The sequence below is a fragment of the Allobosea sp. genome, assembly GCF_035944895.1.
Classification (GTDB): domain Bacteria; phylum Pseudomonadota; class Alphaproteobacteria; order Rhizobiales; family Beijerinckiaceae; genus Allobosea.
In genome coordinates this window covers 1-452,458 of the sequence record NZ_DASZAT010000005.1, presented here as the reverse complement: position 1 = coordinate 452,458, position 452,458 = coordinate 1, and the positions used below count along the sequence as shown (strand labels likewise).

Sequence of the window (452,458 nt, the reverse complement as noted above, 5' to 3'; positions counted from 1 at the left end):
GGATTGCCCCAGGCCCCGGTCATATCGTCGACGGGATAGCCGACAGCCTGGCGCAGGTCGGAATGGACCGCGTAGAAATTCGCTTCCAGCGCGTTGACCAGCGGGATGTCGAGACCGTCCTGCCAGATGCAGGGCGAACCGTCGGACGAGACGCCATGCTCGTGCCAGGTGCCATTCGGCGTCAGCACGAAGTCGTTGGCCCCGAGCGTCATCTTGTGGCCGTCGACGATCGTGTACGCGCCCGAGCCTTCCATGATGAAGCGCAGCGCCGAGGCTGAATGCGCATGGGCGGACGCGGTCTCGCCGGGGTGCATGACCTGCAGGCCGGAATAGAGCCAGCCCACGGCGGCGGAGACGTCCCGCCGGCCGGGATTGTTCAGGTAGATCACGCGGCGGCCGGCCTTTTCGGGCGTCACCAGCTCGACCGAGCGCAAGACATGCTCACGCAGGTCGCGATAGCGCCAGAGGACGGGGACGGAGGCTGACTTGGGCGCCCAGGGCTCGATCTTGTTGGCCACGGTCCAGAGCGCGCCCGCTTCGAGCGCCTCCAGCTCCTCGTAATAGGCCAGCAGCTCTGGCGTGTCCTCGACGTTCGCGCGCCCGGCGACGTCCTCTCGATGGTTCTGCTTCGGAGCTGACATGGCGGCCTCCTCTCAATCGGGTGATTTTGGTTAGCATGCAGGATTTTCGAAAGAAAGATATTTTTGCGTTAGATATGCATTCGTGTAGAGTCGACCCGGAACCGAGGAATGGGATCGAATCGTGCGCGTGAAGCGGAATGCGGCAGCCATGGCGAGCCATGACGAGACGGCGTCACCCGAGGCGTCGTTCACAGCGGCCGAAACCGCCTATCGGCGGCTGCGGAGCGATATCGTTGCGGGTGTCTTCGAGCCCGGCCAGCCGCTGCGGCTCGAATTCCTGCGTCAGCGCTACGGCTTGAGTTTCTCGCCCCTGCGCGAGGCCTTGAACCGGCTGCAGACCGAAAGGCTCGTGCTGGCGGCAGCGCTGCGCGGCTTTTCAGTCGCTCCCGTCTCGATCGAAGAGATGTGGGATGTGACGGAGACGCGGTCGCTGATCGAATGCGAGGCTCTGAAGCGCTCGATCGAGCGCGGCGACGATGACTGGGAGGCTGGGATCGTCGCGGCCTTCCATGCGCTGGACCTGCAGGTGCGCCGGCTCGCTCCGATCGGCCGCGAGCTCAGCGTCGACGAACTCTCAACGCTCGAAATCCGCCATCAGGAATTCCATAGCGCGCTGATCGCCAGATGCGGCTCTCGCCGGCTGATCAACCTGTCCGACCAGCTTCATGTCGAGACCCAGCGCTATCGCCTGCCAGCGCTCGCGGGAAAGATGCCGACGGGCACGCGCGACGTGGCGCTCGAGCATCGGCAGATCATGGACGCGACGCTCGCGAGAGATGCCGACAAGGCGCAGGCCCTTCTTGCCGCGCACTACCGGCGAACGGCGGAACTGATCGAGGCGCAGATGTCGCCTCGAGCCAACTAACGCGTTTCCAGGCAAGCCGAAGCGTCGGCCCGGCGCCGGCAAAGGGCAGAGCCGCTTGCCAGCGAAGTCCGAATGGCCGCTTGCGGCGCGCAGATGTCACAGCATCGGATGCTCCGGGGCTACTTGAGCGCACACTGGAGAAAATCCGCAATTCTCCGAACTGCAGAATTGCTCTACGCCTTTGTTTTATCGTATTTTCTTCACGCGAAGCCGGCGCTCGCTTCGCTCGAAAATGCCCTAGTTGAGCGACATCGATCTTGGCAGCCAGAGCGCGAGATCCGGCCAGACGAGCAGCATCGCGATCAGCAGGAAGGGCCCGGCCAGGAATGGCAGTACCCCGCGATACATCGCGCCGAGGCTGATCTCCGGCGCCTGCGTCCGGATGACGAAAAGGTTCATCCCGACCGGCGGGTGAATCAGGCCGATCTCGACGACGATAACGAGGAGCACGCCGAACCAGATCGGATCGTAGCCAGTGGACAGCACCAGCGGCAGCAGGACCGGCACCGTCACCAGCACCATGCCGATGCCTTCGAGGAAACAGCCGAGGAAGACATAGAAGGCGATCAGCAGCAGCATCACCGAGAGCGGCGACAGACCGAGCGCCGTGATCCCTCTGACGACCGATTGCGCCATGCCGGTCTGCACGACGAAATAGGAGAAGATCGTCGATCCCAGCACGATCAGCACGAGGTTGGCGGTGATCCGCGTCGTCTCGGTGAAGGCGGTGCTGATGTCGCCGCGGGCGAATCCCTTGCGCAGCAGCCCGAGCAGCAAGGCACCGAAGGCGCCGACGGCGGCCGCCTCGGTCGGGCTGAACCAGCCGAGATAGATGCCGCCGAAGGTGACGAGGAAAAGCGCCGCCACATCCCAGATGTTGAGGACGAGCCGGAACGCCTGTGCCTTGCCTTCGCTCGGCAGCTTCGGCGCCGCCTCCGGCCGCAGGCGCACCCAGACAGAGACGGTCAGCAGATAGAGCCCGGTCAGGACGAGACCAGGGATGAGCGCGGCGGCGAAGAGCTTGATGATCGAGAGCTGGGCGATGATGCCGTAGATCATCAGGATCAGCGAGGGCGGGATCAGGATGCCGAGAGTGCCGCCGGCCGCGACCACCCCCGCCGCCAGCGCCGGCGAATAGCCGGCCTTCAGCATTTGCGGGATCGAGATCCGGCTCATCGTCGCCGCGGTCGCCAGCGAGGAGCCGCAGACCGCGCCGAAGGCGGCCGAAGCACCGACTGCCGCCATGGCGAGCGAGCCACGCATGCCGGCGAAAATCGCATTGCTCGCCCGGAACAGGTCACCCGAGAGGCCGGCCATCGTCGCCAGCGCGCCCATCAGCGTGAACAGCGGCAGGACGGAGAGCGCATAGGCGGAGGAGAGTTCGAGCGGCACCGCGCCGAAGACGAGGCGCGCCTTGGCGAAGCCGTCGATCGCGGCGTAACCGACGAAGCCGACGAGGCCGAGCGCGACGCCGACCGGGATGCGCGCCAGGATCATGCCGACCAGGGTCGCCATGCCGATCAGGCCGATGGAGGTCGCGCTCATGAGGCGGCTCCGTTGTTGCCATGCAGGGCCGGAGGATGCGGGGCAACGGCATCGGCCGTGCGCGGGAAAGCTCGGGCTTGCCCGATCGCGCGGCCAAGCACGACGAAGATCGAGACAATCAGCGCCAGCTCGATCGCGAGCAGCAGCAGGAAGATCGGCACCGGCAGATCGGGCTTCTGGTCGCCGAAGCGATAGGCATCCATGAGCGGCTGGATCAGGGTCACGGCCAGCAGGGCCAGGAATGCGAGCGTCGCGACCTCGCCGGCGAGCCGCATCGCCGCCAGCGTGCGCGGGCGCACCATCGTGTCGAACAGATCGACCTTGATCTGCTCGTCGCGGCGGAAGCATTCCGGCAAGGCGAGGAAGGCGACGAGCACCAGCGTGACCTCGACCAGGTCGAGCGTGCCGTGCAGCGGCTTGTTGAAGGCGAGCCGGGCGCCGATATCGACCATCGTCCATAGAACCATGACCGCAAGCGCCAGCGCGCCGGCCATGGTCAGCAGCCGCGCGGGGTCGAGGCGGCGGAGCTTGCCAGGGCTCATTTGGCGGCAGCCACGGCGGCGCGCAGCTCGTCATAGAACGGCTTCGCCTTGATGCCCTTGGCCTCGACCCTGGCGATGAAGCTCGCCGTGATCGGCTTGGCGAGTTCCTCGAAGGCGGCCCGCTCGGCGCCGCTGAGCTCGGGGATTTCGGCATTGGCGGCGCGCAGATAAGCTCGTCCCTCCTCCTCCGCCTGATCATAGATGGCGCCGACCTTGCGGGCTGCCGCCGGGCCGGTCGTATCGTCGATCAGCTTGCGCAGGTCGTCGGGCAGCGACTTGTACTTCTCCGCGTTCATCACCAGCGCGAAGGTGCCCGCGGCGGCGTCGAGCTGCGTCACCGACTTGACGCTCTCTGCCATCTGGAAGGACTTCGCCGCCTCGTAGTTGAAGAACATGCCGGCGATCGTGCCCTTTGACAGCGAATCTGCCAGCTCGGCCGGCGGCACCGCAGCCGGCGTCGCGCCCCAGGCTTCGAGCATCGCCGAGGCGATCGGCCCGTTATGGCGCATGCGCAGCCCGCGCATCCCGGCCGGGCTCTTCACCGCCGGCCGGTTGAAGAACAGGCTCAGCGTCGGCGTCGCGATGAAATAGAGCGGCTTCGTGCCCTCGTGCTCGGCGGCGAGCTTGCCGGAGAGCTCGGTCAGGATGCCGGAGGCCTCAGCCGTGCTCAGCGCCTTGGCGCTCGCCCCCTCGCCGCGATTGAAGGCGTAGGGCAGGTGCGAGATCTCGGTCAGCGGGAAGCGGCCGGGCAAGGCGCCGTGCAGGAAGAAGGCGATGTCGGCGACTCCGGTGCGGGCGAGGTCGTATTGCCGCGGCATCGGGCCCATCTGCGCAGCCGGGAAGATGGCGAGCTTGAGCCGGCCGTTCGAGCGCTGCGCCAGCTCGGCGCTCCAGGCTTCCAGCTGCTTGTGCATCTGGTGGTTCGGCGGCAGGTAATGCGAGACCTTGAGCTCGACGGTCTGCGCCATGGCTCCGGTGCTCGCCAGCGACACCGCCAGCGCCGCGCCGAGCAAGGCACCGATCACTCCCCGTTTCATCGTATCCTCCCCGTTCTGTCGTCTTGTTTCTTATGCGTCTTCTCTAGGCGGCCGTGGCTGGTATCCCGATTGCGGCGTCCTGTTTCATCCGGCCAGTGACGATGGCGAGCAGCGCCTCGCAATCGGCCGGGAGCGTATCGCCACGCCAGGCGACATGCTGGTCCGGCCTGATCAGGGCAAAACGCGCGCCATAGCGGGCGGGCAGACGGCGATCACCTGGCAGCAGCAATGTCAGCGGCACACCGAGGCGGGTCGCCGCTGCGATCAGTGGCGCTGCCTCTGCGCCGTCGCCAGCCGTGGCGAGCAGGGTGAAGCCCCGGCCGAAATGGTCATAAAGCGACGACCCGTCGGCGAGCCAGAGATGGGGCGCAAGGCATCCCGGATGGGCCGAGGGCACATAGAGCATGAAGTGCTCGATCGGCGGTGCGCTGCCATCGGGCACGATGATGGCTGAATCCTCGTAGCGCGTGCCGAGCACGATGCCGAGGGTGCGGAATTCGCGCAGCTTCGTCGCCTCGATCAATTCACCGACCTCACGCCGCGTGGCATCGCCGAGCGGGCCCGGCTCTTCCAGACCCTGGCGGACGAGCTGGTTGCCGACGGCGCCGTAGTTGATCACCGCCTCGGCGATGGTGCGCTCATGCACCTTGCGCCGCTCGGCCGCATAGCTCGCGAGCAGCTCGGGCCCGCCCCAGCCCTGCAGCACCGCCGCCAGCTTCCAGCCGAGGTCGACGGCGTCGCCGATGCCCATGTTCATGCCGAAGCCGCCGAAGGGCGGATGCAGGTGGCAGGCATCGCCAGCGAGGAAGACGCGGCCCTTCTCATAGCGATCGGCGACCAGGCGGTGCGCGACCCAGGGGTCGCGGCCGACGATCTCGATGTCGAGGTCGGCGAGGCCGGTGCCGCGGCGGATCAGCTCGACCGGATCGACGCTCGCCGGGTCGACATCGTTGGCGAGCTTTGTCGCCATGAAGAACCAGAGGCCCTCGCTGTCCATCGGCCCGAGCAGCGAGGGCACCTCCTCGTTGACCATCCAGTACATGATCGCCGGGCCATGGGCGTGGCGCGATGCCAGCCCGGGTGCGCGGAAGATGATGTTGTAGTTCTTCGAGAAGGCGCCTTCGCCCTCCATTTTGGCGCCGATCGCTTCCCGCACCGAGCTGCGCGCGCCGTCGGCGCCGATCAAATAGGCGCCGGATACCTCGCGCTCCGCGCCGCTGGTCACATCCTTCAGGCGCGAGACGACGCTGCGGCCATCATCGGCGAAGGAGGTGAGCTCGGTGTTGAAGCGGATCTCGACGCCGGGTAGCGAGGCGGCGTGCTGGCGTAGCACCTCCTCCAGCACATATTGCGGCACCCATTGCGCCTCTTCCGAATAGAGGTCGTTGCGGGCGCGGCTGCCGTTCAACGCATTGCCGAAGCGGGCGAGCTCGGGGCCGTTCATCCGCGTCGCGAAGACAACATTGGAAGGATAGTCCGGCGGGATAGGCGAGGCCGCGCGCAGGGCGTCGGCGATGCCCCAGCGACGCAAATGCTCGCGGCTGCGGACATTGGTGGTCTTGGCGCGCGGCGAGTAGCCGACGCGGTCGTTGCGCTCGACGACGAGGCAGCGAATGCCGCGCTGGCCGAGCTCGATCGCGGCCGCGAGGCCGACCGGCCCGGCGCCGGCGATCAATACGTCGATGTCCTTGCCGGTCTTGATCACGGTTCTCAGCTCCCCATCTGCGATCAGGCTGCGGCCCGCTCCGCAGCTTCCTGCGCGATCGGGTTGACGAGGAGGCCGATGCCCTCGACCTCGACCTCGCAGACATCGCCGGGCTTCATGAAGAGCTGGGGCTTGCGCGCCACGCCGACACCCGCCGGCGTGCCGGTGACGATGACATCGCCGGGCTCCAGCGTGATCGCCTCGCTGATGATCGAGATCAGGCTCGCGACGTCGAAGACCATGTCGTCGGTGCTGGCGCTCTGCACGGTCTCACCGTTCAGCCTGGTCGTGAGCCTGAGGCCGCGTGCGCCGGGCGGGAGCTCATCCGATGTCACCAGCGCCGGGCCGAAGGCGCCGGTGCCGTCGAAGTTCTTGCCGACGGTCCATTGCGGCGCCTTGAACTGGTAGTCGCGGACCGAGCCTTCGTTGAAGACGGCATAGCCAGCGATATGGTCGAGCGCGCTCGCCTTCGGCACATGCTTGGCGCGCCGGCCGATCACCGCCGCGATCTCGCCCTCATAGTCGAGCTGATCGGACAGGTTCGGGCGGATCAGGGACGCCTTGTGGCCGATCAGGCTGGTAGCGAAACGGCCGAACAGCGTCGGGTAGTCCGGCTGCTTGAACCCGCTTTCGGCCGAATGGTCGGCATAGTTCAGCCCGACGCATATGATCTTGCCGGGGCGCGGCACCACCGGCAGGAAGGTCACGGCCTGCGGGTCGAGCACGGCCGCGGCCGGTGCGGTGTCGAGCGCCTTGGCGATTGCCGCGCGGGCCGCCTCGCCGCCTGTGAGGACGGCGAGCATGTCGCCCGGCAAGCTCGGGCCGGCCTTGGCGAGGTCGATCAGCTCCTGGCCGCGATAGGCGGCGAGAACAGGCTTGCCGCCGCTCAGGATGGTGGCGAGACGCATGGTGTCCTCCTTCTCGGGCGCCTCCAGCCAGCGTGGCGAGGCGATGAATCTGTCAGTTTGTCAGGCGGCGCCGAACAGGGCGGTCAGCCGCCGCTCGGCAAAGAGCCAGGAGCCATCCGGCTCCCTGACATAGCGATCGGCATATTCGGCGATGAGCAGCGGCGTCGCTGATCCCGAGCCCGGTCCATCATGGCGGTAGAGCGTCAGCGCGACCCAGCCGCGCGCCGCATCCGGGGCGACGGGCTCGATCAGGATGTTGCTCTGAAGATGGCGCGAACGGCGTTCGGTCATCGCGGCGCGCTGGCGGCCCCATTCGGCGATGGCCATGCGACCGATCTTGTCGGGACCGATGCCGTAGAGCGCCCCCTCGTCAGCGAAGAGCGCGCCGACCTTGTCCGCCTCGCCATGATCGATCAGCCAGGCATGACGCTGGATCAGCTGCTCGATCGCGAGCCGGTCCTGCGGAGCGAGCGCAGCGCCGGTCACGCCGGCAGACCGAGATCGGGCGTGCCGGCGGGCTGGTAGTCGCCGCGGCGCATCGCGACATGCAGCTCGTCGAAGCCCTGGCCGCCCTTATGGGCCTGATAGACCTTCTCCGGATCGAAGAAGGTGCCGATCGGATTGGCGGCGAAATCCGGCGAGGAACGCATCCATTCGCTCGACTGCCTCCAGTCGCCGTAGGTGTCGCATTGCAGTTCGACGAAATTGCCCTCGGGATCCTTGTAGTAGATCGAGATCGTCATGCCGTGGTCGAGGCTGAAGGCAGGCTGGATGCCCTCGTCCCGCAGGCGGGCATAGGACGACATCAGGTCGGCAAAGCTCCCATACTCGAAGGCACTGTGGTGCATGCCGTTATGGCTGCGCTTGTCGGGATCGTCGCCAAGCCCGGGCGCAGAGAGGAAGGCGACGCGGTGATTGGCCTCGTCATTGGTCGTCCAGGCATTGTTGGCGTCCTGGAAGTTCGGCCTGGCACCGACGACCGTGCCGTACCACGCCACCATCTCGTCAAGACGGCTCGTCTTGAAGGTGACGTGATGGAACGCGGGCTTGATGATCTCCATGCTGTCCTCCCGAAAGGGCAGTCTCCCGGTTTTCCGAGGCGGCCGCTGCTTGTTCGTGAGGAATGGCTAATGCCGCTATAGATACCTGAACAGATGGAAAAATTGCAGGAGCGATAGCAGATCGGTATCAATGAGCCGGGTCCGGAGACCGTGTCGATGAAGCTTGATCACTTCGAGGAGGTGGTGGCGATCGCCGAGCGCGGCAGCATGCGGGCCGCGGCGCGGCATCTGCAGATCGCCCAGCCGGCGCTGACGCGCAGCCTCGCCTTGCTCGAACGGGAACTCGGCGCGCCTCTGTTCGAGCGGCGTGCCCGTGGCGTGGTGGCGACGCCATTGGGCGAGGCCTTCGTCGCCCGCGCCAGATCGATCCTGACCGAGATCAGGCGCACCCGCGAGGAGGTCGAGCAGCTCAGAGGCGCCGGCACCGGCACGGTCACGGTCGGGCTCTCGATCGCGGCGCATCTTGCCCTGCTACCGCCGAGCCTGCGTCCGTTCCGCGCCCGCTACCCCGATATCAGGCTGCATATCATCGAGGGGTTCTATCCGACGCTCGAGGAACGCCTGCGCGACGGCTCGGTCGACTTCTACATCGGTCCCGACGGCGGGGCGCAGCCGGTTCCGCAGCTCAGCCGGGAGGTGCTGTTCCACAATCGCCGCATCGTGCTGTGCCGCGCCGGCCATCCGCTGGCGGCGGCGACATCGCTGCGCGAGCTCGTCGGCCAGGACTGGGTCACGACCTCGATCACCGCCGATGCGAGCGACGAGATCAATGCCTTCTTCGCCCGCCACGGCCTGCCGCCACCGCGCCTCGCGGTGCGCAGCCAGTCGGCTCTGACCCTGCTGACCTGCCTCGCCAACAGCGACCTGCTGGCGATGGTCCCGGCGCAGTGGGAGCGCTTCGAGATGACAGGAAAGGCGCTGATCACGATCAGGGTCGAGGAAGAACTGACAGCGCCGCCGCTGGTGCTGGTCAGGCGCTCCGACCTGCCACTGACGCCGGCCGCATTGCACCTGCTCGACCTGATGCGCCGGGCGACGTCTCGCCTGACTGCGGAGCCATAGCTGTCGGAGCAGCGCGCTATCGGCTTCGAAGGCCCGCTTCAGGGCGGGTCTCCCATGCCCGCATTCGACGCCGAGCATGGAGCAGCTCGATCTCGGCCTGCATACGCTGGCCGCGCTCCTGCACGCCCGCGAGGACGATTTCGACTCGACCGAATGAGCAAAGCACGGCCGGGGAACAGCCGGCCGGAGCGGCCTGATCGCCCGCCGGCGTTCGGCCTCCTGTTGCGATGGCACTTTCCGCGTATATCTACCATTGATGACCTTGATCGCCTTCGACAACTCCTATGCGCGCCTGCCACAGCGCTTCTACGCGGAGGTCGCTCCAACTCCTGTTGCGGCGCCCCGGCTGATCCGGCTGAACAGGCCGCTCGCAGTGGATCTCGGGCTGTCCCCGGACTGGCTGGAAGGCCCGGAGGGCGTTGCCACGCTGTCCGGCAACGACGTGCCGGCCGGCGCGGCGTCGATCGCGACGGCCTATGCCGGCCATCAGTTCGGCGGCTTCAGCCCTCAGCTCGGCGACGGGCGTGCCATCCTGCTCGGCGAGCTGGTCGACCGGCATGGCAGGCGCCGGGATCTCCAGCTCAAGGGGGCTGGCCCGACTCCGTTCTCGCGCCGCGGCGACGGCCGGGCGGCGCTGGGGCCGGTCCTGCGCGAATATGTCGTCAGCGAAGCGATGGCCACTCTCGGCATCCCGACGACGCGCGCGCTCGCTGCGGTCCTGACGGGCGAGGTCGTCCGGCGCGAGACGGCGCTGCCCGGCGCCGTCCTCACCCGCGTCGCCTCCAGCCATATCCGGATCGGCACCTTCCAGTTCTTCGCCGCGCGTGGCGATGTCGAGGCCCTGCGCCTGCTCGCCGACCATGTCATCGCGCGTCACTACCCGGACTGCACCGGTGATGGCCGCTATCTCGCCCTGTTCGAGGCCGTGGTCGCCGCGCAGGCCGCGCTCGTCGCGCAATGGATGACGATAGGCTTCATCCACGGCGTGATGAACACCGACAACATGTCGATCGCCGGCGAGACCATCGACTACGGCCCCTGCGCCTTCATGGATACCTATGATCCGTCGACGGTGTTCAGCTCCATCGACGAGCACGGGCGCTATGCCTTCGGCAACCAGCCACCGATCGCCCGCTGGAACCTCGCGCGCCTGGCCGAGGCGTTGTTGCCGCTGCTGGCCGACGACCCCGACAAGGCCGTGTCGATCGCGCAGGACGCGCTTGGCCGGTTCGATCCGCAATTCCAGCAGCACCTGATCGCAGGCTTCCGTCGCAAGCTCGGCCTCGCCACCGAGGAGGCTGATGACGTCGAGCTCATCAAGGCGCTGCTCGAGGCGATGCAGCGCGGCGAGGCCGATTTCACTTTGGTCTTCCGGCGCCTGAGCGAGGCGGCCGGGCAGGTTGACGGCGCCGGCGCCTGTCGCAGCCTCTTCGCCGATCCGGCCGCGTTCGATGCCTGGCAGGAGCGCTGGCGCCAGCGCCTGCTGCGGGAGCCTGCGACGGCGAAGGAGCGGCAGGATGCCATGCTGGGCACCAACCCGCTGTTCATCCCGCGCAACCACCTGGTCGAGGCAGCGATCCAGGCTGCCGTCGAGCACGATGATCTCGCCCCGTTCGAGACGCTGATCGAAGTTCTCGCCAGGCCTTTCGAGGCGCAGCCCGGCCGTGAGGACCATGCCCGGCCGCCGGCCGCACATGAGCGCGTGATCGCGACGTTCTGCGGAACCTAGGGCGCTCCAGCGAACGCAGGTTCGCCTCCAAGGCTCAGCATTCCGGCAGGTTGACGGCCAGGCCTCCGAGGCTGGTTTCCTTGAAGCGCTCGTTCATGGCTTCGCCGGTCTGGCGCATCGCCTCGATGCAGTTGTCGAGCGGCATGAAATGCGAGCCGTCGCCGCGCAAGGCGAGCGAGGCGGCCGCGACCGCCTTGATCGCGCCGATGCCGTTGCGCTCGATGCAGGGAACCTGGACGAGGCCCGCCGCGGGGTCGCAGGTCATGCCGAGATGGTGTTCGAGGGCGATCTCCGCGGCATTCTCGATCTGCTCGGGCGAGCCGCCCAGCACAGCACAGAAGCCGGCCGCCGCCATCGCCGCGGCCGAGCCGACCTCGCCCTGGCAGCCGGCCTCGGCGCCGGAGATCGAGGCGTTGTGCTTGATCAGCCCGCCGATCGCCGCGGCCGTCAGCAGGAAGTCGGGGATCCGGCCGGGCTCGGCCCCGACGCAGTGGTCGAGATAGTAGCGCAGCACGGCGGGCACGACGCCGGCCGCCCCATTGGTCGGCGAGGTCACCACCCGGCCACCGGCGGCATTCTCCTCGTTCACGGCCATGGCATAGACGCCGAGCCAGTCCGAGGTCGCGTGGGGCTGGGCGCGATTGCTCTGCCGCTCGGCCTCCAGCTGCCGATGGATCTTCGCGGCCCGGCGACGCACGCGCAGGCCGCCCGGCAGTTCGCCCTCCTGGCTCAGGCCCCGCTCGATGCAGCCGTTCATCACCGACCAGAGGCGGGCAAGGCCATTGTCGACCTCGTCCGCCGACCGCAGGTGGATTTCGTTGGCGCGTTTCATCTGCGCGATTGAGAGCCCGCTCTCGCGCGCCATGCGCAGCATCGTCGCCGCATTCGCGAACGGGTAGGGCCAGGAGGATGCCGTGGTGGCCGCTTTCGGCGCCTCGCGCTCCTGCGCCGTCACCACGAAACCACCGCCGATCGAATAATAGGTCTCGGACAAGAGCTCAGCGCCAGCAGCATCCCGGGCGCGGAAGACGAGGCCGTTGGCATGGCCGGGCAAGGGCGGCCCGTAATCGAAGACGATGTCGGTGGCGGGATCGAAGGCGAGCGGCGGCAAGCCGTCGAGACGCAGGCGATGGCTGTGCTGGAGATCCTCGAGCTGCCGCGCAGCCGCGTCGAAATCGAACTCAGCCGGTGTCCAGCCGAGCAGCCCGAGCGCCACGGCGCGATCCGTGGCGTGGCCTTTTCCGGTGAAGGCGAGCGAGCCGTAGAGCGTGGCGCCGACCGCCGCCGCATCATCGCGGGACGGATGCCGGCGCAGCAGGTCCAGGAAATGCGCCGCGGCCGTCATCGGCCCCATCGTATGCGACGAGGACGGGCCGATCCCGATCTTGAAGACGTCGAACACACTCAGAAACATCAAACGCCTCCAGCCCGCCGCGATCCTACACAGTCAGGACAGGAGAGCGAGCGGTGTGATCTCAGCCCGGCCGGAATGCTCAGCTCGACGCCGTGCTGGCCGGGGTCGTCTGCGAGTCCGCAGTCTCGCCTTTCCGGCGGGCAGTCAGTTTGCTCATCCAGAGATAGATGATCGGCGTCGTATAGAGCGTCAGGATCTGGCTGAGGATCAGGCCGCCGACGATGGTGATGCCGAGCGGGCGGCGCAGCTCCGCGCCGGGACCGGTCGCGATCATCAGCGGGACCGCGCCCAGCATGGCCGAGAGCGTCGTCATCAGGATCGGCCGGAAGCGCTCCAGGCAGGCCTCGAAGATCGCTTCGCGCGAGGGCATCGCGCGCTGTCGCTCGGCGCTGATGGCGAAGTCGACCAGCATGATGCCGTTCTTCTTGACGATGCCGATCAGCAGGATGATGCCGATGAAGGCGATGATGGTGAGGTCCGCTCCCGCGATCCGCAGCGCGATCAGCGCGCCCAGGCCCGCCGAGGGCAGGGTCGAGAGGATCGTCACCGGGTGGATCAGGCTCTCATAGAGCACGCCGAGGATGATGTAGACCGCCAGGATCGCGACCAGGATCATCACGCCCTGGCTGCCGGCCCCTTGCGTGAACGCCTTGGCGTCGCCGGCGAATTCCGCTCGCAGCGAGGCCGGCATATGCAGGCCCTCGACGGCGGCGACGACCGCGTCGCTCGCCTCCTGCAGACCGACGCCGGGGGCGAGATCATAGGTGATCGTCACTGCCGGGAACTGGCCCTGATGGTTGATGACGAGCGGAGCGGTGCCGCGCTCGACCTTGACCACGCTGCGCATCGGCACCTGCGTGCCATTACGGCCGGGTACGTAGAGATCGAGAATGTCATTGGGATCGCGGCTGCGCGAGGGCGCGATCTCCAGCACGACGCGATACTGGTTGCGCGCGCCGTAGATCGTCGAGATCTGGCGCTGGCTGAAGGCATTCGCCAGCACATTGTCGATGGCCTGGATCGCGACGCCAAGCTGCGAGGCCTTGTTGCGGTCGATCACGACATTGGCCTGCAAACCACCCTGCTCGCGATCGGTCGAGACATCGACGAGCTCGGGCATGGTACGCAGGCGCTCCAGCACCTTGGGCACCCATTCCTGCAATTCCGGCAGATCGGGATCCCAGAGCGTGAACTGGTATTGCGAGCGGCCCTGGCGCCCGCCGGCGCGCACATCCTGCACCGGGGTCAGGAAGATGCGCAAGCCCGGGATCGAGCCGAGGCGACCGCGCAGGCGGTTGACCACCTGGGCCGAGCTCAGGCCACGTTCCTCTAGGGGCTTCAGGCTGACGAAGAAGCGCCCGGTGTTCACCGAGCCGCCGCCCCCGATGAAGGAGGCGACGCCGAGGATGGCAGGATCGCTCGCGACGATTGCGGCGCCCTGCTGCTGGAGTTGCGCCATCGCCGGAAAGGAGATGTCGGTCGAAGCCTGGGTGAAGCCGATGATGAGCCCGGTGTCGTCCTGCGGGAAATAGCCCTTCGGCGCGCTGCGGAACATCTGCACGGTCAGCGCCACGGTCGCGACCATCACGATCAGCATGAGCCAGCTATGCCGCAGCACGACCGTGAGCGTGCGGGCATAGAAGCCGGTCATCGCCGCCAGCACACGCTCGACGGCGCGGTCGAAGCGACCAGGCACATGCGGGCCGCTCTTGAGGAAATGCGCGCAGACCATCGGCGTGACGCTGAGCGAGACCGCCGTCGAGACGAGGATGGCGAAGGTCAGCGTCAGCGTGAACTCGCGAAAGAAGCGGCCGGCCACCCCGTCCATGAAGAAGAGCGGGATGAAGGCCGCGATCAGCGAGAGGCTGATCGAGACCACGGTGAAGCCGATCTGGCCGGCGCCGAGCAAAGCGGCGCGCAGCGGCGAGATGCCCCGGGCGACGTTGCGCTCGATGTTCTCGATCATGACGATGGCGTCGTCGACGACGAAGCCGACCGAGATCGTCACCGCCATCAGCGAGAGATTGTCGAGCGTGAAGCCGGCGACCCACATCGCGGCAAAGGTGCCGGCGATGGAGAGCGGCACGGTGACGCCGGCTGCGACGGTCAGCGTCGTCCGGCGCAGGAACAGGAAGACGACCAGCATCACCAGCGCGATGGAGATCAAGAGCGTGTGCTGGATGTCGGCGATCGAGGCACGGATCGTGACCGTGCGGTCCGACATGATCGAGAACTGGATCCCGGCCGGCACCCAGCGCTGGACCTCGGGCAGCAGCGCCTTCACCCGGTCGACGGTGTCGATGACGTTGGCGTCGGCCTGCTTGGTGATGGTGATCAGGATCGCCGGCTTGCCGTTGTACCAGCCGGCGGCGCGGCTGTTGCGCACGCCGCGTTCGACGGTCGCGACATCGGCGAGCCGGACCACCGTGCCTTTCGCCGAGCGCACGACGATGTTGCCGTAATCCTCCGGCTCGCGGATCTGGTTGTTGGCGGAGAGGGTCTCACTGCGGCGCTCGCCGTCGAAGGAGCCGACCGCGGAGACGGTGTTGGCGCTGACGATAGCGGTGCGGATCGTGTCGAGGCTCAGGCCCATGGCGGCGAGCTGGGCAGGATCGACGCGCACGCGGATCGCCGGCTGCTCGGCGCCGTTGACCGTGACCTCGCCGACCCCTTCCACCTGCGAGATGCGCTGCGCGATCACGGTGTCGGCCGCATCGTACATCGCGCTCGGTGTCATCGTGTCCGAGGTCAGGGCCAGGATCAGGATCGGCGCGGCGTTGGGGTTGGCCTTGCGGAATTGCGGCAGGGTCGGCAGGTCGCCGGGCAGATCGGTTGCGGCGGCGTTCAGCGCGGCCTGGACGTCGCGGGCGGCACTGTCGGTGTTCCGCGTCAGGTCGAACTGCAGCACGATCGAGGTCGAGCCGAGCGAGCTCGTCGAGGTGATCTCGGTGACGCCGGGAATCGAACCCAGCCGCCGCTCCAGCGGCGCTGCGACACTGCCGGCCATCGTCGCCGGATCTGCCCCCGGCCGGCTGGCGAAGACACGGATCGTCGGGAAGTCGACGCTCGGCAGGCTCGCCACCGGCAGGAAGACATAGGCGACCATGCCGATGAGGAAGAGGCCGATCGCCATCAGCGTGGTGCCGACGGGGCGCAGGATGAAGGCGTCGGACAGGCCCTTGACCGATTTCCAGCCCTTGTCCTCGTCGGAAGCGTCGCTCATTCGGCCGCCTCCGGATCAGGATGAGGCACGACACCGTCGCGGCCGCCGCCGAGGCGCCGGCGCAGCTTCTCAAGCGCGAGATAGATCACCGGCGTGGTGTAGAGGGTCAGGAGCTGGCTGAGCAGCAGGCCACCGACGATGGTGATGCCGAGCGGCTGGCGCAGCTCGCTTCCGGTGCCGGTCGCCAGCGCCAGCGGCAAGGCGCCGAGCAGCGCCGCGAGCGTCGTCATCATGATCGGCCGGAAGCGCAGCAGGCAGGCCTTGACGATGGCCTCCTCCGGCGACAGCCCCTCCTGCCGTTCGGCGTCGAGCGCGAAATCGATCATCATGATCGCGTTCTTCTTGACGATGCCCATCAGCAGGATGATGCCGATCAGCGCCACGATCGAGAGCTCGCGTCCGGTCAGGACTAAAGCGAGTAGGGCGCCTACGCCAGCGGAAGGAAGCGTCGTCAGGATCGTGAACGGGTGGACATAGCTCTCGTAGAGGATGCCGAGGACGAGATAGATCGTCACGATCGCCGCAAGGATCAGCCAGGGCTGGTTGGCGAGGGAACGGTTGAATTCGGCCGCATCGGCGCTGAACGCTCCGGAGATCGCACTCGGCATGCCGATCTCGCGCTCGACCGCGGCGATCATCTTGACGGCATCGCCGAGCGCTTCGCCGGGCGCGAGGTCGAAGCTGATGGTCGCAGCCGGGAACTGCTCCTGATGGGCGATGGAGAGCGGCGCGGTCTCGCGGATCAACCGGGTGAACGACGAGAGCGGCACCTGCACGCTGTTCTGCGTCACCGTGGTTGTGCCGGCGGTGTTGGTCTGGCCCTGCGTGTTGGTGTTGCCGGTGACGTAGAGCTTCGAGAGGGCGGCGGGGTCGCGCAGATATTGCGGCGCCGCCTCCAGGATCACGCGATACTGGTTCGACTGCTCGTAGATCGTCGCGATCTGGCGCTGGCCGAAGGCGTCGTAGAGCGTGTCGTCCACGGCCTGGATCGAGATGCCGAGCCGGCCTGCCTTGGCCCGGTCGATCTCGACATGGGCGCGCAGCCCGCCATCCTGCGTCTCGTTGGCGACATTGCGCACGATCGGTTCGCGCCGCAGCGCCTCCGAGAGCTTGCGCGCCCATTCCATCACCTGGGCCTGCTCGGCTCCGGTCAGCGTGTACTGGTATTGCGAGCGGCTGGCGCGGGTCGTGATCTGGATGTCCTGCACCGGCTGGACATAGGCCACGAGACCCGGGATCGCGGCGGCGGCGAGGCGCAACCGCTCGGCGATCACGACCGCGTCGTCGCGTCGCTCATCCTTGGGCCGCAAGGTCACCGTCAGCCGGGCGGTGTTCAGGGTGGCATTGGCCTGGCCGATGCCAAGCACCGAGACCACGCCGGTGACGTCGCCGTCCTGTTCGAAGGCCTGCGTCGCCTTCTCCTGCAACCGCTTCATCTCGTTGAAGGAGACGTCGGGCGAGGATTCGAGCACGACATTGAGCAGGCCGGTATCCTGGCTCGGCAGGAAGCCCTTGGGGATGATGATGTACATCCACACCGTCAGCACCGCCGTGGCGACGGTGGCGAGCAGCACGAGCGTCCGCGCCTTCAGCGCCCAACCGAGCGTGACCTCGTAGAGCCGCGCCATCGCGGTGACCGGCCACTCGGCCAGCCGCATCAGCCAGTTCTCGCGCTCCTGACCGGCACCATGGCCGCCTTGGCGCAGCATGCGGGCGCACATCATCGGCGTCAGGGTCAGCGAGACCACCGCCGAGACCACGACCGCGATGGTCAGCGTCAGCGCGAATTCGCGGAACATGCGGCCGACCAGCCCGGTCATGAACAGCAGCGGGATGAAGACCGCGACCAGCGAGACCGTCAGCGAGATCACGGTGAAACCGATCTCCTTGGCGCCGTCATAGGCGGCGCGGAGCGGCTTCTTGCCCTGCTCCATGTTGCGCACGATGTTCTCGATCATCACGATCGCATCGTCGACGACGAAGCCCGTGCCGATGGTCAGGGCCATCAGCGAGAGATTGTCGAGGCTGAAGCCGGCGAGCCACATCACCGCAAAGGTCGCGATCAGCGAGAGCGGCAGCGCCACGCCCGCGATGATCGTGGCGCGTACCGTGCGCAGGAACAGCAGCACCACCAGCACCACCAGCGCGCAGGCCACCACCAGCGTGAACTGGACATCGGCGATCGAGGCGCGGATCGTCTCGGTGCGGTCGCTGACGATCTGCAGCTCGACGCCGGCCGGCATGCCGTTGCGCAGGCGCGGAATCTCCTGCTTCACCTGTGCAACCGTGGTGACGATGTTGGCGCCGGGCTGGCGCATCACGTCGAGTACCACCGCCGTCTTGCCGCGGAACCAGGCACCGACGCGGCTGTTCTCGAGGTCCTCCAGCACCACCGCCACGTCGCGCAGGAAGACCGGCGCGCCGCTGCGATAGGCGACGACGATGTCGCGATAGGCCGAGGCGCTGCCGATCTGGTCGTTGGCGCTGATGGTGTAGGCCTGATGGTTGCCGTCGAGCGCGCCCTTGGAGCCCGCGACATTGGAGTTGACGATGGCGGTGCGCAGATCCTCCATGCCGAGGCCGTAGGCGGCGAGCCGCGCCAGATCGGCCTGGATGCGGATCGCCGGACGCACGCCGCCTTCGAGCGAGACATGGCCGACGCCGGAGACCTCGGAGAGCCGCGGCGAGAGCAGGGTGTCGGCGAGATCGCTGAGCTGGCGCAGCGAGACCGTGTCGGAGGTCAGCGCCAGCACCATGATCGGCGCATCGGCCGGGTTGATCTTCGAATAGGTCGGCGGATAGGGCAGCGTGCGCGGCAGGGTCGAGCCCGCCGCGTTGATCGCCGATTGCACATCCTGGGCGGCGGCATCGATGTCGCGATCGAGGTCGAACTGCAGCGTGATCTGGCTAAGCCCGAAGGAGCTCTGCGAATACATCGTCGAGAGTGCGGGGATCTGGCCGAACTGCCGCTCGAGCGGCGCCGTCACCAGCGAGGCGATCGTCTCGGGATTCGCGCCGGGAAGCTGGGTGGTGATCTGGATGGTCGGGAAATCGACCTGCGGCAGGGCCGAGACCGGCAGGCGCAGATAGCCGAGGATGCCGCAGAGCAGCACCGCGACGCCGAGCAGGGAGGTCGCGATGGGCCGGCTGATGAAAGGCGCGGACACGCTCATCGCGGCTGCCCCGTCATGGCTGCGCTTGCGGTCTTTGTGCACCCGATCCGCCGGCCGGGGAACCCTGCCCGCCGGGTGCTGCGCCCTCGCGCGCCCCGCCATTGCGCCGCGGCCGGTTCTGGCCCGAGCCATCGCTCCCGGCTGGCGGCCCGCCCGTCGCGTCCGGTGCCGGAGCCGCAGAACCCGCCCCACCAGCATCGCCCGCGGCTCGGTCGCGCTGCCGGCGTTGCCCTTGTCCCTGGCCCTGACCCGGCTCGCGCGTGCTGCGACGGCCCGGCATGGCAGCCGGGGGCTGGGCGGCCTCCTCCGGCGTCGAGACGCGCACCCTCGCCTTGTCGGTCAGGCGTGCGAAGCCCGTGGTGACGAGCTTCGCCGGCGGCTCGACGCCTGCGGTGATCACGGCCGTCGTCTCGTCCTGCTGGCCGACGGTGACGGTCACCTGCCGCACCGTCTCATCCTCGTTGACCGCGAAGACATAGGCGCCGTTCGGCCCGCGCTGGATCGCGGCGGTCGGCGCCACCACGACATGCCTGAGCACGTCGACGAAGACGCGGACATTGACGAACTGGCCCGGCCAGAGCTGCAGCCGCTCGTTCGGGAAGCGCGCCTTGACCTTGATCGTGCCGGTGGTCTGGTCGACGACGTTGTCGATGACCTCGACGACGCCCTTGTCGATGATCGTGGTGCCATCGGAGTCGAGCGCGTCGACCTCGACCGGGCCGCGCGCCACCGCAGCGCTCACCGCCCGCAATTGCTGCTGCGGCAGATTGAAGATCATGGCGATCGGCTTGAGCTGGGTGATGACGACGAGACCGTTGGAGTCGGAGGCGCGGACGATGTTGCCCTGGTCGACCTGCCGGATGCCGAGCCGGCCGTCGATCGGCGCGCGGATCGTGGTGTAGTCGAGATAGGCCTTGGCATTGTCGATCGCGCCCTGATCGGAGCGGACCAGCGCCTCGAGCTGCGCCACCGTGGCGCGCTGGGTGTCGGCCTGCTGGCGCGAGCCGTAATCGGTCTGGGCGAGCTTGGCGTAGCGCTCGAGATCGGCGCGGGCATTGGCGAGCTGCGCCTCGTCCTGGGCCTTCTTGGCCATGGCCTGATCGTATTGCGCCTGGTAGGTCGTCGGGTCGATCCTGGCCAGAAGATCGCCCTTCCGGATATCCTGCCCGTCCTTGAAGGCGATCTCGATCAGCCTGCCGTCGACCTGCGTGCGCACGGTCACGGTGTTCAGCGCCTGGATCGTGCCGACGGCATCGGCGGTGACCGGCACGTCGCCGTAACGTGCCGGGGTCGCGATCACCGGGATCGGCCCTTCATTGTTGCCGAAGCGGGCGCGCCGGCCGCCGCGCCCGCCTCCCTGCTGGCCAGCCGCGACGCTGTCCTCGCCGCCGGGCATCCAGCCGCCATTATAGCTGTGCCAGCCCCAGGCGGCGGCGCCGAGCAGCACGAGAAGGATGAGAAGACGCTTCATTCCGCCGCCTCGGTCGCGATGATGGCCGTTCGGCGGTCGGCTTCGGTCCAGCCGCCGCCCAGCGCCTTGAACAGCTCGACATAGGCATTCAGCTTCTGGAGCTTGATCTGCGAGAGCTGGTCCTGCGCCTGGAACAGGGTCTGCTGGGTGTTCAGCAGCGTCACGATGTCGATCGTGCCCTCGCGCAGCCGCTGCTCGGTGATGGCATAGGCACGCCTGGCCGAGGCCACGACTTCGCCCTGCAGCCGCTCGTGCCGGGTGTTCTCCTGGATCGCGATCAGCGCGTTCTCGACATCGGCGAAGGCGCTGACGATGGTCTTGCGATAGGTCGCGATCAGTTCGTCGGCCGTGCCGCGTTCGAGCTCGACCCGGGCGCGCAGGTTGCCGCCGTCGAGAATGGGTTGGACGAGGCCCGCTGCCGCCGAGGCGAAGGCCGCATCGGGCCGCAGCAGGTTCTTCAGCAACGCGCTTTCGAGCCCGCCCTGTCCGGTCAGCTTGATGCTCGGATAAAGCGCGGCGCGGGCGGCGTGAAGCGTCGCTTCCTGCGCGGTGAGGCGGGCCTCGGCTTCGGCGATATCCGGCCGGCGTTGCAGCAATTGCGAGGGCAGGCCTGCGCGCACCGTCGGCACGGCGATCGCGTTCAGGCTGCCGCCCTTGATCGCTATGACGGCCGGCGTCTCGCCGACAAGCACCGCGAGCGTGACCTTGGCCTGGCGCTGCGAGAGCTCGAGGGCCGGCACGGAGGCCTTCTGCTGCGCCACCACGCTTTCCTGCTGCGCGATGTCGAGCTGGGTCGCGGTGCCGACGGAGAGCCGGGCCTGGATCACCTTGAGCGTCCGCTCGGCCACCGCGATGTTCTCGCGGGCGATGCGCAGACGGTCCTGCGCCGCCAGCACCTGGAAATAGCTATTCGTCACGCTGGAGATCGCGGTCAGCGCCACCACATCGCGGTCGAAGCGCGTCGCCTCGGCGGCGAAGCGCCCGGCATCGGCGGTCGCACGATTCTTGCCCCAGAAATCGAGCTCGTAGCTCGCCGAGAGGCCGAGGCTGAACTGGTTGCCGACGCTCTCGCTGAACGGCCCGCGCTTTGAGCCGAGCGTGCCGGGTCGGAGGCTGCGCGAGCCGTCGGCCGAGCCGCTCAGCGTCGGATAGAGCGTCGCCGCTCCGATGCGGGACTGCGCATCGGCCTGCCGGATGCGCGTCATGGCGATGGCGATGTCGAAATTCGCGCCGACCGTCCGTTCGACCAGGCGATTGAGTTCGGCCGAGCGGAACAGGCGCGGCCAGTCGGGCGAGACGGCGGGGGCGGCGCGTTTCTCGCCGGCGGCGAAGCTGCGCGTGAGGGCGACGCCAAGCTCGGGCCGCTGGTCGGCCGGCAGGCAGCCGGCGAGGCCAAGTGCGATGGCTGCCGCGGATGAGAGACGCAAGAGCGAATGTGCGACCGCGTGTCCCGCAAGATCACGCCTGTAGCCCGGCACCATGCCGCTCTTCTCCAGCCTCGATTCGAAAAACCGCGGAACACGACGCGACAGACCCGCTTCTAGAGCGACCGGGAGAGGAGAGAAAGTGAATTTCTGTTCATGAATCAGGACGCTTCGGAGTGCAGTCGGCTCTGCATGTCCGAACAGGTCGTCAGCTGCATGGCCACGTTCAGTGTCCGGGCCTCATCCACTCGACTGCGGCCAGCAAGTCGCGCTGGCACGATTCCTGATTGAGCGATGCCCAGTCATTTCACAGGGAACGTCTGCAAGGCATGGTGCCCAATCTGCGGATCCTTATCGTCGATGCGAACCAGGTCAGGGCTGCGATCATCGAGGAAGGCCTGCGGGAAGCGGGCTACCAGCAGCTCATTCGCCTCTCCGCGACGACCGGCCTCGTCGCCGCCATCGAGACGCACGATCCCGATGTCGTGGTGATCGACCTCGAGGACCCGAGCCGCGACGCCCTTGCCGACATGTTCCTGGTCAGCCGGCATATCCGCCGGCCGATCACCATGTTCGTCGACCAGTCGGATTCGGCCTCGATCGAGGCCGCGGTCGAGGCCGGCGTCTCCGCCTATATCGTCGACGGGCTGAAGAAGGAGCGGATGCAGCCGATCCTGCAGACCTGCATCAGCCGCTTCAATGCCTTCCGCAAATTGCGCGAGGAGCTCGACGAGGCCCGCTCCCAGCTCGAAGATCGCAAGACGATCGACCGTGCCAAGGGCATCGTCATGCGGCTGAAAGGCCTCTCGGAAGACGAAGCCTATGCCCTGATGCGCCGCACCGCGATGAACGAGAAGCGCAAGCTCGTCGACATCGCCCGCTCCCTCATCACCGCCGCGGAGATGCTGAAATGACGACGCTGCACCTGCGGGTCGGCTTCATGCCGCTGGTCGATTGCGCGCTCGTCGTCCTGGCCAAGGACGAGGGTTTCGCCGAGGCCGAGGGCCTGAACCTCGAACTGGTCCGCGAGGTCTCGTGGTCGAATCTGCGCGACAAGCTGAATGTGCGCCTGTTCGACGCGGCCCATATGCTTGGCCCGGCCGCCATCGCCGCGACGCTCGGCATCGGCGGCGTCAAGGCCCCGATGGCGGCACCGATGGCACTCAACCGGGATGGCGCCGCGATCACCCTGTCGCTCCGGCGCTTCGAGGAATTATCCCGTCTGGCCGATGGCGATCTGTCCGATACGGTCGTCTCGGCCCGGGCGCTCGCCGCCATGGTCGCGCGCCGCAAGGCAGCCGGCTTGCCGCCGCTGACCCTGGCTGCGGTCTTCGGCTTCTCGACGCATATCTACCTGCTCGGGGAATGGCTCGATAAGGGTGGTCTCAGGCTTGGCGAGGACATCCGTTTGGAGGTCGTGCCCCCTCCGCAGACCGTCGAAGCGCTCGCCAGCGGACGGATCGATGGCTTTTGCGCGGGAGCGCCATGGAATTCGGCGGCGGTGGCGGCCGGCGTCGGCGCGATGGTCCATGCCAGCGTCGATCTCCGGCGCAACTGCCATGACAAGGTCCTGGCCTGGCGTGCCGACGACGTGCAGAAGCGCCCGGCCGCCGTCTCGAAGCTCGGCTCCGCAATCCTGAAGGCCAGCGCCTGGGCCTGCCGCCCGGAGAATTTCTCGCGCATGGCGCATCACCTGTCCGCTCCGGACCGGCTCGCGCTGCCGGCGGAGCTCATCGAGCGTATTCTCCATGGCGATCTGATCCAGGGCGGCAATCGGCCGACGCGCCGGATCGAGCAGTTCGTCCGCTTCGGCCGGGAGGCCCTGCGTCCTGACCCGGACGATGCCGACTGGGTTCTTGCCGGCATGCAGCGCGCCGGGCAGGTCATCGCGACCCCGCAGATGTGCGACGCCGCACGCCATGTCTTCTTGCCTGCCTCTTTCGAGGGCATTCTGGCTTCAATGAACGATAAGCCTATTAGTTAGGCAATTGCGTCGCGATTGTGCGCTGCAACAAAGCAGCGCTGGCACACCGCATGCGCCTCGCCACCGCGAACCTATAGCAATTCAAGGCTGGGGCCGCCACGAGGCGGTTGGCACGATCCTTGTAGGGATCGATGCGACGCGGCCAACGCTGCCCGCGCCATCCCCGATCCGGAAGACACAGCAACGTCGCTGTCGAATGCGCCTGCCAAGGCGTCTTTCGCGCGGCGTTTTTCGCGTTCGGGGCTGGTTTCACGCAGGCGACAGCTCAGCAACCGAGAGGCGATCGATGACGTACAGCTCCAAGACCCGGACCAGGACGCTCGCTGCCCGGCAGGCAGGCCCAAGCCGCCGCGACTTTCTCAATCTGTCCGGCACGGCCGCCCTGCTCGCTGCGGCGAAAACTGCCTTGCCGTCCGGAGCCTTCGCGCAAGGCGCCGGTCCCGAGGTCAAGGGCACCCGCCTCGGCTACATCGCCCTGACCGATGCGGCGCCGCTGATCATCGCCAAGGAGAAGGGTCTCTTCGCCAAGCACGGCGTCCCCGACATGGACATCGCCAAGCAGGCCTCCTGGGGCGCGACGCGCGACAACATGGCGCTGGGCTTCAAGAACAACGGCATCGACGGCGGCCACATCCTGCGGCCGAAGACGCATCTCTATTCGACCGGCAAGGTCATGCAGAACGGCCAGCCGCTGCCGATGTACACGCTGCTCAACCTGAACCAGGACGGGCAGGCGATCTCGGTCTCCAACGAATACAAGGATCTCAACGTCCAGAAGGACGCTTCGCCGCTGAAGCAGGCCTTCGAGCGCAAGAAGGCGGCCGGCAAGGAACTGACCGCCGCCATGACCTTCCCGGGCGGCACCCACGATCTCTGGATCCGCTACTGGCTCGCCGCCGGCGGCATCGACCCCGACAGCGACATCAAGGTGATCGTCGTGCCGCCGCCGCAGATGGTGGCGAACATGAAGGTCGGCACCATGGATTGCTTCTGCGTCGGCGAGCCCTGGAACGAGCAGCTCGTCAACCAGAACATCGGCTACACCGCGCTGACCACCGGCGAGCTCTGGTTCAAGCACCCTGAGAAGATCCTCGGCATGCGCGCCGATTTCGTCGACGCCAACCCCAGGGCGACGCAGGCGATCCTGATGGCAGTGATGGAAGCCCAGATGTGGGCTGACAAAATGGAGAACCGTCAGGAGCTCGCCGAGATCGTCGGCAAGCGGCAATGGTTCAACGTCCCGGTCGGCGACATCAACAAGCGCCTGCAGGGCGACATCAACTACGGCAATGGCCGCGAGGTGAAGGGCACCAATCTCTACATGAAGTTCTGGGGCGAAGGCGGCACCGTCTCCTATCCCTGGAAGAGCCATGACAGCTGGTTCGTCACCGAGAACATCCGCTGGGGCAAGTTCGATACGAACACCGACATCAAGGCGCTGGTCGACAAGACCAACCGCTCGGACCTGTGGTCGGAAGCCGCCAAGACGCTCGGCGTCGCCAATGCCGCGAGCGGCGACTCCCGCGGCGTCGAGACCTTCTTCGACGGCATGAAGTTCGATCCCGCCGCGCCGCTGGACTATCTCAAGGCGCTGAAGATCAAGCGGGTGGCCTGACGCCATGGCCGAGCCCTTGATCATCGTCGGCAACGGCATGGCCGCGACGCGGCTGGCTGACGAGCTCAGCCGGCAGGCGCTCGGACGCTATGCCGTCGCGGTGATCGGGGACGAACCGCGGCTGGCCTATAATCGGGTGCTGCTCTCGCCGCTGCTGGCAGGCGAGATCGGCGAGCCCGAGATCGAGCTGAAGCCCGCCGCCTGGTGGCAGGCGCGCGGCGTCTCGATGGTCTACGGCAGGCCGGTAACCGGCATCGATCGGGCGGCGAAGTGCGTGACCCTGGCCGACGGTCTCGTCCTGCCTTACGGCAAGCTCGTGCTCGCGACCGGCTCGCGCCCGCTGATGCCGCCGGTGCCCGGGCTGGAGCTGCCCGGCGTCGCGAGCTTCCGCGATGTCGCCGATGTCGCGCTGTTCCGTACCGTTGCCGCGACCGGCGCGCGCGTCGTGGTGATCGGCGGCGGGCTGCTCGGGCTGGAGGCGGCCTATGGGCTCGCCAGGATCGGCGGCAAGGTCACGGTCCTGCATCTCGCCGACCGGTTGATGGAACGCCAGCTCGATCGCGAGGGCGCAGGCCTGCTTGCCGGGGAGATCACGGCGCGTGGCATCGACATCCGCCTGAACTGCACGGCCGAGCGCTTCGTCGGCAAGAGCCGTGTCGAGGCGGTGGAGTTGACCGATGGCAGCGTGATCCCGGCCGATCTGGTCGTCGTCGCCATCGGCGTGCGCCCGCGCGTCGATCTCGCCGTCGCGGCAGGGCTCGACGTCAATCGCGGCATCGATGTCGATGACGGCCTTGCCAGCAGCGATCCCTGCATCTTCGCCATCGGCGAATGCGCCGAGCACCGCGGCCTGGTCTATGGCCTGGTCGAGCCGGCATATGAGCAGGCCCGCGTGCTGGCCGCGCGACTTGCCGGCGTGCGGGAACGCTATACCGGTTCGCTGCTGGCGACCAATCTCAAGGTCAGCGGCGTCAGCGTCTTCTCGGCAGGCTCGGTCGAGCCGGGAGAGGACGACGAGGTCCTGTTGCTGCGCGATCCGGCCGCCGGCATCTACCGCAAATTCGTGCTGCGCCAGGGGCGGCTCGCCGGTTGCGTGCTGGTCGGAGATGCCAGCGGCGCGCTGTTCTATCTCGGGCTGATCCGCTCGGGCCAGGACATCAGCGCGATCCGCGCCGACCTGCCCTTCGGCGAGAGCTATTGCATCGGGATGGCTGCGTGATGCGCCACGACGCTCCCCTCGCTCCGGCTGCGACCTGCACGACCTGCCCCTATTGCGGGGTCGGCTGCGGCGTGAAGGCGACGCCGGACGGGCTGGGCGGCGCCACCATCGCCGGAGATGCGGACCATCCGGCCAATCGCGGGCGGCTCTGCTCAAAGGGCTCGGCACTCGGCGAGACGCTCGGGCTCGGCAGCCGGGTGCTGCATCCGCTGAAGCGTAACGCCGCCGGCAGCTATGACAGGGTCAGCTGGGACGAGGCGCTCGATGCCGTTGCGGCCGGTTTGCGGGCCATTGCCGCCAGGCACGGTCCCGAGGCGATCGCCTTCTACCTTTCCGGCCAGCTCCTGACCGAGGACTATTACGTCGCCAACAAGCTGGCGAAGGGCTTCATCGGCACGCCCCATGTCGATACCAATTCGCGGCTCTGCATGTCCTCGACGGTCGCGGCTCAGCGCCGGGTCTTCGGCTCCGACACGGTGCCCGGCGCCTATGAGGATTTCGACAGCGCCGACCTGATCGTCCTCGTCGGCTCGAATACGGCCTGGTGCCATCCGATCCTGTTCCGGCGGATGCAGGACAACCGGCGGGAACGCGGCGCACGCGTCGTCGTCCTCGATCCGCGGGTCACCGCGACTGCGGAAGACGCCGATATGGTTCTGGCGCTGAAGCCCGGCTCCGATGCCGCGCTCTTCGCAGGCCTGCTCGTCCACCTTGCCGATCGCGGCCTCGTCGATCGCACCTATGTCATGCGCCATGTCGCCGGCTTCGACGCGGCGCTCGTCAATGCGCGGGAGATCGCGCCGGACATCATCTCGGTTTCCGCCGCCACGGGCCTGAAGCCCGAGGAGATCGCGGCCTTCTACGAGATCTGGGCGAGCACGCCGCAGGTCGTCACCGCCTGGAGCCAGGGCGTCAACCAGTCGGCGCAAGGCACCGACAAAGTCGCGGCGATCCTGAGCTGCCACCTTGCAACCGGGCGGATCGGGCGGCCCGGCTGCGGCCCCTTCTCGCTTACCGGCCAGCCCAACGCCATGGGCGGGCGCGAGGTTGGCGGCCTCGCCAACATGCTTGCCGCCCATATGGGCTATGGCGCGGAAGAGATCGATCGGGTCCGCCGCTTCTGGCAAGCGCCCAATATCGTCCGCCACGAGGGCCTCAAGGCCGTCCAGATGCTCGAGGCGGTCGCCCAAGGCGGCATCCGCGCGATGTGGGTGATGGCGACCAACCCCGCGGTCTCCCTGCCGGATGCCGACAAGGTGCGCGCCGCCCTCGCCGGGCTCGATCTCTTCGTCGTCTCCGAGAACGTCCTTTCCAACGACACGCTCGCGGCCAGGCCGCATTATATCCTGCCGGCGGCTGCCTGGGGCGAGAAGGACGGCACCGTCACCAATTCCGAGCGCCGCATCTCGCGCCAGCGCGCCTTCCTACCGTTGCCGGGCGAGGTGAAGCCGGATTGGTGGATCGTCTGCGAAGTCGCCCAGCGTCTCGGCTTCGGCCAGGCCTTCGCCTATGCCGGTCCGCACGAGATCTATGCCGAGCACGCTGCGCTCTCGGCCTTCGAGAACGGTGGCACCCGCGATTTCGACATCGGCGCCCATGCCGGCCTCGGCAAGGCCGGCTACGACGGGCTCTCGCCGGTGCAATGGCCGGTCCCCGCCTATCGGCCGCAGGGCACCGCGCGGCTCTTCGGCGACGGGCACTTCTTCGGCCCCGAACGCCGCGCGCAGATGCGCCCGCTCGCTGCACCGAAACTTGCGTCAGAGGCCGACGAGACCTTCCCTCTGCTGCTCAACACCGGCCGCGTGCGCGATCATTGGCATACCATGACCAGAACCGGCCTCAGCCCCCGGCTCAGCGCGCACATCGCCGAGCCCTCGGTCTATCTCCACCCATCCGAGATCTCGCGCTTCGGGCTGGTCGAGGGCGGTTTCGCCCGCCTCGCCAGTGCCCATGGCGGAGCCGTGCTCAAGGTCGTCGCCGATGACGGCGTTTCCCGCGGGGACCTGTTCGCACCGATTCACTGGTCGGACGAGACAGCGTCCGACGCGCGGATCGGAGCCTTGACGCAGCCGCTCTGCGACCCCTTCTCCGGCCAGCCCGAGATGAAGGCGACGCCGGTCTCCATCGCACCCGTCGCCTATCGCTTCGAAGGCTTCGTCCTCTCGCGGGAGCCCTTTGCCCTGCCCGCCGGAAGCTGGTGGTCGAGGCTTGCCGTGCAGGGCGGCGACGGCCGGCTCTTCGCCACCGATGCTTCCGTCGATGCGATCGCGGACCTGATGCGCGAGCGTTTCGGCGCGGATGCATTGACCGAGCTGATCGACCGTGACGGCGGCAGCTACCGCTGTGCCGTGCTCCGGGAAGGCCGGCTGCTGGCGGCCCTCTTCCTCGCTCCTGCTGGCCGCGCGCCACTCTGGGACACGGTCAAGGCCGTCTTCGCCGATCCGGCCCTGACCGTCGAGAACAGGCTTGCCCTGCTCTCGGGACGCAATCCCGGCGGGTCCGATCCCGGACCGACCGTCTGCGCCTGCTTCGGCGTCGGCCTGAACGCCATCCGCGCCGCCTTCGCGGCCGGCGCAGCGACGACCGAGGAGATCGGCGTCCAACTCAAGGCGGGAACCAATTGCGGTTCATGCCTTCCTGAAATCCGCCGGATCGGCGCGCAGGCACGCGCGAGCGAAGCGGCATGACGAACACCACGGAAGAGCTCGGTCAGAGGAGAGACTGGAACATGGGTCAGCCTGTCTTGAAAGACGCGATAGCGGGCGCGACGGTCGTTCCCCTCTCGGGAAAGCCGTCGGAAGTCCTGCCTTTGCCGGCTGGCCCCGCGAAGCCCTTCGCGGCAAGGCTTGCGCCGCTGGCGAAAGGCGCCCTCGTCAACCTGCTGCCGCCGCTGATCACCATCGCGCTGATCCTGCTGTTCTGGCAGATCGCAGCCTCCGGTCCCCAGTCGTCGCTGCCGCCGCCGACCAAGATCTGGGAGGAGGCCAAGGACCTGATCGTCGAGCCGTTCTACTGGGCAGGCTCGCAGGATATCGGGCTGGGCTGGCGCATCCTGGTCTCCCTGCAGCGCGTCGCGATCGGCTTCAGCCTGGCGGCGATCGTCGGCGTGCTGCTCGGAACCCTGGTCGGCCAGTCGATCTGGGCGACGCGCGGTCTCGATCCCGTCTTCCAGGTACTGCGCACCGTGCCGCCGCTCGCCTGGCTGCCGCTCTCGCTCGCCGCCTTTCGCGACAGCCAGCCCTCGGCGATCTTCGTGATCTTCATCACCGCGATCTGGCCGGTGATCATCAACACCGCCGTCGGCATCCGCAACATCCCGCAGGACTATCGCAACGTCGCCAAGGTGCTGCGGCTGAACCAGATCGAGTTCTTCTACCGGATCATGGTGCCCTCGGCCGCGCCCTACATCTTCACCGGCCTGCGGATCGGTGTCGGCCTGTCCTGGCTCGCCATCGTCGCCGCCGAGATGCTGACCGGCGGCGTCGGCATCGGCTTCTTCATCTGGGATGCGTGGAACTCCTCGCGCCTCTCCGACATCATCGTGGCGCTGGTCTATATCGGCGTGGTCGGCTTCCTGCTCGACCGCCTCGTCGCTCTCATCGGCCATGTCGTCACCCGCGGCACCGCGACCAACTGAGGGGACGAAGCGATGAGCTATCTCAAGATCGACCATGTCGACAAACGCTTCCAGCGCGGCGCCGCGACCACGGAAGTGCTCAAGGACGTCAGCCTCGTCATCGACAAGGGCGAGTTCGTCTCGATCATCGGCCATTCCGGCTGCGGCAAGTCCACCCTGCTCAACATCGTCGCCGGGCTCACCCCCGCGACGACCGGTTGCATCCTGCTCGAAGGCAAGGAGGTCAACGCGCCGGGGCCGGACCGGGCCGTGGTCTTCCAGAACCACTCGCTGCTGCCCTGGCTCACCGTCTACGACAATGTCGCGCTCGCCGTGAATAAGGTCTTCGGCAGCAAGAAGAGCAAGGCCGAGCGGCATGGCTGGATCATGCACAATCTCGACCTCGTCCAGATGGGCCATGCCAAGGACAAGCGGCCGGGCGAGATCTCCGGCGGCATGAAGCAGCGCGTCGGCATCGCGCGCGGCCTTGCGATGGAACCCAAGATCCTGCTGCTCGATGAGCCCTTCGGCGCGCTCGACGCTTTGACCCGCGCCCATCTGCAGGACTCGGTGATGCAGATCCACGCGGCGCTCGGCAACACCATGATCATGATCACCCACGACGTCGACGAGGCCGTGCTGCTCTCCGACCGGATCGTGATGCTGACTAATGGCCCCTCCGCCCGCATCGGCGAGGTGCTCGACGTGCGCCTCGCCCGCCCGCGCAAGCGGCTGGAGCTGGTCACCGACCGCACCTACATCGCCGCGCGCGAGGCGGTGCTGAAGTTCCTCTACGAGCGCCATCGCTTCGTCGAGGCGGCGTGACGGCAGCGGTCATGAGCAACGACTTCTCCCCCGACCAGAAGCGCTACCTCGAAGGCTTCATGAGCGGCCTGCAGTCGGCGCGCGCCGCGCGCGGTCTAGGACCGCTGGGCGGGGCCGGCGGCTCGGGCAGTGCGGCACCATCAGGTCCCGACAAGGAACATGCCGAGGCGCAGGCCAGGACGGTCGCCGCCGGTGGCAAGCTCGTCGATCAGGAGAAGTGGAAAGCCGCCGAGCATCCTTTCGACGCCTATGCCCGCTTCAAGCAACAGGCCGAGGCCGGCAGCTATCCCAAGCCGGAGGACAATTTCCGCTGGCGCTATCACGGCCTGTTCTATGTGGCGCCGGCGCAGAACAGCTATATGTGCCGGCTGCGCATCCCCAACGGCATCCTCAAGGCCTGGCAGTTCGCCGGAGTAGCCGATCTCGCCGAGCGGCTCGGCGGCGGCTACAGCCATGTCACCACCCGCGCCAACCTGCAGGTCCGCGAGATCAGCGCCGAGAACGCGCCGCTGCTGCTCGAAGGCCTCGCCGATCTCGGCCTCACCGCGAAGGGCTCCGGCGCCGATAACATCCGCAACGTCACGGGCTCGGCGACCGCCGGCATCGACCCGCTCGAACTCCTCGACACGCGCCCCCACGCCCGCGCCTGGCACCACCACATCCTCAACGACCGCTCGCTCTACGGGCTGCCGCGCAAGTTCAACGTCGCGTTCGACGGCGCCGGCTCGATCGCGACGCTGGAGGACACCAACGATATCGGCTTCCAGGCCATCGAGGTCGGCGAAGGCGCTTCTTTCGAAGGCGCAGCAATCGAGCCCGGCATCTGGTACCGGCTCGCGCTCGGCGGCATCACCGGCCATCACGATCTTGCTCGCGACACCGGCGTGATCGTCGCCCCGTCCAACGCGATCGCGGTCGCCGATGCGATCGTGCGCGTCTTCATCGCCAACGGGAACCGCACCGACCGCAACAAGTCACGCCTCAAATACGTCCTCGACGCCTGGGGCTTCGACAAGTTCCTCGCTGCCGTCGAAGAGACGCTCGGCCGCCGGCTGGTCCGGATCGACTCCGCCTTCGTCGGGCCGCGGCCGGTCTATGATCGGCTCGCCCATATCGGCGTGCACGCCCAGGCCCAGGCTGGCCTGAACTGGGTCGGCGTTGCGCTGCCGGTCGGCAAGCTCACGGTGCAGCAGATGCGCGTCATCGCTTCCATCGCCAATCAGTGCGGCGATGGTGATATCCGCCTCACCGTCTGGCAGAATCTGCTGATCTCCGGCGTGCCGGACGGCAGGGTCGACGACGTCATCGCTAATCTGAAAGCGACCGGCCTCTCCGCCGAAACCTCGGTGCTGCGGGCCGGGCTGATCGCCTGCACCGGCGCGACCGGATGCAAATTCGCCGCCGCCCATACCAAGGAGGATGCGCTCGCCATCGCCGCCCATTGCGAGCCACGCATCACGCTCGATACGGCCGTCAACATCCACCTGACCGGCTGCCATCATTCCTGCGCCCAGCACTATATCGGCGATCTCGGGCTGATCGGCGCCAAGGTGCCGGTCAACGAGGAGGGCGACACCGTGCCGGGCTACGACCTCCTGGTCGGCGGCGGCTATGGCGTCGACGGCGGCATGGCCCGGCCCTTCCGCGAGAAGGTCAAGGCGGAGGACGCGCCGGCCCTGGTCGAGGCGATCCTGCGGACCTGGCAGGTCCATCGCGCCGCGCCCGACGAGAGCTTCGTCGCCTTCGCCCGCCGCCACGAGATCGCGGCGTTGCAGGCTCTGGTCGCTGAAACGGGAGAGGCGGCATGACCGTGCAGACCCCGAACCCGCTCGTCCAGGTCCTGCCGGAGACCGCGCCCTTCAGCGAGGAGCAGCGCTCCTGGCTCAACGGCTTCTTCGCCGGCCTGCTCTCGCTCGACAATGCCGGCGTGACGGCCTTGTCGCCGGCCGAGAATGCCGCCGTGATGGGCGAGGCCGATGACGGTGCGCCCTGGCATGACCCGGCCATGGCGATCGGCGACCGCATGCAACTTGCCGAGGGCAAGCCTTTGCCGCGCAAGCTCTTCGCCGCCATGGCCCAGCAGGATTGCGGCCAGTGCGGCTATGTCTGCGAGACCTATTCGGCTGCGATCGCCGAGGGCAAGGAGGGCCGGCTCAATCTCTGCGCGCCTGGCGGAAAGGAGACGCTGCGCCAGCTCAAGGCGCTGATGGAAGAAGGCGGTGCGCCGACCGCTGCACCGGTCGATGCTGTGCCCGTCGTGCCGGCGGGTCCGATTGGGCGTTCTCGCGAGAACCCGGCGCTCGCCACCTTCCTCTCGCGCCAAAAACTCAATGGCGAGGGTTCCGAGAAGGAGACCTGGCATGTCGAGTTCGATCTTTCCGAGAGCGGCCTCGACTACATCGTCGGCGACGCCTTCGGCATTGTCGCGCAGAACGATCCGCGCCTCGTCGACGCGGTGATCGCGCTTCTCGGCGCCCGGCCGGACGCGGAGATCGGCGGCAAGTCGCTACGCAGGACGCTGCTGGAGGACTGCGCCCTCGGCCCGGCCCCCGATGCCCTGTTCCAGCTCCTGTCCTATGTCACGGGCGGCGAGGCTCGCGCCAAGGCCAGGCGCCTTGCCGCCGGCGAGGACCCCGATGGAGACCTCGAGCGTCTCGACGTGCTGGGCACGCTGCACAAGTTCTCGCAGGCCCGGCTCTCGCCCGAGGCTTTCGTCGAGGCGCTCGCCCCACTGCAGCCGCGGCTCTATTCGATCTCATCCTCCTTCAACGCCACGCCCGGCCGGATTTCGCTGACAGTCGACACTGTGCGTTACAAGATCGGCTCGCGTCCGCGCTGGGGCGTCGCCTCGACCTTTCTGGGTGAGCGCGTCCAGCCCGGCGACAAGGTGCCGGTCTATGTCCAGCGCGCCCATGGTTTCGGCCTGCCGGAGAACCCGGAGACGCCCGTGATCATGTGCGGCCCCGGCACCGGCGTCGCGCCGTTCCGCGCCTTCCTGCACGACCGCAAGGCGACCGGCGCCAAGGGCAAGAACTGGCTGTTCTTCGGCCATCAGCGCCGGGCCTCGGACTTCTTCTACGAAGACGAGCTCAACGCGTTGAAGGAAGAGGGCGTGCTCACCGGCCTGACATTGGCCTGGTCGCGCGACGGCAAGGACAAGATCTACGTCCAGGACCGCATGCGCGAGCGCGGCTCCGAGCTCTTCGCCTGGCTGGAACAGGGCGCCCACTTCTATGTCTGCGGCGATGCCAAGCGCATGGCCAAGGATGTCGAGCGCGCTCTGGTTGATATCGTCACCGAACATGGCGGCCGATCCAGCGAGGAGGCGATCGCCTATGTCGCCGCCTTGCGAAAGGCAGGGCGCTACCAGGCGGATGTCTACTAGAGTAATTCCGTAATTCTCCGAATTGCGGAATTACTCTATACCTTTGTTTTATCACGCTTTCTTCGCACGAACCGGTTATCACTCCACTCGAAAGTGCTCTAGAGCTTCGCGTTGCGCTGACATTCGCTGCGCTCCCTCGCATTGTTCCGTCACCAGATAGCGGCGGCAGAGCGATCCTCGATATCGAACACCTCCTCCCCGAGCGCGGACATGCGCTATGAACATTCAGCGGGTGTAAGGTCATACCCGCCGTGATTGCCATTCCAGGGAGGATTGCTCGACATTGCCATCCGGCACCTGCTTCACGATCGCCAGGCTTGGGATTGAAAGTCGATGACCGAGGGACGACCGTCCGATATCCGCATTCTCGTCAGCGGCGGAAGCGGCCGGCTTGCCAGCGTGCTGTCGCTTGTCGGCGGGGATCGTGTACAGGCCCTGTCGCGCGCCGAACTCGACATCTCCGATGCCTTCGCCTTTCAGGCTGCGCTCGCGCGGCTGCAACCGGACGTCGTCATCAATGCGGCGGCGATCAGCGCCCTCGAGGCCTGCGAACGCGCACCGGAGCGGGCACACGCCGTCAACGCGCTAGCACCTGGCCATATAGCGCATGCCTGCTCCGAGGCCGGAACGCCGTTTATCCACCTGTCGACGGATTACGTCTTCGGCGCTCCGACGGATCGCCCGTGGCGCGAAACCGATCCGGTGTCGCCGGTCAACCTGTATGGCGAGCTCAAGGCCGACGCCGAACGACAGGTTCTCGCCGCCGGCGGGGATATCTGCATTGCCCGCGTCGCCTGGCTATTCGGCGATGGCAAGGACTTCATCGCTCACCTCCTGCGGACACAGGACGACGTCGTCCGGGTTGCCAGCGACCAGATCGGCTCGCCGACGCCGATCTTCCCGCTGGCCGAGCGGCTCCTGTCCCTTGCTGAGCACATGGCAGCGAAAGAGACCGTCCCACGCCTGCTCCACCTGGCCGGCTCGCCGGCCGTGTCGCGGGCCGACTGGGTCGCCACGGCCTTCGACGCGCTTCGCCGCGCCGGGCGGCGGGCTCCTGAGCTGGTTCGTGTCCCGATGAGCGACCTCGGCTCCTCGGTCATCCGCCCGCACTACAGCGCACTCGACTCCAGCCTGGCCGCCGGCCTTTTCGGCAGAGAGCTCGATTGGCGCATCTCGGCAATGCAGGCCGCAACCTTCACCGACCGTCGGCTATCGGAATAGGGGCTCGTCTTTCCGTTCAGACCATGATCGACTCGGCGCGGCCGGAGCGCACCGAGCGATAGGCCGCATCGATCATCGCGAAGGCCTGGCGGCCATCGTCGAGCGTGACCGGCATGGGCCCGCCCTCCTTGAGGGCTTTGACGAAGGCCCAGGCGACATGCTCGTGAAAGACGCCGGTCTTGAAATGCGGCACGGTCGGCGACGAGGCCCAGCTCCCACCACCCTCTTCGCGGCGGAATACCCTGAGGAACTCGCTCTCGCGCGTCGGGCGCGAGGCGATGTCGACACCGCCAAGCAGGATCGTGCCTTCCGTGCCGTAGATCTCGATCGAGGTGTCGGCGGCGGCGAAAGCCCAGCTCGTCGTGACCTCGGCGATCATCCCGTTCTCATAGCGGAAGACCGCCGCGGCAGTGTCCTCGACCGGCAAGCCGAACGTGTCGGACGAGGTCGTCGCGAAGGCGCTGACCGGCATCCCGAACAGCCAGTGCAGGAAATCGGCGGCGTGCACGCCCTCGTCGAGCAAGGTGCCACCGCCCGATTGCGCGGGATCGACGAACCAGGCCTTCTGGAAATTCGGGTCGAAGCCGTGGCTGTGTCCATGCCGGACGCGCACCAGCGTGACGCGGCCGACGGAGCCCTCGCGCAGCAGGTCGGCGATCTCGTGGTTCACCGGATCGAAGCGCTTCGGGAAGCTCTGCATGAAGCGGATGCCGGTCTCCGCGACGACGGCGGCAATGGCGTCGCATTGCGCCATGGTGGCGCCGAGCGGCTTCTCGCAAAGCACCGGCAGACCCTTCTCCGCAGCGGCGCGGACGAGTTCCGGGTGGTTCACGGTTTCCGAGCAGATCGCGACCGCATCGCTGCCCGAGAGCAGCGCGGCGAGATCGGTGATGGCCGCAATACCATGCTGGTTGGCAAAGGCTTCGAGGCGCCCGGGCTCGGCATCATAAGCGCCGGCGACAGCGACGCCCTCGCTCGCCAGGAAGGCCTTCGTCCAGAAATTGGCGTGGTAGTGAGCGACCCCCAGGATCGCGATCCGCAGGCTCATCTCGGCTCCATTGATGCTGTGGGCGCGGCCGGCATCCGTTGCCCGGTTTGTGCCGCGTGATAGATCGCCTCTGCGATCTCGACCGAGCGCAGGCCCGCCTGTGCCGTGCCATCAGCCGGCGCGAGTCCGCGCACGACGTCGAGCCAGTGGCGGTGATGGGCTTGCCCAAGCGGGGCATCGACCAGCGGCGGAGTGACCCAGGCCTTCTCACCGGTCAGATCGGGCGCGAACAGCGCCGCCGGACCCCGCTCCGTGCGCAGGAAGACCGTGCCGGCATCGGTGTAGAGTTCGAGTCGGAAACGGTCGCAGCCGGCCCGCTCGGTGTAGCTCATCTCATGGCTGGCGATCGCCCCGTCCGCCAGGCCGTAGGTCGCAGCGACGGTGTCCTCCAGCTCTGTGCGAACCGTGCGGCCATCGGCCAGTCGCCGCTCCGGCCGCGCGGTCCGTGCGCGCGCCTCGACATCACCGATCTCGCCGAAGAGATGGCGGCAGAGGTCGATGCCGTGCACGCCGAGCTGCATCACGACCCCGCCCGAGACCTCGCCGGGCCGGAAGAACCAGTCGGCCCAGTCGGCGCCGGGCGTGGCATTGCGCAGCCGCAGCGAATGAACCCTGCCGAGCCTGCCGTTCGCCAGCAGCTCGCGCAGCCAGAGCACCTCCGGGAAGTAGCGGTGCATGAAGCTGACGCTCAGCGGCGCCGAGGCCTGCGTCGCTGCTGCCAGGATGGCGCGGCATTGCGCGCTGTCGAGCGCCATCGGCTTCTGCAGCAGCACGGCCTTGCCGGCGGCGAGCGCATCGATGGCGATGCGTTCATGGGTGTTGTCGGGCGAAGCGATGATGACGGCGTCGATCGCGGGATCGTCGAGCACCGTCCGGTAATCGGTCTCGACGCGGGCGATGCCGAGTGTGGCGGCGCGCGCCTCGGTCGTTTCGCGTCGCCGTCCGACGAGGGCCGCGATCTCAGCCCCACCTGCAGCCCGGAGGCCGCCGACGTGGTAGTCGGCGATGAAGCCCGCGCCGATCAGCGCCACGGCGACCTTATCTGACGGGGAGCGGCTCATGATGCCTCGCACAATGACGCCGGTTCAGGAGAGGTGAGCGAGGCGGCCTCCGGAAGAAGGCCACCGCGTCCAGCGATCAGGGCTTCCATCGGCCCTCGATCGTGACCAGAGCCGGATCCACCGCCTTCAGCGGGGCGGTGTAGGTATAGGTCAGCGCATCAATGGGCTGGCCCGGGATGCGGTTGGTCGCCTTCAGGAAGCCGACGATCGCCGCCATGTCGTCGACATAGGCCTGATCCACTTTCGAATTGAAGCTGTAGTCGGCGAGCAGCACCTCGTTCATCTCGGTCGGCTGCTTCTGGAAATCCGAGAAGATCTTGATCACCTCCGCCTTGTTGGCGGGGTCGGCGACATAGGCCTGCGCCTTGAGCAGCACCTTGACCAAAGCGTTCGCCGCATTCGGGCTCTTGCGCACCCAGTCCTGCGAGGCGACCCAGATCGTGCGGTTGTTGGAGACCGGGGCGGCCTCGCCCTTGTTCTTGGCGAAATAGCTGGTCGTGCCGCTATGGACGATCCTGGCGCCCTGCTCCTTGACGGCGCGGTAGGGGAAGGGCTCCCAGAATACCATGCCCTGGATCTCGTTGCTGGCCATCGCCGCCATCGCTTCTGGTGGAGCGAGGTTGACGGTCTTGATCTTGCTCGCATCGAGGCCGTAGCGCTTGGCGACATTGTCGAGCAGCGCGCCGGAGGTCGAGCTCACCAGCAGGCCGAGCTTGACCTTGTAGAGGTCCTCCGGGTTCTCGACGCCGGCATCCTTGCGGACGACGATCTTCTCCAGGCCGTGGCTGACGGCGTTGGTGCCGAGGATCACCACCGGCACGCCGTTATGCGCCATCGAGACCGGCGGCAGGTTGCCGGGCGTCCAGAGCTGGACCTGGTCGGCGAGCAGGGCTTCGCCGGCGAGATTGCCGGAGGCGAAGGTCTTGAACTCGACGGTCTTGAAGCCGGCCTCGGCGAACCAGCCCTTTTCCTTCGCGACGATGTGAACGAGGAAGGGCAGGTCCGGCCCGATGCTGATCGAGAGCTTGTCGGTCTCGATCTTCTGCGCCGTCGCCGGCAGCAGGCCGGCCAAAGTCAGCAGCCCGGCGAGCGCCGCACTGCGCAACTGCGTCGAAAATGCCTTCATGTGAACCTCCCCTTCTTGGTTTTGGATAATCGCCTCTAGCTGCCGTGCCAGCGGCCGACCCAATGCCGGATCGCCATGCCGATGGCCGCGTCGGTCAGGAGATTCAGGGCGCCGATCAAAAGGATGCCGACGATGATGACGCCGACCGATCCGCCGGCGTTGCGCTCGGCGATGATCATGTAGCCGAGGCCCCTGTCGGCCGCGATCAGCTCGGCGGCGACGAGCACGCCGAAGCTCAGGCCCCAGCCGATGCGCAGGCCCGTCGCCAGGTCGGGCGCGGCCGCGGGGATCGCGACGCGCAGGAGCAGCGGCACGCCCGAAAGGCCCATGGTCTGGCCGGCGCGCAGCAGCATCGGGTCGACGCCGCGCATGCCCTGATAGGCGGCGGTGACGACCGGGAAGAAAGCGCCGAGGAAGATGATGAAGAACTTGGAGGGCTCGCCAAGGCCGAACCAGATGATGGCGAGCGGAATCCAGGCGAGCGGCGGGATCGGCCGCAGCAGCTCGACGAGCGGGCTCACGATCAGCCCGAAGCGGCGATACCAGCCGGCGAGGACGCCGACCACGACGCCGGCGAGCGCCCCGAGGGCAAAGCCGGAAAAGACCCGGGCCAGGCTCCAGGACAGGTTCTCGCCGAGTTGGCGCGCCGTCAGACGCTCGGCGGCGGCTGCAATGGCGAGCGACGGGCTCGGGAACACCGCCCTGTCGATCAGGCCCGTGCGCACCGCAGCTTCCCAGAACAGGATCACAGCCAGCGTGCCGATGACGCCGAGGGCAAGGTCGTTGCTACGAAGCGCGCTCCCGCTCATCGCCGCACCTGATCGAGATTGCCGGCCCAGGGCATGAGGACGCGCTCGAGTCCGGCGAGCCCGCTGGAGATCAGGAAACCGAGCAGGCCGATCACCAGCATGCCGACGATGGTGATCTCGCTGCGATAGAAGGTGCGGGCTTCCATGATCAGGGCGCCCAGGCCCTGGATCGTGCCGATCATCTCGGCGCCGACGATGACCATGAAGCCGACGCCGAGCGCCATGCGGGCGCCGGCGAAGATGCGCGGCAGCGCCGCCGGCAGCACGACCTCGCGATAGAGTTCCGCGCCTTGCAGCCCGAAGGAGCGCGCCGCCCTCACCAGCACGGGATCGACGTAGCGGACGCCGGCGATCACGTTGGACAGCATGGTCCAGAAGCAGCCATAGCCGATCAGCACGACCTTGGTCAGCTCGCCCGCGCCGAACCAGACGATGACGAGCGGCAAGAGGCTCAGCGTCGCGACCGAACGGCAGAACACGATGAGTGGCGCGCTCAGCTTGTCCAGCACCGGCAGCGCGCCGATCAGCAGGCCGAGCGGCACGGCGAGCAGGATGGCCGCGACATAGCCCTGCAGCACGCGCCAGATCGTCACGCCGGCATGGGTCCAGAGCGAGACGCCGGTCGGGAAGCCGGTGAGCGACAATTCGACGAGGCCGCGGGCGATCTTGCTCGGCGGCGGGAACTGATAGGCCTTGAGCAGGCCGTAGCCGACGGCGAGCTCCCAGGCCGCAAGCAGCACGGCGATGACCGCGAGCGAGCTGGCGGCGCGGGCGAGCCGGGCGCTCATGACGACAATTCGCTCCAGATCTCGTCGTAGAGCGCGTTGAAACCCGGCTCGATACGGGAGCGGGGCCGTGGCATCGGCACCTCGAAGATGCGCTGGATCCGGCCGGGATTGGGCGCGAGCAGGACGATGCGATCCGACAGCATCAGGGCTTCGTCGATCGAATGGGTGACGAAGACCACGGTCTTGCGCCTGACTTGCCAGATGCGCAGCAGCTCCTGCTGCAACTCGATGCGGGTCAATTCGTCGAGGGCGCCGAAGGGCTCGTCCATCAGCAGGATCTGCGGATCGAGCGCGAGCGCGCGGGCGATCGACACGCGCTGCTGCATGCCGCCCGACATCTCCCGCGGATACTTGTTGGCGGCCGCCTCCAGCCCGACGAGGCGCAGCAATTCGAGGCTGCGCTCGCGACGTTCCTCGCGCGGCAGGCCCGCCTTGCGGAAACCGAAGGAGACGTTGCCCAGCGCCGTGAGCCAGGGGAACAGCGCATGCTGCTGGAAGACGACGCCCTGCCCCTGGCCGGGGCCGGTCACCGGCCGCTCGCCGATCGATATCCGGCCGGAGGTCGCAGCATCGAGGCCAGCGACGATGTTGAGGAGCGTGGTCTTACCGCAGCCGCTGCGGCCGATCAGGGAGACGAACTCGTTCTCGGCAATGTCGAGGTCGATGCTGTCGAGCACCGTGAGCTCGCCGCCCTGGCGTGCGGCGAAGGCCTTGTGCACGGCCTCGATGCGGATGAAGGGCGACCGAGCCGGATGGCCTGCCCGAGGCGTCGCGTCTGGCTCGCATATCGAGACATTGCCGGCGCAGCTCATCGGCACTCCTCCCCCGGTCTTGGAGCCGGCCCTGAGGTCAGGCTAATGCAGGGAGATAAATTGTAAAGTGCAATTTGTATTTCAGTGCGTATGATGCTGCTCAGCGAGTCGAAACCGGTATCTCCGGTTGCAGCGCGCTGGTGGCGATTGTATGCGGCCAGGACGCTTCGGCGCCGTCGCATCGGGAGGCTGTCGAGGGGAACCCATGCGCAACGGATCGGCGAACATCGTCCTGAAGACGCTCTCCGAGATGATCGAGCAGCTCGATGATGGCGCCCGCCTGCCTACCGTGCGCGACCTGATGAAGAAGCATCAGGTCAGCCAGGCGACCGTGCAGGAAGCGCTCGAGCATTTGAAGGGCGAGGGCCTGCTGGTCTCGCAGGTCGGGCGCGGCACCTATGTCACCCGCGGCGGCGCGGGACGGGCCGGCGAGAATGACCGCGGGAGCGGACTCGACAGCCTTCTGATCCTGTCGAACGCCAGCATGAACGAGCGCTGCGCCCTAGTGCAGAACTACATCGTCGAGGAGATGTCGCGGCAGGACGCCAAGGTGGTGCAGATCTCCTATCACCATACCGACCATCTGCTCGAGATCCTCAATTCGATCCCGAATTTCGACGCGGTCGTGCTGCAGTCGCATTACGAGAGCATCCCGATCCGCCTGCTGCATCTGCTGCAGCAGAAGGCGAAGGCGCTGGTCGTCGACGGCCATACCGTCTCCGGCGTCGATATCGACCGCATCGGCACCGACTGGGAGGATGCGCTGGAGATGGCACTGCGCCAGCTCGTCGATCTCGGGCACCGCTCCTTCGGCCTGGTTTCAATCAACACTATGGCCCAGCCGATCCTGGCGGCGCGCCGCGCCTTCGGCCGCCATGCGGCTATCGAGCGGGGCCGCTTCAGCTTCCATCCACCGATCGTACTCGAACGGGTCCAGCACCCCAGCCACAGCGTGCTCGATGCGGTCGCAGACACGCTGACGCCACTCCTGTCCGAAGATGGCAGACTGCCGTTCACCGCGCTGCTGACGCTCGGCATCTCCGATACGCTGGGCGTCACCCAGGGCCTGCAACGACTCGGGATCGACTGGCCGAACGATCTGAGCGTGGTCGTGCTTGGCCACCGCGACGTCCCGAGCGAGCATCTCGGCGTGATGACCATCGCAGGCAGCTCGCAGCGCAAGGCGGCGGAGAAACTGGTCGAGACGATCAGGCGGCGGATCGAGCAGCCGCAGCTCTCGCCGCAGATCGTCTACCTCCATTGCGACCAGGTCGTGCGGGGCAGCACCGCGGCGCCGAAGCAACCCTGACGGCCTCGCCAGAGGTACATTGCAATATATATTGGACCGCGCTAGCGTGCCCGCCGACAAGAACACTATGCGGGTGGGAACGGCATGCTTGGCGAGCGCCTTCCGGTGAGGCTGTCACCTCTGGCCTCCAAGGCCGGGGTCAGGTCGTTTTACGGCGACCTGCACAATCACTGCGGCATTTCCTACGGCCATGGCAGCCTCGAACAGGCGCTGAAGCGGGCACGCCGGCAGCTCGATTTCGTCTCGGTGACCGGCCATGCCTATTGGCCCGACATGCCGGTTGACGATGCCAGCGTCGCCCATATCGTCGACTTCCACGTCAAGGGCTTCGCGCGGCTGGACAGGCTCTGGCCGGGGCACTTCGCGACGCTCGCCGCAGCCGACAAGCCCGGCCGCTTCACCGTCTTTCCCGGCTATGAGATCCACTCCTTCGCGCATGGCGACTACACGATCGTCTATCGCGACCTGACGCCGCGCCCGATCCTCAAGGCCGACAGCCCGGCGGAGCTGAAGCCGATGCTGAGGGCCGAGGCCGGCGCGGGTGCCTTCGCCTTCCCGCACCATATCGGCTACCGGCTCGGCGCCCGCGGCATCAACTGGGCCTCGCTCGATCCGGAGCTGTCGCCGGTGCTGGAGATCGTCTCCATGCATGGCTGCTCAGAGACGTCCGTGATGGACCGGCCCTTCCTGCATTCCATGGGCCCGAGCGACGGCCATTCGACCGTGCGGCACGGCCTCGATCTCGGCCACCGCTTCGGCTTCCTGGGCAATACCGACCATCACAGCGGCTATCCCGGATCCTACGGGCACGGCCGCTCCGTGGTCTATGCTGGCAGCAATGATCGCGACGACCTCTGGGATGCGATCATGCAGCGGCGCACGGGCGCGCTGACTGGCGACAACGCCCATCTCTTCTTCACGCTCAGCGGGGCGATGCCGGGCGGCGAGGTCGAGGCCGGCGCGGACCCGACTCTCAGCCTCGAAGCAGTCGCGCCCGGGCATATCGACTATATTGACGTCATCCGGAACGGCGCGCTGGTGCGGCGCGTCGTGCCGGACGTCGAGGCATCCCCGATCGATGGCGACAGCGCCGGGCTGGAGACGATCGTCGTGCTGGAACTGGGCTGGGGCGCCCGTGGCAAGCAGCACCGCTGGAGCGGGTCGCTGCGGGTCGAGGGCGGCGAGATCCTCTCGGTCGAACCGCGCCTGCGCGGCAACGAAGTCGTCTCGCCGCTCGAAGGCGACGCCGACGGGCAGGATGAGGACGAGGTCTCGCTCGACGGAAATCGGATCGGCTTCTCGATCACGGCATCGTCGAACCCGAACAACATGACGCCGGCGATGCAGGCGATTGCTGCGCGCGTGCGGCTCGGCAGCGATGCCCGCTTCGTGCTCGACGCCAACGGCCAGCATTTCGAGGCGACGGCGGAGCGCTTGCTCGGCGGGGCGCTGGCGGCCAATCTCGGCCCTATCGACAGCCCCGCTTTCAGGCTCTTCCCCCTGCCCCGTCCGCATCAGTGGCAATGGCAGGGCCGGATCACGCTCGAACCGCTGCGGTCCGGCGACTGGGTCTATGTCCGCATGCGCCAGGCCAACGGCCAGTGGGCCTGGGCCAGCCCGGTATTCTGCCGCTGAGGGCGCGCGAATGCGGGAAGACAGTTAAGCTGACGGCAGACTGACGTGGAACGGTTTCGCAGGGAGGATGACATGAGCTTCGACTTTCGCTTGCCGCGACGCGATCTCCTGAAGGGGATGGGCGCCACCGGCCTCGGCGCTGCGCTCGGCACCGGCGGCATCCGCCCGCTCTACGCCAAGGGCCTCGCGCCGATCACCATCGTGGTGAACCAGTCGCCCTGGTTCGCCAGCTTCCGCCGCACGGTCGAGGCCTATGAGGCGGCGACCGGCAACAAGGTCGAGCTCGACGTCAATCCCTTTGCCGGCTCGCTGGAGAAGCAGCGCAACTCGGTGCGCGCGCAGCGCGGCCAGTACGACATCCTGATCATGAACTCGGGCTGGTTCACCGAGATGTATGCCGGCGGGTTCCTCGATGCGATCACCGACATCGACCCCGGATTCAAGCTCGATCCGGAGATCTACACGCTCGGCGACACCATCTACTACAACGCGCAGAAGAAGACGGTGACGGCCGACGGCAAGCTGATGTCGCTGCCGGTCTCGCCGCTGATCCCGCTGCTCTATTATCGCGGCGACCTCTACAAGCAGGCCGGGCTGTCGGCGCCGAAGACCTTCGCCGAGCTCGAGGCGAATGCGGCCAAGTTCCACAAGCCCCCTGGCATGTACGGCATCGTCCAGCGCGGCGCCCGCGGGCCGCATACCGTCGCCTACGACTTCTACCCCTACCTCTACGGTTTCGGCGGCGGCATCTTCAAGGACCAGTCGGCCGGCGATTATTCGGTGACGCTGAACTCGCCCGAGGGACGCGCGGCGCTCGACTACTACATCCGGCTGGCGCGCACCGTTGGCCACCCCAAGACGGCCGCCTCCGACCAGGCCGAGGTGATCCAGGCGATGGTGACCGGCCATGCCGCGCATATCATGATGGTGATCGCCGCCTGGTCGCAGATGGACGATCCCAACAAATCGGCCGTCGTCGACAAGATCGAATTCGCGCCGCCGCCCTCGCAGCCGGGATTGCCGACAGCGCCGGGCCTCGGACACTGGCTCGCCGGCATCTCGCGCAACGTGCCCGATGACCGCAAGCGCGCGGCGGTCGAGTTCCTGCGCTGGTTCCAGACCAAGGACGCCCAGATGGAGACGGCGAAGGCCGGCGGCATCCCCGTCCATGCCGCCGTCTACAAGGATCCGATCGCGCAGGAGCGCAAATATCGCTGGATGAAGCCGCTGGCAGAGGCCCTGCCGCATGCGGTCAACATCTACCAGTTCCCCGAGGCCAACGACGTCATCGCCGTGCTCGAGATCGGACTCAACCGGGCCGTGGCCGGCGAGATCACCAGCGTCGACGCCCTCAACGGCATGTCCGCCGAGATCCACAAGATCATGGAGAAGTACTCCTACAAGACCGGCGGGCTCCAGCCGCTCAAGTGACATCCGGGCGGCAAGGGGATCGAGGCATGGCGGGAGTCGCGGCAAAAGGCGATGCGCAGGGCATCGCCGGACAGACGGAGAGTGCCGACCAGCGTCTCTGGCGCTGGCTGACGCTTGCCCCTGCCCTGGTGCTGCTGCTGGCGCTCAGCATCATCCCGCTCGTCGGCCTCATCCTCACCAGCTTCCAGAACGTCGCCTGGGCCGAGGGCCGGGCGGTGCGCAGCTGGGCCGGGTTCGACCATTACCGCGCTTTGTTCAGCGATGCGCTGTTCGGCGCCGGCCTCTGGAACACCGGCCTGTTCGCGCTCGGGGCGGTGACCGGACAGATGCTGCTCGGCTTTGGCCTCGCACTGCTGGTCAGCAAGGTCAGCCGTGCGCGCGTGCTCTACCGGACCATCTTCATCCTGCCGATCCTGATCCCCGGCATCGTCATCGGCGCGATCTGGAAGCTGATGCTCAATTTCGATTTCGGGCTGGCCAACCAGGTCCTCGGCCTTGTCGGGCTCGGCCCGGTCGACTGGCTCGGCGACGGCCGGATCGCGCTGCTCTCGGTCATCATGGTCGATATCTGGCACTGGACGCCGTTCTGCTTCCTGCTCTTCCTGGCCGGGCTCGAATCCCTGCCGCAGGACGTCTACGAGGCCACCAAGATCGACGGCGCCAATGCCTGGCAGGAACTGCTCCATGTCACCCTGCCATTGATGATGCCGACCATCATCGTCACCTTCGCCTTCCGCCTCGTCCTCGCCTTCAAGGTCTTCGACGAGGTCTATCTCCTGACCAAGGGCGGGCCTGGCACAGCGACGGAGGTCATCAGCTTCACGCTCTACCAGCGCTTCTTCACCGAGGACAAAGCGGGCTACGGTTCGGCGATGTCGGTGACGGTGATCTTCCTGGTCTGCCTGCTGCTGGTGGTCGCGCTGTCGGCGCGCCGCCGCTCGGAGGGCCGGGCATGAGCGGCCGATCGGTACGCGCCTCATCCGGCTGGTCGATCCACGCCGCCTTGTTGATCTGCGCCGCGATCGTGCTGGTCCCGGTGATCTGGACGGTCGCCGCGGGCTTTCGCACCCAGATCTCACTGCTGATGGGCGAGGTGACCTTCTCGCCGGTCCTCTTCAATTTCCACGAGGTGCTGTTCTCCAAGACCTCGGAATTCCTGGTCAATTACCGCAACTCGATCATCGTCGGCGTGGCCAGCACTGTGCTCTGCGTCGGCGCCGCGACGCTGGCCGCCTTCTCGCTCAACCGCACGCGCTGGCGGCGCTGGGTGGTACAGGTCTTCCTGGCCTGGACGCTGGTCTTCCACATGATCCCGCCGGTAGCGCTCGCCAGCGCCTGGTTCACCATGCTGCGCACTGTCGGTCTGGAGAACAGCTTCACCGGGCTGATCCTGGCGCATGCGACGCTCAACCTGCCGATGGCGATCTGGCTGATGAGCGTCTTCATCCGCGAGGTGCCGAAGGAGCTCGAAGAAGCCGCGCTGATGGATGGCGCGACCACGCCCATCCTGCTCTGGAACGTCGTGCTGCCGGTGATCGCGCCCGGTCTCGCCGCGACCTCGGTCCTGACCTTCGTCTTCTCCTGGAACGAGTTCGCGGTCTCGCTGGCATTGACGATGAAGCAGACCGCGACAGTCCCCGTCGCGATCGCCAAGTTCGCCCAGGAATTCGAGATCCAGTACACGCAGATGGCGGCCAGCGCTGGCCTTGCGATGCTGCCGGCTCTGATCGTGATGCTCTTCGCCCAACGCTACATCGTCAAAGGCCTGACCCAGGGCGCCGTGAAATAGCGCCCTGCCAGCGAAGCCGAGCCGGGAGACCACTGTGAAGGCCGTATTCGTTCTCTTCGATTCGCTGAACCGCCACATGCTCGGCTGCTATGGCGGCAAGCGCGTGCCGACGCCGAATTTCGACCGGCTGGCGCGCCGGTCGGTGAGCTTCGACCAGCACTATGTCGGCAGCCTACCCTGCATGCCGGCGCGGCGGGACATGCTGACCGGGCGGCTCACTTTCCTGCATCGCAGCTGGGGCCCGCTCGAACCCTTCGACAACGCCTTCCCGGAAATCCTGCACAAGGAGACCGGGACCTACAGCCACCTGATCACCGACCACTTCCATTATTGGGAGGATGGCGGGGCGACCTACCATAACCGCTACGATTCCTACGAGTTCGTGCGCGGGCAGGAGGGCGATCGCTGGAAGGCGATGGTGCAGCCGCATTGGGAACGGCTGCGCGAGAAATACCATGCGCGCCAGTTCAGCGACGCCCGCCGCAGCTATTTCGGCCAGAACATCATCAATCGCGAGTTCATCAAGGAAGAACAGGATTTCCCCTCGGTGCGCTGCTTCGCCGAGGGCTTCGACTTCCTCGAGCGCAACAAGGACGCCGACAACTGGCTGCTGCAGATCGAGACCTTCGATCCGCACGAGCCCTTCACCGCGCCGGCCCGCTTCAAGGAAGCCTTCGACACCGGCTGGAACGGCCCGATCCGCGACTGGCCACGCTATGGCCGCGTCGACGAATTGCCGGCGGAATGCGAGGAGCTCCGCGCCAACTATTACGCGGTCGTGGCGATGTGCGATGACCTGCTCGGCCAGATGCTCGACTGGTTCGACGCCAACGACATGTGGAAGGACACCGCCCTCGTCGTCACCACCGACCACGGCTTCCTGCTCGGCGAGCATGACTTCTGGGCCAAGAACCGGATGAACCTCTATGAGGAGGTCGCCCATATCCCGCTCTTCCTGCACGACCCCCGCCACCCCGAGCGCGACGGCACGCGCTCGCAGGCGCTGAGCCAGTCGATCGATCTTGCGCCGACCTTCCTCGATTTGTTCGGCGCCACGCCGCCGGCCGAGAACGAAGGCATCTCGCTCTGCCGCATGGCCGACGGCACCGCGCTGCGCGACGGCCTGCTGTTCGGCTATTTCGGCGGGGCGGTGAACGTGGCCGACGGACGCTACACCTATCACCGCTTCCCTGAGGACCTGTCGAAGCAGGAACTCTACCAGTACACTCTGATGCCGACGCACATCTTCTCGCCCTTCTCGACCGAGGAGCTGGCGGGCGCGACGATCTCGCCGCCGCTCGGTTTCACCAAGGGCGCGAACCTGCTGAAGGTACCGGTGATCGAACGCTCGCCGATGTACAATAACTACGGCCCGGGCGGGCTGCTGGAATCCGAGACGCGCCTCTACGATCTCGCGACCGATCCAGGACAGGAAGCACCCCTGAACGATGCGGCCACTGAGGCGCGGCTTGCGGCTCTGATGCGACGCCTGATGACGGCCAATGGCGCGCCGCCCGAAGCCTTCGTCCGCATCGATCTTGCCCCGGACTCTGGCGGCTGACGATGCGCAAGCCGGCGACCTTCCCACGCCATCTCGCTGCCGATCCCCGGCAGTTCGCCAGCGTGCGCCGCATCGTTCTCTCCGACGGGCCCGAGGCCGGCATCGAGACCCTCGCCTTCTCGACCGGCGGCGGGCTCGATTTCTGGGTCACTGTCGGGCGACTGATGGACATCGCGACCTTGTCCTGGCGCGGCGTCCAGCTCGGCTGGCAGAGCCCCGCGGGCTTGCGCCGCCCCGATACCGGTCCGGCCGACAGGGAGCGCCGCTTCAGCACCGCCTTCGGCGGTTTCCTCAACACCTGCGGCTTCGATCATATCCGCCAGCCGGCCGACGGGAGGCCCCTTCACGGCTCCGCCCCGTTCACTCCGGCGCGGCTCACCGCCTATGGCGAGGACTGGGACGCCGCCGTGCCGATGCTGTTCTGCGAGGGCGAGGCGATCTGCTGGGCCCATGGCGGCCTCGGCTATCGCCTGCAGCGGCGGATCGAGGCGCCGATCGGCGGCAGCTCGCTCAGCCTCCGCGATCAGGTGACGGTGATCGGCGCCGAGCCTGCCCCGGTCATGGCGCTCTACCATTTCAATCTCGGCTATCCGATGATCGAAGACTGCACGGTCGAGCTCGACGGGGACCGCCTGCTGGGGCCGCTGTCCGTGCCAGAGGACGCGATGGTGCCGGCTTCCTTGCATCCCGCGACCAGTGCCCAGGCAAGCTGCAGCGTGCACGGCCAGGCGGCAACCGTCACCTTCCGCTGGGACGCCGTCGAACTGCCCTTTCTGCAGCTCTGGCGCGATTTGCGGCCGGGCGCCGGCGTGATGTCGATCGAGCCCTGTTCGATCGGGCGCCTGGACGACGGGCGCAACGCCCCCTCGCCTCTGCTCAAGCCGGGCGGCAGCCGCCTCTTCGCCATCGACATCGACGTGGCCGATCTTCGGTGAAGCAGCGGTCCTCTCGGGTCCGCATGACGCATCGACGGCCGTCGATACGATCGCGCGCCCCGGACCGCCAGCGCTCGGCCAGCCGAAGAGCCTCCTCGTCTCAGCGACGGCCGCTTGCAGCCCGGTCCTGATGCCCATGGGACAGGAACTGCATGAAAGCCGGCGGGATCTCGATATAGCCGAGTGCTTCCTGGCGGATATCGAAGTCCGCGATAGCCTCAGTCAGCAGCTCGAACTCGCGCTCGCCGTCAGAGCCTATCGAGGACGAGAGCAACTGTGCAGCTCGCAGCACAGCAGCCTTCCGCTCTTCATAAGACGAGATCATCACGGCGTCGGCGTTCGGCATGACACCACCTCATCGCTACGCAACTCACAGCCACCACGCTAGCGACCAAATCGCTGGAATACGAGTCACTTATTGATGTTGACTATCCGGCAGCACTCAGAAGCGCATGCCGAGGCGGGCGTTGACGGCGTGGTCAGTGGCGCGCGCGGCGAGCTGACCATCATAGGAGAGCGCGAGTTCGGCGCCCGGCGCCACGGTCAACGACAGGCCGGCGCCGACAACGAGCGCGTCGCGTGCGATCGGAACGCCGGCGATCGAGAAGGGCGAGCCGCCAGCGAAGCCCTGCAGCGACAGCGGCGTGATGTCGCCGGCCGCGCGTCGCCAGCCGAGCGTGGTGTCGAGCCGCGCCGGCAGGCTGCCGAGATCGAAGCGCATCTGTGTCCGCAGGCCGAGCGTGGCGAAGGCGACGGCGCTCGGCTGGGCCCTTGCCGAGAGCGCGGCGACGCCGCCGGTCTCGGTGAAGGCGTCGCTGCGCAGGTGGACATAGGCAAGATTGGCGAAGGGCTCGAACGCGGCCGGCCCGAGATCGACGCGATAGGCGATCTCTCCGAAGGCCTGGAGGCTGCGCGCCCCATGACTGGACGAGAGCTGCTCGCCGAAGCCGGGGAAGGAGACGCTGCGCCGGGTCAAAAGCTCGTGCCAGGCATGGCTGATAGCGCCGGTCAGGCGCCAGCGATCGAAGCGGGCTCCGCCATAGAGGCCGAGATGGTAGGTGTCGGCCTCGCCGCGCGACATCCGTCGCGCCACCGCGAAGGTTGAACGCGAATAACCGGCGGTGATGCCGACCCTGGCGTCCTGCGCCGCCGCGATGTCGAAGCCTGCGGCGAGCCCATTGCTCGAGCGCGTCAGCGCGGCGGCATTGCCATCGCCACGCGTCTGGCCCCAGGAGCCGAAGCCGCGCGCCCAGAGCGCGAAACTCTCCGCTGGCGCCGCCGCGATCGCTCCCTTGCTGGAAGCATAGGCCAGCGTCGCGATGCGCGGCGCGCCGATCCCGTCGAAGGCCGCGCGGATCCGGTCGGATACGGCCCCGCGCAGCATCTGGCTGCCTTCGATCAGTACCGTCTTGGCCGAGGCATGGACCTCGCCCGACAGGCTGTCATAAGCCTGCCGGGCCGCGTCTTCGTCGCGTAATTGCGTGAAGCTCAGCCAAAGCGGATTGGCCTCGCCCAGGCTCTCCAGGCCGAGCGCCGTCTGCGCCTGGTTGCGCGTCCGGGCGATCGCGGCGAAGGCCAGGTCGTTGCGCAGCAGGGTCAGCGTGACGCTGTCGGCGCCGTAGTCCAGCGACGGATCGAGGAAGAGATAGCGCGAGCTGACCTCGTCGAAGCGGCCTTCGACGCCCTGGCTCGCCGTCAGGATGGTGTAGCGCTGATTGGCCCAATAGGTGCCGTCCTCGCCGATATGGAGCACCGAGCCACCGGACAGGCGCGCCTTGCCGCTGGCGCGGATCAGGTCGCTGGCGCGGCCGTCCGGGCTGACCTCCACCTCATAGGTCGAACCTGCGGCGAAGGTGATGTCGCCGGCGACGGTGAGGGTTCCGATCGAGTTGCCTGGCGCGATCGTCGCGCCGGACTGGATGGTTGTGGAGCCGACGGTGCCGCTGCCCTGCAGCCGGGCGCCAGCCTCAACCTCGAGCGCGCCGCCGAGCGCGCCGTTGACGACGAGCGTGCCGGCCGAGACCGTGGTCGAGCCGGAGAAGCCGGAGCTGTCGCCGGTCAGTTCGAGCGCCCCGCCGCCGGCCTTGGCGAACCGGCCCGTTCCCGCGAACACGCTGGCGATGCTGGCATCGTCGCGCTGGTCGAACACGACCATGCCGTTGGTGGTGACGTTGCCGGAGATGGAAGCCGCGTTGCCGACGAGCGTGCCGGCCGCGACGATGGTGTTGCGATAGGCGTTGGTGCCGGTCAGCGTCAGCGTGCCGGCACCGGTCTTGATCAGGTCGCCACCGCCATAGACGCCGCCGCTCAGGGTCGCGTCGTAGCCGTTGCTATCGATCGTGCCATCGCCGATCAGCAGCACGGTGCGGTCGGTGCTGAACGAGGCGCCGAAGCGCAGCGCCCCGCCCAGGAAGGTGATCGCCGTCCCGCCGGCGCCGAGATTGCCATCGTTGCCGACCTGAAGGGCGCCGGCCCGGATCAGCGTGCCGCCGGAATAGCTGTTGTTGCCGGTCAGGACCGTCGTGCCGGTCCCCGCCTGCACGACGCCGCCGGAGCCGGAGATCGCGCCGGCGAAGCTGTAGTCGTTCGCGCGGTTGAAGCTGAGGATCGCATCGTTGACGACATTCCCGGCAAGCTCGCCGGTGCTGCCGCCATTGCCGATCTGCAGCATGCCGGCCGCAATCGTCGTGCCGCCGGCATGGCTCGCACTGCCGGTCAGGACGAGCGTGCCCCAGCCATCCTTGATCAGGCTGCCGCTGCCGCTGATCGATCCGCCGAGGGTGAAGGTGGTGCCGGCATAGGTCTCGATCGTGCCGGTGCCGGAGAGCGTGATGGAGCGCCCGCTGGTGATGTCGGCATAGGTGGCGAGGCGGCCGCCGCCGTCGAAGGCGATGCTTGAGCCGGCAGCGCCGAGATTGGCGTCGGCGAGGATCGCCAGCGTGCCGTCGCGGATCACGGTGCCGCCGGCATAGCTGCTGGTCCCGGTCAGCAGCAGGGTTCCCGAACCATCCTTGAGCAGGCGCCCGGCGCCGGTGACGGTGCCGGCGTAGACGCTGTCCGAAGCTTGATCGACGGTGAGATCGGCACTCCCAAGTGCAATCTCACCGCCGCTGCCGGCGAGGAAGCGCATCGTGAGGCCATGGCCATCGAGGTCGAGCCTTCCGCCGGTCAGGACCCAGTCGGTCATCACCGGCAGGGCGCCGGCACTGCCGGCCCGGAGCGTGCCGGCCGTGATCAGGGTCCCGCCCGACCAGCTGTTGGTTCCGGTCAGCAGCAGCGTGCCGTCGCCCGCCTTGATCAGCCCGCCGGCACCGGCGAGCGTGCCGGAGAGCGTCAGCGTCGTGCCGGCATCGGTCGCGATCGCGCCGGTGTCGCGCAGCGTGACGGTGCGGGCCGAGCCGATGTCGGCGGTGGTGTGGAGCGTGCCATTGTCGAGGGTGAGCCCGCCACTGCCTGCACCGAGATTGGCGTCGGCCGAGATCTGCAGCGTGCCGCCCGAGATGATGGTGCCGCCGCTGTAGCTGTTGACGCCCGACAGGATCAGCGTGCCGTCGCCGGTCTTCTCCAGCCCGTCCGTACCGGTGATGCTGAGCGCGATCGTCGCGGTCTCGCCGTCGAGCACGCGGATCTCCGGCGTGGTGATGACGATGCCACCATTATTGTAGCCGTGCAGGTTCAGGCTGCCGCCGGCGCCGCCGACCAGCGTATAGCTGCCGCCGACGAACTGCAGCCCGACCGCGCTCTGCTGGCCGTCGACGGTGATCGTGCCGCCGGGCCCGCGGAAGACACCATAACCACCGCCCCATTGCGTCGCCGCGACGCCGCCCAGATCGAACCAGTTCGCATTGCCGGCAGTCCAGGTGCCCGAGCTGCCGCCGGCCGCCGTCGTGCCCCAGAGCTGCAGGATATTGAGGCCGTTCGGGGAGACCAGGAGATCGACCTTGCCGTTCTGCGTGGTGTCGAGGTTGTAGGAATAGGCCACCGGCGTCGTGTCCGGGCTCGTTCCCCCGGCGAGACCATTGTCCGTCAGGCTACCGGTGTAGGTGAAGATGCGGTGATAGCCGATCGCCGGCATCGCATTGCTGGCCAGGTTCAGCGTGCCGCCATTGAGGACGAGATCGCCATTGACCCGCGTCGTCGTCGAGCCCGGCGAGGAGGCCGTGTAGCCGCTGATGCGATAGTCGTAGTTGCTGCCGAAATTGAGCGTCAGCGTGCCGTTGACGACAAGCGAGGCGGCATCCGATGGCCTGATCGTGCCGCCGGCATTGGCGGTGAGGTCACCATTGACCCTCAGCGACGTCTTGCCCGACGGCGCAAGCGTGCCGCCACTACCGACCGTTGTCGCCCCGATCGAACCCTCGCCCTCGACCCGGCCGGCATTGGCAATCACGACCGTGCCGCCAAGGCGTGCCGTATCGGCCATGCGCAGCGTGGCGCCCGACACCGCCGTCGCCCCCGAGAAACCCGAGCTGTCGCCGGTCAGGATCGTCACGCCAGACAGAACGCTGATCGTCCCCGCGCCGGCACCGTCGCTGAACAAGGAGGCGTCGAACCGATAAGCGCTGTCTGTATGGTTGAAGACCAGCGCGCCCGTGCTGGCGATCCTGATGCCAGCCGTGTTCAGGCGCCCCGATGCTGCCGCTGCCGAGCCGGCGGCCGCCCCTATGTTGAGGGAGCTTGCCCCTCCATAGTTCTTGAGCGCGATGAAATACTTGCCGGTGTCGACCAGGCCGCCATCGGACACCGTCACGGACGCTGAACGGCCATCCCTTCCAGAGAGCACGACTGCTTCGTCGCCGCGATAGTGGGCATCGGAATTGACCGCCGCCAAGACCGAGCCGGCGCCGGTGACGATGACATTGCCCGCCACGCCGACCGTATCGCTCTCGACCCGCGCGCCGGCGGAGACGACCAGCCTGCTGTCGCTGCCGACGCCGATATCGGCATCGACCGCATAGCTCCAACCGCGCCGCACCGTCCAGCGCGAGCCGGCGCCGGTGACGACGACGCTGGAAGCGGGTGCGCCGGACTTTGCTCCGATGGCCGCATAGCCATAGCTGTCGAGGCTCGCGCCGTCGGCAATCGTGACATCGCCGGTCCCATCGAGCCCGATGACGAGCGCCGAGTAATTGTCCCAATGCGAGCCGGAGCCGGTAACGACGACCGTGCCCCGGGAGCCCGCCTCCTTGCCGACGAATGTGTAGATGCCCAGATCGGGACGGAACAAGGTGAAGCCGCTGGCGAAGGACGCGCCGTTCGCAACTGTCAGTGAGCCATCGCCCTTGTCGCCGATGGTGACCGGCACCGCATTGGTCCATCTGGCGCCTGAACCCGACATCCTGACCGAAGCGCGTGAACCGGCCTCGGTTGCAATGCTCCCGGCAGTGCTTGCCGCGAGCTGAGCGGTTCCAGTCAGGACGAGTTCGCCGTTCTCGACATTGATCGTCCGGAAGCTGGCCGTGCCAGTGACGGTCCAGGTGCTCGCGCCATCCTTCTCGAATGTGCCGAAGCCTTGAGTCGCGCCGCCCAGCGCGGCGAAGTCGAAACTGGCGTTCTGCCAGCCGCCGAGGACGAGCGTGTTCGGATTGCCGTCGTTACGGGCAAGGACGACATTGCCGAGGAACTGGTAGCCCGCCTGCAATTCCAGCGTATTGCCACCACCCGAGAGGTTGATGGCGTCCGAATGTGAGCCGTCTGCATTGAGGCCACCTTCGATCCGGCCGGCCGCCACGACCCTGACGCCAGCGCCGCCCGAGACGCCCCGCCCGCCGCGCCCCGCTTGCCCGGCCGATCCACTCTTCGGTGGGATATCGTTATACGAGCCATATCCTGCTGCGCCGGCCGCGCCAGCGGTACCACCCTTGCCGCCGGTCACGAGCCCGCCAGCCTGGACCTCGATGCTGCCGCCCGCACTCAGGACGACGCCGTCGCCACCATTGCCGCCATATCCGCCATTGCCCCCATCGCCGCCGTTCTTGCCGCCACCGCCCGTGCCGCCAGCCCCGCCGGCCCCGCCATCGCCGCCGCGGATCGTGCCCTGGTTCTGGACGATGATCGGGCTCGTTCCGGCTGCATAGACGCCGGCGCCGCCATCGCCGCCATAGCCGCCGCTGCCGCCGTAATAACCGTCCCCGCCATCCATGCCCCAGGTGAAGCAGGGCAGGCCCGGCGGGCAGTTCTGGCCGATCACGGAGCCGGCGCCGTCACCGCCAGTCCCCCCTGTCCCGCCGGCTCCACCCTGGCCGCCGCCGATGCCGGACCTGACGAGGAGTTCGCCGGATTGCAGCTGGACGATACCGATCCCGCCGCCGCCACCGCCGCCGCCTCCACCGCCCGCCCCGCCATAGCCGGAGCCGGGAATGAGGCCGACCATGCCATCGACGCCCGCGCCCGCCTTCCCGGCTGCGCCACCGTCCCCACCCCTGCCGCCGGTCACAGGCGCCGTGAGGAAGGTCGCGTTCGTATCGCTCAGGATCGCGCCGGTCCCGCCGCCGCCACCGCCGCCGCCGCTGCCGCTGTCATGCCCCCAGATGCCGCCGAAGGGCTGGCCGTCGTCGCCCTTTCCTCCCGGCTTGCCAGCCTCGCCGGCACCGCCGGTGAAAGATTGCCCACCCGGCAGCGGCCGGCCTTCCGGATTGCCGGTCCAGCCCATGAAGCCGACATTGCCAGACGCACCGCCATCGCCACCGCCCTTGGCGTGCGCGCCGCTGCCGCCTGCCCCGCCATGGCTTCCGCTGGCGTTGCTGACCCTCTTGTCGTGATGGGCGCCGCCGCCACCACCGCCGCCGCCACCGGAGGAGACGTTCGAGCTGCCGCCGGCTCCGCCGCCGACCGGCTTGCTGACACCGTGGCGACCACCCGTGCCACCGCCACCCAGCGATTGTGCTTCGGCTCCGAAATGCACCATCAAGGTGGCGAGCAGCACTCCACCTGCCAGCATCCCGGCAAGCGCCGTGGACGAGCGCAGCGTAACGCAACTCTCTCGTTTGGGGGCCAAGGCCGACCTCGCTGCGACTTCCGTCATGGCCAGGCCATCCGCACTGCTCCGAGCTTCGGCTTGCGGCGCGGATTCAGATCTCTGACGGCGGTGGCGGCAAAGCAGCATCGGCAGTGCGGGCATCTCGATCGGCCCCGCAATGATTTCGCGGCCCCGCCGCACCGCAAGCGGATTTCGACGAATGGACATGCCGGTTCGACGAACAGCGCCTCTGACGCGATTCATCGTGAGAAATCAGTTAAATGGCGGTGGGCGCCCCCGCTCGCGAATCAACGGCAAGCGCTCACACGCCGAGGCGTTGACGCAGCTCCTGCCGATAGGGCCGCGACACCGGCCAGGCTTCCGCGAGACCGCCGAGCCCGATCGTCCAGCGATCTCCAACGCGCCGGTCGAGGCCGCTGACATGCTGGAGATTGACGATCGCGGTGCGATGGATGCGCAGGAAGAGCACCGGCGACAGGAGCCCGGCCCAGAGCGTCAGCGGGCGCAGGTCGAGCACCGTCGAGCCGTCCCGCAGCCAGATCTTGGCATAGTCGCGCGCCGAACGGACGCCGAGGATGGCTTGCGGGTCGACCCCGACGACCTGCCCCTGCCGGCGCAGATAGATCAGTGGAACGAACGTCCTGGCGGTGTCAGCGAGCGCCTGCCCGTCGCGGGACGAGCCATAGCGCGCCAGCGAGATCAGCTCGGCACAGCGGAACAGCGCCCCGATCTCGGCGGGTGACCAACGGCGCTCAGCCGCGGTCGCATCGAAGCCGATGCAGGCACGCAGGCGCCCGTCATGGAAGACCGGCACGCTGAGCACGCTCTTGTCACCCTGCCTGAGCATCTCGACCTGGAGCGGGCGAGCCGGGCGCGGCAGCTCGGCGACCCGGTTGATCATCACCGCCCTGCCCTTCGCCAGGAACTGGTGGAGCCAGGCGATCATGGTCACCGGCGTATCCTGCAGGTCCTCGACGAAGGACCGCACACCCTGCCGGCTCCATTCATGCGTATTGCGGAAACGCAAAAGTTCGGCGTCGTATTCGAACATCCAGGCCCGATCGGCGCCGGCAAGCACGCCGATCTCGGCCAAGGCCGAGGTGATCGCGATATCGATGCGCTCCTGCAGCAACCGCCTGGCCGTGGGATAGGACCAGTCGGGCCCCGCCGCCTCGCCGCACTCGCCGAGCGAATAGGCCTCGTAGACGGGATCGGCCGCTGAGGTCGCGAGCATCAGGCTGGCGCCGCGGGTGCGCCGGCCCATTCGGTCCCCGCCGGGATCGCTTCGCCCTTCATGACGATGGTGAGCAGGCCGAGCCGGGCGTGGTCACCGACATCTGTATCGTAGAGCACCGTGGTCAGCCCGCCGAGCGCGCAGCCCTTGCCGATCTCGATGCGGCCGACCTTCATCACCCGGTCCTCGAAGAGATGGGTCTGGAGGTTGGCGGTCGCGTTGATCGTGGCATAGTCGCCGATGCTGACGCAGTCGAACTCGGTGATATCGGTCGAGTCGAGATAGACGCCCTGGCCGATCTTCACGCCGAACAGGCGCATCACCCAGGGCAGCATCGGCGTGCCGCGCAGCGCATTGAGCAGGATCGCGCCGGCCGTGCCCCAGTAGAGCGTCGTCATCGCCTCGGTGCGCAGCGCCCACCAGGACCAGAGGCCGCGATTGCCGGGCCGGTAGACGCCCATCAGCAGCCATTTCACCAGCAATACGGCCGTCGCCAGGGCTATCGAGGTGCCGATGGCGCATGCGATGAAGACCGGGGCGAACTCGCCCCAGCTCTGGGCGCGTTCGAGGGCGGGAAAGAGGAAGAGCTCGGCGGTGATGGTGCCGAAGGTGATGAACATCATCGTCGGCATCGAGGCGCTGAACAGTTCGAAAACGGCGCGCAGGACGCGGCGCCAGAGCGGCGGCCGGAAGGTCTTGGCGATATCTGCATCGTCGAAGCGCTGGCGCGAAGGCAAAAGGATCGGCGGGCTGCCGAAGCGGGTCTCGCCCGGCTGCATCGGGACATCGGTCGGCGGCTTCGACTTGATGCCGAGCAGCGAGCCCGACGGCAGGAAGGCGCCGGGCGGCACCACCGCGTCATTGCCGATGAAGACCTGGTCGCCGGTGCGCACCGGCTTGGCCGTCATCCAGCCGCGGCGGACATCCTCGTCGCCGAGCACGACCTCGTCGGCGACGAAGCAGCGATCGCCGATCTCGATCATGTCGTAGCGGCCGGCGAAATTGGTGGCGATCTCGGTATCCTTGCCGATCTTCGCGCCCATCATCCGGTACCAGAGCCGCATATAGATGGTGGAGAACAGCGAGGACAGGCTCTGCAGCATGACCTCCGAGGCGAGGCCGACGGTCCATTTGCGCAGGCCGTAGCCGGAGGCGATGGCATGCGTGCCCTCGATCGAGCGCGGCTGCACGAGCCAGCGGATCGCGGTGACGAACAGGACGGTGCCGAGCATCAGCACCATCGCGGTCGGCCAGGCGATGACCGGCAGAACCCAGCGATAGTCGATGCCGACCAATTGCTGCAGCGGCCCGTCGAAGCGATCGAGGATGATGAAGGCCGGGAAGATCGGCAGCAGGGCCAGTGCCGGCATCACCAGCAGCATGGCAGCGAAGAAAACGCTCTGCAGGGTCCTGACCGGCAGCGATAGCTTCGGGGCGGGCTGCGGCCAGGCGGCGGGATCGACCGCGCCGATGCGGCGGCCGGGCGAGCCGTCCCAATGCTCGAAGGCACCGACCCGGCTGCCCGCGGCGAGCGCGCTCAGGTCGGCGAGCTCGGCGCCTTCGCCGATCACCGTGTCGTGGCCGATGGCACAGGACGTGCCGATATAGGCGTCCTTGCCGATCGTGATCGTGCCGATCACCAGTTCGTTGCCGACCACCTCGGCATTGGCCAGGCTGAGCTTGCCGCCGAGCGTGACGTCGTCGCCGATCTCGACGAGATCGATCGCGCCGGCCTCGAAGCCACTGACGAAGACACCCTTGCCGACCTTGGCGCCGAGCAGGCGCATGGCGAAGCTCGCCAGCGGCGTGCCCTGCATCAGGCTGAGATGGATCATCGCGGTGAACTGGCGGGCGAGCCACCAGCGGAAGAAATAGACCCCCCAGAGCGGGTAACGCCCCGGTTTCGTGCGCCAAAGCACGAGACGCTTGCCGACGATGCCGGCGAGCATGACGCAGAGCACAACGAGCGCGTAGATGCCCATCATCATCAGGACTTCGCGCAGCTCGATCACCCCGTCCGAGGTGATCAGCTCGTAGATCACGTAGATCGTCAGCCAGGGGCCGGTTAGCGCCAGCAGCAGCATAGGCATGCAGGCGAGCTGGGCGAACCCGCAGAGCAGGCGGCGGCGCAGCGGCGGCGGTTCGAAGGTGAGATCGCGCGCTGGCCGGCCCGCATTCGCCTGCCCGCGCTCGTCGAGCCGGGCAGCGATCGCGCGCAGGGTGCGCAGGCTATAGACGTCCTCCAGCGTGATGCTCGGCAAAGCGGGATTGGCGCGCACGCCGGCGAGGAAGGTCGCCGCCAGCAACGAATGGCCGCCGAGATCGGCGAAGAAATCGGCCTCGAAGCCGATCACCTGGCCGGGAAAGAGCGGCTTGGCGGCTTCGAGCAAGGCCGCTTCCGTCGCGCTCTGCGGCTCCTCCTGCTCTTCCGCGGAGGCGACCAGCGTGAGTGGCGCTGCCTTCAGCGTCTTGCGGTCGGCCTTGCCCGAGGTCAGGCGGGGCAGGCTCGCCATTTCCTCGAAATGCGAGGGCACCATATAGGGCGGCAGGGTCTCCTTCAGGGCGCTACGCACGGCGGCACGGTCGAAGGCAATGCCAGCGTCCGGCACCACGAAGGCGACGAGCCGGTCGATACTGTCGTCGCGGCGCAGCACCACCGTCGCCTGCGCGATACCGGGCAGGTCGCAGAGCCTCGCCTCGATCTCGCCGAGCTCGAGGCGGAAGCCGCGCAGCTTGACCTGGTCGTCGATGCGGCCGTGGAAGAGGATCTTGCCCTTCTCGGAGATGCTGACGGCATCGCCCGAGCGATAGAGCACGGGGTCGCTGCCATCACCGCCGAAGGGATTGGCGATGAACTTCTCGGCGGTGAGCTCGGGGCGGCCGAGATAGCCGGCGGCGACGCCGGGGCCGCCGATCAGCAATTCCCCTTCGATGCCGGGGCCGACGATCCGCATCTCCTCGTCGACGACATAGCAGGTGTAGTTCGGGATCGGCACGCCGATGGTCACCGCCTCGTCCGGGGTGACCTCGTCGACGGTGGCGACGACGGTGGCCTCCGTCGGCCCGTAGGAGTTGAAGACCTTGCGGCCGGGCCGGCACCAGCGCTGGCGGACGGCGGGCGGGCAGGCCTCGCCACCAAGGATGATGATGCGCAGGCTCGGAATATCCTGCGGCATCATGGCGAGCAGCGTCGGCACGGTATCGAGCACGGTGATGCCGGCTTCCGCCATCAGCGCGGGCAGGCGTTCGACCTCGCCCAGCACCTGCGCCGAGGCGACCCAGAGCGTCGCGCCGACGAGATAGGGGACGAAGATCTCCTCCAGCGAGAGATCGAAAGCGACCGAGGCGCCCTGGAAGGAGACGTCGTCCGCCGCCATGCCGTAGATCTGGTTCGACGAGCGCAGATAGTGGCAGATGTTGCTGTGGGCGATGACGATGCCCTTGGGCTTGCCGGTCGAGCCCGAGGTGTAGATCGCATAGGCCGGGCTCGCGGGCGTCACGCCGTCAGCGCGCGGATCGACCGGCGCGGCGTCGGCGCCTGCGGCGATCAGGTCGCGGCAGCTCGCGGCGTCGGCGGGCAGGTCCCGATCGAGCTTCGCCCCGGTAACGTCGTCGATGACGATCACCTTCGCCTCGCAATCGGCGAGGCATTCGCCGATGCGCTCAGGGGGAGCGTCGGCATCGAAGGGGATATAGGCCGCGCCGGCCTTGAGGATGCCGAGCAGCGCGACATGCAGGTCGAGCGAGCGGGACATCCACAGGCCGACGAAATTGCCGGCCGAGACGCCGCGCGCCCGTAGCGCACGCGCCACCTTGTCGGCACGGGCGTCGAGCTCGGCGTAAGTGACGCGCTCAGTGCCGAAGACGATGGCGATATGGTCGGGTGTCCGTCTGGCGGAAGCCTCGAAGATCTCGCCGAGCAGCTCGTCGCGCAGGAGCGAGGGCTCCACGGCGCCCACGAGCTTTCCGGCACCGCGCCCGACTATGGCGTGCATCACCCGCTTCCCCCAGCCAGATGCCGCAAGGCCGCGCGGCCGTGCGAGATCGGGATTCATAAGCGGCGAGACATGTAGATTACGTTAGGACGTTGCGACGTGTTGTTCCCTCGCGCAATCCGAGCAAGCATTTCGCTCTCGGCCACTGGCGTCACCGTGAGGTGGCCTCGGCGAGACCTCGCCAATCCCGAACGGCCGGCTCATGATGCGGATCATGAGCGTCTGCGAAGCGAGCTATCGTCGCTTGTTAGTCACACGAGAAATGGTTACAAACGCAACTATATGATAGCTCCTGCCTGCGCCGAGACGGCCGTGGCAGGAGGGCTGGCGGGCCTTTCGGGAGGGTGTCATGAACGTCAGGAACACGGCTGCCGCGCAGGACGGCACGACCAGGAGCGCGATCGCGGCCGGCTACATGTCCGGCTTCGGCAACGGCTTCGAGACCGAGGCCTTGCCGGGGGCCCTGCCTCTGGGCCGCAACTCGCCGCAGAAATGCGCCTACGGGCTCTATGCCGAGCAGCTCTCCGGCTCGCCCTTCACCGCGCCGCGCACCACTAATGAGCGCTCCTGGCTCTACCGCATCCGGCCGACGGTCGCCCATTGGAACACGTTCAGGAAGGTCGATACCCGGCTCTGGCGTACCGCGCCGGCCCGCGAGGTCGACATGCCGATCGCGCCGCTGCGCTGGAGCCCGATTCCGATCCCGTCGGAACCGCTTTCCTTCGTCGAGGGCGTCCACAGCATCACCACGGCGGGCGATGCCGGCAGCCAGGGCGGCATGGGCGCGCATGTCTATCTGATCACGCGGTCCATGGTGGACGAGTATTTCTACAACGCCGATGGCGAGATGCTGTTCGTGCCGCAGCAAGGTTCCTTACGCCTGTGGACCGAGTTCGGCATCATCGACATCGAGCCGGGCGAGATCGCGGTCATCCCGCGTGGCGTCAAGATCCGGGTCGAGCTCACGAACGGCCCGGCCCGCGGCTATATCTGCGAGAATTATGGCGGCGCCTTCACCTTGCCGGAGCGTGGGCCGATCGGCGCCAACTGCCTCGCCAATCCCCGCGATTTCCTGACGCCGGTCGCGGCCTATGAAGACCGCGATGCGCCCTCGAAGATGTATGTGAAATGGGGCGGCAATCTCTGGGCCGCCGACATCGAAAATTCGCCGCTCGACGTCGTCGCCTGGCACGGCAACTACGCGCCCTACAAATACGATCTCAGGCGCTTCTCGCCGGTCGGCCCGATCCTCTACGACCACGCCGATCCGTCGATCTTCACCGTGCTGACCTCACCTTCGGAGACACCCGGCACCGCCAATATCGACTTCGTGATCTTCTCCGACCGCTGGCTGGTGGCCGAGAACACCTTCCGCCCGCCCTGGTACCACATGAACGTGATGAGCGAGTTCATGGGCCTGGTCTACGGCGTCTACGACGCCAAGACGGGGGGTGGTTTCGTGCCGGGCGGCATTTCCCTGCACAATACGATGCTGCCGCACGGGCCGGACATGGACGCCTTCGAGAAGGCGAGCACCGTCGAGCTGAAGCCGCACAAGCTCGAAGGCACGCTCGCCTTCATGTTCGAGACGCGCTTTGCGCAGCAGGTCACGGCCTTCGCCGCGCAGAGCGAGGCGCTGCAGCAGGACTATGGTGGCTACGGCCACAAGCTGACCAAGCATTTCGACCCGAACAAGCCCTGAGGCCGGGGCGCATTCGCGCCGCGTCTCAGATGCCGAGATAGGCCTCGCGGATGCGCGGATCGGCGATCAGCTCCTCGGCCGTGCCGCTGATGCCGATGCGGCCGGTCTCCATGACATAGCCGCGATCGGCGATCCTGAGAGCCGCATAGGCGTTCTGCTCGACCAGCAGCACGGTGACTCCGAGCGATTTCAGGTTCTTCACGACGTCGAAGATCTGCGCCACCAGGATCGGCGCCAGCCCCATGCTGGGCTCGTCGAGCAGCAGGCAGGCGGGCCGGGACATCAGGGCGCGGCCGATCGCCAGCATCTGCTGCTGGCCGCCGGAGAGGCCGCCGGCCGGCAGATTGCGCTTCTCCTTCAGGATCGGGAACATCGCGAAGGCGTCTTCCATGTCGCGCTCGACGCGCTCGTCGGCGAAGAGATAGGCGCCGAGCCGCAGGTTCTCCTCGACGGTCAGGTTGGTGAAGATCAACCGCCCTTCCGGGGATTGCGAGAGGCCGAGACCGACCCGGCGGTGGGCGGGGATCGCCTTCAGCGCCTCGCCGCGGAAGATGATCGCGCCGCCGCTCGCCGGCTGGACGCCGGAGATGCAGCGCAGCAGCGTCGTCTTGCCGGCACCGTTGGCGCCAACCACGGTGACGATCTCGCCCGAGCCGACTTCCAGGTCGACGCCATGCAGGACCTCGATGCGTCCATAGCGCGAGCGCAACCCCTCAACCGAGAGCATGGCCCGCCTCCGTCGCTTGGGTGCCGAGATAGGCCTCGATCACCTTCGGATCGCGCGAAACGGCCGCTGGTGCGCCCTCGGCGATCTTCTCGCCGCGATCGAGCACGACGATGTGCCTGGAGATGCGCATCACCATCTTCATATCGTGCTCGACCAGCAGGATCGCGACGCCGGATTTGGCGACCTCGGCGATCAGGTGGTCGATCTCCTCGGTCTCGACCGCGTTGCAGCCGGCGGCCGGCTCGTCGAGCAGGAGGATGCGCGGCTCCAGCGCTAGCGCCCGGGCGATCTCGAGCCGCTTCAGCGCGCCATAGGAGAGCGAGGACGCCTCCCGCTCGGCGGCACGGCCAAGGCCAACCCGCTCCAGAAGCTCGCTCGCGCGCGCCCTCGTCACGGCGTTGCGGCGGCGCGAGGACGGCAGGCTGAAGAGATCGCCGAGGATCGGCCCGCGCTCCCTGAGGTGGCAGCCGGTCATGGCGTTCTCCAGCACGCTCATGCGCTGGAAGATCTGCAGGTTCTGGAAGGTGCGCGACAGACCCCGCTCGGCCAGCCGGTTAGGCGCCAGGCCGGTGACGTCCTGCCCGTCGAGCGCGATCCTGCCACGCTGGGGCTGGTAGACGCCCGAGATCATGTTGAACAGCGTGGTCTTGCCGGCACCGTTGGGGCCGATCACCGAGACGATCTCGCCCGGCGACACCGAAAAGCCGACATCGTTGACCGCGCGCAGGCCGCCGAAATCGATGCCGAGACCCTCGACAGAGAGAAGCGTCATCAGCCCCTCCCCTTCAGGCGGCGCATGATCGACGGCAGCAGCCCCTCGCGCATGAAGATCATCACCAGCATCATGATCAGGCCGAGGATGAGGTTCTCGTATTGCTGCAGCACGGTCAGCGACTGCGGCAGCAACGTCAGGGTCGCTGCGCCGAGGATGGCACCCGGCACCGAGCCGACGCCGCCGAACACGGTCATCGTCACCAACTCGACCGAGTGCAGGAAACCGGCGACATCAGGTGTGATGAAGCGGTTCATCAGCGCCAGCAGCGAGCCGGAGAGCGAAGCGTAGACCGCCGAGATCACGAAGGCCGAGAGCTTCAGCCTGGCTACATCGACGCCGACCGTGCGGGCGGCGACCTCGGAATCATGCAGGGCACGCAGCGCCCTTCCCGATGGGCTGTCCTGCAGGTTGAGCGCGATCCAGGCGCCGGCGAGCATGGAAAGTCCGGTGGCGGCGTACCAGAACTGCGCATTGCTCAGGCCGATGCCGATGGAAGCGAGCGCGCTGCGCAGGCCGAGCTCGGCGACCTCGCGCCCGTCAGGGCCGCCGGTGATCTTCGCTTCGTTGGCGAGCACCATCGAGACGAGAATGCCGAAGCCGAGCGTGGCGACGGCGAGGTAATAGCCCTTGAGCCGCAGGATCGGCCGGCCGATCAGCCAGGCGACGACGCCCGAGAGCACGGCGCCGAGCAGCATGGCGAGGCCGGGATGCAGCCCGAGATAGCCCGGTGCCAGCGCGCAGGCATAGGCGCCGATCCCGACGAAGCCGGCATGGCCGAGGCTGATCTGGCCGGCGAAGCCGGTCAGCACGACGAGGCCGGTGACCGCGAGCCCGTTGACGAAGATCAGCGCGCCGATCCGGTAGTAGAAATTCGATGGGAAGAAGGCCGGCGCCAGCGCGATCAGCACCGCCAGCACGAGCAAGGTGAGATGCTTGCGGGACAGGCGCATCGTCACACCCGGTCCATCGCCTTGCGGCCGAACAGGCCCTGCGGCCGCACGAACAGGATCACCAGGATCAGGACGAAAGCGACGGCGTCCTTGTAGACCGAACTGACATAGCCGGCGGTCAGCGCCTCGATCAGCCCGAGCAGCAGGCCGCCGGCGAGCGCGCCGGCCGGGACGCCCATGCCGCCGAGCATGGCAGCGGCGAAGCCTTTCAGCGCCATCGCCACGCCGAGATCGTAGCTGGTCAAGGTGATCGGTGTGACGAGCACACCGGCGAGAGCGCCGATCGCAGCCGAAACGGCGAAGCTCAGCGTCATCATGTGGTTGGGGTTGATGCCGACCAGGCTGGCCGCGATGCGGTTGTTGGCGGTGGCGAGCACAGCCTTCCCGGTCAGCGTGCGGGCGAAGAACAGCCACAAAGCGAGGAAGACCGCGACTGCGCCGGCAATGACCCAGAGGCCCTGCGGCAGCATAGTCGCCCCGAAGAGCCTGAGCGGATCGTCCCCGGAGAAGCTCGGGAAGCGATGGAGCTGCTTATCGAAGACGAGCTGGGCACTGCCGCGCAGGAAGATCGAAGCGCCGATCGTGATGATGATCAGGCTGGCGACGGGTGCGCCACGCGCCGGCTCGATCGCCAGCTTGTTGAGGAGCACACCGATCGTCGCCGCCGCGAGGATGGCGAGCAGCGCCGCCAGCGGCAACGGGATGCCGGCCTGCCAGGCGAAGAAGGTGATCATGCCGCCGAGCATGACGAACTCGCCCTGGGCGAAGTTCACCACGTCGGAGGCGTTGTAGATCAGGGTGAAGCCGAGCGCGACCAGCGCATAGACCGCCCCGACCGTCACGCCCGACAACAGATACTGGAGAAGTTCCGCCACTCTAGGCTCCCCGTGGCCAGATCAGATGCCGAAGGCCAGTCCAGCTCGTCATGCTCGCCCTTGTGGCGAGCATCCACGTCTTGAACACCGCCCTGCCCGAAGGAAGACGTGGATGGTCGGGACAGGCCGACCATGACGGAGAGGGCGCCGCTCAGCGATCGCAGACGCCCTCGCTCCGGCGCCTCACTGCACCAGCGCCCAGTTGCCGCCCTTGATCTCGAGCATGCGGAAGGCCGAGAGGTCGAGGCCGAGGTGATCGCCCGCCGCCATGTTGAAGGTGCCGGTGACGCCGACGAAGCCCTTCGTACCTTCCAGCGCGTCGCGGATCGCCTTCGGCTCGGCCTTGCCGGCGCGCTTGATCGCATCGACCAGCAGCCGCAAGCCGTCATGGGCATAGCCGCCGAAGGTCGAGGCCGGCTGGTTGAACTTCGCCTGGTAGGCGCTCGTATAGGCGGAGACGACCGCCTTCTGCGGGTCATTCGCCGGCAGGAGATTGGCGACGAGGACGGCGGTGCCGGGCAGGCGCACCCCTTCCGAGGCCGGGCCGGCGAGATCGATGAAGCTCTTCGAGGCGACGCCATGCGACTGGTACAGCGGCGTCTTGATGCCGAGCTGGCCATAGTTGCGGGTCACGATCGCCGGGCCCTGGCCGAAGCCGGGATTGAGGATCGCCTGCACCTCTGCCTTGGAGCGGATATTGGTGAGCTGCGGGGTCATATCGGCGTCGTTCGGGCCGTAGGTCTCCTCGGCCAGCACGGTGATGCCGAACTCGCCGATGACCTGCAGGCACTGCTTGCGCATCGAGGCGCCGAAGCCGTCGGAGCCGGAGATCAGGGCGATCTTGCTGTAGCCCTTGGCCTTCATGTCCTCGAAGATCTTGCGGCAGGCCATCCTGTCGGTATGCGGCGTCTTGAAGACGAAGGGCTTCACGGGATCGACGATCTCGATCGCGCCCGCCAGCGAGATGAACGGGATCTTGGCGTTCTCGACGACCGAGATGATCGACATGGTGGTGCCGGTGGTCGAGCCGCCGACGATGGCGACGACCTCGTCGTCCTCGACCAGCCGGGTGGCGAAGGTGCGCGCCTTGTTGGGGTCGCCGCCGTCGTCATAGAGGAAGAGCTTGATCTTCTGGCCCAGCACGCCGCCGGCGGCATTGATCTCGTCGACCAGTAGCTTGAGCGTCTTGGCCTCGGGATCGCCGAGCGAGGAGGCCGGCCCGGTTTCGGAGACCGAAGCGCCGATCTTGATGTCGGCGAGAGCGGGACTCGCCAGGCCGAGCGCCAGCGCGAGCGCGCTGCCGAAGACTTTGAACTTCATCGTTTCCTCCCGGTGCCACGTATTTTTATGTCGCCCGTCGTCGCGCGGCTGAACGCTCAGAGCGCGATCGTCGTCGTCCCCGCATGGCGCTTGGTTGAGCCTCGGGGCAGGTTTGCAACCTTCGCCTTAGACCAAGTCACGCCTTCGTTGACTTAATAATTGACCGACCGTTCGGACTATGCAAGGAATTTTTTGGAGCGACGGCCCAAGGCCGCGACGTCATGGGAGGAAGGCTCGTGTCCGACACGGTCAAGATAGAGCTCGCCGAAGGCCTGCTGCGGCTGACGCTCAATCGCCCCGACAAGCTGAACTCCTTCAACGACGAGATGCATCTGGCCCTGCGCGCCGGCTTCCAGCGTGCGCATGACGAGAGCGACATCCGTGCGGTGCTGCTGACGGGCGCCGGCCGCGGCTTCTGCGCCGGCCAGGACCTGGGCGATCGCGACCCGCGCAAGGAGACCACCCCGGATCTCGGCCGCACGATCGAGACCTTCTACAACCCGCTGATCCGCCTCATCCGCAGCCTCGACAAGCCGGTGATCTGCGCGGTCAACGGCGTCGCCGCCGGCGCGGGCGCCAATATCGCGATCGCCTGCGACATCGTGCTTGCGGCCCGCTCGGCGAAGTTCATCCAGGCCTTCTCCAAGATCGGCCTCATCCCCGATTCCGGCGGCACCTGGAACCTCCCGCAACTGCTCGGCGAAGCCCGGGCCAAAGCGCTCGCTTTGACCGCGGAACCGCTGACGGCGGAGACCGCCGCCGCCTGGGGCCTGATCTGGCGCGCCGTCGACGACGCCGAATTGATGAGCGAGGCCGAGGCGCTCGGCAGGAAGCTCGCCGCCGGCCCGACCTTCGGGCTCGGCCTGATCAAGCAGGCGATCCAGGCCTCCGCCGGCAACACGCTCGACCAGCAGCTCGACCTTGAGCGCGATCTGCAGCGCCAGGCCGGCCGCAGCGCCGACTATGCCGAGGGCGTGCTCGCCTTCCTCGACAAGCGCCAGCCGAAGTTCAGCGGACGATGAGCCTCGATTTCTCCGATCCGGTCGCCGTTGCCCGCGCCTCTGCCGAGGCGATGTGGGAGAAGGACCTCGCCTCGCGCAGCCTCGGCATGAGTCTCGACGCGGTCGGCCCGGGCGAAGCGACGCTGTCGCTGACCGTCACGGCCGAGATGACCAACGGCCACAAGACCTGCCATGGCGGCTATATCTTCACTTTGGCGGATTCGGCCTTCGCCTTCGCCTGCAACAGCTACAACCAGAACACCGTCGCGCAGCATTGCTCGGTGACGTTCCTACGCCCGGCCTTCGAGGGCGACCGCCTCACCGCGAGTGCGCACGAAGTCTCGCGCATCGGCCGCGGCGGCATCTACGACATCAAGGTGACGAACCAGAACGGCGAGCATGTCGCGGAATTCCGCGGCCACTCCCGCACCGTCAAGGGCACGCCGATACCCGCGCCGGGCTGAACGTTCCGGCCGAAACAAGACAAAGCGGAGGAAACCATGGAAGACCTTTCGCCCCGCCCGGGCGATCTCGATCCCATCGAAACGGCCTCCCGCGACGAGATCTCGGCGCTCCAGCTGAAACGGCTGAAGACGACGCTCGATCATGCCTATCGCAACTCGCCGCATTACCGGGCGCAGTTCGACAAGGCCGGCGTCCATCCGGATGACCTCCGCACGCTGTCCGATCTCGCCAAATTCCCGTTCACGGTGAAGAAGGACCTGCGCGACACCTATCCGTTCGGGATGTTCGCGGTGCCGCAGGACAAGGTCGCTCGCATTCACGCCTCATCCGGCACCACCGGCAAGCCGACCGTCGTCGGCTACACCCAGAACGACATCGAGATGTGGGCGACCTGCGTCGCCCGCTCGATCCGGGCGGCAGGCGGGCGGGCCGGCGACATCTGCCATGTCGCCTATGGCTACGGCCTGTTCACCGGCGGGCTCGGCGCCCATTACGGCGCCGAGAAGCTCGGCTGCACGGTGATCCCGATCTCCGGCGGCATGACCGAGCGCCAGGTCTGCCTGATCCAGGACTTCAAGCCGCGCATCATCATGGTGACGCCGTCCTACATGCTCTCGATCCTCGACGAGTTCCGCCGCCAGGGCATCGATCCGCGTAAGTCTTCGCTCGCCGTCGGCATCTTCGGTGCCGAGCCCTGGACCAATGCGATGCGCGAGGAGATCCAGCAGGACTTCGACATGCATGCTGTCGACATCTACGGCCTGTCCGAGGTGATCGGCCCGGGCGTCGCCAGCGAATGCGTCGAGACCAAGGACGGTCTGCATGTCTGGGAGGACCATTTCTACCCCGAGATCATCGACCCCGAGACCGGCGAAGTCCTGCCCGACGGCGAGATGGGCGAGCTCGTCTTCACCTCGCTGACCAAGGAGGCGCTGCCGATCATCCGCTATCGCACGCGCGACCTGACGCGGCTTCTGCCCGGTACGGCGCGGGCGATGCGCCGGATCGAGAAGATTACCGGCCGCTCGGACGACATGATGATCCTGCGCGGCGTCAACATCTTCCCGACGCAGATCGAGGAGCAGCTGCTGAAATGCGGCGGCCTCGCCCCGCATTTCCAGATCGAGCTCGTGCGCGCCGGGCGGATGGACGACATGGTCGTGCATGTCGAGGCGATGCCGCACGCCGCCGCTGTGGATGCCCGCGCTGCATCCGCCAGGGAACTTGCGCACCACATCAAAAGCGTGGTGGGGGTGAGCACCAAGATACAGGTTGGCGACCCCGATTCGGTCGAGCGTTCGGCCGGTAAAGCCAGGCGGGTCGTCGACAACCGGCCGAAAGGATAACAGGCGATGGCCCGCACCAGGGCTGCGGATTTCGACGAGAAGCGGCGCAGCATCCTCGACAGTGCCGCCGCCGTCTTCGCCAAGCTCGGCATGGAGCGCGCCTCGATGGCGCAGATCGCCCAGGAGAACAACGTCTCCAAGGCGCTGCTCTACCATTACTATCCGAGCAAGGACCTGCTGATCTTCGACATCGGCCGCACCCATCTCGTCGAGCTGGAGGCGGCGATCATCGAGGCCGACCGGCCCGATCTCGAGCCGCGGGCGCGCTTGCGCCATCTGATCGGCGGCGTGCTGGAGAACTACCGCACGGCATCCAATTTCCACCAGGTTCTGCTCAACGGCACGGGATCGCTGACCGAATCCCAGCGGCTGGAACTGAGGGAGATGGAGCGCCGCATCGTCAAGGCGTTCTCGGATGTGCTGGTCGACATCAACCCGGCGCTGGCGGACAACCGCGCCGGGGTGACGCCCATCACCATGTCGCTCTTCGGCATCCTGAACTGGGTCTACACCTGGTTCCGGCCGAGCGGCGCGCTGAGCCGCGAGGGCTATGCCGACATGGTCACCGCGCTGTTCCTCGACGGCGCCAGCGCAATGAAATAGGCGGCCGGGAGCCTATCGTTTTTCCTCGGAACCATTCCGTCATCCCGGGCTTGCCCCGGGATCCATCGGAGGGCTCCGGAGCCTTACGATGGATCCCGGAGCTGCGCGGCTTCGCCGCTTGTCCGGGATGACGAAGGCGGTTCTGAGGAGATGCAGGCCGCCTTTTCTCAGAAGGGCGACTATGCCGGCCAGGTCTTCGCCACCATGGTCAGCACGTCGTATTGCGCGACGAGCTGGGCCTCCTGGTTGGTGACCGTGCAGTCCCAGCGCACCTCGCCGTAATTCTCGGTCTCGCGTGGATTGATCTGCTTGCAGGTCAACGTCACCTGCAGCGCGTCGCCCGGATTGACCGGCGTCAGGAAGCGCAGCGCATCGACGCCGTAATTGGCGAGCACCGGGCCCGGCGCCGGATCGACGAAGAGGCCCGCCGCGAACGACACGATCAGATAGCCATGCGCGACGCGCCCATCGAAGAACGGGTTCGCCTTGGCGGCTTCCTCGTCCATATGGGCGTAGAAGGTGTCGCCGGTGAAATGGGCGAAGTGCTCGATGTCCTCCAGCGTCACCGTGCGCGAGGCCGTGACGAGCTGGTCACCGATCTCCAGCTCGGCGAGCGACTTGCGGAAGGGGTGGATGCCGTCCTGCCGCGTCTTGGCACCCTGCATCCAGCGCCCGGTGACCTCCGACAGCAGCCAGGGCGCGCCCTGGACGGCGGTGCGCTGCATGTAGTGCTTGACCGAGCGCATGCCGCCGAGTTCCTCGCCGCCGCCGGCGCGGCCCGGGCCGCCATGGACCAGCACCGGCAAGGGCGAGCCGTGGCCGGTCGAGGACTTGGCGCTGACGCGATTGCCGAGCATGACGCGGCCATGCCAGGGCCCGAGCGCTTCGACGGCCTCGCGCGCGAAGGCAGCATCGTTGGTGAAGACCGAGGCGACGAGGCTGCCCTTGCCGCGCCGGGCCAGCTCCGCCGCCTCGTCGATCGTCTCATAGGGGATGATCGTGCTGACCGGGCCGAAAGCCTCGACATCGTGCACAGCCTTGGCCGCGCCGGGCTTGTCGCAATAGAGCAGCACCGGGCTCAGGAAGGCACCGGCCTCAGCATCGCCCGAGGTCAGCTTCGCCTGGCTGGGGTCGCCGGCGACGATCTCGGCATCCCCCTGCAATTCGGCGATACGGGCGCGGACCTCGTCGCGCTGGGCGAGGCTGGCGAGCGGGCCCATCCGGGTCGCCTCCTCGCCGGGATTGCCGAGCGCGGTCTTGGCGAGCCGGTCGCCGAGCGCTTTGATCAAGGGCTCGACCGCGGCACGCGGCGCGATCACGCGGCGGATCGCCGTGCATTTCTGCCCGGCCTTCACCGTCATCTCGCGGGCAACCTCCTTGACGAAGAGGTCGAATTCCTCAGTACCGGCGACGGCATCCGGCCCAAGAATGGCGGCGTTGAGCGAATCCGCCTCCATGGTGAAACGCACGGAGTTCTCGACGATCGCCTTATGGGTGCGGAGCTTGCGACCGGTAGCGGCCGAGCCGGTGAAGGTCACGACGTCCTGGCAATCGACATGGTCGAGCAGGTCGCCGACCGAGCCGCTGATCAGTTGCAGCGCACCCTTGGGCAGGATGCCGGTCGCGATGATCTTCCGCACCATCAATTCGGTCAGATAGGCGGTCTGGCTCGCCGGCTTGACGATCGCCGGCATGCCGGCGAGCAGCGTCGGCGCGAGTTTCTCCAGCATGCCCCAGCAGGGGAAGTTGAAGGCGTTGATATGGATCGCGACGCCTTCCAGCGGCGTCAGGATGTGCTGGCCGGAGAAGCTGTTGTCGCGCGAGAGCGCCTCGACATCGCCATCGACGAGCGTGCGCGTGTTCGGCAGCTCGCGCCGGCCCTTCGAGGCATAGGACAGCAAGGTGCCGACGCCGCCCTCGATGTCGATCCAGCTGTCGGTCCGCGTCGCGCCGGTCGCGGTGGAAAGCGCGTAGAACTCCTCCTTCGTCTCCATCAGCGCCTGGCCGAGCGCCTTCAGCATCAAGGCGCGCTCATGGAAGCTGAGCTTGCGCAGCGCCCGGCCGCCCTCTTCGCGGCCATGGCTCAGGGCGCGCTTCATGTCGAGGCCGCTCGCATCGATCAGCGCGACCTCGGCGCCGGTCGCGGCATCGAGCAGCGGCACGGCCTTGCCGGCGCCGCGGACCCAGTCTCCGGCGATATAGGATTCGAGCTGGCGGACGGTCTTCACTGGCGCGTTCATCCCTTGAGATCCCTTGTCGATCGCGATGTGCGGCTTGCCGCCGTCGTGGGCCGTATATGCTGGTCAGGCTATGCCGATGGCGCGCAGCAGCTCGTCCAGCTGCCGCTCCCAGGCGGCCGCGAGCTCGGCATTGCCGGTGTGGCGCAGGCCGAACTTCTTCTGCGTCTCGAAATGCGCCGAGCTGCCGCGGCCGAAGCTGGCAGCGACGCGCGGGCGCCAATAGGCCAGCGCAGCGGCGACGAGCGGTCGGTTGCCGGCGTCATCCAAAAGCTTCCGCAAGCCTTCCTCGCCGAGTTCCTTGTGCCGGCGCTCGCGCGGCAGGATGGCGCGGAAGATCTCGCCCAGCGGCTGGTAGGAAAGCCCGGCGAACTCCTCGATCTGGATCACCACGGCCTGGCCCATCAGCACGTTCATCACGACCGCATCGAGCCAGCCCTGCAACGGATAATGCAACACCGCGAGCCGCATGTCGGCGCCGTGACGGGCGGCACCGAGATCGCTGTCGCGCGCCACGCGTTCGGCCCAGGGATGATGGTTGGCATAGCGCGAGATGTCGGCGCCGAACTCCCCCATCACGGCCAGCACGCGCTCGGCATGGTCGAGCTTCTCCAGCACGATGCGGGAGGCGGCGATGCGCTCCTTGATGCCCGGCCCCTGGTTGATGATATCCGCGAAGCCGGCGGCACCAGCCAGCTCGCTGTCGACGAAGGTCGCCATCAGCCGCAGCAATTCGCCACGATAACGCGGCGGCGCGTTCTCGGGCGTGGTCAGCTTGCCGCCCTGCGCCAGATAGGCTTCGAGCGGCATGGTGTCGGCGTCACTGGTCATAGGTCACCACCACCCGGTCCGAGAGCGGATAGCACTGGCAGCTCAGCACATAGCCCTGGCGGACCTCGTAGTCCTCGAGGGCATGGTTGGTCGCCATCTCGACCTCGCCCTCGACGACCATGGCGCGGCAGGTCGAGCAGACGCCGGCCTTGCAGGCATACGGCGCATCGAGACTGGCCCCGAGCGCGGCTTCCAGGATGGTCTGTCCGGTCTTGGCCATCTCGATCACCCGCGTCGTGCCGTCGAGTGTGATCGTCGCGGTGCAGGTCGCGGCCTTGCCGGTGTCAGCGGCCATCCTGACGACATGCTTGCCGCGACGCGGCGCCGAGGCGAAGAGCTCGAACTTGATCTGGTCGTCGCGCAGACCGTGCTCGCGCAGCGCCGCCGCGATCGCCAGCATCATCGGCTCCGGCCCGCAGATGAAGGCCATGTCGATGGCGGCGATGTTGATCCAGCCCTTGAACAGCCGCGCGCACTTCTCGGCATCGATCCGGCCGGAGAACAGCTCGACCTCCTGCGCCTCGCTCTCCAGCACATGGACCACGTTGAAGCGGCCGAGATGGGTGTTCTTGATGTCCTCCAGCTCCTCGCGGAACATGATCGAACTGACCGAGCGATTGCCGTAGACCAGCGTGAAGCGCGATCCCGGCTCGCGCGCCAATGTTGTCTTGATCAGCGAGAGCACCGGCGTGATGCCGCTGCCGCCGGCGAAGCCGAGATAATGCCGCTTCTCCTCCGGCTTCAGCGGCACATGGAAGGCGCCCATCGGCGGCATCGCCTCGACCACGTCGCCGGGCTTCAAGTCCTCATTGGCCCAGGTCGAGAAGGCGCCACCATCGACGCGCTTGATCCCGACCTTGAGCACGCCCTCGTCCTTGCCGGCGCAGATCGAATAGGAGCGGCGCAGTTCCTCGCCCTCGAAATCGCGGCGGAAGGTCAGGTACTGGCCTTGGGTGAAGTCGAAGGCGGCGCGATCCTCCGCGCGTGGCGCGAGCGTGACGACCACCGCGTCGCGCGTCTCGCGACGGATATCGGCGACCTCCAACGGAAAGAAGCGGGCCATCGGTCCCTCAGATGCTCTTGAAGTAGTCGAACGGTTCGAGGCAATCGCTGCAGCGGAAATGGGCCTTGCACGGCGTCGAGCCGAACTGGCTGATCCGCTCGGTCCGCTGCGAGCCACAGCGCGGGCAGCTGACTTCGAGCGGACGCAGCGCGCCGGCACAGGCGGCCGTGCCCTCGACCGGCGGCGCGATGCCGTAATCGCGCAGCTTGGCGCGGCCCTCGGCGCTGATCCAGGCGGTGGTCCAGGCCGGCGACAATTGCCGCTTCAGGACGAGCTTCTCGATGCCGTGCTCGCGCAGGCCGCGCTCGATCTCGAAATTGATGACGCCGGTCGCCGGGCAGCCGGAATAGGTCGGCGTCACCGTGACCTCCAGCAGATCATCGGCCCAGGCGACGTCGCGGATGATGCCGAGATCGACCAGCGAGATCACCGGGATCTCGGGGTCGGGAATCTCTGCGAGCCAGGACCAGATCTCGGCAACGGCCGGGCGTGAGATGGTGGCGGCGTCCATCAGCGCCTCCTCACCAGCGCGCGCCGGGATAGGCGCGCTGCAGGAACTGCATCTCGGCGAGGATGTAGCCGAGATGCTCGGAATGGACGCCGCGCCGGCCGCCCTTCTGGGCGAAGCTCTTCTCCGGCGCCTTCAGCGTCGCAGCGGCGAAAGTGCTGCTGACATGCTCCTGCCAGGCAGCTTTCAGCGACCCCGGTTCCGGCGCTAGCCCGGCCGCCACCAGTTCCTCGTCGAGCGCGTCGGCGAGGAACATCTCGCCGGTATAGGGCCAGAGGAAATCCACCGCCGCCTGCATGCGGGTGTGGCTTTCCGCCGTGCCGTCGCCGAGGCGGACGACAAGGTCGGCACTGCGCTCGAGATGATAGGCGACCTCCTTGGAGGCCTTCTCGGCGATCTCGGCGATACGCTTGTCGGCCGAACCCATCAGCGCCTTCAGCAGCGGCAGATGCCAGGCGTCGAACAGATATTGCCGCATCAGCGTGCGGCCGAAATCGCCATTGGGCTGCTCGACCAGCAGGAGATTGCGATAGCCGGAGACGTCGCGCAGGAAGGCGATCTCGTCAGACGTGCGGCCCTTGCCCTCGGCCTCGCAGGCGAGCCCAAGCCAGAGCTGGGTCTGGCCGATCAGGTCGAGCGCGGTGTTGGCGAGCGCAATGTCCTCTTCCAGCGCCGGGGAATGGCCACACCATTCCGAATTGCGGTGGCCGAGGATCAGGCAATTGTCGCCCATGCGCAGCGCGAACTCGGCAACCGCCGAAGAAACCGCAGAGGAAGAGGCCGGGGAGCCCATCACATATGCCCCACTTCGTCCGGCACATCGAAGAAGGTCGGGTGCCGGTAGACCTTGGCGTTGGCCGGGTCGAACAGCGGGCCCTTGTCGGACGGGGCGCTGGCAACGATGTCGGCCGAGCGCACCACCCAGATGCTCACGCCCTCGTTGCGGCGCGTATAGACGTCGCGCGCATTGAGGATCGCCATCTCCGCATCCGGCGCGTGCAGGCTGCCGACATGGCGGTGGTTGAGGCCGTGCTGGCCGCGGATGAAGACCTCCCAGAGGGGCCATTCGCTCGACATTGCTTTGCTCCCTTCTGGCGGTGCGTTACTCGGCAGCGATGCGTGCGGCCTGGCGCCGCGCCGCCTGCTTGCTGGCATGGGCGGTGAGCCCGTCGCGGAACCAGGCGCCGTCGTTCCAGGCCTTGCGCCGCGCTTCCAGCCGCTCGCGATTGCACGGGCCCTCGCCGGCGATCACCGCGAAGAACTCGGTCCAGTCGGGCTCGCCGAAATCATGGCCGCCCTTCTCCTCGTTCCATTTGAGCGCAGGGTCGGGGACAGTAAGGCCGAGATATTTGGCCTGCGGCACGGTCTGGTCGACGAACTTCTGGCGCAGCTCGTCATTGGAATCCTGCTTGATGTTCCAGGCCATCGACTGAGCCGAATGCACCGAGGCGTCGTCCGAGGGGCCGAACATCATCAAAGACGGCCACCACCAACGGTCGAGTGCGTCCTGCGCCATCGCCTTCTGCTCCGGCATGCCCTTGCTGAGCACGGTCATGATGTCGAAGCCCTGGCGCTGGTGGAAGCTCTCCTCCTTGCAGATGCGCACCATGGCGCGGGCGTAAGGGCCGTAGGAGCAGCGCTGCAGCGGCACCTGGTTCATGATCGCCGCGCCGTCGACCAGCCAGCCGATCGCGCCGATATCGGCCCAGCTCAGCGTCGGATAGTTGAAGATCGAGGAGTACTTCGCCTTGCCGGAATGGAGCTGCTCGTACATCTGGTCGCGGCTGATGCCGAGCGTCTCCGCCGCGCAATAGAGATAGAGGCCATGGCCGGCCTCGTCCTGGACCTTGGCGAGCAGGATCGCCTTGCGCTCCAGGGTCGGGGCGCGCGTGATCCAGTTGCCCTCGGGGAGCTGGCCGACGATCTCGGAATGGGCGTGCTGGCTGATCTGGCGGATCAGCGTCTTGCGGTAATCCTCCGGCATCCACTCCTTCGGCTCGATCTTCTGGCCGGCGTCGATGCGCTGCTGGAAGGCGCGCTCCTGCGGCTCCATCTCGTCAAGGCTGCGGACCCGCTTCGTGTCCGTCTTCACCATCTGGGCATACATCGGCCTGCCTCCTGTTCCGGTTCGCGCGTCAGACGCGCTCGAGGACCACTGCAATTCCCTGCCCCACCCCGACGCACATCGTGCATAGGGCGTAACGCCCGCCGCTGCGCTGGAGCTGCCACATCGCCGTCGTCGCCAGCCGGGCGCCGCTCGCGCCAAGGGGATGGCCGAGCGCGATCGCGCCGCCATTCGGGTTCACCTGCGGGGCATCGTCCGGCAGGCCGAGCTCGCGCAGCACCGCGAGCCCCTGCGCCGCAAAGGCCTCGTTCAGCTCGATCACATCCATCTGCCCGAGCTCCAGCCCGGCGCGCTGCAGCACCTTGCGCACCGCCGGCACCGGGCCGATGCCCATGATGCGCGGCGCGACGCCGGCGGCCGCCATGGCGACGACGCGGGCGCGCGGCGTCAGGCCATTCGCCTTCGCCGCCTGCTCGCTCGCCACGATCAGCGCTGCCGAGCCGTCATTGACGCCGGAGGCGTTGCCAGCGGTCACGCTGAGATCGGGGCCGTTGACGCCCTTGAGCCTGGCCAATTGCTCCAGCGTCACATCCGGACGCGGGTGCTCGTCGCGGTCGACGATGACGGGATCGCCCTTCTTCTGCGGCACGGAGACCGGCGCCATCTCGTCGGCAAAGCGGCCAGCGGCTTGGGCCGCGGCCCAGCGCTGCTGGCTGCGCAGCGCAAAGGCGTCCTGATCGACGCGCGAGACGCCGAAATCGGCGGCGACATTGTCGGCAGTCTCCGGCATGGAATCGATGCCGAAGGCCTTCTTCAGCTTCGGGTTGACGAAGCGCCAGCCGATCGTGGTGTCGTAGACCGCATTGGCGCGCGAGAAGGCGGCATCCGCCTTCGGCATGACGAAGGGCGCGCGCGACATGCTCTCGACGCCGCCGGCGAGCATCAGGTCGCAATCGCCCGCCCGGATCGAGCGGGCGGCGAGACCGAGCGCATCGAGGCCTGAGCCGCAGAGCCGGTTGACGGTGGTGCCGGGCACGTCGACCGGCAGCCCGGAGAGCAACACGGCCATGCGCGCGACATTGCGATTGTCTTCGCCGGCCTGGTTGGCGCAGCCGAGAATGACGTCGTCGACTTGGGCCCAATCGACGGAAGGGTTGCGCTGCATCAGCGCCGCCAGAGGGATCGCCGCGAGATCATCGGCACGAACGCTCGAAAGCGCCCCGCCATAGCGGCCGACGGGCGTGCGAACCGCATCGCAGATGAAGGCGTCCGCCACGATATCTCTCCCCGAAATCCGTCGCCTTGTTTTTATCAACCGACCGGTCGGTCATTTAATTGCACGAATTCCAGTGGAGATCAACTGCTCCAGATCGCGCCATCCGAGGCGACGGCGACGTCATTGGGCGAGTTCGGCTTCTGGCCGTCAAAACTGTCGATCAGCACGGTGACGTTGCCATCATGCCCGGTGCGGGTGACGCGCCTGCCGTGCTCAGCAGCGATCAGCCGGCCCCGCCGGTCGCGCGTCAGGCCGTCGGCGTAGTTCGCCGGCAACCGGAAGATGCTGACCGCCCCGGTCTCCTCCTCCCATTTCAGGATGTGGTTGTTGGAGATGTCGGTCCGGAGCAGGTAACGCCCACCAGAGTCATCGGCAGAGGTCGCCCGGCCGTCGAGATCAAGCCTCGTCTTGCATGCGGCGAACCTAGCGCGCCGTCTCGCGCTCGCTCAAGGCGGCGCCGCGAACCTCTAGCTTCCGCTCCCGCCCGCTGGCGGCAACACCGTCGTCGCCAGCGTCCGGCGCATCATGTCGCGCAGCGCGTTGGCGCTGCGATAGCCGGCACTGCGCGCCGCTTCTCGCAGCGGCATGCCATCGGCCTGCAGTGTCAGCGTGTGGAGGATGCGCAGGCGCCGGCGCCACTCCGCAAAGCTCAGACCCGTCTCCGACCGGAAGCGACGGGTGAAGGTCGAGCGGCTGACTCCGACCTGTTCGGCCCAGCCGTCGAGGTCGAGGCCGAGCGCCGGCTTCTGCACCATGTCGCGAGCCAGCTTGCGCAGGCGGGGCGCCTGCGGCATCGGCAAGGCGACATGGATCTCCGCGGCGCCGACGATCTCCTCGACGATCAGCGCCGCGAGATGGCCGCCGCGCCCGGCAGGATCATAGAGCAGCGGCCCGCTCGCCAGCGCCCGCAGCGCGACATCGAGCAATTCCGACACGGCAATGACGCGGCAGCTGCGTGGCACGGCCTCGCTGAGCACCTCGTCGGTCAGGAAGGCGGCCCGCATCTCGCAGCAGCCATAGGCCGCAAGTTCATGCGGCAGGTCGGCCGGGATCAGCAGGGCATGGCCGGCCGGCACCGTCCAGGTCCCGGTCTCGGCATGGAGCACGAGCAGCCCGCCGGATGCGTGAACCAGTTCGGTACGGCGATGGCTGTGCCACCGGGTTTTCGCCCCGCTGCGGAAGGACTGGTGCAGTACGGTCACCGGGCGCGGCGTCTCCTCGTCGAGCGGCAACCTGTCGACGGTGACCGGCCTCGCCTGATCCGAACTCGGTGCTTTTGCCATGACCCGCATTGTACCGACCAAACTTGACCCGATCCCGGTGAATTCTGAGCCACACCCGCAAGAGGGGCGAAGCTATAATAGTAATCGACGCAGCTAGTTTAAAATCTGTCTAAATTAGCGCGACGTCAAGAATAATTAAACAACAACACAAGCAATTCAAGACCGATCGGAGCAGTATAGCATATGGCTGGCGAGGCGACATCGGAACGGAACCCGCGAGATCGTGAGCGGATTCGATCGGCAGCGTTACGAGATGTCTCGCTGGCGGCGATCTTCATCGCATTGGCGGCTCCAGCCACGGCACAGCAAGCCGCCCCGGCGATCCGGCTCGACACGATCGAGGTGCAGGGCAATGGCGAGCGCGCCAACGGCCCGGTCAACGGCTATGTCGCGACCCGCAGCGCCAGCGGAGCAAAGACCGACACGCCGATCCTGGAGGTGCCGCAGACCGTCAACGTCGTCACCGCCGACCAGATCAGGGCGCAAGGCGCCCAGAGCGTCAGCGAGGCGCTACGCTATACCGCCGGCGTGCGTGGCGAGATCTATGGTGGGGCCTCGCAATTCGACAGCTATACGCAGATCCGCGGCTTCAAGGGCGACCTCTTCCTCGATGGCACGCGCCTGCCCGACGGCGCCGCCACCGCCGACTGGACGACATCGGTGATCGAGCCCTATGGGCTCGAGCGCGTCGAGGTACTGAAGGGTCCGTCCTCGGTGCTCTACGGCCAGAGCGGCCCCGGCGGCCTCGTCAACATGGTCAGCAAGCGCCCGACCGCGACGCCGTTTCGCGAGATCCAGCTCCAGACCGGCAGCTATGGCCGCCTGCAAGGCGCCTTCGACCTCTCCGGGCCGATCGATCCGCAGGGACAATTCCTCTATCGCCTGACCGGACTCGGCCGGATGTCGGAGACGCAGACCGACTTCATCGACGACGACCGGCTCTTCATCGCGCCCGCCTTCACCTGGCGACCAAGCGCCGACACGACCCTAACGGTGATGGGCCAGTATCTGCGCGAGCGAGACGGCAAGACCAGCTTCAACTACCTGCCGAGCTCCGGCACGCTCTACCCCAACCGCGTCAATGGCCGCCTGCCCTGGAACCGCTATGCCGGCGAGCCCGGCTTCGACCGCTTCGAGCGCGATCAGGGCTCGATCGGCTATGCCTTCGAGCATCGCTTCAACGATAGCCTGAGCTTCAGCCAGAACCTGCGCTACACCCAGAACGACGTCTATCTGCGCGCGCTGAACCGCAATGGCGAACTGCTCGCCGACAACCGCACGCTGAACCGCGCCGCCTTCCGCATCGACGCCGCCGCGCGCGCCTTCACCCTCGACAACCGGCTGGAAGCCAAGTTCGGCACCGGCCCGCTGACGCATACGGCGTTGATCGGCCTCGATTACCGCAACGAGATCAGCCAGTACGATGTCGGGCGCGGCCCGGCGGCCTCGATCCAGATCTTCAACCCGGTCTATGGCGCTGTCATCGCCGATCCCGGCATCAACTTCCAGCGCAAGGATGCGGAGCTGCGCCAGCTCGGCTTCTACGCGCAGGACCAGATCAAGTTCGAGCGCTGGATCGCCACCTTCTCCGGGCGCTACGACATCGCCGACGTCAAGACGCGCACCCACACGCTCACAACCAATGCGCTGGTTCGCTCGAAGACGAGCGATCGCGCCTTCAGTGGCCGCGCCGGCCTGAGCTATGTCTTCGACAATGGCCTGGCGCCCTATGTCAGCGTCTCGACCTCGTTCCAGCCGACGGCCGAGACCGACTTCTTCGGCGGCGCCTTCAAACCGCTGACGGCGACGCAATACGAAGCCGGCATCAAATACCAGCCGAGCTGGATCAACGCTTCGCTGACCGCGGCGGTGTTCGACATCCGCCAGCAGAACACGCTGACCGCCGATCCAAACCCGGCCCATCCCTTCGCCCGTGTCCAGCTCGGCGAGGTCTCGGTCCGTGGCTTCGACATCGAGGCGCGCGCCCAGCTCAGCGAAGGGCTCGGCCTGATCGCCTCCTATGCCTTCCTCGACCACGAGATCACCAAGAGCTCGGTCGCCACCGATATCGGCAAGCGCCTGCCCTCGACGCCGATGCATCAGGGCTCGCTCTGGGCCGACTACACCATCCAGGGCGGGGCATTCGCCGGGCTCGGCTTCGGCGGCGGCATCCGCTTCGTCGGCAGCACCTACGACACCGCCAACACCGTCCGGATCCCCTCCTACACATTGGTCGATGCCAGCCTGAGCTACGACCTCGGCAAGGCATTCCCGGCGCTGGCCGGAGCCAAGCTCTCGGTCGTCGCCAAGAACCTGTTCGACCGCTACTACGTCTCGCAATGCGGTAACGTCCCGGGCTGCACGCTCGGCTCCCGCCGCAGCGTGCTGGCGACGTTGACCTATCGCTGGTGAGAGGGATGAAGCAGAGCTGCCGGGTCGGAATGGCTGCTGCCCTCGCGGCACTGAGCTTCGTGCTCGCGCTGCTGATCGCCCCGGCTGCGCGGGCGCAGGCGATCCGCGTCACCGACATCGCCGGCCGCGAGATCGTGCTGGCACAGCCGGCCAGGCGCATCGTACTCGGCGCCTGGGTCAGCCTCGATGCGCTCTCGCTGATCCATCCCGATCCGGTCGGCCTGCTCGCCGGCTGGGCTGAGGCCGGCGCCAACGCGATCCAACCGGCGATCCTGCGCAAGAAATTCCCGGCGATCGACAGCGTGCCGGTGATCGGCAAGGGGTCGTTCGAGACGATCTCGATCGAGGCGGTGATCGCCCAGAAGCCCGATCTCGTGCTGCTCAGCCGCTTCGACGCCTTCCGTTTCGGCGCGGAGGTGGCTCCCGGCCTCGACCAGCTCGCCGCGGCCGGCATCCCCGTGGCGATCGTCGACTTCTTCCTCGATCCGCTGGGGAACACCGAGCCGAGCCTGCGCCTCCTCGGCAAGCTGCTCGGCCGCGAGACGCAGGCCGAAGCCTTCCTCGCCTTCTATCGCCAGCATCTTGCGGCGATCGAGAGCAAGCTCGCCGCAGCCGGAGGCTCCACGCGCCCCGCGGTCTTCCTGCACGCCTTCGCGACGCGGCCGGAATGCTGCTTCTCGGCGGGGCCGGGCACGATCGACGGATTCATCCGCCTGGCGGGCGGCCACAATATCGGCGCCGAGAAGCTGACTGCACCCGTCGGCCAGCTCAGCCAGGAATTCGTGCTGACGCGCAATCCCGATCTTTATGTCGCGACTGCGATCTCGGACGGGCCGGATGCCGGCCTTTTCGCACTCGGCCCCGGGGTCACGCGCGAGCGCGCCGCGGAGGGCTTCGCCAAGCTGATGCAGCGCAACGATCTCGCCGCGATCAGTGCCGTGTCGCGCAGCCGCGCTTTCGGGCTCTGGCATCTGTTCGTGCACACGCCTGTCCATCTCGTCGCCATCGAGGCACTGGCGAAATGGACGCATCCCGAACTCTTCGCCGGGCTCGATCCGCAGGCGACACTGGACGAGATCAATGCCCGTTTCCTCGCCGCACCACTGGAGGGAACCTTCTGGACAGGCCCTCCGGCGCGCCGCTGAGCGGCCGGCCGGGCTCCGCCGGACCCGGTCCCGGCCGTGTCATCTTTGCCTCTTCCTTCCGAAATTAACTTTCTGGTAAGAGGTTCGGGTTTCCTTGCCGGTGACGATGGCTCGCTGATTGCGGCAGCCGAGATCCCGTAATCAGGAGGTCACCGCATGAAGCGGACCGCGATCGCTGCAGATGCCGTTCGTTCTCTGGGTAAGAGCCGCCACGGCCGCAAGGCGATCCCGCTTCTGATCTCGCTGACTGCGCCGGTCCTGGGCGCTTGCAGCACAGCGCCCGTTCAAACCGCCTCGACGACGACGGCTAGCCCCACAACGACGACGAAGCAGACCCACGAGACCCGCAAGCGGGCGATCGAGCTGGCCAAGGCCGACCCGCGCGAGCGGGAATGCCTGGTCCGCGCCATGTATTTCGAGTCGAACCGGTCGAGCGAATCAGGCCTGCTCGGCGTCGGCACGGTCGTGATGAACCGGGTGGGGTCACCGCGCTATCCCGAGACGATCTGCGGCGTCGTCGGCGCGCCGCGCCAGTTCGCGCCGGGCGTTCTGACCCGCCAGATGGTGGCGCGCGACATGCCCAAGGCCGAGGCCGCCGCCGACGCCATCCTCGCCGGCAAGCGTAACGAAGCCGTCGGCAACGCCAAGCATTTCCACATGGCCGGCCTGCGCTTCTCCTACACCAACATGCACTATGTGACGGTGGCGGGCGGCAACGCCTTCTACGTCAAGGGCGAGCGTCCGGAGCGCCGCCGCATCGAGGAGCCGAGCTACCAGCTGGCCGCGGTCACCACGCCGGCCCCGCTCGCCGCCAGCGCCTCCTCCGTGCCGACCTCCTTCGCCAATGCGCCTTTGGCCTACGCGCCGGAGGCTCCGGCCGCCGCCGCATCCGCCAGCCCGGCCACGCATCTCGTCAGCAATGCGACGCTGCCGCCGAGCCGGCCCTTCGATCTCGACATGCCCAAGAGGCTCGCGCGGACCTTCATCGCGCCGCCGAAGAGCGATGCCCGCGTCGCGGCGCTGATGCCGAGCCCCCGCGGGCTTCGCGGCAGCGTGGCGCAGGACTGAGCTGCACGGCAGGGCTGGCAGCCGACTGGCCAGCCCGATCACATCCGGCCGGCGTCGACCTTGATGCTCTCGGAGGTGATCGAGGACGATTGCCCGCTCGCCAGGAACAGGGCGGCGCGCGCCACCTCCTCCGGCTCGACCCAGCGCTTCAGCGCCGCCTTGTCGGTGTAGTTCACCCGGATGATCTCCTCCGCCGGGCGGTTCTCCTTGGCGGCGCGGGCGGCGATGACGCGCTGCATCAGCTCACCATTGACCGCGCCGGGGCAGAGCGCATTGACCCTGATGCCGTGGATGCCGACCTCCTGCGCGACGGCCTGGGTGATGCCGATCACCGCGAACTTCGTCGCGGTATAGGCGCTGCGCATCGGATAGCCGCGCAGGCCCATCAGCGACGACATGTTGATGATCGAGCCGCCGCCGCGCGCCCGCATCAGCGGCACGCAGTACTTGATACAGAGGATCGTGCCACGGATGTTGATTGCCATGGTCTCGTCCCATTGGGCGATGTCGAGGTCCTCGGCATTGGCGACCTGCCCGGTCACCCCTGCATTGTTGACGAGGATGTCGACGCCACCGAAGCGCGCCGCCGTCTCCCGGGCGAGCCTGGCGGCATCGGCCTCCTGCGAGACGTCGGCGGCGATGGCATGCGCCCCGATCCCGGCTGCGGCCTTGTCGAGCGAGGCCTGGGAGCGGCCGGCGATCACGACCTGCGCGCCCTCGTCGACGAACATTCTGGCGATCGCCAGGCCGATGCCGGTGCCGCCGCCCGTGACGATGGCGACCTTGCCGGAGAGGGCTGGAGCACGGGAGGACTGCGATGTCATGATGCGGCCTTCTCCTCACGGCGATCGACCTATGGTCGAGGCTTTCGTTTGATATGCGATAACTGGTTTTGTATATCAACAAAACGGCTTTAATTGTACCCTATCAGTCACGGATCGAGCTCAGCTGCCGAGAGCGTCCGGAATCGCGACCCCAAGGCGGCTGGCATGCGCATGCAGCAGGCGGAGGGTCTCCGCCGCCAGCGCGCAGCTGCCGTCGAAACGGTTGCGCGCCTCGACAGCGCGATCGCCCGGCAGGCGGATCGGAGCGGCGCCCGGAACCGGCTTCGACTGCCGGACGCGATCGGCGAAGCCCACTGCGGCCGCTTCATAGTCTGCGAGCGGCCGCATCCCCTCGATCTCGATCGCGATGACCAGGTTGGCGCTGCCATAGGGCCGGGAAAGATCGCCATAGAGCGGCTGCACCTCGCTGCCGATGCCGCCGGCCGACAGGCCGCCGGCGAGCAGATCGACCATCACGGCGAGACCAAAACCCTTCGCCCCCGCCGCCGGCAGGAGCACGCCCTTGATCGCCTCGGCGGCGTCGCGGGTCGGCAGTCCTTCGGCGGTCTGGGCCCAGCCTTCGGGAATGGGCTCACCCTTGCTCGCCGCCAGCCGGACCTTGCCCATCGCGCCGGCGCTCATCGCGAGGTCGAGGACGATGGGTTCGTCGCCGGTCGGCACCGCGATCGCCAGCGGGTTGTTGCCGACAACCGCCTCGGCGCCGCCCGGCGCCGGCAGCATCGGGCGGGTATTGGCCATGACGATGCCGATCTTGCCGGTGAGCGCGATCCTGCGGGCAAAGCGCCCGGCCGCGCCGAAATGGAAGGCGTTGCGGACGGCCACGATGGCGACGCCATGCTCGGCCGCACGGGCGATCGCGATCTCGCAGGCACGCTCGGCCGTGACATGGCCGAGCCCATTTTGGGCGTCGAGCGTCAGGCGCGCGCCCGCATCGACAACGATCTCGCCCTTGGCCGCGGGATCGACCGAGCCCTGCGCGATCCGCTCCAGATACATCGGCAGCTGGAGCAGGCCGTGTGACGCCAGGCCCTCTATATCGGCATCGACGAGAGCCTGCGCCACCACGGCGGCATTATCGGGCGGCGTCCCGGCCGCGGCCAGCAGGGCAGCGGCGAAGCGGCTCAGCACCTCGGCAGGATAGCGGCCCGACAACGACATCAGCGCACCGGCGGCGCGTATTGCAGGCCACCTTGGGTCCAGAGCTTGTTCAAACCACGCTCGATGCCGAGCTTGGAGCCGGAGCCAACATTGCGCTCGTAGACTTCGCCGTAATTGCCGACCTGCTTGACGATCTGCAGCGCCCAATCCGGCTTGAGGCCCATCGACTCGCCGAGATTCGCGGAAACGCCGAGCAGGCGCTGGACTTCGGGCGAGCCGGTGCGCTTCTGCTCCTCGGCATTGACTGAGGTTACGCCGAGCTCCTCGGCGACGAGCATGGCATAGAGCGACCAGCGCACGATGCTGGTCCACATCTCATCGCCCTGGCGCACGACGGGGCCGAGCGGCTCCTTCGAGATCAGCTCCGGCAGGATCACGTATTCGGTCGGGTTGACCAGCTTCAGCCGATAGGCCGAGAGCGCTGAGACGTCGTTGCTGAAGACGTCGCAGCGGCCGGATTCGAAGGCCTTGGCGACCTGATCGCCGGCCTCGAAGGCAACGCCCTCGAACTTCATGCCGTTGGCGCGGAAGTAATCGGCGATGTTGAGCTCGGTGGTGGTGCCGGTCGGCACGCAGACCGAGGCGCCGTTGAGCTCCTTAGCCGATTTGATGTTCAACGACTTGCGGACCATGAAGCCCTGGCCGTCATAATAGCCGACGCCGACATAGCGCAGGCCCATCTGGGTATCGCGCGACAGGGTCCAGGTCGCCTGGCGGGAGAGCACGTCGATCTCGCCGCTCTGCAGGCTGACGAAGCGGTCCTTCGGGCTGAGCGGGGTGTAGCGGACCTTGCCGGCATCGCCGAAGACGGCGGCGGCGACGGCCCGGCAGATGTCGACATCGAAGCCGCCCCAGCGCCCGGCCTCGTCCGGCACCGAGAAGCCGGCGACACCCGGGCTGACGCCGCAGATCATCTCGCCGCGGCCCCTTGCGGTCTCGAGCGTGCCGGCAGTAGCCGGCATGACGCAGGCTGCCATCAGGCCGGCGATCAGCAACAGGCGTGTCTTCATTCGGATACCCTTCCCCCCGAGTGTCGTATCCGACGTTTCCTCGCCGGATCCCAGCGCGATCCTGACGGCTTTCTGACGCAGGGGGCGCGCGCCTCGACTGATTTCGAGGTGTGAAACGCCGGGACTTCCGGCCATATCCGGGAGCGGGAGTGCCATCATCCGATTATCGACATCGGCACGGCAGACCATGCAGACATCCGCCCAGTCCAGCTTCCGTCAGCGCCTCGTCAGCGGCGCCTTCCTGGCGGGGAGCTTCGTCAAGACGCCGAGCCCGCATGCCACCGAGATCCTCGGCAATAGCGGCTTCGACTTCATCGTCGTCGACCAGGAGCACGCACCCTTCGACCGCGTCACCACCGACCTCGTGCTGCTGGCGGCACGGGCGGCCGGCGTCGCCGGCGTCGTGCGCGTCCCGACGCTGACGAGCGACGCGATCCAGGCCTCGCTCGACTGTGGCGCGGTCGGCATCCTCGCCCCGCATGTCGCGAGCGTCGCAGATGCTGAAGCCCTCGTCGCCGCCTGTCGCTACCGCGGCGGCAAGCGCGGCTTCTCCGGCGTCACCCGCGCCGGCCGCTATGGCGGCAGCAAGATGTGGGACCTCGTCGACTCCGCCGATGCGGCGGTGGCGACGATCGCGATGATCGAGGATCCGTCGGCGCTGGCTGAGATCGACGCCATCCTCGCGGTCGAGGGATTGGATGCCGTCTTCATCGGCCGCGGTGACCTCACCGTCGCCTTCGGCGCACCGACCCGCGATGCGCCCGAAGTCCGCAACGCCGTCGATACGATCCTTGCCGCCGCGAAGAAGGCCGGCAAGCCGGTCTGCGTGATGACCGACAATGGCGAGGAATCCGCGGGGTTCGCCGAGCGCGGCGCCAGCGCCTTCATCCTCTCCTCCGACCAGGGTTTTTTGCGCAGGGCCGCGAGTGAAACCCTGGCGCAGATGCAGACAGCCAGGAGCCGGGTCGAGAACCCCGGCGCGCGATAGGAGACATCAACCCGTGAGCTATCCCTCCAGCGATCCTCGCTCGAAGCTCGCCGCCCCCGCAGCGACGAAGGCTGCTCCGGTCAAGGCCTATGCCGGTGCGGACTACGCCCGCTTCTATGCCGAGGAGCCACAGCAGGCGAACGGGAACGAGCGCACCTGGCTGGCGCGCGGCCAGAACTTCATCACCGCCTATTCCGAGGTGAAGCCGGGCGCTGTGCTGGCACGTGCGGCGCAGCCGGACGAATACTGTCTGATCCTGCCGGAGAAGGAACTCGGCGCGACGGTCACGGCCGGGGCCGAAACGGTCGAGGTCGCCGGCAACTCGATCGTCTTCGTGCCGCCGGGCGCTTCGCGCATCACGCTCAAGGGCGCCGGACGCATCATCCGGATCTTCTCGAGCGTCGCGGCCGAGCTGGCCGCCGCCTGCTCGAACGCCGCCTCCTATGCGCAGCCCCATGCCAATGTCGCGCTGCTCGAGCCCTGGCCGGAGCCGCGAGGCGGCTTCAGGATCCGCGCCTACAGCCTCGATGCAGGCGGCGGCGAAGGCCGCTTCGGCCGCATCTTCCGCTGCACCACGCTGATGGTGAACATGCTCGACCCGCGCTTCGGCCTGCGCGACGTCACCGCGCTTTCGCCGCATCACCATGACGATTTCGAGCAGGGCTCCCTCGTGATCGACGGCGGCTATATCCACGACATCCGCTGGCCGTGGACGCCCGACATGCGGATCTGGCGCGAGGACGAGCACGAATTGATGGCGGCGCCCTCGCTGACCGTGATCCCGCCGCCCTCGATCCACACCTCGCGCTCGGTCCTGCCCGGGCTGAACCAGATGATCGACATCTTCTCGCCGCCCCGTCTCGACTTCTCGCAGAAGCCCGGCTGGGTCATCAACGCCGCGGATTATCCGATGCCCGGCGAAACCGCCTGAGGTCCTGCGACATGACCGCCACCACCCCGACCGCCGATGCCCGCAGCCGTCAGATCGCCGATCTCCTGGTCGGCGCCGTCGACCTGCACTGCCATAGCGGCCCGGCCGCGATGCCGCGCATCCTCGACCATCACGAGGCGATGCTCGATGCCGCCGCGGCGAAGTTCCGCGCCGTCGTCTACAAGGACCATTTCTATCTCGGCACCGCTCATTCGATCCTGCTCGAGAAGCTGGTGCCGGATACCGGCGTCAGGCTGTTTTCTGGCATCGCGCTCAACAACGCCTCGGGCGGCTTCAACCCGCATGCGGTCGATCACGCCATCAAGCTCGGCGGCAGGATCGTCTGGATGCCGACGCTCTCGGCTAGGAACCATATCGACGTGCTCGCCTCCGGTGCGGTGAAGACCTTCCCCAAGACCGCGCAGAAGATGCTCGATCCGATCCCGCTGACGCCCTTCGGGGCCGACGGCAAGCTGACCGACGACGTCAAGCTGATCCTCGACCTGATCGCGGCGGGCGACATCATCCTCGCCGGCGGGCATCTCTCGACGCCCGAGCTCTTCGCGGTGTTCGAGGAGGCGAAGGCCCGCGGCGTCAGGAAGCTCCTGGTCAACCACCCGACCTACATGGTCAACAACTGCAGCGATGCGGAAATCCGTGACCTCGTCTCGCTCGGCGCGGTGATGGAGCATTCGATCTGCATGTTCGTCGAGGGCAAGTCGAAGAAGTTCGAGCCGCCGGAGCTGCGCCGGGTGATCGAGGTGGCCGGCGTCGAGAACACCGTGCTCTGCTCGGATCTCGGCCTCACGGGCTCACCGCGCCCGATCGACGGCTATCGCGAGATCGTCGGCCACCTGCTCGACCTGCAGTTCACGGAAAGCGAGATCAAGCGCCTGACCGGCGGGCATGCGGCGGAGCTACTGGGGCTGGAGGCCGCCGCCTGACGTGATGGATGGCGTTTCGCGATCGGCTGGCGCTGATGCCGCGACGCACATGCTCAGCGTTGCGATGATCAGCCACTCACGTTTTGTCAGCCTCGAGCTCGCCCCCAAACAGACCGTGAAGCCGTCGAGGCGATGTGTTCAGCGAAAGTGGCTCGGGGGCAATGGCGGCTCTTCATTGAGCAGAGTGATCCTCACCCGTCGGTTTGGCGAGATGTAGGGATTGTCGGGGAAGACCGGCTCGGTATCGGCGCGTCCGATCACGGACGCGAAGCGGTCATTGGGGAACCCCGCACCCGACAGGATCTCGCGCACGGCGAGCGCACGCCCGGTGGTAAGGCTCCAGGGATCGACGCTCACCACCGAGCCCGGACGCGCGGCGGCCGTGTGGCCGGTGACAACCAAGCGGTTGGGCAGGCGGCGCAGGGTGGGCGCGAGCGTCTCCAGCACGCGACGGGTGCTCGGATAGGGCTGGACCGAGCCCTCGGGGAACATGGAGCGGCCGGACTCGTCCATGAGGGCGACATCCAACCCCTCCTTGGTCGGCTCGATCACGATGTTGCGCGACAGGTCGGCAATTTCGGGCATGCTCTGGAGCGCCTGCCGGAGGCTGGCTATCGCGCTGTGGCTGGCCTGCTGGCCGGCAGCCGAGCGATTGGCCTCGCGGTCGCCGGTACCGCCGGAGCTGCTCCGGCGCGCGCTGTCCTCCGGCCTGGAGGTCCCCGTCGCCACCTCGCGTGGGGGCGACGGCTTGCTGCCTGACTTGTCGAGGGCGGTACCCCACAGCATGCCGCCAGCGCCACTGGTGCTGGGGCTCACGGCCCCCGGCGCGAAATACTCCGCCAGGCCTTCCTTCTGCTCCTGCGTCGTCATGCTGATCAGCCACATCAGCAGAAAGAACGCCATCATGGCGGTCACGAAGTCCGCATAGGCGATCTTCCAGGCGCCGCCATGATGCGCATGAGCGGCCTTCTTGACCTTCTTGACGATAATCTGCTGGGCGGGCTTGGCCATCGAGTCCCTGCTGGAGATTGGGCCGGCTCTAGGCGGCCAGTTTGGCGGTTGCCGCTTCCACTTCGCTGAAGGTCGGGCGAACGTCGCTCATCAAAGCCTTGCGAGCAAATTCGACCGCCATCACCGGCGGCTGGCCGCTGATATGGGCGAGGAGACCCGCCTTGAGTGACAGGAAGTATTTGGCTTCCGCCTCGAAGGTGCTCTTGAGCGACGCCGCCATGGGCGCGAAGAAGCCGTAGGCGACGAAGACGCCGAAGAAGGTGCCGACGAGCGCGCCGCCGATCAGGTGTCCCAGTACCTCCGGCGGCTCCTTGATCGCCCCCATCGTCTTGATCACGCCGAGCACGGCGGCGACGATGCCGAGCGCCGGCGTTCCGTCGGCAAGCGACTGCATGGCCGAAACGAGACGCTCCTGCTCCTGGTGGTGCGTCTCCAGTTCCTCGTCCATGAGAGCGTCGATCTCGTGAGCGTTGTTGGCGCCCAGCGTCAACATGCGCATGTAGTCGCAGACGAACTCGACCGCATGGTGGTTCGCAGCAAATGTCGGGAAGGCATTGAACAGCGTCGATTTCTCTGGATTTTCAATGTGTTCCTCGACCGCAAGCATGCCCTTCTGCTTCACGAGCTTGTACAATGAATACTGCATCCCCAGCAGCTCGACATAGCACTCCTGGCTGTATTTGGATCCCTTGAAGATCGTGCCGAGCATGGATGGCACGGCCTTGAGGACCGGCGGGGGATTGCCGATGACGAAGGCACCGATCGCTGCACCGAGGATGATGACGAATTCGAACGGCTGCCACAGGACGAGGAGGTGGCCGCCCATGGCCGCGTAACTGCCGAAGACGCAGGCGAAGACGATGATTGCGCCGACGATCAGCCGCATGGTTTGCCACCCTCGCACCGCAGCGGCTACAGCCCGCGCGAAGCCCACTACTCCTTCGAGGAAATGAACGATCGAGGTTAATGGCGAGTTAGGAACATGGCGGGCTTGGGGCGGCAAATTGGCCCAGGGGCGGAAATCGGAGTGCCATGACGAGCCCGCGGCTCGCCTGGTGAGCAGCGCCTCCCGCGAATGCCCGCCGAGGGCCGATCGCGGTCGGCAGGCAACGGTCGTCTGGTTATGTCTGCTTTCCGGCGGTGGTCGAACGTCAACGCCTCCACCCAATCGCGACATTCGTCACGTCAGGCGACTCGATTAGCCATGGCCGAATGGACAACGGGAGCTTGGCCTGGGCGAACCACAGGCCAGGCTCCGTTTCGTTATCTTCAGGTCAATCCAGCGAGATCGCCGCGGCGCGGACCACATCCGCCCATTTCGCAATTTCCTGGCTCTGCGCAGCCCGCACTGCTGCCGCATCGCCGCTGAGCGAACGTACGCCGATCGTGGCGAGCTTCTCGCGCCCTTCGGCGCTCTCGACATAGGCGCGGGTGATCGCAGCAATGCGCGCGACGACCGGCTCGGGCAGCCCCTTCGGCCCGACCATTGCGAACCAGCCGGTTGCGTTGACGCCCGGCAGGCCAGCCTCGGCCAGGGTCGGGACATCCGGCAATTGCGGCGCGCGCTGGTCGCTGCTGACCGCGAGCGCGCGGACGGCACCAGCTTTGACGAGGGGGATGTAGGCCGGGATGAAGTCGATCGCGACATTGACCGTTCCCGCCAGCAGGTCGGTCGAGAGCGGGGCCGAGCCGCGATAGGGCACATGCGTCATCTGGAAATCGGCCTTGCGCTGGATCAGCTCGCCGGTGACGTGGCCCATCAGGCCGAAGCCCGGGCTGCCGAAGGTGAGCTTGCCGGGGTTGGCCTTGCCGTAGGCGACAAGCTCGGCGAGGGACTTCACCGGCAGCGATGGGTGCACAGCGACGATGCCCTGGACGTCGCCGAGCAGCGCGACCGGCGCGAAATCGACGAGCGGATCGAAAGCCAGCTTCTTGTAGAGCAGCTTGTTGGTCGCGAGCGGCCCCGAGGACGAGAACAGCAGGGTGTAGCCGTCTGCCGCCGCCCGGACGACGCCGGTGGCGGCGATATTGCCGCCGGCGCCGGTCTTGTTCTCGACGACGAAGCCCTGGCCGAGCTCGCTGCGCAATTTCTCCGCCAGCAGCCGGGCGACGACGTCGGTCGAAGCGCCCGCCGGGAACGGCACGACGATGGTGACCGGCCGGCTCGGCCAGGTTTCGGCAAAAGCCCGCCCACTGGCGGCCAGCGCACCGGCGCCTGCCATGGACGCCATGAAGCCACGGCGTGAGATCGGCCGCATCATGTGGGGTTTCCTCCGGACAATATCGCTTTGAAGCTGTTGTCCGGACACTAGGCGCGGGCCGGGCGCGCCCCGCGGGAAAGCGCCGCTATTTCTCGCCTTGAAACGCAACGCCCATGGATTGCGACAGCGCCTCCAATTGCGCCTCGATATTCGCCGCCGCCTTCTTCAGCGGGTGGATGATCCTGGCCTTGTCCTCGGGATTGGGTACCGCGGCGCGGAAGAAGGTGACGCCGAAGGTTGCGAGCACGCGCTCGCCGAGCTTGATCGGCACCGCGATCGTCGCGGAATTCGTCGGCTCGGCGACAGGGTCGCGCTCGGTGTAGCCGCGCCAGCGCGCCTGCTCGATCATGCGCGCGACATCCTCGTCGGAGAGGCTGCTGTTCTCCGGTTCGGCCGAGCTACGCATCGCGGCGCGCAGCACCTCGCGCTCCTCATCGGGACAGAAGGCGAGATAGGCGCGGCCCAGCGCCCGGCCACCGAGGTTGAGCCGGTAGCCGAGCGTCGCATGGAAGGGCGAGATCGGGCTGTCGGGGATCGTCGAAAAGCGCACGACCACCGCGTCATAGTCGAGCAGGCAGACGGCGCAGGGCCATTTGATCTGGCGCGTCAGCGCGGTCGCCCAGGGCCGCGCCGCCTCGATCACCATCGGCGCGCCATGGAAGCCCGAGCTCAGATGCGCCACCTGCGAGGTCACGAGATAGCCGCGCATGCGCTCGTCGCGCACGACATAGCCGGCTTCCATCAATGTCTCGAGCAGGCGCACGATCGTCGGCTTCGGCATGCCGGTGCGGCGATGCAGTTCGCCCACGGTCGCGACGCTGCAGCGATTGACCTCGGTCAGCAGCCGCAGCGCCTTGAGAACGGACTGGACGGGCGCGAACGAGAACACGCAGCGGGATCCGGCTAAGCGAGCACGAACCGCTGTTCTAGATGAGAATTCTCCCAAGCGGATAGTTATTCGCGCAGTCCCGCCGGACTATTCCGGCATGGTCAGGACGACCTTGCCGACCTGGTCGCCCGCATCCATCAGCGCATGCGCATCGCGGACATCGCGCCAGTCGAAGCTGGCGCAGACATGACTGCGGATCGCGCCGCTCTCCAAGAGCGGCCAGACCTTCTCGACCAGCTTGGCGGCGATCCGGCCCTTATAGGCGGCATCGCGCGGCCGCAGCGTCGAGCCGGTCAGGGTCAGCCGGCGACGGACGATGTTGCGGACATTGACCTCGGCCATCTGGCCGAGATGGCTGGCGATCAGCACGACGCGACCATCGGGCGCCAGCAATTGCAGCTGCTTTTCGGTATAGGGCCCGGCCTGCGCATCAAGGATGACGTCGACCTTCTCCTTGCCGATCGCCGCCTCGATCTCGGCGACCCAGTCGGCACGGTAGTCGACGGCGAAATCGGCGCCGATCTCCAGGCAGACCGCGCGCTTCTCGGCCGTGCCGGCGGTCGCGATCACCCGAGCGCCGCGGAGTTGCCTGGCGATCTGGATCGCAGCCATGCCGACGCCGCTGGTGCCGCCCTGGACCAGCAAGGTCTCCCCGTCAGCGAGCCTGCCGAGCCAGATCACATTGTTCCAGGCGGTGAAGAACACCTCCGGCAGCGCCGCCGCCTGCGCGAAGGAAAAGCCCTTCGGCAGCTTCATGCATTGCAGGGCCGGCACGGCGCAGAACTCGGCATAGCCGCCGCCATTGGCGAGCGCGCAGACGGCATCGCCGACCTTCGGCCAGCTGACTTCGGCACCGACGGCCTCGACCACACCGGAGACATCGAGGCCGGGCAGGTCGGTGGCGCCGGGCGGCGGCGGATAGAGGCCGCGCCGCTGCTGGATGTCGGGCCGGTTCACGCCAGCCGCGCGCACGCGGATCAGCACGTCGCCGGGGCCGAGCGCCGGCACGGGGCGGTCGCAGAAGGCGAGGACTTCGGGTCCGCCCGGCCTGGTGATCTCGATCGCTTTCATCGGTCGGTCCCGTTGTCGTGTTCCGTGGGGTGGAGCGAACGGATGATCTCGGGCATGCGTTCGCGGGCCGACAACATCAGCCGCTCATAGATCGAGTTGCCGTTGGCATCGATCGCGACGATCACCGGCCCGAAACCGTTCAGCCGCAGCCGATTCAGGCGGAACTGCATAATCAGGTCGCGCCAGGCGCAATCGGTCACCGCCTCCACGCCCTCGCTCAGCAGCGCCGAAGCGCCTCCGACGAAGGAGAAATAGATACAGCCGATTTCGCGCATCGCATCGACGCTGTCCTGCGAGAGCCCACCCTTGCCGCCGGTCGCGGTCAGGCGCAGGCCCCGGATCAGCGTCGGCATCAGATGGTTGAAGCGGCTGGAGGTCGTCGGGTTGACGTAATGGACCGCACCCGGCCGGCCGCCATCGTCCTCATAGCTAACGCCCATATGGAAGAAGGTGCCGTCGCGCAGCGAGAGCGGCAATTCGCGCCCGGCCTCGACCTCCGCGACCATGCGCTTCTGGGTAGGCATGCCGACGGTCGCGACGGCATCGCCATCGAGCAGCACGACGTCGCCGACCTTGAGCGCCCGCGCAGCCTCGGGCGTCAATGGCAGGGTCAGGCGGATGGGAGACAGGCCGGTCATTCGATCCGCTCCACCACGCCGGAATTATAGATCCGCGCCCTTGTCCGCCGGTTGATCCAGCAATTGAACGAGACCGCGACCGGGGTGAAGCCGTGGCCGGAAGCGTATTCGATGTGGACGCCGAAGGTCGTGGTCGCGCCGCCGACGCCCATCGGGCCGAACCCCATCTGGTTGACCGCGCGTGTCAGGCGCTCCTCCATCTCAGCGACCATCGCCTCAGGATTGCGTTCGCCGAAGGGGCGCAGGGTCGCGTCCTTGGAGAGCTTGGCCGCATGGTCGAAGGTGCCGCCGATGCCGACGCCGATCACCACCGGCGGGCAATGCTGGCCGCCGGCGCGCAGAACGATTTCCAGGATGCAGCGCTCGATCTCGTCGATGCTCGGGCTGACCAGTATCTCGACCGCGGCCCAGCGCCCGCCGCCGAGCGCCTTGGGCGCGCAGGTGATGTCGAGATAATCGCCTTCTCCGACGAGATCCCAGGAGACCAGTGGCATGTCCTTGCCGTGAAAGCTGCGCTCATTGGTCAGGGGATTGGTGACGAAGCGCAGGAGCGGCGGCTGGATCGTGCGGGTCAGCTCGGCGAAGCCGTCGACGATTGCCTGGCGGATATCGCCCTCCATGCGCGCGCCGGAGCCGATCTTGATCGAGTAGCTCGGCACGCCGGCATCCGAGCACAGGAACTTGCCGGTGGTCTCCGCCCGCTCGGCGCTGTCGAGCATGAAGGCGAGCGTCTGGCGGGCCTGCGGCTCCGTTTCCGTCGCCAGCGCCTTGCGGAACTCGGCCTTGGAGGATTCAGGAATGCGGCGCAGCGACCAATCATAGAGATTGGCGGTGACCTCCTTGACCAATTCATAGGTGATTGCCATGCGCACCGTCCGTTCGACGGGCTGAAACTAGTCGAATGACGGAAGTCGGCTGGGTGCCCGCGTTGCGTTTCGCGAGGTGAAATCGAGGCCGCGCCCCTGCGCGCCTCCAAGCTTCGCTTTATTGACGGGGTTAGCGAGCAGTGCGCCCGAGGACAGGACAAGCGATCATGAGCCATGTCGACATCACCGGCTTCGACCTGACGATCGACGAGATTGCCCGCGTCGCCAGGGAGAAGGCGCCCGTCGCTTTGACGCCGGAGGCCGTCGAGCGGATGAAGGCCGCCCGTGCCATCATCGACGAAGCCGTGGCACGCGGCGAGAAGGTCTATGGCGTCACCACCAGCGTCGGCGCCAAGACCGGCGTGCCGCTCGCGCCAGAGCGTATCGGCGAGTTCAACCGCCGCCTGCTGCTCACCCATAATGTCGCGCATGGCCCCCTCGCCTCACCCGAGCCGGTCCGGGCGATGATGCTCGTCCTGCTCAACTCGATGGCGAGCGGGCGCCTCGGCGTACGCCCTCTGCTGGCCGAGCGCCTTGCAGAAGCGCTCAACAGCAACCGGCAGATCGACGTGCATGTCTGGGGCTCGATGGGCCAGAGCGACATGGCCCCGATCACCGACCTCGCATTGGCGCTCTACGGCGATCTCGATCTGCAGGCTGGCGAAGCGCTGGCGATGCTCAACTCCAGCGCGCTGGCGCTTGGCATCGCGGCGCTCGCCATGGCCGATCTGCAGCGCAGCCTCGACCTCTGGAGCCTGATCGGCGCGCTCAGCATGGAGGGCTTCGCCGCTAACCCGTCGATCGTCTCGGAAGCCGCCTTGCGGTCGCGCCCCTTCGCCGGGCTGGAGCGGCATGGCCGGCGGATCAGGCGCTATCTCGACGGCAGCTACATCATGGCCAAAGGCGGGCCGCGCCATCTGCAGGATCCCTTAAGCTTCCGCTCGCTGCCCCTGCTGCACGGCACGGCGGCGGACAGCCTGGATTTCGCCTGGCGCCAGATCGAGACCGAGTTCCGGTCGAGCCAGAACAACCCGATCGTCTCGCTGGAAGAGCGCTCGCTGGTCTCAGTCGCAAATTTCGACACGGTCTCGCTCTCGATGGCGCTCGACATCACCCGCCTCGCCTTCGCGCCGGTCGTGACGGCTTCAGCCGAGCGCGTCGCCAAGCAGGTCGATTCCTTCTGGTCGGGCCTGACGGTCGGGCTGATCGAGGAGGACGGCGTCGGCCTGCCCGGTTTCAACGGCCTCGCCCAATTTCATAAAGCGATCACCTCGGAGGCGCGACTGGCGACGGCGCCGGTGGTTCAGGAGCTGGCGAGTTCAAGCCATTCCAACGGCAATCTCGACCGGGCGGGCATGGCGACCTTCGCGGCGCGCAAGACCCTGGAGGTAGCGGGCCTGTGCCGGTCGATCGCCGGGGTCGAGCTGATGGTCGCGGCGCAGGCGACCCAGAGCCGCAAGGCGACGCCGCTCGGCGCGGTGACCGGCAAGCTCTTCGCCTTGGTGCGCGAGGCCGTCCCCTTCGCAGCGGCCGGCGACCGCGTCCCGCATCTCGATCCGCTGCTGCGGCATGTCGAGGCGAGGCGCAGCGAGATCAACGCCCTCGTCGGCACCAACGACTGAGACTTACGCCCCCGCGGCGTAGCCGGCACGATCGAGCGCATTGACCGCGCGGACTTCGCCCGATGGCTCGCCGCTCGTGCCCGGGCGTCGGTGCAAGCGAACCCGCCGCGGCTCGCCCGGCGCAAGATGGAACCAGCTCCGCTCCGGCCGCCAACCGGCATCGACGATCTCGACCGATTGCGCCAGGCGCTGGGTCGACAGGACTAGGCTCCAATCGTCGCCTTCCCGTTCCAGCTTTGCGGCGAGCCCGCAGTGATGGCGCTCATGGCCGCGCCCGAGCGGGAAGTGGAAGGCTTCCGCCAGCACCGCACCGCTCGCGGCATCACGCAGCACGGCCGAGGTCACGTCATGGCCGGGCGGGCCGAAGCGATAGGCATAGGCGATATCGAAGAAGCGGCCGATCAGCTCGAAGGCCGAGAGCGTCGTCGCCGCGCGCGGGGCAAGTGCGACGTCGCGCTTCGCCTGGATCACAGCGACCTCACCGGCCCGCCAGCAGGTCAATTCGACGGTCGCGGCCAGCAGCTCCGGGCGCTCGTTCAGGACATGCAGGGCAAGGCCGTTGACGCCCTCGTCGGTCAGCGTGAGCTGGACCGGTCGGAAGGCGCGGGCGAGCCCATGCCAGGCCGATTTCGGTTCGCCGTCACTGGCAATGACGCCCCAGCCGGCTCCGGGTTGCAGGTCCTGCAGCAGCCAGACCAGCGCTCCCCGCGTCGGCGAGCCCGGCCGGCGCCATTCAGCGAAGGTTTCTTCCATCACCTCGGCGACAACCGCGCGTGACAAGGCGAAATAGCGCTCCGGGTCCTCGCGACGCAGACGCGCCGGTTCGAGGCCGTAGAGCCGTTCGAGATAGTGGTCGCGCACATCCTCGAAATCCCAGGAGGCGCCGGCATCGCGCGGCACGGCGCGCTTCCAGTCGGGATGATGGGTGATCGAAGGCGGCTTGCCTGATCGCAGCGAGACCTCTTCCGGTACATTGGCGAAGGCGAGGCTCTCGGCAGCGAAGCGGACATTGGCGCGGCGGGCATCGTCGAGCCCGCGCATATAGGCGCCGACGCCGTAATAATGCGTCACGCCCTTGTCGGCGACGAAGGGCAATGGCCCGCCCGAAGGCGAGTTCGGGACATAGGCGATGTCGGGGCGAAGGCGAGCAACCGCCTGCGGCAGCACCTCGTCGAAGACCGGACCGGACCAGGCCTCGGGCGGCGCACTAAGCATCGCCGATTGCTGGAAGACCTCGCTGCCGCCGCAGAGCACGGCAAGGCTCGGCGAGCCCTGCGTGCGGCCGAGCAGCACTTCGGCCTCCGCCGCGATCGCGGCACGGAAGCCGGCATCGCCCTGCGGATAGTCGAAATTGGCCAGCATCATCTCCTGCCAGACCATGATGCCGAGTTCGTCGCAGAGCGCGAAGAAGGCGTCGTCCTCATAGGTCATCACGCCGGGCAGGCGGATCATGTTCATCCCGGCCTCGCGCGCCAGCCGGAGCCAGGGCTCGTAAGCCGCGCGACCGCCGGCCAACGTGGTGACGTCGGCATTGCTCCAGCAGGCGCCGCGGCAGAACACCGGCACGCCGTTGACGATCAGTCCGAAGCCGTCGCCATCCCCGCCGCGGTCGACCTCGAGCGAGCGGAAGCCGATGCGGCCGAGTTCGATCGTCTCGCCGTCGAGCGTCAGGGAGAGATCGTGCAACGCCGGCTCGCCATGGGTGTGGGGAAACCAGGGTGCGATGCCCGGCAGGGACAATGTGCCGGCTAATTGACTGTCGCCATCTACGCGCAAAGCCGCCTCGCTGCCGGCGCAGCGCATGAACGCGCTACCTGCCAGCGACGCATTTGCGGCCAGCGTCAGGCTGAGCGAGACGGTGCCGGTCTGTCCATCATAGCTCGTGCGCAGGTCGACGGCTTCGACCTGTGGCGCACCCGCCTCGCTCTCGATCCGCAGAACCGGCCGATACGGCCCGGTCGGCAGGCCGGGCGGGCACCAGCCCGGCATCGAGCCGAGAGCTGTAGTGCGGAACCAGCGCAGGCCGTTGGGCTGGATCATCGCCGGCCGCCAGCGGGATCGGCGCGGCGCGGCGGAGAGCTTCGGCGCCAAGGCGCGGAAGCACAGAGCGATCTCGGTTCCGGCCGGGCAGTTCACGACGAGCTCGACCGCGGCGAACATTGAGGTGCTGTCTGCCTGTTTGATCCCGCCGACCCAGATTTCCGTGACGGTTGCCAAGCCTTCGAAGCGCAGGCGTCCATTCAAAGGCTCGGTCAGCCGCGTGCGATACCAGTGATCCTGCTGGCCGATCGCGTTGGCGCTGGCGTCATCAAGGCGTCCGAGCGCGCGCAGCGTTCCTGCGACGGTGCCCGGTACCGCAGCCTCCTGCCAGTCGCCGGCCTCGAGCAAATCGGCCGGCGTCGCGGCGGCATCGGCCGGCGTCGCGAGCCAGGTCCAGCCTGCGAGCGGCTCGACCCGTTCCCCACTACGCGCGACGATGCGGGCCATGGCTCAGCCGGGGAAGCGCTGCCCGAGCGCCTCGCTGACCTGGTCATGCTCGGTGACGAGGCCGGCGAGCGTCGCGTCGAAGCGCTCGAAGCGCTTCTGCTTCATCGCCCTGGCAAGATGGAACTGCGCCACCTTGGCGCCCTCGGCGATGCGCAGGGAGCCGTCGCGGGCAGCATCCAGCCCGTTCACGCTCTGGCCAAGCCAAGTCAGATGGCTGGCGAGCAATTCGAAATTGGCGCCGAGCTGGCGCAGCGTGTTGAAGGCGTAGTGATGGAAGGCCGCACCCGGCCGCTCGGCCAGCGCCTCAGCCTGCGCGGTCGCCACAGCCCGGAAGGCCGCGACCGGATTGTCGCTCGGCCGGCGCGCGACATGGCGGGCGAGCAGCTTCAGCGCCGTCGCGCCCAGGGTTGCCTCGTCTGGCCGGCGCTGCGGCAGGCGCACCATCTCGGCATAGGGGAAGAGCGTGTCGTCGCGCATCTGCCCCGGCAGCAACCGGAACAGTCCGTCGAAATCCTCGCCTTCGGCTCGATGCAGGCCGTCATTGTGGAAATAATCGAGCTCGCGGGCGGCGCGGTCGAGCCGGTTCACCGCGATCGTCGTCTTGCCGTGGCTGTCGCGATAGGAGACGCCGCGGGTATCGGGCATGTAGAAGGAATCCAGTTCGAGCAGGACGAGGCGTCCGAGCCCGATCTGCTGCTCGATATGGCCGATCAGCTCGTCATAGAGCGCGAGCTCCGTCACCTTGAGGCCATAGAGCGCTTCGAGATCGTCGAGCGGCGGCTTGAAGAAAGTGAACTGGTCGCCCTCGAAATCCTGCGCGATCGTGAAGCCGAAGGCGGCCGCCGGCTCCATACCCAGCGCGTGCAGGATCTCGATCCAGAGGTCGGCATAGCAATTGGTCTGCGGCCAGTGCCGCTCGCCGGCATGCATGGCATGCCTGTCATAGGCGAGCGGATCCACCGGCAGGAGCCGGCCCGCCAGACCGGCGGGCGCGGCGATCTTTTGCTGGGCCGTCATCGCACTCACGGCCAGAGCACGTTGCGGACCGAAGCCGGCCAGCGCTCGACGTCGTAGCCATGGTGCTTGAACAAGGCGAGCGCGACACGCTCCATGCCGAAGCCGACGCAGGCGGTGTGCGCGGTCTCGCCGGCAGCGGTCTGGATGCCCCAGGTCGTGCCGAAATGGTCCTGATGGTAGTTGAAGGAGAGGCAGGCGGTCGGCTTCTCCTCGCTCTCGATCGGGATCAAGAGCTCGAACTTCAGGCGCTGGTCGCGCTGGTTGTTGGCGAGCATGCGCCCGGCCCGGCCGAAGAACGGATCGTTGGCGACGTCGAGATTGAGCGGCACGCCGAGCGAGGCCATCATCTCCTGGCCGCGGTCGAGCCAGGTCGCGCGGAACTCCGTGACCTGCTCGGGCGTGCCGAAGCGGACATATTCGCGCATCCGGAAGAGCTGCATCCGGGCCGGGTCCTTCGAGGGCTCGTGCCGGAAGCAGTAGGATTGCAGGTCGAACAGCGCGCCGTCCGCCTTGAGCGGGCCGCGCTTGGCCACGACCGGATAGAGCGGGTAGCAGGCGGCCGGGGTCAGCACGACCTCGGTCGAGATCTGTCCGTCGGTCCAGTCGACGCCATCGGCCACCTTGTGCAGCAGTTCGGCGTGGGCCCGCTCGTCGCCGGCAAAGGAATGCACGGTGCCTGCAAGCTGCGGGAAGCTCTTGAGATAGCCGCTCTTCTCGAAATGCTTGCGGCTCATCGCCGGCGGAAAGCGGACGATCTCGGCGCCGTCCTGGCCGCCATGGCGGGTGATCAGGTCGTCGAAGCGGGCGATGACCTCCTCGAACAGGCCACTGCGGCCATAAAGGCCGTCAACGCCGATGTCGATCAGCAGGCCGGTATCGATCAGTTCCGCGAGGAAGCCCTGCGGCTGGGGGCAGTTCTGGCACATGCGATCACCTGGAGAGGCTGGGGTCGTGCTTGTAGACCGCCAGCAGGTTGGAGGTGTTGCCGAGGATTCGGTCGTTGTTGATCATGATCGGCGCCGAGAGCGCATCGCGCATCAGGCGCGCCAGGCTCGCCGGGCTGTCATTGCGATAGCCCTGGATGCCGCAGATCAGGAAGGCCTGCATCACGATCTCGCCGACGCTCTGCGAGGCCACGACCTTGATGCTGTTCATCGCCACGACGAAGCCCATCGAGGAGAGCTCGTCGGCATCGCCGCGGGCGCGCTCATAGCGATCGAGCCCGGCGACGACCAGCGCCTTGAACTGCTGCAGGCGGGCGAGCAGTTCGGCCAGGCGCAGCGCGCTCGGCGGGGTCGAGCCCGGGCGCTTGCGCGCCTCGCTGCGCACGAAGCCCTCGGCACGGGCGACGGCCTCGGCCGCGATGCCGTACCAGACCGAGGCCCAGAGCAGATGCGCATTGGGCAGCATCGACTGCGCCGCGATCTCGGCGAAGGAGACCGGGATGATCTGCTCGGCCGGGGCACGTCCCGAGAAGGTGAAATTGTCGGAGCAGGTGCCGCGCATGCCCATCGTGTCCCAGGCGGCGCTGCGCTCCAGCGTGTACTGGTCCTTGGTCAGGACGGACATGACCTGATCGGAGGGCGGCGCCTCGGGCGTGCGCCGCGAGGTGATCAGGATGGCGTCGGCCTGCGCGCCGTAGGAGATCAGGCAGCCTTCTTTGTCGAGGGTGAAGTCGTCGCCCTCGCGCACCACGCCGCAGATCGACGAACGCAGATCGCCGCCGACGCCGCCGCCTTCCGTCGTGGCCGAGGCGAGCAGCAACTGCTCGCGGGCGATGCGCGCCATGAAGGAGGCGTGCCAGGGATCGTCATTGCAATGCACGACCAGGCTCGACGCCTTGATCTGGTGCATCGCGTAGATCATGCCGGTCGAGGCGCAGGCCTGGGCCAGCACCGAGCAGATCTCGGCAATGGTCGCATGGCTCGCCTGCTCGCCGCCATGGGCCGCGGGGATCATGATGCCGAGCAGGCGCTCGCGCTTCAGGGCCTCGAAGGCCTCGTGCGGGAAGCGCGACCTGGTGTCGACATCGCCGGCATGCTCGGCCGCGATCTTGGCGATCTTGCGCGCCTTGGCGATCATCGCCTTCTGCGCCTCGGCGCTGGCGCCCGAGGTCTCGGAGGTGAGCTGGTAGCCGGCTTCGGCCAGGCGGGCGAGCGTCGTCATCAGACGTGCTCGCTCTGGATCGTGCGGATCGCGTTCTCGATCGCGGCGATCGAGGCAAAGTTGCGCCGGTTCATCATGTTGTCGGGGAATTCGACCTCGAAGGCCTCCTCGAGCGCCATCATCAGCTCGACCGTGCCGAAGGAGGTGAGGCCGGCATTGTAGAGATCGGCCTCATCGGCGAGGGTGGCGACATCGACCGGCAGCTTGCCGGTGGCCTTGAGGATTTCGCGGATCCTGGTCTTCATCTTTCGGTCCTGCCCTGTCTGATGCCATCGCTGCTGCCGTGCAGCCCCGTTTTGGCTCCGCCCTCGACGTGCGGCGGCATACGCTGGCGCAGAGCGCTCGCGATCGCCGTCGGGACGCTTGGGTCGGTTGGTTTGACGCCGTGTTGTTCGTTGCGTCAGGCCTAACGCATAAAATTTAAAGTTACCTTGCGCCGGCCGCAGAATGACTGTGGGAAGCGCTTCGAGGCCCGACGCTTGGAGATGTGGTAAACGGCAGATTGCCGCGAATACTCTATTTTTAGTGCATTCGGCCGGCCATTGCGGCAGAATATTCTGGCGCGATGTTGCGCGGCGCCGCCGGCACAGGCTCCGGCCCGGCGTCACCATCGCTCGATCCGGTCATGAACCAGAGCAGGGCCGCCGTCTTGATCGAGTAGACGGAATCGCTGACGATCATCAGCAGGCAGATATAGGTCGCGACGCAGACCTTGAAGCGCCAGGCCCGGGGCGACTTTTCCGGCGCGAAGATGAACAGGCTCCAGAAGCCGATGACGCCGAAGAGCCCGATCTGGTTCAACGAATAGGCATAGCCGGAATCCGACAGGAACGGCTTGTCCGGCGACAGGCCGAAGACGGCGGCCGGCGAGAGCGAGGTGATCAGGCGCGACGTCCAGAGCATCCGGCCGGCGAAGTTGTTCTGCCAGTTCACCTCGGCGCTGACGAAGCCGTAGATCGCGAACCCGATCAGCATGACGAAGGGCGCCGCCAGCCAGACGAAACGCGGTGTGATCGGCGCAGTGAAATAGGCGACCGTCGCGACGATGCAGACATTGGCGCCGAAGCGGGAGTCGCTGAGCACGATCGCCGTCATGCCCGCGGCCATGGTCAGCCAGCGCTTGGCCATCTGCGGGCGATTCAACGCCCAGATATAGAGGATCGCGCCGAAATTGCCGGTCGAGATCGGCTCCAGGAAGACCGAGGACGCCCGGTGCGGCCCGAGGAAGGGCAGCAGCGTCCGCGAATCCGGACGCAGGCCGCTGGCGAACAGCGCGCCGGTCTGGCTGCTGACGTCGCTCGGTGCGACCGTGCCGCGCGCGACATAGTATTTGATGATGTTGAAATAGGTGACGTAGAGGTCGAGGGCCAGGAATTCGAACAGGCCGAAGACGACGACGATGATCCCGCTGACCAATGCGGCCCGATCGGCCAGGCGTGGATCGTTGCAGCTCTTGCCGAGCAGATAGAAGGCGACCGGAATCAGGAAGTCGCGCACCGCCTTGGGGTCGATCAGCGGCCGCATCGCCATCAGCAGCACGGCATAGGAGAAGAACACCGCCAGCAGCAGATAGGGCGCGGCGTTGCGGCCGAGGCCGAGATAGAGCGCGGTCGCGACCAGCACGACCTCGCACCCCATTACCATGGTGTCGTTGATGCCCATGACGTTGGTGTTGATGAAGCACAACGCCATGTTGAAGGTGAGCGCGCCGATCAGCAGCGCGAGCGGCAGGGTCGGCATCGGGCGGGTCGGGTCGACGCCGCCCGCCATCGCCGCCTGCCCGGTCACGCCGCGGCCTGAGCCGGGCGGCGCAGCCAGCGCGACGCCAGGCCGCGCGCGCCGCCTCCCGCATCCTCGGGAATGACGAGCGCGACGATGTGCTCACCGACCGGATCGATCGCCGCCGCCTGGTCGACCAGGCTGCGCGGCGTCTCGCCAGTCAGGGACGAAGCGAGCACGATCGCATCCGGACGCGCGCCGGCCTTGCCGTCCGAAGGCGAGGCGCGCCGCATGATGATGAAGTTGCGCCGCCGCCCGGGCCGGGCCGTGGCCGAAGCGGCCGGCTCGATCCGGCGGATGTTCATGTCGCGGCCCGAGCCGTCCTGGCAGAGCAGCACGCTCTCGCCATGCGCCGCCAAGCTGTTGGCGAGATGCTCGGCGAGCGCCGCCTGCGTCGCGTCGTCGACCGAGCCGGCGATCATCACGGAGGCCGGCAGGTGCGGGCCGAGCGTCCGTTGCAGCAGGCGCGTCACCGGCACCAGCGCATCCTCGCGGCGGGCATCTACGGCGGGCAGCGACACCACGGTGCCGACGCCGATCGCCTGGCCGGCGGCCTCCGGAGTCAGAGGCGCCAGCGGCTTCAGCCGCTCGGGCATGATCCGCGAGGATGGCAGCCATTCCAGCAGATAGGCGAGGCCGAGGCCGGCGCAGGCGCCGAAGAGCAGGGCCGCGGCGAGCACGACCGGTGCTGGCGGCTTGGTCGGCGTCGCCGGCGCGACCGCCTCCGAGAGCATGCGCGAATTATTGGTCTCGATCCGCTTCTGCTGCTCCAGCTCCTTGGCGCGCTGCAGCGAGGCGCTGTAGACGACGCGCACCGCCTCGGCTTCGCTTTCGAGCTGGCGCAGCTTGATCTGCGCGGCGCCGCTGACCTCCTGCGACTTGGTCAGCTCCGTCGCCCGCTTCCTGAGATTGGCGAGGTTGGCCTCGGCCTGGCGATAGCCTTCCTGCACGGTGGCGCGCAGGCGGGCCAACTCTCCCGTGAGAAGCCGGCGCGTCTCCGCCAGCTCGGCGCGGATCTCGATCAGGCGCGGATGCTGTGGCGCCAGCGTCTGGGCGAGGCTCGCCGCCTCGCGCGCGCTTTGGGCGTATTGCCCCCTGAGCGAGGTCACGACCGAAGAAGTGAGCGCCTCCGGCAGCGTGTCGGACAGCGGGTCGCTGTTGCGGTAGCGGGCCAACTGGTCGCGCCGCGCCTGCTGGCGTGCCATCTCGGCTTCCGCCTGGCTGATCTGGCCGTAGAGGTCGCGCAATTGCTGCGAGATGATCAGCCCGCCCTCGCCGGTGCTGACGAGGCTGTGCTGGCTGCGGAAGCTCTGGACGGCGCGCTCGGCCGCATCGAGCTGTGTCCTCAAGCCCGCAATCTGCTCGATCAGCGTCGTATTGGCGCGCTCGACGACGGCACGACGCCCGTCATTGCCCTGGCGGAAATAGACCTGAGCCAGACCATTGGCGATGTCGGCGGCCTTCTGCGCCTGCGGATGCGAGACGGTGATGCGGAAGACCAGCGAGTTGTCGACGCGCTGGATCACGATCGCGCGCTTCAATGCATCGACCGCCTGCGCCAGGCGCTGCTCCGCCGTCGGCTGCACCAGCTTGCCGAGCAGGCGCGAGAGAAGCCCCGGCGGCCGGACGAAGGCGGGATCGTTCTCGAGGTCGAGTTCCTCGATCACCTGCCGCAATACGCCGGTCGAGGTCATCACCAGTGCCTGGCTGTCGACATTGGCGAAGTCGATCGAGGCCGAGGTGTCGGTGCGCACGATGTCCTTGCCGACGACCTGTAGCGCCTGCGGGTCGACGAGCAGTTCGGCGGTCGCGCGGTAGACCGGCACCTGCACAGCGAGATAGGCGAGCGCGAACAGCAGGCAGATTGCGGCACTGGCAATCACCAGCCAGCGGCGGCGGCGCAGCAGCTGGAGCAACTCGGACAGGCTGAAAGCGGCGGAGTCGCGGCCTTTCGCCGACGCGTCTTCCCGTCCCCCCGCCTCCAACGCAGCCGACACCACAAGCCTCCTCAATCCGGCCCGGCACGGCGCATCCGCGGCCGGACGCGCCGACGGACTCGGCTGGAATTCCACCGCGCATCCTGCCGAGGCGTAGTTAACATTTCGGCAACGGACTGAAGATGATTTGATTCAAGTATTCAATCATTCGGCTCGCTGAAAATTAACTACGCAGCCAAAGCATTTTCAAAGACATATTCCGCTCCAGGGGCGCCGGTGATAGTTCAATATTTACGAAAATCAGCGTGATCGGAACGGCTTTTCGACCAGCCCGCCTGCGGCCGGCGCGATCCCGTTCATGCCTCGTTTACAACAGGAAGAAATCCCTCGGTCACGCCAACCTTTGCTTAGCTCGCGCCGGGTATTCCTGCCCTTGGGAAAGGCCGGCCCGGCAAACGCGCCGTGACGAGGACGAGTCCAGACAACATGCGTATCCTGATGGCCTGTGCAGCGTTCCCGCCCTTCATCGACGGCGGCGGGCCGATCTCGGCGATGATCGTCGCCAAGCTGCTGCTCGCGGCCGGCCATGACCTGACCGTCGTCAACGTCTCCGGCGAGGACAGGCACGAGATCTTTGACGGCGTGCCGGTGCACCGCCTGCGTTCGCTCAACATCGACTGGAACTACCGTTTGCCCCGACCGGGCTGGAAGAAGGCGATCTGGCATGCGCTGGAGAACTTCAATCCGCGCGCCTTCGTCGTCATGCGCCGCGAGATCAGGCGCCTGCGGCCCGACATCGTGCTGACCGACTCGATCGAGAACATCAACGTCGCGACCTGGGCTGCAGCGAAGAGCTGCGGCGTGCCGGTCGCGCATATCCTGCGCAGCACCTTCCTGCTCTGCTGGAAAGGCAGCATGTGGAAGGGCAACGACAATTGCGGGCGCGCCTGCGGCTCCTGCCAGATGACCTCCTACGGCAAGAAACTCAACTCGCGCTTCGTCGATGCCGTGATCGGCGAGACCGACTTCATCATCGGCCGCCACACCGAGCACGGCTATTTCCCGAATGCCACGACGCACGCCATTCCCGGCGCGATCGCGCCCATCCCCGGCGCCCTGCCCCGCTCGGCTCCGCCGGCGGAGCGCCCGCTGCGCATCGGCTTCATCGGCGTCCATGATCCGGTCAAGGGCCTGGACACGCTGGCCGCAGCCGCACAGCGGCTGGCAGGCGAGCCCGTCGAGTTCCTGATCGCCGGCACCGGCCAGAGCGACTACGCCAAAGCTTTGCCTGAGCGCTTCCCGGCCCAGAACACCCGCTTCCTCGGCTGGACCAAGCCCGACGCGTTCCTGCCCGAGATCGACGTCCTCGCCGTTCCCTCGCTTTTCCGCGAGCCCTTCGGACGGGTGGTGATCGAGGCCTTCGCCCATGGTGTCCCCGTGATCGGCGCCAGGTCCGGCGGCATCCCCGAGACGATCCAGCCAGGCGTCAACGGCGCCCTGTTCGCGCCGGGCGACGATGCCGCGCTGGCCGAGCAGATCATGGCGTTCGCCAGGGATCGCGCACTGGTCGCCATGCAATCGGCCGGTGCGCTCGCAGCCGCCGCCCGCTACAGCCCAGACCGGATCGCTGCGTCCTATAACGCCGTCTTCGACGGCCTCACCGGCAAGCCCGCCGGGACCGCGCTTCTGCAACCGCGGGAGGCGCGGCCGTGAGGGAACTGCTCGATCTCGCCTGGAACGGAGCCGGCCGCTTCCTGCCGGCCTTCTCCTCGCGCTTCAGCAGCACGCTGCTGAGCTTCCTCGTGCTGCTGGCCGCGAGCCATTTCCTGCCGACCTCGGAATACGGGCTCTATGTCTTCCTGTTCTCGATCGGCAGCGCGCTCGGGCTGATCGCCGTGCTCGGCCAGCAGATCCTGGTGGTGAAGCATTATCGCCGGGCCGAGGCGAGCGGCCATCCGCTCAACCAGGCGCTGCTCGGCGTCAACGCGCGCTGGCTCGCGCTCGGCTGCTTCGTGCTGCTGGCGGCGGCGCTGCCGCTCTGGCTCTTCGCCGAGCGGCTGCCGCCGACCTATCACTATCTCTGGCTCGCCTTCGTCTTCGCCGCGATCTTCGCGCTCAGCGAGTACCTGCAGAACTATTTCCGCATCCATGGCCGCATCAACATGTCGCTGGTGCCGCGCGAGATCGTCTGGCGCGGAAGCTCGATCCTGCTGATCGCCGGGGCCGGGCTAGCAGGCGTCTTGAGCGGCGGTGCGGGCGCGATGGCGATCATCACCGGCCTGCTCGCGGCGACCACTCTCTATCAGAGCGTCTGCTTCATTCAGGACGAGGGCGTGAGCTGGCTCAGGGCGCGCGACCAGGTGCCACCGCAGACCCATGGCGAATGGCGCCGGGAAAGCGGTTATTTCATCGCCAACAACGTGCTGAACTCGGCCTCGGCCTATCTCGAAACGATCCTGATCGGCGCGCTGCTCGGCCTGAACGAAGCCGGCTTCTATTTCGTCGCGCTGCGCATCTCGATGCTGCTGCTGCTGCCCCTCGCCGCAATCGACACGGTCGGCATCCCGATGATCGCCGCCCGCTTCCAGAAATCCGATACGGCCGGCGCGCAGTTGCTGATCGGGCGGCTGTCCTTCGCCAGCTTCTGCATCTCGCTGCTGGGTGCACTGGCGCTCGCCGTCGTCGCGCCCTTCATCCTGCATCTGTTCAATCCCGAATTCGTCAAGCATGAGGACGTACTGACCGCGCTCTGCGTGCTCTCGGTCTCGCTCGCCTTCTTCGGCCCCGGCTCCTGGCTGCTGATGATCGGCGGCGGCGAACGCTTCTTCCTGATCGCACGGGCGATCATGTTCGTCCTCTATCTCGGTCTGCTCTACGCGCTGGCGCGGGTCGGCGGGCTGATGGGCATCGCCATCGCCGGACTGATCTTCAGCACCGCCTCCAGCCTCGCTGCCTGGTACTGGATCAAGCAGAAATGGCGGATCGACAACATGGCGACCGCCTTCTTCCGGCCCTTCCTCTTCGGCGGCGCGCCGCAGGACACGGCGCCGCTGCCGCCCGGCCGCGCCAGCGAAGGAGCCGGCCGATGACGGCAGCCACAGCCTATCGTGTCGATCCGGCCGGCGAGACGAGCACGGCCCCCTCGCCCTTCGGCACGCCGGTCACCTTCGGCCGCAGCATGGGCATGCTCCATGCCGGCAGCGCTCCGGTCGCGGTGCTGATGCTCGGCGCCATCGGCTATGAGGAGCTCTGCCTGCGTGCCACCTGGCGCAGCCTGGCGCAGGCGATCTCCGACAAGGGCATCGCCTGCCTGCGCTTCGACTATCCCGGCCAGGGCGACGCCCATGAAGCCGCCGATCCACAGGGGCTGGACGACTGGTTCGAGACCATCCGCGACGCCGCGAGCCTGCTGCGGCGCACCAGCGGCTGCGAGCGCCTCGTCCTGCTCGGCCAGGGGCTCGGCGGCACGCTGGCGCTCAGGCTCGCCGAGGAGCTTGCCCCGGTCGCAGCCAGCGTGCTGATGGCACCGGTCGGCAACGGCAAACGCTATCTGCGGGAGCTCTCGGCCTGGACGCGCATCGTCTCGGACCGGATCGGCATCGGCACCGATCCCGACGACGATACGCGCTGCGCCGTGGCCGGCCTGCGCATCGCGCCGGGCCGCCTGCCGGCAATCGCGACGCTCGGCACAAGCGCGCTCCAGAAGGCTCCGTCCGAGCAGGTCTTGCTGTTGTCGCGGCCGGGACACGGCGGCGATACGGCCCTGGCCGAGGCGCTCACCGGCCTCGGTGCCACCGTGACGCAGCGCGACTATGACGGCTACGAGACGCTGACCACCGACCCGACCGCAGCCCGGCCGCCCAAGGCGACCATCGCCGGGATCGTCGACTGGATCGCCGAGCAAGCTGCGGCTGCCGGCTCTATTCCAGCCGGCATCGGGGCGCCCCAATTCCCCGGCCCGGCGGAAGGCCTGCTCGGCGACGGCTTCGTCGAACGGCCAATCCGCTTCGGCCCGGATGGCCGGCTCTTCGGCGTGCTCTGCGAGCCGCTCGGGCAGCCGGCGCGCGAGCCGATCATCTTCGTCAATGCCGGCCGCGACTATCATATCGGCTGGGCCCGGGTCAGCGTCAGCCAGGCGCGCGCCTTCGCCCGGCGCGGCATCGCCTCCCTGCGCTTCGACGCCAGCAGTGTCGGCGACAGTGGCATCGCGGCCGACGGGCCGGAGGAGATCCTCTATTCGCAGGCGCAGATCGACGATGTCCGCCTCGCCATCGACGCCATGCAGGCGCGCGGCTTCGATGCCCCGGTCCTGATCGGGCGCTGCAGCGGCGCCTATGCCGCCTTCCACGCCGCCGTCGTCGACGAACGCATCCGGCGCCTCGTCATCGTCAACAATGAGCGCTTCGTCTGGGATCCCGACGAGAGCGTCGAGGATGCGATCCGCTATGCCCATCGCAGCGCCGGCGATCTCGGCGCGACCCTGGCCCGCAAGGACGGTTTGCGCCGCCTGCTCACCGGCAAGCTCCGCGTCGGCCCTGCCGGGCGCTATCTGATCTACCGCTATCGCAAGCGGCTCTCGGTCAAGCTCGCGCCGGTGCTCGGGCGATTGACAAAGCACGGCCGGCTCCACCACCAGTGCCATCGCCATTTCGCCACGCTCGCGGCGCGCAATGTCGAATTGTCGCTGCTCTATGCCGATGGCGATGTCGGCCTGGCCGAGCTCCAGACCTATTTCGGCGAGGCCGGCAAAGGCCTTGCCGCCTATCCGAACGCCTCGCTGACCATGCTCGCCGACGCCGACCACAACTTCACCCATCTCGCCGCCGGGCGCCGGCTGCTCGATGCGCTCATGCGGATCGTCGCGCCGTGAAAGCGGCCGCGCTCGCCCTGGCCTTGCTCGCCGCCCTGCCGGCACAGGCAGAGACCTGCCTGCGCGGCGTCAATCTGTCGGGCGCCGAGTTCGGCGACACGCCCGGCAAGGTCGACACCGACTACACCTATCCGAGCGAACAGGCGATCCAGCGGCTCGGCAAGCTCGGCGCCAGCGCCATCCGCCTGCCCTTCCGCTGGGAGCGCATCCAGCCGCAACTCAATGCCGGGCTCGACATCATGGAGCTGGCCTATCTCGACCAGACCGTCCGCCGGATCAACGAGGCCGGGCTGATCGCGATCATCGACCTGCACAATTACGGCTACTATGCCAAGAAGCAGCTCGGCTCGAAGGATCTCCCGGCCGAGGCGCTCGCCGATGTCTGGCGCCGGCTCGCCGAGCACTACCGCGACCGGCCCAGGCTCGTCTTCTCGCTGATGAACGAGCCCTATGACATCACCAGCGCCAACTGGGCCAGGATCCAGAATGGCGCCATCGCCGCGATCCGCAAGGCGGGCGCGAAACAGCTCCTGCTGGTCACCGGCACGGCTTTCGGCGGCGCCCATAGCTGGACCTCCGACCTGCCGGTCGGCAACAACGGCCGCGACCTCCTCGGCGTCGTCGATCCGCTCGACCGCTATGCCTACGACTTCCACCAATATCTCGACGCCGATTATTCCGGCCGTGCCGCGGAATGCTCGGCTGCGGCCGGCGCGCTGAAGGGGATCGACGACGTCACCGCCTGGCTCAAGGCCAATGGCCGCCGCGGCTTCCTCGGCGAGTTCGCCGCATCCGACAAGCCGGATTGCCTCACGGCACTCAGGCAGATGGTGGCGAAACTCGATGCCAGCCCGCAGCAATGGCTCGGCTGGACCGCCTGGGGCGCCGGACCCTGGTGGCCGGCGGACTATGTCTTCAATCTCGAACCGACCAAGGCCGGCGAGCGCCCACAGATGAAGGTGCTGCTCGAACGCTTGAAGACGAAGCGGCCCAGCGCCATCTGCGGCCGGGAGGCCAAACCGTGACCGCTCCGTTCTCCCATCGCGCCGCGCCCGCTCTGCCGGCCGGCACGCGCATCGTCCATGTCGTGCGCCAGTTCCTGCCCAATCGCGGCGGGCTGGAAGACGTCGTCGCCAATCTCTGCCGGGGCCAGCTGGCGCTTGGTCTCAAGCCCTCCGTAGTGACGCTTGATCGGCTGTTCTCCCGGCCGGAGCTTGCCCTGCCGGCGAGCGAGGTGATCGACGGCATCCCGATCACCCGCATCCCCTTCCGCGGCTCGACGCGCTACCCGCTCGCACCCGAAGTCTTCAAGCACCTGCGCGACGCCGATCTCGTCCATGTCCACGCGATCGACTTCTTCTTCGATGCGCTCGCTCTGGGCTGGCTGCTGCACCGCAAGCCGCTCGTCGCCACCACCCATGGCGGCTTCTTCCACACCAGCGACTTCGCCGGGCTGAAAAAGCTCTGGTTCAACGGCCCGACCCGGCTCTCGGCGCAGGTCTATCGTGGCATCGCCGGTTGCAGCACCAACGATGCCCGCATGTTCGAGCGGCTCGCGCCCGCCAAGGTCCGGGTGATCGAGAACGGCGTCGACCTCGATAAGTTCGCCGGCGCCTCCAGCCCCGACCCGCAGCGCCGTCTCGTCAGCATCGGCCGCTTCTCCAAGAACAAGCGCCCGGACCGGCTGATCGCGACGATGGCGGCATTGGCACGGCGCGAGCCTTCCTGGCAGCTCGACATGCTCGGCGTCGCCTCGGACTGGACCGAAGAGGCGCTGCGCAAGGCAATCGCCGATGCCGGCATGGAGCAGAACGTGACGCTGCATCTCGGCCTCGACGACGCCGGCGCGCGAGCGGTGATGAGCCGCGCCTCGCTCTTCGTCTCCGCCTCGGAGTTCGAGGGCTTCGGCCTGGCCCTGGTCGAGGCGATGAGCGCCGGGCTCGTGCCGGTCGTCCAGCCCAATGCGGCCTTCGCCGGCCTGGCGAACAAGTTTCCCGTCGTTCGCACCGTCGATTTCGCCGATCCGGACGAAGCTGCCTTGGCCGTCGAGCAGGCTCATGCCGATCTCGTCCGCTACCCCGGCAATACGCGCCCGCGCCTCTCGGACCTCGCATCCTATTCCTGGCACGAGGTCACACGCCGCTATCTCGACTTCTACGCCGCAGCGCTCTGACCAAGCACAATCGCTCCCCGCCAGCGCAAGGAACCCCTTGCGCGCCGCCAGAATCTGGCCTTGTAATAGTGGATACACTCATACAAAGCAGCTGATGGCGCGCCGACCGGCTGAGGGGAAACGGGATGAGCTTCGCCTCCAAGGGCATGGCCGCGACGGCGCAGGACGAGGCCTATCGCGCCATCCTGCAAGACATTCGCAGCGGCCGCTATCAGCCTGGCGAGCGCTTGATCCCCGAGACGATCGCACGCGAGCTCGCCATGAGCCGCATGCCGGTGCGCGAGGCTTTCCAGCGCCTCGCCAATGAAGGCCTCGTCCTCATCCGCCCCAATCGCGGCTGCGTCGTCTCCGGCCTGACCATCGAGGAGATCTACGAGCTCTTCGAGATCCGCTCGGTGCTGGAAGGGCTGGCTGTGCGCCTCGCCATGCCGCGCTTCGACGCTGCCGCGCTGGCCGAGCTCGACGACCATGTCGCCCGCATGCACCGCGCCGGAGCGGCCGGCGGCGCCGACTGGCTGACCAAACACCAAGAATTCCACGCCTATATCTGCGGCCTGAGCCGGCGGCCCAAGCTGATCGCCCAGATCGCAGCGCTGCACATCGCCGTCGAGCCCTATATGCGCGTCTGGCTCCATCATGTCGCCCAGCCCGCCCATGCCACCGAGCGCCAGGACGAGGTCGTCGAAGCGATCAGGACCGGCGACGCCGACCACGCCGAGGCGGTGATGCGCGACCACGTCCTGCGCACCGCACCGCGCCTCGCCGAGTTCCTGCGCAAACGCGGCCAGGCAGCCGGAGCGTCTTCGACCCTGCCGGCGAGCACACAGCCCTGAACCGAACGATGCAGCGGCTCGTCAGCAGGCCGCGCTCCCGAGGAACGTCCGGGGATCCAAAAGAGAATAAGGGGAATTACGATGGATCGACGCCAGTTCCTGAAAGCCTCGGCCGCGGCCGCCTTCCTGCCGGCAGCACCGCATCTCGCCACGGCGCAGGATGCCAAGACCCTGCGCTTCGTGCCCTATTCCGATGTCGCGATCATCGATCCGATCTGGACCAATGGCTATTCCACCCGCACCCATGCCCTGCTGGTCTGGGACACGCTCTACGGGCTCGACGACCAGTTCCAGCCGCAGCCGCAAATGGTCGAGGGCCATGTCGTCGAGGAGGACGGCAAGCGCTGGACGCTGACGCTGCGGCCCGGCCTCGTCTTCCATGACGGCAGCAAGGTGCTGGCGCGCGACGCCGTCGCCTCGATCGGGCGCTGGGGTGCCCGCGACACCTTCGGCCAGGCGCTGATGGCCGCGACCGACGAGCTTTCGGCGCCTGATGACCGCACCATCGTCTTCCGGCTGAAGGCTCCCTTCCCGCAGCTGCCGGCAGCGCTCGCCCGCCCGAGCGCGCTCGTCGCCGCGATCATGCCGGAGCGCCTCGCCGCGACCGACCCGTTCAAGCAGATACCCGAGGCGATCGGCAGCGGCCCCTATCGCTATCTCACCGCCGAGCGGATCGCTGGCGCCCGCCATGTCTATGCGCGGCACGAGGCTTACATCCCGCGGCCGAGCGGCGCGCCGAGCTTCACCGCCGGGCCGCGCACGCCCTACCTCGACCGCATCGAATTCACCGTCATGCCCGATGCCGCGACCGCGGTCGCGGCGCTGCAGACCGGCGCGGTCGACTGGGTCGAGCAGCCGATCATCGACCTGCTGCCGCTGCTGCGGAAGGACCCGAACATTGTGGTCGAGGTCAAGGATCGCAGCGGCATGGCCGGGCAGCTCCGGCTCAACCATTTGCAGCCGCCCTTCAACAACCCTGCGATCCGCCGCGTCATCCTCAAGGCGATCGATCAGGAGGACTGCATGAACGCGGTCTGCGGCGGCGATCCGCAGGTCGAGCGCGGCAGCATGGGTTTCTTCGGTAATTCTTCTTTGGCCTCGGACGCCTCGGCCGAATTGCGCAAATCCCCCAAGGACGTCGCCAGGCTGAAGCAGGAGCTGGAAGCTGCCGGCTACAAGGGCGAGCGCATCGTCTTTCTCTCCGGCCAGGACGTGCCGCGCATCGCGCTGGTCTGCGAGGTCGCGGCCGATGCGCTGCGCAGGATCGGCTGCAATGTCGACTTCGTCGCTGCCGACTGGGGGACGGTGCTGCAGCGGATCAGCAGCCGCCAGCCGGTCGAGCAGGGCGGCTGGAGCTGCTATGTCAGCTACTGGTCGGGCATCGACCTTGGCTCGCCCGCGACCAACTCACCCTTGCGCGGCAACGGCGCCAAGGGTAGCCCCGGCTGGCCCGACAGCCCGCAGATCGAGGCGCTGCGCGCCCGCTTCCTCGCCGCGGCCGACCCGGCGCAGCAAAAGGCAATCGCCCGCGAGATCGAGCTGCAGGCAATGCAGGACGTGCCTTACGTACCGGCTGGCCAGTACTTGCAGCCGGTCGCCTATCGCAAGAACCTGACGGGCATGCTCAACGGCGTCCCGGTCTTCACCAATCTGCGCAAGGGCTGACCGCTCTTCGCGTCCTTCCCGAAACCCGGCGGCACTGCCGCCGGCCCTCTATCTCCACGAAAGCCTCTTCCATGCGTGATCTCGAGCTTCCCGGCCGCTCCCTCGCCATCAGCCGCAATGCGATGGCAGCGACCTCGCATCCCGCCTCGACGCTCGCCGCGCTCGACATCATGAAGGCCGGTGGCAACGCGATCGACGCGGCGATTGCCGCCTGCGCCGTGCAATGCGTCGTCGAGGCCGGCTCGACCGGCGTCGGCGGCGACTGCTTCGTGCTCTATTCGCGCGGCGGCTCGACCGACGTCCTCGCCTATAACGGCTCGGGCCGGACACCGGCCGCCGCGACGCTGGACTGGTATCAGAAAGCCGGCATCGCCACGCTGGAGCGGCATTCGCCGCATGTCGTCACCGTGCCCGGCGCGATCGACGCCTGGACTCGGCTCAACAAGGACCATGGCCGCCTGCCGCTGTCGGAGGTGCTCGCGCCCGCCATCGCCTATGCCCGCGACGGTTATGCGCTGACGCCGCGCGTCGCCTATGACCTCGCCGCCCAGCACGAGACCCTGATCAAGGACGCCAACGCGACCGCGACCTTCCTGGTCGGCGGCAAGGCCCCGGCCGCCGGCACCGTCCAGCACCAGCCGGCGCTCGCCGATACGCTCGAAGCGATCGGTCGCGAGGGGCGCGACGCCTTCTATCGCGGCGAGATCGCGAAGGAGATGGTCGAGTACCTCCAGGCCGCCGGCGGCCTGCACACGGCTGACGACTTTGCTGCCGCCGAGGGCGAATACGTCACCCCGATCAGCGCAACCTTCCGCGGCCGCACCGTCTATGAGTGCCCGCCGAATGGCCAAGGCGTCATCGCGCTGCTGATCATGAAGATCCTCGAGCGCTTCCAGCCGAAGGGCGGCCCGCTCGCGGTCGAGAACCTGCATATCGAACTGGAAGCGACCCGCCTCGCTTATGCCGCCCGCGACCGCTTCCTCGCCGACCCCGCCAAGGCCGAGGTCCCGGTCGAACATCTGCTCTCGAATGAACTCGCCGACGAGCTCGCCGGGATGATCGATCCGCAGCGCGCGCTCGATCCGCTGCCGGTCATCCCCGGCGGGGCCGAGCACAAGGACACGGTCTACATCAGCGTCGTCGACAAGGACCGCAACGCCGTTTCCTTCATCAACTCGATCTTCTCGCCCTATGGCAGCGGGCTGATGACGAAGAAGTCGGGCGTGCTTTTCCATAATCGTGGCCAGAGCTTCGTGCTGAAGCAGGGGCACCCCAACGCGATAGCGCCGCGCAAGCGCCCGATGCACACCATCATCCCCGGCATGCTCGCCGAGAACGGCCGCGTCGTCATGCCGTTCGGCGTGATGGGCGGGCATTACCAGGCGATGGGCCACGCGCATTTCCTGGCGAAGCTGTTCGACCACGGCCTCGACCTGCAGGAAGCGATCGACCTGCCGCGCCTGTTCCCGCTGCCGGGCACGAACACGGTCGAGGCGGAAGCGCGCCTGCGCGAGAGCGTCGGCGCGGCCCTCACCGCGCGCGGCTTCAAGGTCGAGGTGCCGAAATCGCCGATGGGCGGCGCCCAGGCGATCTGGATCGACTGGGAGAAGGGCACGCTGACCGGCGGCTCCGACCCACGCAAGGACGGCTGTGCCCTCGGCTATTGAGCCCGGCGCGAGGCCGCCCTGCATGAGGCGGCCTCGACAGCGCCGGCGATCCCGGCAAGCTTCTCCTCAGAACAAGTCGAGGGAGAAGCGGGCATGGCGGGCAGGGAACCGAAGGGACGCGGCATCGCCGGTGGGTTGACCAATTATGGCGACCCGGACTTCGCCGCTTATCTGCGCCGCTCCTTCGCCCGCTCCATGGGCTATTCCGACGAGGCGCTGGCGCGACCGATCGTCGGCATCGCCAACACCTATAGCGGCTTCAACAACTGCCACCGCCACTTCCCCGAATTGCTGGAAGCGGTGAAGCGCGGCGTGCTGATGGCCGGCGGCCTGCCCGTCGAGTTCCCGACCATCTCGCTCGGCGAGGTCTTCCTCAACCCGACCAGCCTGAAGTTCCGGAACCTGATGGCGATGGGCACGGAGGAGATGATCCGGGCCCAGCCCATCGACGCCGTCGTGCTGATGGGCGGCTGCGACAAGACCGTGCCGGCGCAGTTGATGGCGGCGCTCTCGGCCAATGTCCCGACGGTCCAACTCGTCGCCGGACCAATGTCGACCGGCCGCCACAAGGGCGAGCGCCTCGGCGCCTGTACCGATTGCCGCCGCTTCTGGGCCCGCTTCCGCGCCGGCGACGTCGACCAGGCGGAAATCGACGTGGTCGAGGGCAGGCTCGCAACCACCGCCGGCACCTGCGCGGTGATGGGCACCGCCTCGACCATGGCCTGCATCGCTGAGACGCTCGGTTTGTCGCTGCCGCGCTCGGCTGCGATCCCGGCCGTCCATGCCGACCGTCTGCGCTGCGCCGAGGAGAGCGGCAAGCGCGCCGTCGCGCTGATCGGCACGCAAACCCTGCTGCCGCGCCAGATCGTCACCGAGCAGGCGATCGAGAACGCCTGGCGCGTGCTGCTGGCGATCTCCGGCTCGACCAATGCCGTCGTCCACCTCACCGCGATCGCCCGCCGCGCCGACATCAAGGTCGACCTCAACCGCCTCAACCGGCTCTCCGACGAGACGCCGGTGCTGGTGAACCTGAAGCCGGTCGGCAACAACTACATGGAGGACTTCTTCGCCGCCGGCGGCATGCCCGCCGTGCTGCGCGAACTGCGCGATCTCCTCCATCTCGACTGCCTCAGCGTGACCGGGCAGACACTGCGCGAGCTGATCGATGCGCCCCTCGCCGATCAGGTCGACCGCGCCATCATCCGTTCGCGGGCGGAGCCGGTCGATCCCGATGGCGGGCTTGTCGCCGTATTCGGCTCGCTCGCCCCGCGCGGCGCCATCGTCAAGCGCGCCGCCGCCGAGAAGCGGCTGCTGGAGCATGAGGGCCGCGCCGTCGTGTTCTCCTCGCTGGAAGACCTCTCCACCCGCATCGACGACCCCGCTCTCGATGTCGGCCCGGACGATATCCTCGTGCTGCAGAACGCCGGCCCGAAGAGCGCCGCCGCCATGCCGGAAGCCGGCTATCTGCCGATCCCGCGCAAGCTCGCGTCCAAGGGCGTCAAGGACATGGTCCGCATCTCCGATGCCCGCATGTCCGGCACCGCCTATGGCGCGATCGTGCTGCATGTCGCGCCGGAGGCGGCGGTCGGCGGGCCGCTGGCGCTGGTCTGCAATGGCGACCGGATCAGGCTCAGCGTCGCCGAACGCCGGCTCGATCTGCTGGTCGATGAGGCCGTGCTCGAAACGCGCCGGGCAGCGCTGCCACAGCCGCCGGCGAAGCAGCGCCGCGGCTATGACCGGCTCTATGACGAGCACGTGCTTCAGGCCGACGAAGGCGTCGATTTCGACTTCTGCTGAGCGGGCTCAAGCCAGGTGGCAGGCGACCTCCAGCTCACCCTCGCGGCGCAGGGCCGGAGCCTCCACCCGGCAGCGTTCGACCGCCTGCGAGCAGCGCGGATGGAAGGCGCAGCCCGGCGGCGGCGCGATCGGGCTAGGCACCTCGCCCGACATCGGCCGGCGCTGGCGGTTCGGCTTCTCGACATCGGGGATCGTGTCGAGCAGCAGCCGCGTATAGGGATGGCGCGGCCGGCCGAAGACCTCTTCCGCCGGCCCGCTCTCGACGAAGCGACCGAGATACATGATGGCGAGCCGGTCCGACATGTGCCGGACCACCGAGAGATTATGGCTGATGAAGAGATAGGTCAGCCCGAACTCCTTCTGCAGGCGGACCATCAGGTTGAGGATCTGCGCCTGCACGGAGACGTCGAGCGCCGAGGTCGGTTCGTCGCAGACCAGGAAATCCGCCTCGGTGGCCAGCGCCCTTGCGATCGAGATGCGCTGGCGCTGGCCGCCGGAGAACTCGTGCGGGAAGCGGCTCGCATCCGCCCGCGACAGGCCGACGATTTCGAGGAGATCGCCGACTCGGGTCGCCGTCTCGCTCTCGTCCTTGCGCAGCTTCAGTTCGCGGATCGGCTCGGCGATGATGTCACCGACCCGCCAGCGCGGATTGAGCGAGGCATAGGGGTCCTGGAAGATCATCTGCACGCGCGGCGGTCCGAACGAGCCGTCGGCGCGCTTGATATCCTTGAAATCGAGCATGCCCTGCGTCGGCCGCTGCAGGCCGACGACCATGCGCGCCAGCGTCGACTTCCCGCAGCCGGATTCGCCGACGATGCTGAAGGTGGTGCCGCGCTGGACGCTGAACGAAACGTTCTCGACCGCGCGCAGCACCCGGCGCGGCTCAGCTGAGAACAGCCGCGACAGTGCCGGCGCCGAGACATCGAAGCGGCAGGAAGCGGAGGTGACTTCGAGGATGGTGTTCGCCTCAGCCATGGGCCGCCTCCTGAAGCGGGAAATGGCAGGCCGCGGCATGGCCGGATACCGGCAGGCGGGGCTTGTCCTGACGGCAGAGATCGCTAGCGAAGCCGCAGCGCGGGTTGAAGGCGCAGCCGGCGGGAATCGCGTTCAGACGCGGCATCGAGCCGTCGATCTGGTTGAGATGGGCGTTGCGGCGGTGGACGCTCGGGATCGAGGCCATCAGCCCGGCGGTGTAGGGATGGCGCGGCCGGCGCGTCACCTCTTCGACCGGGCCGATCTCGACGACGCGCCCGGCATACATCACCGCGACCCGGTCGGCCGTCTCGGCGATCACGCCCATATCGTGTGTCACCAGCATGATCGCGGTGCCATGCTCGCGGCAGAGCCGCTTCAGCAGCGTGGTGATCTGCGCCTGGATCGAGACGTCGAGCGCCGTCGTCGGCTCGTCGGCGATGATCAACGTCGGCTCGGCGCAGAGCGCGAGCGCGATGACGACGCGCTGGCGCATGCCGCCGGAGAACTGATGCGGGTAATGGTCGATCCGCGTCTCGGCGGCGGGGATGCCGACCTCCTTGAGCAAATCGAGCGCACGCTTGCGCGCCTCGCTCTTGCCGACCGGCAGATGCGTGGTGATGGTCTCGACCAGCTGCTCGCCGACGGTCAGGAGCGGATGCAGCGAGGTCAGCGGGTCCTGGAAGATCGCGCCGATCCGGCGGCCGCGCAGCTTGCGCATCGCCTCGGCCGGCAGATTGTCGATGCGCTGGCCGGAGAGACGGATCTCACCGCCTGCCAGCCGCCCCGGCGGGTCGAGCAGGCCGATCACCGCCGTACCGGTCAGCGACTTGCCGGCACCGGATTCGCCGACCACTCCGAGGATTTCGCCCGGTGCGATCTCGAATGAGATGCCGTCGAGCGCCGTCAACGGGCCGCGCCGCCCGTCGAAGACGATGCGCAGGTCGTGGACCGAGAGCAGCGCTGGCTGGGCATTCACGCGGCGGCCTCCTTGCGTTCGATCGGGTAGCTGGACGAGAAGATCTCGCTCATCGGCGGGTGGCCCAAAGTGCGCTCCGGATAGCGCGCCATGACGCCCTCGAACTGCTTCTGGGCGCGGATATTGTCGGCGGCCTCGTCCTGGCCGGGAATGGCCCGGTTCTCCATGACGAAGCGGCCGTCGATCACCACCGCCACGAAGTCGCGGCCATGGCCGGTCAGCATCATCGTCTGGATGGGATCGATGACCTGCCCGCTATGCGGCCGATCGAACGCGAAGACGGTGATATCGGCGCGAGAGCCCGGCTGGAGGCGACCGAGATCGGAGCGCCCCAGCGCATTCGCGCCGCCGATCGTGGCAGCGTCGTAATAATCCTCGGAGCGCACGGCGCCGACATTGCCGGCCATGGTGCGGGCGAGGATCATGCCGGTCTGCAGGTTCATCACCATGTCCGGCGGGGCGGTATCGGTCCCCATGGCGATGTTGAGGCCCATCGCGCGGTAGCTGCCGAAATGATTGATGGTGCCGCCATGCCGGCCCGAGACCAGCGGGCAATGGACGATGCTGGCGCCGGAATCGCGGATGATCTCGAGGTCGCGGCCGGGGCGGTCGACCAGGCGGCTGCCGGAAACCACCGTGCCATGTGGCAGGAGGCAGCGCTCGTCGAGAAAGCCGAGGCTCTCCAGCCATTCCGGCGGGCTCATCCCGTGCTGGGCAAGGACGAGGTCGTATTCGATCTTCGACTGGCAGCAGTGCAGCCGTACCGGCATGTCGAGCTCGCGCGCAGCGGCGGCGGTGCGGCGCAGAAGCTCGGCCGTCGAGGTCTCGATCCGGTCGGGCGCGAACATCGCGCGGATCAGCCCGCCGGCGGCACCTTCATGACGCCGGGCGAAATCGATGGCGGCGTCGAGCTCGGCGAGGCCGCGGGGCTCGTCGTAATGGGTGACGACGCGTCCGTCGGCCTCGACCAGCTGGTTGCCGGTGCGATAGGCCGGGCCGAGATAGGCGCGCAGGCCGAGATCGGCGGCTGCCTCCGCCGCGTCCTCGAACTCCTGCACCGTCTCGCCCCAGGCGCGGTAGAACAGCGAGGCGATCGGCAGCGCCGTGGTGATGCCGTTGCGGATCAGTTGGGAGAAGGCATAGCGCTTCTGGAAGGCGAGTTCGTCGCGCGTATACATCTCGTAGGGGCCGGCATCGAGATAGCTGCGCGGCCAGACGCGCCCCTTCTTCCAGGCCGGCTGGTTGTCATAGCCGAGGATGGTGGTGTCGAGGTCCGAGAGCGCGTCGCAATCGATGAAGCCCGGCCCGATCAGGGCGTGGCCGTAATCGAGACGCCTGATGACCTCGCCCGGAAAACCGTGGCCGACAAAGACGACCTCGCCATTCTCGAACACGACCTCGCCGTTCTCATAGAGGCGATGGCGGCCGTCCTTGTGGCCGACCACCCAGCGCGCGGTCATCAGGATGCGGCCCTCAGGCCGCGTCTTGGCTTGCAAGGTCACGGCGCGGTCCTGATCGAGACGCCGTCGCGGGCGACGACCTTGCCGCGCTTGATGACGCGGCGCTGCGCCGGGCGGGTGGCGACGGCCTCGGCGATCGACTCGGTCGGCAGCAGGACGAGATCGGCGACGCAGCCGACATCGAGCCCGTAGCCCTCGATCTCCATCACCTTGGCGCCCTCGATGGTGCAGACATCGAGCGCCAGCCTGACCTCGTCGTCGCGGCGGAAATTGTTGCGCAAGCCGACGAACATCGCCCGCTCCAGCATGTCGGCGTTGCCGTAAGGGCTCCAGGTGTCGCGGATGCCGTCGGAGCCGGAGCAGACGCGCACGCCCGCCTGCAGCAGCTTCTTCACCGGAGGAGCCGGGCGGCTCGCCGGCGCGGTCGTCATGATCGCGATGTCGAGCGCGGCGAGCTCATCGATCAATGGGTCGATCAGGGCCGGGTCGGGCGTGCCCAGGCAGAAGGCGTGGCTGACCGTGACCTTGCCGGTCATGCCGAGCGCACGGGTGCGCTCGATGATCAGGTCGAGCGAGAAGGCGCCGACCTCGCCGGGCTCGTGCAGATGGATGTCGAGCGGCTTGCCATAGCGCTGGCAAAGCCCGAAGACGGCGTCGAGATGGCCCTTCGGATCGCGGTCGATCGTGCAGGGGTCGAGCCCGCCGACAATCTCGCAGCCGGCCTTCATCGCCTGGTCCATCAATTCGAGTGTGCCCGGCCGGCGCAGCAGCCCCGATTGCGGGAAGGCGACAAGCTCGATGTCGACGATGTCGCGATAGGCATCGCGCGTCTTCATCACGCCCTCGACGCCCCACATTCCGTGCTCGGTGTCGACATCGACATGGCTGCGGATATGGGTCGTGCCCTTGAGCGAGGAGAGGATGCTCTGGCGGGCGGACTGGCGCGCGGGATCGATGTCGAGCCGCTTCTTGTTCATCCGCTCATTGTCGATCTTGTCGAGCAGCTTGGGGCCGACCTCGTTGGTGTACCAGGGCAAGCCGAGCAGGCTCTTGTCGAGATGGGTATGGGCCTCGACCAGGCCGGGGATGACGATCTCGCCTTTGCCGTCCTCGATCGCGACACCGGCGGGCGCGGAAAGGCTCGCACCCACTTGGCTGATCTTGCCGTTCTCGATCAGCAGATCGACGGCCTTGCCGGCATAGGGGCGGACATTGCGGAGCAGCAGGGAAGCGGTCATCGCAGGCGTATCCTCTTTGGTTTCTTGTCGTCAGCGCAGCTTCGGGTTCAGCGCGTCGCGGAGCCAGTCGCCGAGCAGGTTGACCGAAAGCACGATCAGGCCGAGTTGCAGCGAGGGGAAGACGACGAGCCACCAGGAGCCGGAGAACAGATACTGGTTGCCGATGCGGATCAGCGTGCCGAGCGAAGGCTGGGTGATCGGCATGCCGACGCCGAGGAAGGACAGGGTCGCTTCCGAGAGGATAGCGAGGCCGAGATTGAGCGTCGCCGCAACCATCACCGGGGTCAGCGTGTTCGGCAGGATGTGGCGGCGCATGATCCGCCCGGCCGGCACCTTGATGATCCGCGCCGCCAGCACATATTCCTTGCGCCGCTCGACCATGGTCGAGGCGCGTACGGTGCGGGCGTATTGCACCCAGCTGGTCAGCGCGATCGAGACGACGAGCACCGCCGCGGCGAAGGGATCGCGCAGACCCGGCGGCAGCAATTCGCGGAAGATCGCCGAGACCAGGATCGCCATCAGCAGCGTCGGGATCGACAGTACGGTATCGCCAAGCCGCATCAGCAGGTTGTCGATGCGCCCGCCATAGAAGCCGGCGGCAAGGCCGATCGAGACGCCGATCACCATCGAGACCAGCACGGCCGAGAAGCCGATGATCAGCGAGACCCGCGTGCCGTAGAGGATGGCGGAGAAGACGTCGCGCCCCTGCGGGTCGGTGCCGAGCAGGAAGGGCCATTCGCCGTCCGCCGACCAGATCGGCGGGATTTCGGCCTTGTCGATGAAGACCTGGGCGAGGTCGTGCGGGTTCTGCGGCGCGATCAGCGGGCAGAACAGCGCGGTCAGGATCAGGATCGCCAGCACCAGCGTCGAGAGCCAGGCCGCCGGCGTATGCCGGAAGCTCCAGCCGATGTCGCTGTCGAGGAAGCAGCGCAGGCGGCCGGGTTTGGCAGCTTCAGCGGGCATTGGCGCCTCCCGAGAGCGCGTCCTCGCGCAGGCGCGGGTCGACCCAGGCATAGGTCAGGTCGACCAGCGTGTTGAGCGAGACGAAGATGAAGGAGACGACGATCAGATAGGCCGCCATCACCGGGATATCGACGAAGGTGACGGCCTGGACGAAGAGCATGCCCATGCCCGGCCACTGGAACACCGTCTCGGTGACCAGTGCGAAGGCGATGAGGTTGCCGATCTGCAGGCCGGTCACCGTGATCACCGGCATCAGGCAGTTGCGCAGAGCGTGGCGGAAGTTCACGGCGCGGGCCGGCAGGCCGCGCGCCCGGGCGAAGCGGATGAAGTCGGTGCGCATCGTCTCCAGCATCTCGGCCCGCACCAGCCGCATCACCAGCGTGATCTGGAACAGCGACAGCGTGATGCCCGGCAGGATCAATGCCTTGCGGCCCGAGGCCGTCAGCAGCCCGGTGCTCCACCATCCCAGCTGGACCACCTCGCCGCGGCCGAAGGCCGGCAGCCATTGCAGGTTCACCGAGAACACCAGGATGAACAGGATGCCGAGCGCGAAGCTCGGCAGGGAGACGCCGAGCACCGAGACGAACTGCAGCGCCTTGGCGAGCAGGCTGTTTCGCCTGATCGCGGTGTAGACGCCGAGCGGTATGCCGACCGCCAGCGACATGAAGGTCGCGACCAGCACCAGCTCGAAGGTCGCCGGGAAGCGCTCGGCGATCAGCGTGAACACCTCCTGCTGGTTGCGATAGGAAATGCCGAAATCGCCGCGCACGGCATTGCCGACGAAGGTCGCGAACTGCAGCACGAAGCCCTTGTCGAGCCCGAGCCTCGTCCGCAATTCGTCGCGCTGCTGCTGGCTCGCCTGCTCGTTCAGCATCAGTTCGACGGGATCGCCGACGAAGCGGAAGGTCAGGAAGGCGAGGAACGCCACCGCCAGCATGACGCCGGCGGCATTGACGAAGCGCTTGAAGAGGAAGGCGGGCATCGTCGTTCGACTCCCTTGGGCTGCGCGAACCCGGCCTGTCATTCCGGGGCTTCGCGCAGCGAAGAACCCGGAAGCCACGACTGGATGACATGAGTCAGAGCGGCGGTCGCGGGCACTCGCCCGGTCGTGGGTTCCGGGTTCGCGCCTGCGGCGCGCCCCGGAATGACAGGGAGATCACTTCATCTTGGTCAGCCACAGGCGCGGCTTGTTGTCCGAGGCCTGCACGGTGGAGGCGACCGTGTTGCGCATCGCCCAGGCCATGGGCTGCTGATGCAGCGGGATGAAGAGCTGCTCGGCCTTGGCGATCTTCAGCGCCTCCTTCATCAGCGCAATACGCTTGGGTGTGTCGAGCTCGACGCCGGCCTTGTCGACCAGCGCGTCGATGCGCGGATCGCCCCAATTGCCCCAATTGAACACGCCGCCCGTGCCGCTCTTGGAGCGCAGCACCTGCACCAGCAGCGAATAGGCGTCGATCATCGGCTCGTTGGCCCAGCCGAAGGAGATCACGTCGAAATCGCCCTTGACCCGCTTCGGCGTCTGCTGGCTACGCGGGGCGAGGCTGAGGTTCGGCTTCAAGCCAGCGCGCGACCACATCGCCGCCACCGCCTGGCAGAACTCCTCCTCGTTGACGAGCGAATCGCTCTGGCAGTTCATCAGGAAGGAGAAGCCGTTGGGATAGCCGGCCTCGGCCAGCAGCTTCTTGGCGCCGGAAAGATCGAAGGGCAGGCGCTCATCCTGCGAGGGCTCATAGCCGGGGATCGCCGGGGCGACGAGCGCGCCGGTATTGCGCGATAGACCACGCATCGCCCGCTTCTGCACGGCGTCGATGTCGATGGCGCGGTAGAGCGCCTCGCGCACCTTGATGTCCTTGAGCGGGTTCTTGTCCTTGACGTCGCTCTCGACCAGCTTGTCGGTCAGGTTGAAAGCAAAGAAGACCGAGCGCAACTCGTTGGTCTGCAGCACCTTGACCTCGGGCGAGGCCGAGAGGCGCGGCAGGTCCTGCAGCGGCGCGACATTGGTGTAGTCGATCTCGCCGGAGAGCAGCGCGGCGACGCGGGTCGAGGACGAGGTGATCGGCGTGAACTCGATCACGTCGATATTGTGCTGCGGCTTGTCCCACCAGTCCGGGTTCCTGGCGAAGACCGTCTTGGCGTCGACGCGGCGGCTCTCGATCTTGAACGGGCCGGTGCCGTTGGCGTTGTCGGTGGCGTAGCCCTTCACGCCCTTGCCGGAATCGGTGGGGAGCAGCGAGTTGTTCGCCTCCATCCACTCCTTGTCGAAGATGAAGATGTTGGTGAGATCGTTCAGCAGCAGCGGATAGGGGCCGTTGACCTCGAGCTCGACCGTGTAGTCGTCGATCTTCTTCGAGCTCTTATAGGCCGGCAGATTGCCCTTGAGCGGCGAGGTGTCGTGGGTGACGCGCGCCAGCGAGGCGATGACATCGTCCGCCGTGAACGGGTTGCCGTTGTGGAACTTGACGTTCTTGCGCAGCTTGAAGCGCCAGGTCGTCGGCGTCACCGTCTCCCAGGATTCCGCCAGCGCCGGCTCGATCTTGAGATCGCCGGTATAGCGCACCAGCCCTTCATAGACATGGTTCAGCACGGCGAGCGTGAAGGTCTCGCCATAGGAATAGGGGTCAAGCGAGGCGATCTCGCGCGACGCGCCCCATTTCAGCGTCTTCGCTTCGACCGCGCCATTCAGCGCAAAGGCGGCGACGGCCGCCAGCAGCCAGGCCTTCTTCATCGAACTCTCCCCTTTTTCGTTGCTCGTCGCCGGCCCGCGCTGCGCACCGGGGAATGCCGTTTCGTTGCCGCCTCTGTGACCATCGTGGCGCTTACTGCGCCATCTCGTGTGCGATAATTCATCAAACTTGCATACGATAGAAGAACCGTATTGTATGCGATTATTGAAGACAAGCGGAAACTCGATTCATGCCGCGCCCTGCCAGACCGCTCGCAGCGAACAAGCCCAGCCTCAATGGAAAAGCGGCCGAGACAGGCGCGCCGGTGCCGCGTGCGCAGGCGGTCTACAAGGCGCTGCGTCGCGCCATCATCGAGCAGGCGCTGAAGCCGGGCGTGAAGTTGCCGGAAGATGCGATCGGCGAGCAGCTCGGCGTCAGCCGCACCTTGGTGCGCGAGGCCTTCGGGCGGCTCGCAGTCGAGGGGCTGGTCGAGCTCAAGCCCAATCGCGGCGCCAATGTCGCCTATCCGACGCTGGAAGAAGCGCGCGACGTCTTCGAGGTCCGTCGCGGGCTGGAGCGGCTCGTCGCCGAGAATCTCGCGGGGCGGCTGACCCCGGCGCAATCGGCCGAGCTCGAGGCGCATGTCCGGCTCGAGGAGAAGGCGCATGAGCAGGACGGGCCGGAATCGATCCGCCTCTCAGGCGAGTTCCACATCAAGCTCGCCGAGATGACCGGCAACGCCTTGCTGCTGCGCTATGTCCAGGAGGCGTCGTCGCGCTGCTCGCTGATCCTCGCCATCTATGGCCGCCCGCACTCCTCCGAATGCGCCGTCTCCGAGCACCGCCAGCTGATCGAGGCCCTGCGCGCCGGCGACGCCGCCCGCGCCGCGGCGCTGATGGACCATCACCTGCAATCCGTCGTCACCCGCGCCCTGCTGGCGCCGCGTGGCGAACGCGACATCCGCGACGTGCTCGCACCCTATGCCTTGAGTGAAGGATTGACCCCATCGTGACCCAGACGCTGACGCAGGACCGGCCGGCCGCCGCCGAGATCGTCACCTTCGACTTCGCCGCGTTGACTCCGCGCGAGCGCTACAAGCTGTTGATCGGCGCGGTGGTCCCGCGCCCGATCGCACTGGTGACCACGATAGACACCAACGGCGTCGTCAACGCCGCGCCGTTCTCCTTCTTCAACTGCCTCTCGGCCGATCCGGCGATCCTGGCGCTCGGCGTCGAGTACCGCCAGACCGGGGGGCAGAAGGACACCGGCCGCAATGTCAGGGAGACGCTGGCTTTCACCGTCAACATCGTCTCCGACGCGCTGCTCGACGGCATGAACGCCTGCGCCGTGCCGTTCGAGCCGGGCACGGACGAGCTCGCCGAGGCCGGCCTCACCGCAATGCCCGGCGTCAAGGTGCCCTGCCCCTGGATCGGCCAGGCGCCCGCCGCCTTCGAATGCCGCCACCACACCACGCTCGGCATCGGCAATTCGCGCGAGATCATCCTGGGCGAGGTCGTCTATGCCCATTTCCGCGCCGACACGGTCGACCAGGCGAAGCACTATGTCGACCCCGTTGCGCTCGACGCGATCGGCCGCATGGGCGGGCACGGCTATGCCACGACGCGCGATTATTTCGACCTGCCGACCATGTCCGTCGCCGATTGGCGCGGCGATCGCTCCAAGGCGCGGCGCACAAGGCCCGGCAAGCGCTGAGCGAATGCGTCATCTGCTCAGGAGCGGTTGACCCGGGCGGGATTTCCGCCAGCAATGCGGCCTCGCAAATCAGTTCGACGAGGCCACCATGAACAAGCACGTCTCCGGCATCGATGCCAACAAGCTCGATCGCCTGGCCGAGGTCGCGATCAAGGTCGGCCTCAACCTGCAACCGGGGCAGGACCTGTTCCTGACCGCGCCCGTCGCAGCGCTGCCCCTGGTCCGGCGCATCGCCGAGCACGCCTACAAGGCTGGCGCCGGCCTGGTCACGCCAATCCTCTCCGACGAGGCGCTGACGCTGGCGCGCTATCGCTTCGGCCAGGACGCGAGCTTCGACCGCGCCCCGACCTGGCTCTATGAGGGTGTCGGCAAGGCGTTCGCGGCCAACACCGCCCGTCTCGCCATCGTCGGCGACAATCCGATGCTGCTCGCCGAGCAGGATCCGGCCAAGGTCGCGCGCGCCAACAAGGCGAACTCGATCGCCTACCAGCCGGCGCTGGAGAAGATCGCCAATTTCGACATCAACTGGAACATCGTGTCCTATCCCGGCGCAGCCTGGGCACAGCAGGTTTTCCCTGGGGATGCCGAGGAGGTCGCGGTCGCCCGCCTTGCCGAGGCGATCTTCGCGGCCTCGCGCGTCGACCGCGACGACCCGATCGCCGCCTGGGCAGAGCACAATGCCGCGCTGGCGCAGCGCACCAAATGGCTGAACGGCCAGCGCTTCTCGGCGCTGCATTTCACTGGGCCGGGCACGAACCTCACCATTGGCCTCGCCGACGGCCATGAATGGGAAGGCGGCGCCTCCACTGCGAAGAACGGCGTCACCTGCAACGCCAACATTCCGACCGAGGAGGTCTTCACCACCCCGCATGCGCGCCGCGTCGAGGGCCATGTCTCCTCGACCAAGCCGCTCTCCTATCAGGGCACTCTGATCGACAATATCCAGGTGCGCTTCGAGGCCGGGGCGATCGTCGAGGCCAAGGCGAGCCAGGGCGAAGAGGTGCTGAACAAGGTGCTCGACACCGATGCGGGCGCGCGCCGGCTCGGCGAGGTCGCACTGGTGCCGCATTCCTCGCCGATCTCGCAGAGCGGCATCCTGTTCTACAACACGCTCTTCGACGAGAACGCCTCCTGCCACATCGCGCTCGGCCAGTGCTATTCGAAGTGCTTCATCGACGGCACCAAGCTGACGCCGGAGCAGATCGCGGCGCAGGGCGGCAATAAAAGCCTGATCCATATCGACTGGATGATCGGCTCCGGCGAGGTCGACATCGACGGCATCAAGCCGGATGGCAGCCGGGTCGCGGTCTTCCGCAAGGGCGAGTGGGCCTGAAGCGGCAAGGCGGCGATCTCGCGATGCAGACCGGCAGCCCGAAAATTATCGGCTCGATCGATTTGACCTTCAGGGATGATCTTTCATTCCTGGCGTCCAGGCTGCCGCGCTTTTGCCTGACCACCTATGGAACGGGCTTGGCGATTCTCTTCGGGATCTGGGTCGCGATTTCGCCCGCAACCTATTGGCCCTATATGCGCGAATATCCGCTATGGGGCGTGGAGCGGTTCTTCAGCGATATGTGGCTCAGTGCCGCCATTGCGGTCGTGGGAATCCCCCTCCTCATTCTCGCCATTCACGCCCTGCAATGGCGGCGATTTCCGGCCCAGAACAAGGCGATCACCTACACGGTCGACACCACCGGCGTTCTCACCACGGACGCTGCCGGCGCGGGCCTGAACATGCCGTGGTCGATGGTCCGGCGGGCCCGCAGGACCCGCTCGCTGTTCCTGATGCAGCTGACGACGGGAGCCTGGCGCTATTTGCCCATGCGAGCCTTTGCGACCGCAGACCACGACCGGCTCTGGGACCTGATCCAGGCCGGGAGCAAGGCTGGCACGGCCGCCGCGGCCAGCGCCTGAGGCCAGTTGCGGGAAGCGGCTAGTCGAGCCGCGCCAGCGCCTGCTCGATCGCGGCGAAGATCGTCTCGATCTCGGCAGGCGCGATCACCAGCGGCGGCGACAGCACCAGCGTGTCGCCGGCATTGCGGATCAGCACGCCGGCATCGAGGCAGAGCGTGTTCGCCTCCCCGCCCCGGGCGCCGTCAGCGCCCGGACGCGGCGCAAGATCGATCGCGCAGAGCAGGCCGGCGGTGCGGATGTCGACGACATGGGCCGCGCCCTTCAGCCGGTGCGCCCGCTCTTCCCAGAGCGGCAGCACCTTGGCGAGTCCGCCCAGGATATCGTGCTCGGCGAAGACGTCGAGCGTCGCGAGGCCGGCGGCGCAGGCGAGCGGATGGGCCGAATAGGTGTAGCCATGGAGGAGCTCGATCGCTTCGGGCGGGCCGGCCATGAAGGCCTCGTAGACATGCCCGGCGACAAGGACGCCACCCATCGGCACCGCGCCATTGGTCATGCCCTTGGCGCAGCTCATCAGGTCAGGCCTGACGCCATAGGCCTGCGCCGCGAAGGGCGCGCCCAGCCGGCCGAAGCCGGTGATGACCTCGTCGAAGATCAGGAGGATGCCGTGCTTGTCGCAGATCGCGCGCAGGCGTTCGAGATAGCTCTTCGGCGGCGGATAGACCCCGCCCGAGCCGGTCACCGGCTCGACGATCACGGCCGCGACGGTCGCGGGATCGTGGATCTGCAGCAGGCTCTCCAGTGCCTCGGCCGCGGCGAGCCCGCCTTCCGGCCGGCCGCGTGAGAAGGCCATGCTGGCGCGGTCATAGGGCAAGGGCAGATGCGCGACATCGGGCAGCAGCGGCCCGAAAGCGGCCTTGTGCCGGCCTATACCGGAGACCGAGAGCCCGCCCCAGCCCATGCCGTGATAGCCCTTGGCCCGGCCGATCAGCTTGGTCCGCCCGGCCTGGCCGCGCGCCTGGTGATAGGCGCGGGCGATCTTCAGCGCGGTGTCGACCGCCTCCGAGCCGGAATTGACGAAGAAGACGTGGTCGATGCCCTCCGGCGCGAAGTCGCAGAGCCTGGCGGCATAGGCCTGCGCATCGGGATGGCTCATCTTGAAGGAGGAGACGAAATCGAGCCGGCCCGCGGCCGCGCGAATGGCCTCGGTAATCTTCGCCTGGCCATGCCCGGCATTGACGCACCAGAGCCCGGCCATGCCGTCGAGCACGTGCCGTCCGTCCGGGGTGATGTAATGCATGCCCTCGGCTCGCTCGAACAGCAGCGGCGCCTGCCGGAAGGCGCGCATCGGCGTGAACGGCATCCAGAACGCGTCGGGAGCGTTGTCGCGGCGGCTTTCGGCGGCAAATGCAGGCGCGGTCATCGTCGGGTCCTCGCTATGAACAGCCGCATGATGTCTTTCTTAAATTCAAAAGACAATAGCGAGCACCGGCCTGCTTCAGTCCTGACCGCCCGGCCTGCGCAATTGCATGGCGCGCTGGAGATGGCTGCGCATCAGGGCGCTGGCGAGCTGGAGATCACCGCCCTCTATCATCGCGAGCATCTGCAGATGCTCGCGGCTGTTCACCACGACGCGCTCATAGCCATAGGTCCAGTCATAGTTGGAGAGCCGGCGCATCTGGTTCTGCCGGCGGATGGCGGAGTGGATGAAGCGGTTGCCGGAGGCAGCCGCCAGTCCTTCGTGGAAATCGGCGTTCATCTCGTAGAAGCCGATCGCAGAGCTCTCCTTCCAGGGCTGCGACAGGACCTGTTCGTGCCGGACCCGCATCTCGTCGATCCAGCCCTGCTCCGGCGCGAACCCTGGTTCGAGGAAGACCATCGGCTCGATCAGCAGGCGGAAGCGATAGCGCTCGTCATGCGCCGACTGGTCGCGCGCCTCGTGCAGGAAGCGCCAGCCATAGCCCGGCTTGCGCTCGACCATATCGAGATCGGCGAGCCGCGCCATCAGACGCTGCACCTCCGGCCGGCCGAGCTCATAGCGCCGCATCAATTCAAGCTCGGAGATCTCGTCGGGCAAGCGCCCGCCACGCCGATCCTGCGCGACCCTGACCATGGCAAGCTCGGTTGCATCGACGCTCGCGCCGGGATCGGCTGATGCCTCGGGCGCGCTCAGCACCTCGACGCCCTTGTTCGGATGCCGGCGTACCAGCCCCTGCCGCGCCAGATGATCGATCGCTGCGCGCACCGGCGTGCGCGAGACATTGAGGCGGCGCGCCGCGCTGTTCTCGTTGAGCCAGGCGCCAGCTTCGAGCCCGTCCTCGCGGACCATGCGGAGGATCCGCTCGGCGATCTCCTGCTGCAATCGTGTCGGCGCCGTCATCGAAAGGCTCTTGATTGTCTTAGTTTGAAATGAAATACATCATAATCAGACACTGCACCAGCGCGAACCCGCGGAGATCCGGCCATGGTCGAACCCTTCCCCTTCGTCGATGTCTCCGGCACGCCCTATGAGCGCGGCCGCCAGCATGGTGCGGCGGTCCCGGGGCGCGTCAAGCGCTCGATCGAGCTTTATGGCGGCCAGCTCGGCGAGCTCGGCTATGACGCCGCGGCCAAGTCGCGCCTGATCGGCGAATTCGCCCGCGAGATCGAGGCCTTCGGCGCGCACTATGTCGAAGAGATGCGCGGCATCGCCGATGGCGCCGGCGTCACGCTCGAAGACATCATCATGATCAACGCCCGCACCGAGGTGATCGCCAAGGCGAAGCTCGAGAAGAGCAGGCCGGTCGGGGCGGAAGAGGAGCTCGACGATGGCTGCACCGGCGCGATCATCCTGCCGGAGCGCAGCGCCTCGGGCGAGCTGATCCACGGCCAGAACTGGGACTGGAAGGCCGAATGCGCGGAAACCGCGATCGTGCTGCGCGTGCGCCGCGAGGACGGCCCGGATTTCCTGACTTTCGTCGAGGCCGGCGGCCTCGCCCGTTGCGGCATGAACGCTGCCGGCATTTCGATCACCGCCAACTATCTCGAAAGCGAGCGCGACTTCACCCAGACCGGCGTGCCGCTCGCCCTGATCCGCCGCAAGGTGCTGGAGCAGGAGCATTTGGCCTACGCGATCAAGGCGGTGGCGACGACGCCCAAGGCCTGCTCGAACAACATGATGCTCTCGACGGTCGCCGGCTTCGGCATCGACTTCGAATGCGCCCCCGACGCCGCCTTCCCGCTCTATCCCGAGGATGGGCTGATCGTGCACGCCAACCATTGGGTCGGCCAGGTCGCACTGACCAAGATTACCGATACCGGCACGCCGCGTGTGCCCGAGAGCTTTTACCGCGACTGGCGCGTCAGGAAGCTGCTCAACGAAGCCGGCCGCAAGCTCACCGTCGATGATCTGAAAGAGGCCTTCTTCGACGATTTCCTGACCCCGCATTCGGTCTGCCGGCCGCCGCGGCTCAACGACACCGGCAATCTCTCGGCCACCGTCTCGATGGTGATCATGCAGCCGGCCAAGGGCACGATGGAGGTCGCGCCGCTGCCAGCCCTCAATCGCATCTTCACCCGCTACAGCCTCACCGACGAGCCGGTGACGCTGGCGCAGGCCGCCGAATAGGGCGGCCAAGCCGGACAGCGTTCAAGCCAAAACCAAAAGACAAGGGGAACCCGCCGATGCACAGCCGACGCCGCCTTTCCCTCGCCCTCGCCGGATTGGGCCTTGCGACCGCAGTCGCCTTGCCGGCTGCGGCCACGACGCTGCGAGTGCACCTCAATGCCGACATCCGCAGCATCAATCCCGGCGTCAATCGCGACGACAATACCGATTCCGTCGTCCTGCATGTCGTCGAGGGGCTCGTGGCCTATGGCGAGGACTCGGCGGTGAAGCCGCTTCTGGCCGAGAAGGTCGAGGTCTCGCCGGATGGCAAGAGCTACACCTTCACCCTGCGCAAGGGCGTGAAGTTCCACAACGGCGCCGACCTGACCTCGGCCGACGTGGTCTGGAGCTGGAACCGCTACATGGACCCGAAAACCGACTGGCGCTGCCTGTCGGAGTTTGACGGCCGCGGCCGCGCCAAGGTCGAGGGGGTCACGGCCTCCGATCCCAGCACCGTGGTCTTCAAGCTCGACCAGCCGAGCTCGCTCTTCCTGGCCAACATCGCCCGCACCGACTGCGCGATGACCGCCATCCTGCACAAGGATTCGCTCAAGGCCGACGGCTCCTTCGACAAGCCGATCGGCACCGGCCCCTACAAGTTCGCCGAATGGAAGCGTGGCGAATTCATCCGCCTTTCCCGCAACGAGGCCTATTCCAGCCTGCCGGGCGCGCCTGACGGCTATACCGGCGGCAAGCGCCCGCTCGTCAACGAAGTCCGCTTCATGGTTATCCCGGACGGCGCCACCGCCAAGGCGGCCCTGCTGCGCGGCGACATCGACATCGTCCCCGACGTCGCCAATGCCGAGGTCAAGGAGCTCAAGCAGGACAAGCGCGTCGAGTTGTCGATCACCCAGAACATGGGCCTGGTCGGCATTCTCCTGCAGACCCGCGACCCACTGCTCGGCAATGTCAAGCTGCGCCAGGCGATCGCGGCCGCGCTCGACACCGAGGAATTGGTCGCGCAGGTCACCGACGGGCTCGGCAAGCGCAACAACTCGATCGTGCCGGCGATGTCGTCCTATTACGGCGCGGTCCAGGCCAAGGGCTACAAGCAAGACCTCGCCGCAGCCAAGAAGCTGCTGCAGGAGGCCGGCTACAAGGGCGAACCCTTGGTGATGCTGGCCAACAAACGCTACCCGCAGAGCTTCGACTCGGCTGTGGTCTCGCAGCAGATGCTGCAGGCCGCCGGCATCAACGTTCAGATCGAGGTGCTGGAATGGGCGACGCAGCTCGACCGCTACAGCAAGGGCAATTACCAGCTCCAGGCCTTCCCCTATTCGGCCAGGCTCGACCCCGCGTTGAGCTTTGAATCGGTGACCGGCCCGAAGGCGACGCAGCCGCGCAAGGTCTGGGACAACCCCGAGGCGCAGGCGCTGCTCGACAAGTCGATGGTCGTCTCGGACAAGGCCGAGCGCCAGAAGCTGTTCGACGAACTTCACCAACGCTTCATCGCCGATGTGCCGATGGTGATGCTCTATAACGGCATCGACGCCGGCGCCTATGGCAAGCGGGTCAAGGGCTACAAGTCCTCGATCCTGTCGAAGCCACGGCTGTGGGAAGTCACGGTCGCGGACTAAGCCGCGCCACCGGCCTCGATCAGGTCCTTGAGGATATGCTGGCTGATCAACTCGGCCAGGCGCTCGCCATCCCCGGCGCGGATCGCCGCGACCATGGCGTGGTGGTCGGCGTCGCTGGCGAGCAGCGCCTGATGCGAGGCCCAGACCGTGACCGCCGAACCACGCGAGCGGTCGCGCAGGCTCCAGATCGTCTCCACCAGCACCGGATTGCCGCAATGGGCATAGATCAGGCTATGGAAGGCGCGGTTGATCTCGCTCTGCTGGACGCGTGTGCCGCTCTGCACCGCCTGGCTGAACTCGTGGGCGAGTGCATCGAGCCGGGCGACGGCCTGCTCGTCCACCCTGCCGATCACCAGGCGGGACGCGGCGCTCTCCAGGATGATGCGGGTATCGCGGATCGCGCGGTAGGTGGCGAGATCGATCTCGACGACACGGTAGCCGCGATTGGGCACATGCTCGATCGTCTTGCGTACGGCGAGCTCGTCGAGCGCCGTGCGCACGTCGAAGCGCGTCGCCTGGAAGGCCTCTTCCAGATCGATCTGGCGCAGCCACTCGCCCGGTCGGTAGGCGCGGATATGGATCGCCTTGGCGATCTCGTTGGCGAGCTCGCCCTTGGCGCGCTGGCGGATTTTCGGACGGCTGGCCATGACGGGTCTCTAGAGCATTGGAATGACGCTTGCGAGCCGGCTCGCACGTCTCGCGCACAGGCCGCTGGGCATCGGTCGAATCCGGCTTGCAGCCCCATTCATATCATGCAACAAAATTGGCGCCAATCTTACAGCCAATCAGGAAATGCCGCATGACCGCTCCCGCTGCAAAGCCCGCCAAGCAGGACGACGCGGCGGCGATCGCCCGCGCCCTCTACGATCTCGGGCCGACCCCGGTGATCGCCTGCAAGGCCGATCCGCGCTTCAGCTATTGCCTCTATGTGCCGAAGAGCCTCGGCAAGAGCAGCCAGCCCCCTGAACTCATCGTCACCATGCACGGCACCGGCCGTGGCTTCACCGGCTATCGCGACGCCTTCGAGGCCTTCGGCCGCTGGAACAACTGCATCATCCTCGCCCCGCTCTTCCCGATCGGCGTGATGGGTGATGGCAACCGCAACGGCTTCAAATACATGCGCGAGGGCGAGGTCCGCTACGACCACATCCTGCTCGCCATGGTCGAGGAGGTCGCCCAGCATTACGGCCTGCGCTTCGACCGCTTCGCCCTGTTCGGTTATTCCGGCGGCGGCCATTTCGCACACCGCTTCCTGATGCTGCAGCCGAATCGGCTCTGGGCCGCCTCGATCGGCGCGCCGGGCTCGGTGACGCTGCTCGACCCAACGCGCGACTGGTGGGTCGGCACCCGCAACATGGCCGAGCTCTTCGGCACCGCCCCCGATATCGAGGCGATGCGCAAGGTCGCGGTGCAGATGATCGTCGGCGCCGCCGATCTCGAGACCTGGGAGATCACCCACCAGCCCGGCAATGCCAGCTGGATGCCGGACGCCAACCATGCCGGCACGAACCGCCCGGAGCGGCTCGATACCCTACGCCGCAACTTCGAGGAGCACGGCATCGACGTACGCTTCGACCTGGTGCCGAACATGCCGCATGATGGGCTGAAGGCCGTCTCGCGGGTCGAGGACTTCTTTGCCGACGAGCTCGCCAAGCGCCGATCCGGCGCGGCCAGGGCAGCCTGAGGCCAGCGCTCGCAAGCACAACGACAAAACCAAGACAACAAGACGAAGAGGGGAATTGCCGATGAACCGCCTGCTCGCCTCCGCCTTCACCCTGTTGGCGCTCGCCAGCCCGGCTGCTGCACAGTCCATCACGGTGGCGGTCGCTGCCGACATCCGCAGCAACAATCCCGGCGTCAACCGTGACGACAACACCGATGATTTCGCGCTGCAGCTGTTCGAAGGCCTGGTCGGCTACAATGAGGGCGGAGTCGCAACGCCACTGCTGGCCGAGAAGGTCGACCTCTCCCCCGACGGCAAGACCTACACCTTCACGCTGCGCCAGGGCGTCAAGTTTCACAACGGCGCCGAGCTGACCTCGGCCGACGTGCTGTGGAGCTGGAACCGCTACATGGACCCGAAGACCGACTGGCGTTGCACCGCGGAATTCGATGGCCGCTCCGGCCTCAAGGTCGAAGCGGTGACAGCGCCGGACGCCCGCACCGTGGTGATGCAGATCGACAAGCCGAATGCGCTCTTCCTCGACACGCTCGCCCGCACCGACTGCGCGATGACCGCGATCCTGCACAAGGATTCGGTCAAGGCCGACGGCAGCTGGGACAAGCCGATCGGCACCGGCCCCTACAAGTTCGGCGAATGGAAGCGTGGCGAGTATTTCACCATGACAGCCTTCGACGGCTACAAGTCGCCCAAGGACGGCGGCAAGGTGGACGGCTATGTCGGCTCCAAGCGCCCGCTGCTCAAGGAGGTCAAGTTCCTGATCGTCAAGGACCCGGCGACGGTAAAGGCCGGCCTGATCTCCGGCGCACTCGACCTCAGCGAGATCCTGCCGAGCGACGCGGCCGAGCTGAAGAAGAACCCCAAGATCTCGGTTGCGGCCGAGCCCAATGCCGTCAGGCACGTCTTCCTGATCCAGACCAAGGACGCGGTGATGGGCAATCAGAAGCTGCGCCAGGCGATCGCCGCCTCGCTCGACATGGATGAGATCGTCGCCGCCTTCTACAACGACCTCGGCAAGCCCAACACCTCGCCGATCTATTCCGGCTCGAGCTATTTCGGCGATGTCGAGAAGAAGGGCCATGTCTACGACGCGGCCCGGGCCAAGAAGCTGCTGCAGGAGGCCGGCTACAAGGGCGAGAAGATCGTGATCCTCGCCAACAAGCGCCCGACCGTGCCGAGTTTCCCGGCCGCGGTTGTGGCCCAACAGATGCTGCAGGCCGTCGGCATCAATGCCGAGATCGAGGTGCTGGACTGGGCGACCCAGCTCGACCGCTTCAACAAGGGCAACTACCAGATGCAGTCCTTCTCCTTCTCGGCCCGCTTCGACCCCGCCATCGCCTTCGAGCAGTTCTCGGGGCCGAAGGACAAGCAGCCGCGCAAGACCTGGGACAATCCGGAGGCGCAAAAGCAGACCGACAAGCTCTACGTCACCTCCGACCGGGCCGAGCGCCAGAAGCTGGTCGACGAGCTGCATAAGCGCGTCATCGACGAGGTCCCGATGATCTTCGCCTTCAACGGCCTCGACATCATCGCCCATGCCAAGCGCGTCCAGGGCTTCAAGCCGTGGCAGTCGAAGCTGCGCATGTGGGAAGTGACGCTGGCGAACTGACGCCACCCGCATCATTCGCACACCGGGAGGATACCGATGCTGCGCTTTGCGCTGACGCGCATTCTGATGTCCGTGCCGACACTGCTCATCGTGTCGGTCGCGGTGTTCGGGTTGATCCGGCTGATCCCCGGTGACCCGGCCTCGCTGATGCTCGGCGACCTGGCGACTCCGGCCTCGATCGCCGATCTGCAGGCGCGGCTCGGCCTCGACCAGAGCGTACCGGTCCAGTTCGGCATCTGGTTCGGCAACCTGCTCAAGGGCGATCTCGGCCAGTCGATCAACTCGCAGCAGGCGGTGCTGCCGCTGATCCTGCAGCGCTTCTGGATCTCGGCGCAGGTCGTGCTCGTCGCGGTCGCGCTGGCCAGCCTGGTGGCCGTCCCGGCTGGTGTGCTCGCCGCCTGGAAACAGGACACCTCGCTCGATCTCAGCCTCGTCGCCGTCGCGACATTGCTGCTCTCGATCCCGACCTTCTGGCTCGGCCTGCTCTTGCTGCTGTTCTTCGGGCTCAAGCTCGAATGGCTGCCGGTGGTCGGCTATGTCTCGATCGCCGAGAACCCCGTCGCCGGCATCCTCTATCTCATCATGCCGATCATGACGCTGTTCCTGCACGAGATCGGCGTGATCTTGCGCATGGCGCGCGCCTCGACATTGGAAGTGCTCCGCCTCGACTACATCACCCATGCGAGAGCCAAGGGCCTGACCGAGAGCGCCGTGCTCTGGAACCATGCCTTCAAGAACGCCTTCGGGCCGACCTGGACGCTGATCGGCCTCGTGCTCGGCAACCTGCTCGGCGGCATCGCGGTGGTCGAGACCGTCTTCACCATCCCCGGCCTCGGCCGGCTGCTGGTCGATTCGATCTTCGCTCGCGACTATCCGGTGATCCAGGGCTGCATGCTCTTCGTCGCCTTCACCTATGTGCTGGTCAATCTCGTGATCGACCTCTGCTATCCGATCTTCGATCCCAGGGTGACGGCGCAATGAAGCTCCCCGCTCCCAACGCCCTGGTCGGCGGCACGCTGATCGGCTTCCTCGCCATCGTCGCTTCGGTCAGCTCGGTCTGGACGCCCTATGACCCCTTGCGGCTCTCCTTCCGTGCCAAGCTCGCGGCGCCCTCGGGCATGCACTGGCTCGGCACCGACGAGTTCGGCCGCGACGTACTCTCGCGGCTGATGGCAGGCGCCGCCACATCAGTCTGGATCTGCCTGCTGACGGTCGCGTTCGCCATATTGCTCGGCACGATCATCGGCCTGTTCTCGGGCTATATCCGCGGCTGGGTCGACCGCACCATCATGGCCTTCAACGATGCGTTGCTGGCCTTCCCCGGCATCCTGCTGGCGCTCGGCCTGCTCGCCGTGGTCGGCGCCAACAAATACGGCATCATCCTGGCACTCGGCGTCGCCTATGCGCCCTCGGTCGCCCGCATCGTGCGCGGCACCGTGCTCTCGCTGCGCGAGCGCGAGTTCATCTCGGCCTCGCGGGTGATGGGTAATTCGGAAGGGTTCACCATGCTGCGCCATATCCTGCCGAACTGCATCGCGCCGCTGACCGTGCTCGCGACCTCGATGTTCGGCTGGGTGTTGCTGGCCGAGAGCTCGCTCTCCTTCCTCGGCCTCGGCGTACCGCCACCGGCCCCGACCTGGGGCAACATGCTGGCGGGCTCGCGGCCCTATATCGGCCAGGCGGTCTGGCTCGGCATCTTCCCGGGCCTGTGCATCTCGCTGACACTGCTCGGCATCAACCTGCTCGGCGACGCGCTGCGCGACAAGCTCGACCCGCGGATGAGGGGTGCGCGATGACCTCCGCCAAGCCATTGCTGGAGGTCGACGGCCTCACGCTCAGGATCGGCTCGAGCGGCCGCACCGTCGTCAACGATGTCAGCTTCTGCGTCTCACCCGGCGAGATCGTCGGCATCGTCGGCGAATCCGGTTCGGGCAAGACGCTCGCCGCCCGCGCCGTGATGGGCTTCATCCCGCCGGCGGTCCGGCTCGAAGGCGGCTCGATCCGCTTCGACGGCGAGGAGGTCACGACCATGGCTCCGAAGCGCCTGCGGGCGATCCGCGGCGCCAGGGTCGGCATGGTCTTCCAGGAGCCGATGACCTCGCTCAACCCGTCCATGCTGATCGGGCGCCAGCTCGAAGAGGGCCTCGCGCTGCATCGCGAACTCGACGCCAACGGCCGGCGCTCGCTCATCCTCGACATGCTCCGCCGCGTCGGCATCCGCGACCCCGAGGGCGCCTTCAACGCCTATCCGCACCAGTATTCCGGCGGCATGCGCCAGCGCATCATGCTGGCTTCGGTGATGCTGCTGAAGCCGGCGCTGCTCCTCGCGGACGAGCCGACCACCGCACTCGATGCCGTCGTCCAGCGCGACGTCATGGAGCTGATGGTCGACCTGACCAAGGAGAACGGCACAGCCGTGCTGCTGATCTCGCATGATCTCGGCATGGTCGCGCGTTATTGCAGCCGCATCGTCGTGATGTGCCAGGGCGATGTCGTCGAGCATGGCAGGAGCGAGGATATCCTCGCCAGGCCGCAGCACCCCTATACCCGTAAGCTGCTGTCGGCGATGCCGCACCGGCCGCCGGCGCGCCTCCTGCCGGAGGCCAAGACGCCGATCGTCGCGGTCCGCGATCTCGTCGTCGAATATCCCGGCCGCCAGGGCTTCTTCCGCAAGGAGCAGGCCAAGCGCGCTCTCCACGGCATCAGCATCGACGTGCATCCCGGCGAGGTCGTCGCGGTGGTCGGCGGCTCGGGCTCGGGCAAGACCACGCTCGGCCAGTCGATCGCCGGCCTGGTCAGGCCGGCCGGCGGCGAGATCCGCTTCAACGGCAAGCCGATCGACAAGAGCGACGCCGCCTACTGGGACTACCGGCTGAACTGCCAGATGGTCTTCCAGGACCCCTATTCCTCGCTCGACCCGCGCATGACCATCGGCCAGCTCGTGGCGGAACCGCTGCGGCTGGTGCCCGACATGAGCCCGGCCGACAGGAAGGCGAGGCTCGCCGAAGTCCTAAGCGAGGTCGGCCTCGCCGACGGCTTCGCCGAGCGCTACCCGCACGAGCTCTCCGGCGGCCAGCGCCAGCGCATCGCGATTGCCCGCGCCATCGTGCGCCGGCCGAGTTTCGTCATCGCCGACGAGCCGGTCTCTGCCCTCGACGTCACCGTGCGTGCGCAAGTGCTGGAGCTCTTCGCAGAGCTGCAGAAGAAGCACGGCTTCTCCTGCTTGTTCATCAGCCATGATCTCGGCGTGGTCGAGCAGGTCGCCGACCGCGTCGTCGTCATGCAGGACGGTCGCATCGTCGAGGAAGGCACGCGCGACCAGATCTTCGACAATCCCCAGCACGACTACACCCGCAAGCTGCTCTCGGCCGTCCCCGGGCTGGAGAGCGTGGCGGATGGCGGCGTCCGCCTGTTCTGGCGGCTGGGCGAGCCGGCGTGAGCGACTATCGGGAATGAGGCCTTCGCCATGAAGAACGGAATGATCGTCGCTCCGCAGCCGGAAGCCGTCGAGGCAGGGGCGGCCGTGCTGGAGCGCGGCGGCAATGCGATCGATGCGGCGATCGCCTGCGCCTTCATGCAGGGCGTGGTCGACCCTTTGATGTCGGGCATCGGCGGGTTCGGCTCGATGCAGCTCTACATGCCCGGCAAGGGCGTCCACGAGATCGTCGAGTTCTATGCCCGCGCCTCCTACTCGGCGAAGCCGGAGATGTGGCAGGACAAGCTGCGCGGCCAGTCCCGCGACGGCTTCGCCTTCCTGCTTGAAGGCGGCATCAACGAATTCGGCCATCTCGCGGTCTGCACGCCCGGCAGCGTCAAGGGCTATGACTATGTGCTCTCGCGCTTCGGCACGATGGACTGGGCCGACGTCATGGCGCCCGCGATCAGGCAGGCGCGCGAGGGCGTGCTGGTGCGCCCGCACATGCACTGGTTCTGGACGCAGGATCAGAGCGGCTCAGGCCAGGTCAACACCTCGGACAAGCTGCGCTACAGTAAGACCGGCAAGACGCTCTATTTCCGCCCCGACGGCAGCGCGAAGCGCCCGGGCGACATCATCGTCAACACCGACATGGCCAATACGCTGGAGCGGCTCGCCAGGGGCGGCGCCGACCTGTTCTACCATGGCGAGCTCGCGCAGGAGATCGCCTCCGACTTCGTGGCGCATGGCGGGCTGATCTCGCGCGAGGACCTCGCCCGCTACGAGCTTTCGGTCGCCGAGCCGATCTGGGGCTCCTATCGCGGCCATCGCATCTCGACCTCGCCGCCGCCTGCGAGCGGCATGTCGATGCTGCAGATCCTCAACATGCTGGAGTCCTTCGACATCGGCTCGCTCGCCCATGGCAGCAGCGAGCATGTCCGCCTGCTCGCCGAGGCGATGAAGCGCATGACCATCGACAAGGACCAGTTCATGGGCGACCCGGCCTATGTCGACGTCCCGGTCGAGCGGCTGATCTCGAAGGAGCATGCGGCAAGCCAAGCCGACAGCATCCGGCGCGGCGAGCGCGCCGACGTCAAGCGGCTGGAACGCTCCTCCTCGCGCGAGACCACCCATGTCACCGTGGTCGACCGCCACGGCAATGCGGTCGCGCTGACCCATACCCTCGGCAGCCCGTCCGGCGCGATCACCGAGGGGCTTGGTTTCATCTATAACGGCACGATGAGCCGCTTCGACCCGCGCCCCGGCCGCGCCGGCTCGATCGCGCCGGGCAAGCGCCGCTCCTCCTCGGCCGCGCCGACCATCGTCTTCAAGGGCGACAAGCCTTTCATCGTGATGGGCGCGCCGGGCGGCAGCTACATTGCCCCGGCGATGGCGCAGGGCATCATGAATGTCATCGACTTCGAGATGTCGATGCTGGAGGCGGTGGCGGCGCCGCGCGTGATGGGCGTCTCGAACTCCATCGATATCTCGAACCGCATACGCCGCAGCGTCGAAGCCGAGCTCAAGGCCGAGGGCTATGACGTCAAGCGCTCGGCCCAGAGCTATCCCTTCGCCGCGCTCCACGGCGTCAAGATCGAGGACGGGCTCGCGACCGGCGGCGCCGATCCGCAGCGCGACGGCATGGCGATCTCGGTGCCGGCGTAGGACTGGTCAGACCGGCGCGATCTGCAGCGGGTCGACCGAAATCGCCCGCTTCAGCGTACGCAGGCCAAAGGTCGTGCGCGATTGGCGCATGCCCGGCAGGCGGTAGATCTTCTCGCGCAGGAAGCGCTCATAATGCTCGGTGCCGCTGACCACGGCCTTGACCAGGTAGTCATAGTCGCCGGTGACGAGATGGGCCTCGACCACCTCGGGAATCCGCGTCAGCGCCTCGCCGAAGCGATCGAGCAATTTGTCGTCATGCTTGTCGAGCGTGATCTCGATGAAGACGACATTGTCGAGCCCGAGCGCCCGGTGGTTCAGCACCGCGACATATTTCTCGATCGCGCCGCTCTCCTCGAGCCGCTTCACCCGCGTCCAGCACGGCGAGGGGGAGAGGCCGACCTTCTCGGCCAGCGCATTGATCGTCAGCCGGCCATCCTCGTTCAGAGCCGAGAGGATGCGCCGGTCAATCGCATCGAGCTCCTCGCCACGCCTTGCCTTGATCACCATAGAGTGAATTTTCCGCCAGAATTCAGAATTGCAGAAAGATCGTCCGAGCAAGAGCAAATCACAAGGCCATTTCGGCAAGAAATAGGCATTTCACAGCCCTAACATGCCCGCATAAGGACAGCGCCCAGACGGGCGCGCCTGCAAACGCGCCTTGCGGCCATCATCGCGGCGCGGAATGCTGGGTAGAGCGAGAGCCTAGGGAGCGTGGACATGACAGACCCCTCACCGCTTCGGTTCCATGTTCCCGTCCCCGCCAGTCGCCCCGGCGAGAAGCCCGACTTCTCCCATGTCGTGATCCCGAAGGCCGGCTCGGTCCAGCGCCCGCCGGTCGATGTCGACCCCCGCGAGATCCGCGACCTCGCCTATTCGATCATCCGCGTGCTCGATCGCGAAGGCGAGGCGGTTGGCCCCTGGGTGCCCGAGCTTTCCAGGGACGAGCTGGTCCGGGGCCTGCGCCACATGCTGACGCTGCGTGCCTTCGACGCCCGCATGCAGATGGCCCAGCGCCAGGGCAAGACCTCGTTCTACATGCAGCACACCGGCGAAGAGGCGGTGAGCTGCGCCTTCCGCATCGCGCTCGGCAAGGGCGACATGAATTTCCCGACCTATCGCCAGGCCGGGCTCCTGATCGCGCACGACTATCCGCTCGTCGAGATGATGTGCCAGATCTACTCGAACGAACGCGACCCGATGAAGGGCCGGCAATTGCCGGTGATGTACTCCTCCAAGGAGAACGGCTTCTTCTCGATCTCGGGCAACCTTACCACCCAGTACATTCAGGCCGTCGGCTGGGCGATGGCCTCGGCGATCAAGGGCGACAACAAGATCGCGGCCGCCTGGGTCGGCGACGGCTCGACCGCCGAGTCGGACTTCCACGCCGCCCTCGTCTTCGCCTCGACCTACAAGGCGCCGGTCGTCCTCAACGTCGTCAACAATCAGTGGGCGATCTCGACCTTCCAGGGCATTGCGCGCGGCGGTTCCGGCACCTTCGCCGCCCGCGGCCTCGGCTTCGGCATCCCGGCCCTGCGCGTCGACGGCAACGACTACCTCGCGACCTACGCCGTGGCGCAATGGGCGATCGAGCGGGCCCGCCGCAATCTCGGACCGACGCTGGTCGAATACGTCACCTATCGCGCCGGCGCCCATTCGACCTCGGATGACCCTTCCGCCTACCGGCCGAAGCACGAATCCGACGACTGGCCGCTCGGCGACCCGATCGTGCGGCTGAAGCAGCACCTGATCGCGATCGGCGCCTGGACCGAGGAACGCCACAAGCAGGCCGAGGCCGAGATCCTGGCGACCGTGATCGCCGCGCAGAAGGAAGCCGAGAGCTTCGGCACGCTGCATGCCGGCGGCAAGCCCTCTTCGCGCGACATGTTCGAGGACGTCTATGCCGAGCTGCCGCCGCATCTGCGCCGCCAGCGCCAGCAGATCGGAGTCTGAGCCATGGCCCGCATGACCATGATCGAGGCGATCCGCTCGGCCCTCGACGTCTCCATGGGCCGCGACGACAACGTCGTCGTCTATGGCGAGGATGTCGGCTATTTCGGCGGCGTCTTCCGCTGCACCCACGGCCTCCAGCAGAAATACGGCGTCAACCGCTGCTTCGACGCGCCGATCAGCGAGCTCGGCATCGTCGGCACCGCGATCGGCATGGCCGCCTATGGCCTGCGCCCCTGCGTCGAGATCCAGTTCGCCGACTACATGTACCCGGCCTATGACCAGATCGTCTCGGAGGCCGCGCGCCTGCGCTACCGCTCGGCCGGCGACTTCACCTGCCCGATGGTGATCCGCATGCCGACCGGCGGTGGCATCTTCGGCGGCCAGACCCACAGCCAGAGCCCCGAAGCGCTGTTCACCCATGTCTCCGGGCTGAAGACGGTGGTGCCGTCCAATCCGCGCGACGCCAAGGGCCTGCTGATCTCGGCGATAGAGGATCCCGATCCCGTGATCTTCCTCGAGCCGAAGCGGCTCTATAATGGCCCCTTCGACGGCCATCACGACCGCCCGGTCACGCCCTGGTCGAAGCACGATCTCGGCGAGGTCGAGGAAGGCCACTACACCATCCCGCTCGGCAAAGCGGCGATCCGCCGCGAGGGCTCGGCCGTGACCATCGTGACCTACGGCACCATGGTCCATGTCGCCCAGGCCGCGGCCGAGGAGACCGGCATCGACGCCGAGATCATCGACCTGCGCACCTTGCTGCCGCTCGATCTCGACACGATCGTGGCCTCCGTCTCGAAGACCGGCCGCTGCATCGTCCTGCACGAGGCGACGCTGACCTCAGGGTTCGGCGCCGAGCTCGCCGCGCTCATCCAGCAGCACTGCTTCTACCATCTGGAGGCGCCGATCATGCGCGTCACCGGCTGGGACACGCCTTATCCGCACGCCCAGGAATGGGACTACTTCCCCGGCCCCGCCCGTCTCGGACGGGCGCTTCGCGACATCATGGAGGCACGCTGATGGCCGAGCGCATCATCAAGCTGCCCGATGTCGGCGAGGGCATCGCCGAGGCCGAGCTGGTCGAGTGGCACGTCAAGGTCGGCGACATCGTCCGCGAGGATGATCTCATCGCCGCGGTGATGACCGACAAGGCGACTGTCGAGATCCCCTCACCCGTCGAGGGCGAGGTCACCTGGGTCGGCGCCGAGATCGGCGATACCGTCGCGATCGGCTCGGCGCTGGTGAAGCTGAAGGTCTCAGGCGACGGCGCCGCGACCGAGGCGCCAGCCGAGGCGGAAACGCCGGCCGAGCCACCAAAGGAAAAGCCCGCCGCTGCGGCTGCTCCGGCCGCCCCCATTGCGGCTGCGGAGCCCGCTCCCAAGCAGATGCCGACGCCGAAGCCCGCGGCTCCGGCCCGCGCAGCGCCCGTCGCCATCACGCCGGCACCGCGCCGCCCGGTCGGCGAGAAGCCGCTGGCCTCACCTGCCGTCAGGCTGAAGGCGCGCGAGGCCGGTGTCGACCTGCGTCAGGTCCAGGGCTCCGGCCCGGCCGGCCGCGTCACCCATGAGGATATCGACACCTTCATCCTGCGTGGCCCCGAGGCTCCGGCCAAGGGCGGGCTCGTCGCCAAGACAGGGATCACCGACGTCAAGGTCGTGGGCCTGCGCCGCCGCATCGCCGAGAAGATGGCGCTGTCGAAATCGCGCATCCCCCACATCACCATCGTCGAAGAAGTCGACGTCTCCGCTCTCGAAGACCTGCGCGCCGCGCTCAACAAGAAGCCGACGGCCGAGCGGCCGAAGCTGACGCTGCTGCCCTTCCTGATGCGGGCGATGGTCAAGGCGCTCGGCGAGCAGCCCAATCTCAACGCGCTCTATGACGACGAGGCCGGCATCGTCCACCAGCATGCCGGCATCGATATCGGCATCGCCACGCAGGCACCGTCAGGCCTGATGGTACCGGTGGTCAAACATGCCGAGGCGCGCGATCTCTGGGGCTGCGCCATCGAGCTCTCGCGCCTGGCCGAACGGGCCCGCGACGGCTCGGCGACGCGCGACGAGCTCACCGGCTCGACCATCACCATCACCTCGCTCGGCGCGCTCGGCGGCATCGCCACCACCCCGGTGATCAACCATCCCGAGGTCGCGATCGTCGGCGTCAACAAGATGGTGATCCGTCCGGTCTGGGACGGCACCACCTTCGTGCCGCGCAAGATGATGAACCTCTCCTCCAGCTTCGACCACCGCGTCATCGACGGCTGGGACGCGGCGGTCTTCGTGCAGCGGCTGAAAGAGCTGCTGGAGACGCCGGCGACGCTGTTCGTGGACATGTGAGCGGCGGGAGCGAGCCATGACCGACATCACCTGCAAGCTCCTCGTCATCGGCGCCGGCCCCGGCGGCTATGTCTGCGCCATCCGCGCCGGGCAGCTCGGCATCGACACCGTCATCGTCGAGAGCACCAAGTTGGGCGGCACCTGCCTCAACATCGGCTGCATCCCCTCCAAGGCGATGATCCATGTCGCCGAGGAGTTCGAGAAGGCGGCCCATGCCGCCGCCGGCAAGACGCCGTTCGGCCTGACCGCGGCCGAGCCGAAGCTCGACCTGAAGCAGGCCGTCGCCTGGAAGGATGGCATCGTCCAGCGCCTCAACAACGGCGTCGCCGGCCTCTTGCGCAAGGCCAAGGTCAAGATCGTCCACGGCCAGGCCCGCTTCCGCGACGGCAAGACCGTGGCGGTCGAGACCGAGACCGGCCCCAAGACCATCACGGCCGAAACGATCGTGATCGCGACCGGCTCGGTGCCGGTCGAGCTGCCCTTCCTGCCCTTTGGCGGCAACGTCATCTCGTCCACCGGCGCGTTGGCGCTGACCGAACTGCCGAAGCGCCTCGTCGTGGTCGGTGGCGGCTATATCGGGCTCGAGCTCGGGACCGCCTTCGCCAAGCTCGGCAGCAAGGTCACCGTGGTCGAGGCGCAGGACAAGATCCTGCCGCTCTACGATGCCGAACTGACCGCGCCGGTCGCCAAGAACCTCTCAGGCCTCGGCGTCGAGGTCCTGCTCGGGGCCAAGGCGCTCGGCCAGACCGCCAAGGGCGACGGCCTGCGCATCGAGACCGCCGACGGCAAGGAGCGTGAGCTGCCGGCCGACAAGATCCTGGTCACGGTCGGCCGCACTCCCGCGACGGCCAAGCTCGGCCTCGACGAGTTGGTGCTCGACATGGATGGCCGCTTCATCCGCATCGGCGAGCGCTGCGAGACCTCGATGCGCGGCATCTACGCCATCGGCGACGTCACCGGCGAGCCGATGCTGGCCCATCGCGCCATGGCGCAGGGCGAGATGGTGGCCGAGATCGTCGCCGGCGAGCCGCGTATCTGGGACAAGGCCTGCATCCCGGCGATCTGCTTCACCGATCCGGAAATCGTCTCGGCCGGCCTGTCGCCGGCGGAAGCCAAGGCGGCCGGCCTCGAGACCAAGGTTGGGCTCTTCCCCTTCCAGGCGAATGGCCGCGCCATGACCCGCCATGGCGAGGCCGGTTTCGTGCGTATCGTCGCCCGTGCCGACAACCATCTCGTCCTCGGCATCCAGGCCGTCGGACAGGGCGTCTCGGAGCTCTCGACCGCCTTCGGCCTCGCCATCGAGATGGGCGCGCGGCTCGAAGACGTCGCCGGCACCATCCACGCCCACCCGACTTTGGGCGAGGCCTTCCAGGAATCGGCGCTGAAGGCGCTCGGCCACGCCCTGCACATCTGAGCCTTGCACATCTGAGGCGAACGCAGGCCGGCACTCAACCCGGCGAGGGTTGACGTGGAGGCCGAGGCCGCTTCGACTGGCAGGACGGGTCAGGACGACCCGCCCTGACTGCCGGAGCTTTCTGCCGTGACCGAACCCTGCGATCTCGATGCCGTCACCGCCCGCCGCCTGATCGGCGAGAAGAAGCTCTCGGCCAGCGAGCTGCTCGAAAGCTGCCTCGCCCGCATCGATGCCGTCGACCATGCCGTCAACGCCATGGTGGCGCGTGACGATGAGCGCGCCCGCGCCACCGCGAAGGCAGCGGATGCCGCCACCATGCGTGGCGACGATCTGCCGGCGCTGCATGGCCTGCCGATCGGCATCAAGGACCTGGAAGACGTCGCGGGTCTCCGCACCACCTATGGCAGCCCGCTCTTCGCCGACCATGTGCCGAAAGAGGACCAGGGCATCGTCGCCTCCGTGCGCAAGGCCGGCGCTGTCATCGTCGGCAAGACCAACACGCCGGAATGGGGCGCCGGCGCCAACACCCGCAACGCCGTCTACGGCGTCACCGGCAACCCGTTCGATCCCTCGCGCTCGGCCGCCGGCTCCTCCGGCGGCTCGGGCGTCGTGCTCGCGACCAATATGGTGCCGATCGCGACCGGCTCGGACACCGGTGGCTCCCTGCGCAACCCGGCCGCCTTCAACGGCATCGTCGGCTTCCGCCCGACCCCTGGGCTGGTACCCAGCGACAAGCGCCCGCTCGGCTGGAACCCGCTCTCGGTGCTTGGGCCGATGGCGCGCACCGTGCCCGATCTCTGCCTCCTGCTCTCGACGATGGTCAGCGACGACGCCGTCGATCCGCTGGCGACGACGATCCATGGCAAGCAGGTCAGGCGCGCCGAAGACTTCGCCCGGCCGGACCATTGCGATCTCGCCTCGCTGAAGGTCGCGATCACCCCGGATTTCGGCTTCACGCCCACTGAAAAACACATCCGCGAGGTCTTCGCCGACAAGGTCGGCCGCTTCAGCAAGGTCTTCGGCCGCGCGGACGAGGCGACACCGGACTGCTCCGGCACCGATGAGAGCTTCGAGGTGCTGCGCGCCGTCTCCTTCCTCGCCAGCCATCACGACCGCTCGGTCAAGACACCCGACAAGGTCGGCCCCAATGTCCGCGCCAATGTCGAGGAAGGGCTGCGCTATGGCGCGCTCGACGTCACCCGCGCGCTCAAGCAGCAGACCGTGCTCTATCACGAGTGGCAGCGCTTCTTCGAAACCTATGACGTCATCCTCTCGCCGGCGATGACGCTCTCGCCGCGGCCCTGGTCGGAGCTCTACCCGGCCGAGATCGACGGCAAGCCGACGCGGACCTATTTCCATTGGCTGGCGAATGCCTATGCGGTGACGATCGTCGGCCATCCCGCGATCTCGCTGCCGGTCGGGCTCGACCGCAACGGCATGCCCTTCGGCCTGCAGATCGTCGGCCCGCGCGGCGGCGACGCCAAGGTGCTTGCGGTCGCGGCGGCGCTCGAGTCACTCTTGGCCGGCGATCCGCTGACGGCGCGGCCCAAGCCCGACATCGCCAGGCTGAAGGCCGCGCCGAAGCTGGCGGACAGCCCGAATTTCCTCGGCTTCGACTAGAGCATTTTCGAGCGAAGTGGGTACCGGTTCGCCTGAAGAAAATGCGATAAAATAAGAAGCTAGAGCGTTTCCGAGTTTCGGGGAAACGCGGAACGCTCTAGTCGGAGCCAGCTTTTTTCATCCTATCAAGCAGCAGAAAGAACCGGGTTCATCGGCAGTCAGATTCAATCATAAAAGGGGAGAGATATATGAAGCGTCGTCAGTTCCTGCAGGGCACGGCAGCCGCCGCCCTGTTCGCTCCAGCGCTCGCCCGAGAGGCGCTGGCGCAAGCGCCGAGCGCAACCGTGCTCAAGATGGCGCCACAGGCCAACCTCACCTCGCTCGATCCGATCTGGACCACCGCAACCGTCACCAACAATCACGGCTACTACGTCTACGACACACTCTATGGCGGCGATCTCGACCTGAAGCCGCAGCCGCAAATGGCTGAAGGTCACGAGATCTCCGCCGACGGCAAGGTCTGGAAGATCAAGCTGCGCGAGGGCCTCGCCTTCCATGACGGCCAGCCGGTCCGCCCCGCAGACTGCATCGAGAGCCTGAAGCGCTGGTGCCAGCGCGACCCCTACGGCCAGCTTCTGATCAAGGCCGTCGAGGCCTGGGGCGCGCCGGACGAGCGCACCATCGAGATCAAGCTGACGAAGGCTTTCCCGATGATGCTCGACTGCATGGCCAAGGCGGACAACCCGCCCTTCATCATGCCGGAGCGCCTGGCCAAGACCGAGGCGACCAAGCAGGTCACCGAGATGACCGGCTCGGGCCCCTACAAATTCGTCGCGAGCGAGTACGTCTCGGGCAGCCGCGTCGTCTACGAGAAGAACGAGGCCTACAAGCCGCGCAGCGAGCCGCCGAGCCGCAATGCCGGCGGCAAGGTCGCGCATTTCAAGCGGATCGAATGGCCGATCCTGCCCGACCCGGCGACCGCCGCCGCCGCCCTGACCAAGGGCGAGATCGACTGGTGGGAGCGCCCGCTCGCCGACCTCCAGCCCTTGCTGGCCAAGAGCCCGGATGTCGTCCGCGAGGTCATCGACAAGAACGGCCGTGGCTCGATCATGCGGCTGAACCACCTTCAGCCGCCCTTCAACAATCCCAAGGTTCGCGCCGCGGTCCGCCTGGGCATCAACCAGGAAGACTATATGCGGGCGTCGCAGGGCGACGACACCACGGCCTGGCAGGTCTGCCGGAACCTGTGGTGGCGTGGCACGCCCTATTACACCGGCGAGCTCGAGGACCTGATGCCGCAGAGCCTCGACAAGGCCAAGGCGGCGCTGAAGGAGTCCGGCTACAACGGCGAGAAGGTCGTCATCATCAACCCGACCGACTTCCCCGATATCGGCCCGCTCGGCGATGTCACCTACGAGTTGCTGAAATCGATGGGCATGAATGTCGAGATGGCCGCCAGCGACTGGGGCACGGTGATCCAGCGCCGCAACAGCCGCGAGCCGGTCGAGAAGGGTGGCTGGAGCATCTTCCATACCACCGGCGCGGCCGTCGGCTGGGGCAACCCTGCCCTGTCCAACCTCGTGCGCGGCCCCGGCGACAAGGGCTGGTTCGGCTGGTGGACCAACGCCAAGGCCGAGGAGATGGCCGAAGAATGGCTCTACGCCCCGGACGAGGCCAAGCAGAAGCAGGTCGCCGTCGCGCTCGGGCGCCTCGCGCTCGAGGAATGCGCCACGATCCCGCTCGGCCAGTTCGTGATCAAGACGGCCTATCGCAAGGGCCTGACCGGCATGCTGCCGGGCTCGGCGCCTTATCCTTGGGGGTTGAAGCGGGGGTGAGATTTCGTCGTCATTCTCGGGCGAAGCGAAGCGCAGACCCGAGAATCTCGTGACGAGGAGGCTCTAGTCGGAGCCTCTTCCGGCCTGAGATGCTCGGGTCAAGCCCGAGCATGACGCTCCCTCAATTCGCCGCCACAGCCGCCGACCAGGGCGAGGCGGCGTCGCTGATGCCCTCCTGCCCGTCCTGCCCGGTCCGCACCATGTTCGGGCAGGCGAAGTTGAGCGGCAACACGCCGTGCTCGACCACGCTCAGCGGACCGGCTGCCGCCAGCGCATCGAGCGTCCCCTCGGGCAGGCGTGCATCGGCGCTGGTACCGTCTGGCCCGGAGACGTCGATGCGCGGCTGGTGCGCGGCATCTTCCAGGCTCATGCCGCTGTCGAGGGTGAAGGCCAGCATCTGGTAGACGCTGGCGAGGATGCGCCGCCCGCCCGAGGCGCCGGCGCCGTGGCGCGGATAGCCGCCATCGGCTGGGGTCACCACCACCGGGCACATATTGCACAAGGGGCGAGCGCCCGGCGCGATCGCATTGGCGCTGCCCGGGCGCGGGTCGAACCACATCATGCCGTTGTTCATCAGCACGCCGGTGTCGGGCAGGACGAGACGGCTGCCCATCGAGGAGAGCAAGGTCGTGGTCAGCGCGACGATGGTGCCTTCGCCATCGACGACGGTGAGATGCGTGGTGCAGGTGTCCCCCGGCTCCTTCGCAGCTTGCGCCGCGCCGAGGCCTTCGAGCCGGCTGGCATAGGCCTCGCGCATCACCTGCGAGAGCCTGGCGAACCAGGCGGAGTCCGGCCCACCCTCCGGAGGCGGGCTCGCGGCCATGCCCTCGACCACCGCCTGCAAAGTCGGCGCGGCGGTCAGTCCGCCGGCGGTGTGGATCCGATGCGTGCCGCGCCAGTCGATCACCGGCGCCTCGCGCACGCTCGCGCGGCAATCGGCGAGGTCCTGCGCGTCGACGACACCACCAACCGCTGCGATGTCGGCCGCCAGCCGCCTGGCGAGATCGCCGCGATAGAAATCATCGAGCCCGGCCTTGGCGAGATGCTCCAGCGTCGCGCCGAGATTGCCGAGCGTCCGGAAGCCCGGCACGCCCTGATAGGGTGGCACCGGCGGCAAGCCGCCCGGCAGATAGATGCGCGCGCTCTCCTCATAGAGCCGAAGCACCGCGGCCGAGGAGGCGATCTTCAGCGTCGTGTACCAGTCTTGCGCCAGCCCGCGCTTGGCCAATGCGATCGCAGGCGCGAGCAGGTCGGAAACCGGCATGCTCGTCCCGAAGCGCTCCTTCAAGGTCGCGTAGCCCGAGACCGAGGACGGGATGCAGAAGGACAGCGGCCCGTGGATGTTGCGATCGCCTTCGACCTCGGGCCAGGCGAACAGGTCGAACTTCATCGCGCCTGTCATTGGGTAGTCGGCCGGATCGGCCCGGCGCGGCGCGACAGGGCCGAAATCGACGACCTGCGCCCGGCTCTCGCCGGCCTTGAGTACGACGCCGAAGCCGATGCCACCGAGCCCGCTGTTCCAGGGCTCGAGAGCCGCCAGCGCGAACGCGGTTGCGACTGCCGCATCTGCGGCGTTGCCGCCCGCTTCCAGGATCGCCGCCCCCGCGGCCGCGGCCTCGTGGTTCTGCGAGACGACGACGCCCTTGCGCCCGCGCGCCGACGGCTTGGTCAGGCTCCAGTTCTGGGTGCGGTAGGCACGGGTGCGGCGCGGCTCGGTCGTCATTGGGCAGGATCCAGTCTGATGGGAACGCCATCGTGGCATGCCCCCATCGACGCGTCACTTGAGGATGCCTCAAGCCTGCCCCGCGACGAGCGCTGGCTCAGTGCGCCTGGCGCTCCTCGCCAGGCAGATGCGCCACCGCCTTGATCGGCAGGTGATCGGAGGCCAGCCGCGACAACTCGGTGTCGTGCAGCTGAACCTGCGCGATCGTCTCGGCGGGATAGGCGACGATGCGGTCGAGCGCCCAGATCGGGAAGCGCGCAGGAAAGCTCGGGATCGCCGCCTGCAGCGGCCCGAACTTCGGCGCCAGCCCGTGCAGGCTCGATTTCTTGCCGATCCGCCATTCGTTGAGATCGCCCATCAGGAAGATCGGGCGCCCATCCGTCGGCTTGGAGGCGTTGATCAGCGTCTCGACCTGGCGCGAGCGCGAATGCCGCAGCAGTCCGAGATGTGCCGCGACCACCCGGATCGGCGAGCCGCAGACGGTGAGGTCGGCGATCAGCGCGCCGCGCGGCTCGACCCCGGGGAGGACGAGCTGCCGCGTTGCGGTGACCGCGCCGTCGCGGAAGAGCACGACATTGCCGTGCCAGCCATGGCCCTGCCAGGCGCTCTGCACCGGCACCGGCTTCAGGCCCGTGCGGCGCTCGAGCCGAGCAAGGTCGAGGAGGCCGTTGCGCTCGCCGAAGCGCTGGTCGGCCTCCTGCAGCGCCACGACATCGGCGTCGATCTGGCGGATCACCTCGATGATCCGGTCGGGATCGAAGCGGCGATCGCGACCCACTGCCTTGTGGATGTTGTAGGAGGCGATTTTCAACTCGGTCGCCGGTGCCGTATTGGCGAGCGCCTGCTGCCCGGCGGCCTCGCGCGTCCAGCTCGACATCTGCGGCGGCCGCAGCACCCTGATCCGACGCAAACCGCGCCCTTCGAACTCCAGCATCCGGCCGGCATCTCCAATCGCTCGCCCAGGCTCGTTAGCAAGAGCCTTGCCAAGATCAATCCCCGAAAGGCGCGACGGTTCGATCGACCCCGGACGAACGACTCGCATCGGCTCTCCGTTAGCGGAAAAATCGGATCGGCGCAGCCTGTCGAACAGCAGGTCTCGACCTGTTGATCGTTGCCATGGCGGCGAAGACTACGACACCGGCGCGATATCTGCGGCAAACTGCATTGGCTCGCCTGCCGCCGGATTGCGCACCAGCCGCGGCGCGATTGCATCGAGGAGCGGCAGCGCCGCCGCACCGAGCGCCGCGGTGAATTGCCCCGTGGTGCCGCGCTGGATGCGCGGGATAGAGCGGCCGTCGCGCCTCGCGACGGAGAGCGGCAGGGGATCGGCTGCGGCGATCAGGGCGTCTATGACGCTATCCGGCAGCGCACCGCCGATAATGATCGTCTCCGGGTCGAACAGGTTCTCCAGCATGGCGAGCACCGGCGCGAGCAGCGGCCCGGCCTCGGCAACCCAGCCCGCGACCGCCGGGTGTCCCTCGGCATGAAGCCTGGCGATGCCTGTCGCATCGACCTGGGCCACACCTGCCTGACGCAACCTGTCCTGCAAGGCCGACGGCGAGACATAGCGCTCGAGGCAGCCCTGACGGCCGCAGACACAAGGCAAGCCGTGCGGCACGGCCGGGACATGGCCGAGCTCGCCGGCATTGCCATGGGCGCCGCGAAAAGGCTCTCCGCCCAGCATCAGCCCGAGGCCGAGGCCGAGCCCGAAATAGACCAGGCAGAAATGCCGGAGATTGCGGCCGACGCCATAGAGATGCTCGCCGACCGCCGCCGCAGTCGCATCGTTCTCGACCGTCACGGAGGTCGCAAGCGCAGCGCTCATCAGCGCCGTGACATCAAGCCCGGTCCAGCCGGGGAGAGCCGTCGAGCCGACAGTGATCGTGCCCTCGAAATCGAAGGGGCCGGGCATGACGACACCGCAGCCGAGCAAACGCTCCGGCAAGCCCTTCGTCGCCCGCGCTCGCTCGAGTTCGGCCGCCGCCAGCGCCTGCACCGCTTCGACCGAGAGATTCGGCAGGGGCACGACGCGCTGCGCCCTGACCTCGCCGGTCAGGTCGACCAGCACGGTGGTGATATGGTCGGCGGCGATCTCCATGCCAGCGGTGACGCCGCCATCGGCGTTGAGCGCGAACTCGACCGGCGGCTGGCCGCGCGCCGTGCGCCGGCGGCCGAGCTCGATCAGGAAGCCCTCTTCCAGCAATTCGGCGACGATGTTCGAGACGGCCTGCGCCGTCAGCCGGGTCAGGCTGGCGATGTCGGAGCGGCCCAGCCGGCCATGCTGGCGCAATGTCTCCAGTACGACCCGCCGGTTATGGCGGCGCGCCCGCTCCGGATTGGTGCCGAGAGCAGCGCTGGGCGCGGCCGGGAGCTTGCGATGCGGCATGATGGGCAGCCTCTTTCGTCCGCTCAGGCTGCGCCGGCCATTAATCAAACTCAAGTGAATTAATCTATTGACAGCAGGCGAGCTGCGGGAAAGCATGCCTGTTGAACGTCCGGCGGCCGGGAGCGAGCATGCGGGCGGGCGTCGCAACCAGACGGGGAGGAAGATCCATGCGCGGCTTTCGCGGACTAGTCCTGGGCATCGCCATGTCGATCGGCGCCATCGCAGGCGCCCGCGCCCAGGCGGTCGAAATCGAGTACTGGCAGTACGTGTTCGACGCCCGCATCAAGGCGATGAACGAGCTGATCAAGCGCTTCGAGGCCGCCAATCCCGGCATCAAGGTCAAGCATACGACCTTCCCCTATGCCGACTACCAGACCAAGATCGCCGCCGCCGTCCCGGCCGGCCAGGGTCCGGACGTGGTCCAGCTCTACTATGGCTGGCTCGATAATTTCGTCGGCGCCAAGTTCATCCAGCCGCTGCCGCGCGACGCCTTCCCGCACGACGTGATCGAGAAGGAATTCTACCCGATCGTCCAGACGATGAAGCGCGACGGCGAGTATTACGGCCTGCCGACCGCGGTGCGCACGCTGGCGCTGTTCTACAACAAGAAGCTGTTCCAGGAGGCCGGGCTCGACCCGAACAAGCCGCCGCAGACGCTCGACGAATATCTCGAGGCCGCCAAGAAGACGGTGAAGCGCGATGCCGCCGGCAACATGCTCTCGGCCGGCGCGGTGATCGACATGCCCGGCCAGGATCTGCACTGGTGGCGCGAGGTGCTGCTGCGCCAGATGGGCGGCAAGCCCTATTCCGACGACAACAAGACCGTCGCCTATGACAGCGAGGCCGGCGCCAAGGCGCTGAACTGGTATGCCGACCTGCAGCGCGTCCACAAGGTCGGCCAGGCCGGCTTCATGGACGAGGGCCAGGCCGCCTTCCGCGCCGGGCGCGCCGCGATGACGGTCGACGGCTCCTTCCGCCTCGGCGCCTTCGGCGGCATCAAGAACTTCGAATGGGGCGTGACCGAGCTGCCGGCGAGCGCCGACGGCAAGCGCTCGAACTTCGCCAGCTACTGGGTCAACGCCATCACCGCCAAGCCGACCGGCGCCAAGCTCGAAGCGGCCAAGAAGTTCATGGCCTTCACCACCTCGCCGGAAGCGATGCAGGTCTGGCTCGACATGGTCGGCGAGCTTCCCGCCCGCAAGGCCGCGGCGGAGACGCAGGCGAACCTCGCCCACCCGATCTACGGCCCGTTCCTCAAGGCGCTGAACTATTCGCAGGCGACCATCTTCGTCGACGAGCTGGCCCAGCGCCAGGTCGGCCTCGATATGGCCAACCGGGTCTTCATCCAGAACCAGGACGCCAAGGCCTCGCTGGCCGAGGCGGCCAAGGCCGAGCAGGCGATCCTCGACCGCTTCTACAAGAAGTGATCGTGACTGCCTGAAGCCATCCCGACACGGCAGGACGCGCCATGACCGCCAATACCGAAGTCGCCCGCTCCGGCGGGCGCCTCTGGCAGGGCCTCACCTTGCAGCAGAAGCAGGTGGTCTGGGCCTGGGGTTTCCTTACCGTGCCGATCCTGTTCTACGGGCTGATCCGCTTCTACCCGACGGTCGAGGGCTTCATCATCTCGACCACGAACTGGAACCTGATGAATTCGCCCTCCTATGTCGGGCTGGCGAACTTCAAGCGGCTGATGGCCGATCCGGTGTTCTGGCAGGTGTTCCGCAACACCTTCCTCTATCTGATCATCGGCACGCCGGTCAGCCTCGTCCTCGCCTTCACCATCGCCTACCATCTCGACCGCGTCCGCTTCATGCACGGCTTCATCCGGGCGCTGTATTTCCTGCCCTTCCTGACCACGGCGACGGCGATGGCCTGGGTCTGGCGCTGGTTCTACCAGCCGGTGCCGATCGGCCTGATCAACGACCTGCTCTCCTCGGTCGGCCTGTCGCAGCAGCCCTTCCTGCGCTCGACGACGCAAGCGCTGCCGGCGGTGCTGGCCCCGGCGATCTGGGCTGGCCTCGGCTTCCAGGTGGTGATCTTCCTCGCCGGCCTGCGCGCCATTCCGACGACCTACTACGAAGCGGCCCGCATCGACGGCGTCTCCGATTTCGCCATCCTCAGGAAGATCACGCTGCCGCTGCTCAAGCCGACGATCATCTTCCTCGTCGTCTTCTCCTCGATCGGCTTCCTGCGCATCTTCGACCAGGTCTACAACATGACCAGCGGCGATCCCGGCGGCCCGCTCAATGCGACCAAGCCGCTGGTTCTGATGATCTATCAGACCGCCTTCTCCTCCTTCGACATGGGCTATGCGGCGGCACAGACCGTCGTGCTCTTCCTCGTCCTGCTCAGCATCTCGCTGGTGCAGCTGCGCCTGCTGAGGGACCGTTGATGACCGGCGCCACCCTCTCCCCCCGCTTTGCGCCCGGCCGCGTCATCGCCTGGCTGCTGCTGCTCGCCGGCGGCCTCCTGATGCTGACGCCGCTACTCTTCATGTTCTCGACCTCGCTCAAGGACTCGGCCGACATCTACGATCTCAGACTGATCCCCGCGGCGCCGACGCTCGACAACTACCGGACCGTGCTCTCGGACGGGCGCTTCCTGCGCTGGTTCTGGAACTCGCTGGCAATCGCGACGATCGTCACGCTGTCGAACGTCTTCTTCGACAGCCTGGTCGGCTACACCCTCGCCAAGTTCCAGTTCCGTGGCCGCTATCTCGTCTTCCTGGCGATCCTCTCGACCCTGATGATCCCGACCGAGATGCTGGTCATTCCCTGGTACGTCATGGCCAAGAACTTCGGCTGGCTCGACAGCTACTGGGGCATCATGTTCCCGGGCATGATGACGGCCTTCGGCACCTTCCTGATGAAGCAGTTCTTCGAGACGGTGCCGACCGACTTTCTGGAAGCGGCGCGCGTCGACGGGCTCAACGAGTTCACGATCTTCTGGCGCATCGCCCTGCCGCTGGTGACGCCGGCGCTCTCGGCGCTGGCGATCTTCACCTTCCTGAGCAACTGGACCGCTTTCATCTGGCCGCTGATCGTCACCACCAGCAAGGAACTCTACACGCTCCCGGTCGGGCTCGCCTCCTTCGCGGTCGAATCGCAGATCCAGTGGGAGCTGATCATGACCGGCGCCGCGCTCGCGACGCTGCCGACGCTCGCCATCTTCCTGCTGCTGCAGCGCTACATCGTCCGCGGGGTCGTGCTCGCCGGGCTCAAGGGATAGTTGTCATGACCGCCCATACCGACCCGCGCACCAGCGACACCTCCGTTTTCCCGGATCCTGTCTACAAGGAGACGGTGCTGCGCCCGCTCTTCGACGGGGCGAAGACGCATCATGTCGAGGGCTTCCGCGCCATCGACCGCGCCCATCTCGTCATGCTGGCCGAGACCGGCATTCTTCGTCAGGAGACCGCCTCGCGCATCGCTCGCGCCCTGCTCGCGATCGAGCGCGAGATCGACCCGGCGACGCTGACCTATACCGGCGAGGTCGAGGATTATTTCTTCCTGGTCGAGGCCGAGCTGCGCAAGCGTCTGAAGCCCGACGACAATGGCCGCCTGCACACCGGTCGCTCGCGCAACGACATCGACCACACCTTGTTCAAGCTGGCGCTGAAGCCGCGGCTCGACAAGCTCGCAGCCCAACTGCGCGCCGCCATCGCCGCAACGCTGGTTCTGGCCGAGCGCGAGAAGGCGACGCTGATCGTCGCCTATACCCATGGCCAGCCGGCCCAGCCCTCGACCCTCGGCCATTACCTCTCCGCCGCGATCGAGGTGATGCTGCGCGACCATCAGCGCCTGTTGCAGGCGCGCGAGCTCATCGACCTCTGCCCGCTCGGCGCGGCCGCCATCACCACCTCCGGCTTCCCGCTCGACCGCCACCGCACCGCTCATCTCCTCGGCTTCAAGGCGCCGTTGCGGAACTCCTATGGTTGCATCGCGGCGGTCGACTACACGACCGCCGTGTTCAGCGCGATCGAGCTGGTCTTCCTGCATCTCGGCCGGCTGATCCAGGATCTGCAGTTCTGGACCGCCTTCGAGGTCGGCCAGATCTATGTGCCCAACGCCTTCGTCCAGATCTCCTCGATCATGCCGCAGAAGCGCAATCCGGTACCGATCGAGCATCTGCGCCATCTCGCCTCGCAGACGATGAGCCGCGCCCGCATGGTCCGCGACATCGTCCACAACACGCCATTCACCGACATGAACGACTCGGAGGGCGAGACCCAGGAAGCCGGCTACCAGACCTTCGAGAGCGGCGGGCGCGTGCTCGATCTGCTCGCGGCGCTGCTGCCAGCGCTCTCGGTCGACGGCCGCCGCGTCGCCGAGACGATCCGGCGCTCCTGCATCACCGTCACGGAGCTCGCCGACACGCTGGTGCGCAAGGAAGGCCTCTCCTTCCGCGCCGCCCATGAGGTCGCCTCGACGGTCGCCCGCGTCGTCGTCGCAGGAGATGGCGACCTGCCGCGCGACGGCTACGCACCCTTCCTCGACGCCTTCCGCCATGCCGCGGGCCGCGAGCCGCAGCTCAGCCGCGAGGACTTCGCAACTGCCGTCTCCCCGGAGAACTTCGTCGCCCTGCGCGAGCGCTTCGGCGGACCGGGGCCGAAGGTCCTTGGCGAGGCCCTCGCCGGCTATCGCGCCGAGCTCGCTGCAGCCGAGGATGCCGCAGCCGCGATCGCCGGGCGCGAGGACGCAGCCCGCCGCGAACTCGACGCCGCCTTCACCGCCCTCGCAGGAGCCGCCTGATGGCCGGGATCGCGATCGACAAGCTGGTCAAGCGCTATGGCACGACGCAGGTCGTTCATGGCATCGACCTCGATATCCAGGACGGTGAATTCGTCGTCTTCGTCGGGCCGTCCGGCTGCGGCAAGTCGACGACCCTGCGCATGATCGCCGGCCTCGAGGAGATCAACGACGGCACGATTTCGATCGGCGGCCGGGTGGTGAACCGGCTCGAGCCGAAAGAGCGGAACATCGCCATGGTGTTCCAGAACTATGCGATCTACCCGCATATGAGCGTCGCGGAGAACATCGCCTTCGGCCTCTACACCTCCCAGCTCGACAAGGCCGCCAAGCGCAAGCGGGTCGAGGAGGTCGCCGAGGTGCTCGGCCTGACGAAGCTGCTGGAGCGCCGCCCGTCCGCCCTCTCCGGCGGCCAGCGCCAGCGCGTCGCCATCGGGCGCGCCATGGTGCGCAACCCCGCCGTCTTCCTGTTCGACGAGCCGCTCTCCAATCTCGACGCGCAATTGCGTGCGCAGATGCGGCTGGAGATCAAGCGGCTGCACCAGCGGCTGGGGACCACCATCGTCTTCGTCACCCATGACCAGGTCGAAGCGATGACGCTGGCCGACCGGATCGTGGTGATGCGCGACGGCCATATCCTCCAGGTCGGCGCGCCGATGGAGCTCTACGAGAAGCCGGCGGATGTCTTCACCGCCCGCTTCATCGGCTCGCCGACGATGAACATCATGCCGGCGAAGGCTATCCCGCAAGCCGGCCGGAGCACGCTGCAACTCGGCGAAGCGCCGCTAGCCTGGCCCGCTGCACTCCCGGCCGACGTCCTCGTCGGCATTCGGCCGCAAGAACTGCGCATGCTGGAGCAGGGCGAAAGCGCCGATCTCATCCTCTCCGGCACCGTCGCCGTGGTCGAGCCGCTGGGGCCGGAAACCTTCGTCCATGTCGAGGCGGAAGGCGGCTTGCTGCTCGCCTCGGCTCCGGCCAAGCACCCGCCAGCCGTCGGCAGCGCCGTCAGGCTCGGCGCCGCGGCCTCAGGCTTGCGCCTGTTCGACGCCAAGAGCGAGCGCGCCCTGTGACCTCCCGGCGGCCACGACCGGACGGGCTCGTGCTCAGCACCGGCCGGCTCTATTGCGACCTCGTCTTCCGCGGGCTCGACGCCATGCCGCGCCTCGGCGAGGAGCGCTTCGCCGACGATGTCGCGATCGTCCCCGGCGGCGGTGGCTTCATCACCGCGGCCCATCTCGTCGGGCTGGACCGACCTGCCGCCCTGCTGGCGCGTCTCGGAGAAGACCCGCTTTCGCAATCGCTCCTGCCGGCGCTCGGCCGCAGCGGCGTCGAGCTCACTTTCCTGGAGCGCGCGGCCGATGCCGGTCCGCAGCTCACCGTCGCGATGGTGCAGGACGGCGAGCGCGCCTTTCTCTCCCGCCGCGCCGGACCGGCCCGCCCGACGACGCTCCCCACCGCGCTCGGCGATCTCCGCGCCGCCCATCTCCACATCGCCGAATTTGCGACCTTGGCCGAGATTCCGCATCTGGTGACCGATGCCAGGCATCACGGCCTCACCGTCTCGCTCGACCCGAGCTGGGACGATGCGCTGATCCGCTCGCCCGATCTCGTCGCACTCTGCAACGGCGTCGACATCTTCCTGCCCAACGCCTCCGAAGCGCGTGCAATCGCCGATTGCGACGATCTCGACACGGCCGGCCGGCGACTCGCCCAGCACTTCGCGCTGGTCGTGATCAAGGATGGCGGCGACGGCGCGCGCCTCTACGAAGGGCAGGAGAGCACCGGGCTCCCCGCCGCGCCCTGCCAGGGCGTGCTCGACACCACCGGTGCGGGCGATGCGTTCAACGCCGGCTTCCTCGCGGCCTGGCTCAGTGGAAGCTCCCCCGAACGCGCCCTCGCCGAAGGCATCGCCTGTGGTACGCTCTCGGTCCAGAGTGTCGGTGGCGCCGGCAAGGTGCTCGATCCGCGCCAGGTTGCCCACATCGCCGATCAACTGCTCGAAGAGCCCTCGCGTCGCCATGGTTGAAGCCCTGCTCACCCGTGAGGCGGCCGAGGCCGCCGCCGTCGCACGCCGCCAGCACGCGGAGAACGGCGCGGTCATCGCCGATCTCGTCGCACGCCTGCGCATCAAGCGGCCGGCCTTCGTTGCGACCTGCGCGCGCGGCTCGTCCGACCATGCCGCGACCTATGGCAAATACCTGATCGAGCGCACGCTCGGCCTGCCCGTCGCATCGCTCGGCCCGAGCCTCGCCTCGGTCTATGGCGGCGAACTCGACCTGTCGCGCGCAGTGTTCATCGCCGCCTCGCAATCCGGCCGCAGCCCCGATGCCCTGCTGCTGACCGAGGCAGCCAAGCGGGCCGGAGCCCTCGTCGTCGGCTTCGTCAATGACGAGGGCTCGCCGCTCGCCGCCATGGTCGATGTGCTCGTGCCGCTGCGAGCCGGGGCCGAGCAGAGCGTCGCAGCGACGAAGAGCTTCCTCGCCACCTGCCTCGCCTTCCTGCACCTGACCGCGGAGTGGGCGCAGGACGAGGCCCTGTCCGTTGCACTGAAACAGGCGCCCAAGGCGCTCGACGCGGCCGGAAGCTGCGACTGGATGCCGGCCCTGCTCTCCTGGCACGAAGCCAGCAGCCTTTATGTGATCGGCCGCGGGCTTTCCTTCGGCATCGCCCAGGAGATCGCGCTCAAGTTCAAGGAGACCTGCCGCATCCATGCCGAAGCCTTCAGCGCCGCCGAAGTGCTGCATGGCCCGCTTGCGCTGGTCGGCCCCGGCTTCCCGGCGCTGGCGCTCGATCCGGGCGACGAGGGCAGCGAGAGCGTCAGTGCCGCGGCGACTGCCTTCATCGGTCTCGGTGCCGATCTACGCTATGCCGGAGGCGGCTGCACAGGGAAAATCCTACCCCTGCCGCCCGACCTGCCTGCGGCCTTGCTGCCGCTGGCGCAGGTTCGCGCCTTCTATGGCGCGGTCGCGACGCTGGCCGAAAGCCGCGGCCTCGACCCCGACCGCCCGCCCCACCTCTCCAAGGTGACGCGGACGGTCTGAGCCAATCTTACTTACCGAGCACGAGGTTCGGCAGCCAGGTTGTCAGCGGCGGCCACAGCGTGATCGCGGCGAGCACGGCAAGCAGCGGCAGCAGCCAAGGCACGATCGCCCGCGACATCGCCTCGAACGAGATCTTGGCGATCTTCGACGTCACGAACAGCACCACGCCGACCGGCGGCGTGATCGTGCCGATCATCAGGTTGAGCACGAAGATCAGGCCGAACTGGATCGGGTCGATGCCGAACTGCGCCGCCGCCGGCGTCAGGATCGGGATCAGGATCAGCATCGCCGCCAGCGCTTCCATGAAACAGCCGACGAAGAGCAGCAGCAGATTGACGATCAGGAGGAAGATCAGCGGGTTGCCGGCGAGATCGACCAGCATCGGCCCGACCGTCTGCGGGATTCGCGAGATCGACAGGCACCAGCCGAGCGCCGCCGCCGTCATCACCAGCGCCAATACGACACCGGTGGTCTCGACGGTCTGCACCACCAGCTCCGGCAGATCGTTCAGCGAGAAACTCCTGTAGACGAAGAGGCCGAGCACGATCGCATAGGCGGTTGCAACCGCAGCCGCCTCCGTCGGGGTAAAGATGCCCAGCATCATCCCGCCGAACAGGATGACCGGCGTCATCAGCGCCCAATGTGCCTCCTTGTAGGCAACCCAGAGCTGCGCCATGCCGGGGAAGGGATGGCGCGGCAGGTCGCGCTTTCCCGCGACATAGACCACCATCGCCATCAGCGCGCCCGCCATCAAGAGGCCGGGGATGACACCGGCGAGGAAGAGCCCGCCGATCGAGACGTCGGCGGAAACGCCGTAGATGACCATCGGCAGCGAGGGCGGGATGATCGGCCCGATCGTCGCGGATGCGGCGGTGATCGCGGCCGCCGTCTCCGGATCGTAACCCTCGTCCTGCATCGCCTTGATCTCGAGCGTGCCGACGCCGCCGGCATCGGCCACCGCCGAACCCGACATGCCCGCGAAGATCACGCTGGCCAGGATGTTGGCGTGGCAGAGCCCCCCGCGCAGCCAGCCGACGCAGGCCGTGGCGAAGGCGAAGATCCGGTCGGTGATCCCCGCCGAATTCATGATGTTGCCCATCAGGATGAACAGCGGCGCCGCCAGCAGCGGGAAGGAATTGGCCGATTGCGCGATCTTCTGCGGCACGATCCCGAGCGGGAATCCGCCGAAGAAGGCAAAGGCGATCGCCGCCAGCCCCATCGAGACGAAGAGCGGCACGCCCATCAGCAGAGCGATGAACCAGACCGGCAGGATCTGCAGCATCAGGGTGCTCATAGCGGCTGCGTCCCCGGCTCGGCGGTTTCGATCTTGCGGCCGGCGAGCACGTCGCCGATCTCGGCCAGAGCCTGCAGGATGAGGGCGAGGCCGGCCAGCGGCATCACCACGTAGAGCGCCGCGCTCGACACCGGCAGCGCGATCGATTCGACGTCCCAGGTCCGCTCGATCAGCCCGAAGGAATAGCGGATCAGGATCGCGGCGAAGAGGATGATCGCGGCCTGCGTCACGATCTCAAGCAGCCGCCCCACGGGCTTCGGCAGCAGGTCGGCGAAGACGGTGATGCGGATATGCGAGCGCCGCCGCGCCGCGATGATCCAGCCGACGAAGCCGGTCCAGACGAGCAGGTATTGCGCGAGCTCATCGGTCCAGGCGAGCGGAGCGTTGAGCTGACGCGAGGCGACGCCGAGGAGAACTGCGACCAGCAAGGCCAGCAGCAGGCCGACGGCGGCGGCACGGACCAGGCGATCGGAGAGAGCAACGAGGGATTTCATGAGCGTCCGTCTTGAGGCGCGGGGAACCCCTCTCCCGGATGGGAGAGGGGCAGGGGTGAGGGACCGCCGCTGTTTGCTGGGGTGCTACGGCGCCGTTGCGCCTTCTGCGGAAGGGGCTGGCCCTCATCCCTGCCCTTCTCCCATCCGGGAGAAGGGTTCCCCGCGCCCATTGCGGCCATTGATGTGCGCCTCAAAGCGCCGCGAGCGCGTCCCAGGTGCCCTTGCCCCATTTGCTCTCGAACTGCTTCGGCAGCGTGGCGAGCACCGGCTTGCTGAAGCTCTCCAGGTCCGGCTCCGTGACGGTCATGCCGGCGCTCTTCAGCGTCGCGACGAGGCTGCCCTCCTGGCTGGCGAGTTCCGCATCCTGCCAGGCGACCCCGTTGGCGATCGCTGTCTCCAGGATCGTCCGGTCGGCGTCCTTGAGCCCCTTCCAGAAGTCCTGGTTCACGATGACCAGCCGCGGCGTAATGATGTGGCCGGTCAGGATCAGGTGCTTTTGCACCTCCTGCAGCTTGGCGCTGTGGATGGTCGGCAGCGGGTTCTCCTGGCCATCGACCGCGCCCTGGCTCAGAGCGAGATAAAGCTCGTTGAAGTTGACCGGCGTTGCCTTGGCACCCCAGGCCTCGACCATGGCGCGGAAGGTGTCGACCGGCGGCACGCGCAGCTTGAGGCCGGCGCAGTCGGCAGCGCTCTTCACCGCCTTCGAGCCGGTGGTCAGGTGGCGCTTGCCGTAATAGGTCACCGCCGCCATGCGCATGCCGCGCTTCTTGGCGAGCTCATCGTTCATCTGGGCGAAGACCGGCGCCTTGGCGACCTTGGCCATGTGGGCAGGATCGCGCCAGAGATAGGGCGCCTCGACCACCGAGAGCTGCGGCAGGAAGGAGCCGAGCGCCGCGGCGCCGTCCGTCGTCATGGTCAGCGCGCCCGAGGCGACCGATTCCATCATGTCCTTGCCGGAGCCGAGCTGGCCGGCGGGGAAGGACTGGATGTCGACGCGGCCGGAGGTCTTCTCCTTCACCTCCTTGGCGATCCGGTCGACCATCTGCACTTGCGGGTGCGTGGTCGGCAGCATCTCGCCCCAGCGCAGCACGGTCGCCTGCGCACGCAGCACGGTCGGCATAGCGATCATGCCGCCGGCGGCGGCAGAACCCGCGAGAAAGGCGCGTTTCGTCAGCTTCGTCATCGTCGTTCTCCTCCCTGCACGGCCGGTTTTCCGGCTCGCTTCCAGCGCCTTTCCTGATCGGCGCCTGATCGCTCGTCAGTAGCTCATCGCCCTCGTCCGGGCGTTGTTGATATGCGTGCTCATCTCGGCCGCAGCCGCCTCGGGATTGCGCGATTCGATCGCGGCGATGATCTTGAGATGGTCCTGCATCACCGGGATCAGGATGTGGTTCTGGATCCGCGTCTCGTATTGCCGGATCAACCTGATTTTCAGCCAGGTGACGCGGAAGGCCTGGCTGACGATGTCGTTGTCGAGATGGTCGATGATCATCTCATGCATCAACCGGTCGACGTTCTCCGCGTCCTCGATCAGGGTCTCGTCGCCGCCCGCTTCCGCGCGCCGGATGATCGCCTCGTGCCGCTGGCGCTGCTCGGCGATCTCCTCGTCGGTCGCGGTCTGCGTATAGGCCGCCGTCGCCTCCTTCTCGAGGAAGAGGCGAAACTGGAAGGCGTTGCGGATCAGGTTGAGGTCGACATGGGCGACCTGCATGCCGCGCTGCGGCACGGTCTTGATCAGCCCCTCCGCCTCCAGCCGCGGGATCAATTCGCGGATAGCGCCAAGCGGGAAGCCCGTCATGGCGACGAGTTCGCGCTGGGTGACGAACTGGCCCGGCCGGATCTCGCGGGCGAGCAGCCGCTCGGTGAAGCTGGCATAGGCCCGCTCCCTGAGCTTCAGCGGCTCGCCGTCGCGGTCCGGCTCGGACTGGCTCATCGCACCCTCCTCAGGCCGCCTTAGCGCGGGTGATCCGGTCGAAGGCGGCGAACAATGCCTTGCGCTGGCCTTCGTCGAGCGCGACCAGCGGCGCCCGCATCGCGCCATAGCCGGCATCGCCATGGAGATGGCCGACCAGCGCCTTGACCGCCGGCAGGACCGGATAGGAGCAGATCTCGTCGACCAGCGCGTTCACCGTCGCATCCTCGGCGCCCTCGTAGACGACCGGGCGCAGCAGATGCGGGACGAGGTTGGCGGCGCCGCAGATCGAGCCCTGCGCACCAGCCCGAACGGCCCGGCCGAGCAGGCGCTCGTCGCCGACCAGGATGGCGAGCTCGCCATGTGCCTTCAGGAAGGCCTCGGTCGTCGGATAATCGCAGGAGGAATCCTTGACGCCGGTGACGACGCCCGGAAAGGCGTTCTTCAGCCGCTCGACCAGCCCGACCGAGATGTCGACCGCGGTGACCGAGGGGATGTGGTAGAGGATGGTGTTGCGGGCGGAGGCCCCGAGCTTCTCGAAGAACTGCGAGAACCAGGTATAAAGTCCCTCGTCGCCGACGCCCTTGAAGTAGAAGGGCGGCGCGACCAGCAGGCCCTTCGCTCCGACATTCAGCGCCGTCTGCGCCTGGTCGACCGCTTCGTGCAGCGAGGCGGCGGCAACGCCGGCATAGATCTGCTTGGCAGGGTCGATGCCGGCCCCGATGAGCGCGCCGAGCATCGCCGTGCGGGCCGGGGCGCCGAGCGCCGCCCCTTCACCCGTGGTGCCGAACAGCGTGACGCTGTCGCAGCCATGGCTAAGCACATGCTTGGCGTGATGGACGAGCCGCGGCAGGTCGACAGCGCCGCCTTCCCGCATCGGCGTGGTGATGGCGCAGGAGAGGCCGAAGCGGTTGGGATTCAGAGCCATTGCGAAGTGTCTTTCCGTGAAATGTCCGAGTGAGGCGTAGGCAGGGTCAGGTGCGCAGCAAGATCAGCGCCAGCGATGTCAGCCATCCTTCAGCCCTCCGGCGGAGAGGCCAGCGACGATCTCGCGTTGGGCGAGGACGGTCAGCAGCAGGACGGGAAGCGTGACGAGCAGCGCCGCGGCCGCGAGCGGGCCCCAGGAGATCTGCTCGAAGGTCAGCGAGTTGTAGACGGCGGACGGCAGCGTCCGGCTCGCCTTGCCGCCGAGCACCACCGAAAAGATGAAATTGTTCCAGGAGAAGATGAAGGCGAGGATGCCGCCGACGACGATGCCGGGCCGGGCCAGCGGCAGCGCGACATGGCGGAAAGCCTGCCAGGTCGTGGCGCCATCGATGCGGGCGGCGTCCTCCAGCTCCATCGGCACATTCTCGAAATACCCGATCATGATCCAGACGATGATCGGGATGGTGATGACGAGATGGGTGATCACCAGCGCCGTCACCGTGCCGACGAGGCCGGTGATCTGGAACAGCAGGAAAAGCGGGATCAGATAGGACAGCGCCGGCGTCATGCGCGCGACCAGGATCAGGATCGCGAACTTGTGGGCCTTGCCGCGGGCGATGCCGTAGCCGGCGGGCACGCCGACGCCAAGACCGACCAGCACAGCCCCGCCCGTCACCAGGATCGAATTCCAGAGGTAGAGCGCGAAATTGTTCTTCTCGAACACGTCGAGATAGTTCGCGAAGGTCGGCGGGTTCGGGATGAACACCGGCGGGAAGGCGGTGTTGTCGAGCTCGTTCTTGAACGAGAGCGAGATCATCCAGAGGAAGACCAGCACCGCCGGCGAGACCAGCACGAAGACCGAGGCGTAGAAGCCGAGTTTGGAGAGGAGCCGCTTCATCACGCGTTCCACTTCGACTTCTGGCGCGCATAGAGCAGCAGCAGCGACAGCATGATGATGATCACGAAGAAGATCACCACGACCGCCGAGGCATAGCCGATCTTGTAGAACTGGAAGGCCTGCAGATAGAGGAAGATGTTGAGCGTCTCCGACGCCGTCCCCGGACCGCCCTGGGTGATCACGAAGATCGTATCGAAGGCCTTCAGCGCATCGATGGTGCGGATCACGATCGCGACCATGATGAACGGCCAGACCAGCGGCAGCGTGATGTGCCGGAACATGTGCCAGGCATTCGCGCCGTCGATCAGCGCGGATTCATAGGGTTCTCGCGGCAGGCCAGCGAGGCCGCCGAGCACGATCAGCATGACCAGCGGCGTCCAGTGCCAGACCTCGACCAGGATCAGAGTCGGGATCACCGTGTTCGGCGAATAGACCCAGGCCTGCGGGCCGATGCCGACCAGCGAGAGCAGGTAGTTCAGCACGCCGAGCTGGGGATGGAACATCATCGTCCAGACCAGCGCGACCGCAACCGGCGTCGCCATCATCGGCATCACAAAGATAGTGCGCAGCAGGCCCCGGAAGGGGAATTCGCGATGGAAGACCAGCGCCGCGGCGGTACCGAACAGGATCGGCAGCACTACCGCGAGCACCGTGTAATAGAAGGTGTGCCCCATCGACTCGATGAAGCGCGGATCGCGGGCGAGTTCGACGAAGTTCTGCAGGCCGACGAATTCCTGGCCGCCGCCGATCTTCCAGTCCTGCGTCGACATGTAGAGCGTGAACAGCCAGGGGAAGACGATCACGCTGGCGATGATCAGCACCGCCGGCAGGGAAAACAGCCAGTAGCGCGGCGTGAAATCCTGCGAATCCGCCGCAGGAGCTGGCGTCGGGCTCGTAAGGCTACTGGCTGGCAAGGTGGTGCTGGTCATTACTTGCTCTGGAAACTCACACCGTCATGCTCGCCCTTGTGGCGAGCATCCACGTCTTGAACTCAAGCCTGCCCGCAGGAAGGCGTGGATGGTCGGGACAAGCCCGACCATGACGCATCCCGCGGCCAGTCGAACTGCCCTCAGCCCTGCTCGCTCTTGGCCAGCACCGGCGCGAAGGCCTCCGTCGCCTTCTTCAGCTCGGCCGCGACATCGGCGCCGCCGATCGCATTGGTCAGCGCCACCCCGAAGACGTCACGGAACTCTGTGACCGGGACGATCTGCGGCAGCGCGGCACGGGCGATCTTGGCCGATTGCAGCAGGCAGTCGAAATACTGCTTGCCGAATTTCGAGGCCTCGATCGTCGCCGTGTCGGAATAAGCCGAGGAGCGAGCCGGGGCGCCGGCGCCGGCCTTCAGCATGGCGAGTTGCTGTGCCTTGTTGGTGATGAACTGGATGTAGAGCCAGGCCGCCTCCTTCTTGGCGGAGCCGCGCGAAATACCGATGCCATCGCCGAACATGCCGGCATGATGCGCCTTCGGCCCCGGCGGGGTGACGCCATAGCCGACCTTGCCGACGATGCGCGACTTGCTGGGGTCTTCCAGCGGGGTCGCGAAGCCGATGCCGTCGAGCCACATCGCGGCGCGGCCCTGCATGAAGGTGGTCTGGCATTCGTTCCAGTTGAAGCCGACCTGTCCGACCGGACCGGTATCCTTGTTGAGCTTCTTGTAGAGCTCGCCGGCCCAGATCGCCTCGGGCGTGTCGGTCAGCAGCTTGCCATCGGCCGAGGTGGTCTCGACGCCCTGGCCGAGCAGCAGGCAGGCCCAGACCGGGACGTTGGCGTTCTTCAGGCCGCGCGAGACGAAGCCGGCAACGCCCTTGGCGGGGTCGTGCAGCTTGGCGGCGGCGACCGCCATCTCGTCCATGCTCTTCGGGTAGGCGACGCCCTTCGCGTCGAAGAGCTCCTTGTTGTAGTAGACCATCCAGTAATCGACGAAATAGGGCAGCGTATCGAGCGCCCCGTCGGCCTGGCGGGCATAGGCCACCGCGCCGGCGCCGAAATCCTCGAAGTTGAAATCGGGCGAGGTCAGCGAGGCATCCTTGATCATCGGCGACAGGTCGGCGAACCACTTGCCCTTGGCCGCCATGCGCTTCTGCACATGCAGCGAGATCGCGCTGACGTCGAAGCTCGGCTTGCCCGAGGCGAACTCGATCACCGCCTTCTGGCGCTGCTGCTGCTCCGGCACCTGCTCGGAGGAGACCTTGATGCCGGTGAGCTCGGTGAACTCCTTCTCGGCGGCCTGGAACAGGTCGGAGCGTGGGTTCTTGACGAGCAGCACATCGATCGACTGGCCGGAGAAGCGCTTCCAGTTGAAGGCGGGCTGGGCGTGCGCCTCGCGCAGCACCAGCGGCGAGGCGATGGCGCCGGTCGCGCCGAGCGCGGCAGCTCCGCGCAGCAGGCCACGCCGCGTCGGCTTCAAGATCTCGGTCATGGATGTCCTCCCCTGGACTGAACACGCGGCCGTTGCAGGCCGTCTTGGCGGGCCGTCTTGATCCTGTTCCGGCAGGCTGGCTCAGCATGGCCCTCGCCCGCCGGAATGGTGCGCACGCTAATCCGGAACGAAGGCGGTTGCAAGCTAACATGTTGACGTGCACATAGTGATGCAACACGACCGAGCACCGGGCCTCTGATGACCACTCCCACGCTTCCCGTTCGCCCTCTCGGTCGCTCCGACCTCAAGGTCACGACGCTCGGCTTCGGCGGCGCGCCGCTGGGCGATCTCTATGCTCATATCGACGAGGCGAGTGCCGTCGCGACGGTCGAGACGGCGCTCGCATCGGGCATCAACCTGGTCGACACCTCACCGCTTTACGGCCATGGCCTCTCCGAGCACCGGATCGGCGCGGCGCTGCGGCGCTCCGGCCGAAAGGACGTGGTGATCTCGACCAAGGTCGGGCGCGTCGCCGAGCCCTTCGCAGGCCGCGGCAATGGCTCCGGCTATCTCGGCGGCCTGCCGCATGGCCTGCGCTTCGACTATTCCTATGACGGCACCATGCGCTCGCTGGAGCAGTCGGCGCTGCGCCTCGGCGTCGACCGTATCGATGTCGTGCTGATCCATGACGTCGATGTCTGGACCCATGGCAAGGACGCGATCGAGAGCCGTTTCGCCGAAGCGATGGACGGCGCCTATCGCGCCCTAGACGAGCTGCGCGCCGCCGGCGCAGTCCAGGCGATCGGTGTCGGCGTCAACGAGGCCGAGATGTGCGAGCGCTTCGCCCGCGCCGGCGATTTCGACACGATGCTGCTCGCCGGGCGCTATTCCCTGCTGGAGCAGCCGGGGCTTGCCTCCTTCATGCCGCTGGCGCAGCAGAAGGGCATCGGCCTGATGCTGGGCGGCGTCTTCAATTCCGGCATCCTCGCCACCGGCCCGGTCGCCGGCGCCAAGTACAACTATCAGCCGGCGCCACCCGCGATCCTCGTCCGCGTCGCAGCGATCGAGGCAGTTTGTACCCGCCATGGCGTGCCGCTGCGCCGTGCCGCCCTGCAGTTCCCACTCGGCCATCCTGCTGTCGCGAGCTTGGTCATGGGCGCGGTCAAGCCGGAAGAGGTCGCCGATCAGGTCGCGGAACTATCCGCCCCGGTTCCAGCCGCCCTCTGGACAGAGCTGAAAACCGAGGGCCTGCTGGGCGCCGATGTCCCGGTTCCGGTCTGATCTCATGCGCATCGATGCCCATCAGCACTTCTGGAGCCTCGCCCGCGGCGACTATGGCTGGCTGACGCCGGCGCTGGGCGTCATCCATCGCGATTTCGGTCCCGCCGACCTCGCCCCGCTCCTCGCCGAACATGGCATCACCAGCACCATCCTGGTCCAGGCGGCCCCGACCGAGGCTGAGACCAGTTACCTTCTCGATATCGCGGCGAATGCGCCCTTCGTCGCCGGCGTCGTCGGCTGGACCGATTTTGACGCGCCGGACGTGGAGGAGCGTATTGCCGCTTTGGCTCGCGATCCGCTCCTCGTCGGCCTACGACCCATGGTCCAGGACATCGGGGACGACAACTGGCTAGCGCTCCCGACTCTGGCGCCGGCCTTCGAGGCGATGATCGCAAACGGCCTCGTCTTCGACGCGCTGCTGAAGCCGCGCCACATCCCCGCGATGCTCACCGTGCTGGGGCGGCACCAAGCTCTGACCTGCGTCATCGACCACGGCGCTAAGCCCGACCTCGTCAGCGGCGACCTGACCGCCTGGCGCGACGGCATCAGCGCACTCGCGGAGCACCCTGGCCTGACCTGCAAGCTCTCCGGGCTCGTCACCGAGGCCGGCCCGGACTGGACGCTGGAGACGCTCCGGCCGGTCGTTGCGCATCTCCTCACGACCTTCGGCCCGGAGCGGCTGATCTTCGGCAGCGACTGGCCGGTGGTGACGCTGCGTGCCTCCTATCCTCAATGGTTCGAGGCAGCAGAAGCGCTCCTCTCCGGCCTCACCGAGACGCAGCTCTCCGCCGTCTTCGGCGGCAATGCTCGAAAACTCTACCTCTCGCAGCGCGGACGTCAGTGACATGCTCAGGAATATCGACCCGGTCCTCTCAGCCGACCTGCTCTGGGTGCTCGCGGCGATGGGGCATGGCGACGATCTCGCCTTGGTCGACGCCAACCACCCGGCCGAAAAGATCGCCCGCGCGACCACCAGCGGCCGGCTGATCCGCCTGCCGGGCCTGACCATGGCGCGGGCAGCGCGCGCCATCCTCTCGGTGCTGCCGATCGACGATTTCGAGCCGCAGCCGGCACGGCGCATGCTGGTGGTCGGCGACGCTGCTACCATTCCGGAGGTGCAGCGTCAGGTCCAGGCCGAACTCGATCAGGCGCTCTGCCGCTCAGAGTCGCTCGCCGGCATCGAGCGCTTCGCCTTCTACGAGGCGGCGAAGCAAGCCTTCGCGGTGGTGCAGGTCGGAGATCCCCGCCCCTATGGCTGCTTCCTGTTCCGCAAGGGCGTGATCGCCGGCGAGCCCGGCTGATCAACTCATCCCTGGCCGATCAGGCCGAGGATGCCGCCGGCGATCGCGATATTGGCGACGAAACCATTGATGCGGTTGGCCCGCTCCAGGCCCTGGTGATCCCAGAAGTTGTTGAACATCGGCGTCGCCGCCACGAGGAAAGCGAGCAGCATCAGCGCCGCCAGCGAAACCTGGATGCCGCCGATGATCATCACGCCGGCGATGATCTGCAAGGCGATGCCGAGCCACAGGGTGACGGCCGGCAGCGGCACGCTGCGGGCGCCGATCAGGCTCGCCAGCAAGCTCCTGTTGACGATATTGCGCAAGCCGGCGAAAGCGAAGGCCCCGCCCAGGAGCAGCCGCCCGGCGATCGCAGCGCTCTCCGCGCCTGCCAGAAAAATGTCCGTTGCCATGTCCGTCCTCGCCCGGTGAAGCGCGCCTCACAGGACGGCATGGCCGCTGCAGCGCTCTTCCTCAGGACGAACCGGACCAGCCGGATGTGACATGCCGGCCGATTTTTTTCTCATCGGCCGTTTGCGAACCCGCAGCGTTCGCTCGCGGCGGGGATCAGGGCTTCGCGCCAGCCGCCCCCGGCATCGAGATCACCTTGCCATCGGGCATGATGATGTCGCCAGGCTTCTGGCCCGGGCCGCAATCGCCGACGCGCTTGGCCTCGACCACGAGCTTTCGTTCGACCGTCCCGGCCTGGCCGGGCATGCCTGTGAGCTTGGTAGTGCCTTCGGTGCGCACGCTCGTCTGGAAATCGCCGGTGACGACGCTGCTGCCGACCGCCTTGATCTGGCCGATCGCGCACTCGGTCGCGACGGCATAGCCGGTCGCGGTCTTCGTCACCTCCATTTTCGAGCAGGCGGCACCAGCCATGCCGCCGACCATGGCGCGGTCGGTGCCGGGACCGACACATTGCTTGGCACTCGTCTCTCCCTCGGCGCTCGCCGACTTGCTCTCCCAGAGGCCCGGCTTGCGCTGCGGAAGCTCGTCGGCGAACGCCGGAACGGCCCCGAGAACGCTGGTTGCGACGGCGATGGCGACTGCCCTCATGCTCAAGTCTCCTCGGCTGTCCGTAAGGATCGATTCGGGGCCGCAAGACAGAGCCGGGGCGAGAGGCGATTTTAGGGCGATGGGCCTGGCGCATCGAGCAGCCGGCAAGATGCCGTCGAAAATGGTGCCCCTGGCCGGGATCGAATATTCTTCGTATCGCGTTGAATTATCGTTGCAATTATTTGCATCATTGGAACGAAGGCCAACAAATAGGCCAACATTTTCCGCGGCGTCCCGCCCGCTTCTAGCCATCGTCCGCACCCTACGCGCCGTCCACGATACGGAGCGAGATTGCTTGCCAATGTTGCTTCACGGCGACAGCGCCCTGAGCATAGGACGCCCCACGAGGAAGGGCTAGCGCCTCACATGTATCCGGCTGCATCGCGGCAGTATCCGAGGTCAGCGCCTGGCAAGTCCGGTTGAGCGCAACAACCAGCATTCCGGGCGACGACGCCTCAACCTCTTCCTCGCGAGCGCTCGATACGAGCGCCCGGAAGGCTCGCCGCAGCGTCGGCTTGTCGTCGCCGCCGATGGCGTCGGTAATGTCGCGGAGCTTCATGCCACACACCCGCCATAGCGATGCTGGCCGCCCCATTGCTCGGCTTGGCCGTCTGAATCGGCGATGCCGTTATCATCGCGCTCGCCTTCGTCGTCGCACTGTGCGCCCTCGTCCTCGCACTGCGCCCCCTCATCTTCGCAATCGCCGTCGAGCTGATCCATGAAGGCGACGATGCCGCCGGCTATCGCATCGAGCCGGCGCCGCAGGCCGGCCGCGCTGTTACTGGAGCGCGAGAGCCGTTCCGCAACCTGCCCCAAGATCATGAGCACGTCGCGAGCTTCGGCCGGTGTCAGCTCTTCGGCTTCGTGAGGTTGAGCGAAGAGCGGGAAAAGGTTCTCGACCGCGAGGCTCATGACCGCGCTCCCCTTTCGACGCGCGCCTTGAAGGCGAGCGCATAGGGGAATTCTCGGTCCCACTCCTCGGTACAGCACGCCCAGCGGCGCGGCTTGTCGAAGCTCTCCGGGTCTTCCCAGCGAGCGGCAAACCAAGTCGGATAGCCGGGCACTGCTTCGAAGGTCGCGCCGCAGCGATCGAGATAGGCCATTGCGCGCGAAACGCCGGCAGCAAGGCCAGGGTCTTTGCGATTGCGAAGCGTGATAGCGGCCTTCATGCTCACGACTTCGGCTTGTGGCAGAGCCCTCATCGCCGGATCTCCAGCGGAATGACGCGCCTGCCGATGACCAGTTCCCCGTCAGCGAAGACGACGGGCAGATGGCCGTAGAACGAGAACGTCGGCAAGGTGACCGGCTTCACGGCAAAGGAGCGCGCCGGTTTGCCCTTGCCGCGGCTGCGGTTGATGCGAATCGGGCTCATGCCAGCACCATCGCGGCGAGCGCGGTATGCAGATTGCGGAGCGCCTGTTTCGGCTCATCGTCGATGAAGTCCGCATCGCGCTCCAGAATGACGCCAAGGAGCGCGGCTGCACCGGCAGGCGTCGTTGGCGTCATTGTATAGCAGGCGTCGGACGTGCCGGCCCATGCGTCGTACATCCCGGCAGCTTCCTTGTCCAAGGCTTCGGCCTCCGGAGATGAAGCGTCCACCATGGCGCAGCAGCGCACCCATAGAGCCTCCTGCTCGGCGCAAATCTGATGGAAGCGAGCGCTGAGACCTAGCAGCTCGGCATCATCCGAGGCGGGCACATAGGGCGCAGCTTTCAGGATCGAAGCGGCGGCTGGCGCGAGAGCGCCGCCGGGCGGCAGGGCCGGGACAGTGACAGCAACGGAAGTGAGAACGCCTTTGATCGCGGCGCGACGATTGAATGCGGACATGCAAGAGCACTCCTCTAGAAAGGGACGAGTCAGGGGGCGGCAGCGTGTTCAAGCCGCAGATTTGGAGTGACGAAGGATCGACGCCGCGATTTTTCCGTGCCAGTCCGCCGACGCGGGCTTGAAGGCCCGCTGCCATCGCTCGACACTGTTCCAAGCCTCCAAGGCTTCGGCCTTGATAATCAGGCCTTCCATGGTGTGGTCGGGCTCGGCCATGATGCGGGCGACGTGATCAGCCAGCGCGTCCGTTGCCGCATGATGGGCCTTCCATGATGCTTCGTACCCAGAGGCCCTGCGGATGCGCTTGGTTTCGGCCTCGTAGGCTTCGGCCAGTTCGAGGCAGCGCCGGTCCTCCGACATCGCGGCCTCCCACTGTTCGCGGGTTCGGCCCTCCAACGTCCCGAGCTTCAAGAGCTTCTTGCTCTTCAATGCCCGCTGCGCGCGGAGCACTCCCCAGCGGAAAGAATAGGAGGGGATGAGCTGGCGCGGGTGCTCCTCGTTCGGACGCGTGTGCGCCGCGCCTTCAAAGGTTTCTTCCCATCCGCTCAAGGCGCGATTGCTGCCGGGCTGGGTGATTTCGTCGGGGGCGGATGGCCAGAGCGGGGACCATTTAGCTTTGGTATCACGCTGATGCTTCCACGCGGCGTGATACCGATCCACGAGAGCCGGCATTTCCTCCGCCAGCCGAAGCAGCTCGGGGTTTTCGGTCGCTGTGGGCGTGGGGCCAACAGCGGCACTAGCGGTCGCGGCGGCGGTTGATGCAGCCGCCAAACCCAGCAGCATGCGGCGACGATTGAAGATGGCCGCGGGCAAGCCAGTGGCAACTGCCCGAACGGTGGCGTTCAGCATTGGTCTTCTCCAGCGATGTTGGGAGGCGTTGAGGGTTAGGCGGTTAGCGGTTGTCGGCGGCGCTTCCATTCGCGAGCGGCTTCGCGCTCCATGGTCGCGAAAGCCCGCTCAGGCGCGGCGCGGTTGAGCTTGAGGCAGCCGGTGCGGCCGAAAACGCGGACCTCGTAGCGCTTGCTCTTGGCGCGTAGCGGCTGGTGATAGATATCGGCCAGCACGTCAGCGCCGTCATGAGCCTGAGCCTCTAGTATCGGCTCGGGGTAGTGCGTCGGGTTCGGGTCGAACCACGTCACGCGCGACCAAACGAGCGGCGAGCCGTCCTTGGCGGCGAGAGCGATGCGGTCGCGAAGGGATGACAGGTCCATCACGCAGCCTCCGCCTCCCGCTCGCTGTCGATAAGCCGAAATGCCTCTTCGGCCTCCTCCAGAGTGCACTCGCCTAGCGTGACCTCGCTTTGCAGCAGCAGCTCGATACGGTCGCGTCGATCATCGTGGGATTGAGCGGGGAGCCGGCGAGCGCGGGCGGCGAGTTGATCGCAGAGCTTACCGACTTCGACAGAGACATCGTCCAGGGTTTCGCCAGCCGCATTTAGCAAGCCGTTGTCCTCTCTCTGAAAAACGCTCCTGCTCATCAGGCCGTTAGTCACGTCTTTTATGGTCTTCAGCGCTTCGAAGAGCGCGAGCAATTCGCGCGGCTTGAGGGTCGCGAGGTTACGATTCATGGCTCACGCTCCAATGTGGTTGAGGGCCGCCTGAAGTCGATCGACGGCGGCGAAGTTCACGCGGTCGCGGTAGTTCTCGCTGGCGATGGCCTGCCGGATCGCGGCGGCATCATTCCCGTAGGAGGCGGCGACCTTGGCACTCTCGACAGCGCGGCCGGCGAGATCGGCGCGGATGCGGGCTTCCTGCTCGGCGCGCTGGCGCAAGTCATAGGCCTCGCGCTTCGCTTCGGCCCAAGCCTTCCGCAGACCGCGGGCCCGCTGGTCGTTCCGCTGGGCATCCGTGCGGCAGAGTTGAAGCGCGAAGCGGATGTGCAGGAAGGCCCGGCGCATGATGGCGGCCTTGTCGAAGGCGATGCCGCTGGCAGAGAGTTCGGCGAGGGAGCCATGCATTGCCGTTGCTCCGGCGATCAATTACGATACCTGAGGTATAAATCGAACCCTGAGGCCATGTCAATACCTCAGGTATCATATAGTTCCTGAGGGATTGAAATGGCACTTACAAGTGAGCAGCTCCGGGCAGCTCGGGCACTCCTGCGGTGGGAGCAAAAGGACGTCGCCGAAGCCTCTAAGGTGTCTCTGCCTTCGATAAAGCGGCTCGAAGGCAAACCCGGCGTTCTTGGCGCTCAGGATCGGACAGTAGATGCGATCCGATCAGCGTTGGAGGCCGCTGGGGTCGAGTTTATTCCTGAGAACGGCGGCGGCGCTGGCGTCCGCCTCGCGAAACGGGCGGACGGAACGAGCGGCGAGCACTGATTACGTCCCTGTGGAACGTGCTAACATCCTTGCGCGACCGCTGATCCCGCCTAGCGCACGAGCGTAGAGCGCGAGCTATCTTTCCTAGATCCCGGAGAAGCCTACAACTGCAAGCATCCTTCCCCTGACGAGGCGCGTAACCATCCATCCATCGACCAGGCGCTGGGCAAGCTTGGAGGCTGGCGTCGGGAGCCTGCTCGTAATCCACCTTATCCGCCCGCTTCTAAGCGAATGGGGTTGGTAGCCTTCCGCGTTCCGACTTGATCGCGAAGCGACTAATAGAACCGCATTGGCCCCAATCTTTGGATCATCAGCATGACCGAGCCTGCCAGCATCCTATTGAGCCGCGTGAACGGACATGGTGCCTCTTCGGGCGGGCGGAATAGCTGCCTTGATCTGACTGACAGCAACGGGCGCCGCTTCATCCTTCATATCCCACACCTGATCGAGGGTGATTTCCTCTCACGGTTCGAAGCCGCCGCAATGCACGCGGCCGACATGCGCGGCTCGCCTTCCAGCGCCGACGTCGTCAGCGCTGTTCTGGCTGAACAGACCAGCTTTGTGATGGCTGACGACGGGACGCTGATCCTGAGAACAAAGACCCGCGCTGGCGTCGATATCGATCTCAGCTTTGACGACGCCACCGTCGCCGAGCTTCGCACACTGTTGGGCAGCAGAAGCTAGCGAGCGGCCACGGCTTGGCCGCCGCCCTTGCCGGAACCAAGACTCGAACAGGGAGTTTCGCCGGGGCTCGCCCTGGAGACGCAAATGTCATCTATTGCTCGCATCCTGTTCGTAAGCACCGCGCTCGCACTGACCGCGTGCAATCCTGCCGATATCCAGCCGAGCGGAAACGCGAGCGTTCCGGAACCTGCGAAGCCGGTTGATCTGAGCCGCTACATCGGTCGATGGCACGAGCAAGCCCGATACGAGGCAGGCTTCCAGAAGGATTGTGAAGCGGTTACTGCCGATTACGCCGCGAAGCCTGACGGATCGATATCTGTCGTAAACTCGTGCCGGGAGGGGGCGATTTCCGGCCGATTGCGCACTGCCGAAGCGACCGCCAAAGTCGTCGAGAGTTCGAACGGCACCAAGCTGAAAGTGAGCTTCTTTGGACCGTTCGAAGGGGATTATTGGGTGCTCGATCGAGCGCCGGACTATTCATGGTCAATCGTCGGCGAGCCGAGCGGCCGCTACCTTTGGCTGCTCACTCGGTCACAGCGCGTTAGCGAGCGGGAATATGCACGCCTCGTCGCCCGGGCTCAGTCGCTGGGATACAGGACGGACTTATTGAGGCGCACCGCACAATAGCGCCCCAGCTTAGCAACTGCAGACAAACAGGGGCGCCATCAAAGATGCCATGAGCGCTCACCGCTTCGGTAGCCACAACTCTCTCGGATTTACGTCGCGACTACGGCGTTCTTCCGCCTCACGGTCCATCTGAATTCGCGCCTCAATCAACGCAGTTTCCAGGAAGTATGCGAGAGTTCCATAGCCCTGTGCGTTGGCATCGGCGACGAGGGCCTCAATCCGTCCAACTAGATCGTCGACGCGCCGAAGCGGAACGCGAGGCACGCCCGATCCGATCTTGACGATATCTGCCATGGCGCGAGCCTCCCTTAGTCAGGGTATTCACGCGCGAGGCGGTCGTACAGGCCCTCGTCAGCGACATCGGCCAGCTTGGCTGCCTCGATTTCATCGGCCGGCACTGTTCGGCCGCCATGGCAGCGTTGGAAAGCGTAGGCGGCGCGTTGGTCGGCGAACCTGATCCGAAGCTGCCCAGTCTCGCCAAGGACAGAGCCAATCTCCGCATCCATCTGCCACTCAGCGATCCAAGCCTCGATCTCGCGCAAGCGCGCATGAAATCGACTGCGGTCAATATCGATCAACACGTGAAAGGGACGACATTCTGACATTTCACAGCCCTTACCGGGATAAATCAGCAATCAATCCCCGGCGTTTCCAGTGGCCCCATACTCGACGTCAGCATCCAGAGGATCAACGATCATCCTCTCGATGCTTCAATTGCCAAACTGGAGAAACCTAATGGCTCTGTGGTTGCCCCGCTGATGCGCAATCGGGAGGAAAACGACACCAGCGGGGCTTGAGGCGATAACCGTCGCCTCCTCGGTTCAGGCTTACCTGAGCGGTGCAGATCAGGCCGCCTTGAACTCGTCCGATAGGAGGCGCCGAACTCCGTTAGAGATCGAATTTACGCCAGCCTTGAGTTCATCGATGTCCTCGCCGATAGACCCGTTGTCGGTGCAGATTTCGAGCAGAGCAAGGACGCCTGGCCAAGTCGTTGGGATGGTAGCCAGTGCTTTCTCCAACGCGCCTGCCCATCTCTCATGCATTCGCTCAAGATTTTTGTCCTCGCTTGAACACCCCTCTGTTTTCGCGAGAACCATATAATCATTGTATATCACTCGATATTTTATTGCAGCAATCAGGGCAGGATCGTGGATTTTCGCAGGCGCCTCCGCTCGGGCAAATGCCCGATGGTTAGCCTTATTCATGATTGCTTCCCCCATCTGAGTTGTTCGCATACTTACAAACACGAATCACTCAGGCCAACGCGACTAGGGTAATCTCCTTAGATCTCCCATAAGTTGCAACATCAATGTTTTTCGGTTGCAACGCATAGGCAGTATGCAGCTCATGAATGCGTGAGCCGTCTCAGATACGCCTCGTAGGAGGCGCGCATCGTCTCATTATCGCCGAACTGCCTGTCAATTTCAGCAGCCATGCGGTCAAGTTCGCGCCGCCGCTTCAGGATGTCGTCGTGGGCCATTGGATGCAAACCAAGCTCCGACAACGCTTGAGCATATTCGGCCCAAAGCAGAGCCACCTTCTCCATTCTCTCGCGCTCTTTGCGGATCACGGCTCGCTGAGCAGCCTTGCACTCCAAGGCGAATTCCTTGAACGATTTGGCCTCCATGCTCCCCTCGAAACGCTCTCCGGCATAATCAGGATTACGCAACTATAGGAAAACGTATATTAATAGATGCAACTATCACGTTAAACATCCCGGCAACGTCTAACCGCCGCCGATTTGCCGCCGGGAGGGCTGCATGGCGAACGTCCAAGGAACTCCTAAGGCAGGTCCGCCAGCCCCCCTTTGCACAAGAGCGAAACCGTGGCCGCCACCGCCTAGGCTGACCTACGATGCGATACGCGATTTTGTCGTGGCCAACGGGCGAGAATTTGGCGTCGAGTTTCTCGTCGCGATTAACCGCGATGGCCAGCTAATCCAAAGCACCAGAGGCTCTCGCTCCAATACTGGCCTGAGCCGGAAGCTTCACCGCGCATTGCTAGACCACTCCTCGCAACTGACCGTCCACCACAATCATCCAAGTGGCGCCCCTTTAACGCGCTGGGATCTTGCGTTCTTGGCCCTGCCAGGGCTCGGAACGATATTGGCCCACACATCGAACTCAGGACCAGTCCTCACATCAGTGGCGAGGCTGTCGGTGCATGGTCGCCAGGCGCTCGATCACGCGCATAGCCACGTTGGAGAGTATCGAGCGTTCCTTGACCTGTACGACGCTCTAGATCTCCCGTTCTCGTTCGATGCGGACATTCAGGAGCAGATTTTTCAAGGGCTCATCGATATTGACGAAGCCAATCTTTGCAACAAGCTTACGCTTTTCGCTGCGATGAATCGCAGCGGGCTATTCATCGTCGATAGTGAGTTCGCGCCGCCACCGCTATTTTACCGTGCGAATATTCAGCTGGGCATAGACGAGATGGCCATTCATATCGCTCGTCGGTTCGACGGCTCTGCGGGCTTGCCCTAATCGGCTCGATCGTGTGCGGGCGAGAGGCCGCAGCCTCGAAAGCCCGTTACTGGCTGTGTCAGACGGAGCCTCGCCGCCATTGCGTCGCAGTCGGATGATTCACCGGCCGCCCGTCAGCACCAATGACATCATCGGCTTGCCACCAATAACTGCCCACAGCATCACCGTTGAGGTGGCTGGCCCCGACGATAACACGCTGGCCGGCTGGCGCAGTGGCGATGTCCAGCCAACGATCGACAGCAGCCGCGGCGAACGCCTCCGCCCCATCGATGAAGTAGCCCTGATGCTTGGCCGCAAGCCTGGTCGTGGGCCGCGGCGACCGATCTGCGCTCAAGCTCGCCTCGTGCGCTTTGTCAACAAAGTCGGCGGACCTTCCTCGATCGTCAGTCATTGGTGCCTCCCTGCTTTTGCAATGAATCCCGGTGAAGTGCCTTTGGAGTTGAGACTGAAAGCGGTTCGGCCAAGACATGGCTCCGGCCCCGCGACCAATGCGAGGGTCCGCTCGACCGAGCCGCGAGATTGTTCTGCGGGGCCTGATTGGAGAGGAATCTGCAGACGACCTAGCCGCGCCGATATCGCTCGTGCGAAGCAAGCACTCGAACGCGAGCTACGTCATGCCGTAGCGGCTTGTTCCGACTCCGGTCAGATACTCACCCGCGGTCGTCTTCGGCAGCCAAAGCTTCTGCAAGATCGACCAGCTTGCGACGAACGTGATTGCTCTTGATCTTCACAAAGGCTCGGTTGAGCTGCACGCCTTCGGACGTAAGCGTGAAGTCGAGGACTTCCGAAGCGCTTGTTTGAGCAGCACCAACCAGGGAAGCCGTGGACGGCGCTCCTTGGAAAAAGACCGACACCTCAACCTCCAGGAGATTGGCGATCTGCTGCAGGCGGCTGGCGCTGATCCGGTTGGTGCCCTTTTCGTACTTCTGGACCTGCTGGAAGGTGACACCTAGAGCATCGCCGAGCCTCTCTTGGCTGACGCCTGCCAGCATGCGTTGCGTCCGGACGCGGCTGCCGACATGGCGATCGATCGGGTTCGGCTCTTTTCTTGTCATTCGACATCCCCCTGAGCCGCAATGAAGCGCAACCTGACGTAACAGTCTACGGGGGAAGATTCGCCAAGCTTGTAAGCGTGGCTCCGAAGCTCCCCCCGGAGCCACGTCTTCAGGCATGAAGCCGGATCACCGACCCGTCTTGCAGTGCACGTAGCAATGACAGCTCGTGCAAAGCGAGGTTGAGTAGCAAGACCAGCCCTGGGCTGAGCGTCCTTGCTTGCGGGATGAGATACGCAACCATCGTGGCGATGGCCTCGATCTCCTCTTGTTGCGACGGATCTTGATCAACCGCAATTGAGCTGTCGGCGAACCGGAGAACGCTGTCCGCCGCCTTCATTGACCTTCTCCCCAGGTCTCGTAGGCGCCGGGCCGATCCCATTGCCCTTCACGCCGTACGAGGATGAGACCACCGGAGTGCGGCGTCAGATGCGCGGCCGGCTGATCGGTCACTAGGTCGATCTCGTAGTAGACCTCGTCGGTGACGTGCGTCAGCCCTTCCTCGGAGCGCTGCCTGAAGCCGAGGTGCTTCCAGAGTTTGATGTAGGGATAGGAGGCCTGGCCGTAGAATCGGCTGTACCCCTTCATCTGCGCGAAGGCGATGGCGGCGCGGGCCAGCTTGAAGGCCAGACCTCCGCGGTGTTGCGGGATCAGCGCGAGCCGCTCTAGCTTCACGAAGTCCGCGAAGTACCGGATGCGGATACAGCCGGCCGGTTCATCGCCGACATAACCGATCAGATGCGTTGCCGAGAGGTCGTTGCCGTCCATGTCGTCATAGACCGGCAGCATCCTCTCGCCGACATAGGCGGCACCGCGGATAGAGGCAGCCACCATCAGCTCGTGAACCGTGTGCGCGACCTTGACGCCGAGCTTTTTCGGATCGGGATGGCTCGGCACGTAGCTGTCATAGACCGGCCGGTCCGCCGCTGGGTCCGGCGGAACCAAAGTCATCATATTGGGGTTGACCCAGTGCTTGTAGCTCGCGCCCTGCTTGAAGCCCGAGCTGAGAAACAGGCTGTGTGCCGTCGGCGTCGCCGCAATGCAGTACATTGGGAGCCCGCGCAGCCGCGTCGAGGAAAAGCGATCCATCACCAGCGACAGGCCGCCGAGAATGTTCGGCTGAGCGTAGACCAACCAGTGATAGATCGCCGCGGGCCGCTCGTGCTGCCGGCAAATGTAGCGAAGATCCGGATTGCTGCGATCGAGCCTGCCGTCGAACAGCGCGTCATGACCATCCGCGTTGAGAGGCAGATGGCACCAGAAGCCCAGTGAATCATTGCCGGGATTCTCTCGCCAAGAGCCACGATTGAAGGCAACAATGGTCTCTGGATTGTAGCGAAAGACCTTCATCACGACGTCGATAGGAGCCAGCTTCATAATATATGAGCTCGCGCCATCAAGCAAATGACCGATTATTTTCTCATTCGGAGTATAGCAAATCAACCCCTTGCCATACTTCTCCGAATTCAATCCAAGAAGATTTCTGACTTTTCGGTCAGATATCTTCTTCCCAACTGGCACAGTGTGAATGCCCATGGCCCGCGCCCCCAAGTTGAGTGAGAGGAATTCTCACGAACACTCAGACACTACCAGCGATTCAGAGACTCGGCTGCATCGGAAAACGACGCAGGTGCACTCAGAAATGACACAGTCAAAGCTCGCGCCCATGGCGACGCTGGATTGGGATGATGTCCGGATATTCCTGGTACTGGCCGAAGTGCGCAGCTACCGGGAGGCCGGGCGCATCCTTGAGCGAGGCGTCCACAATCTGCGGATGCGGTTTGAGGCCTTCGAACAAACACTGGGGCGCGCGCTCTTTGTCCGGACTCATAACGGCCTGGTCTTGACAATCGAAGGCGCGGCGCTGCGCGATCAGGCGGAGGTCATGTACAACGGCGCCCGCCGGCTTGCAGCCTCTGTGGCAAATGCGAAGGATCAACGACGCGGGGTTCGGATCGGTTGCACGGAAGGTCTTGGCTCGTTCTGGATCGTGCCGCGGCTGCTCGAACTGGTTGAGAAAGAAAAGGACATCACTGTCTATCTCAACTGCGAAGTCGCCCAGCAGGACGTCGCCAATCTCGCGGTCGACTTTTCCATTCAGTTCGACCCGCCCAGCAATCCGGATTTGGTCGTGGTTCGGCTGTGTTGGCTTCACGTCGTACTCTTCGCCAGCCAGGAATATGTGCGCAAGAACGGCAAACCCATGAGCAAGGCCGAGATCGACAATTTCAACGTGCTGGAAATCTCCGGCGCACAGATCTGGAGCCACGCCTTGCGCCTGGATGAGCATACCAGGCCGAAGGACGAGTTCGTGCGCTTCGGCACGAACACCGCCTCAGCCCAGTTAATCGGCGTGAAGCGCGGCGGGGGACTGACTGCGATTCCGACCTACAGCGAGACGATCACCACAGGCTTGGTGCACGTAGCTGAGGACTGGCTATTGACCCGCGACGTCTGGCTCGTCTGCAACCGTCAAGTGATGGATCAGCCGCAAGTGCGCAAGTGCATCACGTATATCCGCGATGTTTTCAGCCCGGCGCGGTTCCCCTGGTTCAGGAAGGACTACATCTCACCGGCAGAGATTCGCCGCTTCATTGAGGAGCACGAGCTCCAGGCACTATTTGAGGGCTATTCAGATTACAGCCATTTGCCGGCCGACCCCGCCTATGAGCTACCAGTCGACCCTATCCTGGATGCCCAAGTAGCGTAACGTCAGCAATTCTGTCATGCTGAGCAGCTCAAAATCCTCCGGTCCCGCCTGCCATAGCCGGCCGGATCGCATTTGGCGTCATCCAGCCTACCATTAAGCTGCACATCGGTGAGATTCAGTGCATCATTGAACGATTGCAGTGCGACTGGGCGTGCCGTCACTAGCATTAAGCCAGCTGGCGCATCATCTCACCCCTTAGGCTAACCCTCTCGACTCTCCACCTCCCCTTGCGGCAGGATGATCGCAACCTTAACGGGAGAGTTACGGATGCGAGTTCTGATTTTCGCTGCCACGCTTGCAATTGGCTTCGGCTCGGCTGCTGCCGCGCAGAGCAGCTTTAACTATGGCACGGGTTCCAACAGCAGGAGCCACTATGTGCAGCCGCATTTTAACAGCAACGGCTCGTACACCGACGGGCACTACCGGACGAACCCCGACAGCAGTCGCTCAAACAACTACGGTGCCTACGGGAATTACAACAATCACAATGGGGGCTACGGCGACGGATATGGCCGGTCCAAGCGTTATTGAGCGGATAGCGAACTAGAGCCTACAAGACCGATTTTCTTAGGGAGGGGCAACAATGGCCCATGATACCCGAACGCTTGGCCTTTGCGTAAAACTCTCAAAGGAAAGGCCAGGCCGACCGGATAATGAGCGTGTAATCTACACGACCGATCACAGTGTCGATCTGCTGCATCCGGAGCCGTGGAACATCGATCAAGAGGTTAAATCACAAGGTTCGCGGTACGCGTTCTCTCTGGTTATCGACGTGCGTCGCGATACTCATGAATTTTACCCGAATAGCCCTCGCTCCTACATCCGTTTTGACGTCTCTGGTCAAGCATCCGTTGTCCCCTCTCCACCGGACGAGACTGATAAATGGGTATCCAATACATGTTGGCTTGATGAACTCACTCAACACGCCGGAGCATGGCTGCGAATTAACACAAGCATTCCAGGGACTTTTATCGACCTGAATGTCCAATTCTCACCGTAGAAGGGCCGCATGTTATGGGATGGCCGAATGGTAGGACTAATCTCGTCGTCCCTCAGGGCATGAGGTATATTGTTAAGCCAAATATCTTTCCAAATTTTAGAAACATCCTTGTTCAACCGGGTGCAACCCTAGTAATTGGAACGCAAGCTTGGGCTGCCAGTCCGTGGATGCAGATTGGATGCGCCGGGGATTTCACACTGCGTGGGACGTTGCTTTTGTGTGGCTCTCCCGTGTTTGAGAGCCGAACGTACTCTTGGGACGCAACCGACGGGACGGTGCGAGCGATTGACTTTCACCAGCGTGCGGGTGGGTCGGGCGGATCTGCTCACGGAAACTCTTACTATCCTGGCGGCACTCCTGGGAAGGGAATGCACGGCAACGGCGGAGGAGGCGCTGCCTCATTCGGTGTTGGGAGAGACGCTCAGCCCAATTTAGGCGGAGACGGCGGGCGCGCCAAAGGATTTGACGGCTCTAAGTGGTCGGTCGGAGATGGTGGTCATGGCGGTGAAATTGCTGCCTCAGAAGGCGCTAGCGCGGGCAGCGGATCGGTGGGCGGTAGCGTGTCTGGCGGCGATGGCTGTGTAGCAGGCGGCGGCGGAGGTGGTGCTCGTGGGCTTCACGGAGGATTCCTCTATCTTCGCGTTCTTGGCGACTTTGATGCAGAGGGCGGAACTATTGATGCGTCTGGCATGGCTGGAGGATCGGGCGGAGCTGGCGGTGATGCCTCCCAACCCACCCCTAACAGGGCGCAATACTCCGGCGCAGGTGGCGGCGGCGGAGCTGGGGGGAATGGTGGTTTCGTTATCGTGAGCTACCGAAAAGACCTGAAAAAGGGTCGAGAGAACTTTGCTGGAGGCATAGAAGGAAGCGGAGGCGCGCCGGGATCAACTCGTGTGCGGGAGCATAAGGGAAAACCGGGACAGTCGGGAGAAGCGGGTTTACCAGGCCAAATCCACTACTTTCAGGAGCCGTAGAGATAGCTCAACAGGCGGACCAAGCCTGAGGAGGTGGGACCATCCAGCCGCCAATACTGTCTCTAGACGGTTAGCAGCGCGCCTCACAACGCGTCGTGGCGTACGGCTTGGCCAAGCAAAAATCGCTGATCAGATTTGTTGACACGTACACCAGCGAACAGGGGTGAACGCCAGCGGTAAACAGCGATCAATATATTGATATCATTGAATATTTTCTTTCATTGCGCTATTATGACCTCGTCATTGGAGGTCATCATGCAGACCGCTACCCGCAAGCGAACCGCCCATATCAATTTCGCGGCTGAGCCCGAGCTGAAAGACGCGCTCCAGCAGGAAGCTCGCCGCCGCTCAACGTCCATGTCGAGCGTCATCCGTCTCTGCGTCATCGCTCAATTCGCGGCGAGGCGATCGGACGATCGACAGGCGGTAGTTTGATGATCGAGGGTGCAGACGAACTCCCGCTCGCCGGCTTCCGCCAATCTGCAGAAGCTGAATCGGTGGCGCCGCCCCTGCCCTACGGCAAGTTCCTCGTGGGCTCGGTGCAGGCTGCCCAGCTGCTCCAGAACGTCTCGGCGCAGATGCAGACGCTGCTCCTGCATGCGCCCGGAGATCGAGAGACCTTCAACATGCTCCATGGCCAGGCTCTCGATGCGTGGTGCGCCGTGGATGAGCAGTTCAACGCGTTCCACGCTGTACGCGAGTGCAAGGGACAAGCCTGATGGCTGATGGCTACTACGATTTCAGTAACGCATTCGCCAATTTGAACGGCGCGATTGATAGCGTCGGCAAGAAGTGGGCGCGTGACGGGATCAGCCAGGATATCGAGAAGGGCGACCTCAATTCTGCTGCTGCACGCGCCTTCAGGTCCGGCGATGCCAGCACTGGCGTGGGGTTGCTCCAGATGCAGCAGAAGGCGGCTGAGCGTCAGCTTGGCCAAGATGCTGCCCGCAGCCTGATGTCAGCGCTTGGGAGCGATTCGGGCTCTCCCGCCCCCGGTGGCCTATCTCTCCGCACTCTTGGGCAGTACGACGCCGGAACCGGGAGTGCACTTCCCACCGCGCTCAACACTAGCGAAAGCGGCGGCAATTGGGGTGCTCAGAACAACGAGGTTGGCGCTGGTGGCCAGCGTGGGCATTTCGGCCGCGCCCAATTTGGACAGGCGCGTTTGCAGGAAGCTGCGGCAGCCGGCGCCATCCCACAGGGCACGACGCCCGACCAGTTCATGCGCTCGCCGGAGCTTCAGAAATCGGCTGAGAACTGGCACTTCGGGGACATTGACCGATTCATTGCCGGCAACGGTTTGGACAAGGCGATCGGCGCTTCGATTAACGGCATTCCGGTTACGGCGGAGGGTATGCGCAACGTCGCCCACCTTGGCGGCAAGGAGGGCTTGGCCAAGTTCATCGCGAGCGGCGGCCAGTACAATCCGCGCGACGCCAACGGCACGTCGTTGATGGACTATCTGAAGCTCGGGGCACGCAGCGCGACGCGGATGGCGGATGCTCCGGCTCCCGGCGCACGCTATGCCGAAGGTGGCTCCGGTGAGCGCGGGTTCTTCATCCCACCGAGCGGCCAGGGTGGCAACATGCCCCCTGTCGATGCCATGGGTAATGTGACGGGCGCGCCGTCGCAGCCGATGTCGGCGCAGAGGTTCGACCAGACCACTGCGGCAACCGAGGCCGCACCCCTACCTCCCGTCTTCCAGAGCGAGGGGCAGTCTCAGCCGTGGATGGGCTCGGCACTCGCCAATCTCGGCCGCGACGCTGCCCAGGCTGCCCAGCAGCAAGCCAGCCGAGGCGCAGTGCTTCCGCCCTCACGGCCCTACGACCTCAACGCTGATCGATTTGCGGCGGGTGGTAGTCCGGCTATCGCTCAGATGCCACAGCAGCGCTTGCCGGCTCCCGTCGAGATCGACCCGAACAGCAATGACGGCGGCTCGCGGGCCTTCGCAGCTTCACAGGGGCGCAATGCTCCGGTGGCGGGATCTGATGGCTTTGTAGTGCCGCCCGCTTCGCAGTCCGACGCGGCGGCCCTCGCTCGCGCTACTGGCGGTTCGGCCGCGCAGTCCCAGCCCCAGCCGCTAGCGCTACCCGGCGCAGGGCAGCCGGCGCAGTACACCGGCTCGGGTGCGGTTGCGCCGGTCCTGGCGAAGGACATGCCCCGTCCGACGACGCAAGCGGAGTTCGCCGAGTACGGCCATACGAGGCGTATGGAGGCCTACAAGAACGACATCGGCAAGCTGGCAACCGCTCTCGCGAATCCGAACCTGCCGGCCAATGCTCAGGCTGTGGGCGAGCTGTTCCTCAAGGACAAGCTGGAGCAGTCCAAGGCGCCCGAATCCGTCAAGGAGTACATGTACGCCAAGGCCATGGGCTGGACGACCGCGAGAGGCCCGACCGAATACGCCAAGGAGAAGCAGAACGCCCCGACCAGCGTCCAAGAATACGAGTATGCCCAGCGCCAGGGCTACAAGGGCGGCATCCTTGAATTCGAGCGCGACAAGGCGGCGAACAAGGCCAAGCAAGGCATGTCGGCGAGCGATCAGAAGGCGCTCTTCACCGCCGAAGACGAGTTGCCCAACATCGATAGCACGCTGGCGACGCTCAGCCGCGCCAAGGAGCTGAACCGCCAGACCTATACCGGCCCGCTTGCCGGCGTTGGCGGCATGCTCGGGACCGTGCCAGGCTCCGGCATCGTCCTCGACCAGCAGCGTGCGATGGCTACCCGCGAGTTCGGGCAGATCATGTCCATGGAAGCCATCAAGAGCATGTCCGCGCTCCTCAAGGGCGCTACGACCGAGCGCGAGATGGCGGAGTTTCAGCGTCTGCTAGGCGACCCCAGCACGCCGCCCGATATTCGCGAACGCACGCTCGATCGCATGATGACGTTGGCCACGCGGCAGCGCGATATCTCGCGCGGTCGCATCAATGACCTTCGCGGCAAATCCGGGCTGCACCCGCTTGAGTGGGATGCGCAGGGACGGCCTAGTGCTGGCGCGTCGTCGGGGCAGCAGCCATCAGGCCAGCGGCAAGCCCGGCAGCCTTCGCAGGCTCAGATCGGGAGTGTCCCGGCGGCAGCGATTGAGTTCCTGCGTGCCAATCCCGGCGTTCGCGACCAGTTCGACGCGAAGTACGGTCGCGGCGCTGCCGCTTCAGCTCTGGGGCAATAGACATGGCCGGGAACATTTTCGACCAGTTCGATACCCGAGCCGCGCCTCAGAGCAGGGGCGCCGCCGCCATGCACGCTCCCTCCAACGGAGGAAACGTCTTCGACCAATTCGACGCGCCGCCGCCCGGGAATTCGTCACCTGACGAATTTGCAGCCGATACCCCAGCCAGCCCGAACAATGGCTTTGCCACCCGAGCCCAGCGCGAGGGCAGCGATTCCGATTTGCGCCAGGCCGGCTATCTCGCCGATGCCGTGCGCATCCGACAGGAGCAGGACCGCGGCGGCGTCTTCGGCAACATGGATGCAGCAGCCCGCGGCTTCGCCGGCTGGATTCCAGGCATGGACAAGCTGGCGGCCGGGGCTGATGCCGCGATAGGCCTAGGCGACGGCCAGAGCTTCGGCGAGCGCTACAGCACCAACCTTGAGCGCCAACGCGCCATGGACGAAGCCGACAAACTGATGAACCCGGCGGCCCGCTATGCCGGGCAAGGCGCTGGTCTCGTCGGTACGGCTATGGTCCTGCCGGGCGTCAATGTTGTGAAGGAGGGCGTCAGGGGCGCGGCTACGGTCAACGCTGCTGCGACCGGCGGGCTCTATGGCGCAGCTACCGGCGCGGTCGAGAGCGACGGCGGGGCGGCTGACAAGGCATTGGCCGGGTTACAGGGCGCTGCTCTCGGTGGCGCTATTGGCGGCGCGGCTCCTACCTTCGTTCGTGGTGCAGAGGCATTCGCTCGCGCGACCGGAAAGCTCGCCAGCAACGTTTCGGCTCCATTCCGATCGGCGGTTGGTCCCGAGCGTGAGGCCGCCCGCCGGATCAATGAAGCCCTCGCCCGCGACGGCGTGACGGACCCGGCCGCCCGGCTAGCAGAACTCCAGTCCACTGGAGCCAATGCCGTCATCGGCGATATCGGCGGCGAGACGACGCGCCGGCTGGCTCGCTCAGCATCCAATCTGTCTTCTGAGGCCGGTGAAGCACTCTCCGGTGCTGTCTCCGATCGGTTCGCCAGCCAGGGGGACCGCGTCGTCGATATCCTCAAGGGCTTCGGTCCATCGAGCGCCGGCAAAACCTTGGACGAGCTTCAGGCGGCAGCGCGCAAGAGCAATGCCCCGGCCTATGAGTTCTTCCGCAGGCAGAGCGAGAAAGGGGCGTGGACGCCCGAACTCGAGAACCTTGCGCAGGCCCCTGCCGTGCAGGATGCCATTCGCTCGGTGGTCAAGACCGGGGCGAACAAGACCGTCGTCGATGGCATGCCGCCGATCCGCAACCCCTTCACCACAGACGCGGCCGGCAATCTTCAACTCGCCCGCCAGGCTGATGGCTCGATCGCGTACCCCAACGGCCAATTCTGGGATTACGTCCAGCGCGAGCTACGCGGAAAGGCCGGCGAGGCTGCTCGCTCCGGCAATAACGACCTCGCTCGCGACTATGGCAACCTGCGCAAGGGCCTAGTCAACCATCTGGACGAGCTGTTCCCCGCCTTCAAGACAGCCCGCTCCGGCGCTGCCCACTTCTTCCAGGCGGAGGACGCGCTTGAGGCCGGCCAGAAATTCGTCATGTCGCGCATGGCGAACGATGAGGCCCGCAAGGCTGTGGGGCGCATGCCGCCGGCCGAGCGCGAGCTGTTCGCCGAAGGCTTCCGATCGGATCTCATCGCCAAGATTCGCGAGATCGGCGACGGGCGCGACGTGGTGAAGTCCGTGTTCGGTAATCCGGCCATGCGGGAGCGCGTCGAGATTGCTCTCGGCAAGAATCAGGCGACGCAGCTTCAGGCCGCGCTCACAGTCGAAAGCGCCCTCTTACCGTTGCAGGCGGCGGTGAAGGGAAATTCGACGACCATCCAACAGCTTCTGATGAGTGGTGCTGCTGCATCAGCTCCTGCCGCAGTTGGCGGCGCTGCTGGCTTCCTCCAGGGCCGCGACACAGCGAGCGCCGTCGCGGGCGCGTTGACCGGCGCAGCTCTCAGGCGCGGCAATACGAAGATCCAGCAGGGGCTCGCTAAGGAAATCGGCAAGATGCTGGCTTCCGGCGACCTCAAGATGATCCAGCGCGCCACGAAGGTCGCGAGCCAGAGCCCGAGCGCGCTGCGCTTTGTCCAAGACTTCGCAGATGAGGCGGCCAAGCTCGGTGGACTGTCAGCCTCGCCACTTGAGGTAACGGTCAGGCCGCGAGGTGCGCCTGTAAACCTGCCAGCCGCAGCAAACGACGAACAGCAGTAGGCCCCACGGATGAGCTGGCAACATCAAGATAGCGGCCATACCTACGGCCTCTACAGCGTCTCTCATTTCTCGCCCAATCGGCGCTTGATCGTCTCGTCCGCGGCAACGACCACAGCTCCGACGAGCAAGACGGTGAACGCATATGGGCCGAGCCAGCCGAAGCCTGCCGAGTGGAGGAGAATGGGAACCAGGACCGCGCCGCCGATCAGAGCACTACCCAAGCTTTTGGCGGTGGCCATCAGTGCTCCCTCAATCTGCGTCGTAAACTGCCTCTTCCACCGGCACCCTGCAAGGGGCGACGCTCTGCTGATGGCCGTGAGTTTCGCCATGGTCGGCTGGGTGATGATCCGAGGGCTCGCATGAGTGATGCTGCAAATACAGCTCCGAAGCAGCGCGGCATCCCGTTCAAACCGGGGCAGTCTGGCAACCCTGCCGGCAAGCCCAAGGGTGCCCGTCACAAGGTCACGCTCGCGATCGAGGCGTTGCTCGAGGGCGAAGCGGAGAAACTGACGAAGAAGGCAATCACCCTCGCGATGGCGGGGGACATTACGGCGCTGCGCCTCTGCATGGATCGTCTCGCCCCCGTTCGCCGCGATCGGCCCGTCACCTTCGATCTGCCGAAGATCGAAACGGCGGACGATCTGCCCAAAGCAACGCAGGCAATCATGGAGGCGGTTGCCGGTGGAGAGCTGACGCCATCAGAGGCGGCTGAGCTCGGCAAGCTGGTCGACGCTCACGCCAAGGCGATCGAGGTGACGGACCTGCATCGAAGGCTCGCGGTATTGGAAGGGGGCCGGACATGACGAGGCAGATCGCAACGCGCATCGAGCGCTTGGAGCTGGCGCGCGACGCTCAGGTTGAGCGCTTCATCATGTGGTCGGTTTCCGACGACCCGGCGGCCCCGCTCGAACGCATCGAACTTTGCGGTCTCTCGCACGAGGAATGTCTGGATCTGCTCGACGAGCCGGAGCCGCTGCAATGACAGGCGCAATTCTGGCTCGCATCATCAAGTTGGAAGAACGCCGCCGGCCAGTTGTCGATAGGCGGACCAAGGAACTGCGCGACGCCCAAGTAAGGGCAATCCTGTCTGATCCGGCTCAGGTCATCGCCATTCGCGAGCGGCTGCTGGGAACGGAAAATGAAGCGTTCGCGCGCAACGGGCTGCCGGCCATCACGGCAGCCTTGAGGGCTGACACATGACCACAGCCCTGGCGCGTCGGCTCGAAAAGCTGGAGACGGCTCGGAGAGCACGCAAGCCGCGCAAGAGCCTCACTCTCCTCGGCACAGAAGAAGAGGTTGAGCGGCAGCACCGGCAAGCGCTCGCTGATGGCAGGATCGGGCCGAACGATCCGGTAGCGCGCATCATCCTCGGTGCGCCGAAAAGTAGGAGTGCCGCATGAGCCGCGAGCTTCAGCGTCGCCTCGTCAAGGTCGAGACCAAACGCCATGCCGAACGCGGCTTACACAAGCGCATCGAGCGGATGACGGATGAGGAGCTGACGGCAGCTATCCGCGCCTGCAACAACCAGCTTGAAGCCGAGCATGGGCCGGACTGGCGTGAATGGCTGGCGAAGAGTGATCCGCAGGCTCACCACGCTCTAGTTCAGCTTGAACGAGAGGGTGTGGAGCTATGAGCCGCGAACTGGAAAGGCGCCTCGCGGCGCTTGAGCGAGCGACGTCGCCCGAGCGCACCCGGTACGTGGTGAGCGACAGGATGCCAGAGGAAGGCGGCGACGATCAGAGAGCATCACCGCCCATGACAGAAGCCGAATGGGTCGCGGCCTACGGGAAGGCAGCGTCGCACAGCGCCAACCGAGCCACCCTCATTGCGTGACGAGGCCGCTCTAATCGTTCGCGGTAAGGCGGCGGATGGATAGTAGCTTTTTAGGCTTCCTGACGCCCAACCCAAGAACGCGCTCCGGGATGGCATAGAGCCACCCTTCGTGGCCTGGCTTTCCCGGGAAGGGTTCAACACCCAGCACTCTGCGGTAGAGCCTTATCAGCGCTTGGTGCCGCAAGCGAAAGCCCGGCTGCTTTCCTTTCGCTTCGTATTCGAGGGGGAACGCCTTCAGGACCGTCATACAGCGCCGTTTGAACCGAGTTGCGAGCAGCTGCTGGAGGATGTCGTTCCAACGAGAACTTCGTGCATGCTTCTGAGCAACCCAAAGCTGGCTTAGAAGAACGATCGACCCTTCAGAAGCGAGATCCTCCCAAACGTTGCGCCAACATCGAATGAGGATTTCGGCCATGTCCACGGCCTCTTTGCTCTCTGAATCCATGAGCCTCCAGAGGAGGTCATTCGATATCCACGACATGCGATACTCTCGGATGTCTAGAACGCCGACCAATTCGTCATCGACGAACATCCAGACGTAGGTGCTGCGACTTTTGACGCCGTCTTCAACTTCATTGACCCACCACCAGCGCCGAGTATCGCAATAGGCAACAAAGCCTCCTGAGCCACTCTCATCGATTACCAGGAAGCGCTTCAATTTGCCGGGGAACAGCTCGGGGCTGCGGTCGGGTCTAGTGGGGTGCCTACGGATTTTCGTGACTTTTGCCATTCGCTGCTTCTCGCCTGCCCATGGTAGACAGTGAGCCAGAGTGCACCCAAGCGCGTGGCAGGATCAGCCACGGTTCCGGGCATTCTGTGCAAGGCCTAAAGAGGCTCCGGGGTCGCCCGAGATCCGAGAGCATAATTACGGGCAGAGCTTGTGACGCGGATACGGTTGAAGCCCGCTAGCGCCAGCGCCTGAGGCGCGGCTGGGTCAGCTGAAGTCACATCGATCCGTCGAGCGCTTGGGCGCATGCACTTCTCAAGGACAAGCTCTGCCCGGCTAATAGGTGCAGCCGCACGATACGCCCCCCCGCGGCTTCTGCATCGCCGAGGGCGCCGCCCCTCCGCTCCGCCGTTATTACAACGTCCTCAAAGGATTTCGCTGCCAAGGCAATATCGCCTTCGTGCTGATAAAGCCCAGATCCGCGCAGCTTGTTTTGCTCGCGCTTTGAATTCTGCTGCCGAATGAATGTGACTTCAGCCGATGATGCCCAGTACCCTTCATCCAAGCCCCCGAAGCGCCGCATCCCCTCATTTACATTTGGATCATCGAAGCCAAACAGCGCTCGAACTTCGATCGGGCATCTTATCATCATCGCCTGAGCAAATTCGCGTACCTCAGAGCGTCTGATCATCCGCATCTCAATCTCAATCTGACGCGTAATCAGCAGTTCGAAGTCGGCTTTGGGGAGTTCGGCGCTTAGATCGATCTCGTGATCAAAAAGCCAGTCCCAAGCCCCATTGTCGATCCATATCTTCGGCCTCATATGAACGCCCTCCAGACGAAGTAATGCCGCTGTCGGAGACGCCCGATTTCGACCTGGCAGTGCGCACTAGAACGACGGAAGACCAAATTCATCCGACAGCCTTCGCGTGTTGTCGTAGAACTGAAGGAGGTTCTGATTTTGAATTGCCCTCGTCGCATTGATCTCTGAAGGTGTTCTGGCGCGGACTTTTGGCTGTGAGGCGGCATTCGGCCGCTCGATCGGCTTCTCGACCGGTCTAACATCCACCCTAGCCGGATAATGCGCACGAGGGCGGGCATCGGCCCTAGGCGCAACAACTATCTCCGCAACGACTTCCTCTTTAGGCACCTCCGCTGAAATCGATATTGCGACCTTGTTCTTATCGATGCGGCCAGCTCCAATGCCCGCCTGCCCCGCAGAAAGCCCCGTTGTTTGCCACCGCCGCCCGGCAGGCGCCAAGACTAGGCTCGGCTGGGCCGATACCGAGAACTGAGTTGTGAATTCAAGCGTATCAATCAACGTCGCCGCGTCCTGCCCTTCTCTCGGAACGAAGGCGCCAGTTTCGTCGATCTGAATGAACGCCTTGACCATTTCCGCCAACCCGATCGAACCGGTGATCGGGTAAAGCCAGTTCTCCCCGGTTTCGTAACCCTGGCAATGTCCCGCGGTCATCGTAGTCAGCAGTCCGATGAATGTATCGTTCAAGAGAAAGGTTCGCAGGTTTTGTCGCATAAGATCGGACCTAGCATTGACGCCAAGCGATATCGATCCGCCACTGATGGTTCGCAAAAGATCTAGGTCGCCGCCCGCCCCGCCCGATTCCGTTATGTCGAAGCGGAAATCGTAAGCGATGCCAGCGCCGTCGTACTTCCTAAAGAATGCCGCCGTTTGATCATCTAAAGCAGCATAGTCGATCTTGGTGATAGGCGTTTTCTCTGCGGCGAGCGCTTCGGCATACGCTCTTGTTTTCAAAGAGGGGCTGCTGCGAGCTTTACTAATAAAGGCCGTCTTCACCGCGTCTCTAGCCTCGCAGCGAATCCGCTTCGCAATGTTGATGGTTTTGTCGGGCCCGATGTAGTCCGGCACAGGATGGATCGAGCAGCCGCCAGACACGACAGCCGCCATAAGCAATACGCCCCGCATGATTGCCCCCTACGTTTTGTACAACCTTAAGGCGTAGTCTCTAAACAGGTAAACCAAAAACTTCGAGCCTTCGACAGTTAGGGAAAGCGGCAGCCAGGATTTGGATATCTTGGACAGCCAATTCATCGCAGCAGCATCGGCATCCGCTCTTTGCTAGCTATCGCAGTTCCCCTCACTGCACGTCCCTGCAATCGGAACGCAGCCCGCGTAAGAGCGGTATACAATGGGCTGGCGGCCTGAGCTCGACGGAACCACCGTCCCGCTGCGGCATCCTTGAATAAGCCTCGCCGGCTTGCACAAGGAGTACAACGAGGCCGCGTGCTGAATATTGCTAGCTGCCTCCGCGGCTATCCCGCGAGTCCATGGAGCTCGACCTCGCGCCCGTTGCGTTCGGCGGCAAGCTGCTGCTCGACAACGGGCTGAACCACCTGGCCGATTTCTGGAAAGTGGAAGCATGAGCGCCCTGGAAGAGAGAAGCTATTGATCAACCTTCCATGTACCGGCCAGATGAGCACCATAAACGCCAATTTTGGCCTTAGGCCGCAAATTGCGTTTGGTGACTTTGCCGGAAACCGGCGCGGCCCAGAATAATATTCCCTGCCGTGCGCCCGTGCTCGACTTGCCTTTCCATGCCGATACCTCAGCGTGGGTGTACCCGACCAGAAAGCGGCCCGATAAGATAAATATCTGCCCCTCGGAACCGTCTAGATCATCAATGCTGAAGCTGATCCGGGTATCTAACTTGGTCCAGTCGGCCCCCTTAAAAACGGCACTCCCAACTGTAAAATCGAGGCCGCCGCCAACTCCAACTCCGGTAAATCTTGCAGTGAAAATCCCTTTGATGCTGGGGCTGCTTAATTCGAAGACATAACGCCCTCCAACCGAGGCCAAGCCCGCAGCTGCGGAACTGTGCTCGCGAATAAACCACTCAGTGGTCGATTTGGCTCTACTCACCTGTGCACCGTCATATTGGAACCGCGGAACCATCCTGCCGCAGAGAAATGATAGTTCAAGCAGATCCTGCTGCCCGCGCCCCCGAGGTCGGCCGCAGTTCACAGCAAATGAGAGCGTCGCTTTCCAAGTTTCCGACACTGTGCCCAGACGCAAATTTCCAACACCTAGTAGCCTGCCCCGCGGGAAACGCCGCCTGCGGCCACGCCTGAATTACGGCGAGGCATCGCAGTATCGCGCCATCGTCCGATAACCCTATTTGCAGCGGTTGAAGGTCAGCCCGTCGCTGGCGCCCCACGGAAAGCCTTCGAGCGCCAGGACAAGAGCGTTGCCGGATCTGCGGAACTCTGCTCTGCCCTGCGTGAGCTGACTGCCGCCCTTCTGGCATGTGGCCGCGTAGCTAATTCCCCCGTCGATGGGCGAAGCGGCTCCCACGCTGCAGCCCACCTCATAAAATGCGAAGTCGTCTTTGCCGACCGACAGCACGTCGATCTCGCCGTTTACCTGCTTGCAGATGTGCCAGTCAGTTGACCACTCGCCGCGGAACTCCGGAGCGATTTCGGCGTGGGCCGAGTAGGCTCCAGCGAGAACGGAGCCTGTGATGAGCGTCAGCGCCATCCATCTCATGCTGTGCCTCTTTCGATCAGCAAGGCCCTCAGCTGGCAAAATCGCCAGCCAGAGTGGCTGCAAGAGGGCAAGCGCCAATTCCTGAGTTCGACGGAACCGCCCTCCTTCGAACCCACGGGCGAGTAACCGCCGAAAAGCCGTTCACGAAGCTCACCTGTTCCTGACGCGGAAGTGAGCGAGCTGGGCATCGTCAAGAAGGCGCTCACCGAGTGACCCGACGCCGGCCATGAGCCGATGAAGGCGTGATAGGCCAACAGGGGCTTGCTCGGGGGCGCTTAACGCTCGCCAAACTGCCATCGTCATGGCAACCTCTCGCAAGGTCAGGAGAAAACCATGCGGGCAATTATATTTGGATTGGTCTTGACCTTGGCGCTCCTGCCAACTCGTGGCTGGGCACAATTGCCTGTCCTGTCTGACAACACCGATTCAATCGCTGTCGTAATCGGCAACAAGAGCTACAAGCGAGCTAGCACGGTCGATTTCGCCCATAACGACGCGGAAGCAGTTAAGGCATACCTCACCAGCACTCTCGGCTTTCGCGAGCAGAACGTCCTCGTACTAAAGGACGCCACTCAGGGCGAACTCATACAGATGTTCGGTAGCGAAGCCGATCCGCAGGGCGGAGAACTTTGGCGCAGTGCGGTAGAGGGCCGGTCCAACGTCTTCGTCTATTACTCGGGCCATGGCGTGCCAGATCTAGCAACTGCTCAGCCCTTCCTCCTGCCGCATGATGGGAACCCCAATGCCAGCGGGAGCGGCTATGCCTTGCAGACTCTATATCGCAACCTGGAACTAGTCCGGCAGAAGATCGGCGCACAACGCCAGTTGATCGTGATGATCGACGCCTGCTTCACCGGCGAGACCGGGCGCAAGGGCGAAAGCCTGCTTGCGGTCTCGGCGCCGGGCTTCGCCCCAGCCAAGCCTCGCACCGGGAACGGCATCGTCAAGCTGGTCGCGACCTCTGGTGCGACACCGGCCAATTGGGACCAGCGCCAAAAGCTCGGGCTGTTCACCAGTCGCTTCTTGATGGGGGCCGCTGGTTTAGCGCGTCCCGCAAGCGAGCCCGAGGATGCGCCGCTCGCATGGTCCGACTTGCAGCAATACCTCCTGCAATCAGTGGAGCCCGCCGCCCGCCGTGACAGCGGGCGCGAGCAAGCACCGGAGATCGACCTAGCTCCCGTCGCACTGCCCGTGGGACCACCAGTGCCAGCGGTAGCGCGCGCCGTTGCCCAAGTGAAGGACGAGGCGAACTGGCAACGAGCAAAGATGGCAGGCGAGCGCAGTGCGCTAGAGGCATATATCGCTCGCTGCGGCGATGTATGCCTCTACCGAGAAGCAGCCCTGACGCTGCTCCTGACGCGGCAGCGAGCATCCGAAACCAAAGCGGATGACGAAAATTGGAAGCGGCTGAGCGCTGCTGGGCGCTACGACGATTACCTCCGCAGTTGCGGGGCGGTCTGCGCCTATAAGGCAGTCGCCAACGCCTATTTAGGACGCCCGGCAGAAGGTGGCGGCCCAACTGTTAACGAGGTGCCAAAAGTTGCGGCACGCACCCCGGATACTCGTTCCCTCTCTGAGCCGGGGACCAAAGCTGGGGCCGCCCCCGCCACGCAGGCGCCCGCATCGCCGATCAAGAAACCGAGTCCCGCGAAGCCTAACAAGCAGCAGGCAGGCGCCGTACCAAAGGCCAAGAAAGCCAATACAAGTTGCTCTAACCCAAACCCACTACTCGGATTTCGTTACGACGGGTCGGGTCGTAGAGTATCTTGTCTCTCGGCGGGGCCAGCAAGCGCATTGGTAAACACCTGCTATGGGCGCGACAGAGCCGGCAATCGCGTTTCATTTGCCTGCTAGAGTGCGAGTTGCGTTCGCTTCCATGTGATCGAGGTGCTGCAGCACGCTCTACCTCGGTCGCACCCTCCTTCATCAGGCGGCGGGCCTTGGCGAATTTGTCCATCTCCAGATTGGACGCATGGGCGTGAATCGTCATCTTGCGTCCTCTCAGGCTGCGCGACGGGCGTTGGGCTCGGATTTCTCGCCAAGCACCTGGTAGCTCCCGGCTGCCGGGTCAAAGCGGCGGGTCGCGGTCATGAACCAGAACTTCACCGCGCCCGGATGGCCGCAAATCGGCTGGCGCCGGATCTTGCGGGAAATGACCATCGTGCACCGCTCTTCAAAGTCGCGATAAACGACCAGGCCGGCATCGGCCTTATTGCGCCAGTGCGCGGAGCCGGCGATGTCATAGAGGCCGGGGATGGGCTCCTTGCCGCCGGCCGGATTGGAAATCTTGGTGGGGTGCGCAACCATGAACACGGTGACGCCGTGGACCTTGGCGAAGCGCTTGCACTTGCTGATGAGCTGCGAGACGAACTCGGTCTCCAGCATGCGCTCGGGCCGGCTGGCTTCCAGTTCGTTGTAAGGGTCGATGATCAGGGCATTGATGCCCTTGCGCAGCACCGCGGCCTTGGCCTTCTCTAGCACCCAATCAATCGAAGGCGTGTGCTCGCCGGAGTCGATGAAGGCGACATGTTCCCGCACCCACCGCATCGCGGTGTGCAACTCCTTCTCGTCCATGCGCAGCGTCGGGCCTTCGTGGAAGGGCAGTCCCACCTTGATCTCGCACAGGTCGATGATGTGGTTATCGCTGCCGGTCTCAGGCGAGAACATGGCCCAACGCCAGCCGTGCAGGTCCGACATGGAAACGGCGACCTGATCGAGCCAGCGGCTCTTGCCGTGGTTCGGAATGCCGGTGACGACAACGAACTGGCCGGGCAGAACCTTGAAGGCTTGATCCATGTCGCGGCCCATTCCGACCGTGAGGGGCTTGAGCCCCTGTCCGCGATAGGTTGCCCAAACAGTTTCCGAAAAGTCGTCGACACCATAGAGGCCATCGACCGGCCACGGCTCGGCGGAAGCGACGCATTCACGCAGAACCTGCGCCCCATGCTCCATCAGGCATTCGTTGCCGTCTTTGGTCTGGACATCGTTCGAGTCTGGAAATCGGATACGCCAGCATCGGTCTTTGCCGATGCGACGCGCCAATTCCTGCGCCAGTAGTTCGCCCGGCCCGTCCATATCGGTGGCGATCAGGATGCGCCCGGCGGCCTCCAGTTCAACGGCATGCGTCGCCAGCGGATCATAGCGCCTGTCAGAACTCTCGGGCTTCTCCGGCGCGCCATTCGGCAGGCTGACCACATTGGACAGCCCAGCCTCGATAAACGCGAGCACGTCCATCTCGCCCTCGACAAAAATCAAATCCTCGCCGGGCTTGATGGCGTCGGCGTTGTACAGCACCGGCTCAGGGTTCTTCTCTTGGCGAAAGTTCTTGTCGTTATCCCGGTACTTCACATTGCGAAGCGCGCCGGCCCACTCGTACGGGAAGGCGATGCAGTTCGCTTCAGCGTCGATCTGCGGGAACCATTGGCGGGTGCGGTAGATGCCCATGCGCTCGACAGTGGCGGCAGAAATGCCGCGACCGGCGAACCACGCCAGCATCTTGTCGGGGCGTTCGGGATTCTCGATCCGAACGGGACGGTTGAACATGCGGACCTCGCGATAAGGGGCGCGCCTGGCTTCCTGGCCGCCCGCGCCGCCGGTCCACTGGCAATGGTGGCAGTTCCAGCGGACGCGATCAGCGAACACGGTGACGGACAGGCAGGGCTCGGTTTTCTTCTTGCGGAGATGGGAGCAGCAGGGGCACGTCGCCTTGTGGTTGCCCTGCTGCCACGAGCGCAGGCGGATGCCTTCGGCCTTGGCGGTCTCGATGAATTCCATACTCAGGCCCTCGCAGTCAGGAAGGACATGGAATCCGCGCGCTGCGCCGGCTGGCCCTTCAGCGCCGCCTCGATCCAGGCGACCGGCTCCGCAACCTGCTGTTCTTGGGCGTCCTCAATCGCACGAAGCACCTTGCGGGCGTCGTCGCGAGCATCGCGGAGCCAGCGCCCCAGCAGCGACCGCGCCGCGCCGTCAGGCTTGCCCGTCAACTGCCGCAGGGAAGCGAGACCTTGCCGGAAGAGGCGTTCCCGCCAATCCGGGATGGCAGTCACCGCCGGAGGCTCAGCTGGGGCGGTCACGCCAGTAGCGTTAGCTACTGAATTATATGTGGTTGTGGTTGGTTCAGCATTGCTTCGCTGCTGAGGAAGCATTGTTGAAGCATTGCTTCGACGCGAGCGACCTGAGGCCTTTCCGCCGCAACGCCCTGCATTTGCACGCTTTTCGTACTTCGCCCTGGCATCCTCCATCTCTCGCTCAATGCGAGAATGACGCCATCCTTCCTTGAAGAACTTGGCCAGGGTAGGCCTGTTCTCAGCCCACTCCGCTGCACTCATGCGCGCAATCCGTTGAAGCATTGCTTCGTCGGTCGGAAGGCCGCCGTGGATCCAGTAATGCGATATGAGGAGAAGGTAAGCGCCATGCTGTGTGGCGCTCAGGTGCATCGTGTCTGCGATGTAGTCGGAGACATAGAAGGCCATCCAGGGCCTGCGGCTGGTCGTCGGCGCATTAGTCATGCACGCCTCCGTCCCCTGCGTTCTCATTGCACCACGAGCACCACGCCATGTGCACCGGCAGCGGCACGCAATACCGGCTGATGGTCATAGTGGTGTTGGCGAACGGGCCGGCCACCTGCTCCTCGCTGCGCTCGATCAGCGCGCGAAAGACGAGGGTGTCCAAAATGCGCGGGTGGTGTCCCGCGAGGTCGTTGCCGATGGCGATCTGTTCGAAGACCTCATGAGCGCGCTTACTCAACCCTGCGCACGGATGAGGCTGGCGGTGAGGGCTTTTGCTAGCCATTGGCTCGGGCCTCCTCGTCCATCTGCTTGACCGCCGCCGGCAAGGTCTCAACGCCAGCAGCGGCACACGCGGCAAACTTCTGCGCGGAGCGCAGGAGCGCCGTGGTGTCACCCATCGCGAGGTGAGCCAAAGCGTGATCGAGATGGATCGCGGCCATCGCCAACGAGCCGGCGTCGAAGGCGCGCGGATTGCACGCGCCTTCGACGGTGGGAAGGGTAGCTTGCACTACCTCGCTCATGCTGCCCTCCGCTCGATCACGACGACGGGCACACTCAAGACGTAGCGGGCGTGGGTTCCGGCATAGGGGCCCGCATGCTTCTCGTCATGGGTGACAACACCAACGCCACCGCGCCTCAACTTGAAAACGTAGTGGCTCCAGCGCGGGCCCGGATGGTCGATCGGCGTGCAACCTTTCGAACCGGCGAGGATGAGGTTGTCCAAAGCCCAGGCGTCACGACCCTTGAAGGTCTTGGGCGACGGGTCGCCCTCGATGGTGACAGTGATGCTCTTGAGGTTTGCCATCAGTCACGGCCCTCCTTCGGCCCGAGAGAGGCGAGGCGGAGGACCGTCAGGGCGTGCAATTCGGACAGGCCGAGCCGGCGCTGGAGACGATTGACGAGGACGGTGTGGATGGTATCTTCGCTAGGCATTCCGGCCAGGAATGAAGCCTTCGCGAGCCCGGCGCCGCCACAGCGCCGGGTTTCGTTTTGCCGGTTCATGGTGCTTACGCGGCCTCCTTCTTGGAGGCGTTGGCGAGCGCGTCGATATAGCGCTTGATCTCGCTGGCCCGGATGAAAGTCCGATTGCCGTTGCGAACGACATTCAGCCGACCGGCGCGAACCTCATCATAGCCCTTGGTCGTCCGCATTCCTGCGAGGCCGACCCCCTTCCTGAACGGGACCAGCGGGTCCACCTCGGGGATATATTGCTGCGTCATGGTCTGCTGTTCCTTTCGTCTGCGACCGCCCCTGTTCGGCGGCGGGCGAGACGAAATTGGCTGCGGATCAGCAGGACCGCGATTTGTTCAAATGTTCGGGTAGAAATCGGCCGAACTACGGGCCGGACAATTCAGCTAGGCGACTTTCGACCACGCTTAAGGGTCGGAGCGTGCTGCCGCCAAAGCGCTTGAAACGAATCACGCGACACTTCGGGCCGGCTTGCTTTTCGCCATGCGTCGCTGGTCCGCCAGTCGGGCCACACGCCGGAATGAGCGGCTTTCAATGCCTCAATGTCGGTCGAGGCCGCCGCTCTCTTCTTAGGTAGGGGAGCCGGTGATATTTCATCGAGTAGGCTGGAGACCCAGCTCCTCAATGAGGATCGCAGCACGGCGACGTCATTCCACCTCAGCGCGTGAGGCGTGTCATCGCGAAACCGCGCAAACGATTCCATATCTGCTCGTTCAGGATTGATATCGAAACCCGCGCCGTTGTGGGTTACGGCCAGATCATGGGCGAAAACGGCGACCGGGATAGTTTCAGGGCGTCCCACCGTAGCGCAGGTGCCGAACAGCTTGACCTTTCCGTGGCGCGCCTGATCGAGCAAGGCAGCGCCAGTGCGAGCGCGGCGCGCTGCTGCCACTAACGGTGGTAAATCAGCGGGCGGGGCGAGAGAGCCAAAAGACAGGACACTGAGCGCCTGAGAAAGCAGAACCCAATCGCCATTGGGCATCTGATCCAAGCTCGACAATTCAACCTCGGGCGCCAGCGCCCAAGGCGTTCGGCTGATCAGGTTTGCACCAGTAACGGAGTTCAACGCCGGAAGTTGGAGGTGGATAAATCTCTCCAATTCATCGCCCCGTACAAACACCGGCGCACCATCTGTTCGAGGCCCAGGACAGGTCAGATGGTGAAGCTCCGTGCTCAAGCCGGGAACGCCGAAAGAAATGGCTTCGATCCAACGTTCGCGGTTAGCGAGTTCGGCAGGTTCTCCAGTCCTCGTATCGCGAATCATCGCGCGAAGGTGACCTGAAGCCAGTGCCGTGCGCATCAAACGCTCGACCCGCCTTCGCGATTCGTCATAGGCATTCCAGACTTCATTGGGAGCGCCCACCCAGGTGCTGCCGAACTCCTTAGAAAACTCTTCGTCGGGAACGCGTTGGCTGAGCGCGAGGAAATGCTTCTCGCTATCCTCGATAGTGCGCCAAGCACGCTCAAAAGCGTCTGATAGCCACTCGTGGCCATTAGGTAGCGTGTGTGCAGCGGACATTGCTATCGCTCCACCGACCAATCAAACTTGGAGCCTGCGCGCATCAGGTCAACCTGATCGGCCCACCACTGCGCCATGCGTACACGCTCATCCCAATATTGGCCGCGTGCATAGGCGCGCCGGCTCTTGTCTTCCTCCTCGTGGGCCAGCGCGCGTTCGACTGCATCCGGCGACCACAGGCCGGATTCGTTCAGGAGCGTTGACGCGCTGGCGCGGAAGCCGTGGGCCGTGTGGTCCTCCTTGGCGTAGCCGAGGCGCCGAAGCGCGGCATTCAGGGTGTTTTCCGACATGGGGCGGTCTACCGACCGCTCTGAGGGGAAGAGATACCGGCCATTTCCGGAAATGCGCCGCACCTCTTTGAGAACAGCCAAAGCCTGCGGCGGGAGCGGAATGGCGTGCGGGCGGCGCATCTTCATCCGCCCGGCCGGGACCGTCCACACGGCTTGCACCATGTCGAACTCAGGCCACTCAGACCATCGCAGCTCTCCCGGCCGAGGAAAGAGGAGCGCGAGCAACTTGAGCGCCGCGGTCGTCAACTTTGAGCCTTCATAGCCATCGACGGCACGCAGTAGGCCGCCGAACGCTGTACGCTCGATCACAGCCGCCTGCCCCTTCACGACAGGAGGCGTGAGCGCACCACGCAGGGCGATGGTCGGATCGTCCTTCGCTCGCTGCGTGGCGATGGCGTAGCGGAAGACTTGGCCAATGATGGATCTCAGCCGGCGAGCGGTTTCGAGCCTGCCGCGAGCTTCGACCTTGCGCAAGACCGCCAGGGCTTCGGCAGCGCTGATCTCGGCAATAGGACGCTTTCCCAGGTCGGGCGTGGCGAGGCTGATATGCCAATCGTACTTGTCGATGGTGGTCTGGGCTTTGCCGCTCGCAACCTTTTGCGCCCGCAGTTCGGCCGCCACCACTTCAAAGGTGTTCTCCCTGCTGGCCTTGCCCGTAAGCTTCTGGAGCTTCTTTTCCGCGCCGGGGTCTTTACCGTCACGCAGCAGCGCCTTGGCCTCTTCCCGCTTGGCTCGCGCGGTCTTGAGGTCGATCGCCGGATATGCGCCGATCGAGAGCTTTTTCTGCTTTCCGTCGAAGCGATAGGCCAGACGCCAGAGTTTCGCGCCCTTCGGCTCGATCCATAGCTGCAAGCCGCCGCCGTCCGACAGTTTCACCGTGCTCGCGCCGGGCTTGGCGTTCCTGATGGCGATGTCCGTCAGAGGCATTGTTGGCCTGCGGGAACCGAGTTGTTGGCCTTGATGCTTCAGCAGGCCAACAATTTTCGCGACTGTCAACGGCCATGGGCGGTCACTGATGAACAGCGAGCGCATTGGAATCAGCGGTTTATCTGGTGTTTGCGGTCGCCTGCGAATGCCGGCGAACAGTATTTTGGTGCCCCTGGCCGGGATCGAACCAGCACTCCTTGCGGAACTCGATTTTGAGTCGAGCGCGTCTACCAATTCCGCCACAGGGGCCCTTTTCAGGCGGGGCGGACTATAGCGATAGCCGAAGGCCGGTCAATCTCGCGTGAACGGCTTTTCCAACGACGTCGCGGCCATGGACGGAAGGCTCGGCGCCCGCTAGATCGCCGTGCGTCCTTTCGGACGCCAAATGGCGATCTATCACTTTATCAGGCATCGGATTGCCTCCGAAAAGTGGTTTCCACTTTTCGGTCCGATGCTCTAAGGGCCGGCGATGTTCGAACGCCTCTACCTCTGGACGCTCTCGCTTGCCGCCCGCCGCAGCGCGCAGGTCTGGCTCGCCGTCGTCGCCTTCATCGAGAGCTCCTTCTTCCTGATCCCGGCCGACGTGCTGTTCGTGCCGATGGCGCTGGCCAAGCCGCAGCGGGCCTATCGCCTCGCCTTGATCGCGACGGTGTTCTCGACGCTCGGCGGCATCGCCGGCTACGCGCTCGGATACTACGCCTTCGATGCGCTGGCGCGGCCGGTGCTCGCCTTCTACGGCAAGCTTGGCGCCTTCGAGCAATTGCGCGCCTGCGCCACCCCGGACATGACGCTGCTGCTGCTCACCACCTCGGGCCTGGCGCATCTGCCGCCGATCAAGGTGGTGACGATCCTGGCCGGCGCCGTCCATATCGGACTCGGCTTCTTCGTACTGTCCTGCGTCATCGCGCGCGGCGCCCGTTTCTTCGCCCTCGCCTTCCTGCTGCGCCGCTATGGCGAGACGATCCGTCACTTCATCGAGAAGCGGCTGAAGCTGATCGCGCTCGGCGGCGCGGCCCTGCTGATCCTGCTCTATTTCGGCCTCAAGCTGCTGACAGGCTCAGGTCAGCTCCTCTCCTGCTGAGTACCGCCATGACCGGCCTTGCCTCGCGCCTCCTCGCCGATCCCCGCCGCCTGATCGCCCTGATCGGGCTCGCAAGCCTCGCCTTGATCGGAGGCGCCTGGTTCTTCGAGTTGGTCCTGCACTTACGCCCCTGCAAGCTCTGCCTCGAACAGCGCGCGCCGCATTACGCCGCTATCGGCCTCACCACGCTCGCGCTGCTCCTTGCCCGTTCGCGGCGCCTGCAGATCGCAGCGCTGATCGGCCTTGCCCTGCTGATGGCCTGGAGCACCGGACTCGGCGTCTATCATTCCGGCGTCGAATGGGGAATCTTCGCCGGTCCGAACGATTGCGGCGGCACGCCGGCTCCGGCGGCCGCTGGAGTCCAGGACCTGATGAAGCAGCTCCAGACCACCCGGATCGTCTCCTGCACGGAAGCCGCCTGGCGCTTCCTCGGCCTCTCCCTCGCCGGCTGGAATGCGCTCGCCTCGCTCGCGCTGCTGGCCATCGCCCTGCTGGGATTGAGAAACGCCTCGCAGCGCCCGTAAGCGGCGCAGGACCGACTCTCCACAGCAATCTCGGTTGGATCGGAAACGGCAATTCGCCGGCGGCCCCGGCCGCCCATCCCGCCGTGACGAGCGCCGCTTCAAGGCGGTGGCCAGCCTTGATTCGCCTCGGCCCGGCAGCCGACGGCCGATCGATGCAGAGCCTGCCGACGTGATCAGCGGTTGGAATAACCGCGCGAATCATCTGTATTGGCCCAGATATCGGATGCTCAGGCCACATTTCCGGCAGGTAGCGAGACAGTAAGGTCGCGTTAACCTTTATTAATCGATGGTCAACATATGACGATGCCGACCAGACACGGACCGGCGCGCCGATGAACGTCGCAGGGCAAGGTCCAGCCATACGTTCCGCCCGGCGCCATCAGGCGCAAAGGCGGGCAGCGACATCTGTCGGGGCCGCCTGCCTGAGCCTGATCATGGCCGGATGCGGCGAGCAGAGACTTGCCGATTCGGAACTGGTGACAGCGACGCGCTCGCTCTCCGTCGACCCCGGCCGGGCGATGATCGTGCTGCCGCCCGGCAGCCCGCCGGTGATCGGCATCACCCAGCGCAGCTACGAGAACGCGATCGCGCAGACGATCTCGCTGGCGACGCGCGGCCGCACGCCCGGCGAGAACAGGATCGAGGTCGCCTTCTTCACCGCGGCCGACCTGCCGGACAGCGCCGGCGTCGCGGGCAACCTGCTCAAGCTGCCGGGGATCGACGACTTCGCCGTCGCGCAGGATATGGAGGAGCGTCTGCCGGGCATCGCCATGGCGCCCTCCGCCGTCTTCGTCCAGAACAAATACGGGCCATTCGGCTACGCCTTCGGCCGTGGCACCGGCGGCGAGGCCTGCCTCTACGCCTGGCAGCGCATCGCCGACGGCGACAGCATCTTCCGGCCGAAATCGGGCGCGGTCTCGGTTCGCATGCGCATATGCGACCCCAAGGCGAGCGAAGCCTCGCTGCTGCGCCTCGCCTACGACTATTCGCTCAACGCCTCCTTGCGACGCAGCGGCTGGAGCCCGGCCGGGGATGCACCCGCACCAGCACCGGGGCTCGGCCAGGCCGGGGCGCCGATCTACCCGCTGCCACAGGCTTCGGCCGAGGACGCGCCGGGGCCGCGGCGCGCCGCCCGGCCGCGGCCGGCGCGGGCGCCTCGGATCGAAGCCGATCGCTTTCAAGACACGCAGCCCGTCCCTGACAGGCCGCTGGAGGGATATCCGACCGTTCCACCGCCACCCGCGACACCCTGAGACAGCAAGCGTCCCGAGAGCCGATGCGAACCGCGATCTACGTCATCTTCTGGGCGATCGCCACGGCCGTGGTCGTGGCGCTGATCACGCTGCCGATCAGCCTGCAGGCGCATCTGATCGCCGGGACGATCGTGGTCGGGGCGATGATCCTGCTCAAGTTCCTGCGCCCCTATGGCGTCTGGCGCCTGATCGCGCTCGGCCTCGGGACGGCGATGGTGCTGCGCTATGTCTACTGGCGCACCACGAGCACGCTGCCTCCGATCAACCAGCTCGAGGACTTCATCCCTGGCCTGATCCTCTATCTCGCCGAACTCTACAATATCGGCATGCTGTTCCTCAGCCTGTTCGTCGTGGCGATGCCACTGCCGCGACGCAAGACCGCCCCGCCGATCGCCGCCGACGCGCCGACCGTCGATGTCTTCGTGCCCAGCTACAACGAGGAGCCCGAGCTCCTGGCGACGACGCTGTCCGCGGCGCTCGCCATGGACTATCCGGCGGGTCGCCTCACCGTCTACCTGCTCGACGATGGCGGCACCGACGAGAAATGCAATGCGGATAACTTCGTCGCGGCCAGCGCCGCGCAGGAGCGACGCGCCGCCTTGCAGAAGCTCTGCGACGGGCTCGGCTGCACCTATCTGACGCGCGAGCGCAACATCAGCGCCAAGGCCGGCAATCTCAACAACGGCCTCGCCAATTCCAGCGGCGACCTCGTCGTCGTCTTCGACGCCGACCATGCGCCGGCGCGCAACTTCCTGACCGAGACGATCGGCTATTTCGGCGAGGATCCGAAGCTGTTCCTGGTCCAGACACCGCATTTCTTCATCAATCCCGACCCGCTGGAGCGCAATCTCAAGACCTTCAAGGCGATGCCGTCCGAGAACGAGATGTTCTACGGCATCATCCAGCGCGGCCTCGACAAGTGGAACGCCTCGTTCTTCTGCGGCTCCGCCGCGGTGCTGCGCCGTACGGCGCTGCAGACGACGAATGGCTTTTCCGGCCGCAGCATCACCGAGGACGCCGAGACTGCGGTCACCCTGCACGCCACCGGCTGGAACAGCGTCTATGTCGACAAGCCGCTGATCGCCGGGCTCCAGCCCGCGACCTTCGCGAGCTTCATCGGCCAGCGCTCGCGCTGGGCACAGGGCATGATGCAGATCCTGATCTACCACCGCCCGATGCTGAAGAGCGGCCTCTCGCTGCCGCAGCGCCTGTGCTACTCGTCCTCGGCCCTGTTCTGGCTGTTTCCGTTCGTGCGCCTGACCTTCCTGGTCGCGCCGCTCTGCTATCTCTTCTTCGGACTGGAGATCTTCACCGCCTCGGGCGCCGAGTTCATCGCCTATGTCTTCAGCTACATGGCGGTGAACCTGATGATGCAGAACTATCTCTATGGCCGCTATCGCTGGCCATGGATCTCCGAGCTCTACGAATTCATCCAGTCGGTCTATCTGCTGCCGGCGGTGATCTCGGTGCTGATCAACCCGGGCAAGCCGACCTTCAAGGTGACAGCCAAGAGCGAGGAGCTGGGGACGCGCCGCATCTCGGAACTCGGCCTGCCCTTCTTCATCATCTTCGCCGTGCTGGCGCTTGGCGTCGTCGCCACCTATTGGCGCATCATCACCCAGCCCTACAATGCCGACACCACCCTCGTGGTCGGTCTCTGGAACATTCTCAACCTGCTGATGGCGGGCTGCGCCCTCGGCGTGGTGTCGGAACGGCCGGAAGGGCGCGGCGCCCGCCGTTTCCCGGTGAGGCGTCGGGGGCAGATCAGCATCGACGGACGGACGGCGCCGATCGTCACCGAGAACGTCTCCGTCGACGGCGTCGCCATCCGGGTCCTGTCCAAGGACTTCGACAAGCTGCCGGTCAACAGCACGGGCGAGATTGCCTTCGAGACGTCGATCGCGATGCCGGCGGGCACCCTGCCCGTGCGCGTCGTGCGCCTCGCTCCGGACGCAAAAGGCCTGGTGCTCGGCTGCCGCTACGAGCCGAGCGAGCCGCTGCACAGCCGGATCATCGCGGACCTTGCCTTCTCGGACGCCGGGATCTGGAGCAGCTTCCAGAAGGCGCGGCGCCAGAACATGGGCGTCATCTACGGCACCTTGCGCTTCCTGCGCCTCGCCATATTCCAGACCAGCCGTGGCCTGTCCTATTTCTTCGGCCTCGCCCGCTTGTCCCGCTCCAATCCCGGACGGAGGGCGGCGGAGTGAGGACGCGCCTCCTGCATATCGTCGCCGCGGCGGCAGTCGTTCCGATCGGAAGCCTGAATTTCGGGCTCCAGGCACAGGAGGCTCAACCGACGCCGCCGCGGGAACCGGCGCCTTTCATGATCGCACCGCCGTCGCAGCAGCCACCGGCCGCTCGCCCAGCCGAGCCGACGCCACAGGCAGGGCCGGCACCGACACCGGCGGCGCTAGCCATCCCCGCCAGCTTCGCCTTCAAGCCGCTGCTGCCGGCCGCGCGCGTCATGCTCGAAGGCGAGAACGATACGCGCAGCTGGGCCTTCTACCTCACGCAGGACGAGGCGGGCGCCGACCTCAATCTCGACATCGCCTTCCAGAATGCGCTGGTCGTGATGCCGGAAGCCTCGCGCCTGACGGTGCGCATCAATGGCGAGCGCATCATGGAGGCGCCGATAGCCTCCTCAGACCGCCTCAAGCGAACTTCGACGACAATCCGCAAGGGGCTTCTCAGGCCCGGTCAGAACACGATCCGCTTCGAGGCCGTGCAGCGTCACCGCACCGACTGCACGGTCGCCTCCACCTATGAATTGTGGACACGCATCGACGGCGCCGGCACCCGCCTCTCCTTCAAGAACCCGGCGCAGCAATCGCGCCTGCGCAGCATCGACGACCTGCCAGCGGTCGGAGCAGACGAAAGCGGGCAGACGACGATCCAGATCGTCGCGCCGGGCGCGACGCGCGCCGTCGCCGCCAACAGCATCCTCGCGGTAGCGCAAGGCGTGGCGCTGCGCGGCCGCTACAGCCAGGCGGCGGTGCGGGTCTCCGAGCGGCTGCCGGAGCGTATCCGACCAGGTGTGCTGACGGTCCTGCTCGGCACAGCCAAGGAGGTGCGCGAGCTGCTCGGGACGCTGCCCAGCGAGGCGGGGTCCGGCAGCTTCCTCGGCTTCATCGCCAATTCCAGGCTCGGGCCGGCAACCCTGCTCGTCACCGGGGAGAGCTGGCCCGATATCGAGGCGACTGTCGCCAAGTTCCTGACCGGGCCGGTCTCGCGGCCGACCAACACCAACCGCAAGACGATGGACACGTCGAGCTGGCACATCCCCGATGCGCCTTTCATCTCCGACCGGCAGATGCTGCGCTTCTCGGAACTCGGCGTCTCCACGCAGGAATCCTCGGGCCGGCGCATGCGCGTGCGCGCCGTCATCGCCATGCCCGGGGACTTCTACGCCAATGCCTATGGCGAGGCGACGCTCTATCTCGACGGTGCCTATTCGGAGGAGGTCCTTCCCGGCGCCAGCCGCGTCGAGATCTTCGTCAACGGCAACGTCGCAGCGACCGTGCCGCTCAACGCCGCCAATGGCGGGCTCTTCCAGCAATCGCCGATCCCGATCCCGCTCCGGCACTTCCGGCCCGGCATCAACGAGATCTGGTTCGAGGCGGTCACGCAGGCGCGGTCGGACCTCGCCTGCGGGCCGGGCGCGACCCTGCCCGGCAAGAACCGCTTCGCACTGTTCGACACCACGACGCTGGCGATTCCCGATTTCGCCAAGATCGGGGTCAGCCCCAATCTCGCGGCCGCGGCCGGTACGGGCTTCCCCTATTCGATCGCGGCGCATGTCGGCCTGCTCATGGGCCGGCAGGACCTGCCCAATCTCGGCGCCGCCGCGACCCTGCTGGCGCGGCTGGCCCAACGCGCCGACCGGCCGCTGCCGATCGACATCCTCGGCAGCGCCGCCACCGTCGGCGACCGCCCGGCCCTGATCGTCGGCGCTGCCGGTCAATTGCCTGCCGGATTGCTGCCGCGCGTCGGCATCGCCGACAATGTCCGCAACACCTGGCCGCAGCGTGCCGACGCCGTCGTCGTCCTGCCGGAGACCGAGGGCGCTGCCGTATTCGATGCCGTGATCAACCGCTTCCAGGGCCGGCAGACGACTCCGGAGGATTCCGGCGGCGGCACGCCGACGACCGAGGCGATCCGCGACCGCTGGCGCGGCTCGCTCGGCGGGCCCCTCGCGCGCTACTTCATCAGCTTCGACCGATGGCTGCAGCGCACTTTCGATCTGTCCTTCGCGCAGCTGCGCGCTCCCACGCGTGCACCCACGCTCTATGAACCGGCGGAAGGGGCCGAGTTGATCGCCGCCCAGGCGACCGACCCCGATACGCGCCAGGTCTGGACCGCTTTCGTCGTGCGCCAGGAGGAAACACTCGAGAAGGCCATGGACAGGCTCGTCACCCCCGGCAACTGGGCCGGGATGGCCGGCAAGCTCACCGCTTTCCGCAACGGGCAGGACAATCACGTCATCTCGGCGGACAGCACGACCTTCGTCATGACCCGGGCGTTCAGCCTGGCCAATATGCGTCTCGTCTTCGCCAACTGGATGTCGAGCAATATCGGCATCTATGCGTTGACCCTGCTGGGAGCCTGCATCGGCCTCGGCATCGGAACCTTCCTGATGCTCGGCCGATTGGGAAGGCGCTCATGAAATGGCTGCGCGCAACCCTGGCCGCCATGCTGCTCGGCCTCACCTCCGGCGCACAGGCCGCCCTGCCGGCCGGCGCCTGGGAGCTCTACCGGCAGAAATTCGTCACTGCCGAGGGCCGCGTCGTCGACGACGCCAATGGCGGCATCAGCCATAGCGAGAGCCAGGGTTACGGGCTGCTGCTGGCCTGCCTCGCCGGCGACCGCGGCAGCTTCGCCAGCATCCTCTCCTTCACCCGGACCGAGTTCCTGATCCGCGACGACGGCCTCGCCGCCTGGCGCTGGGACCCGAAGGCCACGCCGCGCGTCACCGACATCAACAACGCCAGCGACGGCGACCTGCTGATCGCGGAAGCCCTCATTTGCGCCGGCACGCGCTGGTCGATGCCGGCCTACACCAGCGCGGCTCGCCAGATCGCCCGCTCGCTGGCCAAGGTCGCGCTCCTGAAGCGCGACGGCCAGACCTGGCTGATGCCGGCGGCAAAGGGCTTCTCGGAGCAGGAGCGACCGGACGGGCCGGTGGTCAACCCGTCCTACTTTGTGTTCGAGACCTTCCCCGTCCTCGCCAAGCTCACCGGCGACCAGAGCTGGATGCAAGTGCAGGCGACCGGGCTGAAGCTGCTCGACGACCTCGCCAAGCGGAAGGTTCCGGCGGCCGACTGGCTCTCGCTCAAGGGCGAGCCGAAGCCGGCCGACGGCTTTCCGCCGCAGTTCGGCTACAATGCGCTGCGCATCCCGCTCTATCTCCTGCGGGCCGGCCTTGCCGACAGGCAACGCCTCGAACCTTTCCGCCAGGCCTGGGCCAGCGGCACAGCGGTGATCGACGTGCCGAGCGGCAAGCCGGCCGAGCCGCTGCCGGATGCCGGCTATCGCATCCTCGCCGCGGCAATCGCCTGCGCTCTCGACCGCACCCCGATCCCAGCCGAATTGAGGACCTTTCAGCCGACCGCCTATTACCCGTCGACACTGCATCTGCTTGCCCTCTCGATGCTGAGCGAGAGGTATCCGCAATGCATGTGAAATCCGTGCTGATCGCCGTCGCAGCCTCGAGCGCCGCCTTCTACGGGCTGGGCCGCTATGGCCACGACCTCAGCTGGCCGAAGGCATCGGTGCCGGCCGTGCAGCAGGCGCAGGCCGAGACGCATCCCGATCCCAGCGAGCCAGCACCGCCTGCGGCCGGGCAACCAGAGACCGAACTGGCACAGGCTCCGGCCGTGCCCGGGCGCCCCGTGGCGCCTCCCGGCCCCTCGCAGAAGGTCGATGAGACGGCATTGCGCTATTTCGCCAGCCAGGGCGACACCCGCCGTTACGAGGCGGAACTCGCCCGGCTGCGCGCGCTCTATCCCGAATGGAAGCCGCCGACCGATCTGAACGCATCGCAGCCAACAGGCGATCCCGAGCTGGAGCGGGTCTGGAAGCTGTTCGCCGAGGGCAAATTCGGCGAGGCGCGCGCCGGAATTGCCCAGCGCAGCAGCGCCGATCCGAACTGGCAGGCGCCAGCCGATCTCATCGCCCAGCTCGACAGGGCCGAGGCCGGCCTGCGCCTGGTCAACGCCTCCAACGCCAGGCAATGGGAGCAGGTGATCAGGATCGGCACCGAGACGCCGGCACTGCTGACCTGCACCAATGTCGACGCGCTCTGGCGCGTGGCCGAGGCCTTCATCCAGACCGGCGCACCGGAGCGGGCCCGCGACGCCTATGCCTATGTACTGACCAACTGCACCACTCCGGCCGAACGCGTCGGCACCATGCAGAAGGCGCTCGCCAGCCTGCCCGAGGCATTGGTCAGCCCCTTGCTGGCGCAGGAGAAGCAGAGCGAGTTCTCGAGCATTCGCGACGAGATCGCGCGACGCCATATCGGGAAAGCCGCGGAAGAGCCGACCCTGACCGCGACGCCCGAAGAACTCCGACGGATCGAGGCGCTCGCCAATGCGGCAACGACGCCGGATGATCCGATCCTGCTCGGCTTCTATTTCTTCCGCCACAACGATGCGGCCAAGGCCGTGACCTGGTTCCAGACCGCGCTGGCACGCAATGGCGGCGCCAAGGCGGCGGAAGGCGCCGTGCTCGCACTCGGCGCACAGCAGAAATACCAGGAGGCGGAGACGCTCGGCGCACAATGGCTCGAAGCGGGCCCGGCAAACCGCAAGGCCTATCTCGATGTCGCGACCGCGCTGATCGCGCAGGAGCCGGCGCCGCGGCTCGAGCGTACCGTGATCGAGCGTATCGCCAGGACGGTCGGCGTCGACCGCTATGCTCCCGGCGGCGCCGCCCTCGGCTGGTATGCCTATAACTCCGGGCAGATCGCCCCCGCCGAAACCTGGTTCGAGACCGCCCTCGCCTGGGATCGCAACTACGAGCCGGCAGCCTACGGCCTCGCTCTGGTGCATCAGCGCCTGCGCGACCTGGCCGGAGTGCGTGCCATCATCGCCGAATGGCGCAATCGCTCGCCCCGCATCGCCGATCTGCTGAATCCTACCAGCAGACGTTCCCCAGCCCCGGAGCGGGAAATCCGGCCGCTGCCGGAGACGCACCCGACCGTACGGACGGCCCCGGTACCCGAGCCTGCCGAGCGGACGCCGCGCCGGATCATTCGGGCAGAGCCCGCGCCGACGATGCGCTACGAAGACGAGTTTCCCGCCGCGGCCATGCCTCGGCGCCCGGCGCCCGTGCGCTCTCGCGGCGGCTCCTGCGGCGCGGGCGCGAGCGGAGCGGCGGCGCTGCAGCGCGGCTGGTGTCTGCTCAACCTGAAGCGGCCCGCGGCTGCGGCAGAAGCCTTCGACGCGGCTCAGCGCAGCGGCAATGCCCAGATCGCCGCGGATGCCGCCGCGGGCAAGACCTATGCGAAGCTCCAGCAGGGACTGACGGCCGAGGCCGGCGCCGCGGCCGCCAGCGCCAACCTGCCCCCGGCGCGCCGCAAGGAACTGCAGAGCCTGCTGCTCGCCGAACGCTTCTATGCCCAGTACGACGCCAAGGACTTCAACGGCGCGCTGCTGACGCTCGGCGAGCGGGCACGCTATGCCTCCGAGAGCACCGACCTGATGCTGATGCGCGGCTGGTCCTATTTCAATCTCGGCCGCTTCGACGATGCCGCGCAGGTCTTCCAGGCGCTCTACCGCGCCAATGGCTCGCCACAGGCGATGTCCGGCCTGACGGCGATCCGCGACATCACCCAGCGCAACCGCTACTGATCCAGCACGCCTCGCGATCGGGTGATAACGCAGCGCGCGCAACTCTCACCATAACCCTGCAGAATACCCCATCCCCGATTTCGACTTGGACAGACTGGGATCGCGGTCCCCACTATCGCGCCAACAAGGATCGAGGGGATTGGACCATGAAGACGCATGTCGCCGGGCTTGCGGGCCTGATGCTGTTCGCCGGCCTGCACGGGCAGGCCTTGGCGCAGGAGACGGTCCTCAGGGTCAGTTCCGGCGCCAGCAATGTCTCGACGCTCGACGCCCACCGCGCCAGCGCGACCGACGACAAGGCGCTGGTCGGCTGGCTCTATAACGGCCTCGTCCGCTTCAAGCCCGGCAGCGCCGACCCCAAGGACCTCGAGCCCGATCTCGCCGAGCGCTGGGAGACCTCGCCGGACGGCAAGGTCTGGACCTTCCATCTGCGCAAGGGCGTCAAGTTCCATGGCGACTGGGGCACGCTCGATGCCGACGACGTCGTCTATTCCCTGCAGCGTTCCGCCGATCCGAAGCGCTCGACCTTCTCCTCCGACTTCTCGGCGATCGACAAGGTCGAGAAGGTCGACGACCTCACCGTCCGGGTCACGCTGAAATACCCGGACGTCAACTTCCTCGGCCGCGTCTCCAACTACCATGGCGGCAACATCGTCAGCCGCAAGGCCGGCGAGGAACTGGGCGACCGCTATGGCGCCAAGCCCGTCGGCACCGGCCCCTTCACCTTCGTCGAGCAGGTGACCCAGCAATATGTGAAGCTCGCCGCCAATCCCGATTATTTCCGCGGCAAGCCGAAGATCGACACGATCATGATGCGTGCCATTCCCTCGGACAGCGCGCGCGAGCTCGCCTTCACCTCCGGCGAACTCGACCTGTTCTACGGCAAGCGCGAGCAGCGCTGGGTCGATTCCGCCCGCAAGCGCCCCGGCTTCAATGTCGAGATCTTCCAGCCCGGCGAATACCGTCTGCTTCACATCAACCGCAGCCAGCCGCCGCTCGACGACATCCGCGTGCGCCGCGCCATCGCCGCCGCCGTCAATGTCGATGATCTCGTGCGCTTCGTCGGCAAGGATGTCGGCCCCAAGGGCTGCTCGATCGTGCCGCCCGGCTATCTCGGCGAGGATTGCACGGTGCGTTACGGCTTCGACCTCGCCAAGGCCAAGGCTTTGCTGGCCGAGGCCGGCCACAAGGATGGCATCACCATCAAGGCGATCGTCTCCAACATCTCGGCGCAGCAGCCCTTCATGGAGATCATCCAGGCGCAGCTCGCCAAGGCCGGGATCAAGCTGGAGATGCAGGTCGTCGACCACGCGACCTATCAGAGCCAGAGCCGCAAGGATCTGAGCGGCCTCGTCTTCTACGGCGCGGCGCGCTTTCCGATCGCCGACACCTATCTCAGCGAATTCTTCCACTCACGCGCGACCGTCAACACCCCGACCGCCGCGACGAACTTCTCGCACTGCGCCATCGCCGACAAGGAAATCGAGGAGGCCAGGGTTGCGCCGAACGCCGAGGCCCAGAAGGCGCTCTGGAAGGAGGCGCAGCGCAAGATCATGGACGATGTCTGCGCAATCCCGCTGTTCGAACTGCGTCAGGTCTGGGCCCGCAGCGACAAGCTCGATTTCGGCTACGAGCTGAAGGGCGCGCTCAACCTCGCCCCGCCGATCACCGAGGCGACCACGCTGAAGGCGCGCTGAAGCGAAGGCTGAGGCCGGTCATGGAGACGGTGCGCCGGCTCGCCGCCTATGTCGCCAGCGCTCGTGAGGAGGCGCTAGCGGACGATCTGCGGGAAGCCGCCTGCCGCGCCGTGCTCGACCTCGTCGCCGCGGCGCTCGATCTCGACGATGGCCATCGCGTCGCGCAAACTCTGCACCGCGCATAGGATTGGTACGTGCCGTCGCATCGCTGGGTCAGCAATGGCTAGCCTCGCGCTTGCTCATCCGACTTCGCTCCGGCGGACGGGCTACTCATAGCGTCGCGCGAAGCAGCGACAAGAGACGCGGTGATGATCTCCGTTTGCAACGGAGATATATCTAGTCCAACAAGCGCACAATCTTGAATAAGCCTCAGAATTTTGTCTTCAATATCACAAATATGCTTAATCTGTCCGCTGAACCTCTTCTTTAACATAAGAGCTGGATTGAGCTCATATAGCTCATCCAAGCATACCCATGTCTCTTTTTTTAAATAGCAAACCTTAGGTGGGAGAAAGAAATTATGGAACCGGTCAGTGGGCTGGCACCCAAACACTGTGCCCCGCCCATGCTGCTGTGATGTCGTTTTTGCAGCAACAGATGTTGAGCCAATCGTACCTAAAACAATAAAAAGCTTCTCCCCGCTGACGCCATCATGGAAAGCAAAATTTTCATCGAAAAACACAGAGCCGGGATTCACCGAAGTTTCTCCAGCAGCTCCTGTCTATCATTGACAATTTTTATCAAACGATCCCTCTCATCATTCCTAATCGACAATTCGTAAGGAATAATCTGCTGCTTCTTTCTATCTTGGTTATATATCTTATCCCAAGGAAGATTTTCGAGGTGCGTAGCTTCAATCATGCTATTCGCATCAGCGTTTTTATACTCTTCTGCGAGATTTTTCAAAATCATCATCTCGCGCTTGGTAAAATTCCGCTCAGAAAACTCAACATTTGGAGTTATATCGAGCGCCCAGCTATCTTTGATTGGTTTCTTTTGAAATTGAAAAGCCTCTGCCATATCCGGCATCGGGTTTTCAATTTCATTGTTAAGATCCACAGGGACCGGCCCTTTAGGCCAAGCAAAATAATTCTGACCCGTGACGCTCCGGCCAGTTTGCTTAAAATGCTCGAAATCTAAGAAATAGAGAAGCTTGAAAAGCTTCACTTTTCCACATTTCTTCGTATTTCTTACGAAAAAATTAATCGCTTGGATTAACTTCTCGCGCTCATGCGTGATTAGCATCCGAGCAACCTCCTTCGCGCGCCAAAACGCCCGGCACGAATCATCTGATAACATCGAAAGTTGATGATTCTCCGCAACTCTGTTGATTTTTTGAGCGAATCGTGTCCTGCGCAGAGCTACACCTATCGCACACGTCGCTGCCATTTATGGCAGCAATCGCCCCCTGCAACCATCTGCGCGACGGCGACCATGCGCCGCTGCTCGATGCCCTAGCGACGATCAGGCCGGATTCGGCGTCAGGATAGTCCGCGAAATCTCCGCCGCCGCTTCGCGCGCGCTTTCGAGGAAGGCCGCTACCAGCCTGGCATTGCGGCTGTCGCGGTTGCGGCAGAGCTGGAAGTCGAGCTGGAATTCCGGCTCGAAGCGGCGGATCGCGATCTTGTCGCGCAGGCCGCCGACGATCAGCGGATGCACCAGCGAGACGCCGACGCCGGCGGCGACGAACTCGCAGAGGGTCGGCGAGACGTTCGCGATCATCACCACCTCCGGCGTGACGCCATGGGTTTCGAGCACCCGGCTGATGCTGCGATGGGTATGGCTCTCCGGATCGAAGGAGATGAAAGGCACGCCAGCGAGATCGCGCGGGGTGATCACCTCCTTCGCCGTGAGTGGGTGGCCGAGCGGCAGGATGCAGACGACCGGATGACCCATCATCGGCTCGGCGGCGACATAGGGGTTGTCGACCGGGGCGATGATCAGCCCGACATCGAGCCTGTGCGTGACGAGCGCGTCGGAGATCCATTGCGAGCTGCGCGACTGAACCGAGCAGAACACGCCGGGCTGCCGCGCGAGGAAGCGCGAGGTCGCCTCCTGGATGAAGGAGCCGGAGAGCGCAGGCATGACGCCGATCAGGAGGCGGCTCTGCTCGTCGCGGCGGATCGCCTCGACCGCATTCTCGACCTGGCGCACGCCCGCAAAGATCCGGTCGATCTCCTCATAGAGCCGCATGCCGCGCCGCGTCGCCACCAGCCGGCCCTTGACCCGGTCGAACAGGCGCAAGGCCGTATCCTCCTCGAGATGGGCGATCAGCTTGCTCATCGCCGGCTGCGAGACGTTCATCATCTCGGCCGCGCGGCTGACGGTGCCGTATTCGATCACCGCCTTGAAGGCCTCGACCTGGCGCAGGTTGAGCCGCCTCACCATGGCATAACCTCTGAGAATAGAGTGCAGAGAAAAACGACTTTGACGAAATACAATGTCGCTCCCTAACGTCAAAGGGCGAAAGGGATTTTCATGCGGCCGGACATCGTCGTCATCGGGGGAGGAACGGTCGGCGCCGCCATCGCCTATGGCCTTGCCCGCAAGCAGGAGAAGGTGCTGCTGCTCGACGGCGACGATGGCGATTTCCGTGCGGCAAGAGCGAATTTCGGGCTGGTCTGGCTGCAGGGCAAGGGCCTGGGCATGCCGGCCTATCAGGCCCTGACCCGCGACAGCATCGCGCTCTGGCGCGGCTTCACCGACCAGCTCGAAGCCGAGACGGTGATCGATCTCGCCTATGAGCAGAATGGCGGCCTCGCCTTCTGCCTCGGCGAAGAAGGCTATGAGAAGCGCCGCGTCGACCTACTGCGCCTCCATAACCAGCGTGGCGATGGCGAGCCGGATTGGGAGATGCTCGACCGCCCGGCGCTGCAGCGACTGCTCCCAAAGGTGGCGCTCGGCCCCGATGTCACCGGCGCCAGCTTCGGCCGGCGCGACGGGCATGCGAACCCTCTGCGGCTGCTGGCTGCGCTGCATGCCGGCGTGCTCCGCCATGGCGGCGCGCTGCGTCATCGCGCCCGGGTGCAAGGGATCGAGCGCGTCGGTGTTGATTTCAAGCTCGTGCTCGATGGCGAGACGCTGACAGCGCCGCGGATCGTCATCGCCGCCGGACTCGGCTCACCGGAATTGGCCCGTCAGGTTGGCCTCGACGTCCCGTTACGGCCGGAGCGCGGCCAGGTGCTGGTCACCGAGCGGCTCGCCCCCTTCCTGCCGCTGCCGGCGAGCGGCCTGCGCCAGACCGGCGAGGGCACGGTGATGATCGGCGCGACCAAGGACGATCCCGGCTTCGACGTCTCCACCACCGGCGAGGCGGCGGCATGGCTCAGCCGCAAGACGGTGCAGATCGTCCCCGCCTTGGCCAAGGTCGGCCTCGTCAGGCAATGGGCCGGCCTGCGTATCATGACGCCCGACAGCTACCCGATCTATGCGCAGTCGCAGAGCCATCCCGGCGCCTTCGTCGCGCTCTGCCATTCCGGCGTGACGCTCGCCGCTCTCCATGCCGAGGAACTCGCCTCGGCCATCGCCGCGGGCGCGCTGCCCGAGCGCTTTTCTCCCTTCCACCAGAGTCGGTTCGATGTTCCGCAAGCTGCATGATCCCGGGCCGCAGGCGGTCACCATCTTCATCGACGGGCGCCCCGTCGCAGCCGAGCTCGGCGAGAGCGTCGCCGCCGTGCTGCTGCGCCAGCAGGAAGGCTGGAGCCGGACCACGCCGGTCTCGCAGAGCCCGCGCGCGCCCTATTGCATGATGGGCGTCTGCTTCGAATGCCTGGTCGAGATCGACGGCCAGGGCTCGGTCCAGAGCTGCCTGACGCCTGTCGCCAACGGCATGCGCATCGCCCGCCAGCAGGGCCGCCGGAGCCTGTCGGCATGAGCGAGCAGACCGATCTCCTGATCGTCGGCGCCGGCCCGGCCGGCATGGCCGCCGCCGTCACCGCCCGCCGCCATGGGCTCTCCGTCCGCGTCGTCGACGACCAGCCGGCGCCCGGCGGCCAGATCTGGCGGGGCATCGAGACAGTGGCCGCAACGCCGCGCGCCAAGCGCCTCGGCGAGAGCTATCTTTCCGGCGCCGAGCGCGCCGCGGCCTTCCGCGCTTGCGGTGCCCTCTACGAGCCGGAAAGCCAGCTCTGGCAGATCGAGCCGGGCTTCCGCACCTTCGTCACGCGAGGCGGCAAGGCCCGCATTGTGACGGCGCAGGCGATCATACTCGCCACCGGCGCGCAGGAGCGGCCCATGCCTTTCCCGGGCTGGACGCTGCCGGGCGTGCTCACGGTCGGCGCAGCACAGATCCTGCTGAAAACGGCAGATTCCGTGCCGGAGAAGCCGGTCTGGATCGCTGGCTGCGGACCGCTGCCGCTGCTCTACATGACCCAGCTCCTGGCTGCGGGAGGCCGCATCGCCGGCTTCCTCGATACGACCCCGCGCGGACGTGTCGGCGCAGCGCTGCGCCATCTGCCGCAAGGCCTCAGCCGCCTCGGCGACCTCGTGAAGGGGCTGTCCTGGTCACTGGCTCTGCGCCGAGCGGGTTTCCCGATCATTCGCCATGTCACCGAGCTGCGCGCCGAGGGCGATGGCCGATTGCAGCGCCTGCGCTATCGCACGGAAGACGGCCGCGAGGCCGAGGTTCCCGCCGAGGTGCTGCTCGTCCATGAGGGCGTCGTGCCGAACATCCACGCACCGCTGGCGCTCGGCTGTGCCGTGAGCTGGCATGCTGGCCAGCACTGCTATGTCCCGGTACTCGACGCCTGGGGCGAGAGCTCGCAGGCGAACATCTTCGTCGCCGGCGACGGCGCCGGCATCGGCGGAGCCGAGGCGGCCGAACCGCGCGGGCGGCTCGCGGCGCTGCGGGTTGCAGCAAAGCTCGGTCGTCTCGATGACGGCACTGCCGAAGCTGCCGCAGCACCGGAACGTGCCGCTCTCTCCAGCGCGCTGGCCCTGCGCCCCTTGCTCGATGCGCTCTACGCGCCGCGTCCGCAACTCTATGCCCCGCCGGACGAGACGCTGGTCTGCCGCTGCGAGGAGGTCACGGCCGGCGAATTGCGCGCCCGCGCTGTCGAGGGCCGGCCCGGACCGAACCAGCTCAAGGCCTTCACCCGTGCCGGCATGGGTCCATGCCAGGGCCGGCAATGCGGCTACTCCATGGCTCATATCGTCGCCGCCGCGCAGAACCGCTCGGTTGAGGAGGTCGGCTTCTACCGAATCAGGCCGCCGCTGAAGCCAGTGACGCTCGGCGAGCTCGCCAGCCTCGACGAGCAGGAGCCGGCGGCATGAGCGAGGCCGCATTCGACGTCATCGTGATCGGCGGCGGCCTGCATGGCCTCTCCGCTGCGCTGCATCTCGCCCGCGCCGGCCGCAAGGTCGCGCTGGTCGAGCGGCGCTGGACCGGCCGCCACGCCTCCGGCGCCACGGCAGCGGGCGTGCGCACCCTCGGCCGCGACCTCGCCGAGATCCCGATCTCGCTCGAAGCCATGGAGATGTGGCACCAGATCGAGACGATCGTCGGCGACACCTGCGGCTTCCACGCCCATGGCCAATTGCGGGTCGCGGAGAAAGCCGAGCACATGCCGGCGCTGATCGAGCGACAGGCCCGCACCAGCGCCCTCGGCTACAGCCATGAGGAATTGATCGACGCCGCCGAACTGCGCCGCCTCGTGCCGGCTCTCAGCCCGCATTGCATCGGCGCTCTGGTGGCGCGGCGCGACGGTGCCGCCGACCCACACCGCACCATCGCCGCCTTCCGCCGCGCCTGCGAAGCCGAGGGCGTCGTTATCGCCGAGGACTGCGGCGTCGAGGCCGTCGAGCAAAGGGGTGGCGACTGGCTGCTCGTCTGTGGCGAGCGCCGCTTTCGCGCGCTGCAGATCGTCAATGCCGCCGGCGCCTGGGCCGGGAGGCTCGCCGCGCTGTTCGGCGATGCGATCCCGCTCGGCGTCCGTGCCTCGATGATGATCGTCACCGAGCGGCTCGCCCCCCTGCTCGATCCGGTCGTCAGCGTCGTCGGCCGGGCGCTGTCCTTCAAGCAGGCGGGCCAGGGCACGCTGGTGATCGGCGGTGGCCTGCAGGGCTCGGCCGATCTCGAGCGCGAGCGCAGCAGCGTCGATTTCCGCCAGCTCGCCAGGGGCGCCCGGGCCGCCAGCGATCTCTTCCCTGCCGTGCAGGGCGTCCGCATCGCCCGCTGCTGGACCGGCATCGAAGCGGAAACCCGCGACCACATCCCGGTGATCGGCCTCTCGCCGAACGCGCCCGGCCTCGTCCATGCCTTCGGCTTCTCCGGCCATGGCTTCCAGCTCGTGCCGGTGGTCGGCTCGATCCTGGCCGAGCTCGTCTGCGAGGGCCGGACGCGCCGCGAGATCGCCGCTTTCGCGCCCGGGCGCCTGATGCAGGAAAGGGCGGTGGCATGATCGGCTATCTGGTCAGGCGGATCCTGCTCGCCATCCCCACGCTGTTCGTGATGCTGACCGCGATCTTCGTGCTGGTGCGGCTCGTGCCGGGCGATGCCGCCTCGGTCATCCTCGGCGACCAGGCCAGCGCCGCCTCGCTCGCGGCGCTGCGCGAGAAGCTCGGCCTCGACCAGCCGGTCCACGTCCAGTACCTCGCCTTCCTCGGCAAGATCCTCACCGGCGATTTCGGGGAGTCGCTGTCGAGCGGGCGCAGCGTCATCCGCGAGGTGCTGCTCGTCCTGCCCTCGACGATCGAATTGACCGTCGCCGCCATCACGATCGGCCTCGTCTTCGGCCTGCCGCTCGGCGTCGCCGCCGCGCTCAGCCGCAATGGCTGGGTCGACTATGTCTCGCGCGTCGTCTCGCTGGTCGGGCTGTCTTTCCCCGCCTTCGTCTCCGGCATCCTGATGCTGATCGTCTTCGCGATCCAGCTGAACTGGTTCCCGGTGCTCGGCAACACCAGCGGCGCCGGCAGCCTCAGTGAGCGCATGCGGGCGCTCGCTTTGCCCGCGCTCAATCTCGGCATCATCATGACCGCCTATGTGATGCGCGTGACCCGCGCCGCGATGCTCGGGGTGCTGACCGAGGACTATATCCGCACCGCCCGCGCCAAGGGCGTCGGCCCGGCCCAGCTCGTCGTCACCCATGCCCTGCGCAACGGGCTGATCCCGATCATCACCGTGGTCGGGCTCTATTTCGGCACGCTGATCGGCAACTCCGTGCTGACCGAGATCATCTTCAACCGGCCCGGCCTCGGCAAGCTGATCATCGGCGCGCTCAATGCCCGCGACTACACCCTGCTGCAGGGGCTGATGATCATCTTCGCGATCTGCGTGATCGTCGTGAACACGCTGACCGATCTCGCCTACGGCCTCGTCGATCCCAGGGTGAAATACTCATGAGCGCCGCCGACACCCCCGTCGCGATCCAGCCCGGCGGGCTCTGGCTCGCCTTCACGCAGAACCGGCTCGCCTGGGTCGGCCTCGTCCTGCTGGCGCTGATCGTCTGCGTCGCGCTGTTCGCGCCCTGGCTCGCGCCTTACGACCCGCTCGAGCAGAACATCGTGGCGCGGCTGGAGCCGCCCTCCGCCGAGTTCTGGCTCGGCACCGATTCCTATGGCCGCGACGTGCTCTCGCGCCTGATCTACGGCGCCCGCATCTCGCTCTTCGTCGGCTTCGTCGCCATCCTGATCGCCATGCTGGTCGGCACCGCGATCGGCGTGCTCGCCGGCTATATCGGCGGCGTCTTCGACCAGCTCGTCATGGGCGTGCTCGACGTGCTGCTCGCCTTCCCGACCCTGCTGCTCGGCCTGATGATCGCCGCCATGCTCGGCGCTAGCCTGGAGAACCTGATCATCGCCATCGCCGTGACCGAGGTCGCGCCCTTCGCTCGCGTCGCCCGTGCCCCGACGATCACGCTGCGCCAGCGCGATTTCGTCGAGGCGAGCCGCTCCTATGGCTGCGGTCCGTTCCGGATCATGACCCGCCACATCCTGCCGAACATGATCTCGGACGTGGTGGTGATGAGCTCGCTCTGGCTGGCCTCAGCGATCCGCACCGAGGCCTCGCTCAGCTTCATCGGGCTCGGCGTGCCACCGCCGGCGCCGACCTGGGGCGCGATGATCCGCGAGGGCTTCGAGAACATCTTGGACGCCTGGTGGCTCGCGGTGTTCCCGAGCCTCGCCATCCTCGTCACGGTGCTGGCGCTCAACCTGCTCGGCGATGCACTGCGCGATGCCTCGGACCCACGCTCGCGATCGCGCTGAGAAGGCAGGAGCTTACGGCTCCAGCTCGGAATCCCAGTAGAGATAGTCGAGCCAGCTCTCGTGCAGATAGTTCGGCGGGAACAGCTTGCCGTTGCGGTGCAGGTCGTTGATCGACGGTGCGAACGGCTTCTGCATCGGGATCATCCCGACCGCGGTCGGCATCTTGTCGCCCTTCATCAGATTGCAAGGCGAGCAGGCCGCGACGACGTTCTCCCAGGTGGTGAGGCCGCCCTTCGAGCGCGGCACGACATGGTCGAAGGTCAGTTCGTCGCGCGTGCCGCAATACTGGCAGGCGAAGCGATCGCGCAGGAAGACGTTGAAGCGGGTGAAGGCCGGGGTGCGCGAGGGCTTGATATAGGTCTTGAGCGAAACGACCGAGGGCAGCTTCATGTTGAAGCTCGGGCTGTGCACCACCGTGTCGTATTCGGAAACGATGTTGACGCGGTCCATGAAGACCGCCTTGATCGCGTCCTGCCAGCTCCACAACGAGAGCGGATAGTAGCTCAACGGCCGGAAATCGGCGTTGAGCACCAGCGCCGGACAACCGTCCGGCGAGGCCATCGGATGCATTACATGCGCCGTCACCCGTATCGCGCCTCCGCTTCTAGGGCTCGCACGAATCCTGCCGCATCAATGTAAGCGCGATGCGACAGGAATGTGAAGCGACGATGTTGCGGCGCGAATGGGCAGACGGCGGTCGTCGTTCCCGGGCGGAGCGCGGCGCAGACCCGGGAATCTCATGCGGAAGCTGGTTTTCGAGATGCTCGGCTCAAGGCCGAGCATGACGGCATAGTTTTCAGCGCGTCGGAATCGGCTTTTCGCCGCGATAATCGTAGAAGCCGCGCTTGGTCTTGCGGCCGAGCCAGCCGGCCTCGACGTACTTCACCAGCAGCGGGCATGGCCGGTACTTCGAATCGGCGAGGCCGTCATGCAGCACCTGCATCACCGACAGGCAGGTGTCGAGGCCGATGAAGTCGGCGAGCTGGAGCGGGCCCATCGGGTGATTCGCGCCGAGCCGCATCGCCGTGTCGATCGCCTCGACCGAGCCGACGCCCTCATACAGCGTGTAGACGGCCTCGTTGATCATCGGCAGCAGGATGCGGTTGACGATGAAGGCCGGGAAATCCTCGGAGACCGACGCCGTCTTGTGCAGTGCCGCGACGAAGCCCTTGGCGCGTTCGAAGGTGCCGTCGTCCGTGGCGATGCCGCGGATCAGCTCGACGAGCTGCATCAGCGGCACCGGATTCATGAAATGAATGCCGATGAAGTGCTCGGGGCGATCGGTCGCCGCGGCAAGCCGCGTGATCGAGATCGACGAGGTGTTCGAGGCCAGGATCGCGTCGGGGCGCAGATGGGGACAGACAGCGGTGAAGATCTTGCGCTTCACCTCCTCGCTCTCGGTCGCAGCCTCGATCACGAGGTCGCACGGGCCCAGATCCTCCAGCTTCGGCGCCGAGACGATCCGGCTCATCGCCGTGCGGCGGTCCTCATCGGCGATGGCACCCTTGGAGACCTGACGGGCCATGTTGCCGTCGATCGTCGCCAGCGCCGCATTGATGCGGTCCTCGGCGATGTCGTGCAGCCTGATGTCGAAGCCCGCGACCGAGGCAACATGGGCGATGCCGTTGCCCATCTGCCCGGCCCCGATGATGCCGACGGTCTTGATCTGGTGGTCCATGTGACGCTTCTTGTCCCCGAGGGAGCTGGCGCGGGCACCCCGTGGGCGCCCGCGACGCGGACGATTCTACCGCTTACTTGCCGGCCTTTTCGAGCTCTTTGTCGAGCTCGGGCAGGATGGCGAAGAGGTCGCCGACGAGGCCGTAATCGGCGATCTGGAAGATCGGCGCCTCCTCGTCCTTGTTGATGGCGACGATGACCTTCGAGTCCTTCATGCCGGCGAGATGCTGGATCGCGCCGGAGATGCCGACCGCGACATAGAGCTCGGGGGCGACGACCTTGCCGGTCTGGCCGACCTGCCAGTCATTCGGGGCGTAGCCGGCATCGACCGCGGCGCGCGAGGCGCCCATCGCGGCGCCAAGCCGATCCGCCACCGGCTCGATCACCTTGGCGAAGTTCTCGGCCGAGGCGAGCGCGCGCCCGCCCGAGACGATGATCTTGGCCGAGGCCAGCTCCGGACGATCCGACTTGGCGACTTCCTCGCCCTTGAAGGAGGAGGTGCCGGGGTTCGCGGCAGCGGAAACGGCCTCGATCGGGGCGCTGGCGGAACCGTCGCCGGTCGCCTGGAAGGAGGCGCCGCGCACGGTGATCACCTTTTTGGCGTCGGCGGACTGCACCGTCTGGATGGCGTTGCCGGCATAGATCGGCCGCTCGAAGGTGTCGGCGGAGACGACCTTCGTGACTTCCGAGACCTGCATCACGTCGAGCAAGGCTGCGACGCGCGGCATCACGTTCTTGCCGGTAGTGGTGCCGGGCGCGACCAGCGCGTCATAGCCGGGAGCGAGCTGGACGATCAGCGCCGCGAGCGGCTCGGCGAGGCGATGCTCATAGGACGCATCGTCGGCGAGCAGCACCTTCTCGACGCCGTCGAGCCTGGCGGCGGCTTCCGCCACGGCCTTGGCGTTATGGCCGGCGACCAGGACATGCACGGGCGCGCCGATATCCTTGGCGGCGCTCAGCGCCTTGCGGGTAGCCTCGTTGAGGGCCTTGTTGTCGTGCTTGGCGAGCAGCAGCGTGGTCATCAGATCACCCCGGCGGTCTTGAGCTTGGAGACGAGTTCGGCGGCATTGGCCACCTTGACGCCGGCGGAGCGTCCGGCCGGCTCGGCCGTCTTCAGCACCTTGAGGCGCGGCGAGACATCGACGCCGAGCGTCTCGGGCGAGGTCTCGTCGAGCGGCTTCTTCTTCGCCTTCATGATGTTGGGCAGCGAAGCGTAGCGCGGCTCGTTGAGGCGCAGGTCGGTGGTGACGATCGCCGGCAGCTTGAGCTGGACGGTCTGCAGGCCGCCATCGACCTCGCGGGTGACGTCGGCAGAACCGCCGTCCAGAACGACCTTCGAGGCGAACGTGCCCTGCGGCCAGCCGAGCAGCGCCGCCAGCATCTGGCCGGTCTGGTTGCAATCGTCATCGATCGCCTGCTTGCCGAGGATGACGAGCTCGGGGGTCTCCTGCTCGACGACCTTCTTCAGCAGCTTGGCGACCGCGAGCGGCTCGACGGCAGCATCGGTCTTCACCAGGATGCCGCGATCGGCGCCCATGGCGAGGCCCGTGCGGATCGTCTCGGCGGCCTGCGCCGGCCCGACCGAGACCACGATCACTTCGTTGGCCTTGCCCGCTTCCTTCAAGCGCAGCGCCTCTTCGACGGCGATCTCGTCGAAGGGATTCATCGACATCTTCACATTGGCCAGCTCGACCCCGGCCCCATCGCCCTTCACTCGGATCTTAACGTTGAAGTCGACCACGCGCTTCACTGGCACAAGTATCTTCATAAGGGCGTCACCGGTTGTGGAGAGATGCGATCTGATGCCGATCCGCCGGCCAAGCGAAGGCCGGCATCGCGGCACCCGGCTGAAATGCGGACGGACCGTAGCGACGGGAATTTGCGCTTGTCAACGCCACGAAAGTCACGGCAGCCCCCGCATGCCGCGGCCGAACAGGCGCAGCTCGCGCCGGATCAGCAGCGGCGTCAGCGCCGCGCCTGCACCGAGCCCGCCGAGATGCGCCCACCAGCCGACCGCACCTTGCTGGTCGAACAGCGCCGAGAGCAGCTGGAACAGGATCCAGGCGCCGAGCGCGTACATCGCCGGGATGTGCAGGGGAATCCATTTGAAGGCGAGGCCCCAGACGCGCACGCGCGGGTAGAGCATCAGATAGGAGGCGATCACGCCCGAGATCGCGCCGGAAGCGCCGATCAGCGGCTGCTCCGATTCGGGATTCATCAGCGCATGCAGCAGCGCCCCGGCGATGCCGCAGAGCAGGAAGAAGACGAGGAAACGCAGATGCCCCATCGCATCCTCGACATTGTCGCCGAAGACCCAGAGAAACAGCATGTTTCCGATCAGATGGGCGAAGCTGGCATGCAGCATGATGCCGGTCGTCAGCGTCAGCCAGGGCGGCGCCTTGAGCAGTTCCGGCGGCAATTGCGCCTCGCCGAACAGCACCGCAGGAATCGTGCCGAAACCGGCCAGGACCGCGACCTCGCTGGCCTCGCTGGTCCAATACATCAGCATCAGCCGCAGCACGATGCAGAGCGTGATCAGCGCGTAGGTGACATAGGCGACGCGGATGAAACGCATCGGCACGCCGTCATGCAGCGGCACGAACATCGGTTAGCGGTTCTGGCCGGGCGTCCAGAGCACGTCGCCCCCTGCCCTGGCATTGAGGTGGCGGGATGCGACGAAGAGGAAATCCGAGAGCCGGTTGATAAACTTCAGTGCCGGCTGGGCGACGCTCTCGCCCTCCTCCTGCGACAATTCGACCATCAATCGCTCCGCCCGGCGACTGACCGTTCGGGCGAGATGCAGATGCGCCGCACCGGGCGTGCCGCCTGGCAATACGAAGGAGCGCAGGGTCCCGAGCGGCCGGTTGAGCTGGTCGATCTCGGCCTCTAGCCGGTCGACCTGCGCCTGCACGATTCTGAGCGGCTCCCACGCCGGCTTCTCGCCGGTGTCGGGCGAGGCGAGCTCGGCGCCGAGATCGAAGAGGTCGTTCTGGATGCGGCCGAGCATCGCGTCGAGCTCGGGATCCTCGGCAGCGCAATGCAGGCGCGCCATGCCGATGCAGGCATTGGTCTCGTCGACCGTGCCATAGGCGGAGACGCGCAGATCGAATTTCGGCCGGCGCGCACCGGTGGCGAGCGCCGTGGTGCCGTCGTCGCCGGTGCGGGTGTAGATGCGATTGAGAACGACCATGACGAAGTTATAGCGCGCTGCAGCATCGGCGGAAGGGGCAATCTCACCCCATCGCCAATGGCAAAAGTCCCGGCTCCTTCAGCGTCTCCAGAGCGATCTCGGACCGCACCCGCGCGACGCTCTCATGCGGCAGCAGCACCTCGTTGACGAGGCGCGCCAGCTCCTTGAGGTCGCCGACCGCGACCTTCAGCATGTAGTCGGCCTCGCCGGTCAGCGCATGCGCCTCGAGCACCGCGGGCGTCAGCTTCACCAGATCGCGGAAGCGCCGGGCATTGTCGCGCGAATGGGTGTTGAGCGCGACATGGATGAAGACGGTGACGGAAAGCCCGATCGCCTCCGGATCGATCAGGGCGCGATAGCCGCGAATCACGCCCGCGCCCTCCAGTGCCTGACGTCGCCGCGAGACCTGACTGGCGGAGAGGCCGACGCGCTCGGCGAGCGCACCATTGGTCAGCGAGGCGTCCTGCTGGAGCGCTTCGAGCAGGCGCCAGTCAAAGGCGTCGAGCTGCGACATTTCGTGAGCCCTTCTGCACGTTCATGCACGATCCGTGCAAATTCAAGCCGAGATCGCTGAATTTTGCAAACCTTTCGCCTGAGGGATGCGCGAGGATTGGCCAAATATCGATTTCAGGAGGAAGCACATGGGACCGTTCCCGCACGATTCAGCCCCGCCGGCCATCTCCAGCGCCAACCCGATGGGCACCGACGGCTTCGAATTCGTCGAATATGCCCATCCCGAGCCGGAGAAGCTCGGCGCGCTGTTCGAGACCATGGGCTTCACCAAGGTGGCGAAGCACCGTTCGAAGAAAGTGACGCTCTATCGCCAGGGCGACGTCAATTTCATCGTCAACGCCGAGCCGGAGTCCTTCGCACAAGGCTTTGCCGCCGAGCACGGCCCCTGCGCCTGTGCCATGGCCTTCCGCGTCGTCGACGCCAAGCACGCCTTCGATCGCGCCGTCTCGCTCGGCGCCGAGCCCTATGAGAGCAAGGTCGGCCCCGGCGAGCTGCAGATCCCGGCGGTGAAGGGTATCGGCGGCTCGCTGCTCTATTTCGTCGATCGCTATGGCGCGAAGGGCTCGATCTACGATGTCGACTTCGAATGGCTCGGCGAGGCCGACCCGCATCCCGAGCAGGCCGGGATGTATTATCTCGACCACCTCACCCACAATGTCATGCGCGGCCGCATGGACCATTGGGCCGACTGGTATGGCGAGCTCTTCAATTTCCGCGAGATTCGCTTCTTCAACATCGAGGGCAAGCTCACCGGCCTGATCTCGCGGGCGCTGACCTCGCCCTGCGGCAAGATCCGCATCCCGATCAATGAATCCCTCGACGACAAGAGCCAGATCGAGGAGTACCTGCGCCAGTACAAGGGCGAGGGCATCCAGCATGTCGCGCTCGGCTCGCGCGACATCTATGCCAGCGTCGAGCAGCTCCGCCAGAACGGCCTGCCCTTCATGCCCTCGCCGCCCGAGACCTATTACGAGAAGGTTGACGGCCGCGTGCCGAACCATGGCGAGCCAGTGCCGCGGCTCAAGCAGAACGGCATCCTGATCGACGGCGAAGGTGCGGTTGCGCTCGGCTCCAAGGAAGGCCGGATGAGCAAGGTGCTCCTCCAGATCTTCTCGGCCACCGTGGTCGGCCCGATCTTCTTCGAGTTCATCCAGCGCAAGGGCGATGACGGCTTCGGCGAGGGCAATTTCCGGGCCCTGTTCGAGTCGATCGAGGAAGACCAGATCCGCCGCGGCGTGCTGAAGCCGCAGGCGGCGGAGTAAGGCGCCAGTACCCTCTCCCCGAGCGGGGAGAGGGTACTCGTCAGCCTATGATCACTATACTTCAGCCCAGTCTTGCCGCCTCCCGGGAATGGGCGTAGCCCTTTACTGACGCGCCGCACAAAAGGCGCGCCAACAGGGGAAGCGACCATGGCGACGACGTCGGCAGAGGTCATGCGGGGCCATCAGGGCCCGTGGTGGACCCATCTTTATGTCCAGGTGCTGACCGCGATCGCCATCGGCGTGCTGCTCGGCCATTTCTATCCCCAGACCGGCGAAGCGATGAAGCCGCTGGGCGACGCCTTCATCAAGGCGATCAAGATGATCATCGCCCCGATCATCTTCCTCACAGTCGTCCACGGCGTCGCCTCGATGGACGATATGAAGAAGGTCGGCCGGGTCGGCCTGAAGGCGCTGATCTATTTCGAGGCTGTCACCACGCTGGCGCTGATCGTCGGCCTCCTCGTCGTCAATCTCTGGAAGCCCGGCGCCGGCATGAACGTCGATCCCTCGACGATCAACACCGCCGGCATTTCCGCCTTCACCGCCAAGGCGCATGACCAGAGCACGCTCGCCTTCCTGATGAATATCATCCCGGAGACCGTGGTCGGCGCCTTCGCCAATGGCGAGATCCTGCAGGTGCTGTTCTTCGCCCTGCTTTTCGCCTTCGGCCTGCAGATGCTCGGCGAGCGCGGTAAGGCGGTGCTGCACTTCATCGACGACATCGCCCAGATCTTCTTCAAGATCGTCGGCATCATCATGAAGGCCGCCCCGATCGGCGCCTTCGGGGCGATGGCCTTCACCATCGGCAAGTTCGGCGTCGGGACCCTGCTCTCGCTCGGCTCCTTCATGGCCTCGTTCTACACGACCTGCCTGATCTTCATCTTCCTGGTGCTCGGCACGATCGCGCGGCTGGCCGGCTTCTCGATCCTGAAGTTCATCGCCTTCATCAAGGAAGAATTGCTGATCGTGCTCGGCACCTCCTCCTCCGAGAGCGTGCTGCCGCGCATGATCGCCAAGATGACCCATCTCGGCTGCAAGGAGAGCGTCGTCGGCCTGGTCATCCCGACCGGCTATTCCTTCAACCTCGATGGCACCTGTATCTACCTGACCATGGCCGCCGTCTTCCTGGCGCAGGCGACCAATACCGACCTCTCGCTCTCACAGGAGATCGGCATCATCGCCGTGTTGCTGCTAACCTCGAAGGGCGCCGCCGGCGTCACCGGCTCGGGCTTCATCGTGCTGGCGGCAACGCTCGCCACGGTCGGCCATATCCCGGTCGCCTCAATCGCGCTGATCCTCGGCATCGACCGCTTCATGTCGGAGGCGCGCGCCCTCACCAACCTGATCGGCAACGGCGTCGCCACCATCGTCGTCTCGAAATGGGAGAACTCGCTCGACGAGGCCAGGATGCAGCGCATCCTCGCCAAGGAGACCGGCTTCGACGCCGACGAGCCGGAACGGATCGCGGTCTAGTTCGTCACGCCACCAGCCGCGGCGCCGCCATCGCCTCGCGCAATGCCTGCGCGAAATGGCGCGCCGCGATGCCGGCCTGCGGCGCGATCACCAGCGCGACCGAAAGCTCAAACAGAACAGGCAGATTCTCGGACGGCTCCAGGCGACGCAAAGAGGCGGGCGCCGCGCTCTCGGTGATCGCGGTGACGCAGAGCCCGGCCTCGACCGCCGAGAGCAGGCCGGCCATGTGCGATGACGAGAACACCAGCCGGTGCGGCCGCTCCGCCGCTTGCAGCGCATTCAGGATGCGCGGGCGGGCCCGGCAGCCCTCATTGAACAGGCCGAGCGGCAGCACGTCGCTGAGCTCCGGTCGATGGCCGCGCGCCGCGACCCAGACCAGCGGCTCGCGCCTGAGGCGCTCACCCTTTGGCCGGCCGGGGTCCTGGGTGATCACCGCAAGGTCGAGCTCGCCCGCCGCCACGGCCGGCTCGATCCGCTTCGACAGTTCGCAATGCACCTCGATCTCGACGCGCGGATGCTCCTCGGCGAAGCGCACGATCAGCGGCCTGAGGTAGGCGTCGACATAGTCGTCCGGCAGACCGATGCGCAGCCGGCCGACCGCCTTGTCGCCATCGAGCTCGGCCCGCGCCTCGCGCTCGATCGCGAGCAGGCGGCGAGCCTGGGCGAGCAGGCGCTCGCCCGCTTCGGTCGGCGTGACGCCGCGGCGCGAGCGCTCCAGCAATTGCTTGCCGAGCGCCGCTTCCAGGTCCTGGATACGGCCGGACACCGCCGATTGCGTGCGCCCGAGCTTCTGGCCAGCCGCGGTAAAACCGCCGGTCTCGGCGACGGCGACGAGCATGGCGAGGGCATCGAGATCGAGATGGGTCGACATCACCATTCCATCGGAATGACCAATAGATAAATCAGGATAATCCGTTTTTCCGATTGCTGGAAGCGGGCTATGTTGAGAGCGACGAAGCAGCCCCCATCCCGAGGAGCGATCGCAGATCGCGGCTCCTCAGGATGGGGGCTGTGGATTTCTCGCCCTGAAAGCCGAACCCATGTCCGCCTCGAGTCTTTCCGTGCCTGACCGGCCCGCTGCGCCGGCGCTCGGCATGTTCCTGCTGCTGCTGCTCGGCGCGACCTGCATCGGCTTTTCCGGCATCTTCGTGCGCTTCGCCGATGTCGGCCCGGCCGCCGCCGGCTTCTGGCGCATGGCTTTCGCGCTGCCAGTTCTGGCGGCCTGGATGGCGCTGGAAGACCGTCCCGACCGGGCCGAGGGTGTGAAGTCCGGCGCCATGCTGCCGATCGCGCTCGCCGGCCTCGCTTTCGGCATCGACGTCGTGCTCTACAACGCCTCGCTCGGTTTCACCTCGATCGCCAACGCGTCCTTGCTCGGCAATCTCTCGCCGGTCGGCGTCATCCTCGGCGGCTGGCTGCTCTTCCGCGAGAAGCCGACGCGGCGCATCCTCGGCGCACTCCTCCTCGCCATTGGCGGCGCCGGCATGCTGGTCCTGCCCAAGCTGTCGGGAAGTGCGGCAGCCCCGCTGTCGGGCGCCGCCCTGTTCGGCGACGGCCTCGCCATCGGCGCAGCCTTCTCCTACGCCGCGTACATCCTCGCCGTGCGCCGTGCCCGCAACCGCGCCGCTGCCGGCCGCATCGGCCTGATCTCCAGCGCGATCTGCGCCGCGTTCTGCGCCGTCGCTGCCTTTGGCCTCGGCGAAACCATCCTGCCGCAGAGCCTGACCGGCTGGCTCGCGGTGGCCGCGCTCGGCCTGGTCTCGCATGCGATGGGCCAGGGCCTGATCACGCTGGCGCTCGGCCATTACGGGGCGAACGCCGCCTCGCTGGTCATGGTCTGGCCGGCGCTGGTCTCGGTGCTCGCCGCCTGGGCGATCTTCGCCGAGCAGCCCTCCCCTGCCCAGGCCTTCGGCGGCGTCGCGATCCTGGCGGCGGTGCTGATGGTGCGGAAGGGATAGTAGACCCCTTCCGCAAGCCGACCCGCCACCACGTCAATTCCCCGCGGCATAGCGCAGGATCACCGTGCCGTTCTTGAGCGGGCGGCTCTCCAGCAGGTCGAGCTTCTGGCGCTCGCTGCCGGGCTTGAAGAACGGCGTGCCCGCGCCGAGCCGCACCGGCACCAGCGCCAGCATCAGCTCGTCGACCTGCTTTTCCTTCAGCAAGGTGTCGATCAGCTCGGCGCTGCCGAAGACCAGGACGTCCTTGCCCGGCTTGGCCCGCAGGGCGGCGATCTCGCGGACGATGTCGGCGGTGACGCGGGTGTTGTTCCAGTCGGAACTCTGAACGCTGCGCGAGGCGACCAGCTTGGGCAGGGCGTTCATGTAGCGCGTGACCTCGCTGTCCTCCTTGGCCTCGGCCGAGGTCCAATAGGCCTTCATCCCGTCATGGGTGACGCGGCCGAAGACAAGGCATTGGGCACGCTGGCCGAACTCCTTGCTGAGCGCATCGAGCTCCTCGCCCCAGGCGTCGTTGTGAAACGAGAGATCCCACTTCTCCTTGCCCTCGAAACAGCCGTCCAGCGTCACGAGATTCCAGACGATCACCTTGGCCATCACATCCTCCTTGCTGGTGCTTTATCGCACCATCCAAAACCGCTTGCGATATGCAAGCAGTTGGCTTCTAGCGAAACCGATTGTAGAATGCAAGCGGTTTCGGAGGCGCACATGAAAGAGACCGGCCGCTCGGGCTGCCCGATCAACCTGACGCTCGAAATCCTCGGGGATCGCTGGAGCCTGATCGTCCTGCGCGACATCATGTTCGGCAATCGCCGGCATTATCGCGAGCTGCTGGCGAAATCGGACGAGGGCATCGCCTCGAACATCCTTGCCGACCGGCTGAAGCGCCTGCTTGAGAACGGTCTGCTCTCCCGCCGTGACGACGCCAGCCACAAGCAGAAGGGCATCTACAGCCTGACCGAGATGGGCATCTCGCTGGTGCCGGTCTTCGCCGCCATGGCCGATTGGGGCCGGCGCTTCCTGCCGGTGACGCCGGAGATGTCGATCCGCGCCGAAATCCTCGCCGAGGGCGGGCCAGCTCTGTGGGACAGATTCATGGCAGAGCTGCGCTTCCTGCATCTCGAGGCGCCGCGCCCGGCGCAATCAGTCCTCGACGAACTCACCGCCGCCTATCTCGCAGCCGTCGAACGCAGGCGCGCGGCCGATGTCGAACCGGAAGCAGTCTGAGCTCTCGCCGGAGCGCCAATCTCACGCCAGCAGGACGGTGCAGCGCTGACCTTGCGCGGCAGCCAGCTGGGCGAGCGACAGAATCTCGACCTGTCGCTGCAGGAAAATTGAAGCGATCCCGGCGCGCTTCCGCCGGGCTGTCTAACTATCGGGCCATTTCAGGAGATCGCCGATCCGGGTTGCGGAATAGAGACTCACGCCGCCGATTTCGGTGATCTTTCGCACCGCAAGGTCGGGGACGAGCGCGGCGTCGAGATCGATATGCGAGACGACAAAGACCGTGATGCCCCGTGGCAGCCATGCCAGCTCCGCTGCCACATCCGCCAATGTCTGTGACGTCGCGGGGTCGGGCAATTGCGGAAGCTCCGGCGCCCGTTTCGCCCAGAAATTCAGGAAGACCTGCGTCGGCAGGACGTTCCGGCCGGCAAGATGCCTCAGCAAGAGGTGTGGGTGCTCGACGAAGACGTGCGCTTCGGCGTCAGGAATCGGCTGAAGCGCCGAGGCCAGCCTCGCAAAGCGCCAGGCGCGCTCGATCGCGTCCGGCCTGATCTCGTCGACCGGCGGGGCGAAGAGCACGATCGCATTCGCAGGAATCTCCTGCGCGACAGCCGCATAGCTCGCATCGAGCCGGGTGAGCGGAGCCCAGAGATAGAGCAGCAGCCCGACCTTCACGGCAATGATCCCCGTGAGAAGTGTGGTCGCGGCCCTTTCAGCTCCAGCCGGCTGTGACGGCGGGCCACGCAGGAAAATCGCCGCGATCGTCACGATCGCCGGAACCAGGCGCCGGTCGGCCGCCCCGACGCTCATCAGGTATTTCGGCATGACGAGGAACAGGAGGACGCAAGCGAACAGCCCGGCCAGCTCATGGCGGCCCGCATTCAGGCCCCGCCGCCAGGCCAGCCAGCCGACCGCGCCCAGGACGAGCGCCGACAGGCCATATTCCAGCGACAGGTTCGTCGTCTTGCCTACCGAGAAGATGCCGGTGATCTTGGTGGCGAGATGCCACTCGGTCGTCCCCGTCTGGCCGGGCTCCATGACCAGCACCAGGGCGGCCACCATGACTGCCGAAGGCCAATGCCACCGGATGAGATCAGCGCTGTCGGCGAAGCGCCGTACCCGCCAGTCGTCGCGAGCCGCGACCGCGAACATGCCGAGGCAGAAGCACATATAGAGCATGACCGGGAAGATGCTGATCAGGCACATCGCGCCCAGGATGAGGGCCTGGCAGACGCCGAAGCTGCTTGAGGGCGCCTTGCGCTGCTCGATCGCCCGGTGCAGCGCGACGAACATGACGCCAAGCCCGAGGATGTAGTTGAACAGCCCCCAATAGAGCGGCTCGGAATAGACGGCGAGAAGGATGATGAGAAGGATGGAAAGATCCGTCCTGTCCCCTCGCGCCTGCCGGCACCAGACAGCGGCCACGATATAGGCGCACACCGCCGTGCAGATGAACGCTGTCAGCGCAACGGACGGTGGCACCATCTTGCCGAGAACGCCGGTGAATACGTCGATGGCGAGATTCGGATAAAGCCTGTCGCCGGGCTGGAAGAACTGGGCGACCGCGTCGTCGGCCAGCAGCATCTCCCACAGAGTCACGCGGAAGAGATGGTTCGGCCCGTCGACGAAGAAGGCGCCGCCCGAGGCCAGGATGGGCACGGTTGCCGCCAGCATGACGAGCGCCACATGCCTGCGAGGCGTTCCGTTTACGGGCAGGGAAACCACGCCGCGACCATCCTGGTCCTGGCTGCTCGGCGCTCTTCCTGCGAAGACCTGGTCTTCCATGGCGGGAGTGTAGGATGCCGCCTTCCGCCGGCAGCAGCCGTGCAAAATAGGTAGCTCATCGTGGCGCGGTGCCACCGCTCCGATGCGCTACCTGTTCGGCTGAAGTGCCATTGCCTTCACTCTGCCGCCAGCCGCGGCGGCGGCAGCTTGCCGGCCATCGCCTTGGCGCTGGCTTCGCCCGGCGTCTCCTCCTCGCGGATCGCTTCCCACTGGCTCTCGTCCTCGGCCTTGCCGAGGAAGCGGCCGAAGACCCAGCCGGTGAGCCGGCCGAGATCGTCCATCACCACGTAGAAGGACGGCACGAAGACGAGGGAGAGCACGGTCGAGACGAGCAGGCCGCCGATCACCGCGATCGCCATCGGCGCGCGGAACTCGCCGCCATCGCCGACGCCATAGGCGGAAGGCAGCATGCCCGCCGCCATGGCGATGGTGGTCATCACGATCGGCCGCGCCCGCTTGTGGCCGGCTTCGAGCAGCGCCGTCAGCCGATCCTTGCCGCGCGCGACTTCCTCGACCGCAAAGTCGACCAGCATGATAGCGTTCTTGGTGACGATGCCCATCAGCATCAGCAGGCCGATATAGACCGGCATCGAGACCGGGTTGTGGGTGGCGAGCAGCGCAATCACCACGCCGCCGAAGGAGAGCGGCAGCGAGAGCAGGATGGTGATCGGCTGGAAGACCGAGCCGAACAGCAAAATCAGCACGGCGAGCACCAGCATCAGGCCGGTGGTCATCGCGTGGACGAAGCCCTCGACCACCTCGCCCTGGATCTCGGCGTCGCCGGTCGCGGCGATGCGCACGCCCTCGGGAAGGCCGACCTCCTTGACGATCTCCTGGAACTTCTCCTGTGCCGTACCGAGCTCGAAGCCGCGCTTCAGGTCGGCGCCGATGGCGGCGCGGCGGACGCGATCATAGCGGTCGATCGAGGACGGGCCCTCGCCGAAGCCGATCTCGGCCACGGCGGTGAGCGGGACCGAGACGCCGGACGCGCTGATGACGCGCAGCGCCGCGATATTGCGGATGTCGGTACGGGCCTGCTCGTCGAGCTGGACACGGATCGGCACCAACCGGTCGCCGGCGTTGAACTTGGCGAGGTTCGGGCCGATGTCGCCGATAGTCGCGACGCGCAGCGCCTCCGAGATCGCCTCGGGCGTGACGCCGAGATTGGCGGCCTGTTCCAGCTTCGGCGTGACGCGCATCTCGGGCCGTGCAAGCGAGCCGGCGGTGGCGACGTTGAGATAGCCATCGACCTGGCGCATGCGCGCCTCGATCTTCGCCACCGTCTCGTCGAGCGCATCCCCGTCCTTCGACAGGATCGAGAACGCCATCTCGCGCTCGCCGCGCTCGTTGACGTACCAGGCGCGGACATCGGGCACGCCAGCCAGCTTCTCGGCGATGGTGACCTTGAGCTCCTTCTGGGGAACGTCGCGTTCGGCCTTCGGCGTCAGCAGGATGAAGACCGCGGCGCGGCGGACCTCGCGCTGGCCCGTCGGCGAAGCGCCGCCGAGCACGAAGACGTTCGTCACCTGCGGAATCTCGCGCAGCTTGTCGACGATCTTGTCGGTGGCGACGGTGGTGTCCTCCAGCGTCGCGCCGGGCGGCAATTCGACCGATGCGACGATGCGGGCGGTGTCCTCCTCGGGGAAGAAGCCGGTCGGCAGCAGCGCCGTCGCCTGGATCGAGACGAACAGGAAGCCGAAGCCGGCGATCAGCGTCAGATAGGCCGTGTTGAACGGCAGCTTCCGCCACTTTCCGGAGCCATCGAAACGCGGCAGCACCGGGATGCGCCGCCGCTTGAGCGAGGCTTCCAGCAGCCAGGAATAGCCGCGCATCACGAAGCCGTCCTTGGCGTCGTGGTGTTTCACCGGCCTGAACAGATAGGCCGCCATCATCGGCGTGATCAGGCGCGCGACCAGCAGCGAGAACAGCACCGCGATCGCGACGGTGAGGCCGAACTGACGGAAATACTGGCCGGCGATGCCGCCCATGAAGGACACAGGCGCAAAGATCGCGACGATGGTCAGCGTGATCGCGATGACCGCGAGGCCGATCTCGTCGGCCGCCTCCATCGCGGCGCGATAGGGCGATTTGCCCATCTTCATGTGCCGGACGATGTTCTCGATCTCGACGATGGCGTCATCGACCAGGATGCCGGTCACCAGCGTGATGCCGAGCAGGCTGACGAGGTTGAGCGAGAAGCCGAGAAGCTCCATCGCCCAGAAGGTCGGGATGGCCGAGAGAGGCAGCGCGATCGCAGTGATCAGCGTCGCCCGCCAGTTGCGCAGGAAGACGAAGACGACGAGCACGGCGAGCGCCGCGCCCTCCAGCAGCGTCTCCATCGCCGCCTTGTAGTTGCCGTGGGTGTAGGCGACGGCATCGTCGATCGGCGCGAGCTTGATCGTCGGATAGCGCTTGTTGAGGTCGTCGATCTTGGCCGCGACGACGTCCTTGACCGAAAGCTCGCTCGAGCCCTTCGAGCGGAACACCGCGAAGGAGACGACCGGCTGCTTGTTCAGCCGGCCGAAGGCGCGCGGCTCGGAACTGGAATCCTCGACACGGCCGAGCTCCTTCAGGCGGACCTCGCGCCCACCGGTCAACTGGATCTTGCTGTCGGCCAGTTCGGCGACGGTCTTGGCGCTGGCGAGCGTGCGGATCGCCTGCTCCTGGCCGCCGACCTCGCCGCGCCCGCCGGCGAGGTCGACATTGGTGGCGCGGATCTGCCGGTTGACCTCGCCGGCGGTGGTGCCGAGCGCGAGCAGCCGGTCGGGATCGAGCGAGATCCTGATCTCCCGGTCGACACCGCCATAACGCTCGACCCGGCCGACACCCTTCAGCCCCTGCAATTCGCGCGCGACGACGTCGTCGACATGCCAGGAGAGCTGCTCCAGCGTCAGGCCGGGCGAGGAGGCGCCATATGTCAGGATCGACTGGCCTTCGACGTCGATGCGCTGGATCACCGGCTCGTCGATGGTCCGCGGCAGCTCGGCCCTGATCTTGGCGATCGCATCCTTGACGTCATTGACGGCCCGGTCGGTGTTGGTTTCGAGCCGAAACTCGACCAGCGTCACCGAGGAGCCGTCGGTCAGCGTCGACATCACGTGCTTGACGCCGGTGATATTGGCGACCGCGTCCTCGACGCGCTTGCTGACCTGACTCTCCAGTTCAGCCGGGGCAGCGCCCGACTGGGTCACCGTCACCGAGACGAAGGGCACGTCGATATTCGGGAAGCGCGTCACCGGCAGCTTCGAGAACGAGAGCAGCCCGAGCACGCAGAGCACGACGAAGAGCAGGATCGCCGGGACCGGCTTCCGGATCGACCAGGCAGAGAAATTGACGCTCACGGATAGCTCCGTCGGTTCAGTTCGACGCGACCGGCGTGATGGCGTCGCCGTCACGCACGAAGGTGCCGGCGCGTGCGACCACGCTCTCGCCCTCGGCAAGGCCCGACGCGATCTCGGCGCGCCCGCCGCCGATCAGGCCGAGCGTGACCTTCTTGGTCGTCACCTTGCCGTCTTTGACGGCCTGGACCATGGCGCCGCCCCGGGCATAGGTGATCGCCGAAAGCGGCAACACGATGCTGGTCTTGCGGCCGGTCTCGATCACGCCGCGGGCGAAGGAACCGACGGCGACCGGTGGATTGCCGGTCAGTGTGATGCGCAAGCGCCCGAGCCGCGAGGCCTTGTCGACTTCCGGCGAGATCAGCCGGATCTGGCCGGCGAGCGGCTTGTCGGAGCCGGCCGGCGTGACCGCGACCGCCTGCCCGATCCTGAGATTGGGCAGTTCGACCTCGGCGACATCGGCTTCGAGCTCGATCGCACCGTCGGCGATGATCTTGAACAGCGGCTCGGCCGCCGCCATCGTCGCCATCGCGCCGAGCCTGGCGTTGCGGCGGCTGACGATGCCGGCCTTCGGCGCCTTGATCTCGGTGCGGGCCAGCTTGACCTCGATGTCGCGGCCTTGCGCCTGCGAGAGGGCAAGATCGGCCTCGGCCATCGCCAGCGCTTGCTTGGCCGAGTTCAACCGCGCCTGGCTGCCGCGAGCCACAGCGGCGCGCTGATCGAACGTCTCCAGGCTGGCATTGCCGCTGTCGCGCAGAGCCTTGGTGCGGTCGAAGGCGTTGTTGGCCTGGACGAGATTGGCCTCGGCTTCGACGATCTGCGCCTTGGCCTGGTCGATCGCCGCCTGCGCCTTGGCGGTCTGCGCCTGGTTCTGGGCGCGCTGCACTTCGAGCGTGGTGCGCGATAGCCGCGCCAGCACCTGGCCGGCAGCGACTCGGTCTCCTTCCTCGGCGAGCAGCTCGGTGATGACGAAGCCGTCGACCTCAGGCGTGACCAGAACCTCGTCGCGCGCGACCATCGAGCCGGAGACCACGACGCTCTGCACGATCTCGTCGCGCTTGGCCGATGTCACCGTGATCGCCGGCCCGGCTGAAGGCTGCTGGGCGGTGGCAGCGGAGGCCGGAGCCTGGGCGAATGCCGTCGCAGGCGCGCAGGCGAGCGCGAAGAGCGGCAGCAGGATCAGGGTCTTGGGCGATACGGACATGGTCGGTTTTCGTCTCTAGGAGGTTGGCTCGCCAGCGGGCGGCAGCAGCATGGTCTGCGCCAGTCCCCGCATCGCGGCGAAGAGGGCTTCGGCGCCGGCGGCGGCGTCGAAATTCGGGTCGACGGCGCGCCGGCAGAAGAAGCCGTCCGCCATCATGAACAGCGCCGTCAGAAAACGCGCTTGATCGAGATTGCTCGGCAGCTCGCCACTCGCCTTGGCCGCCGCAACGGCAGCACCGAGGCCTTGCTCGACCACCTCGTCAAAACCGGCACAGATCTGCGCCATCTCAGGCGTGCGCGAGGCCTCGGCCCAGATCTGCAGCGCGATGATCGCCTTCTCGCGTGGCTTGCGCACCATGTGCTGGCGGCCGAGCTCCTCGAGCTGATCGAGCAAGCCGCCCCTGCCCGGATCGAGCTGGGCGAAATCGGCCGCGACCTCGGTCCGGTCGCGCTCGCTGATGCCGGCGATGAGTGCGTCCTTCGAGGAAAAGTAGCGGTAGAGGTTGCCCGGGCTCATCGCGGCTTCCACGGCGATGTCATTCATCGTCGCCACATGGAAGCCGGCCCGCGCAAAGACGCGCTCGGCCGCATCGAGGATGCGGATATGGCGCTCGGAGAGACCGCGTTCGGCCGAGAAGGAGGAGACGACTTGCGACATGCTTGCTTGGAAAAATGAGAATGAATGTTCATTCTCATGCCTGAGCCTGGCTCGAAAGTCAACTGATGCGGTCACTAGAGGTTGCATTGCCAGAAGACTATTGATGAAAGATTGCACGAAGCATGCACAACGCTGGCCTCCGCCATGCCGGCCATGGCGCATAATTTGCTTGCCGCACGGGCCGGCAAACCGCATTTTAAGCACCGTCCGGCATGAGGAATCCGGTCTCGGGAGCGCAATCGAACGCCGCGATGAACGATCTGTCCTATCGCTTCCCGACGCGTCGCCGGCTCCGCACTCGCCTCGACGCCCTGCCGCCGCGCAAGCCGGTGCTGATCGTGCTCCACCAGGAGCATTCGACGCCTGGCCGTGTCGGCCGCCTGATCGCCGAGCGCGGGCACGCTCTCGACATCCGCAAGCCCCGCTTCGGCGACCCGCTGCCGCAGACCATGCAGGGCCATGCCGGCGCGGTGATCTTCGGCGGGCCTATGAGCGCCAACGACCCCGATGATTTCGTCAAGGCGGAGATCGACTGGATCGGGGTCTGCCTCAAGGAGGAAGCGCCCTTCCTTGGCCTTTGCCTGGGCGCGCAGATGTTGGCCCGCCATCTCGGCGCGACCGTCTACACCCACGCCGAAGGCCGGGCCGAGATCGGCTATTACCCGCTCAGCCTGACGGAGGCCGGCCGTGCCGATGCCGCCACGACCGGCAGCATCTGGCCTGGCACAGTCTATCAATGGCACCGCGAGGGCTTCGATTGTCCGACCGGCGCCGAATGCCTGGCGACCGGCGGCGATTTCCCGGTTCAGGCGGTCCGCGCCGGCCGCAAGGCCTATGGCCTGCAATTTCACCCCGAGGTGACGCTGGCGATGATGTGCCGCTGGTCGGTGCGCGCCCATGAGCGCACGCTGATGCCGGGCGCGCAGCTCCGCCACCAGCATCTCGAGGGCTGGTATCAGTACGATCCCGCCGTGCGCGCCTGGCTCGATGGTTTCCTCGATCACTGGCTCGCCGAGCCGGTCCTCCCCCCGGACCTGTCCAAGTGAGCCGCAGCGTCATCGTCATCGGCGCCGGCATGGTCGGCGTCTCCTGCGCGCTCGCCTTGCAGAAACGCGGCCTCAAGGTGACGCTGATCGACCGGCGCGAGCCCGGCCGCGAGACCTCCTATGGCAATGCCGGGGTGATCAGCCGCTCCTCGATCATGCCGCTCAACAATCCCGGCCTGTGGAAGAACCTGCCGAAATATCTCGGCAACCGGCATGCGGCGGTGCGCTACCGGCTCGGCCACCTCCTGGCCAATCCCGGCTGGATCCTCGGCTTTCTCAACGAAGCCAGGCCTGAGCGGCTCAGCCGCCGCGTCGCGGCGCTGGAAAGCCTGACCGGGCCTTCCCTGCCGCTGCACAAGCGCCTGATGACCGAGGCCGGCATCGCCTGGCGCCTGCGTGATACCGGCTTCCTCGAGCTCTGGCGCAGCGAGGCCGGCCGGGCGGCCGCCGAAGCGCGCCAGGCCTTCCTCGAAGACCATGGCGTGCGCGTCGAGGCGCTCGATCGCCAGGCACTGTCGGCGCTGGAGCCCAGCCTGAACCCGATCTTCTCGGCCGCCCTGCACCACAAGGACAGCGCCTCGGTCGATTGGCCGGGCGCCGTGGTCGAGGCCTATGCGGCATTGTTCGCCGCTCGCGGCGGCGTGATCCTGCGCGACGAGGTCACCGCCTTGTCGAAGCGGAGCGATGGCTGGCGCGTCACCGCCAAGGGCGCCCAGCACGACGCCGAGCTCGCGGTCGTCGCGCTCGGCCCCTGGAGCGCGGAGCTGCTGCGGCCGCTCGGCCTGAAAGTGCCGCTCAATGTCGAGCGCGGCTATCACCGCCACTACAAGCCGGCGCTGGGGCGCTTCCTCAACCGGCCGATCTACGATGTCGAGGCGTCCTACATGCTGGCGCCGATGGAACTCGGCCTGCGCCTGACCAGCGGCGTCGAGCTCGCCCATCGCGATGCGCCCGACGATCACGCCCAGATCGAGCAGGTGCTGCCGCGGGCCCGCGAGGCCTTTCCGCTCACCGAGCCGGCGGAGGACACGACCTGGCGCGGCTCACGCCCGACCTTGCCGGATTCGCTGCCGATGATCGGCGAGGCGCCGCGCCATCCCGGTCTCTGGCTCGCCTTCGGCAACCAGCATATCGGCTTTTCGACCGGACCCGTGACGGGGGAGATCCTGGCCGCTTTGGTCTGCGGCGAACAGGCTCCGGCCGACCCGGCGCCTTTCGCGCCGGGCCGCTATTTGTCTTAGGCGTCACGCCGAAGCGCTCGGCTGCGCCGGATCGCTGGTGACGCTCTTCGCCACGCCGTCACCAAGGCCGGACCAGTTGACCCTGGCCGTGCCGAGCATCAGCGCCGTCAGCGCGACGAAGGCGCCGATCGCCCCGGCGAGCAGGGCGAAGTCCTCGGATTTCAGTAGCGCGTAGACCAGCCCGTAACCGGTGGCGAGGATCAGCCCCAGGACGGCGCCGCGCGCAAAACTGCGCAGGACGAGGCCGATATAGAGCGCGATCAGCGCCGTCGTCGCCGCGGCTGCCGTGAGATAGGCCGTCAGGAAGCCGAGATGCTCGGCCAGCGACAGCAGCAGCACATAGAACAGCACCAGCGCGAAGCCGACGAGCGTGTACTGGACGGCGTGAAGGTTGTCGCGCGCCACCAACTCCAGCCCGAAGACGGCCAGGAAGACCGCACCGACGAAGAGGATGCCATATTTGATGGCGCGTTCGACGAGCTGGTAGAGATCGACAGGCTGGTAGAAGCGCGCGCCGACAGCACCGGCGAGGAAGGTCACGTCGGCGCGCTTGTCATAGGTGAAGGCGAGCGGCAGGTTGCGCGCCAGATGCGAGACCCGCCAGGAGGCCGAGAAGCCGTTGGCGTCGATCACCCGGTCATCCGGCAGATGCGCGCCGGAGAAGCTCGGATGCTGCCAGTTCGAGCTCATCCGGAGCGCGCTGTTCTTGGCCAGCGGCACGATCGACAGGCTGCGCGAGCCATTGAGGTCGAGCCCGACCTCGACGGCAAGCGGCTTGGTCAGGTCGATGCCGCGCAAGGCGGCATGGATGCCGTTGCCGTCGCGGATGCCGGCGCCGAGGGTCGGCTCGAATTCGATCGCGGCGCCGTCGCGGATCTGGGCCGTGGCCCGATTCTTCAAGCCGCGGACATCGCCGACGCCGACCGCGAGCACCGCTTCGTTCCAGAGCGGCTGCACCGTCTCGGAGGTGATCGCCTTGAAATCGGGCGGCAGGAAGCGCGCGGTCAACCCGACCTTGCTGCGATAGACCGGCACGTCGAAGATCGAGCGCCGCCGGATTTCGGTCTGCGCCTCTGAAGAGGCCTGGAGATCATCAGGCAGGAAGACCGCGACTTCGCGCGTCGGCGCGGCATTGGCGATCTTGGGCGGCACCAGATAGGGCACCAGCAGCGCCGGGCCGCCGACGATCTGCTCGCGGCCCCAGGCATCGCCGATCTCGCGGGCCGCCAGGTTGGCGGTGGCCGAGCGCTCGCCGCGCAGGCTGGAGACGAACATCAGCGGGATCAGCAGCAGCAGCGCCAGAAAGCCGATGACGAAGAATTTCAGGCCGGGGCTGCGTCCGAACCGTCGCGGCGTGATGCCGAGCGACAGGATTGGAGGCTCAGGCCTGCTCTCGGTCGGTTGCCCGTGCTCTTGCGACATGATTCGCCCTCATGCTGTGACTTAGCGTCAGCAAGAGAGCGCGGCGTCTTGTCGCGGGCGTGATCGATTGAGGGCCGAAACCGGCGGAATCGACGGCGGAATTGCGGAAAGCCGCGCGGCACAGAACCGAGCTTCGCTCAGCTGAGCCGGAATTCGCTGGCGTGAGTCGGCTGGCGCAGCGGCCGAGAACCGGAGCGGAGCGTACATCAGTACGTGAGCACCGGAAGCGCAGGCCGCCGTGTCAGACGGCCGCGCTAGTAGAATTCCGGCAGGCTCAGACCTGGCGGGCCACCATCATCTTCTTGACCTCGGCGATCGCCTTGGCCGGGTTAAGGCCCTTCGGGCAGGCGTTGGCGCAGTTCATGATGGTGTGGCAGCGATAGAGCCGGAACGGGTCCTCGAGATTGTCGAGGCGCTCGCCGGTGGCTTCGTCGCGGCTATCGATCAGCCAGCGATAGGCCTGCAGCAACGCCGCGGGCCCAAGATAGCGATCGCCGTTCCACCAATAGCTCGGGCACGAGGTCGAGCAGCAGGCGCACAGGATGCACTCATAGAGGCCGTCGAGCTTCTCGCGGTCGTCCTTGGCCTGCTTCCATTCCTTTTCGGGCGCGGGCGTCGTGGTCTTGAGCCAGGGCTCGATCGAGGCATGCTGGGCGTAGAAGCGGGTCAGGTCGGGAACGAGGTCCTTGACCACCGGCATATGCGGCAGCGGGTAGATCGCGACCTTGCCCTTGGCCCCGCATTCGTCGATGCCGGTGGTGCAGGCGAGCCCGTTCTTGCCGTCCATGTTCATGGCGCAGGAACCGCAGATGCCTTCGCGGCAGGAGCGCCGGAAGGTCAGTGTCGGGTCGACCTTGTTCTTGATCCAGATCAGCGCGTCGAGGACCATCGGCCCGCAATCGTCGCGGTCGACATAATAGGTGTCGGTACGCGGATTGGCGATGTCGTCCGGGTTCCAGCGATAGATCTTGAACTCGGTGACCTTCTTGGCGCCGGCCGGCTTCGGCCAGGCCTTGCCCTCGGTCAGGCGGGAGTTCTGCGGGAGCGTGAATTCAGCCATCGGTCAGATCGTCCTCAGTACACCCGCGCCTTCGGCTTGATGTATTCGATGTCGTTCGAGAGCGTGTAGGTGTGCACCGGACGGTCATCGAGCGTGACTGTGCGCTTCTCGTCGTCGATCCAGGCGAGCGTGTGCTTCATCCAGTCCTTGTCGTCGCGGTCCGGATAGTCCTCGCGGGCATGGGCGCCGCGGCTTTCCGGGCGCTGCAGCGCCGAGTCCATGGTGACCACCGCCTGGGTGATCAGGTTCTCGAACTCCAGCGTCTCGATCAGGTCGGAGTTCCAGATCAGCGAGCGATCGGTGGTGCCGATGTCGGTGATGCCGGCCCAGACCTCGTGGATCGCCTTGTGGCCCGCCTCGAGCGTCTCGCCGGTCCGGTAGACGGCGCAATCGGACTGCATCGTCCGCTGCATCTTGTCGCGCAGCACCGCGGTCGGCGTGCCGCCCTTGGCGTTGCGGTACTTGTCGAGGCGGGTGAGCGAGAGATCGGCCGAGTTCGCCGGCAGTTCCGGCTGCTTCTCGCCGGCCTTGACAGTCTCGGCGCAGCGCAGGCCCGCGGCACGACCGAAGACGACGAGATCGATCAGCGAGTTCGAGCCGAGGCGGTTGGCGCCGTGCACGGAGACGCAAGCCGCCTCGCCGATCGCCATCAGGCCGGGCACGACCGTGTCCGGATCGCCGCCGACCTTGGTCAGCACCTCGCCGTGGAAGTTCGTGGGGATGCCGCCCATGTTGTAGTGCACGGTCGGGATCACCGGGATCGGCTCGCGGGTGACGTCGACGCCGGCGAAGATCTTGGCGCTCTCCGAGATGCCGGGCAGGCGCTCGTGCAGGATCTTCGGGTCGAGATGGTCGAGATGCAGGTAGATGTGATCCTTGTCCTTGCCGACACCGCGGCCGGCCCGGATCTCCATCGTCATCGAGCGTGAGACGACGTCGCGCGAGGCGAGGTCCTTGGCTGACGGAGCATAGCGCTCCATGAAGCGCTCGCCCTCGGAATTGGTGAGATAGCCGCCCTCGCCGCGCGCGCCCTCGGTGATCAGGCAGCCCGAGCCGTAGATGCCGGTCGGGTGGAACTGCACGAACTCCATGTCCTGCATCGGCAGGCCGGCGCGCAGCACCATGCCGCCGCCGTCGCCGGTGCAGGTATGGGCCGAGGTCGCCGAGAAATAGGCGCGGCCATAGCCGCCGGTCGCAAGGATGGTCTGCTGGGAGCGGAAGCGATGCAGCGTGCCGTCATCGAGCTTGAGCGCGAGCACGCCGCGGCAATGGCCGTCCTCGTCCATGATCAGGTCGATGGCGAAGTACTCGATGAAGAACTCGGTGTTGTAGCGCAGCGCCTGGCCATAGAGCGTGTGCAGCATGGCGTGGCCGGTGCGGTCGGCGGCGGCGCAGGTGCGCTGGGCCGGCGGGCCGTTGCCGAAATCGGTGGTCATGCCGCCGAAGGGGCGCTGGTAGATCTTGCCGCTCTCGGTGCGCGAGAAGGGCACGCCCCAGTGCTCGAGCTCATAGACGGCGGCCGGCGCATTGCGCACGAGATACTCGATCGCGTCCTGGTCGCCGAGCCAGTCCGACCCCTTGACGGTATCGTACATGTGCCACTGCCAGGTGTCCTTGCCCATATTGCCGAGCGAGGCGGCGACGCCGCCCTGGGCCGCGACGGTGTGCGAGCGGGTCGGGAAGACCTTGCTGATGCAGGCGGTGCGCAGGCCGGCCTGCGAGCAGCCGACCGTGGCGCGAAGACCGGCGCCGCCGGCGCCGACGACGACGACGTCGAAGGTATGGTCGGTGATGGCGTAGGCCTGGCCGGTATAGGCCGGAAGGGCGCGGGCGCGGGTGATCGCCATGATCAGCCTCCGAACGAGATCTTCAGGAGCGCGAAGGCGCAGGCGGCGCCGACCGCGATCGCGAAGAAGGTGTTGGCCATCACCGCGAGGATCTTCAGCCCCTCATGATGGACATAGTCCTCGATGACAACCTGCATGCCGAGGCGCATGTGGACGGCGCCTGAGACCACGAAGAGCAGCATCAGGATCGCAACCTGCGGCTTGGCCAGCGTCGCGATGGCGGCGCCATAGGGCTTGCCGATCAGGGAGAGCACGACGCAGAGGAAGCCGATCGTCAGGATGAGGTTGGCGACGGCGGTGACGCGCTGCAGCCAGAAATGACCGGTGCCGGACTTGGCAGAGCCGAGGCCGCGAACACGGCCGAGCGGGGTGCGCATCGAGGAGTTTGAGAGCATCGGCTTGGTTCCTCAGCGCGTCAGGGCGATGATCCAGACGAGCACGGTGAGCCCGCCGGAGACGACGACACTGTACTTGGCCAGGTTCGTACGGGTCTGCGGGTCGAAGCCGTGGCCGAGATCCCAGACGAAGTGGCGGAGGCCGCCAACCATGTGATGCAGCAGCACGAAAGTGTAGCCGAACAGCACGAGCTTGCCGAGAATGGAGCCGGCGATCCACTGCGCGGTCTCGTAGGCGGCCGGGCCGGAAGCGGCCGCGATCAGCCAGAGTGCGATCAGCAGCGTGCCGCCATAGAGCGCCGAGCCGGTGGCGCGGTGGGCGATCGACATCGCCATGGTCCAGGACCAGCGATAAATCTGCAGATGCGGTGAAAGCGGGCGTGCCGCCGGTCTGGACTCGGCCAAGTCTTGAACTCCCGACCCTTCAAGCTCACGAAGCGAAGATCGCTTGGTATCGTTCTAGAGTGAATGGCTCTCTAACGAAACCATGCTCGTGCCGCAATGCGGTATGCATTTGTGCGATTACAGAAATCGAAATCTGTAACTTTCTGAGTTACAACCTGCCCTCAGCCGCTTCCGGGTCGTCAGCGCGGCAGCAGCGCCCAGTAGTCGAAGTCGAGGATCACCCCGTCCGCGTACTGGTCGGCGTGCTTCAGCGGATGCTCGTTGCAGGGCAGGTTCTTGGTCGCGACGAGGCGAAGCCTGAGCGCGCCGACATCCTCGCGCCCCGGCAATTCGGCCGCCTCAAGCACCTCGCTCCAGGCGAAGACGGTGTCGCCGGCGAACAGCGGGGAGACATGGCGCCCCGCGTTGATCGCCGCGATGTGGAAGGCGTTGCCGAGCCCGTTGAAGGACAGGGCGCGCGCCAGGCTGATGACGTGCCCGCCATAGATCAGGCGCTTGCCGAAGCGGGTCTCGCGGGCGCCATAGGCGTCGAAATGCACCTTGGCGGTGTTCTGGTAGAGCCGGGTCGCGATCTGGTGCTCGGCCTCCTCGACGGTCATGCCGTCGACATGGTCGATGCGTTCGCCCGCCCGATAGTCACCCCAGCGGAAAGGCGAGCCCGAAAGCGCATCGTCATAGGCGGCAGGATGCAGCAGCGGGCAGCCCTCGCCCAGCGCCTCCGGGGCGACGCTCCTGGGCAGCTCCGGCACGAGCTCGAATTCCGCCGGCGTGCCGGGCCGGCGCTTGCGCACCAGCACCCAGCGCGCATAGCTCAGCACGATCTCATTGTGCTGGTTGCGGCCGATCGAGCGGACATAGACGATGCCGGCATCGCCGCCCGAGGTCTGCTTCAGCCCGATCACCTCCGACGTCGTCGAGAGCGTGTCGCCCGGGAAGACCGGCTTGAGGAAGCGGCCATCGGCATAGCCGAGATTGGCGACGGCGTTGAGCGAGATGTCCGGCACCGTCTTGCCGAAGACGATGTGGAAGACGAGGAGATCGTCGATCGGCGCAGCCGGATAGCCGATGGCCTTGGCGAAGGCGTCCGAGGACTGCACGGCAAAGCGCGTCCCGTAGAGCGCGGTGTAGAGCGAGACGTCACCGGCCGTCACGGTGCGCGGCGTCGCATGGACGATGGTCTCGCCCAGCCTGAAATCCTCGAAGAAGCGGCCGGTATTGGTCTTGCTGGTGATCTCGGACATCGGCCTGGCTCTCGCGGCGGGACTTCATTGTGCGCTGCGGCGCGGCCCGCCGTAAAGCCGGTCGGATGGTGGAGAGCTAGCGGAAGTCGCGCGGCCTGAGGCCCGCGTGGAACCAGGTGATCATCGAATAGATGTCGTAGACGGGCAGGCCCGTCGCCGCCTGCACCGCTGCGGCATAGGGCGGCATGTTGGTGCATTCGAGCACGATGGCGCCGACCTCGGGATGACCAGCGACCAGCCGCCGGGCAGCCTCGACCACGTCCTGCTCGGCGAGGTCGACATCCATCTCCTCCTTCTCCGCCTTGATCAGCACGCGAAAGAATTCTCGGCCGTTTTCGGTGCCGGTCACCGGCGTGTCGGCGGGAACGCCCACAGCCGCAAGATGTTGCGGCGTCAGCGTCGCGGCCGAGACGGTGACGAGGCCGACACGCTTGCCGGGCGGCAAGGTCGCCTGCACCCAGGGCACCTGCATCAGCGAGGAGGTGGCGACGGGCACGCCGACCGCCGCCGCGAGCTCCCGCTGAAACAGCGAGAGGAAGCCGCAATTGGTGGTGATCGCCTCGGCGCCATGCCTGACCAGCTCCTGCGCCGCCGCGACGAAATCTGGGAGCAGCCCGGCCGCTCCCTTCAGCACCACCTTCTCCGGGCTCGCCCCCGAGACGACGCGGTAGAGCACCGGGAAGGGCCAGGTCGTGGCGTTGCCCATGTCGCCGAAGATGCGCGGAAAGCGCGCCTCCAGCATGAGCACGCCCAGCGGCGCGCCATAGAGCGCCTTGCCGCCCTTCGCGATGCCCCGCCGGCTCACGCGGTGATCTCGATCAGCTTGGCGAGGTCGACATTGGCGCCGCAGACGAGAACGCCGAGGCGCTCGCCGGGCTGCGGCTTGTAGGAGCCGGCGATCAGCGCACCGAGCGCCGCCGCGCCACCGGGCTCGACCGCGAGGCGGAAATCACGCCAGAGCAGCGCTTGAGCCTCGGTGATCGCCGTATCCGGCACCAGCACGACATGGTCGACCGTGTCCTTGCAGACGTCATAGACCAGCTGGCCGACATTGCGGGCTCCCAGCGAATCGGCTGCGACCGAGGCGACGGTCACCGTTACCGGCCCCTTCGCCTCGAAGGCGGCCTGCAGCGAGCGTGAACCTTCCGGCTCGACGCCGACGACCTTGACGCTGGTGCCGGCGAACCAGGCGGCGATGCCGGAGATCAGCCCGCCGCCGCCGACCGCGACGAGGACCGTGTCGAGATCGCGCTCCTGGCTTTGCCATTCGCGGCCGAGCGTGCCCTGTCCGGCGATCGTCTCCTTGGCCGAGAAGGGGTGGATCTTGAGCGCCCCAGTCTCGGCCACGAACTTGTCGCAGGCCGCCTGGGCGTCATCATATTGCGCGCCGCCGATGCGGACTTCGGCGCCGAAACGGCGGATCGCCTCGATCTTGGCGGCCGGCGAGATCTCCGGCACGAAGATCGTCGCCTTCACGCCGCGCTTGCCGGCGGCATAGGCGACGGCGGCGCCATGGTTGCCACCCGAGGCAGCGGCGACGCCAGCGGCGGGCACATCGAGCGAGAGCAGGTTGTTGAAGGCGCCGCGCGTCTTGAACGAACCGGCATGCTGCAGGCATTCGAGCTTGAGCGAGACATCGGCGCGCGAGCCGAAGGCGCCGGTGCCGAGCCGCATCACCGGCGTGGTGCGGGCATGGCCGGCAATGCGATCAGCCGCGGCCTCGATCATCGAGCGCGGCACAGGCTTGTCTGTCATGGCAGGATCCTGGACGAGGGAGCGATCCGAAAAGGTCCAGATCGCGATAGGTAGACCGTGGCTATCGCGTCCCGGCGGATCGGGGAAGGGCTTCCCGCGCCCGGCGGCAATGTGCCGGGCGACGACCAGCGCCGCGAGGGCATCGAGCGCATCGTCGGCCGCGGCGCCGCGTGGCGGTTTGGCATGGACGATGGCCTCCGGCAGTCCCGCCGCCAGCAGCAAGGCACGGCGCTCGGCCATTCCCGCCGGGTTCACCACGCCCTTGATCTTCTTCGGCTGTACCAGCGGCGCGCCGCGCATGGTTCGGAAAGCGAGTTCGGGATGCATCTCGAAAATGCGCGCCCGCCAATCCGGCTCGGCGCGCAGCAGGGCGTCGATCTCGCGGATGCGTGGGAAGAGGTGGAAGCCCTGCTTCGAGACCATGCGCGGCGGCTCCGACGAGGCGAGCGCCAATCGGCAGGCCTCGGCATAGTCCGCCGCATGGACGGCGCTGCGCGAGGGGATCGAGAACACCGAGGATTGCCGATCGCCGAGCAGCGCGCGTACCGCCTGTTCCGGCCCGCGCCCGGAACCGGCGATCCGGTCCGGCAGGCCGATCGGCATATCGACGGCGATCAGCTCCAGCGCGCGCTGGCCGCTCAGCAGATCGCTCCAGCTCGGGAAGACACGAAAGACGGGCGGCTCCCGCCCCGCAAGGTCGGCGAAGGCCGCGATCCAGCCCGCCTTGCAACCATCGACACCCGCAATCCAGCCCATCACAGCCTGTCATCCGTCTTTCGCAGAACTGACATTGCATTGCGGCGCAGCTTAGTGTGCACTGCAGCGAACCCGGCGACCCTCAATCCGGAGAGACAATATGACCGACATCCGTCCGCGCCGCAGCGTCCTCTACATGCCGGGCTCCAATGCCCGCGCCCTGGAGAAGGCCCGCGAGATCGCCGCCGATGCGCTGATCCTCGATCTCGAGGACGCGGTCGCCCCCGACGCCAAGGAACTGGCGCGCGAACAGGTCTGCTCCGCTGTGAAGGCCGGCGGCTATGGCCGGCGCGAACTGGTCATCCGCACCAACGGTATCGACACGCCCTGGTTCGACGCCGACCTCGCCGCGGCAACGGAGGCCGCGCCCGACGCGATCCTGATACCGAAAGTTTCCTCGCCAGAAACGTTGATCGAGATCGGCCATCGCCTGACCGGGCTCTGGGCCAAGCCGGAGACGCAGGTCTGGGCGATGATCGAGACCCCGCTCGCCATTCTCGATTGCGAGAAGATCGCCCGAGCTGCCCGCGATCCCTCGACCCGCCTCGCCTGCTTCATCCTCGGCACTAACGACCTCGCCAAGGAGACGCGCGCCCGCTTCGTGCCCGGCCGCGCCCCGATGCTGCCCTGGCTGACGACGGCGATCCTCGCCGCTCGCGCCCATGGCGTCGACGTGGTCGACGGCGTCTACAACGACCTCAAGGACGATGCCGGCTTCAAGGCCGAATGCGAGCAGGCCCGCGATCTCGGCTTCGACGGCAAGACCCTGATCCATCCCAACCAGGTCGCCGTGGCGAACAGCGTCTTCGCGCCGGAGGAGACAGAGCTCGCGCGTGCCCGCGCCATCATCTCGGCCTTCGACGAGCCCGAGAACGCCGACAAGGGCGCGATCCAGCTCGACGGCCGGATGGTCGAGCGCCTGCATGCCGAAATGGCCAAGCGCGTGGTGGCGCTGGCCGAGGCAATCGCGGCCTGAGGCTGCCTTCGCGATCCGTCATCCCGGGCGGCCGAGGGGAATCCCGGGATCACGGCACGCTCGGTCGACACCGGGGCCGGTAGCATCGCCTTGCCGGGAATGACGTGGTAGCGGGAGGCCATGACGTCCTGCCTCCCCTACCGCCCCAATGTCGGCATCGCCCTGTTCAACGCGCAGGGCCGGGTCTTCACCGGCCGCTCGCACAGCGCCGGGCCCGAGATCGTCCTGCCGGATTTCGACTGGCAGATGCCGCAGGGGGGCATCGATGTGAATGAGGATATCGTCGCTGCCGCCCGCCGCGAGCTGGCCGAAGAGACCGGCGTAACCAGCGCCGCATTCCTCGCCGCCACGCAGGAGTGGTGGGCCTACGACTTCCCCGCCTATGCCGGCCCGCCGCACAGATTGAGCGCCTTCCGCGGCCAGCGTCAGCGCTGGGTCGCCTTCCGCTTCAGCGGCGACGACACTGAGTTCGACATCAGCCAGCCGAATGGCGACGAGCCGGCCGAGTTCTCGGAATGGGCCTGGCTGCCGCTGGCGGAAATGCCGGAGCGCGTCGTGCCGTTCAAGCGGGCGGTCTACGAGAAAGTGGTCGCGGCCTTTGCCGAGTTCGCCGTCCCGGCGCCCTGACCCTCCCCCGACGCAACAAAAAAGGGCCGCTTGCGCGGCCCCTTGCATCTCGTCGCTAGCGCGAGGTGGTTCAGGCAGCCTTGCGCTGCTCGAACACGCCCTTGAACTCGCGCAGCTGCACGAGCTGGTCGTGCAGGCGCTTCTTCTCGGCCTCGTCATGCGAGCCGGCATGGCGGGTCTCGGCGGTCAGGATTTCCTGATCGAGGACGGCGTTGTCGACGTCCTCGAGGAAGCGGGCCTGCTCGGCCAGGATGGTGACGCTCGTCGCGTTGATCTCGGCGAGGCCGCCCGAGACGAAGAATTCCTTGCCATTGCTGGAGTCGGTCTGGACCAGGACGATGCCGGGCTTCAGCACGGCAACGACCGGCGCGTGACCGGCGAGAACGGTCATCTCGCCCTCGACCGACGGCACGATGACGCTGACGGCATCGCCGGAGAACAGGATGCGTTCCGGCGAGACGAGTTCGAATGTGAAGGTGGCCATCTTGCTATCTCTCCGCCGTCATTCCGGCCGACGCGAAGCGGCGCGCCGGAATCCATCCTAGAACGCAACGCCCTTCGATGGATCCCGGATCAGCGCCGCTAGGCGGCTCGTCCGGGATGACGGGCGCATGTGTTGGAGCTTACGCCGCCTCGGCAGCCAGGCGCTGGGCCTTCTCGATGGCTTCCTCGATCGAGCCGACCATGTAGAAGGCGGCTTCCGGCAGGTGATCGTACTTGCCCTCGACCAGGCCCTTGAAGCCCTTGATCGTGTCTTCGAGCGCGACGAGCTTGCCCGGCGAACCGGTGAAGACTTCGGCGACGAAGAAGGGCTGCGACAGGAAGCGCTCGATCTTGCGGGCGCGGGCGACTGCGAGCTTGTCCTCTTCCGAGAGCTCGTCCATGCCCAGGATCGCGATGATGTCCTGCAGGGCCTTGTAGCGCTGGAGGATCTGCTGGACCTGACGGGCGATATTGTAGTGCTCGTCACCGACGATCGCGGCAGAGAGCATGCGCGAGGTCGAGTCGAGCGGGTCGACCGCCGGGTAGATGCCCTTTTCCGCGATCGAGCGCGAGAGCACGGTCGTGGCGTCCAGGTGGGCGAAGGAGGTCGCGGGCGCCGGGTCGGTCAAGTCGTCGGCCGGAACGTAGATCGCCTGCACCGAGGTGATCGAGCCCTTGTTGGTGGTGGTGATGCGCTCCTGCAGGTTGCCCATGTCGGTAGCGAGCGTCGGCTGATAGCCCACCGCCGACGGGATACGGCCGAGCAGCGCCGACACTTCCGAGCCCGCCTGGGTGAAGCGGAAGATGTTGTCGACGAAGAACAGCACGTCCTGGCCACGGTCGCGGAAGTCTTCCGCGACGGTCAGGCCGGACAGGGCGACGCGCATGCGGGCGCCCGGGGGCTCGTTCATCTGGCCGTAGACGAGGGCGCACTTGGAGCCTTCGCCGCCGCCCTTCTTGTTCACGCCCGACTCGATCATCTCGTGATAGAGGTCGTTGCCCTCACGGGTACGCTCGCCGACGCCGGCGAACACCGAGTAACCACCGTGTGCCTTCGCGACGTTGTTGATCAGCTCCATGATCAGCACGGTCTTGCCGACGCCGGCGCCGCCGAACAGGCCGATCTTGCCGCCCTTGGCGTAAGGAGCCAGCAGGTCGACGACCTTGATGCCGGTGACCAGGATCTGCGCTTCCGTCGCCTGATCGGCATAGCTCGGAGCCGGCTGGTGGATGCCGCGGGTGCTCGAGGTCTTGATCGGGCCGGCTTCGTCGACCGGCTCGCCGATGACGTTCATGATGCGGCCGAGGCACTCGTCGCCGACCGGGACCGCGATCGGCGCGCCGGTGTCGGTGACCGCCTGGCCGCGGACCAGACCTTCGGTCGAGTCCATGGCGATGGTGCGGACGGTGTTCTCGCCGAGATGCTGGGCGACCTCGAGGACGAGGCGGTTGCCGAGGTTGTCGGTCTCGAGCGCGTTCAGGATCTCCGGCAGGGCGCCGTCGAACTGCACGTCGACGACGGCGCCGATGACCTGGGCAACGCGGCCGGTGCCGGTGTTGGCGGGCTTGTCGGTCTTGGTCTTGGTAGCGGCTTTGGCCATGGTTCGAACCTCGGATTCGCGTTCAGCGTGTCGGATGGCCGGCACGCCGGCCCAAATTAGGCGGTTAGAGCGCTTCCGCGCCGGAGATGATCTCGATCAGTTCCTTGGTGATCATCGCCTGGCGCGAGCGGTTATACAGCTGCGTCTGCTTCTTGATCATCTCGCCGGCGTTGCGCGTGGCGGAGTCCATCGCCGACATGCGCGCGCCCTGCTCGGAGGCGGCGTTCTCCAGGATCGCCCGCAGCACCTGCACCGTGAGGTTGCGCGGCAGCAGCGTCTCGAGGATCTCGCTCTCTTCCGGCTCGTAATCGTAGACGGCGCTCATCGTCTTGGTGCCGGCCGGGATCTCGGCCGGGATGATGCGCTGCGCCGTCGGGATCTGGGAGATCACCGACTTGAACTTCGAGAAGAACAGCGTCGCGACGTCGAACTCGCCGGCGGCGAAGCGCGCCAGGATGCTCTGTGCGATCGTCTCGGCATTAGCGAAGCCGAGCTGCTTGAAGGCGCGCAGGTCGATCACCTCGAGGATGTCGGCCGCGAACTGCCGGCGCAGGATGTCATAGCCCTTCTTGCCGACGCAGACGAACTTGACCGTCTTGCCTTCGGCCTTCAGCGCCAGCGCCTTGTCGCGGGCGAGGCGCGCGATCGACGAGTTGAACGCGCCGCAGAGGCCGCGCTCGGCCGTGCAGACCACGAGCAGGTGCACCTTGTCGGAGCCCGTCCCGCCGATCAGCTTCGGCGCGCCCGGCCCGGAGATGCCGGAAGCGAGGTTCGCCAGCACCGTCTCCATGCGCTCGGCATAGGGACGCGCCGCCTCGGCCGCACTCTGGGCGCGACGCAGCTTGGCGGCCGCGACCATCTGCATGGCCTTGGTGATCTTCTGCGTCGCCTTCACCGAGGCGATGCGGTTGCGTAGGTCCTTAAGGGACGGCATCCGGTCTTGATCCCCTATCCGTCATTGCGAGAGCGCAACGACGAAGCAATCCAGAACTGGCGCAGCGGGGCTGGATTGCCTCGCTGCGCTCGCAAAGATCAGGCGAACGACTTGGCGTAGCCTTCGACGATACCCTTCAGCTTCGCGGCGTTCGCGTCCGAAAGGTCCTTCGAGGAGCCGATCTCGTTCAGCAGGTCGGCGTGCTTGCCGCGGACCAGCGAGAGCAGCCCGTCCTCGAAGGCGCGGACCTTGTTGACCGGCAGCGGATCGAGATAGCCGTTGACGCCGGCATAGATCACGACCGTCTGCTCTTCCATCTTCAGCGGCGAGAACTGGCCCTGCTTCAGCAGCTCGGTCAGGCGGGCGCCGCGATTGAGCAGGCGCTGCGTGACCGCGTCGAGGTCGGAGCCGAACTGGGCGAAGGCAGCCATCTCGCGATACTGGGCGAGCTCGCCCTTGATCTTGCCCGCAACCTTCTTGGTCGCCTTGGTCTGCGCCGAGGAGCCGACGCGCGACACCGAGAGGCCGACGTTCACCGCCGGGCGGATGCCCTGGTAGAACAGGTCGGTCTCGAGGAAGATCTGGCCGTCGGTGATCGAAATCACGTTGGTCGGGATGTAGGCCGAGACGTCGTTCGCCTGCGTCTCGATGACCGGCAGCGCCGTCAGCGAGCCGAGACCGGCAGCCTCGCCCATCTTCGCCGCGCGCTCGAGCAGGCGGGAGTGGAGATAGAACACGTCGCCCGGATAAGCTTCGCGGCCCGGCGGGCGGCGCAGCAGCAGCGACATCTGGCGGTAGGCGACGGCCTGCTTCGACAGGTCGTCATAGATGATCACGGCGTGCATGCCGTTGTCGCGGAAGAATTCGCCCATCGAGCAGCCGGCGAAGGGCGCCAGGAACTGCATCGGGGCCGGGTCTGAGGCGGTGGCCGCCACGACGATGGAATACTCCATCGCGCCGCGCTCCTCGAGCACCTTCACGAGCTGGGCGACGGTCGAGCGCTTCTGGCCGACGGCGACGTAGACGCAGTAGAGCTTCTGGCTCTCCGGGGCGCCTTCAACGTTGAGCGGCTTCTGGTTGAGGATCGTGTCGAGCGCCACGGCGGTCTTGCCGGTCTGGCGGTCGCCGATGATCAGCTCGCGCTGGCCGCGGCCGATCGGGATCAGGGCGTCGATCGCCTTGAGGCCGGTCGCCATCGGCTCGTGCACCGACTTGCGCGGGATGATGCCGGGGGCCTTGACGTCGACGCGGGCGCGGGTCTTGGCCTTGATCGGGCCCTTGCCGTCGATCGGGTTGCCGAGAGCGTCGACGACGCGGCCGAGCAGTTCCTTGCCGACGGGAACGTCGACGATGGCGCCGGTGCGCTTGACGGTCTGGCCTTCCTTGATGTCGCGGTCGGAACCGAAGATGACGACGCCGACATTGTCGCTCTCGAGGTTGAGGGCCATGCCGCGCACGCCCGACTCGAACTCGACCATCTCACCGGCCTGGACCTTGTCGAGGCCGTAGACGCGGGCGATGCCGTCACCGACGGAGAGAACCTGACCGACCTCGGTGACCGAGGCTTCCGAGCCGAAGTTCGAGATCTGCGACTTCAGGATAGCGGAGATTTCAGCGGCGCGGATGTCCATCAGCCGACCTCTTTCATAGCGAGACGAATTGAATTGAGCTTGGTTTTCAGGGACGCATCGACCATGCGCGAGCCCATCTTGACGACGAGACCGCCGATGATGGCCGGGTCGACCTTGAGCGAAACGTCGACATCCTTGCCAGCAACCTCCTTGAGGGCGGCGGTGATGTCCTTGAGCTGCGCTGCCGAAGGCTGCTCGGCGAGCGTGACCTCGGCGCTGACCACACCCTTGGCCTCGGCGACCTTGGCACGGAAGGCGCGGATCATGCCCGGCAGCGCAAACAGGCGGCGCTTGCTGGCGACGAAGCCGATGAAATTGGCGGCAAGTCCGGAGATGCCGGCCTTGGCGGTGAGCGCGGTGATGGCGGAGACCTGATCCTGCGCCGAGAAAGCCGGGCTCTCGACCAGGCGCTTGAGATCATCACTCTCGGCGATCATCGCCGCAAAGCCGTCGAGGTCCTTGGCGACGGCATCGACCGTCTTGGCCTCGCTGGCCAGTTCGAACAGAGCCGTCGCGTAACGCTCGGCCACGCCCGAGACTGGGGACTGTTCCTGCGATCCGCCCTCGGCCACGCTCTCGCTCTCTCTTCCAGGGGGCCACTCCGGCGACCTTCTGACGAAGGTGGAGTGCACGGCCCCGACACTGCGATGATCAAGCGCGCGACAAACCTGTTCCAGGGCTTGCGGCGCTTGGATTGCGGCGGTGCGATAGCATGGGGTTTCGGGGTGCGCAACCGACGAAATACCCGCCCCACATGCTTTGGATGCGGTCGAAAGAAGCAGCCGGCGCGTGCGCGCGGCGCAGGCGCCCGCGTCGCCACGAGCCCACTCCGCGATTCGACACCGGTGAAGCATCCGGATCGCCAAGCGATCAACGCCGCACCACTCCAGCCTGAAAAGAGAGGCTGGATCGGAAACCCTCGCTTCGCAACGCCGAACCCGCGGCTGGCTCAGCATTTGAACGTTGAGACACCGAGAGATCGTCTACGATCGAGCATAGCTTGACGATAATTCGTATTTAGCACGATCATACCTTAAGATCACGGAAAGGCATCCTCCATGATACGCCTCTTACTGCTATCATCGATCGCTTTCTTATTTTTTGAATCACCTTCATTCGGTCAAATACGAAACATTTCTTGCCAAACTCAAGAAACTTCACTTATATTATATGATAATAGCAGGTCCGACATTAAGACAGACATGGATGAAAATGGCTGTAGATACACTATTATGTCTGGAAGTTTAACAGGTAATAGAACTCATAATATAATTGTAATTGAGAAAACGGTCATCATGAAGCAACCCATAAACGGAGAATTGATAAAAGACTCAGAATCATCATTCTTTTACCGCCCGAGAAGCGGATTCAGAGGGAGGGATAATTTTGTTATATATATTTGCGGCAACCAGTCTGGTAAATCAGGCTGCGCAAGGTGGAATTACAACGTGACGGTCCGGTAAGTGCCCATAGCCCTATGCTGAGATCGTCTCTCCTCGCCACTGGCCTGCTCCTCGCCAGCACGGGAGCCTCGCTCGCAACCGCGGACTGCCAGACTCGGGGCCCGCCCTTCCGGGTCGAGCAGAGCGACAAGGCCACCTATCGCTCGATCATGAACGCCGATGGCTGCCGCTATGTATACGCGCGCTTCCAGAAGGCCGTGATCATGCAGCAGCCCGAGAACGGGACCCTGTCCCAGGTCGGTGAATTCTCGTTCCTGTACAAGCCGAAGGCAGGCTTCAAAGGGCAGGACAGCTATGTGATCTATATCTGCGCCATCAACTATCGTGGCTCGGGCTGTTCCAGGCTGACCTATGAGGCGATCGTCCAATAGGTCCGGCGCTCACAAGAAACTCTGCGGATCGACGTCGATCGCGACCCTGACCGAACCCTTCGGCCGTGGGGCCCGTTTGAGCCAGGCGCGCAGGTAGTCCTGCAGGTTGATCTCGCGCGCCGTCCTGACGATCAGCCGCATGCGATGGCGCCCGCGCAGGATCGCGAGCGGCGCTTCGGCCGGGCCGAGCACGGCGACGCCGGCCGGCGCCTCGGCGCAGCGCGCCAACGCCCTCGCATGCGTCTCGGCCTCCCCTTGCGAATTCGCCGAGACGATCAGCCCGGCGAGCCGGCCGAAGGGCGGCAGGCCGGCAGCCTCCCGCGCCGCCGTCTCCGCCGCATAGAAGCGCTCGGGATCGCCCGAGATCAGCGCCTTCAGCACGGGATGATTGGGATCGTGCGTCTGCAGCAGCGCCCGCCCCGGCTTCTCGCCGCGCCCGGCCCGGCCGGTGACCTGCCTGAGCACCTGGAAGGTGCGCTCGGCCGCACGCGGATCGCCCGAGGTCAGGCCAAGATCGGCATCGATCACCCCGACCAGCGTCATCCCCGGGAAGTTGTGGCCCTTGGCGACGAGCTGCGTGCCGATGACGATATCGAACTCACCTTCGGCAACCGCCATCAACTCCTGCTTCAGGCGCTCGGTCCCACCCGGAAAATCGCTCGACAGCACGATCGAGCGCGCCTGCGGGAACAGGGTCGCGACCTCCTCGGCCAGGCGCTCGACGCCCGGGCCGCAGGCGACGAGGCTTTCGGGCTGATGGCAGGCTGGGCATTCATGCGGCCGACGCTCGACATGGCCGCAATGATGGCAGACCAGCGCCCGCCGGAAGCGATGGTCGACCAGCCAGGCCGAGCAGTTCGGGCACTGGAAGCGATGGCCGCAATCGCGGCAGAGTGTCAGCGGCGCATAGCCACGCCGGTTGAGGAAGAGCAGCGACTGCTCCCTGGCCTCGATATTGGCCTCGACCGCCTTGATCAGCCCCGTCGAGAGCCAGCGCCCGCGCTCGGGCTTGTCCCTGCGCAGGTCGACCAGGCCGAGCGTCGGCAGCTCACGCCCGCCAAAGCGCTCGGGCAGCTTGAGGTGGAGGTAGCGGCCGCGCTCGGCGTTGACCCGTGTCTCCAGCGATGGCGTCGCCGAGGCCAGCACCACCGGCGCGTTCTCGATCTTGCCGCGGACCACCGCCATGTCGCGGGCATGATAGGCGACACCGTCCTCCTGCTTGTAGGCGGCCTCGTGCTCCTCATCGATGACGATCAGGCCGAGATCCCGATAGGGCAGGAACAGCGCCGAGCGCGCGCCCGCCACCACCAGCGCCTCGCCCTTGGCGATCGCCGCCTGCAGCCGTTCGCGCCTGCGCCCGCTCACGCCTGAGTGCCACAGGCCTGGCCGCACGCCGAAGCGCGCCTCGAAGCGGTCGATGAACTGCGCGGTCAGCGCGATCTCCGGCATCAGGATGACGCTCTGCCGCCCGAGCCGGATCGCTTCCGCCACCGCCTCGAAATAGACCTCGGTCTTGCCCGAGCCGGTGACGCCCTCGAGCAGCGCAACCTGCCAGGCCTGCTTGCGAACGAGCTCGGCGAGCGCATCGCCGACAGCGCGCTGGTCGTCGGAGAGCTGCGGTTTGGCGTAATCGGGATCGGGCCGCGCCGCGATCGCCTCCTGCGGCAGTGCTTCCACCGAGAAGGTGCCGGCATCGACGAGGGAATCGATCACCGCCGTGCTGACCGAGGCGGCCTCGGCCAGCGCCGATTTACCGATCAACAAACCGCCCTCGGCGGCGGCGATGGCCCGCGCCCGGGCCGGCGTCATCCGTGCGGGCGGCGCGCCAATAAGTCTGACGCCGAGCTTCGGCCGCTCCGGCGTATCGTCGGGCGGGCGGCGCAGTGCGAGCGCCAGCACCGAGCCCTTGGCGGCGAGCGTGTACCAGGCGACCCAGTCGACCAGCTTGCGCAGGGCCGGATCGAGCGGCGGCATGTCCAGCTTGCCTGCCACCTTCTTCAGGTTGCCACCACGGCCGGAGCCCGCTTCCCAGACGACGCCCACCGTCTCGCGCGGACCGAGCGGCACCTGCACGACATCGCCCGGGGCGAGCTTCAGCCCCGGCGGCACGGCATAGCTATAGGCCTGGTCGAGGCCGAGCGGGATCAGCACTTCGACCGTGCCGCCACCGCCCTGCCCTTCGTCGAGCGCATCGTCCATGCGCCCGTCTCTAGCACTGATTCGGCCCTGGAGCCGGCAGCAACCTCAGGCCGCCGCCGGCCGCTGCGTCCTGAGCTTGCCCAGCGTCCAGACGAGGACCGGCCAGAGCAGCGCGCCGAAGGTCAGCGCCGCCAGCACCGAGGAGACCGGCCGGCTGAAGAAGGGCAGGATCGAGCCGTCCGACTTGATCAGCGAGGTCACGAAGCTCTGCTCGACCATTGTGCCCATGACGATGCCGAGCACCATCGCCGCGACCGGATAGCCGTTCTTCTCCATCACGAAGCCGATCAGGCCGAAGATGGCGACGCAATAGACCGCGAACAGGTTGTTGCCCGCCGTGGCGAAGGCGCCGACCGCGCAGAAGATCATGATCACCGGCATCACCGCCGAGCGCGGCGCGCCGACCACCTTGCTCGCCAGCCGGATCATGATGATGCCCAGCGGGATCATGATGATGTTGCCGATGATGAAGATGATGTAGAGCGCGTACATGCTCGACGCCTGCGACGAGAACAGGGTCGGGCCGGGGTTCAACCCCTTCATGTAGAGCACGCCGATGGCGATCGCGGTGATGGTATCGCCGGGGATGCCGAAGAGCAGCGCCGGCACCCAGCCCGAGGCGAGCGAGGCGTTGTTGGAGGCGCCGGCCTCGATCAGCCCCTCGGGATGGCCGGTGCCGAACTTCTCCGGCGTTTTCGAGAAGCGCTTGGCCATGGCGTAGCTGACCCAGGCCGCCATGTCGGCGCCGGCGCCGGGCAGCACGCCAATGATGATGCCGATGAGATTCCCGCGCGCCTGCTGCTTCGGGTATTTCTTGGTCAGGGCCCACTGGCCCTTCAGGATCGAACCGAGCCGGCGGTTCTCCAGCTTCGGCGGCTCGCGCTCGGTCAAGGCCCGCATCACCTCGGCCAAGGCGAAGACGCCGACCAGCGCCGGGATCGGCTCGATGCCCCCCAGCAGGTCGGTCGAGCCGAAGGTGAAGCGCGCGACGCCGCCGGGATTGTCGATGCCGATGCAGGTGATCAAGAGGCCGAGCAGCATCGCCGCGATCGCCTTGATCGGCGAGGAGCGCGCCACCAGCGTCGAGCACATCAGCCCGAGCATGGCGAGCCAGAAGTTCTCATAGGTCGAGAAGGACAGCGCCATCTCGGCCAGGAGCGGCGCGATCAGCATCAGCGAGAGCGTGCCGGCGATGCCGCCGAGCGCCGAGAACCACAAGCAGATGCCGAGCGCGGTCTCCGCCTCGCCCTTGCGGGTCATCGCATAGGCTTCGTCGGTATAGGCGGCGGAGGCCGGCGTGCCGGGGATGCGCAGCAGGCAGCCTGGGATGTCGCCGGAGAAGATCGCCATAGCCGACGCCGTGATGATCGTCGCGATCGCCGCGATCGGCGAGAGATAGAAGGTGACGGGCACCAGCAGCGCCGTCGCCATCGTCGCCGACAGGCCGGGCAGCGCCCCGACGGTGAGGCCATAGAAGGCGGACGCGACGATCGCGATCATCACATCCGGCTGGAAGACGAGGCCGAAGGCCTGGATGACGGTGTTCATCGCGGCCTCACCAGGGGAAGGGCAGCAGGCCGTCGGGCAACGGCACGCGCAGCAGCTTGAGGAAGATCAGGTTGATGACGAAGGGCGCGATCAATGCGAGCGGCACCGCGAGCTTGGGCCTGGCGCCGAAGGCGAGGCTCGCTGTCAGCACCATGATCGCCGCAGTCGGCAGGAAGCCGAGCTTTTCGGAGGCGAAGGCATAGAACAGCAAAAGCGCCGGCGGCAGCAGCGCCAGCCAGTTGCGCCAGGCCGGCAGCGGTTCAAGCTCTTCCGGCGTGCTGTGGCTGACGACGTCGGCCTCGGCGACCTCCTCGAAATGCCGGCCGATGCCGAGCACGATCATCACGCCGCAGAGCACCAGCCCGGCGCCGACGACCATCGGGAAAGCGGAGGGCCCGACCTGCTGGCCCGGCACCGGCGGCAATTTCGAGCCGTAGAAGAAGGCGGCGGCGCCGAGCGTCGCGATCGCGCCCCCGGTCACGCGGTCTGACAACAACATGCTGCGGATTCTCGTCGAACTGTGATTGCGCCACACCGGCGCCGATTGGAACGGAGGAGCGGACGGGCATCGCGCGCCCGTCCGTCCTGCTTGCGAGAGATCAGGCCTTGGTCAGGCCCGCCGCCTTCATCGCCGAGGCCATCGAGGCGTCGCTGTCGGCCATGAACTTGGCGAAGCCCGGCCCGTCGGCGAACTTCATGCCGAAGCCGCGCGAGTTCATGAAGTCCTGGTACTCCTTGGAGTCGAAGGCCTTCTTCAGCGCCGCCGTCAGCTTGGCCTGGATGTCGGCCGGCACCGCCTTGGGCGCACCGATGCCGCGCCAGGCGCCGACCGAGTAGTTGATCCCCAGTGACTCGTTGAGGGTCGGCACGTCCTTGAACTGCGGATTGCGCGCCTCGGCCATGATCGCCAGCGCCTTGGCCTTACCGGCGTCGATCATCGCGCGCGCCTCCGGCACCGAGCAGGTGACGATGTCGATGCCGCCCGCCGCCAGGTCCTGCATGCCGGGCGCGGCGCCGTTCGACGGCACCCAGGCGACATGGTCCGGCTTCAGCCCCATCGCGACCAGCCAGCCGACCAGTGCGAGATGCCAGATGCCGCCCTGGCCGGTGCCGGACGCTTTCAGCTTGCCATGAGGGGCCGCCTTGATCGCCGCGGCCAGCTCCTTGATGTCCTTGTGCGGGCTGGAGGCCGAAACCTGCACGCCCGGCGGATCCTCGTTCATCAGGCCGAGAGCGGCGTAGTCGCTCGATTTCAGCTCGGTCAGGCCCTGATGGCGCATCATCGCGATCTCGACCGTCAGCATGCCGATCGTATAGCCATCGGCCGGGGCCGAGGCGATCGCCTGATGCCCGACGACCCCCGAGCCGCCGGTGCGGTTCACCACGTTGACGGGCTGGCCGAGATCTTTCTCCAGCAATTGCGCGACGATACGCGCCGTCGCGTCGGTGCCGCCACCCGCGCCCCAAGGACAGATCATCGTCATCGGCCGGCTTGGATATTGCGCCTGGCCGATGGCGGGGCGTGCGATCAGTCCCGTCGCGCCAGCCGCGGCCGCGCCAGCAAGGACCGAACGTCTGCTGATTCTGCTCATTACCAGTGTCCTCCCGTTCAATCGATTTAAAACTTGAAAGCTTCTTCGCCTCGCAGCGCGGCTTCCTTGGTATTCTCGCTATCAGAGCCGATTGCCTCTGGCGAGGCAACAATCTTTGTATGCTGTATGCACGATCACATCACGGGCTCAGAGTCCGCAGGCGACCGGCACGACGCTCTTGCCCGCGGCCTCGGCGATCGCTCCGGTGCTAAGCTCGCCACCTGCCGGAGCTGCCGCAGGCTTGGCATCGGCCTTCTCCAGCACCGCCTTGAGCTGCGCGACGCTAGCAATGGCGTAGTTCCGCTGCGGCGCCACCCCCGCGATCAGGGCCTTGTCGGAAGGATTGGCGGTGATCAGTCCCGCGAGTCGGCCCTGCCGGTCGAAGACCGGGCTGCCGGCGCCACCGGGCTGCAAGGGCGCGAGCACGGCATCGCTCATCACCTCTCCCGGCAGCGCGACCGCGGTCCGCGCGGCGGCGGTTCCGTCATAGGCGAGCACGACCACCGCCTCTTTCGCGGCGGGTGCGGCATCGCGCAGCCCCGGCACGGCACCGGAAGCGAGCCCGGGCACGTCGAGCAGCGCCAGCCCGCTCGCCTGATCCTGCACCCGCAGCTTGGCCGGGCGCCCCCCAACCTTGAGCCCCTTGCAGGGATCGATGGCGCTACGCGCCGTCAGCACCAGCTCCTTGCCGACGACAAGGCCGACGCCGAAGCGCTCGGTCGCCGGCTGCGCCGGGACGCTCGCAACCGCAGGTGCACCGGGAGCCGCCGGCGTCGGCGCTGCACCGCTCGGAAACGGCTCGAAACTGTCGGCGATCGCGGTCACCACCTTGTCGAAGGTCGCGGAGACGCCCTTGTCATAGCCGACCGAGAAGCCGCGCAGGCCCGACGGGCCGAGCGCCTGCCGCCGGAAGAACTTCCCGGTCGGCGTTTCGCCGGCGACGACGAAGAAATTCGGCTGCAGCAGCTTGTAGGTGACCTTGCGCTGGATGTTCGGATTGACCGCGATGGCGCGCTCGAAGATCGCCTGCAGCGGCTCTGTCGCCGGCCCAGCGCTGACATCGAGCGTGATCTTGCCGTCGCCGCTCTGCCAGCGGCTGCCGCCGGCCGGCGTCGCCTCGCGCTTTGGCAGGAGTTTTTGCGGGATGCCGATGCGCACGCCGGTCGACTGATCGGTGATCACGGCAAAACCGGCAGCGTCGCGGGCTGTTTTCGCGATTCGCGCCAGCTCCTGCCGTTCGGCCGGCGTCAGTTGCCCGTCGGGCTGGCCACGTCCAGCCTTGAAGCCGTTCACGGCGCGGAAGGTCAGCGGGCCGAAATTGCCGGTGGCGGCGCTGTTGAGGTGCCCGGTCCAGATCAGGTCGGCCTGGATCGCCTTGCGCTCGGCCTCCGGCAAGGCGGCATAGGCCTGCGTCGCTGCGGCCAGGCGCGGATCGGCCGGTTGCTGCGCCTGTGCGGTGCCGAGGCAGGCGAGAATGGCGACAGTGCCGATCAGCGCGGGAACCTTGAACACGAGCATCTCCGTCTTTCCAAAGGTCGCGCCGCGACGCGGCGCCATTCAGCGTCAGCCTTGCCGCAGTGGCAAGAGGCGAGAAGGGCTCAATCGATCGCAAGCCGAGTTGCGCCCGACGCGCCGGGTGCTAGCTTCGCGTGGCCCGATGCGATGACCCGTCATCACGTCGACGCCTGCCGCGGCAACTATCCGGCCGCCCGCCTTTTCGGAGACCGAGCCATGCGCCATCTCGTCCGTCTCGCCCTCCTGCTTGGCCTGACTGTCGCCGCCGGACCCGCTTTCGCCCAGAAGGCCTATGTCCGGCCCGATCTCGCCAGCGACGGCCAGCGCCTGGAGGAACGCCTGAAGCGCGAGGTCTCGGCCGGCCAGCGCCCCTTCGCCACCTTGCTTCGCGACGGCACCGCCGCCCTCTCCCGCGGCGATGCCCGCGCCGCCCTGCCGCTCGCCAACGCTGCCGCAGTCGCCGATCCCACCAATCCCGGCGGCTGGCGCCTGATGGCGCAGGCGGCCAGCGGCATCGAGCCGCGCGACTATCGCGAGCGCTACGAATTGCGCGAGCGCGCGGTCAGCGCCGCCTATCTCGCCTATCAACGCTCGACCTCGCGCAATGACGAGGCCTCCTCGCTCGGCGTGCTCGCCCGCGTCTTCGAGAAGCACGAGCTCTGGCGCCCGGCGCTGACGACCTATCGCCTCAGCCTCGATCTTTCCGACAACGCTTCGCTGCGCACCGACTATGAGGCGCTGCGGGCCCAGCGCGGCTTCCGCCTGCTCTCCAACAAGGTCGATTCCGACGCGGCGAGCCCGCGCGCCTGCTTCCAGTTTTCCGAGCCCCTGGCACGCAGCGGCGTCGATTTCGCGCCTTACGTCGCCATCACCGGCAAGGGCGATTTCGCCGTCAGCGGCGAGGATCGCCAGCTCTGCGTCGATGGCCTGCGTCATGGCGAGCGCTACGGCTTCGTCATCCGCCAGGGCGTACCCTCGGCCCTCCCCGACGAGAAGCTGCTGAAATCGGCCGATTACGAGGTCTATGTCCGCGATCGCGCGCCCTCCGTACGCTTCACCGGCAAGAACTACGTGCTGCCCCGCACCGGCCAGCAGGGCGTGCCGGTGGTCTCGGTCAATGCCGACAGCCTCGATCTCGAGGTGATGCGCATCGGCGACCGCAACCTGATCGGCTCGGTCCATTCCGACGACTTCCTCAGCCAGCTCGGCAGCTACAACGCCAACCAGATCGCCTCGGACAAGGGTTCGAGCGTCTGGAAGGGCACGATGGCGGTCAAATCCGAGCTCAACAAGGACGTCACCACCGCTTTCCCGGTGCTGGAGGCCGTCGGCCGGCTCCAGCCCGGCGTCTATGTGATGTTCGCCAAGCCGACCGGCACCACCAAAACCGCGAGCAGCTCGGACAGCGATTCCGACTACGACTACGATGGCACCACCCGCGCGACGCAATGGTTCGTCGTCTCCGATCTCGGCCTGACCTCCTTCTCCGGGCCGGACGGCGTGCATGTGCTGGTGCGCTCGCTTGCAGACGCCTCGCCCGTCGCCAATGCGGAACTACGCCTGATCGCCAGGAACAACGAGGTGCTGGCGACCGTCCGCTCCGATCGCGACGGCTATGCCCGCTTCGACGCGGCGCTCGGTAAGGGCCAGGGCGGCAATGCGCCCGGCCTCGTCACCGCCAGCCTGGCCGAGGATTACGGCTTCCTCGACCTGAAGCAGACCGCCTTCGACCTGTCGGATCGCGGCGTGAAGGGCCGGGTCGCCCCCACCGGGCTCGACGCCTTCCTCTACACCGAGCGCGGCGTCTATCGCTCCGGCGAGACCGTCTACCTGACGACGCTGCTGCGCGACGCCAAGGGCGCCGCCGTCGCCGGCCTGCCGCTGACCCTCGTCGTCCGGCGGCCTGATGGCGTCGAGTATCGCCGCCGCCAGGTCGAGGACCAGGGCGCCGGCGGACGCGCCCATTCGATCCCGCTGATCTCCGGCGCCCAGACCGGCACCTGGCGCGTCCAGGCCTATTCCGATCCCAAGGGCGCCGCGATCGGCGAGATCTCCTTCCTGGTCGAGGACTATGTCCCCGAGCGGCTGGAACTGACGCTCGCCCCGAAGAAGCAGGTGCTGCAGGCCGGCGAGCCGACCGAGATCGACGTCAATGCCCGCTATCTCTATGGCGCGCCCGGCTCCGATCTCGACGTCACCGGCTCGATGACCGTGCGCTCTGCCTCGGAGACCGCGATCCCCGGTTTCGCCGGCTACGAGGTCGGCCTGACCGACGAGGCCTTCGAGCCGCAGCAGAGCGAGTTCGAGGACGCCGCCAAGACCGGCGCCGACGGCAAGGTCACGATCGCCAACCCGGTCGCCCAACCCGAAACCAACCGGCCGCTCGAAGTCGAGTTGACCGTGCGCGTCGGCGAGCCTGGCGGGCGCGCCATCGCCCGCTCCGTCACCATGCCGATCGTGCCCAAGGGCGCCGCCATCGGCGTGCGCAAGGCCTTCAAGGAGGGCGAGCTCGGCAACGGCCAGACCGCGACCTTCGACGTGATCATGGCCCAGGGCGATGGCCGCCGTATTGCCCGCCAGGGTGTCAAGTGGACGCTGTCCAAAGTCACCCGCAACTATCAGTGGTTCTACCAGGACGGCCGCTGGAACTATGAGGGCGTGAAGACGACCCGCCGCGTCGCCGATGGTGAGATCGCCGTAGCCGAGAACGCCCCGGCCCGCATCGCCGCTCCTGTGCAATGGGGCAATTACCGGCTCGACGTCAGCGCCGATGGCGGCGAGGCGACCGAGACCAGCGTCTCCTTCAATGTCGGCTACGAGACCGAGAAGACCGCCGACCAGCCCGATGTGCTCGACGTCGCCCTGGACAAGCCGTCCTACGCCAATGGCGAGAGCATGCAGGTGCGCCTCACCCCGCGCTTCGCCGGCAAGGCGACGCTGGCGGTGATGAGCGACCGCGTCGCCGAGATCCGCACCGTCGACGTGCCCGCCAACGGCACGACCGTGACCATCCCCGCCAAGTCGGACTGGGGAGCCAGCGCCTATCTCGTCGTGCTCGCCCATCGCCCGATGGACACGGCCGCGCAGCGCATGCCCGGCCGCGCCATCGGCCTCGCCTGGTTCAGCGTCGGCAAGGAGGAGCGCAACCTCGCCATCGATCTCGGCGCGCCCAATCTGGTGCGTCCGCTCTCGACGCTGTCGCTCCCGGTCAAGGTCACCGGCGCCAAGGCCGGAGAGGAAGCCTTCATCACCGTCGCCGCGGTCGATATCGGCATCCTCAACCTGACCCGCTTCGAGAGCCCAGACCCGAGCAAATACTTCTTCGGCCAGCGCCAGCTCGGCCATGAACTGCGCGATCTCTACGGCTATCTGATTGACGGCATGCAGGGCGTGCGCGGTGCGATCCGCTCCGGCGGCGACGCCGCCCCGCAGCTCAATGGCGAGGCGCCGACGCAGGAGCCGCTGGCGCGCTATTCCGGCGTGGTCAAGCTCGGGCCCGACGGCACCGCCAAGGTCGATTTCGAACTGCCGGCCTTCAACGGCTCCGTCCGCGTCATGGCCGTGGCCTGGAGCGCCGGCCGCACCGGCCAGGCCAGTGCCGACGTCTTCGTGCGCGACCAGATCGTGGCACAGGCGACGCTGCCGCGCTTCCTGGCGCTCGGCGACCAGTCGCGCTTCCATCTGCAGATCGACAATGTCGAGGGGCCGGCCGGCTCCTATCTCGTCGATCTCGACGTCAAGGGCCCGGTCGTCGTCGCCGCCGACGCCACCCGCCGCAGCATGACCATGGCTGCCGGTGCCAAGAGCTCGCTGACGATCCCGGTCACCGCGGCCGGACTCGGCCGCGCCAGCTTCGACGTCAAGGTCACCGGCCCGAACGGCATCGGCACGGTACAGAACCTCGCCGTGCGCGTGCAGCCCTCGACCCAGACGATCGCGCGCCGCATCGTGCGCCCGATCCCGGGCGGCGGCTCGCTGACCGTCTCCTCTGACCTGATGGCCGATCTCGTGCCGGATTCCGGCGCGGTCTCCGTCTCGGTCTCGCCGGTCGCGGCACTGGACGTCGCGGCGGTGCTCGCAGCGCTCGACCGCTACCCCTATGGCTGCACCGAGCAGACGATCAGCCGGGCGCTGCCGTTGCTCGTCGTCAACCGGCTCGCCTCGATGCAGCAGCTGGCGCTCGACGGCAATGCCGACGAGCGCGTCACGGCCGCGATCGAGCGCGTACTCGCCCGCCAGGGCAATAACGGCTCCTTCGGCCTGTGGAGCGTCGGCGGCGAGGATCTCTGGCTCGACGCCTTCGTCACCGACTTCCTGACCCGCGCTCGCGAGCGCCAGTTCGCAGTGCCGCAGACCGCCTTCAACATGGCGCTCGACCGGCTGCGCAACCAGGTCGTCAACACCAGCGAGATCAACAAGGAGGAGGCGGCCGGCATCGCCTATGCCCTCTATGTGCTCGCTCGCAATGGCCGGCCGGTGATGGGCGATCTGCGCTATCTCGCCGACAACAAGCTCGCTGATTTCGCCTCGCCGCTGGCTCGCGCCCAGATCGGCGCCGCGCTCTCGCTGCTCGGCGACCGCACCCGCGGCCGCGCGGCTTTCAGCAGCGCGCTGGGGACGCTTCAACAAGCCAGCGACGATGGCCTGTCGCGCGCCGATTACGGCTCGCGGCTGCGCGACGGCGCCGGCATCCTCACCTTGATCGCCGAGAGCAATGGCGAGCGCGCCGATCTCTCCCGCGCCGCCGACATCGTCCAGAACGCCCGCCAGAACGCGCGCTACACCTCGACGCAGGAGAACATGTGGATGGCGATGGCCGCGGCCGCCATCGCCAAGGATGCCGACGGCCTGACGCTGACCGTCGACGGCACCGAGCGCAAGGGCGCCCTCTACCGCACGATCCCGCAGGCGGCACTGGAGGCGAAGCCGCTCGTCATCGGCAACCCCGGCACTGCCTCGGCCAATGCGGTGATCACCGTCTCCGGCATCCCGTCAACACCGGAGCCGGCGCTGAACCAGGGCTTCGGGCTGGAGCGCACGCTCTTCACCATGAAGGGCGAGCGGGTCGATCCTTCGCGCCTGCGCCAGAACGAGCGCTATGTCGTCGCGCTCAAGGTGACCGAGCCGGCGGCGCGCTATGGCCGCCTGCTGCTGGTCGATCCCGTCCCGGCCGGCCTCGAGATCGAGAACGCCAAGCTGACCGAGGGCGCCTCGGTCGAGGGCCTCAACTGGCTGAAGCAGGAGGTCTCGCCGGTGCATACCGAAGCGCGCGACGACCGCTTCGTCGCGGCCTTCCAGCGCAGCGGCGGCAAGAACGATCCGCTGAGCTACACGGTCGCCTATATCGCCCGCGCCGTCTCGCCCGGTCGCTATGTCGCGCCGGCGGCGGTGATCGAGGACATGTACCGGCCGGATCGCTTCGGCCGGACGGGCTTCGGCACGATCGAGATCACCTCGGCAAGGTGACGGCGATGCCAGGCTCTCACAGCGCAGGCAACGCGCCCCTCTCCCCCCTTGTGGGGGAGAGATGGAGAGGGGGGTAGTCAGCCGTGCGGCCGGGAATGGTCCAGGGCGATGAACCCGCTCACCCAGTCACCCCCCTCCCAAACCCTCCCCCACAAGGGGGGAGGGCTCCCGCACTTATCGGGAAATGGGCTTTGCGCGGTACAATCGCGGCAGGGCTCTCCGTAATCGCCACCGCCGCCTCCCTCTTCTGGTACGCCTCAACCCTGCCCCCGATCGACTTCGCCGCTGCGCGCGATCGCTCGACGGTGGTGCTCGACCGCGAGGGCAAGCTGCTGCGCCCCTTCGTCACCAGTGACGGGCGCTGGAAGCTGCCGGTCGAGGCCGACGACGTCGATCCGCGCTACCTTTCCATGCTCAAGACTTTCGAAGACAAGCGCTTCGACGACCATGCCGGCATCGACCCGCTTGGCGTCGTGCGGGCGGCCGGGCAGATGCTGGCGAATGGCCGCATCGTCTCCGGCGGCTCGACCCTGACCATGCAGGTCGCCCGCCTGCTCGAACCGCGCCAGGAACGTTCGCTCTCCGCCAAGCTCAGGCAGGCCGTCCGCGCCATCGAACTCGAGCAGCGCTTCAGCAAGGCGCAAATTCTCGACCTCTATCTCACCCTCGCCCCGTTCGGTGGCAATCTCGAAGGCGTGCGCGCCGCGAGCTTCGCCTATTTCGGCAAGGAGCCGAAGCGGCTCTCGACCGCCGAGGCGGCGCTGCTTGTCGCCTTGCCGCAATCGCCCGAGACGCGTAGGCCCGACCGTTTCCCGGAGATCGCGCGCAAAGCTCGCGAACGCGTGCTCGCTCGCGTCGAAGCGGCCGGGCTCGCGACACCGGACGAGGTCGCCGCCGCGCGCGAGGAGCCGGTGCCGACGGCGCGCAAGCCCTTCCCCAATCTCGCCCCGCATACAGCCGAGCAGGTCGTCGCCGAAGCGCCGGAGCAGCGCAGCCAGCGCCTGACCATCGAGGCGCGCTGGCAGGCGAGCCTGGAGCAGCTCGCCCGCGAGCGCGCCATCGGCCAGGGCCCGCAGCTCTCGATCGCCATCCTGGTCGCCGACAACGAGACCGGCGAGATCCGCGCCTCGATCGGCGGTGTCGATTATTTCGACGCCGGGCGCGCCGGCTCGCTCGACCTGACGCAGGCGCTGCGCTCGCCCGGCTCGGCGCTGAAGCCCTTCATCTACGCGCTCGCCTTCGACAACGGCCTCGCCCATCCCGAGACGATGCTGGAGGACCGGCCGACCCGCTACGGCCTCTATGTTCCCGAGAATTTCGACCTCGGCTTCCAGGGCATGGTCAGCGCCCGCAAGGCGCTGCAGCTCTCGCTCAACCTGCCGGCGGTCGAACTGCTCTCGGCTCTGGGCCCGCAGCGCTTCCTGTCGCGCTTGAAGGATGCCGGCGCCGCAATCGCGATGCCCAGGGATGGCGGCGCACCCGGCCTCGCCATCGGCCTCGGCGGTCTCGGCATCACGCTCTCCGACCTGACGCGGCTCTATGTCGGCCTCGCCCGCGGCGGTGAGGTCGTGCCGTTGCGTGTGAAGCCGGCGAGCGGCGTGGCCGAGCCGCCCTTGCGCCTCGTCGAGCCGGTCGCCGCCTGGTATGTCGCCGATACCTTGCTCGGCGCGCCGCCACCGCTCAACGCTCCACCCGGCCGGATCGCCTACAAGACCGGCACGTCTTACGGCTATCGCGATGCCTGGGCCGTCGGCTTCGACCATAAGCACACGATCGGCGTCTGGGTCGGCCGGCCTGACAACGGCGCGGTGCCCGGCCTCGTCGGGCGCGTGGTCGCGGCGCCGATCCTGTTCGACGCCTTTGCCCGCATCGGCCTCGATCCGCGCCCCTTCGTACAGCCGCCCGGCACCATTACCGCCAGCAGCGCAACGCTGCCGCCGCCGCTCCGGCATTTGCGCCAGGACGTGCCCAAGACGGTCACCGCGCTGGCGACGCCCGGCCTCAAGCTCGCCTTCCCGCCCGAAGGCGCGAAGATCGATCTCGCCGCCTCCTCGGTCGACGGCGCCCCGCAGCTCAACCTGAAGGTCTCCGGCGGCGTCGCTCCGTTTACCTGGCTGATCGACGGCGCACCGGTGATGGCGGCAGTGAAACGCCGGGAGGCCGCCTGGCAGCCGCCCGGCAAGGGCTTTGTCCGGATATCCGTGATCGACGCAGCCGGCGCCAGCGAGAGCGTCTCGGTCCGGCTGCAGTAGCCCCTCACTCGATCTTGACGCCGCTCGCCTTGATGATCGGCGCCCAGCGTTCGATCTCTGCCCCGACGAAGCTGCGCAAACCGGCCGGTTCCTGCAGTTCGGCCGAGGGGATTTCGGCTCCGAGCTCGTTGAGCTTGGCCTTGACCGTCGCATCGGCTAGCGCCGCCTTCAGCGCCTGGTTCAGCTTGGCAACGACCGGCGCCGGCGTGTCCTTCGGCGCGAACATCGCGTTCCAGACCTCGACCTTGAAGCCGGGCACGCCGGCTTCCGTGCTGGTCGGCACGTCCGGCAACGCCGTCGCGCGGGCCGTCGAGGCGACCGCGAGCGTCTTGATCGTACCGGCGCGGTGCTGCGGGGCAACGTTCACCGCCTGGTCGCAGAGATAGTCGACCTGGCCGGCGACGAGATCGTTCATCGCCGGGCCGGTACCGCGATAGGGCACGCCGTTCGGCTTCACCCCGACGACGGTGTTAAACAGCAGGCAGGTGGTGTGGCTGACCGAGCCGACACCGGCATGGGCATTGCTCGCCGCTTTCTCGTTCGCCTTCACCCAGCTGACGAACTCGGCAAGCGTCGTGCTCGGGTGAGTCTTGCGCACGGTCAGGAAGATCGGATTGGTGTTGACCAGCCCAACCGGGGCAAAGTCCTCGACCGGCCGGTATTTCAGGTTCGGGTTGAGCGAGACCGCCGCGGCATGCGTGCCGGTATGGCCGATCAGGATGACATGGCCATCGGCGGGCGCGGTCATCAGGCGCTGCCCGGCAAGCGTGCCGGCGGCGCCGACCGCGTTCTCGATGATCACCGGCTGGCCGAGCGTGCGGCTCATATGCTCGCCGACGAGACGCCCGACCACGTCGGTCGGCCCGCCCGCCGCGAACGGGATCAGCATGGTGACCGGCTTGCTCGGGAAGGTCTGCGCCTGCGCGATCGAGCTCGTCATACAGGCGGCGAGCGCCGCAGCCTTGAGCCAGAAGCCAACCTTCATGCCGTTCCTCCCGTTCAGATTACGGACGGCTGCCTGAATTCTCGCTCATTGGGCGCCGCCGCCGGACGGGTTAGCGTCGGGCGGCGGTGAAAGCGAATAGGGGTTTCCGCTATGGGCTATCCGGATATCCTCTACCCGGAATCGCCGATCATTCCGCCGGCTGCGGATGTGCCTCCGTCGGAGCATGGCGCGAGCCGTGCTTGGTCCGCGCCATGTAGCTGTAGGCCACCGGCACGACATAGAGCGTGAGCAGCGTGCCGAAGGTCATGCCGCCGACGATGACCCAGCCGATCTGCGAGCGGCTCTCGGCGCCGGCGCCTTCCGCCAGCGCCAGCGGCACGGCACCGAGCACCATCGCGCCCGTCGTCATCAGGATCGGACGCAGGCGCAGCTCCGCCGCCTCGACCAGGGCATCGACGAGCTCCCGGCCCTCCTCGCGCAGCTGGTTGGTGAATTCGAGGATCAGGATGCCGTGCTTGGTGATCAGCCCGACCAGCGTGATCAGACCGATCTGGCTGTAAACGTTGAGCGTGCCGCCGGAGAAATAGAGCGCCGCCAGCGCGCCGGTGATCGAGAGCGGCACCGAGACCATGATCACGACGGGATCCACGAAGCTCTCGAACTGCGCCGCCAGCACCAGATAGATGAAGCCGAGCGCCAGCAGGAAGACGAGCAGGATCGAGGAGCCCGACTGCTTGAACTCGCGGCTCTGGCCGGAATAGTCGGTCTGGAACGAGGTCGGCAGGACCTTGGCGGCCCCTTGCTCCAAGACATTGAGTGCATCGCCGAGCGAATAGCCCGGCCCCGGCACCGCCGTGATCGTCGCCGAGCGCAGCTGGTTGAAGCGGATCAGCTCCTTGGGCGCGACGTTCTCCTCGACCTGGACCAGGCTGGAGAGCTGCACGACCTGACCGCCGCGGCCGATCAGATAGATCGACTGCAGGGCCTGGGGCGTGTTGCGGTCCTGACCGGCGACCTGCAGCATCACGTCGTACTGCTTGCTGTTCATGTTGAAGCGGGTGACCTGGCGCCCGCCCAGCAGCGTCTCCATGGTGCGCCCGATCACGTCGACGCCGACGCCGAGATCGGCGGCGCGCTGGCGGTCGATCGAGACCTTGATCTGCGGCTTGTCGAGGATGAGGTTGCTCTCGATGTTCGTCAGCGCCGGATTGCCCTGCACCTCGGCGATCAGGCGATCGACGTTCTGCTTGATCTCGGCATAGCTGTCGGAGGAGCGCAGCACGAACTCGACCGGCTTGCTGTTGGCGCCGCCCTGGCCGAGCGAGGGCGGATTGGTCGCGAACAGGCGGATGCCGGGGATCTGCGACAGCCCCTTGTTGATCTCGGCGACGAGGTCCTGCTGCTTGCGGTGGCGCTCTTCCCAGGGCTTGAGGCGCGCAAACGCGATCGCCCGCGTCACGTCAGGGAAGCCGACGATGACGAGATAGGTGTCGACCTCCTGGATCTTGCGGAAATAGTCCTCGACCCGCCGGGCATAATCGGCGGTGAAGGCCATGGTCGCGCCCTCGGGCGCGACGCCGATCGCGGTGATGGTGCCGCGATCCTCGACCGGCGCGAGCTCGGAGCGCAGATTGGTGAAGAAGAAATAGCTGCCGCCGGCGACGCCGAGCGCCAGCAGCACGATCACCGGCCGGACACTGAGCGCAAAGCGCAGCGAGCGGCGATAGCCGCTGGCGAGCGCCTCGAAGAAGCGTTCAAGCGCATTGTAGAGGAAATTGTGCTTGCTCTCGTGGCGCAGCAGCTTGGCGCACATCATCGGCGTCAGCGTCAGCGCGACGAAGCCGGAGACCAGCACCGCGCCAGCGAGCGTCAGCGCGAACTCGACGAAGAGCTTGCCGGTGCGCCCGGTCGAGAACGCCATCGGCGCATAGACCGCGACCAGCGTCAGCGTCATCGCGACAACCGCGAAGGCGATCTCGTTGATGCCCTTGATCGCCGCCTTGTTCGGTTCCATCCCGTCCTCGATATGACGGTGAACGTTCTCGAGCACGACGATGGCGTCGTCGACGACGAGGCCGATGGCGAGCACCATCGAAAGCAGGGTCAGCGTGTTGACGGTGAAACCCATCGCATACATCACCGCGAAGGCGCCGATCAGCGACACCGGGATGGTGACGAGCGGGATCAACGTCGCCCTCATCGAACGCAGGAACAGGAAGATGATCAGCACGACGAGGACGACCGCCTCGCCGATCGTCGAATAGACCGCCTTGATCGAGCGATCGATGAAGATCGAGGTGTCGTAGGAGGTCGCGATCGACATGCCGTCGGGCAGGTCCTCGCGAATGCCCGGCAGCGCCGCGACGACGCCGGCGGAGACGTCCAGCGGATTGGCCGTGGCCTGCTTGACGATACCGATCGTCACCGAAGGCTGGCCGCCGAACCAGGCGGCATTGCGCTCCTCGCGCGCGCCGAGCTCGACCTTGGCGAGATCGCGCAGCTTGACCGGGAAACCGCTGGCGTCCTTGACCGTGATCTCGCGGAACTGCTCCGGCGTGATCAGGCTTGTCTGCGAGAGCACGGTGAATTCGCGGTCGTTGCTCTCGATCCGGCCCGACGGGATCTCGATGTTCTGGGCGCGCAGCGCTCCCTCGATCTCCTGCACGGTGATGTTGTAGGCAGCCATGCGGGCACGATCGAGCCAGATGCGCATGGCGAACTGGCGCTGCCCGAGGATGCGGACCTCGGCGACGCCGGTGATGTTCTGGACGCGGTCAGAGATGAAGCGGTCGGCGAAGTCGGTCAGCTCCAGCGGCGAATGCCGCTTGCTGGTCAGCGACAGATACATCACCGGCTGGGCGTCGGCCTCGACCTTGGCGATGATCGGCTCGTCGATCTCGTCGGGCATGCGGCCGCGCACGCGGCTGACGCGGTCGCGCACGTCGGAGGCGGCGACGTCGGGATCGACGTCGGGGCGGAAGCGCACCGAGATCTGGCTGCGCTCCTGGCGGCTGGTCGAGTTGATGATCTCGATGCCTTCGATGCCGGCGATCGAGTTCTCCAGGATCTGCGTGACCTGCGTCTCGATGATCTCGGCGCTGGCGCCGCGATAGACCGTCTGCACCGAGACGATCGGCTCGTCGATGTTCGGATATTCGCGCACCGTCAGGCGCGTATAGGAGACGAAGCCGATCAGGACGACGAGCAGACTGAGGACGGTCGAGAGGACCGGCCGGCGGACGAAGAGCTCGAACAGGCTCATTGCTGCGCGTTACCTGGCTGCACGACACCCGGCAGCGCGCTGGTCTGGACCGCGGCCTTTTCCTTGATCGCCACGGCCGAGCCGTCGCGCAGGCGCATCTGGCCGGCGGTGACGATCTGCTGGCCGGGCTTCAGCCCCTTCACCACCTCGACCTTGCCGAGCAGGCGCTTGCCGAGCTCGACCGGCATGCGTCGCGCCTTGCCGCCCTCGATGACGAAGACCGCCTTGCCGACGCCATCGGGCACGACCGCGGTCTCGGGCACGAGCAGGGCGTTGTCACGCTTGTCGACCACCACGGTGACGCGGGCGAACAGGCCGGGCTTCAGCACGAGGTCGCCATTGGGGATGGTGGCGCGCAGCCTGACGGCGCGGCCGTTGACGTCGACCACCGGATCGATCGCGAAGACCTGCCCGGTGAAGGGTCGGTCGGGCACCGCATCGACCTTGAGCTGGATCGGCTGGCCGACCTTGAGCTGGGTCATGTAGATCTCGGGCACGCGGAAATCGACCTTGATCGGGTCGATATTGGTCAGTGTGATCAACTGCTTGCCGACCGAGACATAGTCGCCGACGCCGACCGCGCGCAGGCCGACCACGCCGGTGAACGGCGCCTTGATCGTCGCCAGAGCCAGCTTGGCCTGGACGAGCTGGATCTTCGCCTCCTGCGAAGCGAGCTGCGCCGTCGCCTGCTCCAGCGCGACCTGAGTGCCCGAGCCGCGCTGCACCAGCGAGCGGTTGCGGTCATGTGTGTCGCGGGCGAGCGAGAGATCGGCCTGGGCCTGCTTCAGCTCGGCGTCGAGCATGGCGGTGTCGAGCATGACCAGCTTCTGGTCCTTGGCGACCTTCTCGCCCTCCTTGAAGCCGAGCGCAACGACGCGGCCAGCCATTTCGGGAGCGATCACCACGGATTCGTCGGCGGCGAGCGTGCCGAGAGCCTCGACCTCCTCATTGACGGAGGCGAGCTCAATCGCGCCGACCTCGACCGGCACGCCGGCCGCCTGTCCGGGGCCGGTCGCTTGCGCCTGCGCCTGCTGGCCGCCGCCCTTGAAGTGGTTGCGGTAGCCGTAATACCCGCCACCCGCCAGCCCGGCGATCAGGATAAGGAGGAGAAAACGCTTCATCAGGCTGGACGCTCCGGGAGTACGGACATATTCTAGACTGGACGGTCTAGTTTGATAAGCACCCTTTAAGGGCGGAAGCGTGACGGAATGATCAATGCACGGACGCGGTAGCGCCACCGCTGCAGAAGCAAGACCGATGCCGGCCGAAAAATCACGGCCGGATAAACATGACGCGATCACCAGGGCCGCGTCGGAGACGTTCCTGGCCGAGGGCTTCGACCGCGCCAGCCTCGACCAGATCGCCCAGCGCGCCGGCGTCTCCAAGCAGACGATCTACAGCCATTTCGCCGACAAGCAGGCGCTGTTCCTGGCGATCTGCAGCGAACTCACTGAAAAACTGACGATTCCGCTGCGCCAGCCGGCGAGCGAAGCCGGCGATCTGCGCACCATCTTGCTGCGTCTCGGCGAGGATGCGCTGGCGATGATGCTGCATCCGGCCTCGCTCGATCTGCATCGCCTGATCGTCGGGGCCTCCGCCCGCTTTCCCGAATTGGGACAGGCGGCGTACGAGGCTGGGGCAGGCCACATGATCACGGAACTCTCTGCCTTGCTGGCGCAGCGATCACGATCGGGTGATGGCCTGCCGCGGCCGCTGGCCCGCGAGGAAGCGGACCGGCTCGCCGAGCAATTCATCGGCATGCTGCGCGGCTTCCATCAGGTCCGCGGCCTGCTCGGCATCGCGCCCGTTCCCGATACCGAGCGCAGGGCCTATGTCGCCGCCTGCGTCGATCTGCTGCTGCGGGCGGCCTGACGCGCCGCCTTTTGCCGGCCGGCGCGGACCTCATGGTTGACGGTCTATGACCGGCCCTCCACCGTGATCGTCCCGGAATGCGCCTCCTGTCACGGCGCTGTCATCTGCCGCCGATACCGCATCATTCCGCAATCGCGGGAGAGTGTTGATGCTGCGTATCGAGGGTCTGACCAAGCGTTTCGGCGGCAAGGCCGCCGTCGACAACGTCACCCTGTCGATTCCGCGCGGCGAGATGGTCGGCATCATCGGCCGTTCGGGCGCCGGCAAGTCGACGCTGCTGCGCATGCTGAACCGCCTCGCCGACGCCAGCGAGGGCCGCATCCTCAGCGAAGAGCGTGACGTCACCGCCCTGCGCGGCGCGGCGCTGCGGGCCTGGCGACGCGACACCGCGATGATCTTCCAGCAGTTCAACCTGGTCGGCCGCCTGGACGTGCTGACCAATGTCCTGCTCGGCCGCCTCAACCACCGCTCAGCCGCGCTGACCCTGGTCAAGAGCTTCTCGCAGGACGACAAGGTCCGCGCCATCGCCGCGCTCGAGCGCCTCGACATGGGCCATCTGCTCGCCCAGCGCGCCGAGACGTTGTCCGGCGGCCAGCAGCAGCGCGTCGCCATCGCCCGCGCTTTGGTGCAGGAACCCAAGATCATCCTCGCCGACGAGCCGATCGCCTCGCTCGACCCGCGCAACACCCAGGTCGTCATGGACGCGCTGTTCCGCATCAATCGCGAGGACGGCATCACGGTGGTCTGCAATCTCCACCATCTCGACATCGCCGCGAAGTACTGCGACCGGCTGATCGGCATGGCCGCCGGCAAGGTCGTGTTCGACGGCCCGCCGCACGCACTGACCAGCGAGCTCGCCGCCGAGCTCTACGGCATCGAGGCCAAGGATGCCGGGGCGGAGGCGCTCGACGCGCTCGACGCCATCGCCAGCCAGGAAGCCAAGCGCGCCAAGCAGAACGCCGCCTGAGACAGCCGGCGGCGCGCCCGGGCCTGCCCTTACGCCTGACCTTTCACCACCGATCTTTCCAAAGGAGCACCACCATGCTGACCCGCCGTCATACCCTCACGCTCGCCGCGGCCGGCCTCGCCGCGACGCTCGCCGCCCCGGCTTTCGCCCAGGACTGGAAGGCGAAGTATCCCGAGCTCGTCTTCGCCATCATCCCCTCCGAGAACGCCTCGGGCGTGGTCGAGCGCTACACCCCCTTCGTGAACTATCTGGCCAAGGAACTCGGCACCAAGGTCACGCTGCGCATCGCCAACGACTATGCCGCGATCATCGAAGGCCAGCGCGCCGGCAACATCCATATCGGCATGTATGGCCCGGCCTCCTTCGCCCGCGCGCTGATGACCGGCGCCAAGGTCGATGCCTTCGCGATCGAGACCAATATCGATGGCACCAAGGGCTACTATTCGGTCTTCTACGTGAAGAAGGACTCGCCCTATCAGAAGATCGAAGACCTCAAGGGCAAGAATCTCGGCCTGGTCGACCCGAACTCGACCTCGGGCAACAATGTGCCGCGCTTTGCGCTCGACGGCATGAAGATCGAGCCTGAGACCTTCTTCGGCAAGGTCGTCTACACCGGCAGCCACGAGAACGCGGTCATCGCGCTCGGCCAGGGTACCGTCGACGTCGCCGCCAATTGGTGGAACGACGAGCAGGAATCGAACCTGCTGCGCATGGACCGCAAGAAGATGGTCAAGGCGGAGGATTTCCGCATCATCTACAAGTCCGAGCAGATCGTGAACTCGCCGATGGCTTATCTCAGCGACCTCCCGGATGCGCTCAAGGCCTCGATCCGCGACGCGGTGCTGAACCTCGCCACCAAGGACAAGGCCGCCTTCGACAAGATCTATGAAGGCAAGCAGGGCCCGCTCGTCGCCGTCGACAACAAGGCCTACGACCCGATCATCGAGCTGAACAAGTTCGTCGACGCTCTCCGCAAGAAGAAGTCGTCGTAAGCATGCGCTCCCTCCCCTCTCCCGGATGGGAGAGGGGCCGGGGGTGAGGGACCGCCCTCACCGCATCATTCTCGACATTGGGGCGGCCGCGCCGCGCTCTGGCGTTTACCCGCAGGCCCTCACCCCTGCCCCTCTCCCACCCGGGAGAGGGGTTCCCCGCGCCTCTTTCGGCCAGGGCATATCCCATGACACTCGCGATCGATCGCACCGATCCCGCCATCGCCGCCCATGCCGAGCTCTATCGGCGCGAAATCGCAAGCAAACGGCGACAGACCCTGCTCGGCGCCGCGATCTTCATCGCCTGCGTCGCCCTCGCCGCTATCGGCTCCGAGGTTGATCTTGCGAAATTCGCCGCCAACGCCTGGCGCTTCCCGAAATACATCCTCGAGACCATGCCGACGCTGCGCTTCGCGACGTTCGGCGCCGATCTCAAGGAATGGTACTGGGGCCTCAATGGCTGGCTGAAGCTGCTCTGGCAGACCTTGCTGATCGCCTATGTCGGCACCGTGCTCGGCGTGATCGGCGGCTTCCTGCTCTGCTTCACCGCCGCCAGCAATCTCGGCCGCTTCCCCTGGCTGCGCTGGGGCACCCGCCGCTTCCTCGAATTCTGCCGGACCGTTCCCGAGATCGTCTTCGCGCTGATCTTCGTCATCGCCTTCGGGCTCGGCCCATTGCCCGGCGTGCTCGCCATCGCCATCCACACCATGGGCGCGATGGGCAAGCTCTTCTCCGAGGTGGTCGAGAACATCGACATGAAGCCGGTCGACGGCCTGACCGCGACCGGAGCCGGCTGGTGGCAGACCATCCGCTTCGCGGTGGTGCCGCAGGTGCTCTCCAACTTCGCCAGCTATGCGCTGCTGCGCTTCGAGATCAATGTCCGCGGCGCCTCGATCATGGGCTTCGTCGGCGCCGGCGGCATCGGCCAGGATCTGATCGAGGCGATCCGCAAGTTCTACTTCACCGATGTCAGCGCCATCCTGCTGCTGATCATCGTCACGGTGATGCTGATCGATTACGGCACCGAGCGCCTGCGCCATGCGCTGCTCAGCCTGGAGCATGGCAAATGACGCTCGCCCTCTCCGCGGCCGACCGCGCCGCGCTGGTCGCCCGCCACAAGGCCGCGATCGACGGCTCGCTGAAGACGAAGCTCACCACCATCGCCGTCGTCGGCGGGCTGGTCGGGCTCTTCCTCTACGGGCTGACGACCCTCGAGACCTCGCTCTGGAAGATCATCGCCGGCTTCGCCAATCTCGGCACCTTCGTGGTGCTGATGCTGCCGCCTGATCCCGGCTCGTTCGCCCGCGCCGTCATCTTCGTCAAGGCGCTGTTCGAGACCATCGCCATCGCCTTCCTCGGCACCATCCTGGCGGCGATCCTCGCCTTCCCGCTCGGCTTCCTCGCCGCCAAGAACGTCGTCGCCAACCGCGTCGTGCATTTCCTGGCGCGCCGCTCGATGGATACGGTACGCGGCGTCGATGCGCTGATCTGGGCGCTGATCTGGGTCAACGTCGTCGGCCTCGGCCCCTTCGCCGGCATGCTCGCGATCATGACCAGCGATCTCGGCGCCTTCGGCAAGCTGTTCTCCGAGGCGATCGAATCGGCCGACCGCAAGCCCGTCGAAGGTGTCGCCTCGGTCGGCGGCGGCAAGCTGCACGAGATCCGCTTCGGCCTGATCCCGCAGGTGCTGCCGGTGATCGCCAGCCAGGTGCTCTATTACATCGAGTCGAACACGCGCTCCTCGACCATCATCGGCATCGTCGGCGCCGGCGGCATCGGCCTCTACCTCGCCGAGACCATCCGCACGCTCGAATGGCAGCAGGTCTCGTTCCTGATCCTGCTGGTCCTGGCGGCGGTGACCGCGATCGACTTCCTCTCGAACAAGCTGCGCTTCGCCATCATCGGCAAGCGGGCGATCTGAAACCCTCATTCGTCATGGCCGGCGCAATATGCCCCGGCCATGATGCGAGATTGCCAGCCTGATCCGAGACCTGTGCGATTTCGCATAATCTCAAGGCCATATCACACATCGTGATGCGCAATCGCACAAGCTATCTCATCGGCATCCAAACTTCGGAGCAAGCCGATGACCCCGATCGACCTCTACACCTACCAGACCCCGAACGGCCACAAGGCCTCGATCATGCTCGAGGAAACCGGGCTGCCCTACGCCGTCACCGTCATCGACATCGAGGCGGGCGAGCAGCACCGGCCGAGCTTCCTGGCGCTCAACCCGAACAACAAGATCCCGGTCATCGTCGATCACGACCATGACCGCACCGTCTTCGAATCCGGCGCGATTCTGCTCTATCTCGCCGAGCGTTCCGGGATGCTCCGGCCGAACGGCGCGGAGGCGCTGAGCAAGACGCTGCAATGGAGCTTCTTCCAGGCGGCGCATGTCGGGCCGATGATCGGCCAGCTCTGGCATTTCAAGGTCTTCGCCAGGGAGACGCTGCCCTACGCGATCGAGCGCTATGAGCGCGAGACCGCCCGCATCCTGCGTGTCCTCGACGGCGAACTGGCCCTGCGGCCCTATCTGGTCGAAGCCAGCTACGGCATCGCCGACATCATGGTCTGGCCCTGGATCAACGCCCTGCCCAAGCTCGGCGTGAGCCTGACCGACACCCCTCATCTCAAGCGCTGGCACGAGACGATCTCGGCCCGCCCCGCCGTGCAGCGCGGCCTTGCCGTGCCGGCGCTCGCGCACGCCGAAGCCTGAGCGCATCGCTCCCGACAGGATTTCGTCATGGATACCCTCTTCATTCCGCTCTCCCTCGCCGCCGGCGGCCTGCTGGCGGTCCAGGCCGGCGCCAACGCGCAATTGTCGAAAGCGACGGGGAGCCCCTTCGCCGCGACGACGATCCAGGTCGTCCTCGCCGCACTCCTCCTGCTGATCGTCGCGATCGCAACCGGCACAGCAGCAGCCTTCGGGGGACTGCGGGCCGTGCCCTGGTGGCACGCCATCGGCGGCGTCGCGACGGCGCTCTATGTCGCCTCGACCATCCTGGTCTTCCCGCGGCTCGGCGCCGTCGTCGCGGTCGGCCTGTTCATCGCCGGCCAGATGCTGGCCTCGCTCGGGCTCGACAGCTTCGGACTGCTCGGCGTGCCCCAGCAGACGCCCAGTCCGGCAACCCTGCTCGGTACAGCTGCAGTGCTCGTCGGCGTGATCGCGATCGTCTTCGGCCAGAAAGGCGCGACCAAGGAGCTTTCCGGCTCCAAGCTCGGCTGGATGCTGCTCGCACTCGTCGCCGGCGCGGTTCTGCCGGTGCAGGGCGCGATCAACGGGCTGCTCCGACAGGATCTCGGCGCGCCCTTCGTCGTCGGCGCGATCAGCTTTGCGGTCGCGACCCTGTCGATGATCGCGGTGCTGCTGGTGACGCTGCTGCTGATGAACGGCGCCAAGCCCCAGCTCGGCGGCCTCAAGACCATGCCGTGGTGGGGCTGGATCGGCGCGGTCTGCGGCGCGACCTATGTCACGACCGTCTTCGTCGCGATCCCGGCCATCGGCACCGCCGCGACCGTCGGCCTGACCGTAGCCGGCCAGCAGATCGTCTCGCTCTTCGTCGATCGTTACGGCTGGTTCCGCCTGCCCCAGCGCGAGATCTCGACCCTGCGCTTTGCCGGCGTCGTCGTCCTGCTGCTCGGCGTCGCCGCGATCAAGGTCTTCTGACCTTCAGCTCTCTGACGGCGCCGGCGTGGCGCCGTCCTTCCCATTCCAAGGAGACATCCATGTCCTGGTTGCTGCTCACCGGAGCGGGCCTGCTCGAAATCGTCTGGGCGATCGCGCTGAAGCAGGCCGGCGGCTTCACCCGCTTCTGGCCGAGCCTGATCGGCATCGTCTCGGCGGTCGTCAGCTTCATCATGCTCTCGCTGGCGCTGAAGCAATTGCCTGTTGGCACCGCCTATGCGGTCTGGGTCGGCATCGGCGCGCTCGGCGTCGCGCTTGCCGGCATCGTCACTCTCGGCGAAAGCGCCTCGCCCATGCGCCTTGGCCTGCTCGCGCTGATCCTGATCGGTGTGATCGGCCTCAAGCTGGTCGAAGCGTAATTCTCAACCGGAAGGCGTGGCGTCGCCCTCCAGCAGGGCGCGGCGCTTGCGGAAGGCGCCATAGGCGAAATCGGTGAAGGCGCGGACGCGCGCCGCGGCGCGCAGATCCTCATGGGTCAGGATCCAGAGCGCCGTCTCCATCTCGGGAAGCGGCCGGCGCACGCAGGCCAGGGCCGGGACGCTGTCGCCGAGATAGCAAGGCAGCGCAACCAGACCCACGCCCGCTACCGCCGCGTGCTGCATCGCCAGAAGCGAATCGGCCCGCAGCACGATCTCGCTCTTCGGCAATTTCGCCCGCATCCAGCGCGCCACAGAGGTGCCGGCGAGCGTGTCATCCGGCCCGACCCAGCGATGCTCGGCGAGGTCGGCATGATCGTGCCGCGCGAGATAGGCAGGCGCGGCATAGATCGCGAAGGCGATCTTGCCGACCCGGCGCCCGACCAGCGTCGCCGGCGGATTGTCGGCAGTACGCAGGGCGATATCGGCATCGCGCTTGGTCAGGTTGAACATCAGGTTGGAGACGGCGACCTCCAGGGCGATGCCGGGATGGGCCTCGCCGAACTCGGCCAGGATCTCCGGCAGGATCGAGCCCATCAGCGTGTCGGTCGCGGTGATCCGAAGCGTGCCGGAGAGGCGCAGATCCTGCCCGGCGATCCGGCGTTCGAGTTCGGTGATGGTGCCGGAGATGCTGCGCGCCGCCGCGACCAGCTCCTCGCCGCCAGCCGTCAGCACATAGCCGGTCGGCAGGCGCTCGAAGAGGCGCAGGGCCAACTGCTGCTCGAAGGCGGCGATGCGGCGCAGCACGGTCGAATGGTTGACTCGCAGTTCGCGCGCCGCGCCGGCGAGCGAGCCGGCCTCGGCAACGGCGAGGACATAGCGCAAATCATCCCATTCGAGCGCGGCCATGAGCCCTCTCGCGAGGCATTGCGGATCAGGCGACGCCGAGCGCCAGCAGATCGTGGACATGGACCAGGCCGACCGGCCTGTCATCAGCATCGGCAACGATCAGCGCGGTGACGCGCAAGCGATTGACCATCTCCAGTGCCTCTGCGGTGAGCGCGTCCGGCGCGATCTTGCGCGGGTCCCTGGTCATCACGTCGCGCGCCAGCCGCCCTCCCCAGCCGGCGCCGTGCTTGCGGCGCAGGTCGCCATCGGTGACGACGCCGGTGAGCTTGCCGTCGGCGTCGATGACGACGGCGCAGCCAAAACCCTTGGCGGTGATCATCGAGACGACATCGGCCATCGCCGCGGTCTCGCCGACGACCGGCAGGCGCTCGCCGGAATGCATGATGGTGGCGACGGTCTTGAGCTGCGCGCCGAGCTTGCCGCCGGGGTGGTAGACGTAGAAGTCCTGGCGCGAGAAGCCGCGTGCTTCGAGCAGCGCGACGGCGAGCGCATCGCCCAGCGCCATCTGCATCGTCGTCGAGGTCGTCGGCGCGAGCCCGTTCGGGCAGGCTTCCTGCGCCTTCGGCAGGACGAGCGGGACATCTGCCTCGCGGCCGAGCGCGCTGTCGCGATTGGCGGTGATCGCGATCAGCCCGACGCGAAAGCGGCGGGTGTAGCCGACGATTGCCGAGAGCTCGACCGCCTCGCCCGACCAGGACAAAGCGATCACGACATCCTCGGGCTGGACCATGCCGAGATCGCCATGGCTGGCCTCGGCCGGGTGGACGAAATGCGAGGGCGTCCCGGTCGAGGCGAGCGTCGCCGCGATCTTGCGGCCGACATGGCCGGATTTGCCCATGCCGGTGACGATCACCCGGCCCGAAGAGGCGCGGATCATCTCGACGGCGGCAGCGAAGGGTTCGGCGAGCCCGTTGCCGATCGCCTGGTGCAGGGCATCGAGCCCGGCGCGTTCGGTGGCGATGGTGCGAAGGGCGGAGGCGCTGATGGTCGCGGTCATGGAGCGCGCCTCTAGCACGGCGCGAGCCCCTCTGGCCACCGGCACCGGCGCATTGACGCGGCATTAACCCTCTTCGTTCTAACTCCATTAACCATGCGCGCCGACCCGGCGCGGATATGTCTTTGCCTCGCCGGAGCATCGTCGCGCCCGTGTCCCGTTTCGCCCAGATCTGCTGGCTGGCAGGCGTCGCAGGCTGCTGCGGCGTCGCCGGGCTGACGGCCTGGCCGGAGCATGCCTTGGCGCAGACGGCCGATATGCCGGCACGCGCACGCACACCCACCTTGCGGACAGGCACGCCCGATTATGTCGCGCAAAGGTCGGGCCCGACTCCCGGGACTGCCACCGCCCTGCCTGATGGCGTCGAGGATGCGGCCGCCCCGCCTCGCGGCCGTTCCAGCGCGATCTCAAGCGGCCAACCCACACGCGCCAGCCAGCCGGTCAGGTCCTCGCGCCTGCGCGGCGTCACCCAGCGTGAGTTCCGTACGCCACCGCCGACAGTGTCCAACCTGCCCCCCGCGCTCCCGCCCGCGCCGGAACCGCGCAAGCGCAAGCGGCCGGAAGAAGACCCTTACGCACCGCTCGGCCTGCGGCTCGGCAACGTCATCCTGCGCCCGGCGATCACCGGCTCGGTCGGCTATGACAACAATCCCGAGCGCATCTCCGGGGCGAGCAAGGGCTCGCTGTTCACCCGCACCGAGGGCGAGCTCGGTATCCAGTCCGACTGGAACGTGCATGAGCTCACCGGCATGCTGCGCGGCGGCTACAGCCGCTATTATCGCAACGACAGCGCCTCGCGACCGGATGCGGAAGGCAACATGTCGCTGCGGCTGGACGCGACGCGCGACACCCGCATCCTGCTCGAATCGCGCCTGCGGCTCGACACGCAGCGGCCGGGCTCGCCCGACCTGACCTCCGCCGTGCAGGGCCGGCCGATCACCTGGAACTATGGCGCCGCGGCCGGCGTCACCCACGACTTCAACCGCCTGCAGGTGACCTTGCGCGGCTCGGTCGACCGGCAGGACTACGAGGACGCCAGTCTCGGCAATGGCCGCATCCTCAGCCAGGCTGACCGCAACCAGACACAATACGGCTTGCGCCTGCGCGCGGCCTATGAGGTGACGCCGGGCTTCAAGCCCTTTGTCCAGGGCGAGATCGACACCCGCCAGTTCGACCAGAAGGTCGATTCCAGCGGCTATATGCGTTCCTCCGACGGCTATACGCTTCGCCTCGGCTCGACCTTCGAGATCAGCCGCATGCTCACCGGCGAGGTCTCAGGCGGCTATCAGGACCGCAAATACGAGGATGGCCGCTTGCGGAACCTGCGGGGCTTCGTCGGCGATGCCGCGATCCTGTGGACGCCGACGCCGCTGACCACGGTGACGCTGCGTGGCTCGGCCGAGCTCGGCGACACCACCATTCCCGGCTCGAGCGGCACGACCGCACGCCGCGTCGGTCTCGAGGTGGCGCATGCCCTGCGTCGCAACCTGACCGTCACCGGCTTCACCACCTTCGGCCGCACCGAATATGACGGCCAGGACCTGCGCGAGAACCTGTCGACCATCGGCGCCAGGCTCGAATACAAGCTGACGCGGACCTTCGCGATCCGCGCCAGCTTCACCCATGAGCGGCTGAACTCGACCAATCAGGGCTCGGACTACACCGCCAACGTCGCACAGGTCGGGCTGAGGGTGCAGTTTTGATCTGACGGCACGGCGTCGTCAGCCCTCGTGCTTCTCCAGGAACGCCTCGACGCTCAGCGCCCGGAAGTCGTCGAGCGCGGTGCGCAGCTGGGCATGCTCCCAGTTCCACCAGGCCAGCGCCTTCAGCCGCTCGGCAATCTCCCCCGGAAAGCGGCTGCGGATAATGCGGGCCGGGTTGCCAGCCACGATGGTGTAGTCGGGCACGTCCTTGGTCACGACCGCGCCGCCCGCGACGACTGCGCCGGTGCCGATGCTGCGGCCGGCGAGCACGATGGCGCCATGGCCGATCCAGACATCATGGCCGATCGTGACGGGCGTCGAGCGGCGCCAGTCGAAGAAGGCGGCCTCGTCCTCAGCATCCTCGAAATAGGCGCTGGCGCGATAGGTGAAATGCGCCTGGCTCGCCCGCTGCATCGGGTGGTTGCCGGGGTTGATGCGGGTATGAGCCGCGATCGAGCAGAACTTGCCGATGGTCGTGTAGATGATGTTGGAGTCGTTCACGACATAGGAATAGTCGCCGAGCGTCGATTCCGCGAAAACGGTGCGGGCGCCGATCTCGGTATAGCGGCCGAGCACGGCGTCACGGACATTCGCGGTCGGGTCGATCACGGGTTCGAGCCCGAGCTTCTTGCCTGCCATGACGGGCTTCCTTGCGGGATGAACTAGCCGAGCGGGATGTTGTCGAGCAGCACGAAGCGGCTGCCGCGGTTCGCTTGCTTGAAGATGGCGACACGGTCGATCTGAACCGGGCCAGCCGGCAAGGCCTGTGCGTAAGCCTGCGCCAGTGCCGCCTTGACGGGGACGACATGCTCATCCGGCAGCGAGCCGGTCAGCGTCATGTGGAAGCGGAAGGCGTCACCGACATAGGGGTAGCCATAGGCCTCGAGATAGGCGCGATGCGCCGGCGTCAGCGGGCTCTGCAGGCGCCGCGCGAGGTCGGCCTCGGAGAGCGGTGCACGAAACGGCTCGAAGGCCTGGACGATGTCGAAGGCGAAGCGCTGCAGCTCCTCGCTCGGCTCCGACGGCGTCAGCGCGATGAAGCGGCCGAGCGCATTGACCGAGAGCCCCGCGAGCCGGACCGGCGGGCGGCCGGCGACATAGTTGCGGGCGAAGGCGCGCAGGGCGCCCTCATTGCGGCCATTGGCAAGCTCGAACGGCGCCTTCAGCGTGGCGTGAAAACCATAGCGGCGCGGTTCGGCCGTCACCTCCGGCCAATCCAGACCCTCGCAGCCCGGCGGCACGGCGAAGTCGATGTCCGCCCCGGTGACGGCGTCATAGCCCAGCGTCGCGCTGCCGAAGCGCCAGAGGGCGCTGTCGGCTGCGGGAGCGTAGTAGAGCGCGTAGCGCGGCGCGGATTGGGTCATGCTGCGCTCAGAAGGCCCGGCGTCCCTGCGACCAGACGGTGGCGATCACCGGCGTCGCGCCCAGCGCCTTGAAGCGCACGATATCGGCGCGCAGGCCCGGCTTGAGATGACCGCGATCTTTCAGGCCGAGGATGTCGGCGACCTTCCAGGTGACCTTGGCCATCGCCCCCGGCAGGGTGATGCCGTGCTTGTCGTGGAGCTTGAGCACGGCCTGCAGCAGGCTCGCCGGAACATAGTCGGAGGAGAGCCCGTCGAGCAGGTCCTTCTCGGCGAGTTCCGCCACCGAGACACCGCCGGAATGCGAGCCGCCGCGGACGACGTTGGGAGCGCCCGCGATGGTGGCGAGGCCGCGCTGCTTGGCCGCCTCGGCAGCCTCGACCGTGGTCGGAAATTCCGAGATCACCGCGCCCGAGGCGATGCCGGCCTCGACATGCTCGATCGTGGTGTCGTCATGGGTCGCGATCGGGATGCCGCGCGACTGGAACATCTCGACCACGGCGCTCCAGTTGCGACCGACATTGGCCGTTCCCTCACGCTGGCGGACGCTGACGTCCTCCTCGAACTCGGCCTCGGTCTTGCCGTTGCCGAGTGCGTAGGTACGCAGGTGAGCGAGATCGCGCCACTGCCGCTGGCCGGGCGTGTGGTCCATCAGCGAGACGAGCTGGACCAGGGCATCGTCCTGATAGGGCTCGATATCCCTGAGCAAGTCGGGGCTGGTCAATTCGCAGCGCATATGGATGCGGTGGTCGATGCGGAAGACGCCCTCGGCACTGCCGAGCCTGAGCGCGTCCATCACGTCGGAGAAAATGTCCTTGCGGTAGTCCTTGGCCGAGAAGGGCGTGCCGGCGCAGATCGCGTCGTAGACGGTGGTGACGCCGGCTGCCGCCATCTGCGCGTCATGGACCAAAGCCGCCGCGAGCCCGTTCGGCCAGAAGACCTTCGGGCGCGGCATGAAGTGCTTTTCCATGTTGTCGGTGTGCATCTCGACGAGGCCGGGCGCGACATAGTCGCCCTGCACGTCGATCGCCTCCGGCAGGGAGGAGCGGCCCTGATCGACCGAGCGGATGCCGCTCTCGTCGAAGGCGATGGTCCCGGTGACGACCTCGTCCTCGAGGATCAGGCGGGCATTGGTCAGGATGGTGGACATCAGGCGGCCTTCCGGAAATCGGTGATGTCGAGATAGCGGGTCGCGACAGCCTCTCGCACGGCTTCGTCATGGAAGATACCGACGATGGCGGAGCCCTGTTCGCGCGCTTCGGCGATCAGCTTGACCACGACATTACGGTTGTTGGCGTCGAGCGAGGCGGTCGGCTCGTCGATCAGCATGATCGGCGAGGGATCGACGAAGGAGCGAGCGATGTTGACGCGCTGCTGCTCGCCGCCGGAGAAGGTCGCCGGGGCGAGTTCCCAGAGGCGTTGCGGCAGGTTGAGACGGGCGAGCATGGCTTTCGCACGCTCGCTGGCTTCCTCGGGTGTGGCGCCGCGAGCGAGCAGCGGATCGCGGACGATGTCGAGCGCCGTGACGCGCGGGATCACCCGCAGGAACTGCGAGACGAAGCCGAGCGTGCGGCGGCGGATGTCGAGCACGGTGCGCGGCACAGCCGAGACGATGTCGATCGGCCGGCCGCCATGGGTGATGGCGATGGTGCCGGAGGTCGGGCGGTAATTGCCGTAGAGGATGCGCAGCAGGCTCGACTTTCCGGCGCCGGAGGCGCCAGCCAGCACCAGCGCCTCGCCGGCGGCGACGGTAAAGTTGACGTTGTCGAATACCGGCAGGCGCACGCCACCCTGGTTGTGCAGGGTGAATTCCTTGGCGACGTTCTCGACGTGAATCATCGTGGTCATGGTGTCAGTGCCTTGTGCCGGCGCGGTGACGAGGATGTGACGGCGCTCATACGGTCAGCACCGCGGAGGTCAGAAGCTGGGTGTAAGCGTGCTGGGGATCGTCGAGGACCTGGTCGGTCAGGCCCTGCTCGACGACGCGGCCATCCTTCATCACCATCAGGCGGTCGGTGAGCAGGCGCGCGACGGCAAGGTCGTGGGTGACGATGATCGCGGCGAGGCCGAGATCGCGCACCAGCACGCGCAGCAGGTCGAGCAGGCGGGCCTGGACGGAGACGTCGAGGCCGCCGGTCGGCTCGTCCATGAAGACGAGCTTCGGCTCGGAGACCAGCACGCGGGCGATCTGCAGGCGTTGCTGCATGCCGCCGGAGAACTGGCGCGGCCGGTCGTCGATCCGCTCGCCGGCGATCTCGACGCGCTGCAGCCAGTCGAGCGCGGTCTCGCGGATCCGGCCGTAATGGCGGGCGCCATTGTCCATCAATCGCTCGCCGACATTGCCGCCGGCCGAGACGTCCATACGCAGGCCGTCGCGTGGGTTCTGATGGACGATGCCCCAGGCGGTGCGCATCAGCCGGCGCCGCTCCTGCTCGGCGACCGAATAGATGTCGAGCGGTTCGGCTCCGCCCCGGAACAGCACCTCACCCTCGTCGGGCTTGTCGATGCCGGCGAGACAGCGCAGCAGGGTCGACTTGCCGGAGCCGGATTCGCCGACGATGCCCAGCACCTCGCCCGGCCAGAGGTCGAAGGAGACCTCGGCGCAGCCGATGCGCTCGCCATAGAAGCGGCTGACGCCGGCGACCGAGAGCAGCGGGGCGGGATCGAGCCCGAGCCCCTGCGGATTGACCTGCATGTTCATGGCTTGGCCTCGTCTTCGACCAGATGCAGCGCCGAGGCGTCGGCGAGCATGGCGCCGCGATGGCCTTCGGCCCGCCGCGTCTCGCAATGATGGCTGTCGGAGCAGACGAACATCCGCCCGCCCTGGTCGTCGATCACCACCTCGTCGAGATAGGAATCGGCGGCGCCACAGAGGGCGCAGGGCTGCTCCCAGCTCTGGATGCGGAAGGGATGGTCGTCGAAATCGAGGCTGCGGACGCTGGTATGCGGCGGCACCGCATAGATGCGCTTCTCGCGGCCGGCGCCGAAGAGCTGCAGCGCTGGCGACATCTGCATCTTCGGATTGTCGAATTTCGGGATCGGCGACGGCGCCATGACATAGCGGCCATTGACCATGACCGGGTAGTCATAGGTCGTCGTCACCTCGCCGAAGCGGGCGATGTTCTCATAGAGCTTGACCTGCATCAGCCCGTATTCGGCCCAGGCGTGCATCTTGCGTGTCTCGGCCTCGTGCGGCTCGAGCTTCCTGAGCGGCTCGGGCTGCGGCACCTGGTAGACCATGATCTGGCCGGCCTTCAGCGGCGCCTCCGGGATACGGTGGCGGGTCTGGATGATCGTCGCCTCGTCGGTCACCTCGGTCGTGCGCGCATCGGCGGTGCGCTCGAAGAAGCGGCGGATCGAGACGGCGTTGGTGGTGTCGTCGGCGCCCTGGTCGATGACCTTCAGCGTGTCGTCCGGCCCGATAATCGCGGCGGTGACCTGGATGCCGCCGGTGCCCCAGCCACGGGCGAGCGGCATCTCGCGCGAGCCGAACGGAACCTGGTAGCCGGGGATCGCAACGGCCTTGAGCAGAGCGCGGCGGATCATCCGCTTGGTCTGCTCGTCGAGATAGGCGTAGTTGTACGCCGGCCTGGTCTCGTCGCTGATGCTCTGGTGCACGGTCATTCCGCGGCCTCCGACAGGACTTCCTGTTGCTCGGCAAGGCGCTGCTCGCGCTCACGCCGGATGCGGCGGATCAGTTCGAGCTCGCCCTGGAAATCGACGTAATGCGGCAGCTTCAGATGCTCGACGAAGCCGGCCGCCTCGACATTGTCGGAGTGGTAGAGGACGAACTCGTCCTGCTGGGCCGGATAGGTCGCCGCCTCGCCGAACTCGCGCGCCTTCAGCGCCCGGTCGACCAAGGACATCGACATCGCCTTGCGCTCGCTATGGCCGAAGGAGAGCCCGTAGCCGCGGGTGAATTGCGGCGGGACCTCCTTGGAGCCGGCGAACTGGTTGACCATCTGGCATTCGGTCAGGGTGATATCGCCGAGATCGACGGCGAAACCGAGCTCCTCCGGCACGTATTCGACCGCGACCTCCCCGACGCGGACCTCGCCGACGAAGGGGTGACTGTTGCCGTAGCCGCGCTGCACGGAATAGCCGAGGCCGAGCATGAAGCCCTCATCGCCACGCGCCATCGCCTGCAGGCGGACATCGCGGTCGGCCGGGAAGGTTACGGGCTCGCGGGTGAGGTCGAAGGGGCGCGGATCGCCTTCCAGCGGCGCCTCTTCCTCCATCAGCCCCTCGGCGCCGAGGATATCAGGCACGCGCGGCATCGAGGCGTCGAGCGGCTGCGCGGCCGGCTGGGCCTGCGTCTCACTCGGCGCGGTCTCATCCATCAGGGCGAAATCGAAGAGCCGGTGAGTATAGTCATAGGTCGGGCCGAGCACCTGGCCGCCCGGCAGGTCCTTGTAGGTCGCCGAGACGCGGCGGCGGATCGCCATCTTCGCCGTATCGAGCGGCTCGGAAGAACCGAAGCGCGGCAAGGTGGTGCGATAGGCGCGCATCAGGAAGGCGGCCTCGATCGCATCGCCCTGCGCCTGCTTCAGCGCCAGCGCTGCAAGATCGGGATCGTAGAGCGAGCCCTCGTTCATGACGCGGCCGCAGGCGAGGCCCATCTGCTCGCGGATCTGCGAAACGGCGAGCTCCGGCACGCTCTCATCGCCGCGCCTTGCCTCGGCTACGAGATCATGGGTGGCGAGGATGGCGGCTTCGCCGCCCTTGACCGCGACATACATCAACGGGTCTCCACGATTTGCGTCGAACGCGGCAGGCCGAGCACCTGCGCGCCCTGGACCAGCAGCAGATCGACACCGAGCGGGTAGACTGCAGCGTTGTCTTCGACCTCGGCCCAGAAGCCGGGACGCAGGCCAGTCGGGGCGATGGAGCGCCGGCCGGGAATGCCGGGGCCTTCGAGCGTGACCGCCTCGCCGCCTTCAAACCCGGCGCACTGAACCAGCACCGTGGTCGAGCGATCCGGGAACTGGTCGTCGCCGGCATTGAAGGCGGAGAGCTTCGGCTCGGTCGCGGCGCCGTCGATCACGGCGAAGGCGGCGCGGGCGGGATCATCGACGAGGGCGGCGCCGCAATGGAAGCGCAGCCAGGCGCCGGCCGGGCCATCGCGCAGGGCAGCCGGCAGCCAGATCGGGGTCTCGTAATCGGCAAGCGTCAGCAGCGCGATGGCAGTCGCGGCTTCAAGTCCGGCGGGCGGCACGCTCGCATCGCCGAGATCGCAGGCGAGGCCCGGCTCGGACAGCGCCGCCAGCAGCGCGCGAAACGCGCTTTGCGATTGGAAGACCGGGTCGGCGAAGCCGGTGTGAATCTGGTTGTCGTCCTGCATCGTCACGCCCCCCTGACCAGCGTGAAGAAATCGACCTTGGTGGCCGCCGCCTTGCGCGAGGCGAGCTCGCGCGCCTGCTGCTGCTGCTGGGCAAGCGCGAAGACGCCACGCCGCAGCGGGCCGGTCTCGACTTCGCCTTGAAGGAGCGCATCGGTCACCGCCGCCAGCCGCGCCTTGCGGCCATCGCGACCGAGTGCGTAGGAAAAGCCCATGGCGCCGCTTTCGAGGCGGACAACGCAGCGCGTCACCGTCGCCTCGCCAAGGTTGAAGCGGCGGCCGGCGCCGCCGGCGCGGCCTTCGACCATGACGGTGCCGGTCTCGGGCGCCTTGAGCAGCTCATGCGTCGGCAGCGGCCCCGCCTGCTGCAGCAAGGCGTCGATCTCGCCTTGCGTCGCACGGGCCAGCACTGCCATCCAATGCTGGCGTGTCGCGATGTCCGTCATGCCGTGTCGGCCTCTCGCCAAGCGTGAATGTCTAGACTATAATAAGCCTGTCACCAGAAAAGGTCTATACATTTTGGATGAAACTTTGATGACGGGGACGCCGGACAATCGGGGCGGCGATGGCAGCACGGCCTGGCGGCGGATCGCCGACGCGCTCGCAACCTCGATCGAGCAGGGCGAATACGAGCCCGGCGACACACTGCCGGCTTCGGTCGCACTGGCAGAGCGCTATGGCGTGCACCGGCACACGGTACGCCAGGCCTTCCGGCATCTCGCCGAGCGCGGATTGGTGACGGTCTCACGCGGCCGTGGCACGCAGGTGACGGCGCCGCGCTTCCCCTACAAGCTCGGCCGCCGGGTCAGCATGCGTACCAATTTCGGCGCTGCTGGCATTGCGGTCTCGGGCGCCGTGCTGGCCTCGGAGATCATCGCCGGCGAGGCGCAGCATTGCGAACTGCTCGGGCTGCCGGAGGGCGCGCCGCTCTGGGCGATCGAGACCCTGAGCCGGGCCGGCGGCACGCCGGTCGGTACCGGCATCCACTATCTCAGCGTCGCGCGTTTTCCGCGCTTCGACGAGATCCTGACGGGAGCCGGGTCATCGATCACCGCCGCCTTCAAGGCCTGCGGCATCGCCGACTATGTGCGGCGCTCGACCCGGCTGGCGGCGCGGCTCGCCAGCGAGCGCGAGGCGGCCTTGCTCAAGATCGAGCCGGGCGCGGCGGTGCTGACCTCGGACGCGATCGACGCCCTGCCCGACCTGACGCCGATCCACATCGTCAACAGCGTCTTCGCCGGCGAGCGGATGGAGATGGTGGTCGAGCCCTTCGGGGATTAGCGCCCGACCACCGCTAGCGGCTCAGCCGCGCTCGTAGAGCAGGCGGGCTCGGATCGTGCCGTCCAGCGCCCGGATCTCCTCGATGATCTCGCGGGCGACTTCGCCGACCGGATCGGCCTCCATCACGACATAGCCGATCTCGCCGTCGGTCTGGAAATTCTGGGCGGCGATGTTGATGTTGCGGCTGGCGAAGACGTCGTTGAGGCGGCGCAGCATGCCCGGCGCATTGCGCTGGACCTGGATGAAGCGGGTGCCGGCAGGCCGGGCCGGCAACTGCACCTGCGGGAAATTGACCGCGCCGACGGTCGAGCCGACATCGGAATAATCGACCAGCTTGCGCGCCACCTCGGCGCCGATGCGCTCCTGCGCTTCTTCCGTCGAGCCGCCGATATGCGGGGTCAGGATGACGTTGGACAGGCCCTGCAGCGGGGTGACGAAGCGCTCGCTGTTCGAGGCCGGCTCCTTCGGGAAGACGTCCACGGCGGCGCCGGCGAGCGCGCCACTGCGCAACGCTTCGGCGAGCGCATCGAGATCCACGACCGTGCCACGCGAATTGTTGATGAGATAGGCGCCCTGCTTCATCGCCGCGATCTCGGCCTTGCCGATCATGTTGTGCGTGGCGGGGGTCTCCGGCACGTGCAGCGAGACGACGTCGCTGTTGGCGAGCAGGGCCTTCAGGCTCTCGACCGGCTCGGTGTTGCCGTGGCGGAGGCGGTCGGTGTGATCGTAATAGATCACGCGCATGCCCATCGCCTCGGCGATGTTGGAGAGCTGGCTGCCGATATTGCCGTAGCCGACGATACCGAGAACCTTGCCGCGCACCTCGAAGGAGCCGTTGGCCGACTTGTCCCAGCCGCCCTCATGCGCAGAGCGCGAGCGGTCGGGAATCCGGCGCAGCAGCATGACGATCTCGCCGATGGTGAGTTCGGCGACGCTGCGGGTGTTGGAGAAAGGCGCGTTGAAGACCGGGACGCCGCGCAGGCGGGCGGCGTCGAGATCGACCTGGTTGGTCCCGACCGAGAAGCAGCCGACAGCGAAGAGGCGCTTGGCGGCGGCGAAGACCGGCTCGGTCAGCTGGGTGCGCGAGCGGATGCCGAGGATATGCGTCTTCTCGATGGCCTCGATGAGCTGGGCCTCGTCGAGCGCCTTCGGCAGGCGGGTCAGGTTGGTGTAGCCGGCCTGCTGCAAAGCGGCGACGGCGGAATCGTTGATCCCCTCGAGCAGGAGGACGCGGAGGCGGTCCTTCGGGAAGGAAAGCCGGTCGGTGGGGAGGTTCATGGCGCGCTCGATGGTCCAGCGATGCGCCTGCTCGCCTGATCGGGCGGAAGGCGCCGGAGCGCCCGCTATAGACCTGTTGTCGCAGCGCACAACCGCAAAGTTGTCGCGGCCGGTGCCCGCTAAGCGCTGGCGGCGCGCAAGGGCACGACGCCGCCCGGCGGCACCGGCGTCAGATGCTGCTGCGGCAAGAGGAAGGGCTGGCCGGCAGGTGGCAGGCGGCTGAAGGAGAGCGAGACGCGGAAGACGCCGCGCAGCAGATTGTCGTCGAGGATAGCAGACGGCTCGCCCTGCGCGACGATCGCGCCTTCATGCATCACCACCAGCCGGTCGGCATAGGTCACGGCGAGGTTGAGGTCATGCAGCACGACCAGAACGGCCGCGCCTTGCGCCGCGATGCTGCGGGCGGCATCGAGCAGCGAGAGCTGGTGGCAGAGGTCGAGGCTGGCGATCGGCTCGTCGAGGAAGAGAATCTGGCGCTGCGCGACGCTGCGGCCGGCTTCGAGCTGACAAAGCGCCCTGGCGAACTGGACGCGCTGCTGCTCGCCGCCTGAGAGGGTCTGATACTGGCGGCCGGCGAGGCCGATCACCCCGGCGGTCTCCAGCGCCTGTGCGATGATCTCACTCTTGCGGGCACGCGACTGCGCTCGGCCGACACCCTCCAGGCCGAGGCGCGCAACCTCGTAGACGCTGAACGGGAAGGCGAGGCGCTGGTTCTGCACCATCACGGCACGGCGGCAGGCGAGTTCCCAGGCCGGGATCTGCGGCAAGGTCGCGCCGTCCATGCGGACCGTGCCCTGCGCTGGCGAAAGCTCGCCGGTCAGAAGCTTGAGCAGGGTCGACTTGCCGGCACCGTTGGGGCCGACCACGATCGTGGTAGCGCCCTCTTCGAGCGCGAGCGAAGCGCCGCGCACCAAGGTGCTGCCGCGCACCGAGAAGGACAGGTCATCGGCTTCGAGGATCGCCATGCTCAGAGCTCCGCGATCCGGCCGCGGCGCAGCAGCAGCCAGAGGAAGAAGGGCGCACCGATGAAGGCGGTGACGATGCCGATCGGCAGCTCCGCCGGCACGACGACGAGCCGGGCGATGATGTCGGCGCCGACCAGCAGGGCGGCGCCGCCGATCGCCGACAGCGGCAGCAGCAGGCGATGGTCGGGGCCGATCGAGAGCCGGATCAGATGCGGCACGACGATGCCGACGAAGCCGATCACGCCGGCCGCGGCGACACTGGCACCGACCGCGAGCGCGACCAGCAGGATCGCGAGCGCCTTGATGCGCTGGACGGGCACGCCGAGATGGTAGGCCTCGGCCTCGCCGAGCATCAAGGCGTTCAGCCCCCGCGCCAGCAACGGCACGGCGAAGAGCAGCGGCAGCACGATCGGCGCCACCACCGAAAGCTTGGTCCAGCTCGCACCGCCGAGGCTGCCGAGCGACCAGAAGGTCAGGTCGCGCAATTGCCGGTCGTCGGAGATGAAGGCGAGCAGACCGGTGAGCGAGCCAGCCAGCGCGCCAAGTGCAACGCCGGCCAGCAGCATGGTCGCAACCGAGGTGCGGCCCTGGCGGGTCGCGATCAGATAGAGCGCCAGCGTCGAGACGAGGCCGCCGAAAAAGGCGCCGAAGGGCAGCACCGCGAAGGGCAGCTTCATTGCGAAATTCGCCAGGAAGAGGCGATCGCCGAGCACGATCGTCGCTGCGGCGGCGAGGCCGGCGCCGGCAGAGACGCCGACAAGGCCGGGATCGGCAAGCGGGTTGCGGAACAGGCCCTGCATCAGCGCGCCGGAAATGGCCAGAGCCGCCCCGACCAGCGCGCCGAGCAGCAGGCGCGGCATGCGGATATTGAGCACGACCAGCGCCTCGCGGCTGCCCAGCAGATCGACGGGGCCGAGGCCGAGTTTGGCGATGAGAATGTCGGCGACGCGGCCGGGCGCGATGGCGAAAGCCCCTGCCCCGAGCGAAAGCAGCATCAACATCAGGCAGAGTCCGACCAGCGCGGCGACGGCGATCACACCCTTGCGGCGGTGACCGGCCGTGAGCACGGCCAGCGCCGCGGCACTCGCACTCAGGGGCTGCTTCACGGCAAGCGTCATTTGGCGGCGGAGAGCTGGGCGACCTTGGCTTCGGGGTAGAGCTCGGCCATCAGATCTCGCGCTGCGTTGGGGGTGCGCGGGCCGAAGCCGAGAAGATAGAGTCCGTCCATCCGGATCAGCGACTGCTGTTTTGCTGCCGGCGTCTGCGAGAAGGCGGGCATGGCGTAGAGTTCGGCGGCGACGGCACTGTGCGCCCCGCTGTTGGTATGGCGCATCATCAGCACGACGTCGGGTGCCGCGGTGATGATCGCCTCGTCGGTCATCGGCTTGAAGCCTTCGACAGCGCTGGCGGCATTGACGCCACCGGCAAGCGCGATGATCGCATCGGCAGTGGTGGCTCTGCCACCGACCAGGGTGCGCCCGTTCTGCAGCGAGAGCACGAACAGGACGCGCTTCTGCCCGGGCAGGCCGGAGCGCAGCTTGTCGAGCTCTTCGAAGCGCCCTTTCACCGCGGCAGCGAGCTGCTGCGCCGACTCGGCGACTCCGGCGGCCTTGCCGATCGCAGCGATCTTCGAAACCACGGCTTCCGGCGTCAGCGCTTCCGGGATCATGGTGATCGGCGTGCCGGATTCCTTGAGCAGGGCGAGCGCGTCGGGCGGACCGGCGCCTTCCACCGCGATGACCTGCGAGGGTTTCAGCGAGAGCACGCCCTCGGCCGAGAGCGCCCGGACATAGCCGACGCTCTTCTTATCCTTCAGCGCCTCCGGCGGCCACTGGCTGGTGGTGTCGACGCCGACCACCTTGTCCTGCTGGCCGAGCGCATAGAGCACTTCGGTGACGACGCCGCCGGCCGCGACGATGCGCTCGGCGGCCTGCGCCCGGGCGGAGGAGACGACGGCCAGCGGCTCCAGCGACCCGAATAGGCCGCCCAGCGCCAGCAGGGACACGGCGGCGGCAGCTGCGACCTCTCGGCCGAGGCGCTTGGCTCTGAAGCCCGCGAGCGGAGCGGATGAAGGCGCTTGCAGCGTGCCCATGATCGATCTCATGCATGCGACGACGCGTAGCAGAAGCGACCATGGCGCCCAGCTACACTGAAGTCATTACAAAGTAATAGCTCTTTTATAATCATTCAAAACAACGATTATTGGAGCCGTTGTTGACGGTGATATGCAGCTTTACTAAGGAGGGTCAAGAGCGGCGCAAGCTGCCAGACCATCACCTTTTCTGAACCGCCGAGGATTTCCCGATGTTCATCGCCATGAATCGCTTCAAGGTCGTCAAGGGGGAGGAGGAGGCCTTCGAGACGGTCTGGTCCTCGCGCAAGACCCGCCTCGACGAGATGAAGGGTTTCATCGCCTTCCATCTGCTCAAGGGCCCGGAGAAGGAGGACCACACCCTCTACTCCTCGCACACCACCTGGGCCTCGAAGGCCGATTTCACCGCCTGGACCACGTCGGACCAGTTCCGCGAGTCGCACCGCAATGCCGGCCAGCCGCGGCCGACGCCGCTCTATCTCGGCCACCCCGAATTCGAGGGCTTCGAGACGATCCTGACCGAGCACAACCCGCATCTGCCGCGCCAGGCGGCCGAGTGAGAGGCTGATCACGATGTCGTTTGCCGAGACATTGGCCCCGGCTGCTTCCGCCGAAGCCATGGAGAAGGTCCGGGCAGCGCTCGCGGCCAAGCCGGACGGGGTGATCGAGGCGGTCGCGCGCGAGCACGGCGTCTCGACGCTGGCCGTGCTCGAGGCGACGCCGGAAGAACAGCGCCTCTTCATCGCCGCGGAGCGCTTCGAAGCGCTCTGGCAGGAGCTGTCGAACTGGGGCACGGTGCTCTTCATCGTGCACACGCCCGACATCGTGCTCGAATGCGAGGGCTCGCTGCCGGTCGGCTCCTTCGGCCACGGCTACTACAACATCCATGGCGACAGCCCGATCGGCGGCCATATCAAGGCCGGCAACTGCACGGCGATCTACCTCGTCGATCGCGCCTTCCACGGCCGCCGCTCCTGCTCGGTGCAGTTCTTCAACGGCGCCGGCGAGGCAATGTTCAAGGTCTTCGTCCGCCGCGATGCGGCGCGCGAGCTCCTGCCCGATCAGGTCGCACGCTTCGAGGCGCTGAAGCGCGATTTCGCCTGAGCCGACCACTTCGGCGGCTGACCACGCCATCAGAGCCTCCGCCGCCCGCCGGCGGAGGCTTTCTTGTCAGGCCATGGACGCATGGCCGCAGGCTGATCGCTGACAAATGACGTCAATCGCCACGCTTCCGCCACAAGCACCCCCATATCGGGTGGGCGGTGCCAGAGATATCGCGAAAGATCGAGAATTTACCAAGCGTTAACCATAGAAGCGCAGCTTTCTGCCTGCGGAGAAAAGCGACGTGATCGACATCGTTGATCGCGCACGGACTCCGACAGGCGAGCGCCACGGCCGGCCGGCCGACGCAGACGACCTGCCCGAGAACCCGGCTGAGGACGCTGCGATGGCGGCACAGCTCGCCTTGACTCGGGTCAGTCTCGCCAAGGACCTGATCGGGCCGGCATCGGCCGCGGCCAGCCCCAAAGCAGCGCTGTCATCGCTCGCCAAGCGCGCCGGCTTCCGCAACGGAGCGATGCTGGCGCTGCGGTTCGTGCAGGCGCGCCTGTTGTCGGTGTGGGGGCTGCTGCTGGCCGCCGCGCTGTGCCCACCCCAGGTCTTCGCTGACTTCGCGATCTTCGCGGCCCTGGCCAACCTGACTTCGATCGCCGTCCTGCTGCGATTCGAGGCGGTGTTCTTCCAGAACAACGACCGGCTGCGGCTCGGCCGCGCCTTCCGACTGGCGGTCGCCACCGGCATCATCTTTCTCGCCGGGGCCGTGATCGCGGTCCTGTTCGCGGCGTCGCAGGGCTGGATCCTGCGCGGCTTCGGCGCGCTATTCCTGATCTCGCTGGCGAGCCGCGCGGCGATCCGGCTGCTGCTGGCCGAGGCCACGGCAGAAGGCGACTTCGCCACGATCGGCAACAGCAACATCGCCCAGGCGCTGCTCCAGCCCGGGATGATGATCCTGCTGATCTGGCCGCTCGGGCCGATAGCCCTCGCCCTCTTCGCCGCCGATGCGTTCGGCCATGCCGTCGCGGCCTGCTACCTCGCCTGGCGCCGGCGCGGCTCGCTGCTGCGCCTGATGCATCCCTCGCGCTGGTCGCTGACCGAACTGATCATGGCAGGCTGGCAATGGCGCAGCTCGCCGACCTTCCTCCTGCCCTCGGCATTGCTCTCCTTCGGCTTCTCGGCAGCGCCGCTGTTGGCCCTGCCGATGTCGAGCAACCCGGTGCTGGCCGCCCATGTCGCGCTGGCGACGCGCCTGCTCGACATGCCCGCGCAGATGTTCGGCGCCGTGACGACGCCGCTCGTGATGAGCGATCTGCGCAGGCATCGCGGCCACGATCAGCAGAAGCGGGCCCGCCTGCTCACTTTGGGCATGGTGGCGATCGTCGTGGCGCTCTTCACCGCGATCGCCTTCGTTGCCGTCAGCACCGACGAATTGCTCCTGAGCGGCACCAAATGGGGCGGCATCGGCGAGGTGATGGCGATCATGGCGCTGTTCTATGGCAGCGGCGCGCTAGCCGGCCCCTTGCAGGAAATGGGCGCCTTCTCATCGCGCCCGCATAGCCAGATGACAGCCAACGCGGTAGCGCTGGCCGCCGCGGCGATCGTGGTCTGGGGGTTCGGCAGCCTGTCGCCGGCCCTGCTCGCGGTGATCGGGTTGATCTCGCTGGGGCGCCTGCTGCTGCATTTGCGCCTGACATGGACCGCGATCGGCGACCAGCGGGTCGCGAGCGCAAGCTAGCGTCGGCTATTCCCGCCGGATCAGGCGGTCGGCGAGCAGCGAGGAGAAGAAGCCGGGCTTGAATTCGCGCTCGAGCCGTTCGGGATCGTAGTCCCCGGCGACCCAGTCGAGGAACGGCGTGCCCTTGCTGGCGCCTTCGCGGGCATAGGTCTCAAAGAAGAAGTCGAGAATGCCGGTCTTGGCGAAGCGGAAATGGCCGTAGCGCAGAGAGAGCTCGGCCATCGCCTCCGCGAGAGGCCGCTTCTCGTGGACCAGCAGATAGAGCGCGGCGAAGAAGCCAGCCCGGTCGGCGCCGGATTTGCAGTGCACCAGCGCTGGGGTCTGCAGGCTGGCGAAGAAGGCGGGGGCGGCAAGAAGGGTGTCGCGGTCCGGCGCGCCGCGCGAACGCAGGACGAATTCGACCAACGAGATGCCGTGGCGCTCGCAGGCCTCCTTCTGCAGCGGCCAGGCGCCGTGCTCGCGGCCGCCGCGCAGGTTGACGATCGTCTTCACGCCCTGGCGGGCGAACCAGGCGATGTCGGTCGGGGCCGGCTGGGCGGCGCGCCAGAGCTGCGGGGTGATGCGGTGCGCATTGAGATAGACGAGCCGGAAGATGCCGTGATCGGCCAGGAGCATGTTGGTCCAGGCGCGCGCGCGATCGAGCCGGCCAGTCAGGGGGCGGTCCCAGCGCGCGATGCGCGCCATGCGCCTTGCGTAACGGTCTTCCGGCCGCCGCCAGCGGTTCAGCATGGGATCGCACCTGTCATGCCGGCCCGATAGCAGCGCGAGCCCTGCTGCGCAAATCGGTAACTCCGACTAAAAGCCGGGCTTGGCCTTTGCGCCGCAACCGCGCATAAGGCCGCGGAAGTTTTGTCATCGACAGGTCAGGTACATGCGGCTCGACGCCATCGCCATCGGCAAGAATCCCCCGGACGAGGTCAACGTCGTCATCGAAGTCGCAATCGGCGGCGAACCGATCAAGTACGAGATGGACAAGGAAGCGGGAACGCTGTTCGTCGATCGCTTCCTCTATACGCCGATGCGCTATCCCGGGAATTACGGCTTCATCCCGCATACGCTGTCGGAAGACGGCGACCCCTGCGACGTGCTCGTCGCCAATACCCGTCCGCTGGTGCCGGGCTCCTATATCGCGGTCCGTCCGATCGGCGTGATGATGATGGAGGACGAGGGCGGCGGCGACGAGAAGATCATCGCCGTGCCAGTCCCCAAGCTGACCAAGCGCTACGAGAACGTGACGAACTACACCGATCTGCCGCAGATCACGCTCGACCAGATCCAGCACTTCTTCGAGCACTACAAGGACCTGGAACCCGGCAAGTGGGTGAAGCTCACCGGCTGGGGCGACGCCGCGAAGGCGAAACAGCTGATCGTCGAGGCGATCGAGCGGGCCAAGAAGGCCAAGGGCTGAGGCTCGTCACTGAGGAACATGCCATGGCCGGGGTCGCCCCGGCCATGGCATTCGGCATTCCCTATTTCTTCAGCAGCCGTTCGATCTCACCGCGCAATTGCGGACCGAGATCGCCGCGCTCCAGCGCATAGGCGACATTGGCGCTGAGGAAGCCGATCTTCGAGCCGGTGTCGTAGATGTCGCCGTCGAAGCGCACCGCGAAGAACTTCTCCTGCTGCGCCAGTGCGATCATCGAGTCGGTCAGCTGGATCTCGCCGCCTGCGCCCTTCTCCTGCTTGGCGAGCAGATCGAAGATCGTCGGCTGCAGGATGTAGCGGCCGGTGATGTGCAGGTTCGACGGCGCCGTACCCTTCGGCGGCTTTTCGACCATCTTGCTGATCTGCGAGACCTTGGCCTTGGCGTCGGCGACGCCAACGATGCCGTATTGATGGGTCTGGTCGTCTGGGACCGGCGCGACCGCGATGTGGTTGCCGCCATGCTCGGCATGGGCCTCGATCATCTCGGCAAGGCAGCCCTTGCCGCTGGTGTGGTGCAGCATGTCCGGCAGCAGCAGCGCGAAAGGCTCGTCGCCGATGATGTCGCGGGCGCACCAGACGGCGTGGCCGAGCCCGAGCGGCGCCTGCTGGCGGGTGAAGCTCGCAGCGCCGGCGGCCGGCAGGTCGAGCTTGAGCGCCTCCAGCTCCTTGGTCTTGCCGCGCTTGGCCAGCGTGTCGTCGAGCTCGTAGGCCATGTCGAAATGGTCCTCGATCACAGCCTTGTTGCGGCCGGTGACGAAGACGAAATGCTCGATCCCGGCGGCGCGGGCCTCGTCGACCACATGCTGGACCACCGGTCGGTCGACGATGGTCAGCATCTCCTTCGGGATCGCCTTGGTGGCAGGCAGGAAACGGGTGCCGAGACCAGCGACGGGAAAGACCGCCTTGCGGATTTTCTTGATCATGCGCGTCCATCTCGCGCGCCTTGGGCGCACGCCTGCTGAGGTCGGAGGGCTTCGGGAGAGCCGGCTTCGCCCGATTCATGCCGGCCGTTCAAGGCTGGCCCGTGAATCTGGCGAAAGCCGGGCCGGCCTTGATCTCAAATACCAGTCGGGCCTTGCCGATACGTCAACGCTTTTGCCGTAGAGTGCCGGATCTGCCGCCCTCCCCTGCAGCCCTGCACGGCTTCCTCGGGACCATGCCCGAGATTAGCCATGCCAAGGAGACAGGCTGGATCGAACTGTCGTGATTCCCGTTTATGCGGATCACGTGACGAGGAGACGAAGATGGCGATTCTGGTTTCGGGCGGCGCGGGCTATATCGGCAGCCATATGGTCCTCGAGCTCTTGGACCGCGGCGAGAAGGTCGTCGTGCTCGACGATCTCTCGACCGGCTTCTGGTGGGCGGTGCCGCAGGAGGCGACCCTCGTGCGCGGCGACATGGGCGATCAGGCCCTGGTCGAGCGCACCATCGCCGAGCACGGCATCAGCGAGATCGCGCATTTCGCCGCGAAGATCGTCGTGCCGGATTCGGTATCGGATCCGCTCGGCTACTACCACAACAACACCGTCAAGACGCGCGCCTTGCTGGAGAGCGCCGTGCGCGGCGGCGTCAAGCATGTGATCTTCTCCTCGACCGCCGCCGTCTATGGCGAACCACCGGTCTCGCCGGTGCCGGAGGAGATCGCTCTCAACCCGATCAACCCCTATGGCCGCTCCAAGCTGATGAGCGAATGGATGCTCGGCGACGTCGCCCGTGCCCATGGACTCACTTATGTCGCACTGCGCTATTTCAACGTCGCCGGTGCCGATCCAAGGGGCCGCTCGGGCCAGTCCAGCGCCACCGCCACCCATCTGATCAAGGTTGCGAGCCAAGTCGCGCTCGGCCAGCGCGCCGGGCTCGACATCTTCGGCACCGACTACGCAACACCGGACGGCACCTGCATCCGCGACTATATCCACGTCACCGACCTCGCCCGCGCCCATCTCGCCGCACTCGACCATCTGCGCGCCGGCGGCGGGAACCTGACACTGAACTGCGGCTATGGTCGTGGCTATTCGGTCAAGGAAGTCGTCGAGGTGGTGAAAGAGGTTTCGGGCGTCGATTTCCCGGTCAGGCTTTCGCCGCGCCGCCCGGGCGATCCCGCCGCGCTTGTCGCCAAGGCCGACCGCATCCGCGCCGAGCTCGGCTGGCAGCCGGAGCATGACAATCTCTCCGAGATCGTCACCCAGGCACTGGCCTGGGAAGAGAGCCTGCGCAAGCGCAACGCCAGCTGACGACCTATTTGGCGCGGCGTTAACCCATGGTTAACCTCGTTCGGGCGCTGTGGTGGAAAGACACTGCGACCGAGCCAGAGGAGCAACCATGCGCCCCGTCACCGTTCTCGCCTTCGCCGTGGCGCTCGGCCTCGGGCCGGCGCTTGCGCAGACGACGGGTTCGATCAATCCGGCGCGGGCGCAAACCCCCAAGCCCGAAACGAGGCCGACCGCACCGGGCCTCGACGGCTTCCTGAAGACGCTGTGGCCGATGGCTCAGGCGCGTGGCATCTCGCGCAAGACCTTCGACCTGGCCTTCCAGGGCGTGACGCCCGACCCCTCGATCGTGACGCTGACCCGCAAGCAGTCGGAATTCGTCGCGCCGATCTGGAGCTATCTCAACAGCGCCGTCGGCGGCGGCCGGATCTCGCGCGGCCGCGAGATGCTCGACGCCCATGCCAGCGTGCTGGCCCAGGCCGAATCCCGCTATGGCGTGCCCAAGGAGATCATCCTCGGCATCTGGGGGATGGAGACCAATTACGGCTCGTTCAAGGGCGACAAGGACGTGATCCGCTCGCTCGCGACGCTGGCGAACATCCGCTATCGCGGCGACTTCTTCCGCGACGAGCTGCTGACCGCGCTGGAGCTGATCGAGAAGGGCTATGTCGAGCGCAGCGAACTGCGGGGGTCCTGGGCCGGCGCCATGGGCCACACCCAGTTCATGCCGTCGAGCTACATGAAATACGCGGTCGACCAGACCGGCGACGGCCATGCCGACATCTGGACCTCGACCAGCGACGCCATCGCCTCGACCGCCAACTATCTCAAGGGCTATGGCTGGACCCCCGGACTGCCCTGGGGCATCGAGGTCGTGGTGCCCGAGGGCTTCGACCACAATCTCTACCGCGCCAGCTTCTCGTCCTTCCGCTCGGCCGGCGTGCGCCGCGCCGATGGCGGCTCCCTCCCCTCATCTGGCGAGGCGCGTCTGTTCTACCCCGCCGGCCATACCGGCCCGGCCATGCTGCTGACGGCGAATTTCGACGTCATCAAGAAGTACAACTCCTCCGATGCCTATGCCCTCGCCGTCGGCCATCTTGGCGACCGGATCGTCGGTCGGCCCGCCCTGCAGGGCGAATGGCCGGTCAAGGCGCCGCGGCTCGACAAGGCCGGCACGACAGAAGTCCAGCGCCGGCTGAAGGGGCTCGGCCTCTACAATCACGACGCCGACGGGCGCATCGGCACCGGCACGCGCGAGGCGGTCCGGCAGTACCAGCTGCGCGTCGGCCTGCTCGCCGATGGCTGGCCGACCCCGGCCCTGCTGACGCGGATGAAGGCGCCCCGCTGACGAACGAGGCGATCGCGACTATATTGCCTGACGGCGCCCCCTCCTGACCGGCGCTGATCGAGAGCATGATGCGCCTGCGTTCGCTCTTCATGGTTCTGGCAGCGGCCCTGCTCGTGCTCATCACCGGCGGACCGGTCTCGATCGCCCAGAACCCGGTGCCGCCGGGCCGGATACCGCAGGCACAGCCGCAGGGCCGCAGCCTGTTCAACATGTTCTGGCAGATTCCGGAGAGGCCAGCCGCCCAGCCACGGCAGCCGCGGCAGCGTGTCGCTCCGGTCCAGCAGCGCCGGGCGCCGACGCGCGTCGTCGTCCGCGACGATCCGGTCATCCCCAAGGTCGACGTCAACCACCACGTCCTGGTGATCGGCGATACGCTCGCCGGGCAGATCGCCGAAGGGCTGGAGGACAGCCTGCAGGACCGTGCCGACGTCGCCGTCGAGAACAAGGCCAAGGCCGATAGCGGGCTGGTCCGTACCGACTTCTATGACTGGCCGAAAGCGGCAGGCGAGCTCCTGGCGGCAGATGCCAAGATCATGGTCGGCGTCGTCGTGCTCGGGCCGAACGACCGCCAGGTGATCCGCGAGGGCGAGATCACCCATGAGCCGCTGAGCGAGCGCTGGCTCCAGCTCTACAAGGCACGGGTCGAGGCCGTCGCCTCAGCCTTCAGCACCAGGCGGGTACCGCTGATCTGGGTCGGCGCGCCGCCGATGCAGAACGCCCGCCTCTCAGCCGACCTGACCACGCTGAACGACCTCTTCCGCAAGGGCGCGGAGGCAGCCGGCGGCGAGTTCGTCGATCTCTGGGGCGTCTATGTCGACACGGAGAACCGCTACGCCGCCATGGGGCCGGATGTGAACGGCCAGGTCGCCCGGCTGCGGCTCGGCGACGGCGTGCATTTCACCAAGGCCGGCGCCCGCAAGGCCGCGCATTTCATCGACGTCGTCATCCGCCGCCTCCTGGAGAAGACGCCGACACAGAACGTCATTGCCCTGCCTGTTCCCCCCGAGGCAGACGGCACGCCCGCGCCGGCCCCACAGCCAATGGATGTCGAGCGCCTGATCGACCGCATGGTCAGCGGCATCCCGACCGATCTCCCTCTCGTGCCCGTGGTCCCGCCCCGGCCGCTCGCAGGCCCGATCCTGCCATTGACCGGCGCGGTCTCCCCGGGTGGCGATGCGGCGCTGATCGCCTCGATCCAGGAAGCGCGTGGCCGCGGCGATGTCGCAGCCGGGCTCGACCGCGTCTTCGGCCAGGGCATCGCGCCCGAGCCGCGCCCCGGCCGCGCCGACGATTTCCGCTGGCCGCGGCCGAACTGAGACTGCCTCAGGCCAGCTGAAACCGCTCGAAGCGCCCCATCTCCTCGTCGACCTGCCGCTTCAATTCGGGTGAAGGCTCCGGCTCCAGCCAGGTCCATTGCTGCACCAGGAGCTTGCGCGCCGCCCGGTCGGTCTTGAGGTCGGCGACGGCGACGATGCGGTCATCCGCCAGTACCGGCAGGCCGAAATAGCCGAAGACGCGCTTCTCCTTGGGCAAATAGGCCTCGAAGACGTGGTCATAGCCGAAGAACAGCTTCAGCCGCTTGCGCTGGATGACCAGCGGATCGAAGGGCGAGAGGATGTGGACGAGACCGTCGTCGGCCGGCCCGGATGGTTCGAGCACCTCCGGCAGCGCCCAATGCGCGGCTTTCTCCGCGCCTTCGATCGCGACCGGCACCAGCTCCTTGCGCCTGACACGCCCGGCGATCAGCTCGGCGATCGCCTTCTTGCTGGGCGCATCGAGATGGCAGATCGAATCGAGGCTGACGATGCCCTGCGCCCGCAGCGCCCGGTCGAGCTTGTAGGCGGCAACCTGGCGTTCGGAGGCCGGCGCCGGCTGCTTCTCCCAGCCGAAATGCCGGTCGATCAGCTCATAGGTCTTGAGCATGCCGGAGCGGGCCGAGATCGCGAGCTCGCCATCGTAGAAGGCACGTTCGAGCAGGCCTTTTGACGGCTTCTTGCTCGCCCAGAGATGCGTCTTCTCGACCAGCACGTCGGTGTCGATGTCGCGGATGGTGAGGGCGCCGTCCTTGCGGATGCGACGCAGCAGCTTGCGCGTCTCCTCGCGGCTGCCGACCGAGGCCCAGCGCTTCGGCTCGGCGCGATGCGCCTTCATCGCCGGCAGGAAATAGCGCAGGTCCGTGGCCGGCACATAGGACAGCGCATGCGTCCAGTACTCGAACACCGCCTTGTCCTGCGACTGTGCTTGCGCGAGATCGTCGCGGCTGTAGCCCGGAATCCGGCTGTAGAGGATGTGGTGATGGCAGCGCTCAACCACGTTGATCGTGTCAATCTGGACATAGCCGAGATGGCTAACCGCAGCCGCCGTCGCCCCGGTGCCAGAGCCGAAGGGCTCGCGCGTGTCGAGCTTCTGGGCCTTGAGCCAGATCCGGCGCGCTTGCGCCTTGTCGAGGGTTAGAATCTTCCGCGGTCGTGTCGCCATGAGGGCAAGCTAGCGATGGCACCGCCAAAGGTTAAGGCGCGCAATTGCCATCTACTGACACATCATGACGGTGGTCTTCGCCGGCTCAGCCGGGAATGGACAACGCCTGGGCCAGCGCCTCCGGCGTCAGCTCCGCCAGCCCCATCTGGACCTTGAAGGCCCTCGTCTTCTCGCCGGGCTTCATCACCAAAATCACCGTCTCCGTCCCCGGGCAGGCCGGGTCAGCGCAGAGGATCTCGTTGACCGCGATCACGGCGTTCTCGGGCAGGCCGAGCAGCTCGCGCACCTGTTGCTTGACCTGCTTCGAGGCATCGGCCCCGGCGGCCTCGCGCTTGTCCTTGCCGAACAGGCCGAAGCGCATCGCCGCTCAGCCGCCCGGCAGGGTGAGCACGCCGGCCGCACCGTCTTCGGTGCCGAAGGCGAGGCGCTTGCCAAACTTGTCCCAGGCGAAGGCGGTGATGCCGCTGCCGCGCTGCGCCGGCCGCACCAGAAGCTCCGAGGCGTCGGTCAGGCGCACCAGCAGGATGCAGCCATCGTCATAGCCGATCGCCAGAACCAGCGCCTTGGGGTGGAAGGCGACGCGGGTGACCTTGGCGTGGCGTGCGCCGCATTCGCGCGGCGCCTTGCCGGTCGGCCCCTCGCCCTGGAAGGGCCAGACGATCGCGGCGTCCGCGCCGCTGGAGGCGAGCCAGAGCCCGTCATGCGACCAGGACAGCGAGCGAGGCTTCGCCGGATAACCGGTCATGCGCATATGGCTCGGCTTCTCGCCGAGGCGCCAGCCATGCAGCGCGTTCTCCTGCATGGCGGTGACGATGAAGCGCCCGTCCGGCGACCAGGTCACGTCGAGATGCGAGCCCTTCCATTCCAGGAAATCGGGCTTGGCCTCGGTGTTCGGATACCAGAGCAGCACGCCGTTCATCTGCGCGATGGCGAGCCGGTAGCCTTTCGGTGCGAAGGCAAGGCCCTGCGGCGTCGAGGCGACGTCGAGCGACCTGAGCTTGCCCTTGTCGTCGCGGGCGTGGACATCACGGCCGCTGTTCCAGGCGATGCTGCCGGAGGCCGACACCGTCACGGCATCGATCCAGCGCCGCTTTTGATCGCGGGCGAGCTCCTCCGGCGCGCCATCGGCCGAGATCGCGACCACGCGGCCGTCATCGCCGCCGCTGATCAGGCGCGCGCCGTCCGAAGCTGTGCAGAGCAGGCCGCCGCCATGCGCCTCGATGTTTTCAGTCTCGCCGTCGCGCCAGCGCAGCACCCGGCCATCGGCGAGGGCGAGCGCCAGCGTCTGCTTCAGCCAGACGGCGCCGACGACATGCTCGCCGGCTTCGACGGGAACGACATGCTCGCGCAGCGAGACGGGTTTGGTGATCGAATCCATGCCCACGCTTTAGCTCAAGCCGCGCAGGCCATGAACCCCTTGCGCAGCGCCGCCTCGTCGAGATCGCGGCCGATGAAGACGAGGCGCGATTCGCGCTTCTCGCCGGACTTCCAGTCGCGCTGCAGGTCGCCGTCGAGGATCATGTGCACGCCCTGGAAGACGAAGCGGCGCGGCTCGTCCTTGAAGGCGAGAATGCCCTTGGAGCGCAGGATGTTCGGCCCTTGCACCTGACTGATGTCGTTGATCCAGGGCATGAACTTCTCGGGATCGACGTCGCCGGGGATGGTGAAGGACATCGAGCGGACGTCCTCCGAGTGATGGTGATGGTGGCCGGCTTCGAGGAAGTCGGGCTCGATGTCGAGGATGCGGTCGAGATCGAAGGCGTTGCGATCGAGCAGATCGGCGATCGGCAGGTCGCAGCGCGTCGTCTTGTGCAGCTTGGCATAGGGGTTGATCGCACGGATCGTCGCCTCGACCTCGGCGAGCTCCTCGGCGCTGACGAGATCGGTCTTGTTCAGGATGATCACATCGGCGAAGGCGATCTGGTTCTTGGCTTCCGGCGCGTCCTTGAGCCGGTCCTTCAGCCACTTGGCATCGGTCACGGTCACGACCGCGTCGAGCTTGGTGGCGTCGCCGACATCCTGGTCGACGAAGAAGGTCTGGGCGACCGGGGCGGGATCGGCGAGACCGGTGGTCTCGACGATGATCGCGTCGAACTTGCCCTTGCGCTTCATCAGGCTGTCGAGGATGCGGATCAGGTCGCCGCGCACCGTGCAGCAGATGCAGCCATTGTTCATCTCGAACACTTCCTCGTCGGCGCCGACGACGAGGTCGCCATCGATGCCGGTCTCGCCGAACTCGTTGACGATCACGGCGAATTTCTTGCCGTGATCCTCGGTGAGAATGCGGTTGAGGAGCGTGGTCTTGCCGGCGCCCAGATAACCGGTGAGCACCGTGACGGGAATCTTCTCGGACATGGATTCTACCTTCAAAACGGTTCTGCCGAACCGAGCATCACATCCACCGTCGTCATCCTGGCCGAAGCGAAGCGGAGTGCCGGGATCCATCGTAGCGCTCCGGAGCCCTCCGATGGATCCCGGAGCTGCGCCGCTACGCGGCTTGTCCAGGATGACGCCGTTGCTGCGGGATGGGACCCTCAGGCCGGGCCGGCGACGAGCGCCTTCTCGATCTGGCTTATATTGTGTTTCATCATCGCGATGTAAGTCCCGGCCGGGCCGTTCTCGGCCGAAAGCGCATCGGAATAGAGGCGCCCGCCGATCTTCGCGCCGCTCTCCCTCGCGATCTGCTCGGCCAGGCGCGGATTGGTGATGTTCTCCAGGAACACCGCCGGCACCTTCTCCGCCTTGATCTGGCGGATGATGCGGGCGACGTCCTTGGCCGAGGCCTCGGCCTCGGTAGAGACGCCCTGTGGAGCGATGAAGGCGATGCCATAGGCCTTGACGAAGTAGCCGAAGGCGTCATGCGAGGTGATCGCCTTGCGCCGATCTGCCGGGATGCGCGCGACCGCGGCCTTGATCTCGCTCTCGAGCGCATCGAGCTTGGTCTGATAGGCCGCGGCGTTGGCCTCATAGACCGCCTTGCCAGCCGGGTCGGCCGCGACCAGTGCATCTCTGACATTGCCGACATAGAGCTTGGCATTGGCGACGCTCTGCCAGGCATGCGGATCCTCGCCGCCATGGCCGTGACCGTGATCATCGGCCATCTTCAGTGGCGTGATTCCGGTTGTCGCGGTCGCGACGGTCGCCTTGGTGCCCGAGGATTTCACCAGCCTTGTCAGCCAACCCTCGAACTTCAGCCCGTTGACGACGACGAGCTTCGCCCCTGCCACCGTCTTCGCGTCGGCCGGCGTCGGTGAATAGACATGCGCGTCGCCATCGGGGCCAACCAGTGTCGTCACCACGACCCGTTCGCCGCCGATCTCGCGGACGAAATCGCCGAGGATCGAGAAGCTCGCGACAACAGGCAATTTCTCCTGAGCGAAGGCCGGAAATGGCAGAGTGGCACCGGCGGCAAGGCCGAGAAGAACGGAGCGGCGGTTCAGCATGGCATCTCTCGCGCTATATGAAACACTATAACATAACTAACGCTGGAGATGGGCCCTCGGCAAGAGGCGTCGCGCAAGCCCGCCCTGCGAACCCAGCAGGAGCGAGCCGAGATAGAGTGCGCCAGCGGCAAGGATGATCGCCGGTCCGGCCGGCAGATTACTGCCGGCGGCGTAGGAAGCGACCAGCCCGATGTATCCAGACGCCATGCCGAAGCCGCTCGCGAGCAGGATCAGCCGGGTGATGTCGGCGGTCCAGAAGCGCGCCGCGGCGGCCGGCAGCATCATCAGCCCGACGGCGAGCAGCGTGCCGAGCGCATGAAAGCCGGCGACGAGATTGATCACGACGAGGCCGAGGAAGGTCAGGTGCACGACGCCGCCGGAGCGGCTGACCGAGCGCAGGAAGCCGGGATCGACGCATTCGAGCACCAGCGGCCGATAGGCCAGCGCCAGCACACCGAGCGTCAGGCTGGCGACGCCGGAGAGCAGCACCAGCACGTCGTCGTCGAGCGCCAGCACATTGCCGAACAGGACATGGAAGAGATCGACCGCCGAGCCGCGCAGCGAGACCAAGGTGACGCCCAGCGCCAGCGAGATCAGGTAGAAGGCGGCGAGCGAAGCGTCTTCCTTGAGCACCGTCAGACGCGCCACGGCGCCGGCCGCGAGCGCCACGGTGAAGCCGGCGACGAGCCCGCCCAGCGTCATCGCCGGCAGCGAGAAGCCGGCGACGAGATAGCCGAGCGCGGCGCCGGGCAGGATCGCATGCGCCATGGCATCGCCGGTCAGGCTCATCCGCCGCAGCATCAGGAAGACGCCAACCGGCGCGCCCGAGACCGACAGCGCGATCACGCCAACCAGCGCCCGGCGCATGAAGTCGAATTCGGCGAAGGGGCCGATCAGAAGGTCGTAGAGCATTGCGTTCAGTTCAAATACGCCGTCGTCCCGGGCGTAGCGAAGCGAAGACCCGGGCCCCGTTCCGGAACGGTTCAGGAATGGATCCCGGGTCTCCCTTTGGTCGCCCGAGATGACCCGGTAGGGGATGTCTGGATCGAAAACAGGATGTGAAAGGGTTCACGCCGCGCAGGGCGCGGCGTGGCTGTCGAAAGCCTCGACCATGCGCCGCGCCTTGAGCAGGTTGTTCGCCGTCAGTACCTCGCCGGTCTCGCCCCAGGCGATCGCCTCGCGCGCCAGCAGCAGCGTCTGCGGGAAGGCGCGCTTCACCGTCTCGATATCATGCAGCACAGCGACCACGGTGCGGTTCTCGCCATGCCAGCGCTGGACCAGCGCCAACAGGTCGGCGCTGGTGCGCGCATCGATCGCAGTGAACGGCTCGTCGAGCAGGATGATGTCGGCGTCCTGCAGCAGCAGCCGTGCGAAGAGCGCCCGCTGCATCTGGCCACCTGAAAGCGTGCCGATGCTGCGGCTCTCGAAGCCGGTGAGACCGACTGCGGCGATCGCCGCCTCGATCTTGCTGCGCTGGCCAAAACCGATCTTGCCGAAGATGCCGGCCGCGCCCCACAGCCCCATGGCGACGAGATCGTAGACATGGATCGGGAAGGAGCGGTCGAGCTCGGCCGATTGCGGGAGATAGGCGAGCCGCTTGCCCCTGGCGAGCGTCACCGTGCCATCGAGCGGCGAGAGCGCACCCGCTATGGCCTTGAGCAGGGTCGACTTGCCGGCGCCGTTCGGCCCGACGATGGCGGTGAGGCTGCCCGGCGCGATCTCGCCGCAGAGATGATGCACCGCCGGGTGGCGGTCATAGCCGAGGGTCAGATCGCTGAAACGGATGGCGGGCACGGGTAAAGTACTTTCAGCTACGCGATGACGGCGAGGGTCGCCGCCCACAGCACCAGGATCACGCCGAGCGCGAGACCGAGCCTTTGCCCAGCCGACAGCCGCAGCAGCGACCAGCCGGGAGCATCGGCGACAGGCTGGCGATGGTGGGCATGATCATGAGCCATACTGAATGATATAATATTACGCTTGTCGCCGAGCAAGCACGATCACCCTTGCATCGCGCGCAACGCCACTGCGTTATCGGCATCGTCAACAATATCCGAACAGGAGCAGGCCGTGAGTGCCGAGCGGGTGACGTTCAAAGCAATACGCGACGGCGTCGCGGCCGAGATCGCAGCCGATGCGATCGAGATTTGCCTGCCTGACGGGCTGAGCTTCCGGATCATGGCCTTCGCCGGCCGCAAGGGCTCGGCGACCCTGCATATGCCGGCCGACGATCCGCAGGCGCCGAGCTTCGACGTGTTCTGCGTCGAGCCGGGCGCCGCCAACACCCTGTTCGTCTCGGTCGACAGGGCCCAGAAGCGCCAGATCGAGGGTTAGAGCATTTTCGAGCGAAGGGGACACCGGTTCGCTCAAAATGCTCTAGCTCCGCAGAATTCAGCGCGAAACCGTCTTGCCGGTCGCGACGTCCAGCACCGCGCCGTTATCGAGATCGATGCGGTAGATCTCGCGGGTGACATTGCCTGCGAAGGCCAGCTCGACGATGGAGACGGTCTTGAATGTGGTGGGAATGCCGTCCGGCAGGATCTGGTTGAACTGGTCGGCGACCTTGTTGAATGCGGCCTCGAGCTCGGGCGTGAAGGTCTTGGTGCTGTAGACCAGCGTGTTGTGCGGGTTGTGCGACCGCAATTCCTTGCCGTCCTTCACGACGTTGACCCCGCTGACGCCGAGCGTCCTGACGAGATCCTTGCCGGCATCGCCCATCTTTGCGTAGACCGGCCCGGTGACCCGCGGCAGCGGCCCGTCGCGCAAGGGCGCGAGCGCAGCGGTGGCCGCCGTATTGTAGGCCATCATGGCCTCGAACCCCGCGCCTTCCTTGACGATCCCCAGATCGAGCCACCATGGCTGGCCAGCGCCCTTGGCAGCTTCGGTGGTGTAGAAGCGCTTCAGCGTCGTCATCAACGGCGCGGGCGGCTTGGGCAGGGCTTTCAGCATCTTTGCCGGCGTCGTCGGGTCGGCATTGTGGATATGCACGACAGTGACATGCGCGATATTGGCGCGGATCGCCTCGGTTTCGAGGCCATGAACCAGCAGGGCTTCCTTCAAAGGGCCACCTATCGTGGCCTGCAGGGTCGCATTGACCTCGGCCGGCAAGGTGTAGACCAGTCCGAAAGTGCGCTCATGCGGTCGGAACCGAGGACTGTCGAGCGCCGCGTTGTCGATGCCGCCCTGCTGCGCCATGGCAACCGTCATGGCGGACAGGCCAAGGACAATGGCCGCAGTGCATGTCGCGATTTTGTGGATCATCGGGAGACTATCTCCTGTCGAGATGCCGCAGATCCGCAGAACGGGAGCGGAGGCGGGCGAGCTGCCGCCTCCATAGAAGCGCGACGGCAAGTGCCGCGCAACAAGCAGATGACCTAAGGGAATTTCACCACAAGGCGCGTCGCCGGATTCTTGTGCCGGCTACGCGCTTCGCTGCGGGGCAACCGCTCAGCCCGGCCAGTACTGGTACAGCCAGGTCTCGGTCAGCACCTTGTCGCCGCCGCGCAGGAAGCAGCGCATCTCCACGGGGTCGGTGCCGTCGACGGTGAGGTCGAACTGCGCCCGCCAATGGCCGGGCACGTCGTTCGGCACGGCTTCGGCGAAGATGTACGAGAACGAGCCGCGCGAGGCCGAGAGCACCACCTCGGGCTTGACCCCGAACGGGATGTCCTCCAGCGCCGGCCCCCTGAACTCCAGCATGAACTTGCGCACGCCCTTGGGTCGTGTCGTGCCGGGCTGGCCGCCATTGCCGAGCCGCGTCGCGACGACGCGGCCGAGTGCCGGCGGGAAGGGTTCGTCCGCCAGCCAGTGCAGGCGATAGCGGAAATTATAGGAATTGCCGGCCCTGGCCGGGGCCTCCGGCACCCACATCGCGACGATATTGTCGTGGATCTCGTCGTCGGTCGGAATCTCGATCAGCTGGACCGCGCCCTTGCCCCACTGGCCGAGCGTCTCGATCCACAGGCTCGGCCGGCGCTCGTAATAGACGCCGTCCATATAGTGGTCGAAGGCGCGGTCGCGCTGCATCAGGCCGAAGCCGCGCGGATTCTCGTCGACGAAGGACGAGGCGACGGTGCGCTGCGGATTGTTGAGCGGGCGCCAGGCGCGCTCGCCAGTGCCGGTCCAGAGCGCGAGCCCATCGGAATCGTGCACCTCCGGGCGCCAGTCGACCATGGTCGACTTAGCCGTCTCGGAGTACCAGTACATCGAGGTCAGCGGCGCGACGCCGAGCCGGGCAACATCCTTGCGCAGATGCAGCTCCTTCTCGATCTCCATGTCGACGCCCTTGCCGCGATGCATGCGGAAGCGGAAGGCACCGGCGACGCTCGGCCCCGAGAGCAGCGCGTAGACCACGACATGCTCGGCCGCCTCGCCGGGCGTCTCCAGCCAGACATGGGTGAAGTCGGGGAATTCCTCCGGCCGGTCGCCGACCGCCGGGTCGACCGCAAGGCCGCGGGCCGAGAGCCCGTACTGGTAGAGTTCGCCGATGGCGCGGAAATAGGAGGCGCCGAGGAAGGCGACCCAGTCGTTCTTCTGCCAGTCGAGCTTCTCGCCCTTGCGACCGGGATGACCGGAGCGGCTTTCCTGGAAGCGGAAGCCGGCAAAGCCCGCGCCGGGCGGCAATTGCTTGGCCGGTGAATCGGCCGGCATCTCGAAATAGCTCTCGTCGTAGACGATCTCGCGCGCCTTGCCCTCGTCGAGGACATGCATGCGCACCGGCTTCTGGAAGTAGCGGCCGAGATGGAAGAAGGTCACCGGCCAGGGCGAGGGCCCATTCGCCCAGAGCGCCAGCTCCGGCTTGAACCTGATCTTGCCATGGGCGTCGTAGTCGATCTTCTCGAGCACGTCCGGCTTGGGGTTCGGCGGCACCTCATAGGGCTTGCCGGCGAGATCGCGGGCCCGCGCCTTCAGCCCCTCGAAGGAGAAGGCTTCGGCAGTGCCGAGCTTCAGCCCCTGCTGCGCCAGCGCCGGGCCGGAGAAACCGGCTGCGGCCAGGGCGGCCGTGCCGGCAGCGCCCGCAAGCAAAGTGCGGCGGTCGATCAGGGGCGTGGTCGGCTGTCGCGGCTGCATCGGGCGGGGCGCTCCATCGGGGAAAGATCGGAAGATGGTGTTTCCGGCTAGCCTGTCCAGCCGGCGAGGGCAATCTCCCGAGCTTCCTGGCTGGAGCAGGGCGGAAATCGCACGCAATCGCGGCAACAGCGAGCACCTAGAGCTTTGGGACAACTTTTCATTTCCCCCCTGCCCAGCCTACAACAGGCAAAGTCCGGCCATTTGAGCCGGAGCCTGTTTCGGGAGGAACCATGACGACGCTGCTCGCCGGCCGCCGCTTTGCCGGCCTCATGACTGCCGTGATCATCGCCGTGACGCCGGTCGCGGCCAAGGCCCAGGACTTCATCAACGTGCTGACCGGCGGCACCTCCGGCGTCTACTATCCAATGGGCGTCGCGCTCTCGAAGATCTATGGCGACAAGATTCCGAACACCCGCCCCTCGGTGCAGGCGACCAAGGCCTCGGTCGAGAACCTCGTGCTGCTGCAGCAGGGCCGCGGCGAGATCGCCTTCACCCTCGGCGATTCCCTCGACGCCGCCTGGAAGGGCGACGAGGAGGCCGGTTTCAAGAGCCCGCTGAAGAAGCTGCGCGGCATCACCGCGATCTATCCGAACTATGTCCAGATCGTCGCTTCCAAGGAGAGCGGCATCAAGACGCTCGCCGACCTCAAGGGCAAGCGCCTCTCGGTCGGCGCGCCGAAGTCCGGCACCGAGCTCAATGCCCGCGCCATCCTCGCCGCCGCCGGCTTGTCCTACAAGGACCTCGGCAAGATCGAGTATCTGCCCTTCGCCGAATCGGTCGAGCTGATGAAGAACCGCCAGCTCGACGCCACCCTGCAATCGGCCGGCCTCGGCGTCGCCTCGATCCGCGATCTTGCGGCCTCCGTCGAGATCGTCGTCGTCGAAGTGCCCAAGGCGGTGATCGACAAGGCCGGCCCGCCCTTCATCAGCACGCCGATCCCGGCCAACACCTATGGCGGCCAGACCACCGACGTGAACACCGCGGCGGTGGTGAACTACCTCGTCACCCATGAGGGGGTGAAGGAGGAGCTAGTCTACCAGATGACCAAGAACATCTTCGAGAACCTCGGCGACCTCGCCGCCTCGCACTCGGCCGGCAAGTCGATCAAGCTCGAGAACGCGCTCGACGGCATGCCCGTGCCACTGCATCCGGGCGCCGCGCGCTATCTCAAGGAAAAAGGCCTGAAGGTCGGCTCGTAGAGCGTCATTCTCGGGCTCGCCCCGGGAATCTCATGACCAGCTAGAGCGGATTTCGATCTGGCTGAAGCGTCATTGCGAGCGAAGCGAAGCAATCCACGGGCGGCCGTGCTCTACGTCCTCCTGGATTGCTTCGTCGCTTCGTTCCTCGCAATGACGGGCTTTGGTTTTCGGGGACGGGCGGGACGATGGCGCAGCAGACCACAGTGGCGGGAGCCGATACCGACCGGCTGCACGAGCTCTCCGGAGCGACCGGCGCGCCGATCGAGAACGAGGCGCTCGACAATTTCGAGCACGGCTTTCCGCCCGGCTTCGGCCCGGGCAGATGGGGCCTGCTCGCCTATGCCGTCGCGCTCGCCTTCGCCTCCTTCCAGATCCTGATCTCGGCCTGGCACTTCCTGCCGAGCCAGGCGGTGCGCGGCGTCCATGTCGGCTTCCTGCTGCTGCTCTCCTTCGGCCTCGTCGCCAATTTCAAGGCGAAGACGGAGGCCGGGCGCTGGCTCGGCTGGGCGATCGGCCTCGTCGGCTTCCTGGTCGGCCTCTACCAATTGATCTTCTATGCCGACCTGATCGCGCGCGACGGCGACCCGACCACGCTCGACCTCGTCGTCGGCTCGGCCCTCGCCATCCTCGTCTTCGAAGCCGCCCGGCGCCTGATGGGCAACGCCCTGCCGATCATGTGCGGCGCCTGCCTGCTCTACTGGTTCTTCGGCCAGTACCTGCCGGCGCCGTTCAATCATCGCGGCTACGGCTTCGACCAGATCGTCGGCCACCTCTCCTTCGGCACCGAAGGCCTCTACGGCGTGCCGACCTATGTCTCCGCCACCTATATCTTCCTGTTCATCGTGTTCGGCTCCTTCCTCGAGAAGGCCGGGATGATCCACCTCTTCAACGACGTCTCGCTCGGCCTGTTCGGCGGCGCGCGCGGCGGCCCGGCCAAGGTCGCGGTGTTCTCCTCCGGCCTGATGGGCACGATCTCCGGCTCCGGCGTGGCGAACGTCGTCACCGTCGGCCAGTTCACCATCCCGCTGATGATCAAGTTCGGCTACCGGCGCGCCTTCGCTGCCGGCGTCGAGGCGACGGCGTCGATGGGTGGCCAGATCATGCCGCCGGTGATGGGCGCCGCCGCCTTCATCATGGCCGAGACGCTGGGCGTCGACTATTCCGAGATCGTCAAGGCAGCCGCGATCCCGGCCGTGCTCTACTTCGCCTCGGCCTTCTGGATGGTGCATCTGGAGGCCGGCAAATACGGCCTCAAGGGCATCGAGCGCAGCCTTCTGCCGAGCCCGCTCAAGGCGCTGCGCGAACGCTGGTATCTGGCGCTGCCGCTCGCCGTGCTCGTCGCCATGCTGTTCCACGGCTTCACGCCGCTCTTCGCCGGCACGATCGGGCTCGCCCTCACCGTCGGCCTGCTGCTCGGCGCCGGCATCGCGCTCGGCTTCAAGACGATGACGCTGCGCGTGATCTTCTGGGTCGGCCTCGGGCTGATCGCCGGCGCATTGCTGCGCGAGGGCATGGACGTCCGCATCGTCGCCGGCCTGATCCTGGCGCTCGTCCTGCTCAACGCCCTCACCATCGGCGGCCGGGCGACGCTCGCGATCTGCCGCAACGCCCTCGCCGACGCGGCCAAGACGGCGCTGCCGGTCGGCATCGCCTGCGCTATCGTCGGCACCATCATCGGCCTGATGACGCAGACCGGCATCGGCACCACCTTCGGCGCCTGGATCATCGGGCTTGGCCAGCACAGCCTGTTCCTGGCCCTGATCCTGACGATGGTGCTCTCGATCCTGCTCGGCACCGGCATTCCGACGATCCCGACCTACATCATCGTCGCGGCGCTGGCCGCCCCGGCGCTGGAGAAGCTCGGCGTGCCGCTGATCGTCAGCCACATGTTCGCCTTCTACTACGGCATCATGGCCGACCTCTCGCCGCCGGTGGCGCTGGCGGCATTGGCGGCGGCGCCGATCGCCAGGGAGAACCCCGACAAGATCGGCTGGGAGGCGATGCGCGTCGCGCTCGCCGGCTACGTCATCCCGTTCATCGCCGTCTATTCGCCGGCGCTGATGCTGCAGCCGGGCGATCCGATGTCGAACCTGATCGGCTTCTGGCCGTCCGTGGTCTATGCGGTGATCAAGGCCAGCATCGCCATCGCCCTGTTCGGCATGGTCGCGATCGGCTTCCTGTTCGGGCGCATGACCGTGCTCGAGCGGGTGCTTTCATTCGCCGCAGCCGTGATGCTGTTCGGCGAATTCCCCTATAGCGATCCGCTCGGCTACGCCCTCGCCGCCGCGATCGTCGCCCGCCATTGGTGGGCCAATCGCGAGGCGACAACAGCCCGGCCGGCATGATCTGCCTTGCCGCCGGCGCATTGCTGATCCCGCTCGGCGCGAGCGAGATCACCCTGTCCTGGCGGCATTCGGTACAGAAATCGCTATGGGAGGAGGTCTGGCAGGAGGCGCCTGAAGGTCTCGTCATCACCGAGGCGCGCATCCAGGGCTCCGGCGCCGGCATGGACCCGCCTGAGGGCGCCAAGCTCGTCGACGGCTTCTGGCGCTGGAAACCGGAGCTGCCGCCCCTGCGTGAGGTGGTGATGCGCCGCTCGGGCGCCACCGCCGATTGGCGAATCTGCGTGGAGAGCCGCTGCCGGGCGCTCGACGAGCTGCTGCCGGCTGAGGCCGATCCGGTGGTGATGAAACCTTGCGGCTGAGCTTAGCTGCGGTGGGTCAGGCGCTCGATCTTCACGACCCGGCGCATGAAGTTCACCAGGCCATAGGCCGCCAGCACCGAGAACAGGCCCATCAGCACATAGGCGACGGCATGGCCGAGTTCAAACAGGCCGGCGAGCGCCCAGCCGGACGCCAGCGCGACGCCGAAGATCTCGACCGCGATCAGGATGGCAAGCGAGACCACCATGATCACGTTGCGCCAGTTGGTGCGGCCAGCCGCCATGCTTTTACCCTCGGAACCCATGCATGGACCGCCTAGCCTAGCCGGCGGCGGCATGCAACAAAATCGCGCCTACCGGCATATGGTCCCGCCTGCCTGAATGAAAAGAACCTGATGCCCGATTCTCCGGTTTTCGACTCGGCCGCCGTCGCCGCACCCCACCGTCTCGCCTCCGAAGCCGGGCGCGCCATCCTCGCCGAGGGCGGCAATGCGATCGAGGCGATGGTCGCCATGGCCGCGACCATCGCGGTCGTCTACCCCCATATGAACGCGATCGGCGGCGACGGCTTCTGGCTGGTGCACGAGCCCGGCGGCAAGGTCCACGCGATCGAGGCCTGCGGTCCGGCGGGTAGCCTCGCCACGATCGAGCGCTATCGCGACAAGGGCCATGACACGCTGCCGGCGCGCGGCCCGGACGCGGCGATCACCGTCGCCGGTGCGATCGGCGGCTGGCAGGCGGCGCTCGCCTTGTCCGCCAGCCTTGGCGGCAAGCTACCGCTGAAGGATTTGCTCGCCGACGCGGTCCGCCACTGCAGCGGGGGCTACGACATCTCGGAGTCGGAGCTGCGCACCTGGCCGCAGGAAGTCGATGCGGTGAAGGCAGCGCCCGGCTTCAGCGAGTTCTTCTGGCCGGGCGGCGAACGCCCCAAGAGCGGCGACCGGCGCAAGCCCGCGGCGCTCGGCGCGACGCTGGAGCAACTCGCCCATGCCGGGCTCGGCGATTTCTATCGCGGCGATATCGGCCGCGAGCTCGCCGAGGACCTCGGACGCATCGGCGCGCCGATCACCCGCGCCGATCTCGAAGCCTTCCGCGCCCGGCCTGTACAGGCGCTGTCGCTGAAGCTGCCGGGGCTCACCGTCTACAACTTCCCGCCGCCGACGCAGGGCCTCACCGCCCTGATGATCCTCGGCATCTTCGAGAAGCTCGGCGTCTCCCGGCCCGAACGCTTCGACCACCATCACGGCCTGGTCGAGGCGGTGAAGCGGGCGCTCGCCATCCGCGACAAGGTCGTCACCGACCCGGCCTTCATGACCATCGATCCAGCTAGCCTGCTGACCGAAGCGGCTCTCAAACGCGAAGCCGCGAAGATCGACCGCAAGCGCGCCGCGAGCTGGCCCTTCCGGCCCGGCGAGGGCGACACGATCTGGATGGGCGCGATCGACGGCTCCGGCCTCGCTGTATCCTATATCCAGTCGCTCTACTGGGAATACGGTTCCGGCTGCATCCTGCCGAAGACCGGCGTCAACTGGCAGAACCGCGGCGTCTCCTTCTCGCTCGATGCCAAGGCGCTCAACCCGCTGACGCCCGGCCGCAAGCCCTTCCATACGCTCAACCCGCCGCTCGCCCGCTTCGACGATGGCCGGATCATGAGCTATGGCGCGATGGGCGGCGATGGCCAGCCGCAGTTCCAGGCGCAGATCCTGTCGCGCTATCGCTTCGGCCAGGGCGTCGCCGATGCCGTCGATGCGCCGCGCTGGCTCTTCGGGCGCACCTGGGGCGCCGGCTCGATCTCGCTCAAGCTGGAGAACCGCTTCGACCCGATGTTGCTGGCCAGGCTGACTGCCGCCGGCCACCCGGTCGAGGAATACAGCGAGGCCTATTCCGACCAGTTCGGCCATGCCGGCATGCTGGTGAAGCACCAGAAGGGCCATGTCGAGGCGACGCATGATCCACGCTCGGACGGCGACGCCCGCGGCATCTGATTGGGATCTGGGGGGATCTGAGAACACATGATCGAGAACGACCCGTTCCGCTGCTTCGTGCCTTATCCGCAAGCGCTCGTGAAACACGCCTCGTCCGGCCCGCTCTCCGGGCTGACGCTGGCGGTCAAGGACCTGTTCGACGTCAAGGGCTATCCGACCGGAGCGGGCTCGCCGACCGTGCTGGCGCTGTCGGGGATCAAGACCAAGACGGCACCGATCGTGAAGGCCTTCCTGGAGGCCGGCGCCCGCTTCGTCGGCAAGACCCATACCGACGAGCTCGCCTTCTCGCTCAACGGCAAGAACGCCCATTTCGGCTCGCCTGTGAATCCGGCAGCGCCCGACCGCATCACCGGCGGCTCCTCCTCCGGCTCGATGGCGGCGGTCGCCGGACGGCTCGCCGACATCGGGCTCGGCTCCGACACCGGCGGCTCGGTGCGCGCGCCGGCGAGCTATGGCGGCTTGTTCGGCATCCGCCCGACACATGGCAGGCTTTCGCTGAAGCGCGCCTGGCCGCTGGCCGAGAGCCTCGACACCGCCGGCTTCTTCGCCCGGGACGGTGAGGTCTTCGCCCGCGCCGCCAATGCTGTGCTCGGCAAGGACCGGCTGACGCTGCCTGAGACGCCGCGCCTCCTGCTCGCCGACGATCTCTTCGCCCAGGCGGTGCCGGAGGCCGAGCGCATCCTGCGCAATGTCGTGCAGCGCGTCGTGCCGATCCTCGGCCAGCCCGAGACGGTGCGCGCCGTCAGCGACATGGACGCGCTCTACTGGGCCTTCCGCTGGATCCAAGGCCGCGAGGCCTGGGCCTCGGATGGCGCGATGATCGAGCGCCACGCCATGCCGCTCGGGCCCGGCGTCGCGGAGCGTTTCGCCTTCGGCAAGGCGGTCAGCGATGCCGAGGTCGCCCGCGGCGACAGTGTGCGCAAGGCCTTCCGGGCGAAGCTCGCCAGGCTGCTCGGCAAGGATGGCGTCCTGATGCTACCGACGGTGCCCGATGTCGCGCCGCTGGTTAGCGCCGGCGAGCCCGAGCTCGAGGATTTCCGCAACCGTGCCCTGCGTCTGCTCTGCCTTGCCGGCCTCTCCGGCTTCCCGCAGATTTCGATTCCTGTCGCCCATCGCGACGACGCCCCACTGGGCTTGTCGCTGATCGGGCCGAAGGGCTCCGACGCATCGCTCGTCGCCTTCGCTGTGAGGTTCGAGCGGGCGGCGCGGATCAGGCTGGCATGACGAGGAGGGTCCGATGAGCGGCCACGACCACCACCATCATCATGACCATGACCACGACAACCATTTCACGCCGATCGAAGCGCGGGTGAAGGCGCTGGAATCGCTGATGGTCGAGAAGGGCTATGTCGACCCCAGCGCGCTCGACGCGATCATCGACACCTACGAGACCAGGATCGGCCCACGCAACGGCGCCCGCGTCGTGGCGAAAGCCTGGAGCGATCCGGCCTATGCCGCACGCCTGAAGGCGGACGGCACCGCCGCCGTCGCCGAGCTCGGCTATGGCGGGCGCGGCGGCGAGCACATCGTCGCCTGCTTCAACACGCCCGAGGAGCACAACCTCATCGTCTGCACCCTGTGCTCCTGCTATCCGTGGCCGGTGCTCGGCCTGCCGCCGGTCTGGTACAAATCGCCGCCCTATCGCGCCAAGGCGGTGATCGATCCGCGCGGCACCCTCGCCGATTTCGGCGTGACCTTGCCCGAGGGCCAGCGCATCCGCGTCTGGGATTCGACCGCCGAGACGCGCTTCATCGTCGTCCCCATGCGGCCGGAGGGCACCGAAGGCTGGAGCGAGGACGAGCTCGCATCCATCGTCAACCGCGACTCGATGATCGGCGTCGGCCTGCCCTCCCCGGAGGATAAGCCATGAACAGCGCCCACGACCTCGGCGGCCAGATGGGCTTCGGCCCGGTCGTGCCGGAGAAGGACGAGCCGATCTTCCATGCCGATTGGGAGAAGAAGGTCCTGGCGATCAATGTCGCCGCCGGCGCCATGGGCGCCTGGACGATCGACGGCATCCGCCATGCCCGCGAAAGCCTGCCGCCGGCGCAGTACCTGTCGTCGAGCTACTACCAGATCTGGCTGGCGGCGCTCGACAAGGTGCTGGTCCAGCACGGCTTCCTGAGCAAGGACGAGCTGGCCTCCGGCGTCGCCGGCAGCGCCCGCCGCGAGCCCAAGCGCGTGCTGAAAGGCGAGGAGGTTCCAACCGTCCTGCGCCGTGGCTTCCCCTATGAGCGCGAGGCGCCGGCCCCGGCCCGCTTCAAGGTCGGAGACAAGGTCCGCACCATCGTAATGCACCCGCAGCACCATACCCGCCTGCCGCGCTATGCCCGCGGCAAGCAGGGCGTGATCGAGTTGGTCACCGGCTGCCATGTCTTCCCCGACACCGGCGCCCATGGCGCGCCCGAGACGGCGCAATGGCTCTACACCGTCGTCTTCACCGGCCCTGAGCTCTGGGGCCGCGACGCCGATCCGACGACCACCGTCAGCATCGAGGCCTGGGAGAGCTATCTTGAGCCGGCCTGACGCTGCCCTGGCCGAGACGCTCGCCGCCGGCACGCCGATCCCGCGCGATGCCGAAGGTCCGGTCTTCGCCGAACCCTGGCAGGCGCAGGCCTTTGCCCTCGTCGTCGCCCTGCAGAACCGCGGCGTCTTCAGCGCCGACGAATGGGCGCAGGCGCTCGGTGGCGAAATCCGCGAAGCCCTGGCCAATGGCGGCTGCCGCGATGGCTCCGACTATTACGAGCGCTGGTGCGAGGCGCTGGAGCACCTGCTGATCGAGAAGGGCCTTGCTTCGCATGACGGCGTCGATGCCCGCGCCGCCGCCTGGGAGCGCGCGGCTGAAGCGACGCCGCATGGCAAGCCGATCCTGCTGGAGAACGACCCGCTGGCTCAGCACTGATCGGGCTTTGCAGCGCCGTCATGAAGCGCGATTATCCCGGCAACGCCCGAGAACGGGCTGCCGGAGGAGGATCGCGATGAGGACCGCAATGATGGCGCTCGGCGCCGTGGCGCTGGCGACGACGGCTGAGGCTGCCGACCCCGCGCTCAATACGCTGCTCCCGAAGCTGACGCGGTCGACGCAATGGACGCAAAAGGCCGCGATCGAACTGCAGTTCCCGACGCACCATCCACAGGGCATGGTCAAGATCGGCGACGCCTTCTTCATCTCCTCGGTCGAGATCAAGAAGCCGACCACGCGCTATACCGAGCCGAAGGACGGCTATGACCGCGACACCGGCGAAGGCGCCGGCCATCTCTTCAAGGTCGATGCGCAGGGCAAGCTGCTGGCGGAGATCACGCTCGGCGAGGGCTCGATCTACCATCCCGGCGGCATCGATTTCGACGGCAAGGACCTTTGGGTCCCGGTCGCCGAATACCGGCCGAACAGCCAGTCGATCATCTACAAGGTCGATCCCGAAACGCTGAAGGCGACCGAGGTCTTCCGCTTCAAGGACCATGTCGGCGGCATCGTCCACAACACCGACGGCAAGTCGCTGCACGGCGTCAGCTGGGGCTCGCGCCGCTTCTACGCCTGGCCGCTCGGCGCCGACGGCAAGGTCACCAACGCGACGGCCGCACCGGAGAGCCTGCGCGTCGCCAATCCCGCGCTCTACATCGACTATCAGGACTGCCACTTCATCGGCATGAGCCGGATGCTCTGCTCCGGCCTCAACAATTATCGCGCCAGCAAGGACGGCCCGGTCTTCCGCCTGGGCGGCTTCGAGATCGTCGATCTCAAGGACAACCGCCCGGTCTTCCAGATGCCGATCGAACTCTGGTCGCCCTCCGGCCTGCCGATGACGCAGAACCCGTTCTGGGTCGAGCCGGCGGGTGACGGTGTGCGCGCCTATTTCATGCCGGATGACGACAAGTCGACCCTGTTCGTCTACGAGGCGAAGTGAAGGCTTCCTTCTCCCCTCGGGGGAGAAGGTGGCAGCGCGAAGCGCTGACGGATGAGGGAAGGGTGGCTCACCCAGTCGAACCGCCCTCATCCCCTGCCGGACCTTCTCCCCCGAGGGGAGAAGGAGGCTAGCTCCCCTGCCCGGCCGCCCAGAGCCCGAAGAACAGCGCCGCCCCCAGTACCGCGACGAAGGCGGCCGCCAGCACTTCGAGCCCGGCGATGATCCGGGCTCCCTTCAGGGAGCCGCCACCGGCGAAGCGTAGCGCCGCGAATTTGAAGAATACCGCCAATGCCGCCAGTGCGCCTGTGGTCAGCGCCGTGCCGAGCGCCATCGCGAAGGTCGCGGCGATGCCGGCCCAGAGCAGACCCTGCGCATTGGCGAAGACGAGGATGATCAGCGCGCCCGCGCAAGGGCGCAGGCCCGCCGCCAGCACGACGCCGGCCATCTCGCGGAACGAGCGCAGGCGCGAGACCTCCTCCGCGCCAGGCATGTGGACATGGTCGCAAGTCGCGGGGTCATGCGCCGCGCTGCCGCCGAGCGCAGCGAGGTTGCCGGCCTTGCGCCAGAGCACATAGAGCCCGACCAGCGCCACCAGCGCGAAGCTGCCCTGCTCGATCACCCAGGTCGTCGAGGCCATGGTCTTGGCGGTCGCGTTGAGCGCCAGCGTCAGCGCGCCGACCAGCCCGATCGCGACCAGCGCCTGCACGATCGCCGCCGCGAAGGAGAGCGCCAGCCCGCGCTTCAGGCTGCGATTGTCGGCGACGATGTAGCCGGAGATCACCGCCTTGCCATGGCCGGGCCCGGCGGCGTGGAAGACGCCATAGGCGAAGGCGAGCCCGAGCAGGCCGGGCAGCGCCGCCGGCGACTGCGCGATCGCCTTCAGCGTCGCGGTCAATTCACGATAGAAGCTCGACTGCCAGGCGAGGATCACCGCGCCGATGCCGGTCGTCGCCGGGAGCGCCTCGCGCGGCAGCGCCGTGCCGAACGGGTTGCGCGGCGGCGGGGGTGGCGGCGGGAAATAGAGGCTGGCCAGCCAGGCGATCAGCCCGAGCGCCCCGGCGACCAAAGCGAGCGCCAGCAGCGCGACGAGCAGTCGGCGCGGCCAGACGGACAAGCTTGGCGCGGCAGGAGCGCTCAGGGACATGCCACCAGCGCCCTGGTGGTGACCTGGTAGGCGCTCATGTCCGGCGTCGCGGTGATGTCTTCCTGCGCCAGGCGCTGCTGCGTCGCCGCGTCGAGCTTGGGCGGGCGCATGATCCGGACGATGCAGCCCTTGGGCGCATCGCGCGTGGCCACCGCGTCGGCCTCCTCACCGATCTCGAAGGCGACGAAATAGGTGGGATCGCCCACCTCGATGCCGAAAGAGCGATTGGCCACTGCCGGCACCTTCAGCGGCAGCGTATAGGTCAGCGTCAGGATCTTGTTTTCGTAGGCCAGCGAGGCCTCGCCCGGCGTGCCGAATTCCTGCACCTTGCCGTTCGCCTTGGCGATGGTGAAGAAGCCGACATCCGGCAGCGATTCCATGTTGACCTTGGCAAGCTCGGTCAATTCGTCCGGTGTGATCTTGCCGTCGCCGTTCTTGTCGAGGCCCTGCACCATATAGGCCGAATAGGCCTCGTCGAAGCTCCAGCGGTGCCGCAGTGCTTTCACGGCGCCGGTGGCGTCATAGATAATCTCGGTGCGCGAGGTCACGAAGACGTGCGGATGCGCCAGCGCCGGCAAAGCCAGGCCGATCCAGGCCGATGCGGCAGCGAACAGCGTCAAAAACGTCGAGTGTCGCGGCACGCGGCAATTTCCTCGAATCTGCGGCGAATCCAGCCGGGCCTTCATACAAAAACGCGCCTTGCACGCCTACCCTGCAATCTCGTGCCGGGAGCTCTGCCGGCATCGTCCGCAAAGGCGGCCAAATCGCGGCGCCGGAGGCATCCTCCACTCTGGAATCAGCCCAGAGTGATTTGACGATATCACGTCATTTATGACAGCTTTGCTGACATAATAACGGATTGGAGACCGGCCCTACCGGTCCCTATAGTCGATGGATATGCGATCGTCGGGAGGTCGGCCATGGCCGGTACGCAGCAGACTTCGCAGGGCGCCGCAGCGGATGAGCCGGAGCTCAGGACGGTCGCGCTCGACGACAAATACGACCTCTCCAAGCAGCAGATCTTCCTGACCGGCACGCAGGCCATCGCCCGCACGCTGCTGGTTCAGCACGAGCGCGACCGGCGCGCCGGCCTGAACACCGCCGGCTTCGTCTCCGGCTATCGCGGCTCGCCGCTCGGCGGGCTCGACCAGCAGCTCGCCCGCGCCGGCAAGCAGCTCAAGCCCGCCAACATCGTCTTCCAGCCCGGGCTCAACGAGGACCTCGCCGCCACCGCGATCTGGGGCACGCAGCAGGCCGAGCTCTCCGGCGAGGGCAAATATGACGGCGTCTTCGCGCTCTGGTACGGCAAGGGCCCCGGTGTCGACCGCACCGGCGACGTCTTCCGCCACGGCAACATGGCCGGCACCTCGCGCCATGGCGGCGTGCTCTGCCTGCTCGGCGACGACCACACCGCCGAATCCTCGACCAACGCCCACCAGACCGAGTTCGTCCTGGTCGACCGGATGATGCCAATCCTCAACCCGGCCGGCGTCCAGGAGATCATGGACTATTCCCTGCACGGCTTTGCGCTCTCGCGCTTCGCCGGCGTCTGGGTCGGCCTGAAATGCGTCAAGGACAACATCGAATCGACCGCCTCGGTCGACGGCTCGGTCGACCGGGTCAGCATCGCCACCCCCGATGATTTCGTCATGCCGCCGGGCGGGCTCAACATCCGCCGCGAGCTCGACTTCCTCGACCAGGAAAAGCGGCTGCACCTGCACAAGCGCGCCGCGATCCTGGCCTATCTTCGCGCCAACAAGCTCAACCAGACCGTCCTCTCCGGCGGGCAGACACCGCGCATCGGCATCATCACCGTCGGCAAGTCCTATCTCGACGTGCGCCAGGCGCTGGAGGAGCTCGGTCTCGACGAGGTCCGCGCCAATGACCTCGGCATCCGCCTGTTCAAGATCGCCTGCCCCTGGCCGCTCGATCCGCAGGAGCTGAAGGATTTCGCTGCCGGGCTCGACCTCGTCATGGTCGTCGAGGAGAAGCGCTCGCTGATCGAGGTGCAGCTGCGCGAGGAGCTTTACGGCACTGCGCACCAGCCCATGGTGATCGGCAAGAAGGACGAGCAGGGCGAGTGGCTCTTCCCCGTCCATGGCGCGCTCGATCCCAACGACATCGCGATCGCGCTCGGCGCCCGCCTGCTGCAATACCGCGACGATCCCGCCTTGCGTGCCCGCCTCGAGGAGATCGCTGCCGCTCAGGGCCGGCTCGCCGAAGCCATCGAGGTCGCCAAGCGCACGCCCTATTTCTGCTCGGGCTGCCCGCACAATTCCTCGACCGTCGTGCCCGAGGGCTCGCGCGCCTATGCCGGCATCGGCTGCCACTACATGGTGCAGTGGATGGACCGCGACACCGCCGGCTTCACCCAGATGGGCGGCGAAGGCGCCAACTGGGTCGGCGAAGCGCCGTTCTCGAAGCGCGGCCACGTCTTCCAGAATCTCGGCGACGGCACCTATACCCATTCCGGCTCGCTCGCGATCCGCTGGGCCGTCGCCTCCGGCGTCAACATCACCTACAAGCTGCTCTACAACGACGCGGTCGCGATGACCGGCGGCCAGCAGGCCGAAGGGCACCTCTCGCCCGACCAGATGGCGCGCCAGGTCGCGGCCGAGGGCGTCTCGCGCATCGCGGTGGTCTCCGACGATCCCGACAAGTACCCGGCCGGCACGCTCTGGCCCCCCGGCACGACGCTGCACCATCGCGACGATCTCGACGCCGTGCAGCGCGAGCTTGCCACCGCGTCAGGCGTCTCGCTGCTGCTCTACGACCAGACCTGCGCCACCGAGAAGCGCCGCCGGCGCAAGCGCGGCGCCTATCCCGATCCGGACAAGCGCATCATCGTCAACGAGCTGGTTTGCGAAGGCTGCGGCGACTGTGGCGTCAAGTCGAACTGCGTCTCCGTGCAGCCGCTCGAGACCGAGTTCGGCCGCAAGCGCCAGATCGACCAGTCGAACTGCAACAAGGACTTTTCCTGCGTGAAGGGCTTCTGCCCCTCCTTCGTCACCGTGCATGGCGCACGGCCGAAGAAGGCGGAGCCGCGCACAATGGATGCCTCCGCCCTTGGTGCGGGCGAATTGCCTGAACCCAGAGTGCCGGCACTCGACCGCAATTTCGCTGTTGTCGTCACCGGCGTCGGCGGCACCGGCGTCGTCACCATTGGCGCGATCCTCGGCATGGCCGCCCACCTCGAAGGCAAGGGCTGCGGCATGATCGACATGGCCGGCCTCGCCCAGAAGGGCGGCGCCGTCTTCAGCCATGTCCGCCTCGCGCCGACCCCGGAGGAGATCCACGCCATCCGCGTCGCCGCCGGCCAGGCCGATCTCGTGCTCGGCTGCGACCTCACCGTCACCGGCTCGAAGAAGGTGCTCGGCGCGATCCGCCAGGGCCGCTCGGCCGTGGTCGTCAACACCGCCGAATCCATGCCCGGCGATTTCACCCGCAATGCCGATTTCTCGCTGCCGACCGAGCGCCTGAAGCGCTCGATCGTCTCCACGGCCGGCCGCGACAACACCCATCTCGTCGATGCGACCGCCGCAGCCGTCGCCTTCCTCGGCAATGCCATCGCCGCCAACATGTTCATGCTCGGCTATGCCTGGCAGCATGGCGGCGTGCCGCTGTCGCGGGCATCGCTGCTGCGCGCCATCGAGCTCAACGGCGAAGCCGTTGCAATGAATAGACAGGCCTTCGAGCTCGGCCGCCGCGCCGCGCATGACCCGGCCGCGCTCAACGCCGCCCTCGCCGAAGCCAAGGCGCCGACCGAAGCGCGTCATATCTCGCAGAGCCTTGACGAGATCCTCGCCCGCCGCGTCGAGTTCCTGACCAGCTACCAGAACGCTGCCTATGCCGCGCGCTATCGCGACCTCATCGAGAAGGTACGGGTGAAGGAAGCGAGCGTGCTTCCCGGGCAGACCGCTCTGGCGGAAGCCGTCGCGCGCTATCTCTTCAAGCTGATGGCCTACAAGGACGAGTACGAGGTCGCCCGGCTCTACAGCGACGGCGCCTTCCGCAAGCAACTCGCCGCGACCTTCGAGAAAGACAGCGCGGCCGGCCAGAAGCTGCGCCTAGAATTCCACCTCGCCCCGCCGCTGCTGGCCAAGCGCGACCCCAATACCGGCCTGCCCCGCAAGATGAGCTTCGGCCCGTGGATGCTGGGCGCCTTCGGCCTGCTGGCGAAGCTCAAGGGCCTGCGCGGCACCACCTTCGACATCTTCGGCTACACGCAGGAGCGCAAGACCGAGCGCAAGCTGATCGCCGATTACGAGGCGCTGGTCGCCGAGATCCTCGGCAAGCTCTCGCCGCAGAATCATGCGCTCTGCGTTGCGCTTGCCGCGATCCCCGAGAAGATCCGCGGCTTCGGCCACGTCAAGGAGCGCCATCTCACCGCCGCCAAGGCCGAGGAGGCGGAGCTGCTGAAACGCCTGCGAGACGGCTCGGCCGAGGCGCTGGCGATGCCGCGGGCGGCGGAATAGCCGCACGAACGTTCAAGACCAGCGGCGTGCTACCCGCTTTCCTTCGCGCTCGCTCAAGGGCTGCGGGGCATGTCATGGACGGACTGGCCGGATTCCTCCTCGCCAGCGTCGCTCTCACCGGAAGTCCCGGCCCGGCGACGCTGAGCCTGACGGCGACCGGCGCTGCCTTCGGCACTCGTCGCGGCCTTGGCTATGGCGCCGGCATCACCCTCGGCATGCTCGCGGTGATGGCGCTGACCGCGAGTGGCGTGGTCGCCGTCGTGCTGGCGCGGCCCGGCCTCGCGCCGGTCGTCACGGTGCTGGCAGCGCTTTATTTCCTCTACCTCGCCTTCCGCATCGCGACGGCGCCGCCGCTCGCCAAGGCGAACAGCGATGCGGCCGCCCCCTCCTTCATCGCCGGCTTCACACTCTCACTGGTGAACCCCAAGGGCTATGCGGCGATGACTGCGCTATTCTCCGGCTTTGCCCTGCTGCCGCAACAGCCGGCGGTCGACGCAGGCGTCAAGATCAGCCTGCTCTTCCTCGTCATCGCCGCCGTCAATATCGCCTGGCTGCTCGCCGGCTCCAGCCTGACCAGGCTGTTTCGCGATCCCCGGAGCAATCGCATCGTCAACCTGATCTTCGCCGTATTGCTGCTCGCCTCGCTCGCCGCTGCGATCAAATGGTGACGGTCGTCCCATACGACATGCGAACGGCCTCGCAATAAGGCGTGGTTGAGTTCGCGCCCCTTGCCGTCCCATAGTGCCGGTTCACCTGGGTGGGTGATCGAGGGACGGGCTGATCTTGATTTCCGAGGACGAGCTGCGCCGCATCGCCGCCTGGTCGAACGACCTGACGCCGGGGGAGTTCGAGGAAGCCCGGCGCGGCACCAGCCTCAAGGCCTATGGCAAGGGCGCCTATGTCTGCCATGTCGGCGACCGGCTGGAATCCTGGACCGGCGTCGCCGACGGACTGCTCAAGATGAGCACGACCTCGCGCAGCGGCAAATCGGCGACACTGGCCGGCCTGCGCGGCGGCGCCTGGTTCGGCGAGGGCACGATCATCAAGAACGAGGCGCGGCGCTACGATCTCGTCGCCCTGCGCGAGAGCAAGGTCGCGCTGATGCGGCGCCAGACCTTCCTCTGGCTGTTCGAGCACTCGGCCGCCTTCAACCGCTTCCTGGTGCACCAGTTCAACGAGCGCCTCGCCCAGTTCATCGGGCTCGCGGAGTACGACCGCATGCTGGGCGCGACCGGCCGCCTCGCCCGCAACCTCGCCTGGCTGTTCAACCCGATCCTCTATCCGAACAACGACCGGACCCTGACGATCTCGCAGGAGGAACTCGGCCTGCTCGCCGGCATCTCCCGGCAGATGGCCAATCAGAGCCTCGCCAGGCTGGCCGAGCTCGGCTTCATCAAGGTCGGCCACAACGAGGTGACGATCCTCGATCTGGAGCGGCTGGCGCGCTACGAAGGCTAGGGCAAGCAGGTAGAGTGAAGCACTAGTCCCAATTCGTCTTCCGACCGCCTATTGTAGCGCGGCGGAAGTTGGCCTTTATTCTTGAACTCGCGAAATCGTCCATTCGCAGTTTCCTCGATTTGCAGACCGAATCCCGCAAGCCGGCAGTTGATTCCAGACCGGACAGCGTTCGAAAGGGAGACGCCCGATGTTGAAGAAAATCAGCGCGATCGCCGTGGTTTCATTCGCCCTCGCGGGTTGCGCGACCACTCCGGTGGTCACCAGCCAGACGGTCATCGTCGCCGGCGTCGGGCCGGTGGAAGTCGAGCGGCTCGATGTCGATGTCGTCGCCGTGCATCCCGCCGACCGCATCGTGGTCGTCCGGCAGGGCCGCCAGACCTGGCCCGTCGCAGTGCCGGAGACCCTCGGCGACTTGCAGAACCTCAAAGCGGGCGACAAGGTCGAGGTTCGGCGCGCCGAAGGCGCGGTCCTTAGCGCCAAGCGCGCTCGCAAGGGCGCCAAGCCCAACATCGTCTACACGGAGATGGTCGCCGATTCTTCCTTCCAGAACTTGCCCGAGAAATTCGTGGTGCGGACGCTGACGGTGACGGCGAAGTTCGAGAGCTATGATCCTGCGACGAACATCGTCAGCTATGTCGGGCCGGCCGGGCCGCGGACCCGGATCGTGTCGGATCCCGAGATTCAGAACGACGCTCGCCTCCTGAAGCGGGGCGACATGGTCGAACTGACCTTCGCCGAAGCCTTCCACTTCCAGAAGTCCTGATCACTGCCACATCCAGCCCTTCGGGGTGAACGTGCCCGGCGCGGCCTCCAATTCGAAAGAGGCGGAGGTCGCCCGGATTGCGGCAGTGGGGCGAGCGGCTGGGCCTGCCCGAACCTAGCCGGCTCCATGGTCGCCGAATTGTCGCATAAATCGCCCAATGCTTGTGGTTCACGCCCAGCGGAGCCGGCATGGACTATTTCAGGCGCTTCACCTTCCTGTTCGCGACACCGAACTTCGATGCCGAGGATCTCGAAGGCATCCGCTTCAACCAGATCATCGAGGAGATCGAGCGCTCGGGCTTCGAGGTGGTCAAGGCGCGCAAGCTCGAGGATGCCGAGATCGCGGTCCAGACCGATGCGGCCATCGGCTGCATGGTGGTCGACTGGGGCAAGAAGGGCCTCGAAGGTAAGACCGCGGCGCTGATCAACCTGATGCGCCGGCGCGGCCTCGACTTCCCGATCATCCTCTTGATCCGCCGCAAGCGCTTCGAGGATGTGCCGGTCGAGGTGCTCGATTTCATCGACGGCTATATCTTCCTCTCCGAGGAGACCCCGCCCTTCATCGCCAAGAGCCTGATCAGCCGGCTGAAGCAATATGCCGAGACGCTCAAGACGCCGTTCTTCGGAGCGCTCGTCGACTATGCCGAGGAAGGCAACCATCTCTGGACCTGCCCGGGCCACAACGGCGGCGTGTTCTACAGCCGCAGCCCGATCGGGCGGGTGTTCATGGAACATCTCGGCGAGGCCGTCTTCCGCGACGACCTCGACAATTCCGTGCTCGATCTCGGCGACCTCCTGACCCATGAGGGGCCGGCCCTGAAGGCGCAGAAGGAGGCGGCGCAGATCTTCGGGGCCGAGAAGACTTATTTCGTCCTGAACGGCACCTCGACCTCGAACAAGGTCGCGCTCGCCGCCCTCGTCACCGATGGCGACCTCGTGCTGTTCGACCGCAACAACCACAAGGCCGCCCATCACGGCGCGCTGCTGATCGCCGGTGGCATACCCGTCTATATCCCGACCGCACGCAACGCCTGGGGCCTGATCGGCCCGATGCGCTGGGAGAGCTTCGACGAGGAGGCGCTGCGCGAGCGCATCCGCACCAATCCCCTCGTCAAGGACCCCGAGGCCTGGACAAAGCCGCGCCCGTTCCGCGTCGCCGTGGTCGAGCAGTGCACCTATGACGGCACGATCCACTCGGCCCAGATGATCCTCGATAAGATCGGGCATCTCTGCGAATACATCCTCTTCGACGAGGCCTGGGCCGGCTTCATGAAGTTCCACCCGCTCTATGCCGGGCGCTTCGCCATGGGGCTCACGGGCTTGGGGCCCGACTCGCCTGGCATCATCGCGACGCAATCGACCCACAAGCAGCTCGCCAGTTTCAGCCAGGCCTCGCAGATCCACATCAAGGATCGGCACATCAAGGGCCAGAAGCGCCGGGTCGAGCACCGGCGCTTCAATGAGAGCTTCATGCAGTACGCCTCGACCTCGCCCTTCTATCCGCTGTTCGCCTCGCTCGATGTCGGCGCGCAGATGATGAAGGGCCGCTCCGGCGAGGTGCTCTGGGACGATACGATCCGGCTCGGCATCGAATTGCGCAAGAAGATCCGGGCTGTCAGGCGCGAATTCGAGGAGAAGGAGACCAGGCCCGAGCGGCGCTGGTTCTTCGAGCCCTTCGTGCCGGACCGGGTCAGCATCGCCGACGCTGCGCGCGAAGGCGCCGTCCACGACGTCGCCTGGGAGATGGTCGCGACCGACCAGCTCGCCAGCAATCCCAACTACTGGCAACTCGCGCCCGATGCTGGCTGGCACGGCTTTACGCAGATGGAACCGGGCTTCGCCATCACCGACCCCAACAAGCTGACCCTGCTCACCCCCGGCTTCGATCGCGAGACCGGTGCCTATGCCGAGCACGGCATCCCAGCTCCGATCGTCGCTCAGTTTCTGCGCGAGAACCGGATCGTCGCCGAGAAGAACGACCTCAACTCGCTGCTCTTCCTGCTGACGCCGGGCGTCGAGGCCAGCAAGGCCGGCACGCTGATCAGCGGGCTCGTCGCCTTCAAGAAGCTGCATGACGACAACGCTTTGCTGGAAGAGGCGATTCCCGAGTTCTACCGCCGCCGGCCGGGCCGCTATCACGGCGTCAGGCTGCGCGACCTCTGCGGCCAGATGCACCGCTTCTTCCGCGACCATGACGTCAGCGGGCTGCAGACCCGGCAGTTCTCGTCCGAGCATCTGCCGGAAATGGCGATGTCGCCGCACGACGCGGCGCGCTGCCTGACGCGCAACGATGTCGACTATCTGCCGATCGACGCCATCGCCGGGCGGATCGCGACGACGCCCTTCGTCGTCTACCCCCCGGGCATCGCCACCATCGTCCCCGGCGAGCGGCTGACCGACCGGGCCAAGCCGATGATCGACTATCTCAAGATGTTCGAGGCCTGCTTCAACGCCTTCCCCGGCTTCGATGTCGAGATCCAGGGCGTCTATCGCGAGACCGACTCTGCCGGGCAGGTGCGCCTCCACACCTATGTCGTCAGCGAGCAGGCGCAGGGCTGAGGATCGCGACGACGCATGGAGACCGAGCTACCGATCATCATCCGCCCGTCGCGCGACGACGACGTCGAGCCGATGCTGGCGATCTATCGCCGGCATATCCGCCATGGCATCGAGGCCGGCGTCGAGGATACCGGCACGCCGCAGCCCGACGATCTGAAGGACCGGCGCAAGAACCTGCGCAGCCGCAAGCTGCCGCATCTGGTCGCCACCCGCGGGGGCCAGGTCGTCGGCTATGCCTATGTCGTGCTGTTCCGCAAGCGGCCGGCCTACCGCTTCACGGTGAAGCACTCGATCTATGTCCACCATGAGCATCTCGGACATGGCATCGGGCGGCGGCTGATGCAGGCGCTGATCGACGCCTGTGCCGCCGCGGGCTTTCGCCAGATGATCGGCTATATCGACGCCGAGAACACCGCTTCGCTGGCCCTGCACGAACGCTTCGGCTTCGCCCGGGTCGGCCTGCTGCCGGGCGTCGCCTATCGCCACGGCAAATGGTCCGACAGCGTCATGGTGCAGAGGTCACTCGGAGCGGGTGCGACGCGGCCGATCGGGTAGGTTGGGGCGGGGCGGCGGAATGTCGCTTTCGACCTTTAGCGGGCGCTCCCATGGTATCCGATCATGCGTTGACGCCGCTTGGTCGCTGGCGTACCCGCGATTGGAAGATTGCCGAATGTCCGGGTTTAACTCGTGAGATGCGGGTGACGCGCAGCGCGATCTGCATTTCGACCCGGACACGACCATACTGAGCGGGCTCGGGGTCTTTCGAGCCGCTACGTAGACCTTTAGAGTGGTGAGCATTCCGACTGGCTGTCCGCAGATGGAGAACCTGATGGATGATAATGATGACGTGCTAGATCGGCCCGATATTCATGTATATTCAATCAATATAACACTACTACATGGAACATGGGGACAAGGTTTTCTAAAAAATGACACAGAGTCACATACATCAAATTCTAAAAGATGGTTTAGCTCTAATTCAGAATTTTCAAATAATTTAATAAACAATCTAAAAGAGCGCGGAATAGTATGTAGAGTCACATCGACGCTTTGGTCTGGCTCAAATTCGATTGTTGCTCGTGATGAAGCAGCGGCTATTCTTGCACAACACCTGAATTCTCAGCACAAAGAACATCCGAACACCAAGCAAATTGTCGTTGCTCACAGCCACGGCGGGAACGTTGCACTTAGGGCGACAAATTATATCGAATTCACAGAGAATATAAACCTAATTACAATAGCGACGCCTTTTATTCAAATCAGAAGGAGACCAATATCAATTTGGTTAGATATGGCATTCTTTGTATTCTGTCTAGCTAGTATGGTAGTTTGTGCTTTTTTTTGCAACTATGTTTTTAGTTTATATTCTACCAAAAATAGGAATATACGGCATGCCAAGGATCGGATTGATTGCTATCATAGGTATATTTATGTACATATCTCTCACCATAATTGTCAGGGCAATGGACCTTGCCGTGCAATCTAAGAAACTCGATCTAACCAAATTAACAAAGGTTCACGACAAAAGAAAACTTGCCAGTATTTTGGTTTTGCGAGGGAATGGAGATGAAGCCGCGCTTGCGCTATTTCTAGGTGAATTAGGCAACGATATTGCTAGGCATTCATTTGCCATATTTTCTAATTTTATATTTTTATTTTTATTAATAATTTATTTTGGAATTGAACTTGAAATATTAAACAATATTAATAATAATCTAATAACTATTTTTTTTCTTGCTATTCCTGCCTTAATGTTTATTTCAATTATTGTTATTTCTATCGGCGCCTGCTGCAAATCGATTTTCGGCACCGAACTTGCTACTGGGTTTATTGGTCACGAGATTGTTGGCGGAGCAATGCCACCTGGTCAATTATCGGTCGATACGCTCATCATTGCCGCTGATCAGAGTCGAGGCGGCCTCAAGCATTCCCTATACGAAAACTCAAACTGCGTTCCAGCCATAGCAGATTGGATCAAGGATCAACTTGATTTAAGTCGTAGAGATTGTTAGATTATTTAGATTATCGTAACCCGGCGCTCCATTGGGACGGCAATTGCCTTAAGGTCAAATGCGTTCGAGGCACGCGTCCGGGAGACTACGGTAGGAGCCAGAGCTGTCAGCTTCCGACCCATAGCCGACATGAGCCCTACGATCCCCCACCTGGCGAGAAGAAGCAGAGCAATTCCCCTGCATCGTTCATGCACAGATGAAAGAACCCGTCCGGCGAGAGGCGGGCCTTCTGATAGGGAATCTCGATAATGGCCGGCTGGCGGCGCTCGGTCGGCCACATCGGATGTCGGCCCGGCATGATCGTCACGACGAAGCCGGACGGCGTCTCTCGCACCTCGCTGACATCGATCTGCGCGCAATCCGCCTCCGAGCAGCATTCGAACGGGTAATCCCAGCCGCCGAACGCTCGATGCGCATGCGTTTGCGTCGCTCCCGCGGCGAGCAGCATCGCGATCGTGATCGAGGCAAGAGCACGCATCGGCCGGTCCTCGCGCCGAGCCGTCGACCTGCGTGCGCAGCCGGAAACACTGCGCCAGCCCAGTGAAACCGGGCGCCTGCAAGCCTTGCGATGTCGGGAAGTGCTGCCCGGCAGATCGCGGGGCTGAAGGCCAAGTCGAACCTCGGCGGGACAATAGCGCCCCAAATGCGTCTTGTCTGTCAAGTGGCTTCTTGCACAGCGCCGAGCCACCTGCAAAGCTTGCATGATCGCACAAGGGCCTCGAGGTCCGGCAAACCCGCGACAGACGGGGCGACAGGGTGGAGACGACGATCGTGGCAAGCGCAGCCGCCGGCCAGGCGGATACCTTTCCCAAGCTTCTGCTGCGCAATGCGCGAGAGCGCGGCGCACGCGTCGCGTTCCGGCACAAGGACCTCGGCATCTGGCAGTCCTGGAACTGGGCCGAGGTCGCCGAGCAGGTCCGTGCCTATGCCAAGGGCTTTGAGCAGCTCGGCCTGAAGCGCGGCGAGAAGGTCGCGATCATCGGCTACAACCGGCCGCGCCTCTACTGGTCGATGGCCGCGGCGCAATGGCTCGGCGCGATCCCCGTCCCGGTCTATGCCGACAGCGTCGCCGACGAGATGGCCTATGTGCTCGACCATGCCGGCGCGGTCTTCGCCTGCGTGCAGGACCAGGAGCAGGTCGACAAGGTGCTCTCCGTCATCGAGCGCCTGCCGGCCTTACGCCACATGCTCTATGACGAGCCGCGCGGCCTGCGCGACTACGACCACGCCAAGCTGCACGATATCGGCGACGTGATCGAGGCCGGCCGCGCCGCGCTCAAGGACGCCGCCGTCTCAGCCGCGCATGACCGCGAGATGGAACAGGGCGCGAGCGACGATCTTGCCATCATCCTCTACACCTCGGGCACGACCGGGCGGCCCAAGGGGGTGATGCTCACCCATTACAACGTCATCACCGCCGCCGAGATCGGCTGCAGCTTCGACGGCTTGAACGAGAACGACGAGATCATCGCCTATCTGCCGATCGCCTGGGTCGGCGACCATGTCTTCTCCTATGCGCAGGCGATCATCGCCGGCTTCTGCGTCAACTGCCCGGAGGGGCCGGAAACCGTCGTCGACGACCGCCGCGAGATCGGCACCACCTACGCCTTCGCGCCGCCGCGCGTCTTCGAGACCATGCTGACGCTGACCATGGTGCGCATGGAGGATGCCGGCCCGCTGATGCGCAAGGCATTCCACTACTTCCTGAACGTGGCCAAGCAGCACGGCGAGAAGATCCTGAACGGCGAGAGCGTGCCGCTCGGCGCCCGCCTGCTCTACAAGCTCGGCGACATCATCATCTACGCGCCTTTGCGCAACCGCTTCGGCCTGACCAACATCAAGGTCGGCTACACCGCCGGCGAGGCGATCGGCCCCGAGCTCTTCCGCTTCTACCGCTCGATCGGCGTCAACCTGAAGCAGCTCTACGGACAGACCGAAGCCGGCGTCTACATCACCATGCAGCCGGACGGCGAGATCAAGGCCGACACCGTCGGCAAGCCGGCGCCGCAGGTCGAGATCCGGATCGCCGACAATGGCGAGGTGCTCTACCGCTCGCCCTCGATCTTCCGCGGCTACTACAAGGACGAGGAAAAGACCGCCGAGACGATGACCGAGGACGGCTATGTCCGCTCCGGCGACGCCGGCTTCTTCGACGAGAGCGGCCACCTCAAGATCATCGACCGCGCCAAGGACGTCGGCAAGCTCAACTCTGGCGATCTGTTCCCGCCGAAATACATCGAGAACAAGCTGAAGTTCTATCCGAACATCAAGGAGGTCGTCGCCTTCGGCCAGGGCCGCGACTACGCCACCGTCGCGCTCAACATCGACCTCACCGCCGTCGGCAACTGGGCCGAGCGCAACAACGTCGTCTACGCTTCCTATCAGGAGCTCGCCGGCCACCCGCAGGTCTACGAGATGATGGCCAAGCATGTCGACGAGGTGAACCGCTCGCTCGCGGCTGAGCCGATGATGGGCGGCGCCCAGATCAAGCGCTTCCTGATCCTGCACAAGGAGCTCGACGCCGACGATGGCGAGCTCACCCGCACCCAGAAGGTCCGGCGCGGCTTCATCGCCGAGCGCTACGCCCCGCTGGTCGAGGCTTTGTACAACGGCGCGACCCAAGCCGACATCTCGACGGAAGTGACCTTCGAGGACGGCCGCAAGGGCGTCATCTCGGCGACGGTCAAGGTCGCCGACGCCAAGATCTATCCGGTTACAGCCCCGGCGGCGAAGGAGGCGGCATGAACGCGCATTCCATGGCCGTCACCGGCACGCCGGTCACGCAGAAGGGCGAGGTGCTGCTCTCGGTCGAGAACGTCTCGCTGCGTTTCGGCGGCGTGAAGGCGATCACCGACGTCTCCTTCGACATCCGCAAGGGCGAGATCCGCGCCATCATCGGCCCCAACGGCGCCGGCAAGACCTCGATGCTCAATTGCATCAACGGCTTCTATCATCCGCAGGAAGGCCGGATCACCTATAAGGGCGTGCGCCGTGCCAAGGTCAGGCCGCACCAGGCTGCCGCCGCCGGCATCGCCCGCACCTTCCAGAACGTCGCCCTGTTCAAGGGCATGTCGACGCTCGACAACATCATGACCGGGCGCACCCTCAAGATGCGCAAGGGCTTCTTCTGGCAGGCGCTGCGGCACGGCCCGGCGATGAGCGAGGAGATCGAGCATCGCAAGGTGGTCGAGGACATCATCGATTTCCTGCAGATCCAGCACATCCGCAAATTGCCGGTCGGCAAGCTGCCCTACGGCCTGCAGAAGCGCGTCGAGCTGGGCCGGGCGCTGGCGATGGAGCCGGAGCTGCTGCTGCTTGACGAGCCGATGGCCGGCATGAACCTCGAGGAGAAGGAGGACATGTGCCGCTTCATCCTCGACGTGAACAACCAGTTCGGCACGACCATCGCCTTGATCGAGCACGACATGGGGGTAGTCATGGACCTCTCCGACCGCGTCGTCGTGCTCGAATACGGCCGCAAGATTGCCGACGGCACCCCGGCCGAGGTCAAGGCCGACCAGCGCGTGATCGACGCCTATCTCGGAGTGGCGCACTGATGGCCGCCGCAAGCAAGGACATGAGCGCAAAGGACATGAGCGCATGAGCGACATCGCCGCGCAGCCCGCGCCCAATCTCCTCGCCAATGGCTGGATCAAGGCCGGCGTCATCGTGGTCGGCCTCGTCGCCGCCGCGCTGATCGGCGCGCGCCTCGACCCGACCGGCACGATCCACGCCATCTTCGTCGACCCGTTCAACCAGATGGTCCAGGCGCCCGACCTGCTCGCCCAGACGATCTGGGAGGGCCTGGTCTCCGGCGTGCTCTACGCGCTGATCGCGCTCGGCTTCGTGCTGATCTTCAAGGCCTCGGGCGTCTTCAACTTCGCCCAGGGCATCATGGTGGTGTTCGCGGCGCTGACGCTGGTCGGCCTCTACGAGAAGGGCGTGCCGGCCTTCCTCACCGTCATCCTGACGCTCGGCGTGATGTTCGCGCTGGCCGTGACGATCGAGCGCGTGGTGCTGCGCCCGCTGGTCAACCAGCCCGACATCATCCTGTTCATGGCGACCTTCGGGATCACCTATTTCCTGATCGGCTTCGGCGAGGCCATTTTCGGCGGCAATCCCAAGCAGATGATCGCCGAGCAGCTCTATCTGCCGAAGGGCGCGATCGACCTGAAGATCCTCGGCGGCATCGTCTCGCTGCAGAAGATCGACATCGCCGCCGCCATCATCGCCTCGCTGATGATCGCGGTGCTGGCGCTGTTCTTCCAGTACACCCGCATCGGCCGTGCGCTCCGCGCCGTCGCCGACAGCCACAAGGCGGCGCTCTCGGTCGGCATCTCGCTCAACCAGATCTGGGTGATCGTCTGGTTCACCGCCGGCATCGTCGCGCTGATCACCGGCATCATGTGGGGCGCGCGCTCGGATGTCTCCTTCGCGCTCGAGATCGTGGCGCTGAAAGCCCTGCCGGTGCTGATCCTCGGCGGCTTTACCTCGATCCCCGGCGCCATCGTCGGCGGGCTGATCATCGGCATCGGCGAGAAGCTCGGCGAGTTCTACTGGGGCCCGCTGATCGGCGGCGGCATCGAGAGCTGGCTCGCCTACTTCATCGCGCTGGGCTTCCTGCTGTTCCGGCCGCAGGGCCTGTTCGGCGACAAGATCATCGAACGCATCTGAGAGGCTGCCCCGTGTTCTACCGCGAAGCCGGCCAATACAAGACCAACTACGCCGCCGACATGGCCGTGTTCCCGCTCCGGCAGGACCGGATCGGCATCGCCGTCATCTTAGCGATCGCCTTCATCGGCATCCCGCTGACCGGCAACGACTTCTTTATCGCCTCGGTGATGATCCCGTTCCTGGTGCTCTCGCTGGCGGCGATCGGACTCAACATCCTCACCGGCTATACCGGGCTGATCTCGCTTGGTACCGCCGCCTTCATGGGTGTCGGTGCCTATTCCTGCTACAAGCTGACCACCTTCTTCCCGGGCGTGAACATCATCGTCCTGATCCTGGTCTCCGGCCTGTTCTCGGCTGCGATCGGCGTGCTCTTCGGCCTGCCCTCGCTGCGGATCAAGGGCTTCTATCTCGCCGTCGCCACGCTCGCCGCGCAGTTTTTCCTGCAATGGGCCTTCGTGCGCGTGCCCTGGCTGTTCAACTACAACGCCTCGGGCGCGATCGAAGTGCCGCAGCGCACGCTGTTCGGTTTGCCGATCACCGGCGCCGCCGCGACGCCCGAGACGCGCTATTTCGTCTGCCTTGGCCTCGTCGTGGTGCTGACCTGGTTCGCCTCGAACATCGTCCACGGCAAGCTCGGCCGCTCCTGGATGGCGGTGCGCGACATGGACATCGCCGCCGAGCTGATGGGCATCAAGCTGCTCAACGCCAAGCTGACCGCCTTCGCCGTGTCGTCCTATTTCGCCGGGGTCGCCGGGGCGATGATGATCTTCCTCTGGTATGGCGGCGGCGAGGCCAATGACGTCTTCACCATCCGCCTCTCCTTCACCATCCTGTTCATGGTGATCATCGGCGGCCTGGGCTCGCTGATCGGCTCCTTCTTCGGTGCGGCCTTCCTCTCGGCCCTGCCCACGGCGCTGAAATTCGGCCTGCCGGCGCTGGGCGTGCCGATCGGCGGCGCCACCGCCGAGCACGTCACCTTCATGCTGGTCGGCGCGCTGATCATCATCTTCCTGATCGTCGAGCCGCATGGCCTCGCCCGGCTCTGGCAGATCGGAAAGCAGAAATTGCGGACGTGGCCCTTCCCCTACTGACGGGGAGAGAGACCCAAGGACAACGACCCGCCGCGGTCTTCAAGCGACGGGCAAGCGAAGACGGGACGGCTCGGCCGGACCCGGCAACCACGGAGGAAGGCCTATGACAAAGAGCAGCATCATCAGGAGCGTCGCTCTCGGCGCGCTTCTCGCCGCCGGCGCGATCGCCGCCCCGGCCAATGCGCAGGAGACGATCTACTTCTCCAACAACGCCTATCGCACCGGTCCGTTCTCGGGCTCGGGCATCCCGATCGGCGACGGCATGCGCGACTACATCAACATGATCAACGAGCGCGACGGCGGCGTGAACGGCGTCAAGATCATCTATGAGGAATGCGAGACTGGCTACGACACCAAGAAGTCGATCGAGTGCTACGAGCAGGTCAAGTCGAAGACCATCGTCTACAGCCCGTGGTCGACCGGCGCGACGCTGGCCGCGATCCCGCGCGCCCATGTCGACAAGCTGCCAATCCTGTCGATGGCCTACGGCCTCTCGGCCTCGGCTGACGGCACCAACTTCCCCTGGGTGTTCATCCCGCCGCTGACCTATTGGGACGGCGCCTCAGTGATGGTGAAGCACATGGCGGCCGAGCTCGGCGGCCTGGACAAGCTCAAGGGCAAGAAGCTCGGCCTGATCCATCTCGACGCGCCCTTCGGCAAGGAGCCGATCCCGGTGCTGGAGAGCCTCGCCAAGAAATACGGCTTCGAGCTCAAGCTCTATCCGGTCGCTGCGGCCGACATGCAGAACCAGGGCTCGCTCTGGCTCTCGATCCGCCGCGACCGGCCGGACTTCCTCTACAACCAGGGCTGGGGCGCGATGAACCCGACCGCGGTCAAGGAAGCGATCAAGAACAACTTCCCGATCAACAAGCTGGTCGGCGTCTGGTGGGCCGGCGGTGACGACGACGCCCGCGCCGGCGGCGCCGAGGCCAAGGGCTACCGCTCGCTGAACTTCAACGCGGCCGGCCAGAACTTCCCGGTGATCCAGGACATCCTCAAGCATGTCGTGGAGAAGGGGAAGAGCACGACGCCGAAGGAGAAGGTCGGCGAGAACCTCTACAATCGCGGCGTCTACAACTCGATGCTCGTGGTCGAGGCGATCCGCACCGCCCAGAAGCTGACCGGCAAGAAGGTGATCACCCCCGAGGACATGCGCCGCGGGCTGGAGAACCTGAACATCGACGAGGCCCGGCTCAAGGAGATCGGCATGGCCGGCTTCGCCTCGCCGGTGAAGGTCAGCTGCACCGACCACTCCGGCCACCACAAGGCCTATGTCGCCGAATGGGACGGCACCAAATGGACCCAGAAGGGCGACTGGATCGAGCCGATGAAGGACGAGGTCCGGCCGCTGATCGAGGCCAACGCCAAGGACTATGTCGAGAAGGCCGGCAATTGGCCCAAGCGCACCGAGCCTTGCGAGAAGTCGTCCTGATCTGACGAAGGGCGCGCTTCCTTCTCCCCACTGAACTCAGGCTTGCCTGAGTTCAGCACCAAAAGTGTCAAGATCGGGCAAGCCCGATCTTGATGGGAGAAGGTGGCAGCGCGAAGCGCTGACGGATGAGGGAAGTCCAGCACTCCCTCATCCATCCTTCCCTCATCCGACCCGGCTGCGCCGGGCCACCTTCTCCCCGAGGGGAGAAGGATTGGAGGCTCAATGTCGACCGCCACCCTCGATAAGCCCACCGCCGCCGCCGCGACGGACACGATCCTGTCGCTGAACAATATCGAGGTGATCTACGATCACGTCATCCTGGTGCTGAAGGGCGTCTCGCTGCAGGTGCCGCGCAAGGGCATCGTCGCCATCCTCGGCGCCAACGGCGCCGGCAAGACCACGACGCTGAAGGCGATCTCGAACCTGCTCAAGGCCGAGCGCGGCGAGGTCACCAAGGGTTCGATCGTCTTCGACGGCGAGCGCGTCGACAGGATGTCGCCGAACGAACTGGTGCGCCGCGGCTGCATCCAGGTGATGGAAGGCCGGCACTGCTTCGGCCATCTCTCCATCGAAGAGAATCTGCTGACCGGCGCCTTCACCCGCCGCGACGGCAACGCCGCGATCAAGCGCGACCTCGAGCGGATCTACGAGCTCTTCCCCAGGCTGAAGCAGCGCCGCAACTCGCAGGCCGGCTATACCTCCGGCGGCGAACAGCAGATGTGCGCCATCGGCCGCGCCATGATGAGCAAGCCGAAGATGATCCTGCTCGACGAGCCGTCCATGGGCCTCGCGCCGCAGATCGTCGAGGAGATCTTCGAGATCGTCCGCCAGCTCAACGCCAGCGAAGACGTCTCCTTCCTGGTCGCAGAGCAGAACACCAACATGGCGCTGCGCTACGCCACCTATGGCTACATCATGGAGACCGGCCGCGTCGTCATGGACGGCGAGGCGAACATGCTGCGCGAGAACGAGGACGTGAAGGAGTTCTATCTGGGCGTCGCCGAGGGCGACAAGAAGTCCTTCCGCGAGGTCAAGAGCTACAAGCGCCGCAAGCGCTGGCTGTCATAGTCCGGCCGGGATCGGCGGGCAGGAGCCGATCATGCTCTATATCGTCCTCGCCCTCCTTCTCGTCGCCGTCATCTACGGTCCGCAATTCTGGGTCCGCTACGAAATGGACAGGCACGCCGCAGACAGGCCAGACCTTCCCGGCACCGGCGGCGAGCTTGCCCGCCACCTGCTCGATCGTTTCGGCCTGCAGACAATCCCCGTGGAGATCACCGCCGCCGGCGATCACTACGATCCCGATGCTCGTGCCGTGCGGCTCTCGCCCGGCAACCATGACGGCCGCTCGATCACCGCCGTCGCCGTCGCGACCCACGAGGTCGCCCATGCGCTGCAGCATGCACAGGGCAGCCGTCTCTTCGATATCCGCACCAGCCTCGCCCGGCTGCTGGGCAAGATCGACAAGGTCGCGATGGTGGTGCTCGTCACCGCACCGCTGGTGATGCTCCTGGTGCGGGCGCCGGGCGTGCTTTTCGCGCAGTTTGCCGCAGTGCTGGCGCTGCTCGGCATCGGGCTCGTCGTCCATGTCGTGACGCTGCCGGTCGAGTTCGACGCCAGCTTCGGCAAGGCACTGCCGATCCTCGAGCAGGACGGCTATCTGCACCCGGACGACATGCCGGCGGCACGCGGTGTGTTGAGGGCCGCGGCGATGACCTATGTCGCGGCCTCCCTGATGGGACTGCTCAATTTCCTTCGCATCCTGCGCCGATAGGCGGGGCACCATTTCCAAGGGCAAGAGCGATGAGCGAGCACTACGACGATCTCGAGACCCGGCCGCCCGAGCGGCGCGAGGCCGATCTCTTCGCCCGGTTGCCGGCCGTGATCGCCGCTGCGCTGGCAACACCGGGCTATGCCGCGCATCTCAGGGGCGTCGATCCCGCTGCCATCACCGACCGCGCTGCCCTCGCCAGGCTGCCGGTGCTGCGCAAGGCCGACTTGCCGGCCCTGCACAAGGACAAACCGCCCTTCGGCGGGCTCGTCGGCACGCCGCTCGGCTCCTTCGGCAGGCTCTTCACCTCACCCGGCCCGATCTTCGAGCCGGAGGGCACCGGCAGCGATCCCTGGGGCACGGCGCGCGGCCTCTATGCCGCCGGCTTCCGCCGGGGGGACGTCGTGCTCAACACCTTCGGCTACCATCTGACGCCGGGCGGCTTCATCATGGATTCAGCCGCGCGCGCCATCGGCTGCGCCGTCATCCCCGCCGGCCCCGGCAATACCGAGCAGCAGATGGAGGTGATCGGCGCCTACAATCCGAGCGCCTATCTCGGCACGCCGGACTTCCTGAAGCTCCTGATCGAGGCGGCCGACAGCCGCGGCGTCGACACCTCCAGCCTGAAGCGGGCGATCGTCTCGGGGGCGGCCTTCCCGCCCTCATTGCAGGCCTGGGTGCGCGAACGCGGCATCGACGCCTACCAGCTCTACGCCACCGCCGATATCGGCCTGATCGCCTATGAGACCAGCGCCCGCGACGGCATGGTGCTGAACGAGAACCTGATCGTCGAGATCGTCCGCCCCGGCACCGGCGATCCAGTCGCCGAGGGCGAGGTCGGCGAAATCGTCGTCACCAATCTCGACCCGCACCACCCGCAGATCCGCCTCGCGGTCGGCGACCTCACTGCGGTCCTGCCGGGGGCGAGCGCCAGCGGGCGCACCAATGCGAGGATCAAGGGCTGGCTCGGCCGCGCCGACCAGACGACCAAGGTCAAGGGCATGTTCGTGCGACCCGAGCAGGTCGCCGAGATCGCCCGTCGCCATGCCGAGATCGCCAAGCTTCGCCTCGTCATCGGCCGCGCCAACGAGCTCGACACGATGACGCTGAAAGCCGAGATCTATGCCGAGCCGACAGGCTTCATTGACGCAGTGTCCTCGACGCTGCAACAGGTGACCAAGCTGAAGGGCTCCGTCGAGGTGCTGCCGCTCGGCGCGCTGCCGAATGACGGCAAGGTCATCGCCGACGAGCGGCCGGTGGGATAAGCCTCACCACGCGACCGGCTCCTCCCCCTTCGCCTTCAGCCAGTCATTCGCCTGGCTGAACGGCCTGGAGCCGAAGAAGCCACGCTGCGCCGACAACGGCGAAGGGTGAGCGCTGGCGATGACGAGGTGCCTGCCCTCGTCGATCAGGGCGCGCTTGGCCTGCGCTGGCAAGCCCCAGAGCATGAAGACGACATGCGGCCGTTGCTGCGAGACGGCTGCAAGGATCGCATCCGTCACCGCGCGCCAACCGAGCTTGAGATGCGAGCCGGCCTGTGTCGCCCCCTCGCGCACCGTCAGCGCAGTGTTGAGCAGCAGCACGCCCTGTTTCGCCCAGGCCGAGAGATCGCCACTGACGGGGGCGGCACATTGCAGATCCTCGGCCCGTTCCTTGTAGATGTTGACCAGCGAGCGCGGCAGAGGCGGCGGCCCGACATAGGAAAAGGCGAGTCCGTTGGCGTGCCCCGGTGTCGGATAAGGGTCCTGGCCGAGAATGACGACCCGCGCCTGATCGAGCGGCGTCAGCGCGAGTGCCGCCAGAAAGCGCTCCGGCACCGGCGCGACGACATGGCCGGCCCCATGTTCGGCATCGACGGCAGCGCAGGCGCGCGCCACCGTGCCATCGCGGAAGACGGAAAGATCGTGCCACGAGGCCGAAGCAGGCGAGGCCAGAAAGGCGTCGAGCGCCGCGCGATAGGTCGTCAATGTCATCGTGGTCGGATCATCCATCGTCATCCCGGATAGACCACGGAGCGGCGCAATCCCAGCCCGCGGATCATCTCAGTCCGCGAAGACCCGGTCGAGTGGCGGCAGGATCAGCGGTAGAGCGGGCTTACCCTGTTGCTGATCATCCGGACGAGGCTGAGCGCGGCCATTTCCGACGATTTTGGATTGTCGGCGAGCGGCCGGTTCTCGATGGTGACGCTGAGGCGGCCGAAGGCGCCGCGCGCACTCAGGCGATGGCAGTTCGCGGCGATCCCGGGATCGGCGATCAGCTCGACGCGGGTCCGGTCGAGCCCGATGCCGGCGAGCGCCGAGATCACCGCGACATTGGCATTCTGGGAAAAGCGCCGAGCCGCCTCGCGGGCCGAGCCGGTGAAGAAGCTTGCCGGCTCGGTCAACGCGTCGAGCGCGACGAGGCTTTCGGCCGACGTGCCTCGCCAGGCCGCCGGCGGCTTGACGATGGCGTGGACGACCTCGTCGAGCGGCAGCGCGGAGGCGGCCGCGAGCGCATCGATCCCGGCAAGCGCGCCTGATGTGACGACGAGCTGGCTGCCGGCGGATTCCGCGACCGCGATGAGACGTTCAAGCAGCGCGGTGTCGGAGAGGGCGCCGGCCGAGGTCACCACGAACGCCCCCGCCTGCCGCAAGGCACTATCGCCCCAGGCGGCGACCGCCGGTTGGCCTGCTGCTTCCGCCACGATGTCGAGATCGAGCCCGGCAAGCTGCTCCGGATCGGTCAGAAGCATTGCCCCGGCCGGAACATTCTGGGCTCTCTCCGGCGAGCGCACGCCGATGGCAACGATCGAGATGGCGTCGGCGATCGCCGATCGCGACAACAGCCGGACGACATGCCGGTTGATCGCGCCCCAGCCAATCAGCCCGATCCGGAGCGGCTTGCGCCGGCGACCTATCATCGTCCGGCCGTCCGCAAGGCGAGGTCGAGCAGCGCGCCGCCATTCAGCCCGTCGAGCATGCTAAAATGATGGCCCGGACAAATCAGCGGTTCCGGCGCCTGCCAGGCCGTCGCCAGTCTCGCCGATTGCCGCTTGAACGCCTCGCTCTCACCCTCGCCAACCGCAAATGCAAGGCGAGTGCCGGCAGGACGCGACCGCCCGAGCGGGCTGAGCCGTGCCGCTCGCTCGACATCATCGAGGCCGAGCAGGCGCCCGATCGGCAGATGGCCGAGCGGTTTCAGATCATAGAGGCCGGAGAGCAGCAGGGCCGAGGCAACCGGCGGCGCCGCAGGATCGCACAGCGCCATCGCCGCGAGGTGGCCGCCGGCGGAATGGCCGCTGATGTGCAGTTGCGCCGGATCGAGACCGAGCGCTTCGGCCTCCCGGACGAGGAAATTCAGCGCCGCTACGGTCTGGGCGATGCTCGCCTCGAGCGGCGTACCCGGCGCCAGCCCGTAATTCGGCTGGGCAACGGCGAAACCAGCGTCGAGCAGCCCTTGCGAGAACTGCGCATGCTGGAGCTTGTCCGAGGCCTGCCAGTAGCCGCCATGGATGAAGACGAAGATCGGCGCGCGCTTCACGCCGGCCGGGCGATAGAGATCGAGCGTCTCGAAGCAGCCCGGGCCATAGGCAAGGTCGAGCCCCGCATGGCCGGCGCGGAAGGCGGCGCCGTCCCTGCTCCATTGCCGGAACAGCGCGGTCATGTCGGCCTGCAGGCGCGGGCTGTACTGCCGGCCGAGCTCGCGCAGCGGATAACCGTCGACTTCGATATCCGGCAGCGGCTGCGGCGAGGCGTGGCGGGCGCGGATCGTCAGGCCGGGCTCCGTTCCGGGCCGCGATCGGATCGGCGGCCGGAAACCGGCGAAGACCTCGCGATAGGCCAATTCGACCGTGTGGCGCGAGAGGTGGAAGGCGGCGGGATCGACGCTCTCCCACTCCATGCCTGTCAGGTGATGCGGGCCGCAGCCGGCCGCGACCAGGCCGGCGAGGATCTCGCTCAGCGTGTCGCGCAGGGCCTCGACGGGGTCGATCGCGACGCTACGCGCGACGATCTCGTTCTCAGACGCCGACATAGCGATGCACCAGTTCCGCATTGGCCGCGAGGTCGGTGCTGGAACCCGACCAGACCGTGCGCCCCTTCTCGATGATGTAGTGCCGGTCGGCGAGGCGCTTGAGCACGGCAATGTTCTTGTCGATCAGCAGGATCGACTGGCCCTGCGCCTTCAGCGCCTCGATGCAGCGCCAGATCTCGGCGCGGATCACCGGCGCGAGGCCCTCGGTCGCCTCGTCGAGGATCAGCAGCTTCGGGTTGGTCATCAGCGCCCGCCCGACCGCCAGCATCTGCTGCTCGCCGCCCGACAGCGTGCGGGCCGACTGGCCGGCGCGCTCCTGAAGGCGCGGGAACAGGGCGTAAACCCGCTCCAGCGTCCAGGGCGAGGACCGCCCGAGCCGGTTGGCCGCGGTGGCGACGAGGTTCTCGCGCACGGTCAGCGTCGGGAAGACCTGCCGCCCCTCGGGCACCAGGCCGATGCCGCAGCGGGCGATCGCCTCCGGCGTGTCGCCCCTGAGCTTGCGGCCGTCGAAGCTGATCTCGCCGCCTTTTGGCGCGAGCAGCCCCATCAGCGAGCGCACCGTCGTGGTCTTGCCCATGCCGTTGCGGCCGAGCAGGGTGACGACCTCGCCCTCGCCGATGTCGAGGCCGACATCGAACAGCACCTGACTCGCGCCATAGGCCGATTGCAGATTGCGCACGCTCAGCATCAGGCGTCTCCGTCGCCGAGATAGGCGGTGCGTACGTCCTCGTTGTCGCGAATCTCCTGCGCCGTGCCGGTCGCGATAATGCGGCCATAGACCAGCACCGAGATCCGGTCGGCGAGCGCGAAGACCGCGTCCATGTCGTGCTCGACCAGCAGCATGGTGACACGCCCCTTCAGCCCGGAGAGCATCGCGACCATCTGCTCGCTCTCGGCATGGCCGAGGCCCGCCATCGGCTCGTCAAGCAGCAAGAGGCGCGGCTCGCAGGCCAGCGCGATGGCGAATTCGAGCTGCTTCTGCTCGCCATGGGAGAGATCGGCGACCTTGACCTCGGCCCGGTGAGCGAGGCCGGCGGCCGTCAGGTGCTCGCGGGCGCGCTGGCGCAGACTCTTGTCGCGGCGGGCATCGCCCAGGAAACGGAAGCTGTGGCCCTGCCGCGCCTGCACGGCGAGCGCGACATTGTCGAGCATGCTGAAATCGGGCAGCAGCTGGTTGATCTGGAAGGTGCGGGCGAGGCCGCGCTGGACACGCTGCGGCGTGGCGAGTGCGTCGATCGGCTCGCCCTCCAGCCGGATTTCGCCTTCATCATGGCTGAGCTCGCCGAAGAGCTGGGTCAGCAGCGTCGTCTTGCCGGCGCCGTTGGGGCCGATCAACGCGTGGATCTCGCCCTCGACGACGTCGAGATCGACATTGTCGGTGGCGATCAGCCCGCCGAAGCGCTTGCGCAGGCCGCGGACGCTGAGGAGCGGCTTCGTCATCGCTCGCTCCTGCCGAGGCCGAGGCGGTTGAACAGCCCGTTGAGCCCGCCTTGCGTGAACAGGACGACGAGCAGCAGGATCGGCCCGAGAATGAGCTGCCAGTGCTCGGTAAGGGAAGTCAGTACCGTCTCGAGAATGACGAGGGCGGCGGCGCCGAACAGCGGGCCGAGCAAGGTGCCGACGCCGCCGAGGATGACCATGATCATCAGCTCGCCCGACTTGGTCCAGTGCAGCATGTCGGGGCTGACGAAGCGCAGATAATTCGCCATCAGCGCCCCGGCGAGGCCGGTGCCCATGCCGGAGATGACGAAGGCGGCGAGCTTGTAGCGATAGGGCGCGATGCCGATCGCCGCCATGCGCCGCTCGTTCTGTCGGATGCCGGCGAGCACCATGCCGAAGCGCGAGCCGACGATGCGCCAGAGCGCCAGGAAGACGAGCGCGGCGACGGCAAGGCAGATGAAATAGAAGGTGATGTCGTCGCGGGTGTTGAGCCCGAAGAGCTCGTTGCGGCGGCGGATCGTCATGCCGTCATCGCCGCCATAGGCTTTCAGTGAGACGAACAGGAAGAACAGCATCTGCGCGAAGGCGAGCGTGATCATGATGAACTGCACGCCGCTGGTGCGTAAGGACAACGCGCCGATCAGCAGCGCGAGCAGGCCGCCGACCAGGATCGCCGCGGGCAGCGTGATCAGGAGCTGGCCCGTGCCCGGGATCAGGCCGAGGAAGAGGCCGTCATCGACATAGGTGCGGTAGAGGATGCCGACGACATAGCCGCCGATCCCGAAGAAGGCGGCGTGGCCGAAGGACACCATCCCTCCGAAACCGAGCGCGAGGTTCAGGCTGGCGGCGGCGATCGCGTAAATCAGCACGCGGGTCGCCAGCGGCACCAGAGCCGGCTGGCCGAGCGCCTGGACGAGGAAAGGCAGCGCGACGAGCCCGAGGGCGAGCGCAAGCCGCATCAGCGCACGGCCGGTGCTCGGCGCAGGGGAGCCGGGGTGGGTGATGGCGTCCTCAGACATTGGCGGGGAAGAGTCCCTTGGGCCGCACCAGCAGCACCACGGCCATCAGCATGTAGATACCCATCGATGCCAGGCCGGCACCGAGCGCATCGGCCTCCGAGCCGGTCATGACCTGGCGCAGCAGGCCGGGCAGGAAGGCGCGCAGCACCGTGTCGACGAGGCCGACCAGCAGTGCCCCGAAGAAGGCGCCGCGGATCGAGCCGACGCCGCCGATCACCACCACGACGAAGGTCATGATCAGGATCTGTTCGCCCATACCGACCTGCACGGCGAGGATCGGCCCGGCCATCAGCCCGGCGAGGCCGGCGAGCAGGGCGCCAAGCCCGAAGACGGCGGTGTAGAGCAGACGGATATCGACGCCGAGCGCCCGGACCATCTCGCGATGGGTCGCGCCGGCCCGGACCAGCATGCCGATGCGGGTGCGGTTGATCAGAAGGTAGAGCCCGAGCGCAACAAGGAGGCCGACGGCGATGATGATCAGCCGATAGATCGGGTAGGTGAGCCCCGGCAGCAACTGGACCGACCCGTTGAGCACGGATGGCACCGAGACGAAGAGCGGCTGGCGCCCGAACAGCAGCGTCACGCTCTGGTTGAAGATCAGGATCAGCGCGAAGGTCGCCAGCACCTGGTCGAGATGGTCGCGGGCATAGAGCCGACGCAGCACGAAGAGCTCCATCGCCATGCCGACGATGGCGGCCGCGGCAAGGCCCGCCAGGATCGCGAGAAAGACCGAGCCGGTCTGCGCCGCGGCGAAGGCGGCGGCATAGGCGCCGACCATGTAGAGCGAGCCATGAGCGAGGTTGATCACGCCCATGATGCCGAAGATCAGCGTTAGCCCGGCGGCGAGCAGGAACAGCATCACGCCGAACTGCAGGCCGTTGAGCAATTGTTCGAGAACGAGCGTCATTGCAGGTCACGTCCGGCTGGCGACGGGATGGGCTTGAAGCGGCCCATCCCGTCGATGCGGGAGCTTGTCAGTGGTTCAGAGCTTGCAGTCCTTGGCGTAGGCATCGCTGTGATTGCTCAGCACCTTGCCAGAGGTTTTCAGCACCGGCGTGCCGTCCGCGCCCTTCTCGACCTTGAGCGCATACCAGTCCTGGACCGGATGCTGGTTCGGGCCGAACTTGAAGGCGCCGCGGACCGACTGGAAATCGGCCTTGGCCAGCGCCTTGCGCAGCGCCGGCACGTCGGCCTTGCCGCCGGTCGCCTTCAGCGCCGAAGCGATGGCGAGCGCGGTGTCGTAGCCCTGGCTGGCATAGTAGGTCGGCACGCGGTTGTAGGCCTTGGTGAAGGCCTCGACGAAGGCCTTGTTCGACGGGTTGTCGAAGTCGGTGTTCCAGTGCGCGGTGACGCTGAGGCCGAGCGCGGCGTCGCCGACCGCCTTCAGCGTGGTCGCGTCGAGCGAGGGCTCGGCCAGCACCATCGGGGTTTTGCCGAGCAGGCCCGCCTGCTGATACTGGCGCAGGAAGGCGATGCCGAGCCCGCCCGGATGGAACTGGAAGACCACGTCCGGATTGGCCGAGCGGATCTGCGCCATCTCCGGCGCGAAATCGGTCTGGTCGAGTCGCGTATAGACCTCACCGACGACTTCGCCCTTGAACAGGCGCTTGAAGCCGGCGAGCGCGTCCTTGCCGGCCTGGTAGTTCGGGGCGAGGATGAAGGCCTTCTTGTAGCCGAGATTGGTGGCGTGCTGGCCGGCGCTCTCGTGCAGGCTGTCGTTCTGCCAGGAGACGACGAAATAGTTCTCGTTGCACTCCTTGCCGGCGAAGTTCGACGGCGCGGCATTGGGGCTGACATAGAGCGCCCCGGCATCGACGATATCGGGCACGGTCGCGCCGGCGACGTTCGAGAAGACGATACCGGTCATGATCTTGATGCCGTCGGTCTTCAGCATCTTCTCGGCGATCTGCTTGCCCTGGCCGGGCTTCAGCGCATCGTCCTCGACCACGAGCTCGACCGGCGCACCGCCGAGCTTGCCGCCATTCATGTCGATGGCGAGCTTGAAGGCGTCCCGAATGTCCTGGCCGAGATAGCCGCCCGGCCCGGACAGCGTCGTGACCATGCCGATCTTGACCGGCGCCTGCTGGGCGAAGACCGCGGAGGCCAGCAGCATCGAGGTCAGGCCGAAGGAGGCGGCGATGCTTCGTGTCGTGTGCTTGCGCATGATTGTCGAGTTCCCCTGTTTATTGGTCGTTTTGTTCACGATAGTTCCGGCTCGCCCGCCGGGAGAATAATGTCATCCCGCGATACCGGGAAATAGTGCAACGACACTGCGTCACCGCTCGCTTCGACCTTTCCGAAGGCGGGGGACGCGAAGTGATAGGGCGCGACGATCGCCGCTTCCGCCGCGCAGCGACGCAGGATGCGGTCGCGCGTCACCAGCGCCTGGGTCGGGTCGCCGCAGAAATTCGAGTTCAACCCCGTCATGACGAGCTGGATCGGGTGGTGAATCAGATCGGCCAGGAAGCAGACATCGCCCGCCTCGGTCCGCAGCCTGGCGATGGCCATCCCCGGCGAATGGCCGGGCGCAGGCTCGAGCGACAGGCCGGGAGCGATCTCCGCCGGTGTTTCGACACCGGTCAGGACGCCCGCCTCGACGAGCGGCAGCACGCTGTCGACGAAGGCGCCGTGCAGGGTGGCACCGGACGGATCGGCGGCGTGCAGCGCCGACCAGTGATCGAGCTCGGCGTGAGGGACGACATAGCGTGCCTTGCAGAAAGTCGGCCGCCAGCCTTGCCCGTCATGGACCGTGTTCCAACCGACATGGTCGGCATGGAGATGGGTGTTGACGACGAGATCGATGCTCTCGGGCGGAAAGCCCAGCGCCGTCAGCACATCGAGGAAGCGCCCGGAGCGGCGATGCCAGGCCGGGCGATCAGGCCGCTCCTTGCCATTGCCGATGCCGGCATCGATCAGCACGGTCAGGTCCGGCCGGGCGATCAGATAGCTGTTGAAGCTGAGATCGAGCGTGGCGTTCACCGCATCGATGGCGCCTTCGGGCAACTTTTCGGCAGCGGCCGCCAAATCTGCCGGCATCAACGCGCCGAACATCGCCTTCACCGGCCAGCCGATGCCCTCCATGTCGGCGACCCGATAGATCCGGGTCGCGCCGATGGTCAGCAAATCGGCCGTGGCCGAGAGTTCCGGCAATCGCAAGCGCGTCAGCTCGGCCATGTCACGGCCCCGGCAGCTTGCACTGCGCAGCAAAGGGGTCTCCCTGCTCACTCAGTAGCTTGGCCCGGGTGCGCAGGGTCGGCTTCCCGGCTTCGTCCTTGTCGACGACCATGGCCCACCAATCCTGCACCGGATGCTGGTTCGCGCCGAAACGGAAGTTTCCGCGCGTCGATGCGAAGTTGGCCTTCAGCATCGCCTTGCGGAAGGCGGAGGCATCCTTGACGTTGCCGCCGCTGCCCTGCAACGCGGCGGCGATGGCCTGCGCGGTATCGTAGCCTTGCGCGGCATACATCGTCGGCGTCCGGCCATAGGCCTTCGTAAAGGCGGTGACGAAGGCCTTGTTGGCCGGGTTGTCCAGATCCGTGTTCCAGTGGCCGGAGACGTTGAGGCCGACGGCGGCGTCGCCGACAGCCGAGAGGATCGTGTGATCCATCGACGGCTCCGCGACGACCATCGGCACCTTCCCGAGCAGGCCGGCCTGCTGGTACTGACGCAGGAAGGCGATGCCGAGACCGCCGGGCTGGAATTGGAAGACAACCTCGGGATTGGCCGCACGGATCTGCGCCATTTCCGGCGCGAAATCGGTCTGGTCGAGGCGGGTATAGACCTCACCGATGACTTCGCCCTTGAAGAAGCGCTTGAAACCCGCGATCGCGTCCTTGCCGGCCTGGTAGTTCGGCGCCAGCACGAAAGCCTTCTTGTAGCCGAGATCGGTCGCATTCCGGCCGGCACTGCCTTGCATGGTGTCGGTCAGCCAGGAAATGACGAAGTAGTTCTCGTTGCATTCCTTGCCGGCGAATTCCGAGGGCCCGGCATTGGCGCTCACATAGATCGCGCCGGAATCGACGATGTCCGGCACGGTCGCGCCGGCGACGTTCGAGAAGACGATGCCGGTGAACAGCCTGACGCCGTCGGTCTTCAGCATCTTCTCGGCGATCTGCTTGCCCTGGCCCGGCTTCAACCCGTCATCCTCGACGACCATCTCGACCTGCACGCCGCCGAGCTTACCGCCGGCCATGTCGATGGCGAGCTTGAAGGCATCGCGGATGTCCTGGCCGAGATAACCGCCAGGCCCCGACAAGGTGGTGATCATCCCGATCTTGATGGGGGTCTGCTGGGCCAGGGCGCTGCCGCCGGCCAGCAGGGATAACGCAATGCCGAACAGCCTTCCGCGCAGTTTCATTCCAAACTCCGATCGTTCCGGCCTACCCGTCGATCCATTCGACAAGGCATTCCGTGGCGCCGCGCTGTTGCGCGGTCGTGGAGCGCCGTCGGGCGATGGCGGCGCTTCGTGGCCTAGAGTGCGACCCAGCCGGCCGGCGGCTTGCGGCCGGGATGGACAGCCCCGCACTGCTTGCAGGTGCGGGCCTTCTCATCGGCGAAGAAGGCTTCGTAGAGCGGCGGCAGGTCCTTCACGAGATCCCCGACCTTCAGCTCGATGCGATGCACCAGTCCGTTGCATTCGAAGCAGTACCATTCGAAGCCGTCGACCTGGTCGGCATGGCGCGCCGGCTCGACCACGAGCCCGATCGAGCCCTCCTGCGGGCGTTGCGGCGAATGGCGCACATGCGGCGGCAGCAGGAAGACGTCGCCCTCGCGGATCGTGACGTCGTAATGCTGCCCGTTGTCGACCAGCTTCAGCATCATGTCGCCCTTGAGCTGGTAGAAGAACTCCTCCACCGGGTCGTCATGGAAATCGGCGCGCTGGTTCGGCCCGCCGACCACCATCACGGTCATCTGGCCATCGGAGAACACCTTCTTGTTGCCGACGGGCGGCTTCAGCAGGTGCTCGTTCTCCGCGATCCACTTCTTGAAGTTGAAGGCCTTCAGCCGTCCTTCGCTCGCCATATCCGTCTCTCCCGGTTGTTCCATCCGAACCGCGTTTCAGCCAGCCTTCGCCAGAGGCCGGCCAGCAAGCTTCAAGCCACAGCTCTCGAAGGCGGCGCGTGTCGCCGCCTTCTCGGCCTCGGTCAGCTCGAGCAGCGGTGCGCGCACGCGCCCACCGACCTGGCCGAGCAGCTCCTGCCAGTATTTCTGATGCGCATGCGGCTTCTCGGCCGGCCGCGTCGTGCGCAGCGCCTCGCGCACCGGGTTCAGGCTGTCGCGGATGGCATGGGCCTTCTCGACCTCACCGGCGAAGGCGAGATCGGTGTACTCACGCATGCGCCGGTCGGCCGCCGTCTGGATCAGATAGGGCGGCGAGGAGCAGAGATAGACCTGCCAGCCGAGCTCGACGATGTTGTCGAGCCACTCCTCCTCGGAGGCCGTGCTGACCAGGATGCGGTCGCCCGCGAGCCGGGTGAGCTCGGCATACATGGCGCGCGGCACGCTGTACTTGATCGCGACGACGTTCTCGATGTCGGCGAGCCGGTTGCAGAGCTGCGGGCTCATCAGATAGCCCGAGTCCGGGTGGCTCCAGAGGGCTATACCGATATCGACCTGTTCGGCGATGGTCCGGTAGTACTCGTAGAGCGTCTCGTCCTGCGCCTTGAAGAAGTGCAGCAGCGGCGCGTGCACGACGATGTAGTCGGCGCCGACCCTCTGGGCGTGCTTGGCGAGATCGATGACGACGTCCATGTTCTGGTCGGAGCAGGACATGATCGTCTGGCCTCTGCCGGCGGTGGCCTCGACCGCGAGCTCGAAGCTCTTCTTGCGTTCCTCGACCGACATCGCGAAGAACTCGCCCTGCTTGCCGGCGATGAACAGGCCGTCGATGCCGAGATCGTCCGTCCAGTGCCGGATATTCTCGCGGAAGCCGTCCTCGTCGACGGCGAGCGACTGGGTGAAGGGCGTCAGCGCAGCCGCCCAGATGCCCTTCATATTGGCGCGGGTGTAAGCCTTCGCGTCCTTTTTGGCGTATTTCATGCGGCTGTCTCCTTGTCGCCCACGGTCAGATCGCCATGCGGTGCGAGACGGTCTTGATGGTCGTGTAATGCGCCAAACCCTCGGCGCCGCCCTCGCGGCCATAGCCGCTGTCCTTGACCCCGCCAAACGGCACCTCGGCGACCGAGGCCTCCAACGTGTTGATCGAGACGTTGCCGGCTTCGATCTCGTCGGCGAGCCGATCGGCCCGGCTGGCCGAATGGGTGAAGGCGTAGGCGGCAAGGCCGAAGGGCAGGCCGTTCGCCTTAGCGATCGCGTCGTCCAGCGTCGAGACCGGGTTGATCACCGCGAGCGGCCCGAACGGCTCCTCGCGCATGACGCGGGCATCATCGGGCACATCGGCGAGCACCGTCACCGGGAAGAAATAGCCGCGATTGCCGATCCGCTCGCCGCCGGCCAGCACCTTGGCGCCCTTGGCGCGGGCGTCCGCCACCAGCGTCTCCATCGCCTCGATGCGGCGATGATTGGCGACCGGGCCCATCTGCGTTGCGGCATCGAGCCCGTTGCCGACGACGACTGATCGCGCCTTCTCGGCGAAGGTCCTGGCGAAGGCCTCGTAGATCGGCTCCTGCACGAAGAAGCGGGTCGGCGAGGTGCAGACCTGGCCGGCATTGCGCGACTTGCGGATCGCCGAGGCCGTCGCTGCCGCGACCGGATCGACATCGTCGCAGACGATCACCGGGGCATGGCCGCCGAGTTCCATCAGCACCGGCTTCATATGGTCGGCAGCGATCCTCGTCAGGTGCTTGCCGACCGCGGTCGAGCCGGTGAAGGCGATCAGCCGGGTCTGCTCCTGCGGGATCAGATAGGAGGAAATGTCGGCGGGCACGCCGAAGACGAGATTGAACACGCCGGGCGGCAGGCCGGCATCGTGCAAGGCGCGGGCGATATGGAGCGCACCGGCCGGCGTCTCTTCGGCCGCCTTCAGGATGATCGAGCAGCCCGCGGCCAGCGCGCCGGCGATCTTGCGCGCCGGCTGGCTCATCGGGAAGTTCCAGGGCGAGAAGGCCGCGACCATGCCGATCGGCTGGTGCATCACGACATATTTGATGCCGGGCTCGCTCGGGATCACCCTGCCATAGGTGCGCTGGCCCTCGGCGGCATCCCATTCGAAGAACTCGCAGCCGCGGATCACCTCGAGCTGCGCCTGGGCGAAGGGCTTACCATGCTCGAGCGTGATCGCATGGGCGATCTCGTCGATGCGGGCCCGCATCAGCACAGCCGCCTTCAGCATGATCTCGCCACGGGCACGCGGCGACGTCCGGCTCCAGACCCTGAAGCCCTCCCTGGCCGCAGCCAGCGCATCGTCGAGATCGGCGCGAGCAGCGACGGGCACGGCGCCGATCACGCTTTCATCGGCCGGGTTGAGCACCGGCAGGCTGTCGGAGGTCTTGCGCCAGGCGCCGCCGATATAGAGCTGCAGATCGGGATAGGCGGTCATGAAAAGCCTCGAACGGAGCGGCCAGCGGCGCGATGTCGAGGCATGATGGCGGCGGTCACGGCCATATGGAATTCAGCTTATTTGTCTGAATTCAGATGATGTGCCTATAAATTGGCATGGCAGTCACGCTCCGACAGATCCAGGCCTTCCTCGCCGTCGCCGAGCACGGCACCTTCACCAAGGCGGCGGAGCGCCTGCACATGGCGCAGCCGGCTCTGTCGCAATTGGTGCGCGAACTGGAGCAGGCGCTCGGCATCCGCCTGTTCGACCGCACCACGCGCCGGGTCGAATTGACCGAGGGCGGCCGCGAATTCCAGGGCGCCTCTGCGAAGATTGTCCACGATCTCGACCTTGCCATCCAGAATGCCAACGATCTCGCCGAGCGCCGGCGCGGCAAGATCACTGTCGCCGCCCCGCCTTTGCTGGCGGCGGCGATCCTGCCCGAGGCGATCGCCGAGATGCGCGAGCGCTTCCCAGGGGTGCAGGTCGCGGTGCTCGATGCGCGCACCGACACGATCATCGAAACCGTCAGGACGAGCCGGGTCGATTGCGGCCTCGGAACCTTCGCCGCCGTCGAGGACGGCATCGAGCGCATCCCGATGGCGCGCGACCAGCTGATGCTGTTCTGCAGCCCAGGCAGCCGCTTCGCCGATACGAGCGTCGACTGGCGCGAATTGCAGGGCGAGCCGCTGATCACGCTGACCCGCGACAGCGGTATCCGGCTCCTGGTCGAGGTCGCCTATGAGAGCGTCGGCATCCCGCTCGTGCCGGCCTATGAAGTCTCGCAGATCACGACCGCCCTGGCCCTAGTCGAGGCGCGGCTCGGCGTCGCCGTGCTGCCGACCTATGCGCGGGCTGCGGCGCCGCATCGCCGGGTCCTTGCCCGGCCGCTCGCGAACCCGGCGATTGCGCGCGACATCGTCATGATCCGGCCGAGCGGCCGTTCGATCTCGCCGGCGCTGGCGACGTTCGAGACCGTATTGCGCCGCCATGTTCGCCGCCTGACGCCGGCCGACATCGACTGATTTCAGCGCCACCGAAGCTCCAACTGCTAGGAGATGCTCGCCAATTCGGCCTGGAGGAAGGCCATGAAGGCGGGGTCGTCGGCATAGGCGACGTTGACCCGCATCCCGGCTGCCCGCTCATCGCCTTCGGGCTGGTGCCGCTCGGGCATGAACACGGTGCCGGGCGCGATGAAGATGCCCTGCTCCGAGGCGCGGCGCGCCAGTGCGAGATCGTCGAGGCCCGGCGGCAAGCCGACCCAGAGATAATAGCCGCCGCCCTGGCGCGAGAAGATCGGCAGGCCGAGACGCTCCAGCCCGCCGAAAGCAATGCGGGTCGCCTTGCCGATTCGCTCCTTCAGGCGCTTGAGATGGTGGCGGTACTGGCCGCTGGCGATCAGGTCGCTGACCAGCCGCTCCAGATAGCCGGAGGAGTTGACCACGGTCAGCATCTTCATGTCGCCGAGCGAGCGGGCGAGCGCCGGGCTCGCGGCGACATAGCCGATGCGCAGACTCGCCGAGAGCGTCTTCGAGAAGGTGCCGAGATAGATCACGCGCTCGAGCTGGTCGAGGGCGGCGAGCCGCGGCGCGCTCGCCGGCATCACATCGGCGAAGGGATCGTCCTCGACGATGATGAGGTCGTGCTGCGCGGCGAGCTGCAGCAGGCGATGGGCTATCGGCAGGGCGATCGAGCCGCCGGTCGGGTTGTGCGCCAGCGACTGGGTGAAGAAGACCTTCGGCCGATGCCGTGCGATCTGCGCGGCGAGATCGTCGAGATCAGGCCCGTCCGGCAGCCGCCTGACGCCGGCCATCTCGATGCGGGCGAGCTTCAGCTTGCCGAAGAGCGGGTAATAGCCGGGGCTGTCGACCAGCACGGTGTCGCCGGGCTGCAGCAACTGGCGGATGATCAGGTCGAGCGCGTGATTGGCGCCGAAGGTCATCAGGATCTGCGCCGGCGAGACCTGGATCGAGCGCTCGGCCAGCATCAGCCCGATCTGCGTGCGCAGCGGCGCGTACCCGACCGGATCGCCATAGCCGTGCTCGATCGGCAGGTCGCCCTTGCCACTGCGGACACGTAAGTGCCGCCCGAGCTCTGAATCCTCCATCCAGGAGCGCGGAGGACGGCCGTCGCCGACGCGCACGGGATGAACCTGGCAGAGCTGCTCGCGCAGCAGCGAGACGATGTCGATCGCCTCGCTCATATGCGGCGGCGGCGCCTCACTCGGCCGCTGGCCGGGCGCGCGGACATAGAAGCCGGCGCCGCGCCGCGCTTCGAGCCGGCCGTTGGCGACAAGCCGGTCATAGACCTCGACCATGGTGTTCTTCGAGACGCCGTATTCGCCGGCCGCCAGCCGCAGCGAGGCCATGCGCCGGCCGGGCTGGAGCAGCCCCTCGTCGATCATCCGCCCGATCCGGGCGACGATCGCGCCGGTGCGGTTGCTGTCGGCCTGCTCGTCCATCAAGCCTCGCATCTGTACCAGTCAATTGACTGGTACAGAGAATGGGACATTGCGAAAATTGTGCCTTGCCGCTCTCCGGCGATTGTCCGAGCTTGTCAACCGAAGAAGCGCCGCTGCCCATTGCAAGGCGCATGAAAACCCCGGCTGGGGAGGACACGACATGGTGACGGCCGAGGCGCACAGCGCCGCCGGGCGTGAGGTGAACTCGCGCATCGAGAACTACCGCAATCTGAGCTGTGCCGAACGGCTGGCTGAGGCTGTCACGGCGGCCGGGCTGGCCGATGCGGACCGCGCCTTGCTGGCGCAGCCGGGAGCGCTGCCGCTCACCCTTGCCAACGGCATGATCGAGAATGTCGTCGGCACCTTCGAACTGCCGCTCGGCATCGCCACCAATTTCGCCGTCAACGGCAAGGACTACCTGATCCCGATGGCGGTGGAGGAGCCCTCCGTCGTCGCCGCGGCTTCCTACATGGCCCGCATCGCACGTGGTTCCGGCGGCTTCCGCACGTCGAGCGACCGGCCGATCATGCGGGCGCAGGTCCAGCTGCTCGGCATCGGTGATCCCGAGGGCGCCCGCCACAAGCTGCTGGCGGCTCAAGCCGAGATCGTCGCCGCGGCCAATGCCCGTGACAAGGTGCTGATCTCGCTGGGCGGCGGCTGCCAGGGCATCGAGGTCCATGTCTTCCCGCATACGCCGCGCGGGCCGATCGTGGTGATGCACCTGCTCGTCGACGTCCGCGACGCGATGGGCGCCAACACCGTCAACACCATGGCCGAGACGGTGGCGCCGATCGTCGAGCGCATCACCGGCGGCACGGTGCGCCTGCGCATCCTCTCCAACCTCGCCGATCTCCGGCTGGCGCGCGCCAGCGTCACCATACCCGAGGCCGCGCTGGCGACCAAGGAATACTCCGGCCGCCGCATGATCGACGGCATGCTCGACGCCTATACCTTCGCCGCGATCGATCCCTACCGCGCTACCACCCACAACAAGGGCATCATGAACGGCATCGACCCGGTGGTGGTCGCGACCGGCAATGACTGGCGCGCCATCGAGGCCGGCGCCCATGCCTATGCCGCCCGCAGCGGCCGCTACACCTCGCTGACGACCTGGGAAGAGGATCGCGACGGCAACCTCGTCGGCTCGATCGAGATGCCGATGGCGCTCGGCCTGGTCGGCGGCGCCACCAAGACCCATCCGCTGGCGCAATGGGCGCTGCGCCTGCTCGGCGTCACCAGCGCGCAGGAATTGGCCGAGGTCACCGTCGCGGTTGGACTCGCCCAGAACATGGCGGCGCTCAGGGCGCTGGCGACCGAAGGTATCCAGCGCGGTCATATGGCGCTGCATGCCCGCAACATCGCCATCGTTGCCGGTGCCGAGGGCGCCGAGATCGAGGCGATCGCTGCCGAGCTCGCCCGCACGCACGACGTCCGTGTCGACCGGGCGCGCGAGCTGCTAGCGCAGCGGCGCAAGGGCTGACCTTTTTCAGGACTCACCACAGAACCGCATCAAAGCGGACGACAACCGGAGGAACGTTATGGACAATCGCATCACCCGCCGCACGCTCAGTGCCCTGCTGGTCTCGGCCGGCATGGCGCTGTCGCTGCCGGCTTACGCACAGAACGAGATCAAGATCGGCTACAATGCCGACCAGTCGGCCTCGGGCGCGGCCGAGCTCGGCCTCTCCGGCCTCTACGGTTTCCAGGCCGCGATCGACGATTTGAACGCCCAGGGCGGCGTGCTCGGCCGCAAGGTCGTCGGCGTCGTCAGAGACGATGCCGGCGCGCCGCCGAAGTCGATCCAGAACATGAACGAGCTGATCGACAACGAGAAGGTCGCGGCCGTGGTCGGCCCGACCAACTCAGGCAATGCGCTCGCCTGGCTGCATATCCCGCAGCAGAAGAAGGTGCCGGTGATCTCGCATGTCGCGACCGCGACCGACATCACCGCCCGCTACGCCAAGGAGCCGCAGAACTACATCTTCCGGGTCTCGATGGTCGATCGCGAACAGCTCGCTCTACTCGCCGCCTATGCGGTCAAGGCCTCGAAGAGCAAGAACATCGCGATCATCGCCGACACCACCGGCTACGGCCAGGCGGCGACCAAGGACCTGCAGGAGATCCTGACCCTGCACGGCATCAAGCCGGTCGGCATCGAGAAGTTCGGGCCGAAGGACACCGACATGACCTCCCAGCTCGCCAAGCTGAAGGCGGCCGGCGCCGACATGATCATCACCGGCTCGCTCGCCGACGCGACGGCGCAGGTGCTGAAGAGCATGGAGAAGATGGACTACTATCCCGGCCTGCTCTCGACCTGGGGTTCGATCAACACGCCGCTGGTCAACATCGCCGGGCCCAAGCTCGCCGAGAAGACGGTCTTCGCGGCCTCGACCACCGAGGATGCCAGCGACCGGGCCGCAGCGCTGCACAAGCGCCTCGTCGCCAAGCATCCGAACATGCCCGCCTTCGTCTCGGCCGCTCAGGGCTATGACGCGGTGATGCTGATCGCCGCCGCAGTCAAGCAGGCTGGCGGCACGGACGGCCCGAAGCTGCAGGCTGCGCTCGAGAATCTCGGCGCGGTGCAGGGCATCATCAAGAAATACGAGAAGCCCTTCAGCAAGGAGCAGCACGAGGCGCTCGGCGTTGCCGACTTCCATTTGGCGCAGTGGAAGGACGGCCGCGTGGTCAAGCTCGACGACGCCGTGGTGAAAGGGCTGACAGCCGCTGACTTGAAGCGCTGAACCTCTGCAGCTGACCTCCTCCGTCATGGTCGGGCTTGTCCCGACCATCCACGTCTTCGCTTCACTGATCGCATACGGTGTTCAAGACGTGGATACTCGCCACAGGGGCGAGCATGACGGCGTGAGAGTGGAAACGAATTGGCGGGTGGCGGCTACGCGCTGGCTGTTCAGAATGATGGCGCAAACGACCTGAGTCGTGGCGGAGAGACGATGACGGCATTCCTTCAGGCTCTGGCCAGCGGTCTGGCGCTCGGCGCGATCTACGGGCTGATCGCGCTCGGCTTCAACATCACCTACGCCACGACCAAGACCTTCAATTTCGGCCAGGGCGCCTTCCTCGTGCCCGGCAGCCTGGTCGGCGTCTCCCTGCTGCTGCTGGCGGCCGGCAAGCCGCATTTCGGCAATCTGACCCAGGCCGAGATGACGATGACGGCCTATGCGCTGGCGACGATCGCCAGCGTCGTCGTGGTCGGCGCCATCGGCATCGCGCTCTACTACTGCGCGATCAAGCCCTTCGTCGGCGCCGGCGGCCTCAACTGGGTGCTGAGCACGATCGGCTTCGGCATCATCATGCAGAACACCGCGCTGGCGATCTGGGGCCCGGCTTCGATCGCGGTGCCCTCCCCGCTCGGCAGCGATGTCTGGCGCATCGCCGGCGCCGGCATCCGGCCGCAGGAAGTGCTGATCGCGGTCGTCGCAGTCGCCGTGATGGTCGGGCTCGACATCGTCCTGCGCAAGACGCGCTTCGGCAAGGCGCTGCGGGCCGTCGCCTTCAACCCGCAGGCGGCGGCGATCGTCGGCATCAATGTCGAGACGATCGTCATCCTCGCTTTCGTGATCTCCTCGGCGCTGGCCGGGCTCGCCGGCATCCTGATCGCGCCGATCACCACGGCCTCGGTCTTCATCGGCCTCGGCATCGCGCTGAAGGCGTTTTCGGCCGCGATCGTCGGCGGCCTGACCAGCCCGCGCGGCTGCATGCTCGGCGGCTTCCTGCTGGGGATCGTCGAGGCGCTGGTCGGGCTCTGGCGCGCCGAAATGCGCGAGATCACAATCTTCCTGCTGATCATCATCGTGCTGGTCGTCCGCCCGAGCGGGCTGATGGGCGCGCGCAGCGTGGAGAAGATCTGATGCCGGCGCTCGCCCATGCCATCGGGTTGGCGGTGCTAGCGGCAGCGCTCGCGCTCGTGCCCCTGTTCGGCCTCAACGATTTCTACCTGCAGATCCTGTTCACGATCGGGGTGAACTATCTCGCCGCCGCAGGCCTCAACGTCCTCGTCGGCTATGCCGGCCAGAAGTCGCTGGGCCATGCCGGGCTCTTCGCCGTCGGCGCCTATACGGCGGCGATCGCCAATATCGAATGGGGGCTCTCGCCCTGGCTGTCGCTGCTGCTGGCCTGCGGCTTCGGCGCGGTCTTCGGCCTCGTCATCGCCATGCCCTCGGTGCGCGTCTCGGGCCCCAGCCTTGCCATGGTGACGATCGGCTTCGGCATCGTCGTCGAGAAGATCGTCACGGAGTGGACCGACATCTTCAAGGGCCAGGCTGGCTTCTACGGCATCAGCGCGCCATCCATAGCCGGCGTCAGCTTCACCAACCTGCACTGGGTCTGGTTCGTCGGCGCGCTCTGCATCGCCACCCATCTGATGCTGCGCTCGCTGCTCGCCGGGCGCTATGGCCGCGCTTTCCTCGGCGTGCAGATGGCCGAGCCGGCGGCGCAGTCGGTCGGCATCTCCGTGGTGCGGGCCAAGACGCTCGCCTTCGTCATCTCGGCGGTGACCTGCGCGCTCGCCGGCGCCGTCGTCGCGCAGCAGAACCAGTACTTCAATTCCGACTTCATCACCTTCAACCTGTCGATCTTCCTGCTGGTCGTGGTGATCTTCGGCGGCTCGGGCTCGCTCTACGGACCACTCTTCGGCGCGGTGATCCTGACCCTGCTGGACGCCTGGCTGGCGCGCTGGCCGGCCCTGCAGCACTTCACCTATGGCGCGCTCCTGCTGTTCTCGCTCTATCTAATGCCGAACGGCATCGCCGGGGCGTTCTCCGGCCTCGCCGCGCGTTGGCGACAGGGCAAAGTGGTTCCGCCTGCGGTCCCCGGCCACAGCGCTCTGGCGGCAACCACGGCAGCGGCGGCGAGCGGCGAGATCCTCGTCGTCAAGGACCTCTACAAGGCCTATGGCGGCATCGTTCCGGTCCGCAACGTCTCCTTCGCGATCACAGCCGGCAAGGTCCATGCGCTGATCGGCCCGAACGGCGCCGGCAAGACGACGCTGCTCAACCTGCTCTCCGGCCATGTCGCGCCAGGCAGCGGCTCGATCCGCTTCGAGGGCCAGGAGATCGCCGGCTGGCCGGCACATCGCATCGCCTGCCTCGGCATCGCCCGTACCTTCCAGAACCTCAAGCTCTTCGGCGAGCTTTCGGCGCTCGACAATGTCCTGCTCGGCGCGCACCGCCATATCGAGACCGGCTTTGCTGCGTCATTGCTCGGCCTGCCATCGAGCCGCCACGCGGAGGCCACGGCCCGCGCCGACGCGCTGGCGCTGCTTGGCGATCTCGGCCTTGGCGATCGCGCCCATGAGCCGGCGAAGAGCCTGCCCTATGGCCTGCAGCGGCGGCTCGAGATCGCTCGCGCGCTGGCATCGAAGCCGAAGCTGCTGCTGCTCGACGAGCCGGCAGCGGGTCTCAATCCGCAGGAGACGCATGAGCTCGGCGAGGTCATCCGCCGCATCCAGCAGGCCGGCGTCACCGTGCTGCTGATCGAGCATCATATGGACCTCGTCATGGGCATCTCCCAGCATGTGCTGGTGCTCGACTATGGCGCGCTGATCGCCGAGGGACGGCCGGAGGCGATCCGCCGGGATCCCAAGGTGGTCGCCGCCTATCTCGGCGCCGATGACGATGCCGCCCTGACCGGAGACGCCGCATGACCATGCTCGCGATCGAAGGGCTCAAGGTCCGCTATGGCGCGGTCGAGGCGCTGAAAGGCATCTCGCTGCAGGTCGGCCAGGGCGAGGTCGTCACGCTGATCGGCGGAAACGGCGCCGGCAAATCGACGTTGATGCGGGCGATCGGCGGGCTGGCGAAGGTCGCCGGCGGTTCGATCCGCTTCGAGGGTAACGACATCACCGGCATCCGCGGCCATGACTGCGTCAGGCTCGGCATCGGCCATTCGCCGGAAGGGCGCCTAGTCTTCGGCGACCAGAGCGTGCGCGACAATCTCGTGCTCGGCGCCTATGCGCGCCGCGACGAGGATGGCATCGCCAGTGATATCGAGCGCTATTTCGGCGTCTTCCCGCGTCTCGCCGAGCGGCAGGACCAGCTCGCCGGGACGCTTTCGGGCGGCGAGCAGCAGATGCTGGCGATCGCCCGCGCTTTGATGGCGCGGCCGAAGCTCCTCCTGCTCGACGAGCCCTCACTCGGCCTCGCACCACTGATCGTGCGCGAGGTCTTCGCGGTGATCCGGCGGCTGCGCGAGGAAGGCATGACGATCCTGCTGGTCGAACAGATGGCCAATCAGGCGCTCGCCATCGCCGACCGCGCCTATGTCATCGAGACCGGCACGATCACGCTCGAAGGCACCGGCGCCGAGCTGCTGCGCGACGAGCGCGTGCGCTCGGCCTATCTCGGCGCCTGACGATGTCCGCCGACAGCGTCACCATCGTCGAGGTCGGGCCCCGCGACGGCCTGCAGAACGAGAAGGCCGAGATCGCCACCGCGGACAAGCTGGCGCTGATCGGCAGGCTCGCCGATGCCGGCCTCTCTCGCATCGAAGCAACGGCCTTCGTCTCGCCGCGCTGGGTGCCGCAAATGGCCGACCATGAGGCGGTGATGCGCGGCGTCGACCGCCGGCCGGGCGTGACCTATTCGGCCCTGATCCCCAATGAGAAGGGTGCCGAGGCTGCGCTCGCTACCGGCGCGCAGGCGCTCGCCCTGTTCACCGCGGCCTCCGAGAGCTTCTGCAGGAAGAACACCAACTGCACGATCGCCGAGAGCATCGAGCGCTTCCGGCCGGTGATGGCGTTGGCGCAGCGCGCCGGCGTGCCGGTGCGCGGCTATGTCTCCTGTGCGCTCGACTGCCCTTATGAAGGGGAGATCGCGCCCGAGGCGGTCGCGACGGTCACCGCCGAACTGCTCTCGCTCGGCTGCAACGAGATCGCGCTCTCCGACACGCTCGGCCGCGGCACGCCGGAGCGTACCGCGGCGATGGTCGAGGCGGCCTTGCGGCAGGCGCCGGCTGCGATGCTGGCCGGGCATTTCCACGACACATCCGGCCGAGCCATCGCCAATGTCGCGGCGGCCTGGGAGCTCGGCCTGCGCGTCTTCGACGGCTCGGTCGGCGGCCTCGGCGGCTGCCCCTATGCGCCAGGCGCTGCGGGCAATCTCGCCACCGAGCGGCTGGTCGCGCATTTCGAGGCCAGGGGCATCGCGACCGGGATCGACCGCACGCTCTTGGAAGCAACGGCGGCATGGATCGCCAGCCGCCGCGCATCCGCAACCCAATAGCAGGACGGCTTGAGCCGCCCTGCCACGGAGCCCTGATCAGGCGACGAGGAAGCCGGCATCGACCGGGTCGTCGCGGTTGATCGTCCAGCGCGCCGTGCCGAGCAGGCCGGCGGTGCCCTTCACGGTCGGGCGCACCGCACGGGTTCCGTTCAGGCTGGTCTCGCCGATCAGGCAGCCTTCGAAGGTGCCGGAGCCGAGCAGGCCTTCCGAGCGGATCGGCTGGTTCAGCTTCATCAGGCCGCGCGCCTCGTACATCGCCATCATAGCGCTGGTGCCGGTGCCGCCGGGCGAGCGGTCGAGCTGGCCGGCCGAGAAGACGTGGACGTTCTTGTAGAAGGCGCCCTCGATCGTCGGCTCGTGCCAGAAGGTGACGAAGTTAAAGTTGTTGATGTGGGCCGAGGCCGGATGCTGGATCGCGACCTTCTGGCGGAGCTGCTCGCGGGCGATGATGCCGAGGCGCGAGAGCTCGGAGCCGTTCTCCGGCGAGATCCGGAGCGAGGTACCGCGCAGGTCGATGATCCCAAAGTAGTTGCCGCCCCAGACGATGTCGGCCTTGAGCGAGCCGACGCCCGGCAGGTCGAACGGCACGTCCTGCGCCGCGACATAGGCCGGCACGTTCTCGAAGCGGGTCCAGAGCACGTCCGGGCCGTCATTGGCGACCTCGGCCGTGACCAGCCCAGCGGTGGTCTCGAAGCGGATGGTGGTGCGGCCGTTCTCGCCGCGGCGGACGAGGCCGAGCGCGACCATCGCCATGCCGACCGCGATCGTGCCGTGGCCGCACATATGCGAGTACTGGGTACCGTCGATATAGATCAGGCCGGCATCGAACTCCGGGCTCGATGGCGGCGTCAGGAAGACGCCGAACATGTCCTTGTGCCCGCGCGGCTCGCGCATCAGGGCGCAGCGCAGCCAGTCATAGTTCTCCTCGAGGAAGCGGCGCTTCTCCAGGATGCTCGATCCAGCGGGGTACGGAATCCCGCTATGGATGATGCAGAGGGGCTCACCCTCGGTATGCGTGTAGACGACGTCGAAGACATTCTGCTGGCGCATGGTCGGCTCCTTGGGAAAACGATGGGTCGAGAAGGCTATCGGCGGTGCTCGGAGAGCACGTCGAGACCGATGGTGAGGTCGAGCACCACGATGACGACGGCGGCGACGATGATGGTCAGGCCGGAGACCGCGGCGATCGTCGGGTCGATCGTGTACTGGACGTAGTTGAACAGCTTGACCGGGATGGTGGTCAGCTCGGCGGTCGTATTGAAGATGCTGAGCTCGACATTGATCCAGGAGGCGATGAAGGCGAAGATCGCGCCGCTGACGAGCCCGCTGCGGATCTGCGGCAGCGTCACCAGGAAGAAGGTGGTCAGCGGCCGGGCGCCAAGATCGGCCGAGGCTTCCTCCAGGCTGCGCTGCTCGTCGCTGAGCTGCGGCAGCACCGCCCGCATCACGAAGGGCATGATGATCACGACATGCCCGACCAGCAGCGCCGGAAAGCTGCGCACGAGGCCGATCGCGCTGCCGCACTGCAGCAGCGCCGCGCCGAGCACGACATGCGGCAGGATCAGCGGCGACATCAGCGTCTCCGACAGGAGGCCGCGGCCGGTGAAGCGATAGCGGGCGATCGCGATCGCCGCCGGCACTGCCAGCAGCACGGCGACGATGGTCGCTGCGACGGCGAGCAGCGTGCTGATCAGGAAGGCCGAGACATAGGAGGGATCGCCCAGCATCTTGCCGTACCAGGCGAGGGTGACGCCCTGCGGCGGGAAGGCGAGGAAACTGGTCGTGGTCAGCGACGCCCCGACGAGGACGACGAGCGGCAAAGCGAGATAGGCCAGCGCGGCGAAGGAGACGATCCGGACGAGGACTGACACCATCTCAGGCCCTCCTCGGCTCGCCGATGCGTCCGGCAATGGCGACCAGCGCCAGCGTCAGCACCAGCATGGTGATGCTGAGCGCACCGCCATAGTTGAAGTCGAAGACCGAGCTGTATTGCTGGAAGATCAGCATCGAGAAGACGGTGATCCGCCCACCACTGAGCAGCGCCGGCGTGACATAGGCGCTGACCGCCAGCATGAAGACCATCACGGCGCCGGCCATCAGGCCGGACAGGCTGAGCGGGAAGATGATGGTGCGGAAGGTACCGGCCGGCGTCGCGCCGAGATCGGCCGAGGCGTGCTCCAGCGCCGGATCGACCTTGGCAAGCGCATTGCCGACGGCGAGCACGATGAAGGGCAGGAGGATGTAGACCAGGCCGATCAGGATGCCGAGCTCCGTGCCGAGGAAGCGCATCGGCCGCTCGATCAGGCCGAGACCGATCAGGCCGTCATTGACCAGGCCGTTGCGGCCGAGCAGCACCATCCAGCCGAAGGAGCGGACGATATTGCTGGTGAACAGCGGCACGACCAGCAGGATCACGCAGAAGCGGCGCCAGGGCCGCCACTGCACGATGCGGACGAGATACCAGGCGAGCGGATAGCCGATCAGCACGCAGACCAGCGTGGTCAGCGCCCCGATGCGGAAGGTCACCCAGAGCACGTCCCAATGATAGGCGTCGGCGAGGATGCGGACGTAGTGCGCGAAGGTCGGCTGCCCCGCCGGCGTGGTCAGGCTCGCGATCAGGACGACCGCCATCGGCGCCAGGAAGAAGGCGACGAAGAAAGCCGCCGGCAGGGCGCAGAGCAGCAGGACCGGGCGCAGCGCTCCGCTCATCACGCATCCCCCGGCACGAGACGCAAGTCGGCGAGGCGGATATTGGCGAAGACGGATTGGCCCACGCCCAGGCCGGCCAGGGCGGACGGGGCGAGCCGGGCTGTCAGCGTGCTGCCGCCAACGGTGAGCGCTACCGAAGCGTGGCTGCCGACATTGACGATCTCGGAGACAACGCCCTGCAGGGAGATACGCTCGGCAACCGGCTCAGCCGTGAGGAGGATATCTTCGGGCCGCAGCACGCCGGTGAGTTCACCCTGCGGTGCATCAGCGGCGGGAAGGATGATTGCGCCATCGAGCAACGAGAAGCCGGCATCGTCGCGCCTCTCGACCGCGAGCAGGTTGGCATCGCCGATGAAATCGGCGGCGAAGCGGGTCGCCGGCCGGGCATAGATGTCCTGGCCGCGGCCGATCTGCTCGATCCGGCCGCGATTCATCAGCACGATCCGGTCGGCCAGCGTCATCGCCTCCTCCTGATCGTGCGTCACGAACAGGAAGGCGATGCCGAGCCGGTGCTGGATTTGCTTGAGCTCGCTCTGGACCTTCTTGCGCAGCTTCAGATCGAGCGCGCTCAAGGGCTCGTCGAGCAGCAGCAATTGCGGTCGGTTGACGATGGCGCGAGCCAAGGCGACGCGCTGCTGCTGGCCGCCGGAAAGTTGGGCCGGCAGCCGATCACCGAAGCCGGCGAGGCCGACCAGCTCCAGCGCCTCGGCGGCACGCTTGGCCGCCTCGTCCTTGGCGACGCCCTGCCGGCGCGGGCCATAGGCGACATTCTCGGCGACACTCATATGCGGGAAGAGTGCGTAGTTCTGGAACACGGTGTTGAGCGGACGTCGATAGGGCGGCAACCGCGTCACATCCTCACCGGCGAGCCGGATCGTGCCGGCCTCCGGCGTCAGGAAACCAGCGATGCAGCGCAGCAGCGTTGTCTTGCCGCAGCCCGAGGGGCCCAGCAGGGCGATGAACTCGCCCTGCTCGACGGCAAGCTCGATCGCCGTCAGCGCCGGCTGTCCGCCGAAATGCTTGGACAGGCCGTCTATGGCGAGGATGGGGCTCATGCTGCGGCTCGCAATGCTCGTTGCCATCAGCTCACTTGCGGGCGATCTGCCGGTTCCACTCGTCGACGACGCGCGAGCGCAGGCCGTTGATCTCAGCCCAGTCGAACAATTGCAGGTTCTTGACCGAGCCGGACTCGCCCCAAGGCAGCTTGCGCGCGGTCTCGGGCTTGACCGTGACGTTCTTCACGGACGGGCCGAGATAGAGTTTTTCCGCCAGGCAGCCGGAGGCCTCCGGCGTCAGCGCCTGGTTGATGAACTTCACAGCCGCGTCCTTCTTCGGCGTGCCCTTGACCAGATGCAGGCGAGCATCGGTCGCCCAGGCGCCTTCCTTCGGCACGACGAAGCCGATCGGCAGGCCCTTGTCGGCGAGGTCCCAGGCGCCGACGTTGAAATGGGCGCCGATGATCGCCTCGCCGCTCTGATAGGCGTTGGTGGCGGCGCCTGAGGAATCGAAGAACAGGGCGGCCTTGAGCTCCTTGATCTTCTTGAAGGTCGGGGAAAGGTCGCCGGCCGGATGGCCCCAGATCTTCGACAGGAACATCACGAAGGGCACGCCCGAGGAATTCGCCGGCGAGGGGATGGTGACGGCGTCTTCGAATTCCGGCTTCCAGAGGTCGTTCCACGAGGTCGGCACCGCCTTGACCTTCTGGGTGTTGTAGGTGAGCCCGAGCGAATAATAGCCGGTGCCGACCGCATAGGTGGCCGCGCCGCTCTTGTAGATCGCTTCCGGCAGGGTGTTGGCGAGATTGGGGATCGCCGCCGGGTCGAGATTGTCGGTGACTTCCGCGGCAAGGGCGAGCTCGCTGATGCCGCCATCCATCCAGGCGACGTCGATGGTCGGCGCCGACTTCTGCTGCTGCAGCTTCGCCAGCGTGACGGTCGAGGTGCCGATCTCGGCATTGACGGCGATGCCGGTCGCCTTGGTGAAGGGCTCGGCGACGCAGGCTTTGAAGGCGTCGCCCCAATTTCCGCCATACCAGGCGACGGTGATCGACGCGGGCTGCTGCGCCAAGGCAGGCGCGGTAAGCAGGGTGGTGGCGAGCATGGCCGCGGCCAGTCGGGTGGGTCGGGTCATCGTCGTTCTCCTCTGCCGAGCGTCTTTGCGCTTCTGTCGGGATATGTTGGCGCGCAGGCGGCAAAAGGCACTAGAATGCGCCGGCCCAAAATTTGAATAATCACGACATGAGTAACGCGCAGCTCCATCAACCCGCCAGCGATCGGCCGCAGCCCGCGCCAGCGCCTGTCTCGCGGTTGCGGATCGGCTTCCTCTTGCTCGACCAGTTCACGCTCGCCGCCTTCTCCGGCTTGATCGACGTGCTCAGGCTGGCGGCGGACCATGGCGGACGCAGCCGCCAGCTGCATGCGAGCTGGACGGTGATGAGCCTCGACGGCGAGCCGCGGCGTTCGAGCTGCGGCGTCGCGGTCACCCCCAATGCCGGCCTGCTCGACCCGACGGGCTTCGATTACATCGCCGTCTGCGGCGGAAACGACTATCTCAACGACGCTCTCCCTGAGACCCTGCTCGGCTATCTGCGCCGGGCGGCGACATCCGGCGTGCGGCTGCTCGGCATCTGCACCGGCACCTTCGCCATCGCCCGGGCCGGTCTCGCCGGCCCGCGCCGGGTCTGCGTGCACTGGAACGTGCTCGATGCCTTCAAGGAGCGCTTTCCCAAGGTCTCGGCCGGGGTCGAGCGGCTCTTCATCGACGAGGGTGACCTGATCACCTGCGCCGGCTCGACCGCGGCGATCGATCTCGGTCTCTATCTCGTCGCGCGCCATTGCGGTCGCGACAAGGCCCAGCAGGCGATGCGGCACATGATGCTGCAGGACATGCGCCCGGCAGAGATGCCGCAGGCGCATTTCTATGCCGAGCTGGCACCCAATCTCGATGTCCGGGTGCAGCAGGCGGCGCAGTTCATCGAGCAGCGGCTCGACAATCCCCCGCCGATCGCTGCCGTCGCGCGCTATGTCGGCGTCAGCCCGCGCCAGCTCGAGCGCCTGTTCGGCGCCTCGCTCGGCCAGAGCCCGGCCGCCTTCCAGCGCAAGCTCCGGCTCGACTATGCGCGATGGCTGATCCTGAACAGCAAGCGCTCGCTCACCGACATCGCGATGGGCGCGGGCTTTGCCGACAGCGCCCATCTCTCACGCGACTTCAAGGCGGCTTTCCGCGAAACCCCGCGCTCCCTGCGGCAGAAGGCCCTCGCCTGAACCGCCCGCCCCGTCAGAGACAGGCGGCGATCGCCGCGAGCTGTGCATCCAGCGCAGCTCCACGCGCCGGGAAGCGGCCCTCGAGTGCCGATGTCCCGATGGTGAACCCGGCAGCTCCCGCCCGGCGAACAGCCTCGATCTGCTCGGGCCGGTCGATCGAGCCCGCGACGATCACCGGCTTGTCGGTGACGGCGCAGACGGCAGTCATCAGCGCGGGGACATCGACGCCGGAGCGATAGGCGAGCAGATCGAGCCCATCGACGCCGTCCCTACCCGCAAGGGCGCGGGCGCTGGCGGCGATCTCGTCGACCGAGCCGTTCAGCACGCTCGGATGCCCCGCGATCTCACCCGGGAAGGGATAGTAGCGGATGCCGGTGCCGCGCAGCAGCGGCAGGACATCGTCGGCATGCGTCCCGCCCAGCAGATGGTCGACGCCGAGATCGATGGCGGCGCGCACCGACATGATCTCGCTGGCGCGGTCGAGCGAGACGACTTCGAGATAGCTCGACGCGCCGCCGGCCTTGATCATACGGCCGAGTTCCCTGAGCGCGGCGAGCGGAAGCCCGACATCCTTGAAACCGATATGGCGGATGCCGGCCGCGAGCGCGGTCGCGACATGGCCGGCCGCCTCCGGCACCGTCCGGTCATGGCGCGTCAGCATGAAGATGAAGTCGAGATCAGCCATGGCGATGATCCTGGTCGCGCGCGGCCGCCAGACGGCACGCATAGTCGAATGCAATTTCGAAGCTGGCGGGATCGGCAATGCCCTGCCCGGCAATGTCGAAGGCCGTACCGTGGTCGGGGCTGGTGCGGATGAAAGGCAGGCCGAGCGTGATGTTCACCCCCTTGTCGAGGCCAAGATATTTGACCGGGATCAGGCCCTGATCATGGTACTGCGCGACGACGATGTCGAAACGGCCGGCGCGCGCCTGCATGAAAACGGTGTCGCCGGGCCAGGGACCGCTCGCCTCGATCCCTTCGCGCCGCGCCGCCGCGACCGCCGGGGCAATGATCTCGATCTCCTCGCGGCCGAACAGGCCACCCTCCCCGGCATGGGGGTTGAGCCCGGCGACGGCGATGCGCGGGGCTGGCAGACCGAGCGCCTTGCCGCCGGCATGGGCCAGGCGAATGGCCGACATCTGCGCCGGAAAATCGGCCCGTTCGATGGCCTCGCGCAGGGCACAGTGGATCGTGACGAGAACGGTGCGGATCTCGTCATTGGCGAGCATCATCGCGACCCGGTCTGCCTTGCCGCGATCGGCCAGGATTTCGGTATGGCCGGGATAGTCGAAGCCTGCGGCCGCCAGTGACTCCTTGTGGATCGGCGCCGTGACGATCCCGGCGACCTGCCCGGCCGCAGCCAGGTCGGTGGCCATGGCGATCGCGTCGAACGCGGCCTTGCCGCTTGGCGCATTGACCGTGCCGAGCGGAGGCAATGCGTCGAGCCGGGAGGATGCAAGGATATCGATCGAGTCCGGCTCGCATGCCGCCTCGCCCATAGCCGCGACCGTCCGGAGCTGGAGCGGGCTGCGCAGGAGCGTCAGGGCATGGCGCATGACCAGCGGATCCCCGATCACGATCGCAGGTCGCGCCTGGCCTTCACCCGGCGGTGCCTTCTCAGCCAGCCGCCGGGTGAAGAATTTCGCGACGATCTCCGGCCCGATGCCGGACGGATCCCCCATGGTGATCGCAATGGGCTGGACTGTCGATCTCATCGGCGATCTCCGGCTGGTCCTGGTTGGACGACAGGCGCCGCGCTCCGGAAAGCGGCATTGGCGTCACCCTCGCTGCCAATTCGGGGGAGATCGCTCCTCGCCATATCCGTGAGAATGGCAGAATCCGCAGCACTGAAAATGCATATGATCTGACGAATACTGGTGATAATTGATCACCAATGAAGCGCTCCGAAATCCCCTCGCTCGACGATCTGCGCGCCCTGGAGGCGGTGGCTCGGCTCGGGTCCGTGCGGGCTGCCGCGGCTGAGCTCGCACTGACACATGGTGCCGTCAGCCGGCGGGTTACGAAGCTCGGCATGGATATCGGCGTGTCCTTGCTCGAGGCGGATGGGCGCAGCGTGCGGCCCACGACCGGCGGCGAGACCCTGGCGCAGGCGACAGGCCAGGCGCTCGGCCTGATCTCGGAGGCGCTTGCGGCAATCCGGACAAGCGCCGCGCCAACACCGATCGTGCTCTCCTGCGAGCGATCCCTGGCGATGCGCTGGCTGATCCCGCGCCTCTCCGAATTCCAGGATGCCTATCCGGCGATCGAGGTGCATCTGTCGACGGGCGGAGGCGCGCTGGATTTCGCGCGTGAGCGGGTGACGCTCGCGATCAGACGGCTGGATTTCGCGCTCGATCCGGGCTGGGTGGTGACGACGCTGATGTCAGAGCGGATCGGCCCGGTGATGCCGCCAGCGCTACGCCGGGCCTTCGACAGCGGCGACTATGTCGCGCTGGGATCGCGAACCCGGCCGCAGGCCTGGCAGGACTGGCTCGACGGGCATCCGGACGCCCCTCGGCCCCGCTCGATCCGGCTGCTGGACCATCATTTCCTGATGATGGAGGCCGCGCTCGGCGGCCTCGGCGTCGCGCTCTCGCCGCAAGCGATCGCGGCGAACGACGTTGCCGCAGCGCGGCTGGAGGCGCCCGCCGGCTTCTCTCCGGACGGAACCGCCTATGGACTCATCCAGCCCCGAGCTTCGGCGACCAGCGAGGACCTGTCGGCGCTGCGGACCTGGCTGATGACCCAGGCCGCAGCGCTGTAAAGCGACGCCGAGGCTCCGTTCGCTCAGGGGATGACCGGTGCGCGGTAGGTGAAGGTATGCATCAAGGCAACCGCGAGCAGCATCACCACCGGGAAGTGGATGAAGAACTGCATCGAGGTGTAGCCGATCAGGTCCTTCGACTTCAGCTTGAGCACGCCGAGCAGCGGCAGCATCCAGAACGGATTGATGAAGTTCGGCAGAGTCTCCGCGATGTTGTAGACCATTACCGTCCAGCCGAGATGCGCGCCGATCTCATTGGCGGCCTTCATGATGTAGGGCGCCTCGATGATCCATTTGCCGCCGGCCGAGGGGATGAAGAAGCCGAGGATCGCCGAATAGATCCCGACGATGAAGGAGAACACGCTGGCATCGCTGGCGAGGCTGACGAACCAGTGCGCGATCGTGTCGGACAGCGAAGCGCTGCCGGCCTTCACCCGCGTCAGCATATAGGCGATGCCGCCATAGAACGGGAACTGCAGCAGCACGCCGGCGACGCTCGGCATCGCCTGCGAGAAGCTGACAAGGAAGCTGCGCGGGCGCCAGTGCAGCAGCGCGCCGACGAGCAGGAAGACGAAGTTGTAGGTGTTGAGGCCGGACATGGTGATCAGCGGATTGCCGGACTTGAAGGTCTCGTAGAACCAGCCAGCCGCCAGCACGACGATCAGGATCGTCAGGAGTGGGCTGAATTCGAGATAGTCGCCCGGCCGGGTCGGCTTCTGCTCGGCCTTGACGTCGGTGAGGTCGACACCAAGATCCGCCGCCGTCCTGGCTGACGCATCGGACGGGGTGGTGAAATAGCAGATCGCCGCCGAGAGCGCCGTGCCGACCACGATCACCGTCAGGTTCTGCCAGGTCAGGATCGTCTCGTAGAAGCTGATCACGCCGGTGATCGGCATCAGCGAGGGCGGAATGCTCGCCGGATTGGCCTGCAGCTGCGCCGCCGAGGAGCTGATGCCGAGGGTGAAGCCGAAGCCGAGCCCGAGGTAGCCGGCTGCGCCCGCCGCGCGATAGTCGAGGCGAATGTCGTTGCGCCGTGCGATCTCGCGCACCAAAAGGCCGGAGAAGATCAGGCTGACGCCCCAATTGACCAGCGAAAGCAGGATGCTCACCACGCCGACGAAGACGACGGCACCACGGCCGCTGTCCGGCACGGCAGCAGCGCGACGCATCAGCGCCGCGACCGGCGGCGACAGCGCGACGATGTACCCGCCGATGGCGACGAGCGCCATCTGCATGGTGAAGGGGATGATGCTCCAGAAGCCCTCGCCAAAGGCGGTGCTGACCGCGACCGGCGAGCCGCCATGTGCGATCGCCGCGAGCGCCACAGCCACCGTCGCCAGCAGGACGAAGATATAGGCGTCCGGGAACCAGCGTTCCGAGAAGGCCACCATGGTCTGCGACAGGCGCACGAGGACGCCTTCGCGCGGCGGTGCCGCGCGTTCGTTCAAAATCGTATCTGTCATTGTCCCCTCTTATGGCGGTTTGCCGCCGTTGGTTTGCAATCAGGCGTCGAGAACGAGGTCGCTGAGCGGGACCGCGCAGCACGTCAGGCAATCGTCGGCCTCGCCGTCATAGGGCGAGAGATGGCTGGCCGTGCCGGAGACGACGCGCAGGCGGCAGCTCTCGCATTGGCCGCTGCGGCAGCCGCTCGGCAGCGACAGCCCGGCCGCCTCGGCGGCATCGAGCAGGCTGCCTGATTGCACCGACCAGTCGAAGGATGTCCCGCTGCGCTCCAGAACGATGCGGCGCGGCGCCAGATTTGAGGGTATCTCGATCTGCGAGACGAAGACCTCGCTGAAGACGTCGAAACCGGGCAGGCCAGTGCTGGCCAAGGCAGCCCTGGTGTCGGCGACGAAGCCGTCGGGCCCGCAGAGATAGGCCAGCGGCCGGCGCGCGCCGGGCGCGAGACGGAGCCTCGCAATGTCCGGCCGGCCGGCGTGGTCAAAGTCGCGTCCGAGCCGATCCTGCTGCCGCGGCCGGGTGAAGGCCCGGATCACCCGCAACTCCGGAATGCGGCTGGCGATCATCGACAGCCAGTCGCCGAAGGGCTGCTCGGCCCCGTTGCGGCAGATGTAGACGAGCTCGACGGAGGGCGGACGCTGCTCCGGCGCCATCCGCGCGAGCGCGGCGAGATAGCCGATGAAAGGCGTGATGCCGACACCGGCTGCGACCAGGATCACCGGGCGGGCGCCGGTCAAAGGCGGGGTGAATATCCCTGCCGGCGGCTGCAAGGTGACGATGCTGCCCGGCGCGAGCGCGTGCAGCCGCGTCGACATCCGTCCGGGCGGCATGCCGTCGCCGCCGGCCGCGATCCGGCGCACCGCGATCTCGTATTCGGTGGGGTTCTCGGCCGGGCCGGTCAGCGAATAGCTGCGCGACAATCCCGTTCCGGGCTCGGTGACCTGGACATGCTGGCCGGGCAGGAAACCGGGCAGCAGCCCGCCATCGGCGGGAGCGAGGCCGAAGGCGAGGACATCCTCGGCCTCGTGCCGGCGGGTGCTCACGCGGAAGGCGCGCTCGCCCGCCCACCAGCCGCGCGAGGCGGCGGCGTCGCGGATGATCTCGCAAGCCACCGCCCGCAGCGGCACCGAGCCGCTGATCGGGTCGCGATCGCGATCGGACAGGATCGCGTTGATGTTGCGCGTCGCCGTCCCCGTCAGCGCCCCACCGGGACGCCCGAGCGGCGTGCACGCCTCCCACCAGCCGAACTCGGCGATCACGGTCCCTGCCGGCAGAGTCGGCTCCAGCTTCGCCCGCAATTTTGCCTCGCCGCCGCGCGTGCGCACGGTCACCCAGTCGCCGGCGACGATGCCGCGCTCCTTTGCATCCGCCAGGCTGAGCTCCACCGACGGATCGGGCGCCTTGCGCCTGAGCGAGGCGACATGGCGGTGCGACGAGTGGACGAACCAGCCGGACTTGGCGGTCGAGAGCAGCAATGGCAATTCGGGCGGACGCCCCTCCGCACTCGTCGGCTCGACATGGCAGGGCAGCGCCGGATGGCCCAGCGCCAGCAATTGCTCGGAATAGATCTCGATCCGGCGGCTCGCGGTTGGAAAGCCGGCGACGCCGCCGTCCCCACGAGCCGCGGCGTATTTGCGCTCCGGGTTGGGCTGCGGCACGCGAATGCCGCCGGGTTGGGCGCGCAATTGCGCGACGCTGAGCCCGAGCGGCTCGAGCTGGTGGTTCCAGCCGGCCTCGATCGAGCCGCCGAAGAAGGCCTCGGCATGGCCGAGCCGGCAGGCCAAAGCGAGGGCGATGTCGTAGTCCGCTCGGACATCGCCGCGCGGCGGCACCATGGCCTGGCGCAACTGGATGTGCTCGACCGCCGCCTGGCTGATCTCGAAGCCGAGCCGCAGCGCCTCGCGCTCCCAAGGCATGCTCGCTGGCAGGACGATATCGGCCTGCTCGGCGGTCGGGTTCATGAACATGTCGACATGGACATGGAAGTCGAGTGCCTGCAGCGCCGCACGATTGCGCCCGGAATCGCCCTGCGACACCACGAAATTGGTGCCAAAACTCATCAGCGCGCGGACACGATAGGGCTCGCCCTCGAGCACGGAGCGGCAGAAGTCGCGGGCGGTGATCCAGCCCTTGGCCGGCGGGCCCAATGGCAATTCGGCAAGTCCGAGGGCCTTGCGCCGCTGCGCTTCCGGCAGAAGGCCATAGTCGTTTACGGCGCGGAAAGGCGGCGCGCTCGTCCAGACATTGCCGCCGATGCGGTCGCTCGCACCGGTCAGCGCATAGAGCGTGCCGATGGCGCGCTCGATCATGGTCGCGTTGGAATGCTGGCCGACGCCGGTCCAGGAATGATAGGCCAGCCGTGGCGAGCCCTCGAACAGACCGTAGAAGCGGGCAAGGTCGTCGGTCGCGAGCCCGGTAATCCCCGCGACATGCTCGGGCGTGAAGGCGGCAGCCTCGCGCGCCAACAGCCGCATCACGGTGGCGTAGGCGATCGCCCGGCCATCCGCGCCCCGCAGCGTCGCCTCACCGTCGAGGACGATATCCTCCGGCCGATCCAGCGCTCCGCGCGTATCATGAGCCTGCGGCGAACCATCCGGCCGCAGCAGCACGAAGGCCTCGGCCGCGCCGTCCGGCCAGAGATCGCGCGCGCGCAGCAGGCGCCCGGTCGAAAGATCGACCAGCATCGGCGCGTTCGTCCATTGCCGGACGAAGGCGTCGTCAAAGCTGCTGTTGGTCAGGAGATGGCGGATCGCCCCCATGGCGAGCGCCCCGTCGGCGCCGGGGCGGATGCCAAGCCAGAGATCGGCGCTCTCGCCAGCGCCGCCGCGCTTGGGATCGACCACCGCGACGGTCGCGCCGCGCTTGCGGGCCTCGGCGATGCGGGTCGCCTGCGCCAGCCAGGTCCGCGTCGGGTTGTGCCCCCAGAGCACGATAGCATCGGCATTGTCATAGTCGGCAGCACCGATGCCCCGGCCATAGGTCAGGGCCTGGGCGAAATCCTTGTGCCAGCCGCAGATCTCGACGGCATAGATCAGGTTGGGACTGCCGAAGCAGCGGATGAAACGCTCGACCCATTCGAAGCTGTCGACCATCGGCGTGCCGCTCGGCGTCGTCACCGCGAAGGCCACCGTCTCGGCCCCGGTCTCGCGCCGGATCGTGCCGAGCCGATCGGCGATCGCGTCGAGCGCCTCCGGCCACTCGATCTCGACCCAGCCCGGCGATGCGGCGCCGCGCGGCGTGGTCCGTTTCAGCGGCTTGGTCAGCCGCAGCGGACTATCGACCAGTTCGGGGGCTGCCCGCCCCTTGGCGCAGAGCGCCACCCCGGTCGGATGCGCCGGGTTGGTCGCGACGGCGACGAGACGTCCGTCCAGCACATGGTTCAGCGAACCACAGCGGGAGCGGCACAGGGTGCAATAGCCCTCTTTGACCTCGGTATTCCGCATATCGGACATAAGGTAGTGTATTACGCGTGACGCGCTACTTCAAGTCCGAGATGCGACTCGCCATATCCTGGCGGATCGTGGCAGAGAGCGCCGATAAGTCGGCGCAAGGTGGGGAACGGATGCAACTGGTCTCGGGAGACGCCAATCTGCGCGAACAGGTCGTCGATCAGCTGCGGATCGCGATCGTCTCCGGCGAGATGCCGCCGGGCACAGTCTGCTCGGTGCCCTCGCTGGCACGCACGCTCGGCATCTCCACCACGCCGATCCGCGAGGCCCTGCTCCAGCTCACCTCCGACGGGCTGCTCCAGCCGATGCGCAATCGCGGCTTCCGGGTCGTCGACCCCTCGCTCGACGAGTTGCGCGGCATCTTCGAGGTGCGCATGCAGCTCGAAGCATCCGCCTTCCGCAAGCTAGTCCGGATGGGGGCCGACGATCTGTCGGAGCTGCAGGCGCAAGCCGACGCCATCGCCGAATCCGTCGAGACCGGGGACGTGCCGCGCTATCTCGCCGCCGACCGGGCCTTTCATGCGGAGCTTCTGGCGCTCGCCGGCAACGAGGTCCTCGCCGACATCGTCCTGCGCCTGCGCGACCGGATGCGGCTCTACGGGATCCGATCAGCCCATGGCCTGGAGCGACAAAAGGCCTCGGTGCCGGAACATTATCGCATCATCGAGGTCATCCGGCAGGGGCTGGAGGACGAAGCGGAGGCGCTGATGGCCAGCCATGTCATGGCCTGGGAGCCGATCTTCACCGAGGCGATCGCGCAGAGAAACGCACAGCCCGGCTAGAGCTAGAGCTTCAACATCGCGTTCGGTATCGAGGCGATGGAAAATATCGGGCGGTGGAGAGCAACGCCACACCGCATCCAGTTGGCCTGCTGCCGGTTCTGTGGACGCTCAGTGAAGCTAATCCGACCTTCTTTTCGAACTCGACGGGCTAGGGATTTCGCCGCGCAACCTTTAGGCGTCGCAAGGCGGCACGGTGGAAATCGCCGCTCAGTCGACCTTGATCGAAGCGCTCTTGGTGATTTTCGCGTAGCGTTCCGTGTCGTCCGCAATCCGCTTCGCGAATGGCGCCGCCTCCATACCGACGGTCTCCGCGCCCACCGTCGCCAGACGGTCTTTCAAGGCTCGATCGGACAAGGCCGTCCGGACGTCTGTGCCAACTTTCTCGACGATCGCAGCCGGCGTTCCCTTCGGCGCGAAAAGCCCGACCCAGATCGAGGCGTCGAACTCCGCCAATCCGTAATCCTTGGCCGAGGGCCAATCAGGCGCTAGTGGAGTGCGCTGCGCCGTCGTCATGCCGAGCACTTTGACCTTGCCGGATTTGACATGCGGGAGGGCCGAGGAGACGGCCAGAACACTGACCGGCACCTCACCGGCGGCGATCGCTGCGGCCGCGGGTGCGCCGCCCTTGTAAGGCACATGCAGAAGCTTCGTATCCGTGAGCATCGCGAACCATTCCGCGGTCAGATGGTTCATGGTGCCAGGGCCGGGCGACGAATACGCGACGTCGGTCGGCTTGGCCTTCGCCGCCGCGATCAGCTCCGGCACGGTGTTGTAGGGCGCGGCCGCATTCGCGGCCCAGAGCAGCGGTGTGTTGGTGACCATAGCAACGGGAAGCAAATCCTTTTGCGGATCGTGATTCAGCTTCGGGTAGATCGCCGGGTTGATGGTGATCTCGCCATTCGTCGCCATCAGCAAGGTGTACCCGTCAGGCTGCGCCCTGACGACCGCATCGACGCCGATCGTGCCGCCTGCCCCGGGACGGTTCTCTACGACGACCTGCTGGCCCCACATCTCGCCCAGCTTCTGGCCGAGCACGCGCGCAGCGATATCCGTGACACCGCCGGGCGCGAAAGGGACGACCATACGGACCGGCTTGGTCGGGAACTCCTGAGCAGCGAGCGGCGACCCGGCAAGGCCAAGCAACCCGGCCAGAAGAGCAATCCTGCGCATTTGAAACCTCTTGCAATTTCAGATCGGCCGTGAGCGCGGCCATGGAGCTGGCCGCGCCTCGAGACAGATCATTGATCTGGCTTCAGGCCGATCGTCTTGACCAGTGGGCCGAAGCGAGCGTCCTCGTCCTTGTAGAACTTTCCGAGTTCGGCAGGCGAGGAGCCGACGAAAACCACACCCTGCGGAATCAGCTTTTCGCGGACGTCTGCCTGCTGGACGATCTTGGCGATATCCGCGCTGATCTTGTCCACCACGGTCTTCGGAGTGCCCTTCGGTGAGGCGATCGAGGTCCAGGATTGGGCCTGCAGATAACCGTAGCCCGCTTGTTCAGAGGTCTGGACATCCGGCAATTGCTCCGAACGGCCCTCGGCCAGCACTGCGATCGCGCGCAGCTTGCCGGCCTTGATGTTCGGCATCACCTCGGTCGGCACTCCCGCGTAGAACTGCAGCCGGCCGGCAACGAGATCGATCACGCCTTGGCCGCCGCTTTTGTAGGGCACGTGCACAAGGTCGAGTTTCTCGCGCCGCGCAAGCATCTCTCCGATCAGGTGCGGCGTCGTGCCGGCGCCTGGCGAAGGATAGGCCAGGCCGGGATTCTTGCGCGCGTATTCGACCAGATCCTTCATGTTGTGGATCGGGAGGCTCGCGTTCACCACCATGACAAGCGGATAGTAGGATACCAGCGAAACCGGGTCGAAGCTCTTCTCCGTCGAGTAGCTCAGGTTCGGATAGACATGCTGGGTAATGATGAAGGGCGGCGGCGCCAGCAGCAACGTGTAGCCGTCAGGCGCGGCGCGGGCGACCTGCGCCGTGCCGACAGTCGTGGTCGCCCCCGCCTTGTTCTCGACGACGACGGGTTGGCCCCACATCTCGCTGAGCTTCTGCGCGATGCTGCGTCCCATGATGTCGGACGAGCCACCGGGCGCCATGGGAATGATCAGCGTGACGGGTTTGGAGGGATAGCTCTCGGCAGCCGCCGAGGAGGCCGAGAGCAACAGACCAGCCCCGGCCAGTGCAGTTTTCCAGGTCATGTCGCTCCCCTTATTGATCTTAAGATATGAACGTCAGACAATCTTCACAGGCTGGCTGTGGCTGTCAACTGCAGATGCGATGCCAAAATGCGCGCTTCAGACCGGTGCGCCGGCAGTCTTCTCCATCGCTTCATGGGCGTAACGATTGACCGGCCTTTCCACACCGAGGTTTTCCCGCAGGGTCCGACCCTCATATTCGGTGCGGAACAGACCGCGCTCCTGCAGCACGGGCACAACGAGATCGACGAATTCCTCAAGCCCGGTCGGCAACACCGCCGGCTGCACGAGGAAGCCGTCGACGGCACGGCTCTGAAACCAGAGTTCCATCTGGTCGGCGATGTCTTCGGCCGTGCCGATGACGGTGCGCTGCCCACGCGCTCCGGCATAGTGCTGATACATCTCGCGCGGCGTCAGGCGATCCCTGAACATATGGAAGTAGCGCGGATTCTTGTGGCTCATCATGCGCTCGGCCACATCATCCGGGAACGGTTGGTCATCGGGGTAAGGGCTCAAATCCATGCCACCCAGGGCATTCGACAACAGCTCGCGACCGACGTCCGGATGAATCGAGTCTTGGAGGAATTGATGCTTCTCCTGCGCTTCCCGGCGGGTGCGCCCGACGATGGCATTCAGCCCGGGCATTATCTTGATCGAATCCGGAGCACGCCCCGCCTTCGCGACACGAGCCTTCATGTCTGCATAAAAGGCCATGGCCTGCTCCAGCTCGGGGACATGCGAGAACATGACCTCGGCCGTTCTTGCGGCGACGTCCTTGCCGACGTCGGAAGCGGCCGCATGGGCGAGCACGGGATGCCCCTGAGGCGGGCGGGCCACGTTCAGAGGCCCCTTGACCGAAAAGTGGCGGCCCTTGTGGTTGAGCGTGTGTAGCTTGGCCGGATCGAAATAAAGTGCGCTTTCGCGATCTCGCAGGAAGGCGTCGTCCTCCCAGCTGTCCCAAAGCCCCTTGACGACCTGTACGAATTCGACGGCGCGATCGTAGCGCTCGTTCAGTTCATAATGTTCCTCGCGCCCAAAATTCCAGGCTTCGGAGGCGTTGGCCGAGGTGACGACGTTCCACCCTGCCCTGCCGCCGCTGACATGGTCGAGCGAGGCATAGCGCCGGGCGATATTGTACGGTTCGTTGTAGCTGGTGGTCGATGTCGCGACCAGGCCGATATGCTTGGTTCGGGCGGCGATACCGGAGAACAGGATCATCGGATCGAAGAACGCCATGTATTGCGGCCAACGCTTCAGCGCATTCACGTCGCCATCGCGCACCGTGATGGCATCGGCGATGAACATCAGGTCGAAGAGACCGCGCTCGGCAGTCTGCGCGACCTCGACATAGTGCTCGAAATTCGTTCCGGCATCGATCTGGGCATCGGGATGGAGCCAAGCCGCGACATGATTGCCCGTGGGATGAATGAAAGCGCCGAGCTTGATCTTGTCGGTGCGCGGGGAAACGGTCATCGAGGCCTCCTTGTCTGGTATCGGTCAGCCGCCTCCGTTCGCCTCCGCGGCCGCGCCGGGAGCGTGAGACATACCGACTGTGAGGAAATGCGGCCGGCTGCCGTGCCGGCCGCGTAGCGGGCTCAGTTCTCGGGCTTCAGCCCGATGGATGTCACGAGCGGCCCGAAGCGAGCGTGCTCCTTGTCGTAGAAGCTCTGCAGATCCGCCGGGCTCGATCCGACGAAGACGGCGCCCTGGCTTTCTAGACGCTCGCGGAAGGTCGGCACGGCGATCGCTTTCGCGATGTCGGCACTGATCTTGTCGACCGTCGCCTTGGGCGTGCCCTTCGGAGCGATGATCGAGGTCCAGGTGGTGGCCTGGAGATAGGGATATCCGGCCTCGGTCGAGGTCGGAACGCCGTCCAGCAGCTTCGAGCGCTCGCCGGCAAGAACCGCAATGGCCTTGAGCTTACCGGCCTGGATGTGCGGAATGACCTCTGGCGGCGAGCCGGCATAGAACTGGAGGCGACCGGCAAGAAGATCCAGCACGCCCTGCGCAGCCGAGCGATAAGATACGTGGACAAGCTCGAGTTTTTCCGACCTGGCCAGCATTTCGCCCATCAGATGCGGCGTCGTGCCGGCGCCGGGCGAAGCATAGGAGACGCCTGGCGTCTTGCGCGCATATTCGACGAGCTCCTTCGTCGACCCGATCGGCAGGCTGGGATTCACGACGAGGATCAGCGGATAATAGGCAACCAGGCTGATCGGAGCGAAATCCTTCTGCGAATCGTAAGGCAGGTTCGGATAGACGTATTTCGTTGTGACGAATGGCGGCGGCGCGACCATCAACGTGTAGCCATCGGGCTGGGTACGCTGAAATTGGATCGTCGCCATCGTTGTCGTGGCGCCGGGGCGGTTTTCGACGACGACCGGCTGTTTCCAGGCTTCGGACAATTGCGCGGCCAACGCGCGTCCCATGATGTCAGAGCCGCTGCCGGGGCCGTAGGGCACCACCAGCGAGACCGGCCTCCCCGGAAAGTCCTGCGCGGCCGACGGCATGGCGTGCAGGAGCAATGATGTGGCTAGAAAAAGGACGGATGCCCACTTCATATAGATCCCCTTCTGTTTAGGCTCATGCGACGGTCGTCGGGAGCGGCTTCGGGCGGAATCCGAGCTGGCTCTCGAAGCGATCCGCGAAGCGCGGCCAGACTTCGGGGTTGGCCAGGTGAGGCGGAACCTCGCCACTGAGCAGCGCCACCCACTGGCGTGCGGCCGACGCCGCCATTTCGCGCAGCGCTTCGTGGGTCATGCCCGCGATATGCGGCGTCGCGATCACATTATCGAACTGAAGCAGCGGATGATCATGGGGCGGCGGCTCCTTGAGGAACACGTCGATGCCGGCTCCGGCGATCACGCCCTCGCGAATGACCTCGGCCAGATCGTCCTCGACGACGATGCCGCCACGAGCGGTGCAGATGAAATAGGCGCCGCGCTTCATCCGCTCGAAGGCAGCCCGGTTCATCATTCCATAAGTCTCGGTGCTCCGGGGACAATGAACCGAAACGAAGTCGCTTTCGCGCAGCAACTCGGCCAGCTCGACCTTTCGCGCGCCTCGCTCCGCCACCTCCTCCCCTGAGAGATAAGGGTCGCAAGCCAGCACCTGCATGCCGAACAGCTTCGAGCAAATCTCGGCGACGCGCCTGCCGATATGGCCGATGCCGACCAGCCCGATGGTCGTGCCGTGAATGTCGTTTCCGATCTGCGCGTATCGATCGACCCCGGCAGCGGTCCGCAGGCCCTTGTCGGAGACAGCGATGCGCTTGGACAGCGCAAGCATCAGGCCGAGAGTGTGCTCGGCAACGGCCTCCTTATTGGAGCCCGCTTGGTTGCAGACGGCAATTCCCGCACGTGTGCAGGCCTCGAGATCGATCACATCGAAACCGGCCCCCGTCGATTGCACGGCAAGCAGGTTCGGGCAGGCTTCGATCAAGGCGGCGTCGGCGAGCCAGGGGCCGCGCAGGTCACCACGAGTCGAGACTTGGTAGCCGTGCATGCGCCGGAGAACCGCCCGGCTGGCTTCGACCGGGTCGTCGAAGCTCAGCCTGCTGAGTTCGATGTCGGGGCTTCCGGCCAGCATCTGCTCGGCGACGGGATCGAGCCAACGCTCGAAGAAGGCGACTCGCTTGATGTTGGCAGTCATCGGCATGGGTCCCCGAAGCCGCGCCAAGAGCCTTGCCGCAGCCTTTAGAATGAAAGACGATCTGACAATCGGCGAATGGAGGCGAGCTTGGGAAACGAAAAGGTTTCAGGAGGCCATGAATCGCTTTCATGGGGGCAACGCCGTCCCGGAAACCGCAGAGTGAGGCGATGAGCGACCGCTACCTGCCATCGCTGGCTTATCTGCGCGCCTTCGAGGCGACGGCACGGCATCTGAGCTTCACCAGGGCCGGGGTGGAGCTCAACCTGACCCAGACCGCGATCAGCCATCGCATCCGCAGCCTCGAGGAACTGACGGGCACGCGCTTGTTCGACCGAGACCACGGCGAGGTCCGTCTGACGGCGATGGGTCGCGACTACCTGGAAACCGTGCGCGGCACGCTTTCGGCGCTGTCACAGGCAACCAGCCGCATGATCGACCGACAGAATGCAAACTCCCTGGCCATCGCGACCCATATCAACTTCGGACTGAAGTATCTGATCCCAATCCTGCCGGATTTCCGGCGGCTACATCCGCGGGTCGCACTGCGACTGATTACCGTTCCGAGCTTTGAGCCGGCGCAGCGGCGGCCGGACCACGACGTCGCGATCCGCTATGGCGCCGGCGAATGGCCCGGTATGGCGAACTATCCATTGGGAGGCGAAGAGTGCTTTCCGGTCTGCGCACCCGCATTGGCCGGCGCCATCGCCTCTCTTTCGGACCTGCCGAGACAGACCATCATCCGAACGCCATCGGCACTGTTCGGTGACGACTGGCCGCAATGGCTCGAGGCCGTCGGCGCGCGAGTGACGCAGTTCGACGATGAGATCGTCTGCGACTTCCTTTATGCCGCGGTCGAGGCGGCGAGCAGTGGGCTGGGCGTCGCGATGGGGCGTTCCTCCGTGGTCGGCGAAGACATCGCACGTGGGCGGCTCGTCGCACCGTTTGCGAAAAGACTGCCGCTCGCCAGCGGCTATCACCTCGTGATCGCCGAGGATGCCGCGGACCGCCCCGCAGTCCGGATGTTCCGCGAATGGCTGGTATCGCGGTTTCCTACGTTCGCATCGGTCAGCGGAACAGGGCCACCGGCGCCAGCGTGAGGGCCGGTACATAGGTGAGCAACATCAGGATGCCGAGATAGATCAGGAAGAAGGGAACCACGCCGCGATAGAGCTCCGGCAGGGGCGTCTTGAAGATTGCATGCGCGGCGAAGAGGTTGAGCCCGAAAGGCGGCATGAACATGCCGATCGCCAAGTTTACGGTGACGATGATGCCGAAGTGCAGCGGATCGACGCCGGCCTGCGCCGCAATCGGCGTCAGCAGCGGGGCGAGGACGAGAATGGCCGCCGGCGGCTCGAGAACGCTGCCGACCACGAGCAGAAGCACATTCAAGACCAGCAGGAGAAGCCAGGTCTCCAGGCCGAGCTTGTCGATGAAGGCGACCAGCCCTTGCGGCAGGCCGCTGGTCGTGATCAGCCAAGCATAGGCACCCGCTGCCGAGACGACGATCATGATCTGCGCAACGAGGACCGACGAGTCGAGCACGGTCTTCCATAGATCGGCCAGCGTCATCTCCCGGTGAATCAGGACGGAGACGACAGCAGAGTAGACGCAGGCGATGCCGGCCGCCTCGGTCGGGGTGAAAACCCCGCCATAGATGCCGCCGAGGATCAGGATCGGCGCCAGCAGCGCCCAGACCGAGCGCTTCGCGGCACGGACCACAGCCTCCCGGCGCGGCGGAGCGCCGGACGGGATGCCCTGCAGCCGCGAGCGGATGACGACATAGATCGCCAGGGCGGAGGCGACGATCAGGCCCGGAACGATGCCGGCGAGGAACAGCTCCGTGACGGATTGCTGCGCCGCGATGGCATAAATGATCATCGGTATCGAGGGCGGGATGATGACGTCGATCACGCCCGTCGCTGTGACGAGGCTCACGCCGAAGATCCGACCGTAGCCGCTCTTTTCCAGCGACGGCAGGGTCAGCTTGCCGATCGCCGCGACGCAGGCGACGCTCGAGCCGGACATCGCGCCGAAGACAGATGCCGAACCGATCGTCGCCAGTGGCAGCGAGCCGCGGACGCCACCGACAACCGACATCACGAGCTCGATCAGTCGCTGCGCAATGCCTCCCTTGGCCATGATGTCGCCCGCCAGGATGAAGAGCGGCACGGCGAGTAGCGCAAAGGCATCCAGGCTGCCGAACATGGCGGTGTGGACGGCCCGAAGCGGGGCATCGCCGAGAAGCATGATGCCCGTGCAGGTCGCCACCATCAGAGTGGCGAAAATCGGCGTGCCGATGGCCAGCAGCGAGATCGGCAGAACGAAGAAGACTGCGGCGCTCAAGGCTGCACTCCATGAGTCTCGGAGTGGCAGGGAACGACGAGCCGCAGTGCCGTCAGAATGGCGGTAAGACCCAGGCCGATGCCGACACAACTTTGCGGAATCCAGACCGGAAACTCCATCGCCTCGCTACGCTGGTCGAAGCCATGCAGCATGCTCACGACCGTAAAGCTCTCACGGGCGACGACCGTGCAGACGGCGATCGTGATCACGGCGGCCAACGCCGCGCCGCCCCGACGCAGGGGCGGCGAAAGCCTCTCAAGCAGCAGGTCGATGCGGATATGGGCATTGTTCCAGGTGACGCTCGCCAGCGCACTGAACACGACCAGCACCATCAGATACAGCATGGCCTCCTCAGCCCAGCTGATCGGCCGGGAGAAGAAGTATCGCCCGGTGACATTGACACCATTGATCGCCACGATGGCGATCAGGCCGAGCCCGGCGATCCGGGTGGATGCCCAGGCGACGGCATCGCCGAAGCGCCGGGCGATGCCGATGACACCGAGGCGGGCGGATTCGCCGTCTCTCGTCTGAGCCTGGGTCATGCCTTGCTCTGGGCGGTCTTCTGCAGCAGCTCGAACAGCGCCTTCTCTGGCGGCTTGCGCGACGTGACCTCTTCGCCAATCGGCCGCAGCAGCTTCATGAGTTCCTCATGCTCGGCCGCCGAGATGTCCGTGATGGTGCCGCCACTGGCGGTCCAGAAGGCCCTCTGCTTGGCGATGAACTCCTTGGTCCAGCCATGCACTTCGGTGCTTGCTTTCTGCCCCGCCTCGGAAACCGCCGCTTGCAGATCGGCAGGCAGCTTGCCGAACCAGGATTTGCTGACGACGGACACGACCGTGACCATGGCCTGATTCGTCTCGACCAAAAATTTGGCCGCGTCGTAGAAGCGCAGCGCCGTCAGGACCTGCAGCGTGCTCATCACGCCGTCGATGGTGCCCTGCTGGAGCGCGGGAAGCACTTCACCCAAAGGCATCGGCACGGCGGTGGCCTTGAGGCGCTTGAGCTGCTCCGTCTGGATCGGAGAAGCCAGCACGCGGATCTTCTGGCCAGCAAGATCGGTGAGTTTCTCGACCTTGGTCCGGGTATTGAAGACAGCGGGTCCGCTGATGAACAGGCCAGCGCCCTTCAACCCCTTGTCTTCGCCAAGCGCCAGGAAGGCCTTGTTGAATTCAGGGTCCTGAAGCGTCCGTTCCGCGTGATCGACGTCCTTGAACAAGCCGGGAGCGCCGAGTATCTCGAAACGGCTGTCGACGCCGCTCAGGAATTCCGGCGGCCCGACGAAGCACTGGACCGATCCGAACTGTGTGCCCTCGATCATGCGCGGGATCGAACCGAGCTGGCTCGCAGGGTAAATCTCCGGCTTGATCCGGCCACCGCTGCTCGCCTCGATAAGCCTGGCAAAGATCTTCATCCACTCGTGCTGAGTATCGTTCAGCGTTGGCGTGCCGATCTTCATAACCGCGGGAGCCGTTTGGGCCCTGAGTATGCTCGGAGCAGCCAGAAGCGAAGCAGCTCCGATCACAGACGTGACAAGGCTGCGCCTGGAAGGCGTTGTTGTGGTCATGGTCTTGAACCCCTCGTGGTGGCAGGCCTCTGCGGGCCCTTGAGATGAGGTCGGGTGCGGCGTCAGTGGCCGGCGCCCCCGAAATCGTGCAGGATTGTGTTGTGCGCGACGCGCACGCGTTTGACCGTCTCCGGCGTATTGCGGCTGCGGCCGACGAAGCGGGGAATGCCCGCCGTCAGGACGGCGCCCACGGCGGGAACGTCACCGTTGCGCAAGCCGGCGAGCGCATCCTGTTGCGACCCGCCTGCACAGGCGTCGATGACGACGAGGTCGGCATCCTTGCCCGGTGCGATGATGCCGCTGTTGAGGCGATAGACGCGCGCATTGCTGCCAGTCGCCGCTGCGATGGCGATCTCCGGCGCGACGCCGCCCAGCGAGGCGAGGTGGCTGATGGTGTAGAACATGCCGAGCGGCATGATGCCGCTGCCGGTCGGCGTATCGGTCGCGATGAGCAGGCGCTCTGTCTTGCCCGCCTTCGCCAGCAACTCCGCAACGAGCAGGGTCGTCCGGAGATTGCCCGCGGTGCAGACCTGCATCGCGACGTCAGACTCGTTGACCAGCCGTGGGAAATCGGAGTCCGGAATCGCGGTCGGCCCGCCATTCACGTGATAGGAGACATCCGGGGCGATCTTCAGGACGTGATCGGCCCAGATGCCCGACGACCCGGGAATCGACGAACCGCCCGTGTGGACCATCGAGACCATGCCGTGCAGGCGTGCCATGGCGACGAGTGGCGCGTAATCATAGGGCGTCGGAAAGGCACCGAAGCCGGCCTTCACCATCCAGACGCCCAGCTTCTTCAGTTCCGCGAAATCGGCTTCCGTCAGGCCGGGCTCAAGTATCAGCGATCCCGCATGAACCCGCATGCCACCAGGGCGGTAGGTCTCGAAGCACTTGCTGGCCGCGACCGCCAAGGCCTTGACGCCATCGACATCCTTGGGCCGACCAGGAACATGGACTTCCGAGGCGCTGATCGCGGTCGTCACCCCACCATGCACATAGCTTTCGAGAAAGCCGACCGTCTTCTGCCGGGGGGTGTAGTCGCCGAAGGTGATGTGGACATGCGAATCGATCAGACCCGGGATCGCGGTCGCGCCACCGGCGTCGATCACGACATCGCAGTTCGCCACCGCCGCAGCCGATGCGGTTCCGACCGACTCGATCAGCCCGTCGGCCGTGACGATCGTATCGCCTGGCACGATTGGCGCAGCGAGGTCGCCGCTGACGATGGTCCCAAGATTGACGATCGCGGTCCGCATCGGTGGCTAAGCCCTCTCTTCAAACGCCGCTTTCGCGGCTCATGACTTCCGCATGCGTCAGGCCGCCGACGCGGGCATTGAGACGCCCCTCGCTGGAGAGGCAGAAGATCAGCGCCACCTCGTCCGGCATCGGCGTGTCGGGCAAGGTGAGCGCCATGCTGTCGTAATGCGAGCGCACATAGACGTCATGCTTGTGGTTCATTGGGACGTCGATCGGCGTTCCCGGCGCGCCGATTTTGGTGACCGAGGAGATCCAGGCCCTCGCGCCGCCGATGGCGTCGCGGATCGGGTTGGCGAAGGCCGTTGTCAGCAGCGCATTGGCGTGCTCTTGCTCGCCGTTGAGGCCGACGATACCGCCCTTGCCGTAGCTCTGGACCTCACGACCGCCGAGCGCCTCGACTGCCAGTTCGCCCATGCGAGCACCCACGGGAATGCTGGCTTCGATCAGCGGCTTGAGATCGGCGACATAGCCCTTGCCCGCCAGCGGATTCTCGACGATGGCGACGATGGCAACCTTCCGACGCGAAATCTCGGCCTTGACGCCCGAATCCTCGTGGCGGTCCTCAACCAGGACAAGCGTTCTGCGAATGTTGAGCTGCATCGTGGGCGTTTCCGGAAGCTTGACTTCGATAAGCTCCGGACTATGTCTTTGTCAGACAATTTGTCAATCGGAAGATAAATCATGCAGACTAAAGGATCCGCTATCCTGTTTTCCGAGATGACTCCCGGCGCCGATTTCGCCGAGGAGTTTCATCGTTGGTACGACGAAGAGCATATTCCGATCCGTATGGACTGCCCGGGCTTCGTCAGCGCTCAGCGCTACGGCCGCACCGACAGGGACGGGTTCCTCGCCGTCTACGAACTGGACGATGCCGCCGTGCTGTCGTCTCCGCCCTACAAGGTAATCAAGGACACCCCGTCCGAGCGGACCGCCTGGATGCTGAAGAATGTGGCCGGCTTCACCCGCTATCTCGCCTCCGAGACCTCGGTCCAGGTTCGCGATGGCATCGATCGGCCCATGGATGCACATATCCTTTACGCGGTAGCATTTAATGTGCCTGATGAGGCCGCTGAGGATTTCGATTCCTGGTACGAGACCGAGCATGTCCCATTGCTGATGGAGTGCGAAGATTGGCTCATGGTTCGGCGCTTCCGGGTTACGGATGGAGTGCCCGAAACCTTCACCCATCTCGCCCTTCACTATCTTGCCGACATGCGGGCGCTCTCGTCTCCCGCCAGGGAAAAAGCGAGGAAAACGCCGTGGCGTAACCGGCTTGCAGCGAATGAATGGTTCAAGGCGAGCTACACCACGTTTCAGAAACATGGTCGGCGACAGGTTGGACGAGGTTGAAATTGCGACGTAGTGATCTTCGGGTTCTGCCGAGAACGGTCCAGCAGCTGACCGTGGAGAAGCTTCGAGCGGCTATCCTCGCCGGCGTGTTCAAGCCTGGGGAGCGCCTGATCGAAGTGGATCTGTGCGAGATGCTGGGCGTCAGCCGGCCATCGGTCCGCGAGGCGCTCAGGAGTCTCGAGGCCGAGCGGCTCGTATCGATCATACCCAATCGCGGCCCGCAAATCCCGATCCTGTCCTGGGAGAATGCCAGCGAGATCTATCGCGTGCGCATGCTGCTCGAGGGCGAAGTCGCTGCGCTCGCGGCGGAACATGCCACGCCTGCCGACTACAAGACCCTGGCCGCGGCGCTCAATGCCTTCGCCAAGGCCGCGAAGCAGGATGATCCTGATGGACGGCTTTCGTCCACCGGGACCTTCTACGACGAAATGATCAGGCTCTCCGGCAACAGCATCATCGACGAGACCCTGCGCGGCCTCTACGCGCGAATAACCTTTCTCCGCAGCCGCTCGATGTCACTTCCCGGACGCGCCGAGAAGAGCCATGCCGAGATGAAGGCGATCCTCAACGCGATCGAGACGGGCGACTCCGAAGCGGCTCGCGCCGCCGCGATCGAGCATGTCCGGCAGGCTCATGCAGCCGCCAAGATCGCGTATGATTCCGAGGGGCTGCAACGGCCCAGCGCTGCCTGACCGCCCTCCGCAGGCATTCAAGCGACACCGGCCCGGCTTCGCCGGGCCTTTGCCGTTGCCGGCAGAATAGGCACTGAGCAACACTGCTCAAAAAACAGCCCAAGCTCGCGTTGACAGCTTTGTCTGACAATCTTAACGTCAGCTTCTCTGCTAGCTCAGCTGACGCGGATAATGACCCTTACCGAACCGTTCCGGACGATTGCGGAAATCTTCGAGAAGGCCTCTCAGGCCCTGCGGCCGGAGGTTTGGGATTATCTCATCGGCGGCTCGGAATCCGAGGCGACACTTTGCCGGAACCGCTGGGCACTGGACAGTTATGAATTCGTTCCGCGCGTGTTGCGGGATGTTTCAACCGTCGATCTGAGAACTTCACTTCTCGGACGACAGAGCGCACTGCCCGTGTTCCTTGCGCCAGTGGGCTCTTTGCGCCTCTTCGATCACGACGCCGCAGTCGCCTCGGCGACCGTCGCTGCAGCGGCCGGCGTTCCCATGTTCATGAGCATCATGGCCGAACCGTCATTGGAGGCGGTCAGGCAGCAGGTGCCAAAGGTCGATCTGATCCTGCAGCTCTACATGCGTGGTGGACGCGACTGGCTCGACGGTGTGGTGCAACGCGCCGAGGAGGCCGGCTGCGTCGCGATCTGCCTGACCGTCGATACGGCCGTCTATGGGCGGCGGGAGCGCGATCTGCGCAATCGCTTCTCGCCGGCCACCGCTGTTGACCGGGCCAATCTGGATGATCGCAAGAGCGTCCAGATCGTTCCGGAACAGGCGAGCCTGTCCTGGGAAACGGTCGCCTGGCTGCGCCAGCGTACACGCCTGCCACTGATCATCAAGGGCGTGATGACAGCCGAGGATGCGTCGCTTTGCGCGGATCATGGCGTGGATGTCGTCTACGTCTCCAATCATGGCGGGCGGCAGCTCGACCATTCTGCCGCCGCCATCGATCAACTCGCGGAGATCTTTCCGGCCGTCACAGGCCGGTGCAGCGTATTCATTGACGGAGGGATGCTTCGCGGCACCGACGTGCTGAAGGCGATTGCCCTGGGAGCCGACGGCGTCGGCCTCGGGAAGGCGCAAGGTGCTGCCCTGGCGGCCGGCGGCAGCGAAGCGCTGCAGCGCTTGATCCAGATCCTTACCGAAGAGATCGCGACCGCGCTCGCTCTCCTCGGCTGCTCATCCTTGTCGCAACTCGGTCCCGGTCATCTGCGCAGGAGCGCGCCGGTCCAAGTCCCGACGGTATTGTCCACGCTCCGTCTGCCGGCATCAGAAGCGGCACGGAAACAAGGCTGGTGGGGTGGAGGAGCCCGGCTGGCCGGCATCACCTGAGAGATCATGACAATGAAAAAAATCGAACGCCCCAACGTGACGCCCTCGAACACCGTGGGATGGGGCAGCGACGTCGCCGCTCAAATGCTGCGCGAGCTCGATATCCCCTATATCTCGCTCAATCCCGGCGCGAGCTATCGCGGCTTCCATGACAGCCTGGTCAATCATCTCGGCAACACGACGCCGCAGATGCTGCTGTGTCTCAACGAGGACCATGTCGTCTCCATCGCGCACGGCTATGCGAAGGTGACCGACAAGGCGATGGCCTGCGTGCTGCACAGCAATGTCGGGCTACTGCACGGCGCGATGGGCGTCTTCAATGCCTGGTGCGACCGCATGCCCATGATGGTGATCGGCGCGACCGGCCCGGTGGCTCCCGAAAAGCGCCGTCCCTGGATCGACTGGATCCACACTGCCAAGGACCAGGGCGCCCTGCTCCGCGACTACATCAAATGGGATGACGAGCCGCGCTCGGCCCCGGGCATCGTCGAAGCCTTCCTGCGCGGCTCGCAGCTCACCAACAGCCAGCCGACCGCCCCGGTCTATATCTGCCTCGATGCCGGCTTGCAGGAGCAGAAGCTCGACCAGCCGCTCAAGGTGCCGAGCATCGAGCGTTATCGGCCGGCCCCGTCGCCGCGTGCCAATGCGGCCGACATCGATGCCGTGGCGTCGCTCCTTGCCGAGGCGAAGAACCCGCTCGTCCTGTTCGGCCGCGGCTCGCGCGAGCAGGCTGCCTGGGACCGCCGCGTCCGCCTTGCCGAGCTCGCCGACGCCTCCGTGATGACGTCGATCCGCGAGCGTTCGGCCTTCCCGACCGACCATGGCCTGCACGCGGTGCCGCCTTCCTACTGGCTGAGCCCGGCCGCCAAGGAGATCGTCAAGAAGGCCGACGTCATCGTCTCCTTCGACTGGGTCGACCTCAACGGATTCCTGCTCCAGGTCAGCCGCGACACGGAGAATTTCCCGGCAAAGATCGCGCATGTCTCGCTCGATTCCAGCCTGCACCGCGGCTGGAGCATGGACTATTTCGGCCTGCCTCCGCTCGACGTGCCCGTGGTCGCCGGCGCCGACGGCTTCGTCGAGGACGTGCTTGCAGCCCTCGAAGCCAAGCTGGGCGGCAAGGCGAAGTGGGACGGCAAGAGCCGCAACACCCATCCCGAGCCGGCCTTCAGCGAGAACGCCGAGAAAGAACTGGCACCGCGCGATATCGAGGTCGCCCTCGCCAAGATTCGCGGCGAGCAGAAGTTCACGATGGCCCATGTCACGATCGGCTGGGCCGGCAATGCCTACCACTTCCGTGATTCCTACGACTTCATGGGTCATGATGGCGGCGCTGGCCTCGCGGCGGGTCCCGGTCTCACGGTCGGCGTGGCGCTCGCAATCAAGGACATTGATCCGACCCGCCCGGTCGTTTCGGTGCTCGGCGACGGCGACTTCATGCAGGGCGTCACGGCGCTCTGGACGGCTGCGCATTATGGCCTGCCGGCGTTGTTCATCATTTCGAACAACCGCTCGAACTTCAACGACGAGATCCATCAGGAAGCCGTCGCGAAGATGCGCGGCCGCCCGCCGGAAAACCGCTGGATCGGCCAGCGTATGACCGATCCGGTCGTCGACTTGGCGGCGATGGCGCGAGCGCAGGGCGTCGAGGCCGAGGGCCCGGTCGGAACACTCTCCGAGCTCGAAGCCGCGATTGGCCGCGGTCTTGCAGCCGTGCGGGCCGGGAAGCCTTACCTGATCGATGCCCATGTCACGCCGGGCTATTCCAACCCGCCGCTGTCGCGAGGCGAATGACCCAGAAGGTCGGTGGCCGGCGCGCTCGCGCCGGCCACTCCAAAATCTGACGAGGGTGAAAGCATGAGCAGCAACTACACGAAATTCTACATTGATGGTGCGTGGGTGGAGCCGCTGGCCCCGAACCGCTTCGATGTGATCAACCCCGCGACGGAAGAGACGGCCGGTCAGGTCAGCCTCGGCAGCGCGGCCGATGTCGATGCGGCGGTCAAGGCCGCGCGCCGCGCCTTCGAGACCTTCGCGATGACGACCAAGGCCGAGCGCCTCGACCTGCTGGCGAGCATCATCGCCGCATTCGAGAAGCGCTTCGATGATCTGGCCGAGGTCATCACAGCCGAGATGGGCTCACCGCTGTGGTTCGCCAAGCAGGTGCAGACCAACACGACGCTGGATCACTTCAAGGAAGCCCACCGCGTTCTGAAATCGTATGATTTCGGCCATATGCTCAGCGACACGACGCGGATCCTGCGGGAGCCGATCGGCGTCTGCGGATTCATCACGCCCTGGAACTGGCCGATCAACCAGATCGCATCGAAATTCGCTCCCGCCCTGGCGGCTGGCTGCACGGCCGTGGTCAAGCCGAGCGAGATCGCGCCGCTCAGCGCCATCCTGCTGACCGAGGTCATCCACGCAGCCGGCGTGCCCAAGGGCGTCTTCAACCTCGTCAACGGAGACGGACCCACAGTCGGCGAAGCGATCTCGTCGCATCCCGACATCGACATGGTGTCGTTCACGGGCTCGACGCGGGCCGGCATTCTCGTCGCCAAGTCGGCGGCCGAGACGGTCAAGCGGGTCCATCAGGAACTCGGCGGCAAGTCGGCGAACATCATCGTTCCAGGTGCCGATCTCGCGAAGGCGATCCCCGCCGGCGTGCTGCGCTCCTTCACCAACACCGGGCAATCCTGCCAGGCGCCGACGCGTATGCTGGTCCATCGCGACCAACTCGAAGAGGTGCTGGAGATCGCGAAGAAAACGGCGGAGGGCGTCGTCGTCGGCGATCCTCTGGCCGATGGCACGAGGCTCGGCCCTCTGGTCAGCAAGGCGCAGTTCGACCGCGTCCAGCACCTGATCGGGGTCGGGATCAACGAAGGCGCGCGTGTCGTCATCGGTGGTCAGGGCCGGCCGCCCGGGCTCAATCGCGGTTATTATGTCCGTCCGACGATCTTCGCCGACGTAACGCCCGAAATGACCCTGGCCCAGCAGGAGATTTTCGGGCCGGTTCTCTCGATCCTGTCCTACAAGGACGAGGACGATGCGGTCGCGATTGCGAACGGCACAGTCTATGGCCTCGCCGGCTATGTCTGGGCAGGCTCGCTGGAGAAAGCCCGCGAGATCGGCGGCCGTCTGCGCGCCGGCCGCATCTATCTGAACGGCGCTCCGCACGACAAGTTGCAAGACGTCGAAGCCCCATTCGGCGGCTACAAGCAATCGGGCAACGGCCGCGAGGCCGGCATTTACGGTCTCGAGGACTTCCTCGAGATCAAAGCGATGATCGGCTACGAGGCAGCCTGATGATCATGGCGACGGACCACATCACGTGGCCCGTCGCCGTCCCCCCCATCGCGGGGCGCCAATTGCAGTGCTTGGCTCCGGCCCGTCCGCTCCGGAATGCATTGATCCGGGGCCGCTCCGGAGCCGCTTCCGATTGCGCAGATATAACGAGGGGAACCATGCGCATCATCAATTATAAGGACTTTTTGACCGGATTGCTGTTCAGCGGCTTCGGAGCAGGTTTCGCGGTGCTGGCGCCCGGCTACTCGCTGGGAACGGCGGCTCGCATGGGTGCGGGCTCGTTCCCGCTGGTGCTCGGTCTGTGCCTGCTGGGCGTCGGCCTCCTCGTGCTGGGCCGGAGCTTCTTCGTGCCCGGCGAGCCGATCACGCCGGGCAAGCTGCGGCCTTTCGCTTGCCTGATCGCATCGATCCTGGTGTTTGCCGCCTTGTTGCAGCCGCTGGGGCTCGTCCTGTCGATCATCCTCCTCGTGATGATCGGCGGCTATGCGAGTCCCGATTTCCGGACGAAGGAAGGACTGCTGCTAGCAGTCGGGCTGTCGATTGCTTCCGCCCTGCTCTTCGTCGTTCTGCTGGGGCTCCCCATGCGCCTCTGGCCCGCGATTTGAGGGGCTGACGATGGAAACGCTATCCAATCTTTCGCTCGGCTTCAGCGTCGCGCTGAGTATCGCCAATCTCGGCTACTGCTTTGCAGGCGTCCTACTCGGCACCCTGGTCGGGGTGCTGCCCGGCCTCGGGCCCGTGGCGAGCGTCGCGATGCTGCTGCCGATCACCTTCACCTTGCCACCCGACTCCGCGCTGATCATGCTCGCGGGCATCTACTACGGCGCCCAGTACGGCGGTTCGACCACTGCGATCCTGGTCAACATCCCCGGCGAATCGTCCTCCGTCGTCACGGCCATCGACGGCTACAAGATGGCCCGGGCGGGCCGGGCCGGGCCAGCGCTCGGCATCGCAGCGATCGGGTCGTTTTTTGCCGGCTGCGTCTCGACGGTCATGATCGCCTATTTCGCCCCACCCTTGGCCGAAGTCGCCTTGCGCTTCGGTCCGGCGGAATATTTCTCGCTGATGGTCTTTGGCCTGATCGCGGCAGTCGTGCTCGCGCGCGGCTCGCTGATCAAAGCGATCGGCATGGTCATCCTTGGCCTGCTGCTCGGGCTTGTCGGCACGGACGTGAACTCCGGGACGGCGCGCTACAGCTTCGGCATTCCCGAGTTGACCGACGGCATCGGCTTCATTGCGTTGACCATGGCAATCTTCGGCATCGCAGAGGTGATCTGTAATCTCGAAGGCGGTCAGGACCGTGACGTGACGGCCCAGAAGATCGGCAGCGTGCTGCCGAGCCTGAAGGACATCAAAGACTCAGCGGGGGCCATCCTGCGTGGAACCGGCCTCGGTTCGCTGCTCGGTATCCTGCCCGGAGGTGGCGCGCTGCTGGCATCGTTCGCGTCCTATACGCTGGAAAAGAAGGTGGCGCGGCCGCCGAAGAATTTCGGCAACGGCGATATCCGCGGCGTCGCCGGGCCGGAATCGGCCAATAATGCGGGCGCGCAGACATCCTTCATTCCCATGATCACGCTCGGCATTCCGTCGAACCCGACCATGGCCTTGATGATCGGCGCCATGATGATCCAGGGGATCGCGCCCGGGCCGACTGTGATGACCGAGCGCCCGGGCCTGTTCTGGGGCCTGATCGCGAGCATGTGGATCGGCAATCTGATGCTGCTGGTGCTCAACCTTCCGCTCGTCGGCATCTGGATCAAGCTCCTGAAGGTGCCCTACCGCCTTCTCTTCCCGGCGATCCTGGTGTTCTGCCTGATCGGCGTCTATTCCGGGAGCAACAGCGTCTTCGACATCTACCTGATGGCTGCACTCGCGGTCCTCGGTTACATCTTCATCAAGCTCGATTGCGAACCGGCCCCGATGATCCTCGGCTTCATCCTAGGGCCGATGATGGAAGAGAATCTTCGCAGGGCGATGCTGATCTCGCGTGGCAGCACGTCGACCTTCTTCACGCAGCCGATCAGCCTGGCCTTCCTGATCGCGAGCGTCGTCCTGCTGATCGTGCTGATCTCGCCCGCAATCCGCAACAAGCGCGAGGAGGCGCTTCAGGAATAACCGGCGGCACCGGTAAACCCTGCCGAAACGAAAAAGCGGCGCCGGTGAGAACCGGCGCCGCTTTTTATGTCGAGGGAGGGAGCAGTCAAGGCCGCTCCCTGACGTGTCAATCCTGGACCGGCGGGAGGCTCAGGGCCCGGTCGACCATCGCACCGGCGCGCTTGAAATCATAGGCGCGCGACATGTTCATCTTCACCAAGAATGAGGCACCGCCGTAGAACTTCTCATATTGCTGGTGCCGGTTGCCGAACTCGCTGCCTATGAAATCCCAAGCGAGACGCATCAGGGCCACGCGCTGGCGAGCCTCGAGATTCGAGGAGCGGTAGAACCGCGCCACATCCTTTGCGGTTTCGGGGCTGTCGAGATCCTTGACCGACGAAGGCAGCGTGATCATTGCGGCGCCCGTCAGTTCCCGGACGATGTCCACCATGCGCGGATTGATCTCGGACTGCAGGGCCATCACCGCGTAGAGCATGTTCTTGGCGGGCCAGATCACGCCTTCTTCATCGACAGTCGCCAGCGATTCCTGCGCGTGCAGCATGCCCTCGACAATTGAGGCCAGTGCAGCAAGCTCACCCATCTGCACCTGAACTGGCGGAACCGCGTCGTTGCCGGTCGCCTCGTTCATGCGCTTGGCCATGCCGAGCAGGAACCGCAGCTTGGTCATGAAGCGCGCCTGCGCCTGGTGGTTGCCGTAGGTATGCGACGGCGTCTTCCACCACTGGTCGCGGCACAGCTCGATGTCGCGATAGATGAAGACATGCTCCCAAGGCACGAAGACCTCGTCCAGCACGACGAAGCTGTCGGTCTCGTCGAAGCGCGAGGAAAGGGGGTAGTCGAAGGAGTTCGTCGCCTGCAGCGCGAAAGCGCGGCGCGAATACAGCTTCAGCCCCGGCGCGTCCATCGGGATCGCGACGCTGATCGCATGGTTCTCAGAACCGGGCTGAAGCGGGTGGATGCAGCTCAAATGCAGATAGTCGGCATAGACGCCGCCGGTGGCGAGCTGCTGGCCGCCCGACACGATGATGCCACCATCGACCTCGCGCACCACGCCTGCATAGAGATGCGGCTCGGACTGCTCATGGGGCGGCTTGCTGCGGTCGACCTGCGGCGGCACGATCGCATAGGCGACATAGAGGTGCCTGTCGCGCAGGTACCTGTAGAAGTTGATGACATTGTCTGCCCAGCGCTGACCCGACTTCGCGAAGATGGACGGCTTGGCCGCATAGCCGGTGAAGAAGTTCGCGACATGGTCGGGGGTGCGCCCCATCAGACCGAAGGTCTGCTCGGCCCATTTCTCGGCTGCGATGCGCTTGGCCTTGAGATCGTCCTTAGTCTGGGGAATCTGGTAGCAGCGAAATGCGAGGTTGCCGGTCTCCTCGACCCGGAACATCATGTCGTCGCGGTTCTCGGGCGCAATCGCGAAATCATAGAGCGCGGCGATCTGCCTGGCGCCCTCGCGAAAGGCAGGGTGCGACGTGGGATCGGTGACGCGTTCGCCGTCGAGATAGACGCAACGCTTACTGGCCTTCAGCGAAGCGAGGAAATCGGCGCCGGACCGCAGTCCGGCTGAATCGCCTGCGGCGGTGGAAAGCGTCATGCTCAGCGCAGTCATGGAAACCCCTCTTTGATGTGATGTGCCCGCCGGCCAGGCGGTTGCATTTCCGGCGACATCCGCACCTGGAATTAGCTACAGAATAGATATAAATATGTATGTGTCAACGATTGGAGTTCGCGCATGAAGCCTGCTAGAGCGGGACCGAGAGCAGCGGGCGGGACGAGGTCGGTGGCCACCAACGAGAGCGCAGACGGCGTGTTCACGCCCCCTTTGACGATTTCCCGAGCCGAGTTTCTCGGACAGGGCAGCGATCGCGCCTTCCGCGAGGCGATCTACACAACGGTGCTGGCGCTGGAGAGCCTGCTAAAGTGCCGCGAAATCTTCGGGCGCGTGCTTGGCCTGACTGGCAGCCAGTTTGCCGTCCTGATGGGAGCCGCCTATCGCCAGGGAGAACATGGGGTTTCGATCCGCGAGCTCGCCGAGCATGTCCGCCTGGCCGCGCCGCACGTTACGACGGAGGTCGGCCGGCTGATCCACAGGGGATTGCTGACCAAGCGCCAGGATGAAGTCGATCGCCGCAGCGTGCTGGTGTCACTGTCGCCCGATGGCAAGGATGCCGTGCGTTCGATCGCACCTATTGTCCGACGGGTTAACGACCTACTTTTCGAAGGCATTTCGGCGGCAGAGCTTGCGATCGTCGAAAAGCTACTGCGCCGCCTGACACTCAACGCCGATCTGATTTTCGCCCAGGTCCGCCGGGGCGACCTGATCGAAGAACGAACCGGATTGGGCGAGGCTCTGCAAGCCTGATCCAACGGCCAGCAGCAGACCGGAGCCGGTGCTCAGCCTTAATGCCAGCGCAGGAGACGGCGGCGCAGCGCCAGCAGGCCGTAGTCGACCAGATAGCCCGTCGCCAGCATGACGAGCAGCAAGGCGAACACAGTCTGCGTCTCGAAGAAGCGCTGAGCGTAGACCAGCCCACCGCCCAACCCGCCTCCCCCGGCGATCATCTCTGCCGTGAAAGCGCTAACGAGAGAGAACGGCACCGCAATCCTGACGCCACTCATCAGGGACGGTAACGTCGCCGGCAAGACGATACGCCAGAGCAATTCGAACCTGGGGGTGCCCATCATCTCGGCTGCCCAGAGCTGCACGCGCGGCACCGTCCGCGCGCCCGCCTCCGCTGCAAGGATGAAGGGAAAGACGCAGGTGATCGCGACCAGCGCGATCTTGGACATATGATCGATCCCGAACCAGAGGATGAAGATCGGCAGGAACGCAACCTTGGGCGCCGGAAAGCCGAGCGCCACCAGCGGGTCGAACAACCACTTGGCCCAGCGGGACCGCGCCATCCAAAAACCCAGCGTGATGCCGACAGTCATGGCGATCGCCAACCCGGCAGCGGCCCGATGCAAGCTCGTGAGCAGCGGCCCCAGGATCTCGCCCGTGGCGACTAGTTGCGGAAAGCTCGCCAGGACGCTGGACAGCGGAGGCAGGAAGACCGGCTGAACCCAACCGGCGCGCGCCACGGCTTCCCAGGCGATGGCGACGAGGAAAAGTGGGTAGGAGCGAAGGATGACGCCGATGACCTGCGCGGGAATGCCACCGTTCGACGGCGCTTTGACTTCGACGGAGCTGCTCGCCATCTTACGCTTTTCCTTCCGCGGGCTCCTGCCAGCGCAGCAAATGGTCGCTGAGCGCCGAGAAGCCGCGATCCGCCGCATATGACACGAAGACGACCGCCGCGATCGCCGCGAACATGAAATCGTAGGCGCCGTTCTCGCCATAGAGGAACAGCAGCTTTCCGACGCCGATCTTGGCGGCGATCATTTCCGCTGCGATCGCGATCAGGAACGCGAATCCCAGGCCGATCCGAAGGCCGGTGAGGATGCCGGGCAATGCTGAGCGCAGCAGGACATGAGGAAGCAGCCCGGCCTCGCTCGTGCCCATGGCGCGCGCGCTCCAGAGCAGAACCTTCGGTGCTCCCTCCACGGCATGATAGGTGTAGACGATCATGGGCAGCATGGTCGCGAGCGCTACGGCAAGAATGTTTGTGACGTTACCGATGCCGAACCACAGAATGAACAGCGGCACCAACGCCGTCTTGGGCAGCGAGTAGGTCGCCTTCACCAACGGGTTGGCGAAGCCCTCCACCGAGGGGCTCACGGCCATGGCCGTCCCGAGCGGGACACCGATCGCAGCACCGAGTACGAGGCCGCCGAGCGCCCGCAACGAGGTCGTCGCGAGCTCGAGCAGGAAGCCGTCTGCGGTGACGAGTTCGAACAGGGACCGGCCCACCCGCACCGGCGACGGCAGGAAGAGAGGGTCGACCACCTGCAGCGAGACCAGCCCCTGCCAGAGGAGAAGAGCGAAGATGAACGGCAAAATCGCGCTTGCGCGCTTCAGCCAGTCGTAACGAGAGCCGCTCATGCGGTGGCCGTCCGGCTTTCGGTGACCTGCCGGCGGACGGACATCCAGACGGCATTGCGGATACCACGATACTGATCGGTCAGCACGATTTCCTCGCGGCTGCCCGAGCGATCCAGGGCGATGTCGAATTCCTCGACGATGCGTCCCGGACGATGGGACATCACGCAGACACGCGTCGAGAGATAGACTGCCTCGTCGACATCGTGCGTCACCATCACGACGGTCTTTCGATCGGTCTTCCACAATCGCAGCAATTCGTCCTGCATGATTTCGCGCGTCTGCGCGTCCAGCGCCCCGAAGGGCTCGTCAAGCAGGAGAATGCCCGGCCGATATGCGAAGGTCCGCGCCAGCGCCACGCGCTGCTTCATCCCGCCCGACAACTCGCGCGGGAAGGAGTTCTCGAAGCCTCTGAGGCCCATCAGGGTAATGTAGCGCTCGACGATCTCGTTGCGCTCCTGGCGCGGACGACCCGAGCGATCCAACGCATAACCGATGTTCTGCGAGACGGTCAGCCACGGGAACAGAGCGTATTCCTGGAAGACCACCCCGCGATCGAGGCCAGGCCCGGACACCGGCTCGCCGTCGATCCGCATGGAGCCGTCGCTGGCCGGTACGAAGCCGCCGAGCATGTAGAGAAGCGTGCTCTTGCCGCAGCCAGAAGGACCGACGATCGAGACGAATTCGCCTTCCGCTATGTCGAGGTCAACGGCCGAAAGAGCAAGAAAGCTGTCGCCTCGCCGCTGGAAGCGCTTCGTGACCCCGGAGATCACAATCTTCGCGGGGCGCACGGATGCGCTGCCTACCGCTTCCCGGGTGGCCAAAACTGTCATCGGTCGTCTTGTCCGTTCCCGCTCGTTTTCGTGCATTGCATCGCCGAGGCTACAGATATTAAGATCGTATGACAATCTACAAGAGGATGCGATGACGCAGCAAGAGTTGTGGCGCCTGGACGCATACGAGGTGCGATCCCAACTACAAGCGGGCAGCGTCAGCCCGGTCGAACTGGTAGAAGCCGCTGCCGCCCGCATCGAGGCGGTCGAGGGCGCACTCAACGCGTTGCCGACCCTCAGCCTCAAACGCGCGCTCGACCATGCACGCACCCTGATGGCAAAGGACCGGGACAAGCGAGGCGCGGCGCATCTCCACGGTATCCCGATGGTGGTGAAGGACCTGACTGCGGTTGCCGGCGTCCGGCACACCGATGGCTCGCTGGTCCACAAGGATCGCGTCGCGCAGCGCTCCGACCTGCTGGTCGAAAGACTGGAGGCCCATGGCGCGATCGTGCTCGGCAAGTCCAACACGCCCGAATTCGGGGCCGGCGGCAACACGGTGAATGCCGTTTTCGGCGCGACCGCCAATCCGTGGGACTTATCCCGCACGACGGGCGGGTCGTCGGGCGGGTCGGCGGCGGCGCTCGCGACCGGGCAGGCCTGGCTGGCGACAGGCAACGACATGGCGGGTTCTATCCGGATTCCCAGCGCCTTCTGCGGTGTCGTCGGCCTGCGCCCGAGCCCGGGCCGAGTTGCGCATGGCCCGCTTCCGCTGTCGTTCGGAATGCTGAATGTCGATGGGCCGATGGCGCGCACCGTGCGCGACGTCGCCATGATGTTCGACGCCATGGTAGGCGAGCACCCGGAAGATCCGATCTCGTTGCCGGCGCCGACGCAGCCTTTCATGGACGCAGTGGATCACCCGACCATGCCCGCGCGAGTAGCGTGGAGCGCGACTTTGGGCCTGGGACCCGTCGATCCCGATATCCGCAGGGTCTGCGAAGCGTCGCTTGGACATTTCAGCGACGCAGGCGCCCGTGTCGATGCCGCATCGCCGGACCTTACCGGGGCGGAACTATGCTTCCGCGTTCTCCGCAACGCGCAGCGTGCGGCCGCCCGCGAATTACTGGAACAGCAATCCGACCGGCTCAGTCCCGAGATCGTCCATTATACGCGCCAGGGACTGGCCCAGACGGCCGACCAGATCGCTCAGGCAGAGCTGCTGCGCGCCGACATCTACGCTCGCGTCATCCGCTTTTTCCGGGATTACGACCTGCTGGTCACGCCGACGGTCATGGCACCGCCTTTCGACCTGCGCGTGCGCCACCTGATGGAGGTCGACGGCACACGCTTCGATGACTTCTTCAGCTGGCTCGTGCTGACCTATGCGATCACTATCACGGCCTGTCCGGCGATCTCCGTGCCTTGCGGGTTCACGACGTCGGGCCTGCCTGTCGGACTGCAGATCGTCGCGCCGCCACGCTGCGAAGCGAGGCTGCTCTCCGCCGCCGCGCTGTTCGAGCAGGCCGCCGGCCTGAACCGCCTTCTGCCGATCGATCCACGCGGCGCCTCATCCTTCGACCCCCGTCAGCAAGGCAGACCAGAATGAGTTTCTCAGCACGCGAGTTCAGGGACGCGCTCGGACTGTTTCCGACAGGCGTGGCGATCATCACGGCAAAGACATCCGACGGCGAACTGCTGGGGGCGACCGTCAGCTCGTTCAACTCGGTCTCGTTGGAACCGCCGCTGGTCCTGTTCAGCGTCGGCCGCAATGCGCGCGCCTTCGAGCACTGGAACAGCGTCGAGCATTATGCCGTCAATCTGCTCGGCGAAGGACAGAGCGAGCTCTCGACCCGGTTCGCCAAGCCCATGACCGACAAGTGGCAGGGCATCACGCCGATCGAGGGAGCGGCAGGGCAGCCCTTGCTGCCGGACGCCATGGCCTGGTTCGAATGTCGCAACCATGCAAGGCATGATGGCGGAGACCATCTCATCCTGATCGGTGAAGTGACGCGTTTCAGCCTGGCGATGACGCCCCGTCCCAGGCCCCTGGTCTTTTTCCGGGGGCGCTACCGTCAGCTCGACGCGGAGCATCTCATCGAGACGCCGCCAGGGGTGGAGCATTTGCTGCACGGCTGGTGATCACCGCAGCGGGAAGCGGCTGCTGGCCTCGGATGAAATCCGCAGCCGCCTCGGCTATCATGATCACGACAGCATTAATGTTTCCGCCGGTGAGATCAGGCATTGCCGAGGCGTCCACGACGCGCAGGCCGTCGATGCCGCGCACCCGCAGTTGAGAATCGAGGACCGCCATCCTGTCCGCATCGGAGCCCATGCGGCAGGTGCCGAGTGGGTGGCGGACGGTACCGGCCGAAGCGCGGATATGCGCATCCAGATCCGCATCGCCGACGACAGCCGGACCAGGCTCGCGCTCGCGCGCGACATGGCCAGCAAAGCGTGGCTGGCGCGCTAGTTCGCGAACCAGACGCACGCCGGCACGAAGGGTCGCGCGGTCCTTGTCCGTATCGAGGAAGGATTGCTCGATACGGGGCGGCGCCAGAGGGTCGGCGTCGTGCAGGCCGATGCGGCCGCGGCTCTCCGGACGCAGCAGCACGGCACGGCAGGCAAAGCCATCCTCGAAGGCGCGACGGAAGGGCGGCAGGTAGGGATCGGCCACGAGCGGCGTTGCCCGAAACAGCAACTGGATGTCGGGCGCCACGGAGGCATATTGCGTCTTCAGGAACGCGGTCCAGCCGCTGGGCAGATCGGTCGCGAAACCTTTGCCGAGAAAATAGGCCTTGGCCATCGCAGCGCCGATCCGGTCGAGGCGCAGGGCCTTCTGGAATGGCCCAGGCGTGGCGCGCTCATATTCGAACCCGGCCTGGACATGATCCTGCAGATTGCCCCCTACGCCCGGACTGTCCAGCGCAACAGAAATCCCGTGGCGGCGCAGATCGTCGGCAGAACCCACGCCCGAGAGCATCAGCAACTGCGGTGTCTTGATCGCCCCGGCGCAGAGTAGCACCTCGCGCCGTGCGCGGATTCGATGCAGCTTTCCGCGCAGCAATGCCTCAGCACCAATCGCCCGGCCGTTCTCGACCAGGATGCGCGTGACCGTCGCGCGGGTCTTCAGCGTCAGATTGCGGCGCTGCAGCGCCGGCCGCAGATAAGCGACGGCCGTGCTGCAGCGGCGACCGTCGCCGATCGTCGTCTGCAGGCGGCCGAAACCTTCCTGCTCGGCGCCATTGTAGTCTTCCGAGATGGGAAATCCGGCTCCCGCAGCGGCATCGAGGCCGGCTTCGACGAGCGGGTCGGCATAGCCCGAGCCGCAGGTGCGGAGCGGGCCGTCGCCGCCGCGATAGTCGTCGGCCCCTCCGCTCCAGCGCTCGGCTTTACGAAAATAGGGAAGCACGTGGGCATAGGACCAGTGCCGGAGTCCTGCGGACGCCCAGCGCGCATAATCCTCGCGGTGACCGCGCACATAGACCATGGCGTTCGTCGAAGAGGAGCCGCCGACGACCCTGCCCCGCTCACATGGCAAGCGCCGTCCGTCGAGCCCACGGACCGGCTCGGTGTCGAAGCCCCAGTCGTTGCGCCGATCGGCGAGCATCTTGCCGTAACCGAGCGGCACATGGATCAGCGGGTCCCAGTCCCAGCCGCCTGCCTCGAGGACTATGACCTCTGTCGAAGGATCTTCGCTAAGACGGCTTGCCAGGACACAGCCAGCAGAACCTGCGCCGATCACCAGATAGTCGGTTTCGATCTGCCGCAATTTTACGCTCCAACGCTCAGCGACAGGCTTGCGCAGCAACGCGAATAATGCCCATCATAATTGTCTTACGATCTTAATGTAGAATTATCGTTTGACAACGGAGGGGGCGATGTTTCAAGCACGTGGTTCGATGTCGAGGCGGGGCATTCTCGCCGGCGGTGCGGCGATGGCCGGAACGCTGGCGATGCCGCATGTCGCGAAAGCCCAGGTGCCACGCCTGCGCTATGCCACTGGCGGCGGGCTGGGCGCCAACGAGATCGTCACCATCCATCTCATGGACTGGATGAAGGACAACGTGCTGAAGCGGCACGGCAAGGACTATGTGCTGGACGTGACCTATACCCGCGGCACGCCGGAAGCCGCCTCGCTGCTCGCCGCGGGCCAGGCCGACTTCGCGACCCTGTCGCTCCCGGCCTTCGCCACGGCCATCGCCAAAAACGCAGTTCCAGGCGGCATGAAGATCGTGGCGGACAATTTCCAGGACGCACGCGAGGGCTACGCCTCGCAGGTGTTCTACGTGCTGGACGACAGCAGCATCAAGACGATCCCAGACCTCAAGGGTAAGACGATCGCCGTCAACGCCTTCGGAACCGCGGTGGACCTGCTGTTGCGCGTCGCCTTGAAGAAGAACGGGCTCGATCCACGCCGCGATGTACGGATCGTCGAGATCTCGTTTCCGAGCATCGGGGCGGCCATTCGCGAGAAACGCGTCGATTGCGGGGTTCTGCCGCTGCCGTTCGGCGCGACAGAGCGCGCGAAGGGCGGCCTGCGAGCAGTGTTCCAGGGCAAGGATGCGCTGCCGCCTTACGCAGTCATCTTCCAGGTCGCGACCGAGAACTTCCTGAAAGCCCAGCCGGCGGTGGCGAAGGCCTGGCTTGCGGACTACGTCGCTGGGCTCCAGTGGCTCTATGCGCTGGAGAACCGCAAGAAGGCAGTCGAGCTCGCGGCGACCCTGTCCAAGTCGCCGCCTGAGGTGGTCGACAGCTACTTCCTGACCAAGAACGACTATTTCCGCGACCCCAATGCCTGCCTGGGGGCGGAGCAGGTGCAGCCCCCGCTCGATGCGATGGTTGCTGAAGGGCTACTATCGGCAAGGATCGACGCAAAACCTTATGTCGACATGAGCTTTCTGCCGCGGCCCTGCTCGGCCTGAGGCCGCCTCCCGAAAACTCGGAGGTGCACCACTGAGGGATGCTCTCGGAGATCGCAGAGCGTCCCTTTACTGCGATTATATCGGATTCAACGACATCGCTTGCGGCAACGGATTTTATTTCCCAGACGCGGTTCATGCCCGAGGGCGGCTGCTCGGACGAGAATGCCTCGGGCGCCTGACCACGCTGGCGAAGCAGGTCGCACGCTTCGCCACGATGAAACCGGAGTTGCTCTGCGCCTGAGCCGCAGCGCCTCTTCGTCCCAGTCTCGTGTCATCCCAGGCCGGCGCCGCGATACCAGTCGTGGATATCGCCGGCGTTGGCGAACCAGACGCCGTCATGCCTGGCGAAATGGTCGAGCGCCTGCTCGAAATAGCCGATCCGGTGCGGCACGCCCATGATGTAGGGGTGGACGCTCAGCGACATGATGCGGGGCTGCGTTTCCCCCTCCGCATAGAGCCGGTCGAACTGGTCGCGCAGCCTCCGGAGCCAGACCTCGGACTCGTGGTGATGGGCCACCATCATCGGCAGATCGCCGGTTTCAAGCGAATAGGGTATGGCCACGACCGGCCCATGATCGGTCGTCATCTCGACCGGATGCTCGTCCATCGCCCAGTCGCAGACATAGCCGAAGCCCGCCTCAGCCAGGAGATCGAGCGTTTCGCCGGTCTCGGCCATGCCTGGGCCAAGCCACCCCTTCGGCGCCAGGCCCGCGAAATCGCGCAGGATGCGCATCGAAGACTGAATCGCCTCGCGTTGATCGGGCACGGCATGCATCGCACCCTGGACGACGCCGTGACCGACGAACTCCCACCCGGAATCGAGCATCGCGCGCGCGACCGGCTCGTAGCTCTCGCAGAGCCGCGCATTGATCGGCGCGGACGCCTTCAGGCCACGCTCCGACAACGCCTTCAGGATGCGCCAGAAGCCGACCCTCAGGCCGTATTCGTGCCAGGCCCAGTTCTGCACGTCCGGCACGACCGGCACCGCCTGCGGCGAGGGCACGTATTGCCGGACGATCGGCTTCCAGAAATCCCAGTCCTCGACGTTGACGACGACGTAGACCGCGATCCGAGCCCCGCCGGGCAATGCCAGTCGCGGACGATGAGGCATCGCGGAATACGAAAAACGATCTGACGGCAGTTTCATGGCGCCTGCTCGGTTGACGGCATCTAACATTTCTTATGATATTTCTTCTGATGCATCAATCAGGAGAAAGCCGTCATGCTGCGCTCTTTGCGTAAGGCGCTGATTTCGTTCGTGACAGTCGTTGGGCTCGGCCTCGTGCCGGTCTGGACGGAAGCGATGGCTCAGGCCTGGCCGCAACGGCCGGTCACCATCATCGTGCCGCTCGCCGCCGGCGGCACGGCCGACGGGGTTGCCCGTGTCGTCGCAGAGGGCCTGGGCGAGCGGTGGGGCGTGCGGGTCAATGTCGAGAACAAGAGTGGCGGCAACGCCATCATCGGCACAGACGCCGTCGCGAAGTCGCCCGCTGACGGATACACGCTGAGCATGGGGCTCATCACCTCGCAGGCGGCAAATCCGTTTCTCTTCGACAAGCTGCCCTACAACGTCGACAAGGACTTCACCGGGATCACGCTGCTGGCGACCAGCCCGATCTTCCTGGTCGTGCACCCTTCAGTGCCGGCAAAGAACCTGCAGGAATTCATCGCCTATGCGAAGGCGAATCCGGACAAGCTTTCCTTCGCGACGACGGGTTACGGTTCATCCTTCCACCTCGCGACCGAGCAACTGACCCAGCGCACCGGCATCAAGATGACGCACGTGCCTTATCGCGGCATGGGCGCTGCCGTCATGGACCTGCTGGCCGGCAACATCCAGGTCGCCATGGACGTTTCGACCATGGCACAGGTCAGGGAGGGCAAGCTGAAGGCGCTCGGAGTCGCCAGCGCAAAGCGCTATGAAGGCGAGCCCGACATCGCCTCCTTCGCTGAGCAGGGGCTCAGTGATCTCGAAGCGGGCACCTGGCTCAGCCTGCACGCTCCGGCCGGTCTGCCGGCCGACATTCGCGACAGGATCAATGCCGACGTCAACGCGGTTCTGGCCAAGCCGGAGATCCGCGCCCGCATGCTGACCATGCACTACGTGCCCGCCGGCGGCTCGGCTGCCGATCTCGACAGCTTCCTCAAGACGGAACGCGCGAAGATCGGCGAGATCATCAAAGTCGGGAACATCAAGATCCAGCCATAGCCACGCGTCTGCATGTCGAAGGCGGGCACAATTTGCCCGCCTGCAACTTCGACGATATTGAATGCTTCCACCTTGGAAACAGCTCAACTTCCCTGCGGCAAGGCGACATGACGGCTACGAAAAGCGACACCGCCCGGAAGCAGCGTCCGGTGAAGAAGACCAAGGGCAATGACGAGAGCTTGTCGCTGTCAGACCAAGCCTACATCGCGATCAAGGACCGCATCATCACGCTCTTCTTCGCGCCGGGCCAGTATCTCAACGAAGCATCGATCTGCGAACAGCTCGACATGGGCCGCACGCCCGTGCATCAGGCGCTGCAGCGACTGCGAACCGAAGGCCTGGTCGACATCGTGCCGCGAAAGGGCGTGATCATCCAGCCCGACTCGATGGGGCAGGTGCTGGAAATCCTCGATGCGCGGCTCGTCATCGAGCCGGAAATCGCTGCCCGTGCAGCTCAGCATCGGCGCCCCGAGGACGTAGCCGAGATCCGCTCCCTGCTCGATCATCATCGCGACGACCCACATGGCGGCGGACGGATCGACTCCTTCGTCGAGTGCGATCGCGCCTTCCACAACAAGCTCAGCGACATGTCCCAGTCGCGCATCCTCGGCGACTTCGCCAAGACGCTGCACGAACGCTCGACACGCGCCTGGTATCTGCATCTCTGGCAAACGCTCGATACCGAAGCCTCCGACCGCCAGCACCGAGCGGTGCTGCAAGCGATCGAAGCCCAGGATCCAATGGCCGCGGCGGCGGCCATGCGCGAGCATCTCGCGGCACTGCGCGACAAGGTCGCTCATCTGCAGCAGCATGCGCCGCAACGCGCGCACGCCACGCGCGCACGCTGATCAGCCGCGCTTTTTCATAGTCTCACTGCGAGCAGCGCCGGCCGCCGCTTGACCCCTCTCCTGGTGTTTCCCGGACGCGGGCGCAGAATTCCTGCGCATGGCCGCACTTTGCCGCTTGCATTAGACATCACGTGAAATATCATGATAGACATCCAAAGCGCGACTGCTGAAGAGAAGAGTCCACCATGCAACTCCCCGCCGGCGCTCCGAGCCTCGAAGAAATCCTGATCCAGACGAACGACCTGCCCTGGCGGGAGAAGTCGCTTAAAGGGGTCCATGAGAAGATGCTCTGGCGCGACGAGGCCACCGGCGCATCGGTCGCTTTGATCCGGTTCGAGAAGGGCGCGGGCATCCCGAAGCCTCACTCGCACGCCTCGAACCAGATGATGTTCTGCCTTTCGGGGCACTTCGCCTACACGAACACCGGCGTCGAGCTGAAGGCGGGCAGCTTCTACTGCAATCCTAAGGGCAACGTTCACGGCCCCAGCCTCGCGATCGAGGAAACGGTCGTCGTCGAGATCTATGACGGCCCGCACTATCCGCAGATGCCGTCCTGGTACACCGACGAGAAGGACGCGCACTGATGGCAAGCGATCCACGGGACGCCAGCCATGGTTAGCCGCGAGTCCTACCCGGCAGACGAGTTGCGCATGCTGGCTCAGACGTTGCTGGTCAAGGTGGGCACGCCGGCTCGCTATGCCGGGCTGGTCGCCGAGGCGCTGCTCGATGCGGATATCGAAGGCCTCGGCTCGCACGGGCTGATGCTTCTGCCCATGTATCTGGAGCGGATCGAGAAGGGTTCGGTCGATGCCGGGGCCGCGGGCGAGATCGTCGTCGATTGCGGCTCGCGCCTCACGATCGACGCCGGCAACGCCCTCGGCCATATCAGCGCCGAGAAGGCGGCCGCCCTCGCCATCGACAGGGCACGGGTGCACGGCCTCGCGGCCGTCGCGGTGCGCAATGCCTTCCATTTCGGCGCCGCCGGCCGTTTCGCCCGCAAGATCGCGCTCGCCGGCCAGATCGGCATCGTCATGGCCAATACCCGCCCTCTGCTGCCTGCTCCCGGCGGCGCTGAACGGGTCGTCGGCAACAATCCGCTCGCCATCGCCGTTCCCACGGGCGGCGAGCCGCTCGTCCTCGACCTCGCCATGAGCGCCGGCGCGATGGGCAAGATCCGGCTGGCCGAGGGCCGGGGCGAGCCCATCCCCGAAGGCTGGGCCGCCACGGCCGACGGCGTGCCGACGACGAACGCGACCGAGGCGATCAAGGGCATGCTGCTGCCCGCGGCCGGTGCCAAGGGGTTCGGTCTCGCGGTGATGGTCGACCTGCTCGCAGGTGGGCTGTCGGCCGGAGCCATCGGCGACGCGGTCCGTCCGCTCTACGGCGACCTGTCTCAGCCCTATGGCAGCGCCAACCTGTTCCTCGCGATCCAGGTCGAGGGCCTTCGCCCGCGCGACGAATTCGAGGCGGCGGCAAACGGCTTCGCGGACCGCATCCGCGGCTCGAAGGTGGCCCCCGGCGTCGCGCAGGTCCGCATGCCCGGCGACCGCGCCGCCAAGGCCCATCGCGACTTCGACGGCACGTGCCGCGTCGCGCCCGCGACCATGGATGCACTGCGCAGTGCTGCGGCGCGGCTGGGCGTCGCGTTTCCCTCTTCCCTTTCCTGATCGACGGAGTCACCCATGTCCAAGCAGAAGATCACCAGCGCCAAGCTGCGCCAGCCCAACGGTCACTTCGCCCAGGCGACGATGATCGAGGCGCGCGGCCGTCTCGTCTTCATTTCCGGCATGACCTCGCGTCGCGCCGACGGCACGATCGCCGGCATCGGCGACGTCTCCGAGCAGACCCGTCAGGTCTGCGAGAACCTCAAGGCGGCGGTCGAGGAAGCCGGCGGCACGCTCGAAGACATCTGCCGCGTCGATGTCTATGTCCGCAACATGGAGCATTTCGATGCGATCCATAAGGTGCGGCGCGAATACTTCACCGGCATCGCGCCGGCCTCGACCATGGTCGAGATCTGCAAGATGACCTCGCCGGACTACCTGATCGAGATCAACGCGATCGCGGTCATCCAGGACTGAACGGATCACGATGCGCTTCATCAACATCCGTCGGGGCGCCAGCGAGCGCCTCGGCCTGGTCGAAGGGGACCAGATCGTCCTCCTGCCGTCCGAAGCCGGCGATCTCGTCGCCTTCATCGGCCTCGCGCCGGAGATCCGCTCCGCCGTCATCTCGTCGGCGCGAGAGGCCGGCGAGCGTGTCGCGCTCGCCGGGGCGGACATCGCCGCGCCCGTCCGCCGCTTCCGCCGCGACGTGCTCTGCACGGGCTGGAACTACTGGTCCCATTTCGAGGAGAGCAAGGGCAAGCGCGAGGGTCAGGATGTCGACCGTCCGAACGCCCCGACCTTCTTCACCAAGGCGCCCGACGTCGTCATCGGCCCCAATGACGACATCGCCTTCGACGCCCGTATTTCCGCCAAGTGGGATTACGAGGCCGAGATCGCGATCATCATCGGCAAGGGCGGCCGCAGCATCCCGAAGGCGCGGGCCAGGGAGCACATCTTCGGCTTCTGCCTCGCCAACGACGTCTCGCAGCGCGACCTGCAGCGCCGCCACGGCGCCCAGTGGCTGAAGGGCAAGAGTATCGACGGCACGATGCCGCTCGGACCGGTCGTCGTCACCCCCGACGAGATCGACCTGCCGAAGGTTCGCCTGCAATGCCTACTCAACGGCGAGATCATGCAGGATGCCGTCGCAGCCCAGATGGCCTTCCCGATCGAGGAGCTGATCGCCGAGCTTTCCTTCGGCATGATGCTGCATCCGGGAGACGTCCTGCTGACCGGCACGCCGGCCGGCATAGGCAACGCCCGCGAGCCACCCATTTTCCTGAAGGCAGGCGACGAGGTGATCGTCCGCGCCGAAGGTCTGGGCGAATTGCGTAACAGGCTCGTGGAACGCGACCTCGCCGGCGACAGCGACGTCGTGATCTGAAGGACGTAGCAGCATTGACGAGAAAGGCCGGCTCCTCGCGGAACCGGCCTTTTTCATTCGTGCCCCGTCGGAGTCAGCCGGACAGCTTCTCAGGGTTGTCGCAGAAGATCGCGCGGCGGCACTCATCCGACAATGCTACCAACTGCTCATGGGGCTTCATCAGCCCCATCGGGAATGGCCAGTCCGACCCGAAGACGATGCGATCCGCTCCGAAGACGGACTGCGCCAGGTCGAGCAGTGCCGGGTCATGGGCGATGCAATCCACGCAGAAGCGCCGCAGCGCCTTCGCAGGAGCCTCCACCGAGGTATCGACGCCGGGCCGGCTCGTCCCGAAGCCCTGCTGCCAGCGCCCGGCCACGGCGGGCAGAGTACCGCCAGCATGCGCCAGGCAAACCGTGATGCGCGGATGACACTCGAGAATGCCGGCGAAGATGAGGTGCCCGGCAGCGATCGCCGTCTCGTTCGGGTTGCCGAGGAGATTATGCAGATAGAACGGGTCGAGCCGGCCATCGCAGCCCTCGCCGGGATGTAGGAAGACGAAGGCGGATGCCTTGTCCAGCGCCTGCCAGAGCGGCGCATGGGAAGCGTCCGACAGCATCAGCCCCGGCTCCCCGGTCGGCATGGCGAAGCGTGCCGCGCCAGCCGCGGCGCGCTCGCGGACGATGCGGGCCGCGAGCTCGGGATGAGCTACCGGCAGATGGAACAGCGGCTCGAGCCGATCCGGACGAGCCGCTGCGATCGCGACGAGTCCGTCATTCAGCGCGCGCGTCCAGGCCTCCGCCTGCGCGGCGTCGAGGCCGGGCCGGTAGGTCGGCGGCGGCACCGAAATCCAGGCGCGCTCGACACCCTGCTGGTCCATCCAGGCAATCAGCGCCTCAGGGTGGAACAGGGCCTTGATGCCGATGGCATGACCATCGATGACGAGCTTCTCTGCCGCGGGATCCCAGCTGACACCCGCGGCCTCGGCCACGCCTTCGTGGCCGATCGGGATCAGATGGGCATGAACGTCGAGGGCGATGCGCTGGACGCTCATGCCGCAACCTTGCCGAAGCGCCCGACATGGGCCGCGAAGCGGGACAGGAAGCCTTCGAGGAAGCGCTTCGCCGTTTCGTCCGCGATATCACCGGCCGCATCGAACAGCCCGTCGCGCATCGCCATGCAGACTTCCGGCTGCGGCAGGACATGCATGTCGAGATGCGAGAGGATGTTGCGCAGATGCTGCTGCGCCGGTGCGGTGCCCAGCGCGCCGCTGGCGAGGCCGGCGATCGCGGCCGGCTTGTCCTTCCAGGAATTCGCACCGTAAGGGCGCGAGCCCCAGTCGATCGCATTCTTCAGAACGGAAGAGACGGAACGGTTATACTCCGGGCCAACGATCAGGATGCCGTCCGCCGCCTCGATCTCCGCCTTGAAGCGGCGCACGGATTCCGGCAGCGCGCTGTCGAGATCGCGGTTGAAGAGCGGCAGATCCGCGAGCGGACAGTCGCGGATCTCGAAACGGCCGCTGCCGAGGCGCTGAAGCGCCTCGCCGAGACGGCGGTTGATCGATTCCCGGCTCAGCGAGCCCACCAGCAGGGCGATACGTGGCTTGAGCATATGACTTCTTTCAGTGGCGGACTTCGCTGAACCAAGGCTTCAGCGCGATCTCGACGAGCGCGACGGCGGCATAGAGCGCCATGCCGAGTACGGCCAGAGCGAGCAGCGACGCGAAGGCGAGCGGCGTGTTGACCTGCGAGTTCGCCACCAGCAGCAGGTTGCCGAGCCCCTCGTTCGAGCTGATGAACTCGCCGATCACAGCGCCGATCACAGCGAGCGTGATCGCGACCTTCGAGCCGGTGATGACGAAGGGCAGCGCAGCGGGAAAGCGGATCTTCCAGAAGGTCTGCCAGCCCGTGGCGCGGACCGAGGAGGCAAGGTCGAGCATCTCCGGCGGAGTCGAGCGCAGGCCCGTGGCGGTGTCGACCACGATCGGGAAGAAGGCGACGAGCCAGGCGATGGCGAGCTTGGATTCGATGCCGGTGCCGAGCCAGACCAGGATCAGCGGCGCCAGCGCCACCTTGGGCAGGGCCTGCGTCGCGATCAGCAGCGGGTAGAACATCAGGTTGAGCGTGCGCGAGGACGAGATCGCGACCGCGATCGGAATGCCGAGGAAGAAGGCGAGCAGGAAGCCGTAGACGCTCTCGAGCAACGTCACCCTCCCCTCCGACAGAAGCAGCGGCAGGTTGCTGACCGTCGCGTTCCAGACCGTCAGTGGGCGCGGCAGCACGGCCTGCGGCACGTCGAAGAGCACGATATAGCCCTGCCAAAGCGCCAGCAGAAGCAGAAGGCCGAGCACGGGATAGGCAACCCGCGTGAAACTGTCCGATGAGATTTTCATGTGCCGGTCGTCAAGCGTGATGAAGGACGCCGAGCCCGGCACCGGCGCGGCGCTCGTACTCGTTGAAGATGCTGCCATAGCGCTGGGCTGGCTCGCGCGGATAAGGCAGGTCGATCCTGATCCGGTCGGAGACGCGGCCGGGCCGCGCGCTGAACACCAGCACCTCGTCGGCGAGATAGACCGCCTCCGAGATCGAATGCGTGACGAACATCACGGTCGCCCCGGTCAAACGCCTGATGTCGAGCAGGAGCTCGTGCATTTCCATGCGGGTCAGTTCGTCCAGCGCGCCGAAGGGCTCGTCCATCAGGATCAGCGACGGCGAATGGATCAGCGCCCGGCACAGTGCTACGCGCTGCTTCATGCCGCCGGAAAGCTCGTGCGGCCGGCTCTTCAGAAATTTTCCGAGGCCGACATGCTCGAGCAGCTCCACGGCGCGTGCGCGCGCCTTGTCGTCGAGGCGCCCCTTGATCTCCATCGGAAACAGCACGTTGGAGAGCACGGTCCGCCAGGGCAGCAGATTCGGACTCTGGAAGACGAAGCCGAAATCGTCCTGCGGCTCGGTGACTTCGCGCCCCCGTATGACGATCTTGCCGCCGCTGGGCTTGGTCAGCCCCGCGACCATGCGCAGCAAGGTCGTCTTGCCGCAGCCGCTGGGGCCGAGCAGCGCGACGAGTTCGCCCTTCCTCAGCTCGTAATCGACATCGGAGAGAGCGATCATTTCGCTCGCCCCGGCTCCGAAAACCTTCCGGACGCCGATAAAGTGCCCGTAGGTTTCGTGCGCGCCCTGGGGGGCGCGCATGGTTTCTGCAACGATCGTGCTCACGGCAGGACAGGGGTCGCGGGCAGCAGGGCGGAGTCGTAGACGTCGGTCGCCGAGACCTTGGCGCCGGGCAGGGTCTGGAGGATGAGCGCGACCGAGGAAGCCATGGCAGCCGGATCGATCGTACCGAGGCCCTTCTTGTCGGTGACGTCGGTCTTGACCAGTTCGGTCACGATCTGGATTTCCTCTGTCACGACATCCTTCTCGAGCCCCTTGTTGAGCTTGACGACGATGTCGGCTGCCTCGCCGGGCTTCTCGATCGTGTCTTTCCAGCCCTTGAGCGAGGCCGCGATAAAGGCCTTCACCACGTCGGGCTTCGACTTGATCAGATCCTCGCGCGCGACGATGCCGTTCGAGTAGAGCACGAGGCCGTCATTGGCGAGCAGATAGGTCCGCGCGTTGGACGAGCCGACGGCCTTGGCGACGCCGGGCCGCGTCATGACGAAGGTCTCGACGGCCGGGATCTTCTTCGCCGCGAGCAGGCCGACGCGGGCGGACGGGTCGACATTGGTGAACTTCGCCGGCGTCGTGATGCCCTTCTGGACCATGAAGGCCTCGATCACCTTCTGGGTGAAGCTGCCTGCGCCGCTGCCGATCTCGAGCCCGGCTAGCTGGTCGGCCGAGCGGACATTGGCCCCGTCCCGCAGCGAGAAGATCGCGTAAGGCGCCTTCTGGTAGATCACGGAGACGAGCTTCGCCGTCGAGCCGCTATTGGCGCGCGCCGCGACCACACCGGCGACGTCAGAGAAGGCGAACTGCGCCGTGCCGGCCTCCAGCGCCTGGATCGCCTGCGCAGTGCCCTGCCCGGCGATGATGTTCACATCGAGCCCGGCCTGCTTGTAGTAACCCTTGTCGAGCGCCACGAACCACGCGGCATGGCGCCCGAGCGCCCGGAAATCGAGCGAGAAGGTGATCGGCGTCTGCGCCTGGGCGGGCGCTACGCCATAGCTCGCGAGAGCCGCTACGGCTCCGGCGAAAACGGCGGCTGCTGTCTTCTTCATCCTGTGCATCGGCTTCCCCTCACAGCGAGCATTCTGCCCCTGCCAGGAAGATGTCTGATCACGTGATATTTCTCAAGAGATATCTTTTACGAACATCACTCGATCGCGATGCCGGCCTTGGCAATGACCTCACTCCACATCTTCCGGTCATGCAGGATACGCGCCGAGAGTTCGGCGGAACCGGCTGCGGCGACCGTCACGCCGGCAGCGGCGAGTTTGGCGGAGGAGCCGGGTCGCGCCAGCACACTGGCAATCGCCGTCTCCAACTGCGCCAGCAGCATCGGCGATGTCGCCTTGGGCGCCAGCACAGCGAACCATGCTGCGGTATCGAAACCGGGAATCGCCGCCTCCGAGACCGTCGGCACATCGGGCAGCAGCGGTGAGCGCCCGGCCGATGTCACGGCCAGAGCCCGCAATTGCGCGCCGCGGATATGCTCCAGAACGGTGGGCAAATTGTCGAACATGAGATCGACCTGGCCACCAACCAAATCTGTGACGGCTTGCGCGCTACCCTTGTAGGGCACATGCAGCAGCGGCACGCCGGTCGCGAGACGGAAGAGCTCGGCATTCATCTGGCCGTTGGAGCCGATGCCCTGCGAGGCATAGGTCAGCCCACCGGGCTTCGCCTTTGCGAAGGCAACGAGCTCCTGCAGGCTGCGCGCCGGCACCTTCGGATGGACCACGACGACGTTCGGCACGAGCCCGGTGACGGTGACAGGCGCCAGATCGCGCTCCACATCATAGGCGAGCTTCTTGTAGAGCAGCGGATTCAGCGTCAGGGCGCTGGACGCGACGGCAAGCAGGGTGTGGCCATCCGGTTCCGCACGAGCCACCGCCGAGACGCCGATCGCACCGTTGGCGCCCGGGCGGTTCTCGATAAGCACAGGCTGCTTCCAGAGATCGTGCAGCCCTTCCCCCAGGATGCGGGCGATAATGTCGCTGGTGCCGCCAGCCGCATAAGGCGACACGATGGTGACGGGCCGGGTGGAGAGCCCCTGTGCCCGTGCCGATGCGACAAGGAGGGGCGCGAGGAACGGAAGGCCGATCAGTTGCCTGCGGTCGATCATGCCGCGGCGCCCGTCACAGGCTCTGGCTCCTTCAATTCGACGAGAATGTTGCGGTATTGCCAAGAGCTGACGTTTTCCAACTCGTGCGGCGCGCCGGGCATGCGCCACAGCGTAACGCCCGGTTTCTCGTCCGTCTTGACCTCGCGCCCATCGTCGAACCGCATGATGTTCTGGCCGTCGGTCAGCGGCACGATGAGGTAGGGCAGATCATGAATGTGACGGGACTGGATCTGACCCGGATCGAGCTCGACGAGCCAGACGCGGATGCGCTCGTTCTCGAAGACGACCCTGTCGCCGATGGTTCCGAGGCCGTTGGTCTTCATCGGGAAACTCCATATCCGCCATGCCGCCGCCGAGGAGCGACGAGCCCGGAGATTATAAAATCTCTTGTGAAATATTTTCAACTAGCCGGCGCCACGGAAGGGGACGGACACATGACGCCCATCCCCGGGGCATGCGGCATTCGATGGCGTGCGGCCTCAGGACAAGGAGTGCACCACCAGATCACCCATCTGCTCCGTACCGACGACGATACCGCCCGCCGTCGCAATATCGGCCGTCCGATGGCCCTCGGCGAGCACGCGACGCACAGCCGCCTCCACAGCTGAAGCGGCATCCGCGCGAGCCAAGCCGAGCCGCAGCATCATCGCGACCGAGAGGATCGAGGCGAGCGGATTGGCGATGTCCTTGCCGGCGATGTCGGGCGCGCAGCCATGTACCGGCTCGAACAGGCCCTTGCCGTCCGCGTTGAGCGAAGCCGAGGGCAGCATGCCGATGGAGCCGACCAGCATCGAGGCCTCGTCCGACAGGATGTCACCGAAGAGATTGGCGGTGACGATGACGTCGAAGGCCTTCGGCGTGCGCACCAGCGCCATCGCGGCCGCATCGATATAGAGATGGGTGAGCTCGACATCCGGGTACTCGGCGCCGATCTCAGTGACGATCTCGCGCCAAAGCTCCATGGTCTCGAGCACATTGGCTTTGTCGACCGAGCACAGCTTGCCGCGCCTTGCCCGCGCCGCACGGAAGCCGGCATGGGCGACGCGGCGGATCTCGGCCTCCGTATAGCTCATCGTGTTGATGCCGCGGCGCGAGCCATCCGGCAGCGTCTCGATGCCGCGCGGCTCGCCAAAATAGATGTCGCTGGTCAATTCGCGCAGGATGGTCAGATCCACGCCCTCGACGACCTCGGGCTTGAAGGTCGTCGCATCCGACAGCTCCGGCCAGGCGACGATCGGGCGGAAATTCGCGAAGAGATCGAGTTCGCGGCGCACGCTCAGCAGCGCGTCGCCCGGCCGCAGACCGCGCGGCAGCGTCTCGTACTGGAAACCACCTTCCGCGCCGAACAGGATCGCGTCCGCCTCACGGGCGAGAGCGAGGGTTTCAGGCGGCAGCGGGTGGCCATGGGCCTCGTAGGCGCAGCCGCCGATCAGGGCTTCGCTCAACTCGATTTCGAGGCCGAAGCGCTTGGCGGCGGCGCGCAGCACCTTGACGCCCTGGCGCGTCACCTCAGGCCCGATGCCGTCGCCCGGCAAGACTGCGATCTTCATGGAACTCTCCGATAGGTCAGTAGAAAAACAAGTTGAGCGGCGGTGGCCTTCACTGCCCCGCCGCCTCGAAGGCACTGACCCGATCGAGCAGCGACAGCGTGTAGTCGATCTCGTCGAGGCCTGCGAGAAGGCAGGAGCGCCCGAAGGGATCAGTCGAGAAGGCATGCGCAGTGCCGTCGGCTTCGACGACCTGCTCGGTTTCGAGGTCGACAGTGAGGAGCTGGCCCGGCGCGGCCGTGAGGTTCTCGCGCAGCACACGCACCACCTCCTCCGGCAGCGTCACCGGCAGCAGGCCGTTCTTCAGGCAATTGGTCTGGAAGATGTCGCCGAAGCTGACGGCGATGACGCTGCGAATACCGAAATCGGCGAGCGTATGGACCGCCTGCTCACGTGAGGAGCCACAGCCGAAATTGCGGTCACCCACGAGGATCGCCGACTCCTGGAAACCCGGCCGGTTGAGCACGAAATCGGGGCGCGGCCGCCCGGTCGTATCGAGGCGCTGGTCGTGGAAGCAGTATTGCCCGTAATCGACGCGGCGCTTGTGCATGAAGCGCGCCGGCAGGATCTGGTCGGTGTCGATATCCGCGCCCTCAATGGGCGCGGCGACGCCGGTGAGGCGGGTGAAGCGCTCCATGCTCAGGCGTCTCCGAGCTGGCGGACATCGGTGAGGCGGCCGGCGACCGCCGCGGCCGCCGCCATGGCGGGGCTCATCAGATGCGTGCGCGAGCCCCTGCCCTGCCGACCAACGAAATTGCGATTGGTGGTGGAAGCGCAGCGCTCGCCCTCCGAGAGCATGTCGCCATTGATCGCGAGGCACATCGAGCAGCCGGCATGGCGCCAGTCGCAGCCCGCCTCCAGGAAGATGCGGTCAAGCCCCTCGGCCTCGGCCTGCGTCTTCACCTGACCAGAGCCCGGCACGACCAGGGTCGGCACGCTCGTGCGTCGGCCCTTGAGCACGGCCGCCGCGACGCGCAGATCCTCGATCCGACCATTGGTGCAGGAGCCGATGAAGACGCGATCGACCGCCAGCCCTTCCAGCGCCGCGCCGGGCTCCAGCCCCATATAGGCCAGCCCCTTCTCGATGCGGCTGCGTTTCAGCGGATCGGCGATGCCGCGCGGATCAGGCACCCGGCCTGTGATCGGCCCGGCATCCTCCGGACTCGTGCCCCAGGACACCATCGGAGCGAGCGTGGCGGCATCGAGCACGACCTCGCGGTCGAAGACCGCATCGGGCTCGCTCTCCAGCACGCTCCAGCGTGCCAATGCCTCGTCCCATTCGGCCCCCTTCGGCGCGAAGGGGCGCCCGGCGAGATAGTTGAAGATCACCTCGTCCGGCGCGACCATGCCGGCGCGCGCGCCGGCCTCGATCGACATGTTGCAGAGGGTCATGCGGCCTTCCGTCGAAAGGCCGCGTATGGTCTCGCCGGCATATTCGATGACATGCCCGGCAGCCCCCGCGACACCGATCTGGGCGATGATCCCCATGATGACGTCCTTGGCGACGACGCTCGAGCCGGGGGAGCCGTTCACGGTCACGCGCATGGTACGCGGCTTGCGCTGCCACAGCGTCTGCGTCGCGAAGACATGGCTGACCTCGGCCGCACCGATGCCGAAGCCGAGCGCCCCGAGCGCGCCATGGGTCGAGGTGTGGCTATCGCCGCAGACGATGGTCATGCCGGGCTGGCTCAACCCCTGCTCGGGTCCGACGACATGAACGATGCCCTGCCGGATGTCGTCGAGCGGAAAGAGCGAAATCCCGTTCTCGGCCGTGAAGCGGACCAGTTCCTCGATCAGCTCGCGCCGCTCGGCATCCACCGTGTCGGCGAGGCTGCGACCCCGCGTCGAGACATAGTGGTCCGGCATGGCGAAGGTCAGCTCGGGCCTGCGGACCTTCAGCCCCTTGCGCCGGAGCGTCTCGAAGGCCTCCAGCGGCAGGTCGTCGCCGACATAGTGCCGGTCGATATAGAGCAGCGTCTGCCCATCCGACCGCTCATGGACCTTGTGGCGGTCCCAGATCTTTTCGAACATCGTGCCGGACACGACACCCGCTCCCATCAGGCGAAGCCTCAGAACGGCTCCGTCATCGGGATAGGAAAGCGGGCATGCAGGCGGAAGTCGTGGTTCGCCAAGCCTGCGGCGTCGCTCACGACGCCTGCGCCGCCTCGAGCAGATGGCGCAGCAACAGGCGCGTCGCGACGGGCAGCTCGGCCTCGCCGCGCACGCAGATTTTGTGCTCGCGCACCGCCCAGTTCTCGTCCAGCGGTACGGTCGCGATATCCATCACCGGGCTCAGCTTGGCGGCAAGCTGGTTCGGAATGATGCCGAGCCCGAGCCCGGCCTCGACCATGCGGCAGACCGCGTCGAAGCCGCCCACCCGGACGCGTGAACGCAGGATATTGCCAAGTTCACCCGCATTCTTGAGCAGCAGCGTCTGGATGGAGCTGCGCGGCTCTTGCTCGATCAGGTCATAGCCCAGCAGCTCCGCGAAGCCGACGCCGTCGCGACCCGCAAGGTCGTGCCCGGCCGGCACGACCACGACGAGCCGATCCTTGAAGCAGGAATGCACGGACAATTCGCCGGTCGGCAGATCACCGGAAAAGATGCCGATATCGGCACTGTTGTCCATGACCGCCTGGATGTTGACCGGGCTCAGATTGGACTGCAGCTCGACGCGCACCTGCGGATAGCGCTCGGCGAAGCCGGCAAGTTGCTCGGGGATGAAGCCGAACAACGTCGACTCGTTCGCCCAGATGCGGACCTGGCCGCGCGTGCCGGCCGAAAAATCCACGAGCTCCGCCTCGAGCTCGACCAGATTGCGCATGATGAGGCGCGCATGCTGGAACAGGGCCTGCCCGGCGGCCGTCGGCTCGACGCCCTGGCGCTGCCGATGCAGGAGCTCCGTCCGCAGGGCGAGTTCGAGGTCCCCGATCCGCTTGCTGACGGCCGAGGCGGCGATGTTCTCCCGCTCAGCAGCGCGCGCGATGCTGCGCTCCTCGACGATCGCGACGAAAAGCCTCAGCGTCAGAAGGTCGATGCGGGAGCTGACATTGATCCGGATCGGCTCAGGAGCTCCCGAATATTGCCGCATGGTGGGCCCCGGGGTGCGCATCGTCACGCCACCGATGGAGCATGCCCCGCGTCGTCGATCAAGTCGTCCGCGCGGCCCCGGCGCCAGGCCTGCGTGCGGCGGAGGATGACCGAGGTCAGAAGCATCTGAAGCAACTTCACGGCCGCGGCGGTCAGCAGGATCATCACCGCCATCGCCGCAGCGGCCGCGGTATCGCCGGTATCGTCCATCTCCACCACCGCGACCGAGGCAAGCTTGGTCGCCGGCGCATAAAGGAAGACCACCGCACCGATCGTCGTCATGGCGTTGAGGAAGAAATAGGTCGCGATATCGATCACCGTCGGCACGCAGATCGGCAGGGTGACCCGCGAGAAGGTCCGCCAGAACGGCACGCCGAGCGCAGCGGCTGCCTCCTCGATCTCGCCGTCGATCTGCTTCAGCGCCGTCACGGCCATCAGATGCGGCACGGTGTAGTAATGCGCGATCGTCGACATGACGAGGATCGACAGCCCGCCATAGACGCCGTTCAGCGGGTTCGACGGGCTATTGAAGAAGAAGATGTAGCCGAGGCCGAGCACGAGACCGGGCACTGCCAGCGGCAGGACTGCGAGCGCGCGATAGAGCGCACGCGGCAACGCCAGTCCGGGGCCCTTCTCAACGAGATAGGCCCCGCCGAACGCGCAGACCGTGCCGATCAGCGCCGTCCATGCCGCCATCGTCAGGCTGTTGCCGTAGGACGACCAGCCGGCAGCGTCATAGGCCGCGAAATCGTAGTTGCCGAGCGACAGGCTCAGATCATAGGGCCAGAACTTCACGAAGGAGGCGGACAGCGCCGTGCCGACGAGGGCGAGGATGAAGAGCGCGACCAGCCCTGCCGCCGCCAACATCGTCAGATCGAAGGACCGGCGCGGTTCCGGCACCAGCATGATGGCGCGCGCGCTCAGCATCGATTTCTGCCGCCGCCGGACATAGAGATCGACGCCGAAGGACAGCACCGCTGGCAACAGCAGCAGCACGCCGACGACCGCTCCCATGCGGAAGTTCTGCTGGCCGATGACCTGCTTGTAGATGTCGATTGAGAGTACGTTGAACTGGCCGCCGATGACTTTCGCCACGCCGAAATCGGTGACGGCAATGGTGAAGACGACGAAGACCGCGCTGATCAGGCCGAACCGGGCGCCGGGCAGCGTGATCGTACGGAACATCCGGGCGCGCGAGGCGCCGAGCGTCTCCGCCGCCTCGTAGAGCCGCGCATCCGCGAGCGCGAGCGCCGTCGTCAGGATCAGCAGCGCATGCGGGAAGCAATAGAACACCTGCGCCACGACGATGCCCGGCAGCCCATAGATCGAGCCGCCGCCGAGCAGGTCCTTCAGGAAGCCCTGGTTGCCGAAGAGATAGGTCAGCGCAATCGCCGGCAGCAGCGAGGGCGAGAGGATCGGCAGCAGCCCGATGCCCCGGAACAGGGGCTTCAGCGGCATGCAGCTGCGCGACAGCGCATAGGCGTAGAGGAAGGCGAGGAAAACCGTGATCGTGGTCGTCAGCGCACCGAGCAGCAGGCTGTTGCCGATCGAGCGCGTGAGCGCGGGATTGGCGAGATAGGCGCTGAAATTGGCAAGGCCGACGAAGGCGCCGTTCTGATCCTCCAAGCTCTTGCCGAGGATAGCGCCGACCGGCAGCAACACGAGCACGACGAGCGTCGCGAGCAGCGCCACCGTAAGCACGAGCCGCAGCGCCGGTTCCGATATCGCCGGCCTCCGCCGCCCCACCGCGCCGGGGTTGTCCGCCATGACATCACGCATCGCCGTCGCCCGGCAGGAGCTGCAGACGCGCAGGGTCGAGCGCGATCCACACCGGCGCGCCCGGCCCGATGGCAAGGTCGCGCATCTGGCGCGCAGCGACATCGGCGCTCAGCACGACCCCGCCCCAGGCGGGAACGACGAGGCGCAGCCGCGTGAAGGCGCCGAGGAACTCTACGCTCTCGACGCTCGCGGCCACGCCGGCCACATCCGCCGCCACAGAGACTTCGACATCCTCGGGCCGCACGCAGAGTTGCGCCGTGCCCTCGCGCACTCCCTGCAGTAGCGCGACCGCCGCCGCCGCTCCATGCGGCCGGAAGGCACCGCCAGTGACCTGCCCCGGCAGAACGTTCATCTTGCCGACGAAGCTCGCGACGAAGAGCGAGGCGGGATGCCTGTAGATGCACCCCGGCGTGCCGACCTGCTCGACGGTGCCGTGGTTCATCACCACGATGCGGTCCGCCATGGCCAGCGCCTCTTCCTGGTCGTGTGTGACCATGATGGTGGTGATGCCGAGCCGGCGCTGCAAATCCTTGATCTGCTCGCGCAGATGGACGCGCACCTTGGCGTCGAGTGCGCTCAGCGGCTCGTCGAGAAGAAGGAGCTTCGGGCTCGGCGCGAGCGCGCGCGCCAGAGCCACGCGCTGCTGCTGGCCGCCGGAAAGCTGGGACGGAAACTTGCCGCCGATGCCCGGCAGCCCGACCATCTCCAGCAGCTCGGCGACACGCGCATCCGCTTCCTGCCCCGCGCCGTTCAGCCCATAGGCGACATTCTGGCGAACGGTGAGATTGGGGAACAGCGCATAGGACTGGAACAGGATGCCGAAGCCGCGCCCCACCGGCGACAGTGCAGAGATGTCGCGCCCGCCCTGGCTGATCGTTCCAGCGCTCTGCCGCTCCAGCCCGGTGATGATGCGCAGCAGCGTCGACTTTCCGCAACCGGAAGGGCCGAGGAAACTGAGGAATTCGCCCTCATGCACGTCGAGATCGATTGTCTTCAGCGCGACATGGCGGCCGAAGGTCTTGCCGAGACCGCGAATGGCGAGCAGCGGTTCGGTCTGGCCAAGGAGAAAATCCATGAAGCGGCAATCCGGATGACTTGAAACAGCCCGGCGCGCTCCCGCGGGATGCGCACCGGGCGACTTGGTCGGGCTGACGAGCGATCCGGCTCAATCGCTCTTCGGCTCGGACTTGCCGTCATAGCGCTTGACCCATTCGGCCGTCACGGCCTCGCGGTCGAGGGCGCTGGCGACGAGGTTCTGGTCAGCCATGGCCGCTTCCGCGCCCGGCGGATAGGCCTTGGGCGTCGCGAACTCGCCCGGATAGGCCACGATCGCCATGAACTTGTTGTACTGGTCGTTGGCCGCCTTGGTGACCGAGAAGTCGGCCAGCGCCTGCGCCGCCTTCAGCTTCTTCGTGCCCTTGATGATCGCCGTCGCCTCGATATCCCAGCCGGTCTTGTCGCTCGGGAGAATGATATCGATCGGTGCGCCCTTGGCCTTGAGTTGCGGCGAGGTGATGTCCGTCGAGATACCGATGACGTATTCGCCGGTCGCGGCCATCTTGCAGGGCTTGGAACCGGAGTGGGTATAGAGCGCTATGTTCGCATGGAGCCCGTCCATGAACGACCAGGCCTTGTCGCCCATCGCCTGCTTCCAGTGGTTCACCGCCATATAGCCGGTGTGGCTGGAGGCCGGGTTGGGCATGGTGATCTGCCCCTTGTAGATCGGCTTGGCGAGATCGGCCCAGCTTTCGGGCGCCGGGATGTTGCGCTTCTTCGCCTCCACCGTGTTGAAGCAGATCAGGCTCATCCAGGTGTCCATGCCGGTCCAGGCCGGCGGGTTGGCTGTGTCGCGAAAGCGCGGCTTCAACTTGTCATAATCCTTCGGGGCGTAGGCCTCGAGCATGCCGAGCTTGTCGAGGCTGACGAGATGCATCAGCGGCACGCCCCAGACGACGTCGGCGCGCGGATTGTCCTTTTCGGCCAGCAGGCGTGCCAGCACGATTCCGGGGCTGTCGCGCAGCCAGGCGATCTCGACATTGGGATGGGCCTTCTCGAAGGCCGCCTTGTAGGGGACGAGCTGCTCCTTCTCCAGCGCGGTGTAGACGGTGATCGTCTCCTTGCCGGACTGGGCGAGCGCGGCGCACGGCGCGAGCCCCGCGACGACGGCGGAGGCCAGCAGGCCGAGGACCTTGCGGCGGCGCGCATCGGCGCGCATCGGCGTTGCGGAATCTCTGTTCATGGCTTCCCCTCATTATGCTTGGTTGCTGCCGCAACGCTAAGCACGGCGCGCCGCCGGGTGAATGCGCGATCGGGAAGCCAGCCTTCGCGAACCACGATGGTTGGGCGCCGCCGCACCGGCAGCGCCCCATCACAACTCAGGGGGCCGGGATCTTCGCGCGCTCGATCGTGGCTTTCCAGCGCGCCCCGTCCTCCTGGATGAACCGTCCGAAGGTCGCGCCGTCCTTGTAGCCCGGCTCGACCGCGAGATCGGCCAGGCGCTTGACCGAAGCCCTGAGGCAGCCTGAGGAGCGGCCCGAAGCGGCGGAGACGCTGCGTCTGTTGATCGGTGAGCTTGTGCTGGGGCCGGGACTGGGTCGGGGCGAGATCGTCGCAACGCTGCACGGAGAACTGGGCACGCTTCCGGATTGGACGGGTCGTCAAGCCGTTGGGAAGGCGCCCAAAACGACAAAGCCCGCCGCTGGCGCGACGGGCTTGTAGGTATTTTGGTTGCGGGGGCCAGATTTGAACTGACGACCTTCAGGTTATGAGCCTGACGAGCTACCGGGCTGCTCCACCCCGCGGTAAGATTTTTAAACGGCAACGCGGCGCTGGGTGCTTTTGGGCACCTGGCGCCGCGCG

The 452,458-nt window shown here is 66.4% G+C and carries 413 protein-coding genes, 2 tRNA genes and 1 pseudogene (1 of these 416 cut by a window edge); 182 read left to right on the top strand and 234 right to left on the bottom strand.

Translation table 11 applies throughout. The annotated features are described in order from the left end of the window. Nucleotides 1-641, bottom strand: the 5' portion of a protein-coding gene (locus VGV58_RS04510; protein ID WP_326872784.1) for a cupin domain-containing protein. Its footprint begins 484 nt before the window's first position; only the first 641 of its 1,125 coding nucleotides appear in the window; it begins with the start codon at nt 639-641; its stop codon lies beyond the left edge, outside the window. Between the two features lie 121 nt (nt 642-762). Here VGV58_RS04510 and VGV58_RS04505 point away from each other — a divergent pair, with 121 nt between their 5' ends. Beyond that, entirely contained in the window at nt 763-1,506 is a 744-nt protein-coding gene (locus VGV58_RS04505; protein WP_326872783.1) for an FCD domain-containing protein, read from the top strand. Nucleotides 1,507-1,743: 237 nt separating this feature from the next. Here the strand turns inward: VGV58_RS04505 and VGV58_RS04500 are convergent, their stop codons facing one another. The 7 genes from VGV58_RS04500 to VGV58_RS04470 are packed head-to-tail and all read right to left on the bottom strand — an operon-like array spanning nt 1,744 to nt 8,304. Next, entirely contained in the window at nt 1,744-3,051 is a 1,308-nt protein-coding gene (locus tag VGV58_RS04500; RefSeq protein ID WP_326872782.1) for a TRAP transporter large permease, read from the bottom strand. After that, nucleotides 3,048-3,593 (bottom strand): TRAP transporter small permease, encoded by a 546-nt coding sequence (locus VGV58_RS04495; protein WP_326872781.1) that lies wholly within the window; start codon nt 3,591-3,593, stop codon nt 3,048-3,050. Before VGV58_RS04495 ends, VGV58_RS04500 begins: the two co-directional genes overlap by 4 nt. After that, entirely contained in the window at nt 3,590-4,630 is a 1,041-nt protein-coding gene (locus VGV58_RS04490; RefSeq protein WP_326872780.1) for a TRAP transporter substrate-binding protein, read from the bottom strand. The genes VGV58_RS04495 and VGV58_RS04490 overlap by 4 nt, the downstream gene beginning before the upstream one ends. Before the next feature lie 43 nt (nt 4,631-4,673). Beyond that, nucleotides 4,674-6,335, bottom strand: coding sequence for an FAD-dependent monooxygenase (locus VGV58_RS04485; RefSeq protein WP_326872779.1), 1,662 nt, complete (start codon nt 6,333-6,335; stop codon nt 4,674-4,676). A gap of 23 nt (nt 6,336-6,358) precedes the next feature. Then, entirely contained in the window at nt 6,359-7,243 is an 885-nt protein-coding gene (locus VGV58_RS04480; protein WP_326872778.1) for a fumarylacetoacetate hydrolase family protein, read from the bottom strand. A 60-nt stretch (nt 7,244-7,303) separates the two neighbouring features. Then, entirely contained in the window at nt 7,304-7,729 is a 426-nt protein-coding gene (locus VGV58_RS04475) for a nuclear transport factor 2 family protein (protein WP_326872777.1), read from the bottom strand. Beyond that, nucleotides 7,726-8,304, bottom strand: coding sequence for a VOC family protein (locus tag VGV58_RS04470; protein ID WP_326872776.1), 579 nt, complete (start codon nt 8,302-8,304; stop codon nt 7,726-7,728). Before VGV58_RS04470 ends, VGV58_RS04475 begins: the two co-directional genes overlap by 4 nt. 156 nt (nt 8,305-8,460) lie before the next feature. On the opposite strand from VGV58_RS04470, the gene VGV58_RS04465 reads away from it, so the two are divergent. Further along, a complete protein-coding gene (locus VGV58_RS04465) occupies nt 8,461-9,366 on the top strand; it encodes a LysR family transcriptional regulator (protein WP_326872775.1) in 906 nt (301 codons plus the stop codon). A 256-nt stretch (nt 9,367-9,622) separates the two neighbouring features. Further along, on the top strand, nt 9,623-11,095 hold the full coding sequence (locus VGV58_RS04460; protein WP_326872774.1) for a protein adenylyltransferase SelO: 1,473 nt from the start codon (nt 9,623-9,625) through the stop codon (nt 11,093-11,095). Between the two features lie 34 nt (nt 11,096-11,129). Here VGV58_RS04460 and VGV58_RS04455 read toward each other — a convergent pair whose 3' ends face one another. The 5 genes from VGV58_RS04455 to VGV58_RS04435 form a co-directional block, all read right to left on the bottom strand. After that, nucleotides 11,130-12,509: an L-serine ammonia-lyase gene (locus VGV58_RS04455; RefSeq protein ID WP_326872773.1), complete on the bottom strand. Its 1,380-nt coding sequence runs from the start codon at nt 12,507-12,509 to the stop codon at nt 11,130-11,132. Nucleotides 12,510-12,588: 79 nt separating this feature from the next. Beyond that, entirely contained in the window at nt 12,589-15,732 is a 3,144-nt protein-coding gene (locus tag VGV58_RS04450) for an efflux RND transporter permease subunit (protein ID WP_326872772.1), read from the bottom strand. Further along, nucleotides 15,729-18,905, bottom strand: coding sequence for an efflux RND transporter permease subunit (locus VGV58_RS04445; RefSeq protein ID WP_326872771.1), 3,177 nt, complete (start codon nt 18,903-18,905; stop codon nt 15,729-15,731). Before VGV58_RS04445 ends, VGV58_RS04450 begins: the two co-directional genes overlap by 4 nt. 13 nt (nt 18,906-18,918) lie before the next feature. Beyond that, on the bottom strand, nt 18,919-20,376 hold the full coding sequence (locus VGV58_RS04440) for an efflux RND transporter periplasmic adaptor subunit (protein ID WP_326872770.1): 1,458 nt from the start codon (nt 20,374-20,376) through the stop codon (nt 18,919-18,921). Then, a complete protein-coding gene (locus tag VGV58_RS04435; RefSeq protein WP_326872769.1) occupies nt 20,373-21,803 on the bottom strand; it encodes an efflux transporter outer membrane subunit in 1,431 nt (476 codons plus the stop codon). The genes VGV58_RS04440 and VGV58_RS04435 overlap by 4 nt, the downstream gene beginning before the upstream one ends. A 326-nt stretch (nt 21,804-22,129) precedes the next feature. Between VGV58_RS04435 and VGV58_RS04430 the strand changes: the two genes are divergently transcribed. The 10 genes from VGV58_RS04430 (at nt 22,130) to VGV58_RS04385 (ending at nt 35,665) form a co-directional block, all read left to right on the top strand. After that, nucleotides 22,130-22,714, top strand: a complete 585-nt coding sequence (locus VGV58_RS04430; protein ID WP_326872768.1) for an ANTAR domain-containing response regulator — start codon at nt 22,130-22,132, stop codon at nt 22,712-22,714. After that, nucleotides 22,711-23,784, top strand: a complete 1,074-nt coding sequence (locus VGV58_RS04425; RefSeq protein WP_326872767.1) for a CmpA/NrtA family ABC transporter substrate-binding protein — start codon at nt 22,711-22,713, stop codon at nt 23,782-23,784. The genes VGV58_RS04430 and VGV58_RS04425 overlap by 4 nt, the downstream gene beginning before the upstream one ends. 286 nt (nt 23,785-24,070) lie before the next feature. Next, a complete protein-coding gene (locus tag VGV58_RS04420; RefSeq protein ID WP_326872766.1) occupies nt 24,071-25,399 on the top strand; it encodes a CmpA/NrtA family ABC transporter substrate-binding protein in 1,329 nt (442 codons plus the stop codon). Nucleotides 25,400-25,403: 4 nt separating this feature from the next. After that, entirely contained in the window at nt 25,404-26,618 is a 1,215-nt protein-coding gene (locus VGV58_RS04415; protein WP_326872765.1) for an NAD(P)/FAD-dependent oxidoreductase, read from the top strand. Beyond that, a complete protein-coding gene (locus tag VGV58_RS04410) occupies nt 26,618-29,305 on the top strand; it encodes a nitrate reductase (RefSeq protein WP_326873559.1) in 2,688 nt (895 codons plus the stop codon). Before VGV58_RS04415 ends, VGV58_RS04410 begins: the two co-directional genes overlap by 1 nt. 41 nt (nt 29,306-29,346) lie before the next feature. Then, on the top strand, nt 29,347-30,255 hold the full coding sequence (ntrB, locus tag VGV58_RS04405; RefSeq protein WP_326872764.1) for a nitrate ABC transporter permease: 909 nt from the start codon (nt 29,347-29,349) through the stop codon (nt 30,253-30,255). A gap of 12 nt (nt 30,256-30,267) precedes the next feature. Beyond that, nucleotides 30,268-31,059 (top strand): ABC transporter ATP-binding protein, encoded by a 792-nt coding sequence (locus VGV58_RS04400; RefSeq protein ID WP_326872763.1) that lies wholly within the window; start codon nt 30,268-30,270, stop codon nt 31,057-31,059. An 11-nt stretch (nt 31,060-31,070) separates the two neighbouring features. Beyond that, on the top strand, nt 31,071-32,867 hold the full coding sequence (locus VGV58_RS04395) for a NirA family protein (RefSeq protein ID WP_326872762.1): 1,797 nt from the start codon (nt 31,071-31,073) through the stop codon (nt 32,865-32,867). Then, nucleotides 32,864-34,444, top strand: coding sequence for a sulfite reductase subunit alpha (locus VGV58_RS04390; RefSeq protein WP_326872761.1), 1,581 nt, complete (start codon nt 32,864-32,866; stop codon nt 34,442-34,444). The genes VGV58_RS04395 and VGV58_RS04390 overlap by 4 nt, the downstream gene beginning before the upstream one ends. Before the next feature lie 333 nt (nt 34,445-34,777). After that, on the top strand, nt 34,778-35,665 hold the full coding sequence (locus VGV58_RS04385) for an SDR family oxidoreductase (RefSeq protein ID WP_326872760.1): 888 nt from the start codon (nt 34,778-34,780) through the stop codon (nt 35,663-35,665). Nucleotides 35,666-35,681: 16 nt separating this feature from the next. Here the strand turns inward: VGV58_RS04385 and VGV58_RS04380 are convergent, their stop codons facing one another. From VGV58_RS04380 to VGV58_RS04355, 6 genes are all read right to left on the bottom strand, one after another. Then, nucleotides 35,682-36,713, bottom strand: coding sequence for a Gfo/Idh/MocA family protein (locus tag VGV58_RS04380; RefSeq protein ID WP_326872759.1), 1,032 nt, complete (start codon nt 36,711-36,713; stop codon nt 35,682-35,684). After that, nucleotides 36,710-37,774 (bottom strand): Gfo/Idh/MocA family protein, encoded by a 1,065-nt coding sequence (locus VGV58_RS04375; RefSeq protein ID WP_326872758.1) that lies wholly within the window; start codon nt 37,772-37,774, stop codon nt 36,710-36,712. Before VGV58_RS04375 ends, VGV58_RS04380 begins: the two co-directional genes overlap by 4 nt. Before the next feature lie 76 nt (nt 37,775-37,850). Continuing rightward, the gene (locus VGV58_RS04370; RefSeq protein WP_326872757.1) at nt 37,851-38,900 is read right to left on the bottom strand and encodes an ABC transporter substrate-binding protein; all 1,050 of its coding nucleotides are present in this window, start codon (nt 38,898-38,900) and stop codon (nt 37,851-37,853) included. Nucleotides 38,901-38,935: 35 nt separating this feature from the next. After that, nucleotides 38,936-39,709, bottom strand: a complete 774-nt coding sequence (locus VGV58_RS04365; protein WP_326872756.1) for an ABC transporter permease — start codon at nt 39,707-39,709, stop codon at nt 38,936-38,938. Then, nucleotides 39,706-40,497, bottom strand: coding sequence for an ABC transporter permease (locus VGV58_RS04360; protein WP_326872755.1), 792 nt, complete (start codon nt 40,495-40,497; stop codon nt 39,706-39,708). Before VGV58_RS04360 ends, VGV58_RS04365 begins: the two co-directional genes overlap by 4 nt. Then, nucleotides 40,494-41,309: an ABC transporter ATP-binding protein gene (locus tag VGV58_RS04355; protein WP_326872754.1), complete on the bottom strand. Its 816-nt coding sequence runs from the start codon at nt 41,307-41,309 to the stop codon at nt 40,494-40,496. The genes VGV58_RS04360 and VGV58_RS04355 overlap by 4 nt, the downstream gene beginning before the upstream one ends. A gap of 205 nt (nt 41,310-41,514) precedes the next feature. On the opposite strand from VGV58_RS04355, the gene VGV58_RS04350 reads away from it, so the two are divergent. The 7 genes from VGV58_RS04350 (at nt 41,515) to VGV58_RS04320 (ending at nt 49,969) form a co-directional block, all read left to right on the top strand. Further along, nucleotides 41,515-42,618, top strand: a complete 1,104-nt coding sequence (locus tag VGV58_RS04350; protein ID WP_326872753.1) for a GntR family transcriptional regulator — start codon at nt 41,515-41,517, stop codon at nt 42,616-42,618. 105 nt (nt 42,619-42,723) lie between these two features. Then, nucleotides 42,724-44,253 carry a CehA/McbA family metallohydrolase domain-containing protein gene (locus VGV58_RS04345; RefSeq protein ID WP_326872752.1) on the top strand — a complete coding sequence of 510 codons (1,530 nt, stop codon included), beginning with the start codon at nt 42,724-42,726 and terminating at the stop codon, nt 44,251-44,253. A gap of 72 nt (nt 44,254-44,325) precedes the next feature. After that, nucleotides 44,326-45,684 (top strand): extracellular solute-binding protein, encoded by a 1,359-nt coding sequence (locus tag VGV58_RS04340; RefSeq protein WP_326872751.1) that lies wholly within the window; start codon nt 44,326-44,328, stop codon nt 45,682-45,684. A gap of 26 nt (nt 45,685-45,710) precedes the next feature. Next, nucleotides 45,711-46,640: a carbohydrate ABC transporter permease gene (locus VGV58_RS04335; RefSeq protein WP_326872750.1), complete on the top strand. Its 930-nt coding sequence runs from the start codon at nt 45,711-45,713 to the stop codon at nt 46,638-46,640. Continuing rightward, nucleotides 46,637-47,473, top strand: a complete 837-nt coding sequence (locus VGV58_RS04330; RefSeq protein ID WP_326872749.1) for a carbohydrate ABC transporter permease — start codon at nt 46,637-46,639, stop codon at nt 47,471-47,473. The genes VGV58_RS04335 and VGV58_RS04330 overlap by 4 nt, the downstream gene beginning before the upstream one ends. A 34-nt stretch (nt 47,474-47,507) precedes the next feature. Continuing rightward, complete coding sequence (locus VGV58_RS04325) at nt 47,508-49,034, top strand: sulfatase (RefSeq protein WP_326872748.1); 1,527 nt, start codon at nt 47,508-47,510, stop codon at nt 49,032-49,034. A gap of 2 nt (nt 49,035-49,036) precedes the next feature. After that, complete coding sequence (locus VGV58_RS04320) at nt 49,037-49,969, top strand: DUF4432 family protein (RefSeq protein WP_326872747.1); 933 nt, start codon at nt 49,037-49,039, stop codon at nt 49,967-49,969. Nucleotides 49,970-50,069: 100 nt separating this feature from the next. Here the strand turns inward: VGV58_RS04320 and VGV58_RS04315 are convergent, their stop codons facing one another. From VGV58_RS04315 to VGV58_RS04300, 4 genes are all read right to left on the bottom strand, one after another. Then, nucleotides 50,070-50,315 (bottom strand): hypothetical protein, encoded by a 246-nt coding sequence (locus VGV58_RS04315; RefSeq protein WP_326872746.1) that lies wholly within the window; start codon nt 50,313-50,315, stop codon nt 50,070-50,072. 96 nt (nt 50,316-50,411) lie between these two features. Further along, nucleotides 50,412-56,909, bottom strand: a complete 6,498-nt coding sequence (locus VGV58_RS04310; protein ID WP_326872745.1) for an autotransporter domain-containing protein — start codon at nt 56,907-56,909, stop codon at nt 50,412-50,414. 340 nt (nt 56,910-57,249) lie between these two features. Further along, nucleotides 57,250-58,182 (bottom strand): LytTR family transcriptional regulator DNA-binding domain-containing protein, encoded by a 933-nt coding sequence (locus VGV58_RS04305; RefSeq protein ID WP_326872744.1) that lies wholly within the window; start codon nt 58,180-58,182, stop codon nt 57,250-57,252. Next, nucleotides 58,182-62,177, bottom strand: coding sequence for a Pls/PosA family non-ribosomal peptide synthetase (locus VGV58_RS04300; RefSeq protein WP_326872743.1), 3,996 nt, complete (start codon nt 62,175-62,177; stop codon nt 58,182-58,184). The genes VGV58_RS04305 and VGV58_RS04300 overlap by 1 nt, the downstream gene beginning before the upstream one ends. A 349-nt stretch (nt 62,178-62,526) precedes the next feature. Between VGV58_RS04300 and hmgA the strand changes: the two genes are divergently transcribed. Further along, nucleotides 62,527-63,879 (top strand): homogentisate 1,2-dioxygenase, encoded by a 1,353-nt coding sequence (gene hmgA / locus VGV58_RS04295; RefSeq protein ID WP_326872742.1) that lies wholly within the window; start codon nt 62,527-62,529, stop codon nt 63,877-63,879. Nucleotides 63,880-63,904: 25 nt separating this feature from the next. Here the strand turns inward: hmgA and VGV58_RS04290 are convergent, their stop codons facing one another. The 5 genes from VGV58_RS04290 to VGV58_RS04270 form a co-directional block, all read right to left on the bottom strand. Then, complete coding sequence (locus VGV58_RS04290; protein ID WP_326872741.1) at nt 63,905-64,606, bottom strand: ABC transporter ATP-binding protein; 702 nt, start codon at nt 64,604-64,606, stop codon at nt 63,905-63,907. Continuing rightward, on the bottom strand, nt 64,593-65,378 hold the full coding sequence (locus VGV58_RS04285; RefSeq protein WP_326872740.1) for an ABC transporter ATP-binding protein: 786 nt from the start codon (nt 65,376-65,378) through the stop codon (nt 64,593-64,595). The genes VGV58_RS04290 and VGV58_RS04285 overlap by 14 nt, the downstream gene beginning before the upstream one ends. Continuing rightward, nucleotides 65,378-66,331 (bottom strand): branched-chain amino acid ABC transporter permease, encoded by a 954-nt coding sequence (locus VGV58_RS04280; RefSeq protein WP_326872739.1) that lies wholly within the window; start codon nt 66,329-66,331, stop codon nt 65,378-65,380. Before VGV58_RS04280 ends, VGV58_RS04285 begins: the two co-directional genes overlap by 1 nt. A gap of 2 nt (nt 66,332-66,333) precedes the next feature. Continuing rightward, on the bottom strand, nt 66,334-67,206 hold the full coding sequence (locus tag VGV58_RS04275) for a branched-chain amino acid ABC transporter permease (RefSeq protein WP_326872738.1): 873 nt from the start codon (nt 67,204-67,206) through the stop codon (nt 66,334-66,336). 183 nt (nt 67,207-67,389) lie between these two features. Beyond that, nucleotides 67,390-68,526, bottom strand: coding sequence for an ABC transporter substrate-binding protein (locus VGV58_RS04270; protein WP_326872737.1), 1,137 nt, complete (start codon nt 68,524-68,526; stop codon nt 67,390-67,392). 236 nt (nt 68,527-68,762) lie between these two features. Here VGV58_RS04270 and paaG point away from each other — a divergent pair, with 236 nt between their 5' ends. From paaG to VGV58_RS04250, 4 genes are read left to right on the top strand one after another with little or no spacing between them, the layout of a single operon-like run. Beyond that, complete coding sequence (gene paaG, locus VGV58_RS04265) at nt 68,763-69,548, top strand: 2-(1,2-epoxy-1,2-dihydrophenyl)acetyl-CoA isomerase PaaG (RefSeq protein ID WP_326872736.1); 786 nt, start codon at nt 68,763-68,765, stop codon at nt 69,546-69,548. Beyond that, entirely contained in the window at nt 69,545-69,991 is a 447-nt protein-coding gene (gene paaI / locus VGV58_RS04260) for a hydroxyphenylacetyl-CoA thioesterase PaaI (RefSeq protein WP_326872735.1), read from the top strand. The genes paaG and paaI overlap by 4 nt, the downstream gene beginning before the upstream one ends. Nucleotides 69,992-70,027: 36 nt before the next feature. Beyond that, nucleotides 70,028-71,338 (top strand): phenylacetate--CoA ligase PaaK, encoded by a 1,311-nt coding sequence (gene paaK / locus VGV58_RS04255; protein WP_326872734.1) that lies wholly within the window; start codon nt 70,028-70,030, stop codon nt 71,336-71,338. A 6-nt stretch (nt 71,339-71,344) separates the two neighbouring features. Beyond that, nucleotides 71,345-71,941, top strand: coding sequence for a TetR/AcrR family transcriptional regulator (locus tag VGV58_RS04250; protein WP_326872732.1), 597 nt, complete (start codon nt 71,345-71,347; stop codon nt 71,939-71,941). 179 nt (nt 71,942-72,120) lie between these two features. On the opposite strand, the gene paaZ is transcribed toward VGV58_RS04250, so the two are convergent. From paaZ to VGV58_RS04200, 10 genes and pseudogenes are all read right to left on the bottom strand, one after another. Further along, nucleotides 72,121-74,181 carry a phenylacetic acid degradation bifunctional protein PaaZ gene (paaZ, locus tag VGV58_RS04245; RefSeq protein ID WP_326872731.1) on the bottom strand — a complete coding sequence of 687 codons (2,061 nt, stop codon included), beginning with the start codon at nt 74,179-74,181 and terminating at the stop codon, nt 72,121-72,123. A 63-nt stretch (nt 74,182-74,244) separates the two neighbouring features. Continuing rightward, nucleotides 74,245-75,009, bottom strand: a complete 765-nt coding sequence (locus VGV58_RS04240; protein ID WP_326872730.1) for a Phenylacetic acid catabolic protein — start codon at nt 75,007-75,009, stop codon at nt 74,245-74,247. Beyond that, a complete protein-coding gene (gene paaE / locus VGV58_RS04235; RefSeq protein ID WP_326872728.1) occupies nt 74,999-76,072 on the bottom strand; it encodes a 1,2-phenylacetyl-CoA epoxidase subunit PaaE in 1,074 nt (357 codons plus the stop codon). Before paaE ends, VGV58_RS04240 begins: the two co-directional genes overlap by 11 nt. 7 nt (nt 76,073-76,079) lie before the next feature. Beyond that, on the bottom strand, nt 76,080-76,583 hold the full coding sequence (gene paaD, locus VGV58_RS04230; RefSeq protein ID WP_326872727.1) for a 1,2-phenylacetyl-CoA epoxidase subunit PaaD: 504 nt from the start codon (nt 76,581-76,583) through the stop codon (nt 76,080-76,082). 10 nt (nt 76,584-76,593) lie between these two features. Continuing rightward, on the bottom strand, nt 76,594-77,373 hold the full coding sequence (paaC, locus tag VGV58_RS04225) for a 1,2-phenylacetyl-CoA epoxidase subunit PaaC (RefSeq protein ID WP_326872726.1): 780 nt from the start codon (nt 77,371-77,373) through the stop codon (nt 76,594-76,596). Beyond that, on the bottom strand, nt 77,373-77,657 hold the full coding sequence (paaB, locus tag VGV58_RS04220) for a 1,2-phenylacetyl-CoA epoxidase subunit PaaB (protein ID WP_038360406.1): 285 nt from the start codon (nt 77,655-77,657) through the stop codon (nt 77,373-77,375). The genes paaC and paaB overlap by 1 nt, the downstream gene beginning before the upstream one ends. A 25-nt stretch (nt 77,658-77,682) precedes the next feature. Further along, nucleotides 77,683-78,687 carry a 1,2-phenylacetyl-CoA epoxidase subunit PaaA gene (paaA, locus tag VGV58_RS04215; RefSeq protein WP_326872725.1) on the bottom strand — a complete coding sequence of 335 codons (1,005 nt, stop codon included), beginning with the start codon at nt 78,685-78,687 and terminating at the stop codon, nt 77,683-77,685. Nucleotides 78,688-78,715: 28 nt separating this feature from the next. Then, nucleotides 78,716-79,921: a 3-oxoadipyl-CoA thiolase gene (pcaF, locus tag VGV58_RS04210; RefSeq protein ID WP_326872724.1), complete on the bottom strand. Its 1,206-nt coding sequence runs from the start codon at nt 79,919-79,921 to the stop codon at nt 78,716-78,718. Nucleotides 79,922-80,010: 89 nt separating this feature from the next. Further along, nucleotides 80,011-80,280: pseudogene (locus VGV58_RS04205) on the bottom strand (SMP-30/gluconolactonase/LRE family protein); the annotation flags it as partial. A gap of 108 nt (nt 80,281-80,388) precedes the next feature. Then, complete coding sequence (locus VGV58_RS04200) at nt 80,389-81,204, bottom strand: AraC family transcriptional regulator (protein ID WP_326872723.1); 816 nt, start codon at nt 81,202-81,204, stop codon at nt 80,389-80,391. A 282-nt stretch (nt 81,205-81,486) separates the two neighbouring features. Between VGV58_RS04200 and VGV58_RS04195 the strand changes: the two genes are divergently transcribed. The 3 genes from VGV58_RS04195 (at nt 81,487) to VGV58_RS04185 (ending at nt 85,829) form a co-directional block, all read left to right on the top strand. Continuing rightward, nucleotides 81,487-83,616, top strand: coding sequence for a TonB-dependent siderophore receptor (locus VGV58_RS04195; protein ID WP_326872722.1), 2,130 nt, complete (start codon nt 81,487-81,489; stop codon nt 83,614-83,616). Nucleotides 83,617-83,645: 29 nt separating this feature from the next. Continuing rightward, nucleotides 83,646-84,761 carry an ABC transporter substrate-binding protein gene (locus VGV58_RS04190; RefSeq protein WP_326872721.1) on the top strand — a complete coding sequence of 372 codons (1,116 nt, stop codon included), beginning with the start codon at nt 83,646-83,648 and terminating at the stop codon, nt 84,759-84,761. Between the two features lie 156 nt (nt 84,762-84,917). Further along, nucleotides 84,918-85,829 carry a cell wall hydrolase gene (locus tag VGV58_RS04185; protein ID WP_326872720.1) on the top strand — a complete coding sequence of 304 codons (912 nt, stop codon included), beginning with the start codon at nt 84,918-84,920 and terminating at the stop codon, nt 85,827-85,829. A 38-nt stretch (nt 85,830-85,867) separates the two neighbouring features. On the opposite strand, the gene VGV58_RS04180 is transcribed toward VGV58_RS04185, so the two are convergent. From VGV58_RS04180 to VGV58_RS04170, 3 genes are all read right to left on the bottom strand, one after another. Next, nucleotides 85,868-86,653 (bottom strand): SDR family NAD(P)-dependent oxidoreductase, encoded by a 786-nt coding sequence (locus VGV58_RS04180; protein WP_326872719.1) that lies wholly within the window; start codon nt 86,651-86,653, stop codon nt 85,868-85,870. 120 nt (nt 86,654-86,773) lie between these two features. Next, on the bottom strand, nt 86,774-87,832 hold the full coding sequence (locus tag VGV58_RS04175) for an Ldh family oxidoreductase (RefSeq protein ID WP_326872718.1): 1,059 nt from the start codon (nt 87,830-87,832) through the stop codon (nt 86,774-86,776). After that, nucleotides 87,832-88,842, bottom strand: a complete 1,011-nt coding sequence (locus tag VGV58_RS04170) for an amino acid ABC transporter substrate-binding protein (protein ID WP_326872717.1) — start codon at nt 88,840-88,842, stop codon at nt 87,832-87,834. The genes VGV58_RS04175 and VGV58_RS04170 overlap by 1 nt, the downstream gene beginning before the upstream one ends. A gap of 187 nt (nt 88,843-89,029) precedes the next feature. Here VGV58_RS04170 and VGV58_RS04165 point away from each other — a divergent pair, with 187 nt between their 5' ends. Genes VGV58_RS04165 through VGV58_RS04155 form a run of 3 tightly spaced genes read left to right on the top strand, consistent with a single transcriptional unit; the run spans nt 89,030 to nt 91,705 of the window. Then, a complete protein-coding gene (locus VGV58_RS04165; protein WP_326872716.1) occupies nt 89,030-89,830 on the top strand; it encodes an HpcH/HpaI aldolase family protein in 801 nt (266 codons plus the stop codon). Nucleotides 89,831-89,843: 13 nt separating this feature from the next. Continuing rightward, a complete protein-coding gene (locus tag VGV58_RS04160; protein ID WP_326872715.1) occupies nt 89,844-90,761 on the top strand; it encodes a cupin domain-containing protein in 918 nt (305 codons plus the stop codon). Nucleotides 90,762-90,772: 11 nt separating this feature from the next. Then, nucleotides 90,773-91,705: a DUF6282 family protein gene (locus VGV58_RS04155; protein WP_326872714.1), complete on the top strand. Its 933-nt coding sequence runs from the start codon at nt 90,773-90,775 to the stop codon at nt 91,703-91,705. Nucleotides 91,706-91,843: 138 nt separating this feature from the next. On the opposite strand, the gene VGV58_RS04150 is transcribed toward VGV58_RS04155, so the two are convergent. From VGV58_RS04150 to VGV58_RS04120, 7 genes are all read right to left on the bottom strand, one after another. Continuing rightward, nucleotides 91,844-92,716 carry a flagellar motor protein MotB gene (locus VGV58_RS04150; protein WP_326872713.1) on the bottom strand — a complete coding sequence of 291 codons (873 nt, stop codon included), beginning with the start codon at nt 92,714-92,716 and terminating at the stop codon, nt 91,844-91,846. Nucleotides 92,717-92,744: 28 nt separating this feature from the next. Then, entirely contained in the window at nt 92,745-93,602 is an 858-nt protein-coding gene (motA, locus tag VGV58_RS04145) for a flagellar motor stator protein MotA (protein ID WP_326872712.1), read from the bottom strand. A 388-nt stretch (nt 93,603-93,990) separates the two neighbouring features. Beyond that, the gene (locus tag VGV58_RS04140) at nt 93,991-94,977 is read right to left on the bottom strand and encodes a Bug family tripartite tricarboxylate transporter substrate binding protein (protein ID WP_326872711.1); all 987 of its coding nucleotides are present in this window, start codon (nt 94,975-94,977) and stop codon (nt 93,991-93,993) included. Between the two features lie 85 nt (nt 94,978-95,062). Continuing rightward, a complete protein-coding gene (locus VGV58_RS04135; protein WP_326872710.1) occupies nt 95,063-95,866 on the bottom strand; it encodes a DNA-binding transcriptional regulator in 804 nt (267 codons plus the stop codon). Nucleotides 95,867-95,953: 87 nt separating this feature from the next. Beyond that, nucleotides 95,954-96,937 carry an NAD(P)H-quinone oxidoreductase gene (locus VGV58_RS04130; protein WP_326872709.1) on the bottom strand — a complete coding sequence of 328 codons (984 nt, stop codon included), beginning with the start codon at nt 96,935-96,937 and terminating at the stop codon, nt 95,954-95,956. Beyond that, entirely contained in the window at nt 96,934-97,575 is a 642-nt protein-coding gene (locus VGV58_RS04125) for a fumarate hydratase C-terminal domain-containing protein (RefSeq protein ID WP_326872708.1), read from the bottom strand. Before VGV58_RS04125 ends, VGV58_RS04130 begins: the two co-directional genes overlap by 4 nt. Next, nucleotides 97,572-98,441, bottom strand: coding sequence for a fumarate hydratase (locus tag VGV58_RS04120; RefSeq protein ID WP_326872707.1), 870 nt, complete (start codon nt 98,439-98,441; stop codon nt 97,572-97,574). The genes VGV58_RS04125 and VGV58_RS04120 overlap by 4 nt, the downstream gene beginning before the upstream one ends. A gap of 167 nt (nt 98,442-98,608) precedes the next feature. Here VGV58_RS04120 and VGV58_RS04115 point away from each other — a divergent pair, with 167 nt between their 5' ends. Continuing rightward, on the top strand, nt 98,609-100,063 hold the full coding sequence (locus VGV58_RS04115; protein ID WP_326872706.1) for an aromatic amino acid ammonia-lyase: 1,455 nt from the start codon (nt 98,609-98,611) through the stop codon (nt 100,061-100,063). A gap of 3 nt (nt 100,064-100,066) precedes the next feature. Here the strand turns inward: VGV58_RS04115 and VGV58_RS04110 are convergent, their stop codons facing one another. The 7 genes from VGV58_RS04110 to VGV58_RS04080 all read right to left on the bottom strand — a co-directional run bounded on the left by VGV58_RS04110 (nt 100,067) and on the right by VGV58_RS04080 (nt 109,509). After that, nucleotides 100,067-102,550, bottom strand: coding sequence for a glycosyl hydrolase 2 galactose-binding domain-containing protein (locus tag VGV58_RS04110; protein ID WP_326872705.1), 2,484 nt, complete (start codon nt 102,548-102,550; stop codon nt 100,067-100,069). A 3-nt stretch (nt 102,551-102,553) separates the two neighbouring features. Continuing rightward, the gene (locus VGV58_RS04105) at nt 102,554-103,567 is read right to left on the bottom strand and encodes a DUF1839 family protein (protein WP_326872704.1); all 1,014 of its coding nucleotides are present in this window, start codon (nt 103,565-103,567) and stop codon (nt 102,554-102,556) included. Nucleotides 103,568-103,572: 5 nt separating this feature from the next. Continuing rightward, on the bottom strand, nt 103,573-104,493 hold the full coding sequence (locus VGV58_RS04100) for an amino acid--[acyl-carrier-protein] ligase (RefSeq protein WP_326872703.1): 921 nt from the start codon (nt 104,491-104,493) through the stop codon (nt 103,573-103,575). A gap of 4 nt (nt 104,494-104,497) precedes the next feature. After that, nucleotides 104,498-105,733 (bottom strand): acyl-CoA dehydrogenase family protein, encoded by a 1,236-nt coding sequence (locus tag VGV58_RS04095; RefSeq protein ID WP_326872702.1) that lies wholly within the window; start codon nt 105,731-105,733, stop codon nt 104,498-104,500. Next, nucleotides 105,733-105,978, bottom strand: coding sequence for an acyl carrier protein (locus tag VGV58_RS04090; RefSeq protein WP_326872701.1), 246 nt, complete (start codon nt 105,976-105,978; stop codon nt 105,733-105,735). The genes VGV58_RS04095 and VGV58_RS04090 overlap by 1 nt, the downstream gene beginning before the upstream one ends. Before the next feature lie 277 nt (nt 105,979-106,255). Continuing rightward, entirely contained in the window at nt 106,256-107,521 is a 1,266-nt protein-coding gene (locus VGV58_RS04085) for a UDP-phosphate alpha N-acetylglucosaminyltransferase (RefSeq protein WP_326872700.1), read from the bottom strand. Next, entirely contained in the window at nt 107,518-109,509 is a 1,992-nt protein-coding gene (locus tag VGV58_RS04080) for a GumC family protein (protein WP_326872699.1), read from the bottom strand. Before VGV58_RS04080 ends, VGV58_RS04085 begins: the two co-directional genes overlap by 4 nt. A gap of 426 nt (nt 109,510-109,935) precedes the next feature. Here VGV58_RS04080 and VGV58_RS04075 point away from each other — a divergent pair, with 426 nt between their 5' ends. The 9 genes from VGV58_RS04075 (at nt 109,936) to VGV58_RS04035 (ending at nt 122,454) form a co-directional block, all read left to right on the top strand. Then, nucleotides 109,936-111,162 (top strand): glycosyltransferase family 4 protein, encoded by a 1,227-nt coding sequence (locus tag VGV58_RS04075; protein WP_326872698.1) that lies wholly within the window; start codon nt 109,936-109,938, stop codon nt 111,160-111,162. Beyond that, entirely contained in the window at nt 111,159-112,538 is a 1,380-nt protein-coding gene (locus VGV58_RS04070) for a lipopolysaccharide biosynthesis protein (protein ID WP_326872697.1), read from the top strand. Before VGV58_RS04075 ends, VGV58_RS04070 begins: the two co-directional genes overlap by 4 nt. After that, the gene (locus VGV58_RS04065; protein WP_326872696.1) at nt 112,535-114,319 is read left to right on the top strand and encodes an alpha/beta fold hydrolase; all 1,785 of its coding nucleotides are present in this window, start codon (nt 112,535-112,537) and stop codon (nt 114,317-114,319) included. Before VGV58_RS04070 ends, VGV58_RS04065 begins: the two co-directional genes overlap by 4 nt. Beyond that, entirely contained in the window at nt 114,316-115,344 is a 1,029-nt protein-coding gene (locus tag VGV58_RS04060; RefSeq protein ID WP_326872695.1) for a glycoside hydrolase family 5 protein, read from the top strand. The genes VGV58_RS04065 and VGV58_RS04060 overlap by 4 nt, the downstream gene beginning before the upstream one ends. Continuing rightward, nucleotides 115,341-116,492 (top strand): glycosyltransferase family 4 protein, encoded by a 1,152-nt coding sequence (locus VGV58_RS04055; RefSeq protein ID WP_326872694.1) that lies wholly within the window; start codon nt 115,341-115,343, stop codon nt 116,490-116,492. Before VGV58_RS04060 ends, VGV58_RS04055 begins: the two co-directional genes overlap by 4 nt. Nucleotides 116,493-116,617: 125 nt before the next feature. Continuing rightward, on the top strand, nt 116,618-117,325 hold the full coding sequence (locus VGV58_RS04050) for a GntR family transcriptional regulator (RefSeq protein WP_326872693.1): 708 nt from the start codon (nt 116,618-116,620) through the stop codon (nt 117,323-117,325). An 81-nt stretch (nt 117,326-117,406) separates the two neighbouring features. Beyond that, nucleotides 117,407-118,990: an ABC transporter substrate-binding protein gene (locus tag VGV58_RS04045; protein ID WP_326872692.1), complete on the top strand. Its 1,584-nt coding sequence runs from the start codon at nt 117,407-117,409 to the stop codon at nt 118,988-118,990. A gap of 71 nt (nt 118,991-119,061) precedes the next feature. Beyond that, a complete protein-coding gene (gene ggt, locus VGV58_RS04040) occupies nt 119,062-120,657 on the top strand; it encodes a gamma-glutamyltransferase (RefSeq protein ID WP_326872691.1) in 1,596 nt (531 codons plus the stop codon). A gap of 93 nt (nt 120,658-120,750) precedes the next feature. Beyond that, a complete protein-coding gene (locus VGV58_RS04035) occupies nt 120,751-122,454 on the top strand; it encodes an IlvD/Edd family dehydratase (protein ID WP_326872690.1) in 1,704 nt (567 codons plus the stop codon). A 6-nt stretch (nt 122,455-122,460) separates the two neighbouring features. Here the strand turns inward: VGV58_RS04035 and VGV58_RS04030 are convergent, their stop codons facing one another. The 7 genes from VGV58_RS04030 to VGV58_RS04000 all read right to left on the bottom strand — a co-directional run bounded on the left by VGV58_RS04030 (nt 122,461) and on the right by VGV58_RS04000 (nt 130,791). Then, nucleotides 122,461-123,429, bottom strand: a complete 969-nt coding sequence (locus tag VGV58_RS04030; RefSeq protein WP_326872689.1) for an ABC transporter ATP-binding protein — start codon at nt 123,427-123,429, stop codon at nt 122,461-122,463. Then, nucleotides 123,422-124,405 (bottom strand): ABC transporter ATP-binding protein, encoded by a 984-nt coding sequence (locus tag VGV58_RS04025; protein WP_326872688.1) that lies wholly within the window; start codon nt 124,403-124,405, stop codon nt 123,422-123,424. Before VGV58_RS04025 ends, VGV58_RS04030 begins: the two co-directional genes overlap by 8 nt. Continuing rightward, nucleotides 124,402-125,865 (bottom strand): amidohydrolase family protein, encoded by a 1,464-nt coding sequence (locus tag VGV58_RS04020; protein WP_326873558.1) that lies wholly within the window; start codon nt 125,863-125,865, stop codon nt 124,402-124,404. Before VGV58_RS04020 ends, VGV58_RS04025 begins: the two co-directional genes overlap by 4 nt. Nucleotides 125,866-125,903: 38 nt before the next feature. After that, the gene (locus tag VGV58_RS04015) at nt 125,904-127,103 is read right to left on the bottom strand and encodes an amidohydrolase family protein (RefSeq protein ID WP_326872687.1); all 1,200 of its coding nucleotides are present in this window, start codon (nt 127,101-127,103) and stop codon (nt 125,904-125,906) included. Between the two features lie 30 nt (nt 127,104-127,133). Next, a complete protein-coding gene (locus tag VGV58_RS04010; protein WP_326872686.1) occupies nt 127,134-128,066 on the bottom strand; it encodes an ABC transporter permease in 933 nt (310 codons plus the stop codon). Further along, nucleotides 128,056-129,048, bottom strand: coding sequence for an ABC transporter permease (locus tag VGV58_RS04005; RefSeq protein ID WP_326872685.1), 993 nt, complete (start codon nt 129,046-129,048; stop codon nt 128,056-128,058). The genes VGV58_RS04010 and VGV58_RS04005 overlap by 11 nt, the downstream gene beginning before the upstream one ends. A gap of 174 nt (nt 129,049-129,222) precedes the next feature. Next, entirely contained in the window at nt 129,223-130,791 is a 1,569-nt protein-coding gene (locus tag VGV58_RS04000; protein WP_326872684.1) for an ABC transporter substrate-binding protein, read from the bottom strand. Nucleotides 130,792-130,979: 188 nt separating this feature from the next. Between VGV58_RS04000 and VGV58_RS03995 the strand changes: the two genes are divergently transcribed. From VGV58_RS03995 to VGV58_RS03980, 4 genes are all read left to right on the top strand, one after another. Beyond that, nucleotides 130,980-131,741 carry a GntR family transcriptional regulator gene (locus VGV58_RS03995; protein ID WP_326872683.1) on the top strand — a complete coding sequence of 254 codons (762 nt, stop codon included), beginning with the start codon at nt 130,980-130,982 and terminating at the stop codon, nt 131,739-131,741. After that, complete coding sequence (locus VGV58_RS03990) at nt 131,738-132,442, top strand: flavin reductase family protein (RefSeq protein ID WP_326872682.1); 705 nt, start codon at nt 131,738-131,740, stop codon at nt 132,440-132,442. Before VGV58_RS03995 ends, VGV58_RS03990 begins: the two co-directional genes overlap by 4 nt. A gap of 88 nt (nt 132,443-132,530) precedes the next feature. After that, nucleotides 132,531-133,775 (top strand): aminopeptidase, encoded by a 1,245-nt coding sequence (locus VGV58_RS03985; RefSeq protein ID WP_326872681.1) that lies wholly within the window; start codon nt 132,531-132,533, stop codon nt 133,773-133,775. Nucleotides 133,776-133,798: 23 nt separating this feature from the next. After that, nucleotides 133,799-134,356, top strand: a complete 558-nt coding sequence (locus VGV58_RS03980) for a YcxB family protein (RefSeq protein WP_326872680.1) — start codon at nt 133,799-133,801, stop codon at nt 134,354-134,356. Nucleotides 134,357-134,375: 19 nt separating this feature from the next. Here the strand turns inward: VGV58_RS03980 and aptA are convergent, their stop codons facing one another. Together aptA and VGV58_RS03970 are read right to left on the bottom strand one after the other, a co-directional pair. Further along, nucleotides 134,376-135,716 carry an omega-aminotransferase AptA gene (gene aptA, locus VGV58_RS03975; protein WP_326872679.1) on the bottom strand — a complete coding sequence of 447 codons (1,341 nt, stop codon included), beginning with the start codon at nt 135,714-135,716 and terminating at the stop codon, nt 134,376-134,378. Nucleotides 135,717-135,791: 75 nt separating this feature from the next. After that, nucleotides 135,792-136,673 (bottom strand): GntR family transcriptional regulator, encoded by an 882-nt coding sequence (locus VGV58_RS03970; protein ID WP_326872678.1) that lies wholly within the window; start codon nt 136,671-136,673, stop codon nt 135,792-135,794. 84 nt (nt 136,674-136,757) lie between these two features. On the opposite strand from VGV58_RS03970, the gene VGV58_RS03965 reads away from it, so the two are divergent. Together VGV58_RS03965 and VGV58_RS03960 are read left to right on the top strand one after the other, a co-directional pair. Further along, entirely contained in the window at nt 136,758-137,900 is a 1,143-nt protein-coding gene (locus VGV58_RS03965; RefSeq protein ID WP_326872677.1) for a C45 family peptidase, read from the top strand. A 56-nt stretch (nt 137,901-137,956) separates the two neighbouring features. Further along, nucleotides 137,957-139,516, top strand: coding sequence for an ABC transporter substrate-binding protein (locus VGV58_RS03960; protein WP_326872676.1), 1,560 nt, complete (start codon nt 137,957-137,959; stop codon nt 139,514-139,516). Here VGV58_RS03960 and VGV58_RS03955 read toward each other — a convergent pair. Continuing rightward, a complete protein-coding gene (locus VGV58_RS03955) occupies nt 139,513-140,163 on the bottom strand; it encodes a GntR family transcriptional regulator (protein ID WP_326872675.1) in 651 nt (216 codons plus the stop codon). The genes VGV58_RS03960 and VGV58_RS03955 overlap by 4 nt on opposite strands. A gap of 152 nt (nt 140,164-140,315) precedes the next feature. On the opposite strand from VGV58_RS03955, the gene VGV58_RS03950 reads away from it, so the two are divergent. The 6 genes from VGV58_RS03950 to ggt (VGV58_RS03925) all read left to right on the top strand — a co-directional run bounded on the left by VGV58_RS03950 (nt 140,316) and on the right by ggt (VGV58_RS03925) (nt 147,886). Continuing rightward, nucleotides 140,316-141,200 carry an alpha/beta hydrolase family protein gene (locus tag VGV58_RS03950; RefSeq protein WP_326872674.1) on the top strand — a complete coding sequence of 295 codons (885 nt, stop codon included), beginning with the start codon at nt 140,316-140,318 and terminating at the stop codon, nt 141,198-141,200. A 61-nt stretch (nt 141,201-141,261) separates the two neighbouring features. Continuing rightward, a complete protein-coding gene (locus tag VGV58_RS03945) occupies nt 141,262-142,806 on the top strand; it encodes an ABC transporter substrate-binding protein (protein ID WP_326872673.1) in 1,545 nt (514 codons plus the stop codon). A 36-nt stretch (nt 142,807-142,842) separates the two neighbouring features. Continuing rightward, nucleotides 142,843-143,787 carry an ABC transporter permease gene (locus tag VGV58_RS03940; protein WP_326872672.1) on the top strand — a complete coding sequence of 315 codons (945 nt, stop codon included), beginning with the start codon at nt 142,843-142,845 and terminating at the stop codon, nt 143,785-143,787. Beyond that, nucleotides 143,784-144,602: an ABC transporter permease gene (locus tag VGV58_RS03935; RefSeq protein WP_326872671.1), complete on the top strand. Its 819-nt coding sequence runs from the start codon at nt 143,784-143,786 to the stop codon at nt 144,600-144,602. Before VGV58_RS03940 ends, VGV58_RS03935 begins: the two co-directional genes overlap by 4 nt. Further along, nucleotides 144,599-146,245 (top strand): ABC transporter ATP-binding protein, encoded by a 1,647-nt coding sequence (locus tag VGV58_RS03930; protein WP_326872670.1) that lies wholly within the window; start codon nt 144,599-144,601, stop codon nt 146,243-146,245. Before VGV58_RS03935 ends, VGV58_RS03930 begins: the two co-directional genes overlap by 4 nt. A gap of 27 nt (nt 146,246-146,272) precedes the next feature. Further along, nucleotides 146,273-147,886, top strand: coding sequence for a gamma-glutamyltransferase (gene ggt / locus VGV58_RS03925; protein WP_326872669.1), 1,614 nt, complete (start codon nt 146,273-146,275; stop codon nt 147,884-147,886). A 6-nt stretch (nt 147,887-147,892) separates the two neighbouring features. Here ggt (VGV58_RS03925) and VGV58_RS03920 read toward each other — a convergent pair whose 3' ends face one another. Beyond that, nucleotides 147,893-148,393, bottom strand: coding sequence for an Lrp/AsnC family transcriptional regulator (locus VGV58_RS03920; RefSeq protein WP_326872668.1), 501 nt, complete (start codon nt 148,391-148,393; stop codon nt 147,893-147,895). A gap of 210 nt (nt 148,394-148,603) precedes the next feature. Here VGV58_RS03920 and VGV58_RS03915 point away from each other — a divergent pair, with 210 nt between their 5' ends. From VGV58_RS03915 to VGV58_RS03890, 6 genes are all read left to right on the top strand, one after another. Continuing rightward, complete coding sequence (locus VGV58_RS03915) at nt 148,604-149,836, top strand: 3-methyl-2-oxobutanoate dehydrogenase (2-methylpropanoyl-transferring) subunit alpha (protein WP_326872667.1); 1,233 nt, start codon at nt 148,604-148,606, stop codon at nt 149,834-149,836. Between the two features lie 3 nt (nt 149,837-149,839). Beyond that, a complete protein-coding gene (locus VGV58_RS03910) occupies nt 149,840-150,856 on the top strand; it encodes an alpha-ketoacid dehydrogenase subunit beta (protein ID WP_326872666.1) in 1,017 nt (338 codons plus the stop codon). Beyond that, nucleotides 150,856-152,169, top strand: a complete 1,314-nt coding sequence (locus VGV58_RS03905; protein ID WP_326872665.1) for a dihydrolipoamide acetyltransferase family protein — start codon at nt 150,856-150,858, stop codon at nt 152,167-152,169. The genes VGV58_RS03910 and VGV58_RS03905 overlap by 1 nt, the downstream gene beginning before the upstream one ends. A 16-nt stretch (nt 152,170-152,185) precedes the next feature. Next, the gene (lpdA, locus tag VGV58_RS03900) at nt 152,186-153,583 is read left to right on the top strand and encodes a dihydrolipoyl dehydrogenase (RefSeq protein WP_326872664.1); all 1,398 of its coding nucleotides are present in this window, start codon (nt 152,186-152,188) and stop codon (nt 153,581-153,583) included. A gap of 126 nt (nt 153,584-153,709) precedes the next feature. Then, complete coding sequence (locus tag VGV58_RS03895; RefSeq protein ID WP_326872663.1) at nt 153,710-155,203, top strand: amidase; 1,494 nt, start codon at nt 153,710-153,712, stop codon at nt 155,201-155,203. A gap of 188 nt (nt 155,204-155,391) precedes the next feature. Beyond that, the gene (locus VGV58_RS03890; RefSeq protein ID WP_326872662.1) at nt 155,392-156,978 is read left to right on the top strand and encodes an ABC transporter substrate-binding protein; all 1,587 of its coding nucleotides are present in this window, start codon (nt 155,392-155,394) and stop codon (nt 156,976-156,978) included. 121 nt (nt 156,979-157,099) lie between these two features. Here VGV58_RS03890 and VGV58_RS03885 read toward each other — a convergent pair whose 3' ends face one another. From VGV58_RS03885 to VGV58_RS03875, 3 genes are all read right to left on the bottom strand, one after another. After that, a complete protein-coding gene (locus VGV58_RS03885) occupies nt 157,100-158,701 on the bottom strand; it encodes a gamma-glutamyltransferase (protein ID WP_326872661.1) in 1,602 nt (533 codons plus the stop codon). A 97-nt stretch (nt 158,702-158,798) separates the two neighbouring features. Continuing rightward, nucleotides 158,799-159,635 carry an endonuclease/exonuclease/phosphatase family protein gene (locus VGV58_RS03880; RefSeq protein WP_326872660.1) on the bottom strand — a complete coding sequence of 279 codons (837 nt, stop codon included), beginning with the start codon at nt 159,633-159,635 and terminating at the stop codon, nt 158,799-158,801. 195 nt (nt 159,636-159,830) lie between these two features. Then, nucleotides 159,831-161,087: an ROK family transcriptional regulator gene (locus VGV58_RS03875; RefSeq protein ID WP_326872659.1), complete on the bottom strand. Its 1,257-nt coding sequence runs from the start codon at nt 161,085-161,087 to the stop codon at nt 159,831-159,833. 167 nt (nt 161,088-161,254) lie between these two features. Between VGV58_RS03875 and VGV58_RS03870 the strand changes: the two genes are divergently transcribed. From VGV58_RS03870 to VGV58_RS03840, 7 genes are all read left to right on the top strand, one after another. Beyond that, nucleotides 161,255-162,514 (top strand): extracellular solute-binding protein, encoded by a 1,260-nt coding sequence (locus VGV58_RS03870; RefSeq protein WP_414643860.1) that lies wholly within the window; start codon nt 161,255-161,257, stop codon nt 162,512-162,514. 41 nt (nt 162,515-162,555) lie between these two features. Beyond that, on the top strand, nt 162,556-163,482 hold the full coding sequence (locus VGV58_RS03865; protein WP_326872658.1) for a carbohydrate ABC transporter permease: 927 nt from the start codon (nt 162,556-162,558) through the stop codon (nt 163,480-163,482). Then, nucleotides 163,482-164,318: a carbohydrate ABC transporter permease gene (locus VGV58_RS03860; protein ID WP_326872657.1), complete on the top strand. Its 837-nt coding sequence runs from the start codon at nt 163,482-163,484 to the stop codon at nt 164,316-164,318. The genes VGV58_RS03865 and VGV58_RS03860 overlap by 1 nt, the downstream gene beginning before the upstream one ends. Nucleotides 164,319-164,323: 5 nt before the next feature. Then, nucleotides 164,324-165,841 (top strand): argininosuccinate lyase, encoded by a 1,518-nt coding sequence (locus VGV58_RS03855; protein ID WP_326872656.1) that lies wholly within the window; start codon nt 164,324-164,326, stop codon nt 165,839-165,841. After that, the gene (locus VGV58_RS03850) at nt 165,841-166,908 is read left to right on the top strand and encodes an ABC transporter ATP-binding protein (protein ID WP_326872655.1); all 1,068 of its coding nucleotides are present in this window, start codon (nt 165,841-165,843) and stop codon (nt 166,906-166,908) included. Before VGV58_RS03855 ends, VGV58_RS03850 begins: the two co-directional genes overlap by 1 nt. Nucleotides 166,909-166,991: 83 nt before the next feature. Beyond that, nucleotides 166,992-167,864 (top strand): carbohydrate kinase family protein, encoded by an 873-nt coding sequence (locus VGV58_RS03845; protein ID WP_326873556.1) that lies wholly within the window; start codon nt 166,992-166,994, stop codon nt 167,862-167,864. Then, entirely contained in the window at nt 167,857-168,879 is a 1,023-nt protein-coding gene (locus VGV58_RS03840) for an SIS domain-containing protein (RefSeq protein ID WP_326872654.1), read from the top strand. Before VGV58_RS03845 ends, VGV58_RS03840 begins: the two co-directional genes overlap by 8 nt. A 7-nt stretch (nt 168,880-168,886) precedes the next feature. On the opposite strand, the gene VGV58_RS03835 is transcribed toward VGV58_RS03840, so the two are convergent. The 8 genes from VGV58_RS03835 to VGV58_RS03800 all read right to left on the bottom strand — a co-directional run bounded on the left by VGV58_RS03835 (nt 168,887) and on the right by VGV58_RS03800 (nt 176,823). Continuing rightward, the gene (locus VGV58_RS03835) at nt 168,887-170,173 is read right to left on the bottom strand and encodes a TRAP transporter large permease (protein ID WP_326872653.1); all 1,287 of its coding nucleotides are present in this window, start codon (nt 170,171-170,173) and stop codon (nt 168,887-168,889) included. Beyond that, complete coding sequence (locus VGV58_RS03830; RefSeq protein WP_326872652.1) at nt 170,170-170,667, bottom strand: TRAP transporter small permease; 498 nt, start codon at nt 170,665-170,667, stop codon at nt 170,170-170,172. Before VGV58_RS03830 ends, VGV58_RS03835 begins: the two co-directional genes overlap by 4 nt. Nucleotides 170,668-170,857: 190 nt before the next feature. Beyond that, nucleotides 170,858-171,850 carry a sialic acid TRAP transporter substrate-binding protein SiaP gene (locus tag VGV58_RS03825; RefSeq protein ID WP_326872651.1) on the bottom strand — a complete coding sequence of 331 codons (993 nt, stop codon included), beginning with the start codon at nt 171,848-171,850 and terminating at the stop codon, nt 170,858-170,860. A 75-nt stretch (nt 171,851-171,925) separates the two neighbouring features. After that, nucleotides 171,926-172,600, bottom strand: coding sequence for a GntR family transcriptional regulator (locus VGV58_RS03820; protein WP_326872650.1), 675 nt, complete (start codon nt 172,598-172,600; stop codon nt 171,926-171,928). A 10-nt stretch (nt 172,601-172,610) separates the two neighbouring features. Further along, the gene (locus VGV58_RS03815; protein ID WP_326872649.1) at nt 172,611-173,507 is read right to left on the bottom strand and encodes a dihydrodipicolinate synthase family protein; all 897 of its coding nucleotides are present in this window, start codon (nt 173,505-173,507) and stop codon (nt 172,611-172,613) included. Between the two features lie 78 nt (nt 173,508-173,585). After that, nucleotides 173,586-174,404 (bottom strand): carbohydrate ABC transporter permease, encoded by an 819-nt coding sequence (locus tag VGV58_RS03810; RefSeq protein ID WP_326872648.1) that lies wholly within the window; start codon nt 174,402-174,404, stop codon nt 173,586-173,588. Then, nucleotides 174,404-175,333, bottom strand: a complete 930-nt coding sequence (locus VGV58_RS03805; protein WP_326872647.1) for a carbohydrate ABC transporter permease — start codon at nt 175,331-175,333, stop codon at nt 174,404-174,406. Before VGV58_RS03805 ends, VGV58_RS03810 begins: the two co-directional genes overlap by 1 nt. A 140-nt stretch (nt 175,334-175,473) precedes the next feature. Further along, the gene (locus tag VGV58_RS03800) at nt 175,474-176,823 is read right to left on the bottom strand and encodes an ABC transporter substrate-binding protein (protein WP_326872646.1); all 1,350 of its coding nucleotides are present in this window, start codon (nt 176,821-176,823) and stop codon (nt 175,474-175,476) included. 198 nt (nt 176,824-177,021) lie between these two features. Here VGV58_RS03800 and VGV58_RS03795 point away from each other — a divergent pair, with 198 nt between their 5' ends. From VGV58_RS03795 to VGV58_RS03785, 3 genes are read left to right on the top strand one after another with little or no spacing between them, the layout of a single operon-like run. After that, on the top strand, nt 177,022-178,044 hold the full coding sequence (locus VGV58_RS03795; protein WP_326872645.1) for an aldo/keto reductase: 1,023 nt from the start codon (nt 177,022-177,024) through the stop codon (nt 178,042-178,044). A gap of 4 nt (nt 178,045-178,048) precedes the next feature. Continuing rightward, nucleotides 178,049-178,888 (top strand): amidohydrolase family protein, encoded by an 840-nt coding sequence (locus VGV58_RS03790; RefSeq protein ID WP_326872644.1) that lies wholly within the window; start codon nt 178,049-178,051, stop codon nt 178,886-178,888. A 1-nt stretch (nt 178,889) separates the two neighbouring features. Next, nucleotides 178,890-179,345 (top strand): RbsD/FucU family protein, encoded by a 456-nt coding sequence (locus VGV58_RS03785; protein WP_326872643.1) that lies wholly within the window; start codon nt 178,890-178,892, stop codon nt 179,343-179,345. Nucleotides 179,346-179,350: 5 nt separating this feature from the next. Here the strand turns inward: VGV58_RS03785 and VGV58_RS03780 are convergent, their stop codons facing one another. The 11 genes from VGV58_RS03780 to VGV58_RS03730 form a co-directional block, all read right to left on the bottom strand. Continuing rightward, the gene (locus VGV58_RS03780; RefSeq protein ID WP_326872642.1) at nt 179,351-179,737 is read right to left on the bottom strand and encodes a DoxX family membrane protein; all 387 of its coding nucleotides are present in this window, start codon (nt 179,735-179,737) and stop codon (nt 179,351-179,353) included. Between the two features lie 154 nt (nt 179,738-179,891). After that, the gene (locus VGV58_RS03775; RefSeq protein WP_326872641.1) at nt 179,892-180,383 is read right to left on the bottom strand and encodes a DUF3617 domain-containing protein; all 492 of its coding nucleotides are present in this window, start codon (nt 180,381-180,383) and stop codon (nt 179,892-179,894) included. Between the two features lie 262 nt (nt 180,384-180,645). Continuing rightward, nucleotides 180,646-180,942 carry a hypothetical protein gene (locus VGV58_RS03770; protein WP_326872640.1) on the bottom strand — a complete coding sequence of 99 codons (297 nt, stop codon included), beginning with the start codon at nt 180,940-180,942 and terminating at the stop codon, nt 180,646-180,648. Then, nucleotides 180,939-181,295, bottom strand: a complete 357-nt coding sequence (locus VGV58_RS03765) for a hypothetical protein (protein WP_326872639.1) — start codon at nt 181,293-181,295, stop codon at nt 180,939-180,941. The genes VGV58_RS03770 and VGV58_RS03765 overlap by 4 nt, the downstream gene beginning before the upstream one ends. After that, nucleotides 181,292-181,585 (bottom strand): hypothetical protein, encoded by a 294-nt coding sequence (locus VGV58_RS03760; protein ID WP_326872638.1) that lies wholly within the window; start codon nt 181,583-181,585, stop codon nt 181,292-181,294. The genes VGV58_RS03765 and VGV58_RS03760 overlap by 4 nt, the downstream gene beginning before the upstream one ends. After that, nucleotides 181,582-181,755 carry a hypothetical protein gene (locus VGV58_RS03755; RefSeq protein WP_326872637.1) on the bottom strand — a complete coding sequence of 58 codons (174 nt, stop codon included), beginning with the start codon at nt 181,753-181,755 and terminating at the stop codon, nt 181,582-181,584. The genes VGV58_RS03760 and VGV58_RS03755 overlap by 4 nt, the downstream gene beginning before the upstream one ends. Further along, nucleotides 181,752-182,210 (bottom strand): hypothetical protein, encoded by a 459-nt coding sequence (locus VGV58_RS03750; protein WP_326872636.1) that lies wholly within the window; start codon nt 182,208-182,210, stop codon nt 181,752-181,754. Before VGV58_RS03750 ends, VGV58_RS03755 begins: the two co-directional genes overlap by 4 nt. Nucleotides 182,211-182,258: 48 nt before the next feature. Beyond that, on the bottom strand, nt 182,259-183,056 hold the full coding sequence (locus VGV58_RS03745) for a hypothetical protein (RefSeq protein ID WP_326872635.1): 798 nt from the start codon (nt 183,054-183,056) through the stop codon (nt 182,259-182,261). A gap of 35 nt (nt 183,057-183,091) precedes the next feature. Further along, complete coding sequence (locus VGV58_RS03740) at nt 183,092-183,418, bottom strand: hypothetical protein (RefSeq protein WP_326872634.1); 327 nt, start codon at nt 183,416-183,418, stop codon at nt 183,092-183,094. Next, a complete protein-coding gene (locus VGV58_RS03735; protein ID WP_326872633.1) occupies nt 183,418-183,774 on the bottom strand; it encodes a hypothetical protein in 357 nt (118 codons plus the stop codon). The genes VGV58_RS03740 and VGV58_RS03735 overlap by 1 nt, the downstream gene beginning before the upstream one ends. Before the next feature lie 3 nt (nt 183,775-183,777). After that, nucleotides 183,778-184,164, bottom strand: a complete 387-nt coding sequence (locus tag VGV58_RS03730; protein ID WP_326872632.1) for a hypothetical protein — start codon at nt 184,162-184,164, stop codon at nt 183,778-183,780. Between the two features lie 99 nt (nt 184,165-184,263). Here VGV58_RS03730 and VGV58_RS28835 point away from each other — a divergent pair, with 99 nt between their 5' ends. The 3 genes from VGV58_RS28835 (at nt 184,264) to VGV58_RS03720 (ending at nt 185,838) form a co-directional block, all read left to right on the top strand. Then, complete coding sequence (locus VGV58_RS28835) at nt 184,264-184,527, top strand: helix-turn-helix domain-containing protein (RefSeq protein ID WP_414643859.1); 264 nt, start codon at nt 184,264-184,266, stop codon at nt 184,525-184,527. Nucleotides 184,528-184,842: 315 nt separating this feature from the next. Continuing rightward, the gene (locus VGV58_RS03725) at nt 184,843-185,211 is read left to right on the top strand and encodes a hypothetical protein (RefSeq protein ID WP_326872631.1); all 369 of its coding nucleotides are present in this window, start codon (nt 184,843-184,845) and stop codon (nt 185,209-185,211) included. 84 nt (nt 185,212-185,295) lie between these two features. After that, nucleotides 185,296-185,838 carry a lipocalin family protein gene (locus tag VGV58_RS03720; protein WP_326872630.1) on the top strand — a complete coding sequence of 181 codons (543 nt, stop codon included), beginning with the start codon at nt 185,296-185,298 and terminating at the stop codon, nt 185,836-185,838. A 57-nt stretch (nt 185,839-185,895) separates the two neighbouring features. On the opposite strand, the gene VGV58_RS03715 is transcribed toward VGV58_RS03720, so the two are convergent. From VGV58_RS03715 to VGV58_RS03700, 4 genes are all read right to left on the bottom strand, one after another. Continuing rightward, nucleotides 185,896-186,132 (bottom strand): hypothetical protein, encoded by a 237-nt coding sequence (locus tag VGV58_RS03715; protein WP_326872629.1) that lies wholly within the window; start codon nt 186,130-186,132, stop codon nt 185,896-185,898. Nucleotides 186,133-186,146: 14 nt separating this feature from the next. Continuing rightward, nucleotides 186,147-186,473: a hypothetical protein gene (locus VGV58_RS03710; protein ID WP_326872628.1), complete on the bottom strand. Its 327-nt coding sequence runs from the start codon at nt 186,471-186,473 to the stop codon at nt 186,147-186,149. A gap of 210 nt (nt 186,474-186,683) precedes the next feature. Next, nucleotides 186,684-187,043 (bottom strand): hypothetical protein, encoded by a 360-nt coding sequence (locus VGV58_RS03705; RefSeq protein WP_326872627.1) that lies wholly within the window; start codon nt 187,041-187,043, stop codon nt 186,684-186,686. 140 nt (nt 187,044-187,183) lie between these two features. Next, the gene (locus VGV58_RS03700; RefSeq protein ID WP_326872626.1) at nt 187,184-187,465 is read right to left on the bottom strand and encodes a hypothetical protein; all 282 of its coding nucleotides are present in this window, start codon (nt 187,463-187,465) and stop codon (nt 187,184-187,186) included. Nucleotides 187,466-187,598: 133 nt separating this feature from the next. Here VGV58_RS03700 and VGV58_RS03695 point away from each other — a divergent pair, with 133 nt between their 5' ends. Further along, the gene (locus tag VGV58_RS03695) at nt 187,599-188,324 is read left to right on the top strand and encodes a hypothetical protein (RefSeq protein ID WP_326872625.1); all 726 of its coding nucleotides are present in this window, start codon (nt 187,599-187,601) and stop codon (nt 188,322-188,324) included. Between the two features lie 58 nt (nt 188,325-188,382). Here the strand turns inward: VGV58_RS03695 and VGV58_RS03690 are convergent, their stop codons facing one another. The 4 genes from VGV58_RS03690 to VGV58_RS03675 form a co-directional block, all read right to left on the bottom strand. Beyond that, nucleotides 188,383-188,715: a hypothetical protein gene (locus VGV58_RS03690; protein ID WP_326872624.1), complete on the bottom strand. Its 333-nt coding sequence runs from the start codon at nt 188,713-188,715 to the stop codon at nt 188,383-188,385. Between the two features lie 259 nt (nt 188,716-188,974). Next, nucleotides 188,975-189,379 (bottom strand): helix-turn-helix domain-containing protein, encoded by a 405-nt coding sequence (locus tag VGV58_RS03685; protein ID WP_326872623.1) that lies wholly within the window; start codon nt 189,377-189,379, stop codon nt 188,975-188,977. Nucleotides 189,380-189,488: 109 nt separating this feature from the next. Beyond that, entirely contained in the window at nt 189,489-189,716 is a 228-nt protein-coding gene (locus VGV58_RS03680) for a hypothetical protein (protein ID WP_326872622.1), read from the bottom strand. After that, complete coding sequence (locus VGV58_RS03675) at nt 189,713-190,753, bottom strand: GNAT family N-acetyltransferase (protein WP_326872621.1); 1,041 nt, start codon at nt 190,751-190,753, stop codon at nt 189,713-189,715. Before VGV58_RS03675 ends, VGV58_RS03680 begins: the two co-directional genes overlap by 4 nt. A gap of 289 nt (nt 190,754-191,042) precedes the next feature. On the opposite strand from VGV58_RS03675, the gene VGV58_RS03670 reads away from it, so the two are divergent. From VGV58_RS03670 to VGV58_RS03640, 7 genes are all read left to right on the top strand, one after another. Next, the gene (locus VGV58_RS03670) at nt 191,043-192,086 is read left to right on the top strand and encodes a LysR family transcriptional regulator (RefSeq protein WP_326872620.1); all 1,044 of its coding nucleotides are present in this window, start codon (nt 191,043-191,045) and stop codon (nt 192,084-192,086) included. 267 nt (nt 192,087-192,353) lie between these two features. Continuing rightward, complete coding sequence (locus VGV58_RS03665) at nt 192,354-192,617, top strand: hypothetical protein (RefSeq protein ID WP_326872619.1); 264 nt, start codon at nt 192,354-192,356, stop codon at nt 192,615-192,617. Nucleotides 192,618-192,669: 52 nt separating this feature from the next. Then, nucleotides 192,670-193,086: a hypothetical protein gene (locus tag VGV58_RS03660; protein WP_326872618.1), complete on the top strand. Its 417-nt coding sequence runs from the start codon at nt 192,670-192,672 to the stop codon at nt 193,084-193,086. A gap of 1,229 nt (nt 193,087-194,315) precedes the next feature. Further along, complete coding sequence (locus tag VGV58_RS03655) at nt 194,316-194,495, top strand: hypothetical protein (protein WP_326872617.1); 180 nt, start codon at nt 194,316-194,318, stop codon at nt 194,493-194,495. Beyond that, nucleotides 194,495-194,779, top strand: a complete 285-nt coding sequence (locus VGV58_RS03650; protein WP_326872616.1) for a hypothetical protein — start codon at nt 194,495-194,497, stop codon at nt 194,777-194,779. The genes VGV58_RS03655 and VGV58_RS03650 overlap by 1 nt, the downstream gene beginning before the upstream one ends. Then, nucleotides 194,779-197,229, top strand: a complete 2,451-nt coding sequence (locus VGV58_RS03645) for a hypothetical protein (protein WP_326872615.1) — start codon at nt 194,779-194,781, stop codon at nt 197,227-197,229. The genes VGV58_RS03650 and VGV58_RS03645 overlap by 1 nt, the downstream gene beginning before the upstream one ends. 2 nt (nt 197,230-197,231) lie before the next feature. After that, entirely contained in the window at nt 197,232-199,445 is a 2,214-nt protein-coding gene (locus VGV58_RS03640; protein ID WP_326872613.1) for a hypothetical protein, read from the top strand. Between the two features lie 62 nt (nt 199,446-199,507). Here the strand turns inward: VGV58_RS03640 and VGV58_RS03635 are convergent, their stop codons facing one another. Further along, nucleotides 199,508-199,684, bottom strand: a complete 177-nt coding sequence (locus VGV58_RS03635; RefSeq protein ID WP_326872612.1) for a hypothetical protein — start codon at nt 199,682-199,684, stop codon at nt 199,508-199,510. A gap of 120 nt (nt 199,685-199,804) precedes the next feature. Between VGV58_RS03635 and VGV58_RS03630 the strand changes: the two genes are divergently transcribed. The 5 genes from VGV58_RS03630 to VGV58_RS03610 are packed head-to-tail and all read left to right on the top strand — an operon-like array spanning nt 199,805 to nt 201,078. Beyond that, nucleotides 199,805-200,248, top strand: coding sequence for a DUF5681 domain-containing protein (locus VGV58_RS03630; protein WP_326872611.1), 444 nt, complete (start codon nt 199,805-199,807; stop codon nt 200,246-200,248). Continuing rightward, nucleotides 200,245-200,427: a hypothetical protein gene (locus tag VGV58_RS03625; RefSeq protein WP_326872610.1), complete on the top strand. Its 183-nt coding sequence runs from the start codon at nt 200,245-200,247 to the stop codon at nt 200,425-200,427. Before VGV58_RS03630 ends, VGV58_RS03625 begins: the two co-directional genes overlap by 4 nt. After that, on the top strand, nt 200,424-200,645 hold the full coding sequence (locus VGV58_RS03620) for a hypothetical protein (RefSeq protein ID WP_326872609.1): 222 nt from the start codon (nt 200,424-200,426) through the stop codon (nt 200,643-200,645). The genes VGV58_RS03625 and VGV58_RS03620 overlap by 4 nt, the downstream gene beginning before the upstream one ends. Next, nucleotides 200,642-200,845, top strand: a complete 204-nt coding sequence (locus VGV58_RS03615; RefSeq protein WP_326872608.1) for a hypothetical protein — start codon at nt 200,642-200,644, stop codon at nt 200,843-200,845. The genes VGV58_RS03620 and VGV58_RS03615 overlap by 4 nt, the downstream gene beginning before the upstream one ends. Further along, a complete protein-coding gene (locus tag VGV58_RS03610) occupies nt 200,842-201,078 on the top strand; it encodes a hypothetical protein (RefSeq protein ID WP_326872607.1) in 237 nt (78 codons plus the stop codon). Before VGV58_RS03615 ends, VGV58_RS03610 begins: the two co-directional genes overlap by 4 nt. A gap of 210 nt (nt 201,079-201,288) precedes the next feature. Here VGV58_RS03610 and VGV58_RS03605 read toward each other — a convergent pair whose 3' ends face one another. From VGV58_RS03605 to VGV58_RS03585, 5 genes are all read right to left on the bottom strand, one after another. Continuing rightward, the gene (locus tag VGV58_RS03605) at nt 201,289-202,008 is read right to left on the bottom strand and encodes a hypothetical protein (RefSeq protein ID WP_326872606.1); all 720 of its coding nucleotides are present in this window, start codon (nt 202,006-202,008) and stop codon (nt 201,289-201,291) included. 214 nt (nt 202,009-202,222) lie between these two features. Next, nucleotides 202,223-202,768, bottom strand: a complete 546-nt coding sequence (locus VGV58_RS03600; protein ID WP_326872605.1) for a hypothetical protein — start codon at nt 202,766-202,768, stop codon at nt 202,223-202,225. Nucleotides 202,769-202,834: 66 nt separating this feature from the next. Continuing rightward, nucleotides 202,835-203,872, bottom strand: a complete 1,038-nt coding sequence (locus VGV58_RS03595) for a hypothetical protein (RefSeq protein ID WP_326872604.1) — start codon at nt 203,870-203,872, stop codon at nt 202,835-202,837. A gap of 495 nt (nt 203,873-204,367) precedes the next feature. Next, a complete protein-coding gene (locus tag VGV58_RS03590; RefSeq protein ID WP_326872603.1) occupies nt 204,368-204,844 on the bottom strand; it encodes a hypothetical protein in 477 nt (158 codons plus the stop codon). Between the two features lie 252 nt (nt 204,845-205,096). Continuing rightward, nucleotides 205,097-205,468, bottom strand: a complete 372-nt coding sequence (locus tag VGV58_RS03585; protein WP_326872602.1) for a hypothetical protein — start codon at nt 205,466-205,468, stop codon at nt 205,097-205,099. Nucleotides 205,469-205,801: 333 nt separating this feature from the next. On the opposite strand from VGV58_RS03585, the gene VGV58_RS03580 reads away from it, so the two are divergent. Next, on the top strand, nt 205,802-207,322 hold the full coding sequence (locus VGV58_RS03580) for a caspase family protein (protein ID WP_326872601.1): 1,521 nt from the start codon (nt 205,802-205,804) through the stop codon (nt 207,320-207,322). Nucleotides 207,323-207,469: 147 nt separating this feature from the next. On the opposite strand, the gene VGV58_RS03575 is transcribed toward VGV58_RS03580, so the two are convergent. The 9 genes from VGV58_RS03575 to VGV58_RS03535 all read right to left on the bottom strand — a co-directional run bounded on the left by VGV58_RS03575 (nt 207,470) and on the right by VGV58_RS03535 (nt 213,930). After that, nucleotides 207,470-209,242 (bottom strand): AAA family ATPase, encoded by a 1,773-nt coding sequence (locus VGV58_RS03575; protein ID WP_326872600.1) that lies wholly within the window; start codon nt 209,240-209,242, stop codon nt 207,470-207,472. 2 nt (nt 209,243-209,244) lie between these two features. After that, nucleotides 209,245-209,976 (bottom strand): YdaU family protein, encoded by a 732-nt coding sequence (locus tag VGV58_RS03570; RefSeq protein ID WP_326872599.1) that lies wholly within the window; start codon nt 209,974-209,976, stop codon nt 209,245-209,247. Then, nucleotides 209,969-210,259: a hypothetical protein gene (locus VGV58_RS03565; protein ID WP_326872598.1), complete on the bottom strand. Its 291-nt coding sequence runs from the start codon at nt 210,257-210,259 to the stop codon at nt 209,969-209,971. Before VGV58_RS03565 ends, VGV58_RS03570 begins: the two co-directional genes overlap by 8 nt. Beyond that, entirely contained in the window at nt 210,252-210,497 is a 246-nt protein-coding gene (locus VGV58_RS03560; protein ID WP_326872597.1) for a hypothetical protein, read from the bottom strand. Before VGV58_RS03560 ends, VGV58_RS03565 begins: the two co-directional genes overlap by 8 nt. After that, complete coding sequence (locus VGV58_RS03555; protein ID WP_326872596.1) at nt 210,494-210,781, bottom strand: winged helix domain-containing protein; 288 nt, start codon at nt 210,779-210,781, stop codon at nt 210,494-210,496. The genes VGV58_RS03560 and VGV58_RS03555 overlap by 4 nt, the downstream gene beginning before the upstream one ends. 202 nt (nt 210,782-210,983) lie before the next feature. Then, nucleotides 210,984-211,196, bottom strand: coding sequence for a hypothetical protein (locus VGV58_RS03550; protein WP_326872595.1), 213 nt, complete (start codon nt 211,194-211,196; stop codon nt 210,984-210,986). A 131-nt stretch (nt 211,197-211,327) separates the two neighbouring features. Next, a complete protein-coding gene (locus tag VGV58_RS03545) occupies nt 211,328-212,464 on the bottom strand; it encodes a hypothetical protein (protein ID WP_326872594.1) in 1,137 nt (378 codons plus the stop codon). Nucleotides 212,465-212,466: 2 nt separating this feature from the next. Next, the gene (locus VGV58_RS03540; RefSeq protein WP_326872593.1) at nt 212,467-213,786 is read right to left on the bottom strand and encodes a tyrosine-type recombinase/integrase; all 1,320 of its coding nucleotides are present in this window, start codon (nt 213,784-213,786) and stop codon (nt 212,467-212,469) included. A 59-nt stretch (nt 213,787-213,845) separates the two neighbouring features. Next, a tRNA-Leu gene (locus VGV58_RS03535) sits at nt 213,846-213,930 on the bottom strand. Nucleotides 213,931-214,150: 220 nt separating this feature from the next. Between VGV58_RS03535 and VGV58_RS03530 the strand changes: the two genes are divergently transcribed. From VGV58_RS03530 to VGV58_RS03490, 9 genes are all read left to right on the top strand, one after another. Further along, on the top strand, nt 214,151-214,762 hold the full coding sequence (locus VGV58_RS03530; protein ID WP_326872592.1) for a YqaA family protein: 612 nt from the start codon (nt 214,151-214,153) through the stop codon (nt 214,760-214,762). 8 nt (nt 214,763-214,770) lie between these two features. After that, nucleotides 214,771-215,286 carry a disulfide bond formation protein B gene (locus VGV58_RS03525; protein ID WP_326872591.1) on the top strand — a complete coding sequence of 172 codons (516 nt, stop codon included), beginning with the start codon at nt 214,771-214,773 and terminating at the stop codon, nt 215,284-215,286. Between the two features lie 434 nt (nt 215,287-215,720). Next, nucleotides 215,721-216,539 (top strand): cellulose biosynthesis protein BcsN, encoded by an 819-nt coding sequence (bcsN, locus tag VGV58_RS03520; RefSeq protein WP_326872590.1) that lies wholly within the window; start codon nt 215,721-215,723, stop codon nt 216,537-216,539. Nucleotides 216,540-216,562: 23 nt separating this feature from the next. Then, entirely contained in the window at nt 216,563-218,746 is a 2,184-nt protein-coding gene (bcsA, locus tag VGV58_RS03515) for a UDP-forming cellulose synthase catalytic subunit (RefSeq protein ID WP_326872589.1), read from the top strand. 116 nt (nt 218,747-218,862) lie between these two features. Continuing rightward, nucleotides 218,863-221,202, top strand: a complete 2,340-nt coding sequence (locus tag VGV58_RS03510) for a cellulose biosynthesis cyclic di-GMP-binding regulatory protein BcsB (protein WP_326872588.1) — start codon at nt 218,863-218,865, stop codon at nt 221,200-221,202. Further along, complete coding sequence (locus VGV58_RS03505) at nt 221,199-222,218, top strand: glycosyl hydrolase family 8 (RefSeq protein ID WP_326872587.1); 1,020 nt, start codon at nt 221,199-221,201, stop codon at nt 222,216-222,218. Before VGV58_RS03510 ends, VGV58_RS03505 begins: the two co-directional genes overlap by 4 nt. Continuing rightward, entirely contained in the window at nt 222,209-224,389 is a 2,181-nt protein-coding gene (locus VGV58_RS03500; protein WP_326872586.1) for a tetratricopeptide repeat protein, read from the top strand. The genes VGV58_RS03505 and VGV58_RS03500 overlap by 10 nt, the downstream gene beginning before the upstream one ends. A gap of 146 nt (nt 224,390-224,535) precedes the next feature. Next, nucleotides 224,536-226,086, top strand: coding sequence for an ABC transporter substrate-binding protein (locus tag VGV58_RS03495; RefSeq protein WP_326872585.1), 1,551 nt, complete (start codon nt 224,536-224,538; stop codon nt 226,084-226,086). Nucleotides 226,087-226,106: 20 nt separating this feature from the next. After that, nucleotides 226,107-226,271 carry a hypothetical protein gene (locus tag VGV58_RS03490; protein ID WP_326872584.1) on the top strand — a complete coding sequence of 55 codons (165 nt, stop codon included), beginning with the start codon at nt 226,107-226,109 and terminating at the stop codon, nt 226,269-226,271. Between the two features lie 38 nt (nt 226,272-226,309). On the opposite strand, the gene VGV58_RS03485 is transcribed toward VGV58_RS03490, so the two are convergent. From VGV58_RS03485 to VGV58_RS03475, 3 genes are all read right to left on the bottom strand, one after another. Further along, on the bottom strand, nt 226,310-226,783 hold the full coding sequence (locus VGV58_RS03485; protein WP_326872583.1) for a hypothetical protein: 474 nt from the start codon (nt 226,781-226,783) through the stop codon (nt 226,310-226,312). Further along, a complete protein-coding gene (locus VGV58_RS03480; RefSeq protein WP_326872582.1) occupies nt 226,780-227,331 on the bottom strand; it encodes a Panacea domain-containing protein in 552 nt (183 codons plus the stop codon). The genes VGV58_RS03485 and VGV58_RS03480 overlap by 4 nt, the downstream gene beginning before the upstream one ends. 219 nt (nt 227,332-227,550) lie before the next feature. Further along, nucleotides 227,551-228,474, bottom strand: a complete 924-nt coding sequence (locus VGV58_RS03475; protein ID WP_326872581.1) for a LysR substrate-binding domain-containing protein — start codon at nt 228,472-228,474, stop codon at nt 227,551-227,553. A 90-nt stretch (nt 228,475-228,564) separates the two neighbouring features. Between VGV58_RS03475 and VGV58_RS03470 the strand changes: the two genes are divergently transcribed. The 6 genes from VGV58_RS03470 to VGV58_RS03445 are packed head-to-tail and all read left to right on the top strand — an operon-like array spanning nt 228,565 to nt 234,288. After that, on the top strand, nt 228,565-229,683 hold the full coding sequence (locus tag VGV58_RS03470; RefSeq protein WP_326872580.1) for an NAD(P)/FAD-dependent oxidoreductase: 1,119 nt from the start codon (nt 228,565-228,567) through the stop codon (nt 229,681-229,683). Beyond that, a complete protein-coding gene (locus VGV58_RS03465) occupies nt 229,664-229,960 on the top strand; it encodes a (2Fe-2S)-binding protein (RefSeq protein ID WP_326872579.1) in 297 nt (98 codons plus the stop codon). Before VGV58_RS03470 ends, VGV58_RS03465 begins: the two co-directional genes overlap by 20 nt. Continuing rightward, nucleotides 229,957-231,357, top strand: coding sequence for an FAD/NAD(P)-dependent oxidoreductase (locus tag VGV58_RS03460; RefSeq protein ID WP_326872578.1), 1,401 nt, complete (start codon nt 229,957-229,959; stop codon nt 231,355-231,357). Before VGV58_RS03465 ends, VGV58_RS03460 begins: the two co-directional genes overlap by 4 nt. Beyond that, on the top strand, nt 231,354-232,484 hold the full coding sequence (locus VGV58_RS03455; protein WP_326872577.1) for an NAD(P)/FAD-dependent oxidoreductase: 1,131 nt from the start codon (nt 231,354-231,356) through the stop codon (nt 232,482-232,484). Before VGV58_RS03460 ends, VGV58_RS03455 begins: the two co-directional genes overlap by 4 nt. After that, nucleotides 232,481-233,425 (top strand): ABC transporter permease, encoded by a 945-nt coding sequence (locus VGV58_RS03450; RefSeq protein WP_326872576.1) that lies wholly within the window; start codon nt 232,481-232,483, stop codon nt 233,423-233,425. The genes VGV58_RS03455 and VGV58_RS03450 overlap by 4 nt, the downstream gene beginning before the upstream one ends. Then, on the top strand, nt 233,422-234,288 hold the full coding sequence (locus VGV58_RS03445; RefSeq protein ID WP_326872575.1) for an ABC transporter permease: 867 nt from the start codon (nt 233,422-233,424) through the stop codon (nt 234,286-234,288). The genes VGV58_RS03450 and VGV58_RS03445 overlap by 4 nt, the downstream gene beginning before the upstream one ends. 12 nt (nt 234,289-234,300) lie before the next feature. On the opposite strand, the gene VGV58_RS03440 is transcribed toward VGV58_RS03445, so the two are convergent. From VGV58_RS03440 to VGV58_RS03410, 7 genes are all read right to left on the bottom strand, one after another. Next, a complete protein-coding gene (locus VGV58_RS03440) occupies nt 234,301-234,858 on the bottom strand; it encodes an HNH endonuclease (RefSeq protein WP_326872574.1) in 558 nt (185 codons plus the stop codon). A 226-nt stretch (nt 234,859-235,084) separates the two neighbouring features. Continuing rightward, on the bottom strand, nt 235,085-235,966 hold the full coding sequence (locus VGV58_RS03435; RefSeq protein ID WP_326872573.1) for a 3-hydroxybutyryl-CoA dehydrogenase: 882 nt from the start codon (nt 235,964-235,966) through the stop codon (nt 235,085-235,087). Between the two features lie 73 nt (nt 235,967-236,039). Continuing rightward, complete coding sequence (locus tag VGV58_RS03430; RefSeq protein WP_326872572.1) at nt 236,040-236,987, bottom strand: electron transfer flavoprotein subunit alpha/FixB family protein; 948 nt, start codon at nt 236,985-236,987, stop codon at nt 236,040-236,042. Beyond that, entirely contained in the window at nt 236,987-237,733 is a 747-nt protein-coding gene (locus VGV58_RS03425; RefSeq protein WP_326872571.1) for an electron transfer flavoprotein subunit beta/FixA family protein, read from the bottom strand. The genes VGV58_RS03430 and VGV58_RS03425 overlap by 1 nt, the downstream gene beginning before the upstream one ends. Before the next feature lie 135 nt (nt 237,734-237,868). Next, nucleotides 237,869-238,570 (bottom strand): rhomboid family intramembrane serine protease, encoded by a 702-nt coding sequence (locus VGV58_RS03420; RefSeq protein WP_326872570.1) that lies wholly within the window; start codon nt 238,568-238,570, stop codon nt 237,869-237,871. Nucleotides 238,571-238,573: 3 nt separating this feature from the next. Further along, nucleotides 238,574-239,155, bottom strand: a complete 582-nt coding sequence (locus VGV58_RS03415) for a cob(I)yrinic acid a,c-diamide adenosyltransferase (protein ID WP_326872569.1) — start codon at nt 239,153-239,155, stop codon at nt 238,574-238,576. A 43-nt stretch (nt 239,156-239,198) separates the two neighbouring features. Then, nucleotides 239,199-239,669 (bottom strand): Lrp/AsnC family transcriptional regulator, encoded by a 471-nt coding sequence (locus VGV58_RS03410; protein ID WP_326872568.1) that lies wholly within the window; start codon nt 239,667-239,669, stop codon nt 239,199-239,201. A gap of 127 nt (nt 239,670-239,796) precedes the next feature. On the opposite strand from VGV58_RS03410, the gene hppD reads away from it, so the two are divergent. Both hppD and VGV58_RS03400 read left to right on the top strand, forming a co-directional pair. Continuing rightward, complete coding sequence (gene hppD, locus VGV58_RS03405; protein WP_326872567.1) at nt 239,797-240,930, top strand: 4-hydroxyphenylpyruvate dioxygenase; 1,134 nt, start codon at nt 239,797-239,799, stop codon at nt 240,928-240,930. Nucleotides 240,931-241,077: 147 nt separating this feature from the next. Next, on the top strand, nt 241,078-242,403 hold the full coding sequence (locus tag VGV58_RS03400) for a dicarboxylate/amino acid:cation symporter (protein WP_326872566.1): 1,326 nt from the start codon (nt 241,078-241,080) through the stop codon (nt 242,401-242,403). Nucleotides 242,404-242,407: 4 nt separating this feature from the next. Here the strand turns inward: VGV58_RS03400 and VGV58_RS03395 are convergent, their stop codons facing one another. Beyond that, a complete protein-coding gene (locus VGV58_RS03395; RefSeq protein WP_326872565.1) occupies nt 242,408-243,274 on the bottom strand; it encodes a LysR family transcriptional regulator in 867 nt (288 codons plus the stop codon). 190 nt (nt 243,275-243,464) lie between these two features. On the opposite strand from VGV58_RS03395, the gene VGV58_RS03390 reads away from it, so the two are divergent. Continuing rightward, nucleotides 243,465-244,361 carry a DMT family transporter gene (locus VGV58_RS03390; RefSeq protein WP_326872564.1) on the top strand — a complete coding sequence of 299 codons (897 nt, stop codon included), beginning with the start codon at nt 243,465-243,467 and terminating at the stop codon, nt 244,359-244,361. 33 nt (nt 244,362-244,394) lie between these two features. On the opposite strand, the gene VGV58_RS03385 is transcribed toward VGV58_RS03390, so the two are convergent. Then, nucleotides 244,395-244,955: a dihydrofolate reductase family protein gene (locus VGV58_RS03385; RefSeq protein WP_326872563.1), complete on the bottom strand. Its 561-nt coding sequence runs from the start codon at nt 244,953-244,955 to the stop codon at nt 244,395-244,397. A gap of 111 nt (nt 244,956-245,066) precedes the next feature. On the opposite strand from VGV58_RS03385, the gene VGV58_RS03380 reads away from it, so the two are divergent. After that, on the top strand, nt 245,067-245,585 hold the full coding sequence (locus VGV58_RS03380) for a winged helix-turn-helix transcriptional regulator (protein WP_326872562.1): 519 nt from the start codon (nt 245,067-245,069) through the stop codon (nt 245,583-245,585). A gap of 141 nt (nt 245,586-245,726) precedes the next feature. On the opposite strand, the gene VGV58_RS03375 is transcribed toward VGV58_RS03380, so the two are convergent. The 4 genes from VGV58_RS03375 to VGV58_RS03360 form a co-directional block, all read right to left on the bottom strand. Beyond that, the gene (locus VGV58_RS03375) at nt 245,727-247,256 is read right to left on the bottom strand and encodes a hypothetical protein (RefSeq protein WP_326872561.1); all 1,530 of its coding nucleotides are present in this window, start codon (nt 247,254-247,256) and stop codon (nt 245,727-245,729) included. Between the two features lie 227 nt (nt 247,257-247,483). Next, complete coding sequence (locus tag VGV58_RS03370; protein WP_326872560.1) at nt 247,484-250,708, bottom strand: efflux RND transporter permease subunit; 3,225 nt, start codon at nt 250,706-250,708, stop codon at nt 247,484-247,486. Between the two features lie 16 nt (nt 250,709-250,724). Then, complete coding sequence (locus VGV58_RS03365; RefSeq protein WP_326872559.1) at nt 250,725-251,909, bottom strand: efflux RND transporter periplasmic adaptor subunit; 1,185 nt, start codon at nt 251,907-251,909, stop codon at nt 250,725-250,727. A gap of 15 nt (nt 251,910-251,924) precedes the next feature. Further along, nucleotides 251,925-252,566, bottom strand: a complete 642-nt coding sequence (locus tag VGV58_RS03360) for a TetR/AcrR family transcriptional regulator (RefSeq protein WP_326872558.1) — start codon at nt 252,564-252,566, stop codon at nt 251,925-251,927. Nucleotides 252,567-252,817: 251 nt separating this feature from the next. Between VGV58_RS03360 and VGV58_RS03355 the strand changes: the two genes are divergently transcribed. Then, a complete protein-coding gene (locus tag VGV58_RS03355) occupies nt 252,818-253,612 on the top strand; it encodes a glutamine amidotransferase (RefSeq protein ID WP_326872557.1) in 795 nt (264 codons plus the stop codon). Next, the gene (locus VGV58_RS03350) at nt 253,609-254,853 is read left to right on the top strand and encodes an NAD(P)/FAD-dependent oxidoreductase (protein ID WP_326872556.1); all 1,245 of its coding nucleotides are present in this window, start codon (nt 253,609-253,611) and stop codon (nt 254,851-254,853) included. The genes VGV58_RS03355 and VGV58_RS03350 overlap by 4 nt, the downstream gene beginning before the upstream one ends. 3 nt (nt 254,854-254,856) lie before the next feature. Here VGV58_RS03350 and creD read toward each other — a convergent pair whose 3' ends face one another. The 8 genes from creD to VGV58_RS03310 all read right to left on the bottom strand — a co-directional run bounded on the left by creD (nt 254,857) and on the right by VGV58_RS03310 (nt 263,734). Then, nucleotides 254,857-256,275, bottom strand: a complete 1,419-nt coding sequence (gene creD / locus VGV58_RS03345; protein WP_326872555.1) for a cell envelope integrity protein CreD — start codon at nt 256,273-256,275, stop codon at nt 254,857-254,859. A 274-nt stretch (nt 256,276-256,549) separates the two neighbouring features. Beyond that, complete coding sequence (locus VGV58_RS03340) at nt 256,550-257,335, bottom strand: succinate dehydrogenase iron-sulfur subunit (RefSeq protein ID WP_326872554.1); 786 nt, start codon at nt 257,333-257,335, stop codon at nt 256,550-256,552. A 14-nt stretch (nt 257,336-257,349) separates the two neighbouring features. Continuing rightward, nucleotides 257,350-259,182, bottom strand: coding sequence for a succinate dehydrogenase flavoprotein subunit (gene sdhA / locus VGV58_RS03335; protein ID WP_326872553.1), 1,833 nt, complete (start codon nt 259,180-259,182; stop codon nt 257,350-257,352). 2 nt (nt 259,183-259,184) lie between these two features. Continuing rightward, nucleotides 259,185-259,577: a succinate dehydrogenase, hydrophobic membrane anchor protein gene (gene sdhD, locus VGV58_RS03330; RefSeq protein ID WP_326872552.1), complete on the bottom strand. Its 393-nt coding sequence runs from the start codon at nt 259,575-259,577 to the stop codon at nt 259,185-259,187. A 12-nt stretch (nt 259,578-259,589) separates the two neighbouring features. Next, a complete protein-coding gene (gene sdhC, locus VGV58_RS03325; RefSeq protein ID WP_326872551.1) occupies nt 259,590-259,982 on the bottom strand; it encodes a succinate dehydrogenase, cytochrome b556 subunit in 393 nt (130 codons plus the stop codon). 179 nt (nt 259,983-260,161) lie between these two features. Then, the gene (locus VGV58_RS03320; protein ID WP_326872550.1) at nt 260,162-261,223 is read right to left on the bottom strand and encodes a MaoC family dehydratase; all 1,062 of its coding nucleotides are present in this window, start codon (nt 261,221-261,223) and stop codon (nt 260,162-260,164) included. Nucleotides 261,224-261,299: 76 nt separating this feature from the next. Beyond that, entirely contained in the window at nt 261,300-262,028 is a 729-nt protein-coding gene (locus VGV58_RS03315; RefSeq protein ID WP_326872549.1) for an aspartate/glutamate racemase family protein, read from the bottom strand. Beyond that, nucleotides 262,025-263,734 (bottom strand): serine/threonine dehydratase, encoded by a 1,710-nt coding sequence (locus VGV58_RS03310; protein ID WP_326872548.1) that lies wholly within the window; start codon nt 263,732-263,734, stop codon nt 262,025-262,027. The genes VGV58_RS03315 and VGV58_RS03310 overlap by 4 nt, the downstream gene beginning before the upstream one ends. Before the next feature lie 100 nt (nt 263,735-263,834). Here VGV58_RS03310 and VGV58_RS03305 point away from each other — a divergent pair, with 100 nt between their 5' ends. Both VGV58_RS03305 and VGV58_RS03300 read left to right on the top strand, forming a co-directional pair. After that, nucleotides 263,835-264,710, top strand: a complete 876-nt coding sequence (locus VGV58_RS03305; protein WP_326872547.1) for an HpcH/HpaI aldolase/citrate lyase family protein — start codon at nt 263,835-263,837, stop codon at nt 264,708-264,710. Between the two features lie 120 nt (nt 264,711-264,830). Beyond that, on the top strand, nt 264,831-265,337 hold the full coding sequence (locus tag VGV58_RS03300; protein WP_326872546.1) for an RNA pyrophosphohydrolase: 507 nt from the start codon (nt 264,831-264,833) through the stop codon (nt 265,335-265,337). Nucleotides 265,338-265,407: 70 nt separating this feature from the next. Here the strand turns inward: VGV58_RS03300 and VGV58_RS03295 are convergent, their stop codons facing one another. The 5 genes from VGV58_RS03295 to VGV58_RS03275 all read right to left on the bottom strand — a co-directional run bounded on the left by VGV58_RS03295 (nt 265,408) and on the right by VGV58_RS03275 (nt 270,558). Continuing rightward, a complete protein-coding gene (locus VGV58_RS03295; RefSeq protein ID WP_326872545.1) occupies nt 265,408-265,821 on the bottom strand; it encodes a F0F1 ATP synthase subunit epsilon in 414 nt (137 codons plus the stop codon). Nucleotides 265,822-265,960: 139 nt separating this feature from the next. Next, nucleotides 265,961-267,421: a F0F1 ATP synthase subunit beta gene (gene atpD / locus VGV58_RS03290; RefSeq protein ID WP_414643855.1), complete on the bottom strand. Its 1,461-nt coding sequence runs from the start codon at nt 267,419-267,421 to the stop codon at nt 265,961-265,963. 64 nt (nt 267,422-267,485) lie between these two features. Beyond that, nucleotides 267,486-268,355 (bottom strand): F0F1 ATP synthase subunit gamma, encoded by an 870-nt coding sequence (locus VGV58_RS03285; RefSeq protein WP_326872544.1) that lies wholly within the window; start codon nt 268,353-268,355, stop codon nt 267,486-267,488. 98 nt (nt 268,356-268,453) lie between these two features. Beyond that, nucleotides 268,454-269,986: a F0F1 ATP synthase subunit alpha gene (atpA, locus tag VGV58_RS03280; RefSeq protein ID WP_326872543.1), complete on the bottom strand. Its 1,533-nt coding sequence runs from the start codon at nt 269,984-269,986 to the stop codon at nt 268,454-268,456. After that, the gene (locus VGV58_RS03275; RefSeq protein WP_326873555.1) at nt 269,986-270,558 is read right to left on the bottom strand and encodes a F0F1 ATP synthase subunit delta; all 573 of its coding nucleotides are present in this window, start codon (nt 270,556-270,558) and stop codon (nt 269,986-269,988) included. Before VGV58_RS03275 ends, atpA begins: the two co-directional genes overlap by 1 nt. 905 nt (nt 270,559-271,463) lie before the next feature. Between VGV58_RS03275 and VGV58_RS03270 the strand changes: the two genes are divergently transcribed. Next, on the top strand, nt 271,464-271,820 hold the full coding sequence (locus tag VGV58_RS03270; protein ID WP_326872542.1) for an Ig-like domain-containing protein: 357 nt from the start codon (nt 271,464-271,466) through the stop codon (nt 271,818-271,820). Nucleotides 271,821-271,829: 9 nt separating this feature from the next. Here the strand turns inward: VGV58_RS03270 and VGV58_RS03265 are convergent, their stop codons facing one another. The 5 genes from VGV58_RS03265 to VGV58_RS03245 form a co-directional block, all read right to left on the bottom strand. Further along, the gene (locus VGV58_RS03265; protein ID WP_326872541.1) at nt 271,830-274,019 is read right to left on the bottom strand and encodes a primosomal protein N'; all 2,190 of its coding nucleotides are present in this window, start codon (nt 274,017-274,019) and stop codon (nt 271,830-271,832) included. A 45-nt stretch (nt 274,020-274,064) separates the two neighbouring features. Next, nucleotides 274,065-275,567 carry a tripartite tricarboxylate transporter permease gene (locus VGV58_RS03260; protein WP_326872540.1) on the bottom strand — a complete coding sequence of 501 codons (1,503 nt, stop codon included), beginning with the start codon at nt 275,565-275,567 and terminating at the stop codon, nt 274,065-274,067. Nucleotides 275,568-275,574: 7 nt separating this feature from the next. After that, nucleotides 275,575-276,066 carry a tripartite tricarboxylate transporter TctB family protein gene (locus tag VGV58_RS03255; protein WP_326872539.1) on the bottom strand — a complete coding sequence of 164 codons (492 nt, stop codon included), beginning with the start codon at nt 276,064-276,066 and terminating at the stop codon, nt 275,575-275,577. Between the two features lie 100 nt (nt 276,067-276,166). After that, on the bottom strand, nt 276,167-277,159 hold the full coding sequence (locus VGV58_RS03250; RefSeq protein WP_326872538.1) for a tripartite tricarboxylate transporter substrate binding protein: 993 nt from the start codon (nt 277,157-277,159) through the stop codon (nt 276,167-276,169). A 147-nt stretch (nt 277,160-277,306) separates the two neighbouring features. Next, the gene (locus VGV58_RS03245) at nt 277,307-278,671 is read right to left on the bottom strand and encodes a trypsin-like peptidase domain-containing protein (RefSeq protein ID WP_326872537.1); all 1,365 of its coding nucleotides are present in this window, start codon (nt 278,669-278,671) and stop codon (nt 277,307-277,309) included. A 219-nt stretch (nt 278,672-278,890) separates the two neighbouring features. Between VGV58_RS03245 and VGV58_RS03240 the strand changes: the two genes are divergently transcribed. Together VGV58_RS03240 and pbpC are read left to right on the top strand one after the other, a co-directional pair. Then, entirely contained in the window at nt 278,891-284,140 is a 5,250-nt protein-coding gene (locus tag VGV58_RS03240; protein ID WP_326872536.1) for an alpha-2-macroglobulin family protein, read from the top strand. 95 nt (nt 284,141-284,235) lie between these two features. After that, a complete protein-coding gene (gene pbpC / locus VGV58_RS03235) occupies nt 284,236-286,392 on the top strand; it encodes a penicillin-binding protein 1C (RefSeq protein ID WP_326872535.1) in 2,157 nt (718 codons plus the stop codon). Between the two features lie 4 nt (nt 286,393-286,396). Here the strand turns inward: pbpC and VGV58_RS03230 are convergent, their stop codons facing one another. From VGV58_RS03230 to VGV58_RS03220, 3 genes are all read right to left on the bottom strand, one after another. Continuing rightward, entirely contained in the window at nt 286,397-287,377 is a 981-nt protein-coding gene (locus VGV58_RS03230; RefSeq protein WP_326872534.1) for a tripartite tricarboxylate transporter substrate-binding protein, read from the bottom strand. A gap of 148 nt (nt 287,378-287,525) precedes the next feature. Beyond that, entirely contained in the window at nt 287,526-290,600 is a 3,075-nt protein-coding gene (locus VGV58_RS03225; protein ID WP_326872533.1) for an efflux RND transporter permease subunit, read from the bottom strand. Continuing rightward, a complete protein-coding gene (locus tag VGV58_RS03220) occupies nt 290,597-291,721 on the bottom strand; it encodes an efflux RND transporter periplasmic adaptor subunit (RefSeq protein ID WP_326872532.1) in 1,125 nt (374 codons plus the stop codon). The genes VGV58_RS03225 and VGV58_RS03220 overlap by 4 nt, the downstream gene beginning before the upstream one ends. 136 nt (nt 291,722-291,857) lie before the next feature. On the opposite strand from VGV58_RS03220, the gene VGV58_RS03215 reads away from it, so the two are divergent. The 8 genes from VGV58_RS03215 (at nt 291,858) to VGV58_RS03180 (ending at nt 298,475) form a co-directional block, all read left to right on the top strand. Beyond that, the gene (locus tag VGV58_RS03215; protein WP_326872531.1) at nt 291,858-292,472 is read left to right on the top strand and encodes a TetR/AcrR family transcriptional regulator; all 615 of its coding nucleotides are present in this window, start codon (nt 291,858-291,860) and stop codon (nt 292,470-292,472) included. A 148-nt stretch (nt 292,473-292,620) separates the two neighbouring features. Next, on the top strand, nt 292,621-293,439 hold the full coding sequence (gene phnC, locus VGV58_RS03210) for a phosphonate ABC transporter ATP-binding protein (RefSeq protein ID WP_326872530.1): 819 nt from the start codon (nt 292,621-292,623) through the stop codon (nt 293,437-293,439). A 74-nt stretch (nt 293,440-293,513) separates the two neighbouring features. After that, nucleotides 293,514-294,431, top strand: a complete 918-nt coding sequence (gene phnD / locus VGV58_RS03205; protein WP_326872529.1) for a phosphonate ABC transporter substrate-binding protein — start codon at nt 293,514-293,516, stop codon at nt 294,429-294,431. Between the two features lie 185 nt (nt 294,432-294,616). Further along, on the top strand, nt 294,617-295,498 hold the full coding sequence (gene phnE, locus VGV58_RS03200; protein WP_326872528.1) for a phosphonate ABC transporter, permease protein PhnE: 882 nt from the start codon (nt 294,617-294,619) through the stop codon (nt 295,496-295,498). Further along, entirely contained in the window at nt 295,495-296,349 is an 855-nt protein-coding gene (gene phnE, locus VGV58_RS03195) for a phosphonate ABC transporter, permease protein PhnE (protein ID WP_326872527.1), read from the top strand. The genes phnE (VGV58_RS03200) and phnE (VGV58_RS03195) overlap by 4 nt, the downstream gene beginning before the upstream one ends. A 165-nt stretch (nt 296,350-296,514) precedes the next feature. Further along, nucleotides 296,515-297,147, top strand: coding sequence for a glutathione S-transferase family protein (locus tag VGV58_RS03190; protein ID WP_326872526.1), 633 nt, complete (start codon nt 296,515-296,517; stop codon nt 297,145-297,147). 27 nt (nt 297,148-297,174) lie between these two features. Continuing rightward, on the top strand, nt 297,175-298,098 hold the full coding sequence (locus tag VGV58_RS03185) for a DMT family transporter (protein WP_326872525.1): 924 nt from the start codon (nt 297,175-297,177) through the stop codon (nt 298,096-298,098). A gap of 59 nt (nt 298,099-298,157) precedes the next feature. Continuing rightward, a complete protein-coding gene (locus tag VGV58_RS03180; RefSeq protein ID WP_326872524.1) occupies nt 298,158-298,475 on the top strand; it encodes a DMT family transporter in 318 nt (105 codons plus the stop codon). A gap of 3 nt (nt 298,476-298,478) precedes the next feature. On the opposite strand, the gene VGV58_RS03175 is transcribed toward VGV58_RS03180, so the two are convergent. Together VGV58_RS03175 and VGV58_RS03170 are read right to left on the bottom strand one after the other, a co-directional pair. Next, entirely contained in the window at nt 298,479-299,381 is a 903-nt protein-coding gene (locus tag VGV58_RS03175) for a LysR family transcriptional regulator (RefSeq protein WP_326872523.1), read from the bottom strand. A 25-nt stretch (nt 299,382-299,406) separates the two neighbouring features. Next, nucleotides 299,407-300,378 carry a KpsF/GutQ family sugar-phosphate isomerase gene (locus VGV58_RS03170; protein ID WP_326872522.1) on the bottom strand — a complete coding sequence of 324 codons (972 nt, stop codon included), beginning with the start codon at nt 300,376-300,378 and terminating at the stop codon, nt 299,407-299,409. A 149-nt stretch (nt 300,379-300,527) separates the two neighbouring features. Between VGV58_RS03170 and VGV58_RS03165 the strand changes: the two genes are divergently transcribed. Beyond that, on the top strand, nt 300,528-302,078 hold the full coding sequence (locus VGV58_RS03165; protein WP_326872521.1) for an outer membrane beta-barrel protein: 1,551 nt from the start codon (nt 300,528-300,530) through the stop codon (nt 302,076-302,078). A gap of 18 nt (nt 302,079-302,096) precedes the next feature. Here VGV58_RS03165 and VGV58_RS03160 read toward each other — a convergent pair whose 3' ends face one another. From VGV58_RS03160 to phnG, 9 genes are read right to left on the bottom strand one after another with little or no spacing between them, the layout of a single operon-like run. Beyond that, complete coding sequence (locus tag VGV58_RS03160; RefSeq protein WP_326872520.1) at nt 302,097-302,717, bottom strand: LbetaH domain-containing protein; 621 nt, start codon at nt 302,715-302,717, stop codon at nt 302,097-302,099. A 23-nt stretch (nt 302,718-302,740) separates the two neighbouring features. Beyond that, a complete protein-coding gene (locus VGV58_RS03155; RefSeq protein ID WP_326872519.1) occupies nt 302,741-303,442 on the bottom strand; it encodes a DUF1045 domain-containing protein in 702 nt (233 codons plus the stop codon). Between the two features lie 7 nt (nt 303,443-303,449). Further along, the gene (locus VGV58_RS03150; RefSeq protein ID WP_326872518.1) at nt 303,450-304,589 is read right to left on the bottom strand and encodes an alpha-D-ribose 1-methylphosphonate 5-triphosphate diphosphatase; all 1,140 of its coding nucleotides are present in this window, start codon (nt 304,587-304,589) and stop codon (nt 303,450-303,452) included. Further along, a complete protein-coding gene (gene phnL, locus VGV58_RS03145) occupies nt 304,589-305,287 on the bottom strand; it encodes a phosphonate C-P lyase system protein PhnL (protein WP_326872517.1) in 699 nt (232 codons plus the stop codon). The genes VGV58_RS03150 and phnL overlap by 1 nt, the downstream gene beginning before the upstream one ends. 46 nt (nt 305,288-305,333) lie before the next feature. Beyond that, nucleotides 305,334-306,140 carry a phosphonate C-P lyase system protein PhnK gene (gene phnK, locus VGV58_RS03140; RefSeq protein WP_414643853.1) on the bottom strand — a complete coding sequence of 269 codons (807 nt, stop codon included), beginning with the start codon at nt 306,138-306,140 and terminating at the stop codon, nt 305,334-305,336. Next, nucleotides 306,137-307,063: an alpha-D-ribose 1-methylphosphonate 5-phosphate C-P-lyase PhnJ gene (locus tag VGV58_RS03135; RefSeq protein WP_326872516.1), complete on the bottom strand. Its 927-nt coding sequence runs from the start codon at nt 307,061-307,063 to the stop codon at nt 306,137-306,139. The genes phnK and VGV58_RS03135 overlap by 4 nt, the downstream gene beginning before the upstream one ends. Beyond that, complete coding sequence (locus VGV58_RS03130; RefSeq protein ID WP_326872515.1) at nt 307,060-308,178, bottom strand: carbon-phosphorus lyase complex subunit; 1,119 nt, start codon at nt 308,176-308,178, stop codon at nt 307,060-307,062. Before VGV58_RS03130 ends, VGV58_RS03135 begins: the two co-directional genes overlap by 4 nt. Continuing rightward, nucleotides 308,178-308,780: a phosphonate C-P lyase system protein PhnH gene (phnH, locus tag VGV58_RS03125; protein WP_326872514.1), complete on the bottom strand. Its 603-nt coding sequence runs from the start codon at nt 308,778-308,780 to the stop codon at nt 308,178-308,180. The genes VGV58_RS03130 and phnH overlap by 1 nt, the downstream gene beginning before the upstream one ends. A 2-nt stretch (nt 308,781-308,782) precedes the next feature. Continuing rightward, entirely contained in the window at nt 308,783-309,223 is a 441-nt protein-coding gene (phnG, locus tag VGV58_RS03120) for a phosphonate C-P lyase system protein PhnG (protein ID WP_326872513.1), read from the bottom strand. An 88-nt stretch (nt 309,224-309,311) separates the two neighbouring features. Between phnG and phnF the strand changes: the two genes are divergently transcribed. Beyond that, on the top strand, nt 309,312-310,058 hold the full coding sequence (gene phnF / locus VGV58_RS03115) for a phosphonate metabolism transcriptional regulator PhnF (RefSeq protein ID WP_326872512.1): 747 nt from the start codon (nt 309,312-309,314) through the stop codon (nt 310,056-310,058). 21 nt (nt 310,059-310,079) lie between these two features. Here the strand turns inward: phnF and serA are convergent, their stop codons facing one another. The 4 genes from serA to VGV58_RS03095 all read right to left on the bottom strand — a co-directional run bounded on the left by serA (nt 310,080) and on the right by VGV58_RS03095 (nt 314,393). Beyond that, on the bottom strand, nt 310,080-311,336 hold the full coding sequence (gene serA / locus VGV58_RS03110) for a phosphoglycerate dehydrogenase (protein ID WP_326872511.1): 1,257 nt from the start codon (nt 311,334-311,336) through the stop codon (nt 310,080-310,082). Between the two features lie 119 nt (nt 311,337-311,455). Continuing rightward, on the bottom strand, nt 311,456-312,301 hold the full coding sequence (locus VGV58_RS03105) for a heme ABC transporter ATP-binding protein (RefSeq protein WP_326872510.1): 846 nt from the start codon (nt 312,299-312,301) through the stop codon (nt 311,456-311,458). 2 nt (nt 312,302-312,303) lie between these two features. Continuing rightward, nucleotides 312,304-313,419: a FecCD family ABC transporter permease gene (locus tag VGV58_RS03100; RefSeq protein ID WP_414643852.1), complete on the bottom strand. Its 1,116-nt coding sequence runs from the start codon at nt 313,417-313,419 to the stop codon at nt 312,304-312,306. After that, on the bottom strand, nt 313,416-314,393 hold the full coding sequence (locus VGV58_RS03095) for a heme/hemin ABC transporter substrate-binding protein (protein ID WP_326872509.1): 978 nt from the start codon (nt 314,391-314,393) through the stop codon (nt 313,416-313,418). The genes VGV58_RS03100 and VGV58_RS03095 overlap by 4 nt, the downstream gene beginning before the upstream one ends. Nucleotides 314,394-314,605: 212 nt before the next feature. Between VGV58_RS03095 and VGV58_RS03090 the strand changes: the two genes are divergently transcribed. The 3 genes from VGV58_RS03090 to VGV58_RS03080 all read left to right on the top strand — a co-directional run bounded on the left by VGV58_RS03090 (nt 314,606) and on the right by VGV58_RS03080 (nt 317,184). After that, a complete protein-coding gene (locus tag VGV58_RS03090) occupies nt 314,606-314,953 on the top strand; it encodes an antibiotic biosynthesis monooxygenase family protein (protein ID WP_326872508.1) in 348 nt (115 codons plus the stop codon). A 13-nt stretch (nt 314,954-314,966) separates the two neighbouring features. After that, on the top strand, nt 314,967-315,497 hold the full coding sequence (hutX, locus tag VGV58_RS03085; RefSeq protein WP_326872507.1) for a heme utilization cystosolic carrier protein HutX: 531 nt from the start codon (nt 314,967-314,969) through the stop codon (nt 315,495-315,497). A gap of 241 nt (nt 315,498-315,738) precedes the next feature. Continuing rightward, a complete protein-coding gene (locus VGV58_RS03080; protein WP_326872506.1) occupies nt 315,739-317,184 on the top strand; it encodes a hypothetical protein in 1,446 nt (481 codons plus the stop codon). Nucleotides 317,185-317,190: 6 nt separating this feature from the next. Here the strand turns inward: VGV58_RS03080 and VGV58_RS03075 are convergent, their stop codons facing one another. Then, on the bottom strand, nt 317,191-317,913 hold the full coding sequence (locus tag VGV58_RS03075; RefSeq protein WP_326872505.1) for a fused DSP-PTPase phosphatase/NAD kinase-like protein: 723 nt from the start codon (nt 317,911-317,913) through the stop codon (nt 317,191-317,193). A gap of 142 nt (nt 317,914-318,055) precedes the next feature. Between VGV58_RS03075 and ppa the strand changes: the two genes are divergently transcribed. Continuing rightward, nucleotides 318,056-318,592, top strand: coding sequence for an inorganic diphosphatase (gene ppa / locus VGV58_RS03070; RefSeq protein WP_326872504.1), 537 nt, complete (start codon nt 318,056-318,058; stop codon nt 318,590-318,592). 61 nt (nt 318,593-318,653) lie between these two features. Here ppa and VGV58_RS03065 read toward each other — a convergent pair whose 3' ends face one another. Next, entirely contained in the window at nt 318,654-319,532 is an 879-nt protein-coding gene (locus tag VGV58_RS03065; protein ID WP_326872502.1) for a UTP--glucose-1-phosphate uridylyltransferase, read from the bottom strand. 321 nt (nt 319,533-319,853) lie between these two features. Here VGV58_RS03065 and galE point away from each other — a divergent pair, with 321 nt between their 5' ends. The 3 genes from galE (at nt 319,854) to VGV58_RS03050 (ending at nt 323,483) form a co-directional block, all read left to right on the top strand. Further along, nucleotides 319,854-320,843, top strand: a complete 990-nt coding sequence (gene galE / locus VGV58_RS03060) for a UDP-glucose 4-epimerase GalE (protein WP_326872501.1) — start codon at nt 319,854-319,856, stop codon at nt 320,841-320,843. An 88-nt stretch (nt 320,844-320,931) separates the two neighbouring features. Beyond that, a complete protein-coding gene (locus VGV58_RS03055) occupies nt 320,932-322,167 on the top strand; it encodes a lytic murein transglycosylase (RefSeq protein ID WP_326872500.1) in 1,236 nt (411 codons plus the stop codon). Between the two features lie 68 nt (nt 322,168-322,235). Next, nucleotides 322,236-323,483, top strand: coding sequence for an SGNH/GDSL hydrolase family protein (locus VGV58_RS03050; RefSeq protein WP_326872499.1), 1,248 nt, complete (start codon nt 322,236-322,238; stop codon nt 323,481-323,483). Between the two features lie 7 nt (nt 323,484-323,490). Here VGV58_RS03050 and VGV58_RS03045 read toward each other — a convergent pair whose 3' ends face one another. From VGV58_RS03045 to VGV58_RS03010, 8 genes are all read right to left on the bottom strand, one after another. Further along, nucleotides 323,491-324,645, bottom strand: coding sequence for a winged helix-turn-helix domain-containing protein (locus VGV58_RS03045; RefSeq protein WP_326872498.1), 1,155 nt, complete (start codon nt 324,643-324,645; stop codon nt 323,491-323,493). Nucleotides 324,646-324,730: 85 nt separating this feature from the next. After that, nucleotides 324,731-325,006, bottom strand: a complete 276-nt coding sequence (locus VGV58_RS03040; protein WP_326872497.1) for a hypothetical protein — start codon at nt 325,004-325,006, stop codon at nt 324,731-324,733. A 6-nt stretch (nt 325,007-325,012) separates the two neighbouring features. Beyond that, nucleotides 325,013-326,023 (bottom strand): WD40 repeat domain-containing protein, encoded by a 1,011-nt coding sequence (locus VGV58_RS03035; protein WP_326872496.1) that lies wholly within the window; start codon nt 326,021-326,023, stop codon nt 325,013-325,015. Nucleotides 326,024-326,037: 14 nt separating this feature from the next. Further along, nucleotides 326,038-327,000: a CobW family GTP-binding protein gene (locus tag VGV58_RS03030; RefSeq protein ID WP_326872495.1), complete on the bottom strand. Its 963-nt coding sequence runs from the start codon at nt 326,998-327,000 to the stop codon at nt 326,038-326,040. 179 nt (nt 327,001-327,179) lie between these two features. Next, a complete protein-coding gene (locus VGV58_RS03025) occupies nt 327,180-328,088 on the bottom strand; it encodes a metal ABC transporter substrate-binding protein (protein ID WP_326872494.1) in 909 nt (302 codons plus the stop codon). Between the two features lie 36 nt (nt 328,089-328,124). Continuing rightward, entirely contained in the window at nt 328,125-329,000 is an 876-nt protein-coding gene (locus tag VGV58_RS03020) for a metal ABC transporter permease (protein WP_326872493.1), read from the bottom strand. 156 nt (nt 329,001-329,156) lie between these two features. Continuing rightward, complete coding sequence (gene aztA / locus VGV58_RS03015; protein ID WP_326872492.1) at nt 329,157-329,882, bottom strand: zinc ABC transporter ATP-binding protein AztA; 726 nt, start codon at nt 329,880-329,882, stop codon at nt 329,157-329,159. Nucleotides 329,883-329,899: 17 nt separating this feature from the next. Next, nucleotides 329,900-330,046 (bottom strand): hypothetical protein, encoded by a 147-nt coding sequence (locus VGV58_RS03010; RefSeq protein ID WP_326872491.1) that lies wholly within the window; start codon nt 330,044-330,046, stop codon nt 329,900-329,902. A 112-nt stretch (nt 330,047-330,158) separates the two neighbouring features. Here VGV58_RS03010 and VGV58_RS03005 point away from each other — a divergent pair, with 112 nt between their 5' ends. After that, a complete protein-coding gene (locus tag VGV58_RS03005; RefSeq protein ID WP_326872490.1) occupies nt 330,159-330,422 on the top strand; it encodes a hypothetical protein in 264 nt (87 codons plus the stop codon). Nucleotides 330,423-330,479: 57 nt separating this feature from the next. On the opposite strand, the gene VGV58_RS03000 is transcribed toward VGV58_RS03005, so the two are convergent. Together VGV58_RS03000 and VGV58_RS02995 are read right to left on the bottom strand one after the other, a co-directional pair. Then, nucleotides 330,480-331,349 (bottom strand): hypothetical protein, encoded by an 870-nt coding sequence (locus tag VGV58_RS03000; RefSeq protein ID WP_326872489.1) that lies wholly within the window; start codon nt 331,347-331,349, stop codon nt 330,480-330,482. A gap of 186 nt (nt 331,350-331,535) precedes the next feature. After that, nucleotides 331,536-333,158 carry an OpgD/OpgG family glucan biosynthesis protein gene (locus VGV58_RS02995; protein ID WP_326872488.1) on the bottom strand — a complete coding sequence of 541 codons (1,623 nt, stop codon included), beginning with the start codon at nt 333,156-333,158 and terminating at the stop codon, nt 331,536-331,538. Between the two features lie 269 nt (nt 333,159-333,427). Between VGV58_RS02995 and VGV58_RS02990 the strand changes: the two genes are divergently transcribed. From VGV58_RS02990 to VGV58_RS02980, 3 genes are all read left to right on the top strand, one after another. Then, on the top strand, nt 333,428-334,357 hold the full coding sequence (locus VGV58_RS02990; protein WP_326873552.1) for a TAXI family TRAP transporter solute-binding subunit: 930 nt from the start codon (nt 333,428-333,430) through the stop codon (nt 334,355-334,357). Nucleotides 334,358-334,542: 185 nt separating this feature from the next. Further along, nucleotides 334,543-336,702 (top strand): TRAP transporter permease, encoded by a 2,160-nt coding sequence (locus VGV58_RS02985; protein WP_326872487.1) that lies wholly within the window; start codon nt 334,543-334,545, stop codon nt 336,700-336,702. Further along, nucleotides 336,699-337,061: a DUF1850 domain-containing protein gene (locus VGV58_RS02980; RefSeq protein WP_326872486.1), complete on the top strand. Its 363-nt coding sequence runs from the start codon at nt 336,699-336,701 to the stop codon at nt 337,059-337,061. Before VGV58_RS02985 ends, VGV58_RS02980 begins: the two co-directional genes overlap by 4 nt. Nucleotides 337,062-337,063: 2 nt before the next feature. Here VGV58_RS02980 and VGV58_RS02975 read toward each other — a convergent pair whose 3' ends face one another. Next, a complete protein-coding gene (locus VGV58_RS02975; RefSeq protein ID WP_326872485.1) occupies nt 337,064-337,303 on the bottom strand; it encodes a hypothetical protein in 240 nt (79 codons plus the stop codon). A 111-nt stretch (nt 337,304-337,414) separates the two neighbouring features. Between VGV58_RS02975 and VGV58_RS02970 the strand changes: the two genes are divergently transcribed. The 6 genes from VGV58_RS02970 (at nt 337,415) to VGV58_RS02945 (ending at nt 342,909) form a co-directional block, all read left to right on the top strand. Next, nucleotides 337,415-339,004, top strand: a complete 1,590-nt coding sequence (locus VGV58_RS02970; protein ID WP_326872484.1) for a gamma-glutamyltransferase family protein — start codon at nt 337,415-337,417, stop codon at nt 339,002-339,004. Between the two features lie 27 nt (nt 339,005-339,031). Then, nucleotides 339,032-340,228: an amidase gene (locus VGV58_RS02965; protein ID WP_326872483.1), complete on the top strand. Its 1,197-nt coding sequence runs from the start codon at nt 339,032-339,034 to the stop codon at nt 340,226-340,228. A gap of 13 nt (nt 340,229-340,241) precedes the next feature. Continuing rightward, nucleotides 340,242-340,874, top strand: a complete 633-nt coding sequence (nthA, locus tag VGV58_RS02960) for a nitrile hydratase subunit alpha (protein ID WP_326872482.1) — start codon at nt 340,242-340,244, stop codon at nt 340,872-340,874. Beyond that, nucleotides 340,871-341,530 carry a nitrile hydratase subunit beta gene (nthB, locus tag VGV58_RS02955; protein ID WP_326872481.1) on the top strand — a complete coding sequence of 220 codons (660 nt, stop codon included), beginning with the start codon at nt 340,871-340,873 and terminating at the stop codon, nt 341,528-341,530. Before nthA ends, nthB begins: the two co-directional genes overlap by 4 nt. Then, nucleotides 341,517-341,906, top strand: coding sequence for a nitrile hydratase accessory protein (locus VGV58_RS02950; protein WP_326872480.1), 390 nt, complete (start codon nt 341,517-341,519; stop codon nt 341,904-341,906). Before nthB ends, VGV58_RS02950 begins: the two co-directional genes overlap by 14 nt. Before the next feature lie 76 nt (nt 341,907-341,982). Beyond that, a complete protein-coding gene (locus tag VGV58_RS02945) occupies nt 341,983-342,909 on the top strand; it encodes a DUF6454 family protein (protein WP_326872479.1) in 927 nt (308 codons plus the stop codon). Nucleotides 342,910-343,036: 127 nt separating this feature from the next. On the opposite strand, the gene VGV58_RS02940 is transcribed toward VGV58_RS02945, so the two are convergent. Then, the gene (locus tag VGV58_RS02940) at nt 343,037-344,053 is read right to left on the bottom strand and encodes a nickel/cobalt transporter (RefSeq protein WP_326872478.1); all 1,017 of its coding nucleotides are present in this window, start codon (nt 344,051-344,053) and stop codon (nt 343,037-343,039) included. Next, nucleotides 344,044-344,694 carry a DUF1007 family protein gene (locus VGV58_RS02935; RefSeq protein WP_326872477.1) on the bottom strand — a complete coding sequence of 217 codons (651 nt, stop codon included), beginning with the start codon at nt 344,692-344,694 and terminating at the stop codon, nt 344,044-344,046. The genes VGV58_RS02940 and VGV58_RS02935 overlap by 10 nt, the downstream gene beginning before the upstream one ends. 279 nt (nt 344,695-344,973) lie before the next feature. Between VGV58_RS02935 and VGV58_RS02930 the strand changes: the two genes are divergently transcribed. The 7 genes from VGV58_RS02930 (at nt 344,974) to VGV58_RS02900 (ending at nt 355,319) form a co-directional block, all read left to right on the top strand. Beyond that, nucleotides 344,974-348,528, top strand: a complete 3,555-nt coding sequence (locus VGV58_RS02930; RefSeq protein ID WP_326872476.1) for an indolepyruvate ferredoxin oxidoreductase family protein — start codon at nt 344,974-344,976, stop codon at nt 348,526-348,528. A 74-nt stretch (nt 348,529-348,602) separates the two neighbouring features. Next, complete coding sequence (locus tag VGV58_RS02925; protein ID WP_326872475.1) at nt 348,603-349,196, top strand: LysE family translocator; 594 nt, start codon at nt 348,603-348,605, stop codon at nt 349,194-349,196. 115 nt (nt 349,197-349,311) lie between these two features. Then, entirely contained in the window at nt 349,312-349,986 is a 675-nt protein-coding gene (locus VGV58_RS02920) for a Crp/Fnr family transcriptional regulator (RefSeq protein ID WP_326872474.1), read from the top strand. A gap of 187 nt (nt 349,987-350,173) precedes the next feature. Continuing rightward, nucleotides 350,174-350,749 carry a hypothetical protein gene (locus VGV58_RS02915; protein WP_326872473.1) on the top strand — a complete coding sequence of 192 codons (576 nt, stop codon included), beginning with the start codon at nt 350,174-350,176 and terminating at the stop codon, nt 350,747-350,749. A 188-nt stretch (nt 350,750-350,937) separates the two neighbouring features. Next, entirely contained in the window at nt 350,938-353,307 is a 2,370-nt protein-coding gene (locus VGV58_RS02910; RefSeq protein ID WP_326872472.1) for an Orn/Lys/Arg family decarboxylase, read from the top strand. A 15-nt stretch (nt 353,308-353,322) separates the two neighbouring features. Next, the gene (locus VGV58_RS02905) at nt 353,323-353,862 is read left to right on the top strand and encodes a GNAT family N-acetyltransferase (RefSeq protein WP_326872471.1); all 540 of its coding nucleotides are present in this window, start codon (nt 353,323-353,325) and stop codon (nt 353,860-353,862) included. 836 nt (nt 353,863-354,698) lie between these two features. Next, nucleotides 354,699-355,319: a hypothetical protein gene (locus VGV58_RS02900; protein WP_326872470.1), complete on the top strand. Its 621-nt coding sequence runs from the start codon at nt 354,699-354,701 to the stop codon at nt 355,317-355,319. A gap of 136 nt (nt 355,320-355,455) precedes the next feature. On the opposite strand, the gene VGV58_RS02895 is transcribed toward VGV58_RS02900, so the two are convergent. Beyond that, on the bottom strand, nt 355,456-355,980 hold the full coding sequence (locus tag VGV58_RS02895; RefSeq protein ID WP_326872469.1) for a hypothetical protein: 525 nt from the start codon (nt 355,978-355,980) through the stop codon (nt 355,456-355,458). A gap of 107 nt (nt 355,981-356,087) precedes the next feature. Between VGV58_RS02895 and VGV58_RS02890 the strand changes: the two genes are divergently transcribed. From VGV58_RS02890 to VGV58_RS02855, 8 genes are all read left to right on the top strand, one after another. Then, nucleotides 356,088-358,064, top strand: coding sequence for an AMP-dependent synthetase/ligase (locus VGV58_RS02890; protein WP_414643905.1), 1,977 nt, complete (start codon nt 356,088-356,090; stop codon nt 358,062-358,064). Next, nucleotides 358,061-358,876: an ABC transporter ATP-binding protein gene (locus tag VGV58_RS02885; RefSeq protein ID WP_137881710.1), complete on the top strand. Its 816-nt coding sequence runs from the start codon at nt 358,061-358,063 to the stop codon at nt 358,874-358,876. Before VGV58_RS02890 ends, VGV58_RS02885 begins: the two co-directional genes overlap by 4 nt. Before the next feature lie 202 nt (nt 358,877-359,078). Further along, on the top strand, nt 359,079-359,993 hold the full coding sequence (locus VGV58_RS02880; protein WP_326873551.1) for a branched-chain amino acid ABC transporter permease: 915 nt from the start codon (nt 359,079-359,081) through the stop codon (nt 359,991-359,993). An 11-nt stretch (nt 359,994-360,004) separates the two neighbouring features. Further along, nucleotides 360,005-361,084, top strand: a complete 1,080-nt coding sequence (locus VGV58_RS02875) for a branched-chain amino acid ABC transporter permease (protein WP_326872467.1) — start codon at nt 360,005-360,007, stop codon at nt 361,082-361,084. Between the two features lie 103 nt (nt 361,085-361,187). Then, complete coding sequence (locus VGV58_RS02870) at nt 361,188-362,516, top strand: ABC transporter substrate-binding protein (protein ID WP_326872466.1); 1,329 nt, start codon at nt 361,188-361,190, stop codon at nt 362,514-362,516. A gap of 222 nt (nt 362,517-362,738) precedes the next feature. Further along, nucleotides 362,739-363,584, top strand: coding sequence for an ABC transporter ATP-binding protein (locus tag VGV58_RS02865; protein WP_326872465.1), 846 nt, complete (start codon nt 362,739-362,741; stop codon nt 363,582-363,584). A gap of 31 nt (nt 363,585-363,615) precedes the next feature. Beyond that, complete coding sequence (locus VGV58_RS02860) at nt 363,616-364,290, top strand: zinc metallopeptidase (RefSeq protein WP_326872464.1); 675 nt, start codon at nt 363,616-363,618, stop codon at nt 364,288-364,290. Nucleotides 364,291-364,319: 29 nt separating this feature from the next. Further along, nucleotides 364,320-365,552 carry a phenylacetate--CoA ligase family protein gene (locus VGV58_RS02855; protein WP_326872463.1) on the top strand — a complete coding sequence of 411 codons (1,233 nt, stop codon included), beginning with the start codon at nt 364,320-364,322 and terminating at the stop codon, nt 365,550-365,552. A 3-nt stretch (nt 365,553-365,555) separates the two neighbouring features. Here the strand turns inward: VGV58_RS02855 and ung are convergent, their stop codons facing one another. From ung to VGV58_RS02790, 13 genes are all read right to left on the bottom strand, one after another. Then, nucleotides 365,556-366,278, bottom strand: a complete 723-nt coding sequence (ung, locus tag VGV58_RS02850) for a uracil-DNA glycosylase (protein ID WP_326872461.1) — start codon at nt 366,276-366,278, stop codon at nt 365,556-365,558. Nucleotides 366,279-366,364: 86 nt separating this feature from the next. Further along, entirely contained in the window at nt 366,365-367,186 is an 822-nt protein-coding gene (locus tag VGV58_RS02845; RefSeq protein ID WP_326872460.1) for an aspartate dehydrogenase, read from the bottom strand. Next, a complete protein-coding gene (locus VGV58_RS02840; protein WP_326872459.1) occupies nt 367,183-368,298 on the bottom strand; it encodes an alpha/beta hydrolase in 1,116 nt (371 codons plus the stop codon). Before VGV58_RS02840 ends, VGV58_RS02845 begins: the two co-directional genes overlap by 4 nt. Next, a complete protein-coding gene (locus VGV58_RS02835; RefSeq protein WP_326872458.1) occupies nt 368,285-368,986 on the bottom strand; it encodes an ABC transporter ATP-binding protein in 702 nt (233 codons plus the stop codon). The genes VGV58_RS02840 and VGV58_RS02835 overlap by 14 nt, the downstream gene beginning before the upstream one ends. After that, on the bottom strand, nt 368,986-369,738 hold the full coding sequence (locus VGV58_RS02830) for an ABC transporter ATP-binding protein (RefSeq protein ID WP_326872457.1): 753 nt from the start codon (nt 369,736-369,738) through the stop codon (nt 368,986-368,988). Before VGV58_RS02830 ends, VGV58_RS02835 begins: the two co-directional genes overlap by 1 nt. Beyond that, complete coding sequence (locus tag VGV58_RS02825; protein ID WP_326873550.1) at nt 369,735-370,697, bottom strand: branched-chain amino acid ABC transporter permease; 963 nt, start codon at nt 370,695-370,697, stop codon at nt 369,735-369,737. Before VGV58_RS02825 ends, VGV58_RS02830 begins: the two co-directional genes overlap by 4 nt. A gap of 52 nt (nt 370,698-370,749) precedes the next feature. Then, nucleotides 370,750-371,664, bottom strand: coding sequence for a branched-chain amino acid ABC transporter permease (locus VGV58_RS02820; RefSeq protein WP_091832562.1), 915 nt, complete (start codon nt 371,662-371,664; stop codon nt 370,750-370,752). A 75-nt stretch (nt 371,665-371,739) separates the two neighbouring features. Next, nucleotides 371,740-372,870 (bottom strand): ABC transporter substrate-binding protein, encoded by a 1,131-nt coding sequence (locus tag VGV58_RS02815; protein ID WP_326873549.1) that lies wholly within the window; start codon nt 372,868-372,870, stop codon nt 371,740-371,742. An 86-nt stretch (nt 372,871-372,956) separates the two neighbouring features. Continuing rightward, on the bottom strand, nt 372,957-373,931 hold the full coding sequence (locus VGV58_RS02810) for an MBL fold metallo-hydrolase (protein WP_326872456.1): 975 nt from the start codon (nt 373,929-373,931) through the stop codon (nt 372,957-372,959). Between the two features lies 1 nt (nt 373,932). Next, entirely contained in the window at nt 373,933-375,114 is a 1,182-nt protein-coding gene (locus VGV58_RS02805) for an ABC transporter substrate-binding protein (protein ID WP_326872455.1), read from the bottom strand. 113 nt (nt 375,115-375,227) lie between these two features. Next, nucleotides 375,228-375,779: a 3-hydroxyanthranilate 3,4-dioxygenase gene (locus tag VGV58_RS02800; protein ID WP_326872454.1), complete on the bottom strand. Its 552-nt coding sequence runs from the start codon at nt 375,777-375,779 to the stop codon at nt 375,228-375,230. A 36-nt stretch (nt 375,780-375,815) separates the two neighbouring features. Then, nucleotides 375,816-376,796, bottom strand: a complete 981-nt coding sequence (locus VGV58_RS02795; protein WP_326872453.1) for a dihydrodipicolinate synthase family protein — start codon at nt 376,794-376,796, stop codon at nt 375,816-375,818. Between the two features lie 25 nt (nt 376,797-376,821). Then, nucleotides 376,822-378,255 carry an NAD-dependent succinate-semialdehyde dehydrogenase gene (locus VGV58_RS02790; protein ID WP_326872452.1) on the bottom strand — a complete coding sequence of 478 codons (1,434 nt, stop codon included), beginning with the start codon at nt 378,253-378,255 and terminating at the stop codon, nt 376,822-376,824. Nucleotides 378,256-378,371: 116 nt separating this feature from the next. Here VGV58_RS02790 and VGV58_RS02785 point away from each other — a divergent pair, with 116 nt between their 5' ends. Then, nucleotides 378,372-379,280, top strand: coding sequence for a LysR family transcriptional regulator (locus VGV58_RS02785; protein WP_326872451.1), 909 nt, complete (start codon nt 378,372-378,374; stop codon nt 379,278-379,280). A gap of 26 nt (nt 379,281-379,306) precedes the next feature. Here the strand turns inward: VGV58_RS02785 and VGV58_RS02780 are convergent, their stop codons facing one another. Next, nucleotides 379,307-380,716 carry an aminotransferase-like domain-containing protein gene (locus VGV58_RS02780; RefSeq protein WP_326872450.1) on the bottom strand — a complete coding sequence of 470 codons (1,410 nt, stop codon included), beginning with the start codon at nt 380,714-380,716 and terminating at the stop codon, nt 379,307-379,309. 160 nt (nt 380,717-380,876) lie between these two features. On the opposite strand from VGV58_RS02780, the gene VGV58_RS02775 reads away from it, so the two are divergent. The 6 genes from VGV58_RS02775 to VGV58_RS02750 all read left to right on the top strand — a co-directional run bounded on the left by VGV58_RS02775 (nt 380,877) and on the right by VGV58_RS02750 (nt 387,954). Further along, nucleotides 380,877-382,196, top strand: coding sequence for a hydroxymethylglutaryl-CoA reductase, degradative (locus VGV58_RS02775; RefSeq protein WP_326872449.1), 1,320 nt, complete (start codon nt 380,877-380,879; stop codon nt 382,194-382,196). 58 nt (nt 382,197-382,254) lie between these two features. Further along, entirely contained in the window at nt 382,255-383,457 is a 1,203-nt protein-coding gene (locus VGV58_RS02770; RefSeq protein ID WP_326872447.1) for an ABC transporter substrate-binding protein, read from the top strand. A gap of 210 nt (nt 383,458-383,667) precedes the next feature. Continuing rightward, nucleotides 383,668-384,585: a branched-chain amino acid ABC transporter permease gene (locus VGV58_RS02765; RefSeq protein ID WP_326872446.1), complete on the top strand. Its 918-nt coding sequence runs from the start codon at nt 383,668-383,670 to the stop codon at nt 384,583-384,585. After that, nucleotides 384,585-386,378 carry a branched-chain amino acid ABC transporter ATP-binding protein/permease gene (locus VGV58_RS02760; RefSeq protein WP_326872445.1) on the top strand — a complete coding sequence of 598 codons (1,794 nt, stop codon included), beginning with the start codon at nt 384,585-384,587 and terminating at the stop codon, nt 386,376-386,378. The genes VGV58_RS02765 and VGV58_RS02760 overlap by 1 nt, the downstream gene beginning before the upstream one ends. A 2-nt stretch (nt 386,379-386,380) precedes the next feature. Further along, a complete protein-coding gene (locus VGV58_RS02755) occupies nt 386,381-387,085 on the top strand; it encodes an ABC transporter ATP-binding protein (RefSeq protein WP_326873548.1) in 705 nt (234 codons plus the stop codon). Next, nucleotides 387,082-387,954: a hydroxymethylglutaryl-CoA lyase gene (locus VGV58_RS02750; RefSeq protein WP_326873547.1), complete on the top strand. Its 873-nt coding sequence runs from the start codon at nt 387,082-387,084 to the stop codon at nt 387,952-387,954. The genes VGV58_RS02755 and VGV58_RS02750 overlap by 4 nt, the downstream gene beginning before the upstream one ends. A 36-nt stretch (nt 387,955-387,990) precedes the next feature. Here the strand turns inward: VGV58_RS02750 and VGV58_RS02745 are convergent, their stop codons facing one another. The 5 genes from VGV58_RS02745 to VGV58_RS02725 are packed head-to-tail and all read right to left on the bottom strand — an operon-like array spanning nt 387,991 to nt 392,793. After that, entirely contained in the window at nt 387,991-389,004 is a 1,014-nt protein-coding gene (locus tag VGV58_RS02745) for a proline racemase family protein (RefSeq protein ID WP_100959260.1), read from the bottom strand. A 35-nt stretch (nt 389,005-389,039) separates the two neighbouring features. Continuing rightward, on the bottom strand, nt 389,040-389,828 hold the full coding sequence (locus VGV58_RS02740) for an ABC transporter permease (RefSeq protein ID WP_326872444.1): 789 nt from the start codon (nt 389,826-389,828) through the stop codon (nt 389,040-389,042). A gap of 1 nt (nt 389,829) precedes the next feature. Further along, a complete protein-coding gene (locus tag VGV58_RS02735) occupies nt 389,830-390,663 on the bottom strand; it encodes an ABC transporter permease (RefSeq protein ID WP_326872443.1) in 834 nt (277 codons plus the stop codon). Beyond that, entirely contained in the window at nt 390,663-391,718 is a 1,056-nt protein-coding gene (locus VGV58_RS02730) for an ABC transporter ATP-binding protein (protein ID WP_326872442.1), read from the bottom strand. The genes VGV58_RS02735 and VGV58_RS02730 overlap by 1 nt, the downstream gene beginning before the upstream one ends. Before the next feature lie 31 nt (nt 391,719-391,749). After that, on the bottom strand, nt 391,750-392,793 hold the full coding sequence (locus VGV58_RS02725) for an ABC transporter substrate-binding protein (protein ID WP_326872441.1): 1,044 nt from the start codon (nt 392,791-392,793) through the stop codon (nt 391,750-391,752). 107 nt (nt 392,794-392,900) lie between these two features. On the opposite strand from VGV58_RS02725, the gene VGV58_RS02720 reads away from it, so the two are divergent. Beyond that, nucleotides 392,901-393,926, top strand: coding sequence for a GlxA family transcriptional regulator (locus VGV58_RS02720; RefSeq protein ID WP_326872440.1), 1,026 nt, complete (start codon nt 392,901-392,903; stop codon nt 393,924-393,926). 13 nt (nt 393,927-393,939) lie between these two features. Here the strand turns inward: VGV58_RS02720 and VGV58_RS02715 are convergent, their stop codons facing one another. Both VGV58_RS02715 and pdxA read right to left on the bottom strand, forming a co-directional pair. Next, a complete protein-coding gene (locus VGV58_RS02715; RefSeq protein ID WP_326872439.1) occupies nt 393,940-394,611 on the bottom strand; it encodes a beta/alpha barrel domain-containing protein in 672 nt (223 codons plus the stop codon). Then, nucleotides 394,604-395,641, bottom strand: a complete 1,038-nt coding sequence (pdxA, locus tag VGV58_RS02710; protein WP_326872438.1) for a 4-hydroxythreonine-4-phosphate dehydrogenase PdxA — start codon at nt 395,639-395,641, stop codon at nt 394,604-394,606. The genes VGV58_RS02715 and pdxA overlap by 8 nt, the downstream gene beginning before the upstream one ends. A gap of 179 nt (nt 395,642-395,820) precedes the next feature. Here pdxA and VGV58_RS02705 point away from each other — a divergent pair, with 179 nt between their 5' ends. After that, nucleotides 395,821-396,690, top strand: a complete 870-nt coding sequence (locus VGV58_RS02705; RefSeq protein WP_326872437.1) for a LysR substrate-binding domain-containing protein — start codon at nt 395,821-395,823, stop codon at nt 396,688-396,690. A gap of 23 nt (nt 396,691-396,713) precedes the next feature. On the opposite strand, the gene VGV58_RS02700 is transcribed toward VGV58_RS02705, so the two are convergent. Next, on the bottom strand, nt 396,714-398,153 hold the full coding sequence (locus VGV58_RS02700; RefSeq protein ID WP_326872436.1) for a short-chain fatty acid transporter: 1,440 nt from the start codon (nt 398,151-398,153) through the stop codon (nt 396,714-396,716). A 39-nt stretch (nt 398,154-398,192) separates the two neighbouring features. Then, nucleotides 398,193-401,594: a molybdopterin-dependent oxidoreductase gene (locus VGV58_RS02695; protein WP_326873546.1), complete on the bottom strand. Its 3,402-nt coding sequence runs from the start codon at nt 401,592-401,594 to the stop codon at nt 398,193-398,195. Nucleotides 401,595-401,620: 26 nt separating this feature from the next. Here VGV58_RS02695 and VGV58_RS02690 point away from each other — a divergent pair, with 26 nt between their 5' ends. Beyond that, nucleotides 401,621-402,382 (top strand): GntR family transcriptional regulator, encoded by a 762-nt coding sequence (locus VGV58_RS02690; RefSeq protein WP_326872435.1) that lies wholly within the window; start codon nt 401,621-401,623, stop codon nt 402,380-402,382. A 207-nt stretch (nt 402,383-402,589) separates the two neighbouring features. Here VGV58_RS02690 and VGV58_RS02685 read toward each other — a convergent pair whose 3' ends face one another. The 5 genes from VGV58_RS02685 to VGV58_RS02665 all read right to left on the bottom strand — a co-directional run bounded on the left by VGV58_RS02685 (nt 402,590) and on the right by VGV58_RS02665 (nt 408,231). Continuing rightward, on the bottom strand, nt 402,590-403,552 hold the full coding sequence (locus VGV58_RS02685) for a Bug family tripartite tricarboxylate transporter substrate binding protein (RefSeq protein ID WP_326872434.1): 963 nt from the start codon (nt 403,550-403,552) through the stop codon (nt 402,590-402,592). A gap of 68 nt (nt 403,553-403,620) precedes the next feature. Continuing rightward, nucleotides 403,621-404,583: a Bug family tripartite tricarboxylate transporter substrate binding protein gene (locus VGV58_RS02680; protein ID WP_326872433.1), complete on the bottom strand. Its 963-nt coding sequence runs from the start codon at nt 404,581-404,583 to the stop codon at nt 403,621-403,623. Nucleotides 404,584-404,679: 96 nt separating this feature from the next. Then, nucleotides 404,680-406,053: an LLM class flavin-dependent oxidoreductase gene (locus tag VGV58_RS02675; protein ID WP_326872432.1), complete on the bottom strand. Its 1,374-nt coding sequence runs from the start codon at nt 406,051-406,053 to the stop codon at nt 404,680-404,682. A 122-nt stretch (nt 406,054-406,175) separates the two neighbouring features. Next, nucleotides 406,176-407,276, bottom strand: a complete 1,101-nt coding sequence (locus VGV58_RS02670) for a Bug family tripartite tricarboxylate transporter substrate binding protein (RefSeq protein WP_326872431.1) — start codon at nt 407,274-407,276, stop codon at nt 406,176-406,178. Then, on the bottom strand, nt 407,164-408,231 hold the full coding sequence (locus tag VGV58_RS02665; protein ID WP_326872429.1) for a hydroxyacid dehydrogenase: 1,068 nt from the start codon (nt 408,229-408,231) through the stop codon (nt 407,164-407,166). Before VGV58_RS02665 ends, VGV58_RS02670 begins: the two co-directional genes overlap by 113 nt. Nucleotides 408,232-408,398: 167 nt before the next feature. Here VGV58_RS02665 and VGV58_RS02660 point away from each other — a divergent pair, with 167 nt between their 5' ends. Further along, entirely contained in the window at nt 408,399-409,328 is a 930-nt protein-coding gene (locus VGV58_RS02660; protein ID WP_326872427.1) for a LysR substrate-binding domain-containing protein, read from the top strand. Here the strand turns inward: VGV58_RS02660 and VGV58_RS02655 are convergent. The 5 genes from VGV58_RS02655 to VGV58_RS02635 all read right to left on the bottom strand — a co-directional run bounded on the left by VGV58_RS02655 (nt 409,297) and on the right by VGV58_RS02635 (nt 413,998). Beyond that, nucleotides 409,297-410,574 carry a TRAP transporter large permease gene (locus VGV58_RS02655; protein ID WP_326872426.1) on the bottom strand — a complete coding sequence of 426 codons (1,278 nt, stop codon included), beginning with the start codon at nt 410,572-410,574 and terminating at the stop codon, nt 409,297-409,299. The genes VGV58_RS02660 and VGV58_RS02655 overlap by 32 nt on opposite strands. Beyond that, entirely contained in the window at nt 410,571-411,116 is a 546-nt protein-coding gene (locus VGV58_RS02650; RefSeq protein ID WP_326872424.1) for a TRAP transporter small permease, read from the bottom strand. The genes VGV58_RS02655 and VGV58_RS02650 overlap by 4 nt, the downstream gene beginning before the upstream one ends. Continuing rightward, the gene (locus tag VGV58_RS02645; protein ID WP_326872423.1) at nt 411,113-412,030 is read right to left on the bottom strand and encodes a TRAP transporter substrate-binding protein; all 918 of its coding nucleotides are present in this window, start codon (nt 412,028-412,030) and stop codon (nt 411,113-411,115) included. Before VGV58_RS02645 ends, VGV58_RS02650 begins: the two co-directional genes overlap by 4 nt. A 170-nt stretch (nt 412,031-412,200) precedes the next feature. Next, the gene (locus tag VGV58_RS02640) at nt 412,201-413,397 is read right to left on the bottom strand and encodes an amidohydrolase family protein (protein ID WP_326872422.1); all 1,197 of its coding nucleotides are present in this window, start codon (nt 413,395-413,397) and stop codon (nt 412,201-412,203) included. A gap of 19 nt (nt 413,398-413,416) precedes the next feature. Further along, nucleotides 413,417-413,998, bottom strand: a complete 582-nt coding sequence (locus VGV58_RS02635; RefSeq protein ID WP_326872421.1) for an amino acid synthesis family protein — start codon at nt 413,996-413,998, stop codon at nt 413,417-413,419. A gap of 81 nt (nt 413,999-414,079) precedes the next feature. On the opposite strand from VGV58_RS02635, the gene VGV58_RS02630 reads away from it, so the two are divergent. The 7 genes from VGV58_RS02630 (at nt 414,080) to VGV58_RS02600 (ending at nt 422,190) form a co-directional block, all read left to right on the top strand. Further along, nucleotides 414,080-414,748 (top strand): DUF4286 family protein, encoded by a 669-nt coding sequence (locus VGV58_RS02630; RefSeq protein WP_326872420.1) that lies wholly within the window; start codon nt 414,080-414,082, stop codon nt 414,746-414,748. Beyond that, on the top strand, nt 414,685-415,440 hold the full coding sequence (locus VGV58_RS02625; RefSeq protein ID WP_326872419.1) for a GntR family transcriptional regulator: 756 nt from the start codon (nt 414,685-414,687) through the stop codon (nt 415,438-415,440). The genes VGV58_RS02630 and VGV58_RS02625 overlap by 64 nt, the downstream gene beginning before the upstream one ends. 171 nt (nt 415,441-415,611) lie before the next feature. Continuing rightward, nucleotides 415,612-416,769: an alpha-hydroxy acid oxidase gene (locus VGV58_RS02620; protein WP_326872418.1), complete on the top strand. Its 1,158-nt coding sequence runs from the start codon at nt 415,612-415,614 to the stop codon at nt 416,767-416,769. Between the two features lie 12 nt (nt 416,770-416,781). After that, on the top strand, nt 416,782-418,563 hold the full coding sequence (locus tag VGV58_RS02615; protein WP_326872417.1) for a thiamine pyrophosphate-binding protein: 1,782 nt from the start codon (nt 416,782-416,784) through the stop codon (nt 418,561-418,563). A 63-nt stretch (nt 418,564-418,626) separates the two neighbouring features. Beyond that, on the top strand, nt 418,627-420,075 hold the full coding sequence (locus VGV58_RS02610) for an aldehyde dehydrogenase family protein (protein WP_326872416.1): 1,449 nt from the start codon (nt 418,627-418,629) through the stop codon (nt 420,073-420,075). 158 nt (nt 420,076-420,233) lie between these two features. Beyond that, a complete protein-coding gene (locus VGV58_RS02605) occupies nt 420,234-420,680 on the top strand; it encodes a tripartite tricarboxylate transporter TctB family protein (protein WP_326872415.1) in 447 nt (148 codons plus the stop codon). A 10-nt stretch (nt 420,681-420,690) separates the two neighbouring features. Further along, entirely contained in the window at nt 420,691-422,190 is a 1,500-nt protein-coding gene (locus VGV58_RS02600) for a tripartite tricarboxylate transporter permease (RefSeq protein WP_326872414.1), read from the top strand. A 106-nt stretch (nt 422,191-422,296) separates the two neighbouring features. On the opposite strand, the gene VGV58_RS02595 is transcribed toward VGV58_RS02600, so the two are convergent. Further along, nucleotides 422,297-423,805, bottom strand: coding sequence for a 4-hydroxyphenylacetate 3-hydroxylase family protein (locus VGV58_RS02595; protein ID WP_326872413.1), 1,509 nt, complete (start codon nt 423,803-423,805; stop codon nt 422,297-422,299). Between the two features lie 171 nt (nt 423,806-423,976). Between VGV58_RS02595 and VGV58_RS02590 the strand changes: the two genes are divergently transcribed. Further along, on the top strand, nt 423,977-424,558 hold the full coding sequence (locus tag VGV58_RS02590; protein ID WP_326872412.1) for a MarR family winged helix-turn-helix transcriptional regulator: 582 nt from the start codon (nt 423,977-423,979) through the stop codon (nt 424,556-424,558). 38 nt (nt 424,559-424,596) lie between these two features. Here VGV58_RS02590 and VGV58_RS02585 read toward each other — a convergent pair whose 3' ends face one another. From VGV58_RS02585 to VGV58_RS02575, 3 genes are read right to left on the bottom strand one after another with little or no spacing between them, the layout of a single operon-like run. Beyond that, nucleotides 424,597-425,394, bottom strand: coding sequence for an ABC transporter permease (locus VGV58_RS02585; RefSeq protein WP_326872411.1), 798 nt, complete (start codon nt 425,392-425,394; stop codon nt 424,597-424,599). A 1-nt stretch (nt 425,395) separates the two neighbouring features. Beyond that, a complete protein-coding gene (locus VGV58_RS02580; protein ID WP_326872410.1) occupies nt 425,396-426,178 on the bottom strand; it encodes an ABC transporter permease in 783 nt (260 codons plus the stop codon). Further along, nucleotides 426,175-427,008, bottom strand: coding sequence for an ABC transporter ATP-binding protein (locus VGV58_RS02575; protein ID WP_326872409.1), 834 nt, complete (start codon nt 427,006-427,008; stop codon nt 426,175-426,177). Before VGV58_RS02575 ends, VGV58_RS02580 begins: the two co-directional genes overlap by 4 nt. 91 nt (nt 427,009-427,099) lie before the next feature. On the opposite strand from VGV58_RS02575, the gene VGV58_RS02570 reads away from it, so the two are divergent. Both VGV58_RS02570 and VGV58_RS02565 read left to right on the top strand, forming a co-directional pair. Beyond that, entirely contained in the window at nt 427,100-428,557 is a 1,458-nt protein-coding gene (locus tag VGV58_RS02570) for an amidase (RefSeq protein ID WP_326872408.1), read from the top strand. Continuing rightward, nucleotides 428,554-429,090 carry a flavin reductase family protein gene (locus VGV58_RS02565; RefSeq protein WP_326872407.1) on the top strand — a complete coding sequence of 179 codons (537 nt, stop codon included), beginning with the start codon at nt 428,554-428,556 and terminating at the stop codon, nt 429,088-429,090. The genes VGV58_RS02570 and VGV58_RS02565 overlap by 4 nt, the downstream gene beginning before the upstream one ends. Here the strand turns inward: VGV58_RS02565 and VGV58_RS02560 are convergent. After that, nucleotides 429,044-430,720, bottom strand: coding sequence for a GMC family oxidoreductase (locus VGV58_RS02560; RefSeq protein WP_326872406.1), 1,677 nt, complete (start codon nt 430,718-430,720; stop codon nt 429,044-429,046). The two genes, VGV58_RS02565 and VGV58_RS02560, sit on opposite strands and share 47 nt — an antisense overlap. Nucleotides 430,721-430,829: 109 nt before the next feature. Here VGV58_RS02560 and VGV58_RS02555 point away from each other — a divergent pair, with 109 nt between their 5' ends. After that, nucleotides 430,830-431,873: an ABC transporter substrate-binding protein gene (locus VGV58_RS02555; RefSeq protein WP_326872405.1), complete on the top strand. Its 1,044-nt coding sequence runs from the start codon at nt 430,830-430,832 to the stop codon at nt 431,871-431,873. A 271-nt stretch (nt 431,874-432,144) separates the two neighbouring features. Here the strand turns inward: VGV58_RS02555 and VGV58_RS02550 are convergent, their stop codons facing one another. Then, the gene (locus tag VGV58_RS02550; protein ID WP_326872404.1) at nt 432,145-432,984 is read right to left on the bottom strand and encodes a polysaccharide deacetylase family protein; all 840 of its coding nucleotides are present in this window, start codon (nt 432,982-432,984) and stop codon (nt 432,145-432,147) included. Nucleotides 432,985-433,095: 111 nt separating this feature from the next. On the opposite strand from VGV58_RS02550, the gene VGV58_RS02545 reads away from it, so the two are divergent. The 6 genes from VGV58_RS02545 (at nt 433,096) to VGV58_RS02520 (ending at nt 437,921) form a co-directional block, all read left to right on the top strand. Beyond that, a complete protein-coding gene (locus VGV58_RS02545; protein WP_326872403.1) occupies nt 433,096-434,082 on the top strand; it encodes a Bug family tripartite tricarboxylate transporter substrate binding protein in 987 nt (328 codons plus the stop codon). A 32-nt stretch (nt 434,083-434,114) separates the two neighbouring features. Next, on the top strand, nt 434,115-434,930 hold the full coding sequence (locus tag VGV58_RS02540) for a GntR family transcriptional regulator (protein WP_326872402.1): 816 nt from the start codon (nt 434,115-434,117) through the stop codon (nt 434,928-434,930). A 185-nt stretch (nt 434,931-435,115) separates the two neighbouring features. Beyond that, complete coding sequence (locus VGV58_RS02535) at nt 435,116-435,514, top strand: cupin domain-containing protein (protein WP_326872401.1); 399 nt, start codon at nt 435,116-435,118, stop codon at nt 435,512-435,514. A gap of 27 nt (nt 435,515-435,541) precedes the next feature. After that, the gene (locus VGV58_RS02530) at nt 435,542-436,597 is read left to right on the top strand and encodes an Ldh family oxidoreductase (RefSeq protein WP_326872400.1); all 1,056 of its coding nucleotides are present in this window, start codon (nt 435,542-435,544) and stop codon (nt 436,595-436,597) included. A gap of 15 nt (nt 436,598-436,612) precedes the next feature. Continuing rightward, complete coding sequence (locus VGV58_RS02525) at nt 436,613-437,011, top strand: RidA family protein (protein ID WP_326872399.1); 399 nt, start codon at nt 436,613-436,615, stop codon at nt 437,009-437,011. Between the two features lie 10 nt (nt 437,012-437,021). Beyond that, entirely contained in the window at nt 437,022-437,921 is a 900-nt protein-coding gene (locus tag VGV58_RS02520) for a fumarylacetoacetate hydrolase family protein (RefSeq protein ID WP_326872398.1), read from the top strand. Between the two features lie 73 nt (nt 437,922-437,994). On the opposite strand, the gene VGV58_RS02515 is transcribed toward VGV58_RS02520, so the two are convergent. From VGV58_RS02515 to VGV58_RS02440, 16 genes are all read right to left on the bottom strand, one after another. After that, a complete protein-coding gene (locus VGV58_RS02515) occupies nt 437,995-438,954 on the bottom strand; it encodes an amidohydrolase family protein (RefSeq protein WP_326872397.1) in 960 nt (319 codons plus the stop codon). Further along, nucleotides 438,951-439,514 carry an NADPH-dependent FMN reductase gene (locus VGV58_RS02510; protein ID WP_326872396.1) on the bottom strand — a complete coding sequence of 188 codons (564 nt, stop codon included), beginning with the start codon at nt 439,512-439,514 and terminating at the stop codon, nt 438,951-438,953. Before VGV58_RS02510 ends, VGV58_RS02515 begins: the two co-directional genes overlap by 4 nt. 10 nt (nt 439,515-439,524) lie before the next feature. Further along, nucleotides 439,525-440,295 (bottom strand): ABC transporter permease, encoded by a 771-nt coding sequence (locus VGV58_RS02505; protein WP_326872395.1) that lies wholly within the window; start codon nt 440,293-440,295, stop codon nt 439,525-439,527. Nucleotides 440,296-440,305: 10 nt separating this feature from the next. Then, on the bottom strand, nt 440,306-441,013 hold the full coding sequence (locus VGV58_RS02500) for an ABC transporter ATP-binding protein (RefSeq protein ID WP_326872394.1): 708 nt from the start codon (nt 441,011-441,013) through the stop codon (nt 440,306-440,308). A gap of 101 nt (nt 441,014-441,114) precedes the next feature. Further along, complete coding sequence (locus VGV58_RS02495) at nt 441,115-442,116, bottom strand: ABC transporter substrate-binding protein (protein ID WP_326872393.1); 1,002 nt, start codon at nt 442,114-442,116, stop codon at nt 441,115-441,117. A 95-nt stretch (nt 442,117-442,211) separates the two neighbouring features. Further along, the gene (locus VGV58_RS02490; RefSeq protein ID WP_326872392.1) at nt 442,212-443,183 is read right to left on the bottom strand and encodes a Bug family tripartite tricarboxylate transporter substrate binding protein; all 972 of its coding nucleotides are present in this window, start codon (nt 443,181-443,183) and stop codon (nt 442,212-442,214) included. Continuing rightward, on the bottom strand, nt 443,180-443,506 hold the full coding sequence (locus VGV58_RS02485) for a cupin domain-containing protein (RefSeq protein ID WP_326872391.1): 327 nt from the start codon (nt 443,504-443,506) through the stop codon (nt 443,180-443,182). Before VGV58_RS02485 ends, VGV58_RS02490 begins: the two co-directional genes overlap by 4 nt. 156 nt (nt 443,507-443,662) lie before the next feature. Beyond that, entirely contained in the window at nt 443,663-444,733 is a 1,071-nt protein-coding gene (gene leuB / locus VGV58_RS02480; protein WP_326872390.1) for a 3-isopropylmalate dehydrogenase, read from the bottom strand. 49 nt (nt 444,734-444,782) lie between these two features. Next, nucleotides 444,783-445,367 carry a 3-isopropylmalate dehydratase small subunit gene (gene leuD / locus VGV58_RS02475; protein WP_326872389.1) on the bottom strand — a complete coding sequence of 195 codons (585 nt, stop codon included), beginning with the start codon at nt 445,365-445,367 and terminating at the stop codon, nt 444,783-444,785. A gap of 2 nt (nt 445,368-445,369) precedes the next feature. Then, a complete protein-coding gene (leuC, locus tag VGV58_RS02470; RefSeq protein WP_326872388.1) occupies nt 445,370-446,788 on the bottom strand; it encodes a 3-isopropylmalate dehydratase large subunit in 1,419 nt (472 codons plus the stop codon). Between the two features lie 88 nt (nt 446,789-446,876). Beyond that, nucleotides 446,877-447,821 (bottom strand): LysR family transcriptional regulator, encoded by a 945-nt coding sequence (locus tag VGV58_RS02465; protein WP_326872387.1) that lies wholly within the window; start codon nt 447,819-447,821, stop codon nt 446,877-446,879. A gap of 23 nt (nt 447,822-447,844) precedes the next feature. Further along, nucleotides 447,845-449,599 carry a putative 2-aminoethylphosphonate ABC transporter permease subunit gene (locus VGV58_RS02460; RefSeq protein ID WP_326872386.1) on the bottom strand — a complete coding sequence of 585 codons (1,755 nt, stop codon included), beginning with the start codon at nt 449,597-449,599 and terminating at the stop codon, nt 447,845-447,847. Then, the gene (locus VGV58_RS02455; protein ID WP_326872385.1) at nt 449,592-450,674 is read right to left on the bottom strand and encodes a putative 2-aminoethylphosphonate ABC transporter ATP-binding protein; all 1,083 of its coding nucleotides are present in this window, start codon (nt 450,672-450,674) and stop codon (nt 449,592-449,594) included. Before VGV58_RS02455 ends, VGV58_RS02460 begins: the two co-directional genes overlap by 8 nt. A gap of 90 nt (nt 450,675-450,764) precedes the next feature. Next, complete coding sequence (locus VGV58_RS02450) at nt 450,765-451,838, bottom strand: putative 2-aminoethylphosphonate ABC transporter substrate-binding protein (RefSeq protein ID WP_326872384.1); 1,074 nt, start codon at nt 451,836-451,838, stop codon at nt 450,765-450,767. A 136-nt stretch (nt 451,839-451,974) separates the two neighbouring features. Further along, nucleotides 451,975-452,235, bottom strand: coding sequence for a hypothetical protein (locus VGV58_RS02445; protein WP_326872383.1), 261 nt, complete (start codon nt 452,233-452,235; stop codon nt 451,975-451,977). Nucleotides 452,236-452,323: 88 nt separating this feature from the next. Then, nucleotides 452,324-452,400, bottom strand: a tRNA-Met gene (locus VGV58_RS02440). Nucleotides 452,401-452,458 lie beyond the last annotated feature (58 nt).

Coding starts and splice junctions, on each gene's coding strand:
- VGV58_RS03540 (WP_326872593.1), bottom strand. CDS start 213,786: ATGCGCTCGCTGTTCATCAGTGACCGCCCATGGCCGTTGACAGTCGCG.
- VGV58_RS03785 (WP_326872643.1), top strand. CDS start 178,890: ATGCTCAGGAATATCGACCCGGTCCTCTCAGCCGACCTGCTCTGGGTG.
- VGV58_RS03025 (WP_326872494.1), bottom strand. CDS start 328,088: ATGCTGAACCGCCGCTCCGTTCTTCTCGGCCTTGCCGCCGGTGCCACT.
- VGV58_RS04495 (WP_326872781.1), bottom strand. CDS start 3,593: ATGAGCCCTGGCAAGCTCCGCCGCCTCGACCCCGCGCGGCTGCTGACC.
- VGV58_RS04270 (WP_326872737.1), bottom strand. CDS start 68,526: ATGAAGTTCAAAGTCTTCGGCAGCGCGCTCGCGCTGGCGCTCGGCCTG.
- VGV58_RS02705 (WP_326872437.1), top strand. CDS start 395,821: ATGAAGCGCTCCGAAATCCCCTCGCTCGACGATCTGCGCGCCCTGGAG.
- VGV58_RS02600 (WP_326872414.1), top strand. CDS start 420,691: ATGGAAACGCTATCCAATCTTTCGCTCGGCTTCAGCGTCGCGCTGAGT.
- VGV58_RS02465 (WP_326872387.1), bottom strand. CDS start 447,821: ATGCGGCAATATTCGGGAGCTCCTGAGCCGATCCGGATCAATGTCAGC.
- VGV58_RS04050 (WP_326872693.1), top strand. CDS start 116,618: ATGAGCTTCGCCTCCAAGGGCATGGCCGCGACGGCGCAGGACGAGGCC.
- VGV58_RS04440 (WP_326872770.1), bottom strand. CDS start 20,376: ATGAAGCGTCTTCTCATCCTTCTCGTGCTGCTCGGCGCCGCCGCCTGG.
- VGV58_RS03035 (WP_326872496.1), bottom strand. CDS start 326,023: ATGGATTCGATCACCAAACCCGTCTCGCTGCGCGAGCATGTCGTTCCC.
- VGV58_RS04350 (WP_326872753.1), top strand. CDS start 41,515: ATGCGCAACGGATCGGCGAACATCGTCCTGAAGACGCTCTCCGAGATG.
- VGV58_RS03860 (WP_326872657.1), top strand. CDS start 163,482: ATGACCGGCGCCACCCTCTCCCCCCGCTTTGCGCCCGGCCGCGTCATC.
- VGV58_RS03615 (WP_326872608.1), top strand. CDS start 200,642: ATGACCACAGCCCTGGCGCGTCGGCTCGAAAAGCTGGAGACGGCTCGG.
- VGV58_RS02535 (WP_326872401.1), top strand. CDS start 435,116: ATGCAACTCCCCGCCGGCGCTCCGAGCCTCGAAGAAATCCTGATCCAG.
- VGV58_RS02995 (WP_326872488.1), bottom strand. CDS start 333,158: ATGCAGCCGCGACAGCCGACCACGCCCCTGATCGACCGCCGCACTTTG.
- VGV58_RS03215 (WP_326872531.1), top strand. CDS start 291,858: ATGCCGGCCGAAAAATCACGGCCGGATAAACATGACGCGATCACCAGG.
- paaB (WP_038360406.1), bottom strand. CDS start 77,657: ATGTCGAGCGAATGGCCCCTCTGGGAGGTCTTCATCCGCGGCCAGCAC.
- VGV58_RS03675 (WP_326872621.1), bottom strand. CDS start 190,753: ATGAAGCTGGCTCCTATCGACGTCGTGATGAAGGTCTTTCGCTACAAT.
- VGV58_RS04480 (WP_326872778.1), bottom strand. CDS start 7,243: ATGCGTCTCGCCACCATCCTGAGCGGCGGCAAGCCTGTTCTCGCCGCC.
- VGV58_RS04250 (WP_326872732.1), top strand. CDS start 71,345: ATGGCCCGCACCAGGGCTGCGGATTTCGACGAGAAGCGGCGCAGCATC.
- paaA (WP_326872725.1), bottom strand. CDS start 78,687: ATGTATGCCCAGATGGTGAAGACGGACACGAAGCGGGTCCGCAGCCTT.
- VGV58_RS03230 (WP_326872534.1), bottom strand. CDS start 287,377: ATGAAGGTTGGCTTCTGGCTCAAGGCTGCGGCGCTCGCCGCCTGTATG.
- VGV58_RS03600 (WP_326872605.1), bottom strand. CDS start 202,768: ATGAGGCCGAAGATATGGATCGACAATGGGGCTTGGGACTGGCTTTTT.
- VGV58_RS02615 (WP_326872417.1), top strand. CDS start 416,782: ATGAAAAAAATCGAACGCCCCAACGTGACGCCCTCGAACACCGTGGGA.
- VGV58_RS03565 (WP_326872598.1), bottom strand. CDS start 210,259: ATGGCTAGCAAAAGCCCTCACCGCCAGCCTCATCCGTGCGCAGGGTTG.
- VGV58_RS03065 (WP_326872502.1), bottom strand. CDS start 319,532: ATGATCAAGAAAATCCGCAAGGCGGTCTTTCCCGTCGCTGGTCTCGGC.
- phnF (WP_326872512.1), top strand. CDS start 309,312: ATGACGGGGACGCCGGACAATCGGGGCGGCGATGGCAGCACGGCCTGG.
- VGV58_RS03790 (WP_326872644.1), top strand. CDS start 178,049: ATGCGCATCGATGCCCATCAGCACTTCTGGAGCCTCGCCCGCGGCGAC.
- phnH (WP_326872514.1), bottom strand. CDS start 308,780: ATGCAGGACGACAACCAGATTCACACCGGCTTCGCCGACCCGGTCTTC.
- VGV58_RS03150 (WP_326872518.1), bottom strand. CDS start 304,589: ATGTCCACCATCCTGACCAATGCCCGCCTGATCCTCGAGGACGAGGTC.
- VGV58_RS03625 (WP_326872610.1), top strand. CDS start 200,245: ATGACGAGGCAGATCGCAACGCGCATCGAGCGCTTGGAGCTGGCGCGC.
- ung (WP_326872461.1), bottom strand. CDS start 366,278: ATGGATGATCCGACCACGATGACATTGACGACCTATCGCGCGGCGCTC.
- lpdA (WP_326872664.1), top strand. CDS start 152,186: ATGACCGACATCACCTGCAAGCTCCTCGTCATCGGCGCCGGCCCCGGC.
- VGV58_RS04240 (WP_326872730.1), bottom strand. CDS start 75,009: ATGACCAGTGACGCCGACACCATGCCGCTCGAAGCCTATCTGGCGCAG.
- VGV58_RS02915 (WP_326872473.1), top strand. CDS start 350,174: ATGTTGAAGAAAATCAGCGCGATCGCCGTGGTTTCATTCGCCCTCGCG.
- VGV58_RS02755 (WP_326873548.1), top strand. CDS start 386,381: ATGCTCGCGATCGAAGGGCTCAAGGTCCGCTATGGCGCGGTCGAGGCG.
- VGV58_RS04490 (WP_326872780.1), bottom strand. CDS start 4,630: ATGAAACGGGGAGTGATCGGTGCCTTGCTCGGCGCGGCGCTGGCGGTG.
- VGV58_RS03910 (WP_326872666.1), top strand. CDS start 149,840: ATGGCCCGCATGACCATGATCGAGGCGATCCGCTCGGCCCTCGACGTC.
- VGV58_RS03555 (WP_326872596.1), bottom strand. CDS start 210,781: ATGGCAAACCTCAAGAGCATCACTGTCACCATCGAGGGCGACCCGTCG.
- VGV58_RS03170 (WP_326872522.1), bottom strand. CDS start 300,378: ATGACCGCGACCATCAGCGCCTCCGCCCTTCGCACCATCGCCACCGAA.
- VGV58_RS03770 (WP_326872640.1), bottom strand. CDS start 180,942: ATGAAGCTCCGCGACATTACCGACGCCATCGGCGGCGACGACAAGCCG.
- VGV58_RS04465 (WP_326872775.1), top strand. CDS start 8,461: ATGAAGCTTGATCACTTCGAGGAGGTGGTGGCGATCGCCGAGCGCGGC.
- VGV58_RS03310 (WP_326872548.1), bottom strand. CDS start 263,734: ATGGGCTGGATTGCGGGTGTCGATGGTTGCAAGGCGGGCTGGATCGCG.
- VGV58_RS03455 (WP_326872577.1), top strand. CDS start 231,354: ATGAGCGAGGCCGCATTCGACGTCATCGTGATCGGCGGCGGCCTGCAT.
- VGV58_RS02575 (WP_326872409.1), bottom strand. CDS start 427,008: ATGACAGTTTTGGCCACCCGGGAAGCGGTAGGCAGCGCATCCGTGCGC.
- VGV58_RS04110 (WP_326872705.1), bottom strand. CDS start 102,550: ATGGCCCGCATCGTCGCGCGTAGTGGGGAACGGGTCGAGCCGCTCGCA.
- VGV58_RS02630 (WP_326872420.1), top strand. CDS start 414,080: ATGCAGACTAAAGGATCCGCTATCCTGTTTTCCGAGATGACTCCCGGC.
- VGV58_RS03980 (WP_326872680.1), top strand. CDS start 133,799: ATGCAGACCGGCAGCCCGAAAATTATCGGCTCGATCGATTTGACCTTC.
- VGV58_RS03500 (WP_326872586.1), top strand. CDS start 222,209: ATGCATGTGAAATCCGTGCTGATCGCCGTCGCAGCCTCGAGCGCCGCC.
- VGV58_RS02505 (WP_326872395.1), bottom strand. CDS start 440,295: ATGAAAATCTCATCGGACAGTTTCACGCGGGTTGCCTATCCCGTGCTC.
- VGV58_RS03255 (WP_326872539.1), bottom strand. CDS start 276,066: ATGTTGTTGTCAGACCGCGTGACCGGGGGCGCGATCGCGACGCTCGGC.
- VGV58_RS03220 (WP_326872532.1), bottom strand. CDS start 291,721: ATGAAGCGTTTTCTCCTCCTTATCCTGATCGCCGGGCTGGCGGGTGGC.
- VGV58_RS02900 (WP_326872470.1), top strand. CDS start 354,699: ATGCCAAGGATCGGATTGATTGCTATCATAGGTATATTTATGTACATA.
- VGV58_RS03075 (WP_326872505.1), bottom strand. CDS start 317,913: ATGCTGAACCGCTGGCGGCGGCCGGAAGACCGTTACGCAAGGCGCATG.
- VGV58_RS02680 (WP_326872433.1), bottom strand. CDS start 404,583: ATGACCTGGAAAACTGCACTGGCCGGGGCTGGTCTGTTGCTCTCGGCC.
- VGV58_RS03825 (WP_326872651.1), bottom strand. CDS start 171,850: ATGACGAAGCTGACGAAACGCGCCTTTCTCGCGGGTTCTGCCGCCGCC.
- VGV58_RS04445 (WP_326872771.1), bottom strand. CDS start 18,905: ATGAGCGTGTCCGCGCCTTTCATCAGCCGGCCCATCGCGACCTCCCTG.
- VGV58_RS03560 (WP_326872597.1), bottom strand. CDS start 210,497: ATGAGCGAGGTAGTGCAAGCTACCCTTCCCACCGTCGAAGGCGCGTGC.
- VGV58_RS03985 (WP_326872681.1), top strand. CDS start 132,531: ATGAACAAGCACGTCTCCGGCATCGATGCCAACAAGCTCGATCGCCTG.
- VGV58_RS04370 (WP_326872757.1), bottom strand. CDS start 38,900: ATGAAGGCATTTTCGACGCAGTTGCGCAGTGCGGCGCTCGCCGGGCTG.
- VGV58_RS02620 (WP_326872418.1), top strand. CDS start 415,612: ATGACCCTTACCGAACCGTTCCGGACGATTGCGGAAATCTTCGAGAAG.
- VGV58_RS03810 (WP_326872648.1), bottom strand. CDS start 174,404: ATGAAGCGGCTCCTCTCCAAACTCGGCTTCTACGCCTCGGTCTTCGTG.
- VGV58_RS02945 (WP_326872479.1), top strand. CDS start 341,983: ATGAGGACCGCAATGATGGCGCTCGGCGCCGTGGCGCTGGCGACGACG.
- VGV58_RS02735 (WP_326872443.1), bottom strand. CDS start 390,663: ATGAGCGGAGCGCTGCGCCCGGTCCTGCTGCTCTGCGCCCTGCCGGCG.
- VGV58_RS04035 (WP_326872690.1), top strand. CDS start 120,751: ATGGCGGGCAGGGAACCGAAGGGACGCGGCATCGCCGGTGGGTTGACC.
- VGV58_RS03445 (WP_326872575.1), top strand. CDS start 233,422: ATGAGCGCCGCCGACACCCCCGTCGCGATCCAGCCCGGCGGGCTCTGG.
- VGV58_RS03400 (WP_326872566.1), top strand. CDS start 241,078: ATGGCGACGACGTCGGCAGAGGTCATGCGGGGCCATCAGGGCCCGTGG.
- VGV58_RS03340 (WP_326872554.1), bottom strand. CDS start 257,335: ATGGCTGAATTCACGCTCCCGCAGAACTCCCGCCTGACCGAGGGCAAG.
- VGV58_RS03820 (WP_326872650.1), bottom strand. CDS start 172,600: ATGAGCCAGTCCGAGCCGGACCGCGACGGCGAGCCGCTGAAGCTCAGG.
- VGV58_RS02820 (WP_091832562.1), bottom strand. CDS start 371,664: ATGACGCTCGTTCTCGAACAATTGCTCAACGGCCTGCAGTTCGGCGTG.
- VGV58_RS02830 (WP_326872457.1), bottom strand. CDS start 369,738: ATGACGAAGCCGCTCCTCAGCGTCCGCGGCCTGCGCAAGCGCTTCGGC.
- VGV58_RS02700 (WP_326872436.1), bottom strand. CDS start 398,153: ATGACAGATACGATTTTGAACGAACGCGCGGCACCGCCGCGCGAAGGC.
- VGV58_RS03725 (WP_326872631.1), top strand. CDS start 184,843: ATGACCGAGCCTGCCAGCATCCTATTGAGCCGCGTGAACGGACATGGT.
- VGV58_RS02555 (WP_326872405.1), top strand. CDS start 430,830: ATGTTTCAAGCACGTGGTTCGATGTCGAGGCGGGGCATTCTCGCCGGC.
- VGV58_RS02635 (WP_326872421.1), bottom strand. CDS start 413,998: ATGCAGCTCAACATTCGCAGAACGCTTGTCCTGGTTGAGGACCGCCAC.
- VGV58_RS03380 (WP_326872562.1), top strand. CDS start 245,067: ATGAAAGAGACCGGCCGCTCGGGCTGCCCGATCAACCTGACGCTCGAA.
- VGV58_RS04175 (WP_326872718.1), bottom strand. CDS start 87,832: ATGTCGTTGTCGGGCCGCTATCCTGCCGAGGTGCTGAGCCGCTTCGCC.
- VGV58_RS02720 (WP_326872440.1), top strand. CDS start 392,901: ATGAGTAACGCGCAGCTCCATCAACCCGCCAGCGATCGGCCGCAGCCC.
- VGV58_RS03660 (WP_326872618.1), top strand. CDS start 192,670: ATGGCCCATGATACCCGAACGCTTGGCCTTTGCGTAAAACTCTCAAAG.
- VGV58_RS02650 (WP_326872424.1), bottom strand. CDS start 411,116: ATGACCCAGGCTCAGACGAGAGACGGCGAATCCGCCCGCCTCGGTGTC.
- VGV58_RS03095 (WP_326872509.1), bottom strand. CDS start 314,393: ATGGGCACGCTGCAAGCGCCTTCATCCGCTCCGCTCGCGGGCTTCAGA.
- VGV58_RS04120 (WP_326872707.1), bottom strand. CDS start 98,441: ATGGCAATCACCTATGAATTGGTCAAGGAGGTCACCGCCAATCTCTAT.
- VGV58_RS03240 (WP_326872536.1), top strand. CDS start 278,891: ATGCGCCATCTCGTCCGTCTCGCCCTCCTGCTTGGCCTGACTGTCGCC.
- VGV58_RS03490 (WP_326872584.1), top strand. CDS start 226,107: ATGGAGACGGTGCGCCGGCTCGCCGCCTATGTCGCCAGCGCTCGTGAG.
- VGV58_RS04045 (WP_326872692.1), top strand. CDS start 117,407: ATGGATCGACGCCAGTTCCTGAAAGCCTCGGCCGCGGCCGCCTTCCTG.
- phnE (WP_326872528.1), top strand. CDS start 294,617: ATGACACTCGCGATCGATCGCACCGATCCCGCCATCGCCGCCCATGCC.
- VGV58_RS04290 (WP_326872741.1), bottom strand. CDS start 64,606: ATGCTCTCGGTTGAGGGGTTGCGCTCGCGCTATGGACGCATCGAGGTC.
- VGV58_RS03000 (WP_326872489.1), bottom strand. CDS start 331,349: ATGATCCACAAAATCGCGACATGCACTGCGGCCATTGTCCTTGGCCTG.
- VGV58_RS03130 (WP_326872515.1), bottom strand. CDS start 308,178: ATGTATGTCGCGGTCAAGGGCGGCGAAGCCGCCATCCTCGCCACCCAT.
- VGV58_RS03395 (WP_326872565.1), bottom strand. CDS start 243,274: ATGTCGACCCATCTCGATCTCGATGCCCTCGCCATGCTCGTCGCCGTC.
- VGV58_RS03765 (WP_326872639.1), bottom strand. CDS start 181,295: ATGAGCCTCGCGGTCGAGAACCTTTTCCCGCTCTTCGCTCAACCTCAC.
- VGV58_RS03610 (WP_326872607.1), top strand. CDS start 200,842: ATGAGCCGCGAGCTTCAGCGTCGCCTCGTCAAGGTCGAGACCAAACGC.
- VGV58_RS02740 (WP_326872444.1), bottom strand. CDS start 389,828: ATGGTGTCAGTCCTCGTCCGGATCGTCTCCTTCGCCGCGCTGGCCTAT.
- pdxA (WP_326872438.1), bottom strand. CDS start 395,641: ATGAGATCGACAGTCCAGCCCATTGCGATCACCATGGGGGATCCGTCC.
- VGV58_RS03295 (WP_326872545.1), bottom strand. CDS start 265,821: ATGGCCACCTTCACATTCGAACTCGTCTCGCCGGAACGCATCCTGTTC.
- VGV58_RS03750 (WP_326872636.1), bottom strand. CDS start 182,210: ATGTCCGCATTCAATCGTCGCGCCGCGATCAAAGGCGTTCTCACTTCC.
- VGV58_RS03530 (WP_326872592.1), top strand. CDS start 214,151: ATGTTCGAACGCCTCTACCTCTGGACGCTCTCGCTTGCCGCCCGCCGC.
- VGV58_RS03635 (WP_326872612.1), bottom strand. CDS start 199,684: ATGGCCACCGCCAAAAGCTTGGGTAGTGCTCTGATCGGCGGCGCGGTC.
- paaK (WP_326872734.1), top strand. CDS start 70,028: ATGGAAGACCTTTCGCCCCGCCCGGGCGATCTCGATCCCATCGAAACG.
- VGV58_RS03760 (WP_326872638.1), bottom strand. CDS start 181,585: ATGAGGGCTCTGCCACAAGCCGAAGTCGTGAGCATGAAGGCCGCTATC.
- VGV58_RS04355 (WP_326872754.1), bottom strand. CDS start 41,309: ATGAGCTGCGCCGGCAATGTCTCGATATGCGAGCCAGACGCGACGCCT.
- VGV58_RS03545 (WP_326872594.1), bottom strand. CDS start 212,464: ATGTCCGCTGCACACACGCTACCTAATGGCCACGAGTGGCTATCAGAC.
- VGV58_RS03430 (WP_326872572.1), bottom strand. CDS start 236,987: ATGACCACGCTGCTGCTCGCCAAGCACGACAACAAGGCCCTCAACGAG.
- VGV58_RS02910 (WP_326872472.1), top strand. CDS start 350,938: ATGGACTATTTCAGGCGCTTCACCTTCCTGTTCGCGACACCGAACTTC.
- VGV58_RS03320 (WP_326872550.1), bottom strand. CDS start 261,223: ATGTCCGAGATCACCAGCAAGACCAATACCGGCCGCTTCTTCGAGGAT.
- VGV58_RS03355 (WP_326872557.1), top strand. CDS start 252,818: ATGAACGATCTGTCCTATCGCTTCCCGACGCGTCGCCGGCTCCGCACT.
- VGV58_RS02885 (WP_137881710.1), top strand. CDS start 358,061: ATGAACGCGCATTCCATGGCCGTCACCGGCACGCCGGTCACGCAGAAG.
- VGV58_RS04365 (WP_326872756.1), bottom strand. CDS start 39,709: ATGAGCGGGAGCGCGCTTCGTAGCAACGACCTTGCCCTCGGCGTCATC.
- VGV58_RS03745 (WP_326872635.1), bottom strand. CDS start 183,056: ATGCTGAACGCCACCGTTCGGGCAGTTGCCACTGGCTTGCCCGCGGCC.
- VGV58_RS04015 (WP_326872687.1), bottom strand. CDS start 127,103: ATGACCGCTTCCCTGCTGCTCCGCAATGTCCGCCCCTATGCCGGCAAG.
- paaC (WP_326872726.1), bottom strand. CDS start 77,373: ATGGGCTCCCCGGCCTCTTCCTCTGCGGTTTCTTCGGCGGTTGCCGAG.
- VGV58_RS04425 (WP_326872767.1), top strand. CDS start 22,711: ATGACGACGCTGCACCTGCGGGTCGGCTTCATGCCGCTGGTCGATTGC.
- paaE (WP_326872728.1), bottom strand. CDS start 76,072: ATGGCCCGCTTCTTTCCGTTGGAGGTCGCCGATATCCGTCGCGAGACG.
- VGV58_RS04185 (WP_326872720.1), top strand. CDS start 84,918: ATGAAGCGGACCGCGATCGCTGCAGATGCCGTTCGTTCTCTGGGTAAG.
- VGV58_RS03960 (WP_326872676.1), top strand. CDS start 137,957: ATGCACAGCCGACGCCGCCTTTCCCTCGCCCTCGCCGGATTGGGCCTT.
- VGV58_RS03695 (WP_326872625.1), top strand. CDS start 187,599: ATGGCGAACGTCCAAGGAACTCCTAAGGCAGGTCCGCCAGCCCCCCTT.
- VGV58_RS04075 (WP_326872698.1), top strand. CDS start 109,936: ATGCGTATCCTGATGGCCTGTGCAGCGTTCCCGCCCTTCATCGACGGC.
- VGV58_RS02640 (WP_326872422.1), bottom strand. CDS start 413,397: ATGCGGACCGCGATCGTCAATCTTGGGACCATCGTCAGCGGCGACCTC.
- VGV58_RS02880 (WP_326873551.1), top strand. CDS start 359,079: ATGGTCCAGGCGCCCGACCTGCTCGCCCAGACGATCTGGGAGGGCCTG.
- VGV58_RS03435 (WP_326872573.1), bottom strand. CDS start 235,966: ATGGACCACCAGATCAAGACCGTCGGCATCATCGGGGCCGGGCAGATG.
- VGV58_RS03740 (WP_326872634.1), bottom strand. CDS start 183,418: ATGGACCTGTCATCCCTTCGCGACCGCATCGCTCTCGCCGCCAAGGAC.
- VGV58_RS03775 (WP_326872641.1), bottom strand. CDS start 180,383: ATGAGGGCAGTCGCCATCGCCGTCGCAACCAGCGTTCTCGGGGCCGTT.
- VGV58_RS02580 (WP_326872410.1), bottom strand. CDS start 426,178: ATGAGCGGCTCTCGTTACGACTGGCTGAAGCGCGCAAGCGCGATTTTG.
- VGV58_RS02835 (WP_326872458.1), bottom strand. CDS start 368,986: ATGCTGAGCGTGCGCAATCTGCAATCGGCCTATGGCGCGAGTCAGGTG.
- VGV58_RS03050 (WP_326872499.1), top strand. CDS start 322,236: ATGCGCCTGCGTTCGCTCTTCATGGTTCTGGCAGCGGCCCTGCTCGTG.
- VGV58_RS04200 (WP_326872723.1), bottom strand. CDS start 81,204: ATGGCAAAAGCACCGAGTTCGGATCAGGCGAGGCCGGTCACCGTCGAC.
- ppa (WP_326872504.1), top strand. CDS start 318,056: ATGCGGCTCGACGCCATCGCCATCGGCAAGAATCCCCCGGACGAGGTC.
- motA (WP_326872712.1), bottom strand. CDS start 93,602: ATGCGGCTGATCGTCGGCGCAATCATCGTCTTCGCCTGCGTCTTCGGC.
- VGV58_RS02745 (WP_100959260.1), bottom strand. CDS start 389,004: ATGCGCCAGCAGAATGTCTTCGACGTCGTCTACACGCATACCGAGGGT.
- VGV58_RS03410 (WP_326872568.1), bottom strand. CDS start 239,669: ATGTCGCAGCTCGACGCCTTTGACTGGCGCCTGCTCGAAGCGCTCCAG.
- VGV58_RS03680 (WP_326872622.1), bottom strand. CDS start 189,716: ATGAAGGCGGCGGACAGCGTTCTCCGGTTCGCCGACAGCTCAATTGCG.
- phnG (WP_326872513.1), bottom strand. CDS start 309,223: ATGACGGACATCGCGACACGCCAGCATTGGATGGCAGTGCTGGCCCGT.
- VGV58_RS04330 (WP_326872749.1), top strand. CDS start 46,637: ATGAGCGGCCGATCGGTACGCGCCTCATCCGGCTGGTCGATCCACGCC.
- VGV58_RS04125 (WP_326872708.1), bottom strand. CDS start 97,575: ATGACCGGCCTGTCTCCCATCCGCCTGACCCTGCCATTGACGCCCGAG.
- VGV58_RS03225 (WP_326872533.1), bottom strand. CDS start 290,600: ATGAGCCTGTTCGAGCTCTTCGTCCGCCGGCCGGTCCTCTCGACCGTC.
- bcsN (WP_326872590.1), top strand. CDS start 215,721: ATGGCCGGATGCGGCGAGCAGAGACTTGCCGATTCGGAACTGGTGACA.
- VGV58_RS04180 (WP_326872719.1), bottom strand. CDS start 86,653: ATGACATCGCAGTCCTCCCGTGCTCCAGCCCTCTCCGGCAAGGTCGCC.
- VGV58_RS03970 (WP_326872678.1), bottom strand. CDS start 136,673: ATGACGGCGCCGACACGATTGCAGCAGGAGATCGCCGAGCGGATCCTC.
- VGV58_RS03575 (WP_326872600.1), bottom strand. CDS start 209,242: ATGGAATTCATCGAGACCGCCAAGGCCGAAGGCATCCGCCTGCGCTCG.
- VGV58_RS04335 (WP_326872750.1), top strand. CDS start 45,711: ATGGCGGGAGTCGCGGCAAAAGGCGATGCGCAGGGCATCGCCGGACAG.
- VGV58_RS03920 (WP_326872668.1), bottom strand. CDS start 148,393: ATGGTGATCAAGGCAAGGCGTGGCGAGGAGCTCGATGCGATTGACCGG.
- phnD (WP_326872529.1), top strand. CDS start 293,514: ATGCTGACCCGCCGTCATACCCTCACGCTCGCCGCGGCCGGCCTCGCC.
- VGV58_RS02810 (WP_326872456.1), bottom strand. CDS start 373,931: ATGGCCGAGCTGACGCGCTTGCGATTGCCGGAACTCTCGGCCACGGCC.
- VGV58_RS04150 (WP_326872713.1), bottom strand. CDS start 92,716: ATGGCCAAGCCCGCCCAGCAGATTATCGTCAAGAAGGTCAAGAAGGCC.
- VGV58_RS04065 (WP_326872696.1), top strand. CDS start 112,535: ATGACGGCAGCCACAGCCTATCGTGTCGATCCGGCCGGCGAGACGAGC.
- VGV58_RS03665 (WP_326872619.1), top strand. CDS start 192,354: ATGCGAGTTCTGATTTTCGCTGCCACGCTTGCAATTGGCTTCGGCTCG.
- VGV58_RS03870 (WP_414643860.1), top strand. CDS start 161,255: ATGCGCGGCTTTCGCGGACTAGTCCTGGGCATCGCCATGTCGATCGGC.
- nthA (WP_326872482.1), top strand. CDS start 340,242: ATGAGCGGCCACGACCACCACCATCATCATGACCATGACCACGACAAC.
- VGV58_RS03425 (WP_326872571.1), bottom strand. CDS start 237,733: ATGAAGATACTTGTGCCAGTGAAGCGCGTGGTCGACTTCAACGTTAAG.
- VGV58_RS02525 (WP_326872399.1), top strand. CDS start 436,613: ATGTCCAAGCAGAAGATCACCAGCGCCAAGCTGCGCCAGCCCAACGGT.
- VGV58_RS03480 (WP_326872582.1), bottom strand. CDS start 227,331: ATGCTAATCACGCATGAGCGCGAGAAGTTAATCCAAGCGATTAATTTT.
- VGV58_RS03890 (WP_326872662.1), top strand. CDS start 155,392: ATGAAGCGTCGTCAGTTCCTGCAGGGCACGGCAGCCGCCGCCCTGTTC.
- VGV58_RS03850 (WP_326872655.1), top strand. CDS start 165,841: ATGGCCGGGATCGCGATCGACAAGCTGGTCAAGCGCTATGGCACGACG.
- leuC (WP_326872388.1), bottom strand. CDS start 446,788: ATGGGAGCGGGTGTCGTGTCCGGCACGATGTTCGAAAAGATCTGGGAC.
- VGV58_RS03510 (WP_326872588.1), top strand. CDS start 218,863: ATGATCGCACCGCCGTCGCAGCAGCCACCGGCCGCTCGCCCAGCCGAG.
- VGV58_RS02730 (WP_326872442.1), bottom strand. CDS start 391,718: ATGAGCCCCATCCTCGCCATAGACGGCCTGTCCAAGCATTTCGGCGGA.
- VGV58_RS03265 (WP_326872541.1), bottom strand. CDS start 274,019: ATGGACGATGCGCTCGACGAAGGGCAGGGCGGTGGCGGCACGGTCGAA.
- VGV58_RS03830 (WP_326872652.1), bottom strand. CDS start 170,667: ATGAAATCCCTCGTTGCTCTCTCCGATCGCCTGGTCCGTGCCGCCGCC.
- ggt (WP_326872691.1), top strand. CDS start 119,062: ATGCGTGATCTCGAGCTTCCCGGCCGCTCCCTCGCCATCAGCCGCAAT.
- VGV58_RS03780 (WP_326872642.1), bottom strand. CDS start 179,737: ATGGCAACGGACATTTTTCTGGCAGGCGCGGAGAGCGCTGCGATCGCC.
- VGV58_RS02905 (WP_326872471.1), top strand. CDS start 353,323: ATGGAGACCGAGCTACCGATCATCATCCGCCCGTCGCGCGACGACGAC.
- VGV58_RS02570 (WP_326872408.1), top strand. CDS start 427,100: ATGACGCAGCAAGAGTTGTGGCGCCTGGACGCATACGAGGTGCGATCC.
- VGV58_RS03690 (WP_326872624.1), bottom strand. CDS start 188,715: ATGACTGACGATCGAGGAAGGTCCGCCGACTTTGTTGACAAAGCGCAC.
- VGV58_RS03705 (WP_326872627.1), bottom strand. CDS start 187,043: ATGAATAAGGCTAACCATCGGGCATTTGCCCGAGCGGAGGCGCCTGCG.
- VGV58_RS03595 (WP_326872604.1), bottom strand. CDS start 203,872: ATGGCGGCTGTCGTGTCTGGCGGCTGCTCGATCCATCCTGTGCCGGAC.
- VGV58_RS03270 (WP_326872542.1), top strand. CDS start 271,464: ATGCTGAGATCGTCTCTCCTCGCCACTGGCCTGCTCCTCGCCAGCACG.
- VGV58_RS02815 (WP_326873549.1), bottom strand. CDS start 372,870: ATGCTGCTGGCCTCCGCGGTCTTCGCCCAGCAGGCGCCGGTCAAGATC.
- VGV58_RS04300 (WP_326872743.1), bottom strand. CDS start 62,177: ATGCACGCCATAGTCGGGCGCGGTGCCGGAAAGCTCGTGGGCGCCGTG.
- VGV58_RS04500 (WP_326872782.1), bottom strand. CDS start 3,051: ATGAGCGCGACCTCCATCGGCCTGATCGGCATGGCGACCCTGGTCGGC.
- atpD (WP_414643855.1), bottom strand. CDS start 267,421: ATGGCCAAAGCCGCTACCAAGACCAAGACCGACAAGCCCGCCAACACC.
- VGV58_RS02975 (WP_326872485.1), bottom strand. CDS start 337,303: ATGGCGGCTGGCCGCACCAACTGGCGCAACGTGATCATGGTGGTCTCG.
- VGV58_RS03160 (WP_326872520.1), bottom strand. CDS start 302,717: ATGGCAGGCAAGAAGCTCGGGCTCGAACCCGTGATCGACCCGACCGCG.
- VGV58_RS03385 (WP_326872563.1), bottom strand. CDS start 244,955: ATGGCCAAGGTGATCGTCTGGAATCTCGTGACGCTGGACGGCTGTTTC.
- VGV58_RS02940 (WP_326872478.1), bottom strand. CDS start 344,053: ATGTCCCTGAGCGCTCCTGCCGCGCCAAGCTTGTCCGTCTGGCCGCGC.
- VGV58_RS03995 (WP_326872683.1), top strand. CDS start 130,980: ATGCCGCGCCCTGCCAGACCGCTCGCAGCGAACAAGCCCAGCCTCAAT.
- VGV58_RS02545 (WP_326872403.1), top strand. CDS start 433,096: ATGCTGCGCTCTTTGCGTAAGGCGCTGATTTCGTTCGTGACAGTCGTT.
- VGV58_RS02925 (WP_326872475.1), top strand. CDS start 348,603: ATGGACGGACTGGCCGGATTCCTCCTCGCCAGCGTCGCTCTCACCGGA.
- VGV58_RS02780 (WP_326872450.1), bottom strand. CDS start 380,716: ATGGACGAGCAGGCCGACAGCAACCGCACCGGCGCGATCGTCGCCCGG.
- VGV58_RS04420 (WP_326872766.1), top strand. CDS start 24,071: ATGACGTACAGCTCCAAGACCCGGACCAGGACGCTCGCTGCCCGGCAG.
- VGV58_RS02485 (WP_326872391.1), bottom strand. CDS start 443,506: ATGAAGACCAACGGCCTCGGAACCATCGGCGACAGGGTCGTCTTCGAG.
- VGV58_RS02970 (WP_326872484.1), top strand. CDS start 337,415: ATGCCCGATTCTCCGGTTTTCGACTCGGCCGCCGTCGCCGCACCCCAC.
- VGV58_RS02520 (WP_326872398.1), top strand. CDS start 437,022: ATGCGCTTCATCAACATCCGTCGGGGCGCCAGCGAGCGCCTCGGCCTG.
- VGV58_RS03855 (WP_326872656.1), top strand. CDS start 164,324: ATGACCGCCCATACCGACCCGCGCACCAGCGACACCTCCGTTTTCCCG.
- VGV58_RS04000 (WP_326872684.1), bottom strand. CDS start 130,791: ATGAAGAAGGCCTGGCTGCTGGCGGCCGTCGCCGCCTTTGCGCTGAAT.
- VGV58_RS03940 (WP_326872672.1), top strand. CDS start 142,843: ATGCTGCGCTTTGCGCTGACGCGCATTCTGATGTCCGTGCCGACACTG.
- VGV58_RS04310 (WP_326872745.1), bottom strand. CDS start 56,909: ATGCTGGCAGGTGGAGTGCTGCTCGCCACCTTGATGGTGCATTTCGGA.
- paaD (WP_326872727.1), bottom strand. CDS start 76,583: ATGGACGCCGCCACCATCTCACGCCCGGCCGTTGCCGAGATCTGGTCC.
- nthB (WP_326872481.1), top strand. CDS start 340,871: ATGAACAGCGCCCACGACCTCGGCGGCCAGATGGGCTTCGGCCCGGTC.
- VGV58_RS02490 (WP_326872392.1), bottom strand. CDS start 443,183: ATGATCGACCGCAGGCAACTGATCGGCCTTCCGTTCCTCGCGCCCCTC.
- VGV58_RS04115 (WP_326872706.1), top strand. CDS start 98,609: ATGAGCCATGTCGACATCACCGGCTTCGACCTGACGATCGACGAGATT.
- VGV58_RS04010 (WP_326872686.1), bottom strand. CDS start 128,066: ATGCCCGCTGAAGCTGCCAAACCCGGCCGCCTGCGCTGCTTCCTCGAC.
- VGV58_RS03040 (WP_326872497.1), bottom strand. CDS start 325,006: ATGCGCTTCGGCCTGTTCGGCAAGGACAAGCGCGAGGCCGCCGGGGCC.
- VGV58_RS02515 (WP_326872397.1), bottom strand. CDS start 438,954: ATGAGCGTCCAGCGCATCGCCCTCGACGTTCATGCCCATCTGATCCCG.
- VGV58_RS03865 (WP_326872658.1), top strand. CDS start 162,556: ATGACCGCCAATACCGAAGTCGCCCGCTCCGGCGGGCGCCTCTGGCAG.
- ggt (WP_326872669.1), top strand. CDS start 146,273: ATGAAGAACGGAATGATCGTCGCTCCGCAGCCGGAAGCCGTCGAGGCA.
- VGV58_RS02985 (WP_326872487.1), top strand. CDS start 334,543: ATGGCGCAGCAGACCACAGTGGCGGGAGCCGATACCGACCGGCTGCAC.
- VGV58_RS03055 (WP_326872500.1), top strand. CDS start 320,932: ATGCGCCCCGTCACCGTTCTCGCCTTCGCCGTGGCGCTCGGCCTCGGG.
- VGV58_RS04460 (WP_326872774.1), top strand. CDS start 9,623: ATGACCTTGATCGCCTTCGACAACTCCTATGCGCGCCTGCCACAGCGC.
- VGV58_RS03020 (WP_326872493.1), bottom strand. CDS start 329,000: ATGCTCTACGACCTTCTGATCGGCCCCTTCGCCGAATTCGACTTCATG.
- VGV58_RS03100 (WP_414643852.1), bottom strand. CDS start 313,419: ATGACGCTTGCCGTGAAGCAGCCCCTGAGTGCGAGTGCCGCGGCGCTG.
- aptA (WP_326872679.1), bottom strand. CDS start 135,716: ATGACCGCGCCTGCATTTGCCGCCGAAAGCCGCCGCGACAACGCTCCC.
- VGV58_RS02685 (WP_326872434.1), bottom strand. CDS start 403,552: ATGCGCAGGATTGCTCTTCTGGCCGGGTTGCTTGGCCTTGCCGGGTCG.
- VGV58_RS02845 (WP_326872460.1), bottom strand. CDS start 367,186: ATGATAGGTCGCCGGCGCAAGCCGCTCCGGATCGGGCTGATTGGCTGG.
- VGV58_RS03375 (WP_326872561.1), bottom strand. CDS start 247,256: ATGCTGGCGGCAACCGTGCCCATCCTGGCCTCGGGCGGCGCCTTCTTC.
- phnC (WP_326872530.1), top strand. CDS start 292,621: ATGCTGCGTATCGAGGGTCTGACCAAGCGTTTCGGCGGCAAGGCCGCC.
- VGV58_RS02980 (WP_326872486.1), top strand. CDS start 336,699: ATGATCTGCCTTGCCGCCGGCGCATTGCTGATCCCGCTCGGCGCGAGC.
- VGV58_RS02865 (WP_326872465.1), top strand. CDS start 362,739: ATGTCGACCGCCACCCTCGATAAGCCCACCGCCGCCGCCGCGACGGAC.
- VGV58_RS04455 (WP_326872773.1), bottom strand. CDS start 12,509: ATGTTTCTGAGTGTGTTCGACGTCTTCAAGATCGGGATCGGCCCGTCC.
- VGV58_RS03800 (WP_326872646.1), bottom strand. CDS start 176,823: ATGACCGAGATCTTGAAGCCGACGCGGCGTGGCCTGCTGCGCGGAGCT.
- VGV58_RS03470 (WP_326872580.1), top strand. CDS start 228,565: ATGCGGCCGGACATCGTCGTCATCGGGGGAGGAACGGTCGGCGCCGCC.
- VGV58_RS03365 (WP_326872559.1), bottom strand. CDS start 251,909: ATGTCCGTATCGCCCAAGACCCTGATCCTGCTGCCGCTCTTCGCGCTC.
- VGV58_RS03090 (WP_326872508.1), top strand. CDS start 314,606: ATGTTCATCGCCATGAATCGCTTCAAGGTCGTCAAGGGGGAGGAGGAG.
- VGV58_RS02675 (WP_326872432.1), bottom strand. CDS start 406,053: ATGACCGTTTCCCCGCGCACCGACAAGATCAAGCTCGGCGCTTTCATT.
- VGV58_RS02800 (WP_326872454.1), bottom strand. CDS start 375,779: ATGGCGAGCGAAGGACGGCTGAAGGCCTTCAACTTCAAGAAGTGGATC.
- VGV58_RS04470 (WP_326872776.1), bottom strand. CDS start 8,304: ATGGAGATCATCAAGCCCGCGTTCCATCACGTCACCTTCAAGACGAGC.
- VGV58_RS03300 (WP_326872546.1), top strand. CDS start 264,831: ATGACGTCCTGCCTCCCCTACCGCCCCAATGTCGGCATCGCCCTGTTC.
- VGV58_RS02715 (WP_326872439.1), bottom strand. CDS start 394,611: ATGGCTGATCTCGACTTCATCTTCATGCTGACGCGCCATGACCGGACG.
- VGV58_RS04105 (WP_326872704.1), bottom strand. CDS start 103,567: ATGACGGCCCAGCAAAAGATCGCCGCGCCCGCCGGTCTGGCGGGCCGG.
- VGV58_RS03805 (WP_326872647.1), bottom strand. CDS start 175,333: ATGACCAGCACCACCTTGCCAGCCAGTAGCCTTACGAGCCCGACGCCA.
- VGV58_RS02625 (WP_326872419.1), top strand. CDS start 414,685: ATGGTTCAAGGCGAGCTACACCACGTTTCAGAAACATGGTCGGCGACA.
- VGV58_RS03685 (WP_326872623.1), bottom strand. CDS start 189,379: ATGACAAGAAAAGAGCCGAACCCGATCGATCGCCATGTCGGCAGCCGC.
- VGV58_RS03010 (WP_326872491.1), bottom strand. CDS start 330,046: ATGGCTCATGATCATGCCCACCATCGCCAGCCTGTCGCCGATGCTCCC.
- VGV58_RS04170 (WP_326872717.1), bottom strand. CDS start 88,842: ATGAAGACACGCCTGTTGCTGATCGCCGGCCTGATGGCAGCCTGCGTC.
- VGV58_RS03460 (WP_326872578.1), top strand. CDS start 229,957: ATGAGCGAGCAGACCGATCTCCTGATCGTCGGCGCCGGCCCGGCCGGC.
- VGV58_RS02460 (WP_326872386.1), bottom strand. CDS start 449,599: ATGCGTGATGTCATGGCGGACAACCCCGGCGCGGTGGGGCGGCGGAGG.
- VGV58_RS02825 (WP_326873550.1), bottom strand. CDS start 370,697: ATGCGGCTTGCGCTCGCCCTCGGGCTCGTCGCGCTGCCTTTCCTCGTC.
- VGV58_RS04395 (WP_326872762.1), top strand. CDS start 31,071: ATGAGCAACGACTTCTCCCCCGACCAGAAGCGCTACCTCGAAGGCTTC.
- VGV58_RS02550 (WP_326872404.1), bottom strand. CDS start 432,984: ATGCCTCATCGTCCGCGACTGGCATTGCCCGGCGGGGCTCGGATCGCG.
- hmgA (WP_326872742.1), top strand. CDS start 62,527: ATGAACGTCAGGAACACGGCTGCCGCGCAGGACGGCACGACCAGGAGC.
- VGV58_RS03180 (WP_326872524.1), top strand. CDS start 298,158: ATGTCCTGGTTGCTGCTCACCGGAGCGGGCCTGCTCGAAATCGTCTGG.
- VGV58_RS04100 (WP_326872703.1), bottom strand. CDS start 104,493: ATGTGCCAGAACTGCCCCCAGCCGCAGGGCTTCCTCGCGGAACTGATC.
- VGV58_RS03880 (WP_326872660.1), bottom strand. CDS start 159,635: ATGCTGGAGTTCGAAGGGCGCGGTTTGCGTCGGATCAGGGTGCTGCGG.
- VGV58_RS02450 (WP_326872384.1), bottom strand. CDS start 451,838: ATGAACAGAGATTCCGCAACGCCGATGCGCGCCGATGCGCGCCGCCGC.
- VGV58_RS04165 (WP_326872716.1), top strand. CDS start 89,030: ATGCAGACATCCGCCCAGTCCAGCTTCCGTCAGCGCCTCGTCAGCGGC.
- VGV58_RS02775 (WP_326872449.1), top strand. CDS start 380,877: ATGGTGACGGCCGAGGCGCACAGCGCCGCCGGGCGTGAGGTGAACTCG.
- VGV58_RS04385 (WP_326872760.1), top strand. CDS start 34,778: ATGACCGAGGGACGACCGTCCGATATCCGCATTCTCGTCAGCGGCGGA.
- VGV58_RS03915 (WP_326872667.1), top strand. CDS start 148,604: ATGACAGACCCCTCACCGCTTCGGTTCCATGTTCCCGTCCCCGCCAGT.
- VGV58_RS03105 (WP_326872510.1), bottom strand. CDS start 312,301: ATGGCGATCCTCGAAGCCGATGACCTGTCCTTCTCGGTGCGCGGCAGC.
- leuB (WP_326872390.1), bottom strand. CDS start 444,733: ATGAAGATCGCAGTCTTGCCGGGCGACGGCATCGGGCCTGAGGTGACG.
- VGV58_RS03475 (WP_326872581.1), bottom strand. CDS start 228,474: ATGGTGAGGCGGCTCAACCTGCGCCAGGTCGAGGCCTTCAAGGCGGTG.
- VGV58_RS03715 (WP_326872629.1), bottom strand. CDS start 186,132: ATGGCAGATATCGTCAAGATCGGATCGGGCGTGCCTCGCGTTCCGCTT.
- VGV58_RS03305 (WP_326872547.1), top strand. CDS start 263,835: ATGACCGACATCCGTCCGCGCCGCAGCGTCCTCTACATGCCGGGCTCC.
- VGV58_RS04390 (WP_326872761.1), top strand. CDS start 32,864: ATGACCGTGCAGACCCCGAACCCGCTCGTCCAGGTCCTGCCGGAGACC.
- VGV58_RS03620 (WP_326872609.1), top strand. CDS start 200,424: ATGACAGGCGCAATTCTGGCTCGCATCATCAAGTTGGAAGAACGCCGC.
- VGV58_RS02930 (WP_326872476.1), top strand. CDS start 344,974: ATGGCCGGTACGCAGCAGACTTCGCAGGGCGCCGCAGCGGATGAGCCG.
- VGV58_RS04130 (WP_326872709.1), bottom strand. CDS start 96,937: ATGAAAGCGATCGAGATCACCAGGCCGGGCGGACCCGAAGTCCTCGCC.
- VGV58_RS04155 (WP_326872714.1), top strand. CDS start 90,773: ATGACCGCCACCACCCCGACCGCCGATGCCCGCAGCCGTCAGATCGCC.
- hutX (WP_326872507.1), top strand. CDS start 314,967: ATGTCGTTTGCCGAGACATTGGCCCCGGCTGCTTCCGCCGAAGCCATG.
- VGV58_RS02795 (WP_326872453.1), bottom strand. CDS start 376,796: ATGAAATACGCCAAAAAGGACGCGAAGGCTTACACCCGCGCCAATATG.
- leuD (WP_326872389.1), bottom strand. CDS start 445,367: ATGGAGCGCTTCACCCGCCTCACCGGCGTCGCCGCGCCCATTGAGGGC.
- VGV58_RS03190 (WP_326872526.1), top strand. CDS start 296,515: ATGACCCCGATCGACCTCTACACCTACCAGACCCCGAACGGCCACAAG.
- VGV58_RS03815 (WP_326872649.1), bottom strand. CDS start 173,507: ATGGCTCTGAATCCCAACCGCTTCGGCCTCTCCTGCGCCATCACCACG.
- sdhA (WP_326872553.1), bottom strand. CDS start 259,182: ATGGCGATCACCCGCGCCCGCGCCCTTCCGGCCTATACCGGCCAGGCC.
- VGV58_RS04360 (WP_326872755.1), bottom strand. CDS start 40,497: ATGAGCGCCCGGCTCGCCCGCGCCGCCAGCTCGCTCGCGGTCATCGCC.
- ntrB (WP_326872764.1), top strand. CDS start 29,347: ATGGGTCAGCCTGTCTTGAAAGACGCGATAGCGGGCGCGACGGTCGTT.
- VGV58_RS03465 (WP_326872579.1), top strand. CDS start 229,664: ATGTTCCGCAAGCTGCATGATCCCGGGCCGCAGGCGGTCACCATCTTC.
- VGV58_RS03250 (WP_326872538.1), bottom strand. CDS start 277,159: ATGAGCAGAATCAGCAGACGTTCGGTCCTTGCTGGCGCGGCCGCGGCT.
- VGV58_RS04340 (WP_326872751.1), top strand. CDS start 44,326: ATGAGCTTCGACTTTCGCTTGCCGCGACGCGATCTCCTGAAGGGGATG.
- VGV58_RS03755 (WP_326872637.1), bottom strand. CDS start 181,755: ATGAGCCCGATTCGCATCAACCGCAGCCGCGGCAAGGGCAAACCGGCG.
- VGV58_RS02510 (WP_326872396.1), bottom strand. CDS start 439,514: ATGCTCAAGCCACGTATCGCCCTGCTGGTGGGCTCGCTGAGCCGGGAA.
- VGV58_RS02610 (WP_326872416.1), top strand. CDS start 418,627: ATGAGCAGCAACTACACGAAATTCTACATTGATGGTGCGTGGGTGGAG.
- pbpC (WP_326872535.1), top strand. CDS start 284,236: ATGGTCCAGGGCGATGAACCCGCTCACCCAGTCACCCCCCTCCCAAAC.
- VGV58_RS03845 (WP_326873556.1), top strand. CDS start 166,992: ATGCCGCGCCTCGGCGAGGAGCGCTTCGCCGACGATGTCGCGATCGTC.
- VGV58_RS02455 (WP_326872385.1), bottom strand. CDS start 450,674: ATGGATTTTCTCCTTGGCCAGACCGAACCGCTGCTCGCCATTCGCGGT.
- VGV58_RS03175 (WP_326872523.1), bottom strand. CDS start 299,381: ATGGCCGCGCTCGAATGGGATGATTTGCGCTATGTCCTCGCCGTTGCC.
- VGV58_RS04430 (WP_326872768.1), top strand. CDS start 22,130: ATGGTGCCCAATCTGCGGATCCTTATCGTCGATGCGAACCAGGTCAGG.
- VGV58_RS03875 (WP_326872659.1), bottom strand. CDS start 161,087: ATGCCGCATCGCAAGCTCCCGGCCGCGCCCAGCGCTGCTCTCGGCACC.
- VGV58_RS03260 (WP_326872540.1), bottom strand. CDS start 275,567: ATGAACACCGTCATCCAGGCCTTCGGCCTCGTCTTCCAGCCGGATGTG.
- VGV58_RS02855 (WP_326872463.1), top strand. CDS start 364,320: ATGAGCGAGCACTACGACGATCTCGAGACCCGGCCGCCCGAGCGGCGC.
- creD (WP_326872555.1), bottom strand. CDS start 256,275: ATGTCGCAAGAGCACGGGCAACCGACCGAGAGCAGGCCTGAGCCTCCA.
- phnE (WP_326872527.1), top strand. CDS start 295,495: ATGACGCTCGCCCTCTCCGCGGCCGACCGCGCCGCGCTGGTCGCCCGC.
- VGV58_RS03795 (WP_326872645.1), top strand. CDS start 177,022: ATGACCACTCCCACGCTTCCCGTTCGCCCTCTCGGTCGCTCCGACCTC.
- VGV58_RS03950 (WP_326872674.1), top strand. CDS start 140,316: ATGACCGCTCCCGCTGCAAAGCCCGCCAAGCAGGACGACGCGGCGGCG.
- VGV58_RS02565 (WP_326872407.1), top strand. CDS start 428,554: ATGAGTTTCTCAGCACGCGAGTTCAGGGACGCGCTCGGACTGTTTCCG.
- VGV58_RS02770 (WP_326872447.1), top strand. CDS start 382,255: ATGGACAATCGCATCACCCGCCGCACGCTCAGTGCCCTGCTGGTCTCG.
- VGV58_RS04400 (WP_326872763.1), top strand. CDS start 30,268: ATGAGCTATCTCAAGATCGACCATGTCGACAAACGCTTCCAGCGCGGC.
- VGV58_RS04415 (WP_326872765.1), top strand. CDS start 25,404: ATGGCCGAGCCCTTGATCATCGTCGGCAACGGCATGGCCGCGACGCGG.
- VGV58_RS02695 (WP_326873546.1), bottom strand. CDS start 401,594: ATGCGGAATACCGAGGTCAAAGAGGGCTATTGCACCCTGTGCCGCTCC.
- VGV58_RS03655 (WP_326872617.1), top strand. CDS start 194,316: ATGCAGACCGCTACCCGCAAGCGAACCGCCCATATCAATTTCGCGGCT.
- paaZ (WP_326872731.1), bottom strand. CDS start 74,181: ATGAACGCGCCAGTGAAGACCGTCCGCCAGCTCGAATCCTATATCGCC.
- VGV58_RS28835 (WP_414643859.1), top strand. CDS start 184,264: ATGGCACTTACAAGTGAGCAGCTCCGGGCAGCTCGGGCACTCCTGCGG.
- VGV58_RS04140 (WP_326872711.1), bottom strand. CDS start 94,977: ATGATGCGGCCGATCTCACGCCGTGGCTTCATGGCGTCCATGGCAGGC.
- VGV58_RS04285 (WP_326872740.1), bottom strand. CDS start 65,378: ATGACGCTTCTCTCTGTCGAGGGTCTCGGCATCGATTTCGGCGGCCTG.
- VGV58_RS04005 (WP_326872685.1), bottom strand. CDS start 129,048: ATGCCCGCCTTCCTCTTCAAGCGCTTCGTCAATGCCGCCGGCGTCATG.
- VGV58_RS03505 (WP_326872587.1), top strand. CDS start 221,199: ATGAAATGGCTGCGCGCAACCCTGGCCGCCATGCTGCTCGGCCTCACC.
- VGV58_RS03640 (WP_326872613.1), top strand. CDS start 197,232: ATGGCCGGGAACATTTTCGACCAGTTCGATACCCGAGCCGCGCCTCAG.
- VGV58_RS03285 (WP_326872544.1), bottom strand. CDS start 268,355: ATGCCGTCCCTTAAGGACCTACGCAACCGCATCGCCTCGGTGAAGGCG.
- VGV58_RS02665 (WP_326872429.1), bottom strand. CDS start 408,231: ATGACTGCCAACATCAAGCGAGTCGCCTTCTTCGAGCGTTGGCTCGAT.
- VGV58_RS02660 (WP_326872427.1), top strand. CDS start 408,399: ATGAGCGACCGCTACCTGCCATCGCTGGCTTATCTGCGCGCCTTCGAG.
- VGV58_RS03955 (WP_326872675.1), bottom strand. CDS start 140,163: ATGGCCAGCCGTCCGAAAATCCGCCAGCGCGCCAAGGGCGAGCTCGCC.
- VGV58_RS02725 (WP_326872441.1), bottom strand. CDS start 392,793: ATGACCCGACCCACCCGACTGGCCGCGGCCATGCTCGCCACCACCCTG.
- VGV58_RS03935 (WP_326872671.1), top strand. CDS start 143,784: ATGAAGCTCCCCGCTCCCAACGCCCTGGTCGGCGGCACGCTGATCGGC.
- VGV58_RS03045 (WP_326872498.1), bottom strand. CDS start 324,645: ATGGCGACACGACCGCGGAAGATTCTAACCCTCGACAAGGCGCAAGCG.
- VGV58_RS04020 (WP_326873558.1), bottom strand. CDS start 125,865: ATGACCGCGCGCTGGGTGGTCGGCCACAAGGACGGCCGCCATCGCCTC.
- VGV58_RS02765 (WP_326872446.1), top strand. CDS start 383,668: ATGACGGCATTCCTTCAGGCTCTGGCCAGCGGTCTGGCGCTCGGCGCG.
- VGV58_RS03360 (WP_326872558.1), bottom strand. CDS start 252,566: ATGTCGCAAGTCGTCTCCTCCTTCTCGGCCGAACGCGGTCTCTCCGAG.
- serA (WP_326872511.1), bottom strand. CDS start 311,336: ATGAACCTCCCCACCGACCGGCTTTCCTTCCCGAAGGACCGCCTCCGC.
- sdhD (WP_326872552.1), bottom strand. CDS start 259,577: ATGCTCTCAAACTCCTCGATGCGCACCCCGCTCGGCCGTGTTCGCGGC.
- VGV58_RS03720 (WP_326872630.1), top strand. CDS start 185,296: ATGTCATCTATTGCTCGCATCCTGTTCGTAAGCACCGCGCTCGCACTG.
- VGV58_RS04190 (WP_326872721.1), top strand. CDS start 83,646: ATGGCTGCTGCCCTCGCGGCACTGAGCTTCGTGCTCGCGCTGCTGATC.
- VGV58_RS04320 (WP_326872747.1), top strand. CDS start 49,037: ATGCGCAAGCCGGCGACCTTCCCACGCCATCTCGCTGCCGATCCCCGG.
- phnL (WP_326872517.1), bottom strand. CDS start 305,287: ATGACCACGATGATTCACGTCGAGAACGTCGCCAAGGAATTCACCCTG.
- VGV58_RS04380 (WP_326872759.1), bottom strand. CDS start 36,713: ATGAGCCTGCGGATCGCGATCCTGGGGGTCGCTCACTACCACGCCAAT.
- VGV58_RS04450 (WP_326872772.1), bottom strand. CDS start 15,732: ATGAGCGACGCTTCCGACGAGGACAAGGGCTGGAAATCGGTCAAGGGC.
- VGV58_RS03905 (WP_326872665.1), top strand. CDS start 150,856: ATGGCCGAGCGCATCATCAAGCTGCCCGATGTCGGCGAGGGCATCGCC.
- VGV58_RS03030 (WP_326872495.1), bottom strand. CDS start 327,000: ATGTCCGAGAAGATTCCCGTCACGGTGCTCACCGGTTATCTGGGCGCC.
- VGV58_RS03730 (WP_326872632.1), bottom strand. CDS start 184,164: ATGCATGGCTCCCTCGCCGAACTCTCTGCCAGCGGCATCGCCTTCGAC.
- VGV58_RS02595 (WP_326872413.1), bottom strand. CDS start 423,805: ATGACTGCGCTGAGCATGACGCTTTCCACCGCCGCAGGCGATTCAGCC.
- VGV58_RS02965 (WP_326872483.1), top strand. CDS start 339,032: ATGATCGAGAACGACCCGTTCCGCTGCTTCGTGCCTTATCCGCAAGCG.
- VGV58_RS02585 (WP_326872411.1), bottom strand. CDS start 425,394: ATGGCGAGCAGCTCCGTCGAAGTCAAAGCGCCGTCGAACGGTGGCATT.
- VGV58_RS03570 (WP_326872599.1), bottom strand. CDS start 209,976: ATGACTAATGCGCCGACGACCAGCCGCAGGCCCTGGATGGCCTTCTAT.
- bcsA (WP_326872589.1), top strand. CDS start 216,563: ATGCGAACCGCGATCTACGTCATCTTCTGGGCGATCGCCACGGCCGTG.
- VGV58_RS03415 (WP_326872569.1), bottom strand. CDS start 239,155: ATGGTCGTTCTCAATCGCATCTACACCCGCACCGGCGACGACGGCACC.
- VGV58_RS03440 (WP_326872574.1), bottom strand. CDS start 234,858: ATGCATCCGATGGCCTCGCCGGACGGTTGTCCGGCGCTGGTGCTCAAC.
- VGV58_RS03420 (WP_326872570.1), bottom strand. CDS start 238,570: ATGTTCGTGCCGCTGCATGACGGCGTGCCGATGCGTTTCATCCGCGTC.
- VGV58_RS02860 (WP_326872464.1), top strand. CDS start 363,616: ATGCTCTATATCGTCCTCGCCCTCCTTCTCGTCGCCGTCATCTACGGT.
- VGV58_RS03585 (WP_326872602.1), bottom strand. CDS start 205,468: ATGAGATGGATGGCGCTGACGCTCATCACAGGCTCCGTTCTCGCTGGA.
- VGV58_RS03930 (WP_326872670.1), top strand. CDS start 144,599: ATGACCTCCGCCAAGCCATTGCTGGAGGTCGACGGCCTCACGCTCAGG.
- VGV58_RS02495 (WP_326872393.1), bottom strand. CDS start 442,116: ATGAAGAAGACAGCAGCCGCCGTTTTCGCCGGAGCCGTAGCGGCTCTC.
- VGV58_RS03700 (WP_326872626.1), bottom strand. CDS start 187,465: ATGGAGGCCAAATCGTTCAAGGAATTCGCCTTGGAGTGCAAGGCTGCT.
- VGV58_RS02500 (WP_326872394.1), bottom strand. CDS start 441,013: ATGATCGCTCTCTCCGATGTCGATTACGAGCTGAGGAAGGGCGAACTC.
- VGV58_RS02760 (WP_326872445.1), top strand. CDS start 384,585: ATGCCGGCGCTCGCCCATGCCATCGGGTTGGCGGTGCTAGCGGCAGCG.
- VGV58_RS02790 (WP_326872452.1), bottom strand. CDS start 378,255: ATGACCGCCTATCCCGATCTGCAGCTCTATATCGGCGGCGCCTGGCGC.
- VGV58_RS04305 (WP_326872744.1), bottom strand. CDS start 58,182: ATGCTCGCGACCTCAGCGGCCGATCCCGTCTACGAGGCCTATTCGCTC.
- VGV58_RS03835 (WP_326872653.1), bottom strand. CDS start 170,173: ATGAGCACCCTGATGCTGCAGATCCTGCCGGTCTGGTTCATCGCTCTG.
- VGV58_RS03495 (WP_326872585.1), top strand. CDS start 224,536: ATGAAGACGCATGTCGCCGGGCTTGCGGGCCTGATGCTGTTCGCCGGC.
- VGV58_RS03965 (WP_326872677.1), top strand. CDS start 136,758: ATGGTCGAACCCTTCCCCTTCGTCGATGTCTCCGGCACGCCCTATGAG.
- VGV58_RS03525 (WP_326872591.1), top strand. CDS start 214,771: ATGACCGGCCTTGCCTCGCGCCTCCTCGCCGATCCCCGCCGCCTGATC.
- VGV58_RS03605 (WP_326872606.1), bottom strand. CDS start 202,008: ATGGCAAAAGTCACGAAAATCCGTAGGCACCCCACTAGACCCGACCGC.
- atpA (WP_326872543.1), bottom strand. CDS start 269,986: ATGGACATCCGCGCCGCTGAAATCTCCGCTATCCTGAAGTCGCAGATC.
- VGV58_RS03135 (WP_326872516.1), bottom strand. CDS start 307,063: ATGACCGTGCACCAGAGCATCAGCGACGAGACCAGGCCGGCGTACAAC.
- VGV58_RS03735 (WP_326872633.1), bottom strand. CDS start 183,774: ATGAATCGTAACCTCGCGACCCTCAAGCCGCGCGAATTGCTCGCGCTC.
- VGV58_RS03185 (WP_326872525.1), top strand. CDS start 297,175: ATGGATACCCTCTTCATTCCGCTCTCCCTCGCCGCCGGCGGCCTGCTG.
- VGV58_RS04280 (WP_326872739.1), bottom strand. CDS start 66,331: ATGCGCCTGTCCCGCAAGCATCTCACCTTGCTCGTGCTGGCGGTGCTG.
- VGV58_RS02840 (WP_326872459.1), bottom strand. CDS start 368,298: ATGTCGGCGTCTGAGAACGAGATCGTCGCGCGTAGCGTCGCGATCGAC.
- galE (WP_326872501.1), top strand. CDS start 319,854: ATGGCGATTCTGGTTTCGGGCGGCGCGGGCTATATCGGCAGCCATATG.
- hppD (WP_326872567.1), top strand. CDS start 239,797: ATGGGACCGTTCCCGCACGATTCAGCCCCGCCGGCCATCTCCAGCGCC.
- VGV58_RS03645 (WP_326872615.1), top strand. CDS start 194,779: ATGGCTGATGGCTACTACGATTTCAGTAACGCATTCGCCAATTTGAAC.
- VGV58_RS03945 (WP_326872673.1), top strand. CDS start 141,262: ATGAACCGCCTGCTCGCCTCCGCCTTCACCCTGTTGGCGCTCGCCAGC.
- VGV58_RS03550 (WP_326872595.1), bottom strand. CDS start 211,196: ATGACGCAGCAATATATCCCCGAGGTGGACCCGCTGGTCCCGTTCAGG.
- VGV58_RS03630 (WP_326872611.1), top strand. CDS start 199,805: ATGAGTGATGCTGCAAATACAGCTCCGAAGCAGCGCGGCATCCCGTTC.
- VGV58_RS04410 (WP_326873559.1), top strand. CDS start 26,618: ATGCGCCACGACGCTCCCCTCGCTCCGGCTGCGACCTGCACGACCTGC.
- VGV58_RS04090 (WP_326872701.1), bottom strand. CDS start 105,978: ATGAAGACCAGGATCCGCGAAATCCTCAAGGCCACCGGCAAGCTGCCG.
- VGV58_RS03580 (WP_326872601.1), top strand. CDS start 205,802: ATGCGGGCAATTATATTTGGATTGGTCTTGACCTTGGCGCTCCTGCCA.
- VGV58_RS02870 (WP_326872466.1), top strand. CDS start 361,188: ATGACAAAGAGCAGCATCATCAGGAGCGTCGCTCTCGGCGCGCTTCTC.
- VGV58_RS03650 (WP_326872616.1), top strand. CDS start 194,495: ATGATCGAGGGTGCAGACGAACTCCCGCTCGCCGGCTTCCGCCAATCT.
- paaI (WP_326872735.1), top strand. CDS start 69,545: ATGAGCCTCGATTTCTCCGATCCGGTCGCCGTTGCCCGCGCCTCTGCC.
- VGV58_RS02785 (WP_326872451.1), top strand. CDS start 378,372: ATGGCAGTCACGCTCCGACAGATCCAGGCCTTCCTCGCCGTCGCCGAG.
- VGV58_RS04375 (WP_326872758.1), bottom strand. CDS start 37,774: ATGAGCCGCTCCCCGTCAGATAAGGTCGCCGTGGCGCTGATCGGCGCG.
- VGV58_RS02530 (WP_326872400.1), top strand. CDS start 435,542: ATGGTTAGCCGCGAGTCCTACCCGGCAGACGAGTTGCGCATGCTGGCT.
- VGV58_RS03155 (WP_326872519.1), bottom strand. CDS start 303,442: ATGACCCAATCCGCGCCGCGCTACGCGCTCTACTACGCTCCCGCAGCC.
- VGV58_RS03885 (WP_326872661.1), bottom strand. CDS start 158,701: ATGACGACCGAGCCGCGCCGCACCCGTGCCTACCGCACCCAGAACTGG.
- VGV58_RS03840 (WP_326872654.1), top strand. CDS start 167,857: ATGGTTGAAGCCCTGCTCACCCGTGAGGCGGCCGAGGCCGCCGCCGTC.
- VGV58_RS02805 (WP_326872455.1), bottom strand. CDS start 375,114: ATGAAACTGCGCGGAAGGCTGTTCGGCATTGCGTTATCCCTGCTGGCC.
- phnK (WP_414643853.1), bottom strand. CDS start 306,140: ATGAACATGCAGGTCAATCCGCAGGGGCTCGGGCTCGATCCCGCCCCG.
- VGV58_RS03670 (WP_326872620.1), top strand. CDS start 191,043: ATGGCGACGCTGGATTGGGATGATGTCCGGATATTCCTGGTACTGGCC.
- VGV58_RS02990 (WP_326873552.1), top strand. CDS start 333,428: ATGACTGCCGTGATCATCGCCGTGACGCCGGTCGCGGCCAAGGCCCAG.
- VGV58_RS04095 (WP_326872702.1), bottom strand. CDS start 105,733: ATGACGACGCTCGCCCGCCTGGCCGAAGCCGGCTACCAGCTCACCTCC.
- VGV58_RS04030 (WP_326872689.1), bottom strand. CDS start 123,429: ATGGCTGAGGCGAACACCATCCTCGAAGTCACCTCCGCTTCCTGCCGC.
- VGV58_RS03450 (WP_326872576.1), top strand. CDS start 232,481: ATGATCGGCTATCTGGTCAGGCGGATCCTGCTCGCCATCCCCACGCTG.
- VGV58_RS04315 (WP_326872746.1), bottom strand. CDS start 50,315: ATGCCGAACGCCGACGCCGTGATGATCTCGTCTTATGAAGAGCGGAAG.
- VGV58_RS02645 (WP_326872423.1), bottom strand. CDS start 412,030: ATGAAGATCGGCACGCCAACGCTGAACGATACTCAGCACGAGTGGATG.
- VGV58_RS02605 (WP_326872415.1), top strand. CDS start 420,234: ATGCGCATCATCAATTATAAGGACTTTTTGACCGGATTGCTGTTCAGC.